The sequence below is a fragment of the Rhizobium sp. BK289 genome (assembly GCF_014193575.1).
Lineage (GTDB): Bacteria > Pseudomonadota > Alphaproteobacteria > Rhizobiales > Rhizobiaceae > Rhizobium > Rhizobium tropici_C.
The window spans coordinates 171,513-515,715 of record NZ_JACHZO010000003.1; the positions used below are offsets into that span (position 1 = coordinate 171,513).

A 344,203-nucleotide genomic window follows, 5' to 3' on the forward strand; every position below is an offset into this window, starting at 1 on the left:
AGGCGCTGCTGCTGACCGCCAAGGCGGCGATGGACGCCGGCGATTTCGCAAAGGCCCGCGCCAAGGCCGAAGCCGCCGCGCGGATCGATGCGCGCGAAGGCGCCTTCTTGCTTCTTGCCGACATCGAAGAGGCCGAAACCGGCGATCAGGGCCGCGTCCGCCACTGGATGGCACAGGCATTGCGCGCGCCGCGCGATCCGGCCTGGGTCGCCGACGGTTTCGTCTCGGACAAGTGGCTGCCGCTGTCTCCGGTCACCGGCCGTCTCGATGCGTTCGAGTGGAAGGCACCCTTCGGCCAGATCGAAGGTCCCGTGGAAGAGGGTTCGGCCGTTTCGGTCGATGCGGCACTGAAGTCGCTGCCGCCGGTGCGCGAGGCCGCCTCCACAACCTCGCCGGCGAGGCCAAGTTCACCGAAAGTTGCATCGCCGGCGCGCGATACTTATGTCATGGAATTGGAGCCCGCCGTGGCGAAGGCCGCGCCGAGCGCACCCGGGGCAGCGCCGAAACCGGCGCAGCAGGACGAGGAACCTCGGCCTTTCTTCGGCGGTGCGCCGGACGATCCGGGTGTCAAGGATCACAAGCCTGAACCGGAACCCAAGACACGGCTCAAGCTGTTTTAAGGCAATTCCGGCAAAACCGCGCAGCGGTTTTGTGTCCGGAATTGCGTAAATGCAAAAAGATGGGGCATGGTGACCCAAGCACCCTGCTCGGCCTGCTTTGAGAATGGAAACGCATGTTCGAACGCTTTCAGGAATTTCTTCATAACCTGACCCAAGACCATCCCAGATCCGGCTTTGCACCCGACGACCCACGTGTCGCGGTGGCGGCGCTCTGTATCCAGGTGATGGAGGCGGACGGCAAGATCGAGAACAGCGAGAAGAAAAGGCTGCGCAAGCTCCTGAAGGAACAATATGGTCTCGATGGCCGCCAGCTTGATGCGCTGATCGCCGCCGGTGAGGAAGCCGAAAGCGAGGCGGTTGATTACTATCGTTTCACCTCGGATCTGAAGCGTCATCTCGATAGCACGCAACGCCTCGAACTGCTCGGCATTCTCTGGGATATCGTCTATGCCGATGGAGAACGCAGCGAGATGGAAGACCATGCGATCTGGCGCATCGCCGACCTCATGGGCATTTCCGACCGCGAGCGCATCATGAAGCGCCAGGAAGCAGCCGCACGCGCACCCGGTTCCAGGGTGGAGACAGGCAATGATGATTGAAGCGCCGAGGAACACCGGCCGCCCGATATTGATCGTCCTGCATCAGGAGCGCTCCAGCCCCGGCCGCGTGGGCCAGATGCTGCTGCAAAAAGGCTTCGATCTCGATATCCGCCGTCCGGCCCTCGGCGATCCGCTGCCTCCGACACTTGAGGCCCATGCCGGCGCCGTGGTCTTCGGCGGCCCGATGAGCGCCAACGACCCGGACGAGTTCATCAGGACCGAGACCGACTGGCTGAAGGTTCCCCTTAAGGAAAACCGGCCCTATCTCGGCATCTGCCTTGGCGCGCAGCTGCTCGCCCGCCATCTCGGCGCCAAGGTCAAGGCCCGCGACGACGGCAAGACCGAGATCGGCTGGTATGCCCTGCAGCCGACGGAAAAGGGCCGGCTGCTGATGCACTGGCCGCAGATGGTCTATCATTTCCACCGCGAAGGCTTCGAGCTGCCGCACGGCGCCGACCTGCTGGCGACGGGCGAGACCTATCCCAACCAGGCCTATCGCTATGGCGCCAATGCCTGGGGCCTGCAATTCCATGCGGAGCTCACCCGCGCCATGATGCAGCGCTGGGTCGTGCACGGCGAACATCGCTTCTGCATGCCGAACGCCCAGCAGGGCCGCGAGCATCTCGAAGGCCGCATGATCTTCGACGCAGCCCTCAAGACCTGGCTGTCGGAATTCCTCGATCTCGTCTTCGAGGGCAAGCAGGCAATGGCCGCCTAAGGGCCTTCGCCTGACGAAAATGCTCGCTCGACATCATCGAAAATTTCGATGAGCCGATTGCAGCAGCTCAAACCGGCTGCGGCTCGCTCTCGCGGTCGGGCGCATTGAGGCTATCGATCCGGCGGAGCTGCGGGAAACCCGTGGCCCAGAGGATGGCGACCGTCAGTGTACCCAGCCCGCCAATCACCACGGCGGGGATCGCGCCGAAATAATGCGCCATGGTGCCGGCGCGGAATTCGCCAAGCTCGTTCGACGCACCCACGAACACCATGTTGACGGCATTGACGCGGCCACGGACATGATCCGGCGTCCAGAGCGTAATCAGCGTTTCGCGCACATAGACGGAGATCAGGTCGGATGCACCCATGATGGCCAGAGCTGTTATCGACAGCCATGGCGTATGCGAGATGCCGAAGATCAGCGTGCCCACGCCGAACATGGCGACGCCGGCAAACATGCAGATACCGGCGCGATTGCGGATCGGATAGGTTGCCAGGAAAAGGCCCATGGCGATCGCGCCGAAGCTTGGCGCCGCGCGCAGCATGCCGAGACCCCACGGCCCGAGCGTCAGGATATCGCGCGCGTAGATGGGCATCAGCGCGACGGCGCCGCCGAGCAGCACGGCGAAAAGATCAAGCGAGATCGCACCGAGCACCACTTTCTCCGACCAGATGAAGCGGAAGCCGGCGAGCATCTCATTCAGGCTGCGCCGCTCATGCGCGGTGCGCTGCTGCGGCTTCGGGATCAGGAAGGTCAGCACCGAACCGGCTGCAAAGAAAAGCACGGCTACGGTATAGGCGACATTGGCCCCGATGCCATAAAGCAGGCCGCCGGCAACAGGACCGAGGATGGCGGCCGCATCCCATGACATCGAGTTCCAGGTGATGGCATTCGTCAGGTCTTCGGGCGGGATCAGATTGGGCGCCAGCGACTGCATGGCCGGCGTCATGAAGGCGCGTTCTATGCCGAAGACCGTGAGGATCAGAAAGACCGGCAGCGGCGCGAAGGTGCCCGATACGGTCAGGAACAGCAGGGCAGCCGCACAGAGGGTGCCGACGAAAATGCAGATCGCGGAAATCCGCCGCCTGTTGTAGCGGTCCGCAGCCGTGCCCGTCACCAGGATCAGCAGCAGCGACGGCAGGAACTGAACGAGGCCGATGAGACCGAGATAGATCGGTTGGCCGGTGTGCTCATACATCTGCCAGCCAACGGAGACACTGACGACCTGCGTGGCGAAGGCCGTCAGAAACCGCGCAAAGAAGAAATAAGTATAGGCAATGTGCCTGAAGGCGGCAAACCGGTCGCCGCTGGCGGCAAATGACATGGGACGAGACTTTCCGACGCGAAGACCAGCGTAAACGCCTTCATCCGCCTTTTAAACATGATTCAACATGCTTCGGAGCATGGGACTTGCCCGTTTAGTCGCCAATGTCTACATGTCTGTCAACCGCGAATTTGGAGACGGACATGCTCGCCTTATTTCAAACCATTGATCTGGCTTTGAATCTTTATACCTGGGTGCTGATCGCCAGCGCTATCTTTTCCTGGCTCTATGCGTTCAACGTCATCAATTCGAGCAACCAGTTCGTCAATTCCGTCGGCAACTTCCTCTATGCAGTCACCGAGCCAGCCCTGCGCCCGATCCGCCGCATCCTGCCGGATCTCGGCGGCATCGACATCTCGCCGGTCATCCTGCTGCTGATCATCTTCTTCATCCGCTCGCTGATGTGGAATTCGATCGTCCCGTTGTTCCTGCGGTGAACAAGCCTTGGCAGGCCTTTCCGGATCATGTCAGGCTTTCCGTGCGGCTCACGCCCAATGGCGGGCGTGATGCGATCGATGGGCTGGAAGCCGGCAGCGACGGCGAATGCTATTTGAAGGCGCGCGTCTCGGCAGCACCTGAAAAGGGCAAGGCCAACAAGGCGCTGATCGTGCTGCTTGCCAAGAGCCTCAGCATTCCCAAATCTTCGCTTAGCCTGGTCAGCGGCGACACGGCGCGCAAAAAAATCCTCCGGATCGAGGGCGAACCGGAGGATTTGATGAAGAAGCTTGGAGCTTTGGTAGAGGCCTGATCAGGCCTTTGCCTTCTTGGCGCGGGCGATGGCTTCGACGATGAGCTCACCGGCTTCCTTGGAGCCGCCCCAGCCAAAAATCTTGACCCACTTGCCGGGCTCGAGATCCTTGTAGTGCTCGAAGAAATGCTCGATCTGCTTCACCGTGATCTCCGGCAGATCGGTATATTCCTTGACCTTCTCGTAACGCAGCGTCAGCTTCGGCGAGGGAACGGCGATGATCTTCTCGTCCTTGCCGGAATTGTCTTCCATCTTCAGCACGCCGATCGGGCGGACATTGATGACGCAGCCAGGAACCAGCGGACGCGTGCTGGCGATCAGCACGTCGATCGGGTCGCCGTCTTCGGAGAGCGTGTGCGGAACGAAGCCGTAATTGCCCGGATAGGTCATCGGCGTGTAGAGGAAACGGTCAACGACCAGCGTGCCGGCCTCCTTGTCCATTTCATACTTGATCGGATGGCCGCCGACCGGCACTTCAACGATGACGTTGACGTCTTCGGGCGGGTTCTTGCCAATGGAAATCGCGTCGATACGCATACTTGTCCCCTAGATAAGGATGGTTGCCGCCAGCCAAATAATAGGATTCATGCCGCAACGCAACAACACATCGGGAAAGAGGCGGATTTACTGCATGATTCCTTAAATCGGAATCGATGCGCTACAGCGCCGCTCAAGGCCAGACGAAACCGATCTTGCGAAGCTGCCTGTGATCGAAGGTTTCGATGCCTTCGCAGAAATCCGCGCCGCCCTGCCCGCGATAGAAGCGGTAGGCATTCTCGTTTTCCTCAAGGCACCAGACGACAAGCCCCTTGCAGCCGAGCGACTTCAACAGCCGGCGCGCTTCGCCGAACAACATGCGCCCGAGGCCAAGTCCCTGATATTGCGGGCGAAGATAGAGTTCGTAAACTTCGCCTTCCTGCGGCAGCGCGCGGGCACGGTTGAGGCCGAGCGTGGCATAGCCCGCGATCTCGCCGGCGACATCCAGAACCAGCAGCGTCGCCGGACCGCTGGTCGCCTTGCGCCACCAGTTTTCGCCGCGACGCTCGATCATTTGCCCGAGGGCGCGATGCGGAATGATGCCGGCATAGGTGTACTGCCACGATTGGCGGTGCACCTCCGAAATGGCTCGGGCATCATGGGGTTCTGCCCGCCGAACATCGATCGACAACGTCTTCATAACGTCTACTCTGGTCTTACCTACGCGAATTAACCATCCTCATTCATAAAGATGGCGAACTTGCCCACAGGCTTTATCCGTGGATCATCGACAAAAATTAACGACTTTTTAACCTTTAGGACAAGGGCTCAAAAACCGAACACGCAAATAAAAACCCCGGCACAATGGCCGGGGTCGAATGGCTCGAAGCGAAACAGCCTATCAGGCGAGGCGTGCCTTCTCGTAACGCTTGCGCTCGTTCGGATCGAGATACATCTTGCGGAGGCGGATCGACTTCGGCGTCACTTCCACCAGCTCGTCGTCCTGGATCCAGGATAGAGCGCGGTCCAGCGTCATGCGGATCGGCGGCGTCAGCTTCACGGCTTCGTCCTTGCCGGCGGCGCGGATGTTGGTGAGCTTCTTGCCCTTCAGCACGTTGACTTCGAGATCGTTGTCGCGCGAGTGGATGCCGATGATCATGCCGGCATAGACCTTCTCGCCGGCGTCGATGATCATCGGGCCGCGGTCTTCCAAATTGAACAGGGCATAGGCCACGGCTTCGCCGGCTTCGTTGGCGAGCAGCACGCCGTTCACACGGCCGCCGATTTCGCCCTTGTACGGCTGGTAGTCATGGAACAGACGGTTCATGACGGCCGTGCCGCGCGTGTCGGTCAGAAGTTCCGACTGATAGCCGATGAGGCCGCGCGTCGGCGCCAAGAACACCAGACGGACGCGATTGCCGCCTGAAGGACGCAGCTCGGACATTTCAGCCTTACGCTCAGACATCTTCTGCACGACGATTCCGGAATGCTCTTCATCGACGTCGATGACGACTTCTTCGATCGGCTCGAGCAGCTGGCCGTTTTCATCCTTGTGCATGACGACGCGCGGACGCGAGACGGCAAGCTCGAAGCCTTCGCGGCGCATGGTTTCGATGAGAACTGCGAGCTGCAATTCGCCACGGCCGGAGACATAGAACGAATCCTTGCCTTCGGCTTCCTCGATCTTCAGCGCGACGTTGCCTTCGGCTTCCTTGAAGAGGCGGTCGCGGATGACGCGCGAGGTGACCTTGTCGCCTTCGGTGCCCGCATAGGGGCTGTCGTTGACGATGAAGGACATGGTGACGGTCGGCGGGTCGATCGGCTGTGCGACCAGCGGCTCACTGACCTGCGGGTCGCAGAAGGTGTCGGCAACCGTGCCCTTGGAAAGGCCGGCAATGGCGACGATGTCGCCTGCCTGCGCTTCTTCGATCGGCTGACGCTCGATGCCGCGGAAGGCGAGGATCTTGGAGATACGGCCGGTTTCGATGAGGTTGCCGTCGGCACCCAGAACCTTGACAGCCTGGTTCGGCTTGATCGAGCCGGAGTGGATGCGGCCGGTGATGATGCGGCCGAGGAAGGGGTTGGCTTCCAGGATCGTGCCGATCATGCGGAACGGGCCTTCGCCGACGGTCGGCTCGGGAACGTGCTTGACAACGAGATCGAGAAGCGGACCGAGGCCCTCTTCCTTCGGGCCGTCAGGCGAATAGTTCATCCAGCCGTTACGGCCGGAACCGTAGAGGATCGGGAAATCGAGCTGTTCGTCGGTCGCGTCGAGATTGGCGAAGAGATCGAAGACTTCGTTGATGACTTCGTCTGCGCGGGCGTCCGGACGGTCGATCTTGTTGATCGCAACGATCGGGCGCAGGCCGACCTTGAGCGCCTTGCCGACGACGAACTTGGTCTGCGGCATCGGGCCTTCGGCGGCGTCGACGAGAACGATCGCGCCGTCCACCATCGAGAGAATGCGCTCGACTTCACCGCCAAAGTCGGCGTGGCCGGGGGTGTCGACGATATTGATGCGGGTGTCCTTCCAGACGACCGAGGTCGCCTTGGCAAGAATGGTGATCCCGCGCTCCTTTTCCAGATCGTTGGAGTCCATGACGCGCTCGGCAACGCGCTGGTTCTCGCGGAACGAGCCGGACTGCTTCAAGAGCTCGTCGACGAGGGTGGTTTTCCCATGGTCAACGTGCGCGATGATCGCGATGTTGCGAAGTGCCATATGTCTTAATCTCTGAGGCTGGGGCGCAGTGTTTCAGTAACACGCCAATTGCATTTGGCGCGCTCATACCCTTTTTTTCGCGAATGCGAAAGGGGGGAGGCAAGAAAGGGGCTGAAAGCTTGCCCTTGCGCCCCCACGAATACATCAATCTCGCGTTGGCCGGCGGCAAAGCCTCTGCTGACCCATGCCGCCAACATAAACGGCATGCGGTGCCTTAGCCGGTATTTTTGTGCCCTCCTCAGGCAGCCAGCTTCAGCAACCACGCGTCATGATTCACCAGGAAAGCCTTGAGGCGCTCGGGGTAGTCCTGCGTCACCGCATCTCGCACGCTTTGCCGCGATGCCAGCTCTGTGCGCCATGTCTTGACACGCGGTAGGCCGTCGAAAACGCCGGTCGATGTGATGGTGTCGAACACATCGAAGTAACGAAAGATCGGCGCAAAAACCGCATCGACCAGGCTGAACGCTTCTCCGGCAAAAAAAGGCCCGTTTCTCAATTCCGCCTCGACACGAGCAAATTTATCGATCAGCGCTCTGCGCTTGGCCTCATAGGTCCCCTCGTCCTTCGCGGTCTCGAACCCCCACAAGTCCGAAAGGATGGAAGAGCCGAATTCCATCCAGCCGCGATGGCGGGCACGCGCGAGCAGATCGGCGGGGTGGAGCCGAGCGCCGGATTGGGTTTCCTCGAGATATTCGCAGATTACCGCGCTTTCGAACAATACCGTTTCTGATCCGTCACCCTGCCGCACGATCAGGAGGGGCACCTTGCCGAGCGGAGAAATGGCAAGAAACCAGTCGGGCTTTGCAGACAGGTCGACATAGCGGATCTCGAATGGCGCGGCCTTTTCAGCGAGCGTGATGGCTGCCCGCTGGACGTAGGGGCAGAGATAGTGGCTGACGAGGATCAGCCTTCCGTCGGACATGATCAAATCTCCCAGAGGCTCCGTTTCAGATAGATGTAATTGCATCTATATTCAGACTTGTCGCAGTCGTCAATATAGATGTAATTGCATCCATGTCCGATGATTCAGATGCCGCCCCTTCAAAACCCTCCGCCGCGGTGACGCGAGCATGGGTGCGCCTCGTGCGCACCCAGCAAATCGTCCTTGCGGCGATCGAACAGGATTTGAAGGCAGCCGGCCTGCCGCCACTCGGTTGGTACGACGTACTATGGGAACTGACGCAGGCCACGGACGGGAAATTGCGGCCCTATGAGATCGAGGAGCGCACGCTGCTCGCCCAGCATAATCTCTCCCGCCTTCTCGACCGGATGGAAAAGGCCGGTCTTGTTCATCGTGAAATATTTTCCGAGGACGGACGAGGCCGCTGGGTGGTTATCACCGAGGCAGGGAGTGCCATGCGCAGCCGCATATGGACCGTCTATGCTGCGGCGCTCCAGCGCTACGTGGGCGATAAGCTCGACGACGCCCAAGCCGATCAGCTCACCGAGTTGTTAGATCTGCTTTCGCGCAAGCCTTGATTGACCGGGAAAGATCAACTCAGTCGCGAAAGTGGACCTTCCGCGACCGATCTTGTGACACACCGAAGGTGGGGAATCAGGCCGCCAGCCCCTTCTTCTTCAGCATCGCATCTGCACTCGGCAGCTTGCCGCGGAAGGCCTTGTAGGCGTCTTCCGGATCGATCGAGCCGCCGACGGAGTAGATGTTGGCCTTCAATTTTCCGGCCATGTCGGAATTGAAGGCATCGCCGGTTTCCTCGAAGGCGGCGAAGGCATCGGCATCGAGCACCTCCGACCACATGTAGGAATAATAGCCGGCCGAATAGCCGTCGCCGGAAAACACATGCTGGAAGTGCGGCGTCGCATGGCGCATGACGATGGATTTCGGCATGCCGATCTCCGCAAGCACCTGTGCTTGTACCGCCATAGGATCCTCGACGGCGCCGCGCGTATGGAAGGCCATGTCGACCAGAGCCGAGGAGGTGAACTCGACCGTGTTGAAACCGGCATTGAAGGTGCGGGCCGCCAGAACCTTGTCGAGCAGCGCCTGCGGGATCGGCGCGCCAGTCTCGTAGTGGACGGCATATTCCTTAAGGATGGCGGGTACCGTCAGCCAATGCTCGTAGAGCTGCGACGGCAGTTCGACGAAATCGCGCGAGACGCCGGTGCCCGATACCGAGGGATAGGTGACGTTGGAAAGCATTCCGTGCAGCGCATGGCCGAATTCGTGAAACAGCGTCCGCGCATCGTCGAGCGACAAGAGCGCCGGCTTCCCTTCCGCCGGCTTGGCGAAGTTGCAGACATTGTAGATGATCGGCAGTTCACCGACCTTACCGTTCTTCAGCGGCAACTTGTGCTGCGACTGGAACGAGCTCATCCAGGCGCCGGAGCGCTTCGAGCTGCGCGCGAAATAGTCGCCGAGGAACAGGGCGACGAGCTTGTCGGAACGGTCACGGATCTCGAAGACGCGGACGTCGGGATGATAGGCGGGAATGCCCTTCTGCTCGACTGCCTTGATGCCGAAGAGGCGGCCGGCAACGTCGAAGCAGGCGGCAATGATCTTTTCGAGCTGCAGATAGGGCTTCAATTCAGTTTCGGAGAAATCGAACTTCCGCGTCCGGATCTTCTCGGCATAGTGCCGCCAGTCCCAGGGCATGACCTCGTGATTGCGGCCTTCCTCGGCAATCAGCGCCGCAATATCCCTTTCCTCTTCCGCTGCACGCGCGGCCGCCTTGGCCCAAACGGTCATCAGAAGATCGTTCACCGCATTCGGCGTCTTCGCCATGGTATTGTCGAGCTTGAGTTCGGCGAAATTGGCATAGCCGAGCAGCTTTGCCTTCTCTGCCCGGAGCGCCAGCGTCTTGCGGACGATCTCGCGGTTGTCGGTCTCGCCGCCATTGGCGCCGCGCGCCACCCAGGCGTTGAAGGCTTGTTCGCGCAGATCGCGGCGCTCGGATGAGGCGAGAAACGGTTCGATGATCGAGCGCGACAGCGTGACGGCGTATTTGCCTTCGTCGCCGCGTTCGCGGGCCGCCGCCGCCATGGCATCGCGCAGATAGTCTGGAAGACCTGCAAGATCGGCCTCCTCAGACAGCAGCAGCGCCCAGTTCTTCTCATCCGCCAGCACGTTTTGGCCGAACTGCGCGCCGAGGCCCGCAAGCGTCTCGTTGATTGCAGAAAGCCGCTCCTGCTCCACCTTCGGCAGCTTTGCGCCCGACTTGACGAAGCCTTTCCAGTGCCGCTCCAGAACGCGGGTCTCTTCGAGCGTCAGCCCGAGCGCTTCGCGGCCCTCCCACAGAGCGTCGAGACGGGCAAAGAGCGCCGCATTCGTGCCGATCTTCGAGTAATGCCGCGCCATCTTCGGCGCGATCTCGCGCTCGAGTGCCTGGATGATCTCGTTCGTGTGCGCACCCGCCTTGTTCCAGAAGAGCGCGGAAATGCGCGAGAGTTCATCGCCGGCGATTTCGAGCGCGATCACGGTATTGGCGAAGGTCGGCGCCTCGCTATTGCCGGCAATCGCATCGATCTCGGCCTCATGCGATGCGAGCGCCGCATCGAAGGCAGCGGCAAAATCCGTATCCTTCACCGCATCGAAACGCGGCAGCCCCTGATGTCCGGTCCATTCGGTGAGCGCAGGATTGACGGCGGCAAGAGAAGACATGCAAGGCATCCTTTCGACAGCATCTGATCGAAGCACGATATAAGGCTGCTCTCGCCGAATTGGTATGGCGGGGGAGCGAACAAATTGAACGAGGATGGTCAGGCCTTGCGCCAGCCAAGCAGGCCGGGCGTGGCGTGCCAGAGCGCCTGCGCCGCAAAGCCCATAAAGAGCACGCCCGAGCAGCGCACGATCAGCCGCTCATGTGCGCGATAGAAACGCCGGACAGCGCTGGCGCCGATGATGCTGATCAGGATAAGATCGGCAGTGATAAAACCCGCAAGGGAAACGGCTAGCAGCAGCGGCAACGCGCTGAAGGTCAATGCGCCGGCGGAACCCGCGACAAGAGCCGTGAAAGTCGCCAGGGCCACGGGATATCCCTTGGGATTGGTGACGCCGAAGATCAGGCCGCGACGGAACGGGCGGTTAACATTGACGAGTGCCTTACCGTCACCCTTCGGCTTGGCGGTCACGGCGCTCCAGCCGATCCAGGCAAGATAGAAGCCGCACAGCAAACCGAGCAGATCGAAGACGAAGGTGCCGATAGTCTTGGCACCGACGATGGCGACCAATGCGAGCGTCGACCAGACGAGATCACCAAGCAGATGGCCGCTGACGAAGAATGCACCCGCCTTGCGGCCCTGGCCGGCGCCAATGCCGAGCAGCGCCAGGAATGCGGGACCGGGAATAAGGACGTAGAAAAGCGCGGCCAGAAAGGCACCGACAACAAGCGATTGCGTCATGATGAGTGTTCCCGCTGTTAATCGCGCGAGAGTAGCAATCTGCTGAACCCGGTCAAGCAGCAGCGCGTTTTCGGACAGAAGTCGTTGTGTTCATAGAACGAAATCAATAAGAACGTTGTGGGGCCTAAAAATTAAAGAGCGTAGGTAGGGAAGCGCTTATGAGCAGCAGGATTAATACGGATTCACTTGCCTTTCTTGTGACCGACTGCGCCCGACTGATCAGGGCGGCCTTCGAGCGACGTATTCTTGTCGCGGGGCTCGGACTGACGGCGGGCGAAGCGCGGACGCTGATGCAGGTGGCCGCCATCAACGGCAGCCGCCAGCTCGACATCGCCTCCCGGATGGGGCTGGAGCCGATGACGGTCAGCGCCTTTCTGGACAAGCTGCAGGCGCGCGGCTTGATCGAACGCCAACCCGACCCGCTCGATCGCCGCGCCAAGCGGATCGTGCTTTCGGAATCCGCCGACGCCAAATTGAAGCAGATCGACAGGGAAATCTGCGAAGTTGAACGCAACGCGACGCAAGGCTTCGACAAAGACCTTCAAGTTCAGCTGCATGACGCACTCTGCGCCTTCCGCAGCAATCTGCAGAAAGCCGAAGCACCTGCCGAAGTCGAACGTGAATTGAGACCGGTCGATTAACTCCGGCCGCCACTTTCCACATAAGAAAGCCCGCCTCCGGCGACCGGAAGCGGGCCCTTCAGCATCTGGAAATGTCGATTATTTCGACATATTGCGCTTGGCGAGCGTGCGCAGGCGCAGCGCGTTCAGCTTGATGAAGCCAGCGGCATCCTTCTGGTCGTAGGCGCCCTGGTCGTCCTCGAAGGTGACCAGCTTGTCGGAATAGAGCGACTTCGGGCTTTCGCGGCCGATGACCATGACATTGCCCTTGTAGAGCTTCAGCGTCACTTCGCCTTCGACGTGCTCCTGGCTCTTGTCGATCAGTGCCTGCAACATTTCGCGCTCCGGCGAAAACCAGAAGCCGTAGTAGATCAGCTCGGCATAGCGCGGCATCAGCTCGTCCTTGAGGTGTGCGGCGCCGCGATCGAGCGTGATGGACTCGATGGCGCGATGGGCTGCAAGCAGGATCGTACCGCCGGGCGTTTCGTAGACGCCGCGCGACTTCATGCCGACGAAGCGGTTCTCGACGAGGTCGAGACGGCCGATGCCGTTGTCGCGGCCATACTCGTTCAACTTCGCAAGCAGCGTTGCCGGGCTCAGACGCTCGCCATTGACCGAAACGGCATCACCCTTTTCGAAGCCGACCTTGATGACCGTGGCCTTATCGGGAGCAGCTTCCGGCGAGATCGTGCGCATATGCACATACTCAGGCGCCTCCTGCGACGGATCTTCCAGAACCTTGCCTTCGGAAGAGGAGTGCAACAGGTTGGCATCGACGGAGAACGGCGCTTCGCCCTTCTTGTCCTTGGCAACCGGAATCTGGTGCTTCTCGGCGAATTCGAGGAGGTCGGTACGGCTCTTGAACGACCAGTCGCGCCAGGGGGCGATGATCTTGATATCCGGGTTCAACGCATAGGCCGAAAGCTCGAAACGAACCTGGTCGTTGCCCTTGCCGGTCGCGCCATGCGCGATGGCGTCGGCACCGGTTTTCCTGGCGATATCGATGAGGTGCTTGGAGATCAGCGGACGGGCGATCGAGGTGCCGAGCAGGTAGACGCCTTCGTAAACGGCATTGGCGCGGAACATCGGGAAGACGAAATCGCGCACGAATTCCTCGCGCACGTCCTCGATATAGATTTCCTTGATGCCGAGCATTTCAGCCTTCTTGCGCGCCGGCTCCAGCTCTTCGCCCTGGCCGAGATCGGCGGTAAAGGTGACGACTTCGGCGCCGAGCTCCGTCTGCAGCCACTTCAGGATAATCGAGGTGTCGAGACCGCCGGAATAGGCGAGAACGACTTTCTTCACGTCTTTATGTGATGCCATGATGAGTTCCGTTTCAAGGCGGACCAGAGAAAAGGCCCGCAAAGCTGTATCGCGGAACTTTTAGCGAGATTATCGTGCGGCGCAAGGGGAAGCGCGGCGGGACCTCTCAGGACGGCATCAGAGATGAGCGCCGATGTTCATCCGCCGATGCAGGATGCGGATGATCGTGACCGTTTGGGCGCTATCCTTATAGCCGGAGGCGAGAGCAAGATAATCTCGTTTGATGCCGCTGACCTTGCGACCACGTGCGGTCCCAGCTGCCAGTTCCGGAAAACAACCAATCAGCTCTTTATAATAAGTATTTGCCTGCTGAAGAGACCAAGCCTCAAATGTATATCGCCAAATAGCTTCCAAATCCTGTCGTGCTTTCGGCAAGAGCTTATAGGATCGGCCTTTAACGGACATGTTTGCGGTGCAGCTCGGTCAGAAACGCTTCACCGTCAAACTCCTCCGGCTCGCTCGAGGCTTCGCCTTCGGCGATCGCCGCCGCAACCGCTTCTATTTCCGCCCGGCTGCGCAGCAATTTCAGCGCAGCATCGATGACCTCGCTTGGCGAATCGTAATTGCCGTGGCTGATCTGCTCGCCGATAAAGGCGTCCATCTGCTCGTCGATCTCTACGGACATATGTTTTGTCACGGGCGCGACCTCCAGCGGTTTGACTTGATTGCCGAAAGTACCATATTCGGCGGCGACCGAACAATGCCTGAGGAGGGCGCCGCTCGTGACCGATATTCAAACCATTTTCAAGAAATCCAATGTTGCCGTCATCACCGGAGGTGCATCCGGCATCGGTTTTGCCGCGGCGAAATATTTCGCCTCGCTGGGCATGAGCGTCGTTATCGCCGACCTCGCGGGCGAACGGCTGGCCGACGCTAGCGCTGAACTCAAGGCAATCACCGGCGAAGAGCATGTCATGGCCATCGAGACCGATGTCGCCAGCAAAGACGCGCTGGAAGCGCTGGAGCGCGCTGTCCTGCAGCGTTTCGGCCGCGTACATGTGTTGATGAACAATGCCGGCATCGGCCCGGACACCTCGATCTTCAGCGGCCAGGCCGGCTGGGACGCCATCCTTGGCGTCAATCTGCTCGGCGTCATCAACGGCACACGCACCTTTGGACCCGGTATGCTGGCGCATGGCGAACCGGGTGTCATCATCAACACCGGCTCGAAACAGGGCATCACCACCCCTCCCGGCAATCCTGCCTACAATGTCTCGAAGGCCGGCGTGAAGGTCTTCACCGAGGCGCTGCAGCACGAACTGCGCAATACGGAAGGCGCCAAGATTTCGGCCCACCTCCTCATCCCCGGCTTCGTCTTCACCGGTCTGACCAAAGGTGATCGAAGGGAAAAGCCTGCCGGAGCCTGGACGCCGGAGCAGACTGTCGAGTTCATGGTGGAAAGCCTGAAGCGCGGCGACTTCTATATTCTCTGCCCCGATAACGACGTGGCCCGGCCGGTCGACGAACGTCGCATGCTCTGGGCCGCCGGCGATATCGTCGAGAACCGGCCGCCGCTATCGCGCTGGCACCCCGACTATGCCGATCAATTCAAGGCCTTCCTCGAAAAGAAGGATTGATTTGCAATCAACCGAAAGCCGGATAACAACGGGCAGACCCTAAAGCACGTCGCGATCTTTCAGATTCGCTTCCTGTGCTTTAGGTCGTTAATTTTGTGCATGTCGTTCTGCAAAACCGCTACACACTTTTGCGCGACATGCTTTAATCCGGCTTGCGGAGCGACTTTCATGGATTTCATACCGAGCCTGCCGACCCTCCTTGCCTTTGCGGCAGCGAGCCTGTTGCTGGCCATGACCCCAGGTCCCGACATGACGCTGTCGATCAGCCGGGCACTGGCACAGGGCAAGAAGCCGGCGCTCTTCGTCGTACTTGGCACCAGCCTCGGCGTCATCGTCCACACCTGCCTGGTGGCCTTCGGCATTTCGGCGCTGATAACAGCCTCCCCGCTTGCCTTCACCATGCTCAAGACCGGTGGCGCTGCCTATCTGCTTTGGCTGGCGATCCAGGCAATCCGCTTCGGCTCAAGCCTGTCGGTCAAAAAGGTCGATGCCATCAGGGGCACGCCGCTTGCCAACATTTCAACCGGCTTCTGGGTCAATCTGCTGAACCCGAAGGTCATCATCTTCTTCATGACCTTCCTGCCGCAGTTCGTCACGGCGGGCGATCCGGCCGTCACGCACAAGCTGCTCTTCCTCGGCTTCTTCTTCATCGTCATCGGCATGCCGGTAAACATGCTCGTCGTCCTTGCCGCCGATGGCCTGTCGTCGTGGCTGCAGAGGAACCGCGGCGTGATGCGCGGCCTCGACTATGCCTTCGCCGGAGTCTTCTCAATCTTCGCGGTGAAGATCTTCTTCACTCAGGCTCGTTGAGTATGGTGCAACGGCCGGCAAACCGGCCGGCAATCCACCAATAGACGGTGGCGCTGGCCATGCCCAGGAATGCGAAGCAGACCGCAATGGTGATCAGATTGAGGGTCTGCGGTCGTTCAATGCCGCCGGAAATCAGGGTGGAAGCCACGGCAGACAGACTGGCCCCGTAGATCGCATAGCCGTACCAGCGACGGACCCGCCGCCATTCGAGGATGGGGATCACGACCAGGGACGGCAGGATGCTGACGATCATGGCGACCTTCGTCAACCCGACGGTCAGAACGAAAAGCTCGGGCGCCGCAGTCTCCGGCACTGTCCATACGGCAGCGCAGGCCAGCACGAAGCCCATCAGAACGCAAGCGGCGAGATAGCCCCATAAGAGCCGTATCGGCTTGCGCAGTCCAAGAAGCATCAATCTCAATCCTCGCCGTGGTTGGCGATCATCATTGCTTCGAAAGCCAACCGCTCCGTCTTGCGCATGCGCTCCGACTCCGATTTCAGCTGACCGCAGGCGGCAAGAATGTCACGCCCGCGCGGCGTGCGGATCGGAGAGGCATAACCGGCCGAATTGATGAAATCGGCAAACTTCTCGATCTGCTCCCAATCGGAACACTGATAGTTCGTGCCTGGCCAGGGATTGAAGGGGATCAGGTTGATCTTGGCCGGAATGCCCTTCAGAAGCTGGATCAGCCCCTTGGCGTCTTCGAGGCTGTCGTTGACGCCCTTCAGCATCACATATTCGAAGGTGATGCGGCGCGCATTCGACAGGCCGGGATAGGCGCGGCAGGCATCCATCAGCTCCTTCAGCGGATACTTCTTGTTGATCGGCACCAGCATGTCGCGCAGATCGTCCCGCACGGCATGCAGCGAGATCGCCAGCATGACGCCGATCTCGTCGCCGGTGCGGTAGATTTCCGGCACGACGCCAGAGGTCGAAAGCGTGATGCGGCGCTTGGAGAGCGACAGGCCGTCGCCGTCGGAGGCGATGAGCAACGCCGTCTTGACGCTGTCGAAATTATAAAGCGGCTCGCCCATGCCCATCATCACGATATTGCTGACCTTACGGCCCTCGGCGGGCATGATCGTGCCCTGCGGCGCTTCGCGGTCCGGGAAATCTCCCAAACGATCGCGCGCCAGAAGCAATTGCGACAGGATCTCTTCCGCCGTCAGATTGCGCACCAGCCGCTGCGTGCCGGTATGACAGAAGGAACAGGTGAGCGAACAGCCGACCTGGCTGGAAATGCAGAGCGTGCCGCGCCCTTCTTCCGGAATATAGACGCTCTCGACCTCGACGGGACGGCCGGCGCCACGCGGCGGGAAGCGGAGCAGCCATTTGCGGGTGCCGTCATTGGAGACCTGTTCCTCGACGATTTCGGGACGCGCGATGGTGAAATGCGTCTTCAGCATTTCGCGCATGTCTTTCGACACATTGGCCATGGCATCGAAATCGGAGACGCCGCGCACATAGATCCAGTTCCAGAGCTGGCTGACGCGCATCTTGATCTGCTTGTCGGCTACGCCTTTTTCCTTGAGGGCGGCGCCCATCTCTTCACGCGTCATGCCGATCAGCGACGGCTTCGGCGAAAGCTCGACCGGCTGCGACACGGGCATCGGCTTGAGCCTGGAGGGGGTTATGACATCGGTGGCGGACATAGGATCGTTCCAACGGTTCACATCGGCGATGCCGCAAAAGCTGACCATAGCTGCGGATGCGGGCAAGGCACGGAAATCTGAAGATTCATGCGGTGGCGGGACAAGCTGTCTGCCGGACACCTATCGTTGGCGCGGCCTTTAGCATTAATTTCCGCTCGCGTCATCCCTTTCCCTGAAAAGCAAAAGGCCGGTCGAATTGACCGGCCTTGTCATTACGGTCGTGGCGTTTGGGCGATCACGTTTCCGTGATGCCTCGGCCTTCGATCTTACTTGCAGTTTTCGATCTGCTTGAGCGCAGCGCTGACGCCCTTCAGCGAATAGGTGTAGGAGGTCGCCGTGCCCTTCTTGGAGGTCGCCGAAACCTTCAGCGAATGGCCGGACTTCAACGCTGCGACCAGAGCAGGTTCTTGCGCTGCGTTTTCGACCCAGGCAGCCTTGTCCTTGGTGAACATCACGAAGGTCTTGTTGTCGATGGCGACGTTGACCTTGGAGTTCTCCTTGAGCGAGTAGCCCATCATCGCCTGCGGCTCATACGAGATGTTCTGGCCCGGACGCTGCGACACGATGAAGAAATTGTCGCCGTGATCAATGCCCGTTGCCGGCGTCTTCGCAGTCGGCACGGAGAGGACGTAGCAGACTTTGCCGCCGGCGGACTGGTAGGAATAGGCACCCCAGGCGTCGAACTGCTGAATGCGCGTCGGAGCCGCCGGCGCTGCTGGCGCCGCTGCCTGCGTCTGCGTCTGCTTCTTGGTCTGCGCGGACGCTATGCCGGTTCCGGCCAGAACGAGCGAGAGGGCGATTGCGAAGCTTTTTACAAACATGGTTTCCTGCCGATTTCTTGCGATCCAGAGCGCATGGCGATTCGATTGACGCACGCCTGTGCTCGTGAGCTGCTTTATTTTGACTTTATTCAGGTTACCAAACCGTCAACGGAGCGCTGCCGCCACCGGCCCCGTGCCATTTCAATCCAGTTATCGCGTAAAGCTTGAAACGCATCAGAAGGAATTGGAAAACCCGGATGATGAAGTACCACCCTGCAGGTTCGATTTAAGACAGAAAGATTCAGGCAAGAATTTGACCTCGCTAAAATCAGGGGCGTCTCATAAATCTCTGGAAACCTGAGAGGATTCAGATCGGCTCTTTAAGACAGGCATCAGGCAGTCTTGACAGACTCCGGCTCGTTCTCCAGCGCGCGGTCGGCGGCGTCGTAATGTTCCTGACGGATATGCCCCCTGATCATGCTGAAAGCGAGCGTCAGCACCGCGACATCGTCGGAAAAGCCGATGACGGCAAAGAAATCGGGGATGATATCGACCGGCATGACGAAATAGCCGAGTGCTGCCAGGAGGATGCCGCGAACACGCGTCGGCGTCTGGGGGTCGAACGCACAATAGAAGGCGGCCACGACGTCGCGGGAAAACGGAATATGGCGAGCTGCCTTCCGCAAGGTCGGCCAGAATTTGCTGCGCACCGATTTCTCCTGCTCCCTTTGGGTCTCTTCATCACCAGGCATCAGGATTTCCCCATACTTGATGTCATCCATTCCATTCACCTCTAGCGAGGCCCGTCGCCCGGGCCGGGTAAACATATGGTGATCGCTTGCCGCGATTCAATCGAGCCGGCGTGCAGCCGCCTTCTCCATCGCCTTTGCCAGCTTGACGTCATGGTCGGTCAGGCCACCGACGTCGTGCGTCGTCAGCTTCACCTCGACCCGGGAATAGACGTTGAACCATTCCGGGTGATGGTTGAATTTTTCCGCGGCAAGGGCGGCTTCCGTCATGAAGCCGAAGGCCTCGACGAAATTTCGGAATTTGAAGGTCTTCGAAATCGAAAGGCCGTCATCCGCAAGCGCCCAGCCGGAGAGCTCCGCAAGATTTTCCTCGATTGCCGCGCGGTCCAGCTTGTCGTACTTCATGGCAAGTCACTCCTCTCTAAAGCAATTCCGGGAAAAGTGCGTAGCGGTTTTCCGTCCGGAATTGCGTATAAACAAAAGGATGGAGGGTTTTCGCATTCGAAGAAAAGCTGAAAAGCTCCAGCGGTTGAACGATAACATGGATCGTCACAGGATTCTTTTCGTCTGCGCCGGCAATATCTGCCGGTCGCCCCTTGCCGAAGGCATATTCAAACATCTGGCAGGCGAGGCGGGCCGCACGGCAGAGTTCGAAGTCGATTCGGCCGGTACCGGCGGCTGGCATCAGGGCGAGCGTCCGGATCGGCGTTCGATTGCCGTTGCGGCCAATCACGGAATCGATATCTCGGATCAGCGCGCCCGGCGTATCGAACCCGCCGATTTCGGCAGATTCGATCTGATCCTGGCAATGGATCAAGACAATTTGAAGAACTTGCGCAAGGCGGCATCCGCCGATGCGCTCGGCAAGCTGCATCTCTTCAATGCCCTGGCGCTCGGCAGCAACCAAGACATTCCCGATCCCTACTACGGCGATCGCGGGGATTTCGAGACCGTTTACACCATGCTCTTGGCGGGCTGCAGCATGCTGTTGCCCAAGGCCGGGAAGGTGCCGCGCGGCTCGTGAAGCGGGAATATCTCTTCGGTGAGATAGGGCCCGCCGCCAACCGATTCGCGCGAGGACAGAAGCACGAAACGCCCGACCGTGAACGGCGCGGTATAGAAGTTGCCGCGACCGGAGAGATAGTGGACGACATCATCGACCCGTGAGGATTTCAGCCTGGCGAGCGTCACGTGCGGCGTGAACTTGCGGGGGTCCGGCTGCAGGCCGATACGCTGGCAGATGCGCTCGATCTCGCCTTGCAGCGCGAACATATCCGGTGTCTGCGAGACCCCGGCCCAAACCGAATGCGGTTTCTTGGAGCCGAAGGAACCGATGCCCTCCAGCCGAAGCTGGAATTCAGGCCGATCTATCCGGTCCAGACGGTCGACGATCTCATCCGCAGTACGGCCATCGACATCGCCGATGAAGCGCAAAGTGATGTGATAATTTTCAACGTCGATCCACCTGGCTCCCGGGAGACCACCGCGCAACAATGACAGGCTCATGGCCGCATTGCGCGGAATTTCGAGGGCGGTAAAAAGTCTCGGCATGACGAGCACTCCCCGAATCTCTTGCAGGTACAACTAGGGAATCACGCATTTGCAGTCGGTGCAAGCACCTATTTCGCACCTGCGTCAATCGTCCCTACAAAACTGATAACAGCCGGCAACATATGCTCGACCATCACATCCACGCCCTTAGAGTTCGGATGCATGCCATCGGCGAGCTGCAGATCCGCATGCGTGGCGACGCCATCGAGGAAGAACGGATAGAGCGCAAGCTTATATTTGTCGGCAAGACGCTTGTAGATCGGGTTGAATTTATCGGCATAATCCGGCCCCATGTTCGGCGGCGCCAGCATGCCGACGAGAAAGATCGGAATTTTTCTGCCCTTCAACCGCTCGATCATCATCTCGAGATTCTTTTCCGTCTGCTCCGGCGGAATGCCGCGCAGCGCGTCGTTGGCGCCGAGCTCGAGAATGACGCCATCGGTCCCATCCGGCACCGACCAGTCGATGCGTGAAAGCCCGCCCGAGGTCGTATCGCCGGAGACGCCGGCGTCGGCGACGGCAAGATCCAGCCCCTTGGCCTTCAGCGCGGCCTCCAGTTTGGCGGGAAAGCCATCGCCTGATGGCAGCTGGTAGCCCGCCATCAGGCTGTCGCCGAAGCCGACCAGCTGGATCGTCCGTGCGTTTGCAGCAGCAGCCGCGCCAAACAAAAGACCGAAAGTGATGACAGCGAAGTGAAGCGCAGCAACTTTAAAACCCATGATCCATTTCCTAAATTCGCTGCTCGGGCCAGTCGCGCCCGCCATTGTCTCTGATGTTCTCTGATATATAGGGCGTTCGCATTGGCAAAAACCATCATCGAGCTGAAGAAGGCGGATTTGACGCTCGGCAATGCCGCCGCCTCGGTCCATGTGCTGAAGAGCATCGATCTCACGGTCATAGAAGGTGAGGCCGTCGGCATCGTCGGCCCCTCCGGCTCCGGCAAGTCGACCCTGCTGATGGTGCTGGCCGGTCTCGAAAAGCTCGACAGTGGCGAACTACTGATCCGCGACACGCCGCTGCACAGCCTCAGCGAAGACCGCATCGCCGATTTCCGCGGCCGCAATATCGGCATCGTTTTCCAGTCCTTCCATCTCATCGCCAATATGACGGCGCTGGAAAACGTCGCCGTGCCGCTGGAGCTTGCCAATATCCGCAATGCCTTCGACATCGCCCGGCGCGAGCTGGAAGCTGTCGGGCTTAGTGAGCGGCTCAATCACTATCCCGGCCAGCTTTCCGGCGGCGAACAGCAGCGCGTGGCGATCGCCCGCGCGCTTGCCCCCTCGCCAGCCGTCCTGATCGCAGACGAACCCACGGGCAATCTCGACACCGACACCGGCCGGCAGATCGCCGATCTGCTCTTCGCCCAGCAGGCCGAGCGCGGCACGACCATGCTGCTCGTCACCCATGATCCCGCACTTGCCGCCCGCTGCTCGCGCCAGATCCGCGTCCGCTCCGGCGAGATAGAGAACGACGGTACGCGCACACGCACCGGCCAGGCGGCGATTGCATGAGCGGGGCGGGATTTCGCCTGAGGCTCGCCTTCCGCCTTGCCCTGCGCGAATTGCGCGGGGGGCTCGCCGGCTTCTACATCTTCCTCGCCTGCATCGCACTCGGCACCGGCGCGATTGCCGCCGTCAATTCCGTATCCCGCTCGATCACCGATGCTATCGCGACGCAGGGGCAATCGCTGCTGTCAGGGGATGCACGGTTCGAGCTGCGCAACCGCGAGGCGACGCCGGAAGAATTCGCCTATCTCCAAAGCTTGGGGAAAGTCTCCCGCTCCACCGGCCTGCGCTCCATGGCACGCCTGCCCGACGGCTCCGATCAGGCGCTGGTCGAGGTCAAGGCGGTTGACGATGCCTATCCGCTCTACGGCACCTTCGAGGCGGAGCCGGACCAGCCGCTCGCAGCGCTGCTCGCCGCCAGGGACGGCACCTACGGCGCCGTCGTCGCTCCCCTGCTGCTCGAACGCCTGAACCTCAAGATCGGCGATACCCTGCTGCTGGGTAACGCCAAGCTTCGCATATCAGGCACGGTTGAGAGAGAACCGGATGCGGTCTCCGAAGGCTTCGGCTTTGCGCCTCGCGTGATGACGAGCCGCGACGCCCTGATTGCCTCCGGCCTGATCACGACAGGCAGCCTCGTCGAACAGGCTTACCGAATCCGCATGGACAACCCCGCAGCCGGCATTCGCAATCTCACCGACCGCGCCAATGCCGCCTTCCCGCAAGCCGGCTGGTCGATCCGCAGCAGCGACCGCGCCGCACCTCAGCTTGCCGACAACGTCACCCGCTTCTCGCAATTCCTCACGCTCGTCGGCCTGGCCGCTCTCATCGTCGGCGGCGTCGGCGTTGCCAACGCCGTGCGGGCCTTCCTCGATTCGAAGCGCACGACCATTGCCACCTTCAAGTGCCTGGGCGCGCCGGCCTTTGTGGTGGTGCTGATCTATCTCATCCAGATTGCCGTCATTGCGCTCGCCGGCATCGTTATCGGCCTCGCCCTCGGCGCTATTGCGCCGATGATCGCTTCGCAATTCATGGCGGAATTCCTGCCGATTTCGACCGCACCGAGGCTTTACCCCGGCGCATTGACGCTGGCGGCCCTTTTCGGCCTGCTGACGACGCTGGCCTTCGCCATTCCGCCGCTCGGCCACGCTCGTGAAGTGCCGGCAACGGCGCTGTTCCGCGAACAGGGTTTCGAAGCGCGCCGCCTGCCCGGCTGGCCTTATCTGCTGGCTGCCGGTGTCCTGATGGCAGCCCTTGCTGCCCTTGCGATCGTTACCGCCTATGACCGCTTCATCGCGATCGTCTTCGTCGTGTCGATCGCCGGCGCTTTCGTGGTGCTGCGCGCCGTTGCCGCCCTGCTCTCCTGGCTTGCCCGCCGCAGCCCGCGCGTGCGCTCCCCCGCTTTGCGCCTGGCGATCGGCAACATCCACCGGCCAGGCGCTCTCACCTCGTCCGTCGTGCTGTCGCTGGGCCTCGGCCTGGCGCTGCTCGTCACCCTGACGCTGATCGACGGCAATATGCGCCGCGAGCTGATGGGCCGCATGAGCGAACAGGCGCCGAACTTCTTCTTCGTCGACATTCAGGGGCCGGAGCTAGAGGGCTTCCGCAAGATCGTGCTCGCCGAGGATCCGAAAGGCAAACTCGTCGAGGCGCCGATGCTGCGCGGCCGCATCGTCGCCTTCAACGGCGAGGATGTCACCAAGATGAAGGTGCCGGCAGCAGGCCAATGGGTGCTGCGCGGCGACCGCGGCATCACCTATGCCGAAACCGTGCCGGAAAACGCCTCGGTTACGGAAGGCAAATGGTGGGACAAGGATTATAGCGGCGAACCGCTGGTCTCCTTTTCCGAAGAGGAAGGCAAGGCGCTCGGCCTGAAGCTCGGCGACAAGGTCACCGTCAATGTCCTCGGCCGCAACGTCACCGCCAAGATCGCCAGCTTCCGCAAGGTTCAATGGCAATCGCTGTCGATCAATTTCGTGATGATCTTCTCGCCCAATACCTTCAGGGGCGCCCCGCATGCGTGGCTGGCAACATTGACCGACGCTTCGGCCACCTCCGCTCAGGAGGCCGCAATCCTGAGGAAAGTCACCAATACCTACCCGACCATCACAAGCGTCCGCGTAAAGGATGCACTCGATGTCGTCAACACGCTCGTGGGACAGCTGGCGACGGCGATCCGTTCCGCCGCCTCCGTCGCGCTCATCGCATCCGTGCTCGTGCTGGCGGGAGCGCTTGCCGCCGGCAACCGCGCCCGCACGCATGATGCGGTCATCCTCAAGACGCTCGGCGCGACGCGCGCGACACTCATTCGCGCCTTCAGCTACGAATATCTGATCCTCGGCGCGGCGACCGCCATCTTCGCGCTGATCGCCGGCTCCGCATCCGCCTGGTATATCGTCAGCCGCATCATGCGCCTGCCGTCGGCTTTCCTGCCCGACGTCGCCTTCTCGACGCTGATCATCGCCCTGGTGCTGACCGTCGGCATCGGCCTGATCGGCACCTGGCGCATCCTGGGCCAGAAGGCGGCGCCTGTTCTGCGCGAGCTCTGATTCGTTGCGGAGATGAACCGGAAGCCGGCAAAACGGCTCGATATTACATCGATTTAACCTGCGCCGGATCGCTTGACCCTTGTGTATGAGGCCCGAAAGCCTCATATTCTCTGCAGGCATGCTGAGCTCCGCAGCGGCGCCTGGGCCTCGAGAGACCCGACACCGTAATCAAATCGGAGCTTGAAAGAGGAAAACATGGCTGACTTCCGCAATTACCAAAACCGGGCGCAGAGCGGTGCGCAATCCGGTGCGATGATAGACGAGGGCCTTCGAGCCTACATGCTCAAGGTCTATAACCTGATGGCGCTGGGTCTGGCGATCACGGGTGTTGCCGCCTATCTATCCTTCTCGCTCGCCTTTGCAAACGGACAGATCACGGCCTTCGGCCAGGCGATCTATCTCAGCCCGCTGAAGTGGGTTGTCATTCTCGCCCCGCTGGCAATGGTCTTCTTCCTGAGCTTCAGGATCAACCGCATGAGCGTGGCCGCCGCGACGACGACCTTCTGGGTCTACGCCGCACTGGTGGGATTGTCGCTGTCGTCGATCTTCATCATCTACACCGGCCAGAGCGTCGTGCAGACCTTCTTCGTGACCGCCGCCTCCTTCGGCGCGCTGTCGCTGTTCGGATACACGACGAAGCGTGATTTGTCCGCGATGGGCTCGTTCCTGATGATGGGTCTCTTCGGCCTGATCATCGCAACGCTCGTCAACATCTTCCTGGCTTCGTCCGCCCTGCAGTTCGCCATCTCCGTGATCGGCGTCCTGATCTTCGCCGGCCTCACCGCCTGGGATACGCAGCGGATCAAGGAAATGTACTACGAAGCCGACGACGTGACCGTGGCTGGCCGCAAGGCGATCATGGGCGCCCTGTCGCTCTACCTCGACTTCATCAACCTATTCATGTTCCTGCTGCAGTTCATGGGCAACCGCCGTTGATCGCAGCATGAAATGAGTAGCGAAAAGGCGGCCTCGGCCGCCTTTTTATTTGCCTGGCCGATAACCCTGCTATTTGATAGCGGCCTTCGCAAACCGCAGATCAGGCAATGAAAACAATGTCCGTCAGCCTTCGCAACGCTACCGCAGACGACCTTCCCCATATCACAGCAATCTATCGCGACTCCGTTCTCAACGGCACCGCGAGCTATGAGATCACGCCGCCGACCCAGGACGAGATGGCAGACCGTTTCCAGGCAATCTGTGAAAAGGGCTATCCCTATCTCGTCGCCGAAGACGAGACCGGCGCGTTCCTGGGCTATGCCTACGCCTCGGCGTTCCGCACGCGGCCGGCCTATCGCTGGATGGTGGAGGATTCGATCTATCTGGCGCCGGAGGCGCGCGGTCGCGGCATCGGCAGGCTGCTGCTCGACGCGCTCGTCGAACGCTGCGAGGCGCTCGGCTTCCGCCAGATGATCGCCGTCATCGGCGGCGTCCATCCCGCCTCCGTCGCCGTGCATCGCGCCGCAGGCTTCACCGAAACCGGCCTTTTGAAAGGCACCGGCTACAAGCATGGCCGATGGTTGGATACGATGCTGATGCAGAAAGCGCTCGGAGACGGCGCGGAAACCGATCCGGATCCGTCGGTTTATCCGGGGACGTTGTTTGGGGAGTAGTGTCGAGCTGCCTTTATGCCGAACCTCTGGCACCCCCTCTGTCACAAAGTGACAGAGGGGGTGCCACACTCGCCACAAGCGCGTAGCCAATGACGAGAAACTACTTCTCCACCAGCTTCAGCTGCTTGTCGAACACCTTCAGAACCTGCTGCACCTCGTGGCCACGCTTCAGGATCATGCCGTTGGTGTTGACGACGGAAAAGGCGCCCTGCTTGGCGGCGAGCTTCGGATTCTTTTCGATGCGGAAGAGCGGCATCTCACCGGAGCGCTTGAAGACGGAGAAAACCGCCTTGTCCTTCAGATGGTCGATGGCGTAGTCGCGCCACTCACCTTCGCCAACCATGCGGCCGTAGATCCACAAAATCGCGTCCAGCTCCCGGCGATGGAAGGTCACCGGTAGCGGATCCTTGCTTTGTTTGTATTCTCTGAGATCGACGACGGTGGAATTAGTATCGGCGGAAGGGCGTTCGCCGCGTCGCAAATCCGGCTGATCAGTCATCAATCCCCCAAGGGTTATCTCATGACAGGAGAATGACAGTTTGCCTCAGCCGCACCAAATTGCAAGACGGCTGACGGCTCACAATTTTTTTCCCGTGCCCGAAAGCATCTCGGCAACGCCGCATTTCAGACAAAACGACGCCCAATTTACAGGAAGTATAGGCAGCCGTTTGGCGCCGCCGCGTCAAACGGCCCGGCCGGGGCGTATCGATTAAACCCCAGCCCCGAATGCGTCCCCGCCGGGCACCTCCCCTTTTTGGTACAGCCAAAATAGGGCCCTTTTTGGCGCCCGCAAAAATAGGGAGCCTTTCGGCACCAGTCAAAATTCAGAAATGCCGCTCAGCCGTCCGAGCCGATGGTCAGAACCGTCGCTCCAAGAATGGCGGCCGGATCGCCCGAAGGCGTCGACGATTGCAGAAGGACGGCAAGGCCCCTTCGGCCGGCCTTTTCAAGCACGGTGGAGGGCAATACCAGGCTCATGGCCTTGCCATCCCACATGCCCACGGTCTCGACGTCCGATACGGCATGCATGTAGGCAATCTGCTGGCCGGTGTTTTCGCCGCCTTTCGGCGCCACCATCTGTTCCTTGTCGAAATAGACGACAACAACATTGGCCTTGCCGGCGCCGGCGCCGATCTTGATCTCGAGTTCGTCGCCCTTGGTGGCGGCATTCACCGGAACCGTCAGTCCTTCGCCGTCACGCTGGAAATCGTCGAGCTTGACATTGATGGCGTCGAGATCGGCGCCGTTCATATGGTCCCTGCCGTTGACGATCGCCTGTGGCGTATAGACCCCGCTGCGTCCCATCGAGCGGGCATAGGCATATTGGCGCGCCGTATTGTCCTTGGACGCCATTGTATCGTTCCAGCCGAGATAGTTCCAATAGTCGACATGATAGGCGAGCGCGACGACATTGCCCTGGCGGATCAGCTTGCGGAACGCCGCGTCGGCGGGAGGACAGGAGGCGCAGCCCTGCGAGGTGAAGAGTTCGACAACGCCCTTGATCTTCGGGGCTTCCTGCGCATGCAGCGAACTTGCGAGCACGATGCCTGCCAGAAGTGGAGCCGAAAATCGAAGGCGCATTTCCCTTTTACCTCTTTCGCAAAATTCCGGCGCCACTCACGAGTGCACACGCCCGGACCAATCACGCTCCTTGGGGCCGCCCAGCCCACATCAAGCCCGAAAAATCTGAAACAAGAGATAATGGTTTAGCGCGATGACGCAAAGTCACGATGGGGTGAGGCAGAGGACCGGCAACGGCTTGCCGTACACATCACCGTGAAAAACAAGACGCCGCCGGGAGACTTTTCCCGGCGGCGTGCAAGAGGAGTTCAGACGCCTATCAGGCGGCGAGATCGCGCAGAACGGTCTGCAGGATGCCGCCATTGTTGACGTAGACGACCTCATCCAGCGTATCGATACGGCAGATGATGGGAACATCCTTCACGGAACCGTCGCCATAGGTGATCTTGGCGATCTTACGCTCGCGTGGCTTGATGTTTTCCAGGCCTTCGATCGTCACGAGTTCGTCGCCTTTCAGGCCGAGGCTTGCCCAGGTAGTGCCTTCCTCGAAGACGAAGGGGATGACGCCCATTCCCACCAGGTTCGAGCGGTGGATGCGCTCGAAGGACTGGGCGATCACGGCGCGCACGCCGAGCAGGTTCGTGCCCTTGGCAGCCCAGTCGCGCGACGAGCCGTTGCCGTATTCGACACCGGCGAAGATGACGAGCGGGACGCCCTCGGCCTTGTACTGCATGGCCGCATCGTAGATCGACGTCTCTTCCTTGGACGGATAATGGATGGTGTAGCCACCTTCCTTGCCGTTCGGGCCAAGCATGTGATTGCGGATGCGGATGTTGGCAAAGGTGCCGCGCATCATGACTTCATGGTTGCCGCGGCGCGTGCCGTACTGGTTGAAGTCGGCAACGCCGACGCCGTGACCGAGGAGATACGAGCCGGCGGGCGAGGCAGCCTTGATCGAACCGGCCGGAGAAATATGGTCGGTGGTGATCTTGTCGCCGAAGAGGCCGAGAACGCGCGCGCCCTTGATGTCGGAAACGCCGGCGCCCTTCTTGCCCATGCCCACGAAGTAAGGTGGGTTCTGCACATAGGTCGAGTTGTCGTCCCACGCATAGGTCTGGCCCGGAGGAACCTGCACGGCCTGCCAGTTGGCGTCGCCCTTGAAGACGTCGGCATACTTGGTTTCATAAAGCTCGCGGGTGACGTACTTCTGGATGAACTCCTGAACCTCGTGCGAGGTCGGCCAGATGTCCTTCAGATAGACCGGCTTGCCGTTCTGGTCTTCGCCGATCGGCTCCTTCGTTAGGTCGAGCTGCACCGAGCCGGCGAGCGCGTAGGCGACGACGAGCGGCGGCGAAGCAAGATAGTTCGCCTGGACGTCTGGCGAGATGCGGCCTTCGAAGTTGCGGTTACCGGAGAGAACGCCGGCAACGATCAGGCCCTTGTCGTTGATCGTCTTGGAGATCGGCGCCGGCAGCGGGCCGGAATTACCGATGCAGGTGGTGCAGCCGAAGCCGACCAGGTTGAAGCCGAGCTTGTCGAGATCGGCCTGCAGGCCGGACTTGGCGAGATATTCGCCGACGACCTGGGATCCCGGTGCGAGCGAGGTCTTGACCCACGGCTTGCTCTTCAGGCCCTTGGCAACGGCGTTGCGGGCGAGAAGGCCGGCTGCGATCAGCACCGACGGGTTGGAGGTGTTGGTGCAGGAGGTGATGGCAGCGATGGCAACGTCGCCATGGCCGATATCGAAATCCGTGCCTTCGACCGCATAGCGGTTGGAGAGCTGGCCGGGCTTCTTGTATTCGGTTTCGAGCGAGGTTGCGAAGCCGGAAGCGATGTTTTCCAGCGCGATGCGGCCTTCCGGACGCTTCGGGCCGGCCATCGACGGCACGACGTCGCCGAGATCGAGTTCCAGCGTGTCTGTGAAGACGAGATCGGAACCATCATTATCGCGCCACATGCCCTGAGCCTTGGAATAGGCTTCGACGAGCGCGATACGGTCCTTGGCACGGCCGGACATGTTGAGGTAGTTCAGCGTTTCCTTGTCGACCGGGAAGAAGCCGCAGGTCGCGCCATATTCCGGACCCATGTTGCCGATGGTGGCGCGGTCGGCGAGCGGCATGTTGTCGAGGCCGGGGCCGAAGAATTCGACGAACTTGGAAACGACGCCCTTCTTGCGCAGCATCTGCACGACGGTCAGAACGAGGTCGGTCGCGGTAACGCCTTCCTTGAGCTTGCCGGTCAGCTTGAAGCCGATGACTTCAGGCAGCAGCATGGAGACCGGCTGGCCGAGCATGGCGGCTTCAGCTTCGATACCGCCGACACCCCAGCCGAGAACGCCGAGGCCGTTGATCATGGTCGTGTGCGAATCGGTGCCGACGCAGGTGTCGGGATAAGCGATCGTTTCGCCATCCTCTTCCTTCGTCCAGACGGTCTGGCCGAGATATTCGAGGTTCACCTGGTGACAGATGCCGGTGCCGGGAGGAACGACGCGGAAGTTCTTGAATGCCTGCTGGCCCCACTTCAGGAAGCGGTAGCGCTCGCCGTTGCGCTGGTATTCCAGCTCGACGTTCTTGGCGAAAGCCTGCGGTGTGCCGAATTCGTCGACGATGACCGAGTGGTCGATGACGAGATCGACGGGAACGAGCGGATTGATCTTTTCCGGATCGCCACCGAGGGAGACCATCGCGTCGCGCATGGCAGCAAGGTCGACGACGGCCGGAACGCCGGTGAAGTCCTGCATCAGCACGCGCGCCGGGCGATAGGCGATTTCGTTCTCGACGGTGCCCTTGTTGGTCAGCCATTCGGCGACGGCAAGGATATGCTCCTTGGTGACCGACTGCCCGTCTTCAAAACGCAGCAGGTTTTCCAGCAGTACCTTCATGGAGTAAGGCAGCTTGGAAACGCCGGGCAGACCATTGGCTTCAGCCTTGGGAAGGCTGAAATACACATAGTCTTTCCCGCCCACGGTCAGCGTGGAACGACAATTGAAACTGTCAAGAGATTTAGACACGAGATACCCCGTTTCTGATAGCCAACACAGTCGTGCGAACGCCTATGCACTTTATGCACATCAGGATGCGGGTGCGGCCATTTCCGCTGTCCGCACGTAAGGCAGAAAACCTTATGTTCGGCGCAAGGATGAAATTCACGCCGACCGCTGGCGTGGTTGCAGGTCTTATAGATAATTTCGTAAAGACTTGCCAGAGTGGCAAAGCGCAAATTTGGACAATTTTTTGCGCGCTGCGGCAACGACAACGGGGAAAGTCTGAGCGAATGCATCTATGCGCTGAAAATCTGGCGGCAAGGCGGGGCGAAGACCTGATTTTCTCGAATGTTTCCTTTGACTTGGAGGGTGGTGACGCCCTCGTTCTGACCGGGCGCAATGGATCGGGAAAGACAACGCTTCTGCGTGTCGTGGCAGGCCTTCTGAAGCCGGAAAAAGGTCGTGTCACCTTCACCGGAAGTGATGGCGAATCGAGCCGGCCACCGGGCGAAACCAGCCACTATCTCGGCCACCGCAACGCGATGAAATCCGAGCTGACCGTCGCGGAAAATCTGACCTTCTGGAAAACCTTCCTCGGCGATGTGCCGGGCGGCTCCGGCCTGGCTGCCGATGAAGCCGCCGACGCCGTCGGCCTTGCCGGTATCACCCATTTGCCTTTCGGCTATCTCTCCGCCGGCCAGCAGCGGCGAATCGCTTTCGCCAAACTTCTGGTCGCCCACCGCCCCATCTGGATTCTCGACGAGCCGACCGCGGCGCTGGACAGCTCGGCAGACCGGCTGTTTGCGGAGCTAATCATCGCGCATCAGAAGAGTGGCGGCATCGTTCTTGCGGCCACGCATCAGCCCCTGGGGTTGGAGAATGTGCAGGAGATGCGAATGACGGGATTTGCCGGGGTGAGTGAGGGGGTGTGGGGATGATGCAGATATTTCCTCTTATGCCGCACCTTCGTCACCCCCCTCTGTCACTTCGTGACATCTCCCCCACGAGGGGGGAGATCGTTGGGAGTTTGCCGCATCCGCCTACAAAGCCGGCGGACTCCGCTTCTGCTTCTACAGATTCGATGTTGGATCAGGCGATGCGCGCGCCACAAGTTACCAATCTCCCCCCTTGTGGGGGAGATGTCGCGACAGCGACAGAGGGGGGTGAGGAGCGGAGCGACGATCATCTGACGTATATACAAAGTGACGGTTCTTTCCTGGGTAAAAGCCCCCTCATCCGACCCGTCGGGCCACCTTCTCCCCGAGGGGAGAGGGAGATTGGTGCCGCCCGATGACCGCCCTCTTCCTCCGTGACCTCAGACTTTCGGTGCGCGCCGGCGGCGGAGCGTTGATCGGCATCCTGTTCTTCCTCACCGTCGTCGCCGTCATTCCCTTCGGCGTCGGCCCCGACCTGAAGCTCCTCTCGCGCATCGGCCCGGCCATCGTCTGGATCGGCGCGCTGCTCGCAAGCCTGCTTGGCCTCGATCGGCTGTTCCAGGCAGAACGCGATGACGGCTCGCTCGATCTGCTTGTCATGCAGGAAACGCCACTGGTATTGACGGTCTTCATTAAATGCGTGGCGCATTGGGTCGCGACAGGCTTGCCCCTCGTCATCGCCTCGCCGCTGCTCGGCCTCTTTATGAATATGAACGAGACGGCGATCGGCGCGACGGCCCTGACCCTGCTCGTCGGCTCGCCGGCGATCACCTTCATCGGCGCGGTTGGTGCTGCCGTTGCCGTGGCGCTGCCGCGCGGCGGGCTGCTTGTCTCCATTCTGGTGCTACCGCTCACGATCCCCGTGCTGATCTTCGGCGTCAGCGCCACCTATGCCACAGTCGAAGGGCCGCAGCCGTTCCTACCGCCCTTCCTGATCCTGATCGCGCTCACCTTGTTCTTCGCCGTCCTCGGCCCGGCCGCTGCTGCTCTTGCCCTACGGAACACGACTGATTGATCGCAATAAGATACTGTTTCGTCCATCCGGGACAATGCGGTCGATTGCCGGAAAAGCCATATCGGGTTAAACAAGCCGCATGAGCGATATCACTGCGATCAGCCGATTTTCCGACCTTGCCAACCCCACGCGGTTCCTGGCTTTCTCGGCGCGTCTCATTCCCTGGCTCGCGGCCATCTCGGCGATGCTCTTCGCGATCGGCCTCTATCTGTCCTTTACGACCGAGGGCGATTACCAGCAGGGCGATACCGTCCGCATCATGTATATTCACGTTCCGGCCGCCTGGCTGTCGATGATGTGCTACACGATCATGAGCATGTCGGCGATCGGCACACTTGTCTGGCGCCACCCGCTCGCCGATGTCGCCGGTAAGACGGCAGCCCCGCTCGGCGCCGCCTTCACGCTGATCGCGCTGGTCACCGGCTCGCTCTGGGGCAAGCCGATGTGGGGCACCTATTGGGTCTGGGATGCGCGGCTGACCTCGGTCTTCATCCTGTTCCTCATGTATCTCGGCCTGATCGCGCTGAACCGCGCCATGGACGACCCATCAAAAGCTGCCCGTGTCGCCTCGATCCTGACGCTGGTCGGCTTCATCAATATCCCGATTATCAAGTTCTCCGTGGACTGGTGGAACACGCTGCATCAGTCGGAAAGCATCATGCGGATGGATGGCCCGGCCATCGACGCGGAGTTCCTCTGGCCGCTCTTCACCATGGCGCTCGCCTTCACGCTGCTGTTCTTCACGCTGCACCTGATGGCGATTCGCAACGAGATTTGGCGCCGCCGCATCGCCGCGCAGCGCCGCATCGCCGCACGCATGGCAAGCCGGGAGGACTAGCATGACGCATCCCTTCTACGTCTACGGCTCCTACGGCTTTGCTGCCGTCATGATCCTCGCCGTCATCGCCTGGACATGGATCGACGGACGCCTTCGACGTCGTGAGCTCGCCGCATTGGAAGCCTCCGGCATCCGCCGCCGCTCACAGCGCGCGCCGGAAAGCGAGACGAAATGACCACGGATGCCGATAACAAGGATCAGCCGAAATCGAGCGGCACCGCACGCTATCTGCTGGCGCTGATCCCGCTGATCGTCTTTGCCTGCATCGCTTTTGCCGTCGGCAAGGTCATGTATGATCAGGAAGTGCACGGCACCGACATATCGGCCATTCCTTCGGCGCTGATCGGTACGAAGGCGCCGAAGCTCGCGCTCCCACCTCTCGAAGGCTCCAACCTGCGGGCGCTGACCGATGACGCCATCAAGGGCAAGCTTACGCTCGTCAATGTCTTTGCCTCCTGGTGCATTCCCTGTCGCGACGAGCATCCAGTGCTGAAGGAGCTTGCCAAGAGCGGTCAGCTCAATATCGTGGCCATCAATTACAAGGACACGAGCGAGAACGCACTTCGCTTCCTCGGCGAACTCGGCAATCCCTACAACGCCATCGGCATCGACCCGAACGGCTCTGCCGCCATCGACTGGGGCGTCTACGGCATTCCGGAATCCTACCTCGTCTCGCCCGACGGCACGATCCTCTACAAGCAGGTCGGCCCGTTCACGCCGACCAGCCTGAAGGAAGGGCTCTATCCGGCCATAGCGAAGGCGCAGGGGAAGCCGGCGTCTTAATTCCCTTTTCTCCTTGGGAAGAAGGTGCCCGAAGGGCGGATGAGGGGGCTGGGGCACGAAGCAAAAAGGTCTTGAGCGACGAGCGAAAGTCAGCACTCTCCCGGTAGCGCCTCCTCACCCGGCGCTATCGTGCCTCCATCTCCCCGCAGGGGCGAGGGTTAAAAGACTAAATCCCGCCCTGCCAAGTCTTGATCGCCTCGACCGGCCAGACCAGCATCAGCACGTTGAGCGTAAGATTGTCGCGGATCAGATAACCGGTAAGCAGCTCGAAGAAGATGGCGATGACAACCGTCACCAGCACCGGCGCGCGCCAGGCAAACAGGAATCCGACCACCATGAACACCGCATCCATCGAGGAATTGAGGATGCTGTCGCCGACATAATCGAGCGAGATCGTCGTGGCGCGGTAGCGGTTGATGATGATAGGGGAATTTTCCAGGATCTCCCAGCCTGATTCGATCAACATGGCAACGAAGAGCCGCATCGACAGCGGCTTGCCGCGCATGATCAGATGCGTGAGACCGAAAAAGAGAAAACCGTGGATGATGTGCGACGGCGTGTACCAGTCGGCGATGTGCTGCGAATTGCCACTGGATTTCACCACCGGCTCGAAGAGCTTCACATAGCCGCAAGTGCAGATCGGCACACGGCCCATCATGTATTCGGTCACGATCTGCACCAGCAGAACGACGGCGCAGGCGATGAACCAGAAGCTCTGTTGCCGATAGCGGCTTTGGGCGTCGATGGCTTGGCTCATTTACCGTTTTCCACCGGCGGCTCGACCGTGTGCTTCATGATCAGCGGCATCTGCGACAGCGTGAAGAGGATGGTGATCGGCATCGTTCCCCAGACCTTGAAGTTCACCCAGAGATTATCCGCGGCCTTGGTGTCCGGAAGATAAAGCCAGTTCGAGCCGCGCCAGACGACTTCGTTGAGCACGGCGAGAACGAAGAAGAAGATACCCCAGCGCAGCGTCAGCTTGCGCCAGCCCTCGGCATCCAGCTGAAAGGCGGCATTGAAGACATAGCCGAGCAGCGACTTGCCGAAAGCAAGGCCGCCGAGCAGCACGATGCCGAACAGCGCATTGACGATGGTCGGCTTCATCTTGATGAAGGTTTCGTTCTGAAGATAGATGCCGAGCGCACCGAAAATCAGCACCACAATGCCGGAGACGAAGGGCATTAGCGGCAAATGGCCGAGCATGACCTTCGAAACGATGAGCGAGATCACCGTTGCCGCCATGAACAGGCCGGTGGCGACGAAGAGCGGGCCGCCGAGCGCTGCCAGTTGCGGAAAATGCTGCGCCAGCCATTCGCCGCGCAAATTGCCGAAGAAGAACACCAGCAAAGGCCCGAGTTCCAGCACCAGCTTCAGCATCGGATGATGCCTGTCGGCGGCACTTGGGGTGAGATCGCTGTCGCTGGTCGTCATTGCGGCACTTTCCCTATCATCAAACTTGTTCTTGTCATTCATTGGCTGTTTACAGCCCCCGTACCGGCGATGGCATGAGCAAAATCCTCGGCTTCGAACGGCTCGAGATCCTCTACACCTTCGCCGACGCCGATGAAATAGACCGGCAGCTTATGCTTGGCCGAGATGGCGACAAGGATGCCGCCGCGCGCCGTGCCGTCGAGCTTGGTCATGATGAGCCCGTTGACGCCGGCAACATTGCGGAAGATTTCCACCTGGTTCAAGGCGTTCTGGCCGGTGGTGGCATCGAGCGTCTGCAGCACGGTATGCGGCGCGTCCGGATCGAGCTTGCCGAGGACGCGCACGATCTTTTCGAGCTCCGCCATCAGCTCCGCCTTGTTCTGCAGACGGCCGGCCGTATCGATGATCAGCACGTCGCTCTTGTTGGCCTTGGCCTGCTGGAAGGCATCGAAGGCAAGACCGGCAGCATCGGCGCCGAGCTTCGTCCCTATGAAGTCCGATTTCGTACGCTCGGCCCAGATCTTCAATTGCTCGATGGCAGCCGCGCGGAACGTATCGCCGGCAGCCAGCGTGACCTTCAGCCCCGCACCGGAGAGTTTTGCGGCCAGCTTGCCGATCGTCGTCGTCTTGCCGGTGCCGTTGACGCCGACGACGAGGATCACATGCGGCTTATGGCTGAGATCGAGCTGCAGCGGCTTTGCCACAGGCTTCAGCACCTTGGCGATTTCCTGCGCCATGATGCGGCCGACATCTTCGCCGGTCACATCCTTGCCATAGCGCTCGGACGCCAGCGTATCGGTGACGCGCATCGCCGTCTCGACGCCGAGATCGGCCTGGATCAGCAGATCCTCCAGATCCTGCAGCGTCTGATCGTCGAGCTTGCGCTTGGTAAAGAGCGCCGCGATCTGACCGGTCAGCTGCGACGAGGTCCGCGCAAGCCCGGCGCGTAGGCGCTGGAACCAGGAGAGTTTCTGCTTGGGGGCCTCGGGAGCCGGTGCGGGAGCAGAGGCGGCGGCCGAAAAGCCCTTGGGAAGGATGGGGGCTTCGACTGGGGGGGCGCTAATTTCGGATGAGGATTCGGCGTCTTCCGACGAAGATTCCGAGCTTGCCGTACCTTCGTCAGCCCCCTCTGTCCTGTCGGACATCTCCCCCACAAGGGGGGAGATCGGTTCGATGGGGTGCTCTTCCGAAACTACGTGGACTTCAGGATCGGCAGGTTGCTCCGATTCGATGGCCTTACGGTCTTCGGGCTGTTCTTGCAGCTCGGATTCGAGAGAATGAGCAGCCTCAACGGCCTCAATCTCTTTCGCGCCGGCCGCATCTGCAGGCTCTTCAGCCTGCGGCTCTTGCTCGGTCGGCGCTCCACTCTCCAACCGATCTCCCCCCTCGTGGGGGAGATGTCCCGAAGGGACAGAGGGGGGCGACGGCGGCTCGACAGACTCGGAAGCCGGCGAAACATCCACAGCAGGCGCCTGCTCCTCAGCCGGCTTTTCGCGGCCGAAGGTGAAGACTTTTTTGATGAAACCGAGCGCCATGAAGTGTCCGTTGAAGCATTAGGCCGCGTCGGCGGCCAGAAGTTGCATGTCGAGGTGCTTGCCATTGTGGCCGGTGATTGCGACCTGCACAAGGTCGCGCGGGCGAAGGCCGGGGGCGGCGACAAGCGTGAAGTTTTCCGTATGCGCCAGTCCGCCATTCTCCACAAGCAGCCATTGCCGCGTGCCGACCATGCTGTCGAGATGGGTCCGGTGCAATCTTTGTCCGGCCTCGCGCAGGCGGGCGGCACGTTCCTTGATCAGCCCGCGATCGAGCTGCGGCATGCGGGCGGCCGGCGTGCCGGGGCGCGGGCTGTAGGGGAAGACGTGCAGATGCGCGATGCCGGCCTCTTGCGCCAAGCCGACAGCATTGGCGAACATCTCTTCCGTCTCAGTCGGGAAGCCGGCGATCATATCGGCGCCGAAGCTCGTCTCCGGGCGCAGGCGGCGCACATCCTCGATGAAACGCACGGCATCGGCGCGCGAGTGCCGCCGCTTCATGCGCTTGAGGATCATGTCGTCACCATGCTGCAACGAGAGATGCAGATGCGGCATGAATCGCGGCTCGTCGGCGATGAGATCCATCAGGTGCCGGTCTGCCTCGATACTGTCGATCGAGGAGAGCCGCAGCCGGCGGATCTCCGGGATCTGCTTCAGCAGCGTCTTGGCAAGCAGGCCGAGCGTCGGCGTACCCGGCAGGTCGGCGCCATAGCTTGTTGCATCGACGCCGGTCAGCACGATTTCGCGATAGCCGCTTTCGACGAGATTGCGCGCCTGATCGACCACAGCACCCATCGGCACCGAACGCGAATTGCCGCGGCCATAGGGAATGATGCAGAAGGTGCAGCGGTGATCGCAGCCGTTCTGCACCTGGATGAAGGCGCGCACGTGACCATCGATATGACGGATCATCTGCGGCGCGGTCGCCCGCACGCTCATGATATCGTTGACGCGCAGCTTTTCTTCGGCCGAAACGCCAAAATCCGGCAGGGAGCGGTAGGAGGCGCTTTTCAGCTTCTCCTCGTTGCCGAGCACGGCATCGACTTCCGCCATCTCGGCAAAGGTCTGCTTCTCGGTCTGCGCGGCGCAGCCTGTGACGATGATACGGGCATGCGGATTGCCACGGCGCGCGCGGCGGATTGCCTGCCGCGCCTGGCGCACGGCCTCGCCCGTCACGGCACAGGTATTGACCAGAATGGCGTTGTTGAGCCCGGCTTTCTCTGCCTCGGCCCTCATCACTTCGGATTCATAGGTGTTGAGACGACAGCCGAAGGTAATGACCTCGACCCCGCTCACCGCGCCTGAGCCTCTTGCTCCGGATCGCGCGAGAAGCTGCCAGTGACAGGATCGACGGTGCCGGACCATTCCCATTCGGCAGGCCCGGTCATGACGACATGGTCGTTGCTCTCGAGCCATTCAATGGTGAGCTTGCCAGGCGCCGGCGCGGAGGCAACTTCGATCATCACCTTGCGGCCGGTGCGGCCGGTGCGCGCGGCGCTGACGGCGGAGGCACAGGCGGCCGAACCGCATGCAAGCGTCAGGCCGGCGCCGCGCTCCCAGGTGCGTGTGCGCAGCGAGGTCGGCGACAGCACCTGCGCCAGCGTGATATTGGCGCGCTCGGGAAACATCGGGTGGTTTTCGAGCAGCGGGCCGAAACGATCGAGATCGAAGGACATCGGATCCCTATCGACCCAGAAGATCGCATGCGGATTACCCATCGACATCACGGAAGGCGAATGCAGTACGGGATTGTCGATCGGCCCGATCTGCAGCTCGATGCGGCTGGTATCAGCAAATTCCTCGGCAAGCGGGATCTGGTCCCAGGCAAAGACGGGCGTGCCCATATCGACCGAGATCGTGCCGTCCTCATGCTCACTGGCATTCAGGATGCCGGCGACCGTCTGGAAGGTGAACACCTTTTTGCCAGTTTCGGCCGCCAGCGCCTGCACGACGCAGCGCGTGCCGTTGCCGCAGGCCTGCGCCTTCGTTCCGTCGCAGTTCAGGATATCGATCCAGGCATCGGTGCCCTGCAGCTTCGGATCGTGGATCGCCATGATCTGATCGAACTGGGTGGCCGGATCGGCATTGAGCGCAATCGCCGCAGCGGGCGTCACCACATCCTTGCGGCCGCGCATGTCGATAACCAGGATCTTGTTGCCAAGCCCGTTCATCCTCGCGAATTCGACCGTATTGCTCATGATGCCAAGTCCGTCCGTGTTTCGAGCTGTATATGGCGGAAATGCGGGGGAATTACCAGTGGGACATGAAGAACGGCATTATTCAGGATTGGGCGAGCTCTCCCGGGCCGCCCCGATCCTTCGAGGCTTCACTCTTCGAGCTCCACACCCCAGGATGAGGCGGAGTTAGCATCGTCGCTGCGGCCATGATTTGTGCTGCAGTGCCTAGATCCCGGAAATGTATGATCGACGCAAAAGATCAGCCCTCACGGTTAGGAGGCCTGCAGGGCCGTCTCGAACCACGAGGGGCGGGCGGCCGTCCTTTGACCACAGCAAAAATCCCACCGAGAAGTCTTGACCCGCATTATTTTGAGAAAAGATCATTCATCGATGTCGGATTACCAAAAGCTGCCACGTCCTAGGCTCGTCCACTCCGTCAAACCATAGGGATTATGACCATGCCGAATACCATACGCCTGCACCGCGTCCTGGCCACCAGCCCGGAAAAGGTCTATCGCGCATTCATCGAAGCGGATGCGCTGGCCAAATGGTTGCCGCCGAACGGTTTTGCCTGCAGCGTGCATCACTTCGAAGGAAAAGTCGGCGGCACGTTCAAGATGTCGTTCCGCAACTTCACGACCAGCGAGAAGCACTCCTTCGGCGGCGATTTTCTCGAGCTTATCCCGGGCGAACTTGTGCGCTACATTGACAGATTCGACGATCCGAACCTGCCCGGCGAAATGGAAGTGACGGTGACCCTGAAGAAGGTTCTCGTCGGAACCGAGGTCAACATCACTCAAGCCGGCATTCCCGATGTCATCCCGCCGGAAGCCTGCTATCTCGGTTGGCAGGAATCGCTGATCAATCTCGCGAAACTGGTTGAGCCCGAGATCAAGCAGTAAGGCTTCCAACGCAGGACGCAACCCTTCTCCCCTCGGGGAGAAGGGATATTTGGCGCCCTCAGACGACAGGCACATCGAAAACTTCCCCCGCCCTGAGCGGACGAAAGCGATCCGCCTCCACACTCTCAGCTTTCAAGGCCGCATCCAGCGCCTGAACGGGCTCATCGATCCCTTCGTCCGTCAGCTGGAAGGTCGCGAAGTGATGCCCGGCGACATAGGCCGCGTTGCAGAGCTTCATGCCCTTCACCGCCTCTTCCGGATTCTGGTGCTGACCCTTCATGAACCAGCGCGGCTCGTAAGCGCCAAAAGGCAGGATCGCGAGGCGGAAACCGCCATGTTTTTGCCGGGCAGCCTCATAATTGATGCCATCGTGAAAGCCGGTGTCGCCGACATGGTAGATCTTGCCCGCTGGTGTGCTCAGCACGAAAGCGGCCCAGAGTGCCATGCGCCGGTCGCCCATGCCGCGCGCCGACCAGTGATGGCAGGGCTCGGCATCGATCGTCACGCCGGCCTTGAGGGCGATGCGATCGCCCCAGTCGACCACCGTGATGTCGGCATCGGGAACGGCACGGCGGATGATCATGTCGTTGCCGAGCGGCGTGACGATCTTTGGCCGATGCGCCTGCTGCAGGCGGGCAAGCGTTGCAACATCGAGGTGGTCATAGTGATTATGCGTGACGAGCACGACGTCGATATGCGGCAGATCCTCGAAGCGGATGCCGGGCGGCACCACACGCTTCGGTCCGAAAGATCGGAAAGGGCTGACCCGCTCCGACCAGACCGGATCCGTCAGAATGTTCAGCCCGGCAATCTGCATCAGCATCGAGGCATGCCCGACCATGGTCACCCGCATCTGCTCGCCGAACACGTGCCGGTCCGGCCTAGCCGGAGGAAAGGCGCTGATGACCGGGTTGGGCCACCGCACCCGGCCACCGCCGAACTGCCAGCGCAAAAGGTCGAATGCACCGCCCGGCGCGACGCCACCGGGATTGAAGAAGCGCACGCCGTCGAAATGATCGGAAACCGGCCCCTGGTAATAGGGATTCTTCTTGGCTGAGTCGGATGAGCTCGTCATGGCTTGTCCACCGCCTGTGCGCTTGTCGCCTTCCCGGCTGGTAAGCCGAACCTGGCGAGCCACTCTTCGACCTCACGCGCCGTCAGCGTCTCCTCCAGCACGACATTCGCCGGCATGACGAAAAGCTGCGGCGTGAAAAAGCTCGTATCCCACAATGCAGCGCCCTTGACCGGCGATGAAAGCAGGATGACCTGCCGGTCATCGATGCGGGCAATCGTCTCGACGGATGCTTCTCCGGAAATCTCGACAAGCCCTTGCTCATCCGGCTGCACCGTCTCGTAGCGCCACCAGGGCTCGTCATTGCCATCTTCCGCCACGGTCACGCAGCGCGCCATGTCGATTATGAACCTGTTGGGCACGCGGCCGCCGGGAAGCGTCTCGCCGAATGCCGCCTGGATCAGCGTGAACAGATGGAAGCAATTGACGATATTCTGATAGCGCAGGCGAAAACCCTGACGGCTCGGCAGATGCAGCACCAGCAGCGCGTCGCTGCGGCTCAGGAGCATCTGGCGGACCCAGGCCGCACCCGGCGTATAATCCTGCAGCTGGGCAAGCTGCGCCATCAGCGCCTTGTCGCCGGCGGCGCGCTCGCGTTCCCGCGGCATGGCAGCAAGATGCGATACCGCCGATTGGCCAAGCAGCTGGAAAGCGTCGAGCAGCTGCCTTTGCCTCGGGCTCAGCTCCTTGCGGCCGGCAAAGCCGCGATGGATTTGCGGCAACCACGCCATGTAGAGCTCCCACACCGCAGCACCGCTGCGCTCCACCGACCCGCCCTTTTCGACGATGGTGCCGAGCATATTCGCAAGGATCGCGGCCCCCGGCGGCGGCAGGCGGCTAAGCTCGCGCGCCGCCCGCGCCATGATCTTCGGCTGGGCAATGGCACTCGCGTAGAAGGCCTGGGCCGCCGCGTTGAATTGTGCGTCGACACGACCGCCGGCGTAAGCGCGGCAGGCGGCGAGAAGATTGGTCAGGGCTGCATCATTCATTCGGAGCTGTCTCGGGGAATCACTTGATGACGGGGATCGATGTAACGATTGGAAGAGGATGGTATGGTCAAATCGAGGTTGAGATAACGCTGTCATCCGCGCATTTCAGGCATTTCGGCCGCATTGGGTTGACTTTGGCGGCCTTTTCCTGTTTATCGCCCGCAATCTGCGACGAGCACAAGCCTCCGAGCCACCGACCGGGACCCATAAAGGTATAAAGAGATCCCGGAGGTCAACACCCGACAGCGCGATGCGCCCTCGGGTGCTTTTTGGCTTTGCGTCTTGTTTTCGTCATGGAAAAGCACGACGTTTTCGGGCGAGGAACGGCGCAAACTTGCGCCAAGTCCAAATCCCAAGCGATCGATAAGGAAGAACCGATGTTTGAAAACCTCCAGGACCGTCTTGGTTCCATTCTGAATGGACTGACAGGCCGCGGCGCGCTTTCGGAAGCCGATGTTTCCGCTGCGCTTCGCGAGGTTCGCCGCGCGCTGCTCGAAGCCGACGTGGCGCTGGATGTCGTGCGCTCCTTTACCGATCGCGTTCGCGAAAAGGCCGTCGGCGCCGAGATCCTAAAGTCGATCAAGCCGGGCCAGATGGTCGTCAAGATCGTCCATGACGAGCTGATCGAGATGCTTGGCGGCGAAGGCGTCGGCATCGACCTCAATGCGCCGGCTCCGGTCGTCGTCATGATGGTGGGTCTGCAGGGCTCCGGTAAGACGACCACCACGGCCAAGATCGCCAGCCGCCTGACGAGCCGCGACCGCAAGAAGGTCCTGATGGCCTCCCTCGACACGCGCCGTCCGGCAGCCCAGGAGCAGCTGCGTCAGCTCGGCGTCCAGACCGGCGTCGACACGCTGCCGATCATATCAGGCCAATCGCCGACCGATATTGCCGCACGCGCAGTCCAGGCCGCCAAGCTCGGCGGCCATGACATCGTCATCCTCGACACCGCCGGCCGTACGCATATCGACGAGCCGCTCATGGTCGAGATGGCGGATATCAAGAAGAAGTCCAATCCGCACGAAATCCTGCTGGTCGCCGATAGCTTGACCGGTCAGGACGCCGTCAACCTCGCCCGCAATTTCGACGAGCGCGTCGGGATCACCGGCCTCGTGCTGACCCGCATGGACGGCGATGGCCGCGGCGGTGCGGCCCTTTCGATGCGCGCAGTCACCGGCAAGCCGATCAAGCTGATCGGCGTCGGCGAAAAGATGGGCGAGCTGGAGGAATTCCATCCCCGCCGTATCGCTGACCGCATCCTCGGCATGGGCGACATCGTCTCGCTCGTCGAGAAGGCTGCCGAGAATATCGACGCCGAGAAGGCGGCCGCCATGGCTGCCAAGATGGCCAAGGGCAAGTTCGACCTCAACGATCTCGCCGACCAGCTCGGCCAGATGCAGAAGATGGGCGGCATGGGCGGCATTATGGGCCTGATGCCCGGCATGTCCGGCATGAAGGACAAAATGGCAGCCGCCGGCCTCGATGACCGCCTGTTCAAACGCCAGCTCGCTATCATCTCCTCGATGACCAAGGCCGAGCGCGCCAATCCGGATCTCCTCAAGCATTCCCGCAAGAAGCGTATCGCCGCAGGCTCCGGCACCGACGCCTCCGACATCAACAAGCTTCTGAAGATGCACCGCCAGATGGCGGATATGATGAAGATGATGGGCGGCAAGGGCAAAGGCGGCATGATGAAGCAGCTGATGGGCGGCCTTGCCGGCAAAATGGGTCTCGGTGGCGGTATGGGTGGGATGCCCGACCTGTCGAACATGGATCCCAAGCAGCTCGAAGCCTTGCAGAAGCAAGCCGAAGCGGCCGGCCTCGGCCGTCCCGGCGGCCTGCCGGGTGGCTTGCCGGGTCTGGGCGGCGGTGGCGGTTTGCCGGGTCTCGGCGGCGCCAAACTGCCGGGCCTTGGCGGTGGTTTCCCGGGCCTCCCCGGTTTGCCGAAGAAGAAGTGAGAAGGATCGTTGACCCCCATGATTGATCCAGACGTAAAGGCCCAACTGGGCAAATACCGCCAGTCGATCGACAATATCGATGCCGCACTGGTGCACATGCTGGCCGAGCGCTTCCGCTGCACGAAGGAAGTGGGCGTGCTGAAGGCCAAGTACGACCTGCCGCCGGCCGACCCGGCGCGCGAAGAATTTCAGATCGAGCGCCTGCGCCGCCTGGCAAAGGACGCCAATCTGGACCCGGATTTCGCCGAGAAGTTCCTGAACTTCGTCATCAAGGAAGTCATCCGGCATCATGAACAGATCGCTGCGGATTTCAAAGGGTAACCCCTGGCCACATGATCCCGAAGGACGCAGGGCGTTTTGAACCGGGATCACGCGGTACGAGAAAAGCAGCGCGACGTAACCATACCGCACAACGAAGCGGTCAAGAAAAGCCTAAGGAGAATTGACATGGCACTGAAAATTCGTCTCGCCCGCGGTGGCTCCAAGAAGCGCCCGTACTACCACGTTGTCGTAGCCGACGCTCGCTCGCCGCGCGACGGCCGTTTCCTGGAGACCCTCGGCTCCTGGAACCCGATGCTTGCCAAGGACGACGCCAAGCGCGTTGAACTGAAGGTCGAACGCATCAAGCATTGGCTCGACCACGGCGCACAGCCGACCGACCGCGTTCTGCGCTTCCTCAACGAAGCCGGCATCGCAAAGCGCGAAGCCAAGAACAACCCGGAAAAGGCAAAGCCGGGCAAGAAGGCTCAGGAGCGCGCTGCCGAAAAGGCACAGAAGGCTGCTGACGCCGCTGCCGCTTCCGAGTAATCGGACCTCGCATTGATTGAAAACGGGTGGCATGGCGACATGCCACCCGTTTTTTGTTTCCCATCGGCAAATGTTCAGCCTATGAGAGAACCAACGACAGCGCCGCGTGTCACATGGGGTGGACAAAGGTCGCTGTAGCATTTTGGATCTGCTGCATAATCCCGGCAATCGACGAAGAGACCATGACGAAACTGCAAAATCCGGTATTGATGGCCACCATCGGCGCTGCACAGGGCTTGCGAGGCGAAGTGCGTGCCCGCGCCTATACATCCGATCCGACCGCACTTGGCGATTACGGCCACCTGCACAGCATGGATGGCCGCAGCTTCGAAGTTCTGGAAATCCGCGAGGCCAAGAATGTCGTCATCGTGCGCTTTCGCGGCATCAACGACCGTAATGCCGCCGAGGCGCTGAACGGGCTGGAACTCTATATCGAGCGCGACAACCTGCCGGATGACGAGCTCGACGACGACGAATTCTTCTACACCGATCTCGAAGGGCTGGAAGCCGTCGATGACCAAGGCGTCGGCTACGGCACCGTCAGCGGCATCTATGATTTCGGCGCCGGCGACCTATTGGAGCTGAAGGGGCCGGGCAAGCGCCCGGTGCTGATCCCCTTTTCCGAAGCCGCCGTGCTCGAAATCGACCTCGAAGCAGGCAAGATCCTGATCGATCCGCTCGCCGCCGGCTTGATCGACAGCCCCGATGACCTCATCGGCAAGCCGGAAAAGCCGCAGGACAAGACGAAGAAGTAACCCTCATTGGGAAGTGCCCTCATTAGGAAGTGATCGCGCCATGAGTTTTCGGGCGACCATACTGACGCTTTATCCCGAGATGTTTCCCGGCCATCTCGGCACGTCGCTTGCCGGCAAGGCGATGGAACGCGGGCAATGGTCGCTGGACACCGTGCAGATCCGTGATTTCGCCACCGACAAGCACCGCACCGTCGACGACACGCCGGCCGGCGGCGGCGCCGGCATGGTGCTGAAACCGGATGTGCTTGCCCGCGCCATCGATCATGCCAGCGAAAACGACAGCCGCCCGCGCCTGCTGATGAGCCCGCGCGGCAAGCCGCTGACGCAGAAGCGCGTGCGCGAGCTTGCAAGCGGCGACGGCGTCATCATCGTCTGCGGCCGCTTCGAAGGCGTCGACCAGCGCGTCATCGACGGCCGTGGCCTCGAGGAAGTCTCGATCGGCGACTATATCCTTTCGGGCGGCGAGCCGGCTGCCCTCATCCTCCTCGACGCTATCGTTCGCATCCTGCCCGGCGTCATGGGCAACGACCTCTCCGGCCTTCATGAAAGCTTCGAAGGCGGCCTGCTGGAACATCCGCATTATACGCGACCGCAGATCTGGGAAGGCCGCGAGATTCCCGCCATCCTCACCTCGGGCAATCACGCGGCGATCGCCAAATGGCAGAGGGAGAAGGCCGAAGAGCTGACGCGAGCGCGCCGGCCGGATTTGCTGGACGAATTGCGGAAGAAGTAGCGGCAACACCGGCTAGATGAGCGACATTGGTTCAAGCGCCGCAAAACTGGCACCAATCGCCACTTAATTCAGCCGCAAGGGGTGACAAAGGCGTGACAATAGGATATGTGCGCGGCCGGCATGGGAAATTTCCCATCAACCAGCAAAGAAGAGCAGACGTATTCGCTCCTGCCTGAACGGGCATACATCCGAGGTGTGATCTCCGGGTCCGACCAAAGATAGAATGATGAGCGCTCTGGCTGTTGAAGCAACAACGAGGTTGATAACATGAACATCATTCAGCAATTGGAAGCCGAACAGGCTGCCAAGATCGAAGCCAAGCGCACCCTTCCCGAATTTTCCGCTGGCGACACCGTTCGCGTCAACGTAAAGGTCACGGAAGGCAACCGTACCCGCGTTCAGGCCTATGAAGGCGTTTGCATCGCTCGCTCCGGCGGCGGCCTGCAGGAAAACTTCACCGTTCGCAAGATCTCCTACGGCGAAGGCGTCGAGCGCGTATTCCCGGTTTACTCGCCGATGATCGAAAGCGTCGAAGTCGTTCGCCGCGGTAAGGTCCGTCGCGCCAAGCTCTACTACCTGCGCGACCTGCGCGGTAAGGCTGCCCGTATCGTCGAAAACACCGGCACCCGCGCCCGCAAGCTCAACGATGCCGAGCGCCAGGCTCTGGCCGACGAGAAGGCACGTATCGAAGCCGAGAAGGTTGCAGCCGCTCAGGCACTCGCAGCTGAAAAGGCAGCAGCAGAAGCTGCAGAAGCAAAGGCAGCAGCAGAAGCTGCTGCAGCCGCAGCAGCCGAGCCGGCAGCGGAATAAGTTTCGATCCCGACGGATTGTGACAATTGAAGGCGGTCTTCGGGCCGCCTTTTTTACTGCCTGTCGCAATGCGACGCGGCAAACGGAAATTTCTTAGGCAGCCGTATGTTTTAGAGCTGCTTTTCCTTTTTTATGATCGCTACGATGGCTATAACCTTGCCATCCGCTTTCCAAATATGACACTTTCCCGCCACGCTAATCGGGGAGATTTCCATGGCATTCCGTCGTTCGTTCCTTCTGGGCCTCAGCGCCCTCGTGCTTGCACCTTTCGCCGCCTTTGCGGCCGACCTTCCGAACCTGAATGGCAAGACGGTCGTCGTCGTCACCGAGAATGCCTATCCGCCGCTGCAGTTTATCGACCCAAAAACGAACAAGGCGATCGGCTGGGAATATGACGCGATGAACGAGATCGCCAAGCGTCTGAACTTCAAGGTCGAGTACCAGAACACCAGCTGGGACGCGATGATCCAGGCCGTTTCCGAAGGCCAGTACAACATCGGCATGACCGGCATCACCATCAAGGAAGACCGCAAGCAGAAGGTCGATTTCTCCGACCCCTATATGCGCTCGCAGCAGTTCATGCTCGTGCGCGGCGACGAGAAACGCTTTGCCGACGCCAAGAGCTTCGCCGCCGTCAAGGAGGCCCTGATCGGCGCGCAGCCGGGCACGACGCCCTTCTACACCGCCGTCTATGAAGTCCTTGACGGCAACGAGCAAAACCCACGCATCAAGACCTTCGAAACCTTCGGCGCCACCGTGCAGGCGCTGAAGACCGGGGACGTCGACATGGTGCTGACCGACGGCACGGCCGGCAAAGGCTACGTCGACGCTTCCAATGGCGGCCTGAAGCTGGTCGGCGGCCCGCTCGGCACAGAGGATTTCGGCTTCATCTTCCAGAAGGGTTCCGATCTTGTCGCCCCGGTCAATGCCGCCATTGCCAGCCTCAAGGCCGACGGCACGCTCGACTCGCTGAACAAGAAGTGGTTCCTCGACTACAAGATGGGCCAATGAACTCTGAAGACCGATATATTGGAAGCCCGCTCTGATGGCACCTTTGGCAGGTCCGGGCGGGCACCGCGGCAAGGAAGACTTTCCCTGGTGGCTGGTCGCCCTCGCTATCCTCGGCATCGCCGCCTCATTCGTAATTGCGGCGAACGGCCTCTATGCCCAGATTTTCTCTCTTCTGCTGAATGGCATCGGCGTCACGGTCTTCGTGACGCTGGTGGCCTTTACGCTAGCCATGCTGCTCGGCCTGGCGCTGGCGCTGCTCGGTCTTTCCGATTTCCTCGTGCTGCGACAGGTGGCGCGCTTTTATATCGAGATCGTGCGCGGCATCCCGATGCTGGTGCTGCTCTCCTATGTCGCCTTCGTCGGCACACCGGCCTTTGTCGCCGTCTATAACTTCATCACGTCTCCATTGGCCTCCGCAGGCTGGGCGACACCCCTCGTCACCCGCGATGTGCCTTTCGTCTGGCGCACGATCATCGCGCTGACGATCGGCTATTCGTCCTTCATCGCCGAAATCTTCCGCGCTGGCATCCAGGCGGTCGACCAGGGCCAGATCGAAGCGGCAAAGGCCTTGGGCCTCAGCCGCTTCCAGCGCTTCCGGCTTGTCGTCTTCCCCCAGGCGATCCGCGTCATCCTGCCGCCGCTGTCGAATGATTTCATCGCCATGGTGAAGGACAGTTCGCTCGTGTCCGTGCTCGGCGTCGCCGATATCAGCCAGCTCGCCAAGCTCTATTACTCGGCCAATTTCCGCTACTTCGAAACGCTGTCGATCCTCGCCTTCATCTACCTGCTGCTGACGATCGGCCTGTCGCTGCTGCTCAGGCAACTCGAAGCCTGGATGCGCCGCCGCTCAGGCAGCGACCGCTCCGCTTTCCCTCGCTTGGCGGCGGGCCAACCGCCAGGCGCACAGGTGTGATTGGTCCGGCCGGATCCCGGCCGTTCCGATACAGCCTGTCGTCGCCATTGCCGAAGGTTTTGAAAATTGATATGAGCATGGCCATGAGTAAGATCATGAGCAAAGACGGACGATACGTCACGGCTTTCGTGCTGCAGGACCATAAGCGCCTGCCGGCACGATTCTTTGCGATGATTTCGGGCGCGCTCAACAGCCGACTTCGCTGATCACACCCGAGGCCGGCGGTCCTGATCCGTCAACCCCCATCTTCGATAATGCCAATATGGATTTGTAGCCATGAGCGCTCCACGCACACTGTACGATAAAATCTGGGACGACCATCTGGTCGACGCCCAAGAAGACGGCACCTGTCTTCTCTATATCGACCGTCATCTCGTTCACGAGGTGACGTCGCCGCAGGCTTTCGAAGGTCTGCGCATGTCCGGCCGCAAGGTTCACGCGCCGCAGAAGACGCTGGCTGTCGTCGACCACAATGTCCCGACCTCGCCGGATCGCCACCTCGGCATCAAGAACGAGGAAAGCCGCATTCAGGTCGAGCAGCTCGCCAAGAATGCCGCCGAATTCGGCGTGGAATACTACTCCGAGAACGACAAGCGTCAGGGCATCGTTCACATCATCGGTCCTGAGCAGGGCTTCACCCTGCCCGGCATGACCATCGTCTGCGGTGACAGCCACACCTCGACCCACGGCGCCTTCGGCTCCCTGGCCCATGGTATCGGCACCTCCGAAGTCGAACATGTGCTTGCCACGCAGACGCTGATCCAGAAAAAGGCCAAGAACATGCTGGTGCAGGTCGACGGCCAGCTTCCGCCGGGCGTCACCGCCAAGGACATTATCCTCGCCATCATAGGCGAAATCGGCACCGCAGGCGGCACCGGCTACGTCATCGAATATGCTGGCGAAGCCATTCGCTCGCTATCGATGGAAGGCCGCATGACCATCTGCAACATGTCGATCGAAGGCGGCGCCCGCGCTGGCCTGATCGCTCCGGATGAGGTCACCTTCGAATATATCAAGGGCAAGCCGCGCGCGCCGAAGGGCGAAGCGCTGGAACAGGCGATCGCCTACTGGAAGACGCTGAAGTCCGACGAAGGCGCGCATTACGACCGCATCGTCAAGCTCGATGCCGCAAGCCTGCCGCCGATCGTCTCCTGGGGTTCCTCGCCGGAAGACGTCATCTCCGTTCAGGGTATCGTTCCGAACCCGGACGAAATCCAGGACGAGACCAAGCGCGCCTCCAAGTGGCGTGCGCTCGACTATATGGGCCTGAAGCCGGGCACCCCGATGACCGAGATCAACATCGATCGCGTCTTCATCGGCTCCTGTACCAATGGCCGCATCGAAGACCTGCGCGCTGTCGCCAAGGTCGTCGAAGGCAAGACGGTTGCTTCCACGGTCAACGCCATGATCGTGCCGGGCTCCGGCCTCGTGAAGGAACAGGCCGAGGCCGAAGGCCTCGACAAGATCTTCAAGGCTGCCGGCTTCGACTGGCGCGAGCCTGGCTGTTCCATGTGCCTCGCCATGAACGACGACCGCCTGAAGCCGGGCGAGCGCTGCGCCTCGACCTCGAACCGCAACTTCGAAGGCCGCCAGGGCTTCAAGGGCCGCACCCATCTGGTCTCGCCGGCCATGGCCGCAGCTGCCGCAATCGCAGGCCACTTCGTCGATATCCGCGAGTGGAAGTGATCGGCCTGAAGGCATGAATGACGAAGGGCGGCTGCAAGGGCCGCCCTTTTCGTTTGCAGGCAGAGCAGCCGCATATGAGGTGAGGTCGGTGCCGCGCACTTCTTCTCCCCTCGGGGAGAAGGTGCCGCCAAGCGGATGAGGGGTGCCCCGCCAAGCGCACTGAAATTCATGAATTCTGCCGGTGAAATCCCCTCATCCGACCTCATGAGTTTATCGAAGGGCGGGCCACCTTCTCCCCGAGGGGGAAGAGGGTTGAGCGGCCGGACCCAGCTGCGCTCGCTGGCTGAGCCAGACGCTGGCGAGCACGGTGACGATGCCAAAGATCTGCATCGGGCTCAGCTGCTGGCCGAGCACGGCCCACCCCAGGATGACCGCCGTCGTCGGGCTGAGGAAGCCGAGCGGCGAGACCATAGAGGGCTCCAGCCGCGACAGACCCTGAAACCAGAGAATATAGGTGAGTGCTGCGCCGATCAGCCCGAGATAGGCGAAGCCGAGAATGTTGGCTCCGGTCAGATGCGGCAGCGGCGGCTCAAGCAGCAGCGCCACTGGCAGCAAAAGCACACCGCCTGCCGTCAATTGCCATGCCGTGAAGGTCAGCGGCGAGACATCAGGCCGCCAGCGGCGGCTGAGGACGGTGCCGGCTGCCATGGAGAAAGCACCGCCGATGCCCGCAACAATGCCGATCGGATCGAGCGTCGCATTCGGCGTCAGGATCAGCAGCCCGACACCGCCGATGCCGGCAATCGCGGCAACAATCGAAAGACTACGGATCGGCGAGCCCAGCAGCAACCGCGCCAGCACGATGACGATCAGCGGCTGGACGGCACCGACCGTCGCGGCCACGCCACCGGGCAGCCGATAAGCCGAAATGAACAGCAGCCACCAGAAGATGGAGAAATTCAGCGCCCCAAGAACCAGCGACTTCAGCCACCAGACCCCATGCGGCAGCCGCCGCACGATCAGGAGCAGCAACAAGCCGGCCGGCAGCGCCCGCAGCATGGCGACAGTCAGTGGATAACCGACCGGCAGAAGCTGCGTCGTTACCAAATAGGTGCTGCCCCAGATCGCCGGCGCGATGGCGGTGAGCAACAGGTCGAAATTGCGATTCATGGCATCAGTCTCGAAATTTATCTTGACCTCAAGATAAATCGAAATGTCTTGACGTCAAGATAAAATCATGGCGAGGTCTTGACATGGATCGCATCGATAAAATTCTCGCGCAGTGGCGCCGCGAACGGCCGGATCTCGACACGACGGCCATGGGCCTGTTCGGGCGCATGCGCAATCTCGCGCTCCATCTCTCCCGCGAGATGGAGAAGACCTTCGGCCGTTTCGGCCTGAACGCGGCGAACTTCGACATGCTGGCGACCCTGCGCCGCTCGGGGGAGCCCTATACTCTCTCCCCTAGTGATCTGATGGATACGATGATGGTGTCGTCGGGCACGATGACCAATCGCATCGATCAGCTGGAGAGGGCCGGCCTCGTCACGCGCAGCCAGAACCCGGATGATGGCCGCAGCTTCCTGATATCCCTGACGCCGAAAGGCTTCGAGCTTATCGATGCGGCGGTGACGGCACATGTCGAAACGCAGGCACGCCTGATCTCCACTCTTTCCGAAGGCGAACGAAAGGCTTTTGACCGCCTGCTACGCAATTATCTAGCCGACTTCGAATCCAGTTGATCGCTCCGAACGCCGCTCGGCGCAGACATCGCGAATGCAGCCCCGCAGCCAGCGATGCGCCGGATCCGCATCCATCCGCGGATGCCAGAGCAGCGAGATCATGACGTCCGATGTCGGCACCGGCAGTGCGAAACTGTACATGTCAACACGCAGATTGCCCGTATAACGCTCCGGCACACTGACGATCAGGTCGGAGGCGCGCACCAAGGCCAGCGCAGCCGAGAAGCTGCCGACAATCGTTGCGATCTGTCGCTTCAGGCCCAGCTTTTCCAGCATCTCGTCGATCTGCCCTTTTTGGAGGCCGCGCCGCGAAACGAGGATATGCTGTCCCGCGGCGTAGCGCTCCGGCGTCACAACACCCTCGCTCAACGGATGTCGGCGCCGGACCACGCCGATGAAGCGATCGCGGAACAGCGCCTGCGTCCTGAGCTCCGGACCTGTATCGCCGCCGACAATACCAGTCTCGAAGTCGATCGTCCCATCGCGCAAAGGTGTGCTGTCCTTGTCCAACTTCTGCGTGAAGTAGAGCCGAACGCCAGGCGCCTGCTCAGCAATGCGCGCAATCAGTTCGGCACCAAAGTTCTCCACGAAGCCTTCGCGGGTGCGCAGCGTGAAGATTCGAGCAAGCTGCTTCAGATCGAGGCTTTGGGCGGGCCGCAAGGCGGCCTCCGCCTCCTGAATGAGATGACCGACGCGCTCGCGTAGCTCCAGCGCCCGCGGCGTCGGCACGAGCCCCCGCCCCGCCCGAACCAGCAGCGGATCCCCCATCGTCTCGCGCAGGCGCGCCAGCTGCCGGCTCATCGCCGATGGGCTCAGCCGCAGCCTCCGGGCAGCACGCGCAACGCTGCCTTCGGCAAGCAGGACATTCAGGGTAACAAGCAGGTTGAGATCGGGCGTGGACATGAGGAGAGCATAGCACGGTTTGTATAAGATATAGCGTCAAACGCACGAATGAAGTGCAAATGCTGCGCATTCCGCCATATCGCGTCGAGAACTACCTTTCTGCCGGGACTTTTTAGACGTCACCAGAAATGGAGCTCATGTTGCAGCCAATCATCGAAAATCCGGGCAAAGCCGGCCACACAAAATCAGCATCCTCGACCCGCTGGGCGCTCGCCAGCCTCTCGCTTTCCATGCTGATGCCGTCGCTCGGCACCAGCATTGCCAATATCGCTCTGCCGACACTTGCACAGGCATTCGGCGCCTCCTTCCAGCAGGCGCAATGGATCGTGCTTGCCTATCTGCTCGCTATCACCACGCTGATCGTCAGCGTCGGGCGCCTGGGCGACATTTTCGGCCGGCGGCGCCTGCTGCTGATCGGAATCAGCCTCTTCACCCTCGCCTCCCTTTTCTGCGGCATCGCTCCGACGCTTTCCCTCCTGCTTGCCGCCAGAGCTTTTCAGGGCCTAGGCGCAGCAATGATGATGGCGCTCACTGTCGCGATGGTCGGCGAAACCGTTCCCAAGGAGAGGACCGGCAGCGCCATGGGCCTGCTCGGCACCATGTCTGCGATCGGCACCACGCTCGGCCCGTCGCTCGGCGGCATCCTGATCGCCGGCTTCGGCTGGAAGACCATCTTCCTGATCAACGTGCCGCTCGGCATTGTAAACGTCCTGCTCGCCGCGCGCTTCCTGTCGGCGGATCGTCCGAACGAAAAAACCACGCAGGGGCGGCCGGATGCGATCGGCACCCTGCTGCTGGCGCTGACGCTTGCCGCCTATGCGCTGGCAATGACCATAGGGCGCGGCAGCTTCGGCGGGGTAAATATCGGCCTCCTGCTGGCCACGGCTTTCGGAACGGCACTGTTCCTGCTTTCGCAAGCCAAGGTGAAATCGCCGCTGCTGCGCCTTTCCATGTTCCGCGATTCGACGCTGACGGCGGGCCTTGCCATGAGCACATTGGTTTCGACCGTGATGATGGCGACGCTGGTGGTCGGCCCCTTCTACCTCTCTTCCGCACTCGGTTTCGACGCGGCTGAAGTCGGCGCCATCATGTCGGCGGGTCCGCTGGTGGCGGCATTGATGGGCGTGCCGGCAGGCCGCATCGTCGACCGTTTCGGCACTCACCGCATGACGATCGCAGGCCTCGCCGGCATGATAGCCGGCCTCTTCCTGCTCTCGGCCATGCAAGGTAGGTTCGGAGCGGCCGGTTACATCGGGCCGATCGCCGTCGTCACGGCAAACTACGCGCTGTTTCAGGCGGCCAATAACACCATGGTCATGACTGATATCCAATCCGAGCAGCGCGGCGTCATATCGGGTATGCTGAACCTGTCGCGAAATCTCGGCCTGATCACCGGCGCATCCGTCATGGGCGCAGTCTTCACGCTGGCCTCGGGAACCACGGACATTACCACCGCAGCGCCGCAGGCGGTGGCAAGCGGAATGCAGATCACCTTTGCGGTGGCCGCTCTGCTAATCGTCGGGGCATCGGCAATCGCACTCACCGGTTTTGCCTGCGCGAAGCGAGCGTCTTTTTCAGAAGAAGCGCTATGATCCGCTTATAGCGAAAAGGCCGGACGCAAATGCTTCCGGCCCTCCAGAGTTCGATTTCTGAAATCAAAAGCTCGCCGTCAGCGGATCCGGACCGATGCGACCGCCAGCCGAATCGAGCTTGGCGATCTCGGCCAGATCGTCGCCATCGAGCTTGAAATCGAAAACCCTGAGGTTTTCCTCGATGCGGCTCGGGGTCACCGACTTCGGGATGACGATCAGGCCGTTGTCGATATGCCAGCGGATGATGACCTGCGCCGGCGTGCGGCCGTGCTTGGCGGCGACCTTGCCGATAACGGCATTGGTGAGAAGCTTGCCCTGGCCGAGCGGGCTCCAGGATTCCGTCTTGATGCCGAGCTTGTCGTGCACCTCGCGAAGCGCCTTCTGCTGGAAGGTCGGGTGCAGCTCGATCTGATTGAGCACAGGTGTCACGCCGGTTTCGCCGATGATGCGGTCAAGATGCTCCTTGGCGAAGTTGGAAACGCCGATCGACCGCGCGCGGCCTTCTTCCTTGAGACGGACGAAAGCCTTCCAGGTATCGAGATAGCGGTTGCGATGCGGTGACGGCCAGTGGATGAGGTATAGATCGACGTAATCAGTGCCGAGGCGCTTCAGGCTTTGGTCGAAGGCCTTCAGCGTGGAATCGAAGCCCTGCTCCTCGTTCCAGAGTTTGGTTGTGAGATAGATGTCCTTGCGGGCGACGCCAGACTGGCGCATGCCTTCGCCGACGCCATCCTCGTTGGCATAAATGGCCGCCGTATCGACATGGCGGTAGCCGGCTTTCAGCGCTGTGCTGACCGCCATCGGCGCGACGTTTTCCGGCGTCTGCCAGACGCCGAGGCCGACCTGCGGAATGGAATTGCCGTCATTGAAAGTGATTGTCGGTTGCGTGGTCACGATAAGTCTCCAAAGGATGAGAGAGGGTGGAGTGAAGGCGTGATTTTAAATTCGAAATGAAAGGACCGGGCCAAGCCCTGCGCGGGCGCGCCGGTAAAAGCCCATATGGTCGAGGATGTTGGAATTCTAACCCCGGGCCGCCGCTCAGACAACCCGGATAGTCGTTCCCTTGCGCAACAGCGGAAGGATGCGCTGCATGTCGCGAAGACTGATCGCAACGCATCCTGCCGTCGGCTCGTAGCCCGGCCTGATCAGATGGAAGAAGATCGCCGAGCCGCAATGACGCCGGCGCGAAGTCACGTTCCAGTCGAGCACGAGACATATGTCATAGAGACCGTCGCTCCGCCGCATTTCCTCGTGGCCCGGCTTGAAGGGAGCCTTCACCAGCCTGTTGTAGTTGGCATTGTCAGGCTGATCGCACCAGAGCATGTCCTTGCGGATACGCCGCATCGGCAGGCTCGTCTTGAGAAAGCGGACGTGATCGCCGCGCGTGAAGCCATAAAGCAGCTTCATGCAGGCGATCGGCGTCGCGCCGTCCCCTTCCCGCTTCAAGATGCTGCGCCCCGATCTGCCGATTGCCGCCGGCATGACAAGTGATCCGATCTGCACCAGCGCTCGGGTCCTCTTGCCCGGCGCGGGGCGCACGACGATGGTGGAAGCGGTCCGCCTGGCCGCCGCCCTTGTCTTTTCCATTTTCCTCACATGTTTTTGCTTTGCGTGTGATTTCATTTGAAATCATAGCAGTTTCAGTCAAACGACCAAGCCTGAGCCGCGTCGCGACTTGCCAAAAATGCAATTTGGCGTAGGACTTAGGTGGGATTAGAACGAGGATCCGAACGGCATGACCGCACGCACCATTCTCCTGGTGGACGATGATAACGACCTTCGCGAGATGCTGGTCGAGCAATTGTCGCTTTACGAGGAATTCAACGTCCTGCAGGAAGCCACCGCCGGAAAGGGCGTGCAGACCGCGCGCACCGTGCCTGTCGATCTCCTCATCATGGATGTCGGGCTGCCTGACATGGACGGCCGCGAAGCGGTGAAACTGCTGCGCAAGAACGGCTTCAAGGCGCCGATCATCATGTTGACGGGCCATGACACTGATTCCGACACCATCCTCGGCCTGGAAGCCGGCGCGAATGATTACGTGACCAAGCCTTTCCGCTTCGCCGTGCTGCTCGCCCGCATCCGCGCGCAATTGCGCCAGCACGAGCAGAGCGAAGATGCGACCTTCACTGTAGGACGCTACCTCTTCAAGCCGAGCCAGAAGCTGCTCACCACGGAAGACGGGCAGAAGATCCGGCTCACGGAAAAGGAAGCCGCCATCATCCGGTATCTCTATCGGGCCGACCAGAAGGTCGTGACCCGCGATATCCTTCTCGAAGAAGTCTGGGGCTATAATTCCGGCGTCACCACCCATACGCTCGAAACCCACGTCTACCGCCTCCGCCAGAAAATCGAGCGCGACCCTTCCAATGCCGAGATCCTGGTGACGGAAAACGGCGGTTACAAGATCATTCCATAGGCGATCGATGGCGCTGAACGACGATATCCGACTGCTGTCGCAACTGCCGCTGTTTCACGGCATGGGCGATGAGCCGCTGCGGCTGATCGCTTTCGGCGCCGACCGCCGCCATGTGAATGAGGGCCAGACGCTGTTCCGGGAAAAATCGCCGGCCGAATGCGCCTATGTCATCACGCGAGGCAGTTTCGAGCTCAGCATCATCGATGCCGACGGCCAGAAACAGGTGGAAGCGATAGTCCAGGCAGGCACCATGCTTTCGGAACTGGCGATGGTGACCTTGGTGGAGCGGAAATACACGGCTGTTGCCGCCGAGGAATCCGACGTGATCCGCATCACGCGTGCCCTCTTCCACCGGCTGATCGAGGAATATCCCGACGCCGGCCTGCTGATCCAGAACCGCATCCGCGAAAACTTCGCAACACTTGCGCGGCAAGCGGCCGCATTGCTCGGCCGCTTTTCTTGAAAAACTCGCCCCACTCAGAGATTGAAATGCGCCGTCACGGGCACATGGTCGGACGGACGATCCCAGCCGCGCGCCGCCTTGAGGATATCGATCCGCTGCAGGAGCGGGCCGAGATCGGAGGATGACCAGATGTGGTCGAGGCGGCGGCCGCGATCGGCAGCCTCCCAATCCTTGGCGCGGTAGCTCCACCACGTATAGAGCTTTTCGTTTTCCGGCACGTGCTGGCGCATGAGATCGAGCCAGGCGCCGCGCTTCATCACCTCGATCAGCCCGTCGGTTTCCACTGGCGTATGGCTGACGATCTTCAGCAGCTGCTTATGCGACCAGACGTCATGCTCCAGCGGCGCGATATTGAGATCGCCGACGAGGATCGCGGAGGTATTCTGTTCGGCATTGGCATGCAGCCGCTTCATTTCCTCGATGAAATCGAGCTTGTGGCCGAACTTCGGATTGATGGTCCGATCCGGCTCGTCGCCACCGGCCGGGACGTAGAAATTATGCAGGCGCACGCGCCGGCCGCCACGCTCGAAGATCGCCGAGATATGCCTGCTGTCACCGACATTGCAATAATCCTGCCGATGATCCTCGCTCAACGGGATGCGCGAGGCGATCGCGACGCCATGATAGCCCTTCTGGCCGTGGACGATGATGTGTTCATAGCCGAGGGCGCGTAAGGGAGCATAGGGGAAAAGCTCGTTCGGAACCTTGGTTTCCTGCAGGCAGAGGATGTCGGGCCGGGCCTGCATGACGAACTGCTCGACGATGGGCATGCGCAGCCGCACCGAGTTGATGTTCCACGTCGCAATCGACAATCCCATGCCCGAACCTTTCCCCAAGAACAATTCCAGGAAAAGTGCGCAGCGGTTTTCCGTCCGGAATTGCGTCAAAACAGACAGCCGGAACAGCCGGGCGATTCGGTGAAACGCTAGGCCCTCCAGTCAGGTCTAAGGCTTTAGACCGGCCGCCACGGAAAGGAAAGCGCCATTCGGCACTTACCCTGCGGCCGAATGTGGAGAGGGCGATCAGCGGGTATAATCGATGCGGAAAACACTGTCGTCGAAGGCGACATTGGTCTTCACATTGTTGATGATGACGTCGGTCGTCTTGCCCTGCGGATCGATCACGGTCCATTGGCGCAGATCGTAGCTCTTCGAATCGAAAATCATCGTGATGGTGGAATCACCGAAGACGGTACGGTTGCCGAGCGTGATCTTGGTGAGATCCGGTTTGGAATCGACATCGCGCACCATATCGGCGGAAAGGTCGATCTTATTGGCCAGCAGCAGGCTCAGCGGCGTCTTCGACAGCTGATACATGTTTCTGGTTTGCGTCTGGTCGTTGATGACCTGCACGTTATTGCCATCGCAGATGACGCGCATGCGGGACGGCGGATCGTAGTTGAAACGCATCTTGCCGGGGCGCTGGATGAAAAAAGAGCCGCTCATCTGATCGCCGCGCGGGCCGATCTGCAGGAAACCGCCCTTCATCGTCTTGATGGACGAGAAGTGATCGGCAATGGCCTGGGCGATACCGGGATTGAGGGCGGCTGTCGCCGGCTGTGCCTGTGTTTGCGCCTGCGCCTGTGCAAAAGCCGAAACCGGCAGCGTGCCCGCCGCGCCGACCGCGACCACGACGCCGAGGAAATGCCGGCGGGTCAGGGAAAGTCGGCTGGACGGCTGCGCATCAAACTTGGTCATCGAATTCTCCTTCATGCTTTGTCCATGGCGCGCAAAATCGGCGTCTTCATGGCGCGGCGGCCCATGTGCGGTTGTTGGGCCACAATCAAATTTTCCTGAGCATAGCCCGGATATGCGACGCGGAAAGGGCCTGCGGCCCTCAGCGATCCAGAATATCGGCTTTAGTGGGAACGAGAATCTCGCGCTTGCCGGCATGATTGGCCGGGCCGATCACGCCCTCCTCCTCCATCCGCTCGATAAGCGAGGCGGCACGGTTGTAGCCGATGCCGAGACGGCGCTGGATGTATGAGGTCGAAGCCTTGCCGTCGTTGAGAACAATCGCGACCGCCTGATCGTAGGGGTCTTCCGAATCGGCAAGATTGGATGTGCCCGCCGGACCATGGCCGTCATCGTCATCCTCGTCGTCATCGGCAGTGATCGCATCGAGATATTGCGGTGCGCCCTGCGTCTTCAGATAGGCGACGATATCTTCCACCTCGCCATCGGAGACGAAGGGGCCGTGGACGCGCTGGATGCGTCCGCCGCCGGCCATGTAGAGCATGTCGCCCATGCCGAGCAGCTGTTCCGCTCCCTGTTCGCCGAGAATGGTGCGGCTGTCGATCTTCGAGGTCACCTGGAAGGAAATGCGGGTCGGGAAGTTCGCCTTGATCGTGCCGGTGATGACGTCGACGGAGGGACGCTGCGTCGCCATGATGACGTGGATGCCGGCGGCACGCGCCATCTGCGCCAAGCGCTGCACCGCGCCTTCGATATCCTTGCCGGCGACCATCATCAGATCGGCCATCTCGTCGATGATGACGACGATATAGGGCATCGGCTTCAGGTCGAATTCTTCCGTCTCATAGATCGCCTCGCCGGTTTGGCGGTCGAAGCCGGTCTGCACCGTGCGGCTGATCGCCTCGCCCTTGGCGACGGCCTGCTCGACGCGGCTGTTGAAGCCGTCGATGTTGCGCACGCCGATCTTCGACATCTTCTTATAGCGCTCTTCCATCTCGCGGACGGTCCATTTGAGCGCGACGACAGCCTTCTTGGGGTCGGTGACGACAGGCGACAGGAGGTGCGGGATACCGTCATAGACGGAGAGTTCGAGCATCTTGGGATCGATCATGATCAGGCGGCATTGCTCGGGCGTCATGCGGTAGAGCAGCGACAGGATCATGGTATTGATGGCAACGGATTTACCCGAGCCGGTGGTGCCGGCAACAAGCAGATGCGGCATCTTGGCGAGATCGGCAATCACGGGCTCGCCGCCGATCGTCTTGCCGAGCGACATGGCAAGCTTGGCCTTGGAGGTCTCGAAATCGCGGCTGGCGATGAGCTCGCGCAGATAGACCGTCTCGCGCGTCGAATTCGGCAGCTCGATGCCGATCGCATTGCGACCGGGAACGACGGCGACGCGGGCGGCGATCGCGCTCATCGAGCGGGCGATATCGTCGGCAAGGCCGATGACGCGAGACGACTTGATGCCGGGCGCCGGCTCCAGCTCGTAAAGTGTTACGACGGGGCCGGGACGGACATGGATAATTTCGCCTTTGACGCCGAAATCCTCCAGCACCCCTTCGAGCATGCGGGCATTCTGCTCCAGCGCATCGGCGGAGAGCGTCGCATCGCGGGCGACCGCCTTCGGCTCGGCGAGCAGATGGACGGCCGGAAGCTGGAAGCCATAGGGGCGGATGAAGGAGGTCTGTGCCTCGCGCTCGGCCCGCGCGCCGGGCTTCGGGCGCGGCGCGGCCGGCGTGACGCGGTGGCCGGCAGCAGCTCCCCTCGGTGAGGCCGGGGTCAACGGCCAGTCCTCGTCATCGTCATCGGGCAGGATGCCGGCCGGACGCGGCGGATCACGATCATAGATCGAATCATCGTCCTCATCCTCATCATCGCCGAGGCTGATCGACGGCGCGGATACGACCCGGCGTGCTGCTGGACCATCCATGGACGGCTCAAGGCGATCGCCGCGGGCAACCGGCGCCTTGGCGCGCACGGGTTCGTTCAGGGTGCCGAATTCGTCGTCGTTGAAATCATAAGGCGCATCGAAGGCGTGGTCGCGACGCTTGCGCGGACCCATGCCGAACAGACGGCGAAGGCGGGCCTGGGCATTGTACCATGCATGCATGACGGCACCGAAGGCGAGGAAATTGCCAAGGAAACCGCCGCGGTCGTCATCCTCGTCTTCATCGCCCACCCGGCGGGCGCGGCTGCGCGTTTCTTCGTAATCCTCGTCGCCCTCCTCATCCTCGACCAGGCTTTCGCCGATCACGCCGGAGGCAAAGAGCATGAGCCAGATGGCCGGAATGGCGAGAAGCGAGCCGATGATGGTGGCGACGACGCCGCTCGGATAGGTGCCGATGAACAAGGCGGGAAAGCGCAGGAGAAGGTCGCCGACCACGCCGCCGATGCCGTTCGGGATCGGCCAGGTCGGCGGCGCCGGAAAGCAGGCGATGGAGCCGGCCGCAACAATGCAGCCGCCGAACCAGGCGCCGAGCCGCGAGGGTACGCGATGAAGCTTGCGATTGGAAATCAAAGCGAAGGCCCAGGCGACGATCGGCAGCAGCGCCAGCACCGAGGCAAGGCCGAGCGACTGCATCATGATGTCGGCAAAGGCAGCACCAGGAAAACCGAGAAGATTGGTCGGCGCATTGGCCGTTGCGTAGGAATAGCTGGGATCCATGACGTTCCACGTCGCCAGCGCTGCCACGGCGAGCGCCAACAGGAACAGCAATGCGAAGCCCGTCAGGCCCTTGACTTGACGCCAAACGACACTCGATAGCGATAAACGGTCTGGCCGACCGCTCAACGCCGCCGAATTGCTTCTGCCCATGATATCCAGCCCCGTTCCTTGTCGATAGCGCAAGCGAATCGGTCTATGCCCACTCGCCGGCAGGTTAGCCCTACCTAATCAGAGGAGGGTTAATGGCATGTTAACCATGCGCCGCAGCCCCACGAATCGCCGATTTTACAGCCCGCTCAGTTGTACAAACAAAAAGGGCCCGAACCGGGGTTCGGGCCAAAAGCGGCCTATTTGCAATGAAACAGGTCGCGACGGGACGTTCAGCGATGCCGGAGGTCTTGCCCCGGCATCGCAAGCTCCAATCAGGAATTGTGGTATGCGGCTTCGCCGTGGGAGGCGAGGTCGAGACCTTCGCGCTCGGCTTCCGGAGCAACCCGCAGGCCGATGATGACGTCGACGACCTTGTAGAGGATGGCGGAGCCGATGCCGCACCACAGGATGGTGGTGACGACGGCGGTCAGCTGCACGACGACCTGGCTGCTCATGGTGACGCCTTCGGCATAGCCGACACCGCCGAGCGAGGCGCTGGCGAAGATGCCGGTTGCAATGGCGCCAAAGATACCGCCGATGCAGTGTACGCCGAAGACGTCGGCCGTATCGTCGTAGCCGAACTTGTTCTTCACGACCGAGACGAAGAAGTAGCACAGCGGCGAAACAATGAGGCCCATGACGATCGCGCCCATCGGGCCGGCGATACCGGCGGCAGGCGTGATGGCGACGAGACCGGCGACCATGCCCGAGGCGCCGCCGAGCATGGAAGCCTTGCCGCGGGTGAAGGTTTCAACCAGCGACCAGGAGATGATGGCGGCTGCCGTTGCGATGAAGGTGTTGACGGTTGCGAGCATTGCGCCGCCGGATGCTTCAAGGTTCGAACCGGCATTAAAGCCGAACCAGCCAACCCAGAGCATGGATGCGCCGACCATGGTCAGCGTCATGGAATGCGGAGCCATCATGTCCTTGCCGAAACCGACGCGCTTGCCGACGAGAATGGCGCCGACGATGCCCGCGACACCGGCATTGATGTGAACGACGGTACCGCCAGCGAAGTCGAGAGCGCCCATCTTGAAGAGCATGCCGTTGGAATCCCAGACCATGTGAGCGATCGGGAAGTAGACGAAGGTCGCCCACAGCGCGCAGAAGAGCACGGCCGCGCCGAACTTGATGCGCTCGGCAAAGGCGCCGATGATCAGGGCCGGCGTGATGGCGGCAAAGGTCATCTGGAACAGCATGAAGATGAATTCAGGGATGACCACGCCCTTGGAGAAGGTTGCAGCCGTCGTCGAGGTCGAAACGCCCGAGAGGAACATCTTGGCCGTGCCGCCCCAATAGGGGCTGGTGCCGCCGCCGAAGGCGAAAGAATAGCCGTAGAGAACCCAGAGGATCATCACGACCGCGCCGATCATCGTGCACTGCATCAGAACCGAGAGCATGTTCTTGGCGCGGACGAGACCGCCGTAGAACAGCGCAAGACCCGGCACGAGCATGAAGAGCACGAGAATGGTGGAGATGAACATGAAGGCGGTATCGCCCTTGTCCGGAACCGGAGCTGCAGCGGTCGCAGCGGCGGCGGCCGGCGCGGCCTCCTGCGCGAGAGCGATCGCCGGCGCAAGCAGCGCCGCAGAAAGCGCGCCCACCCGTGCAAAGGTGGAGGAAAGCTTGGAAAATGACATGCAAATAACTCCCTGATCGGCCGTGTCTTACAGCGCTTCTGAATCGGTTTCGCCAGTACGGATGCGCACGGCATGGTCAATGGAATAGACAAAGATCTTGCCGTCGCCGATCTGGCCGGTCTTGGCGGCAGACGCGATTGCCTCGACGGCCTTGTCGACGATTTCGGATGCGACTGCGACTTCGATCTTCAGCTTCGGCAGGAAGCTGACGGCATATTCGGTGCCGCGATAGATTTCAGTGTGCCCCTTCTGGCGCCCGTAGCCCTTCACTTCGGTCACAGTCAGGCCCTGGATGCCGACAGCCGTGAGGGCCTCACGGACCTCATCGAGCTTGAACGGCTTGATAATGGCCATCACAATTTTCATCTGGTTTCCCATCCTTTGTTTACCCTCGGCACGGAGCCGACTCTCCTTGCCGCCGACGAGTGTTTCTGCAGCGACTGGCCATACACATTCAAAGGACGTGCCAGATTCGTGACACATTTATAACTTATTGAAATTTAAAGGATTTATCGCACAAAGCCAATAAAGCGGCAATTTATGCCGCGCGGGTTGCGCAAATAAAGTGCAAATTTATAAATTTGCACTTTATTTAATCATTTGCCTTTTTACGAATCAGGCCTTCCTGCGCCACGGACGCAATCAGAACACCGGATCGCGTAAACAGACTGCCGCGGGTAAAGCCGCGCGCGCCGGATGCGCTGGGGCTTTCCTGGCTGTAGAGCAGCCAGTCATCGAGCTGGAACGGACGATGGAACCACATGGCGTGGTCGAGGCTCGCCACCTGGACGTTCGGGTCGAGAACCGACGTGCCATGCGCATTCAGGGAGACATCGAGCAGCGTCATGTCGGAGAGATAGGCGAGCACGGCGTTCCGGTAGAGCCGGTCGTCGGGAACAGGCCCGGTCAGACGGATCCAGATATTCTGCCGCTGGCTTGGCTGCGCGCGCGAGAAATAGCTCTCGATCGAGACGGGCCGAATCTCGATCGCCCGCTTGCGCTCCCAGTAGCGGCGCACATTCTCGGGCGCATGCGCGAGATAGCGCTGTTTCACCTGCTCCTCGTCCATCAGCTCCTCCGGCATCGGCACGTCAGGCATGCCGCCCTGATGATCGAAGCCGGGCTCATCGACCTGGAAGGATGCGGTCAGCGCAAAGATCGCCTTACCATGTTGGACGGCTAGCACGCGCCGCGTATTGAAGCTCGAACCATCGCGCAGGCGGTCGACCTGATAGAGGATCGGAACGGAAGGGTCGCCCGGCAGCATGAAATAGGCATGCAGCGAATGCGCGAAGCGATCGCCATCCACGGTCCTCTGCGCCGCCATCAGCGCCTGGCCGATGACCTGCCCGCCGAAAACGCGCTGCCAGCCGACCTGCGGGCTGTTGCCGCGAAACAGGTTCATCTCGATCGTTTCCAGATCGAGCGTCGCAAGCACGGTTTCCATCGGGGTGGGCTTCTCGGTCTCTCGCGACATTTTGCTTGAACTCCAATGGTAGGAACCACGAACGGGATGTTCTATATAGAGCAGGAAGTGACAGTAAGACACGGGGAAGCGTTATGTTGGACATGCTGGTAGTGGGTGGCGGATATGTAGGTCTTGCCGCAGCGGTCGCAGTCAAGCAGGCAGCGCCACACCTCGAGGTCATGATCGTGGAAGCGGCCCCCGAAACCGCCTGGAAGAAGGATATGCGGGCCTCGGCGATCATCGCGGCTGCCTCGAAGATGCTTGAAGTCCTCGGCGTCTGGAACGAGATCGCGCCGGAGGCCGAGCCGATCACCCGCATGATCGTCACCGATTCGCGCACCAGCGACCCGGTCCGCCCGGTCTTCCTCACCTTCGACAGCGAAGTCGCCGAAGGCCAGCCCTTCGCCCATATGGTGCCGAACCTGACCATGGTCGGGGCGCTCCGCGGCGCCTGCGAGCGTCTCGGCATCACGATCAAGCATGGGCTCAGCGCCACCGGCTTCGTCACAGACGATGCCAAGACCACCCTCACCCTCTCGGATGGCAGCACGCTGGAAACGCGGCTCCTGGTCGCCTGTGACGGCGTGCGCTCCAAGCTGCGCGACATGGCTGGCATCAAGACGGTCAATTGGGAGTACGGCCAGTCCGGCATCGTCGTCACCGTTGAGCATGAGCGGCCGCATGGCGGCTGCGCCGAGGAGCATTTCCTTCCCTCCGGCCCCTTCGCCATCCTGCCGCTGAAGAACAACCGCTCCTCGCTCGTCTGGACGGAGCGCACCTCCGACGCCGAGCGGCTGGTCGCCTCCGACGACCTGCTCTTCGAAGAGGAACTGGAGCGCCGCTTCGGCCATAAGCTCGGTGCGCTGCGCGCGGTCGGCGAGCGCCGCGCCTTCCCGCTCGGCCTGACGCTTGCCCGCGCCTTCGTCGCGCCGCGCTTCGCGCTGGCGGGCGACGCCGCCCACGGCATCCATCCGATCTCCGGCCAGGGACTCAATCTTGGTTTCAAGGATGTGGCGGCCCTGGCCGAAACCATCGTCGAGGCCGACCGTCTCGGCCTCGATATCGGCTCGATCAATATCCTCGAGCGCTACCAGACCTGGCGTCGCTTCGACACCTTCCGCATGGGGGTGACAACCGACGTGCTGAACCGGCTGTTCTCCAACGATATCTCGCCGCTTCGCATCGCCCGCGACTTCGGGCTAGGGATCGTCGACCGCCTGCCGAACCTCAAATCCTTCTTCATCGGCCAGGCGGCTGGCACCACGGCAAAGCACAATCCGCGGCTGCTGGCTGGCGAGGCGATTTGAGCGCGGGAAATTGGAAGGGGTGTAATTCGTCGCAGATGTCTGCCAAGGGGCGGGCATCAGACGGCCCCGTTTCAGCGTACATCTGCGATTAGCGGCCGCTCCGCAGTCGACCTACAGTGAACAACGTGTTGGTAGAAGTCGCTGCGGCGTACGGCCAATTATGGCTGCGGTCAGTAAGTTTCTCCATCCCTCCTCCGCAACAGCAATAAAAAAACGCAAATGCCTCAGTTCCACCGGGGTCCTCGCTATACCTTTAGGGCATAGCTCGAACGTACAAGGTATTTGTCCCTGATAAAAGGGAGATTTAGTGTCCAAAATTGGGGTATGATCAAACGCGCCTCACCGGAGGTATTTCCCAAGTAACTGTGTCCAATCGAAGAAGGAGCGACCGATGCCTACAATTACTACCGCGGACGGCGTAAACATCTTCTACAAGGACTGGGGCTCGGGCCAGCCGATCGTTTTCAGCCACGGCTGGCCGCTGTCGGCGGACGACTGGGACGCCCAGATGACCTTCTTCCTTCGCCACGGCTACCGGGTGATCGCCCACGACCGGCGCGGCCATGGCCGGTCCGACCAGCCCGCCACCGGCAACGACATGGACCACTGGGTTGCCGACCTCGCGGCCCTGACCGAGCACCTCAACCTACGCGACGCAATCCACATCGGCCACTCCACAGGTGGCGGTGAGGTAGCTCGCTATGTCGCGCGCCACCCAGAGCGTGTCGCGAAGGCGGTACTGGTCGCTTCCCTGACGCCGAACATGTACCGGAGCGAGGAAAACCCGTCCGGTCAGTCGCCGGAGTGGTTCGAGGTGATCCGCGCGGGCGTGCTGGGCAACCGGTCGGAATTCTACCGTTTCGTCCCTGAGAACCCGTTCTACGGCTACAACCTCGATGGGGCGAACCCTTCGGAGGCGATCATTGCGAACTGGTGGCGCCAAGGCATGGCCGGCGGTGCCCTCGCTCATTACGCAACCGTCGACTCTTGGCTGGAGGATTATACCGAAGACCTCAAGAAAATCACCGTGCCGGTGCTGGTAATGCATGGCGAGGCCGATCAAGTCGTCCCGTTTGCAAGTTCCGTGCCGCGTGCGGTCGACCTGCTCGAGAACGGGTCGCTGAAAACCTATCCGGGCTACCCCCATGGTATGTTGACCACGCATGCGGATGTCCTCAACCCCGACCTGCTCTCGTTCATCAAGTCTTAACCACATCGACCGGACCGCGGGCGTCACCCAGCGTCGGCCGGACGATCTGTCACCCGGCAGTGCCGGGTGACACCTGTTGGTGCTGGTCCGTGGAGCGTTCCCGGAGGGTGCTCCGATAGTGACAATTTGCTTGGTGCGTAGTGAAAGACGCAATTTGTCGCGCTTAAATTTTTCGTTGCGGTGGCCGATTACTCCACCGGCCGAAATGGCTCGGCGTCTCGGCTTCAACATCTAGGAATTAAGAGCGGGGGATGTCCGTCCATTTAATGTCGGAAGTACCACCAGCTTTCGAAGTGCTTATTATAGGTTCGTTTTTCGGCTTCTCGCCTTTAGGTAACTTTAGGCTGGCGTTGCTGTCGTCTTTGAGTTTTATGGTGCTCAGCTCGATGGCAGCTTTTAGGACACTGACCATAGTGTTTGAACGGCCGACATGGTGAAGGCGCAAAGCTGCCATTCCATTGATCCCTGAGAGGAACGGCCGGCCTCTAATCCACAATCCCGAAAGAAATAGACCTCAATCCTCGATTCGTCTTGCTTCCGAGATCAGCATGATCGGAATGCCGTCGCGGATCGGATAGGCGAGGCGTCCCGTTTCCGAGACCAGTTCGTTCTTTTCCCGGTCATAGCTCAACCGCCCCTTGGTGAGCGGGCAGACGAGCAGGTCGAGCAGTTTCGGATCCACCTTGCTGACCGTGACATCCATCGGCAGGCTCCTATTGCATCATGGAATCGGTGTCGCCGGCGCCGGCCAGCACGATCTTGACGATGGCGATGAAGGTTTCGGCGCGGGTCTTCAGATCAGGCGCCTCCAGAAGAGCCTGCTTCTCGGCCGGATCGAAGGGCGCCATGATCGACAGCGAATTGACCAGCATCATGTTGTCGGCACGCTCAACGCTTTCCCAATCCGCTTCGAGCTTGTTGGCCTCTAGATAGGCGCGGAAAGCCGAAAGCAGCGCCGCGCGATCGACCGTGCCTTCCTCATGATGGGACTTGAGGTCGGAGATGAAGGGCGTGATGCGGAATGTGCGATAGGGCTGATGTCCGGTGATTTCATCCATCAGCCGGAAGCGGCATATGCCGGTCAGCGCGGCGATGTAGCGCCCGTCTCCGGTCTCGGCGATGGACGTGATGCGCCCGAGACAACCGACATGCGAGAGATTGGTGGATTCGGCCGGTTCGGAAAGAGCGGGCTGCACGATGCCGATCAGCCTGTTGCCGGCGATGGCGTCATCGAACATGGCAAGATAGCGCGGCTCGAAGACATTGAGGGGAAGCTGCGCACCTGGCAGCAAAAGCGCGCCGGAAAGCGGAAATATAGCCACCGATTCAGGTAGATCGCCCGGCTTCAAATATCTGGCATTACCGACTTGCATCTCTTCCATCCCGCTAGATCACTGCGCTGCCGGCCGCAGTGGGCCGCACAGGAACGACACACTCGCGGTCGCGCCATCCCGCGCCGCGTTATCAGACAATGTGGGCTCATCTGCCGAAAACACAAGGACATTCTAGCCGCCGTGCGACCGGCTGCGTCTCCCGGTCGCCTTCGTCTAACAAACGACCGCGCGAAAGGTTTCGCGCGACCGTCCTCGCGCGACCGTCGCGGCCATCAGGAGAAAAGGATCGAAGACAGCTTACGGCGAGCCGCGATCGTGGCCGCATCCTTCGGCCCCCACACTTCGAAAAACTCCAGGAGCTGGCGGCGTGCGCCATCATCATCGTAGCTGCGGTCCTTACGCATGACGGTCAGAAGGTGATCGGCCGCCTCTTCCCGCTTGCCTTCGACATTGCGGATCTTGGCGAGCTTGATGCGCTGCTCATGATTGTCGGGATTGGCGGCCAGTTCTCGCTCGATCGCAACGGGATCGCCGAGCTTGCGGGCCTCGTCGATCTGGTCGAGCTTCTTGACCACGGCCAGGATGCCGGCATCGTTGGCGAGCGTTTCCGGCAGGTCGGCAAGCGCCTCGCGGGCGCGCTGGCTCTGGCCGGCGGCGATCATGCATTCCGCCATGCCGGCGAGCGCTTTGGCATTTTCGGGGTCGGCCTGCAGCACCGCACCGAAGAGTTCGGCAGCGCCATTGACGTCACCGGCGGCCAGCAGACCACTTGCCTCTTCGAGAACGGCGGCAATTTCAGCCGCCTGATCGTCCGCACCGCCGGCAGGACCGCCGAGACGATCGATGAACTGGCGGACCTGGCTCTCGGGAACCGCACCCATGAAGCCATCGGCCGGGCGGCCATCGACAAAGGCGATGACGGCCGGGATCGACTGGATGCCGAGCTGGCCGGCGATCGACGGATGGTCGTCGATGTTCATTTTGACCAGCTTGACGCGGCCCTGGGCTTCCGTGACCACCTTTTCGAGAACCGGCGTCAGCTGCTTGCACGGGCCGCACCACGGCGCCCAGAAATCGACCAGCACCGGCTGCTTGCGCGACTCTTCGATAACATCCTTGGCGAAGTTGGCAGTCGTCGTATCCTTGATCGGCGAGGCGGTGCCCGCAGCCGGCGCGCCGCCGTAGGATGCCGTGGCCGACATCTGTCCGCCGAAGGAAGCGTTGTAGGGATTGTTCGAACCGCTCATGAGTGTCTCCCGCCTGCCGGCATCCTTGATTTTATGAGGAGCATGATTTCCAAACGAACCTATGAAATTCGTCTGGCAGCACGCCGAATGAAATGTTCAAAGCACGCGGACAGCTCGAAGAGAAACCGCCTGCCATATCTTAGCGCTAAAATCGTACGTTAGCTCGTGACTTTCAAGACTAGCGGCGCATGACCCGTCGCCTCCATGAAGCGCAGGAGGTCGCCGCTGCCGATCGATGTCGTCGCATCGTTCGACAGCGGATGGCAATTGACGATGTCATGCGCCATCAGATCGGCATCGAGGACGAAGGTGACATTCTTGCCCGCGTCGTTGATCGCTCCGAAAGCAGTGACCGAACCGGGAATGACGCCGAGATATTCCATCAGCTTTTCCGGCTTGCCGAAGGAGACCTTGCTCGCTGCACCGATCAGCGTGTGCACGGTCTTCAGATCGACGGTCGCGTTTTCCTCGACGGTCAGCAGGAAGAAATTGTCCTTCTTGTCCTTCACGAACAGGTTCTTCGTATGGCCGCCGGGAATCTCGTCGCGCAGCGACACCGATTCGGCAACGGTGAAGACGGGAGCGTGGTCCTTGGTCGTATGGGCAATGCCGAGCCCATCCAGGAATCGGAAAAGATCGTCGCGGGTTTTCGGTCTGGTCTCGGTCATGACGTCTCGCAATCGAAAATGGTTCGCCCCTGATACGTCGCCCACAATTTCATTGCAATCTTCGAGACGACAAAGCCCGGCGTTTCCGGGGTTTCCGCCAATCGCGGCAAGGGTATTGAAATTTTTCTTCGCGAACTCGTCATTTCCCTGTTGCATTTGAAAAATGGTTAGGCCATATAGCGCCCGTCGCCGCAAGACGACGCCCAGCGGTCCAACACACTACCCCGGATCGCGACGGGAATGAGCGGGTGTAGCTCAGGGGTAGAGCACAACCTTGCCAAGGTTGGGGTCGAGGGTTCGAATCCCTTCGCCCGCTCCAGTTTTCCAAATTTTTCTCCGATGAGATGAAGTCACGGCGTATGCCGAGGCTGGTATTTTGCCGAAAAGGCAAGTTTCCTTATTTCCGTTTCCTTCCCTTGTATCTATGCCTTGCCCACGCGCCCAGGGTCTCAAATCAGTCCCATTTGACGTGCAGGTCTGCGCGTCGGATAGACGGACGGAACGCGGTATTGCTCGCATGAAAACAAAGATTTCCCTGCCGATTGCGATGCTGTCGCTTCTGCCGGTTCCCGCATTGGCCCATCCGCACATCTTCATCGACGCCAAATTCGAGGTCGTCTCGGCGCCCGACGGCTCCATCAGCGAATTGCGCAATGTCTGGAGCTTCGACGAGGTCTTCACCTCCTCCGTGCTCATGGACTACGGCAAGGGAGACAACCAGTCGCTGACGCCGGGCGAGCTGAAGGCCGTGGGCAAGACGGTCCGGGATTCCCTGGCGCAATACGGTTACTACACGAACGTCACCAGCAACGGCAAACCGGTGCCGATGGCCAAGCCGGATACGATAGAGGCGAATTACAAGGACGGCTCCCTGACCCTGACCTTTTCGCTGAAGCCGGAGCAGAAGACCTTCCTCAAGGGAACGACGATCTTCGGGATTTACGACAAGACGCTCTATACAGCGGTCGATTTCGCCACCGATAACGATTTGAGCACATCGGGACCGGCCTTTGGCCGCTGCAAGCGCAAGGTGATCAGGCCTAATCCCAAGGAAGTCATGGCGGAGAATCAGGCCGCTCTGACAAGTATGTTCTTCAGCGATCCGAAGGGCACGGATTATTCGCTGCTCGTGGCGACGCGGCTGGAGGTCGATTGCTGATTCCGTGCTGGGCGCGCCCGAATCGACGCCGTCCTTCACTGTCCTTCACTCTGGCGGCGGAGCGTCGTTTCGCACACCCTCATCGTTTCGCGAGGGCGATATATAGCGCCGGGCGATGATCCAGCAGCCGAGCGCCCAGGTCGCGCCGGCGCACCAGCCACCGAGAACGTCGGTCGGATAATGCACGCCGAGATAGACCCGGCTCGCGCCGATCATCAATGTCAGCAGGATGCCGCCCGCGACGGTGAAGACGCGCGTCGAGCGATAGGTGCGCGTGCTTGAGATCAGCGCGGCGAGGGTGAGATAGGTCACCGCCGAAACCATCGCATGGCCGCTCGGAAAACTCAGATCCTGCACCTCGACCAGATGCGGCACGATATCGGGCCGAGGCCGTGCGACGCCGATCTTCAAGGCCGTGCTCAATGCCCATCCGCCAAGCACCGAAACGAGGATGAAAATGGCGATCGCCCGCTGGCGGTCCAGCAGCAGGTAGATCGTCACCAAAGCGGTCATCAGCGCGAGCACGGTTGTGCCGCCGAGGCTCGTGATGTCTCTGACGGCATGGGTCAGCCATCCCGGCCCGAGCGGCACGGAGAGGCTCGCAGGCTGGCGAAGCGCCAGCAATATCGCCTCGTCGAACCCCCTCGTGCTTCCTTCGAGAACCTCGCCCGTCAGATAGATGAACAGGAGAATTCCGCCCGAAAGGGCAGCGAACATAAACAGCAGGAAAGGCTCGTAGCGGTTCAACCATCCAGGGATACCCGACGTGTCAATCGGCCGATTCTTCATGCGCTGAAACCTGCCTGTCGTGCGTTCACATCGCCTCTTTCACTGATCGAAGCGGAAAATGAGATAAAGCCTATCTAGGGATAAATTCGCCGCTTCCAACCGTGGTGAGAGCGACCGTCGTGCGTTTGGCGCGCCAAGCGCTTCAGGTTCATGACATGTTTTTCATCTATTCCAGAGCGTATTTCTCGCTCACGCAGCAGCGGGTCGAAGGCGCACTGCACCACGCTTGCACAAGCGGTGCAAGAGCCCTCGGGCCGTAAGCTGAGCGCAATAATTACTCGTTAATTTTCTGCTGTTTTCGGAAGCTTGAGCTATGCTAGTAATACGGCAAAGGCGATCAGAGATCGGGTGTTATCAGAGTGTTAAGTGTTGGGACATCTTTCTCCGCCCGCTTATCGATGCTGGCTGGAATCGGGCTTCTGGCCGCCTTCGCAGCCGGCGCTTTTCCCACATCGTCCAGGGCGGAAGACGCCGCGAAATCCTCATCCGATACATGGGTCGTCACCCTTGGGGCAACGGTGGAATACGGCCCCAGCTATGAGGGATCGAAGCGCTATTCCTTCAGCGCCCTGCCTTCCTTCGATATTCATCGCCTCGGAGAAGCCCAGGAATACAGCGCTCCGGATGATAATTTCGATTATCAGCTGCTCGATCTCGGTGGCCTCGAACTCGGTCCCGTGGTGGGCCTGCGCGATGACCGTTTCGATATCAACGACCTGCACCTGCAGAGCCAGCGCAAAGTGCGCTGGAATTTCGATGCGGGCGGCTTTGCCCAATATTGGCTGGCGGAAAACAAGCTGCGGTTTCGCACCGAGCTGCGCCAGTCGCTTTGGGGCGGAGACGGCCTGGTCGGTGATTTCGCGCTCGACTGGTTTCAGCCTGTCGGCGACAAATGGCTCTTGTCGGCCGGACCGCGCCTGTCGATGGCAAACGACATCTATATGCGCACCAATTTCGGCATCTCGGAGAGCGAGGCCGCAAGACATGGCCATATCGGTGCCTTCGATGCCGGCGCCGGTGTGAAGTCGCTCGGCTTCACGGTGGCCGCGACCTACACCATCTCGCCTGAATGGAACGTGCAGGTCTATGAGAAATACAATCGCCTGGTCGGCGATGCCGCTGATAGCCCGATCACCTCGCGCTTCGGCTCACCCAATCAGAACATCATCGGCTTCACGCTGAACCGAAGCTTCAACGTCAATTTCTAAGGCGCTGCGCGCTTCGCTTTCGGCAATGTAGTTGCGCGTCAGCGGAATGATGTCGTTTCGCTTGGTCATCTGGATCTGGAAGACGACGAGATCCTCATAGCGGAAGGCAGCCTCCGCCGTCGAAAGATAATATTCCCACATCCGGCAAAAGCGTTCGTCGTAAAGCCTGACGGCATCGTCCCAGCGCGCCATGAAGCGGGCCCGCCAGTGCTCCAGCGTCATCGCGTAATGCAGCCTGAGCACCTCGACATCGGTGATGGCGAGCCCCGCCGCTTCGATCTCCGGCACGATTTCGGACAGTGCCGGAATATAGCCGCCGGGAAAGATATATTTGTCGAGCCACGGCGTCGTGAAGCCGGGCGTCGCCGAACAGCCGATCGTATGCAGCACCATGATGCCGTCATCCTCGAGCAATTCAGCGCATTTGCGGAAGAAGGTGCGATAGGACGCCAGCCCGACATGCTCGAACATGCCGACGGAAACAATCCTGTCGAAGCGACCGGTGAGGCTGCGATAATCCCTTAGCGCGAACTGAACCTCCGCCGGCGTTCCCCCGGCCTTGTCGGCAACCCGCTTCGAGGCATAGTCGTGCTGTTCCTCGGAAAGGGTGACGCCAAGCACATAGCCGCCCGGCGCCTGCTCGGCCATATGCAGCGCCAGTCCGCCCCAGCCGCAGCCGATGTCGAGGATGCTGTTGTTCGGCTTAATCTGGAGCTTAGCGGCGAGATGCCGCTTCTTGGCAACCTGCGCATCATCGAGCGATTGGCCGGCATGCTCGAAATAGGCGCAGGAATATTGCCGGTCCGGATCGAGAAATAGCTCATAGAGCCGGCCATCGAGATCATAGTGATGGGCGACATTGGCCTTGGAACGTCCCGGCAGATTGCGGTGGCGAAAAATCCGCAGCTTCGTTCGGGCATGATCGATGATGCGGGCGATCAGCGGGTGAGTGCTGTTCTGCGCCTCGCGCAGCATCATCGCCACAAAATCGTAGAGCGTGCCCCGCTCGACGATGAAGCGCTCGTCCATATAGAGCTCACCGAGCCGCATATCGGCATCGATGAGGAATGCCCATTGCGCGCGGTCGTCGGCAAAGCGGACTCGAACAGGCTCGCCGGTGCCGTCACCGAATGCCAGCACCCGGCCGCTCGCCGTCATCACGGTCAGATTGCCCCGCGTGACGATCGACGACAGCGCGCGCTTTACGCACCAGTCCGCCAGGCCGGAGAAAACAGCATTACCCCTGGGGCGTTTTTCAGCGTGAGAACCGGGCATCATCCATCCTTGCCGACGCTACTGCGCAGACCATCGCGCTTGACGTGCCAGTCATCCTGCTCTCCCGGCGCCACATTGGCACCCGCAATCAGCCAGACCCCCAGCAGGATCAAGCCGCTGCCGATCACCTGCAGGGCGACGATCCGCTCGCCAAAGACGAACCATCCCGTCGCGATGATCAGCACATAGCTGACGCCGGAAAGTGGAAAGGCACGGCTGAGGTCGAGCTCCGCAAGCACGTTCATCCAGATGAAAAAGCAGGCGATCTCGACGGCGATAGCCGCCAGAATCCAATAGGACGAGAGCGCCTGCCAGAGCCAGCCCTCGATGCTGCCGTCGCTAAGTTGCTCCGCCCCATGCTTGATGAAGAATTGAAACAGGGTGTTGAGCACCGGCACAGCAAGCCAGGAAAAGCGCATCGGCATCACGCATCCGCCTCGTCTGTCGAGAACATCGGTGACACCAGCCGCAGCAATCCCTGGAGGAAGGGATTGCGATGGCGGAAATACATCGCATTGGCGGTCAGCTTGCTGCCGAGACGCACCTTGTTCTCATAATAGGCCTGGCCGCTCTGGTAGCGGCTGAGGCCGTTGTCCAGGCAATATCGCAGATTGGTGAACCAACTCAGGAAATAGAGATTGTAAGGCCGGCCTTTTTCTCCATCCATGCAGAAGAACTTGTCGATTGCCACCTGCTCATCATGCACGATCAGATTGGCGGCCAGCAGTCTGTCTTCGACGAAGTAAAAGGCGCAGAAGGAACGACCGCTCATGCCGCGGAGAATGCCCTGGAAATAGTCCTGCGTCAGCTCTTCGAACTGCCATTCGCTGCGATTGCGGGTGTCGTGATAAAGCGCCATAACCTCAGGCAGGAACTCGCCGAAATCCGTGCGGATCTCCACCCGCACCTGCTCGAAGGATTTCATCTTGCGGCGCATATCCTTGCGGGTGCCGGAGGAGAGCCTGGCGAGGTATTCGTCGATCGTCTTGAAATCGATATCGAGCCAGGCCGTCGGAAGGCTGCCGATCGAGGCATAGCCGCGGGCGGCGAACAGCGCGTCGAATTCGGCAGAGGTCGGTTCGGGAATATCCTTGAGGCCGATCAGCCCGCAATGCTCCGTCGCGGCGACCTGCTCGAAAAAGGACAGCAACTCCGCCAGCAAGGCGCTGCGGCGCTCGCCTTCGACATCGGGATGAAAGCCGATCGAGCCGGTTTCGGTGCACGGCGACCCGAGGCAGGCAAGGCGCAGCTTCAGGAACTTCGGAAAATAGCGCTGGACCTTGCGCACGGATCTGCGCAGAAGTCCCTCCTCCAGCGTCGTATCGAGCGCATAGAGGCAGAGAAAGGCCGGCATAGCGGCACTGACCCGTCCGTCTTCGGCGATGGTGATATAGCGCCATTCGAAGCCTTCGAGGCCAGCCTCTTCGATGGCGAGCAGGCAATCATAATCCTCGACCTGGCCTTGGAAGCAGGCATTCCATGCATCCCGGCCGATGGCGCGGATGCTGAAATGAACCTCGGCCACCGGCTTGCCGGCCGGCTGCGGCATCACTTTAAGCAGCGGCTGCGACATGGCGCGCCTCGAAGAAATCTGCGGTGTAATCGGCCACCTGGCGATGCTGCCGGTCGACATGGATCATGTGATAGCTGTCCGTGATCCACTTCAACTCGTGCGGAGCGCCGATATGCTCCGAAATGTAACGGGCATGTTTCGGACTGGCGAGATCGTCCTCCTCGGCATGCAGGATCAGCGTCGGCGTCTGCATCTTCGGCAGCATGCCGCGAAGGGTCTGACCCAGCCGATGCATCTCGACCAGGCCCTTGCCGGGGAATTTTTCCAACACGCCTTCGCTCGCCATGCCTTCGATCAGCCGGCGCATGCGCTCGTCCTTGATCCCGAGCGAGGTCGTTTCGCTGAAGCTCAGTCGGTCGAGGAAGGGAATGCGCGACAGCCAGCCGATCTGGGAGGCCAGCAGCGGATAGTAGAAGGGAACATCCCACCCGTCATAACTGAAGCAGGGAGAGTAGATCGCTACGGCACTGATCGCCTGCTTCCGTTCGGCAGCGAGCATCGCCAGCTTGCCGCCGACGCAGATACCGGCGGCAAAGACCTCCTGCGTTCTCGCCCCGAGAAACTCCGATGCGCTGACGACGGAGTCCAGCCAGTCTTCCCAGCGTGTCCCGCGCAGCGTTTTCGCATCCGCGCCATGGCCGGCGAGCAACGGCGCATAGATGCTGTAGCCCCTGCGGTTGAGGTGACGGGCAACCAGCTTCATCTCGGCCGGCGCGCCCGTCAGGCCGTGAATCAGAAGAACGCCTTTACCGTTTGAGCCCTCCATGAAGAAGCTCAATTCGTCATGTTTCATGAGTGAGCTCCGACGGCCGGTTTTCCTTGGCCATGAAGCCAAGCGCATGGCAGGTGCTGATCACATGCGTGCCGTTCTTCTCCTGCTCGTCCTTGATCTGTTCGTGCAGCGCCTGCAGCTTTGTCCAATGCGTACGCGGGCGATAATGGTGCTCCGCATGATAGCCGTTGCCGAACCAAAGCCAGTTGTAGAAGGATTTATGGCTCGAAACGCCCCAGGCGATCGGCTCGTCGGGATCGCCGTTCAGATGCTCGTAATAGCCGTTCAGCGACGACAGGCAGTTGCCGATATAGTAGAACGGCACGAAGAACAGCACCGCCTTCCAGTCGTAAAGCAGCGCAAGCGCCGCAAGCCCCAGGAAGAAATAGAGCTCGAATCGGCCCCAGGCCGCATCGAACGGACGGTTGCGGGCAATGGCCTTGTGAATGTCGCCGAGGCTATCGCGGAAGAAGCTGAGGAACGTGTAGGACCAGACGTTTTCCGGTTCGCCGTCACGCCCATAGCGATAGATCGACAGGAGATCGACGGTCTCGCCCTTTTCGTTGGGACGGTCGCTGTTGCCGGAGTGATGGCGCATATGCACCCAATGATAATAGGTCTGCGAAAAGCCGATCGCGACCGACTCCAGCAGGCTGAAACCGTAGTTCATCCAGCGCGGTTTGAAATAGGGCGTATGGATGAAATTGTGCGATATGCTGTTGATGTTCCAGGAGATCGAAACGGCATAAAGGCAGCCGAGAACGGCCGAGAGCCAAAGCGGCCGGCTTTCGAAGCCGATGATCAGATAGACATCGAAGGCGAGATGAGCGACGGCCGCCAGAACCGGCGCGAGATCCCATCGGGTGTGCGCAAAGATTTTCATAGTCCGGTAACTCCCACACAAGCCACGCCGGCGGTCACGAGAAACACGCCGGTCGCATGGCGCAGGTTGATGTTTTCCTTGAAGATGACAGCGCCGGCGAGCACGATGACGACATAGCTCAGCGCCATCAACGGGAAGGCGATGGTCAAGGGGACGCGCTCCAGAACGGCCGTCCAGGCGAAAAGCTCCACGGCCCAGAACAGAATGCCGAGCCAGGCGATCGGCTTGGCCAGCGCCGAAAGCAGAGCGCTCTCGCTGGCCGATTGCTTGAAGCAGACCTCACGGGCGGTCTCCGCGAGCACGCAAAACAGGATGAGCCCAAGCATGGGAAACGTCAGGCTGCCGGTCATTGCATATACTCCGCCAGCACTTCCAGCAGCGCATGGTTGGCGGCGCTGTTGATGTTCCTCGTCGTTTCCGCGCCCTGACGCATGCGCGGCTGATCGATCAAGATCTCGGCGCGCTTCATGAACTGGGTCCGCAGGCTGCCAGCATAGCTCGGGGTCGAATAATCCCCGATGACATCGGCGCCGATGATGCGGTGACGGCTGCCGATTTCGCTGATCAGGGAGAGGAGATAGGGTAACCGCATGCGGCCCTGATCCCAATTGGTCACGGCGTCGTCGGCCGCCAGCACATCCTTGTCGATGGTGACGTAGACGGCCTCGGTGCGAATGCGGCTGAGCATGCGGTCGATGAAGTTCTCCTCGCCGATCTCGGCGATCGATTTCCAATGCAGCGCGCCCTTTTCCTGCTGGTAGCTGGCGCCGTTGCCGTAATCGGCCAGCACACGGCTCGGTGGATGTTCGTAAGGGTAGAGTTCCAGCTTGCCTTCACCGAGCCAGTGCAGGTTCGCTCCCTTGCGCTCCGGGCTGCGAAGATCGCTGCTGCAGACGCCGATCGTGATGACCTTCTGGATATTGCGATTGGCAAGCGCCCTGTTGACCCAGGAGCCGCAATGCATGCCGCCATCGAATTTCACCCAATCCGGATGGTTGTCGAAATGGATCAGCGTCGCCGGGCCGGGGTGACGCTCCAGCGCACCTTCGAGCAGCAGTGCCGTGATGTGATGGAAATCACCGGACCCCATGAAGCATAGCTGCGGATCCTTGCTCATCGCCGGCCCGTTCCTGACGATCTCTCGGCTGAGGTCGTCAAGGGCGCCCTGCTTGCCCCACAGCCGAACGAGCTGCCCCGCATCCTTGCCGAAATACTGGTGCGCGCCCGCGAATTTGCAGGCACGCACGAAGTCTGGCTGCAACTCCAATGCATCGTCGAGATGGAGAAGCAGGAGCTGCACCGTCTTATCTCCGGGCAGCGCGCGTCAGGAGCTGGTCGAGAAGCGCAAGCGCCAGATCGATCTCCTCGCGGGTGATGAGCAGGTTGGGCGCGAAGGTGATGACGTTCTTGTGATAGCCGCCGACGTCGAGTACGAGGCCGTAGCTCTTGGAGCCGACCTGCATATCGCCCTTCATGCCTTCGTCGCACATCCAGTCCATCGTCGCCTTGTCGGGCGTATAGCTGTCGTCCTTGCAGATTTCCATGCGCAGCGCCAGGCCGAGACCATCGACTTCGCCGACAATGGCATGGCGCTTCTGCAGCTGCTTCAGCCCGTCGAGGAAATGCGCGCCCTTTTCCATGATCGCAGCGCCAAAATCCTGCTCTTCCAGCATCTTCATCGTTTCGAGCGCAACGGCGGTTCCCATCGGGTTGCTGGCGAAGGTCGAATGCGTGGAGCCGGGCGGGAAGATCTCCGGATTGATCATCTCTTCGCGGGCCCAGACGCCGGAAAGCGGATTGAGGCCATTGGTGATCGCCTTGCCGAAGATCAGCGCATCCGGCGAAACGCCGAAATGCTCGATCGACCAGAGCTTGCCGGTGCGGTAGACGCCCATCTGGATTTCATCGACGATGAGAAGGATACCGTGATCGTCTAGCACCTTCTTCAGTTCGACAAAGAAGTTCATCGGCGGAATGACGTAGCCACCGGTGCCCTGGATCGGCTCGATATAGAAAGCGGCATATTCGGACTTGCCGGCCTTCGGATCCCAGACGCCGTTGTATTCGCTTTCGAACAGGCGGGCGAACTTCTGGACGCAATAGTGCCCGTATTCTTCCTTCGACATCCCCTTCGGGCCGCGGAAATAGTAGGGAAATTCGACGAACTGAGCGCGGTCGCCGAAATGGCCATAGCGGCGGCGGTAGCGATAGCTCGATGTGATCGCCGAGGCGCCGAGCGTGCGGCCGTGATAGCCGCCCTCGAAGGCGAACATCAGGCTCTTGCCACCTGTGTAATTGCGCACGAGCTTCAGGGAATCCTCGACAGCCTGAGAACCGCCGACGTTGAAGTGAACGCGGCCCTTGCGGCCGAACTTGCGCTCGGCGTCCTGGGCGATCATCGCGGCAAGCTCCACCTTTTCACGGTGTAGATACTGCGAGGCGACCTGCGGGAGACGGTCGAGCTGGCGATGAGCCGCCTCGTTCAGGCGCTCGTTGCGATAGCCGAAATTGACAGCGGAGTACCACATCTGCAGATCGAGGAACGGCGTGCCGGTCCGGTCGTAGACGAAGGAGCCTTCGCATTCCTCGAAGAATTTGGGCTTGTCCGTATAGTGAACCGTATCGCCATGGGAGCAATAGAGCTCTTCGAGGGCGCGCAGTTCCTCTTCCGAGCGGACGGACTCGGTCTCGCCGTTGAAGGCTTCGGCTAGATTCGTTTTCATTCAATGCCTCTTGGTCTGGTTCACGCCGTCTTGACTTGCGGCAGTGTACGGGAGCGTCGCTCGACGCTCGGGAGAACGGCTTCCATCTTTGGAAGCAGGTCGAAAAAATCGTTGAAACCGACATAGGGGATGCCGTTTTCCTCGCAGTAATCGACAAGCTTGGCCTTGGCGAAAACGAGGTCGACCTTGTCGGAAACACAGAAGTCGCTGCGCCCGTCGCCGATGTAGACCTGCAGGCCGTGGCTATCGACGACGCGGCATTTGCAGACACCGGCACCCGATACGCAGCCGATTGCCGTAAATGGTGGAAACAGCGAATAGGATTCGCGGCCCTGGGAGACGCTGCAGGTGAGCACATTGGCGATGATCGGCAGGCCGTCCATGCCGTGGCGTGCCAGAATGCGGCGGATGAAATAGTCGACACCATCGCTGACGATGGTGACGGGCAGATCGCCACGGCGGCAGAAGGACAGGAAGGCTTCGAAGCCCGGATCGATCGCCAGTGTATCGAGAAACCGGTCAAGCTCGCCCCGGCTTGCCTGGATGAGAGCGATCTGCCGGCGCATGCATTCGCCGGAGCCGATCAGCCCCTGCTTCCATAGCCGCTCGATATCTTCCCACTCGGGGCCGGCGAAACGGGACAGCACCATATCCGTCGCGTCTTCGATGGATATGGTTCCATCAAAATCGCAAAACACCCGCATGAAATACCCTTTCGCCTTATCGTGAGTTGCGTCTAACAACCTCAGATGAGCCGTGCATGAGGGGAAAATGATGCGAAAATGAAAACCGGGGTTGTGTTGGCTTTTAGCTCAAGGGCAATCTTAGATCGACCTGAAGGCCATTTCCCCAACGCGGCGTGGAAAGCTCCACGGCGGCCGCAAGGCGGTCGGCGGTATCCGCGACAATCGCAAGGCCGAGTCCTGCCCCTTCCGTATGAAGCGTGTTGAGGCGATAGAAGCGCTGGAACACCGCCTCCCTCTCATGGGGTGGAATGCCAGGTCCGCTGTCGCTGATCGAGATGCGGCCGAAGCTTTCCTCCGACGAAATCGAAACTCTGATCTCACCGCCGACCGGCGTATACTTGATGGCATTATCAAGCAGATTCGTCACCATCATGCGCATCAGCGATTCATCTGTCCTGATCTGGATCTTTTCGTCGCCTTCCAACACCACGTCGAGGTCGCGATCGGTGATGATATTGCCGAATTCGGCGATCAGCGACGCGACCCAATGATAAAGCGTCACGGAGGTCAGATTAAGGGGATGATGGCTGACCCTGGCAAGCCGCAGCAACTGCTCGATCAGGTGGATGGTGCGGTTGTTGCTGGCGACGAGATCCGAAATGATCGCCTGCCGTTCATGGTCGCTATCGCTGTTTTCGAGCATGCGCAGCAGAAGCTTCACGCTTGCCTGCGGGGTGCGCAGCTGATGTGCGGCAAGATCGGAAAAACGGCGCTCCAGTGTCAGCGACTGGCCGAGTTTTTCCAATAGCTGGTTGATCGAGCGGCCGAGCGGCAGCAGATCGCGCGGCAGGCCTTCCACGGGAATGGCCGAGAGATCGTCCGGCGACCGCGTGCGGATCTGCCGCACCAGGCCGTGAATCGTGCGCAGGCCGCTATTGATGCCGAGCCAGATGAGAAAGCCGATGACAGGCACCAGCATCAGCAGCGGAAAGAAGAGATTTAGCAGGATGTTGGAGACGAGCGTTTCGCGAAGCGCGATCTTCTCGCCAAGCTCGATAACGATGGTGGTGTTCGGGATCGGCAGCGAATAGACGCGCCATTCGTCGCCGCCATAGGTCAGGGTCGTAAATCCCACCTTCTGCTGCGGAACATCGGACAGGAAGGCCGTGCTGCTGTAGAAGCGGATCTTGCCGTCGACCCAGGCGCGGAACATATGTGCATCGGCATAATCGTCGGCGTCTTCGTTGAAAGCCAGCTGATTGTCCATGTTGAAGTCGATATCGTCGATCTGCTTGGCACTATGGTCCGGATTCTTCTCCAGCGGCCGGCGCAGCAGGCTCCAGATCACATTGGCATCATCGATCAGCTGGGCATCGTAGATATTGTTGATTTCCCGCGTCGCGCTGTTGAAGGCGAAGGCGGCGATCACGACGATCGTCACCACGACGACAGGCGCGATGCGCAGGAACAGTTTGCGGGTCAGCGTGGAATTGTTCATCGCTCGATCATGTAGCCGACGCCGCGGATCGACTTGATGAAATCGGTGCCGAGTTTCTTACGCAGATTGTAGATTGTCACTTCGATTGTGTTGCTCTCGACAGTATTTTCGGCATCGTAAAGCGCATATTCGATGTCATTCTTCGTCACGTAGCGGCCGCTGCGCTCCATCAGCAGCTTCAGCAGATGGAATTCCTTCGCCGTGGTATGCACCTGAACACTGCCCTTGCGGGCGACCATGGCGGACGGATCGACCTCGACCTCGCCGCAGCGAATGACGCTCTCGGTGCGTCCGTCCCGCCGACGGATGAGCGCGCGCAGCCGCGCCAGCAGCTCATCGAGATCGAAGGGCTTCACCAGATAATCATCGGCGCCTTCATCGAGACCTTCGACCTTCTGGCGTACGGAATCCATCGCCGTCAGCAAAAGCACGGGCACGGAATTTCCCCGCTGCCGGATGCGCCGCAAAACTTCCATGCCGCTCAGTTGCGGCAGATTGATATCGAGGACGATCGCCGCGAAATGCGAATTCTCCGCCGCCTCCAGACCGGATTCGCCGTCGCGCATCCAGTCGACGCCGTAGGCATGCTTTTCCAAGGCCTTCTTGAGCGATGATCCGAGGATATTGTCGTCTTCAACAAGCAGAACCCGCACGACCAACCTCACTTAGCCGAATTTATAGCCGATGTGAGCCGCAATGAAGCGGCCATGTGGCAAAGCTATGACGGATCATTTCCACCTGGCAAGAGCTGTGAGAAAAGCCCACCGGCCCGTCGGTCAACGCGCCGGCAAGCCGGAGGGACGAGACCAACCGGCCGGCAGCGTCAAAGCCGTGCATCGATCAGGCATTCGGCAAGGTGCTTTTTGGCAGGATTTCGATCGGGCGACTGCAATATCCCGATCTCGCGATAGAAGGTTTCCTCGGCGAGCGACACCATACGCACCGGCGCAGCGGTAGGCGGGCTGCCATCGACGATCGGCAGCAGCGCCACGCCCAACCCGCATGCGACGAGGGCCGACATCCCCGCTACGTCGTCGATCTCGATTGCCTCGTTGGGCTCGATCGAATGTGCCCGCAGAAACCGATCGACCTGCCGTCCTCCGAAGGAGCCACGGTCATAACGGATGAACGGCTGTTCGCGCAGCAATATCCGCCAATCGTCGCCCTCCAGCCATTCGGGAACGGCCAGCGCATAAGGCTCACGCAGCAGCGGCTGCCATACGAGGTTCTTCGGCAGGCCGAAAGGAGGCTCGATGAGTACCGCGAGATCGAGCTCGCCTGCATCGATCAAATCGAGCAGATGAAGAGAGACGCCGGGAACGATACGAACGCGGGTGTTCCCAAACCGCTGCCGAAACGGCGCGAGCGCACGCGCCAGTATCGCCGACTGAACCGAGGCGATGGCGCCGATGCGGAGCTGGCCGCCCGATGCGTCATCGGCGGGATCGGCGATATGGTCGAACATCGCGATGATGGTCTTGGCGCGCTCGAGCGTTCTCAAGCCGGCGGCGTTCAACACTGCGGAACGGCCCGTCCGCTCGAACAGCGCTGTCCCGAGCCTTTCCTCCAGCCGTTTCATCTGGCCGCTGACCGCAGCCTGGGTAAGCCCGATCCGCTCTCCCGCGGCGGCAAATGTCCCAAAGCGGGCGACTGCGACCAAGGTTTTAAGTTCAGGAATCATGATTCATAATTTTTCCTATGTCTCAGCATCATGATATACAGTTTTTCATAGAAAAAAATGTACCTTATCCATGACTGCATCGAGTTCGCACGTCAGGAGACGATCATGAGCGCAGCACCCCTCCATCCGTTTCATCTCGCATTCCCCGTCAACGATCTTGCCGCGGCGCGTACTTTCTATGGCGGCCTTCTCGGCTGCCCCGAGGGTCGAAGCTCACCCGACTGGATCGATTTCAATTTCTACGGCCATCAGATCGTCGCCCATCTGGCGCCGGACGAAACCGGGGAAGTGGCCGCCAATGCCGTCGATGGCCACGGCGTCCCCGTCCGCCATTTCGGCGTGGTTCTGTCGATGGAGGAATGGGAGGCAGCGGCCGAGAAGCTGACGAAGGCCAACATCGATTTCGTCATCAAGCCATATATCCGCTTCCGCGGCGAGCCAGGGGAACAGGCGACCATGTTCTTCAAGGACCCCAGCGGCAACGCCATCGAGATGAAGGCCTTTGCCGACATCAACAACTTGTTTGCCAAATAGACGCACAGCGCTCGCGATATGAGCATCCGCGGCCTTGGCATAGTGCGATGCTCATATCCTTCGCCAGTCGCCTAGACTGCGGTCGAACCAATGGCATCGACCGCCCGATCACGCATCCCCAGCTTGCCCATGGCCGCCTCCAGCACAGCGAAGATCCGTGCATCGGTCGCCTGCGCCACATTGAAGCGCATGAAACGGCCTGCTGTGTCGGAAACGCTGAAGGCATTGCCAGGCGCTAGAATAATGCCCTCGGCAAGGCAGGCGCGGGCGACATCGGCCGCATCCAGCCCTTCGGGCAGCCGGCACCAGAGAAACATGCCTGCCTGCGGCTTGAGCCAGGGCACGATGCCGATAGCCTCGAGACGTGCCGCCACCTCGGCCATGGTCTTTGCAAGCCGCACGCGCAGCGCTTCGACATGCTTGCGATAGCCGCCGTCCTTCAATGCCACATAAACGAGCTCCGCCGACAATTGCCCGCAGCTGAAACTGCTTGCGACCTTGAGATCGACGAGACCGTCGATCCAGTCGGGCTTGGTGGCAATGAAGCCGCAGCGCACGGAGGCCGAGAGCGTCTTCGAAAAACTGCCGATATGAATCACCCGGTCGAGCCCGTCATAGGCGGCGAGACGCGGGGCTGGAACAGTCTCGAAATCGGCGAAGATATCGTCCTCGATGATGATCAGCCCGAAAGCATCCGCAAGCTTCAGCAGCCGATGCGCCGTCACGGGCGAAATCGCGGCGCCGGTCGGGTTATGAATGGCCGAATTGGTGATGTAGAGCCGCGGCTTATGCCGTTCGAGGGCCTGACCGAACAGCTCGATATCCGGCCCCGTGGGCGTGAATGACACCGAGACGACATTGGCGCGGTGCGCCCGCAGCAGCGCATGGAAATTGAAATAGCAGGGATCGTCCACCAGTACGGTATCGCCGGGCTCGAGCAGAAAGCGGCAAAGGAGGTCAATCGCCTGCGTGCCGGACTCCGTCAACATAATCTGGTCCGGAGGCGCATTGATGCCATGTTCGCTAAGACGCCTGGCAAGCAGCTGCCGCAGAGGCGGCAGGCCGAGCGGCGTCCCATAATTGGCGAGCGTCCCGATATCGCCGCGCGCCAATGTCCGCATCGCGCGGCGCAAGGCCGTCTGCGGCAGCCAGGACGGGGGGAGCCAGCCGCAGCCGGGCTTCAAGACATCGTCGCTGACCTCTAGGGATTGCCGCGAGATCCACAGCGGATCGACATTGCGGTCCGATCTCGCTCCAGTCTCGGTGAGCGACAACGGCGGCAATGATCCGCAGACGTAAAAACCCGAGCCGGGGCGCGAACGGATCATACCCTCGGCAGCGAGCCGCTCATAGGCCTCGACCACGGTGGAAACCGAAACCTGCATCGTCTTGGCAAAACCGCGCACGGAGGGGAGCCGCGCACCCGGCACCAGGCTGCGGCTGGCGATCCGATCGGAAATCGCCGCCATCACCCCTTCGATCCGCGTATTTCCGCCAATGCCGGCTGTCGAGATATTATCCATCCGTACTGCACCTTCAACCATAACAGTTCGCATAAATTGTACTGTACCGTCTCTGGCTTGAGCAGGCAAATGCGCCGATACCCGCGGATATCAAGAAGGAGCATGTGCAATGGACAAGACGACGACAGGATGGATCTGCGGTTTGACGGGAGTGGTCATCTTTAGCGGCTCGCTACCGGCGACGCGGGTGGCCGTGATGGATTTCGATCCGCTGTTCCTGACCGTTGCCCGAGCCGTAATTGCCGGCCTGCTGGGTCTTGGCCTATTGCTCGCCTTTCGCGAAAAGCGCCCTAGCCGCGGCGATATCACCGCGCTTGCCATCGTTGCTCTCGGCTGCGTGGTCGGATTTCCGCTCTTGACGGCGCTGGCGCTGAAGCACGTCACCTCGGCGCATTCGATCGTCTTCATCGGCCTGCTGCCGCTGGCAACGGCAATCTTCGGCGTGCTGCGCGGCGGCGAGCGGCCACGCCCGGCCTTCTGGATCTTCTCCGCTGTCGGCAGCGCACTGGTCAGCGGCTATGCCCTGGCACAGGGCGTATCGGCCTCGCCGGTCGGAGATCTCCTGATGCTTGCAGCCGTTCTCGTCTGCGGACTTGGCTATGCCGAGGGTGCGGTGCTCTCGCGCCGGCTCGGCGGCTGGCAGGTCATCTGCTGGGCTCTCGTCCTGTCGCTGCCCGTCACCATTGCGCTCTGCCTCATGACCATGCCGCACAGCATCGACGGCATTGGCCGCCCGGCCTGGCTCGGCCTTACCTATGTCTCGCTCTTCAGCATGCTGATCGGCTTCATCTTCTGGTATCGGGGGCTCGCGCAGGGCGGCATCGCAGCCGTCGGCCAGCTGCAATTCCTCCAGCCCTTCTTCGGCTTCGCGCTTGCAGCGGCGCTGCTCAAGGAAAGCGTCAGCTGGTCGATGCTCGTTGTGACGATCGCCGTTGTCGGCTGTGTCGCCGGTGCCCGAAAATTCGCGCGCTGAACCATCGAGCCGAGCAAAGTCTTGCCGCTTGATCCTCTAAACCAAATAGTCTACTAAAAACATATCGGTTTAGAAGGAGCCAATCATGTCAACCCCACTGGTCCCGCCTTTCACCCGCGAAACCGCCATCGCTAAGGTCCGCATGGCCGAAGACGGCTGGAACAGCCGTGATCCGGAGCGCGTCTCCAAAGTCTATACGGAAGACAGCCAATGGCGGAACCGCGCCGAATTTCCGCGCGGCCGCAAGGAGATCGTCGAGTTCCTGACGCGCAAATGGGCAAAAGAACTCGACTATCGGTTGATCAAGGAACTCTGGGCCTTCGAGGGTAATCACATCGCCGTGCGCTTTGCCTATGAATGGCATGACGACAGCGGCCACTGGTTCCGCTCCTACGGTAACGAGAATTGGGAATTCGATGCCGACGGCTTGATGCAGCGCCGTTTTGCTTCCATCAACGACATGCCGATCAGGCAAGAAGACCGGAAGTTCCACTGGCCACTCGGTCGGCGGCCGGACGATCATCCGGGTCTTTCCGACCTCGGCCTTTGAGATGGTGCGTATTGTCTTCGAAAAACCCGACGCCATCGCCCTCGTCGCCGAAGTCTTTCGCGAACTCGGCTACGAAGGGGCGTCGATGAGTGAGATCACCGCCCGCACGAAACTGTCGAAAGGCAGCCTCTATCACTTCTTCCCCGGCGGCAAGGAGCAGATGGCGGCCGAGATCATGGCCCATATCGACGCCTGGTTCGTCAAGGAAATGTTCGAACCGCTCGAAGGGGGTGAGCCGCGCGCTGCCATTGGCCGCATGTGGGAGACGACGGACAGCTATTTCCGTTCCGGCCGCCGCGTCTGCCTGATCGGCGCTTTTGCATTGGATGAAACACGCAACCGTTTTTCCACCACCATCCGAGGTTATTTCCAGCGCTGGATCGAAGCGCTCGCCGGCGCTCTGCGCAAGGCGGGGCTGCCGGGCGCAGAGGCAAAAGCGCTTGCAGAAGAAGCCGTCGTCGGCATTCAGGGCGCATTGACACTTGCTAGGGCACTTGGCGATGAGACGATTTTCGGCAGGTCCCTTGCGCGGCTGAAGCAAAGACTGGAAACTGCAACCGATTAGCCCGTTCGGCCGATGCGAATCGCCGGCGGCCGCCCCGGCGGCACCAACGGGGTGATTCGTTTGCCTCGACGACGGAAAGTCGCCGAAACCGAACTTCGGAATCGCGGGAGTGTGGACAACCGGCATCATAAGGCCCTGATCTTAAACAATCCTCCATAAATGCATGGCAATATTAACCATGTTTGATTTGCAACTATCCAGGCTCCTGTGCTCAGCAGGGAACGGGAGCGCCGAGGAGACGGATAGAAGATGCTGCAACAGGTACACGACATCGACGATGCGCTGATCGATCAACTGCAACGTTCGGCGTTCGACTATTTCATGCTCTACACCAATCCGGAAAACGGACTGGTGGCGGATACCTCCATCAAGACGAGCCATTGCAGCATCGCCGCGGTCGGCTTTGCGCTATCGAGCTATCCGGTCGCTGTCGAGCGCGGCTGGATCAGCCGCGCCGATGCGGCCAAACGGGTGCTGGCCGCTCTGGATTTCTTCGCCAATAGCGATCAGGGCACCGAGCGTGGCGCGACCGGCCATCGCGGCTTCTACTATCACTTCCTCTATATGGAGACCGGCAACCGCGCCTGGAACAGCGAGCTTTCGACCATCGATACCGGTCTGTTGCTACTCGGCGTCCTGACGGCTGCCGCCTATTTCAATGGTGCCAGCCAGGCCGAACGCGATATCCGCAAGCAGGCGAAATTCCTTTACGAACGGTGCGACTGGCACTGGGCGCTGAACAAGGGCCAGACCATCAGCATGGGCTGGAAGCCCGCAAGCGGCTTCCTGCGCTGGCGCTACCAGGGCTATGACGAGGCGATTTTCCTCTATGTGCTGGCGCTCGCCTCGCCCACGCATGCGATCCCGCCCTCGAGCTATGATGCCTTCGCCTCGACCTATACCTGGATGATGTTCAAGGACACGCCCTTCCTCTATGCGGGGCCGCTCTTCATCCACCTCTTCTCGCATGCCTGGATCGATTTCCGCGGCATCCGCGACAAGCATGTGGCCGACAAGGACACTGATTACTTCCGCAACACGCAGACGGCGATATCAGTGCAGCGCGATTACACGGAACGTAATCCCGGCCATTTTACCGGCTATACGAAGGATGTCTGGGGTCTTTCGGCCTGCGATGGTCCGAACCCCACCGGCACCAAACATAGCCTCCGCTATGCTCCAAAGGTCTTCGGCTATGCTGCGCGCGGCGCTCCGCTCGGCCCAGATGACGGCACCATCGCCCCTTGGGGACCCTTGTCCTGCCTGGCATTCGATCGTCAGGCCGCTCTCGACGGCACAAGGGCGCTGCTGTCATCCTACCCAAACCTTCTGCTCGACGGCCGTTTTCCCGGCGGCTTCAATCCGAGCGTCATGGGATCCGGCCCGGAAGGCTGGGTGGACGACCGTTCGGTCGCCATCGACCAGGGCCTGCTGGTCATGATGATCGAAAACGCCCGCACGGGCATGATCTGGGACCTGATGCGAAAATCGCCGATTCTCCGCCGCGGCCTGGAACGCGCCGGCTTCACCGGCGGATGGCTTGATGAAAAGCCGGCCGTCGCGTGATCTGTAAATCGTGAGCGGCCGTGTTTGAAAGCGCGGCAAATACACACTCATCTGACCTGCGCCTTTGACACCTCAAAGCCTCTCGATCGCCGCAATCACTTCATCCTCGACGATAATCCCCTCCGTCAGCGCGAGGCGCCGTGACGTCTGTCCGCGCCGGCCCGGCAGGCGGACATTGGGATCCCGCGTGATCTCGCTTGCCAGCAGTGCCAAGCGCCGCGCCGTATCGGCGGCACTCATCGCTGCCGGGTTGATCGCAATGATTGTGTGGCCAAGTGCCGGCGGCGCGCCCTTGTCGTCGAAGAGCGAGGAAGACTCGAAGGCATAATTGGCGCCAGTCAGGCCCGCGGCCAGGATTTCGACCATGAGAGCCAGCGCCGCACCCTTTGAATCGCCGGCGGGAACCATCGTGCCGGCCAGAGCCTCCTCGGCGTTTGTCGTCGGCCTTCCCTCGCGGTCGAAAGCCCAGTCGGCGGGGATCGAAGCGCCTTGCTGCCGCGCCGCCATCACCTTGCCGCGTGCCACTTTCGAAAGAGCCAGATCGATCACCATCGGCTCCTCATCGGGAAGCGGCGCAGCGAAAGCGATGGGGTTGGTGCCGAAAACAGGCGTCTTTCCGCCCCAAGGCGCCATGGAAGCCGGCGCATTGGCCACCATCAGCGCCACCAGCCCCTGATCGGCAAAACGCTCCACCGTCAGACCCATGACGCCGGCATGATGGGAACGGCTGATGGCGGCAAGCGCGATACCCTGCTCGCGGGCGACAGCCGAAAGCTCGGCAACTGCAAGGTCGAGCGCCGGATAGGCATAGCCGTTGCCGGCATCGATGCGCAGCACGGCAGGAAAGGGCCGGCTCAGCTGCGGCGAGGCAAAACCATCGACCTTGCCGACCTTGGCCTGTCCGGCATAGGCGGGCACGCGGCGCAAGCCGTGACCACCCTGCCCTGCCGCTTCCGCCTCGACGAGTGCGACCGCCACCGAGCGGGCATTCGCATCACTCACCTTGCTTCGCTGCAGCGCCTCCACGACCAGCGTTTCGGCTTCGGCGAGCGACAGGTGCATGAGACAAGATCCTGAACAACATGAGGCAGATAAAGACCTTCTACGCCCTCATCTGCCCTATCGCAATGCAGCAAGGCTCTCGCACTACGCCACGTCGAACTTGACGCCCTGGGCAAGCGGCAGGGTACGGCCGTAATTGATCGTGTTGGTCGCCCGGCGCATATAGGCTTTCCAGGCATCCGAACCGGATTCGCGGCCGCCCCCGGTTTCCTTCTCGCCGCCGAATGCGCCACCGATCTCGGCGCCGGAGGGACCGAGATTGACGTTGGCGATGCCGCAATCCGAACCGCGCGCGGACACGAAGGTCTCAGCTTCGCGCATGTCATTGGTGAAGATCGACGACGACAGGCCTTGCGGCACGGCATTATGCAGCGCCAGCGCCTTATCGAAATCACTGTACCTCATCACATAGAGGATCGGCGCGAAGGTTTCCTGCTCGACTGGGCCGGTCTGCTCCGGCATTTCGACGAGAGCAGGACGGACATAGAAGGCGTCAGCCGAGCCATTTTCGACGCGCTCGCCGCCCGTCACCGTGCCGCCGGCCGCCTTCGCAGCCGCAAGCGCTGCCTGCATGCGGTCGAAGGCCTGTTTGTCGATCAGCGGGCCAACCAGAGTACCGGCTTCGAGCGGATTGCCGATCGTCACCGAACCATAGGCCTTCTGCAGGCGCGGAATGAGCTGGTCATAGACGCTGTCATGAACGAAAAGCCGACGTAGCGTCGTGCAGCGCTGGCCGGCCGTGCCCATGGCGGAAAAGGCAACGCCACGCAGGGTGAGATCTAGATCGGCCGTCGGGCAGACGATGGCGGCATTGTTGCCGCCGAGCTCGAGGATGGCGCGGGCGAAGCGGCCGGCAAGACGCGGGCCGACCGCTCGGCCCATGGCCGTCGATCCGGTTGCCGAAACCAGCGGCACTTGGCGATCATCGACCAGCAACTCGCCAAGATCGCGGCCGCCGATCAGCAGCGTCGAAAGATTGGCCGGCGCTTGGCCGCCTTCGGCAACGTAGCGCTTCAAGGCCTTTTCGAACAGCGCCTGCACGGCAAGCGCCGTCAGCGGCGTCTTCTCCGACGGTTTCCAGATGGTGGAATTGCCGCAGACGATGGCAAGTGCTGCATTCCACGACCAGACGGCAACGGGGAAGTTGAAGGCCGAGATGATGCCGATCGCCCCCAGCGGATGCCAGCTTTCCATCATCCGGTGCTCGGAGCGCTCCGTGGCGATGGTGAGGCCATAAAGCTGGCGCGAGAGTCCCACAGCGAAATCGCAGATATCGATCATCTCCTGCCCTTCGCCGAGGCCCTCGGAGGTGATCTTGCCCACTTCAATGGAAACGAGACGGCCAAGGGCCATCTTGCCGGCGCGCAGCTCCTCACCAAGCAGGCGGATCAGCTCGCCGCGCTTCGGCGCCGGCACGTTGCGCCAGGACAGAAACGCCTCGTGCGCCAACGCGATCGCAGCCTTCGCCTCATCCGTCGAATGCTCCTTCAGCCGGCCGATTTCGGCGCCGGTCACAGGAGACGTGACGGCAAGCGTTCCGCCGGTATAGCGATCGGCCGACACACCGATTTCAGTCAGAATGGCCTTGGTTTCGGCAGCAAGATCCGATGTCGCGCTCATCTTGTTTCCTCTTCCCGTAATCCTCGTTCCCGGAATTGCCCTAGAGCCGGATGATTTCAGGTCGAGTCGACCTAAAATCTGAATCCGCTCTAGAATCACAGTGTGATGTCGTCCGAAAACCGCCTACACTTTTCGGCATCACGCTCTAGACTCTGGCCCCGACGAAATGCGCGGCCTGAGCACCGGCCTCGTACCACATTTCCTTTGCCGCCCTGAAGCTCGGCTCGACGATATCTGTCGCCGGCAGCGGCAGATCGGCCTCGGAAATCTGCCCAAGAATATGGCCGGCAAGCACCTTGCCGAACACGGTGCCGGGCGCGATGCCGCGGCCATTGTAGCCGGAGAAGCCGACAACGTTCTGATCCAGCTTATGGAAACGCGGCAGCGCATTGTCGGTCATGCCGATCTTGCCATACCATTCGCATTCGAAGGGAATATCGCCCAACTGCGGAAAGAGCTTTCTGATTGAGCGCCGAGCCCAGTTCTTGTGAATGGCGAGACCGGTGTTGCGCAGCGCCCCGACGCTGCCGAAGACGAGCCGGCCGGCCTGATCCATGCGGAAGGACGAGAGCACTTCCTTCGTATCCCAGGCCCCCTCGCGCCCCGGCAGCACGGACTTGCGCAAGTTGTCGCCAAGCGGCACGGTGGCGAAATTGAAATAGGGCAGGTGCACCTGCTCGTTCCGAACCTTTTCCCAGGGGCCAGTGCTATAGGCGTCCGTCGCCACCACGATCCAGTCGGCGCTCACCTTGCCGCGCTCGGTCGAAACCACCCATTTCGCACCGCTTCTTTCCGTCGATGTCACGCGGCTGCCGGTGTGGATTGTAACGCCCGCTTTCACTACGACATGGGCAAGGCCGCGCGCATAGGCAAGCGGCTGCAGCGTACCGGCGCGCATGTCGAGCAGCGCTCCGGCATAGGCCGAGCTGCCGACCCGACGCTCCGTCTCGCGCGCATCGAGCACCGTGACCGGCGCACCGCGCTTTTCCCATTGCCGGGCGCGCTCCTCGATTTCCTTCAACCCTTCGGGACCGACGGCGCAATGCAGCGTACCGTTGCGCTCGAGTTCGCAGGCGATGCCATGCTTGTCGATCAGCTCCATGACCAGTTTTGGGCCATTGCCGAGCAGATCGAGAAGCCGTTCGCCATGGACGGCACCGAGTTCACCCGGCAGATCATCCGGCATCACCCACATGCCGGCATTAATGAGGCCAACATTGCGGCCGGCGCCGCCGAAGCCGATTTCATTGGCTTCCAGCAGCACGACATTCGTGCCGGCCTCGGCCAGATGCAGCGCCGTCGAAAGACCGGTATAGCCACCGCCAACCACCACGACATCGGCGGACACTTCACCCGAAAGCGGCTTTGTTGCCGGCGGTGGCGGGGCGGTCTTTTCCCAAAGACCATGGGAGCGTGGATCATTCAGCATGAAATCGGTCCAATCGAGAGAGCTAATGGCGCCAATCTAGCGCCATGCTCGAAATTGCGGAAGCGGCAAGAGCGACATCCGATGGACATGGCATGATGCCAAAAAATCATCGGCTCTGGAGAAAAACTTGCATGGCGGCGGCGCTTTCGACCATGATAGAGAAAAGCCGGCCGCTATGGCGGCGGCAGACAGAAGCAGGACATTCTCATGAAGCCCATTTTCGTTCAGCTCCAATGCGCCCCTGGCAAGACCTATGAGGTCGCCGATGCGATCTACCAGACGGAGCTGGTTTCGGAACTGTATTCCACTAGCGGCGACTACGATCTGCTGATGAAGGTCTACATTGCCGAAGAGCAGGATATCGGCAAGTTCATCAACGACCACATCGCCAATATCCCCGGCATCGTCCGCTCGCTGACGACGCTGACCTTCCGAGCGTTCTGAGAGATCTGGATTTCGGGTCGGTACTTATTGTGATTCGGGCTGTTTTCAAAAAACGCCCCTCACCCCCCTGCCAGACGCCTCACCATTAACCCTCTTGCCCGAAACATGACGCACGCCAACCGGCGATTAAGCCTTTTTTAACCGACCCGATGATCTGTTTTGCCGACTGATCAACGGGCGGCGTGCTGCAGCGCCGGATTGCCGGTGCATAGCGCGGCATAGGGGTCGAGGGTGGATCGATGACATCGGCTGTTGCGGATATTCAGGCAAACAAGCAGGCCGGGCCGCTGATCGTGCATGTCGTGCGCCAGTTCCTGCCGAACAAGGGCGGCCTGGAAGATGTCGTTGCCAATCTCTGCCGCCAGCTGGTTTCCCGCGGCTATCGCGTGCGCGTCGTTACCTGCAACAGCCTGTTTTCCGATCCCGGCCGGGAACTTGCCGAAAGCGAAACCATCGATGGCATCGAGATCGTGCGCATCCCCTGGTCCGGCTCCAGCCGCTATCCGCTCGCGCCAAAGGTCTTCCGCCATCTGGCCGATGCCGACCTCGTTCATGTTCACGCCGTCGATTTCTTCTTCGATGCACTCGCCTGGGGCAAACTGATGCATGGGCGTCCCATGGTCGCCACCACGCATGGCGGTTTCTTCCACACGCAGAAATATGCCGCGATCAAGAAGGTCTGGTTCAATACGGCAACACGGCTTTCGGCTCTCGGCTACAACTATCTGATCTGTTGCAGCCAGTCCGACGCGCGGCTCTTTTCACAGATCGCCGACAGCCGCGTGCGCCTGATCGAAAACGGCGCCGATGTCAGCAAGTTCTCCAACTGCGCTGCCCTGGAGGCCCGCCGCCGCATCGTCACCATCGGCCGCTTCTCGGTCAACAAGCGGCTCGACCACCTGCTCGATGTCATGACGGTGCTGGCCGCCCGCGACGCAGAGTGGCATCTCGATATCATCGGCGCCGAATCGGATCTCGATCGCGCGACGCTGGAAAAGGAAATCGCCGCCCGCGACCTCGAACGCAATGTCGCGCTGCATGTCTCGATCGACGACGGCTCTATCCGCAATATTATCGCACGCGCCTCGCTCTTTACCTCGGCCTCTGAATATGAAGGCTTCGGCCTGGTGGCGATCGAGGCCATGAGCGCTGGCCTGCTGCCGGTGCTGAACGCCAACGAGGCCTACAAGGCGATGGCGGAGACGCATCCTGCCCTGATGCTGTCGGATTTCTCCGATCCGGAAGTGGCCGCCGATACCCTGACCGCAGCGTTCGAGCGCCTGGAGGCTGACGACCTGACCTTGCGGCAGGAGCTGCTGCGCGATGCCCGCGCTTACGCGTGGGACGAAGTGGCCCAGCGCTACATGGATGTCTATGCCGAAACCCTAACCCCGAAGGGCAAGTCGCCTCAGTTCCTGCGCCACCGTGGCCAGGTGGCATAACCTTCCAGAATGCCCATCAGCCAGGCCCGCTTGTAGCGGGCGGCATCGCGGTTGAAGCGCACCAGTGCCGCCAGCCAGCCGGCAACCGGCCGCAGCAGACGATAACAGACATAGGGGAGGGGAAAGGCCTGCTTGCGCATCAGCGCGCCGAAGCCGCGCCCATATTTGCGTGCCCGCTCCACCTGCCGCGGGCCATATTCGCTGGTGACCTGATCGTGATGGACGATGAGGTCGGGAAAGAACATCGCTCGTCTGCCGGCAGCAAGGGCGCGCAGCAGAAAATCCGCCTCTTCGCCGCTCTGGAACGGTGATTCCGAACCGACGCCGAGATCCTCGTCGAAGCCACCGATATCGGTTAATGCGGCGCGGCACACGAAGATGCCGTTGGAATTGCCGCATTTCAGATAATTCCAGCGCGTCAGCGCCAACCGCCTCTCGCCCGTCGGGCTGACCGAGGCGAGACCTTCGGCATCAAGCGTGCGTCCCGTGACGATCGCGAGGTCCGGATGGGCTGAAAACAGCGCCGCAGCCGTCGAAAGCGTATCAGACTCGTACCAGCAATCGTCGTCGGGAAAGCAGACGTAATCGCCCTCCGCGACCGCCATGCCGTTGTTGCGTGCCCGCGAAAGTCCCTTCGGCGAACGGACGTGCCGAATGAGGAAAGAGGAGGAAAAGCGGTGGATGAGCTCGTGCAGCCGGTCGTCGAGGTTCTGATCGACGACGACGACCTCGAAATCGCGGTGACGCTGTTCGACAAGCGAGCGGAACAGCCGCTCCAGCTGATCGAACCGATCGATCGTGCAGACGATGAGGCTGAACAATGAAACCCTCCGGACAAGCCCCAGGCGGCCAACATCAGAAGGAATGAATATTAGCCGAAGTAAAAAATGAACTTAGCGCAGCATTAAACCCTAAATATTAAGGCATATGAAATAGAGCTGACGGTATCCCCACGAAGAGCCGGATATATGCGGTTAGTTCCGGCAATTTGAGGAACGGTCTATCTTCATGACCAAGGGCATAATGGCAAATTCGGTGTTGAACGCGGCGGCGGGATTGACCCTGCTCGCGACCGGTTTTGCCTGTTCGATCATCGCGGCCCGCCTGCTCGGCCCGGAAGCCAACGGTGTGATCGCCTTTTCCCTGTGGCTGACGACAACCGGCGCGCTGATCGCCGAGCTTGGCGCCGGCGTCACGCTGCTGCGCATCCTGCCGCAGTTGAAGGGGAACGGCTATTCGGCTGAAGAACGGCGTGGCTTTGCCGCCTATCTCCTGCAGCCGACGATCCTCGCAACCGTGATCCTGCTTGCCGGCTATGCCGCCTATTACTGGGATGCGGAGCGGCTGCATTGGGCGGGCGATGCATCTGAAGTCATTGCCATAACAGGCGTGTTCTTCGTACTTCAGTCTCTCGGCGCCTACAGCAAGAACTATCTGATCGGCGAGCAGCAGGTCGGCGCCTTCCTGCGCATCACCGTGGCAAGTTCGGTGCTGCAGCTTGCGACCGTCCTCGTGGGCGCCATTGTCTTCGGCGTCAGCGGCGCGCTTGCCGGCTATGCGATCGGCCAGCTGCCTATGTTTATCGCGACACTCCGGATCGCGATTGCCCGCAAGAACAGCTGCGGCGTCGGCCTTTCCGCGCTCATCAGCTCATCGCTCATTCTTTCGATCGAACTCATCAACAGCTCGATCTTCCTCAACCGCATCGAGCTTTTGTTCCTGCAGCGCTACTGGGGCATCGAAGCGGTAGGCTTTTATGCCGTCGGCCTGTCGCTCGCCAATCTGGCGCTGCAGCTGCCCGTGCAACTGAGCGGCAGCCTGCTGCCCTATTACTCCGAACAGATGCATGCGCGCGCATCGGACAAGCTGCCCGTCGAGGTCTTCGCCGGCGTGGCGCGCAGCATCGCCTATATCACGCTGCCGATGAGCTTCGGCCTCGCGGCGATCGCGCCCGAGCTTGTCGTGACGATCTTTGGCCAGCCCTTCGCTCCGAGCGGCGGCATGGTTGCGTTGCTGTCGCTGACGGCGGCACCATACGTCTTTATGCAGATCTGCACGCAATATCTCTATTCGCTCGATCGCGTGCGCGAGCGCACTGTCATCGGAGTCATTGCCAGCTTTGTCATGGTCATCGGCTGCCTGGCCGCAGTGCCCTTTTACGGCGGTGAAGGGGCAGCGCTGGTGCGCTTCCTGGCCTTTACGGCCATGTGCCTTCTGATGGTGCGCCGGATGGAATTCGAAGGCTCGACGCGCGGTATGCTCATCAACCTTGCAAAAGTCACGGTTGCTGCCATTCTCTGCGCGATTGCAGCCTATGGTTTCGTTCAGGCGTTGACCGGCGTTGCGGGCCTCGCAAGCGCCATCATTGCCGGCGCCCTGGCCTACGGTGTCGCGCTCAGACTGCTGAAAGCCGTTCCAGCCGAGGATATCGAGGTCATGCAGAAGATCGCGGCGCGGCTGCCTGCCCGTGTCAATCCGATTGCCACGCAGGCTCTGGCTCTATTGGCGCCACGCCGAATGTGAGGAGACTATCATGGCTGGTTGGGGAGCCGCCGAAAAACAGGACAAGGAAGGGCAGACAAGATCAGCAGCCATCCCGGTAACCTTCGCCGGCACGGTCGGCCTGTTTACTCCGGCCGTTGCATCTTCGCGCGACACCGCCGTGCTGTTTCTCAGCCCCTGGGGTTTCGAGGAAATGTGCGTCCGCAAGTTCTGGCGCATTCTGGCGGAAGATCTCGCCGATATCGGGATATCAAGTCTTCGTTTCGACTATGCCGGCACGGGCGACGCGCTTGACATCGCCGACAAAGGCAATGGCCTGACACCGTGGCAGGAAACCGCGCTTGCCGCTGCCGCCAAACTGAGAGCGCTTTCCGGCTGCGAGCGCCTGATCCTCGTCAGCCAAGGGCTTGGCGGCACCATTGCCGCCACGCTCGCCGAACACCTGTCCAACATCGACGGCATCGCCTTCCTTGCGCCCGTCATCTCCGGCCGGGCCTATCTGCGCGAACTGACCGTCTGGTCCAAGATGATCGATGAAAGCATGGGGCTCGCCGAAGCGCAGCGCCAGACCGAAGGCGTCACGGTCGCCAGCCTGCGCATGCCCGATAGCGCCGCCGACGCAGTCAGGAAACTGAACCTGATGACGCTCGACCGGATCGCCGCGCCGAACTGCCTTGTGCTGGCGCGACCCGGCCGCCCGGGAGATGCAGACTTCGCGCGTCATCTCGAAACGCTCGGTCCTCATGTCGAACAGTCCGCCTATGAGGGCTATGACGATCTCGTATCGAACCCCACCATCGCCATCATGCCGACCGCGGCCGGCCGAAAAATCATCGCCTGGGTGCAATCGATCGCCGCCCGGCCTGGCACGGCTGCATCGGCGGGGCTCGTCTCCCCCGTTGCGGAACCCCTCGCCGGCGACGGTTTTCAGGAAACGCCGCTGCGTTTCGGCACGGGAAACCGTTTGTTCGGCATTCTCTGCGAACCCGAAGGTGCCCGCACCGGCGCAACCGCGCTGCTGCTGACGACCGCTTATGACAGACACGCCGGCTGGGGCCGGATGTCTGTCATCATGGCGCGGGCGCTCGCTCGCGATGGCATCGCGTCACTGCGCTTCGATACGGCCAATGTCGGCGACAGCCCGCCGCTTTCCGGCGCTCCCGAGCAGGTGCTCTATTCCCGCGAACAGCATCGGGATGTCGAAGAGGCATTGACCCTTCTGGAGCAGCGGAATCTGCTGCCGGCCTATATCGTGGGACGTTGCAGCGGCGGCTATCTTGCCTTCCAGGCGGCACTGCGCGATGCGCGCTGCAGCGGCCTCATCACGGTCAATCCCTACAGCTTTCATTGGGATGAGAGCCGATCGGTCGATGAGGCGCTACGCTTTGCTCCCCGTTCGCTGGAAACCTATGGGCGCAAACTCCTGCAGATGGAGACGCTGAAGCGGCTCTTCAGCGGCCAGATCGATGCGAAGAGCGCCATCCTCAACATGGCGACGGGCATCGGCCGGCGCGCAGCGCGAGCGGGCCGCCGGCTGCTTGGTGCGTTCCCCATCTTCGCTGCGGCTCAGGGACCCGTGTTGGGTGGCTTCCGCACACTCGCCAAGCGCGGTGTCGATATGTCGCTGATCTACAGCGCCCACGATATCGGCCTGGATCATCTGCATGACCAGTTCGGGGAGAACGGCGCCGGCTTGAAGCACTTCCCGGACATACGCCTGACCATCATTCCGGAAGCGGACCATAACCTGACCCCGCCCTATGCGCGCAAGGTGTATCTCCGAGAGGTCAGGGAGATGGGTCTGAGGCTCGCCAACCGATGACGCACTGGCCGGAAAGCCGCCGGAAATGTTCGCCCCATCCGATACTTGCTGTATAGTTGCTTCATGAGGCTCCTGATCGTCGAAGACAATCGCGAACTGGCGTCCTGGCTCGGCAAGGCGCTGCGTCAGGCGCAATATGCCGTCGACATCGCCTATGATGGCGAGGATGCCGAGCATATGCTGAAGGTTGCCGGCTATGCCGTCGTCATTCTGGATCTGTCGCTGCCGAAGATGGATGGTTTGACGCTGCTGAAACGCCTGCGCCAGAGCGGCAATAAGGTGCCGGTCATCATTTTGACGGCCAATGCCAGCCTCGACGGGCGGGTCGCCGGGCTCGACAGCGGCGCTGACGATTATCTCGCCAAGCCTTTCGAGATCGCCGAACTCGAGGCGCGCATTCGGGCCGCCGTCCGCCGCGGCCATGACCGTGCCGCTCCCGAAATCGCCGTTGGCGATCTGCTGTTCGATGGCGGAACGCGGCAGTTCTATCTGGCCGGCGAATCCCTGGCGCTGACACCGCGCGAACATGCCGTGCTCGAACATCTCATCATGAAGGCCGGCACGACCGTCACCAAGACGACGCTGTCGGAGAGCGTCTTCGGTTTCGACGATCTCGCCGATACCAGCGCCATCGAAATCTATGTGCATCGCGTGCGCAAGAAGCTCGAAGGCAGCACGGTACAGATCGCGACACTGCGCGGCCTAGGTTATCTCCTTCGCCATGCGCAGTGAAGCCTCCCCACCGACAGGGCTCCCGGGCCGCCTCGTCGGCGCGCTGACAACAAGCCTCCGGGCGCAATTGTTCGCCTGGGTGGTGCTGACGCTGATCGGCGCGATCTGCATCAACCTTTATCTCAGTTTCCGCTCAGCGGATGCGACGGCCGATCTCGTCACCGATCGCACGCTGCTTGCCTCGGCCCGTGTGATCGCCGAGGCCGTGCATGTCGATGCCAGCGGCACGGTGCAGATCGACATTCCGCCCGCTGCCTTGGAAATGTTCGACACGGGCTATGGCGACCGCGTCTTCTATCAGGTCGTGACCGCATGGGGAAATCTCGTCGCCGGTTTCCCGGACCTGCCGCGGCCGAAGCGGGATCTGATCGGCGAAGACAGGACGTTTCGCTCCGACGGCGTCCGCGTGCTCATGTTGAGCCATCCCGTCGTCGGCCTCGATCAGGACAGCACGATCTCCGTGGCGGTCGCCGTCACGCACAACAGCCAATACGCCATGCGTCGCAGGCTGTGGCTCTCGGATTTCACCAAACAGCTCGCCCTCGTCCTTCTTGCCGGCGTCGTGACCATTATCGGCCTGCAGCGGGGCCTGGCGCCCGTACTCCGGCTGCGTGACGCGGTGCGCGCACGCGGCCGTCAGCGCCTGGATCCACTGGATCCCCATATGGTGCAGAACGAGCTTCGCCCGCTCGTCCATGCGCTGAACGATCACATGGAGCGGGTGCAGAACCAGATGGCGGCGCAACGCCGCTTCGTCTCGAACGCCGCCCATCAGCTGCGCACGCCGCTGGCGCTGATTTCGACGCAGGCGAGCGTGGCCGCGCGTGAAGCCGATACCGCCAGGCGCGACGAGGCGCTGACGGCATTGCGTTCCAGCACGCGGCAGGTGACGCGCCTTGCAAGCCAGCTTCTGACGCTTTCGCGCGCCGAGCCCGGCAGCCGCCGGCCGCGCAACGACACCATCGATCTCGCGGAAACCGCCCGGCGCGTGCTGGAAACGCTCGCCGAAGAAGCCTTGCGTCGCGACATCGATCTCGGTCTGGAAGCGGACGAAAAGCCGGTACATATCGAAGGCGACGGCACCATGCTGCGCGAGATGCTGGTTAATCTCGTCGACAATGCGCTGCGCTACACGCAGGCGGGCGGCCGCGTGACGGTCGGCGTCGGCCGCGAAGGCGATACGGCCCTGCTATGGGTCGAGGACAACGGCCCGGGCATCCCGGAGGCCGAACGCTCGCAAGTCTTCGAACGCTTCTATCGCATCATGGGCACGGAGCCGGAGGGCAGCGGCCTCGGCCTCGCCATCGTCCGCGAAGTGGTCGATGGCGCCGGCGGCTCGGTCACGCTTGGCGAAGCGACGGGCGGCGGCCTGCTGGTCCGCGTGCGGCTGCCGGCCGTTTGAGAGTGCGGACGGCGCTGATGGAGGGATAGTCCCCTCTCCCGCCCGCGGAGTAGGACAATCGCATATGGGGTGGATCAGCACGGGAAATTCCTTCGCCCCAGCGGGGAGAAGGTGGCCCGAAGGGTCGGATGAGGGGGCTGGCTGATTTGAATTCATGGATTTTCGTAGTCGTGGTGGAGGCCCCTCATCCGCCTGACGGCACCTTTCCCCGAGGGGAGAAGGAGGGCGGCGGCGACTTCAGTTCATATGCGATACCCCTGACCTGCGGTGAAAAAGCCTTCGACACGAAAAAGGCCGGGCGAAACGCCCGGCCCCTGGCCTTGGGAGGTGCCAGTAATTGGCTGCTTAATGCGTGTCGAGGCTCTGCTGCGGACGCCAGCGGGTGATGCGGTTCTCGATGAGCGTCATCACATATTCGGCGCCGAGCGTGACAATCATCACCAGGATGATCGCGGCATAGAGGCCGGCGGCATCATAGGTGCCCTTGGCGATCGAGATCAGGTAGCCGATACCGGCCAGCGACCCGACGAACTCGCCGACGATCGCGCCGATGATGGCGAAGGAGAAGGAAATGTGCAGGCTTGCAAATATCCAGCTCATCGCCGAGGGCAGGATGACGTTGCGAGTGACCCGCCAGTTCGAAGCGCCAAGAATGCGGGCATTGGCAATCATGTTACGGTCGGCTTCGCGAACGCCCTGGAAGGCATTGGCGAACACGACGAAGAATACCATGATGAAGGCGAGCGCCACCTTCGACGCCAGGCCGAGACCCATGATCATGACGAAGATCGGCGCGAGAACGACGCGCGGGATCGAATTGATGGCTTTGATGTAGATCGAGAGGATGTCGGAAGCGAGCCTGTTGCGGCCAAGGGCGACGCCGACAAGGACGCCGGTCACCGAGCCGATGATAAAGCCGATCAGCGCTTCTTCCATGGTGACGCCCAGATGGTACCAGAGCGAGCCGCTCTCGGTGCCGTCGACGATCCACTCCCAGAGGCGTAGTGCGATGCCGTAAGGGCTCGAATAGAAGAACGGATCGATCCAGTGCAGGTCGGAGGCGAGCTGCCAGAGGCCGAGGATGGCAAGCAGAATGCCGACCTGCCATGCCTTGACGACATACTTGCGACGAGCGAGCGCCTTCAGCGCTGCGGCTTCGATTTCCGCGTCCGAGGTGCCGGTGCGGAAGATCGGGGCATTGCCTGCTTCGAGAGCTGTGTTTGCCATGATCAATCCTCCCTTATGCCGCTTCCGCGGCACGGCGATAGCTGGTTTCGACCTCTTCGCGCAGGTCGTCCCAGATCGTCTTGCAATAATCGATGAAGTTCTGCTCGTAACGGATTTCCGAGACGACGCGCGGGCGCGGCAGGTCGATCGTATAGACCGATTTGACCGTCGCGGGGCCGGCCGTCAGGACATAGACCTTGTCGGCCAGCGCGACGGCTTCCTCGAGATCGTGCGTGACGAAGACGACAGACGCCTGCCGCTCGGCCCAGAGTTTCAGCAGTTCTTCGTGCATCACCGTGCGGGTCTGCACGTCGAGCGCCGAGAAAGGCTCGTCCATCAGCAGGATTTCCGGCTCGTTGATAAAGGTCTGCGCCAGCGAGACGCGCTTGCGCATGCCGCCCGACAGCTGATGCGGATAGTGATGCAGGAACTTCGAAAGGCCGACGCGGGCAAGCCAGTCCTTGGCCATCTTCTCAGCCTCGGCCTTCGACTTGCCGCGAAACAGCGGGCCGGCCATGACGTTTTCAATGACATTCTGCCAGGGGAATAGCGCATCCGTCTGGAAGGCGAAGCCGACGCGCCGGTCGATGCCGTCGACCGGGCCGCCCATCAGGCGGACCTCGCCGGCGCTCGGCTTGGCAAGGCCGGTGACGAGATTGAGCGTCGTCGACTTGCCGCAGCCCGTCGGCCCGACAACGGCGACGAATTCGCCGCGCTCGACGGTCATGTTGAAATCGCGCAGTGCGGTCAGCGACTTTCCGGTCGGCGATACGAAACGGCGGCTGACATTGATGAGTTCGATCGCCGGGGTACGGCGTTCATCCTGTTGCATGGTGCTGATCCTGACGCGTGCCTTCAGGGCGTGCACGCAAAGCCCAGTGAACTGCAAAGTCTCTTGAACCGCCGCTTCCGGAACCTGTCGGAAAACTGGCCGGAAGCGGCGTCATGACTGCTTACTTGACGTTCTTCACGAATTCCGTCGTGTAGGTCTTCGACAGGTCGATCGTCTTGCCCTTCACATTCTTGGAGAACTGCGAGAGCACGGCGAGAACCGTCTTCGGACCATCTTCCGGCATCACGCCATCGGCCGTGAACATTTCCTTGCCGGCGTCGAGAGCCTTGATGTAGCCCTCCTTGTCGCCGACGTAGAAGTCCTTCGGCATCTTGTCGGCGATCTCGGCGCCGGAGTGGGTATTGATGAAGCGCAGCGTCTTGACGAAGGCGTTCGCAAGCTTCTGCACTTCTTCCTTATGGGCGTCGACCCATGCGGCATCCATATAGAGAGAAGCGGCCGGATAGGTACCGCCGAGCGCTTCCTCGGTGCCCTTCAGCGTGCGCAGATCGACGAGAATCTTGGCTTCGCCGGTCTTTAGCAGGCGCGAGATCGTCGGCTCGGTGGTCATGCCCACCTGGATGGCATCCTGCTGCATGGCGGCGATGAAGGTCTGGCCGGCGCCGACCGGAACCGGCGTGATGTCGGCCGGGGAGAGGCCCGCCTTCGACGCCATGTAGAGCGTCAGGAAGTTCGTCGACGAGCCGAGGCCGGTGACGCCGGCGCGCTTGCCCTTCAGGTCGGCGAAGGACTTGATATCCGGATATTTGGCCGAAACGAGCTCGACTTCGCCCGGTGCCTGGCTGAACTGCACGACGGACTTGATGAACTTGCCCTTGGCCTGCAGGTCGACGCAGTGGTCGTAGAAGCCGACGACACCCTGAACGGCGCCGGCCAGCAGCTGGTTTTCGGCGTCGACGCCGGCGGATTCGTTGAGAAGCTCGACCTCGAGGCCTTCATCCTTGAAGTAGCCGAGGGATTCGGCGAGCTTGGCCGGCAGGTAGATCTGCTTTTCGTAGCCGCCCACCATGATGGAAATCTTGTCGGCAGCATTGGCGGCCGTGGCTGCAAGCGAAGCAGCTGTCATGACGAGGGAAAGGGCTACGGTATGAAAAAAGGTGCGCGATGGACGCATCAATGTCTCCTCCTGTTTTATTCTTGCGCCATACGACGCGCGGGAAAGGCGCTTCCTCCACGAAGCTCAGCAAACCTAGCCTGGGCAACCTTTCAGTCAGCTTTCAGTCCGGAATCTTCCAATACAAGGCTCGACTTTTGTTTCAGCGCCGCCGGCAAGGCAAATCGGGTGGGCGTTGCCCGCTTACGCAACCAGGATGGATGTGAAGGGAAAACAGGCCTTCCTGGAATGTCGCCGGCAACTGGCGTACCTTTCAGAAAGGCACCGTTTTCAGCCTGCATCCGTCGAAAGCACTCGCGTGACCTTGGCGATTCCCTTCAGGCAACTACTTATGATTGATCGTCGCAAGGAGGTGCGATCCATGAAAGCAGCAGCCGCAGTCCTGATTCTGACAACGATAGCGCCAGCCGAGCCGGCAACGGCCATCTCGCGCTACGAGTCGTCGAGCAAAACGTGCGCGTCCGTGCAGCAACTGATCGCCAGCGAGCGCGCCGCAATATTTCGCTATCCTTCCCGAGGCGGCCGTATCGTGCTGTATGACCGGTACGTTGCCGATGACGGCCAATGTGGTTCGGGAGACTATGCCGCTCGCGCCTACGTCCCGACGAAAGACAATCCGCTCTGCCCGGTGCATAACTGCAAATCGTCTTCCATTTTCAATCCGCATTAGCGCGCTGATACGCATTGATGCTTCGGATTTTCTGTGGGTATGTGACGATGGGATTACAAAATATTACAGAAAATGACTCTCGGTTGAATTCTACCCATATTTAACGCACATTTTGCGGGCAGATAGAGCACCCGAATCCTACTTCCGGGTCTCGCGAAGTAAGGTGATATCCGCTAGGTCCCCTGTTTGATAAGGAGATTGCGCAGTGAGTGCAAAAGTACCAAACCCGATCGATGCCTATGTTGGCTCTCGCGTGCGCACGCGTCGACTTATGCTCGGCATGAGTCAGGAGCGGCTCGCTGAGCAAATTGGCGTTACCTTTCAGCAGGTCCAGAAATACGAAAAGGGCACCAATCGCATCGGTGCCAGCCGGCTGCAGGCGATAGCTGGCGTGCTGGCCGTGCCGGTTGCCTTCTTCTTCCAGCAGGACAATACGCAGCCGCTGAACACGGACGGCCTCGGCGCGATCAACGGCCTTGAGGATCTGTCGGAGTTCCTGACCTCGAAAGAGGGCCTGAATCTCAACAAGGCATTCATGAAGATCAACGATCCCAGCGTCCGCCAGTCGGTGCTGACATTGATCAAGTCGCTGGCGAATGCGTCCGATTCCCTGACGGACCATGTGCCTCGGACGGCGAACATGTCGGCAAGCCTTCGCAACTGACCTCCGGCCTCCCGGCAAACGGGCCGCGGGCATGTGCCTGCGCCAGCCTGAAACATGCTGTGAGACCTCGCATCCAGGCCCGCTGCCGAACCGTCCCGCGGACGGCGGCGGCGGCCGAGGTCATGCCGCATTAGGCTTCCGGCACCAGGATATTGCTTGCCGTGCTTTTCGCCGGTCCGCGCTTCAAACCGTTTCACTCCCTGAAATTGCAAAGTCAAGATTTTGCCACAATCAGGCCTCGTGTCACGCTGCGTGTCACGCGCCAAGCTGCAAAACATCCGTTACGCTTTGCTCATGTTCCCGGACCAGACACGATTCATCTGCCGGGAACGGCGGCAATAGAGGGCATGAAATGACAGCATTACTTCCGATCGGAGCAGCGCAGCAGGATCCAGACTCGCTCAAGGAACTGGCATCAATCGCTCGGCTCATCACCTATGCAAGGCAGAGCGCCAAGAACCTGAATGCGGAATTCCCGGTCTGGTGCCTGGATTTGGCACTGGGGGCCGTGTTGCAGGAAATGTATGCAAATGGCTTGCCGAATCCTTTGTTCGACGAGGGTACGGAGACAGCAAACGTGGTGGCACACTGAGCTGATCGATTCCGGCTTCCACCGGGATCTCGAACAATGCCGATATGGTTTCAACCAGCCATATCGGCATTGTTGCTCTGAGCAGGAAGGCTGCCGGGCGGACGGGATAAAACAACACCAGAAAAATGCGCAGCGGCTTTCCGTCCGGAATTGCGATAAATTGATGAGATGGAACGGCTCGGAAATTCCGTGAAAAACTGAACCGCTCTAACGAGCATCCTTGCGCGGCTGCACGCCCGCTACGAAAATCGAAATGCATTGGCGCAAATGGCGCAGCCGCGTTTCACGGTCCGGCCAGTCGCTCGGATGGCCAGGTTTGGAAATCATGGCACCGAAGATCATGTTCATCAGCATGCGCGCGCCGCTGGCCACATCGGCAATCTCGATCAGGCCGCGTCTTTGCTGCTGACTGAGCCAGTCGGCAAGCATCTGCTGCGATTGCTTGGCGCCATACGTGTGCAACAGCGTCGCAATCTCCGGGAATTGCTGCGCTTCGCTGATGGAAAGATGGATGAAAGCCTCGCGTTCGCGCTCCTGGGCTTCATCCATATCGATCATGAAGATCTGCTCGAGCGCCTCGACGAGGGGTAGATTCTCGTCGGGATCGCGCGGAAGGGCCAGCATGGATGCCCGGTGTTGAGCAATGATCGCCTTGAACAAGTCAGCCTTGCTCGGAAACAACTTGTAGAGGGTCTGTTTTGAAATCCTGCATCTGGCGGCAACGAGATCCATCGTCGTACTGCCGTAACCAAGTTCATAGAAGGTGGCACGCGCCACCCCGACGATCTCCGCGCGGCGCGCGTCGTCATTTGCGGTTTTCGGGCGGCCGCGCGGTCGTCGCCTGGCGGCCTGATCTGCCTTGCCTGCTCGTTCTTTTGTCAGCACTTCCGTCTTGGCCCCAACAGCCGAATGCGATTGACATTTGAAGCAGTATAAATATTTTCGGTACGACTTGGTACTGTAAATAAGGCAACAGGAAATAGCAACGTGCGAAAGCCCGCCAATCCCACTTCTGCGCCCGCATATGCGATGGTATCCAACCGCTTTTCAGCCGGCCGCGCCTCGATGACCGTCGCGGGGATTGCCCTCGCGATGTTGCTGGCCGGCTGCAACCAGCAGAATACGGCCCAAAACAATGCACCGGCCGTCAAGACGGAAGTCAGCGCGATGTCGCTGCATCCGCAATCCGTCGCAATCACCGCCGAGCTGCCCGGCCGCACCAGCGCCTATCTCGTTGCCGAAGTGCGGCCGCAGGTCGGCGGCATCATTCGCAGCCGCAATTTCAAGGAAGGCAGCGAGGTCAAGGCGGGTGATGTGCTCTATGAAATCGATCCCGCCTCGTATCAGGCATCCTATGACAGCGCCACCGCCGCCTTGCAGAAAGCGGAAGGGGCCGTGCCGAGCGCGCAGTCGAAAGTGGATCGTTATAAGAGCCTCACCGCACAGGACGCCGTCAGCAAACAAAATCTGGACGATGCACTTTCCGCTTTGGCTCAGGCGAACGCCGACGTGGCATCGGCGAAAGCGGCCCTCGAAACGGCACGCATCAATCTAGACTACACCAAGATGCGCGCGCCGATCGGCGGCCGCGTCGATGCGTCCGCGGTAACGGTCGGCGCTCTCGTCACAGCCGAGCAAACGACTGCGCTGACCACCATTCGCCAGCTCGATCCCATCAATGTCGACGTTACCCAGTCGAGCACGAACCTGCTCGAATTCCGGCGTGCCGTCGCCGAGGGCCGATTGAAGACCAGCGGCGACAACGTTTCCGTGCATCTCACGCTCGAAGATGGCAGCCAGTATAAGGAAACCGGCAAGCTGGAATTCGCCGAATCCTCCGTCGCGGAAACCGTCGGCACAATTACGGTGCGCGCCGTCTTCCCCAATCCGGATCGCGTGCTGCTGCCCGGCATGTATGTTCGCGCGACCATTCAGGAAGGCATCGCCGAAAACAGCTTCCTGGTGCCGCAACGCGCTGTGACGCGCAACACCAAGGGCGAACCGATTGCCATGTTCGTAGCCGCCGACGGCAAGGTGCACCAGCGGGTTCTGAAGGTGCAGCGCAGCATCGGCAACAGCTGGCTGGTGAACGAAGGTTTGGCCGACGGCGATCGCGTGATCGTGGAAGGCACGCAACGCGTCCGTGACGGCCAGGAGGTCAATGTCTCGCCAGTGACCATCGACGATGCGACCGGTGAAGTGAAGCAGGCCGCCGCCGACAGCAAGCCTGCCGAACAGGCCGCATTGGAAAAGACCGACACCAAGAACGCCTCCGGCGCTCAGAAGTGAGGTAGATGATGTCTCGTTTTTTCATCGACAGGCCGATCTTTGCCTGGGTCATCGCCATCGTCATCATGCTCGCCGGCGCGCTTTCGATCCTCACCTTGTCGATCTCGCAATATCCGCAGATCGCGCCGACCACGGTCAGCATTTCCGCCACCTATTCCGGTGCCGATGCCGCAACCGTCGAAAACTCGGTGACCAAGGTCATCGAACAGGGCATGACCGGTATCGACAATCTCGACTATATGACATCGACATCGACATCGACCGGCCAGGCGTCGATCTCGCTGACCTTCACCAACAAGGCCGATCCCGACGTCGCGCAGATGCAGGTGCAGAACAAGCTGCAGCTCGTCACCGCCCAGCTGCCGACGACCGTGCAGTCGACCGGGATCATCGTTTCCAAGTCGACATCGAACTTCCTGATGGTTGTCGGTTTCGTGTCGACCGACGGCAAGCTCAACTCCAATGACCTCGCCGACTATGTTTCCAGCACGCTCAACGATACGCTGAAGCGCATCGAAGGCGTCGGCAACACACAGATTTTCGGCTCCGGCTATGCGATGCGCATCTGGGTGGATCCGGACAAGCTTGCCAAATATCAGCTGATGGTGAGCGACGTCACCAGCGCGATCCAGTCGCAGAATTCGCAGGTTTCGGCCGGTCAGATCGGTGCCCTGCCGCAGCGCAAGGGTCAGCAGCTCAACGCGACCGTTACGGCCAAGAGCCGCCTGCAGACGCCGGAGCAGTTCGAAAACATCATCCTCAAGAGCCAGCCCAATGGCTCGCTGGTCCGTCTCAACGATGTCGCCACCGTCGAGCTCGGAGCTGAAAGCTATACGACCTCGAGCACCTATAACGGCCATCCCTCGGCCGGTCTTGCCGTCATGCTCGCGTCCGGCGCCAATGCCATCAATACGGCGGAAGCCGTGCGGACGACCATCGACAATCTGAAGCAGACGCTGCCGCCGAATGTCGAGGTGGTCTATCCCTACGACACGACGCCCTTCGTGAAGCTGTCGATCGAGGACGTGGTCAAGACGCTGTTCGAGGCCATCGTGCTCGTCTTCATCGTTATGTTCGTCTTCCTGCAGAACATCCGCGCCACGCTGATCCCGACACTCGCTGTTCCGGTCGTCCTGCTCGGTACTTTCGGCGTGCTCTCGCTCTTCGGCTATTCCATCAACACATTGACCATGTTCGGCATGGTGCTCGCCATCGGCCTTCTGGTCGACGACGCCATCGTCGTCGTCGAAAACGTCGAGCGCGTGATGGAGGAAGAAGGATTGTCGCCGCGCGAGGCGACGATCAAATCGATGCAGGAGATCACCGGTGCCTTGATCGGCATCGCCACGGTATTGTCGGCCGTGTTCATCCCGATGGCCTTCTTCTCCGGTTCGGTCGGCGTCATCTACCGCCAGTTCTCGGTGACGATCGTCTCGGCGATGATTCTCTCGGTCATTGTCGCCCTGATCCTGACGCCGGCCCTTTGCGCCACCATCCTGAAAGAACCCAAACACGGGGCGAAGGAAAAGGGCGTCTTCGGCTGGTTCAACCGCAATTTCGAGCGAGCGACGCATCGCTACCAGCGCAGCGTCCACGGCATGATCCGCCTCACCATCGTCTTCCTGCTGGTGTTCGTCGCAATTGGCGGTGCGGTGGCTTACCTGTTTAACCGGCTGCCGAGCTCCTTCCTTCCGGACGAGGATCAAGGCATCCTGCTGACAGCCATCCAGCTCCCCCCAGGCGCTACGAATTCGCGCACATGGACCGTGCTCGATCGGGTGAAGGACTACTATCTCAACAACGAGAAAGACTATGTCGAAGGTGCATTCGCGGTCGCCGGTTTCGGCTTCAGCGGCCAGGGCCAGAATGTCGGTATCGTCTTCGTCCGGCTGAAGGACTTCGACCAGCGCAAGACGCCCCAGTCGAAGGCGCAGGCAATTGCCGGCCGCGCCATGGGTGCCTTCTCGAAGATCAAGGACGGCAACGTCTTCGCGCTGGCGCCTCCGGCGATCCCCGGTTTCGGCAGTTCGAGCGGCTTCGACTTCTTCATCAAGGATATCAACGGTGCCGGCCATGCCGCATTGATCCAGGCCCGCAACCAGTTGCTCGGCGCCGCGGCAAAGAACCCAAAGCTGTTCGGCACCCGTCCGAACGGCCAGGAAGATACGCCGCAATATTCCTTGAACATCGATCAGGAAAAGGCGAGTGCGCTGAATATCGCCCTTTCCGACATCGACACGACCTTGTCGACGGCTTGGGGCGGCACCTATGTCAACGACTTCATCGACCGCGGTCGCGTGAAGAAGGTTTACGTACAGGCCGACAAGAATTTCCGCATGCAGCCGGAGGATTTCGGCCGCTGGTACGTGCGCAACTCCGGTGGCGACATGGTACCCTTCTCGGCTTTCTCGAACGGCCAATGGAACTATGGTTCGCCGCGCCTCGAGCGCTATAACGGCTCGTCCGCCGTCGAAATCCAGGGGTCAGCAGCGCCGGGCGTTTCCTCGGGCGATGCCATGAACGAGATCGACAAGATCATGGCCAGCCTGCCGCCGGGCTTCAGCCACGAATGGACCAGCCTCTCCGCCCAGGAAAAGCTCTCCGGCAACCAGGCAAGCCAGCTTTATGCCATCTCCATCCTGGTCGTCTTCCTGGCGCTCGCCGCCCTTTATGAGAGCTGGTCGATCCCGCTTGCCGTCATGCTGTCGGTGCCGATCGGCATCTTCGGCGCCTTGTTGGCTGCAACCCTGTTCGGTCAGTCGAATGACGTCTACTTCAAGGTCGGCCTGCTGACGACCATCGGCCTGGCGGCCAAGAACGCCATCCTGATCGTCGAATTCGCCATCGAGCAGCAGAACCAGGGCAAGAACCTGATCGATGCGACGCTGGTGGCAGCCCGCCAGCGCCTGCGGCCGATCCTGATGACCTCGCTTGCCTTCATCCTCGGCGTCATGCCGCTGGCGATCGCCAACGGTGCCGGCTCAGGCAGCCAGAACTCGATCGGCATCGGCGTCATGGGCGGCATGATCTCGGCGACCGTGCTCGGCATCTTCTTCATCCCGCTGCTCTTCGTCTCGGTGCGCCGCATCTTCAAGGGCAAAGTCGTGGCGACGGCAGCGGACACTCCCGCGACCGATACCGGGAGCACACACTAACGAAACATAGCTCGCCCTCGGTATCGAGAAGCGGCTTGAACCAAAAAGGGCTCCCGTCGGTAATGCGGGAGCCCTTTTTGTTTTGATATCATGTACTCCGAAAGAGTTTCCTGCTGTGCGTGAGGAGCGTTGGCACCATAGATCCTTCTCCCTCGGAGAGAATGGGTAAGAACTATAAGTGTGACCTCAGAGCCCTACACGGGTATTCCTCTATCTCCACCAATGATCAGTGAAACACAGCGCTCGTCAGTTCGACGGAGCCGGAACCGCCGCCGCAGTCTGCGGCTTCGGAGACCATCTCGCATGCAGCTTGGCAAGCATCAGGTAGATGATCGGCGTTGTATAGAGCGTCAGTACCTGCGACACGACAAGACCGCCGACGATGGTGATGCCGAGCGGCCGGCGCAGCTCCGAGCCTGGGCCGGTAGCGATGATCAGCGGGATCGCGCCCATCAGCGCCGCCAGCGTCGTCATCAGGATCGGCCGGAAACGCTTGAGGCACGCCTGATAGATGGCCTCCTCCGAAGACAGGCCGAGCGTTCGCTCGCCCTGCAGGGCGAAATCCACCATCATGATGCCGTTCTTCTTGACGATGCCGATCAGGAGGATGATGCCGATGAAGGCGATCAGCGTCAGCTCCGTACCGCTGATGGCGAGCGCCAGCAGCGCACCGAGACCGGCCGACGGCAACGTCGAGATGATCGTCAGCGGATGCGCCAGGCTCTCATAGAGGATACCGAGGACGATATAGACCGTCAGCAAAGCTGCCAGCAGCAAGAGCGGCTGGCTGCCGGACGATTGTGTGAGGCTCGCGGCATCGCCGGCAAAATCCGCATGCAGCGTATCGGGCAGATGCATGTCGAGCACGGCTTTCTGTATGGCATCGTTCGCCACCTGCAGCGGGATATTGAGCGCCAGATTGTAGGAGATCGTCACGGCAGGATACTGCCCCTGGTGGTTGACCACCAGCGGCGCGAGCGTTCGATCGATCGATGCGACGGCGCTCAGCGGTACTTGCGTGCCGCCGGAGGCCGGCACATAGAGCTTAGAAATATCATGTGGGTCGAGCGCATAATTCGGATCCGCTTCCAGCACGACGCGATACTGGTTGCGCTGCGTGTAGATTGTCGAGATCTGCCGCTGCGCGAAAGCGTTGTTCAGCGCGGCATCGATGGACTGGATGTTGACGCCGAGCTGCGAGGCCATGCTGCGGTCGATATTGACGGTCGCCTGCAAGCCGTTGGGCTGCCTGTCGGTCGCGACATCGGTCAGTTCGTGAAGGGCCTGGAGGCGCTGCAACACCTTGGGTGCCCATTCGACCAGCTCGTCATAATTCGCGCCCCAGACGGTGAATTGATACTGCGATTGCGACTGGCGCGCCCCGGCGCGGATATCGCCGGGCGAAAACAGGAAGGTGCTGAGGCCCGGAACGGCCATCAACTGCTTACGGAGCCGGTCTATGACGTCGGCCGTTGGCGCACGCTCCGATTCCGGCTTCAGCGAGATAAAGAGCTGCCCGCGATTGATGGAGCTGGAGAAGCCTCCACCACCCACGGAGGAGCCAATACCGGAAACGGCGGGGTCCTTCGAGGCGATATCGGCGGCCTGCTGCTGCAGCTTCACCATGGCCGGATAGGAAATATCGGTCGCCGCCTGCGTTCCGCCCTGGATGAAACCGGTATCGTCCTGCGGAATGAAGCCCTTGGGAACCTTGACGTAGAGATAGCCCGACATGACGACGCAGGCGATGATGACAAGTACGGAAAGAACCCGATGGTGCAGCACGGCCTTCAGCGTGCGGCCGTAAAATCCGATAATCGCAGCCAACGTGCCCTCGACGAGGCGGCCGAACGGACCGGGCCGTGCATCGATATCATGCGGACGCAGGCGATGGCCGCAGATCATCGGCGTCAGCGTCAGCGACACCAACGTCGAAACGGCGATCGTAAAGCCGAGCGTCAGCGAAAAGGTCTGAAAGAAGCGGCCGACGATGCCGCCCATGAAGAACAGCGGTATGAAGGCAGCAAGCAGCGATAGGCTGATCGAGATGACAGTGAAGCCGATTTGCTTGGCGCCTTCGAGCGCCGCCCGCATTGGCTTCATGCCGGTTTCCAGATTGGCATAGATGTTCTCGATCATGACGATGGCGTCGTCGACGACGAAGCCGACGGAGACGGCGAGCGCCATGAGGGAGAGATTGTCGATCGACAGCCCGAAGAGCCACATCGCGGCAAAGGTCCCGGCAAGCGACAGCGGCACGGTGACGCCGGCGGCAAAGGTCGGCGTGGCGCGCCGCAGGAAGATAAAGACCACGGCCATGACAAGGCAGATCGTGGCAAGCAGCGTCCATTGCATGTCGTTGACGCTGGCATGGATCGTCGTGGTGCGGTCGGAAAGAATGGAGACGTTCACCCCGGCGGGGATGAGCCGCTGCAGCTCGGGGATCAGTTGTTTGACGCCATCGACAGTGGCAATGACATTCGCATCCGCCTGCTTGGTGATGTTGAGCAGCACGGCCGGCTTGCCATCATACCAGGCATCGGAGCGACTGTTGCGCACGCCCGGCTCGACTGTGGCGATATCGGAGAGACGAACGGCTGTGCCGTCGCCGCTCTGCACGATGATCCTTCCATAGGCTTCCGGCGTGCGCAGCTGGCTGTTCATGGCAACGGAAAACGCGCCGCCTGCTCCATCGATGGAGCCGAAGGGACCGAGCACATTGGCGTTGACGATTGCCGTGCGCACGGCATCGAGCGATAGGCCCATGGCCGCGAGCCTGTCGGGATCCAGGCGAACACGTATCGCCGGCTGATCGGCACCGCTCACCGTTACACCGCCGACGCCATCCACCTGCGAGATGCGCTGCACCACCACGGTATCCGCCGCATCATAGATGGCGCTCGGAGAGACGTTGTCTGAAGTCAGCGCCAGAATAAGAACGGGGGCCGCAGCCGGATTGATCTTGCGGAAGGACGGCAAGGTCGGCAGATCGCCCGGCAGGTCGGTCGCCGCCGCGTTCAGCGCCGCCTGCACGTCTTGGGCGGCGCCATCAACGCTGCGCGAGAGGTCGAATTGGGCAATGATGGTGCTCGATCCGAGCGAGCTCACCGATGTCAGCTGCGTCACGCCGGCGATCGTGCCGAGATGGCGCTCAAGCGGGGCTGCAACGCTCGCCGCCATGCTGGCGGGATCGGCGCCGGGACGGCTGGCGGAGACGACGATGGTGGGAAGGTCGACGGTCGGCAGGCTTGCGACGGGCAGAAAGCGATAGGCAACGATGCCGAGGATCACCAACCCGATCGCCAGAAGCGTCGTCCCGACCGGGCGTTTGACGAACGGCTCGGAGATATTCATGTCTCGTCACTCGCCAATTCGTTCATTTCGGTGCTTGGCATGCCGCTGGTGCGGCCGAGGATCCGGGCGCGCAGGCGTTCGAAAGCCAGATAGATCACCGGCGTCGTATAAAGCGTCAAGAGCTGCGAAAGCACGAGCCCGCCGATGATGGTGATCCCGAGCGGAATGCGCAGCTCGGCACCCGTGCCCTGCGCCAGCGCCAGCGGCAGGGCGCCGAAGAGCGCTGCCAGCGTCGTCATCATGATCGGCCGGAAACGCAGGATCGAGGCCTTGAGGATGGCCTCGCGCGGCTCGAGACCTTCCTTGCGCTCCGCCTCCAGCGCAAAGTCGATCATCATGATCGCGTTCTTCTTGACGATGCCCATCAGGAGCACGATGCCGATCAGCGCGATGATCGACAGATCCTGCCCGAACAGCATCAGCGCCAGTAGGGCGCCGACACCGGCCGAAGGCAGCGTCGAAAGGATCGTAACGGGATGAACGGCACTCTCATAGAGCAGGCCGAGCACGATGTAGATCGTCACGACCGCCGCCAGGATCAGCCAGGGCTCGCCGGCGAGTGACGAGGCGAACTCCTCGGCATCGCCGGAATATTTGCGCTGAATATTGTCGGGCATGCCGATATTCAGCTCCGCCGCCTTGATCTCGGCGACGGCATCGCTGAGCGACGCACCCTTGGCGAGATCGAAGCTGAGCGTCACGGCCGGAAACTGCTCATCATGGCTGATGACCAGCGGCGCGGTCGTGAAGCTCGCCGTCGTGAAGGCGTTGAGCGGCACCTGCGTGTCGCTGGCGCCGGCGACATATAGCTTGTCGAGCGATTTCGGATCCGACTGGTATTCTGGTGCAGCCTCCAGAATGACGCGATACTGATTGGCCTGGCCGTAGATCGTCGCGATCTGACGCTGACCGAAGGCATCATTCAAAGTATCGCCGACGGCCTGCATCGAAACGCCGAGCCGCGAGGCGGTCTCACGGTCGACATCGACGAAGATGCGGCCGCCGCCCATTTCGACTTCGGAGGCGACATCGATGAGCTTCGGGCTTTGCTGCAGACGCTGCGCCAGCTTTGCGGCCCAATCGACCACAGTCGCCGTATCCGTTGCCGTCAACGTGTACTGATAGGGCGCGCGGCTCGCCCGGGTGCTGATCGAGATGTCACGCACGCTCTGGAAGGTGACATGGATGCCCGGCATGCCGGCGACCTCTTCGCGCATGCGGTCGATAATCTGATCGGCGGAAGCGTCACGCTGGTTCCTCGGCTTCAGCACAAGGCTGAGATTGCCCGTGTTCAGTGTCAGATTGCTGGCGCTGGTGCCGATGACGGAGACGACGCCACTGACATCGGGATCCTTGCGCAGCCGGCCGGCGACATCGGCCTGTATCTGCTTCATCGTTTCGAAAGACGTGGTTGGCTCGGCCTCGATGACGGCGGTGATCAACCCCGTATCCTGAGCCGGCAGAAAACCCTTGGGGATGACGACATAGAGCGCGATCGTCGCGGCCAGCGTCACGACCGTGATCATGAGCATCAGGGCGCTGCGATCCACCGTCCAGACGAGGCTGCGGCGATAGCCTTCGATCAGCCACTCCGTAAAGCGATCGGCGCCGGCCAGGAAACCGCCCTGCCGCTCCTTGGGTTTGCGCAGGATGCGCGCGCACATCATCGGGGTCAGCGTCAGCGAAACGACGGCCGACACGACGACGGCAATGGTCAGAGTCAGCGCGAATTCGCGGAACATGCGACCGACGATCCCGGTCATGAACAGCAGCGGGATAAAAACAGCAACCAGCGAGACGGTCAGCGAAATGATGGTGAAACCGATCTCGCCGGCGCCCTTCAGCGCCGCCTGCATCGGGTTTTCACCTTCTTCGATGTGGCGAGCGATGTTCTCGATCATCACGATGGCGTCGTCGACGACGAAGCCGGTGCCGATCGTCAGCGCCATCAGCGAGAGATTGTCGAGGCTGAAGCCGGCAAACCACATGACGCCGAAAGTGGCAATCAGCGACAGCGGCAGCGCGACGCCTGCAATGAAGGTCGCCGTCATCGTTCGTAAGAACAGCAGAACCACCAAGATGACGAGGCCGATACTGATGACCAGCGTCCATTGTACGTCATGGATCGAAGCCCGGATGGTCTCGGTGCGGTCATTGACGATATCGAGCGAAATGCCGGCCGGCATCGCCTGCTTCAGCTTCGGAAGCTGCTTCAGCACGTTCTCGACCGTCTGGATGACATTGGCGCCCGGCTGGCGCATGATGTCGAGAATGACCGCGGGCTGTCCCTGATACCAGGCACCGACGCGGTTGTTTTCCAGTCCTTCGACGACGGTTGCCACGTCCTTCAACTGCACGGGCGCGCTGTTGCGATAGGCGACGATGACCGATTTGTAGACGTTCGGATCGACGATCTGGTCGTTGGCGGCAAGCGTGAAACTCTGCTGCGTGCCGTCGAGCGCACCCTTGGCGCCGGCGACGCTGGCATTGGTGATGGCGGTACGGATATCTTCAAGGGCCAGGCCATAGGAAGCGAGACGCGGCAGGTCCACCTGGATGCGGATGGCAGGCTTGACGCCGCCCTGGATGTTGACGTCGCCGACGCCTGAGACTTCGCTCAGGCGCTGCGCCATCATCGTATCGGCGAAATCGCTGAGCTCACGGATCGAATAGCTGTTGGAGCGTAGCGCCAGCGTCACGATCGGCGTATCCGCCGGGTTCACTTTCGAATAGGTCGGCGGATAGGGAAGCGTGCGCGGCAAGGTCGAGCCGGCGGCATTGATCGCCGCCTGCACATCCTGCGCGGCGCCATCGATATCCCGGCCGAGATCGAATTGCAGCGTGATCTGGCTGATGCCGAAGGCGCTCGACGAAGTCATGGAGGCGAGCGACGGGATCTGGCCGAGCGGCCGCTCCAGGGGCGCGGTCACCAGCGCCGCCATCGTATCGGGATCGGCGCCTGGAAGCTGCGTCGTCACCTGGATCGTCGGAAAATCGACTTGCGGCAGCGGCGCGACCGGCAGGAAGAGAAAGCCGAGAATGCCACCCAGCAGCACGGCTACCCCGAGGAGCGAGGTGGCAATGGGCCTGGAGATGAAGAGCGACGAAACGTTCATTGTTGCTGCGTCGGCGCGGCGGATGAATTGTTGGATACGGAGTTGCCACCCGTATCCGCGCCCTGCCCCTCACTCGCGGCAGGCTGACCGTCCTGACCGCGATGGCCACCTTGGCCGTTGTGCCGACGGTGCGGCCGCTCGCCGCCATTGCCGTTGTCCTGGCTCGTCTGCGGATCGTTCTCCGCAACGGGCTGTCCCTGATCCTTCGATGCAGGGGCATTTGGCGCCACTTCATCCGGATTGGCCGAAATCTGAACTTTCGACCCGTCCTGCAGCCGCGCGAAACCCGTGGTCACCACCTTGTCGCCGGGGGATACGCCCTCGGCGATGACGGCCTGCGTGTCGTCCTGCTGGCGTACCTTCACCGGCTTCATGGCAACGGTCTGGTCCTGGCTGACGATATAGACGAAGGTGCCGTTCGGCCCGCGCTGCACGGCGCCGCTTGGAATGACAGTGACGCCCTTCAGCGTCTCCACTAGCAGGCGGGCATTGACGAAAGCGCCCGGCCACAGCGCCAGCTTCTCGTTGGGGAAATTCGCCTTCAGCTTGACCGTGCCCGTGGTCGGGTCGACCTGGTTGTCGACCACCGCCAGCGTGCCATTGTCGACCACCGTCTGGCCATCGCTTCCCATAGCCTGCACAGCAAGCGTTCCGGCCGCGCTTGCCGCATTGACGCGGGCTAGCTGCTGCTGCGGAATGGAAAACAGTACGGAGATCGGCCGGATCTGCGACAGCGTCACGATGCCGGTCGCATCCGACGAGCTGACGAGGTTGCCGACATCGACGTTGCGGATGCCTGTGCGCCCGTCGATGGGCGCCTTGATCGTCGTATAGTCCAGCGTTGCCTGCGCGCTTTCGATGGCTGCCACATCGACCTGGACCTGTGCCGTATACTGCGCCACCAGCGAGGTCTGGGTGTCGACCTGCTGCTGCGTGCCAGACGCGCTCTTCACCATCAGCTGAAAGCGGGCGAGATCGCGTTGAGCGCCGGCAAGCAGCGCTTCGTCCTGTGCCTTCTTGGCAACCGCCTGATCACGCTGGGCCTTGTAGACTCCATCGTCGATGCGGGCGATGACATCGCCCTTCTTGATATCCTGGCCTTCCACGAAATCAATTTCGACGATCTTGCCGCTGACCTGCGCCCGCACGGTGACGGTGTTCAACGCCTTTACCGAACCCACGCCATCGATATAGACGGGCACATCGGCGGTCTTAGCGTCGGCGGCCAGCACCGGAACAGGGCCGCTGAACTGTGAAAGGCTACGCCGCCCTCCGCCACCGCCTTGACTTCGTCCGCCGCCCCGGCGTTCGCCTTGCGCCTGCTCGGCTGGCGCTGCGGCATTCTGATAGCCGAGCAGCTTCTCCGCCGGGCCAAGCCAGCGATCGCGGGTCGCATAGGCGCCGTATCCAACCGCGCCGATGATCGCCAACCATACCGCGACCCGAAATGTCCGAGCCATCAACACACCTTCCTTCAAAACCTTCGGCGATCTGCGATCGCCGATAAGATGGCGCGACTCTAGCTTGCATCGAGCCGCTTAGGAATTTGGTATGGCCATTAAATTTTGTCCATTTTAGCGCGACTTAGCGTAACAAACTGTTACATTAGACAAAAACCAGGGTTGTAGTTGCAAGGACGAGATATGCCCACGTGTTGGCCGGTTGAACCGGTCAAAGCACGCCCCAGCCGCGATAACGCCCGCGACCTGTCATCTCGCGCAAGCCGAGTTCGGCCACCAGATTGAGCGCGCCTCTCGAGGTAACACCGACATGCCGTGCGATCATCTTCGCCGAAACAATCGGTCGCGACAGCACGATATCGATGACCTCCGGCAGGCTGCTGTTCGAGCGCCGGTCCTTGAGCCTCAATTCCATCTGCAGCTTGGCGAGCGACAGACGGTCGAGCTCCTTCAGGCCCGATTCGGCCGAAAGCGCCATGGCCTCCAGAAAGGCCGTCAGGCGCGTGATGCGGTCCGACGCGCGCCGCCGATCGTGCCGGACCGCTTTCAGGCCGACATTCAGGCAGAAGAGATGTGAGGTGATCTTGCCGCGGCTGCGCAGATAGGCACTCGCCAGCAAGCCGCCAAGCCAGTGCTGCCGGCGCAGCGGTTCGATCCGCTCCCAGGCGTCGAAAAGCACGGCAGCACCAAGAACCGGCGGCAGCCGATCCGCATCGCGAAGGGTGGCGCGCCAGTGCTCCAGTCGCTCGTCTTCATCCCAATCCTCGTCGCGAACGAGCGCAAGCGGATCATGGACATCGACCGTCGCCGGCCGGGCTTCCGGGACACCGCCATTTAGGACCTTGTCAGATCGGGCGAGAATGGCGTCGATCTCGGCAAAATCGACGCCGAAATCGTCATCCTCATCCTCCGACACCTCGGGCTCCGATGCTTCGGCAAGTGTCGGACGCACCACGATCGCCTCGTCGGCCTCCCCCGCGTCACCACGCAGGACCGCAAGGCCGGTCGCCTCAAGTCCCCAGGAAGGATCGGCGGTCCAAAGACGGCGCCTCGTCCGCAGCACGGCGTGAGCGATGGTCAATTCATGGGTCGGCGTGCGTGTATCCATGCGCGCATCGTGCAGGACCAGATCCTCCACATGCACCAGCTCACCGCTAACCCAGAGGGCACCCGCGGCATCGAAAAAATGCCCGCGCTCGCGAAAACCGTCCGCCACGGCATGCCGCAGAACGCGCTCGTCCAGACGCGCCAGCATGTCTTCCGCCTTGATGATGGCGGGCAGAAGTGTCGGAATCGGGAGCGTGGTCAAATCATATCGCATTGGAATCGCTTTATTGAATCGGCCTTACGGAACTTATCACCGCCCCGTGTGATGCGATAGGAAAGGAGTTCTGTGAACTGTGGACGACAATCACTATTTTTCATCTTGACCTTCCAGTAACAGGAAGGTTCATAAACCTATCCAACGCCCGATTCCGGGCAATGGAGTTTGATATGACATTGCATGACGAACATGATCACAGCCATCACGGCCATGGTCATCACCATCATCACGATCACCCGCAAGAGGCGGTGACACGCGATCCCGTCTGCGGCATGACGGTCGATCCGAACGCTGGCAAACCATCGCTGGACTATCAAGGCCGCACCTTCCATTTCTGCTGCAATGGCTGCCGCGCGAAGTTCGAGGCTGCGCCGGAAAGCTATCTCACCGCCAACGATCCCGTCTGCGGCATGACGGTCGACCGCGCCACGGCGCCCCATTTCCTGAAGCACGAGGGCGAGAAATTCTATTTCTGCTCGGCCGGCTGCAGGACAAAGTTCGAGGCGGATCCATCGGCCTACCTCAACGGCAACAAGCCTGCACCGAAGCCGGTACCGAAGGGCACGCTCTATACCTGCCCGATGCACCCCGAAGTCGTCAGCGACCATCCCGGCGATTGCCCGAAATGCGGCATGGCCCTGGAGCCCATGGGCGTGCCCTCGGCCGATGAAGGCCCGAACCCGGAATTGATCGATTTCACGCGCCGTCTCTGGATCAGTGCCGCGCTGTCGCTGCCGCTGCTCATCATCAGCATGGGTCCGATGATCGGCCTACCCATCCGTGATTGGATCGGAGAACCGATCGCCACATGGTTCGAACTCGTGCTTGCGACGCCGGTCGTGCTGTGGGCGGCCCTGCCCTTCTTCCGCCGTGCCTGGAACTCGCTCGTCAACAGAAGCCCGAATATGTGGACGCTAATCGGCCTCGGCGTCGGCACCGCCTATGTTTATAGCGTCATCGCCACGCTTGCCCCCGGCCTGTTTCCGATGAGCTTCCGCGGGCATAGCGAGAGCGTGCCCGTCTATTTCGAGGCAGCTTCCGTCATCGTTGCGCTGGTCTTCGTCGGTCAGGTGCTGGAACTAAAGGCCCGCGAACGCACCGGCTCGGCCATCCGCGCGCTTCTCGACCTCGCGCCGAAAACGGCGAGGCGCATCGGCGCCGACGGCAGCGAAACCGATGTGCCCGTCGACGAAATCCAGGCCGGCGACCGGCTGCGTGTGCGCCCCGGCGAGCGCATCCCCGTGGACGGCTCCGTCATCGAGGGCCAATCCACCGTCGATGAATCGATGATCACAGGCGAGCCCCTGCCGGTCGAAAAGGCTAAGGGTGATGCTTTGACCGGCGGGACGATCAACAGGAACGGTACGCTCATCATCCAGGCCGAGAAGGTCGGCGCCGAGACGACGCTGTCACGCATCGTCGAGCTCGTTGCCAAGGCGCAGCGCTCGCGCGCACCGATCCAGACGATGGTCGACCGCGTCTCCGCCGTCTTCGTGCCAGCCGTCGTCGCAGCCGCCATCATCGCCTTTGCCGTATGGGCCTTTATCGGGCCGGAGCCGCGACTGGCGCATGCGCTGCTTGCCGCCGTCGCCGTGCTCATCATCGCCTGCCCGTGTGCGCTGGGGTTGGCAACCCCCATGTCGATCATGATCGCCACCGGCCGCGGTGCCCACGTGGGCGTGCTGGTGCGCGATGCCGAGGCGCTGGAACGCTTTGCGAAAGTGGACACATTGATCGTCGACAAGACCGGCACGCTGACCGAGGGCAAGCCGAACCTGACCGACATCGTCACCGCGCCAGGTACCGATGAAGCCAGCCTCCTCTCGCTCGCCGCCAGCCTAGAGCGCGGCTCCGAGCACCCGCTGGCGGAAGCGATCGTTGCCGGCGCCGAGGCGCGGGGAGCGCATTTCGTCGACATTTCCGGCTTCTCGGCAGTGACCGGCAAGGGCGTCGAGGGCCGCACCGGCGAAACCGCGATCGCGCTCGGTAATGCCGCGATGATGACCGATCTTGGCGTTTCCGCTAACTCCCTGAAGGCCGAAACCGAACGCCTGCGCGGCGAAGGCAAGACCGTCATGTTCGTTGCCATCGACAGGAAGCTGGCCGGCCTTGTCGCTGTCGCCGATCGGATCAAGCCGACCACGGCCGCCGCGATCAAGGCGCTGCATGAGAGTGGCTTGAAGATCGTCATGGCGACGGGCGATAACGGCAAGACCGCCGCCGCCGTCGCCAAGCAACTCGGCATCGACGAGGTGCGCGCCGACATGCTGCCGGAAGGCAAGAAGGCGCTGATCGACCAACTGCGGGCCAAGGGCAGCATTGTCGCTATGGCCGGCGACGGCGTCAATGATGCTCCGGCACTTGCATCAGCCGATGTCGGCATCGCCATGGGCACCGGCGCCGACGTCGCCATGGAAAGCGCCGGCATTACGCTGGTGAAGGGCGATCTCAACGGCATCGTGCGGGCGCGCCATCTGTCGGAGGCGACCATCCGTAACATCAAGCAGAACCTTGCCTTCGCCTTCGGTTACAACGCGCTCGGCGTGCCGCTGGCAGCCGGCGTGCTCTACCCGGTCTTCGGCCTGCTTCTGTCGCCGATGATCGCGGCAGCCGCCATGAGCCTGTCCTCGGTCTCGGTCATCGGCAATGCGCTGAGGCTGCGGCTGGCGAAATAGGAGAACAAAAATGAATATCGGCGAAGCATCGGGCCGCTCCGGCCTGCCGGCCAAGACCATCCGCTACTACGAGGATATCGGCCTTATCCGCCCCGACCGCGGCGACAATGGCTACCGCGATTATGGCGCCGATGACGTGCACAAGCTGCGCTTCCTGCACCGCTCACGCAGCCTCGGCTTCTCGGTGGAGGAGTGCCGGCAGCTGCTGGCGCTCTACGAGGACAAGAGCCGCGCCAGCGCCGACGTCAAGGACATCGCCGCCGCAAAACTCATCGAGATCGACCGCAAGATCCGGGAACTGACGGAGCTACGCCGCACGCTGGAACATCTCGTCCACGCCTGCCACGGCAATGAGCGGCCGGACTGCCCGATTTTGGAGGAGTTGTCGGAGGAGTGAGGATGCCGCCTCGGCAGGTCAATCGAATGCCTTGATGTCGGAATGATGTGCCTGGCCCCTCACCCAAGCCCTCTCCCCGCAAGCGGGGAGGGAACTCTTAAAGGACCCTGCGCGGCTCGACTCAAATGAGGGGGCCATGCCCACGGCGGCGGCATCAATAGGCACGGCTGACCAGTCTCTATATCGCTCCAGTCAGCCAACGCGCTCTACCGCAATCGCCGTCGCCTCGCCGCCGCCGATGCAAAGTGCCGCGATGCCTTTTCTCACACCCTGACGCTCCAGCGCATGCAGCAGCGTCACGATCAACCGTGCCCCGGTGGCACCGATCGGATGGCCGAGGGCGCAGGCGCCACCATTGATATTAAGCCGATCGCGCGCAATACCGAGCTCTTTCGCGGCCGCCATGGCGACGACGGCGAAGGCCTCGTTGATCTCAAAGAGATCGACATCGCCGATCTTCCACCCGGTCTTGTCGAGCACCTTGCGGATCGCCGGGATCGGCGCGGTGGTATACCAGGCCGGCTCCTGGGAGTGCGTGGCATGCGCCTTGATTTCGGCGAGGATGGGCAATCCCTCACGCTCGGCGAGCGAGCGGCGCGTCAGGATCAGGGCGGCAGCGCCATCGGCGTTGGCCGAGGCACTGGCAGCGGTAATCGTGCCATCCTTGCGGAAGGCGGGCTTGAGCGTCGGGATCTTTTCAGGTGAAACCTTCTGCGGATGCTCATCCTTGGCGACTGTTACCGGACCGCCTTTCGCCATCACTGACACCGGGGTGATTTCGGCTTCGAAAGCGCCGGTTTCGAGCGCCTTGCGAGCGCGAGACAGGGTCTCCACTGCATAGGTATCCTGATCGTCGCGGCTGAACTGATAGGCCTCGACCGCCATCTCGCCGAAATCGCCCATCGAGCGGCCTTTCTCATAGGCGTCCTCGAGCCCGTCGAGCATCATATGGTCGAAGATGCGGTCATGGCCCATGCGATAGCCGCCACGGGCCTTGGCGAGGAGATAGGGCGCATTCGACATGGATTCCATGCCGCCGGCAACCGCGATGGAGGCCGAACCGGCGAGAAGCAGGTCGTGCGCCAGCATGGTCGCCTTCATGCCAGAGCCGCAGACCTTGTTGACGGTGGTGGCACCGACGGCATCCGGCAAGCCAGCCCCGCGAGCAGCCTGGCGAGCGGGTGCCTGTCCCTGCCCCGCAGGCAGCACGCAGCCGAAGAGAACCTCATCCACCCTCTCTGCCGAAAGACCGGCACGCTCCAAAGCCGCGCGAATGACATGCGCGCCGAGTTCCGGCGCCTGCAATGACGAGAGTTCGCCCTGGAAACGGCCAAGCGGCGTGCGCGTAGCGGAAACGATAACGACGGGATCGATAGCGGGCATGACATCTCCTCGCGGTCAGCAAACGGTATCTTCAGTTGTCATTGCTATCACGTTAGATGATGTCCGTCATCTAAATATCGCAAAGGAAGAGCGCAAAGTGATCCGCAAGACGCGATTGCCCTGGAGACAGATACATCCTAAGGATATCCAGGAAATTGAAAAGGATATTCCATGCCGCTTTACATCAAGGACGATGCCATCGATAGGCTGGCACGGCGCTACCAGGCGCTGACCAAGGCTTCCACCAAGACCGAGGCAGTGCGGCTCGCGCTGCAGAAGGCGCTGGATGAGGAGCTGACCAAGCCAGCCTTAGCCGATGTCGCCGTCGCCTTCTGCCGCAATCTCAAGCAGAAAGCCACTGGCAAAGGTGCAAGTGCCGGCACCGCGGGAGAGGCCTGATGTTTATCGACGCGACGGTACTGTCGGCGATGATGACCGACGAAGAGGAGGCGCGTGCCTTTGCCATCCGCATGCAGCCGGCAACGGCGCGAATGACCTCGCCGCTTTCCGCAGCGAATGCCGCTATCCTGGTCTCAGATATTTTGGGATTGTCGCCGACCGAGGCCGGCGAAGCTGTCCGCACATTTTTGCAGCTCATGAACATTCAGCTGCTTGCGGTGCCGCCCCGCGCCGCCACCTTGGCGACGGAAGCTTATCAGCGTTATGGCCAAGGCGACCATCGGGCGCGCCTCAGCCTTGACGATTGCATGACCTATGCCTGCGCCCGCTATTATCGCCAGCCGCTATTGTCGAAAAGCGACCGATTCAGCCAAACGGATATCGAGCTGGCCTAAGGCCAGCGCCACACCATTACGGGCAAAGAGAAGCGGAGCCTGCACTATAGGTGCTCGAACGAGCGCCGACGGAGTTCGGGGCAGCGGCGCATTGCAGTCGGGAAATGGAGTCGCCGGCGCGGATCGGGCCAGTCACGGACGGGTCGGTGTTGATGGTGCCATCCGGGAGAATTGCGTCCTTAGAATGGTCGACATTGCCGACATCCGCCTGGAACGCCTCGACATTGACGCGCTTGGGATGATGCTTATGAGCTTGTTCCGCCATGGCGGCGCTGGACATGCCGAGGACGAGAGCGGAGATGGCGAGGGTTCTGAGCAGCATAAGACTGCCTCCTATGGGAGTTGAAGCAACATTCATATGGGAACGGACGAGCCATTTTTACAGCGGCTTGCGTCTCAATATCGTTAAGAATTCTAAGGTTTTGATCAGGTCTTCACTTTATGGCGGGACACCTCTGCGCCGGCATCGTGCGGCAGGCTGATAAAGCGCAATGCGGAGATGGCACCGATAAGCCCAACGACAAGGAAAGCCCAGCGAAAATCGACAAGCGAGAGCGTTTCCCCACCATGAATCATGCGCGAGAGATTAAGAACGGCGGCAGCGACGGCAACGCCGAGCAGCAGCGAAACCTGCTGCAGCATGCTCGACAATGTCGAGGCCGAACTGCGCTGCGCTGCATGGATATCGGCAAAGCCAAGCGTATTCAGCGCCGTGAAGTTCATAGACCGCGAAAGGCCGGCGATGAATAGCAGGCAATATATCAGTGGGTCCGGCGTCGCCGGCGACAGGAACGCACAGCCGCCGATGCTAGCCGACGAGATCACGCCATTGACGACGAGCACACTGCGGAAGCCAAAGATTCTCAACGTCTGCGTGGTGATCGCCTTCATGCCGAGATTGCCGGCAAAGTAGAATAGCAGATAGGTGCCGGCATCGATCGCCGTGCGCCCGAACCCGACCTGGAAAAGCAAGGGAATTAGAAAGGGCGTGGCGTTGATCGCGACCCGGCTCGCCGTACCGGCAGAAAGCGTCGACATCGCGAAGGTCTGCACCTTGAAGGCGGAGAGATCGAGCAGGGGCGCATCGACCGTCATAAAATGCCGGGTGGCGATGACGGAGAAAACCACACCAGCAGCAATGAGTGCAATGCTGGGTGCCAATCCCGTGGTACCTTGGACCACGAATTCCAGACCGGCGAGCAGGAAGGTCAACCCCGCCGCCGATTGCAGGAAACCGATGAAATCGAGCCGCGCAGCCTTTTCCTCCCGTTGATCCGGCACAAAGCGCAGGACGAGACCGAGCCCGATGATGCCGATCGGGATATTGATCAGGAAGTTCCAGTGCCAGCTGAGATAGGTGGTGATGAAGCTGCCGAGCACCGGGCCGATGACCGGAGCCGTCAGCGCCGGCCAGGTGATCATCGAGATGGCATGCACCAGATCGGACTTGCGCGCGTTTTTCAGAACGATGATGCGTCCCACGGGCGTCATCAGCGCGCTGCCGACGCCCTGTATGGCGCGGGCAGTGATGAACTCGGTCAGACTGCCCGAAAGACCGCAGAACAGTGATGCCACGGTGAAGATGATGATCGATGCCAGGAATACACGCCGCGCGCCATAGCGATCGCCGGCCCAGCCGGCCAGCGGGACGAAGGCCGCCATGGTGAGCAGATAGACCGTGATGCCGATGCTCATCGACACCGGCTCGACGCCGAAGGTCATCGCCATCTGCGGCAGCGACGTGGTGACGATGGTGCCATCCAGGATTTGCATGAAGAAGGACACGGCGACCACCAGGGCGATGATGCGGGACTGCCGGCCGAAGCTTGCTTCGGAAGGTTCTTCTGTGGTCCGGGCAACGGTCATGGGATGAAATTTCGGAGATTGGCGTTCAAGGAGGCCGTGCATTACCGGCAGCAATCATATGATCATTGAATACGCCCATCATGGTGGCTTGCAAAGTCACAAATCCAAGCTGTTGCCATTAAAAATTGACAGGGTGACATAGAACCGCGGTTCGAGAGAGCCAATCCAAAGACATCCCACCCGCAAGATTCATCAATCGTCCGAATAGCGCTGCTCGCGCCAGGGATCGCCATACATGTGATAGCCGTTCTTCTCCCAGAAACCGGCCCTGTCCGCACCGATGAACTCAATACGGTTCAGCCACTTGGCGCTCTTCCAGAAGTAAAGATGCGGCACGACGAGGCGCATTGGGCCGCCATGCTCGCCGGTCAACGGCTGGCCCTCCCAAGCGGTGGCCAGAATCGCATCTTCGGCAGCGAAATCCGCAAGCGGCAAGTTTGTGGTGTAGCCGTCATAGCTCGTCAGCAGCACATGCTGCGTCTCCGCTGTCGGCATGGCAAGATCGAGGAGATCGCGCGTCGAAACCCCTTCCCAGCGATTGTCATAGCGCGACCAGGTCGTCACGCAGTGAATATCGCTGACGCGGGTGCTTTGCTCGATCGCCCGGAAAGCGGCCCAATCGAGGCTGAGTCGATTTTCCACGAAGCCGATCACATCGAGCCGCCAACTCGGCAAAGAAATCTGCGGCTGCACGCCGAGATCGAGCACCGGCCAGTTCTTGACAAGATGCTGCCCCGGCGGCAGCCGCTCTGTTTCGGGCCGGCTGACGCGCCCCGTCAGAAACTTGCCTTCCGCCGCCCAGCGGCGCTTGGAAGTCGTAAGCTTGCTATCGGCGGGGATCTGGTCGTCGCTCATGCCGGTATCCTCTTTCTAGTAGATAGAAATAGGATGACCGAGCTGGGCAGGTGTCAAGTCAAGGAACAGCAGATAGCTGGCTATATTGCCGCGATGGCGATATGGAATAGCTGCGCCTTGCCCGAGATCGAGTGCCGCCCGGCGCTGTCGTCGGAAATCAAAAGGCAATCGCCCGCATCAAGCGCCATGCCATCGATTTCGGCATTGCCGCGATGGCAAAGAACAAGAATGGTCCCGTCCCCGAAAGCGACTTCGCTAGGTCCATCGACCAAAACGCGCCGCACGGAATGCGTAAAACGGCCCCGCCGCGTCATGACATTGAGATCGGTAATCGTCCCGTCGATCAATGTCGCCGAAGTCGGCGCGTCGGCAGCGAAGGCCAGCGGCTCGCTTGCCTGTGTGAGGCGTTCGGGTGAGCGCCCCTCGATGAAAAGGGTCATGCCCTCACCATTGAGAATGGATAGCGTACGATCGATGCCGGGAAAGACCGAGAACGGGCCGTCCGTGGCAACGGTCGCCATGCTGACGCGCCAGTCGAAGTCGGCAAGCCCGGCGCCCTCAGGCGAAACGGCGATCTCCACCGTTTCCCCGCCGCCGTTTTTCCAAGGCATGCGCTTATGGTCACTGGCGCGCAGCAGCTTCATCTCAGTTCCCCAGGATGGCCGGCAGGCGCAGGCCCTGCTTCTTGGCCCAGTCGAGGGCGATGTCGTAGCCGGCATCGGCATGGCGCATGACGCCAGTCGCCGGGTCGTTCCAGAGAACGCGCTCCAGGCGCTTGGCGGCATCATCCGTGCCGTCGGCGCAGATGACCATGCCGGAGTGCTGGGAAAAGCCCATGCCGACGCCGCCGCCGTGATGCAGCGATACCCAGGTGGCGCCCGATGCTGTGTTGAGCAGGGCATTCAAGAGCGGCCAGTCGGACACGGCATCCGAGCCGTCCTTCATGGCTTCCGTTTCGCGGTTCGGCGAAGCGACCGAGCCAGAGTCGAGATGGTCGCGGCCGATGACGACGGGCGCTTTCAGCTCGCCGTTCCTGACCATTTCGTTGAAGGCAAGTCCGAGGCGGTGGCGATCGCCGAGACCGACCCAGCAAATGCGCGCCGGCAGGCCCTGGAAGGCGATGCGCTCGCGTGCCATGTCGAGCCAGTTGTGCAGGTGCTTGTTGTCGGGCAGCAGCTCCTTCACCTTGGCGTCGGTCTTGTAGATATCTTCCGGATCGCCCGAGAGGGCAGCCCAGCGGAACGGACCGATACCGCGGCAGAAGAGCGGGCGGATATAGGCCGGCACGAAGCCCGGGAAAGCGAAGGCGTTTTCGAAACCCTCTTCCTTGGCAACCTGGCGGATATTGTTGCCATAGTCGAGCGTCGGCACGCCGGCATCCCAGAAGGCGACCATGGCTTCGACATGCACCTTCATGGAGGTACGGGCGGCGGCTTCGACGGCCTTCGGATCGCTCTCGCGCTTGGCCCGGTGTTCGGCCACCGTCCAGCCGATCGGCAGATAGCCGTTCAGCGGGTCGTGGGCGGAGGTCTGGTCGGTGACGATATCCGGACGCGGTCCGCCGGCCTTCATGCGCTTTACGAGTTCCGGGAAGATTTCTGCAGCGTTGCCGAGCAGGCCGACGGACTTGGCTTCGCCAGCCTTCGTCCACTTGTCGATCAAAGCAAGCGCTTCATCGAGCGTCTTTGCTTTCTCGTCGACATAACGGGTGCGCAGGCGGAAATCGATGCGGGTTTCGTCGCTTTCGACGGCGAGGCAGCAGGCGCCGGCCATGACAGCCGCCAGCGGCTGTGCGCCGCCCATGCCGCCGAGACCGCCGGTCAGGATCCACTTGCCCTTGAGGTTGCCGTTGTAGTGCTGGCGACCGGCTTCGACGAAGGTCTCGTAGGTGCCCTGCACGATACCCTGCGTGCCGATGTAGATCCACGAGCCGGCCGTCATCTGGCCGTACATGGCAAGACCCTTCTTATCCAGCTCATTGAAGTGATCCCAGGTTGCCCAATGCGGCACGAGGTTGGAGTTGGCGATCAGCACGCGCGGCGCATCCTTGTGGGTGCGGAACACGGCGACCGGCTTGCCGGACTGCACAAGCAGCGTCTCGTCTTCGTTGAGCGTCTTCAGCGTCGCGGCGATACGGTCGAAATCATCCCAGGTGCGGGCGGCGCGACCAATGCCGCCATAAACGACCAGCTCGTTCGGGTTCTCGGCAACGTCCGGGTCGAGGTTGTTCATCAGCATGCGCAGCGGCGCTTCAGTCAGCCAGCTCTTGGCATTGAGCTCCGGACCACGAGGCGCGCGGATCTCGCGGATATTATGGCGTGGGTTGGTCATGTCACATCTCCAAGGAGGGCAGGATGTTGGTTGAAATCGAGGCATTGAGCGCGCCGGAGCCGATAAGCTCGCTGGCGGCTTTCAGGTCGTTCGCCATGTAGCGGTCCTCTTCCAGCGACGGCACGGCGGCGCGGATCGAAGCAATGGCAAGGGTCAGTTCCGGGCTGGTCGTCAGCGGCGCGCGCAGCTCGACGCCCTGGGCAGCCGTCAGCGCCTCAATGCCGATGATACCGAAGAGGTTTTCGGTCATTTGCAGCAGGCGGCGGGCGCCATGGCAGGCCATAGAAACATGGTCTTCCTGGTTGGCCGAGGTCGGCGTCGAATCGACAGAGGCCGGGTGCGACATCTGCTTGTTTTCCGACATCAGCGCAGCCGAGGTCACTTCGGCAATCATTAGGCCGGAGTTCAGGCCGGGCTTCTTGGCGAGGAAGGCCGGCAGGCCGTAGCTGAGCGCAGGATCGACGAGCAGCGCGATGCGGCGCTGGGCGATTGCGCCGATTTCGCAGACAGCGATGGCAATCTGGTCGGCGGCGAAAGCGACAGGCTCGGCATGGAAATTGCCGCCGGAAACGACGGAATTATCCGAAAGTACCAGCGGATTGTCGGTGACGGCATTGGCCTCGATTTCAAGGGTACGGCCGACGGAGCGCAGAAGGTCGAGGCAGGCGCCATCCACCTGCGGCTGGCAACGAATGCAATAAGGGTCCTGCACGCGCTCGTCGCCTTCGATATGGCTTTCGCGGATCACGGAACCGGCCAATAGGCCGCGAAGGGCTGCGGCGGTATCGATCTGACCCTTATGGCCGCGCAGAGTATGAATATCGGGATGGAACGGGGCGGAGGAACCCATCGCCGCATCCGTCGACATCGCGCCGGTAATGAGCGCGGCCTGGGCGGCACGATGAGCACGGAAGAGGCCCGCAAGCGCAAGACCGGTCGAGACCTGCGTGCCGTTGATCAGCGCCAGCCCTTCCTTTGCAGCGAGCACGACCGGCTTCAAACCAGCCTTTTCGAGCGCTGCCGCGCCGGAAAGCCGCTCGCCGGCATAGAAGGCCTCGCCGTGCCCCATCATGACCGCAGTCATATGCGCCAGCGGCGCAAGATCGCCCGAAGCGCCGACCGAACCCTTTTCGGGAATGACGGGCACGACGCCCCCTTCGAGCATGCCTTCGATCAGCCGCACCAGCTCCAGCCGCACGCCGGACGCGCCGCGTCCGAGCGAAACCAGCTTCAGCGACATGATGAGGCGAACGACATTCTCAGGCAGCGGCTGGCCCACGCCGCAGCAATGCGAGAGAATGAGATTGCGCTGCAGCGTTGCGACATCCGCACTGTCGATCTTGATCGATGCGAGTTTGCCGAAGCCGGTGTTGATGCCGTAAACCGGCGCATTGCCGGCGGCTATTTCGGCGATGCGGGCGGCTGCCTTGGCGATGCCGGCATCGAAAGACGCATCGAGCTTAGCCGGCTCACCGCTCCAATAGATCGTCGCCAGCTGCTGCAGCGAGACGGAACCCGGATGGAGAACAACAGTCATCGGTTGAACCTCTTTCCCTTGAAAACATGTGCATGGAGGGGATTGAAGCCGATGCGGTAGACAAGCTCCGCCAGGCTTTCGACATCCCAAATGGCAAAATCGGCCGACTTGCCGGCCTCGAGCGTCCCCGTCTCGGAGAGCAGACCAAGGGCACGCGCACCCTCACGGGTGGCGCCGGCAATGCACTCCTCGACCGTCAGGCGGAAAAGGGTGGCCGCCATGTTCATGGTCAGCAGCAGCGAGGTCAGCGGTGAGGTACCGGGATTGGAGTCCGTGGCAATGGCGATCGAGACGCCTGCATCACGCAGGGCCTGAACCGGCGGCTTCTGCTTCTCGTTGATGGCATAGAAGGCGCCTGGCAGCAGCACGGCAACCGTGCCAGCCGCAGCCATCGCCTTGACGCCGTCCTCATCGAGATATTCGACGTGATCGGCTGATAAAGCACCATAGGAAGCGGCAAGCTTGGCACCGCCGAGATTGGAAAGTTGTTCGGCATGCAGCTTCACCGGAATACCGAGCGACTTGGCAAGATCGAAGACGCGGGCGATTTCGGCCGTCGAAAAGGCAATGCCCTCGCAGAAGCCGTCGACGGCATCGACAAGGCCTTCGGCCTGGGCTTGCTTCAAACCGGGCAGCACGACATCATCGATATAATCGCCGTTACGCCCCTTGTATTCAGCCGGGGTCGCGTGCGCACCGAGATAAGAAGTCACGACGCGAACCGGGCGGACTGTCTCCAGTTTGCGCGCGGCCTGCAGCATCTTCAATTCGGATTCAATGTTGAGGCCGTAGCCCGACTTCACCTCGATTGTCGTTACGCCTTCGGACAGCAGAGTGTCGAGACGCGGCAAGGCGACGGCGACAAGCTCATCCACCGACAGTGCCCGCGTTGCGTTGACGGAGGAAACGATGCCGCCGCCGGCACGCGCGATCTCTTCGTAGCTCGCGCCTTCCAGCCGCATCTCGAATTCGCGGGCGCGGTTGCCGCCATAGACGATATGTGTGTGGCAATCGACGAGGCCAGGGGTCACCCAGCGCCCTTCGAGATCGACGATTTCTGCACCTGACGTATCGGGCAGATCGGCTTCGCTGCCGGCAAAGACGATGCGGCCGCCCTTGGTCAGGATTGCGCCCTTCTCGATCGTGCCGAGCCGGGCCTTACCCTCTTTCAAGGTTGCAAGGCGAGCATTCCGCCAGACGCGGCTTGCCCCGCAGTTTTCCTTGCCATCGTTGGGGCCGTCTTCGGAAAAATTGTTCCCACCCATCAGCTTTACGCCTTTCCTCGTTGGCTCATAATGTATATACATAATCGAAAGGCTGACAAGAGGGATTTTGGACTCCATGTCCGAAAGGAAAGGGTGAGACCATGACGAGACTTCATGCACGCGTCGCAATGCTTGGCGACGGATGGCACGAGAATGTGCGACTGACCCTCGAAGGCGGCCGCATCGCCGAGATCGTCACCGATGTCGCTCCCGAAGCCGGCGACGACAGGCAGGATGTTCTGGTGCCTGCCATGCCGAACCTGCACAGCCATGCCTTCCAGCGCGCTATGGCCGGCCTTGCCGAAGTCCGCGGCCCGGCCAACGACAGCTTCTGGAGTTGGCGCACCGTCATGTACAAATTCGCTTTGTCGATGACCCCTGACCATGTCGAGGCCGTTGCCGCGCAGCTCTATATGGAAATGCTGGAAGCAGGATTCTCCCGGGTCGGCGAATTCCACTATCTGCATCATGACAAGGACGGCAGCCAATATGCCAACATCGCCGAACTGGCCGAGCGCATCGGCGCCGCCAGCACTGAGACCGGCATTGCGCTGACGCTGCTGCCCGTCTTCTACGCCCATTCCGGCTTCGGCGGCGCCGCTCCCATCGACGGCCAGCGCCGCTTCATCAATTCGATCGAGAGCTTCGAAGCCCTTATGGCCGGCTGCCGCACGGTGACGAGCCGCCTGCCCGGCGCCGAACTCGGCATCGCGCCGCATAGCCTGCGGGCCGTGACGCCCGAGGAACTGGCCAAGCTTGTGCCGATTGCCGGCGAGGGGCCGATCCACATCCATGTCGCCGAGCAGGTGAAAGAAGTGGAGGATTGCATCGCCTGGTCGGGTGCCCGGCCAGTGCAGTGGCTGCTCGACAATGCGCCCGTCAATGAGCGCTGGTGCCTGATCCATGCCACACACATGACCGAGGATGAGACGCGGCGCATGGCTAGGAGCGGCGCGATCGCCGGCCTTTGCCCGATCACAGAAGCCAATCTTGGCGATGGCGTGTTCCCGGCACCGCTATTCTTGGAAGCAGGTGGCCACTACGGCGTCGGTTCCGATTCCAATATTCTCATCTCCGTGCCGGAGGAGTTGCGGCAGCTCGAATATTCGCAGCGCCTGGCGCTGCGCGCCCGCAACGTCATCGCAACATCAGGCGGTTCGACCGCCCGCATGCTGTTCGACGGCGCGCTGGCGGGCGGCGGCGCGGCTCTCAAGGCAGCGGCAGGCCTTGCCGTCGGCAACCATGCCGACATCGTTTCGCTCGATGTGAGTGCGGCACCCTATCTCTCCGGCGACCGCATTCTCGATCACTGGACGTTTGCTGGCGGCGTCAAGGTCGATGGCGTCTGGGCGCTGGGCCGCAAGCAGGTCGAAGGCGGCCATCATATCAAGCGGGAGGCAATCTCGGCGCGATTCCGCAAGGCGATGGCTGAACTCATTGCTTAAATACCGCTTTTCCTCCCATTGATTGACCCCTAAATAACTTGCGGGAAATTCCATGTCTTTCACGGAACAGATGGGCGGTATGACCACGAGCAAAGATGCGACCCTGCATCAGCGTATCCTCACCGATATCGAAGGCCGGATCGTCTCCGGCGCCTGGCCGCCGGGCCACCGCATTCCATTCGAGATGGAATTGGCGGATCAATATGATTGCTCGCGCATGACGGTGAACAAGGCGCTGACCCAGCTTGCGCGCGCCGGTCTGATCGAACGGCGAAAACGCTCGGGCAGTTTCGTCACGCATCCGCAGGCGCAATCCGCCGTGCTCGAGATCCACGACATCAAGTCGGAGGTCCAGTCGCTCAATCTGCCTTATTCACACAGGCTGATAAGACTCGCGGAACGGCGCGGACGACCTGAGGACGCGCACCGGCTGCAGTTCGTCGGTTCGGTCTCGGTGGTGGAGATCACCTGCATCCATTACGCCGGCCCGCGCCCCTTCTGCCTGGAAGATCGTGTCATCAATCTCGATGCCGTGCCGGAGGCGGCCACGGCCGATTTCGAGACCTTGCCGCCCGGCCCCTGGCTGCTCAACCAAGTGCCGTGGAGCACCGCCGAACACCAGATCCGCGCCATATCCGTCGAGGGTGACGCTGCCGCCAACCTCGATGTTCAGAAAGGCACGGCCTGCCTGGTAGTCGAACGGCGCACCTGGAGCGCGGCCGGCCCGATCACGCATGTCCGCCTGACCTATCCTGGGGATCGCCATAGCCTCGTGGCGCGATTTACACCGGCAAGCTGACCATTTTCCCGCATCACTTTAAGGGCGCTGCGGGGACTCTGTCGGCGGCGGAATAAGGCTTTCGGATTGACGGACTGGCTGGGCGGGATCGACCAGCAGAATACTGAGCGCAATCAGAACCAATGCCAGAATCAGGAGGATTCCGATCAGAAGCGGACGAATCGCGGTCATTTCGTTCTCCAATCTCCCCAGCCCAGCGCAAAGCGCGATAGGGAATTCGAGATAACCGGCGCAGTCTAGCGGTAAATGTTAAGCAATGCTTGATGTTCCGGGAAATATCCGGCCTTTTCCAGGAATTTCTCACCGCGTCGGGCGAGACGCCCGTCTCACGCTTGTTTGAGTGGCGAGTGATGAAAGCGGCGCCTAGGATCAGGATGCAGATGGCGCAAACCCGTTGCGCGGCCTGCTGCCGATCAATTTAGCCCTCCATATCCTCCAGATCAAAGATGACCGACAGATCGCTCGGCCTGTATATCAAGGGAGTTAATGCCCATGCATCGCAAACGTCTGATCACGGCTGCGCTGACGCTTTCCGTCGCCATGCTTGCCGCGCTGCAAAGCGCTGATGCCGCCGAGCTCGTCAAAGTGCGCGGCACCGTGGAAAGCCTCAATGGCGATACGCTCAAGGTCAAGTCCCGAGATGGCAGCGACGTGACTGTCGCGCTGAAATCCGGCGGCAACGTCGGCGGCGTCGTCCAGGCTGCCGTCGGCGACATCAAGCCGGGCGATTTTGTCGGCATCGCCTCGCAGCCGACCAACAGCGGCATCAACGGCGCTCTAGAAGTGGTCATCTTTCCGGCCTCGATGAAGGGAACCGGCGAAGGCGATCGCCCCTGGGATTCGGCGCCGAACAGCTCGATGACCAACGCCACGGTCGCCAACGCCGTGACCTCCGTCGACGGTCCGACATTGACGCTTACCTACAAGGGCGGCGAACGCAAGATCAGCATCCCCAAGGGCACTCCCGTCGTTACGCTGACATCGGCGACGAAAACCGACCTGAAACCGGGCGCCGGCGTCTTTATCACAGGCGAACGCAACGCCGATTCCACAGTCTCTGCCAACCGCGTCGCCGTCGGCCTCAACGGCACCGTGCCACCGATGTGATTGCTGCGAAAACCGCACGCAGCCGGACAATCTTGAATTCGATCGCCAAAAGTAATACCTCTTTTCAAGAAAGTATTACCGAGGAAGAGATGAGCACGACCGTAACAGCGAAAGGACAGGTGACGATTCCCAAGGCCGTCCGCGACATGCTTGGGATCGGACCCGGAAGCCAGGTCGATTTTCGCCGCATGTCCGATGGCAACGTCGTTCTTGTCCCGGTGGATACACAGGAGCAGGCTAGCCGATTCGGCAAGTTCCGTGGTCATGCCGGCAAAGGTATGAGCACGGACGAAATCATGGCTTTGACGCGCGGCGAAGATTGAGGTGATTTTCGTCGATTCCAACGTGCTGCTCGATATCATCACGAACGATCCCGTGTGGTATGGCTGGTCGCTCGCGCAACTCGATGCTGCAAGCCTTCTCGGCCCTTTGTGCATCAACGATGTCGTATATGCCGAAATATCCGTGCGTTACGATAGGATCGAAGATCTCAACGAAATGCTTGCTGAGACTGGGCTTCGTATCGAGCCGATCCCGCGGGAGGCGCTCTTCCTCGCTGCCAAGGTTTTCGCTCAATATAGAAAATCGGGCGGAACGCGCGGCGGCGTCCTGCCAGATTTCTTCATCGGTGCTCATGCAGCCATCGGCGGCCTGTCTCTTCTGACACGCGATACGAAGCGCTTCCAGACCTATTTCAGATCGGTCAAGCTCATTAGCCCGCAGGAAACATAAGGCGGGATGGAACAGGAAAACCTGTTCCGTCGCCTGCTGTATGACCTTGGTCGCATCGCCTTTCATCGGCTCGATGCGATACGAAACGGCCGAAAGTTATTCGCCGACATGCCGCATGGCCTCGGCCAGCGAAATGTCCGACTTGATTTCCCGCGTCGACATCGATGTCACCGTGTGCCTGACGCCCGGCAGCCGGTTCAGCTCCTGCCGCAACAAGCGGTCGAGGGCGGCCATGTCGGTCGCCAGGATATGGAGGAGATAGTCCGCCTCCCCCGTCGTCGCATGGCAGCGCCAGATCAGCGGATGCCGGCGTACGGCCGCTTCGAAGGCGTCGAAGCGCTCGACATCGATGGAGACTTGCACGAAAGCTTCCAGGCCGAAGCCGAGGCGGGCGGGATCGAGAAGCGTCCTGTATCCGCGGATCACGCCAGCCTCCTCCAGCGCCTTCACCCGCTTCCAGCATGGCGTCTTGCTGAGGCCGGCGAGTTCGGCAAGTGCGGCAAACGAGATGCGGGCATCGGCCTCGAGGGCTGCGACGATCTTGTGATCCAAAGCGTCTAATTCCATCGTTCTCTCCGCGGTGTCAATATTCATCGATCGTACTCTATTTATCCGATTCTGGATGACAAATAGGAACAATGTTCAAGCCGAGATTTCGTATTCTGCAGGAAGAGCAAACATGCTTGGCGGCCGAGGGCCGGAACAAAGGGAACGAGGATGCAGAAGAAAGACTACTACGCGCGCATCGAAGCGCCCGAAATGCGCGACTACGGCGTTTACCTGCAATGCGACAAGCTGCTCGCCTGTCAGAAGCCACTTGACGGCATGGTCAATGGCGACGAATTGCAGTTCCAGATCGTGCATCAGGTGGAAGAGCTCTGGATGAAGCTCATGGCCTACACGCTGGTCGACGTCATCGCTTTCATGGAGGAGCGCAACACGCATCGCGTCGTCACGCTGATGGGCCGCGTGCACCGGATCATGCGTATGATGACGGCGCAGCTCGACCTCCTGGAAACCATGTCGCCGAAGGAATATCAACAGATCCGCCTGCAGCTCGGCAATGGCAGCGGCCAGGAATCGCCCGGCTTCAAATTCCTGCTGCGCATGCCGCCGGACATCTGGCATGCCTTCAAGGCCAACTATCTCGATGCCGCCGGGCTGACTGTCGAGGATATTTATGACGGCAAATATGATCACGGCGACAGCTACGTGGTCGCCGAGGCGCTGGTGGAATATGACGAGCTGTTCCAGAAGTTCCGGGCCAATCACATCTACCTGATCCAGCGCTCCATCGGGCTCGGCTCGAAATCCCTGAAAGGCCGCCCGGTCGAACTGCTGCAGGCCGGCACCCGCCATCGCTTCTTTCCCGACCTCTGGGACATCCGTGCCGAAATGACCGATCGCTGGGGCAGCGAATATGGCGTCGTCCGCGATTCCATCTCCAGCCACGACGCCGCTGAATAGGCGCTGACCGAAACGGCCTTCCGCTGCCACTGATTTCAGCGGAGGCCTTTCTGGGCGAGACCTGGCCTCTGGATAGGCTCCACCCGCTCGGCAAACGCCGCAAGGGCGTCACGACCGCAGTCTTTTCCAGGCATTCAGTCCGCAATCGGCGGACGCACAGGCCGACAGGGACATCTTCTGCCTGATCGCAGCGGTCAAATCGCCACGCTCCTTCCCCATCGAGCAAACTACCCGATTGCCGCCTTGCGGGAAACTGATGGCGCCTTCCCCCAAGGCGGTACGCAGCCTGATTTCAGCCCACGAAATGCAAAAACCATGAAATATAGCCTATTGCATAAATTTGTTCCCTAGCATATTTAATTAGTAACTTCAAAATCCGATCCTCCCCGGAGCCCCGCATGACGCAATTTCAGGAAGCCGCCGCGCAAGAACGTGCATGGAAGTTCGCGAGCCGCGACGAGGACGACCGCCCCAGCCTTCCGGAAGTCAATTCGACTGTTAAGGTTCCCCATGCCGGCAGCTGGATCCGGCGCCTAATCGCCTTCCTCGGCCCAGGCTATATGATCTCAGTCGGATACATGGATCCCGGCAACTGGGCGACGGATATCGCCGGTGGAGCGCAGTTCGGCTATACGCTGCTTGCCGTCATCATGCTGTCAAACCTGATGGCGATCCTGCTGCAGGCGCTGTCGGCAAGGCTCGGCATCGCGACCGGCCGCGACCTCGCCCAGGCCTGTCGCGATACCTATCCCCGACCCGTCAATCTGGCGCTCTGGTTCGCCTGCGAGCTCGCGATCATCGCCTGCGACCTTGCCGAAGTCATCGGCACCGCAATCGCGCTGCAACTGCTTTTCGGAATTCCGCTGATCGGCGGCGCGCTGATTACCGCGCTTGACGCTTTCCTGCTGCTGCTTCTGATGAGCAAGGGTTTCCGCTACCTCGAAGCCTTCGTCATCGCGCTGCTCATCGTCATCGCCACTTGTTTCGCCGTCCAGATCGCCGCCGCCGCCCCGCCGGTCGCAGCGATCCTCGGCGGCTTCATCCCATCGCCCCAAATCGTCACCAATCACGAAATGCTCTATATTGCCATGGGCATCATCGGCGCGACGGTCATGCCGCATAATCTCTACTTGCACTCCTCGATCGTCCAGACACGGGCCTACAAGCGCACGGAAGAAGGACGCCGCGACGCCATCAAATGGGCAACCATCGACAGCACTGTCGCACTGATGCTGGCGCTGTTCGTCAACGCCGCGATCCTTATCGTCGCAGCCGCCGCCTTCCACACCAGCGGCCACTCCGATGTCGCCGAAATCGGCCAGGCCTACGAGCTGCTGTCGCCGTTGCTCGGCCTCGGTATCGCCTCGACGCTGTTTGCAGTGGCGCTGCTCGCCTCCGGCCTCAATTCGACGGTTACGGCGACGCTTGCCGGCCAGATCGTGATGGAAGGCTTTCTCCGGCTCAGGATTCCGCACTGGGCAAGGCGACTTTTGACCCGCGGCCTCGCAATTATCCCGGTTGTGTTCGTAACTGCCATCTATGGTGAAAAAGGCACGGCGGATCTGCTGGTGCTGAGCCAGGTCATCCTGTCCATGCAGCTGCCTTTCGCGGTTATCCCGCTGGTCCAGTTCGTGACGAATCGCGAGAAAATGGGCAACTTCACCGTCTCCAGAAACATTGCTGTTCTTTCCTGGGTGATTGCGGCAATCATTCTGTTGCTGAACTTTAAACTCCTCTACGACACCATCTTCGGTTGACGAATCATCTTGAACGCGCGAATCTCGTCCTGTGGATGATCACGGCAGTTAACCGAATCGTAATATTTGCCTATATTTCGCCATGATTTGCCCTAGTTTGGGCCCACCGCAATCTGCAGGGTTCCTCACTTCATGGCCGAAAGTCCATTGCGCGTTCAATTTCCTGCAGAGGCTGCCATCCAGGCACGGACGCATCATGATTTTCACATTCCGTTTCTGCCGCGCTCAGCGCATCTGCGTCATCTGATCGCCATCGGCCTGGCGGGCACTGCATCCTTCGGCCTTCTGGCAACTGTGCTCTATCCGCTGCTGGCGCACCATACGATCGAACAAGCCGTGCCTGTGCGCACGGCCGAGCTGGCGCGACCGCAGCCTGCAATGCACAAGAGCAACCGGCTGGCGGCAAAGCAGCGTTTCGACGGCGCTCGCTTCGCTCAGGTCGCGGAAAAGCTCTCCAGCGGGGAAACCCGCGTCTTCACCTATCACCGCACGACACTGGTCTTCAAATCCGACCAGTCCGGAACTGCGCGCACCAATGCCGAAGCCATCAATGTCGCCTATGGCGACGAGCGCGCCGACAACATGCTGTTCTCGCCACCGTCGCTTTCGGATATCCGCAACGGCATCTATCCGCAAACCGCACATTATGATGCCGTCAGACGTTCCCGCTTCCCCACTCGCGGCGTACCGCTGAACGTCAGCGTGTCGAGGGCAACGACCGGCGAGCAAGGCCGGGAATTCCACCGGCTGGTCTCCATGCCGAAGGACAAGCAGGAACTGCAGGATATCCTGGCGTCCGCGGGCCTCGGCAGCGACGCCGGCGACGAGCTGCAGCGCGCCCTGGAGACCGATACGGTTTCGCCCGGCGACAGCTTGGAACTGCTGCTCGAGAAGACGGGTCCGAACGCCCGCCCGAAACTGATCATGGCTCGCCTCAGTGGCGACAAGACGCCGGAGCGGGTCGTTGCCCGCGACGATGCCAACGGCTTCGTGCCGATGGCCAACGACAGACTATTTTCGACGCTCTATAGCGAAAGCCAGGCGGACGCACCGTCCTCTTCGGAAGTCGCCGCGGTCGATCTCAGGAACGTCGACGGCAATGACGAGGCTGCGGTCAGCGCCAAGCTGGAGAAATCCGGCCTGAGCAAGGAATATGCCCTGCAGCTCATCAAGCTCGCCAAGGCCAAAGGCGTGTCGCTGACCAGCCTCGAGGATGCTCCCGACAGCGTCGACCTTCTCTTCCGAAAGTCCGATGACGGCCGCAACGAGCTGATGTTCATCGAATTCCATGCCGATGGCGACACGCATCGCTTCTATCTGCATAAGGACGGCAGCGACGGTTCCTCGGAATTCTATGATGAAAGCGGCCATTCGATCGCCAAGTCGCTGGTACATCGTCCCGTGCCGAACGGCACGCTCGGTGACGGTTTTGCCTGGCGCGTCCATCCCATTCTCGGCGTGAAGAAATTCCACAACGGCGTCGATTTCCGCGCACCGATGGGTAGCCCTATCCAGGCGGCCGGCGACGGCGTCGTCGAAAAGATTTCCTGGGAAACCGGCTACGGCAAATATGTCCGCATTCGTCATGACGGCGGTTACGAGACCACCTATGCCCATATCTCCGCAACGCCGCAGTCCCTGCGCGTCGGCCAGCGTGTCACGCAGGGGCAGGTCATCGCCTATGTCGGATCGACCGGCTATTCCACCGGCCCGCATCTCTATTATGAACTGCGCGTAAACGGCCGCTATGAAAACCCATTGACTGCGCAATTGCCGGCTGGCACGAATCTGACCGGCAAGTCGCTCGACAGCCTGCGCTCGCAGGTCAGCCACGTCGAGAACATCATGAGCTATCTCGACGTTCCGCCAGCCCGCGGCAATCAGCCCGGGCCTTTCGCCAGCTTCAATCAGGGACCGAATTCGATCCCGAGCCTCGGACCAAGCTTCGGGCCGAACCATTTCGGCGCGCCGTCGCCGTAAACCGGTCAAAAGCCGGTACCTGCGCGGTCATTTTGCAATCCGCCCGGGCTGCTGGTCATGGCGCCTCCGTGCCGAATGCGATAACAATCCCCCGATACATCGCCAATGGAGACGATATCGCCGCGCTATGTGAATAGGCGCGCCGAAATCGTCCCACGGCAATCCGCGAGGAGCAGACATTGGCGCGCAAGCCGTTGCCGGGACCGAAGGACACGCTGCCAAGCGAAAGCAGGCGCCTGCGCGCCGATGCGCAGCGCAACCGCGACACGCTGATCGAAGTCGCGGCGCAGGCCTTCGCCAGCCACGGCACCGCCGCCTCGCTCGAGGATATAGCGCGGCGGGCGAATGTCGGGATCGGAACGCTCTATCGCCATTTTCCCAGCCGGGAGCATCTCGTGGAAGTGGTTTATCGTCATGAAGTCGAGGCACTATGTGCTGCGGCCGAGACACTCTCCGGCGAACTCGCCCCCGATCAGGCCTTGGAGGAATGGATGCACCGCTTTGTCGGATATCTCGCCACCAAGCGTGGCATGGCCGACAGCCTGCGCATTCTCGTCAACAGCAACTCCAAGCTCTTCGCCGACAGCTACGGCAAGGTGCCCGTCGCGCTTGCCGGCCTGATCGAAAGAGCGGTCGCGGCCGGCTCGATCCGCGCCGATGTCGATAGCACGGACGTGCTGCATGCCCTGTCGGGCGCCTATTCCATGCCCAATTCGCCGGAATGGCACGATCGTGCCCGGCGTCTCGTGCGCCTGCTGATGGATGGGTTGCGCTGGGGTGCCCGGAAAACACCGGGGCCGCAAGGGACCTGATAATCGGCAGGATACTTCCTATATCCCTTTGAACTGAAATCGTCAGGCGAGTTTGGTTCTGCTGACATTCACCAGAGCTGAGGAGAGCAAGAATGTCCGAAAGAGCAGTCAAGATCCCCGGTCCCGATCATCCGATCACGATCGAGGAAAAGCAGGCCCATGTCACCGTCTCCGTCGCCGGCAAGGTAATTGCCGACACGCGTGAGGCGTTATCGCTCAAGGAAGCATCCTATCCGGCCGTGCTCTACATCCCCCGTAAGGATGTCGACATGTCTTTGCTGCAAAAGACCAATCACGAGACCTACTGCCCCTACAAGGGAGAATGCTCCTACTACAGCATCCCGGCGGGTGGCGAGCGTTCGGTGAACGCAATCTGGACTTACGAAAATCCCTATGCGTCCGTCAGCCGGATCAAAGATTACATGGCCTTCTATCCCGATCGCGTCGATTCGATCGACGTGAAGGCTTAAAGAGCAAGGCCGCTCGACGCGTCGAAGACGTAAACCTGCTCCGGGCTCACCGAGACATTCAGCGGCTGCCCATAGCGCACCGGCGCCTCGCCATCGACAACGGCCGTCACCTGCTCGCCTGCCAGGTCGAAGAGCACATGCGTCTGCGCGCCTGTCGGCTCCACAAGCAGCGTCTGGCCAGTCAGTGGCGAACCGCCGCTGACAAGGCTGAGATGCTCAGGTCTCAAACCAACCTTAACGCTCTGGCCCACCTTCACCTTACGCTCCGCGGCGATGCGGATCGGCGTGCTGTCCTTTAGCCGCACGGCAGGGACGCCCTCAATACCTTCGATCACGCCGTCAAGGAAATTCATGGCCGGCGAGCCGATGAAGCCGGCGACGAAGAGATTGGCCGGCTTGCGGTAGAGTTCGATCGGCGTTCCCTGCTGCTCGATCCTACCCTGGTTCAGCACCACGATTCGGTCGGCCAGCGTCATTGCTTCGATCTGATCGTGGGTGACATAGATCGAGGTTGTCTGCACCTTCTGATGCAGCGCCTTGATTTCCGAACGCATCTGCACGCGCAGCTTCGCATCGAGGTTGGAAAGCGGCTCGTCGAACAGGAAGACGGCCGGATTGCGCACGATGGCGCGGCCCATGGCGACGCGCTGGCGCTGGCCGCCGGAAAGCTGCGCCGGCTTGCGGTCGAGCAGCTTGGAGAGATCGAGCATGCGCGCGGCCTCGTTGACCCGCTGCTCGATCACCTGCTTGGTCTCGCCCGAGAGCTTCAGGTTGAAGCCCATATTCTCGGCGACCGTCATATGCGGATAGAGCGCGTAGGACTGGAAAACCATAGCAATGTTGCGCTCGCGCGGCGTCATGGCGTTGACCACCTGGCCACCGATCGAAACGTCGCCATCGGTGATTTCCTCAAGGCCGGCGATCATCCGCAGCAGCGTGGACTTGCCGCAGCCCGAGGGGCCGACGAGCGCGATGAACTCGCCGTCCTCGATCGACAGCGAGATGTCGTGGATGACGGTCAGCGCGCCATAGGCCTTGTGGATGTTGTGCAGTTCGACGGATGCCATGCTTTTTACTCCAGTAAGGCTCAGGATTTCACGGCGCCGGCGGTGAGGCCGGCAATGATGTGCTTCTGCGCCAGGAAGAAGACGATGACGGTGGGCAGGATAGTGAGTGTGATGAAAGCGAGTACCAGCTCCCACTCCGTGCCGAATTCGCCGCTATAAACCATCATGCCGAGCGGCCAGGGATAGATCGAATCCGAGTTCAGCATGATCAGCGGCAGGATGTAACTGTTCCAGCTGCCGACGAAAGAGATGATGCTGACGGTCGCGATGATCGGCCGCGAGAGCGGCAATGAGATGTGCCAGAAGAAGCGGATATAGCCGCAACCGTCGACAAAGGCCGCCTGGAACAATTCTTCCGGAAGGTTTCGAAAATAATTTCGGAAGAGCAAAATGCTCATGCCCAAGCCGAACGCCACCTGCGGCAGCACCACGCCCCAGTAGGTGTTGAGCAGACCGAGATCGCGGATGCGGATGAAGAGCGGCAGGATGGCGGTGGCGGCTGGGAACATCAGGCCGATCAGGAAATAGTTCAGCAGGAAGTTCGAGCCGAAGAATTTCACATGCGCGAAGGCGAAGGCAGCCATGGCCGAGACCGACAGCGTCAGGAACACGGTCAGCACTGCGATGATCAGGGAATTCATCATCTGCCGCCAGTAGCGGTCGCCGAACAGGATGCCGGTATAATTCTCGAAATGCCATTCCGCCGGCAGGCCGAAGGGATTGGTGCGGAGATCGCCGAGCGTCTTGAAGCCGCCAAGCGCGGTCGTCAGCAGCGGGATCAGCACGATCGCGGCAATAATGGTCAGCGACACGTAGAGATAGATCTTCGTGCCGGTGGTCAGTCGAACGGATGAGGCGAGGTCAGTCATTGCGCATAAATATCCGTTTGTAGCCGAAGGCGAGGGTGACGCAGATCACGAACAGCACGACGCCGACGGCGCTGCCGAGGCCGACCTGCATGCGGGTGACACCGAAATTGTAGAGGAAGGTCACCATCGTCTGGGTCGAATTGAACGGGCCGCCTCCGGTGAGCGGCATGATCATGTCGAAAAGCTGCAGCGATCCGACCACGGCGAAGAAGACCGAGAGACGCAGCGTCGAGCCGAGCAGCGGCAGCGTCACATAGCGGAATTTCTGCCAGCCGGTGGCGCCGTCGATTTCGGCCGCCTCAAGCACGCTCTTGTCCAGCGACTGCATGCCGGCGATGAACAGCATCATGTGAAAGCCGAAATATTTCCAGACGATCACGCCGAGCACGGCGTACATCGCGAGATCCTTATCGGCGAGCACATAGGGCGTCGGCGTGCCGAGGAAATGCGCGATTGCTGCAAACAGGCCGTAGTCGCCGTCATAGACGAAGCGCCAGATCAGGCCGGCGGCCACTTCGGCCAGCACATAGGGCAAAAAGAAGATCAGCCGGAAAAGCACGACGCCGCGAATGCGGTGCGCCAGCATCGTCGCGAGCCAAATGGCAAGCGGCACTTGGACCGCGATCGACACCAGGATGATCAGCGCATTGTTCTTCAGCGACGTCAGGAAGGCGCCGTTCTTGAAGAGAACCTGGAAATTGCGCAGCCCCACGAACTCCGTCGGCGGGCCGTAGCCGTTCCAACGATAAAGGCTGTACCAGGCAGCTTCCCCCATCGGCAGGATGACGAAGATGGTGAAAAGCAGCAGCGCCGGCGGCAGGAACAGCAGAATAACGGGGAGGCGGCCACGGGCAGCCGGCGATTTTCGCTTCGTTGCGGGTCTCGCTCTTGCGACGGAAGGTATGACGGTCGTGGCGCTGACATCGGTCATGGGCAGTCTCGACAATTGCAATTCAAAGAAAAGCCGGCGCCGGCACAAGGGAGAGGCCGGCGCCGGAGGGCGCTAGAACTGGTCCTGTTCGAAGGCGTCCTGGACCTGCTGTGCGCCATCCTTCGGCGAAATCTGGCCGGACACGATGCCGACAGCCACATCGTTGACGACGCGGCCGACCGAGGGTCCAAGATCCTGGTCGAAGAAATTCTGGTGCCAGGTCGAATGCGCCAGCTGGTCGGCGGCTTCGTGCATCAGCGGACCTTTGACGCCGTCTTCGGCGCCGACGGCGACCGGGATGATCATGCCGGCCTGCGCCATGGCGCGCTCGTTTTCGGCATTGGTGAGATAGGCGAGGAAATCGAGCGCCTCGGGTGGGGCCTTCTTGGTGACGGCCCAGCCGTTCAGTCCGCCGAGCGTATCTGTGGGAAGGCCGGCACCGCCGGTCACGGCCGGGAAGGCGAAGCGGCCGATATTGTCATCCGCCAGGCCCTTGCCGTTCCCGGAATTGGTACGCTGGTTGGCAACGGTATTTTCGAAGCCGAGGATCATCGCAGCCTTGCCATCGCCGAAGACGCCGAGCGCCTGCGGCCATGTGGTGCCGAGATAACCGGGCTGGAAGGGTTCGAGCTTGCCGAGCTCGGCAAGCTGTTCGCCGGCCTTGATGATCGCCGGATCGTTGAAGCCGTTGCCCTTGCCGTTCTTGGCGTCGTTGAAGACCTGCTGACCGCCGTCGCGCATCACCAGATAGCTCCAGTAGAAATGGATCGGCCATTTCTCCCCGCCGCCACCGGCGATCGGCGCAATACCGGCAGCCTTGATCTTCTTGACCGCGGCCAGATAATCGTCCCATGTCTTGATGGCACTGGCATCGACGCCGGCCTTGGCGAACAAGGCCTTGTTGTAGAAGAAGGAAACCGTGCCGAGCTTATAAGGTACGGCGCTGATTTTGCCGTCGAAGGTCAAGCCCTTGACGGCTGCCTGATTGTAGCTCTTAAGCCAGGCGCCGTCCTTGGCGTTCATCGCCGCAGTCAGGTCCATCAGCGTGCCCGTCGCCTGCTGCTGCTTGAGCACCCCACCGCCCCAGCTGAAGAAGAAATCGGGAGCGTCCTTCGATTGCAGCAGCGTCGGCAGCTTTGCCTTGAAGGCTTCATTGGCCAGGAACTGCATCTCGATCTTCGTGCCGGGATGCTTGGCCTCGTACTGATCCGCGATCTTGCGCCAGACGGCGACATAGTTCGGATCGGTTTCCAGATGCAGCCATTTGACGACGGTGTCGGCGGCAGCCCCCGTCGCACCGGCGAGAATGGCCAGTCCGGTCGTGGCGGCGACAGCTGCGATGCGAAGGGCTTTAGCCCCACGTAAATGGATCATGATTTTCTCCTCCCAAGGGAACAAAGAGCCTCAATATTTTTTCCCTTATGCGGAATAATTCAACGGAGCTTTGCTGAAATGTCAACCGCCGTCGCTAAATTTTCGGCAGATTGCCCGTAAAATGGCTTGACATTGGGCAAAGGCCATAGGTTATTTAATTCGCACCCCGTTAAAAATACCAGGCCGCAGCCGAGCGGGTTCGTCATTCGGCGCCAATTTCATGAAAACAGCAGATCCCGAGCTTATGCGGGCGATAAACCGCTTCAATGTGCTGGATACGATCCGGCGGGCGGGCTCCATCGCACGCATCGAAATCAGTGACCGCACCCAGCTTTCGACGACCACAGTTTCGGCGATCACCGCGTCGCTGCTGGATGACGGGCTGATCCTGGCCCGCACCGAAGGCGACCTGCGTGAGGCTGCAGCCCGCGGCCGGCCCCGCGTCATGCTGGAGCTCAATCCGGATGCCGCGCGCGTCGTCGGTGCGAAAATCGCCGCCAACCGCATGGTCTTCGTCGTGACGGACTTTCGCGGCGAGGTTCTGTCGACGCTGACGCTGGCGCTACGCGTCGACCGACAGCCGATCGGCGTCATTGCAGATTTGATTGAGGATGGCGTGCGTCGCTGCGTCGTCGATGCCAACCTAGCCCTCGATGAGATCGATTCCGTCTGCCTCGGCCTGCCCGGCGTCATCGAGCACCGCACCGGCCATGTCCGCACCAGCCCGATCTTCCGCGAGACGGGCGTCGATTTCGCCAAGGAGATGTCGGAGCGCCTGGGCGTGACCACCATCGTCGAAAGCGATGCGCATGCCATCACGCTGGCGCATCACTGGTTCGGCAAGGCCAGGGATCTGGACGATATGGTACTGGTGTCGCTGGAACAGACGCTGGGGCTTGGCGTGCTGCATGGCGGCCAACTCTTTCGCGGCGCCGGCGGCCTCAGCCATAATCTCGGCGATCTCGTTCTCGGCATGGGACCGCAGGGCATCATTCGTCTGGCAAGCCTTGCCGGCGAAAGCGCCATTCTCGGCGATCAGCCGAGCGGCCGTTTTGCCGAAGCCATCCGCCTCGGACGCGGAATGGCACATGCCAAGACGCTGATAGACGCCGAGGATAACACGTTGATCAGCGCGGCCATCCGCGCTGGCGAGGCCTGCGGCATGGCACTCGCCAATATCGTCACGCTGTTTGCCCCGCCACGCGTCATTCTTGTGGGTTCGAGCCTGGCGCTCGGCCAGCCCTTCCTCGACAGCCTGCGGGGGGCCTATTCGCTGGCCATCCCGCCATCGATCAGGGGCGTGACCGAACTCGTTTTCGACCAGTCCACCGATGAGACCTGGGCGCAGGGCGCCGCCGTCGTGGCACTGCGCGAACTCTACGAATCGCCCTGGGGAACGACGGGGCCGGCACCGGCCCTGTGATTTTGCAGGACAGCAAAGATAATTCATCTGGAGGAATCTATGAACAAGGTCGGCATCGGCATCATCGGCTGCGGAAATATTTCCGGCGCCTATCTCACCGCCATGAAATCCTTTCCCATCCTCGACATCAAAGGTGTCGCCGACCTCAATCGCGAGCTCGCCGAGGCGAAAGCCGCCGAATTCGGCCTGAAGGCGGTCGACATCGCCGCCTTGCTGGCGGACCCGTCGATCGAGATCATCGTCAACCTGACCATTCCGAAGGCGCATGTCGCCGTCGGTCTGCAGGCGCTCGATGCCGGCAAGCACACCTATTCGGAAAAGCCGCTCGGCATCAATTTCGCCGAGGGCAAGACGCTTGCGGATGCTGCTGCCGCCAAGGGGCTGCGGATCGGCGCTGCGCCCGACACCTTCCTCGGCGGCGGCCACCAGACGGCGCGTGCCATCATCGACGAGGGCGCGATCGGCATCCCGGTCGGCGGCACCGCCACCTTCATGTGCCCGGGGCACGAACGCTGGCATCCGAATCCAGCTTTCTATTATGAGGTCGGCGGCGGCCCGATGCTCGATATGGGTCCCTATTACATCACCGATCTCGTTAATCTGCTCGGCCCGGTCTCGCAGGTCGCCGGCTTTGCGGTGACGCCGCGTAAGGAGCGCATCATCACCAGCGAACCCCGTAATGGCGAGCGCATCCCTGTGCATGTACCGACGCATGTTGCCGGTGTCATGGCCTTTGCCAATGGCGCGGTCGTCCAGATCGGCATGAGCTTCGATGTCGCCGGCCACAAGCATGTACCGCTCGAAGTTTACGGCACCGAAGGCACGCTGATCGTGCCTGATCCGAACCGGTTCGGCGGCCCGGTGGAATTCTTGAAGAAGGGCGGCGAATTTGCCGAGCGCGAGATCACCGCGCCCTATGCCGATGGCAATTACCGCTCGCTCGGCGTCGCCGACATGGCGCATGCCATTCGCTCGAACCGTCCGCACCGGGCCAATGGCAGCCTGGCGCTGCACGTGCTCGAGGTTATGGAAGCCTTCCAGACGGCTTCCGATACGGGTCGTACGGTCACCATCACGACGCAAACGGAGCGTCCCGCTCCTCTGTCCGAATCCCTGGTGGATGGACAGATCGGCCGCTAACAGCACAATTTCAGGAGGAATACCATGCGTGAAGCACTTATCGTCTGGGGCGGCTGGAGCGGCCACGAACCGCAGGAATGCGCCCATATCATCCGCGACATGCTGCAGGAGGACGGCTTCAAGGTCTATCTCGAAAACAGCACCGAGGCCTTCGCCGACCCCTCGATCCACGATCTCAGCCTGATCGTACCGATCGTCACCATGTCGAAGATCGAGAAGGAAGAGGTCAAGAACCTCGCCGATGCGATCGAAAGCGGTGTCGGCATAGCCGGCTATCATGGCGGCGCTGGCGATAGTTTCCGCGAAAGCGTCGAATATCAGTTCATCATCGGCGGCCAGTGGGTCGCCCATCCCGGCAACATCATCGACTATACGGTCAATATCACGCGGCCGGACGATCCGATCATGGAGGGGATCACCGATTTCCCCTACACGTCGGAGCAATATTACATGCATGTCGACCCGTCGAACGAGGTGCTGGCGACCACGACCTTCACCGGTGACCATGCCTACTGGATCGACGGCGTCGTCATGCCCGTCGCCTGGAAGCGCAAATACGGCAAGGGCCGCGTCTTTTATTCCTCGCTCGGCCACCAGGCCAAGGAATTCGATGTGCCGCAGATGAAAACCATCTTCCGCCGCGGCGCCAATTGGGCGGCACGCTGAGCCCTGCCTCTTTCGAAAAAACCGCTCCTCATATTCATTTGAGGGGCGGCCTTTCGCAATCATCCTTATGAGGCTCGGCCGGCTACAGCCTCATTGCTTCGAGCAAATCGCAGTCGGAGCAGACCGGACAAGCGCCGCGATAATCGTCCGCGAAAAATACCGTGCGGCATTTCTTCTTAAGGGCCTGCTTTCCAGCCCATTCCCAGACATTCCAATTTGTCAGTCTCGCATCCAGCGGCTAACTCGGAGCCAGATCGTACGCGCCGCTGACGCCGAGGAGCAGTCATGCGCCTCGACTGGCGCGAACGGCAGGGCCGCGACGAAAGGCTTGCCGGGCTTCATTTCCAATGCCGATCAATCGGTTAACGGTTCTGTTATCTATCCCTAAAATAGACCTCCAACGAGATTCATGATCCGAAACTGAAACGCGACCAGTTTTCGTTTGACATTCCTTTATCTTCATTTATCGTCATTCTTGTTTCGGTTTTCGCGTGAGGGATGCAAATCGAAACAAAGGGAGGAATAATTGTCCGAAAATCAGATCAAAACGGAAAACGGCATGGTTTGCGGCGTCGGCCGCACTGCCACTGACATCGTGCGGTGCAATTCTCGCCGGCGCGATATTTCCGCAGACAGCTCGGCACAATCCACCTCCCGACAACCATAATCTCAGCAACAGACACCGCCCGGCGATGGCATTTCCGGACGGATCAGTCTCTTCGCGATCCTCGCGGCAGCATCGATATGCGACGCATGGAAGGAATTTATCGTGCTTGAACTCAGAGGCGTATCGAAGTCGGTCGGCGGCGAGACGCATATCGCAGAAACGAACCTGACGCTGCAACGCGGCACGCTGAATGTGCTGCTGGGACCGACTCTGTCGGGCAAGACGTCGCTAATGCGGCTAATGGCCGGGCTCGACAGGCCGACCACAGGAACGATCCATGTCGACGGCGCCGACGTCACCGGCCAACCGGTGCAGCGCCGCAACGTCGCGATGGTCTACCAGCAATTCATCAACTATCCCGCCATGACCGTCTACGACAATATCGCCTCACCGATGCGGCTGAGCGGCAAAAGTGCTGCGAGTATCGACAAGGAAGTGAAGAAGGCAGCCGATCTTCTGCGTCTCGGCCCCTTTCTCGACCGCCTCCCCTTGAGCCTCTCCGGCGGCCAGCAGCAGCGCACCGCGCTCGCCCGCGCCATCGTCAAGAATGCAGGGCTGGTGCTGCTCGACGAGCCGCTCGCCAATCTCGACTACAAGCTGCGCGAGGAACTGCGCGCCGAACTGCCGAAGATCTTTGCCGAATCCGGCGCGATTTTCGTTTATGCCACCACGGAGCCATCCGAAGCCCTGCTTCTCGGCGGCAATACCGCAACCCTGGCGGAGGGCCGCATCACGCAATTCGGGCCGACGATCGATGTCTTCCGTAATCCTCGCGACCTGATTACCGCCACGACCTTTGCCGATCCGCCGCTGAACACGATCGCGCTCGATAAGCACGGCAGGGAATTCGTGCTCGACAGCAATATTCGCCTGCCCGTACCGAGGGGCTTAGAGGATCGGCCGGATGGCCGCTACACGATCGCCTTCCAGCCGCATCATCTCGCGCTCGCGCCGCAGACGTCGGAGGCGGTCGCCGCCCCGGCACGGGTCATGGTGACCGAGATCACCGGCTCGGAGAGTTTTATCCATATCGATTTTGCCGGTCAGCGCTGGGTAATGCTGACCCAGGGCGTGCAGGATATCGATGTCGACGATGCGATCGATGTCTACATCGATCCGCGCCACATCATGGTCTTCGACATCGAAGGCGCCGCCGTCACTCCCGCCCTGCAACAAGCCGCCTGAGGAGAGACAATGGCCCGCATCGACCTTGACCACATCAGGCACGCTTACAACGACCATCCCAAATCCGACGCCGATTACGCGTTGAAGGAGGTCAATCACAGCTGGGAAGATGGCAGCGCCTATGCACTGCTCGGTCCTTCCGGCTGCGGCAAGACCACGCTTCTCAACATCGTTTCCGGTCTGGTGCAGGCCTCCGAGGGTCGCATCCTCTTCGACGGCAAGGACGTGACCCGGCTGTCGACCCAGGAGCGCAACATCGCCCAGGTCTTCCAGTTCCCGGTCGTCTACGACACGATGACGGTCTACGACAATCTCGCCTTCCCGCTGCGCAACCGACACGTTCCGGAAGCGGAGGTTAAGCGTAAGGTCGACGAAATCATCGAGATGATCGGCCTGTCCGACAGTGCCCATCGCAAGGCCCGCGGCTTGACGGCCGATGCCAAGCAGAAGATTTCGCTCGGCCGCGGTCTCGTGCGCTCGGACGTCAATGCCATCCTGTTCGATGAGCCTCTGACCGTCATCGACCCGCATATGAAGTGGGTACTGCGCTCGCAGCTGAAGCAACTCCACCGCCGCTTCGGCTTCACCATGGTCTATGTGACCCACGACCAGACGGAGGCGCTGACCTTCGCCGACAAGGTGGTTGTCATGTACAATGGCGAAGTGGTGCAGATCGGCACGCCGAATGACCTTTTCGAGCGCCCGCGCCACACTTTCGTCGGTTATTTCATCGGTTCGCCCGGCATGAACGTCATGCCTGTCGAAATCGAAGGCAGCAGCGCGCGCATCGGCAACCGCACGATCGCGCTGCCCGGCGCGCCTAGGGAAAAGCGGACCGGCCGTTCCGAACTCGGCATCCGCCCCGAATTCGTCCGCATCGGCCGCGAGGGCATGCCCGCCACCGTCACCAAGGTCGAGGATCTCGGCCGCCGCAAGGTGGTCCGCGCCAAGCTCGACGGCCAGGAGATCGTCGCCGTCATCGGCGAAGACCAGGTGGTGCCGGCCGAGCCGCACATCGCCTTCGATCCGGCCGGCATCAATATCTACGCCGACTCCTGGCGCATCGAGATGGGAGCCTGACGATGGACAAGACCTGGAACAACAAAGCCTGGTTCATGCTCATTCCGGTTCTGCTGCTCGTCGGCTTTTCCGCCGTCATTCCGCTGATGACCGTCGTGAACTATTCGGTACAGGACACGTTCGGCAACAACGTCTTCTTCTGGGCGGGCACGCAGTGGTTCGAAGAGATCCTCCATTCCGGTCGTTTCTGGGATTCGATGATCCGCAACCTGATCTTCTCCTTCGTCATCCTGGCGATCGAAGTGCCGCTCGGCATCTTCATCGCCCTCAACATGCCAAAGAAGGGCATCGGCGTTCCCGTCTGCCTCGTGCTGATGGCCTTGCCGCTGCTCATCCCGTGGAACGTTGTCGGCACGATCTGGCAGGTCTTCGGCCGCAGCGACATTGGCTTGATGGGTTATGTGCTGGTCAATCTCGGCATCGACTACAATTATGTCTCCGATCCGGCCGATGCCTGGGCGACGATCATCGTCATGGACGTCTGGCACTGGACGAGCCTCGTCGTGCTGCTCTGCTATGCCGGCCTCGCTTCCATTCCGGATGCCTTCTACCAGGCCGCCAAGATCGACGGCGCCTCGCGCTGGTCCGTCTTCCGCTACATTCAGTTACCGAAGATGAACCGCGTGCTGCTGATCGCCGTGCTGTTGCGTTTCATGGACAGTTTCATGATCTACACCGAACCTTTCGTCGTCACAGGCGGCGGCCCAGGCAATTCCACGACCTTCCTGTCGATCGACCTTGTGAAGATGGCGCTCGGCCAGTTCGACCTCGGCCCTGCCGCAGCCATGTCGCTGATCTACTTCCTGATCGTGCTGCTGCTCTCCTGGGTCTTCTACACCGTCATGACCAATTACGATGCGGGAGCGAGCCGATGAGCGGCAAACCTCTATCCACCACGGCCGATGCCGCCGCGATGCACAAGATGGCCGCCTCCGATGCCGCCACAAATGCCGTTACGGTGACGGGTGCGCGGGTCAGCCGCCGCCAAGTCGAGAAAGGGCGCTGGTCCTGGCTGGTGCCGACGCTCTATATCGTCTTCCTGCTGCTGCCGATCTACTGGCTCGTCAATATGAGCTTCAAGACCAATGAGGAAATCGTCAGCGGCCTGACGCTCTATCCGCATCAGCCGACGCTGCGCAACTACGCGATCATTTTCACCGATCCGTCCTGGTACAAGGGCTACATCAACTCGATCACCTACGTCGTCATGAACATGGTGATCTCGGTTGCCTGTGCGCTTCCCGCCGCCTACGCCTTCTCTCGCTACCGCTTCCTCGGAGACAAGCATGTCTTCTTCTGGCTGCTGACCAACCGCATGGCCCCGCCGGCGGTCTTCGCGCTCCCCTTCTTCCAGCTCTATTCGGCCTTCGGCCTGATCGACACCCATATCGCCGTGGCGCTGGCGCACTGCCTGTTCAACGTGCCGCTGGCGGTCTGGATTCTCGAAGGCTTCATGTCCGGCGTGCCGAAGGAGATCGATGAGACGGCTTATATCGATGGCTATTCATTCCCGCGCTTCTTCATCAAGATCTTCATTCCGCTGATCGCAAGCGGCATCGGCGTCGCCGCCTTCTTCTGCTTCATGTTCTCCTGGGTGGAACTGCTGATCGCCCGCACCTTGACGACGACCGACGCCAAGCCGATCGCCGCTATCATGACACGCACGGTCTCCGCCGCCGGCATGGACTGGGGCCTGCTTGCCGCCGCCGGCGTGCTGACCTTGGTTCCCGGTGCGCTCGTCATCTATTTCGTCCGCAACTACATCGCCAAGGGCTTCGCGCTCGGCCGCGTCTGAAGGAAAACCGCCATGAATACAGATTTTTCCTGGATGGCCTGGACGCTGCCGACGGTGCTGTTCTTTGCGACGATCCTGCTCTTGCTGATCGGCATGGCGGTCTGGGAATATTTTTCGCCGGGCGGCAATCCGCGCCTCGGCATCCTGCGCTTCGAAACGACACGCGGCGATCGGCTGTTCATCTCGCTGCTCGGCGCCGCCTTCATCCATCTCGCTTGGCTGGGCCTGGGAGGCCCCAGCCTCTGGTGGGCTCTTGCTCTTTCCGTGGTCTACGCCGTCGGCGTCTTCCGTCTGGTCTGAAGCAAACCGATAAGGCGGCCGGCGGTCCGGCCGTCCCGAAATGCACTCGCAACCTGTAGGGAGGAATATATGCGAAGACATCTCTTGACGACGACGGCTGTCGCCCTGCTGGCCCTGGCCGGCACGGCCAACGCCGGCATGAACGAAGCCAAAGCGTTCCTGGACAAGGAGATCGGCGATCTTTCGACACTCTCGCGCGCCGACCAGGAAAAGGAAATGCAATGGTTCGTCGATGCAGCCAAGCCTTTCCAGGGCATGGAAATCAAGGTCGTTTCGGAAACGCTGACGACCCACCAGTATGAATCGCAGGTTCTGGCACCCGCCTTTACCGCCATCACTGGCATCAAGGTCACCCACGACGTCATCCAGGAAGGCGACGTTGTCGAAAAGATCCAGACACAGATGCAGACCGGCCAGAACCTCTATGACGGCTGGGTCAACGATTCCGACCTGATCGGCACTCATTGGCGCTACAAGCAGGTGCGCAATCTGACAGATTGGATGGCGGACGAGGGCAAGGACGTCACCAATCCCAATCTCGATGTCGCCGATTTCATCGGCACCAGCTTCACCACCGCTCCGGACAAGAAGCTTTATCAGCTTCCCGACCAGCAGTTCGCCAACCTCTACTGGTTCCGCTACGACTGGTTCAACGACCCGAAGAACAAGGCCGACTTCAAGGCCAAATACGGTTACGAGCTCGGCGTACCGGTCAACTGGTCGGCCTATGAGGATATCGCCCAGTTCTTCACCGGCCGCGATGTCGATGGCAAGAAGGTCTTCGGCCATATGGACTACGGCAAGAAGGACCCGTCACTCGGCTGGCGCTTCACCGACGCCTGGCTTTCCATGGCCGGCAACGGCGACAAGGGCCTGCCGAACGGTCTGCCGGTTGACGAATGGGGCATCAAGGTCGATGCCAATTCGCGTCCTGTCGGCTCCTGCGTCGCGCGTGGCGGCGACACCAACGGACCGGCCGCCGTCTATTCGATCCAGAAATATCTCGATTGGCTGAAGGCCTATGCTCCGGCGGAAGCGCAGGGCATGACCTTCTCGGAATCCGGTCCGGTTCCGTCACAGGGCAATATCGCCCAGCAGATCTTCTGGTACACGGCCTTCACCGCCGATATGGTCAAGCCTGGCCTGCCGGTCATGAATTCGGATGGCACGCCGAAGTGGCGCATGGCGCCGTCTCCGCACGGCGTCTACTGGAAGGACGGCATGAAGCTCGGCTATCAGGACGTCGGTTCCTGGACGCTGATGAAGTCGACCCCGGTCGACCGCGCCAAGGCCGCATGGCTCTATGCGCAGTTCGTAACCTCGAAGACGGTGGATGTGAAGAAAAGCCATGTCGGCCTCACCTTCATCCGCGAATCCACCATCCGCGACAAGAGCTTCACCAAGCGTGCGCCGGAACTCGGCGGCCTGATCGAGTTCTATCGCTCGCCAGCCCGCGTGCAATGGTCGCCGACCGGCACGAACGTTCCTGACTATCCGAAGCTCGCGCAGCTCTGGTGGCAGGCGATCGGCGATGCCGCATCGGGTGCCAAGGATGCGCAAGGAGCCATGGATGCGCTCTGCGCCGATCAGGAAAAGGTGATGCAGCGCATCGAACGCGCGGGCGTTCAGGGCGATATCGGTCCGAAACTCGCTGAAGAGCACGATCTTGCCTACTGGAACGCCGATGCCGTGAAGAACGGTCATCTCGCTCCGCAGCTGAAGGTCGCCAACGAGAAGGAAAAGCCGATCACCGTCAACTACGACGAGCTGGTCAAGAGCTGGGCCGACGCGAAGAAATAAATCGGGTTCATGATGCTATAGTGGATGCCGGGGCTCGAAAGAGCTCCGGCATTTTTCGTTTGGTCTTGCAAAAATAACGCTGCGATGACTGTCACAGGCTTGACACATTTCCCGCGAGCACGAACTATCCCTATCCGGATCATGATGTCGACATACATCAGAACCCATTGATATATTTCATGGATTTCTGCACAAGGAGAACAGCGTGAGAAACGGATATTTTGGGCGCAGGACGCTCATCACCGCCATTGGCCTTGCGTCCGCCTTGCCGGCTTTGGCCGCCGATCTGCCGGCGCCATCGCCCGACGACAATCTCAATGCCGTTCTTTGGGACCAGACCTCGGTGGAGGCGCAGGCCAACGCGCTGGGTGCCTATGCGCTCGGCCGTATCAGGCTCGATGAAGCGCTGGCCGACAAGAACTGGACCGCAGCTCCGGTCGAGCAAACAGGTAATTTCCAGGACTTTCCGCCGGCCATCATCCTCGATGTCGACGACACCGTGCTCAATACATCGCCCTACCAGGCGCGTAACGTCACGGCGGGTACGAGCTTCAAGCCAGAAACCTGGACGCAATATGTGAATGCCCAGCAGGACAAGCCGATTCCCGGCGCGGTGGAATTCACCCAATATGCCGCTTCAAAAGGCGTGAAGGTCTTCTACGTCACCAACCGCACTGCCGATGAGGAAGGCCCGACCGTCGAGGAAATGAAGCGCTTCGGTTTTCCGATGGGTGACAATGTCGACACTTTCCTGAGCGCCAAGGAACAGCCGGACTGGGGTTCTGCCAAGGGCACGCGCCGCGCCTTCATCGCCAAGAACTACCGCATTCTCCTGATGTTCGGCGATAATTTCGGCGACTTCACCGACGACTACAAGGGTACGGTCGAAGAGCGTCAGAAAGCCTTCGAGGCCAACAAGGCGCATTTCGGCCACGACTGGATCGCCATCGCAAACCCGACCTATGGCTCGTTCGAAAGCGCACCCTACAAGGGTGACTACAAGCTCGCGCCGGAAGAACAGCGCCGGATGAAGCAGGATGCACTGAAGCCCTGGGATGGGAAGTAACGGCAGACTTTGAGGAGAGTGCGACACCCCCTCTGTCACTTCGTGACATCTCCCCCATAAGGGGGAGATTATTAGGAGTTTGCCGCTTGTCACTCGTAAAACAATAAACAGCAATTTGAGCGAATTCGATGTTTCCTTGAGGTACGGCATGCCCGCGAGTTACCGATCTCCCCCTTGTGGGGAGATGTCACGAAGTGACAGAGGGGGGTGACGGCGGCGCGGCATATAACAAAGCCCGGATAAACTCCGCTCAACCCTTCCGCTTCAGCTTCGTCGCACCTTCCTCCACCAGCCGCTTCGCTGCCTCGGCAACCGTGATCTTTCCGAAGGCGAGCTGGTCAGCGACGGGGCGGGCGACGTTTACGTCGAATTCCTGCGAACCGAGCGGTGCCGGCACGGGATAGGTGCCGACCTGATCTTTCAACAGCTCGATATAGTGCACCGTCTGCTGCTCCACCGGATTGAGCGTCGGCAGGATGGCGGCGCGTACGGTGGGCGACATCGGCACGCCGCGTTCGACGCCGAGGATCTTGCCGGCCTCTACATCGTTAACGAAGAAATTGATGAATTTCGCCGCCGCTTCGCCGTTCTTGCTGGTGGCGCCGACGCTCCAGATCAGCGCCGGGCGATAGTAGTGGCCAGATGGACCATCCTTCTTCTCGCGCGGCAGCATGGTGACGGCAAGCTTACTTTTGACGACAAGCTGGTAGCCAACGAGCTGGTTGGAATAGGCCATGCCGATGGCCGATTTGCCGAGCGCCAGGCAGTTGCTCTCGATGACGTTCTGGTCGAGCGTCTGGACATCGGCAGAGACCGTGCCGCCGCGTTTGCGCAGGTCTTCCCAGTAGCTGTACCATTCCTTGGCATCATCGACGCCGAAGCCGAGCCCGCCCTCCTCCGTAAAGAGGCTTTTGCCGCGCTGGCGCAGCCAGACATCGAGCACGTAATTGTAACGTGCGCCATAAGGGCCGCCCCAATAGCCGCGCTTACCGGCAGCCTTGGTCATTTCCACCGCGAGATCGGCATATTCGGCCCATGTGGTTGTCGGACCCGGCGGCGTCAGGCCGGTCTTCTTGAACATCTCCTCGTCATAGAACATTGCGAAGGAATTCAGCCCGAGACCGACGCCGTAAAGCTTGTCGTCGATCGTGGTCAGCTTCAGCACGTCCTTGCCGAAACTGTCGACATTCAGCGTCGAAGGTACGAAGTGGTCGAGCGGCATGCAGGCGCCGCGCTTGGAATAGTCGGAGATCGTGCTTGGCTCGAGCTGGAAGACATCGGCGATGTTCTGGCTGGCCATGCCAGTGGCAAGCTTCGCCCAATAGCCGTCGCCGCTGATGCTCTCGCCGATGACGGACAGATCGGGGTTCTTGCTATGGAACAGCTCGGCAACGGCGACCGTGCGCTTGCCGCGATCGGGCGAACCCCACCACATGGCTCGGAGCTGCGTCGTATCGGCAAAGGCGGGTATTGCGCTTCCCCCGACGGCAAGGCCAGCTGCGGTTCCGGCAGCTCCGATCATGAAAGAACGACGATTCATGCGCATGAGATTCCTCCTTCTCTTGCGTATCATCCGCAGCGATCTCCCCGACGCCTCAGCGGACAAGTCGGTGCGACGATATGCAACTTCATTGCACTGTGCAATAAAAAATCTTTCTGTTGCAAATTTGCATAATTTTGCATAGCGTTTGTGGCATGAACGATATACGCTCCAAACGCATCAGGCAGGCCGACATCGCCACTGCCGCCGGCGTCTCCGTCTCGACGGTGTCGCGGGTCCTCACCAATGAACCCGGCATCAGCGAGATGATCCGTCAGCACATCTTCAAGGTGGCGAGCGATCTCGGCTATCCGCTGAAGACAGCAGCCGAGACGGCGGCCGGCGGTCTGGCATTGATCGCCAGCGACAGCGTCACCGGCGGCCTGAGCGTCTTCTATGAAGGCATACTGGAGGGCCTTCGCGCAGGCGCTGCCGAGCGCGGCATGCGCTTCGACATCCGCCTCATCCGCGAGGCAAGGACGGAACCGGAACTGGTGAGGGAATATCTGCAGGCCGCCGGCGCCGAAGGCCTCTTCCTCGTCGGCATCGACCCCTCGGAAGAGCTCTGCCGGTGGCTCGACGCCAGCGGCACCCCGACTGTGCTTGTCAACGGCACAGACCCGAAGCTGCGCTTCGACGGTGTTTCACCCTCGAATTTCTTTGGCGCCTATAACGCAACCCGACGCCTGCTCGATGCCGGTCACCGTCGCATCCTGCATTTGACCGGCTCACATCGCCAGACGATCCGCGAGCGCATCCGCGGCTTTGAGGCGGCGATCGCTTCGGTGGAAGGCGCTGAAGGCCGCATCGTGCCGATGAATTTTCGCGGTAGCTCCAGCCAGGAAGCTCATGACAAAACCGCCGAGATCCTTGCAGCAGGCGAAGGCTATACCGCCGCCTTCTGCATGAACGATTTCATCGCCGTCGGCGTGCTCGACGCCGTCGTTGAAGCCGGCCTTCGGGTGCCGGAGGATTTTGCCATCGTCGGCTTCGATGATCTTCCCTGTGCCCTGATGACCAATCCCCGGCTGGCAACCATGCGCGTCGACCGCGCAGCCCTTGGCCGGGAAGCCATCGGCCTGATGATCGCACGCTTCCGCGACCGCGATGCGCCGGCCCGCCACATCTGCCACGGCGTTCCGCCGATCGCCGGCGGCACGCTGCCACCCGAAACCTGAAGCTCAATCCCGCCGCGGAAACGATCGAGAAGGCCGAACCGATGATCTATGACCCCGTCAGCGCCAATCCGCTTGCCGGCAATCCGCTGAAGACCCTTACGGACATGCGCCGCGCGCTGACTGACCTGTTCGATCCGCTGCTGCCCTATTTTTCCGAAGGCAATGCACGCGTTCGCATCGATGGTGCAGGCGCCCATTTCGACCGCGCAGCCGCCGATCTCGAAGGTTTCGCCCGCCCCCTCTGGGGCTTGGCTCCGCTCGGCGCCGGCGGTGGCGACTTCAGTCACTGGGATCGCTACGCAGAGGGCCTCGCCAATGGCGTCGACCCGAAGCATCCGGAATATTGGGGCACGGTCAACGGCCGCGATCAGCGCATGGTCGAGCTGGCCGCCCTCAGCTTTGCGCTGGCGCTCGTGCCCGAAAAGATCTGGGAGCCGCTCGATCGGCGCGCCCGCGACAATCTGATTGCCTACCTCAAGCACGCCCGCACCTTCGACTACGCCGACAACAATTGGAAATTCTTCCGCATCTTCGTGGATGTGGCACTCGACCGGCTCGGCGCCACCTTCGACCGCAGCCTGACGGAAACCTATCTGAACGAGCTGGACGGCTTCTACATCGGCGATGGTTGGTATCGCGACGGCAATGTCCGCCGCATCGATCACTATATTCCCTTCGCTATGCACTTTTACGGGCTGATCTATTCCAAGCTCGTCAATGACGACCGCGCCAAGCACTATCGTGAGCGTGCCGTCCTCTTCGCCAAGGATTTCCGTCACTGGTTCGCGCCCGATGGCGCCACGATCCCTTTCGGCCGCAGCCTCACCTATCGCTTCGCCTGCGCCGGCTTCTGGTCGGCATTGGCCTTTGCCGATGTAGAAGCGCTGCCTTGGGGCGAGATCAAGGGCCTGTGCCTCCGACACCTGCGCTGGTGGGCCGACAAGCCGATTGCCCACCGCGACGGCACTCTGCCGATCGGCTTTGCCTATCCCAACCTGCTGATGTCGGAGAACTATAATTCTGCCGGCTCACCCTATTGGGCCTTCAAGGCCTTCCTGCCGCTGGCGCTGCCCGAAACACATCCATTCTGGACTGCAGAAGAAAAGCCACCGGAGAGTGAGCCGGCTATCATCCCGCAAAAACATCCCGGCATGGTCCTGATGCGCAGCAAGGATGATGTTGTTGCACTCTCCTCGGGCCAGGAAAACCAGCAGATGCGCTTCGGCGCGGAGAAATACTCGAAATTCGCCTATTCTGCCCGCTACGGCTTCAGCGTCGAGAGCGACGAGCGTATCTTTGCCGGCGGCGCCTTCGACAGCATGCTCGCCTTCAGTGACGACGGCCTGCACTATCGCGTACGCGAGACCAATGAAGAAGCGAAGCTCGCCGGGTATACGCTTTACGCCAAATGGTCCCCTTATCTGGACGTGACGGTAGAGACATGGTTGGTGCCGGCCTCGCCCTGGCACATCCGCCTGCACAGGATCACCACGCCGCGGCCGCTGCAGACGGCCGAAGGCGGCTTTGCCATTGCACGGCGCGACTTCGAGGCCGACACGCTCTTCTCCGCGACCGGCTCCGCCTATGCGATCGGCGAAGAGGATTTCAGCGGCATTGTCGACCTCGGCTCTACGATCGCACGCGAAGGCGTCGCGCATAAGGCGCCGCCGAATACCAATCTTATCGTTTCCAAAACGCTGGTGCCGCAATTGCGGGGCACGATTCCGGCTGGAGAGACCATTCTCGTTTCCGCCGTGCTTGCGGCGAAAGACCCATCCGCCGTCCAGCATGCCTGGAGCAACCCGCCGGCCAAACCCGATATCGATACGCTGCGCACACTCGTCGAGGACAAGGGCATTATGGTCAGCGCCATCGAGGCGCCGGGTCGCCTGCCATGACGCCATCCCCCTCCAGCCGCCCCGCCATCGCCCTCGCCATGCAGCCATCGCGCACGCAGCATGTGCTGCCGGACGCACTCATCCGGCGCCTCGATGCCGTCGGCCGCGTGCTCGATGCCACACCGATGCAGCGCTTCGACGATGAACGTGCGGCCAAGCTGCTCTCGGAAACCGAAATCCTAATCACCGGCTGGGGAGCGCCGACAATTGATGTTGCTGCGCTCGCACAGGCGCCGCATCTGAAGCTGGTGGTCCACGCCGCCGGTACGGTGAAGGGCCTGCTGGGGGACAGCCTCTTCGACCGCGGCGTCCTGGTGAGCCATGCCGCCCAAGCCAATGCGCTGCCGGTCGCCGAATTCACGCTGGCCGCCATCATCTTCGCCGGCAAGAAGGTCTTTCAGTTTCGTGATCTCTACGTTGCCGATCGCAACCGCAATCGGACGATACCGATGCACGCCGAGGCCATCGGCAACTACGGCCGCACCATCGGCATCATCGGCGCTTCTCGCATAGGAAGGCGCGTGATCGAGCTGCTTTCGCCCTTCGACTACCGAATCCTGCTCCACGACCCCATGATCGGTGACGCCGAGGCGGCCACACTGGGCGTGGAGAAAACCGAGCTGGACGCACTCATGGCATCAGCCGATATCGTCTCGCTGCATGCGCCTTCGCTGCCGGCGACGCGGCACATGATCGATGCTCGCCGACTCTCGCTAATGAAGAACGGGGCGACGTTCATCAATACGGCACGCGGCGCACTGGTCGATGAAGCGGCCCTGCTCGCCGTGCTGAAAACCGGCCATATCGACGCGATCATCGACGTCACCGACCCGGAAATTCCGGAGGCCACCTCGGCGTTTTACGAGCTGCCGAACGTCTTCCTGACACCGCATATTGCCGGTGCCGTCGGGCTGGAGCGAACCCGCCTCGGTGAGATGGCGATCGATGAAGCCATCCGCTTCATCGAAGGCAAGCCGCTGCTCTACGAAATCCGCCGCGAGGATATGGCACTGATGGCATGATGCGGCGCAGCAAATCCATGAAAACACCCTGAAATCGCCCCATTTCGGCACAGGCAAACAACCCGTTTTTAATCATTCCGCGCTAGCAATCTCATAAGCGTAGGTCCGCCAAAGGCTCGGTCTCGAATTTTCGGAAAGGATCATACGCCGGCAGGTTGTTGCTGCGTATCTCGTGCCTTTGAAAGACGCACGGCGCAGCAATGAAGAGGTTCTAGTAATGCGTACCCGCGTCCTTTCCATTCTGGCCGTAATGCTGCTCGGCGTGCTAGCGGGCTGCGCCACCGCACCCCGACATACCCGCAACATCTGCGCGATCTTCGACCAGCGCGATGGCTGGTTCAACAATTGGCAGCGCGCAGCCGAACGCACGGAACGCAAATACGGCGTGCCGGTGCCGATCCTGATGGCGACGATCTATACCGAATCCGGCTTCCGGCCGCGCGCCCGCCCGCCGCGGCGCTATTTGCTCGGCTTCATTCCCTGGAAGCGTCCGACGACGGCTTACGGCTATTCGCAGGCACTCGACGGCACCTGGGACAAGTACAAGCGCGAAACCGGCAACTGGACGGCAAGCCGTACCAACTTCGCCGACGCCATCGACTTTGTCGGATGGTATCACTACCAGACGCATTTGCAGACGGGCGTTGCGCTGAATAACTCCTACGATCTCTATCTCGCTTATTACTCAGGCCCGAAGGGCTACTTACAGGGATCGTGGCGCGGCAATTCGACCGCACTTGCCGGGGCCAGACGCTTCAACGGCATGACGCGAATTTACGCGCAGCAGCTGCCGAGCTGCAGCTGATTTCGAAACGCGAAAGCTCAATACCGCGGCCCTAAGGCCGCGGCTCCAGCAGATTGAGACCGCCATCTTCGCCCCAGATATCGGCGACCGACACCTGCTGGCCGGTGCGGCTGCTCTGCAGCGCGGCAATGCCACAAAGAACCGACATCGCCCCTGCCCGCGAACCTGCTCGCTGCTTGAGTTCGTCATTCGGGCCGGAGCGAAGCAGCATGTTGCGCAGTCGATCGTCGCCGCCATAGTGCCCGCCGGACGAATGCGGCACCCATATGCGCTCGACATCGCCGGAATTCTTCATGACGACGATCTCGTCGGCCGGCGGTGTCGTCCAGTTCTGCTTCTCATATTGCCGGAGCTCGATGCGCCCCTTGTGTCCGTTGAAGGCGATGTGATGACCTTCGATCGGCATATAGGTATTCAGGGAATAGGAGACGTTGATGCCGTTGCGATAGCGGATGGATGCCACCATCGTATCGGGGATATCGATATCCTCGCGGAAGACGCAGGCATCGCGCACATAGCCGTCGACGGTCGATGGATCCTCATAGAGACTTTCGAGCAGTGGCGTCGCGCTGATGTCGAGATAATAGTCGCATTCGCCCTTGTAACGACAGGTGCGACAGCGCTCGCCGCGGAACGGGCCTTTGCGGCCATAATGCTTGAGATCGGCAAAAGCGGCGACCGTTTCCGGATCGGAATCCAGATACCAGTTCAGAAGGTCGAAATGATGCGTCGCCTTATGAACGAAGAGACTGCCGGAATTTTCGACATAAGCATGCCAGCGGCGGAAGTAATCGGCGCCATGGCTTGTATCGAGATACCAATGGAAGTCGACCGAGGTGACATTGCCGACGACGTCGGAATTGATCAGCTCCTTGATCTTCGCAGCGGTCGGCGCGAAGCGGTAGTTGAAGGAGATATCCAACCGTTTGCCGGTGCGCGCCTCGGCATTGAGAATGCGTTTGATCTTCTCGACCGTCGTCGTCATCGGCTTCTCGCTGATGACATCGGCGCCCGCCTCCATCGCCTTGACGATCAGGTCGTCATGGGTGGAATCGCGGGTGCAGACGATGACGAGATCCGGCTTTTCCGTCCGCAGCAGCTCGTCGAAGTCGGTATAGATGGGCACCGATGCGCCGATATACTGCAGCGCCCGCTTCGCGCGCATGGCATTGAGATCGCACACCGCCACGAGTTCGACCTCGTTGCTCCAGCGCTCGACCAGATCCTTGCCCCACATGGTCGTGCCACGATGGCCAGTGCCGACGAGGGCGTAACGTTTTTTCGATGGCTGCATCTGCTCCTCCACAATCTGCGAACAGCGATAATGAGGCCTGGGCGGCCTGAACTTACCTCAGCGAAGTGCCCCTCACCCGACCCTCTCCCTGCTTGCGGGGAGAGAGGGCTTTCCCACCAAATCAGCACCCAACCCGCGTCCTGAACTTGAATGTCTTACCCTAGCCCTCTCCCCGGGCGCGGGAAGAGGGCTAGGGTAAGGGGCCAGGCACGGGGGCAGGACGCCAACGCAGACCCTCATTACTCTGACTAACGTCCTATGCCGGCGACCTCTCCATCGCCGTCCAATCCGGCTCCACCGATGAACCAAGTCCGATAGCACCGATAACGGAGCTGATCGCGAGTTGCCCCGCCTCGATCCGCAGCCGCGTGCGGTCATTGCTGACGCGGTAGAGATCGGAATGCGCCTCGGCGAAAGCTGCCTGCTCCGCCTCGGGCGCACCAGCCATGCCGTCGACATAGTGATGACCGTTGCGTTCGATATGTGTCATGCCGATGAGGGAAGCGAGCGCCAGATCCTGCTGCACGGCAAGGCCGCCCTGCGTGGTCAGATCCTCGGCCGACATGAAATAGGGAATGCCGTCCTCAGCGCTCCATTTGGCGACACGCGCCCGGTTCAATAGCGAGCGATAGAAGCCCTTGCAGGATTTGGAGGATATGCCGGTATAGCCCAGTCGCCTCGCCGTGACGAACGCACCGATACCGGCATCGGATTCATCGATCTCCACCGGCCTGAAGGCGGCTAGCGCGTTGACCGGCTTCTCGAAGGCGTGCGCGCGGGCGATCGGCTGCTCGACGAACAGGATCGAAGAGGCGAAACGCGCAAGCCTCGGCTCCTCCTTCACACGGGAAAGCAGATCGGCAACGGCTTCGGCGGAGGAAAATTGTTCGTTGCCGTCGAGCGTCACCGAATAGTTCGGCACCTTGGCGTCGATGACGGCAGCGACGCGGCAAAGGCGGTCGATATCCGCATCGGGAACGCCCGACACCTTCACTTTGAAGAACGTCAGCCCATAGGCGTCGATCGCCTCTTCGAAACTTTCCGGCAGGCCGTCGTTCAGCCGCTCGCTTGCCGGAATATCATCGGGCACGATGGCATCGACTAGGCCGACAGTGTGGCGGGCGGCAAGGCCTACGGATGGCTGCAAAGTCGCAAGGAAACCTGAGAGATCGAAACCCGAGAGATCGTGCGCGGTGGAAGCATCGATGGCGGGACGGTTCGCCTTGATCGCTTGCGCGACGGTCAGCCCTTCCAGCCGGCAGAGTGCATCGAGAATAGCCCGGTTGGCTAGTGCCAGGCCGAAGGATGCGACAAGCCCGTTCAGCTTCTCGGCTGCCGCTTGCGCATGATGCGAGGCCTCGACGGCGGCATGCAGGCCAAAAGCCGTTCCCACACCCGCACCTCTCAGCGAATCGAGCGCCAGAGCCAGCGAACGCCGCAGCTGGTTTTCATTGTCGGCATTGGAAAGCTCGGGCGATTTGTCGAACCATTTCGGCACCATCAACTCGGCGGCCATCCCCTCGGCCGAGCGCCCTTGCGCATTCTCGATGCGTACGCGCAGAAAAATCTGCCGCGCCTCGCGCAAGGTTGCTGCACCGAAACGGAAGGGCAGCCGCAGCTTGACCGGACGCTCAAATGTCTCGGCCTCGACAAGCCTGATGGTCAATGGTTCGATCATGATGCTGGTCGGCTCCTGTGATTGTCAGGCAAGTCTATTCGTGTACGCATTGCGTTGCATTGCCCCTCACCCCAGCCCTCTCCCCGCCCCTTCGACAAGCTCAGGGCGGGGAGAGGGAATCTTCCAGCCGATATCCCGCTCGAAATAGGGATAGCTAGTCGGCTTGCTCTGTCGCCCCTCTCCCCGTTTCAGCGGGGAGAGGGCTGGGGTGCGGGGCTATTCAGTTCATTGCAGAAACAGTTGTACCGTCAGCCGGTCGCATCATCTTGTGGCAGGCGATGGATCATGTCGATACGACAGGCTTCATGATTATCCTCCATGCCTGGTTCCCTCCAGAACCAAGAAAAGCAAATGCTTGGTCACCCAAGCAATGTAACCATATAGTTACAAGATCGCGCGTTGCCGTCAACCTTGTCAATCGCCTTTTGAAAATTTCTCCAAACCATCACGGTAGGATCACCTACGCCCGGATTGAAGCGAGCGTGACGGCAACGATATGCTCACCCCAGTCATTCAGCGCATCCGGCGACGTTAGCTTCCGCGCGAAAATTGTCGACAGCGTATGGCGGTTCGACAGATAGAAAAAGCCGAGTGCCGCGATCGTGAGATAGACGGATATGGGATCGACCGCCGGCCGGAAAATACCAAGTACCTCCCCACGGCGCAGCACGTCCGCGAGTTCGTCGATCAGATGCGAATGCATGGCCGACACTTTGTCGGAGCGCTGCAGATAATGCGCATGATGTAGGTTCTCGGTGGCAAGCAGGCTCAGAAACTCAGGATGCGCGAGAAAATGCCGCCATGTGAACAAGGCGAGTTCGCGCATTCCCTCCTCCGGATGGCGACGGGCGAGATCGAGCTGCTTTTCTGCATTACGGATCGTCGCATAGCTCGCCTCCAGCACGGCGAGATAGAGCCCCTCCTTGTCGCCGAAATAATGATAGAGCATCCGCTTGTTGGTCTGCGCCCGTGCGGCGATCGCATCCATGCGAGCGCCGCCGAAACCATGGGCGGCAAATTCTTCCGTCGCCGCGTCCAGGATTGTGGCATGGGTGCGTTGCGGATTGCGTGAGACCTTCGTCGTTTGCGTCTTTACAGTCTTGCCGGCGTCGGCTTCTGCTTTATTTTCAGTCTGTTGCCGCGCCTTGGCCGCCATGGACGATCTCCTTCCCGATCGGGGCTGCAGCAATGGACGCCCACCGCCGCGCATAGGCCCGTTTTGATTGTGACGCGATTGGCGCTTGACAGCGGTCGCGTTTCTATCCAACTTGTAACCAAATAGTTATATCATGCAAAGCAGTTCGTAAATCATCGGTTCACTGGGGAGGAGACCAGGATGACGTTGACGATCGACCGCCGGCAGTTGCTAGCCGGCATGGCAGCCACGCTTGCCTTCAGCTGTATGGGACTTTCGAGCGCCAATGCGGCAACCGCGATGCGCCTTCTTTGGTGGGGGTCGAAGGAGCGCAGCGACCGGACATTTGCAGCCGTAAAGGCCTATCAGGCCAAGAATCCGGATATCACCATCGCCGGCGAATCCTTCGGCTGGGACAGCTATTGGACGCGCTTGGCCACCCAGACCGGCGGCGGCAATGCCCCCGACCTCATCCAGATGGATTACCGTTACATCTTCGAATATGCCCGTCGCGGCGCGTTGCTCGACATGACGCCTTATCTCGGCAAGAGCCTGGCAATCGAGGATTTCGGCACGGCCAACATCGATTCCGGCAAAGTCGACAACAAGATTTACGGTGTCAGCCTCGGCGTGAATTCCTCAATGGTCGTCGTCAATACTGCCGCCTGGAATGAAGCCGGCGTCGAGCCGCCGCATGACGGCATGACATGGGAGCAGCTCGGCGAGGCCTGTGCCAAGGTGACGGCTGCCAAGAAACGCCGTGGCTTCTATGGCACGGCAGATGCCGGCGGCAGCGAGCCGGCTTTGGAATGCTGGCTGCGCCAGCGCGGCAAGGCTCTCTATACGGCTGACGGCAAGCTGGCTTTCGAAGCCAGGGACGCCACCGAATGGTTCGACTTCTGGGGCCATATGCGAGAGATCGGCGCGTGCACGCCAGCCGACGTCCAGGCGCTGGACCAGCAGACCCTCGAAACCGACATGCTCGTGACCAAGAAGGCAGCGGTCAGCTACGCCCATTCCAACCAGTTCGTCGCCATTCAGGGCCTTGTCAAGGAGAAGCTCGATATCGTCTCCTATCCGGCCAATGCCGACAGCAAGCCCGGCCAGTATCTGAAACCGTCGATGCTGATGTCGGTTTCGGCCACGTCCGCGAACAAGGATGCCGCCGTCGCCTTCGTCAACTACCTGGTCGAAGACCCGGAAGGCACCAAGGCGCTCGGAGTCGAGCGCGGCGTTCCGCCTTCGAAAAAAATCCGCGATCTCCTGACCCCGGGTCTGGATCCCGTCAGCAAACAGGTGGTCGACTATATCGGCCGGTTGACGCCGCGTGTCGGAGCGCTACCGCCGTCTCCACCGAACGGCGCCGGCGAGAACGCTTTCCTGCTGAAGAAGATCGCCGAGGAGGTGGCCTTCGGCAAAACCAGTGCACAGGACGCTGGCACGAAGTTCACCGAACAGGCAGCAGCAAACATTACGCGAGGCTGACACCGTGGGTACAAACAGCAAGAGCGTTGCCGGCGGCTTGGCCGTCGGCGCGCGCGCGCCGTTGCGCGTTGAAACTGCCTATAAAGCGCCGAGCGCATTCGCGCGCAACGCACCCGGCTATCTCTTCCTTCTGCCGTGGTTCATCGGCTTCTTCGGACTGACCCTCGGGCCGGCGATCGCCTCACTCTATCTCTCCTTCACCGATTACAATCTGCTGCAGGCGCCGAACCTCGTCGGTATGGAGAACTACGTGCGGATCGCGACGGCCGATGACAAATTCCTGTCGTCGATGAAGGTGACGCTGTTCTACGTCGTCTGTTCGGTGCCGCTGAAGCTCGCCTTCGCGCTGCTGGTGGCGCTGCTGCTCAACCGCGGTATCAAGGGCCTACCGGTTTACCGTGCCATCTTCTACCTGCCCTCGCTTCTCGGCTCCAGCGTCGCGATCGCGGTGCTGTGGCGGCAGATCTTCGATGCCGACGGCATCGTCAATACCCTCCTCTGGTACGCCTTCGGCATCAACGGGCCGAGCTGGATCTCCAATCCGGACTATTCGCTCTACACACTCATCATCCTGGCCATCTGGCAGTTCGGTTCGCCAATGATCATCTTCCTCGCCGGCCTGCGCCAGATCCCGACCGATCTCTACGAGGCCGCCAGCCTCGACGGAGCTTCCAAGGCGCGGATCTTCTTCAAGATCACCCTGCCGCTTCTGACGCCGGTTATTTTCTTCAATGCCGTGGTCCAGACGATCGACGCCTTCAAGGCCTTTACGCCGGCCTATGTGATTTCATCCGGCACCGGCGGCCCGATCGATTCGACGCTGTTCTACACGCTCTATCTCTACCAGGAAGCCTTCGGCTATTTCCGCATGGGTTATGCCTCGGCGCTGGCCTGGATCCTGGTGATCATCATCGCGATCTTCACCGCCTTTTCCTTCCTCTCCGCTCGTTATTGGGTCCACTACGATGACTGACGCGAAGCTCACTCATTTTGCCGACGACATGAAGCCGCCGCGCGAGCGCCCGTGGTTCCTCTCCGTCCTCATCCACGTCGCTCTCGTCGCCGCGTCGATCGTGATGCTCTATCCGCTGCTGTGGATGCTCTCGGGCTCGATCAAGGACCAGAACGAGATCTTCGGCACGGCATCGCTGATCCCTTCGCAATTCGATTTCAGCGCCTATGCCCGCGGCTGGTTCGGCGGACAGGTCACCTTCGGCAAGTTCGTCTGGAATTCAGCCGTCATCGCCGTGCTTTCGGTCATCGGCAACGTCATCTCTTGCTCGCTGGCGGCTTACGCCTTCGCCCGACTAAATTTCTGGGGCAAGAATTTCTGGTTCGCCCTGATGCTGGGCACGCTGATGCTGCCCTATCACGTGACGCTGATCCCGCAATATATCCTCTTCCTGAAGCTCGGCTGGGTGAAGACCATGCTGCCGCTCGTCGTGCCGAAATTCCTCGCGGTCGATGCCTTCTTTATCTTCCTGATGGTGCAGTTCTTCCGCGGCATTCCCCGTGAACTGGACGAGGCCGCCATGATGGATGGCTGCAGCCCATGGCGCATCTACTGGCGCATCATGCTGCCTCTGTCGCTTCCCGTTCTGGCGACGGCCGCCATCTTCTCCTTCATTTGGACCTGGGACGATTTCTTTGGACCGCTGATCTACCTCTCGGACATCAACACCTACACGGTACAGCTCGGCCTGCGCTCCTTCGTGGACTCCACGGGAAGTTCCGATTGGAGCAGCCTGTTTGCCATGTCGAGCCTGTCGCTGATCCCGGTCTTCCTGATCTTCCTCTTCTTCCAGAGGCTGCTGATCGACGGCATCGCAACCGCCGGCCTCAAACGCTGATTACGAACCTCGCAGCCCCGAATACCCAAGATTTGGGGCTGCGAACCAACAAACCCACGAAAGGAAATGTCGCATGAGCGCGCTGCGCTTCGCCGCCATCGGCCTCAATCACGATCATATCTACGGCCAGGTCAACGTCATGCTGCGGGCCGGCGCCGAACTCGTCGCCTTCCATGCGGTGGAGGACGATCTCGCCGCCACCTTCGCCGAACGCTTCCCGCAGGCGAAACGCGTTGCCGATAAAAGGGAAATCCTCGAAGACAGCTCCATCGCGCTGATCGTCAGCGCCGCGATTTCCAGCGAGCGCGCCGACCTTGCTATCGAGACCATGCGCCACGGCAAGGACGTGATGCTCGACAAGCCCGGCATGGTGACGCTGGATCAGCTCGCTGAAGTGCGAAAAGTGCAGGCCGAGACCAAGCGCATCGTCTCCATCCTCTATTCCGAGCATTTCGAGACGGCATCGACGGTCAAGGCCGGTGAACTGGTGAAGGCTGGCGCTATCGGCAAGGTCATCCACACGACCGGCCTCGGTCCGCACCGTCTGCGCAAACCGACCCGGCCCGACTGGTTCTTCGACCGCAAGCGCTATGGCGGCATCATCGCCGACATCGCCTCGCATCAGTGCGAGCAGTTCCTGTTCTTTGCAGACTCCCTTGAAGCCGAGGTGCTGTCGGCAACGGTGTCCAACCGCGCCAATCCGGAAACGCCGGGCCTGCAGGACTATGGCGATTTTCATGTAAGGACGCCCGACGTCACGGGCTATGTCCGCGTCGACTGGTTCACGCCGGACGGGCTTTCCACCTGGGGCGACGGCCGCCTCTTCATCGTTGGCACCGAAGGCACGATCGAGCTGCGCAAATATATCGATGTCGCCGGTCGGCCCGGCACCGACCATCTCTTCCTCACCGACCGCAAGGGCATGCAGCATATCGACTGCAGCGGTGTGGAACTGCCCTATGGCCGCCAGCTTGTTGACGACGTCAGAGATCGCACCGAAACCGCGATGGGCCAGGAACATTGCTTCAAAGCCATGGAGCTGGCGCTGAAGGCGCAGGCGCTTGCCGAGGCAACATCGCTCAACAGCATTCAAAGGTAATTGCGTCATGTCCGACATCAAGAAAGTCGCGATCATCGGCCTTGGCATCGGCCGCTCTCATATCGTCGAAGGCTATCTGCCGCATCCGGATCGCTTCGAAGTCGCCGTCCTTTGCGATCTCAACGAGGAACGCCTGAACGCCGTCGGCGACGAGTTCGGCATCGGCAGACGCCTCAAGGATTTCTCCGAAGTCCTCAACATGCCCGATATCGACATCATCGACATCTGCACGCCGCCCGGCTCGCACTTCCAACTGATCATGCAGGCGCTTGCCGCCGGCAAACACGTGGTCTGCGAAAAGCCGCTCGTGGGATCGCTCGCCGATGTCGATGCGGTCATCGAGGCCGAAAAGACCGCCAAGGGCCGGCTGATGCCGATCTTCCAATATCGCTATGGCGACGGCATCCAGAAAGCCAAGCGTATCATCGCTTCAGGCATTGCCGGCAAACCCTATGTCGCAACGTCGGAGACGCATTGGGTACGCGGCGCCGACTATTATGCGGTCCCCTGGCGCGGCAAGTGGGACACCGAACTCGGCGGCGTGCTGATGACGCACTCTATCCATCTGCACGACATGCTGACCTATCTGATGGGGCCGATCGCGGGCCTCTTCGGCCGTGTTGCCACCCGCGTCAACGATATCGAGGTGGAAGATTGCGCCAGCGCCAGCCTGCTGATGGAAAACGGCGCGCTCGCCACCATCAGCGCGACGCTCGGCTCGCAGGAGCAGATCAGCCGCCTGCGCCTCGCCTTCGAAAACGTCCTGATCGAGAGCAACCACGAGCCCTACAGCCCCGGCCAGGACCCCTGGAAGATCATCCCCGCCAATGAGGAGATCGGCGCGAAGATCGACGCGCTGCTCACCGATTGGTCGCCGATCCCCAACCGTTTCAACACGCAGATGAGGCTGTTCCACGACGCGCTGGTGTCGGGCGGACCGCTGCCGGTGACCACAGTCGATGCCCGCCAGGCGCTGGAGTTGGTCACCGCATTCTATGAATCGTCGGAAACCCGCACTGAAGTCCGCTTCCCCGTCGGGCCGGAAGCCAAGAAATACAAGAGCTGGAGGCCGTCATGAACGTTGCTCCGCGAGCCATCAGGACCAACAAGGAGGAAGCGCCCATGGCGACAAGCGTATCGCTGCAGAAGGTTATCAAGCGCTATGGCGAGCTCCAGGTGGTTCACGGGATTGACCTCGAAATCGAGCCGGGGGAATTCACCGTCTTCGTCGGTCCCTCCGGCTGCGGCAAGTCCACGCTCCTGCGCATGATCGCTGGCCTCGAGCCGATTTCCGGCGGCGGGCTTTATCTTGACGGCAGCCGCATGAACGATGTCCCCGCCTCCAAACGCGGCATCGCCATGGTCTTCCAGTCCTATGCGCTCTACCCCCATATGACCGTCTACAAAAACCTTGCCTTCGGCCTGGAAACGGCCGGCATGAAGAAGCAGGACATTCATCCGCGCGTCGAAAAGGCGGCCGAGATCCTGCAGATCAAGCAGCTGCTGCAGCGCAAGCCAAAGCAGCTCTCCGGCGGTCAGCGCCAGCGCGTCGCCATCGGCCGCGCCATCGTGCGCGAACCGAACATCTTCCTCTTCGACGAGCCGCTCTCGAACCTCGATGCCGAACTGCGCGTGCAGATGCGCGTCGAGATCGCCCGCCTGCACCAGCGGCTCGGCAATACCATGATCTACGTCACCCACGACCAGACCGAGGCCATGACGATGGCCGATAAGATCGTGGTGCTGAACGGCGGCAAGATCGAGCAGGTCGGCGCGCCGCTCGACCTCTACAACAAGCCGAAGAACAAGTTCGTCGCCGGCTTCATCGGCTCGCCGAAGATGAACTTCCTCGACGCGAAGATCGTCGCCTCCGACGACGGCTCCGCCGTCATCGATCTTGCCGGCCAGACGGTGCGCCTGCCGCGCCGGCTGGGCAGCCTTCAGCCTGGACAGCCGGTGACCCTCGGCGCCCGCCCGGAGCACCTGAACGTCGGCGATCGCGGCCTGGCGCTCGGCAATGCCCGCGTCGATCTCGTCGAACATCTCGGCGGCCAGACGATCCTCTACGTCACGCTGCATGGCGGTCAGGCGCTGACGGTTGCGCTAGAAGATCAGCAGGCCATCCGCGCCGGCGAGACGGTTAGCATTCACATCGATCCCGAGCGCTGCCATCTGTTCGGGCCGGATGGGGTGACGCTGTAGGAGAGCTGGCGCAGGACCGATCTCGCCCCTAGCGGGCGAGATAACTCCTCGTGCCCGCCATCACCTACACCTCGACGATCCGCCGGCTGCCGACGGAGCGGATTTGCCCGGATGGAATGACCTCGGCCGGAACGCCTTCCCGCCGGTACAGCAGAATCCGCCGGCTGCCTGGCGCAAGATGGAACCAGTCATCCTCGGCCCGATAGGTTTCCAGATCGATCTGCACCGATTGCGCCAGTTGATTAGTGCTGAGATCGAGGAACCAGTCCTCGCCCTCCTGCACTGCCGATGCCGTGATTTCGGCATCGTGGAATGCCTTGGTGCGGCCAAGCGGGAAGTAAAAGGCCTCGGCAATCACCGCGCCGGTTACCGAATTCGTCAGCCGCGCGACAGTGACATCGTGCGACGGTGGTCCGAAACGGAAAGCGTAGGTCGTGTCGAAGAAGGCGCCGAAAAGATCAGTGCAGGCTATCTTTTGCTTGCCGCGTGCTTCGAGCACCAGATCGCGGCCGCCACCGACGACGACCTGACGGCCATCGCGCAGGCAGGAGACTTCGACGGTCAGATCGAGCGCCGCATCGCTCTCGTTGATGACATGTACGTCGAGACCGTTCGTGCCCTCGTCTATCAATAATACCTGCATCGGCCGGAAAGCGCGGCGCAGCCCATACCAGACCGGCTTCGGCTCCCCGATCGAATCGATCACACCCCAGCCGGCGCCGGGAAGCAGATCCTGCAGCGTCCAGACGAGCGCGCCGTTGCAGCCGGAGCCGTGACGGCGCCACTCGGCATAGGTCTCCTCAGCCACCTCGCCCGTCACCGCACGGGAGAGGTTGAGATAGAGATCCGGGTCTTCCCGCCGCAGTTTGTTCGGCTCGAAACCGTAAAGCTCCTGAAGATAATGATCGCGCACATCCTCGAAATCCCAGGATGCGCCGCGATCGCGCGGCACGCGCTCCTTCCATAGTGGGCTATGGACTGCCGGAACCGGCAGATGCTGGCTCAACGTACGGGCTTGCGGCACATGCGCGAAAGCCAGGCTCTCGGCGGCAAAACGAACATCGGCGCGGCGCGCATCGGCAAGCGGCCGCATATAGGCGCCGACGCCGTAATAATGCGTGACCCCGGCATTCGGCGAAAACGGCATCGGCCCGCCCGTTGGCGAGTTGACTACATAGGGCACATCCGGCCGCAGCGATTGCACCAGCGGCGGGATGATCTCCTCCACAACAGGGCTTTTCCAGAACTGTTCCGGCAGACCCATCATGGCCGCCTGCTGGTGGATCTCGCTGCCGCCGCAAAGGATAGCCAGCGAGGGCGAGAGGCGTGTGCGGCTCAGAAACTGTGAAACCTCCGCCTCGACATGGACGTTGAACGCCTTATCGGTCTTAGGATAGTCGAAATTGGCGAACATGAAATCCTGCCAGACCAGCAGGCCGAGTTCGTCACAGAGACGAAAGAATTCCGACGTCTCGTAAGCCATGGTGCCGCCGATGCGGATCATGTTCATGCCGGCCTCAGCCGCCAGCCGCAGCCAGGGTTCATAATCGTCGCGGCCGCCAGGCAGGCGTGCGATATCGGCCGTGGTCCAGACCGCGCCGCGGCAGAAAATCCGCTCGCCATTCACGACAAGAGCGAAATCCTGGCGATCGGCACCACGATCGATCGACAGCCGGCGAAACCCGGTCTGCCCAAGTGCGTGCTCGACTCCATTGACGACGAGGGCGACATCATGGAGTTGCGGCACGCCGTGCGTATGCGGCCGCCAGGGCACCACATCGGGAATTTTCAGAATTGCGGTATAGCGGCCGGCGCTATCCTTTTCGAACGCCTGTTCCGTCTCTCCGCAGCGCAAAAGCAGCTCTTCAACATCGCTCTCGATCGAGAGCGAAGCGTAGAGCCTGCCCTCGCCATTCTCGAGCAGGTCCGGCCGCAAGGAGAGATCGCGAATAACGGGAGCGCCCGGCCGCAGCAGCGTAATCGGCCGCCATGGACCAACGGCCTGAACCTCCGGGCACCAGCCGGGCATATGGCCAAGCAACGTCGTGCGCACCATCCGCAGACCCTGCGGCGTGATCATCTGCGGCCGCCAGCGGGCGCGCGGACCCGGTTCGGAAAGCTTCGGCTCCAGCGCACGGAAGCAGAGCGCCAGCTCGTCACCGCCAAGCAGGATAACGTCGATGTCATGTGCCTCGAACATGCTTTCGGAAACAAGGATTTGCTGGCCGTTGAGGAAGACTTCGCAAAGCGTCGCCAGCCCCTCCAGCCGCAGCACCGCCTCGCCGGCCTCTGCATCCACCAGACGGCAGATGTACCAGGCATCGCGATCATGAAGAGGCTGTGGCTTTGTCCTATCGAAACGCCCCGCTTTTTCCAGTGCTTGCGCTGCCGTGCCCGGCACGGGCGCGGGGATGAAGCCAGACGTCAGCGGCACATCGGAGGGCGAGAGGCATGTGCCCGCCTCCGTCAGTACCAGATTCCAACCCTCGCTCAGCCTCATTCCGCCGCCGAGATCCGCCAAGCGCCCGCCCATGACATCTTCCGGGGGATTACCCCGCCCCAATATGTTCAGAAATGACCCAGCCGTATCGCGGTCAAACGGAAGCTTGTCAAAGCTTCCGTTCGAGCTCGCTCATCATGGAATCCCACGCATCGGCGGCCGGATCAAGCGCCGTGCGCAATGGCTCGAATTTCTTGCGCGTAATGGCGCGGGCAAGCTGGAACTGCACCGATTTTGCCGTCTCGGAAATTTTCCGCGCTTCGCCGGCCGCATTGCCCAGATCGGCCGCAAGCCAATCGAAATGGCTGCCGGCGAGCTCGAAATTGGCACCGAGCTGACGCAGCGTGTTGAAGGCATATTTATGAAAGAAGCCGAAAGGCCGTTCGGCGACCGCCTCCACCTGCGTCGGGAAGACCTCCGCGAAGGCGCGGATCGGATTGGCCTTGGGACGACGGCGGAAATGGAAAGACAGAAGCTGCCGCGCCGTCTGACGGATCGCGGCGTCGCTAGGTGCCTTCTCCGGAAATTTCGCAAATTCCGTATAGGGCAGGAATGGCAGATCTTCATCCGTCAGATGCAGCTGGAAGAGCCCGTCGAAATCTTCGCCCGACAATTGGAAGAACCCGCCATTGTGGAAATAGTCGACCGTGCGGCCTTCCATGTCGAGCCTGTTGATCGCCACCGTCGTCTTGCCGTGTTCGCGGCGATAGCCGACGCCCTGCGTATCCGGCATGAAGAAGGAATCCATCTCCACCAGGCAGAGCCGGCCACGGCCGATCTGCTCGGCGACATGGTTCTGCACCTTGTCGTAGATCGCAAGCTCGGTGCAGCGCACGCCGTAGAGCGCTTCCAGATCCTCGAGCGGCACCTTGAAGAAGGTGAACTGGTCGCCCTCGAAATCCTGTGTCAGCGTGAAGCCGAGCATGGCTTCCGGCGGCAGCTCCAGGCGCGAAAGCACTTCGATCCAGAGATCGATATAGCAGTTGGTCTCGGGCCACATGCGCTCGCTGTCGTGCAGCGCATGTGGCTTGTAGGCGGCGGGATCCAGTCCCTGAAACACGGCTGCCATGGAAGCGATCAGCCCCACAGCGCCTTACGCACGCTCTCGGGCCATTCCTTGACGTCGAGACCGTGGGTGTGGAACAGCGCCAGCGCGATGCGCTCCAGGCCGAAACCGACGCAGGCCGTATGCACGACGCTGCCATCGGTGAAGTTCAAGCCCCACTTCGTGCCGAAGGCATCCTGGTGGTAGTTGAAGCTCATGCAGGCGGTCGGCTTGGCGGTCGAGGTGATCGGGATCAGCAGCTCGAACTTCAGGTTCTGGTCGCGCTGGTTGTTGGCGAGCATCTTGCCGGCCCGGCCGAAGAACGGATCGTTGGCGACATCTATGGTCACGTCGAGGCCGACGGCCTTCATCATCTCGACACCACGATCCATCCAGCTCTGGCGGAAATCCGTCACATGCTTTTCGCTGCCCATGCAGACATATTCGCGCATGCGGAAGAGCTGCTGGCGGGCCGGGTCCTTGGAGGGCTCGTGGCGGAAGCAATAGGACTGCAGGTCATAGAGCGCGCCGTCTTCCGGAATGGCGCCGCGCTTGGCAACGGTCGGATAGAGCGGATAGCAGGCGGCCGGCGTCAGCACGATATCGGTCGCCTGCTGGTCTTTCGTCCAGTCGTCGCCGACTTCCATGCACTTCAGCAGGCTCATGTGATCGAGTTCGTTGCCGCAGAAGCTGTGCACCGTGCCGGCGAGCTGCGGGAAGCTCTTCATGTAGCCGCTCTTTTCGAAGAAGGCGCGGTTCATGCCGGGCGGAAAACGGATGGCCTCGGCGCCATCGGCGCCGCCGAATTTGTCGATCAGCCGCTCAAAGGCGGAAATGACATCTTCGAACTGGCCGCTGCGGCCGTAGAGTCCATCAACGCCGGTGTCGATCAGGAGACCGGAATCGAAAAGGCGGTCGAGAAACGATGTTTGCATATCCATGACGGTTACCCCAACAGGCTGGTATCTTGTTTGTGGACGAGCAGCATGGTCGACGTATTGCCGAGAATGCGGTCATTCGAGATCATTAATTGCGCCGAGTGCGCGTCGCGCAGGTGGCGGCCGAGGCTGTAGGGCGTACCGTTCTTGTAGCCCATGATGCCGCAGATCAGCATCGCATGATTGATGATCGGCAGGATCATCTCCGACGATGCGATCTTGACGTTGTTCATCGCCACGGCGAAGGCCATCGACGACAGGCGGTCCGCGTCGAGTTTCGCCTCTTCATAGGCCTTCAGCCCGGCAACCACATTGGATTTCACCATCTGCAGCATGCTGGAGGCTTCGGCGAGACGCAGTGCGCCGGGCGGCGGTGCGCCGGGAGACTTGCGGGCAGCGGCACGAACAAAAGCCTGTGCACGGGAAACCGCATCAGCGGCGATGCCATACCACACACCGCTCCAGAGCAGGTGCGAACTGGCTAGCATCGATTGCGCGGCGATCTCGGCAAACGGCTTTGGCAGGATCTGCTTGGCCGGCGCCACGCCCTTGAATAGGAAACCGTCGGAGCAGGTACCGCGCATGCCGAGCGTGTTCCACTCGACCGTGCGCTTGATCTCGTATTGATCTCTAAGGAAACAGGTCAGCACCTGATCGGAAGACGCCGCCTCGGCATGGCTGCGCGAGGTAATCAGAATGGCGTCGGCATGGGCGCCGTATGAAATGACGGTCGCATCCTTTTCGAGGGTGCAGGTATCGCCTTCGACCTTGATGGCGCAGATGCTGTTGCGCAGATTGCCGCCGATCCCGCCCTCGGTCGTCGCCGAGGCAAGCAACAGCTGTTCCCTGGCGATGCGGCGCATGAAATCGCGGTGCCAGTCGCTATCGACGCCGTGCTCGACCAGGCTCGACAGCTTGATCTGATGCATGGCGAAGACCATGGCGCTGGCGGCGCAGGCCTGACCGAGGATCGAGCAGAGCTCGGCGATTTCGGTCATCGATGCGCCTTCACCGCCGAGATCGGCGGGGATCTGAATGGAGAGCAGCTTTTCAGCGCGCATCGCGTCGACAGCTTCACGTGGGAACCGGCCTTCGGCATCGACGGCATCGGCGTGTTGGCTGGCGATCGCTGCGACTCGGGCGGCACGTACCGCCGCTCCCTCGCCCGTCCCAACCTCAAGTAGAGCGACCGCCGCAGTCATCAGGCGACCTTTCTGCTGTCCAAGATCATGCCCACGGTTCTTTCGATCGCGGCGATGCTGGCGAAGGACTTGCGATTCAGCAGGTTGTCGGGAAATTCGATGTCGAAGGCTTCCTCGATGCCGAGCATCAACTGTACGGAAGCGAAAGAAGACAGGCCGGTCGCGTAAAGATCAGCATCATCTTCGATCTGATCGATAGTAACAGGAAGCGCACCGAACTTGGCCAGCAAATCGCGAATCGTCTTGTTCATAATCTAGTCCCTTCTGGCAATTGCAAGCATAACCGAAGTCATGCCGTCTTATCGTTCGCCAAGAAGTAACAGGTAAAATAGAACATTCCGCTAAGCGACGTGGTAAATACAAACGACTTATACTTCGTAGAAAATTGCTATATTCAACAATTTTCTGATTAAAATTTACCTTCCGTAAGCCATATAAATGATGACTTCCACGCAAATATTAAATTTACCTAATATTATGCCATGTCGATTTTTGGAAGAGCGAGGTCCCGAAGAGGGTTAACGCACCAAAATTCGCCACTACGTTTTATTCGAAAATCATCATCACAATCAGAGCGTCAGTCCAATATAAGATCGTAAGTATGCACTTTAGCTTTGCGGCGGATAGATATGCTCGCCGCCGCGATAGTCTGAAATCGAGTAGCAACCTTCACCCGTTTCACGGACGGAACGCTGGCCGATATCGGCTTTGCCGTAGCCACCGGGGATATCGAGAATGTAAGTGGGCTGGCAAAGGCCGGAAATACGGCCGCGCAGTGCCGCGACGATCGCTTGCCCCTCGGCAATCGTCAGGCGGAAATGGCTGGTTCCGGGCGCAAGGTCCGGATGATGCAGATAATAAGGCTTCACCCGCGTCTCCACGAAAGCCTTCATCAGCGCCGCGAGCACCTCCGGATCGTCGTTGACCCCCTTGAGAAGAACCGACTGGCTGATAAGCACGATGCCCGCATCGACCAGCCGGGCACAGGCGGCGCGCGCCTCCTCCGTCAGTTCTCGCGGATGATTGGCATGCAGCGCCACATAGATGGTCTTGCCGCTCGCCTTCAGCGCCGTAATCAGCGCCGCATCGACCTTCAGGGGATCGACGACCGGAATACGGGTGTGAAAGCGGACGATCTTCACGTGATCGATCTCGGCAAGCTGCCCGAGAATCTCTTCCAGCCGGCGCGGCGAAAGCACCAGCGGATCGCCGCCGGTCAGGATGACCTCCCAGATCTCCTGATGGTCGCGGATATAGGCAAAGGCGCCGTCCAGCGCCTCGCCATCCAGCGTGCCGAGCCCTTGGGGGCCGACCATCTCGCGGCGGAAACAGAAGCGGCAATAGACCGGGCAGACATGTACGGCCTTCAGCAGCACGCGATCCGGATAGCGATGCACAATGCCCTCGACCGGGCTATGCGCGTGATCGCCGATCGGATCAGCCCGCTCCTCCGGCATGACGCGCAATTCGGCAGCATCGGGCACGAACTGCCGAGCAATGGGATCGGCGGAGTTTGCGGGATCGATCAGCCGCGTCACGGTCGGCGTCAGGGCAACGGCATAGCGTTCCGCCACCGCTTCGAGCGCGACCGCCTGATCGGCATCGATCAGCCCGGCGCGCTCAAGCTCTCCGATGGTCCGGATCGGGCGCACCACATTCATGCGTCATACTCCGCCACCGGTGCCCACAGCACCTGCTCGATCCGTGAGGCGCCGGTTGCCAGCATCACGAGCCGGTCGAAACCCAACGCAATGCCGCTTGCGTCAGGCATGACGGCAAGCGCCTCCAGAAACTCCTCATCCAGCGGATAGGTCTCGCCATAGACGCGCTGCTTCTCCGCCATTTCGATCTCGAAGCGGCGGCGCTGCTCTTCGGCATTGGTCAGTTCGCCGAAGGCATTGGCAAGCTCGACGCCGCAGGCATAGAGCTCAAAACGCTCGGCGACACGATGATCCCTGGCCGATGGCCGCGCAAGCGCCGCTTCGGAAACGGGATATTCGTCAAGGATCGTGGCACGGCCGAAGCCCAGATTCGGCTCGATCTTCTCGACCAGCACACGGCTGAAGAGATCCTGCCACAGGTCGTCGTCGGCAACGCGGATGCCCGCCTGGCGCATATCCGCCGCCAGACGCTCGCGATCGGTCGATCCGTCAAGGCCGATGGAGGCAAAGAGATCGATGTCGGCATAGCGCTCGAAAGCAGCGGCCACGCTGATGCGCTCGGGCGGCAGGAACGGATCGGTTTCTGCGCCGCGATAGCTGAATTTCTTCGCCCCGACGGTCTCGGCCGCAAGCCCCAGGATTGCGGCGCAATCGGCCATCAGGACCTCATAGCTTTCGCCGGCCCGATACCATTCGAGCATGGTGAATTCCGGATGGTGCAGCGGCCCTCGCTCGCGATTGCGGTAGACATGGGCGAAGCAGGCAATGCGCTCCTCGCCCGCCGCAAGCAGTTTCTTGCAGGCGAATTCCGGCGAGGTGTGCAGATAAAGCGGCAGCGCCTTTCCGTCTGTCGTCAGCGCCTCCGTCTCGAAGGCGTGCAGATGCGCCTCGTTACCCGGCGATACCTGCAGTGTCGCCGTATCCACCTCGATGAAGTCGTTGCGGGCAAAGAAAATGCGCAATGCAGCCTGGATGGCATTGCGGCCAATGAGGAACGGCCGCCGGTCCGCATGGACATTGCGGGTCCACCAGGGGGACGCTTTGCTCGTCTTCGGCTTCATTCCTAGCTTTCTTCGTGGCACGAGCCACGCAAGGGGGTGGCAATTTCCATTGATTTAGGGTAGTTGCGCCCCCAAGCAAACAATTGCTGCGTCTCGGAGAGCATTTCGACAGTCCCTCTACGACGCAAAACGCAGCGTTACAAGGAAGTCTTATGGTCAAGGTCATCGCCTCTTCGGTCCGCAAGGGCAACGTTCTCGACGTCGACGGCAAGCTCTACGTCGTTCTCACCGCACAGAACTTTCATCCAGGCAAGGGCACTCCGGTCACCCAGGTCGACATGCGCCGCATCGTCGACGGCGTGAAGGTGTCCGAGCGCTGGCGCACCACCGAACAGGTCGAGCGCGCCTTCGTTGAAGACGTGAACTTCCAGTACCTCTATGAAGACGGCGAAGGCTTCCACTTCATGAACCCGGCCACCTACGACCAGGTCGTCGTCGATGCCGAAACCATGGGCGACCAGAAGGCCTATCTCCAGGAAGGCATGACCTGCATCCTGTCGATCCACGAAGGCGTTCCGCTGGCGCTCGAACTGCCGCGTCACGTCACGCTCGAGATCACCGAGACGGAACCGGTCGTCAAGGGCCAGACGGCATCGTCTTCCTACAAGCCGGCTATGCTGTCCAACGGCGTGCGCACCATGGTGCCGCCGCACATCAACGCCGGCACCCGCGTTGTCATCGCGACGGAAGACAATTCCTATGTCGAGCGCGCCAAGGACTGACCTCGGCCGCCCACATGCATGGAAAACGCCTCGTCCTGGTGACGGGGCGTTTTGCATTTCGGGTATATGGAGATCAAATCGAACTCGTAAAGGCGCGCGGCATCACGAATTCGCGTTATGGGGCACTGGCCTTTTTCTGATTCTTCTGCGCCGCGCTGACGGTTTCCGGCTGCGTATCGATCTCGATGCTATGCTCATGCGGCGCCAAGGTCTGCAAATGCAGGAGGCGCGGCGACATGGCCTGCATGAAGGCCTCGGAGCGGCCGATATAGATCAAGGTCGCATCCGGTAGTTCGGCCAGCAGGGCACAGGCCTTGGCCTGAACTTCAGCCTCCAGTCCTTCCAGGGCATCATCCAGGATGACCCATTTCGGCTTTGCCAGCAGCAGATGCGCAAAACCGATGGCCTTCTGTTCTTCCGTATCCAGCAATCGATCCCAGCGGGCCTGCGTGTCGAGGCGGCTCTTGAGGCGACCAAGACCCACCGTGTCCATGATGGCATTGACGGCGGCATCGTCATAAGCGTCGCGATCCTCGGGAAAGCAGATCGCTTCTCTCAACGTGCCGCTGGGAACGTAGGGCGTATGTGGCATGAACAGCATATCGTCCATCGGCGGCAAGCTCACAGTGCCGGAACCGCTGTACCACTGATGCGCCAGCACCTCGAACAGCAGCCTGCGGTTCACGCCGTGATCGCCGTTGATCATGACATGCTCGCCGGCATGGATGGTGACGGTGCCTTCGGCAATCGAGAAACCGTTTTCCGTGGCCTCGTCATTGGTTTTCGTGGAAACTTCCAGATCGGTCCATACCATCGTTCCAGGCGGCGCCTTATCGAAGACGAGCGTATGCGGCATCGGCGTCTTGTCGTCCATTTCCGTCAGCGCCTTGCGGAAATCGGTGACGCGCATCAGCGTCGCACGCCATTCGGCGATCGGGCCGAAATTGGCAACATACCAGCGCAATGCCGAATTGACCTGATTGAAGGCGCCAACGGCCACCATCAGCTGACCGAAGGTCAGACCGCCGGAGAAATAGGCGGGGGCGGCAACGAGGATCGGAATAATCAGCACCAGCCAGCCATAGCCTGCGGAGACCCAGGTCAGATTGGTATTGGCGATGGCAAGCTGGCGGATGACGCCAAGAACGGCTGATATATCGAGGTTGATCCGCCGCCGCTCGTTCTCCTCGCCACCGGCAATGGTGATCGCCGCCATGTGCTCGTTGGCATGCATGAGCGCAAAGCGCAGCTCGGCTTCCTTCGAATAGCGGTCCGCATTCAATCGCACCAGCCGGCGGCCGACGAACTGGCTGAGGAACGATGCCGATCCGGCATAGAGGATCGCGGCCCAGACCATGTAGCCGGGGATGGCAAAATTCATGCCGTTGACCTTGAACACCATGCCGCTGGACAGCTCCCAAAGCACGCCGATGAAGCTGAAGAGCAGGATCGTCGCCTGCACCAGACCGATGGCAAGCCCCGTCGTGCTTTCGGCGAGATTGCGGGCATCTTCATGCAGGCGCTGATCGGGATTGACGCCGATCAGCCCTGAGGAGGCGAGACGAAGCGCGCGCTTGGCCTGAAGCCACTGATTGACCAGATCGCGTGCCAGGCCTTCGCGCATATAGAGCGCGGTCATCTGGTTAAGCCAGGCCTGGACGACGTTGAGAACCAGAAGCGAGCCGGCGATGATGCCGAAGACGCCGAGCTGGTGGAAGAAGGCGGCGATATCGCGCCTTGCCAGCGAGTCGTAAAAGGGAGCGTTCCAGCTGTTGAGCAGCACCTGGACATAGGCCGTGACCACGATGATTGCGAAAAGCGCGACGACAAGAATAATGAGCTTGATGCGAACCGGCGAATTCCAGAACGCGGAAAACATCATCCTCAACCGAAAGAAGAGGCTCAAATCGTATCCGACCTGCTCGTTCCCCTGCACATTCGGCTTGGCTTGCGTTTCAACTGCCATCAGCACTCCCTGCGACCACATCCCGTCAGTTAACCATGACCCGCCCCCATGTCCATCCTTGCAATAGATCAGTGCGATCACGTTCCTATATACACGGTTTCGCGCCTTGAACCGAATTAGGTCAGCAATTAGCTTGCCGTTGAAAGATTGAGAAAGCCTTCCGATGCAATTTCAGGGAACGGCGGACTATATCGCCGACAAGGATCTGATGGTCGCCGTCAACGCCGCCATAAGGCTGGAGCGTCCGCTTCTGGTCAAGGGCGAACCCGGGACGGGCAAGACCGAACTCGCCCGTCAGGTGGCCGCAGCCCTTGGGCTCGATCTCATAGAGTGGAATGTCAAATCGACGACGAAGGCCCAGCAGGGCCTCTATGAATATGATGCGGTTTCGCGCCTGCGCGACAGCCAGTTGGGCGACATCAGAGTTCACGATGTCAGCAATTATATCCGCCGGGGCAAACTTTGGCAGGCCTTCACCTCGCCGATGAAGTGCGTGCTGCTGATCGACGAGATCGACAAGGCCGATATCGAATTCCCCAACGACCTGCTGCAGGAACTCGACCGCATGGAGTTCCACGTCTATGAGACCGGCGAGACCATCCAGGCCGCCGTCCGCCCGATCGTCATCATCACCTCGAACAACGAGAAGGAACTTCCGGACGCCTTTCTGCGCCGCTGCTTCTTCCATTATATCCGCTTTCCCGACATGGAGACGCTGACGCGCATCGTCGAGGTTCACTATCCCGGTATCAAGCAGACGCTCGTCCGCGCGGCGCTGACGCAGTTCTTCGAAATCCGCGACGTACCGGGGCTGAAGAAGAAGCCGTCCACCTCCGAAGCGCTCGATTGGATCCGCCTGCTGGTTGCCGACGATATCGATCCGGAAACATTGCGTGCCGATGCGAAGAACGCGCTACCGAAACTGCATGGCGCGCTTCTGAAGAACGAACAGGATGTGCATCTGTTCGAACGACTGGCCTTCATGGCGCGGGGGCAAGGGAAATGATTCAGCCGGATGCTGCGCTTTCTGCCCACAAAACTGCAGAAGCCTTCTCCGACAGACAACGGGGTTATCACCCGCCCTCGCCCTTCGAGGCTCCGGCTTTCAGCCTGCGCACCTCAGGTGAGGTCTGATCTCCTGTGTCTTGGCGCGGACCCCTCTCTGCCTCACCCTGAGGTGCCCTGGTCTTGAGCGTCAGCGTAAAGGCCAGAGCCTCGAAGGGAGAGGCGGCCCCTACACTTGGAGTTAGCCCATTGACCCGCGGAAATGTCAGGTCTATTGAATTTCCCTCGTGGTGATTTGGCCGGCCGGCTTGCAGCCACGTTAAATAAGTCGCTAAAGGGCCGCGTGCGGACCGGTAGCGATTCTTATCGCGGCCGGTTTTTTTGTATTTGGCGAGTGAAACAATGCCCATCAAGATTCCCGATACGCTGCCCGCGTTTGAGACCCTCCAGAGCGAGGGTGTGCGGGTGATGACCGAAACGGTGGCGTTCCGTCAGGATATCCGCCCCCTTCAGATCGGGCTGCTCAACCTCATGCCGAACAAGATCAAGACCGAGGTCCAGATGGCGCGCCTGGTCGGCGCATCGCCGCTGCAGGTAGAGTTTTCGCTGGTGCGCGTTGGCGGCCACAAGGCCAAGAACACCTCGCAGGAGCATCTGCTTGCTTTCTACGAGACGTGGGAAGAGGTGAAGCACCGCAAGTTCGACGGCTTCATCATAACCGGGGCGCCGATCGAGCTGCTGGAATATGAGGACGTCACCTACTGGAACGAGATGCAGGAGATCTTGGATTGGACGACCACCAATGTCCATTCGACGATGAACGTCTGCTGGGGCGCAATGGCGGCGATCTACCATTTCCACCAGGTGCCGAAATACACGCTGAAGGAAAAGGCGTTCGGCGTCTATCGCCACCAGAACCTGAAGCCCTCCTCGGTCTATCTTAACGGCTTCTCCGACGATTTCGCCATTCCGGTGTCCCGCTGGACGGAAGTGCGCCGCACAGACATCGAAAAAGTGCCTGGCCTGGAAATCCTGATGGACTCGAGCGAGATGGGCGTCTGTCTCGTGCACGAACAGGCTTGCAACCGGCTCTACATGTTCAATCACGTGGAGTATGATTCCACATCGCTGGCGGACGAGTATTTCCGGGATGTGAATGCGGGCGTGCCGATCAAGATGCCGCATAACTACTTCCCGCATAACGATCCCGAAATTCCCCCGCAAAACCGGTGGCGCAGCCACGCGCACCTGTTCTTCGGTAACTGGATCAACGAGATCTACCAGACCACGCCGTATGATCTGGAGGAGATCGGCCAGGAAAGGACTTGAGGCTTGTTCATTCCCTTCTTCCTGAAGCTGAAGGAAGCGAAGGTTCCGGTGACGCTCCGGGAGTTCCTGTCGCTGCTTGAAGGAATGGAAGAAGGGATTGCCGATTATGACGTCGAGGCCTTCTACTATCTGGCCCGCGCAACACTCATCAAGGACGAGCGCTTCATCGATCGCTTCGACCAGGTCTTCGCCGATTACTTTCGCGGCGTCGAGGTGATCGGCGGCAATGCCGATGGAGAAGCGGTGGAGCCGACCGCCCTTCCCGAGGAATGGTTGCGCAAACTTGCCGAGCGGCACCTGACCGAAGAGGAAAGACGGCAGATCGAGGCACTCGGCGGCTTCGACAAGCTGATGGAGACGCTGCGCGAGCGGCTGGCAGAACAGAAGGGCCGGCATCAGGGCGGCTCGAAATGGATCGGCACGGCGGGTACCTCGCCCTTCGGCGCCTACGGCTACAATCCGGAAGGCGTGCGCATCGGCCAGGAAACATCGCGCCATCGCCGCGCGGTAAAAGTCTGGGATCGGCGCGACTTCAGGAATCTCGACGACGGCGTCGAGCTTGGCACCCGCAACATCAAGGTAGCGCTAAAGCGCCTGCGCCGGTGGGTACGCGAGGGGGCGGCCGAGGAACTGGACCTCTCCGGCACCATCCGCTCTACCGCCGAGCATGGCTATCTCGACGTTCAGACACGGCCCGAACGCCGCAATGCCGTGAAGCTGCTGATGTTCTTCGATGTCGGCGGCTCGATGGACGACCATATCCGTGTCGTGGAGGAGCTCTTCTCCGCCGCCCGTGCGGAGTTCCGCCACATGGAGTATTTCTACTTCCACAACTGCCTCTACGAAGGCGTGTGGAAGGACAATCGCCGACGGCGCGTCGACATCACGGCGACGGCCGACTTGATCCGCACCTTCGGTCCCGATTACCGCGTCGTTTTCGTCGGCGACGCCTCTATGAGCCCCTACGAAATCACTCAACCAGGCGGCTCGGTTGAGCATTGGAACAAGGAGGCTGGCGAGACCTGGCTCGCCCGAATGACGGGCCATTTCCGCAAATGCATCTGGATCAACCCCGTGCCGGAAAGCTATTGGGGCCATACGACCTCGATCTCGATGATCCGCCGGCTGATGACCGATCGCATGTATCCCCTGACGCTCGGCGGATTGGAAAAGGCGACGCGGGAACTGTCGCGCTGACCGATTAGCCTGGGCTTACAATAGTCAAGCGCGCACTGTTCTGCTGCACTCTCGTGCCTGGCCCCTCACCCCAGCCCTCTGCTTACGGGGAGAGGGTTAGGATGAGGGCCGTTACAGAAACCGGCGCTCTGTCATAGGCATTGCATACTTCCGGTGCAGCGTAGCGTCTCGAAAGCCGGACGGAACCTTGATCCCCTTTAGCCTGCCCCTAAATTTCGCCCCTGACCGGTTGCGGATCGCGGCGAATGGGGGCAGGGTCTGGCCTCGCATTTCGATAGGGAGCGGATGAGCAGATATGACGGAAAGCACTTTGCAGCGGGAACATTTTGGGACGACGGCCGATGGAGAGACCGTCTATCGCGTCAAGATCGTGGGCGGCGGCCTGACGGCGCATATCATGTCCTGGGGCGCGGTCATCCAGGATCTGCGTCTTGATGGCCACGGGCCCTCGCTGCTGCTCGGCTTCGACGATTTTGCCGATTATCCCGCCCACTCCTCCTATTTCGGCGCCACGCCGGGACGCTGCGCCAATCGCATCGGCGCCGGTCGCTTCACGCTTGATGGTAAGCAGTACCAGCTGGAGCTCAACGAGAAGGGCGTCACCCATCTGCACGGCGGCAAGAACAATATCGCCAAGCGCAACTGGACCATCGTCGAGCACGACACAGACCGCGTTGTCCTGAAGATCGTCGATCCCGATGGCCGCGCCGGTTATCCCGGCAACTGCACGATCCAGGCGACCTACCGGGTCCATGGCAACGGCGAACTGTCGGTCACCTACGAATCGACCACCGACCAGCCGACGCTCGCCAATGTCTGCCAGCATGCCTATTTCAACCTTGACGGCCGCGAAGATGCCCTCGGCCACGACATCATGATCGCCGCCGATCACTACACGCCGACGGACGACAAGCAGGTGCCGACTGGCGAGATCCGCTCCGTGGAAGGCACGGTCTTCGATTTCCGCGAGATGGCGCCAATGAAGCGCTTCGAAGGAAGCGAGCAGGCGCTCTACGATCACAATTTCTGCCTCTCGCCCGAGCGCACCGCCAAGCGCTCCGTCGTGCTTGCCCGCAGCGTCAATTCCGGCGTCTCGCTTGAAGTTCGCACCACCGAGCCCGGCGTGCAGTTCTATACCGGCTTCAAGCTCAACGTGCCGGTTCCCGGCCATGACGGCCGCAAAATCGGCCCGTTTGCCGGTTTCTGCCTGGAAACGCAGGTCTGGCCCGACGCCATCAACCACGAAGGCTTTCCCAACGCCGTGCTCCGCCCGGGCGAGGTATTGCGGCAGGAAACGGATTACATCTTCACCAAGAACTAAGCTGGGAATGCCGGCTTTCCCAAATTTCGGCCGGGCGTCCAAAGCGCCCGGCCGATTCTTTTTTGCCTGCAGCCAGATTCATCTTGTGAATTGGTTCTAAATAGGTTCTATATGGCAGCCATGGATAGAACCAGTTTGATCACCGAACTGAACAATCGCGGCTTGAGCGACGAGACCGCGAGCGGACCGCTTTACAAGCGCTTGGCACAGGCACTGACCGGCCTTATCCAGGAAGGCCTGCTGAAACCGGGCACGGCACTGCCGGGCGAGCGCGATCTCGCCGGCGCCCTGCAGATCGGCCGCGTCACTGTGCGGACAGCCTATCGCGACCTGCTCACCTCAGGCGTCATCGAATCCCGTCACGGCAGCGGTACCTTCGTCTCGCAGCATGTGGAGCGCATCGAACAGCCGCTCTGGCGTCTCTCCTCCTTTTCCGCAGACATGCGCTCGCGCGGCCGCGAACCGGCAGCGCGCATCCTGTCCCGGACTGTCAGCGCGCCGGCGCCGGAAGAATCCTTCCTGCTCGGCCTCGGCCTAGACGAGCCCGTGCTGCGGCTCGACCGACTGCGCCTGGCGGATGGCCAGCCGCTTGCCATCGAGCGCGCCGTCGTTCCCGTCAAATTCCTTGGCGAAGACGCCATATCCGAAGGATCGCTCTATGATGCGCTGGCCGCCAAAGGTTTCAAGCCGGTGCGTGCCCAGCAGAGGCTGACGGCCGTGACGCTCGACCCGACATCCGCATCGATCCTGACCGTCAAGGCCGGGGCGCCGGCGCTGCTGATCGAACGCGTCTCCCGGCTCGCGGACCAGCGCGTCGTTGAATACACACGCTCGCACTATCGCGGCGATGCCTATGATTTTGTTGCTGAATTGAGAATTGGAGATGACCAATGAGCGAGACCCAATCCCTGATGCTGACGGAAGCCGGACAATCGCCGGAGGTGATCGCAACCCTGCTTGAAAAGGAAAAGCCCGCTTTTGCCGAGATCGCGAAGCTTTTCGCCTCAGGCCGTCCCTCGCTGATCACGACGGCGGCGCGCGGCTCTTCCGACCATGCCGCCACCTTCTTCAAGTATCTCTTCGAAATTTCCTGCGGCATCCCGGTCGCCTCCGTCGGCCCATCGATCGCCTCGGTCTATGGCGCACCTCTTCACCTGAAGGGCGGCATCCACTTCACAGTCTCACAATCCGGCGGCAGCCCGGATATCATCGCGCTGCAGGCGGCCGCCAAAAAGGGCGGTGCGACGACGATCGCCGTCGTCAACGTCACGGATAGCCCGCTTGCCAAGGAAGCCGATATCGTGCTCGGGCTCAATGCCGGCCCGGAAAAGAGCGTTGCGGCCACGAAATCCTTCATTGCCTCCGTCGCCGCGCTCGCTGGCGTCACCGCAGCGATTTCGCAGGATAAGACGCTATCTGCCGGCCTCGCAAAGCTGCCGGAAGCGCTTGCCGCAACCTCGGGTATCGACAGCAAGGCCGCGGAGGACGTGCTTTTCAACGCCTCCTCGCTCTATACCGGTGGCCGCGGCCCGGCCTTTGCCATCGCGCTCGAAGCGGCGTTGAAGGCCAAGGAAACCGCCGGCCTGCATGCGGAAGCCTTTTCGCTCGCCGAACTCATGCATGGCCCGATGCGCCTCGTGCAGCCGGGCTTCCCGATCGTGGCCTTCTCGCCCGACGATGCCGCCTTCGCCAACAATGCCCAGGCGCTCGAACGTCTGCAGAAGCTCGGCGCAACCGCCGTCTCCTTCTCGACCGCACCGCTTGCCGGCATCAACCTGCGCATGCCGACGACCGGCAACGGCCTGCTCGATCCGCTCGTCTCGCTGCTATGCTATTATCGCCTCGTCGAGTCCGTAACGCGGCGCAAGGGCTTTGACCCGGATAAGCCGGCTAACCTTCTCAAGGTAACGGAGACCATGTGATGGACTACAAGGTCTTTACCGGCGCCCGCATCTTCGATGGCGACCGTTTTCATGAAGACAGTGCGCTCGTCATCGGCAATGCCCGCATCCATGCCATCACCGGCATCAACGATGTGCCTGAGAACGCCGAAACGATCCAGCTGAAGGGTGGCGTGCTCTCTCCGGGCTTCATCGATGCACAGGTGAATGGCGGCGGCGGCCGTATGCTGAACGACGAGCCCTCGCCCGAATCCATGTTCATGATCGCCGCAGGACATCGCCCCTACGGTACGACATCGCTGCTGCCGACCCTCATTACCGATGTCGCAGCCGCGACCACGGCGGCGATCGAAGCGGCCGTCGAGGCCGTGAAGGCCAATCGCGGCGTTGCCGGCCTGCATCTCGAAGGTCCGCATCTGGCGCCTGCCCGCAAAGGCGCGCATCTCGCGGAGCTGATGCGTCCGGTCGAAGACAGCGACGTCCGGACCTTCATCCGCGCCCGTGAGGCGATCGGCACGCTGCTTGTCACGATCGCGGCCGAACAGGTGACGGAGCGGCAGGTGCAGGCACTCAGCGAAGGCGGCGTCATCGTCAGCATCGGCCACAGCGATTGCACGGCGGAAGCCGCCAATGCGCGGTTCGATGCCGGTGCGCGCGGAGTCACTCATCTTTTCAATGCCATGAGCCAGATGGGCCATCGTGCCCCCGGTCTCGTTGGGGCGGCGATCGATCATCCCGCCCCCTGGTGCGGCATCATCGCCGACGGTCATCACGTCGAGCCGATTGCACTCAGGGTCGCGCTGCGCGCCAAGCGCGGTGAGGGCCGCCTGTTTTTCGTCACCGACGCCATGTCGCTCGTCGGAACCGACCTTCCGAGCTTCACCCTGAACGGCCGCACGGTCTATCGCACCAAGGGCGGTTATTGCTCCAAGCTGACGCTCGACGACGGCACGCTGGCGGGCTCCGATGTCGATATGGCCTCCACCGTCCGCTATGGCGTCAATATTCTCGAGCTGCCGCTGGCTGAGGCCCTGCGCATGGCGACCTCCTATCCCGCCCGTTTCCTGCGGCTTGCTGATCGCGGCCATCTGGCGCCGGGAATGCGCGCCGACCTCGTTCACATCAACGACGGCATCGAAGTCACCGAAACCTGGATCTCCGGCGAGCCTTCGCGGTAGATCATTTCCAGGAAAGATGCGCAGCGAAATCTCGCCCCGAATGCGCAAAACAAAGAGTAGCACTCGAAAGGGAGGCTCGACATGAGCGCAGTCACGGACAGCTATTTCTCCGCCCTCGTCGGCCGGCTGGAAACCCTGCGTGAAACGCTGGCCGAGCCCATGTCCCAGGCTTCGGCCGCCATTTGCACGGCTGCACGCGCCGATCGCCGCGTCTATGTCTTCGGCACCGGCCATTCGCACATGCTGGCGGAAGAAGTGCATTATCGCGCCGGCGGTCTCGCCTTCACCATCCCCGTGCTTGTGGGATCTGCCATGCTGCATGAAGGCGCCGTCATCAGCTCGGTCTATGAGCGCACCGAAGGTCTCATCCGCCCGATTTTCGAGCGTTACGGCATGCAGCCGGGCGATGTGCTGATCATCGCCTCCAACTCCGGCGTCAACGCGGCGCCGCTCGAGGCCGCCGATTATGGCCGCGAGATCGGCGCGACAGTCATCGCCATCACATCGCTCGCCTATTCGGCCGCAATCGCCAATGGTCGCAGGAAGCTCGCCGATATCGCCGATATCGTGCTGGATAACGGTCTGCCGCCGGGCGACGCTATGGTCGAGCTGCCAGGTACCGCTCTGAAGGTCGGCCCGGCGTCGACGGCGGTCGGCGCCACCGTGCTGAACGCCATCTTCGCCGATGTCGCCGCCGAACTTTGCAAGGACGGCGATCCGCCGGTCTACCTCAGCGCCAACATGCCGGGCGCCAAAGAGACCAATCAGCGGCTCGTTAAGAAATACCGGCCGCGCAATCCGCATCTCTAAAGTAGTCAGCGGCTTTTCGCATTTAGAGCGTGATGCCGAAAAGCGTAGGCGGTTTCGGACGACATCACGCTCTACGTCTTTCATTCTAGCGCGGATTCAGGTTTTAGGTCGACTCGACCTATCATCCGGCTCTAGCTTCATAAAAGCGGAAATATGGAGCGGCCGAGCGTTTCCCGTGAAACGCTCGGCCGCTCCATTTGACATCACTGTGCCGCTGCATCTGTGACCGAGGATTCCTGTGCTGCAGCTTCTGCCTGTCGGCGCCGCCGGCGCAGGACGACATAGAAGACCGGCGTCAGGAACAGGCCGAACAGCGTCACGCCGAGCATGCCGGAAAAGACTGCCGTGCCGAGCGACTGGCGCATTTCCGCGCCTGGGCCGGTAGCGATCATCAGCGGCACCACGCCGAAGATGAAGGCGAAGGCGGTCATCAGGATCGGACGCAGACGCAGATGGCTGGCCTCGATCGCGGCTTCGACAGCGCTTTTTCCCTCAAGCTGCGCCTGCCGGGCGAACTCGACGATCAGGATCGCGTTCTTGGCCGCAAGACCGATCAGCACGATCAGCCCGATCTGCGTGAGGATATTGTTGTCCATCCCTCGCAGATACACGCCGATCAGCGCCGCCAGAACCGCCAACGGCACGATGAGAATGATCGCAAGCGGCAGGATCCAGCTTTCATACTGCGCCGACAGCGCCAGGAAGACGAAGATGACCGACAGGGCGAAGATATAGATCGCCGTGTTGCCGGTGTGCTTCTCCTGATAGGCGAGCTCCGTCCATTCGAAGGTCGTGCCCGATGGCAAGAGGTTCTTTGCCAGCCCCTCCATAGTGTCGAGTGCCGTACCCGTAGAAACCCCCGGCCCTGGATTACCCTGGAGAGGGACCGAGACATACATGTTATAGCGCTGCACGAGCGTCGGCCCGGTCGTATCCCGGATATCGACCAGCGTGCCAAGCGGCACCAGCGCCCCGGTCGCCGAACGCACCTTCAGCGCCAGAATGTCCTCGCGATCCATGCGATATTGCTGATCGGCCTGCGCCCGCACCTGATAGACGCGGCCGAAGGCATTGAAGTCGTTAACATAGGAGGTGCCGAGATTGATCGACAGCGTCTCGAAGATATTCGGGATCGGCACGTTGAGCGCCCGCGCCTTGTCGCGGTCGATCGCCAGGAAATATTGCGGGCTGTTGGCGGAGAAGGTGGTGAAGACGCCGCTGACGCCTTTGTTTTGCGCCGCGACGCCCATCATCTGGTAGGCAAGCGGCAGTATGCGTCGCATGTCCGGGTTTTCCCGGTCCATGATCTGCATCTTGAAGCCGCCGGAATTGCCGATGCCTCGAATCGAGGGCGGCGGAATGGCGATGATGAAGGCCTCCTGCAGGCCCTGCAGACTGCCGAAGAGCTGGCCGATGATCTTCGTCGCCGACTCCCCGCTCTTCAGCCGTTCCTCGAATGGCTTGAACGGCGTGAAAATCACGCCCGAGTTCGAGGCATTGGTGAAGGTCGCGCCGTTGAAGCCGGCGAAGGCGACGGCATTGGCGATGCCGGGCGTCTTGTTGATGATACCGGTCGCCTTCTGGATGACGGCGTTGGTGCGCGCAAGCGAGGCCCCATCGGGCAATTGGACGACGACGATGGCATAGCCCTGGTCCATTGTGGGAACGAAGCCCTGCGGCACGATCCGGCCCATGTACCATGTGCCGGCGAGCAGCCCGGCAAAAACGAGAAGCGCGCAGGCGAGCGCCGCCCAGGTCGTCACCAGATGGCGGACGATCCAGGAATAGCCGCGGCTCATCCGCTCGAAACCCCGGTTGAACCCGTCACCCAGAGCACGGCCGAAGCGCGCGAAGATATTGTTGGATTTCTCGTGGCTATGCGGGCGCAGCACGATCGCGGCGATCGCCGGTGAGAGCGTCAGCGAGTTCAGGCAGGAGATCGCCGTCGCGACCGAAATCGTCACTGCGAACTGCCGGTAGAACTGTCCGGAGATGCCCGGAATGAAAGCGGTCGGCACGAAGACGGCGATGAGCACCAGCGAAATTGCCAGAACGGCAGTGCCAACCTCGTTCATCGTCACATGCGACGCCTCCTTCGGCGTCATGCCGAGCGAGAGGTTGCGCTCGACATTTTCGACCACCACGATCGCATCGTCGACGACAATGCCGATCGCCAGCACGAGGCCGAACAGAGTCAGCATGTTCAGCGAGAAACCGAAGGCAAGCAGGAAGGCGAAGGTGCCGATTAGCGAGACTGGGATGGCGACGATCGGGATGATCGCCGTCCGCCACGATTGCAGGAAGACCAATACCACGATCGCGACGAGAATCGCCGCCTCGAAAATGGTCTTGTAGACCTCATGGATCGATTCGGCGATGAACTCGGTCGGGTTATAGATGATGCGATATTCAAGCCCCTGCGGGAAATCCTGCGCCAGGGTCTCCATCGTCTTCTGGATATCGGCAGCGGCGGCAAGCGCGTTGGTGCCGGGCCGGGCGAACACGCCCAGCGCCACCGCCGGGCTGCCGTTCAGATAGCTGTTGGTGACGTAATCCTGAGCTCCGAGCTCGATGCGGGCGACATCCTGCAGCTGCACGAGGCGGCCATTACCTGTTGCCTTGACGATGACATAGCGGAATTGCCGCGCATCGGAAAAGCGCCCTTGTGTCGTCACCGTATATTGGAAAGCATTGGTGCCCGAAACCGGCGGCCCGCCGATCGCACCGCCGGACACCTGAACGTTCTGATCCCGAAGCGCCTGCACGATGTCGCCTGCAGTCATGCCGTAGGCGGCGAGCTTTTCCGGATCGAGCCAGATGCGCAGCGAATATTGCCGCTCGCCGAAGAGCTGCACATCGCCGACGCCATCCAGACGAACGAGAAGGTCGCGGATGCGCGTACGCGCATAGTTGGAAATATAGAGCTGATCGTAGCGGTTGTTCGGCGAGAGAAGATGCACGACCATCATCAGGTCGGGCGAGCTCTTGACGGTCGTAATGCCGATGCGGCGAACGTCGTCAGGCAGGCGCGGCTCGGCAATGGCGACGCGGTTCTGTACCAGCACCTGCGCCTTGTCGAGATCGGTGCCGAGCTTGAACGTGATCGTCAGGGACATGGAGCCGTCGGCACTGGAATAGGAGGACATGTAAAGCATGTCCTCGACGCCGTTGACCTCCTGCTCGATCGGCGTCGCCACGGTATCGGCAATGGTCTGCGCGTCGGCGCCCGGATAGGAAGTGCGCACGACGATCGTCGGAGGCGCGACCTCCGGATATTGAGCTACCGGAAGCTGGAAATAGGCGATGCCGCCGACGATCAGCAGTACGATGGATAGGACCGATGCAAAGATCGGCCGATCGACGAAGAAGTGGGAAAACCTCATTGGTTCGTCCCCTGTACGTCGGCCTGGGCCGGCGGCTCCTCATTCGTCGCCTGCTGCGGCAGTTCGATCAGCTGCGGCGTCACCTTGGCGCCGGGCCGAATGCGCATCAGCCCGTTGACGACGATCGTTTCGTCGCCGGTCATGCCGTCACGGATGACGCGATAGCCATAGAGCTTCGGCCCGAGGCGCACCGGCTTCGGCGTGATATTACCGGCGGTATCGGCGACATAGACGACGCGCTGGTTCTGGTCCGAGCCGATAGCTTCATCTGGGACCAGGATCGCCTTGTAGCTGTTCGAGCCTTGCACCTGAACGCGTCCGAACAGGCCAGGCTGCAGGATGAGATCAGGGTTCGGGAAGCGGGCGCGGACGCGGATCGTGCCCGTCTCGTTGTCGACGCGGTTTTCAGCGAAATCGAGCTTGCCCTTGAACGGCTTCTGCCGTTGATCGGCAATCGTGACGGTCACGTCAAGCCCGCCGCCGCCCTGCTGCAGGGCGCTGCCGTTCTTGCGGGCCTCGTCGGCATAGGAGAGCAGACGGCGTTCGTCGACGTCGAAATAGAAATCGATGGGATCGAGCGACACGATGGTGGTCAGCACGGTCTGATCGGCCTGCACGAGATTGCCGACCGAAATCAGCCGTCGGTCGATGCGGCCGCTGAGCGGCGCGGTGATCCGGGTGAAATCCATATCCAGATTGGCGCGATCGACAGCGGCCTGCGCGCCACGCACATTCGCCTCAGCGGAAACGAGATCGCGACGGCGGTCGTCGAGGGTCGAAGCCGACTGGCTGCCCGTCGTCGACAGCGATTGGGCGCGCTTGAACTGCGCATCGGCAAGCGTCAGCGACGATTTCGCCACTTCCAGCGAGGCCGTCGATTCGTTCAGCGCGGTCACGAATGGCCGTTGGTCGATGACGAAAAGCAGGTCGCCCTGTTTGACGATAGCACCATCCTGGAAATGCACTTCCTGAAGATAGCCGCCCACCCGCGAGCGCACAGAAACCTCATCGACCGCCTGGAAGCGCCCGATGAACTCGTCACTGTCGACGACATCGCGAACGATCGGCTTGGCGACCGTCACAGGCGGGGCCGGCGGCGCACCCTGCGCCAGCGCCTGAGCGCCCGAGAAAACGGCAAAAACACAGCTGAACAAAACGGCACGCGGCAGCATCGGCATGAAGCCCCCTTCGAAAAACCGCATACGGCAAGAGGCGCCGTTATCACGGTAAGCACTCACAAAATTTGCCTGCAACTTTCCGCAAAAGACCCGTCGCCATCAGGCGCCATACAACCGGGTCTCTTCGGACTTCCCCAACATGCGCCCGGGCCGCGCGGGCCCGGGTATCATCCAGCCCTCGGGGGGCCAGCATCACGCGTTTAATGTATAAACGGTTTATCGAATTGGACAACAGGCAATGAAGCCGGCGCAATCAAAACGCAACCAATTGTTTTCATTATACGGAAAGACGCCCATAAGATGAGCTGGCCGAGCGATCAGCCCTCCAGCTCCTCGCGCAGCATTTCGAGCTCGAGCCATTCCTCTTCCATGCTGACAAGGCTTTCTCGCAGCTTTTCCATCTCCGCCGCCAGGCGATTGAAGGTTGCGGGATCCTTGGAAAAGAGGTTCGGATCGGCCATCTTCTTTTCGCGAGCTGCAATCTCGGCTTCCGCCTTGGCCATGTCCTTCGGCAGGTTTTCGAGCGCGAATTTCTGCTTGTAGGAGAGCTTGCCCTTGCCTTTCGAGCCTTCGGCGACCGGTGTTGCGGCTTCGGCTGATTTCGGCTTTTCGGCCGCCTTTTCCGCCCGCTTGCGCTCCTCGATCGCGCCCTTGCGCTGGGCCAGCATGTCGGAATAACCGCCGGCATATTCGATCCAGCGACCATCGGGCTCTTCCGGATTGGCGGGAGCGATCGTCGAGGTCACGGTGCGATCGAGGAAATCGCGGTCGTGGCTGACGAGGATGACCGTGCCGGCAAAGCCGGACACGATTTCCTGCAGCAGATCGAGCGTCTCGATGTCGAGATCGTTCGTCGGTTCGTCGAGGATCAGGAGATTGGTCGGCCGCGACAGGATGCGGGCCAGCATCAGCCGCGCGCGTTCGCCGCCGGAAAGATTCTTGATCGGCGTGCGCGCTTGTTCGGGCTGGAAGAGGAATTCCTTCATATAGCCGGTCACATGCCGCTGCTCGCCGTTGACGAGGAGGTTCTCGCCGCGGCCGTCGGTCAGATAATTGGCGAGCGTGTCCTCCGGGTTCAGCTCCTCGCGCTTCTGGTCGAGTGTCGCGATCTCCAGATTGGTGCCGAGCTTCACCATGCCGCTGTCCGGCTCCAGCTGGCCCGTCAGCATTTTCAGCAGCGTTGTCTTACCGGCACCATTCGGGCCGACGAGACCGATGCAATCGCCGCGATGCACGCGAATCGAAAAGGGCGCGACGATGACCCGCTCATCATAGGCTTTGGTGATCTTGTCAGCCTCGATCACCAGCTTGCCGCTTTCCTGCGCATCGGAAGCAGTCGCCTGCACCGTGCCCAGAGCGCCCTTGTGGCCACGATAGCGCGAACGCATATCCTGCAGCTCGCCGAGGCGGCGCATATTCCGCTTGCGCCGCGCCGTCACGCCGTAGCGCAGCCAATGCTCCTCGCGCTCGATCTGTTTGCCAAGCTTGTGCTGTTCCAGTTCCTCGGCCTCCAGCACTTGATCGCGCCAAGCCTCGAAATGGGCGAATCCCTTGTCCAGCCGGCGCGAGGTGCCACGATCGAGCCAGACGGTTGCGGTCGAAACCTTTTCCAGAAAGCGACGGTCGTGCGAGATCAGCACGAGTGCGCTACGGCTCTTCTGCAGCTCGCCTTCCAGCCATTCGATGGTCGGCAGATCCAGATGGTTCGTCGGCTCGTCGAGCAGCAGGATGTCCGGCTCGGGCGCCAGAACGCGTGCGAGGGCCGCACGGCGGGCTTCGCCGCCGGAGAGGTTCTTCGGATCCTCTTCACCGGTCAGGCCGAGATGTGAGAGCAGATAGGTGACACGATAGGGATCGTCGCCAGGCCCGAGACCTGCTTCAGCATAAGCCGCGACCGTCTTGTAACCAGCAAAATCCGGCGCCTGCTCGAGATAACGTACGGTCGAAGACGGATGGCGGAACACTTCGCCCGACTGCGCCTCGACGAGACCCGCGGCGATCTTCAGGAGCGTCGATTTGCCCGAACCGTTGCGGCCAACAAGGCAGATCTTGTCGCCCGGCTCCACCTGCAGGCCGGCACCGGCGAGCAAGGGCGCACCGCCAAAGCTCAGGAAGATGTCGTCGAGTTTCAGAATGGGAGGGGCCAAGATCAGACTCCGCTGAGATCATAGGGGCGGGCAAGGATGATCGCCCTGCCGCTGCCGAGCGAAAAGCGCACGTCGCCTTCCGCCACATTGGAAATGGTGCGCGACGCGCCAAAGGGCAAATGGAAATCGCGCAAAGGGTAACGGGCATTGTCGATGAAAAGGCCCGACAGATCGCTAAAACCGAGGACGGAAAACAGCGAACCGGCCGGCAGCGCCAGCGTGAGATCGCCCGGCCGAAGCGGCACCGCTTCCTCGTCACCGGATGTCAGCAGGACATCGAAGCCCTTCTCGGCCAAGCAGATCCCATAAAGCAGATGCTGGATGGCATGATCGGAGCGTTCGCCGCCCATGGCGCCGGCGAGAATCAGTCTTGTGGCGCCGCGATCGACCGCTTCCGAGACGGCAATTTCACCATCGGTCGCAGCCTTCGCCGCCGGATAGGGCTGCTTGGGCACATCGGGAAAGGCAGCTTGCAAATCCGCGGGTGTGGAATCGAAATCGCCGACCCACAGCTCAGGCTCCACTCCGAGCGCGACCGCGTGGCGCATGCCGCCATCGGCTGCGATGAAACGGCTGCCGGAAATGGCGGCGCGCAACCGCTTTGTCAAGCGAAGCTCGCCTCCGAGCAGGATGGTGAAGGTGGTGGACTGGCTCATGAGGCATGCCCATAGCGCAAAGTCATGTCCCTAGGGAAGAGCAGCATAGGCAAGAACGGCCGCGAGGGCGGCTCAGTCGTCCGTTTCCTTGAGGCGCGCCTGGAAAACCCGCTCATAGCCGCTGACATAACGATCAAACAGCAGCGAGAAGCTCTCGATCTCCTCCTGCGTCCAGTCGGCGAAGATGCTGCCGATGACGGAATATTTCTGTGCCTGGATCTCCGACAACAATCTCTGCCCGAGCGCGGTCAACACCACCACGATGCGCCGCGCATCCGCCTGCGACGCCTTGCGCCGCAACACGCCACGCGTCACCATGTCTGCAACGATGCGGCTCGCCCGCGACGGATCGATGCGCAGCATCTCGGCAATCGTGCCGACGGTGACTTCGCCCGTCTCCTCCGCTCGCCGCACGACATCGAGCACGTCGAGATGGGACAGCTCGAGTCCCGGCGCGACGCTCTGGATGGCAAGCCTGCCGATCATGCGGCGACCTGTCAGCAGGCGCATGCGCGTCATCGCATGGCCGATACGCAGGAGATTCTCGTCGTCGGTCAGGGCCTGGGCTTCAATTTCACGTGTATTCGTCGCAGATGTCATCTTTCCACCATACCAGAGGCGGTAAAGAAATAAAACATGCAAACAGCATTCACCTGTCATTGACATTTATGTGCTAACGGCACATATATATCGACTATGAAAACCGGGCGTCCCGCGCATTCGATCGACCGCGCAGCGTTTCGGCCAAGTTCGGATTTTTGCCCCATGGACATGCAGACAACGTTCGCGCCGCTCGTAGCGGATCATAAACGGCGGCTTATACTCTTTCTGTTTCTGATGACTGCCATGTTCATGGCAACGCTCGACAACCAGATCGTCTCGACGGCGCTTCCGACGATCGTTGGCGAATTCGGGCATCTGGAGCGTTTCGGCTGGATCGGGTCAGCCTATCTTCTCTCGCTCTCCGCCGTCATGCCTGTCTACGGCAAGCTCGGCGATCTCTTCGGCCGCAAATATGTGATGATGACGGCGATCGCGATCTTCACGATCGGCTCCGCCGTCTGCGGCCTGGCCGTCTCGATGGACACGCTGATTGCCGCCCGCGTCCTTCAGGGCCTTGGGGGCGGCGGCATCCTGGTGTCGATCTTCGCCGTCAATGCCGATCTCTTCGAGCCGCGGGAACGCGCCCGCTACCAGAGCTATTCCAGCCTCGTGCTGATGGCGTCAGGCGCCATCGGCCCGGTTCTCGGCGGCACGATGAGCGATCTCTTCGGCTGGCGCTCGATCTTTCTCGTCAATGTGCCGATCGGCTTTGTCGTGCTGGCCGGTCTCGCCTTCATGCTGCCCTATCGCAAGCCGGCCCGCCGGCCGAAGATCGACTATGCCGGCGCGACCGTTCTTGCACTGACGACGACGAGCATCGTGCTTGCCGCCGACGGCACCGAACTCTTCGGATCGCTGCTGTCGCCGCAGTGCCTCGGCATCATCGCCTTCGGCGCGATTTGCGCCATCGCCTGGGTCTTCATCGAACGCCGCGCGCCCGAGCCGATCGTGCCGATGACGCTGTTCCGCAATCCAACATTCGGCCTCCTGCTGATCATCTCGATCACCAGCGGCGCCGTGGCCATCGGCATGGTGAATTATTTCGCGCTCTTCCTGCAGACGACGACTGGCCTTTCGCCCTCGATGGCCGGCCTGCTGTTCATTCTCCTGACCGGCGGCATCGTCTGCGGCTCGCTCTCGGCCGGCCGGCTGATTGCGGCCAAAGGGCGTTACAAACCCTTTGCCATCGCGAGCGCTGCCTGCAGCGCCATCGCATTTGGCTTGCTCGCCGTCCTGCCTGCCGGCACGCCCGTCGTCTTCATCGGTGGCCTGATGCTGCTGCACGGCATCGGTATCGGCCTCGCGCAGCAGGTTCCCGTCATCGGCGTGCAGAATGCGGCCGGTGCCCGGGACGTCGGCGCGGCGACCGGTGCGGTCACGCTCTCGCGCATGGGCGGCGCCTCGATCGCCATCTCCGTCTACGGCGCCATCATCGCCGCCAAGCTCGGCAATGTCGGCGTCTCCATATCGGGCGTATCCGATATCGAACAGTTGACGCCGAAGATGATGGCCGCATTGCCCGAGGCGACCCGCGAGGCCGTCGCTAACGCCTATGCGAGCGCTTTCAGCCCGCTGTTCATGACGGCTGCCGGCATCTGCCTCATCGGACTGCTGACCGCGCTGACGCTGAAGAACGTGCAGCTGCCCGGTGCAACGAAGAAATTCGAAAGCCCAACGGCCGCCGCTCACGCCGCCGAGTAAGATCACCCACCTGCAATCGACAGGGGAATCATTTCCCTTGTCATCCCTTCGTCACAAGGCTAAATCTGCCGACGCTCTAACGGGGTGCCTCATATCCTCTAGGATATCTGGCTGAGAGGCTTTCACTGGCCAACCCGCGGAACCTGATCCGGCTAACACCGGCGGAGGGATTAGACGCGTGACGAAATCATAGCGCCCTTTTCCCCTTCAAGACGAAACCAAAGTGGAGGCGCTGTCGTGCAAAACCGATCCCTATTGTCATTCTTCGCCGGCCTGGCCCTTTCCGCCGGCGCTACGTTTTTTGCTGCCCAGACGGCCGAGGCAGCCGACAAGACCTTGACCATCTACACCTATGAGAGCTTCACCGCCGATTGGGGTCCGGGCGCCAAGGTCAAGGCCGCCTTCGAGAAGACCTGCGGCTGCACGGTCAACTACGTCGCCGTCACCGATGGCGTGGCACTTCTCTCCCGCCTGAAGCTGGAAGGTACGGGCACCAAGGCCGATGTCGTTCTCGGCCTGGACACCAATCTCATAGATGAAGCGAAGGATACCGGCCTCTTCGATGCAAGCGGTGTCGACACCTCGGCCCTCAAGGTTCCGGGGGGTTTCAAGGACGACGTCTTTGTGCCCTATGACTACGGCCATTTCGCCGTGATCTACGACAGCCAGACGGTCAAGAACCCGCCGAAGAGCATGAAGGATCTTGTCGAGGGCGACCCCTCGCAAAAGATCGTCATCGAAGACCCGCGCACCTCGACGCCGGGTCTTGGCCTGCTGCTCTGGGTCAAGTCGATCTACGGCGACAAGGCAGCCGATGCCTGGACGAAGCTCAAGGGACGCATCCTGACCGTCACCCCCGGCTGGTCGGAAGCCTACGACCTATTCACCAAGGGCGAAGCGCCGATGGTGCTCTCCTACACGACGTCGCCGGCCTACCACATGATCGAAGACAAGACCGACCGCTATCAGGCGGCCGCCTTCTCGGAAGGACACTATATCCAGATCGAGGTCGCCGGCCTCATCAAGTCCTCGCCGAACAAGGAGCTTGCCCGCGATTTCCTGAAGTTCATGATCTCCGCCGGTTTCCAGGACATCATCCCGACAAGCAATTGGATGATGCCGGCCTCCGCCACTTCGGAGCCGCTGCCGGATGCCTTCAGCAAGCTCGTCGTGCCGTCGAAGACCTTCCTGATGAGCCCCGAGGTCGTCGACAAGAACCGCAAGGCCTGGATCGACGAATGGCTGGCCGCCACCAGCGGCAACTGATGCCTTGACGATACTTACGGCACCAGAGCGAAGACGCGCCATTTCCAGCGGGGCATTCGGCCTCGCCGGCGTCGTGCTCTTCGTCGGGATCGCTGTCTTCGTCCTCTTAGCCGCCGGTATCGAATCCGGCGACACCAATCCCCTGACAGATCCCTACTTGCTGCGTGTCCTGCGCTTCACGCTGCTGCAGGCGGTGCTCTCGACCCTGTTATCGGTCGTGCTCGCCATACCCGTCGCGCGCGCACTGGCGCGTCAGCCCCGCTTTCCGGGTCGGCTATGGCTGATCCGGATGATGGCCGTGCCGATGGGCCTGCCGGTGCTGATAGGCGCGCTCGGCCTGCTCGGCATCTGGGGCCGGCAGGGGCTTATCAATCAGACGCTTACGGCGCTTGGCCTGTCGCAGCCCGTCAGCATCTATGGCCTGGCCGGCATCCTGCTGGCGCATGTCTTCTTCAATATGCCCCTCGCCTGCCGGCTGATGCTGGCCGGGCTGGAGCGGGTGCCGGCGGAATACTGGCTTGTGGCAGGCGGGCTCGGCATGCGGCCCGCCTCGGTCTTTCGCTTCATCGAATGGCCCATCCTGCTCGGTCTCATACCCGGCATCGCCGGCCTGATCTTCATGCTCTGCGCCACCAGCTTCACGCTGGTCCTGATCCTTGGCGGCGGCCCGGCCGCAACGACGCTGGAAGTGGCGATCTATCAGGCGCTCCGCTTCGATTTCGATCCCGGCCGCGCCGTGATGCTGTCGTTGCTGCAGATCGCCGTCACACTCCTCGTTCTCGGCGCCATGACGCTGTTTCGCGCGCCCGACGATCATGGGCTGACCAGCGGTCGCGCGCTTCATCGTATCGATGGCCAAAAGACGGCTGCACGATGGATTGACGCTTTCCTGCTGTCGGCCGCTACTCTCTTTCTCGGCCTGCCGCTCGCTTCGGTTGTGGTAACTGGCCTGAAGGCAAACCTTCCGAAGCTCGCCGTCCAGCCGATCTTTCTGCAAGCAGCCGTCACCAGCGTGGCGATTGCGCTCGCCGCCGGCCTTCTGGCGGTCTTGATATCCTTTGCAATCATCCGCGCCCGATCGGTGATCTCGGCGGATCGCCGCAAGACCGCCAGCCTGCGCAGCCTGGCGGTCGCCTTGAGCGCGAGCTCATCCCTTATCCTACTCGTCCCGCCGATCGTGCTGGCAACTGGCTGGTTCCTGGCGCTGAGACCATTGGGTGATCCCAGCCGCGTTGCCGCCATCCTCATCATTGTCATCAATGCGCTGATGGCGCTGCCCTTCGTCATCCGCGTCATCGAACCGGCCTATGCGGTCCATGTCAGCCGCACCGAACGGCTGGCGGCGAGCCTCGGCCTTCACGGCATTGCCCGCCTCCGCCTCATCGATTGGCCGGGCCTGCGCAAGCCGTTCTTCACCGCCCTCTCGTTCGCCATGGCGCTGTCGCTCGGCGATCTCGGCGCGGTGGCGCTCTTCGGCTCGGATAGCCTGATGACCCTGCCCTGGCTGGTCTATAGCAAGCTCGGCAGCTATCGCACGAACGATGCCGATGGATATGCCTTGATCCTCGGCCTGGTCTGCCTTCTTTTGACCATCGCCGGCACGGCCGGCCAGAGCATGAGCGATCACGAAAGCAACAGAAATGACTGACGGCCACGACATGAAGAAACAAGGCATTGCCATGGCCGGCGTCGAGCTGCGCCTCGGCACGCATGATTTCCGCTTCGATTGCACGTTGCCGCAGGGCAAGATCATCGCCATCGCCGGGCCGTCGGGATCCGGCAAATCCACCTTTCTCAATCTATTGGCCGGCTTCGAGCAGCCCGATCGCGGCCGCATCCTGCTTGCCGGGCAGGACGTGACCGGCCTGCATCCCGCCGACCGGCCGGTGTCGCTGGTCTTTCAGGACAACAACCTCTTTGCCCATCTCGATCTCTTCACCAATGTCGGCCTTGGCATCAGCCCTTCATTGAAGCTTTCGGTACAGGATCGGCAAAGGGTCTCGGAGGCGCTGGCGCGCGTTGGGCTTCCTGGCTTCGAGAAGCGCAAGCCGGGGACACTTTCCGGCGGCGAACGACAGCGTGCCGCCTTCGCAAGGGCGCTGGTGCGTGACAAGCCGATCCTACTGCTGGACGAACCCTTCGCCGCCCTTGATCCAGGCCTACGCTCCGGCATGGTCGAACTTTTGAAAACCCTGCATCGCGAGAGCGGCAATACGGTGCTGATCGTTTCGCATGATCCGGCCGAGGTGCGGCGTCTTGCCGACCATGCCGTCTTCATCGAGGGCGGCGCGATCAGGCTTGCCGCCTCCGTCGAGACCTTCCTGACGGCGGGCGACATTCCGGCATTGACCACATTTCTGCAGCATTGATTGCGCTGCAGCATCTTGCTGTCGGCTTTGCCTTAATTTCGTCGTGCCAAACGGCTGAAAGTCCTCGGAAATGCTTGCTAAAATACAACGCCGCCACATTTAAACGGAGTCTCGCTATGCAACCGGTGCCAAAATCGGCTAGAGCAAGGGTTGGAGACCGTCCGGGCAGATGCGGATCGATGAGGATGCAGGCAACCTCTATCGGTGCGCGACGATGATCAACCCGGTAACGATCAACCGGATTTGGTGCCGAGCCGGCATGGCAGCGAAATGAGTGGGATACTGGTACTGAAGCAGAGCGAACGAGCAGAACGAAGGATCAGCGTGACCGTCGCACCCCGTTTGCGCCGCTTTGCCCCGCTCCTTGTCGCTGCCATGGTGTTGGACAGCTGCCAGACGGTGATGGATCAGTCCTATCAGCCGAGCGTGTCGCCGTCCGCCAATCCGCAGATCGTCTCCGAGGTGCAGAAGAACGATCCGCGCGCGCAGATGGGTGCGCGCGAGCATCCGCGTATCCTTGCAAGCTATGGCGGCGAGTACAAGGACGCCAAGACCGAGCGGCTCGTCGCTCGCATCGCTGGGGCCTTGACCAGCGTGTCGGAAAATCCGCAGCAGTCCTATCGCATCACCATTCTCAATTCGCCGTCGATCAACGCCTTTGCGCTTCCGGGCGGCTATCTCTACGTGACCCGCGGCCTTCTGGCGCTTGCCAATGATGCTTCCGAAGTCGCTGCCGTGCTGTCGCACGAGATGGCGCACGTGACAGCCAATCACGGCATCGAGCGGCAAAAACGCGAGGAAGCCGAAGTCATCGCCAGCCGCGTCGTTTCGGAAGTCCTGTCGAGCGATCTGGCCGGCAAGCAGGCGCTCGCACGCGGCAAGCTGCGTCTTGCCGCCTTCTCGCGCCAGCAGGAACTCCAGGCCGACGAGATCGGCATCCGCACGCTCGGCCAGGCCGGCTACGATCCGTATGCCGCTGCCCGCTTCCTGAACGCCATGGAAGACTACAGCCGCTTCATGTCGGCCAATTCCGATGCCGACCAGAGCCTAGACTTCCTTTCGAGCCACCCGAGCACGCCACAGCGCATCGATCTTGCCAAGGCGCATGCCCGCGAATTCGGTGAGGAAGGCAAGGTCGGCGACATCGGCCGCGATTATTATCTGAACGGTATCGATGGTCTGCTCTATGGTGACAGCCCCGAGGAAGGCTATGTCCGTGGCCAGACCTTCCTGCACGGTGGCCTCGGCATCCGCTTCGACGTGCCGCCGGATTTCCGCATCGACAACAAGGTCGAGGCCGTCATGGCGACCGGCCCCGGCGATATCGCCATCCGCTTCGACGGTGTTGCCGACAGCCAGAACCAGAACCTGACGAATTATATTTCCAGCGGCTGGGTGACGGGCCTCGATCCCTCTTCGATCCAGTCGATCACCGTCAACGGCATGCCGGCTGCAACCGCGCGCGCTTCGGCCGATCGCTGGGATTTCGATGTCACGGTCATCCGCGACCGCACGCAGATCTTCCGTTTCCTGACAGCTGTGCCGAAGGGGAACATCGCCCAGCTCAACCAGACGGCGGACGTACTGCGCTCGAGTTTCCGGCACATGACGCCGGATGAGGCAGCCTCGCTGAAGCCGCTCAGGGTCCGCGTCGTCACCGTCAAGCCGGGCGACACGATCACGACGCTCGCCGCCCGCATGATGGGGACCGACCGCAAGCTCGACCTGTTCAAACTGATCAACGCCCTACCGACCGGGGCAACGATTGCGCCGGGCGACAAGGTCAAGATTATTTCGGAATAGCGATCGGCCTATCTATCTTCTCCCTGGCCGGGAGAAGAGCAGTCTCACGCGTAGCTCGCCATACGAGGATCCGCATCGACAAGCGCGTTGCGGAGCTTGTCCATTGCGCGGCTTTCGATCTGACGCACACGTTCCTTGGAAATTCCAAGATCGGCGCCGAGTTCTTCGAGCGTCGCTCCGTCTTCCACGAGGCGTCGTGCCTGGATGATCTTCATCTCGCGTTCGTTGAGATGCTTCAGCGCCGAAGCGAGCCATATGCGCCGGCGTTCGCCGTCGATCATGTCGGAAACCTGCTCGTCCGGAAGCGGTTCGTCGCTGATGAGAAAATCGATACGTTCCGCGCTTTCGGAATCGCTTGATATCGACGGCGCCTGCAGGGACGTATCGCTGCTGGAAAGGCGCGCATCCATGGTCTGCACGTCGGCAAGACTGACCCCGAGCGCAACTGCGATTTCCTCATGGATGGACTGGACGGTAACGCTCGAATTGCTGCGGGCGAGCTTGGCGCGCAGGCGTCGAAGATTGAAGAACAAGGCCTTCTGCGCCGAACTCGTGCCACCACGCACGATCGACCAATTGCGCAGAATATAGTCCTGGATGGAAGCGCGGATCCACCAGCTTGCATAGGTCGAGAAGCGAACTTCCCGTTCCGGTTCGAAACGGGCGGCTGCCTCGAGGAGGCCGACATAGCCCTCCTGGACGAGATCGCTCATGGGCAGTCCGAAATTGCGGAATTTGCCCGCCATGGAAATGACGAGGCGCATATGGGCAGTTGCTATCTGGTTGCGGGCGCCACGATCATCATGATCCTTCCAGCGTATAGCAAGATCATGTTCTTCGTCGCGATCGAGATAGGGAGCAGCCATCGCGACTTTGATCATACGTCGATCTGCAGACATGTTCGTCATACGCATCTCCTAGGTTCAGCCTCAAGTCGTCTTCAGTGCCGCGGTCGACGAAAAGGGCAACAAGTATCGTTTCCGAACATCGCTGCTCGGATGGAAATCAATGAATGAAATTCAAATTGGAGACCGATATCCGGTTCGCCGGATAATCGATGACTAGTCTTGTTCGATCTCAGCGAATGGGTCTGACGATTGAAGCATGTTCAGATCGCCGGGGGGCTTCGGATGAAAACGCATAGGCCGGTCCTCGTGAATGTCGATAATACGGCCAGTCCGGAGCCTCTCCCCACAGGAGTGCACTCACACCGACCGTTAACACGAGGCTTAAACGCGGCAGAAGCAAAAAGGTTCCAAAGAAAAAACCCGGCACGAAGGCCGGGTTTTTTGAAGCTGGATTGGCGCGCTCGCCTTAGGCTGCTTCGTCCTGGGAATCGTCTTCCTCGACGACCTTGCCGCGCTTGGGACCCTTGTTGAGATTGGTCTCGACAAGGCGAACGGCTTCGGTTTCCGACATCTTGTTGACGGCTGCAATTTCGCGCGCCATGCGATCGAGCGCAGCTTCGTAAAGCTGACGTTCGGAATAGGACTGCTCGGGCTGGTTCTCGGCGCGATAGAGATCGCGAACCACCTCGGCGATGGAGAGCAGATCACCGGAATTGATTTTGGCATCATATTCCTGCGCGCGACGCGACCACATGGTGCGCTTCACGCGGGCTTTGCCCTGCACGACCTTCAGCGCCCGCTCGACGAAATCCGTCTCGGAAAGCTTGCGCATGCCGATGCTCATGGCCTTGGCCACCGGCACCTTCAGGCGCATCTTGTCTTTCTCGAAGTCGATTACGAACAGCTCGAGCTTCATGCCTGCGACTTCTTGCTCTTCGATGGCAGTGATCGTGCCGACGCCGTGGGCGGGATAAACGATCGCTTCACCAGTTTTGAAGCCATGGCGTGCTGCTGAAGGTTTTTTCTGCTGGGTCGTCATTCTTTTCAAAAACTCCCTGTTACGCGCCCGGTTGGGCCGGGTGCCGGGTCAGTCAGGCCCGGATGAGACGGACGTACCGTCGGGGTCACTTCATCCTGGTCCAGCCAGACTTATGCAAACAGAAACCCACCCATCGCGATCTAAGACCCGACAACACAAACGGTTGATATGTCAAGGAAACCGCGTACGGATTGGTGATTTGCTTTCGTGATGGTTTTGGGCATGCGAAATGCCGCAGTGGATCAGTGTGCGGAACCTATCACAAAAATCTGAGGAAATCAATAATTTGCTGTACGCGCGCCAAAAGGGCCACGTTGACCGCTATGCGGCCTGACGGCAATGATTCGCTTTCTGCGATATCGACTACACCTTTATCGACCGCCTGTCACGGCCCTCGGTCAGTCGCCGGTTCCTGGGTTCGCTGAGAAATACTTCTCGAACTTTCCTTCTTCGCCATCCATCTCCTTGGCTTCCGGCAACGGGTCGCGCTTGACCGTGATGTTGGGCCAGATGGCGGCATACTCCATATTGATCTTCAGCCACTTGTCGAGGCCCGGCTCCGTATCGGGCTTAATCGCCTCGGCGGGACATTCCGGTTCGCAGACACCGCAATCGATGCATTCGTCGGGATGGATGACGAGAAAGTTCTCGCCTTCGTAGAAGCAGTCAACAGGGCAGACTTCCACGCAATCGGTATATTTGCAGCGGACGCAATTATCGGTCACGACATATGTCACGAAGCACTCCAGGAATGTCTTTAGCTTCCGCGGATGCGCAACCTGGAACGTCGCGCGCTCCCGCGGAGCCGAACGGGGATCAAGCGCAAACGCGCCGCCCGGCTGGTTACCGGCAGGTTGATGGTGAGGTATCGACTTTGTCATCCAATTTCAAGGACAAACAATCTGGAAAGCGGCCTGAGACGGGCAGAGTTTTCTAATCGTCGTCCGAGATCAGGCGATCGATTGCACGGCGATCGCGCTTCGTGGGCCTTCCACTCCCCGGCGCCCGTAATGCCTGCTCGAACGGGGTGAGGCGTTTTGTCTCATCCGGCGGCGGCGTTAGGTCCTCATAGAGCAGCTTGGCTTCCTCGAAAGGGCCTCGGCGCTCGCCGGCGGCACGCACGATGAGGACGACATCTCGGCGCTCCAGCGAGAGCTCGATACGGTCGCCCGCCTTGACGCCGAAACTCGGCTGCACAATCCGCTCGCCATTGACCCGTACGCTGCCGTTCTGAACGTAGAGCTGCGCCAGCGAGCGGGATTTCACCATGCGGGCAAAGAACAGCCATTTGTCGATGCGCTGGCGCGAACCGGAAAATGGCTGTCTCTCGTCCGTCATGGGTTATTTCTTCATCTGCTCCTTGAGGGCAGCGAGCTTGGCGAAAGGAGAATCCGGATCGATCGGCTTTTCTTTGCGCGGCGGCTTGGCCTCGAAGCGCAATGGCTGCGATGCACCGCGATTGTTGCGATCGTTCCGGTCATTGCGTTCGCCACGCTCCTGACGGTCACCCCGGTTGCCCTGATGCTGCGGACGGCCGCCCTCGCGGTTGGCGCGCGGCCCCTTGTCACCGCCGCGGTTGTCACGGCCATCGCGACGGTCACGTCCCTCGCGATTGCCCTCGCCACCGCTCGCCTGCTGCTCGCCACCGCCACGGCGATTGCCGTGCTGACCGCGGCCCTCGCCCTGCTGACCGCGACGGTCACCATGACCGCGGCCGCCTTGGCGCTGCTGATTATCGTTGCGGCCACCCAGGCGCCAGAGCAGAACTGGCTTCGGCTCGGCAGGTTCCGCGGCAGCGGCTTCAGTGTCGGCAGCCTCGGCAACGTCAGCTGCCGCTGCCACCGGTTCGACGGCGGGAGCTGCTTCCTGCGCGACGGCTTCCGGTTCCTTAGCCGGCTCGTCGCCCGCAGCGTCGGCGTCGTCATGATCGGTCTTTTCGGCAGCGGCTTCCGCAGCCGACGATGCCGGTGTCGCCGCGGCATCCTGCTGGGCAAGGAAGGCCGTGGCCTCCTCGGCCTTCACCGAATCGGCGCGGTAGCCGAGACCCTTGAGAATTTCCTCCATGTCCTCGAGCGTCGCACCGAGGATGGAGAGCATGGCGGTCGTCGTGGTGAAGCGGCGACCGTCATAAGCGCCTTCGGGGCGCGAAGCCTGGCCGGGCTTCCACTGCAGGAGCGGACGGATGAGATCCGCCAGGCGCTCGAGAATATCGATGCGGACCGCGCGCTTTCCAAGAAAGCGGAAGCCGGCAAGCTTGTAGAACATGCGCTCATAGCCCGGATCGGTGACGACCGAGGTACGGCCGGCGGCGAGAACGGGGATCAGATCGCCATAGCCCGGCTTGTCCAGGCCATCGTTCTTCAGAGCCCAGAGCAGCGTGATGAGTTCGGCGGGGGCCGGCTTCAGCAATGCGGGCACGAAAATATGATAGGCGCCGAAGCGGACGCCGTAGCGGCGCATGGAGGCGCGCGCATCCTGATCCAGCGACTTCACCTCTTCGGTCACGTCGCGGCGGAACAGAACGCCGAGATTTTCCACCAGCTGGAAAGCGAGCCCCTTGGCGAGGCCCTGCAGATCCTCGGCACGCTGAAGATCGTCGAGCGGCTTCAGGATCGTGCTGATATGATGGTTCACGAAACGCTCGATGCGCGAGGCGACATGATCGCGCGCATTGCCCGTCAGCTGCTCGTCGGCAAGCAGGATCACACGCGGACGCATGATATGATCGCTTCCCGACAGACGCGCCACGGGATCGCCGAGCCAGCGCACGAGGCCATCGGCGCTGATCGCAAGATCGCTGTTGCCAGCCGCATGCAGACGCGCGGCGCGCGCCTCGAATTCCAGCGACAGCGCCTTCTGGGAGGCTGTCTGGACGGCCTTCGCATCCGGCCCCTCGGTGCCGGCAACCGGCGTGAACCGGAAACCGGTCAACTGTCCCACATGATGCCCTTCGACGAAGACATCCCCATTCACACTGATTTCAGCTTCCAGCATCGCATTCTCTCTCAGGCGCTTCATGAGCACAGATGTCCTGCGATCAACAAAGCGTTTCGTCAACCTCTCATGTAACGCGTCGGACAATCGATCTTCGATTTCCCGCGTCTTTTCTTGCCAGTGTGTCGGATCGGCAAGCCAGCCGGGCCGGTTCGACACATAGGTCCAAGTCCTTATCTGCGCGATTCGCGCCGAAAGCGTGTCGATCTCGCCATCCGTCCGATCGGCACGATGCACCTGTTCGGCCAGGAAGTCCTCTTTCACCGTGCCATAGCGCACCAGGTCGGAAAAGAGGGCGGCAATAAGATCGGCGTGCTGGGCAGGCGTAATGCGCCGATAGTCGGGAAGCGCGCAGGCCTCCCACAATTTCTCAACCCGAGCCGGGTTGCTGGCAAGATCGACTATCTCCAGATCGCGTGACAAATATTCCAACGCCTGCTGGTCTACCGCAGGCAGCGCCCGCGTCAACCCCTGCACGCGCGGCGCGTCTTCCAAACTGGCGCGCAGAGCTGCGATCGAAGCGAAATCCAGATCCTTGCTGCGCCATTGCAGCACCTTGACCATGTCGAATTCGTGTCCCTCGATCCGGCGGACCAGCTCGTCGTCGAACGGGTCCACCTGCCCCGTTACGCCGAAGGTGCCGTCCTTGAGATGACGGCCGGCGCGGCCGGCGATCTGGCCGAGCTCGGCCGGATTGAGGTTACGGAACTGATAGCCGTCGAACTTGCGGTCCTGGGCAAAGGCGACATGGTCGACATCGAGATTGAGGCCCATGCCGATCGCATCGGTCGCGACCAGATATTCGACATCGCCGGCCTGGTACAGGGCTACTTGCGCATTGCGGGTACGCGGGCTGAGCGCCCCAAGCACGACGGCGGCGCCGCCACGCTGGCGGCGGATGAGCTCCGCGATCGCATAGACCTCATCGGCGGAAAAAGCCACGATCGCGGTGCGCTGCGGCAAGCGCGTGATCTTCTTCTGCCCGGCATAGAAAAGATGCGACAGCCGCGGCCGCTCAAGGACGGTGATCCCAGGCAGAAGCTGTTCGAGGATGGGCCGCATCGTGCCGGCACCCAATAGCAGCGTCTCGTCGCGGCCACGCAGGTGCAGGATGCGGTCCGTGAAGATATGGCCGCGCTCTAGATCGCCAGCAAGCTGGACCTCGTCGATGGCGACGAAGGAGGCACGCGTCTCGCGCGGCATGGCTTCGACGGTGCAGACGGAAAAGCGGGCATTGGGCGGAGATATTTTTTCCTCGCCCGTGACAAGCGCGACATGCTGAGCCCCGACCTTTTCGACGACGCGGGTATAGACCTCGCGCGCCAGCAGCCGCAGCGGCAGGCCGATCACGCCGCTGCCGTGCGCCACCATGCGTTCGATGGCATAATGGGTCTTGCCGGTATTGGTCGGTCCGAGCACCGCGGTCACGCCGCGTCCGCTCAGGATCATGGGCTGCGAAGTCTGTGTCATTGGTCCGTGCATGGGCGAGAAACCACCGTCTTTCGATCAGCAAGTTCCCCAAGGAGGAAACGAAGAGATGACGACCATATGCGACAAAGGCAAGACCTGAATAAAAAAACAGCCACCGCAACAACCGATTTCATTATTGACGGTCTCAACCGTAAGCCACATTAACCCTGCATCTCATGCGAGTCCCGACGATCGCGGAACACCTTGAGAACGAATCGGAGACGAATCGCTGACTCACTAGCGTTCTTTTTTTGTTCACTACAATATATGGATTTCGATGAAAAGAGTCACACCAAATGCTGAATCTCATTTCAGTGCCTTTTCCACGAGAAAAGGAGTCAAGCCGAGAATCCGAAGCCGGCGAAGATCGCTATATTTTATGGTTAATTATCTGTAAATCATCGGATTTTCGGAACAGCGCCCTTCTCTTCGAGATCTGAGGTCAAAGCCAGAACGAATCGGAGACGAATCGCTGATTCCGCACGATTCTACTTTTGTTCCGTACTATATCTAGCGCCTCGACAGCCGATGCATACAGGACTCTGAATGGTTGAACCCACAATTCCGGCCGAATCAGGAATTGCGATCAACCTTTTAACGAGTGCAAATATAACGATTTCGCAAATACACGTATAAGATGCGGTTATCGGCAAAACGCCGTGACTGCAGCGTCCAGATTTCATGGCTACATATTTCTACTTCGCCAGAACAGCATCGAAATTCGGGAGGCGGTAAGGCCACAAAACCTCTTCGCAAGGCCAACCCAAACCGAACGAGGCAGGAAGGCGCCTACCTCCGCATACCCGATTTCGCTCCTTCTGTATGTCGGCAACCTGTAAGAAGGCATCCGGACATTAACCAAAGTCCAAAGGCAGAACGAATCACCGACGAATCGCGGACATGCTCCTTTTCTCTTTTTGTTCACCGCAACATATTGTATTTTAATGATATTTTAACCATACGAGCTAATCGCGGACACTCTCTTCCACACCTGCGTCGCGCCATCGCGTGAATATCTGGCTGAATACGCTCTCGCCGCCATTCCCGCCTTTTTATTTCTTAGCCGGAACAATTTTCTGCGACGCAAGTTTCTATCTGCAGAATTGAGGAACTCCGCCCATTCACTAGGAAACCGATTCGAGCTGGAAGCGCTGGAGCATAGTGCCGGAATGAACGAAATTACCGGCGCCATTCAAGCGATGGACATGGAGGAGACATATCATGCTTGGTACGGTATTGCTTATTATACTGATTCTGCTGCTGATCGGCGCACTGCCCAACTGGGGTTACAGCCGGGGATGGGGGTACGGTCCATCGGGCGGTCTCGGACTTGTTCTTGTCATTGTCCTCATTTTGTTATTGATGGGGCGGATTTGATCCGCGGGTCAATGTTCAAACTTCACAACACCAGGGAGCTAACACCATGAAGAAGATCATCGTCGCGATCGCCCTTGTCGGCGCTTTAGCGTCGTGCACGGCAACGGAAAAAGGGACTGCCATCGGTGCCGGCACCGGCGCCCTGATCGGCGGCGTGGCCACCCATAGCTGGGGTGGCGCGGCAGTCGGCGCTGTTGCCGGCGGCGTCGTCGGCAATCTCATCGGACGCTCCCATGAGCGCCGTGGCTATTGCATCTATCGCGACCGATACGGCCATCGCTACGAAGCTCGTTGCCGCTAAGACCTGAGGCCGCGACCAGCCGCTTCTGCGGCTCGGTCGCGGACATCCGACCCTCAGGGCAGGCCCTGGAAGCCTCAGTTTCTGAGAGAATCCTCTTCCCGCGCGATCGGTCCAGGGAAAGGAGCAGTGTTTTGAGGAAGGAACGGCACCATGGCCGCAATCATCGCAAGCATTGCAGCATTCGCGCTCATCGGCACCACTTTTTACGCGCTTGGAAGCGCGGCGCGGATGCGGGACAAAGAGAAGAAGCAGCGGGTGGCGCTAGAAGCCGTGATCCTAGAATTCAAGCCACGACAGCGGCAGCAGGCAAATTCAGGCCGGGGATGATTGCCGGATCGGTTGTGACTTCTATCCGGCAATCCTCTCCCTGATGCAGGCGGGCAAGAGCGGATCAGCTCTTCACGGAAATCCCGAGCCCACTGCGTCCTTTTCCCGGAATTGCTCTAAACGAAGAACTGGCCGCCATTGGCCGTTATCGTCGATCCCGTAATGAAACCGGCATCATCGCTGGCAAGGAAAACCGCGATGCGGGCGATCTCCTCGGGCTCGCCCAGGCGCCCCACCGGAATCTGCGGAATGATGCGCTCGTTCAATACCTTTTCCGGCACCGCCAGCACCATTTCCGTGCCGATATAGCCGGGGCAAATGGCATTGACGGTGATGTTCTTGGCAGCACCTTCCTGGGCGAGCGCCTTGGTGAAGCCGAGATCGCCGGCCTTGGCGGCAGAGTAATTCGCCTGCCCCATCTGCCCCTTCTGACCATTGATCGAAGAGATATTGATCACACGGCCGAAGCTGCGGTCGCGCATGCCCTGCCAGACATGATGCGTCATGTTGAACAGGCCGGTGAGGTTCGTATTGATGACTTCGTGCCACTGCTGCGGCGTCATCTTGTGGAACATGGCGTCGCGGGTAATGCCGGCATTGTTGACCAGCACATCGACATGCCCGAGATCGTGCTCGACCTTGGCTATGCCCTTGCCGCAGGCTTCGTAATCGGTGACATCCCATTTATAGACGGCGATGCCGGTCACATCGTGGAAAGCCCTGGCTTTCTCATCGTTGCCGGCATAGGTCGCCGCCACCTTGTAACCCGCATTGTGCAGCGCCATCGAAATGGCCGCGCCGATGCCGCGCGTACCCCCGGTTACCAATGCCACTCTGCTCATGTGCCACTCCCCTTTTTTGCTGCGGAGGCGGGACGCCCGAAGGTCGGGTCGCCCGCTCGCTTTCACCACTTCTTCTGGAAAATTCCTTTCAAAACGCCCCCGAGCATGATGCCGAAAAGTATGAGCGGTTTTCGGACAACATCATGCTCTATTTCTTTGCTTCTAGAGCGCCTCGAAGCACATGGCGACACCCATGCCGCCACCGATGCACAGCGTGGCAAGCCCCTTGCGGGCGCCGCGGCGCTTCATTTCGAACAGCAGCGTATTGAGGACGCGGGCGCCCGAAGCGCCGATCGGGTGCCCGATGGCGATCGCGCCGCCGTTGACGTTGACGATCGACGTATCCCAGCCGAGATCCTTGTTCACGGCGCAAGCCTGGGCGGCAAAAGCTTCGTTGGCTTCGACGAGATCGAGATCGGCAACGGACCATCCGGCCTTTTCCAATGCCCTGCGCGAGGCCGGGATCGGCCCGGTGCCCATGATCTGCGGATCGACGCCGGCTGTTGCCCAGGAAACGATGCGGGCAAGCGGCTGAATGCCGCGGCGCGAGGCTTCCGCCTCCGTCATCAGCACGGCGGCAGCCGCACCGTCATTGAGGCCAGAAGCGTTGCCAGCCGTGACCGTTCCTTCCTTGTCGAAGGCCGGGCGCAACTTCACCATGCCGTCGAGCGTCACGCCGTGGCGGATATATTCGTCGGCATCGACGGTTACATCGCCTTTGCGCGTCTGGATGGTGAAGGGAACGATCTCGTCCTTGAACCGGCCGGCCTTCTGCGCGGCTTCGGCCTTGTTCTGGGAGGAAACGGCGAACTGATCCTGTTCCTCGCGGGAAAGCTGCCACTGCCGCGCGATATTTTCGGCCGTGATGCCCATGTGATAGCCGTAGAAGGCATCCGTCAGGCCATCCTTGATCATGGTGTCGATCATCTTCATGTCGCCCATCTTGGTGCCGGCACGAAGGTTTGCCGCATGCGGCGCCATCGACATAGATTCCTGGCCGCCGGCGACGATGATCTTCGCATCGCCGGTCGCGATCTGCTGCATGCCGAGAGCCACGGCGCGCAGGCCGGAGCCGCAAAGCTGGTTGACGCCCCAGGCGGTCGCTTCCTGCGGAATGCCGGCCTTCATCGCGGCCTGACGGGCCGGGTTCTGCCCTTCGCCGGCCTGAAGCACCTGGCCGAGGATCACTTCATCGACTTCCTTGGCATCGACGCCGGCACGCTCCAGCGCGCCTTTGATGGCGGTGGCGCCAAGCTCATGAGCCGGAACGCTCGCAAAAGCACCGTTGAATGAGCCGACGGCAGTGCGGGCCGCGCTGGCGACGACGATGGATGAACTGCTCATGGAAGCCTCCTCGGAAAATGAACGCGTATATGAGGCGAAACTGTCAAAGCTTTGCGCCGGAGTCAAATTGCAAGAATTTCCCGCGTGCAGATTTCATGAAGCCGTCATTGCCCGCGAGAAATCCAATCAAAGGATTGGGCTTGCCGCATCGCACAAAGCGATTGTCACCAAGCTTCTTTTGCGTCTACACTCAGGGGTGGAGGAGTATTCCATACAATCAGACGGGGCCAGGAGAACTGATAATGGCAAAGAATGAGGGCCAGATCGTAATCAAGAAATATGCGAATCGCCGCCTATACAATACCGGCACCAGCACCTACGTGACGCTGGACGACCTGGCGGAGATGGTGAAGAAAGGCGAGGAATTCACTGTCCAGGATGCCAAGAGCGGCGAAGACATTACGCATTCGGTCCTGACGCAGATCATTTTCGAGCAGGAATCAAAGACCGGCAACACGCTGCTGCCGATTTCCTTCCTCCGGCAGCTTATCGGCTATTACGGCGACCAGATGCAGATGGTCGTCCCGAGCTTCCTCGAGCATTCCATGCGCGCCTTCACGGAGCAGCAGACCCAGATGCGCGAACAGATCAATCGCGCCTTCGGCGAAACGCCGCTCGGCAAGAATCTTCAGCTGCCCATGCAGATGGTCGAGGAGCAGGTCCGCCGCAACACTGAAATGTTCCAGCAGGCCATGCAGATGTTCTCCCCCTTCATGAAGCCGCCGGCCAAGGAAAGCCGCAAGGCCGAAGCCAAGGATATCGACGAGCTGAAGGAGCAGCTTCGCGCCATGCAGAGCAAGCTGGATAGCCTTTGATACCAGGCAATGCACTGATGAATCCGACGAGGGTTTTCACTCCCCTCTGTCACTGACGTGACATCTCCCCCACAAGGGGGAGATCGGTAAGTTGCGGCACTTTCTCGCCTCAAGCTACAATGGCATCTGCAGAAACTAAATCAGTTTGCTTGCCAGAGCGGAGCGACATACTCCCAACAATCTCCCCCTTGTGGGGGAGATGTCACGAAGTGACAGAGGGGGTGTCAGAGCTTCGGCATAAGAGCAGCCGCTTCGTCCGATCAGCACGCCCAATCACAGACAGAAAAAGGCCGGCGAAACGCCAGCCTTTAATTCATGCCACCAAGGCAGCGCTTGAATTATGCGCTTTCCTTCGGCGTCAGAACCTGGCGACCGCGATACATGCCGGTCTTCAGGTCGATGTGATGCGGGCGACGCAGTTCGCCGGAGTTCTTGTCTTCGACATAGGTCGGAGCCTTCAGGGCGTCAGCCGAGCGGCGCATACCGCGCTTGGACGGGCTCGTTTTTCTCTTCGGTACAGCCATTCTCGTTACTCCATGTACGGACGAAACATATCCACGGCCAGCAAGGCGGCCGAAACAGACATGCATCAATTTCGGAATTTGGGCGGGCTTATACATGGCTTGTCGGGCTTTGACCAGTCCCTTCGAGCATTTTTTGCCCGCAGCGCTTGATTCGGAGATATCGCTGCCAAATCAGGCGGTCAAGCCTCGTCCTCCGGCACGATCCACGTTTCCTTCAGCGCCGCTTCCTCCCATTTCTTCCAGGCAGGCAGGGCTTTCATGACGGCCATATAGTTCCTCGTATCGGCGGAGACGGCAATGTCGTACCGTTCCAGGCGGCTGACGACCGGAGCGAACATGGCATCGGCTCCGGAGAATGTCCCGAACAGGAAGGGACCGCCGGAGCGGGAACGCGCCTCGCGCCAGATGGTTTCGATGCGCGCCACGTCTTCCGTCACCCCTTCCGGCAGGTCGAGGCGGCTCACCGGGCGACGCATGTCCATCGGGCAGGCATTGCGCAAGGCGCCGAAGCCCGAAAGCATCTCCATGCTATAGGATCGCGCCAGCGCGCGGGCCTGCCGGTCCTTAGGAAGAAGACCGGCATCGGGGAAAAGCTCGGCCACGTATTCGATGATGGCAAGCGACTCCCACACCTTGAAGCCGTCATGCACCAGCATCGGCACCTTGCCCGTCGGCGAGACCTCGCGAATGTTCGGATTGCCCGCCGGAAAATCGAACGGGATCAGCACCTCCTCGAAAGCGATGCCGCAGCCTTCGAGCGCGATCCACGGCCGGAACGACCAGGAGGAATAATTCTTGTTGCCGATGTAGAGGGTCAGCTTGCTCACGATCTTATTCCCTTTTTAGCGTCGGAACTCGAAGGGGAAGAGTTCCTCGAATGGTTCGTGTCCTCGAACGCGCCAGAGGGCGGCGGTCCGATCGTCATTGGCAGGTCATCCGCCCGTAGGTCACAGCGAAGGATGCCAGATGAAGACAAGCCGATCGAACGACAAGTTCTGATATCAGTCATAAAGGCATTTGATATATGCGTCGGCATTGCGCGCGCGGCGCTGGATCAGCGAGGCAAGCTGGCCAAGCCCCCGCCCCGGCTTGCTCGCCACCCGATCGATCGGATTGGGAAGCGAGACGGCGAGAAGGGCCGCCTGACGCGCCGTGAGCTTGGAGGCCGGGACTTTGAAATGGTAGCGCGCCGCAGCTTCGATGCCGTAAATGCCCGGCCCCCATTCCGCAACATTCAGATAGATTTCCATCATCCGGCGTTTCGACCACACAGTCGAGGCGGAGACCGCCAAAGGCAATTCCAGCGTCTTGCGGACGAAGGAGCGGCTGTTCCATAAAAACAGGTTCTTCACCGTCTGCATCGGGATCGTGCTGCCGCCGCGCGTGGACTTGCCGCGCAGCGTTTCCTGGACGAGCACCCGCATCTCGCCCCAATCGACACCGCCATGATAACAGAATTGTCCGTCCTCGGAGACCATGACGGATTTCACCAGCACCGGCGCGATTTTATCCAGCGGCACCCAGCGGCGGTCGTAGCCCTGAAGGGTAACGGCATCGCCGATCATCAGGGTAGAAACAGGGTGGATGAACGGCAGCACATAGACGACGATGAAGAAATAGGGCAGCAGCAAGAGGACGATCAGGACGAGGACGATGCGCTGCCATAATGGACGGTCTCTGAAGCGTGCCAACAGGGAGGAGCGTCGCGGCACCTCGGCTTCCTCCCCCTCATTGTCCGTCGATATGTCCAAATGTCTGACGTCCACGGCCGCTCCATCCCGGTACATCCCTTAATGTATCCGGGAAACGCTCTGATGCTGCACTCGTCATACCGTCTACGCAAAGCGATGACCAGAGTGTGACGCAATTCCCCATCCGGCTGTTGACAATTCTCGTTGCCAGCAACCGCCTCTCATGCCAAACAGCGGCCATGGACAGCACCCATTCCTCATTCGAGCACCGTCTCAAGGACAATGCCGGCAAGATCGAAGCCATGTTAAACGGGCTTCTGGCCGACGCCAGCCTCAGTGACGAGATCGTCCGCCCTGCCCGGCTCCTAAGCGCGATGCGTCACGGCGTGCTGAACGGCGGCAAGCGGCTACGGCCCTTTCTCGTCATGGAATCCGCGGCCCTTCTCGGCGGCGATGCCAAGGCGGCACTCAGGATCGGCGCGGCACTCGAATGCGTGCACTGCTATTCCCTTGTCCATGACGATCTTCCCGCCATGGACGATGACGACCTGCGCCGCGGCCAGCCGACGGTGCATATCGCCTTCGACTACGCGACGGCGATCCTGGCGGGCGACAGCCTGCTGACCTATGCCTTCGATATCATCGCGGCACCCGAAACGGAGCTACCGGCGGACCGGAAAGTAGCGCTTGTGCTGGCACTGTCGCGCGCAGCCGGCATCGGCGGCATGGCCGGTGGCCAGGCGCTCGATCTCGCCGCGGAGAAGGAGGCGCCGGACGAAGGCGGCATCACCACGCTGCAGGCGATGAAGACGGGCGCGCTGATCCGCTTTGCCTGCGAGGCCGGCGCCATCATTTCAGGCGCCCCCGTCGGAGACCGCAAACGACTCCGGACCTTCGGTGAAAAGATCGGCCTTGCCTTCCAGCTCGCCGACGATCTGCTCGACCTGACAGCGGACACCGCCACCATGGGCAAGGCAACCGGCAAGGATGCCGCCCGTGGCAAAGGCACGCTGGTGGCTCTCCACGGCCAGGAATGGGCGGAAGTGACGCTCGCAAGGCTGGTGAAGGAAGCGGCCGACCTGCTGTCCGGCTATGGCGACAAGGCGGATGTCCTGATGGAAACCGCCCGCTTCATCGCGAACCGCAAGAGCTGATCCCGAAGACTTCCACACGGCGTTGCCTGATGGCAGAACCACTGACCTTCCGGCCGGATGGGCAGCTACCATCCATCCATACCGGTACGGCTACCCATTCAGCTCGGGAATGTCACCATCACAAGAATCCATGGCGTCGCCGGGTGATTTCCGCCGCATTCTGTGCCACATTTCCATGCCGTATTGGCCTGTAGACGCGGAAATCTTCGCGGCCGCGCCAATCCCTTCGGGAATGATCTCCATGCACGAAACGCTTTCCTATCTGCCGCATATCCTGCCGGCCTATATCGCTTACATCGTTGCGGTTATCAGCCCCGGCCCCGCCATCATGGCCATCATCGGCACCTCGATGACCCATGGCCGCAAGGCCGGCATGACCCTGGCGCTCGGTATCTTCGGCGGGTCGCTGACTTGGGCAACGGCTGCGGCCGCGGGTCTTGCCACGCTGCTGCAGACCTATGCGATGACGCTGGAGATCCTGAAGATCTTCGGCGGCCTCTATCTGCTCTACCTCGCCTATAAGGCATTCCGCGCCGTCCGTAGCAGCGGCGAGCTGCCGACCGCCGCTGAGGGGCCGAAAACGCCAGGCTTCAAGTCGCTGATCCTGCGCGGCTACGGCATTCACGTCACCAACCCGAAGGCCATCTTCGCCTGGCTTGCCATCATCGCGCTCGGCATGCCGCAGGGTGCGCCGGGCTCGGTCGCGATGCTGATCATCGCCGTCTGCGGCGTGACCGGTTTCGTGGTGTTCATGGGCTACGCGATCCTGTTTTCGACGCCGCATGCGCTGAAAATCTATCGCAATGCGCGCCGCTGGATCGAGGGCGCCATGGCTGGCTTCTATTGCTTCGCCGGCATCAAGCTGCTGACGAGCAATATCTGATCCAGCCTCGGCTTTAAGCGGCGGATTACTCTGCCGCGACGTTTTTCTGGCCGAATCGCTTTTCGATATAATCGGTCACCAGCGCCTCGAAATCGGAAGCGATGTTCGGGCCGCGCAGCGTCATGGCCTTTTGGCCGTCGATGAAAACGGGGGCGGCCGGCGTCTCGCCGGTACCGGGCAGCGAAATGCCGATATCGGCGTGCTTGCTTTCGCCCGGACCATTGACGATGCAGCCCATGACGGCGACGTTCAGCGCCTCGACGCCCGGATATTTCTCGCGCCAGACCGGCATGTTCTTGCGGATGTCGTTCTGGATGTTCTGCGCCAGTTCCTGGAAGACCGTCGAGGTCGTGCGGCCGCAGCCGGGGCATGCCGCGACAACCGGGATGAACTGGCGGAAGCCCATGACCTGCAGCAGTTCCTGCGCCACCTGCACCTCGCGGCTGCGGTCGCCATTCGGCTCCGGCGTCAGCGAAACGCGGATCGTATCGCCGATGCCGTGCTGCAGCACATAGCCCATGGCGGCGGACGAAGCGACGATGCCCTTTGAGCCCATGCCGGCTTCGGTGAGACCCAAATGCAGGGCATGGTCGGAACGCTCCGACAGCATGGAGTAGACGGCAATCAGATCCTGCACCTGGCTGACCTTGGCCGACAGGATGATGCGATTGCGCGGTAGGCCAATGTCTTCCGCGAGGCTGGCCGAGATCAGCGCAGATTGCACGATCGTCTCGCGCGTCACCTGCCGGGCCGATAGCGGCGAGCCTTCGGCGGCATTCTTATCCATCAGCGCGGTCAGCAGATCCTGATCGAGCGAGCCCCAATTGACGCCGATGCGCACCGGCTTGTCGTAGCGGATCGCCATCTCGATGATTTCGGCGAACTGCTTGTCCTTCTTGTCCTTGAAGCCGACATTGCCGGGATTGATGCGGTATTTCGCCAGCGCCTCAGCGCAAGCCGGATGATCGGCGAGCAGCTTATGGCCGATATAATGGAAATCGCCGATCAGCGGCACGTCCATGCCGAGGCGCAGCAGCCGCTCGCGGATCTTCGGCACGGCGGCGGCACTTTCATCGCGATCGACGGTGATGCGCACGAGCTCCGAGCCGGCTTTGTAGAGGGCGGCGACCTGGGCGACGGTCGAGTCGATATCGGCCGTATCGGTATTGGTCATGGACTGTACGACGACGGGGGCACCGCCGCCGACGATCACGCCGCCGACATCGACGGCAACGGAGGAACGGCGCGGTTTCGGATCGAAATCGGTGGCGGACGACATGGAAAGCTCTCGCAGGCCTCGAAATTGGGTGTCTTTCACGTGGATCACGGAGCGGTCGTTGTCAACCGCTACGACAATCTCTTTTGACCGAATGGAGCCCACCCGCTACCGGACAAAAGCGACAAAATTAATGCTTGCTCTCGCCGATGCCATCGGCGTAGCGCGCGAGCGATGACAAGGCCAATACGACGAGCAGCAGCACCGGCAGCGCCATCAGCACCGGCGAGAAGCCGACATGTTCGGCGGCAAAGCCGATGGCCGACGGCGCGACCAGCATGCCGGAGTAGCCGAGCGTGGTCACGACCGAGATGCCGATGCCGGGCTGCAGCCCCGGAATATTGCCGGCGGCGGAAAAGGCGATCGGCACCATGTTGGAAATGCCGATGCCGCAGAGCGCAAAGCCGAGGATCGCGATCTCCGCGTTTGGCGCCAGTGCTGCCATCAGCATGCCGACGATGGCAAAGACCGTGCAGACGCGCAACGTGCGCACCGACCCCAGCCAGTCACGGACGAAATCGCCGGCAAAGCGCATGGTCGCCATGGTGGCCGAGAAAGCGGCGAAGCCGAAACCGGTGAGCGCCACCGACGCCCCCTTTTCCTGGCTGAGATAGAGCGCGCTCCAATCGAGCACGGCGCCTTCCGGCACCATGCAGAACAGCGCGACGACGCCGAGCAGCCAGGGCAGCGGAATCATCGGCAGCTTTGCCTTTGGCTTGGCCTCGTCGGGATGCGGCTGGTCACTGAGGACCATCGGCCAGGCCACGACGAGGAAAAGAACGGCGATAGCGGTCGAGGCCTCGGCATGGCCGAGAACGCCCAGGCGCGAGATCAGCAGGCCGCCGATGGCTGAGCCGATCAAGCCGCCCAGACTCCAGAAAGCATGGCACGAGGACATGATCGCCCGGCGCATAGACTTTTCGACCGAGACGGCATTGGCGTTCATCGCCACGTCCATGGCGCCAATGAAGCCGCCGAAGAGGAAGAGAGCAATCGCCGCGGTCCAGACATTCGGCGCTAGCGTCAGCGCCAGGATCATCGGCAGCAGCAACACCGCGACGGCACGCACGACGATGCGCGAGCCGCGCACGGCGATCTGCGCGCCGGCAAGCGGCATCATGACGAGCGAGCCGACACCGAAGACGAGGATCATCAGACCGAGCTCGAATTTCGTCAGTTGCAGCCGCTCGGCAAATTCGGGAATTTTCGGCGCCCAGCAGCCAACCATGAAGCCGTTCAGCAGGAACATCAACGAGACGGCTGCGCGCGGCTTTGTGAAGAATCCGCTCCTTTTTGCCTCAAAACCCTCCCTCCTGGTCATGTCGTCCATGAAAATTCCTCCAAATCGGTGGCCGCAGTCTATTTAAATCGATTGAAATCGCAACGATCGAAAACAGCCTAAACAGTCACATTTCGTCTCCGTCTGTTAAAGCGGAGGCAAAGACATCACAACTCCGAATAAATAATTCGTGACCCTATGTCCCTGGCGAAAAGCCCTATTGACGCCGAAAAAGTAGGCTCCTATCGGTTGAGGCCTGAAGATTCTTCGATCGGCCCCAACTCGGGTCATCCTCTGGTGCATCCCCGTGAAAAATTCCATCAGCTATGGCATCCTGCTTACGGTGTTTGCCTACATGCTGTTCACCGCCCACGATTCGGCGGTGAAGCTGCTCGTCGCCTCCATTCCCGTCTGGCAGGTCCTGTTCATCCGAAGCTGCACCATCCTTGCCGGCTGCTTCGTCTTCGAAGGTCCGTCGCTTGTCCATAAAGTGGCGCGCTCGCCGATCATCAAACCGATGATCGTGCGCAGCATCATCATCCTGATCGCCTGGATTTCCTATTATTCGGCGGCATCCTATCTGCAGCTCGCCGAAGTGACGACGCTCTATTACGCCGCCCCGATCGTCGGCACGATTCTCGCGACCATCGTGCTGCGCGAAAAGGTCACCGTCGCCCGCTGGATGGCGGTCGGCGTCGGTTTCTGCGGCGTGGTGATCGCCTCCAATCCCGTGGGGCTTTCGATTTCCTGGCCGGTCTATCTGGCACTGCAGGCCGCCGTCCTTTGGGCGAGCGGCATGGTGTTGCTGCGGAAAACAGCGCTGCACGAGAAGAGCCATATCCAGATGGCCGTCTCCAATATCCTGTTCATCATCCTGACCGCCGGCATGGCGATCGTCCACTGGCACACGCCAACGCCGTTCCAGATCGTCCTGCTCGCGCTCACCGGCATCATCGCCGGCGCCGGCCAGCTCGCCCTCTTCGAAGGCATGCGCCAGGCCCCCGTCTCAGTGCTGGCGCCGTTCGAATATACCTCGCTCGTCTGGGCCTTCCTGCTCGGCTACCTGATCTGGGGCGATATCCCCGGCCCCAACACCTTCATCGGCGCCATCCTGATCCTGAGCGCGGGGTTCATCATCATTATCAGCGAACGGATGAAGAAGCGCACGGCTGCGGCTTGAGCCGGACCAACGCGTTTTCTACAAATGCAAGCGCAAACTGCCCGGCGGGCGCAGCTTCCAACCCGCGGCAGGACGTTGGATTTCACCCCGCCGGAGCGACGGTCTGTTCGATGGGTTTAGGCTGCCGCATCAGAAGAGCCTGCATCGGCCGCTCGAAGAATTTGAGAAGCACCACCGAGATCCCAATCGTGCAAAGCGTGACCACCGCCAATATGCCCGTCACGAAGGGTAGGGAGAGGTGCTTGCCCAGCAGCTTGAGCGGAAGCTGCAGCGTGTAGGGGTGGATGAGGTAAAGCGAGTAGGACGCATCTCCCAGTAGAACCAGAATGGCCCATATTTTCCCGGATGGCATCCGCATGAGCAGGAAGCCCGAGACGAGCAGGACGGCGAACAGGCTTGAGGCGAAAAGACTGGGGCCGGCGAATGTCACGATGAAGAAATGAGCCCCGCAGGCCAGAAGAACGAGCAGGACGGCGGCGACATTCGATCCGTTCCTGAAGGCACTGTATGCCGAATATGCCTTATGAAGCATCATGCCGAGAACGAATTCGATCAAGATCGGATTTGTATAGAAACGCCATTCGACGGATCCCTCCGGCCAAATCTCATGCAGCGTGATCAGGAAGAGAACGGCCGCGGAGGCGAACCAGGTTGCCCTGGCGCCAAAGATCAGGCAGGCGCCGTAAATTATGTAGAAGAACACCTCGTAACAAAGCGTCCAGCCCAGGAAAAGGATCGGCTGCACGGCACCGCCGGTTTTCTGATAGGGAACGAAAAGAAGAGATTTGACGATCGTTTCCACGGTCACGATCGTCGAATTGAGCAGGCTGGGTTTCACAAGCGCAATCAGGACGACCACGAATGTCAGCAGCCAGTAGAGCGGAACGATCCTGGAAATCCGCTTGCGAGCGAAATAGACGAGTCCGCGCGCCGGGTCGGACGAGTAGCTGATGATGAAGCCGCTAAGAACGAAGAAAACGTCGACGCCGGTTGCGCCCATGAAGAAATAATTGCGATCGAGATGGTATTCGATCGCAAGGCCGCTTCCGAAATGGAAGAGAACGACGGAAAAGGCGGCCACGAACCGGAGAAACTGGAGGGAATCCAATTGTCTCGAGTTCGACCGCTGAATGGAAAGCGTCTGTTCGTTAATCATGGGGGCCCCAATCCGCTCTGATAGCTTGTTCCAACAAGGTTGCCATTGCCGCATTGGTGCTGCGGCTTGGATGCCAATCGCATCCGAAGTCCTTCGGTTTGACGCGTAAATTCAGATATCGCAGGCGGGTCTCGCCTTTCGCGGCGCTCGCCTGGACGGCGGCCTGGATTGCTTTCTCGGCCACATCGAAGTCCTTCTGGGACATCATCGGACCGAGCGCGGCGTAGAGATACGCCTTTGGATACTGAGATCTGAGCTTGAAGACGAGCTTGACGTATTCCTCGATGAAATCGCCGGGATTCCTGTTGTCCGAAAAATCGTTCGTCCCCAGATTGACGACCACTGCGGAAACGCGCTCGTCAGGAAGAGCGGGTGCGCCCTTTCTCAAGGGCGTCACGCTATCGATGACATCAAGCATGGTTTTCGCGTTCTTGCCGGCACGCGAAAGGCCGATTCCCGAAACGGCGAGGGTCGTAAGGTCCATCCCGAGGCTGCGTGCCGCGACCGCGGCATATGTCAGGTATTGATTTTCCGTCCCGGGGCTGAATTTACAGCCGGGACCGACACCCTCGAGGCCATAGCCTGCAGTAATGGAATCTCCGATTGCCACCAGCTTTGTGGCCGGTGCTTCCGCGGGAAGGAACGACCCATCGGTTTCGGCGGAAACGAATATGGTATCGCCGATCCACCCCTCGGTGCGGCGCGTCACGCGAACCTCATGGGCGCCTTGCGGCAAGGCATCGGCAAGCTGGTATCGGTGCTGCCCCGCTTGCAGATCGAGGCGCTGGGGAACGCCGTCGAGTTCGACCTCAAGGCTATTTTTCCCGGTATCGACGAGGGTGGCCGAGAGCGACGTACCTTCGAAACGCAGCGCGAAACCGCTGCCGGGCCAGCCGAAAGCCGCATCGCTGGCGGCAACGCGGCCGATCCACTTCGATGGCCGCTCGATCGTTTCGGCCGCAAAGCTCGGCATGAATGTACATAAACCCAGAAAGAGAGACGCGATCGCGACATGAGACCTCATGACCGGCCAAAACCGGCGGCGCGCAATGATGGGCAATTCATCACCTCTTCGGGCTGCGTCAGATCAATTTTGCACTTTAAATTTTCGAGTAGAATCGCAGTTTGATTGCCGCCCGTGTCTCCCGGCAAAACCGCCAGGACACATAATGGTGCGCACGCCCTGCGTGAACGCTGCCGCACCAACTAACAATCACATGCTGCACTTGGGCAACATTGAGAGAAATGGAGCAACATTGGGACAAATAGGGCGGCATTGTGAATTGTCACTATGCCGCACTGCACCATCGATCAGTAATTATGGGCGGCAATTGAAAACGGCAGCTCTCTTGCCCGCCTGATCGCGATTTCTTGAGAAAAATATTCGCAATTGCCCGTTTCTTTTGCAGTTTTCTACGCTTCCGCGCTGCAATTTTTCTGCGATGTATGCAACATTGAATGAACGCTCCAGAAACGGAAGAAAACGATGAACTGGTTGAAGACTGTTGCCGCCGCCGCGCTCGTGCAGGCGGCATTCCTGCTCCCCGCCCATGCCGGCGAAAACCTCAAGGCGATCCAGTCGGCCGGTGTCTTCAAGGTCGGCACGGAAGGGACCTATGCGCCCTTCACCTTTCATGATGAAAGCGGCAAGCTGACCGGTTTCGACGTGGAGATCGCTGAAGCGATCGCCGGAAAGCTCGGCGTCAAGGCGCAGTTCCTGGAAGGCAAGTGGGACGGCCTGATCGCCGGCCTCGACGCCAACCGCTACGATGCCGTCATCAACGAAGTCGGCGTTACCGAGGCCCGCAAGAAGAAGTATGACTTCTCCGAGCCCTATATCGCTTCCAAGGCGGTACTGATCGTCAAGGAGAGCAACAGCGGCATCAAGGATTTTGCCGATCTCAAGGGCAAGAAGGCGGCGCAGTCGCTGACCAGCAACTTCGGCAAGCTCGCAACCGAATCCGGCGCCGAACTCGTCGGCACCGACGGCTTCGACCAGTCGATCCAGCTCGTGCTGACCGGCCGCGCCGACGCCACCATCAATGACAGCCTCTCCTTCCTCGATTTCAAGAAGCACAAGCCCGATGCGCCGGTGAAGATTGTCGCGCAGCAGTCCAACGCCGATTTCTCTGCCGTCATCATCCGCAAGGGCGAGCCGGAACTGCTAGCTGCGATCAACAAGGCGCTGGCCGACATCAAGGCCGACGGCACCTATGACAAGATCTCCAAGAAATACTTCGGCCAGGACGTTTCGAAGTAAGAAGGCATAGGCAGAGACACCAAACTGTGAAAAAGATGCGTCCGGAGTCACCTCCGGACGCATTCTCTTATCGAAAGGCTTCTCCTTGGAGCATTGGCTGCAACTGATGTGGGAGTCACTGGGCACGCTGCTTTGGGCAGGGCTCGTCTTCACCATCCCGCTCACCTTGATCACCTTCGTTCTCGGCCTTCTGCTCGGTCTGCTCACCGCGGTCGTCAGGTTGTTTGCCCCGGCGCCGTTCGTGGCCATCGCCCGCTTCTATGTCTGGGTGATCCGCGGCACGCCGCTTCTGGTGCAGCTCTTCGTCATCTTCTACGGCCTGCCGAGCCTCGGCATCCTGCTCGACGCTTTTCCCGCCGCCATCATCGGCTTCACGCTAAGTGTTGGCGCTTATACATCCGAAATCATCCGTGCCGTCATTTCCTCCGTGCCGAAGGGCCAGTGGGAAGCCGCCTATTCGATCGGCATGAACTGGCGCCAGGCCATGAGCCGTACCATCCTGCCGCAGGCAGCGCGCGTCGCCGTACCGCCGCTATCAAACACCTTCATTTCGCTGGTCAAGGATACGTCGCTCGCCGCAGCCATCACCGTGCCCGAGCTGTTTCAGGCCGCGCAGCGCATCGTGGCGACGACCTATGAGCCGCTGATCCTCTATATCGAGGCCGCCATCATCTATCTCGTGCTCAGCACCTTTCTTTCGACGCTACAGGGCTACCTCGAACGCCGCTTCGCCCGCTCGGGCGGCACGCTGGAGGCACAAGCATGATCGAGCTTTCGCATATCGAAAAGCGCTTCGGCGACAATGTCATCCTCAAGGATATCAGCCTGACGATCCCCGAGGGAACGGTGACGGCGCTTGTTGGACCTTCGGGTGGCGGCAAGAGCACGCTGCTTCGCTGCATCAACCTTTTGGAAATCCCAACCGCCGGAACGATCCGCATCGGCGAGGAAACGGCTACCTTCCAGCCAGGCAAGAAGCCGTCCTGGCAGGATATCCAGAAGATCCGCCGCCAGACGGGCATGGTCTTCCAGAACTTCCAGCTCTTTCCGCATCAGACCGCAATCCAGAACGTCATGGAGGGCCTGACGACCGTGCTGCGCTGGCCTCAGGACAAGGCCCGCGCCCGCGCCGTCGAGCTTCTGACCAAGGTCGGCATGGCGCACAAGATCGACGCATGGCCCTCGACGCTCTCGGGCGGCCAGCAACAGCGCGTCGCCATCGCTCGGGCGCTTGCCCCCTCACCGCGCGTGCTGCTTTGCGACGAACCCACTTCGGCACTGGATCCTGAACTGGCGGCCGAAGTCGTCGACGTGCTGGGCAAGCTCGCCAATGAGGGCACGACCATGGTCATGGCAACGCACGACCTGCGCTTGGCCTCGAAGATCGCCAACAATGTGGTCTTCCTGGAAGCGGGCAACATTGTCGAGACCGGCTCCTCACGCAATATCTTCTCCAACCCTGCACAGGAGCGGACGAAGCAATTCATCTCGACACTGAATTCCGGGCTCAGCTACGACATCTGAGCCAGAGCGCAGCGAGCAACCATACACGGTAATCAGACTCCTGACGGGGCGTTCCCAGCTTTGTTGCGATTTTGCAAAAAGTGACGGAAGCGATAGTCGCCAGACCAGTTGCGCGGCGAGTGCGGCGGATATCTGAAACGCCGATCGGCCTTCGGTTGGAAAATTGAAAACCCGTGAAACACCATATTCACTACCTTGGCGGGCCATTCGGCGGTCGGTAGGATTCTAATTCTGTTATTACGTCAGGGGCCGATTCGTTGCAGGAACTTCGCCGAACTCCACGCAAGACCAAAAATATGCTGGTCAGTCTCTTCATCATGGTTGCTGGTGCCATATGGAATATCCGGGACGGACTTTACGGCTCCTCAACCGCACTAATCACTGGCTGTGTCTTCGCCTTGTGGGCCGTATTTATCGCGTTCAGTTTGATACGCCGTCGGGTTCATGTGATCGTGGGGGAAGCAGGCTTGGTTGTAAATCGGATGGTAGGCTCACCGGTAGAAATCCGATGGACGCAGATAGAAATGGCGAAGCTTCCTGAAGGTGCCAGCCCTGCTATCATCGCGTGGCGAGAATCGGCGGAAACGAAGCTTAAATATACTGGCGTGTCGCAGCGCATGCTTGGTGAAGAAGGCGCCGAGATGCTTCGCAGCGCGATATACGCTGCTCGCCCCGACCTCAATACGCGGCCTTAGTCGTTGGTCGATATATCCTCCTGTAAGGCCTTATCGATGCAAGGCTTGAGTTGACGCTGCGCAACTTTACGGTTAGCTCTAATGCCATGAACACGGCACTCGTTCTCGTAGTGGTAGGAAGGCGCATGGGCAGGATGGTGTAACCATCCGGCGAAAGCACCCATGCGCGGTAAGCAGGCTCCTGACGGGGCCTTTTTTATTGCCCTGAAAAGAGGGCGCGCCTCGTCAGATCCCCTCGACTTCCCATCAACACGACGGACAAGGCCATGACGCGCACCGAAAGCCGCATCGACCATTCATCCAAGCAGCCAACCGACGACACGGCGACCGAAAGAGCCGCCGCACCACCGCGGCTGATAACCCTCATCCTGCTCTCGGCGCTTGCCGTGCTGCCGGTTAACATGATCCTGCCATCCCTGCCGAAGATAGCGGCGGCATTCCACGCCGATTTCGCTCTCGTAAACCTCTCGGTCGCCGGCTTTTCCATTGTCACCGCGTTCCTTGAGGCGATCGGCGGCGCGATATCGGATCGGTTCGGACGCCGGCCGGTCGTCCTGATGGCGCTTACGATCTTCATCGTCGCTTCGATCGGCTGCGTTCTCGCTCCGAACATCGGCATCTTCCTCCTGTGCCGCATGATGCAGGCGTGCATCGGACCGTGCTATTCCGTCGCACTCGTCATCATCAAGGAAACATCGGACGAGCGCCAGGCTGCCAGCAAGTTCGGCTACCTCGCCATGGGATGGGCATTGGCGCCGATGGTCGGCCCGCTGTTCGGCGGTTCGCTGGACGAGTTTTTCGGCTGGCAGGCAAGCTTCGTCGTCCTTGCCATCTTCGGCATCGCCGCCTTCCTTCTGTCCTTGCGCGAACTGAAAGGATCGAAAGCACCTTCGACGGGTACGCAGAGAAATTATATCGCCTCCTATGGACTTCTTCTACGTTCTGCTCGGTTCTGGGCCTATACACTCTGCATGGCCTGCTCGATGGGCGTGCTCTACATTTTTCTCGGCGGAGCGCCGCTCACGATAGGCGATGCGCTCGGCGGCTCGAGCGCCCAGCTCGGCTTCTACATGGGCCTCGTTCCCGCCGGCTTCATTCTGGGCAGCTATCTCGCCGGCCGCTACGGGGCAAGAATTCCGCTCGGTACTATCCTCGTCATCGCGCGGCTCCTCACTTGTATCGGCCTGTCGGTTGGTCTCAGCTTGTCACTGTCGGGCATGGTTGAGGTTCTGACGCTCTTCGGCCCCTGCATTTTCATCGGCATCGGCAACGGGCTGACCATGCCGGCCGCCAATAGCGGCGCCATGTCGGTCAGATCGGATATTGTGGGAACGGCAGCAGGCCTCGCCGCCGCCATGCGGATTGCTGGCGGCGCGCTCATCGGATCGATCGCTGGGATATTTCTCGCCCAATCTGCAACGATCCATACGCTTTTCACCCTGATGCTGATCTCCGCAGTACTTGCGCTCCTGGCGGCAATCTGGGCAGCCGGGATCGGGAAGCCGAGATAGTGGCCTGCCTAGCCGATGCGCTTGCTCATATGGACAAGAAAGCCGTCTTTCAGTGGCTCCTCGCGGTCGATCGCATAACCATGTCTGAGATAGAGCTGCACATTCTCGGTAAAGCGCTTGTTGGTGTAGAGCCGAATGTCGTCGACGCCGAGCGTGGCCGCAACCTGCTCGGCATGAACTAGCAGTCTCCCGCCGATACCCTTTCCCTGATGGCGCGGCGATACGGCGACGTTCTCGATCAACAGGTGATCCGAGGCCGGCACCATCTCGATCAACGCCACAAGCTCGCCACCGGCGTCCACGAGATCGATGCGATGTTTGCGCACAGCCTCGGCATAATCTGCCATCATAGGCAACGGTTCGCGGCCGATAAGAGGCACCCACTTGCCATAGGCCTCGCGCGTTAGCGCCCGGATTTTATCAACATCGGCATCGGTCGCCGCCCGTAAGGAAATCGCTTCCGTCATGTCTCCGCCTTCACGAACCTGGCTACAATGATCCGACATGAGAACTATGAGATGCCTTCGTCGCGATCGCATACGGAGAGCCGACCTCCGATGCGCGCGACGAAAGTCACCGCTTCGCGATCGACGGCCCGACCCGGCCGCCTATCGTATCTTAACGAAGCTTGGATTTATGCGCCATAGACGACGAGCAGATCCTTGGCGTCGATTTGGTCGCCGGCGCGCACCAGCACCTCGGAAACCGTGCCGTCCTTTTCGGCGTGCAGCGCCGTCTCCATCTTCATGGCCTCGATGGACAGCAGCACATCTCCGGCCTTGATCGCCTGGCCGGGCGAAACGAAGACGGTGGAGATGACGCCCGGCATCGGCGCGCCGACATGGGCGGCGTTGCCGGTCTCGACCTTGCGGCGGACAGCGCTGCCGGAAGCGCCATGGGCACGATCCGGCACCTTGATGCGGCGCGGCTGGCCATTGAGCTCGAAGAACACGGTCACCATGCCCTTCTCGTCGGTCGCCGTCATCGCCTGGTTGACGATAACGAGCGTCTTGCCCTTCTCGATTTCGGCAAAGAGCTCGTCGCCTTCCTTCAGGCCGTAGAAATAGGCCGGCGTCGGCAATACCGAGACAGGTCCGTAGGTATCGGCCGCCAGCGCGTAATCGGTGAAGACCTTCGGATACATCAAATAGGAGGCGAATTCGAAATCGTCGACCTTCCGCTCCAGCTTGGTCTCGATCGTCTTGCGTTCGGCATCGAGATCGGCTTCGGCAAGCAGCGAGCCGGGACGGACCGTATAGGGCTTGTCGCCCTTCAGCGCCTTCTTCTGCAGGGCTTCCGGCCATCCGGACGGCGGCTGGCCGAGATCGCCCTTCAGCATGGAAACGACCGAATCCGGGAAGGCGATATCCTTGGCCGGATTCTCGACATCGGCAACCGTCAGGTCCTGGGACACCATCATCAGCGCCATGTCGCCGACGACCTTGGAAGACGGCGTCACCTTGACGATATCGCCGAACATCTGGTTGGCGTCGGCATAAGCCTGCGCCACCTGGTGCCAGCGGGTCTCAAGCCCAAGCGAACGCGCCTGCTCCTTGAGATTGGTGAACTGTCCACCCGGCATTTCGTGCAGATAGACTTCCGAAGCCGGTCCCTTGAGATCGCTCTCGAAGGCGGCATACTGATGGCGCACCGCCTCCCAGTAGAAGGAGATGCGGCGGATCCATTCGGGATCGAGGCCCGGATCGCGCTCGGATCCTTTAAGGGCTTCGACGATCGAGCCGAGGCAGGGCTGCGAGGTATTGCCCGACAGCGCATCCATCGCCGCATCCACGGCATCGACGCCGGCGTCGACGGCGGCGAGCACCGTCGCGGCGGCAATGCCCGAGGTATCATGCGTGTGGAAGTGGATGGGCAGACCGGTCGCCTCGCGCAGCGCCTTAAACAGCACCTTGGCCGCAGCCGGCTTCAACAGGCCCGCCATGTCCTTCAGCGCGATGATATGGGCACCGGCCTTTTCCAGCTCCATGGCGAGATCGGTGTAATATTTCAGGTCGTATTTCGGGCGGGCGGAATTGAGGATATCCCCCGTATAGCAGATCGCCGCCTCGCAGAGCTTGTTCTCCTCGGCAACGGCATCCATCGACACGCGCATGTTCTCGACCCAGTTCAGGCAGTCGAAGACGCGGAAGAGATCGATGCCGCCCTTGGCAGCCTGGCGGACGAAATACTTCACGACATTGTCGGGATAGTTTGTATAGCCTACGCCGTTGGCGCCGCGCAAAAGCATCTGCAGCAACAGGTTCGGCGCACTCTCGCGGATCAGCGACAGGCGTTCCCACGGATCTTCCGTCAGGAAGCGCATGGAAACATCGAAGGTGGCGCCGCCCCAGCACTCCAGCGACAGAAGCTGCGGCAGGGCGCGCGCATAGGTGCCGGCGACGCTGGCGATATCATAGGTGCGCATGCGGGTGGCAAGCAGCGATTGATGGCCGTCACGCATCGTCGTGTCGGTCATCAGCACGCGCTTCTCGCCGCGCATCCATTCAGCGAACTTCTGTGGGCCGAGCTTGTCCAGCAACTGCTTGGTGCCGTCGGGCACTTTGCCGTCGATATAGGGCAATACCGGTTCGGCGACCTTCGGCGAAGGTGCCGGGCGGCCGCGCGTTTCCGGATGGCCATTGACGGTGACATCGGCGAGATAGGTCAGAAGCTTGGTGGCGCGATCCTGGCGCTTGACCTGCTGGAACAGCTCCGGCGTCGTGTCGATGAAGCGCGTCGTATAGCTATTGTCGCGGAATTTCGGATGCGTGATGATTGCTTCAAGGAAGGTGAGGTTCGTCGCCACGCCGCGGATACGGAATTCGCGCAGCGCGCGGTCCATGCGGGCGATCGCCTCCTGCGGGTTCGGCGCCCAGGCGGTCACCTTCACCAGCAGCGGATCGTAGTAACGGGTGATGATCGCGCCGGTATAGGAGGTGCCGCCGTCGAGACGGATACCGAAGCCGGAAGCCGAGCGATAGGCGGTGATGCGGCCGTAGTCCGGGATGAAATTATGCTCCGGATCTTCCGTCGTCACGCGGCACTGCAGCGCATGGCCGTTGAGGCGAATGTCTTCCTGCTTCGGAACGCCCGATTCCGGCGTGCCGATGGCAAAGCCATCGAGAATGTGGATCTGCGCCTTGACGATATCGATGCCAGTGACGACTTCGGTCACCGTGTGCTCGACCTGGATGCGAGGATTGACTTCGATGAAGTAGAATTTGCCGGTATCGGCATCCATCAGATATTCGACGGTGCCGGCGCCGATATAATGTGTCGCTTCGGCGATCTTCAGCGAATAGGCAGCCAGCTCCTGGCGCTGCGCGTCCGTCAGATAAGGCGCCGGCGCGCGCTCCACGACTTTTTGGTTACGGCGCTGCACCGAACAGTCGCGCTCGAACAGATGCACGACATTGCCGTGCGTGTCGCCGAGGATCTGGCTTTCGACGTGGCGGGCGCGCTCGACGAGCTTTTCGAGGTAGACCTCGTCCTTCCCGAAGGCAGCCTTCGCCTCGCGCTTGGCTTCCGTCACTTCCTTGGCGAGATCGGCCTTGGAGCGAATGACACGCATGCCGCGACCGCCGCCGCCCCATGAAGCCTTGAGCATGACCGGATAGCCGATCTCTTCAGCCATTTTGGCGACTTCGGCCATATCATCCGGCAGCGGCTCGGTTGCCGGCACGACGGGCACACCGACCGAAATCGCCAGGTTGCGCGCCGCCACCTTGTTGCCGAGCTGTCGCATCGTGTCGGCCCTCGGACCGATGAAGATGATGCCGGCGGCATCGCAGGCATCGACGAATTCGGGACTCTCCGACAACAGGCCGTAGCCTGGATGAATGGCATCGGCGCCGGACAGCTTGGCCACGCGGATGATCTCGTCGATCGACAGATAGCTCTCGATCGGCCCGAGATCGCGGGCAAGATGCGGACCTCGGCCGACCTGATAACTCTCGTCAGCCTTGAAGCGATGCAGCGCGAGTTTGTCTTCCTCGGCCCAGATGGCCACCGTTTTTATGCCAAGCTCGTTGGCGGCGCGGAATACGCGGATGGCGATTTCGGAACGGTTGGCAACCAGGATCTTGGAAATGGGCAATGCTGTCTCCTCACGGCATCGAAACGGGCAATGCTGCACCCGCGAAGAGAATTCTTAACTTCTTGTTACAGGAAGTTCAATTTCTCCTGCGACATCCGACAGCAAAATAGTTGCCATTACGGAATAAGTCCGTTTCTGAAAGCAATAGCCACGATATGCTGCCTGTTCTTGGCATCGAGTTTATCCTGGATACTGTTCATGTACCAATCGACGGTATGGTTTGAGATCGTCAGCAGCCGGCTGATCTCGATCGACGTCATGCCGTCGGCCAGGTGGTTCAGCACCTCCATCTCGCGCTTGGTCAGCTTCAGCTCGGTCCTTCCCGGATCTTCCAGCGATTGCGCTTCGCCGTTCAGCTCCAGAAGTCGCCAGAAGGCCTTTTTGGCGACCGCATCGAAAAGGGAAAGCTCAGTCGGAGAAAGATCGACAGCCTCGCCACCGATCGTCATGCACCCAAGCAAGCCACTCCGCCCATGGATCGGGAAGACATAGCCGTCCACAAGCCCGTTGGCACGGGCGTCCGCCATCATCTGGTCCATCCGCCGCCGCAGCGGATCCGCCTTCAGGGCAATGACGGCATCGCGCCAGCGGAAAGGACGCTGCGCCCGGCCGAGATAGCGCGCGACCGGATCGACGAGCATGTACCGCTTGCGAACATAGATCAGCGGCCAGCGATCGGGCCAGCGCCCCGCGAGCATGAAGTTCGCGACATCGACATTCGGCCGCGTCTGCTTCAGCAAGCCGTAGAATTCGAATTTGTAGGAGCGGAGCACCCGCTCGAGTTCGGTTGCGACCTCGTTGGCGAGCTTGCACTCTTCGAGGACTACAAGCAATTGTAACAGCGAATGGATATTCACATCTACCCCTCGGCTTTGCAGCCTGAATTATCGACGGACGGACATTGCCACCATGCCCGTCTGGCCCCACGGCGCGCTCAATCGCCGGCAACATACTCATGCCGGCGCAAAATTGAACGCCCTTAGCGATTTTTTTACCGTTCAACCGTGAATGGCGATCTCTGCGGTGCTTGGAGATGCGCGATACTGTCGCGTCCAAGTCTCCTCAAATTGTCATATTTTTGCGGCGACCGATAGCGCCGTCATCGCGCCATCGCGCGCATTGCGCGAAAAATTCCCTGAAAAAACAGCTGCAAATTCCGTTAATCGCCGGTTCAGGTACCGATCTGTAGTGTCTCAGCATTCCGAGTTTTGCTGATGCACAGAGGGTGCCAGACCGTGTCACTGTTCAAAGTCTATGCAAGAGCCCTGAAGTATCTTGGCGCGTATCGATACCGCGTATGGATGGTCGTGATCGCAAACATCGCACTTGCGATGACCACCATCTACGAACCGGTATTGTTCGGCCGCATCTTCGACGCCATTGCCAAGAAAGACGCAGTCGCTCCGACCATGATGCTGTGGGCCGGCTTTGCCGTCTTCAGCGCGGTCGCCTTTATCGTGGTGTCCCGCGAGGCAGATCGTCTCGCGCATGGCCGCCGCGCATCCCTGTTGACCGAAGCGTTCGGCCGCATCATCTCGATGCCGCTCTCCTGGCATAGCCAGCGCGGCACGGCGAGTGCGCTGAACACGCTGCTGCGCGCCTGCGAGGCGCTGTTCGGCCTGTGGCTCGAATTCATGCGCAACCACCTGACGACCGCCGTCGCGCTCATCGTCATGATCCCGACCGCCATAGCCATGGACCTGCGCCTTTCGGCTGTGCTGATCCTGCTCGGCGTCTTCTACTGGATCATCGGCCGCCTGGTGATGAACCGCACGAAAGATGGCCAGAGCTCGGTCGAAAGTCACTACAATACCGTCTTTTCGCATGTCAGCGACTCGATCAGCAACGTTTCGGTGCTGCATAGCTACAATCGCATCGAGGCGGAAACCAAGGCGCTGAAGTCGTTCACCGAGCGGCTGCTGGCTGCGCAGTATCCCGTCCTCGACTGGTGGGCCCTTGCCGGTGCCCTGAACCGCACGGCGTCGACCGTCGCGATGATGGCGATCTTGATGATCGGCACCGTCCTCGTCCAGGGTGGCAGCCTGAGCCTCGGTGCCCTGATCACCTTCATCGCCTTTGCGAACGTGCTGATCGGCCGCCTCGAGCAGCTGCGTAACTTCGCCAACCAGATTTTCGAAGCCCGCGCCAAGCTCGAAGACTTCTACACGCTGGAAGATTCGGTCCGCGACCGCGAAGAGCCGGCCGGCCTTGCCGAGATCAAGGACGTCAAGGGCGAAGTCGAATTCCGCGACGTCTCCTTCGGCTTCGCCAACTCGTCGCAGGGCCTGCACGACATCTCCTTCAAGGTGAAGGCTGGCCAGACCGTCGCCATCGTCGGCCCGACCGGCGCCGGCAAGACGACGCTCGTCAACCTGCTGCAGCGTGTATTCGATCCGCAGAAGGGCCAGATCCTTGTCGACGGTCACGACATCACCAAGGTGACGCGCAGGTCGCTGCGCCGCTTCATCGCCACCGTCTTCCAGGATGCCGGCCTGCTGAACCGCTCGATCAGCGACAACATCCGCCTCGGCCGCGAAGGTGCGACGGAGGAGGAAATGGTCCGCGCAGCACAGGCCGCCGCCGCCAACGACTTCATCGAAAACCGGGAAAGCGGTTACGAGACCCGCGTCGGCGAACGTGGCAACAAGCTTTCCGGTGGCGAACGCCAGCGTATCGCGATTGCCCGCGCCATCCTGAAGGACGCTCCGATCCTCGTGCTCGACGAAGCCACAAGCGCGCTCGACGTCGAAACCGAAAACCGGGTCAAGACGGCGATCGACAATCTGCGCCAGAACCGCACGACCTTTATCATCGCGCACCGCCTGTCAACGGTCCGCGAGGCCGACATGGTCCTCTTCCTGGACAACGGCCGCATCATCGAGAACGGCAGCTTCAACGAGCTTAGCCAGAGCAACGGCCGGTTCGCCGCCCTACTGCGCGCCAGCGGCATCCTGACGGACGAGGAAGTCCGCAAGGCACATACAACGGAAACCGAAGCCGCCTGATCTTCGCAAGGGGCCCAAGATCGAAGCCGGGAGAGCACCGCTCTTCCGGCTTTTTTATTGCCGACGATTTGCGCCGGACGGCTTTTGTCAGGCCGGGCAACGCCCGGGTTCGATGTACGGCTCCTCACCCCAAGCACACGTGCCCTTCGCCCCAGGCCTCTCCCCGTTGAATGGGCAGAGGCCTGGGGCGAAGGGCTTTATCTGCAAGAAACCTGCACTCAGAATAAACAAGCTGAACCACAATTAAGAAAGGCCCGGCGGGAAAACCGGGCCTTTCCGTTTTCTGATCGGAGGTCAATTGGCTGGGCGCACCAGGAGTTAATATCGGCGCCCGGCCGGTATCAGATCAGAACTTGCGCTCGAAGCGGAGCACGCCGGCCCATTGATCGGCGTCGGCGGCATCCCAGTTCGTGTAGGAAACTTCCGGCTCAACGAGCAGATCCTTGACCGGACGCCAGGCAACGTTGGCGGTGGCGGCGAAGATCTGCGAGTCGGTGTAGGCAACCTGGGCGTTGGCCTGCAGCTTCGGGTTCAGCCGATAGCTGGCGCCTGTCCAGAATGCCCAGTCGCCCCAGCCGCAATCCGCGCCGTTGGTCGGGCAGGCGGACCGGTTACTGTTCAGGTAGGAACCGGCATACTTGTTGAGCTTGTCGCCATCGGTGTTCCAGCCGCCCATCAAGAAGGCCGAGAATGCGCCGAAGTCGGCATCGACACGAGCCTTGATAGCGCCTTCTTCGACGATCGAGTCATAGCCGCCGATAACACGAAGGGTCCATGGGCCCGTCTTGTAGCCGGCCCCGGCAACGACGTCAGGAGCATAATGGTTGCCCGTGCCGGTTTGCCAAGCGCCGCCGTAGGACGAGGTATCGCTGGAAGAATTGGAATCCTCAAGCGAGATGACCGCCGTGAAGCCGTTGCCAGCATCATACTTATAGGTGAGCTGGTTGAGTTCCTTCGGGCCGTCATAGATCACGTCGTCGTTGATGACGTTGCCGGCATAACCCATGTAGTTGTTGTACTGCGAATCGGCCTTACCGACGAGGAAGCCGCCGAGGCTGATGTTGGCGAACAGCAGCTTGGTGGAGGTGGAGTTGCCGTCGTTCCAGTCCCAACGGACGACCGTGTTGGTCTTCAGCGGGCCGTATTCGGTGTCAGTCGCGGTGTCGACGCTCAGCTCTGCACGGGTGTGCCAGAGTGTACCGTTCTTGCTGTTCGGGTTGTAGGCATCGTACCACTCGCCTTCGGTACGGACACGGCCGCCGATCTTGAGGCAGGTTTCAGTGCCCGGGATGAAGAAGTAACCAGGGCCGTAAGCATCACAAATACGAACGTACTGAAGCGGTTCCGGCTCGGCAGCCACGATGGCGTCAGCCGCCTGCGCTCCCGATGCGGCTGCCAGGGCGGCGGCCGAGCCGAGAAGAAGACTTCTGATATTTATTAGATTACTCCAATTCAGTATCGATTGGACATGAGCTGCCGCGCCGAGAATTCGACGTCCCTACTCATTCCCGATTTTGACAATCCCCACGAAAGCGCGGCCATCCCCTTGAACGACACCGGCGACGCGATGACGGCGCTTCCCGAGCCCGCCACATCGACCATATAACAATTAAATTTTGCACAATAAGATTTTGGACACTCGAATTTTTGCTGCGATGCAGTGCAATCATGCCGCGTTGCAGAAAAATCACGTCACACTTCCTTCGCGAAAGTGTCACAATCAAAAATATTGAAGAAAAACATGGGATTGAGCTGCGCACCAGTGCGCAGCTCTAGGAGATCAGCGGCGCTTCGCGAGATGTGCGGGCATAGTGATCGCCCTTGCAGGCACCTTCGCCGCATGCGGATTGGCGAGTTGCAGCCGCTTGTGCTCCAGATGATAGGCATAGAAGAATTGTGCGGCGATGCCGATGACGACATAGATCGCGCCGACAGTCGGGCTCTTGTTGGTCACATAGAGGATCACCTGACCGGCCATGGCCAGGATCGTGCCCGCCACGAAGATGCTGAGGGAATGCCGACCGAGGATCGTCAGCGGATGGCTAGCGGAACGGCGCAGCAACTGCGAAATGGAGGGTATGCTGACGATCAGATAGGCGAGCGCCAGCACGTGCAGCAGGCGCGGCAGCGACAGGAACGTCTTGTCGAAGCCGGTAACGACGGTGGGCAGGCCGAACGTGGCGAGATAATCGCCGAGGATCCAGAGCTTGTCGGTCACCCAAATGAAGGACAGGAGTACATAGGCGGACGCAAGCGCGATCAACACCGGATGCACGGGGATGCGCCCGCCGCGTTTGACATGCATGGTAGCCATAAAGCCGATGACGAAGAGCAGCTGCCACGACAGTGGATTGAGGAACCAGAATCCATCGAGCAGCGTCGTGTGCGGCGCGATATAGTAGATGCCCGACACCAGCCATACGCAGACGGAAATCAGCAGCAGGAGCAGCGGGTTTTTCGCCTCTAGCAGCATGATCAGCGGCAGCATCAGGAACAGCGCGCCATACATCGGCAGGATATTGTTGTAGCCGATCTGGTGCCCGAGCGTCAGCAGCGCCGGTATGCCGCGTGCCGGGTCCATCAGCAGGGCGAGGATGTTCACTTCGCACAGCAGGCCCTTCTGGTGAAAAATCCATGCCCCCGAGATGAACAGCACCAGCGTCACGAAGGTCGTGATCATATGGGCGGTATAGAGCGTGAATGCCCGCTTGATCGCCTTCCATGCCATTTTCAGCCGATTGCCGGATGAGAACTTCGTTCCATAGGCAAGGCCGACCGAGATGCCGGAGATCAGTACGAAGGCTTCCGCCCCGTCTGAAAAGCCGAAATTCTTGGAGGTCAAATCCTCGAAGATCTGCCCTGGCACATGGTTGATGAAGATCATGATCAGAGCCAGGGCTCTGAGAACATCCAGTCGGGTATCCCTCTGGGAGACCGGCTTCGGCGAACTCAACCGTTGTGCCGGCACCGAGCTCATATCCGCCCTCGAATTCATAAAACTCTCCTGTTCCGACACTCAAATGCAATCGGGGCCAAAGAGTTCCCCCTTTGGCCCCGATCGTCGAAGCGAAACAGTGCAGAAACGCTACTGTCCGATCGGATAGCCCTCTTCGGGATGGGCGATCGCCCTGTCATTGATGGTGACCGAGTATCCCGCCGCATCGGGCGCTTTTGAGACGGAAATGCGGTAATTTCCGCCCGGTAACTCGAGATCCGCCGCAAAGCCGTCCCAGTTCGAAGGCAGGGCCGGCTTGACGAAAAGTCGGCCGTTTTTCACGCGGATGCCGAGAATGCCTTCGACAGCGACACGATACAGCCAGCCAGCAGAGCCCGTGTACCAGGTCCAGCCGCCACGGCCCGTCAATTGTCCTTCGCCGTAAATATCAGCAGCAACCACATAGGGCTCTACACGATAGGTATCGGCCTCATCACGATCGCGTGCATGGTTGATCGGGTTCAGCATGTCGAAGCAATGCCAGGCATCGTCGCCGCGATTCATCTCCGCCAGCGCCATGACGACCCAGGTCGCCGCATGGGTATACTGGCCGCCATTCTCGCGCACACCAGGCGGGTAGGACTTGATGTAGCCCGGATCGCGCGCCGATTTGGCGAAGGGCGGCGTGAACAGCCGGATGATACGGTTTTCATCGTCCACCAGCTTGTCGAGAACGGCATTCATCGCCTTCTCGCCGCGCGCCTTGTCGCCTTCGCCGGAGAGAATGTTCCACGACTGCGCGATCGAATCGATCTGGCATTCGAAATTCTCGCTGGAGCCGAGCGGGCTGCCATCGTCGAAATAGCCGCGGCGATAATGACCGCCGTCCCAGCCGGCCGATTCGAGCGCCTTACGCAGTTCCGGCAGATGATCGGACCAGCGCTTGACGCGCTCGTTGTCGCCGCGTGCTTCGGCATAGGGCAGGAAGGCGGTGAGCATGCCGGCCAGGAACCAGCCGAGCCACACGCTTTCGCCGCGGCCCTGGATGCCGACGCGGTTCATGCCGTCGTTCCAGTCACCGCCGAGGATCAGCGGCAACCCGCTGCCTCCCTTGCGCTTGATCGCGAGATCGAGGGCGAGCGCCGCATGTTCGTAGACGCTAACTTTGTCCTGCGACACGGTCGGCTGATAGAAGACGTCATGCGTTCCGGGCATCAGCGCCGCACCTTCGACGAAGGCAAGCTCCTCGTCGAGGATCGATTTGTCGCCCGTCACGGTGCAGTACTGGTCGATGGCATAGGCGAGCCACACGACATCGTCCGAAATATGCGTGCGCACGCCGGCACCGCTGCCCGGCAGCCACCAATGCTGCACGTCGCCCTCGCGGAACTGACGCTGGGCAGCATTGAGGATCTGGTTGCGGGCAAGCTCCGGCTTGTGCACCAGGAACGCCAGCGTATCCTGCAGCTGGTCGCGGAAGCCGAAGGCACCCGACGACTGGTAGAAGGCGGTACGCGACATGATGCGGCAGCCGAGGCTCTGATAAGGCAGCCAAGCGTTGATCATGTTGTTCATCGCCTTGTCCGGCGTCGAGATCTTCACATGGCCGGTGAAGCCATCCCAGAACTCCCGGCCCGCCGCAAGCACGGCCTCGAAATCGGCCTTGCGAATTTCCGAAACCAGCGCGCGGGCCTCTTCGACGGTCGCCGTATCGCCCATATAGAAGCAGATTTCCTTCTGCTCGCCGGCCGCGACGGTCACATCGAAGGCCAGAGCGCCGCAGGGATCGCCATCGAGATCGGTCGAGTTCGAGAGCGCGGCAGCCGTAACGACGGCTTCCGGCATCTGGATGGTGCCGTGACGGCCGATGAACTCACGGCGGCTTGCCGAGAAGCTCGAATGCGTCTCGCTCGCCGCCATGAAGGCAGTCCGCTTGAAGTAATCGATGCTGTAGGGGTTGTTGGCAAACAGCGCACCCGTCTCCTCATCCAGCGTCGACAGGATGAAGGGCCTGGTCTTGTTCTGGTTGGTGCCAAGTACCCATTCCGCATAATTGTAGATCCGCAGCCGCCGGCTGCCGGCGCCATTGTTGCTGAGTCGCAGGCGGAAGAGCTTGACCGGGCGCTCGCGATCGACCGTCTGCGTCAGCTCCAGCGCCACGCCATCCTCTTCGCTCGAGAAGACGGAATAGCCGAGACCGTGACGCGCCTCAAAACGGACCTTCGCATTGCGCGACAGGCCGGCATAGGGTGTCATGACCTTGTTGCTGTCGAGATCGGCGACGTAGAGCGCCTCGCCCGGACGGTTGATGACCATGTCGTTTGTCCAGGGCGTCAGCTGATAGTCGCGCGAATTGTGGCTCCAGGTGAAGCCGCCGCCTTCGGCGGGCACATGGAAGCCGAAGCGCTCGTTCGAGATGACATTGATCCATGGATGCGGCGTCGACTGCCCACCGGGCAGACGAACCACATATTCGCGGCCATCCTTGGAGAAACCGCCATAACCGTTCCAGAAATCGAGATCGTCCTGCGCCTCCAGAGCGTCGGCCGCAAAAACCGACTCCTGCAGCGCTGCCGGCACGGTAAGCCGATTGACCGGCGCCGGCCCATCGGACTGTGCGGAGGCAAACAGCGTCGCCGCACGGGCGATCTGATCGACGAGCTTGCCGTTGCGGGCATGGAAGATCACCCTCGATGCGGCAAGGATCTCCTGGTAGGTCTCGTTTTCGATCTGGTCCTTGCGGACCGAGAAGATGTTCTGCCGGAGACCGTCACCCTGGTTGTGGCGTACGTGCTCGACGAGCTTATCCAGCTCGCGCTGCATGTCCTGGGCCTGCTCGACAGCGCGTTCGTTGACGATTACCAGATCGGCAGTGATGCCGCGTGAACGCAGATATTCCGCCGCCATCAGCGCTTCCCGGGCGATTTCGAGATCGATATCGTCGTTGATGCGCAGGGTGAAGATCGGGAAATCACCCGAGATCGTCACCGGCCAGAGTGCGGACTGCGAATGCAGGCCGGCCTGCACGGTGGCGCCATCGGCACGCAGGTGCATATCCGGATAGACGAGATAGCGGGCGAGCTTCTGGAAGGCGGCCGCCTGCTGCGAGGTGACACCGACATGGCGCATCTGCATCTGTGTGCGCGTCCACGCCTGCGTCAGCTCGATGCCGAAGGTGTCGGGATTGCGGTAACGCTCGACGGCCTTGTCGACCTCCTCGCGGTTCGGGGCGGCAATCGTCCAGAAGATGATGCTGACCTTCTTGCCCGCGGGCACGCGCACGACGCGACGCAGCGACAGGCAGGCGTCCATGGTGAAGCCGTCCGTGCCGGAGAGCGACGCACCCGGATCGAAAGCTGCAGCTTCCGCAAGCGTGCGGCCGCGGCCGAGGAATTTGCGGCGATCGGTTTCGAATTCGGTCGGGCGTTCGGATCCGGCATTGTCGACGACCAGATGGGCGACCGACATGTCAGGCTCGTTATAGTCGCGCTTGTTGCGCTCGGCGCGGAGCACATCGCCGCCATTGCCGATCTCGGTGCGCACGAACATGCGCGTGAAGACCGGGTGACCGGAATCGACGTCATCGCTCGCAAGCGCCGGCTCGAGATAGGAGGTCACTTCGATGAAGCGGTCCTCCGTGCCCATGTTGAGCAGCGTCACGCGCCGGCCTTCGGCATCGTGCTCGGTCGCGACGATGCATTCGACGTCGCTGGTGAGATCGCCGACCGTCTTGCTGTATTCAGCCTTTTCGTCGCTGAACGAGACTTTGGTCTTCTCGCCCTCGATGCTGCGCGGCTCCGCGGTCGCCGACCACCACTGGCCGGAGGCGGTATCGCGCAGGAAGATGAACGTGCCCCAGCGGTCTTCCGTGGGATCGGCGCGCCAGCGCGAGACCGTCAGGCCGTTCCAGCGCGAATAACCGGCGCCGGTCGCCGTCAGCATGACCGAATAATGGCCGTTGGAGAGGAAGGCGAGTTCGCGATCCTGCGTGGCCGGATCGGCGATCTTGCGGATTTCCGGACGCAGCATGTCTTCCTGGATATTGGCCGGCTGGTCGCTCTCGTGCTTGGCGGCCATGACCGGAATATCGCGTGGCGCCTTTTCCTGCAGCAGCAGTTCGGCAGCTTCGATCACCGGATCGGCATGGAAGAGCTCGCGCAGGCGGCCGTTGAAGGCGACGTTGGCGATCGCGGCAATCGACATGCCGTGATGGTGTGCATAGTAGTTGTAGACCACCGCGCACTTCTTGCCTTCCGGAACGCGGGTCGGCGTAAAATCGACGGCATCGTGGAAGCCGTAGATGCCGAGCGCGCCCACTTTGCGCAGTTTCTGCAGGTTTTCGAGCGCCGCAGCCGGACGATACTGGCTGGCGAGGATCGAGGCGTAAGGTGCGATGACGGCATTCTGGCCGAGACCGCGCTTGAGGCCGAGCGAAGGCACGCCGAAATTGGTGTACTGGTAGTGCATGTAGTGGTCGCGAGCATTGAAGGCCGCTTCCGAAATGCCCCAGGGAATATCTGAGCCAAGGCGCTTGGCGTAGTTCATCTGCTCCTGCACGACCAGATTGTTCGTCTGGTTAAGGATACCGCCCTGACGCTCCTGCATGACGAGCGGCGGCATCAGATATTCGAACATCGAGCCCGACCACGAAACCAGCGCGCCGCGCGAGCCGACGGGAACGACCTGGCGGCCGAGACGATACCAGTGCTCGGTCGGCAGATCGCCCTTGGCGATGGCGAAAAGGCTGGTCAGGCGGGCTTCGGAGGCCAGAAGGTCGTAGCAGGCCGCATCGAGCTCGTTGGTTTCGACGCGGAAACCGATGGAAAGCAGGCGCCGCTCCGGACGATAGAGGAAGCCGTATTCCATGCCGAAGGCGAGATCGCGCATCTGGTCGCGCAACTTCGCCAGACGCTGGCGCAGCGAATCCACATTGGCGAGATCGAAGATGCTGTCGGCGATATGGCCTTCACAGACCCTCACCAGCGACTGCGACCAAGTAAGCACCTCGCCGCTCTGCGTCGACTTCACCTCATGGTCGAGGTTTGCCGCAAGTTTCTGGATATCCTGCGCCAGAACCGAAAGGTTGATGACGCGGATGGAAGCGAACTCATGTTCGCGCTTGACGGCGGCGAGCGCGTTCTGGAAGCCGACGATGCGCTCTTCCAGGCGGCGGCGCAGCGGGCGAACCGTCTTGCGGTCGTCTGGGAGCTCGGCAAGGGTTTCGGCAAGAATGCCGGCGACATCGCCGATACCGTCCAGATTGCCCTGCATATGCGCCGATGGTGCTTCCGCCCAGATGCGGCAGGCAGAGGAAACCGCAATCAGGTGGCCGGCAAAATTGCCGCTATCGACGGCCGAGATGTAGCGAGCGCCCATCGGCTTCAGCGTATCGGTGTGATACCAGTTGCACAGGTGCCCGCGGAACTTTTCGAGCTTCGCCACGGTCGCCATGGTCTTTTCCATGCGATCGATGGTTTCCTCGAAGGAGGTCCAGCCGAAGTGACGCGCGGAAATGACCGACAGCAGGTAGACGCCGATATTGGTCGGCGACGTGCGCGAGGCCACGACCGCATTCGGGGTCTGCTGCACGTTATCCGGCGGCAGATGGTTCTGCTGTTCGACGACGAAGGTTTCGAAATAGCGCCAGGTGCGCCGCGCGATCTTGCGCAGTTCGAAGGAGACGCTTTCCGGCACTTCGAGCCTGTCTTCGGTCTCGGCCGACTGACTGACATACCAGGCGATCGCCGGCGACAGGACCCAAAGCAGCGCAAAGGGAATACCGACGAAGAAGGCGTTGTCGCCGGAGAGCGAAGCAAAAGCCAAGGCCAGCAGCGCCAGCACTGGCGCATGCCACATGACGCGGTAGTGGCCAAGGATAGTCGTTTGCGCGGCAGCCTGGGCGCTTGCGGCGGTTCGCCATTGCAGCATCAGCTTGCGGCTGACGAAGGCACGGTAGAGCGAACGGCCGATGGCATCAGCCATGACGCAGGCGGTGTCGGCGATAAAGACGATGCGCAGCGCGACTTGCGCGTTGGCGGCACGGATATCCGACCAGACCGTGTAGAGATGGGCCCGGGCTACGATATCGCTTGTGCGCGGAATGATGCCGTTGATGAGCGACAGCGTCGGCGCGACGAACAGGCAGAAGATCAACAGGATCTGCCAGATGAGCGCCGCCAACGGCTCCATGAAGTACCATCCGAGGACGGAAGCGAAGAACCAGGCGATCGGCGTCAGCGAGCGACGCAGATTGTCCATCATCTTCCAGCGGCCGAGGCCGGTGACGCCACGCTTCGGATTGAAGAGATAAGGAAGCAGCTGCCAGTCGCCGCGCGCCCAGCGATGCTGGCGCGAGACCTCAACTTCGTAGCGGATCGGGAAATCCTCGACGAGTTCGCAGTCGGTGACCAGAGCGCAGCGCGCCATCGAGCCTTCGAGCAGGTCATGGCTGAGAACCGCGTTCTCTTCGATCTTGCCCTTTAGCGACGCTTCGAAGGCATCGACGTGATAGAGGCCCTTGCCGGTGAACGTGCCTTCCTCGACCAGATCCTGATAGACGTCGGAGACGGCGAAGACGTAAGGGTCGAGACCGCGGTTGACCGAGAAGACGCGCTGGAACACCGACGCGTCCTTGCCCGTCGTCAGCGACGGGGTGACACGCGGCTGCAGCACGCCGTAGCCGCGCACGACGCGCTTGCTCTCGGGATCGAAGACCGGGCGGTTGATCGGGTGATGCAGCTTGCCGACAAGCTTCGTAACCGTATCGCGCACCAGACGCGTGTCGGAATCGAGCGTCATCACATACTGGACGTCCTTCGGCACGATATTGGCGCCGGGCAGGAAAGTGGTATCGCGGTCGCCGCGCAGCAGCATGTTCAGCTCGTGCAGCTTGCCGCGCTTGCGCTCCCAGCCCATCCACGCGCCTTCGGACGGATTATAGAGGCGGCGGCGATGCAACAGATAGAAGCGCTGGACGCCATCTTCGTCATAGCGTGCAGCCAAATTGGCGACTTCGCGGCGGGCGTAATCCAAGATTTCCAGATCGCGCTCGCTCTCTTCCTCTTGGCTGTCGGGCCAGTCGCTGAGCAGCGCGTAATAGACTTCGCCGCGTGGATTGGCGAGATAATGGACCTCGAGATTGCGCACGAGTTCGTCGACGCTGTCGCGATTGCCGATCAGTGTCGGTACGACGACCAGCGTGCGGGCTTCTTCGGGAATGCCTTCCTTGAATTCGTAGCCGACGAGGCGCGCCGGCGTCAGATACATGGTGACGAAGAAGTTGAAGAGGCCGGTGGCGCCTTCCGATGCCGGCAGCGAGAACATCAGGAGCAGCAGGATGGTCTCGGCCCAGCCCATGCCGGCATGCAGCATGAAATAGCCGACGATGGCGAGCGCCGCGACACTCAGGAACAGTACTGGCGCCGCGATCGACAGCCAGTTGAGCTTGCGCCACTGGCGCACGAAGCTTACCGAAATCGGCACACGGTAGCCGATCGCCTTCTCCAGCTTCTGCGTCTGCTGGCCCATGATGAAATCGCCGATATTCGGCTCATGCGGCTGGACTTCGCCCGATACCTTGGCCGCCTCGGTCATCGCCATGGCGACCTGGGCGATCTCCATTTCGGTCTTGTCGGAGCGGCGGGCGAGTTTTTCGATACGGCGGCGATAGCTGTTGCGCGAGCCCGGATCGAGCTTGGCATAATCGGTCTCGTCCCAGAGCAGCTTGTCGACGGCACTGACCTCTTCGACCCAGACGGACCAGTCGGTATCGTCGATCAGGCGCAGGCTCTTGATGATGTTGCCCATCGTCACATTACCCGACGACAGCCGATTGTGCTCGGCCATCATGACGCTTTCGGCGTCGGTGCCGGCGTCAGTCAGCCGCTTCTCAAGCCAGGTGACGGCGAGGCCCGACGTATGCGAGCCGTCGCGCAGGCGGTAGAGGAACTGCGTGGCGAAGGTATTGTCCGAGGTATAGGGCTCGAGCGTCTTCAGGAATTCGGCGACCTTGGCGTCGTCATTGAGGCGGATCAGCTCATCGACGGCGGCATTCGCCTTCTTGCGCGTCATGCGGCTCTGCTCGACGCGGCTCGAAATGCGGCGCAGGTTTTCGACAAGGATGTAACGCACCAGCGAGGGAACAGCCCAGAGCTCGCCGATCTTCAGCATCTCCACCGACTGGAAGCCTTCCACCAATGCCAGCAGGCCCTGATTGGAAACCGTGCTGTGGGTGTGAGCGACATAGAGCCAGGCAAGCGCCATGGTGCGCGGCATCACCATGCCGTCGATGGTGATCGTCTGCAGTTGATCGTAGAATTTCTTCGGAAAATCGCGGCGGACTTCCTGAATGGCCTCTTCGATGATGTAGTGGTTGTCGAGCAGCCATTCGGCGGCCGGCGTGATCGATTCACCGGCATCGACATCGGCATTGGCCGAGCGATAGACGCGCAGGATCTCTTTCTCGTTTTCCTTGTGCCGCGCGAAGAAATCGAAGGGCGCAAAGCCTGGCAGCTTGGTTTTCGCGCCGTTGCGGGCAAAGGCCGCGCCGCATTCCTTTATTTGCTCGTTGGAGAAATAGGTGGCGCGGATCGCATCGTTGTGATCGATCTGCTTGGCTTCAGAATCACGTGGCGTAACGGTGGAGAGATTTTGAGATGTCATGGATTCGGGTTCTGGGTCCAAACAGAGTGAGTGGCATTGTCGCCTTTATCGTTTTTGCCCTGCCCGACGCAAGAATTCACGCATTTGGACCCTTTTGCTTCGCTTCCCGGCGGGCGAAGGGGGTGAATTCGAAGTGACGGCTTAGAACAAACATATAAAGGCGAAGATTTTCACGGAGCGTTCTTAAAGATTGCGGCGACTATTCGTCATCATCCAAGAGGTGCCCGTGAAATTGGATACGCGGCCAAATGGTTCCGGCAGCGATCCGCACAGGTCAACGACAATCTATCAAGGTCATGAGGCATTCTCCCTGGGCTGATTCATCCCGTTTCGGAAATTCAGCATGGTTCGGAATATTGAACCCTCAATATCCCGCAGAAGATGAACTTAAACTGAACCCCATAAAAAGATTCGCAAATTCCTGTCGGGACGCATCGCTTTCGAAACGGTTCACAGGCTGATCGATTGGCCGCCGCCCGCCGACGCGCAGAACTCCGGCCCCTTCGGTCCCAACTGCCATACGAAAACGGTGCTGCTCACGATCAGGGAAAATGCGCAATGCGCAAGAGCCTTTTGATCCCCTCCGTGCCGCCGGGCCATGATCGCGCCGACCGCTCTCTCGAATGCTCTTTATTTTCGGGAAGTTTACCGTTTCTGTGCGGCATATTCTATCGGCCAGGCAAATTTTCTTTGCCCGGCGAAGTTCTGCCAGCGGGAGAAAGGGAGAGTTGCTGTGAAATGAAACAGAATATCCGCCAGGTCGGCCCGTATCCGGCGCCCGGCAATCCCAGCTCTGCCTGGCCCTTAACGCCGCGAAAGGCGCGGCAAACAGGACCATGCTGCGCGGGCGGCATGGGCTACCGCCCCGAAAAGCATCGCGTTTAGACGACGATGCCGCAAACGATGGCCGCAACGAATAGGAATGCGGCGGAGAAGAGGGCGACATGGATCGCCGTCTGTATCTTGTGCCGCGTCTGTGCGGCGCGCTTGGAACCATCGAACTGATTCACATGCGTATTCGAAATACCCAAATTCGCCATGTGTTGCCTCCGTTCGTTTCTTATATGTCTCTCAGGTCAAACCCTGGGACGATTATTCATATATTTTCTATCAACTAGGTAGAGATGAATTTCCGTCCAGAGCGCCAGCTGAGAAAAATTAAACCACTGGATTTCGAGGACCCGAAAGATCGGCAATGCCAATTCAGCAAAGAATGCGGCGGGCCCAAATCAAGCTGCGCTCGATAGCGCTGGTATCGGCCGCCTGCTCTTCGGCAGATCCGGCCTGGCGGCGGATGTTTTCGTCGGAAAGAGAGGCAGACCGTGCACCTTCCTGCTTCGCCGGAACCGGCGGATGAAGATAGCCCATGGTCATGCCACCCATGAAAAACATGCCTGCCTCCACTTAACGTCTGACCCCTTATCGGGATCACGAAAGTTAACTGCCATTAACGAGATCATGACAGAATTGCGGCGGGTGTCAATAGTCTATACGATTGGTCGTGTTTACCCGTCCCATTCGTTAACGCGGCAAGGCTCAAGGTGTCGCCCACTCAGGCGCGGACGAACCCCTTGCTGGCGATCATCAGATTGCGGGTGTAATCTTCTTTCACGTCGCCGGCTGCCAGCTCCTTTGCGGTCAGCCTCTCGACGACCGCGCCGTTGCGCATGACGGCCAAGCGCTCGCACATATGGGTGACGACGCCGAGATCGTGGCTCACCATCACGAAGGTCAGATGGCGGTCCCTGCGCACCTGTTCGAGCAGATTGAGCACCTCGGCCTGCACCGATGCATCGAGCGCCGAAGTCGGCTCGTCGAGCAGCAGGATCGACGGCTCGACGATCAGCGCGCGCGCAATCGCAACGCGCTGGCGCTGGCCACCGGAGAGCTGGTGCGGATAGCGAAAGCGGAAGCCTTTTCCGAGGCCGACTTCATCCAGCGCCCTGGCGATCCGGGTCTCCGTGTCGCCGATCCCATGAATCGACAAAGGCTCCAGCAGCAGTCGGTCGATCGTCTGGCGCGGATGCAGGGAACCGTAGGGGTCCTGAAACACCATCTGCACCTGACGATAGAAGGCCTTGCTGCGCCTGGCGCCCTTCAGCTGCTCGCCGCCGACACGGATCGTGCCGTCGGTAACGGGCGCGAGGCCCGCAACGGCGCGCAGCAGCGTCGACTTGCCGGAGCCGGACTCGCCGACCAGGCCGAAGGATTCGCCCTTGTTCACGTCGATGCCGACGGCATCGAGCGCATAATAGCCATCATAGACGACGCTGAGGCCATCAACTGCGAGTGCTGTCGTCATGCCGCCCACTCCGGCTTGCGGTCGAGCACCGGCAGCGGATGCCGGTTTTCGCCGATAACAGGCATGCAGTTCAGCAGACCGCGCGTATAGGGATGCTGGGCATTGTTCAATTCGGAAGCCTTGAGCTCTTCCACCACCTTACCTGCATACATGACGATCACGCGGTCGCAGAAGGACGACACCAGCCGCAGGTCGTGCGAGACGAAAATCAGCCCCATGCCGCGCTCGGAGACAAGCTTGTCCATGATCTTGAGCACGTCGAGCTGCACCGTGACATCGAGCGCGGAAGTCGGCTCGTCGGCAATCAGCAGCTCCGGCCCGGCGATGAGCATCATGGCGATCATGACGCGCTGGCCCATGCCGCCCGAGACCTCGTGCGGATGCAGGTCGTAGACGCGGCCGGGATCGCGGATCTGCACCGCTTCCAGCATGGCCATGGCACGGTCGCGGGCCTCGGCCTTGCTCACCTTTTCATGGGTGCGTAGCGTCTCGGTGATCTGCCGGCCGATGGTCATGACGGGATCGAGCGAATATTTCGGGTCCTGCAGCACCATGGCAATGCGCTTGCCGCGCAGTGACCGGCGCTCCTTGGCCGAGATCGACAGCAAGTCGATGCCGCTGAAATTCAATCTGTCGGCGGTGACGATGCCATGCGGCGGCGTCAGCCCCATGATGGCGCGGCCGGTCTGCGATTTGCCGGATCCGCTCTCGCCGACGATGCCGAGCCGCTCACGACCGAGCGTGAAGGACACACCGCGTACGGCGTCGATGACGCCGGTGCGGGTCGGATAACGAACCCTCAAGTTCTCGACGGTCAAAAGTGTCGTCATTGCCCGCTCTCCTTCGGATCGAGCGCGTCGCGCAGGCCGTCGCCGAGCAGGTTGAAGCCGAGGCTGACGATAAGGATCGCAATGCCGGGCATGGCCGCCACCCACCATTGATCGAGATAGTATTTGAAGCCGCTTGCGATCATCACGCCCCACTCCGGCAGCGGCGGCTGCGCACCAAGACCAAGGAAGCCGAGGCCGGCGGCCGTCAGGATGACGCCGGCCATGTCGAGCGTGACGCGGACGATGACCGAGGAGATGCAGAGCGGCATGACATGGCGGAAGATGATGCGCAGCGGCGAAGCGCCCATGAGCTGCACGGCGGCGATATAGTCCGAACGCCGCACCGTCATCGTTTCGGCCCGCGCCAGGCGCGCATAGGGCGGCCAGGAGGTGATGGCGATAGCGATCACGGCGTTCTCGATGCCGGCGCCGAGCGCACCGGCAAAGGCAAGCGCCAGCACCAGCTTCGGAAAGGCAAGGAAGATATCGGTGATGCGCATCAGGATCACATCGACCCAGCCGCCCAGATAGCCCGACACCATGCCGATGATCAGCCCGATCGGCGCCGAGATGATCGCGACCAGGACGACGATATAGAGCGTCCAGCGCGACCCGTAGATGAGGCGCGAAAGGATATCGCGGCCGAGATCGTCGGTACCGAGAAGATAACCCGGCGTGCCGGGCGGTTTCAGATAGGCATTCGTGAGATCGCCAATGACGGGCGAATGCGGCGCGATCACATCGGCGAGCGCCGCCACAAGCACGAGCGCAACGATGATCAGCAGTCCGATGACGGCCAGGCGATTAGCGGAGAACTGCCGCCAGGTGACATAGGCGCGCCCTAGCCTCGCCTGCCGGCGCGACTGTGGCCGATCGGAGAGCAGCCAGTCCCTCAAGCTGGGTTGGGTGGTCTCGACAGTCATTTACGTCGGGTCCTTGGGTCGAGTGTCCGATACAGAAGATCGGAAATCAGATTGATGCCGATGAACACCGTGCCGACGACGATCGTGCCGCCGAGAACGGCATTCATGTCGGCATTGCGCAGCGAACTGGTGATATAGAAACCGATGCCTGGCCAGGAGAAGACGATCTCCGTCAGCACGGAGCCTTCGAGCAGCCCGGCGTAGGAGAGCGCAATCACCGTGATCAGCGGCACGGCGGCGCTGCGCAATGCATGGCCCCAGATCACCCGCGTCTCGGAAAGACCCTTGGCGCGAGCGGCCACGATATATTCCTGCCCCAGTTCGTTCAGCATGAAGCTGCGGGTCATACGGCTGATATAGGCGAGCGAAAAATAACCGAGCAGCGATGCCGGCAGGATGATGTGGCGGAACACGTCCCAGAAGACGTCCCATTGGCCCTGCATGGCGCTATCGAGCAGGAAGAAGCCCGTGACCGGCGTGAAACTATATTCATAGGCGATGTCGATGCGGCCGGGATAGGCGACCCAGTTCAGCTTCGCATAGAAGATGACGAGCGAGACCATGGCCAGCCAGAAGACCGGCACCGAATAGCCGACGAGGCCGATCACGCGGACGATCTGGTCGATCATGCTGTTGCGACGCACCGCGGCGAGCACACCGAAGGGAACCCCGAACAAGGCGCCGATGATCGTGCCAACGGTGGCGAGCTCCATCGTCGCGGGGAAGACGCGCCTGATGTCATCCATGACCGGATTGGTCGTCAGCACAGACGTCCCGAAATCGCCGCTGAGTGCGCTCAGCAGATAGTAATAGAACTGCAGATAAAGCGGTTCGTCGAGATGCATCTCGCGCCGCAGACGCTCCAGCACCTGCTGCGGCGCGTGATCGCCGGCGATCGCAAGCGCCGGATCGATCGGTATGACGCGCCCGATGAAAAAGGTGACGGCCAGAAGGCCGAGATAGGTGGTGACGGCCACGACAAGGAATCGCAGCAGACCCATGAAAAAGGGAGCGGCACGGCCCTTTTTGGGCCGCACCTGCATTTTCCGTTCGACAGTGCTCAAAGACCTAGTCCTGCCGGATCATCACTTGGAGATCGGCCAGACGAAGTTGTTGTCGAAGCTCGGACCGAGCTTGAAGTCCTTCACGTCCTTGCGATAGCCGGCGACTTCCGTCTGCTGATAGAGGATGATGAAGGGGCTTGCTTCCAGGAATTTCTTCTGGATGTCCTCATACATGGCGCCGCGCTTGGCCGCATCGCCTTCAAAGAGCGCCGCCTTGGCCTGCTTCTCCAGTTCGGGAGAGGTCCAGGTGTTGCGCCACACGAGCGTCTTGTTGCTGCTGGTATCGGAATTGTCGTCGTTGGTGGTGAAGGTATCGGCGTTGGAATGGGGATCCCAATAGTCCGGGCCCCAGTTGCCGAAGTAGATATCGTGGTTGCGGGCACGATATTTGGTCAGCTTCTGCTTACCGTCGCCGGGGATGATCTCCACCTTGATGCCTGCTTGGCCGAGCGTCTGTTGGATCGCGGTCGCGATGCCCGTATCCGGCTCGATGCTGCGCACGTCCATGGTGATCGAGAAGCCATTGGGCAGGCCTGCCTTGGCCAGCAATTCCTTGGCCTTGGCGACGTCAAGCTTGAACGGATTCTCATCCAGCGAGCCGAGCATGCCCTTCGGTTCGAAGGTCTGATGGATCTCGCCGATGCCCTTGATCAGCGTCTTGCCGATGGCATCATAATCGACCAGATATTTGAACGCCTGCTGCACTTCCGGCTTGGCCAGATTGGCGTTCTTCTGGTTGAGGCTCATATAGTAGATGGTGCCCTTCGGCGCGCTGGTCGAAGCAAGCTTCGGGTTCTTCTCGACAGCCTCGAGATCGGTCGGCGACAGGTTGCGGGCGATATCGATATCGCCGTTCTCCAGCGCAAGGCGCTGTGCGGAGCTTTCCTTCATGAAGCGATAGATGACGCGGTTCAGCTTGGTCTTTTCGCCGTAATAGTTGTCGTTGCGCTCCAGCACGACGGCCTCGTTGGCGCGCCATTCACGCAGCTTGAACGGACCGGAACCGGCAAATCCGGTCTTCAGCCAGCTGTTGCCGAAGTCGTTGTCGTATTTGTAATCGGCGGTCGGCGTTGCCGGCTTCACATGTTGCAGGACCAGCTTCTTGTCGACCACTTCGGCAACAGTTGCCGTCAGGCAGTTCAGCACGAAGCTCGGCGCATAGGGCTTGTCGACAGTGAAGGTGAAGGTGTTCGCGTCGGTTGCCTTGGCCTTTTCCGTCACGTTATCGCCGGTGATGCCGAACTGCGTGAGAATGAAGGCCGGGCTCTTGTTTAGCTTGACGACACGCTCGAAGGACCATGCAACGTCTTCAGCCGTGATCGGGTTACCGGACGCGAACTTCAGGCCGGGCTTCAGCTTGAACGTATAGGTCAGGTGATCGTCGGAAACCGTCCAGCTCTCGGCAAGGTCACCCTTGATCTTCGACGTATCGTTGATGTCGAGACGGACGAGCAGGCTATAGGTATTGCCGGTGATTTCGGCAGCCGACAGCTCATAGGCTTCGGCCGGATCCATGCTTAGAATATCGTCGAAGGCAAAGCCCTCGACCAGCGTGTCCTTGGGCGTCGCAGCATATGCGTTCGGCGTCGCCATCAACAGAAGCGAGAGAGCCACACCGGCAGACAGTGCGCGCAAACCGCGGTTCATCTTGGTCATCATCATTATTCTCATTCCCCTCTTAACAAACTTTACGCAATATCGGCACGCACTTTATCGGCTGCCTTCCTTCCAGGCGGACGCCAGGACGCGAAGCCAGTTCTCCCTGCACAGCTTTGCAAGATCGGCCTCACCATAACCAGCACTGCGAAGGGCTTCAATCAGCTTCTGGTTGCCCGCGGCATCGCCGATTTCAGCCGGAATCGTGGCGCCGTCGAAATCCGATCCGAGACCGACGCAGTCGATGCCGACGCGGCCGACCAGATGATCGACATGCCGCACCATCACCTCGAGCGGCGTATCGGCATCCGAGCGCGCATCGTCGCGCAGCATGGCCGTCGCATAATTGAGGCCGACGATGCCGCGGCTTTCCTTGATGGCGTCGAGCTGCTTGTCGGTGAGGTTGCGTGCGACGGGCGTCAGCGCATGCGCGTTGGAATGGCTCGCGACCAACGGCAGATCCGAGGTCTTTGCCACATCCCAGAAGCCTTTTTCGGTGATATGGGCGAGATCGACGAGGATGCCAAGCTGATTGCACGCGCGAACCAGCGCGAAGCCGGCCTCGGTCAGGCCGGGTCCGGTGTCGGGAGAGCTCGGATAAGCAAAGGGCACGCCATGAGCAAAGACGTTGTTGCGGCTCCAGACCGGGCCGAGTGAGCGCAGGCCGGCTGCATAGAAGGTTTCGAGCGCGACGAGATCGGCGTCGATCGCTTCGCAGCCTTCCATATGCATGACCGCAGCGAAAATGTTTTTCTCCATGCAATCACGGATATCTGCGGTGGAACGGCAGAGCTTCCAGGCGCCGGCACGGTCGAGCCGCAGCGCGATCGCCGCCATTTCGAGAGCAATATCGAGGGAAGGCGCACGCTCCAGCGGAACCGCCAAAGGCGTAGCATAATGGCCCTTGCTATCCGGATCGGCAAAGACGAGATCGCCCGACGGAATGTAAATGGCGCAAAGACCGCCGGCCAGGGCGCCGGCACGCGCACGCGGCGCATCGATATGGCCGCTAGACGTCCCGTCCTTGAATTCGGCGACCGGGTCGGCGCCATCGCGCGCGTGATGCCAGAGCCTCAAGAGAACGTCGTTATGACCATCGAATACGGCTTGCATTGTCTATCCCGGATGAAGCGCTCGAGTGAGCGAATGGAAAGCGGGCAGAATAGAAAAGCTGACAGGATTCGCCATACCCAAATGAAAAAAATTTGCATTTGCATGGAACCGTATATTCAAATGGAAAAAGGCGGGGCAAAAACCCCGCCTTGAGAGCATGATAGAACGCTGACGATGTTCGGGCGTTTCAGCGCTTGGCCCGCTTCTTCTGGCGGTAGACGTCGATGGCAACGGCCGCGACGATGATGAAGCCCTTGGCGATTTCCTGGTAATAGGCATCGACGTTGAGGAAGGTGAAGCCGGAGATCATCACGCCGAGAATGACGGTGCCGATCACCGTGCCGGCAATACGCCCGACGCCGCCCGTCAGCGACGTCCCGCCGATGACGGCAGCCGCGATCGCATCCAGCTCGTAGTTGACGCCCATGCCGGCCTGCGCCGTCTGCACCCGGGCGGCAGTAATGATGCCGGCGAGACCGGCGAGAAGCCCGGCAATCGCATAGACCTTGACCAGATGCGCCTCGACATTGATGCCCGATACGCGCGCCGCCTGCAGATTGGCGCCGATCGCATAGGTGAACTTGCCGTAGCGCGTGTAGCGCAGCACGATATGAAAGAGGACCGCGATGATGAGGAAGACGACGACGGGCCAGATGCCGGAGCCGATGAAATTGAACTGGTCGGTGAGGCCCGAGATCGGCTGGCCCTTGGTATAGAGCTTCGACAGGCCGCGGGCCGAAACCATCATGCCGAGGGTGGCGATGAAGGGCGGGATCTTGGTTTTCGTGATCAGCTGGCCGTTGATGTAGCCGGCGAGAAGCCCGATCAGCAGGCCGATGCCGATCGGCACGAAGAAGGGCATGTCGGTCAATGCCGGGTAGACGGCCCTTGCCCATGTCGACGACTGGGCAAAGCTAGCAGCGACCATCGCGGTGAGACCGACGACCGAGCCGGAGGAGAGATCGATACCACCTGTTATGATGACCTGCGTCACGCCGACCGAGATGATGCCGATGACCGAGACCTGCAGGATCATGATCTTCAGGCGCTGCAGGTTCATCAGGAAGCTCTGGCCGACGAAGATCCAGCCGAGAATCTCGCAGAGAAGCGCAATGCCGATCAGCACCAGGAAGATGCCGAGTTCGGGCGGCACACGGCGACGTCTTGGCCGGGTGACTGCCGGGGCGGCCGCCTCTGCAACTTTGCTAACCATGGTTCAATCCTCCCTTGCGATGATTGGCAGCGTCACTGCGCGGCCAGCTCCATCACCTTCACTTGAGTTGCTTCTGCGCGATCCAGGAATCCGGTGACCCGTCCTTCATGCATGACCATGATGCGGTCGCTCATGCCGAGCACCTCGGGCATTTCCGAGGAGATCATGATGACGGCGACGCCGTTGCGTGCCATTTCGGTAACGAGACGATGGATCTCGGCCTTGGCACCGACGTCGATGCCACGCGTCGGCTCGTCCAGGATCAGAATGCGGGGATTGGTGAGCATCCACCGGCCGATCAGTGCCTTCTGCTGATTGCCGCCGGACAGATTTTCGATGCGTTCGTCAAGGTTTGGCGTCTTGACGCGCAACTTCCTAGCCATCTCCTCGCAGGCCTCTTCGATCGCGCCTTCCTGCACGAAGCCGCCGCGCACGAACTTGTCGTGCAGCACGGCCACCTGCATGTTCTCGAGCACGCTGAGGATGAGAAGACAGCCCGTATCCTTGCGGTCCTCGGTCAGGAAGGCCATGCCATGACGAATAGCAGCGGCTGGAGAGGTGATTTCGGTCTTCTTGCCGAACAGCTCGATCGTGCCGGACGAGGCCGGCGTCACGCCGAAGATGGTCTCGGCGACATTGGACCGGCCCGATCCGACAAGCCCGGCCACGCCGAGGATCTCGCCGGCCCTAACGTCGAAGGACACATTGGAGAAGACGCCCTCGAGGCTCAGATCCTTGACCGACAGCACGGTCTCGCCGATCGGCACCTCCTCCTTCGGGAACATCTGCGTGATCTCGCGGCCGACCATCATGCGGATGATATCGTCGCGGGTCACGTCGGTGGAGGCGTGCGTGCCGATATATTTGCCGTCGCGGAAGACCGAAAACTCGTCGGCGATCTCGAACAGCTCGTTCATCTTGTGGGTGATGTAGACGATGCCGATGCCCTGGGCGCGCAAGTCGCGAATGATCTGGAAGAGGTGCGCAACCTCGCGCTCGGTCAGCGCCGAAGTCGGCTCATCCATGATCAGCACGTCGGAATTATAGGAAACCGCCTTGGCGATCTCGACCATTTGCCGGCTCGCGACGGAAAGCTCGCGCACCTGGATTTCCGGATCGATGGAAATGTTGAGGCGCTGGAAAAGCTCCTCGGTCTTGCGGCTCATCTCCGCATGGTCGACGAGGCCGAAGCGGTTTTTCGGCTCACGCCGGATCCAGATATTTTCCGCAACCGTCATGAAAGGCATCAGGTTCAGTTCCTGATGGATCATGGCAATGCCGTTTTCCAGCGCGTCGAGCGGTGACTTCAGCCGGATCTCGACACCCTTCAGCAGCACTTCGCCCTGGTCGGGGATATAAATGCCGGCAAGGATCTTCATCAACGTCGACTTGCCCGCACCGTTTTCGCCCATCAGCGCGTGCACCGTCCCGCGCTTCAGGCGGAAGGAAACGTCATCGAGGGCGAGCACGCCGGGAAACTCCTTGCGAATGCCTTCCGCGCTCAACAGGTAGGTGGCGTTGGGAACAACGCCGCTGGCGCGCACCGCCGCCATGGTGGATGGGCTCACAACCATTTTTCCCTCCCGGGCAGATCGGATTTCAAAGGATGCGGGCCTTTAAGCCCGCATCCGTCGATCATTTTCGTTCTCAGTTCTTCTTGACGAAGTCCTTGACGTTGGCCGGCGTGACGAGCTGGAAGGGAATGTAGACCTTCTTCTCGATCTTCTCGCCCTTGGCGAGCTTGAGCGCGGCATCGACTGCGCCCTTGCCCTGGCCGGCGGCATCCTGGAACACGGTGACCTTCAGGTCGCCGGCCTGCATGGCGGCAAGCGCGTCCTGCGTGGCATCGACGCCGGCAACCACGATCTTGTCCAGCGACTTGCCGGAAGCCTTCAGTGCCTGGATGGCGCCGATCGCCATTTCGTCGTTGTTGGAGATGACGGCATCGAATTCGAGGCCGCTGGAAAGCCAGTTGGTCATCAGATCGGCACCCTGGGTGCGCTGCCAGTTGGCGGTCTGCTCCTGAACGATCTGAATGCCCTTGCACTCGTCGGTCGCCACCACATCATGGACGTCCTTGGTGCGCATGCGGGCAGCCTGGTTGGAAAGCTCGCCCATCATGATGACGGCCTTGCCCTTGCCACCCAGCAACCGGCAGACTTCCTTGGCTTCCAGCGTGCCGGATTCCTGCTCGTTGGAGGCGACGAAGGCCTGTTTGTCCGGGAGGCTGTCGACGTTGGCCGGTTCGCGGTTGACGTAGACGAGCGGGATCTTGGCGTCGGCGGCGAGCTTGGAAATGGCAGCCGTCGCATCGGTGTCGACCGGATTTACGATGATGGCATCGACCTTACTGGCGATGAAATTCTGGATCTGGCTCTGCTGCTTGGCGATGTCGTTCTGAGCATCTTCCACCTGCAGCGTCACGCCGCTCATGCCCTTTGCATAGTCCTGCATGCCGTTGCGCAAGACGGTCAGAAAGTTGTCGTCGAAGAGCGCCATGGAAACGCCGATGGTTTCGGCATGGGCTGCGGTCGACAGCATAAGCGCCATCGCGGAGCCAAGGATAAATTTCTTCATGTTTTCCTCCCAGATACGGTGCCCGGCCACACCCTCCTGAATGCCGGGGCCCTCAGTCTCGACCGCAGGGCCTGTCGTCAATTCGGTCGTCACTCCCATGACGGCCACGTTGAAAAAAAACGGAACAAACAAACCGTAAAATTCTTTATGCGGAATATTCATTCCATTTTTCATCGCAAAGGTCAACACCAAATTCCGGCCGCGTTACGGGAACCCGCGAAGACGGATTTTATCGCCGGCACTGCTGCAAGACGCGAAGGCCGAACCTACATACGGACGCCCTGCGTGATGGAACGGTTATTCCATCAACGCCGGAACGGAATAGAATGTCGATAACCAACCTGCCCCAGCGCGGCAAGCAAGGGAGAACACGCATGCCTTCGATGTACAATTTCTCGGTTCCCATCTTTCAACGCGGCCTGCAAAACCTCTCCGCCTATCTCGACAAGATCGAAGCCCATGCCGCGGAGAAAGGCATTGCGGCGGAGGAACTCGTTTCCGCTCGCCTCATCGACGACATGCTGCCGCTCTCCGGCCAATATCAGCGCGCCTCCGATACGGCGAAGCTCACCATTGCGCGACTTACCGGCATCGATGCACCGCGTTTCGAAGACAACGAGACGACCGTCGCAGACCTGCGGGAACGCCTGAAGAAGACGCAGGATTTTCTGGCGACGATCACGCCGGCCACGATGGAAGGCAGCGACATGCGGGAGGTGACGATCACACCCGGAGGCAACAAGACCGTCTTCAAGGGTGAGGATTACCTGGCGAAATTCGCGTTGCCGAACTTCTTCTTCCACGTGACGACGGCGCACGACATCCTGCGCAGCCGTGGGCTGCCCGTCGGCAAGATGAACTATCTCGGCTCGTTCGCCTAACGAGCAATACCAGGAAAACTGCGCAGCGGTTTTTGTCCGGAATTGCGTAAAAGCAAATGACAGAAGCTGGTCAGGGCCGGAGCGATACCGGCCCTTTTTCCGTCAGCTCCGTATAGGCAAGCGTCTGGTCCAGATGCCGGGCGCGAAGGGAGAGAAGCTTTTCGGCATAGGCGAGCCTGATTGCCAGATAGGCGCCATCTTCAGCGACATTGGACAGCTCCGCCGGATCCTTCGCAAGATCGAAGAGCAGCGGCGGCAGCCCGGCGCAATGGACATATTTGAAGCGCTCGTCGCGCATAACAGCCAGATTGCAGGCATTGGACCGCAAGCCGAAATGCCGCTCGGGAATGCCCTCGGCAATATCGCGGAAATCGAACTCCCAGAAAGCCGTATCGCGCCAGTTTTCCGGTTTGGAACCGGAGAGGAACGGCAGCAGGCTTTCGCCGTCGACATGGTTTACCGGCGCGATCCCGAGCCGGTCGCACAGGCTTGGGAAAATATCCGCGGCACTGGTGAAATGCTCTACCTGCCGGCCATGCGTTGCGGGCTGGGAGGGATCGCGAATGACGAGCGGAACATGATAGCTGCCATCGAAGAAACCGCCCTTACCGAGCATCCAGTGGTCGCCCATCATCTCCGCATGGTCCGAGGTGAAAACGATGACGGTATCGTCCCAGTCGCCGGCATCCTTCAATGCCTGCCAGATCCGGCCAAGCTGCGCGTCGACTTCGGCGATCATGCCGTAATAGATGGCGCGGATCGCCGCAAAATCCTCAGGCGTCCACTCATCGATGGAGCCTTTGCCGCCATGTATGAAGCTGCCCTTGCCGATCAGCGGCAGGCCGAAGGCAAGCAGCGGATGCGCTGCCATCTCCGTCTCGCGATCGGCGGCGCGCGCGAAAGCCGGGCCGTCAGCCGTCGAGAACATGCGGTTATAGGGCTCTGGTACCGAGAAGGGCGGGTGCGGCCGGAGGAAAGAAACATGCGCGAACCAGGGCTGATCCTGCTCTCCAAGCCAGCGGATGAACTCGCCCGCCAGAAAGGCCGTCTGCGTCTCCTCCTTGGAATAGGCAGGCGCGTTGCTGGAAATCTCGCCGGGCTGGGCACCGACCGGAACATGGATATCGCGACTGACGGCATCGGCATGGCCGCGCGAGCGCAGCCAGGAGAGCCATTGCTTTTCGTGTTCGGGCAGAAGCTGCCGCGCCGTGAAGCCGGGCAGCACGCCCTCATAGGTCGTCAGATGCGGATCACGGGGATCGCGGCCACGTGGATCGGGCGCCGTGTCCGTATAGCCGAACAGCGTCGGGTCATAGCCTGCCCGGCGTGCGGCAAGCGCGATATTATCGAAACGAGCATCCAGCGGCGAACCATTGCGGCAAACGCGATGGTTCATCTGGTAAAGGCCAGTATAAAGCGTCGCCCGTGCTGGGGAACAGGGGGCCGTTCCGGCATAATGCTGCCGGAAGAGCACGCCTTCTCGCGCGAGCGCATCGACATTCGGCGTCCTGACGCATTCATGACCGACGGCGGAGAGACAATCTCCCCGCCATTGATCCGCCGAGATCAGCAGAACGTTCGGGCGTTTGCCCCCAACACCGGCGAAAGAACGCTGCTCAGTGCTGGTTGGACTTGGCATGCCAGTTCCAGGCGGATTGGATGATCTCGGTCAGATCATATTGCGGCGACCATCCGAGAATATCGCGAGCCTTGTCGTTGTTGGCGACCAGCGTCGTCGAATCGCCCTCGCGGCGGCCGACATATTCGACCGGGAACGGTCGGTTGGACACGGTCTCGATCGTTCCGAGCAATTCCTTCACCGTCGTGCCGGTGCCCGTGCCGAGATTGAGCGCGACGGAATCGCCGCCATCAAGCAGATATTCCACGGCGCGGACATGGGCGTCGGCAAGATCGAGGACATGGATATAATCGCGCACGCAGGTGCCGTCGCGCGTATCATAATCGCTGCCGAAGACCTTGAAGCCCTGGCGCCTTCCGAGCGCCGCATCGATGGCGAGCGGGATCGCATGGGTTTCCGGCGTATGCCACTCGCCGATGCGCCCCTCGAAATCGGCGCCGGCCGCATTGAAATAGCGCAGAATGACGGAGCGCAGCCCCTTGTATTGGTCATAATCCGCCAGCGCCTGCTCGACGATATATTTCGTGCGGCCGTAAGGGTTGATCGGAACCTGCCGGTGGCTCTCATCGAGCGGCACGCTCTGCGGCAGACCGTAGGTCGCGCAGGTGGAGGAAAAGACGAAGGCTTTCACACCGGCCGCCTGGGCAGCCGAGAGCAAGGTCAGCGTGCCGACAACATTGTTTTCGTAGAAGGCGACGGGATCCTTGACCGACTCGCCGACCTCGATCAGCGCGGCAAAATGCAGGATCGCGGCAGGCTTGTGCTTGGCCAGCACCTCGTCGAGACGGGCGCGATCACGAATATCGCCTTCCTCGGCCGGACCCCATTTGACGAATTCGCGATGCCCATTGGAGAAATTGTCGTAGACGACGGGTTTGAACCCCTTGTTCGCCAGATCCAGACAAGTGTGCGAACCGATATATCCGGCTCCGCCGACCACAAGCACCGTTTCTCCTGCCATGACCATCCCTTCTTAACTCACAAGGATTTGCCGCCCCAAGCGCGGCGGACCAGCTCGATCCGACGCGTACACTTAGAGAGCTGTAGCCGACTTGCAAGACGGGAGGAAGGTGCAAGATCAGCAAGATCAGGAATGGGCGGAGGCGAAAAGCTAAGCCGGCTTCGTGTCGGCTCTGCCGGTATGCATGAGAATTCCGGCCAGTGCCAGCACCGGCGGCAGCAGGAAACAAGCCATGCCGACGAACAGGAAAAGCGCCGCCGCCATCGCACAGCCCAGCGCAAAGCCGCCGACGGCGGCACCCATGCGGGCAAGCCGTGCCGTCGTCGCCGCTTTCTCCTCGGGCGTGGCACCGCGCAGGAGATCGGCGATATCGATCATGATCTGAGTTGTCGTACCCGTCATCATCGTCGTAGGCGGTGTCGAGCCGAGGTGAATACGATGCGCCGTCGTCTGGATCGCCATCGCCGCAATGAGCACCATGCCTGTGACGGTCGGCTGCCAATCATCACCATCGGCAAAGGGTCCGAAGCGAATGGCGAAGATCGCTGCCAGTATCAACAGCAGGAGTTTCAGCGACAGCATGATCCGCAGCGTCGGCAAATTGCGCCGCGTCAGATCGCTCCCAACTAGGCGGGCAAGAACGACGACGACGCAGAAAACCGGCAAAGCCAGGAGCTTTGCCACCGCACCCGAGGCTCCAACCGCCAAGGTGGCGCCAAGGGTCACGAAATTGCCCGTGACATGGGCGGTGAACAACCCATGAAGCGCCAGAAACCCGGCGGTGTCGACATAACCGCCATTGATGCTCAAAAGGGTGGACAGGCTTGGCTTCATCGCTTTCTCGCTCGCTTTTATCGTGTCGGACCTTATCGCGTTGAATAACCTTCGATGTCGAGATATTTGCGCGCTCACAGAGCGAAACATCGCCATGCAACGCCGATCAGACCGCGCAGGCATGCCGGCGGACCCCGATATGAGCCTGTCGTTCTCCCTTTAAAATCTCTGGACCGTCTCAGCGATCAACACCACGGGCACGGTTAATCGTTCGACGTTGGCGCTCAGCGATAATCTCTTCTGCCCTATCTATAGCGACGGCACGCTGGATCGTGCGCAATTGCCCAAGGATGGCTTTGAAGACCGTTTGCTGAGACTTCGAGACCATGTTGGCAACATCGGTCTCGTTGCGCAAAATTGCACCCGGCCCGAAGCGAGCATCAAGTGCCTTGCTGACAAGAGAAAATTCGTGTCGCACATCTGGTGACAACGACCGGACCAATCGTGCCAGCTCGCGCGGGTTCTTCTCCGTCGCGGACGTGATGTGCCGCAACTCTGTCTGGGCAGTTCTCGTCAACGCTGGAATAGGTATGGCCATCTGTCCGCGCTCTATCATGACCGCCGATTTTTCGTTTTCAAAAGCGCTCAAGTAATATCGACCAAGAGAGCGTATATTAGCACCAACTGCCTCAATCGCCTGCAGAGCTTCCCTGCGCTCGCGACCACCGGCGAGCAGCCTATCCATCGCCCTGCCGCTACCGCGCATAGGGCCATAGGCCGTTGGTTCTGTGGCAACAGCACGTGCAATGCGCTCAGGGTCTATCTGCTTGCGCACCAGATCTTCGATCATCGTCACGGCAGCCGCGGGGTCGCGCCAGATCACGGACCCAGTCACAGCGAGTGCAGCTCTCAACTGTTTGTAATGCTCAGTCTCGGTCACGCGCATCCGCGCCTCCTCATCGAGGCTTGCCTTAAATTTCGTAACCGACGGCAACATCGCAGGTATGGTGTTGAGGTCGTCGGGGTTGGCCGGGGCAACGGTCCTGAGCCTATCCGGTTGCTCGGCGAGCTGCTGCTCGGCGGCAAAGCGTTTGACAGCAGTAAATATTGCGATCAACTCGCTCCGCTTCTCCTTGTCAATCGTTTCCGGTATGCCCATCGCGGTATCGCGATCTGCGAATTGATCAGTCTTTTCCGTGAAGGCATCCCGTCCGAATCGGCGGTTCAAGGCTTCACTCACCGCCTTGATTTCCTGAACAACGGAACGATCCTCCGCGGTAATACGAAATGCTGTGTGGTATGCCTCCTGCCCACCCTGCTGTCGGATTGCTTCCAACTCAGCGAGTCGCCCTCTTGCTCTGTCGGAAAGGCCTGGCACCGTGACCTCCATGAACAACCGACGCCTTCGTTCGCGATCGTCGAACCGATCCGCCTGCTTGCGAAACTCAGTTGCGTGCGCCCGTGCAAGAACCACCAGTTCGGATACCGCAGCCAAGGCGTCAGCCCTCGTAGCTCGATCATCCCGGCCAGCGATCAGCGTGTTGCTGCCCCGCAACGCACCTAGGCTTTGCGGAGAGCGTGACAGCCGGTTCGCCATGATGCCTGGATCCAGCGCGAGGTTCGATGACTGTTCGTTCAGACGGGAAAGCGCTTTATCTGGCTCACGATAGATTCGCTCAAGCACCGGACGCAGGAGCGCTTCTCGTTCCTTCCATTGAGGAGATGCGAGTTGGGCGAGGCGCGCATCTTCGGCGATCGATCGGGTAAGAGATTTCACAGCGGGCAATAGACTGGAAGTATCTGCGACCGAAGCGGGCAACGCGTCTTTGTCGTCTGTCGCGTGAATAGCAGTATTTCGCCCCGGAGTTTCGATTGTGGCCCCGAAGGGCACGTTCGACCGTTGCCAGAGCTGCGCTACATAATCACGTTGTATCGCAAGCCAATTGGATAGACGCTCGACCTGTGCCTCGACGGCGTGACCATAATCCGCGATCGTGTCGATGCCGCGCCGCCTTGCGAAATCGAAAGCCACGGATCGATAAGACGCCTCATTCTCGAAATCGAGCGTTGTCGTCTTTTCGCCGGGGCGTGACAGCCGTTCGACTAGTTGCGCAAAGAGCGTCGGTCGGTGATTGTCTGCGGCAAGTTGCTCCATCCGAGCCTCGGCCTTATCAACTGGATAGGTCGTCCAAATATTGCGTTCGACAACGCGATCCTCGAAGTGCCTCGCGCCCGTTTTCTCATCAATGACAGGCACTTTAACGGTAACTTTTTCAGTTCCATCCTTACGCACGGTCACTGTATCGCCGACCCTCACGCCGGCCTCCTCAAGCGCCTTAGGCAGACTGACGCCCCAAAGGCGATGCGTGGTTCCATCGTTCGTTCTGACGTCAACATAAGGGGAAGGACCAGCGTCGTCCCGCTCGCGAAACTTCGCAAGCCCAATTTCAACAAGCTCGCCTGTGATGCCAGCGGCATGTTCGACGCGCGCCGGCTTGCCCCATTCGAACTTTGGCTGAAAATCTCCCCTTGCCGCATAAAGATCGGCACGCTCGCGATGACGCGTCATAGCAACATATGTCAGGTGTCGGTCCATCATGCTTGTTGCCAGCACGAAAGCGCGGTCGAAGGTCGATCCTTGGCTCTTGTGAATCGTTGCGGCGTAGCCATGGTCGACATTGCGATAAGTGTCTTCGGAGAACATGACATCCCGACCACTGTCCAACCGAACGAAAAGGAATGGTACCCCGCCTCGACCCGCTGTCGATATGACCGTTCCAAACATGCCGTTCTTGACGTGCTGAACAGTTAAGTGAGGAGCTTTGGGTTCGACGAACCGCGCATTTTCCAGGAAGATGATCCGGTCTCCCTCGCTAAACTCACGTATGCCGCGCTCTGTACGAAACGACCTACTCTCCCCAAGCGCATCCTGTTGCAACATGACCGCACGGATCGCGTCGTTGAGGCGTCTCACATCGCTGTTGGTGTGGGCGAGAACCATCAACTCGTCGCCACGCAACTTACGACCTTCGACCTCCGCCTTGGCAATGGCATCAAGGCGAGCGCTGGCCCAGTCGGAGACGATGCGTTGAACCGCATCATTGCGCGTGTCACTTTCGAGGAGATGGCCATGGGCGCTATAGGCACTCAAAGCTTCCTCAACATTTCCACGGGCCAACAGACGGGACGCCTCTCGCGCCCATTCGTGCCTCTGGCGGCGAACGCCGACCAATTCGGTGAAGCCAATGCGCTCGACGATGGCGCGGAAGGAAGCTCCCGCCTGGATCGGCTGAAGTTGCATCGCGTCGCCGACAAGAACTGCTTTCGCGCCGGCGTCCTCGACGCGTTTGAGAAGACGCGCCATCTGTTCCGACGATACCATGCCAGCTTCGTCTAGAACCAGCACGTCGCCCTTCCGCAGTAGGTCATAGTCGTTTTTCCAGGCAAGCTCCCACGCAGCAATCGTACGCGAACGGATCCCGGAACTGCCATTCAATGCCTCCACCGCCTTGCCGGCGAGCGCTGCTCCGAGGACGCGCCTGCCGTCTCGCTCCCAGGCGATACGTGCCACACTCAGCAGTGTCGATTTGCCAGCGCCGGCAATGCCGACGACTGCGGCAATGCCACTATCGGCTGTGATATGCCGAACCGCATCGACCTGCTCAGCGTCGAGGCGAATGGCCTTGTTTGGCGCTGCCTCAATCTCAACTATCGCAGCATCAACTTGGGATGACGATACCGCGAAGCCACTGATGTTCGAGAGATTGAATGCCGACCGCGCCATGTGGAATTCGGTTCTGATGGTCGCGCGCGTCGTGAAGACTGCCGGCAGCTCGACCCCACCAGTTTCCGCACTCACCTGCTGCGGCCGCAGCATTACCAAATCGTCCGACGCCATCAGTTTCGCGCGGATATTGGCAAAGACGATTGGATCATCAACGTGGCGGTGCAGGGCACGGGCAATCTCGGCTTCATCGAAAGTCGAGCGCTCGTTGCTGAGTTGCCTAAGCAGTAGGCCGGGGTTGGCAGCGAGGCGATCGGCCGTCTCGTAACGCTGCGCCAATGCTGCAGGGGAGAAATAGACATCGGCACCTTTGCGTAGACGCGCCACGCGGGCGGGAGTGAGGTGGCGCTGCGCCATTCCCCGCAACCCCTGCTCCTCATAGGAGCGGCCGTCTATGCGGATATCGTGACCGGCAAGTGCCAGATGGTGCGTTACCGTTTGAGCCCATGCAAGCTTCCATTCCTCCAGCGTTGCCTTGTTGCCTGCCCACGGACGGTAAATGATTGCTCCTTTCGGCCTATCGGGGGTTTTGAGGCGCAGCGGCTCGCCCATATCGTCGACGATAGCGACGTACTTCGGCCCAAACCCTTCCGCGGTCAGTGGACGCAACGTGGTCATAACGTGGACGTGCGGATTTCCCTTCTTGTCGTGATAGACCCAGTCTGCGACCATTCCGCGCGACACGAAGTTTTCGCGAACGAAGTCGCGCACCAGCACGATATTCTCCCTCCTGCTGAGCTCGTTTGGAAGCGCAAGGATAATCTCGCGGGCAAAGCGTGCATCGCGGCGGGTCTCGAAACGATCGACAGCATTCCAGAGCCCTTCACTGGCGCCGGCAACTGATCGGCCGTCGATTAAAATTCGCAACCATGCCGGCGTATCCTCGGGCAGAGCGAGTTCCTCATGGATGAGTTCCTCTGCACTTGCGGAGTAGCGGAACTTAGTCCCCACCTGCTCATCCGTCATCTTGGTACGATGCCGATAGGCGGCAGCCGAGACAACGTTCTGTCCCGCTCCGCGGCTGATCATTTTCGCTCTCAAAAACATGATAGCCATATTTGACTCTATCTTTTCCGGCACATCAGCACCGCGCAGATATTGAGATTCTTGGCGAAAATGCCTCGAAAGAGACCAATTTTCCAAGACGAATTCCGCTTTCCTATATCATTTCAGCTGATTTGACTACTGCATTTAATGCAGTATAAAAGATGCCATCAGACTCGCCCCTGATGAAAGAAAGGACAGATATGCGTGCAAGAACCACGGTCTCCGAGATCGACACACAGATCGAGCTGCTCAGGGAGAAACGCAAGAACATGGTCGCCAAGGCCAATGAACGTTTCGCTAGCGCGGCACGAAGGGCCGGTCTCGCCGAATTGGATATTTCCGACGCCGAGCTCAATGACGCTCTCGCCGAGATCGCAGCGCGATTTCGCGACGGCGAACAAAGGACGACAGGCGAATCCGCTTAAGAGGTTAGATCAGCGGATTATGCTTCTCGAACGAAGGCGGCAACGCGACATGACAAAAGATCGTAAGCGCGAAACGCGCGAAAGGATGATCTTCGGTGGATTGATCATCAAGGCTGGCTTGAGAAAAGCCGATCGCGCATTCCTGCTCGGCGCCCTGATCGAGGCAAGCCGGATTCCGTCAGATACCGCACAATACCGCGAGCTTCGCAAGATTGGTATGGAGGCGTTCCGAGCCGATGCACGCATGACCAATTCGAAAAGCGAGGACCTAGCATGACGATAGAGTGACCACGAGCCTAATGTTTCCAGGGATCCTAATGTTTCCAGGGATATTGTCAGCGGTCGTGACAGGTGAAGACGAAACTGGCAAGAATCGCCCCACGACTTTGCTATTTTGTAAGCGTCAGAATCGATCCGGACAGCTGGAAACCTGCCTCATGCAATCTTACTCGCCGCGCTCGGCCTCGAGAGTGGCAATCTCGTCGGAAATTTCCTCAATGCGTTGCCGGAGCTCCGCCTCGGTACCGTCGTCCACCTCGCCTTCGCCAAAACAATAGCGGGCTATGTGCAGCTCAAGCTTGGCTTCAAGCTGTTCGCGCTGTGTGCGGAGATGTTTGAGATAGCTATTTCGCATTGCGAATACGCTTTCAAAGAAATGAAGTCTCACTCCCAATAAATAGGTTCGAAATCAGAAAGTTTCGATAGACGTCCCATCATCCCACCTGAAACTCTCGTCACGAGATGCCGCAATGCCGCCGATTTGCGCTTGTTGTAAAGCGACCGACCGATCATCACATTCATGCGACTGCGGCTGAAATGTTCCCGAGGGCAAATATTAGGCGCTGACATCAGCTTCAAATTTGGGCTAATTCAGGCGGAGTGTTCGAGGTATATTGTGTTGAACGAAAAAATTGCCGTCATTGGCCTCGGTTATGTTGGCCTGCCTGTCGCGATTGCGCTTGCCGAAAAATTCCATGATGTGGTCGGCTTCGACATCAAGGCCTCCCGCGTCGCTGCGCTGCAGGCCGGCGAGGACGATACCCGGGAGGTTTCTGCCGAGCGGCTCCGGTCGAGCGGACTGCGCGTCAGCAGCGAGATCGAGGATCTTCGCGATCGCGATATCTTCATCGTCGCTGTGCCGACGCCGATCGACCGGAACCGCCAGCCGGATCTGAGGCCGATGATTTCCGCCTCGCGTACGGTCGGCAAGGTTTTGCGCAAAGGTTCGATCGTCGTCTATGAATCGACCGTCTATCCCGGTGTTACCGAAGAGGTCTGCGGCCCGGTGCTGGCGGAAGTTTCCGGGCTGCGCCAGGGCGAGGATTTCCATGTCGGCTATTCGCCGGAACGCATCAATCCCGGTGACAAGGAACACACCTTCGAGCGTATCGTGAAGGTCGTCGCCGGCGATGATGCGCAGACGCTGGAAAGGATCGCCGCAATCTACGGCGCCGTGGTCGAGGCTGGCATTCACCGCGCCCCCAGCATCAAGGTGGCCGAAGCCGCCAAGGTGATCGAGAATACGCAGCGCGACGTCAACATCGCACTGATGAACGAGCTTTCGATCATTTTCGAGAAAATGGATATTCGCACGGCCGACGTGCTGAAGGCGGCGCGGACGAAATGGAATTTCCTACCCTTCACCCCCGGTCTCGTCGGCGGCCACTGCATCGGCGTCGATCCCTATTATCTAACGGCCAAGGCGGAAGAGCTCGGCTATCACCCTGAAGTCATCCTCTCCGGCCGACGCATCAATGACGGCATGGGCGCCTTCATTGCCCAGAAACTCATCAAGATGCTGGTCGCGGCGAAAAAGCCGATCAACGGCGCGCGGATCGGTATATTCGGTCTCACCTTCAAGGAAAACGTGCCCGACCTGCGCAACAGCCGGGTTCCCGACATTATAAGCGAACTGCATCAGTTCGGCCTGGAGCCGCTGGTGCACGATCCGATGGCGAGCGCTTCGGAGGCTGAGGAAGAATACGGCATAAAGCTTAGGGAGTTGCGGGACTTCAGCAAGCTTGATGCCGTCGTGCTTGCCGTTCCCCACAAGTCCTACCTGATAGAAGGGGCAGCCACTATCCTCGATCTCCTGAGCGAAAACGGTGTCGTCGTCGACGTGAAGGCGGCACTCGATCGAGCCAATCCTCTGTTGGAGGGTCATGCGGTCTGGAGCCTGTAAGCCTGAAAGGCCAGCTCAGCGCGCCTTCGTCCTCGCATCGGCGACCGTTGCCGCCAACCCTTCCTCGACCGAGTAAGGCGGCGACCAGCCGGTGACCGACCGCGTCTCGCCGATATCGACCTGAAGCGAACCAAGCAACCGCTGCGCGGCGGCTCGGCGCCCCAGCAACGAGGCAAGTCCCTCGATCAACGAAGGCGGCACCGGCAGCATCCAAGCCTTACGCCCCGCGGCCAGAGATAGTTTGGAGATCAGTTGGCCGATCGAAAGATCGTCGCCATCACTGATCAGGAAGACGCGGTTAGCGACGGACGAATGCGTCGCGCAGAGCAGCATGAAATCGACGAGATTGCCGACATAGACAAGCGACCTGCGGTTTCGAACCGCCCCGAACGGCCAGGGAAACGGCCGCGCAGCCCATTTCATCAAGCTTGCGAAATTCGCCTTGACGCCAGGACCATAGACGAGCGGCGGCCGAATGATGACGACTTCCATGCCCGTTTCCGCTGATATCGCCAGCAAGGCCGCCTCCGCCTCTAGTTTCGAGCGGCCATAGGCATCTTCTGGATGCGGCACGTCCGAGGCCTTGAAGGGCTTACCCACCGACGTCCCTTCGCCGTTGACCTTGATCGAACTCAGGAAAATAAAGCGTTTCACGCCCGCGCCCGCAGCCTGTCGCGCCAGGTTGACCGTTGCATCGACGTTGACGGCACGGAACGCGGCCAGCGGATCGGAAGCGCTCTCGTTCATAACATGGACGCGGGCGGCCAGATGCATCACGGTGTCGATGCCGGCAAGCGCCTCGGACCAGTCTGTCTGGCCATCGATCGACCCCATGGCGGCGAAGCCTGGCCGGGAGTTGCGACTGACCGGCCGATAGTCCATCCGCCGGCGGGAAAGCTCCGCGCACAGAGCCTGTCCGACAAAACCCGTCGCACCCGTCACCAGGATCATCCGCGCACTGCCTCCGCTTTTCGCACCATGATTTGCTGAGACATGCTTTGCACGGGATATCCGCTCGGAACAAGGGAGGGGAATCTTGCCGGGGATGGTTGTGCTTGAAATCGCGATATGAGATGCACGGAGCAACGACGACCTTCATCACCCTTAGAACAAAGGGCGATGCAACGACAAGAGACGATGCTTTATACAATCGCCAAGCGCCTTTTCGATTTTCTCGCCGCTCTAGCCGCGACCATCGTTTTTTTCATTCCGATCCTGATCATCGCACTCGCGGTACGGCTGACCTCGCCCGGTCCGATCCTCTATTGGTCGGATCGGGTGGGCCGGCGAAACCGGATCTTCCGCATGCCGAAATTCCGCAGCATGCGCACCGATACGCCCGCCGTGGCGACTCATCTACTGAAGGACCCGACCATTTATCTGACGCCCATCGGTTCCTTTCTGCGCAAATCGAGCCTCGACGAGCTGCCGCAGCTCTGGTGCATCCTGAGAGGCGAGATGAGCATCGTCGGCCCGCGCCCGGCGCTGTTCAACCAGCACGATCTCGTCGCCCTGCGCACGGAACGCGGTGTCGACGCGCTGCTGCCGGGCTTGACCGGTTGGGCACAGGTCAACGGCCGCGACGAACTGCCGATCCCCGAGAAGGTTGCCTTGGACGAAGACTATCTGCACCGACGCTCCTTTCTTTTCGATCTGAAGATCATTTTCCTGACGGTATTGAAAGTGGTCCGGCGCGACGGAGTTGCTCATTGACAAACAATCGGCGAAATCGGCATCAGTGACATAACGGCGTGGGAAAATTGCCGTATTCCTGCCCCTTTGCGACCATACGGCCCGTCACGGGGCGAGGAATGCCGGATGATGAACCGATTCTGGACGAAGGCGGATGACGACATTGGACGACTCGCGCATCAACAAACCGCTTGCTGACCTTGCAGCCGAACCGATCGGCGTCACGAAGGCAGGAAGCAACATGACGAAACCGCTCGCCATCATCGGCGGCATTCTCTGGCTGCTTGTCACTTCGCCGACCGTCGTCGAGAGCGACGCCTATCGCTATGCCACCGCGCTCCTCTCTCTGATCGCCCTCTACTACTATATGAAGGCGCCCATACGGCCGCGCACCGACTGGATCGGCTGGCTCTGCATGGGCTGGGCCTTCTATGTCATGGCGCGTTTCTTCATCACCTTCTGGCTGACACCGCAGCACGATATCGGCGCCTCGGATTGGCTCTATGCCTTCCCCTTCTTCTTCCCCATTATGGGCGTCGCCTTCCTGCTCTACGAAGAGCTGATGGAAAAGATCATAGCTGCCTATTTCGCCATGGTTCTCATCATGCTTGTGGCAACACAGCACCTGCGCGAAGTCTTCGCCGGCGAAACCATCCGGCCGCTGATCATGAACAACCAGATCCACGGCGCCGTCGCCTGCGGCATGATCGTGATCTTCACCCTCTTCTGGCTGCTGCACTACCTGACGGACAAATCGAGCGACCGCCGGATCGCCCGCTTCGCCTATGTCGTTTCGCCCTTCATCTTCGCGCTCTGTTTCATCGCCATTTACGGCGCCAAATCGAAAGGCGTCTGGCTTGCACTCGGCATCACCCTGCCGCTACTGGCGCTCATTACGCTGACCTACCTACGCCTAAAAAGCGGCGTCATCATCATCATCGCCGTCGCGGCCCTGTTGATCGCCGGGATCTATGGCGTCAGGCACAATCTAGACAAGACGGCTGGCCCGACTGTGTCGGCAGCCCTTTCTATGGTCGAAAATGTGGCCAACGGCCATGAAATGGGGGGCGTGGTCTCGAACGCCATCAGCTCCAGCAATACGCCGGTGTCGATGGATGAACGCCTGCAGCTCTGGTCGAACAGCTGGGAGGTATTTTCCTCCGCACCAATCTTCGGCTGGGGTAACCGGTGGCTCGAACGCTGGGCCGAGACGCGCTACTCGCATGTCCAGTACACGCTGCTGCACAACGGCTATCTGGAAATCCTAGTGCGCTACGGCCTGTTCGGTGCGGCAATCATGGGCTTCATGCTCGCCATCTTCATCCGCGCCGTCTGGCGCGCCCGCAAGGCCGGCATTATTCCGCGCGCCGCATGGCACGCCTACATCGCCTGCCTTTTCTTTTTCTCATTGACGCTCCTCAGCAACTCCAATAACCGCCTGGCGATCGGCGAAAGCCTGGCCTTCGCAAGCTCCGCCTTTGCCTGCTGGTGCCATATGCGGCTGAAGGGGGAATATTTGACGATGGCGAAGGTGGAAAGGAAAGAAGCGGCCGTGAGAGCCTGATCATGATAGTTGCACGACAGCCTCGACAGCAACACAAGGAACCCCATGAGCGAATCTAGGATGGTTTGTCCTTCCGGAGCACTGATTGTGATGTTCGCTGTTTCGAAAGGTGAGTGCGACCGTTAAGTTTCATGTCCTTTTCACCTATTTGCCGATTCCAAAGGTCACAGGTTCGAATCTTGTCGGGTGCGCCATTTACAAACTGGGCACTCCTGCCGGAGTAGCCCCTCCGCCCATCACCAGCCGCTCCAGAACGTCACGCCGTCCGTGGATGCGGATTTCAGCATCGTCGACTTCGACCTGATCGATAACCGAGCGCAGGTATACGCCAAGGAGACGAACAGGGAGGGCGGCAAGCCCTTTCTGTATTCTCATTTCGACTGGCCATTCGAGGTCGTGGAGTAGACCAGCGGCAGCTCGTCCGTCGGCACCGACAGCGTATCTTCGGTGCTCCTCCAGTTGCCGTTTGCTCAATCCATGACGCCATTCCGGCCGGGCGCGCCGCCCGGTCAACGGCCTGCCCGCGCCACCCCGGCATTGCCGGGCCGTGTTGGCCGTATCTGCTTTCAGCAGTGACCGGGCGACTTGTTCGCCCGTCCTTTCTCCTTGGCGTCTTGAGCCAACCGACAACAAAGGAGAAAGTCATGACCGAGACGCTATCTATCCCCCTTAACAAACTCGGCCATTGGGACGGCAATGTCCGCAAGACCGGTTTGTCTGAAGGAATCGAAGAGCTTTGTGCTCTGCGAGGCGAAAGGCACACCCGCCGCACCGGCATGGAGCCGGATGAAGAAAGCCGAGCTGGCGGCACTTGCTGCCCGCGAGGTGGCCGGGACGGGCTGGTTGCCCGAAGTTCTGCGTCCGCTGACTACGATTGAAGGAACGCCCTGATGGGCCGTCTACTGGCTGCGCCGAAAGGCGCAGCCAGTTCATGATCCGTGGCACAGTGGGGGGCGGGCTGAGCTTAGGATGCCCTAATCGAGCGTCAAATTCGTTTGCGAAAGGTATCGAAAAATGATACTTTATGCGGATGAAATCGGAATCACGGATTCATGCCCGGGACTACATAGCGCGCTTGGCAAGCAGCGGGCGCTATCACTTTAGCTCGCGCGATGCTCAGGAGGCCCTGAACGTGTCCGCTGATGCGGCCAAGCTGGCCTTGAACCGTCTAGCCAAGCAGGGGCTCGTGGCATCCCCTGCGCGGGGCTTCTATGTGATCGTCCCCCCAGAATACCAATCACTGGGTTGCCTCCCGGCTGACCAATTCATCCCTGCTCTGATGAAGAAGCTGGGGCAATCCTACTACATGGGGCTTCTCTCTGCCGCCCAATATCACGGAGCGGCTCACCATCGCCCGCAGGAAGCGCAGGTGATGCTGGCCAAGAGTCGCAGGCCGATTGTGGCAGGTGCCGTGCGCGTCGCGTTCATCGTACGAAAACAGATCGCAGAAGTATCGGTCCAGCCATTCAATACGCCGCGCGGGACGGTGCTAGTATCCACGCCGGAAGCCACAGCCGTCGATCTTGTCGGCTATAGCCATCATGTCGGCGGTCTGGACCAAGTGGCGACGGTCCTTGGTGACCTCGCCGAGATGCTCAATCCGGAAAAGCTCGTCCTGGCGGCACAGACAGTACCGACGCCATGGGCGCAGCGGCTGGGCTATCTCCTCGAAAAAGTCAATGCCGTTGAGGAGGCGGCGCCACTGAAATCCTACGTCCATGCGCGCGCACGGCAGACCGTGGCGCTCGCTCCGACGACTTCCCATGAGGGCGCATACCGCGACGACGGTTGGAAGCTGATCGTCAATACCGAAGTGGAGGCCGAGTTTTGATCCCGCGCGACTATATTACTGAATGGCGGTCGAATGCGCCCTGGGTACAGGACATTCAGGTTGAGCAGGATCTCGTTATCAGTCGCGCGCTCGTTGAAATATTTTCGCATCCTGTGCTGACTGAGGCCTTGGCCTTCCGTGGCGGAACGGCCCTATACAAGCTCTATCTCAAACCGGCGGCGAGGTACTCGGAGGATATAGACCTTGTGCAAATGCGCGCAGAGCCAGCCGGACCGGTGATGGACGCTCTGCGCTCGGTGCTTGACCCGTGGCTTGGCGCGCCGCGCTGGAAACAGACGGAGGGGCGTGTGACGTTCGTCTACCGCTTCGCGTCGGAAGACGCACCGCCCATCCCCATGAGGCTCAAGGTCGAGATCAATTCCCGAGAGCATTTTGCGGTCCACGGGTTCAAGCGCGTACCGTTTAGCGTGTCATCGCGCTGGTACGAGGGCAGTTGCGATATCCCAACCTATGACCTTGACGAACTGCTGGGCACGAAGCTGCGCGCCCTATATCAGCGCAAAAAGGGGCGTGACTTGTTCGACCTGGCGGTTGCGCTCGCCCAAGATGGCGTTGATCCAAGCCGCATCCTACAGACCTTCAGCGCCTACATGGAGCACGGCGGCCACAACATCACCCGCGCCCTGTTCGAGCAGAATATGCACGATAAGCGTAACGACCCGCAATTTACAGCGGACATAGGCCCCTTGTTGGCCACCGTCTATTCTTGGGAATTCGATACGGCCACCTCGGCCGTGCAAGATGCTCTGATTCAGCGTCTTCCCGGCGAACCATGGCGCGGTTAGTCCTTCCACTGACAAGCCATCATGCATGCCTTAGTGCGTAACGATCTGATTCATTGGATGATGCCCCTGCCACATAGATGACGGAGTCAATGAAGTAATTCATGTTATCAATTGGCGAGCCTTCGAGATTCGGACGTCTGCTGACGCCATCGAAAAAAGCCATCGGCCTTCAAAGCGCGAGCCTTTACTTGTTCGCCATTTTGGATGTCCAAAAGAAAAGGGTCGCCGAAGTGACCCCTAAAAATTCAGCGTCGAGCTAGTAAGCTGGCGTCAGATGGGCTTGATTGTCGGTAGGACGGCTCACAAATCTGGTTTTCAAAGATTTTCAAAGGCAATGTTCGCCATTTAGGCGAAATCTCACCATCGACATTCGCGCCGAATCCTCCGCTCGATCACGGCTCAAAATAAATCTCGCTTACCCGAAACCGCCCGTCGATCCGCTTGCATTGGACAATGATATCGATCGCGACCTTGAGCAAGCTACGAACATCGCTGCGCTCAAGGTCACGACCTCCCTCCGACTCTTTCACGAGCAACGTCAGTTGCTCAAATGCCAGCGCCGCAGAATCGGCATGCACCGTTGTGATCGATCCAGGGTGTCCTGAATTGACATTGCGGATGTAGTAGAAGGCCGAGCCGTCGCGCAACTCGTGTAGAAGAATGCGATCGGGTCGCATCCTGAGGCACGATTCGAGCAGATCTTTCGCGCTGATTTTCGCTGGTCCCTGTCCTCCTTTCGAGTAGAAAAGCCTGACATGATTGGGCTGCGAGATGACCAGCTCCGGCGTATCTTCGATTGAGATTATCCGCTCATGCTCCGGGATATGCCGGATCAATGCCTTCGACAGGGTGGTCTTGCCCGATCCGGTTGCGCCCGAGATGATAATGTTCTTGCGCGCAAGAACCGCCGCACGCAGAAATGTCGCGTAATTGCCTGCCTTGAGGATCTTATCCAATCTCGCATCGGAGGATTCGCTATGACGGTTCGGCGAGGAGACATTGGAAAATAATTCACCCCTTTCGAGATCATCCAACGTCAGCGTCACCGACGACGGCTTTCTGATCGTGACGCTGACCGTGCCCTTGCTCGTTGCGGGCGGAACAACGATTTGAATCCGCTCTTCATCTGGCAAGGTGGCCGACAGGATTGGCCGGGCCTCGTCAATTGCCTGGTTCGAATAGCTTGCAATGGCCCGAGCCAGGCGCATGAGCTTCTCGAAACTAACGTCCGGCAGCGCATGATGTCGCCATCCCTCCGCTCCCTCGGTCAGGACTTCACCTGGACGGTTAACGACGATCTCATACAGCGACGTGTCCTTCAGGAAGCGAGACAGTGGCAAAAGCAGTTCACGCACCACACGAGCATCTGAAGCTTCCGCCATCTTCCGCCCTACTTCGTCACGAGCGTTGATCGAGGCCCGAAATCCCCCAATACCGCCCGATCGAGGATCCTGTTGCGAGGTTCGGTGACACGCAGGCTATAGACATCGGAAAAATCGAGATCTCGGGCCACAAAAATCGAGACGAGCTCGCCCTGATGCTTCGTCAATGTCGGCACAATATTGATGGATTGCTCGACGGCGATCGCTGCTGCCTGTTGGCCAGTGGTTGTCGTATTCTGCGCTTGAACGTCACTATCCTGCAGTCGGCTGCCGGCATAGGTCGTCGCGTCGCCAACGATGGAGAGCAGGATGGCGCTGCCGAAGCGCTCCCACCAATGCGTGTCAACATAGCCATCCATGCCCGCCCGCCCGAGTGCGTCGGTTGCGGGTGAGGCGAGTGTAATAATTACACCTTTTGGCGTCTTTGCCCGGTTCCAAAGCACGAATAGACGCTTCTGGCCCCGGTTCAAGCCACCTCGATATTCTCCGACGATCTGGGTTCCTTTCTCCATCAGAACTACGCGGCCGTTGTCGGAAAGCACATCGCGGTTGATGATGCAGCTAGCGAAGCCTGGCTGGTCGGAGGCAAGCGCCGTCTCCAGCACGCACGGAATGGAAGTTCCCATCGCCACAATGAAGTCGCGATTGCCGAGCGTGCCGGCGCGCGATCCTTCCAGCTGAGTCGGCGTCAACATCCTGTTGAAGCGCTGGTCCTCGGTTTCAGGTTGGGCGCCCCCAAGGCTGCCAGGAACGGGCAGGTAATTGGAACCGGTGTCTTGCGACATGGCGGCTGCTGTGTCGCGGCGTTGCGATGAGGACTGCTGTCCATTATAGGCCATCACCGGCGCACGGCGGGCGGAGTCCAACAACGGGTCCTCAGTAGGTGTGATCTGCTCCTTTGACGCAGGCGTCGGTAGCAACACCTCAGGAAGGGGTGCCGCCGGCTTTACCTCTTCCTTCGCCGGCTCGAAGTCAGCCGTCTGGCGAATAACGACATGGTCGGGCTCTTTCGTCTCAGCCTTTTGCCGGTCACGCATCGACCACAACGAAAATCCAACAAAAGCGACCATCGCTAAAACCACGCCACCGCGCTTCAGGAATGGACGGCCCTCAGCTCGCGCATTGACGTCCGTCTCGGCGCGCTCACCTGGGATACGGTCTTCTGCCTCATCCGCCATGGGCTCCTCCTGTTGCAGCGCTTGCCGCCTGCGCTTTCATGACGCGCTCTACGGAAGGCGATGTTGTACTGGTGTTGGGATCGATGCCCACCGGATCGTAGGCTTCGTTGAAGATGCAGAGCACGTCTCCTCCCCGCCGCAGAATAAATTTGCGACTGATCGCATGGACGAGCACGAGGTCACCGGAAACCGACTTAGGTACCAGGCTCTCGGTGCCGTCGGAGTTTTCCATATAGATTGCCGGCATTTCCTGATTGCCGGTGAAGGCGATCGTCGTGATCTTGCCGTTGTCATAAACAGCGTTCGGTTCCAACGCTCCTGAGCCCTGTGCCGAATAATGCCAGTTGCGCGGTCCATATTGCTCATGCAAAGCCAGCACTGTGTCGGCTTGTCCAGCTTGGGCTGCCTGGGTTCGCGCGAGCGCCTCCTGACGACGGCGTTCCGCATCATCGGTCGGATAGCGATATTTGACATAGAAGTAAGTGTCCTGGCCGGCGGCAACCGGACCGTCTCGGACCGTCAACTCCATCTGGTAACTGCGCGTCGAACCATCACGACGTGTCGTGACCACGGAGATGTTCGTAACAGGCTGGTTCTCTCGCGCCTTCAGGAAGAGGATATTGCCGGCCGGCGCCACTTCCCAGGCGACCGTGTTGCCAAGCGCCACATGGGCGATTTCCTCGTCGGCGGCAAACTCCACCTGGACGGAGGAACGCAACGAGCCAACGATCCTGGTGATATTGTAAGGCTGATAGTCGACGAAGCGGACCCGACTGTCCTGGGATGCGCCGCGCGGCGTTTCCAACGCAAGGGTTGCCGATGGCCAGCTAGCGGTCAGGAGCAGTGCAATCAAACAATGATGTTTCAGATGTCTCAATTGATGGCCTCCGGATCGGAGCGATAGTCGCTGACGGCGAAGCCGAGCGGATTTATCAGCCGATCGGTCGAGGACATTGGAGCATTCACATAGGAGAAGGTAAGCGTTGCCACCCAATGGGTCGTATGCGTCTCATCACCGCGCGTGATGGTACGCATATAGCGAACAGACAGTACATTGGCGTTGATCAGCGAGATGGAAACGATGTTGATCCGCGATGTGGCGCCGCGACCGTAGATATTTTGCGGGGAATCCGGATTGCCGCCGCGATAAATCGCGGCAAAGCGGGTCTGTTCCGGCGCCGTCGAGAGCAGGGAAACCGTGCGAAAATTCTCCTCTGCCTCGCTCCAGACATAACCCTCGCGGGCACGAACATAGCGGGCGGCGAAATATTTGGTCACTTCTTCGTCGTAGGTGCCGGCGGTCGACGTGAGTGCCGAAACGACATCGACAATACCGGTGGAATTGTCGACTCTCACGACAAAAGGCTCGACCGTCTTTAGCGGTGTCAGGCCTGCGATGGCGACAGTCGAAATCGTCGCGAGAATACCGGCCCCAATGGCTACGAACCAGGCAATTCGAGCCGAACGTTCCATCTGGATCATGCGGTCCTGGTCGAAGCGCCGGGCCTTATCGAAATAATCCTTGAGACTGTCCGTCGTCACCATCACCGCTGCCCTCCGCATGGGCGATAGGAGTGGCCGGCATCAAAATGCGCGAAGGCGGTGGGAAGGATGTCCGGCTTTTCCTCAACATAGGCAGGTGGCTTGCCGCCGGACTGCGCCGGTGAAGCGTGAGGGGGTTGCGGCGTGGACCGACTATCGCCATCCCATTGCCACATGGCGCGATTGAGCGGCCGGCGCGAATAGCCGTCGCATTTGGGCAGGGGATAGGAATGTAACGCGCAGCCGCCGAGCGTTGATGCCACACAAAAAAGCACGAATATTCGGATCATCGTGAACCATCTTGTTGCTTGCTTGAAGTTCCACATCAGCCGGTTCTTTCGAAACGAAAGCTGCGCCCAACGGCACGTGCACCCCGACCAGTCGCTCGCGCCATGTAGGTAGCACCTCGGGCAAGCGTGCCTTCATGGGCGTCGCGTGCCGCGCCATAGCCGTAGGTGAGCGACGCCCCGCCCGAGGCAAGTGCCGAGGCGATGCCTGGAAGCTGGTAAAAGACGTAGAGGGACGCAAGGCAAATGGCGCCGAGCGCAACGGGTCGCATGAGTACGTCGCTGTAGCTCTCGATCATTGTGAAGGTGGAATCGATGCAAGTAATGAGTAGCGAGCCAACCGCCACGACCAGTACCTGCAGGATCACGAAGTTGGCGAGTTGTCCGATCCAGGCTTCGGTAAAGCGGCGCGTCGAGCGGAACATGGCGAGCGCCACGAAAATCGGGCCGATAGCGAGCACGATCGCCAGTGCGAGACGGGCATAGAGCGAGACGATATAACCGATCGCGGCAACCACGAAACTTGCCAAGATGACAAGCATGCCACCGAAGCCGGTAACGATGTCGACTCCCCATGAGGCGCGCGACCAGATCTCATGCGCGCATTTTTGACCTTTATCCAACAGGCTGTCGAAGGTCGAGGCGCTTGGTATCGTGCCGGAGTTCAACGCCTGCGAAATTTCCTTGGGCAATGTGTCGAAAAAGATACCGCCGACATAAGTCTGGTACTCGCCAGCATTCGTGACCAGCATCAGGATGATGGCAAGCTTCATTGCCCGAAAGGCGAAATCCATGATCGGTTCATGGACCGATCCACGCAGGATCAGAAAGCCATAGAGGATGACGTAAAGTGTCAAGGCCGCCGTCAATGGCCCTGTGACCCAGCTGGCGATATTCGAAGTACCTGATGATATGAAGTTCTCCAGCGGCGCCTTGAACTGCCCATCGACAAAGGCAAAGATCTGGTACATGCCTCAGCCTCCGAGTGCTTTGCCCATGCGTTCCAGGCGGGATTTCCAATCTGCCGCCTCGGCATTTACGCAGTTCGGCGTGGCTCGCAACTCACCGGGATTGCTTTTGCATTTGGCAATGAGATCTGACAGCAGCGTCTGGTTGGCCATCAGCTCGTCGACCGAATAGGTACGTTCGGGCTTCGAGCAGCCGACCAAGGAGATACCGAGTGTAAAGAGAACAAGAAACTTCATTGAAGGGCCGCTCCCATCGTATCCATGCGCTTGCGCCAATCCTCGGCCTTGCGCTGTTCATCGACTTGAACCTCGGCCTGCTGCACCATCTGCAACCCTTGCATCCTGAGCATATCGGTCTGGAGAAAGGCCGTTTCGGCCTGCAGCCGCGCCTGCAGATCGGCGATGTCCTTGGCGTCGCTCGCCGAAGAGATTTGCCGGCGTAACTGATCAATCCCGTCGATCCGCTTGGTCGCGGTATCGTAGATTTGCTGGGCTAGGCTCATCTGCCCCGCATTCTTGTTCTGAAGACGCGACAGTTCCTGAGCATAAAAGTCGTTAGCGCTCGTTTTGTAGGTCGAATTGTCGGTCAAGAACTTCGAGGCGGCATCGCCAAGCGTGCCTGAACCTGAGCCCTTGAGCAGGCTTTGGACCGCAGAAAAGTCTCCTGGCAAAGCCTTGCGGACCGCCGGATCGTTCAACAGGCTGGCAACGTCGGCCATATTGGTCAGCTTGTTTAGCGAACCGTAGAGCTGCTGGGCCTGCTGGAGCTGCTGGTTTAGCGCATCGAGCTGCGATTTCAGTTGGGTTATGCTTTCGATCTGCTTGGCAATCGCCGTCTGGTCGATCACCGGGATACCCTGCGCGTCGGCGGCGTACGAAGAAAGGAACAGCACTATCGCTGTCATGGGAATCACCCTGCTCTGCGCCATCAGCTTGCACTCCTTGTCTGTTGGAATATCCGCAACCATTCGTCCCGGTCATCGCCAAGCTCCGCTCGGATGGCCTCGGCAAGTTCCACGTTTGCCGTTCGCCCGGAGAGGATTGCGAGCTCATCGCCGAAACCGTTGAGATTGAGCTCGGCGACAACGCTGTTGTGACCCTGTTTAACGATAAAGCGCCGGCTTTCGGCGGAGAGCTCGCGGGCAACCAACTCGAATTCGCGTTCAGTGAGCTTGAAGCCACCGACATAGTCGTCTCGATCACCGCGGGAATTCGGCAGGAAAACCTGTGTTGGGCACTGCTCGATGATTGTATGCGCGATCGGTGAGTTGATGGCGTCTCGCGGGCTTTGCGTGGCAAACAGCATCAAGCCGTTCTGCTTGCGAATGGTCTTGAGCTTATTCTGGGCGAGATCAAGAAAGCTCTCGTCTTGCAATGCCTTCCAGAACTCGTCGATAACGATGATGATCCGTCGACCATCGATCAACTGTTCGACACGATAGAAAAGATAAGCCATCAAGGGATTACGGATTTCCTCGTTGTCGAGAAAATCGGTCATGTCGTAGCCGAGAAATTTGGCGCCGATACCGATCTCATCGGCCTCGTTGTCGAAGACCCAACCAAGCGGCCCGCCCCTTTCCCACCGACGCAGGCGCGCGGCAATCCCTTCCGGATCGGTATTGTTGAGAAAGGTGCGCAAAGCGCCGATCGTGCGCTGCTCTTTCGGCAGATCGGCAAGACCATCGATCGCCAGCGCGATATCGCTAACATCGCTGACCGAAAAATCGCGCACCGCCTTGCCGGCTAGCTTGGCGATAAATCGTGCCAGGAAAATCTTATTTTCCGGTGTCAACTCTAAGGCTTTCAACGGTGCACATCCCGTCGGCAGCCCGTTCTTCAGCGGCAAATAGGTGCCACCGGCAGCCCGAACGAAGAGGTCGGCGCCACGATCCTTGTCGAAGAAGACCATGTGCGGGTCATGCTTTTCGAGTTGCGATAGCATGAAATTGAGAAGTACGGTCTTGCCAGCACCCGACGGACCGCAGACGAAGGTGTTACCGAGATCGCCATAGTGGAAATTGAAATAGAACGGCGAGCCCGACGCCGTCTTTAGCATGGCGACGGCCGGCCCCCATTCGTTGCCGTCCTTCTTACCCATAGGAAAGGAATGAAACGGAGAAAGTGCTGCAAAATTCAGCGAGGTGATCGCACCGGAACGAGCCCGATACCGAAAATTACCGGGCAATTGTGCCCACCATGCAGCTTCGAGCCCCAGATCCTCGCGCGCTACGACAGCGCCACCATTGGTCAGATGCGCGCGCGCCTTCGCGAGATTGTCACCGAGGTCTTTGACAGATGAAGCGAAGATCCCGAGAGTCAGATGGTGTTCACCAAGCACGAAACGGTTCGATTCCAGCTCGTCCATTGCCGCATCAAGCTCTTCAATCTGGGAGGCTGCCTTGTCGACCGCACTCACCATTTGATTCTGCTTGCGGCCCATGATGGTGCGGGCATCGGTCTTGGACCTGAATGCGAAGGACTGAGTGAGGATCAGTTCGAAAGGTGCCGTCAGAATGCCGTCCAGCATACCGACACGGGTTCTCGCCGGATATTCCTTGAACCCGAACATGCCGGCATAACGGCTTGTCCCTTCATCGCGGATCTCGACCGTCTCGCGCCCGAAGATCACACGATCGGAATAGATCGCCGAGGAGATCCTGCCTTCCGTCAATGGTATGGGCTCTCGCCGGCCGCCGATCAACTGATGCAGCACCTCGCTCGGTTCGGAAAACAGGATGCCGTTTTGATCGTAGAGAGACAGCACGCGCGGGGCGAAGCGTCTCAGTCCCGCAGTGACATCGGTCACCTTGTCCCGCAGATGTTTCAGGCTGTCCTCATCGAGCTCGGCTGCTGCTCGTTGGGCCTTACGAAGCCGTGACAGCAAATTTGCAAGCCGTTCGGCCGGATCGTGTCCCGGATGCCAAAGCAGGGTGAGATAGAGATCGTTGCGAAACAGATCTTCGCTCACCATCCGCTCCCGATACTTGCCATTCAACGTTGCCGAGAAGGAATTGGTGAACTCGCCGTCGGGATAAGTGTTATCGCGCCGACGGATGAGGTGGGTCCAGATTGCCAGACGCTCGTCGGCAATGTTGCGGTAGAGCGTGTTGAGATCGCGCTGCAGGCTGTTCAAATCGATAGCGTCGATTGTCTCGAACGATACGCCCTCCAAAGCGATCATCGCTACCAATGCTCTGGAATCGAGTGCGATCACGGTCTCATCCACGTGCCGGACATAGGGGATGTACGTTTCTGGCTCGAGTTCACGGAATTTGAGACGGGACACATTAGGCATGGCCAAGGTCCCTTTCGTCATAGTGTCGCACTAGCCTCAACGGCGTCAGCGAAGCACCCCTCCAATAGGCGCCGTTACGCGAACGACCACGGGTTTCGATCCAGGCCAGCATAATACGGAACATGTTGTGGTCATGCTTGACGAGCGAGCGAAAAATGAAATGAAAGACCACACCGACAAGCCCATAGGCAATCGAGCCGGCAACAATGTAGAGGATCGTCGTCAGTATAATATTGACGCCCATGGCCTCCATTGTCACCCCGGCGATCATCGCTGGCCGGGTGCAAGCCAAGAACAGGGTATCTTCCTCAAGCGAAACCTTCTTCACCATGATTTCAGCCCCCGGAAATCGTGCTGACGATCTGAGAGGCGCCAAAGAGAATACCGATGCCGAGCACGACATAGGCTGCCTTGCGAAGGTCGAGGTAACCAAACATCCAGGCGATGCCGACGATGATGACGGCGATCGTTGCCAGGAGTTTGGCAACGTTGCCCGTGAGCAAGGTGACGATATTCTGCAGAACCGTCTCGATCCCGCCGGCGCTCTGCGCGAAGGCTGGCTCGATCATGGCGATCGAAAGGACCGTTGCCACCGCAACGGTGACGCCAAATGCACGAATATTGATCCTCGACATCATTCAGACTGCTCCGGTTGATCATTTTGGAAGACCAGCGCAGATGATTGCCGCGCTGCGTGGAAGACATCCCAAGACGGTGGTTTCGCCGACCGTTCGGGCAAAGGCCCTTCCTCACCGTTCAAGGACGGATCACTGGTCTGGTATTCGGGAACTGTCGGCCGCCCCACACTCTGCCCTATCGCTATGGCGAACAGCGTCTTCGAAAGCCGTTTGGCCTCGCTTTGGACCTGATCGTCATACTGGGCCATCTTTCCGACCGAAGGATCGGAGCGCCCGTAGTAGGATTGCAGCATCACGCGCTCAGCCTGCTGCGGTGCGGCGCCGGCGCGCACTGCCAGACGATAATAACCATCGAGCAATGTGGCCGTTGCCTTGAGGTTGAGGCATGGGTCGAAAGCATCCGCGATGCCGAGATCAAATTTGCGCAATTCGGCGATGCCAATGCCGCCAAGTCCTAGCTGGACATCCTTATGCTCCGCCATCAGCGCCGTTGCGGTTTCGATCGCCTCGGCCTTGCTCTTCGGCTGTTCATGAAGAGATGAACTCCCGCCTACACGAATATCAAAAGGCTGGAACTGGCTTTCGAGACTGACAACCGCCGCAAGCGTTTCGATCGCAATCGCCGGCGCACAGGTCTTGGCAAGATCGGTAAAGGAGACGGCCATGGTCAGTACCAAACCCGTTGGCTTCCAACACCATCGATGGTTACATCGACATAATGGGGCTCGGATCGCACATTCGGCCTTGCCGTCGGATAGCCCATACACTGTACGTGCCGGCCATCCCGCTGCCAGCGCGCCGATATCACCAACCCATCGTCTCTAGCGCCGCCATCGCGACCGGAGGCGCAATAGCCGCCATCAACCTCGGAAAGGGTTCGCGAAACGCAGGTCTCTTGTTGGCCGCGCTCGCCATAACGTGTCGTCAGGCGATAGCCGTCACTGCAGAAATAGGGCTCGTAACCAGGACGCGATGCCCGGAAGCCGACACCGCTGCAAGTGGGAAAGGAATGCCCCTTGGCAAGCTTCTGCCAGAGCTTGTTGATTGGGGGACGGCAGGCGGCATATTGTGTGGGCCCACCCGGATTGGAAAGGCACAGGATAACCTGGCATCCCCAATCATCGGCGCGCGCATGCCGCTCGGAAATGAGATATAAAGGCATGCAGCCGGCAATGGCGAAGATTGTTCCAACCAGAAGGCGTTTCATCAGCATGATCCTTCGATGTGGCGATATCTGACGATCGGTCCGGCGACGAATCGGGCGTCTTTCGTAATTTATAGTGACTTATATAATGCAGTTAAAAAGATGACAAGTACCCTAACCACGCAGTGGCACAGTCTTTCGTTTGCCGCCTTCATCCTGCATGAGATCATGGATAATCCGCAGGAGGACGAGACACCGCAATCCCGGCTGAAACAGGTCGGCATGATGAGTGTTCTTTACATCATGAACCAAGCTCACCAAGCACTAACTATCTCAAATATAGTCGAAATTACGAAGCTTACACGCATGGGCGTGACGGAGACGATCGAGCCGCTGGTGAAGCGTGGCATCCTGACCGAGACGTTCGTGAAGAATTCCATGGGGCGCGGTAAGGCCCGTCAGTTTGAGATCGCGCCGGAGATTTTCGAGAAGCTACGGAGCTTTCAAGCGCGGTAATTGAGCATCTCAGTGGCCGAATCAAACTGAATTAAAAGAATCAATAAAAATCCAGATCCGTCCAAGCAAAGCGACTACGCTGATGTGCTTGAGCCAGTCTTTCGCAAGCCCCGGGGTTTGAACACATAGCCAGCTGCATGGACGGTGCGAATGGCAGCACTACATCCGGGCAACACTCCCAGCGCCTTGCGCAAGCGGCCAATGTGAACGTCTACGGTTCGCGGCGTGACTTCGGCGGAAGCCGGCCAAGCCGAAGCAATCAGTTCGGAACGGCTGCAGAGCTGTCCCTCCCTCTTCATCAGATGACGTAGAATATTGAACTCGATGGGTGGCAGCGCAAAGTCCCAACCGTTGCAAAGTATTCGGCGACTGTCGACGTCGACTTCCAAGTCGGCAAAAGCCAGCGACGCAACCCTTTTTGAGTTGGCCGTTTCCATGGCCTGTCCCGCCGCCTGCCTGAGAGATGTCAGCAACTTCTCCGGTGAAAGCGGCCTGAACAGGCAGTCATCAACACCGGCTTGCAGCAAGGCAAGATGAAGCGGCTGCGCTTCGCTTCGCAAGAGCGCAATCAGGCGGACCTCCTTGTCATGTGTGGTGGATCGCCTGATTTCGCCACATATGGAAACGGCATCTTGGGTTTCACGGGTGCAATCGAAAAGGACCGCGCACGGCAAGCGCTTCGTGCAGGAAGCCAAAACATCGTTGGCGCTGCAAGCCAAAGAGGGCATAAAGCCCTCCGTCTTCAGAATATAGCTAAACGGCAAGAACAGCTCTGCATCGGAGGTCCAGATAATGACTTCGTTGTGGGCCGCCACGTCGAGCTTCACAGTCGCATCGGAGCGCTTGAAGTTGAACGCCCCGGGCCGCGTGACGGCTCTAGGCTGGCGCATATTCGCCCCCGTTGATATCGAGGATAGCACCATTAACGAAGCCCGCTTCTTCCGACGCCAGAAAGGCAACGGCGGCGGCAATGTCCTCCGGAATTCCCAATCTGGCAGAAGGAATGCGTGCAACCGCGTCCTGATTGGCCGGCGTATTGGGATCGCCAGTCAAGGGTGTCAAGATCCTGCCCGGCGCCACGAGATTAACGGTTATGCCGAAAGGACCGCACGATCCGACAAGCGCGCGCATAAGGCCGGCCAGCGCTGCTTTGCTGGCGGCGTAAGCGCCACCGGCAATGCGAGGACGTGTGCGCCCAGCGAGCGATCCAATCAAAATGATGCGTCCGAATCCCGCCTGTCGCATTCCCCTGACGACCGCCTGACAACATAACATGGTGCCGGTCAGATTCACGGCCAGCACTTCGTTCCATTCCTCCAGCCCGATTTCCTCGAACCGCCGAGGACCAGCTAAGCCTTTGGGCGATATGCCGGCGTTGCAGACGAGAATTTCGGCATCTCCCCAGGTGCATGAAAGCTCTTCGAAGAAATTGGTAACAGCCACAGGATCCGACAGATCGACAACTCGGCCCAAGACGCGTCCAGATCCGAATTCCGCGGACAGCACGGCAGTTGCATCAGTGACAGTTTTAGCGCTGTGACTGAAGACGGCGACGCAATGCCCCGCCGCCAGTAGTTTTCGCGCCGTCGCCAATCCGATACCGCTCGTCCCTCCTGTCACGACGGCGATGCGAGACGGCTCTGGCATCATGCCGCCTCATCCAAGCCGGCAAATAAGGACAAAGCCGGATGAGCCTCTGGATCTGTCATGACCTCAATAAACAGCGGCCCCTTGCCTGTCAGTCCACCCTGTAGATGAGCCGTGAGCTCGGCTGGATCCTCAACGCGCACTGCCGGGCATCCGCAGGCTTGAGCGATCTGCATATGATCGACAGGTGCGAAATGGCACGCCGATGTGAAGCGCCCGAACTTTACTGTCTCGGCATCCCGCTGGAAACCGAGGATACCGTTGTTGAGAAGGATGATGGTTATGGGAAGATCGGAGCGAACCATGGTTTCCATCTCCGCCCAGCTATGGGCGAACCCGCCGTCGCCAACGATGGCGACCACCGGATGCTCGGGTCTAGCTGCCTTTGCACCAAGAGCCAGAGGCAGGCCCCACCCCAGTCCCGCAAGACCGCGCGGCGTCAGGAACCGCATTCCTGAAGCAAGCGATCGCAATTGGCCGACGACCCACATCGATGAATAGCTTGCATCCGCAACGACAGTCGTCTGCGGTGTCAATGACGCCTGCAGTTCTGCCATGATACGTTCCGGGCGAATCGGCGACGCAGTAGCATGCACGAGGTGATGCCGATCCTCATCGAACTGCCGCCAGCACTCGGCTACGCGGCTGGTAACAGCGGCCCGTTGGTCCCGACGTTGGGATAGATCTTGCGCGTTGAGGGCATGAACAAGTTCTCTGAGTGTCTCACGCGCATCCCCGACCAGGCGTAGCGCTTGATAATTGCGGCCGATTTCCTGAGGGTCGACATCGATGTGGATCACCTGAGCGCCAGCAGGAATTTGCCGCCAACTATCCGTGCCATTCTGATTGGTTCGCGTTCCAACCAGAATGACAAGGTCTGCGTCACCGACCAGAGCTGCCGTATGGCGCCCGAGTGACCGCGGACCCACGAGTGATCCTAAGACGCCGGCCGAAAGCGAGTGATATTCATTAACTGCACCCTTGCCCATGTTGGTGGTCAAAATTGGGAGTACAGCCAGATCCTGCAACATGGCCAGTTCATGGCAGGCATCGCTGCCGAGGACGCCGCCACCCGCGACTACTACGGGATTGTGGGCATTCGCGATCAACTCCGCTGCCCTTTGCAAAGTCGCGCGATCAGGGGATGACCGGTCAAGCGGCCAATGGCCAAGATTCAGAGATCGCGATGGCGTTTTGACACCAAGCTCCGAACGCAGCAGATCGGCAGGCAACAGCAACGCAACCGGCCCGGGTCGACCGGAGGCAGCAGCAGTGAAGGCGGCATCAACATAGTCCTCTATTCGCTCCGGGACCATGACCCTGCGCACCCATTTCGTGCAGGATTGGAAGAGCGCGATATGGTCAAGCTCCTGGAACGCGTTCCGATCCATCTGATCGCGCTCGACTTCCTGCACAAGTGCTACGATCGGAACGCTCGCTTTCAGCGCTTCGGCCATGGGCGGCACCAGCAGCGTGGCAGCCGGACCATTCTGGGCGGCCACCACGCCGATCTTTCCGGATCGTCGCGCATAGCCATCGGCCATGGCGCCGCCCATATTCTCCTGTCGGTAAGCGACCTGGCGAATGCCTGCCGCTTCGGCAGCCAGGATGAGCGCTGATGGTAGGCTCTGGGCAAATATATGAGTGACGTCATGGCGCACCAGCGAACGAGCCAGGCATTCAGCGACAGTTTCCAAGGACTTCGTGGTCATGCGTTTGCTCCAGCAAAATCGGCTTCGTAGGTTTCGAGGAAATCGCCGAAGACATCGACGATCAAATCAAGATCGTTGTTCGTCATTGCCGTGGACAGGCAGGCGGCGGCCCCAAAGGGCAGGAGGATATCGAGCTGACGGAAATGGCTTGTCAGATTGGTCATCCAACTGTTCTGTTCCGGTGTCGGGAAGGCCTGCCGATAGTCACGGGGCACCTGCCGCTTGGGGTGAATACGAAAAAGCGAAGCCGAACCGGTGACGATAAATGGCGCGTCATGACGCGCGATCGCGGCAGAAAGGCCGTCGCGCACACGCGTACCCATTTCATCAAGACGCTCGAAGCTTGCCGAAGTCAGTGCCTCCATGGCCACCCTTCCTGCGACCATTGAAACCGGATTGGCCGAAAAGGTGCCGCCCTGTGGCACCGCTGGCCTTGCGCCCGAGCTTGCGAACACCGCCATCACCTCCTTGCGACCACCAACTGCGCCGACTGGAAAGCCCCCGCCGATAATCTTCCCGGCAGCAATAAGATCCGGCACGAGCCCGAAACGCGCCGATGCACCACGATATCCCTGACGCAGATTCAGCACTTCGTCGGCTATGACGAGAACGCCATATTGCCGGGCAAGATTGGAGATGGCTTCGATGAAGGCTGGCTCAGGGGCGAGCAAACCCGCCCTGCTCGGCATGGGATCCATCAGGATGCAGGCAAGGTCGCCACCAGACACGGCCAGCCTCCGTTCCAGGCCTTCGACATCATTGAAGCGGATCACATCGACCTCTTCGGCAATACTTTCCGGCGCGCCGGCATAAGAGGTCGTGGATGTGGGGGCGTCCGCGGGTCCCCAGGATGCAGGCGACGCGCCTTGGCTTACCTCGGCCCAATCATAGGCACCGTGATAGGCTCCTTCGACGCGGGCAATGCGCGACCGCCCGGTAAAGGCGCGAGCTGCCTTGATAGCGAACATGACAGCCTCGGTGCCGCTGTTGACGAAGCGAATCTGCTCGATCGCGGGAATGCGCTGTACGAGCAATTCCGCCAATCCCAACTCGTGCTCCGTTGGATTGGAAAAGCAGGTTCCTTTCTGCAGGAGATCTGCGATTGCGTCGGCAACGGGTAGGTAACCGTGACCATGGATCAGCGTTGTGAAATTGTTATTGAGGTCGAGGAGCCGATTGCCGTCGACATCGACCAGATAAGCACCCTCACCGCGGGAAATATACGTCGGCAGAGGATCACGTTCGACGGTGACGCGCGTGGTTCCATCGGGAAATACGATCTGCCCTCGCTCGAAGAAATATTGCGATCGCGATCTGAGTGCTGCCCGTCGAAATGATGGAAAATCCTGATGAAGCATGCCTTGCCCTCTCCATGCAGAGATGCGCGTTCGCATCCCGTTCACATTTTTGTTGCAACAAAAAAACACGGAGAGAAGGAAAGTGCAACATAATTATTCAGCGGCGAGAGAGATTCCTTTGATCGCGGTCTGCGCTCATTTTTTTCATCTGACGAAATCCATCACGAATGTCGCTCTCGATGGCTGCGCGCGCAGCATCGGCATCCTTTTCAACAAGCGCCTCTATCGCGTTACGGTGATTGCGAGCACCGTAGCGCGTCTCGGAAAATTCCGGGTAGAGGCCATTAAATGACGCACCAACCCGCAGCCACAGAGTCTCGATCACCTGTAAAAGATAGGGCATTCCGCTGAGACGATAGATCGCGAAATGGAACTCCTTATTATGCCAAAGGGTGTCAAAATAACGCTTTTCATCCAATGCGGCGTCAATTTTCGCCTGAAGTTGCTCAAGTTCATCGATCGTTGCCTCGCTTGCGGCCTTGACGGACAGCGCCGCCGCAAGCCCCTCCAGGGCCAGACGCATCTGCGTAATCTCCTGGAGATCCGACAATCTTAAGTGGGGAACGATAACGGTTTTCGGCCCAGAATAAATGAGCGCACCATCGATCACGAGGCGGTTGATGGCGTCACGAGCGGGCGTCGTGCTGACATCCAGCATTTCCGAAACCGCACGAATTGTGAGCTTATCTCCGGGGGAAAAAGCGCCTCGGATCAGTCGCTCCTTCATGTTGTGATATGCCATTTCGCCCAATCGATTGGGCTGATGCTGATGGTATCCTTCGTCTTCCGATACGTTTTCCATTGAAAATTCCTCCAATTTCCTTTGACAAGCATTTATTTTGTTGCAACAAAAATGAAAAGCGACATACTTGCAAACATTATGTGACATTAAAGTCATAGCACTTTCGCAGATTTCCGTCTTCCCAAAGTTCAACTCGGGAACCGGACCAGAAGCCAAGCGATCGGTGAACAACTCGCGACGCCGTCGCAAACGAACACGTTTCACAACGACAACAATAAGGAGAGGAACTTTGATTGGTGAAGCACTTACGCTGCAAGGGATTGAAAAACGATATGACACATCGCTTGCTGTGGATGGCATTTCACTGGCCATTCGGGCAGGTGAGTTCCTGTCGATCCTTGGTCCTTCGGGCTCCGGCAAGACGACGCTACTCACGATGATCGCCGGCTTTGAGAGCCCGAGCAACGGTCAGATAATGATCGGCCGTCGTGACGTTACCTATATGGCGCCAAATAGGCGCAACATCGGTATGGTGTTCCAGCGCTATGCCCTTTTTCCGCATCTGACGGTGGCAGCCAACATCGCTTTTCCGTTGCGCATGCGCCGAATGGACAAAGATCTCATCAGCCGCAAGGTGGAGGCGGTACTGGCGCAGGTACATCTCGACGGCTACGGCGATCGATATCCCCATCAACTCTCTGGAGGTCAGCAGCAACGCGTCGCCGTCGCTCGGGCGATCGTCTTCGAGCCGCCTGTTCTCCTTATGGACGAACCACTTGGGGCCCTCGACAAGAAACTGCGCGAGGCGCTGCAATTGGAAATCAAGAGCTTGCAGCAACGGCTTGGGGCGACCGTCGTCTATGTGACGCATGACCAGGAGGAAGCACTCACCATGTCTGATCGCGTTGCAGTGGTGGCAGAAGGCCGGTTAGCCCAAGTGGGATCACCGCTCGATCTTTACCATTCGCCTGTCTCAGCCTTCGTCGGAGACTTCATTGGTCGCATGAACTTTCTCGACGGCGAATATCTCGGTCGAGATAACGGGAATTACATGGTACGGCCTAAGGGCGGCAACGTCGTTGCTACCGCGGCTGACGAAGGCGGGGCAAGCCCCTTTGCCTCTCGCCAAGCTGTCACTATCGCGGTTCGCCCCGAACGGTTGTCGTTAGCGCCTCATGGTCGCGACCGTGGTGCCATTCTGACGGGCACCATAGACGCAACCGTTTTCGCCGGTTCGTTTTTCCTGTTCTTCGTGCGAACGCAGAACGGTGACGGCCGCCTCCTGCAGATCCAGATGCCCGTTGGGCATGTAGCGGCAGGTCTTCGTCAAGGAGACCTGGTTGACGTCATCCCAGAAGCGAACGCCTTGCGGCTCTTTGCAAAAGTTGGGGTTTAATCATGGCGTCATCCTTCGCGAGACAATCGGTCGGCACTTTCCGCCGCTGGATCCTTACAGGGTCGAGCCAACATTATTCGCCGTTATTGGCCATCTTGCTGATCCTGCCGCTGCTCCTCCTCTTAGCGGGAGGCTTCGTCTATCCGGTGGTCAGACTTATCGGCATCAGCCTTTCCGGGGAAGCTCCGCTTGCCCCCTACCAGCGTGTCTTCGACAGTCCACTTTATATTCAGGTCCTGCTCAGAACCTTCCGCATCGCGGCGATCGTGACCGTTGCCTGTTTTGCAATCGGATATCCGACCGCCTATGCAATCGCGCACATGCGCGGCAAGTTGGTAAAGCTCGGAACGGCATGCTTATTCATTCCGCTATGGACCTCGGTACTTGTCCGCTCCTATGCCTGGATCGTGCTGCTAGGGCGCAACGGCATCATCAACGACGGACTGATCCAGCTCGGCGTTATCTCGACACCGCTGAAAATGCTCTATACGGAGGGCGCTGTCATTCTCGCGATGACGCATGTGCTGATGCCCTTCATGATCCTGCCGATCCATTCTGCCTTGCGTTCTGTGCCGAGCGCATATGAGCAGGCGGCACGAAATCTCGGTGCCAGCCGGATCGTCGCCTTTTGGCGCGTGACCTTTCCACTTAGCCTATCCGGCGTCTTCGCCGGCTGCGTGATCTGCTTCATTCTCGCCATCGGCTTCTACATCACCCCCGCCCTAGTCGGTGGACCCGGCGCGCTGATGATGGCGACCCTCATCGGCCAGCAGACAATCGTCCTTCTGGATTGGCCGTTTGCGGCCGCCCTGTCAGTCATCCTGCTCAGCACGACATTGCTGCTGGTGCTGCTCTTTCGCCGCGCGCTCTCTTTCAGCAAAGGTTTGAACAGTGTCCATTGAATCTCAACCCTTGACGCAGCGATTGACAACATCGTCATCCGACGCCCGGCGATTTCGCCCGATCTGGTCACGAGTGGCACGACACGTATGCAATCTAATGATTGCGGCGGTGCTGTTCTTTCTCGTCCTTCCGACGCTGCTGGTGATACCACTGGCACTCAGCGACGCCTCCTACATCACGTTCCCGCCACAGGGGCTGACCCTGCGCTGGTTCGAGGCGTATTTGTCCGATCCCGACTGGCTGCGCTCGACCATTTTCAGCCTACAGATCGCCGCAGTAACCACGGTGGTAGCGACGACCATCGGGACGATGGCGGCGGTTGCTTTCGTACGTGGCAAACTACCGGGCAAGACACTGCTGCAGGCCCTCTGCCTCGGACCGATGATCGTGCCGGCAATCGTCTTCGGCGTGGCGCTCTATCTGGTCTTCTCACCTTTACAACTGACAGGAAATCTGACCGGATTCGTCCTTGCCCATTCGGTGCTGGCGGTACCTTTTGTCGTCATCATCGTTTCTGCAGCGTTGGAGAGAATGGACCCGTTGCTGGAATTGGCGGCGTTGAGCTGCGGAGCAGGGCGGCTCAAAGCCTTCTTTGCCGTGACACTTCCCAATCTTGCGCCGGCCGTGGCGACGGCCGCGGTCTTTGCTTTCCTGACCTCCTTTGACGAGGCGACCGTGGCATTCTTCATCTCGGATACCGGCGGGAAGACGATCAGCCGGAAAATGTTCGAGGACATCGATTTCAACCTGACGCCTGTCATTGCCGCCGTCTCGGTCATCATTGTTGCCGTTTCGCTGCTTTTGATGGGCTCCATACATCTCCTGAACAGCCGCCGGGAGCAGCAATAGCGGCAAAAACACCCGCTGTAGGCGGGACAATAAGAGGGAAAAATTGATGACAATAAGAGCAGCCATCCGGCTGAGCGGCGTTGCTATGTTTTGCGCAGCCATTCTTCTGGGAGAGACACCCGTTCCGGCACTTGCCAGTGAGCAGGTCGTAATCGCCACGACTGGCGGCGCCTATGATGCGGTGCTACGCAAATGGTGGTTCGAGCCGTTCACCGCTAAGACTGGCATACAGGTCGTTTCCGTAGCGGCGACCAACGCGGAGATGCGCGCTAAGGCGACGGCGATGGTGAAAACCGGCAATGTCAGCTGGGATCTCTATCCGGATGGAGAAATCCAGGTAAGCTCAAAGGATCATCTCGCGATTTCCGAACCGCTTGACAGTTTTTGCACCCAGTTTAGGGACCGTCAGGATCTCGTTCCCGATGCCTGCATCCCGGCCGGCGTGCGGCTGTTTTCAACAGCCACATTGATGGCCTACGATCCGCAAGCCTTCAAAGGCAACCAACCCGTGACCTGGGCGGATATGTGGGATACTTCAAAGTTCCCGGGCGGACGCTCGTTTCCGAATTTCGACGATCCGTGGCGTGTCATGGCGGCTGCCCTTTTGGCAGAAGGGGTCAAACGCGAGAACCTATTTCCGCTCGACGTCGATCGCGCTCTTAAGAAGCTTGACGCATTGCGACCGTCCATCTCGCTCTGGTGGAAAACCGGAGATCAGAGCGTCCAAGGGTTCCGTGAGAACGATTACAGCATCGGACAGATCTGGCTAACGAGGGCAAGCGCGCTCAAGGCAGAAGGACGTTCAATCGCCTGGTCGAACAAGGCGGCATTTCTGGTGGGCGATCGCCTCACGGTTATCAGGGGAGCGCCCAATCGCGACAATGCTCTGAAACTCATCGCCTTCTGGTTGGATTCCCCGGATATCCAGGCCAAGGTGTGCGAGGCATTATTGTGCACGCCACCTAGCAGCGCGGCGATTATGATGATGCCGCAAGCAGTTCGCGACCAGATGCCGAGCGCCGAAGACGTGCGCGACAGTATCGTCATTCCAGATGCCAAATGGATCAACGATCATGCCGCGGAGTTACTGGAGCGATGGAACAACTGGGTTCGCTAAAGCAGGATGACGACGTGAAAACATCGTGCATGATTATACGGTACCACGACCTTTAGAAGATGAGTGTTTAGCGATCGTTCATTGAATGAACGCTCGACGCCGGCGCACCCCAATACACCTCTGCAAGAGGTCCGCCTGCGAGCAGAAAGGCTCGAAGCCGGGCGGGCCTCTCTTGCCTAATGAGGTGGAAGATTGGAATTTCGCTGATGATAGCCTCGACCGCAGTGACCGCGCCTGCGGTCCTGGTGTTGAATCCCACGCCAAATGTCTCGGCCTGCAAAGCGTCGAGACAATTCACGGCTGGATGCCCAAAAGACTCCGGCGAACGGACATTTCGCAAACACATAAGCACCTGCAGTCTCTGAGGAAACAATGTCCGCAAGCTATTTGGTCTTTAGGTGCGGCATTTGAAGAGATGAACCACCACCTTCATGCTCAGAAGTCAAACTTGACTTCTCATCTGCCATATAAGAACATACAGAGAACATTCGAAGCGTACCTGACCTACACAGAGCAAGCTATTGAACAGAGACCCTCGAAACGAGAATTCGATCGAAGGTTGAAAGATCTCTTCCGCTACGTTATCCGGCTGGCGTAGAATCAATATCGGACTGGCATTGTAAACGGATCGTACCTAGAACTGGAATCATCAGAAAGGGTTCTGCTCTCCATGAAGTTCAGCCTCGATCATCTGCCGGAACGCAAACGACTGGAATTGTCGCGAATTGTCGAGATCGTGCATGAGGAATTCGAGGATGCGCTGAAGGAAGGCACGGCCGATTTCAAGAAGAGGGGGCGTATCCTCAAGATCATTCTTTTCGGCTCCTATGCTCGTGGCGATTGGGTCGATGAAGAGAACACCGGCAAAGGCTATAAGTCCGACTATGATCTGCTGGTAATCGTCAACAATCGCAAACTTACAGACTTCGGTTCATACTGGCGCAAGGCGGCCGACCGTTTTCCCCGTATCGTTAAGCCGCCAGTCAGCCTCAACGTGCATTCGCTACGCGAGGTCAACACAGCGCTGAAACTCGGCAATTACTTTTTCAGCGAAATCCGCCGCGACGGCATCGTTCTTTACGAACTCGACGATGAGGAACTTGCCGAGCCGAAGCCGCTCACACCCGCCGATGCTCTCCGTACCGCTCGACGACATTTTGATGAACGATATTCTTTTGCAACGGCATTAATGGATGGCATCCATCTTTTTGTGGAGAAAGGGCGCTTTAAACACGCTGCTTTTCTTCTTCATCAAGCGATTGAACATAGCTACTCAGCTATGCTGTTGACATTGACGAACCACAGCCCGGCCTCGCACAACCTCAACCACCTGAAGACGCTTGCCGAAGGTCGCGACCAGCGGCTTGCAGAGATCTGGCCACGAGATCGGCACCGCTATACTACCTGGTTCAACATCATCAACCAAGCCTACGTGAAATCCCGTTATTCCGAGCATTTCAAGATCACCGAAGAAGCGCTGGTCTGGCTTGGTGAACGCACGGACGCGCTGCAGCAATTGGTAAAAGCGATTTGTGAGGAGCATATCGAAAAGCTGCGGCAAAAGCTCTGAGTCCTGCAGGCAATCGCTTACCGGCGTTCTTTGCTCCGACCGCCACGTCGCGGTCTATCTCCAGACAGTTGGCACTTATGGGATCACCATCCCCGTCGCTCCACCACCTCGGAAACTTCCCTCTATGCGCACTCTCATCGCTTAGCGTCGGCCGATACCAGAGCGGTGGGGCGTTACCGAGAAGTACAAAGATTATCGGTCCCGCCCGGCCATTTTGGCTACAGGAAACTTAATTCAGTTTGTCGTCCGCGTCACCGAATCCGCGCCGCGCCGGTCGAGGAGCCCACGTTTGCGTTGCGCTAGCGCTCAGCAGGCAAAAAACTTCGAACCAGAAATGGCTGTCGGCGGCACGTCCATCCACCTTCGCGCCTAAAGCGCACCAAGCCACAGCAAGCGTGGCATCAGGACCATAGGCCGCATTTGCGGCCAAAGCCGCGAAGGCAGGGTCCTTACCACACCAGATAGAGATGTCATCTGCCGAGGACGGTGGCTGGCGAGATTTTGATGTATCCGCAAAAGTCATAGGAAGCTCTCCCGTGAACGTCCGGCACGGGACGAAGTTTGGCCGGACTTTGTTCCCACAAGTGAGTCACGACCGCGGATGCCGCATGTGTCGTGTGATCCCTGGCCACTTCCTATTTTATCTCAACATACACCAACCTTGAATCTTGGGCGAGCCGAACGAACTCGCTTGCGAAGCGTCTCCTTTATGATGCAACAAAATTGTGATTGAATAAATACCATTTTCTCTCTTTACGTGCAATACGAATTTATGACAGGTAAAATACAGCGATTTTCGGCGAAAGCAGGCATGATCGCAATTAAAGGGTGAATTTTTGTTGCGTCAAAATACCCAAAGGTTATGCGGAATCTTTGACTCATCGTCCGCGTGCTGCGGCCCACTGATCGAAAGGTTATCATCAATGAAGCCACTCATCCTCATTTGTTCCAAGGATTACGAATTCTACCTTCTGCTCGCCCAGATCCTCAACATGACAGGTTTTGAACCTTCACTGGTGGAGGAAGCGGAGGAAGCTCTCGCTAGTGTGAAATCCGATGATTTGGTGGCCGTGATAATAGACTATCATAACGATGCCTTCCGCATCAGCGATCTTGTCAGCCAGATCAGGGAGGCATTGGCCGACAAGACTCCACCGATCGCGGTTTTCGTGGGAGCAGGAAATCAGCAACTTTATCTGGAAGTGCTCAAAACCGGCGTATCCGAGATTTTCATGCGCCCCTTCAACCCAGAGCGTTTTCTATCTTATCTGTCAGACTTATCGCCAGACGCGAGTGGGAGATCTTGCATGACAAGCTCCCCCGGCAACACGCTTATTTATGCGGAAATCACGATGCACCTCGACAGCATGCGCGTCGATTGCGATGGCATGGACGTCCAACTCAGTCCGATCGAATTTCGCCTTCTTCAGCATTTTCTACAAAAACCAGGCTACGTCTTCAGCCGAGACGCTCTCATCGAGGCTGCATGGCCGCAAGGTACCTTTGTGGAGCCCCGCACCGTCGACGTTCATGTTGGGCGCCTTCGGCGGGGCATGAGACGGGTGTTAGGTCGCGATATTATCCGCACGGTGCGGGCCACCGGTTATGCGCTTGATGAGCGTCAGAATGCAGAGCGGGCTTCGTAAACACTGAGATCACGGAGAAACTCCGTTGAGCATCAATGTGACATTCCGCCTGCTGTGTTTATCAAGCCTTTCACTTTCGAAATATTGGCGTCACAGAACCTTCAGACAATATTACCGAAACGATCGTTGTTCGCAGTCCCATTCCACGGCAATAAAATAGCATCGCGTCGCCAATGAGATGCGATGTGCTGCAGCAGATGTCTATTTTCTGTTGTGTCGCTGCTCCGCTACGAACAATTTGGATATTCCCATGAGCGATGATCATCATTCGCCCACCGCTACGGCTGTGTCGCGATCCTACCGCAATACCCTCAGCGTGATCGTTTCCGCCGATCAAAACCTTGCTGCGGCCGAGCAGGAGGGAGTCATGGCGCTTTACGCGGACCCGGACAAGGATCGCTCCGTCCTGTTGTCCACGGCGCGTCAGAAGAGACAAGTGACTGACTTCGTTCGCTGCTCTTATCTCGGCCTCGACAATCATCCGCTCATCCTCGAAGGCGCAATAGAGGCGGTGCAGCGATGCAAGGCGCTCCATTGGTCCTGCGCAAGAACGAGGCTTAACTTCAGCCTATTAGGCGAACTGGAAGAAGCGCTCTCCGACTTGTTTGCAGCACGGGTTATAACCTACACGACCGTCCTCGCGGTCAATATGGGAGCCCTACCACTCCTCGCCTCCGGATGCCTCACTGAGAACAAAAGACCTGCGATAGTTTTCGACCGGTTGGCGCATGCGACACTTGCGTTTCACAAGCCGGTCGTCGCCAATGAAACACCGATTGAAACGATTGCTCACAACGATCTGAACGCACTCGAAGATATTTGCCGGCGCAACGATCGCGTAGCTTATGTTTGCGATGGAGTCTATTCTATGGGCGGGAGCGCACCAATCGCGGACCTCCTCGCACTCCAAGATCGGTACGGTCTGTTTCTCTATATCGACGATGCCCATGGCATTTCCTTGTTCGGGAAGTCTGGGGAGGGCTTTGTACGATCCCAGGTCGGCGAAGCCCTTGGCGAGCGTACAATCATTGCCGCATCGCTCGGCAAAGGCTTTGGAGCATCGGGCGGCTTGTTGATGCTCGGCACTCCTCGGCAGGAAGAATTGTTCCGGCGCTTCTCGATCGCCTACGCCTTTTCCGCGTCGCTTAATCTGGCGGCAATCGGCGCTGCCATGGCGTCTCAGGCGCTGCACCGCACCAATGAACTCAAGTTGCGCCAGGATGCGCTTGCGGATCGGTTAGCTATTTTCGACAGGATGGTTGCCAGCGAGCAAGCCGGCTCAAAGCTACCAATCCGCACCATAGAGTTCGGCGACGAAAGACAATCCATTCGTGCCGCGGCCCATATTCTAAACAAAGGTTACTACACCTCGGCGATCTTCTTTCCCACGGTCGCAAAGGGCAAGGCCGGCTTGCGGGTCTGCCCTACCGCCAGCCACCGCATTCGGGAAATTGAAGAGTTGGGACATGCGATCAACGAGGCGCTCGCCGGACGAGGAACAAATCCATGATCGACCCAATCGGCGTCATTCTGACCGACACCGGAAATTAGCCGCAACGCCAGCTTAGAGGCCGACGAGATCGATATGCTGAAATATTTTGCCGAAACCTACGTCACCTTACCCAATTCCGATATATGGCTCGAGCAGATTTGCCATCACGCTGCCGAGCTATGCCCTTCAATAATCTCCAAAGGGCGGGAAAAAAGACTCGAATGCGAAGAAGGACACATTGTCAGCACTAAGGATATTTTTGCTGGGAGGGTGTACTCGCAAATTCGCTGTGGTGGTCGATCTGCGGCCACCGAAAGAGCCGACAGATTTCTGAACTTTGGCGACGGCTGCGCCATCATACGGCCAACCAACGATGGTTTATTTGTTCGCATTTCCGCCCGCGACCTCGTCATTTTCTACGGAATTCGAACGCTTCTAGAGGGTAGCCTCTTGAAACTCGCGGCCATCTCCAATGACGCAATCGAGTGGCTCCCTGCCGAACGTGAACCGCCTCGCTTGCCTTCACATAGAAGGGAGCATTAGGGCCTGAGATATCGGTTAGAGGTTGGTAATTGGATTAGTACCATAGGGGCCCCGTTGATGCCGCCGGCGACCTCCCCGCTCTCGGTCGCATCCGCGCGTACCAGCGGCATCAATTCCGGCAACATCGCCGTCGCAATGCTGAACGCGTCGCGCTGACACCAACCAGAAGATCGGAACCACGTAGATGGCCGAGCCAGCAGATCGTCGGTAAGCTTGCGGGGCGCGATGGTGATAGGCTGCAACTGAGACAATGGTACGCCTCGCTTCCTGTTCATCACCTTTGCTCCGACGAACATGATCGCCACTGCCGTCTCCAAGCCTCCCGATCACGTCGCGCGAGCGACATATACTACACTCTCAAGACCATTGATGAGGAGGCGATCGGATCTTCGAAGAAATTGTCACGCGATTTCGAAAAGAGATGAAACGGCATGCCAACCGTAGCCACTGAAATGATTCGATCAGCAGCTGATGGAACCGGGGCTTCGTCGCAGGTTTCTGATGTCCGGCGAGCGTAAGCATGGCGCCCGTCAGAAGCTTCTCCTTGGTGAACTGTTCGTTCGGGGCCGCCTTGCGGAAGCGAACCCCGCCTTTCTGCTTGGCGCCTTACTGAAGTTGGTAAAGGCATCCCTGAGCTGGGACGAACACTGCCGACCGAGAGAGATTAGAAGGACAGCGTTTAAAGTGCCTTATCACGAACCGAAATCACTACCGCCCGAGAAGGTTTCTTAATGGCGCTGAAGTGCAGAATACATCCAAGTTTGCTTTTCATGCTGGTGCCGATCGTAGTGACAACCCTGACACTCTATATCACTGGATGGCAGTGGCAGGATTTAGCGATCGGCATGCCAGCGCGAATCGCCTATTGGTTCTTGCGAGCGGGTCCTCTTCCCAATCTCCTTCTCGGACCCATCGCGTCACTTCTGACGGTTTGGGCATTGCCGCTGCACCGCCGTCCGCCGATCGCTTTTGCGAGCCTTCTTTGCTTTTTATGCGTGGCAGGCTTTTACACTCTGCGGGAATATGCCCGTCTAGTTCCATGGGTGGAGAATGGCGTCGTCATATGGAGCGAGGCGCTCACTTATCTCGACGCCTTCGCGGTTGCCGGGACCATTCTTGGATTTGGTATTGTCGCACTCTCCACGCGCCTCTCGATCATAGTTTCCGATCCGATCAAGCGCGCCAAGCGCGGCATTTTCGGCGATGCCGATTGGCTGCCCATGCCGGAAGTGGCTAAGCTCTTCCCCTCGGACGGAGAGATCGTAATCGGCGAGCGCTACCGCGTCGACCGTGATCGCGTGCATAAGTTGCCTTTTGATCCAAACGATCACGAAACTTGGGGGCAAGGTGGCAAGGCGCCACTCATGACCTTCAATCAAAATTTCGATTCCACCCATATGTTATTCTTCGCGGGCTCCGGCGGCTTCAAGACGACCAGCAATGTCATCCCGACGGCGCTACGCTACAGGGGGCCGCTGATCTGTCTCGATCCATCGACGGAGGTCGCGCCGATGGTTCTCGAGCATCGCTCCCATGCGCTCGGCCGCGAAGTTATGGTGCTCGATCCCACGAATCCAGTTACGGGCTTCAACGTTCTTGATGGGATCGAGGGATCGACACGTAAGGAAGAGGACATCGTTGGTATCGCCCATATGCTTTTGTCGGAAAGCCTACGCTTCGACACCTCGACAGGCTCCTACTTCCAGAACCAGGCGCACAATCTGCTAACTGGGCTTCTAGCTCACGTGATGCTATCGCCCGCTTACGCCGGCCGCCGCAACCTGCGTAGCCTGCGCCTGATCGTTTCCGAACCAGAACCGTCGGTGCTTGCCATGCTGCGCGACATCCAGGAAAATTCCGAGTCCGCCTTTATCCGCGAAACGCTCGGTGTCTTCACCAATATGACGGAACAGACCTTCTCCGGGGTATATTCGACCGCATCCAAGGATACGCAGTGGCTGTCACTCGACAATTACGCTGCGCTCGTCTGCGGTAACGCGTTCAAAGCGAGCGACATCGCTTCGGGACGGAAGGACGTCTTCCTCAATATTCCTGCATCGATCCTGCGCTCCTATCCCGGCATTGGCCGAGTGATCAGCGGCTCGCTGATCAATGCTATGATCCGGGCCGACGGCGACTTCCGCCGCCGCGCGCTCTTCATGCTCGACGAAGTCGATCTGCTGGGTTACATGCGTATTCTTGAAGAAGCGCGCGACCGTGGGCGTAAGTATGGCATCACACTGATGTTGATGTACCAATCCGTCGGCCAGCTTGAGCGTCATTTCGGAAAAGATGGTGCGACCTCCTGGATCGAAGGCTGCGCGTTCACATCCTACGCCGCAATCAAGGCGCTCGATACAGCACGCAATGTCTCGGCCCAATGCGGAGACATGACCGTTGAAGTCCAAGGACGTTCGCGCAACGTTGGCTGGGGCAACTCCAATAGCAGCGCCCGCAAGTCCGAAAGCATCAGTTTCCAGCGTCGACCGCTGATCATGCCACACGAAATCACGCAGTCGATGCGCAAGGACGAGCAGATCATCATTGTCCAGGGCCACAGTCCCGTTCGCTGCGGACGAGCGATTTATTTCCGTCGTAAGGAGATGCATAAGGCGGCAAAGGTCAATCGTTTTGCGGGATTCTAGGCTTTGGCGACAAAGCTGAAGCCTATGACGAGTTCTGGCAAACAGGGAAAATTCGGCAGCCGGTATTTGAGATACCCAGGACGAACGACCGTTCGGAGGGCTCTCAACGCTAGCCGCCCTTTACTTTGCCTCGCGAGAGCATGCGAAAGCAAAAGAACGCACCCCTCTTGACGGCTGCCGAAAACGGCGAAATCAATCAACCCTGATAGAAACCAGGCTGCCGAGGGCCAACCTCGTCAAACTGTCCGGACTTTAGTGAAACTGTTGTCCGGGAATTGGCGGAATAACTGTCCAGCTTTAGCGAAGCGCGCAATCGCCATCAGCACGACACTTGCGACTGTTGACCTGTCTCTCTCGAATGCTCGCGGTCGTAGATCAACCCTGCCTACACCACTGGTGCTATCGCCGTCCTTGCTGCGCTCAAAACCGTGGCCAACATCTGGCGTGACGGTTCCGGTGGTCTGCTCAAACCGCAGCCACCTGTGGACAAAGCCAGTGATCTCACCTCGCGTCTCTTTGGCCCTCAACGAGAGCGGAATATTTTTCTCGCTTTCCGCGACTTATTGAGCTACCCGCATATCCGGTAGAAAACCTAGGCAAAACTATGCGCAGTGCTGATAGCCGATTCGTGTTCTTCGATGGCCTTCGAGGCTTGGCTGCCTTAAACGTGGCCTTGTCTCATTTCCTCGTTGCATTCGACTTCGCGATTTATACCGGGAGAGCTGAGAATTCTCACGGGAGCTGGGATGTCGCGCTTTCCGCTTATCCGTTTCTTTTTGTGGGAGCGGGGGCAAACTTCTCAGTCTGCATTTTTCTCGCCCTATCTGGCTTTGTGCTGGCGAATTCGTTTCACAACAGCCGTTTGACGCTGCCTGGATTGGTGATGAGACGCACTATCCGGCTCGGGATTCCAGTACTTGCAGCGAGCCTTCTTGGATGGGCGCTGCTAAAAAATGGGCTTATTTTCAATCAAAGTATTGCCGCGCTCACCAAGTCGGATTGGCTGGCAACCCAGTTCACCCAATCCGACCCAGGCTTTGCAGATGGGCTGTATCAGGCTTGGAATAGTTTGCTTGGCAACGCGACATTGGCTAACTCCTACGACTCTGTGCTTTGGACAATGCCGATTGAGTTTGTGGGGTCCATGGTGTTGATCCTTGTGTTCTGTACTGGCATATCACGCATAAGTAAGACCGGAGCAGGCGTTCTGCTTTTGCTGCTTGGCGTCGTTGTTGGTCGGACGTACGTCTCCATCATGCTGTTTGGCGGCAGTACTTATCTCCTGGAAGCCCACCGATTTGCATCTCGCCTAAAATGGCGATTTCCGATCCTGCTGCTGATTTGCTTTTTGGGCACGGTGCCATTTTCTGTTTCCCGCGGTCCTTACTGGGATGCGATCGTGTCGGTGATGGGGTTTGTGCCGTCAATCAATTGGTCCGTGCCAGGGTTTATAAATCAGGGGAACGTGTCCCTCTGGCATGAAATATCCGCTGTGGCGTTAGTTGTATTGCTGTCGGGGTGGAAGGCGGCGCAAAAGGCGCTGTCCGGTCGCGTCTTTGAGTATCTAGGCAAGATATCCTTCCCGCTCTATCTGACGCATATCCCTGCATTGTTCTCGGCAGGTTGTTTTGGTTTTATGGTCGCAAATGCTGCTGGTGCGACTTACCCCGTCGCGGTAGCTGTTGCGTTTTTTTCCTACGTTCCCGCCGCATTCATTTTTGCGCTAGCGATGCAATGGTTGGTGGATACAAGGGCTATCGCGCTTGCTGGGGCAGTTTCTGACAAGATGGCAACCCGCGCGGCAGTGCCGCTGACGCCATAGTTGCACCGAACCCATTTTTATGGGCTATCGATGCTTCAACCACCTGCTCGTCGAACGGATCTTACGCGGGAATGATCCTATAGAGCTCTTCGACATAGCCCGGTCGCATCCAGTCACGATGGCGGCTCATCAACTCATAGCCCCCAGCCTTTTCCGCGATATTCCGTACCTTCCCCTGCCGCCAGCCATCGACCATATTGCCGGATTCCTGATTGACGCTGAGGAAATAGCGAAAGCCTAGTTCGCGTGCACTGCGCAGATAGCCAGCGGCGGTCTCAGGCTCAATTTCGGGCAGCGAATCCATATTGAAGAGCAACTCGAAGCGGCCCTTCGGTGCGCGCGCGAATTCGGCCGGGGGCATGATCTCAATGCGGGCCTCGTCGGTGGGTTCCCCATAGAGCGCGAGCCCTGGATGATTGCGCAGTGTGTAGGCCTGCGTGATGCCAACGGTTGGAAGATCCGTGATCTTGTAACGGTCGCACCCCATAAGCATGCTGTAATGAGCAACGAGGCCCGCTCCGCCGCCGATTTCGACTACCCCATGCAGACCGAACAAACCGCATAGTGCCTTGATCCTCGCAGCAGCATAAATCGCGGTCACGGAACGCGTATTGACGATACCATGGCTCGTTTGGAGACCCCAAATGCCACCGACGGATGCTTCAAAGTTCTGAATGCCGTAGGCTGCAGCGATGGCGTCTAAAACGAAATCGGGTGAAAGACCGACAATTTCACCCCACGGACCCTGTTCTGGGTTTTCGACATGGATGACGCCGATCGCCTCTGCCAAAGACACGATCCGATCGAAGATCGTCCGAGCCTGGTCGCGCCTGTATTGAATTCTCGTGAGGTTCGCTGCATGGGCTTCGGGGCCGCCGAGGAACCCAACCGCCAGAGGTTGCTTACCCAATTCGGCGAGATAAGATCCGAGCGCCGGAAGATCTCTTTCCTTGACGAATTTCTCAACGTCGCCGTGACGGGACGATTTCAACGCACCCCAGATCGGGCCGAGATCGAAAGAAGCACTGCCCTCGTTGCGGCTGGCCATTTGGCAGATGCGGTCAAGGATCGATTGATCCTCAGCGAGCGACGGACCCCGCAGCACAAGTTCAAGACCGGCGGCCACATCATCAACTAAGCTCTGATGATGAAGGTACTTTGATAAAGGCTTTTCGCGGGACCGCGGCGTCTGGATGATGAAGCTGTCACCACTCTTCCCAAAGACAACTGCATCCGATTTTAGGCCCCTTGGCGCTTTGATCGAAAAGCCGTAATTGGTATTTCCAATGTTCAAGGAGGCAAGGTCGGGTCGCGGTTGATCGGCGGTTACATTCCCATAATGCGCGCCGTTGATGTAGATTTCTATGCGTACCGGGCTGTGTGGTGCACTATGATCATAAGCCCACCCAGAAATATTGCCATCGATACCATCGATCCAACCATGCAGCATCAGACTTCCTCATTTGAACTGCGTTGCGAGCGGTACTGGATTGTTCCCGGGCGCGATACGGGTGGCTGTTTCCTGACGATGAAAATGCACAACTAGTGATCGTAAGTCAAACGTAAGCGGTTAGCCGACAGCGTCAGGTTTGAAGTTCCATGGCGTGAGCAGCTCAATATCCGTGGCTGGCCAGCGACTCGCGATGCGGCTGAGCGTTTGAGATAACCAGGCAAGCGGATCGACGTTGTTCATTTTTGCCGTCTGCAGAAGTCCGGCGATTGTGGCCCATGTCTCTCCGGCGCCCTGAACACCGGCAAAGAGACCTTAAACCCACGTTATCACGCTCGGCGCCCAAAATCCTACGGCACTGCTGCGACAACTACCCTCGAACTCACCAGCTTAGAACCGCACAATCGGTTCGATCTTTTGGTAGTCGGGGGTTGTAATATGGGTCTGCGTTAACAGACGTTTGCCAATGCGACAAAAAGTGACTCCTGTCGGCCTCATCGACAGCCCTCCTCGCCAAAGAGGATCCTTCAAAATGATAAAGAGAGGCATATGGAGTATAGACTATACGATAGCCTGCCGCGCCAAGTCGCAAACAGAAATCGATATCGTTGTAGTCTACCCTCAATTCTCTCTTGAACATTTCGACCTCGCGAACAAGGCTCATACGCGTTGCTAATACCGCACCAGTAACGGCCGAATAATTGCGGACAAGATGTGTATAGCCGCAATAGCCGATCTCAGACGCTGGCTGATTGTGAAATAAATGTGTGGTCAGACCATTCACACCCATAACAACTCCCGCGTGCTGCAACCGGTTATTAGGATAGAGAAGTTGCGCTCCGACCGCGCCGACGTCTTGCCGACGGGAAAATGAAAGCAGCGCTTCAATCCAGTCGGGAGAAATTACCTCTATATCGTCATTGAGTATGATAACGTCTTCTGTGGTCACGAGATTGAAGGCATGGTTCATTTTGTCAGGAAAATTGAATTCACCTTGAAAATGGTATTGAGCGACAGTCACTCCCGCTTCGGTAAAGCGCTCATGAACATCCGCTGGGAGCCGGCCGTTGTCTAAAACAATTATTTTGAAATTCCTGAATGTCGAACGGCTGAGGATACTCATAACCGAGTGCTCGACAAGTAAGATGTTGCCACGCCCCTCAACGTCCCGCATTCGACTGTCGGTAAGCATCAGAAGTGTGACGGGTCGTGACGCGTCGACGGGCCACTTTACGCGATAACTTCCGGGAAACAGACCATCTACAACCTGGGCACCGGGTTCCTGGTTCTGCACAAAATCTGCAACAGCGCGCTTTGCATTGATTAACGCAACGGGCTTTGCATCGACCACGGCGGCAGCCGACCCTGGGATCTTCCGCCAATGATAAAGCACCTGCGGAATATGCACGACGCGTCTCGCCCGCGCAGTGGCGCGCAAAGCCAGGTCATAGTCCTGGGCGCCAGTGTATGCGTCTCGCAGACCGCCTAGCTCCAGGAAGAGAGACTTTCGGATCACTGTGAAGTGCAGAATATACATAACTGAAAGCAGATGCTCTGGGGACCAATCTGGCTTCAGATACGGCTCGCTATAGCGACCATCAGGCTCTATCTTATCTTCATCAGTATACAAGACATCGACGCCCTCGTTCGCCTCAATCGCCTGCACGACGAATCGAAGCGCATTGCAATCCAGCGTGTCGTCGTGATCAAGGAAGGCCACAAAATGGCCTGTGGCAAATTCCGCCGCAAGGTTGGTAGCGCCGGCAATGTGCAGGTTCTTCGGCGACCTAACTATTTTGATGCGCGGATCTATGCCGCGATATTTTTCCAGAACCCTCACGGTCTCGAGCGAGTCTGAACAATCATCGCATATGCACAATTCCCAATTGGGATATGTTTGATCAATGACAGAACTGATAGCCTCTTCCAATATCCCCGAAGGAGTGTTGTACACGGGCACCAAAATGCTGATGCGAATGTCGCCTGATCTCAAAGTGGGCGGATCTTCTGATGGGTGCCTATGGGAGCTTTCGCGCCGCCAAGATACACGTTGGGAAATAAAATCTTTCGCTTGATGAATTGCGGTTCGAAGACCCGTTGTGCGGGCAACCACGAAAAATCTGCGTACAAGATAACGAAGCCGTCTCATGATTATCTTTCAAATTTTAATGATAGCGCAGCCAAGGAACGGGCCTAGACGATTTTGTGCGCTCTGAACGCAGCTTCGTCGTCGCCTGAGCTGCCGGCCTGCAATATGCGAGCAACCTCCCGGCGCATTGCTTCTGTGGTTGTTTCAACCGAAAAGAGGTCATGCGCATATGTCCGCCCCTTGCGCCCCAACTCCTCTGCCAGTTTTCGGTCAGCAAAAAGAGCGCGCATCGCCTGACGAAGTGACGCTATCGATGGATCTGCCCACAAGTATTGAGCCGGATATGGCAAGTTTCCGTTCCCGACTTCTGTAAGCTTATAATCTAGTGGCCACGCCGATTCTGATGTGACGAAATCTGCAGCCCCTCCGTAAGGTGTCGCGATTACGGGCTTTCCGGCGTCCATCGCCTCCAATATTGTGAGCCCGAGGCCTTCGGAGCGATGCGGAGAGACATAGCAATCGATCAGTTGGAAGAGATCATGCATCTCATCGTCTTCCAGCAGGCGATCCATGAATATGACATCCGGCCGCTGCTCGGCGATGGAAAGGATCTCGCGAATCTCCGGGCTTTCAACATTCGAATAGTGAATCTTCACAAGGCAGCAAGCACCATCGTCCGGCCCGAATTCTTCGATGTATGCGTCAATTAGTGCTTTGGGATTCTTTCGCCCCAAAATGCTTCCAGCATCCGCCGCGTAAAAGAACACATATCGATCTTCCGCGAGCCCAAAATCCTGCCGTGTTCTCGTTAGAGCGACCTTCTTTCTGTCGAGCATCGGACGAACCACTCGAACGGGCCTCTTCGTCACCGCTGAAACAGATTTGGCCATAAATGTGCTTGCGCACCAGATTTCGTCAAAGCGATGGAGAACAGCATGCCACTCGGGTAAAAGCGCTGACAACTCCCAGTATATGATCGCAATATTATACCGACTCGGCACTACAATTTCATCAAGTGGGCTTCTGTCGAGAAAACCACCAACCGTAAGCAGATCAAGATTAAGGTGCACTAGATTGATTATTTGCTTATCAATTGAGGGATATTGAACAGGCGTTGACCGAAGTCGCTCGAACCCTTGACTCCAAGGAATAACGTTCAAGGGGATCCCAGCTTTCATTATACAAGAAGCATAGCCTCGAGCGCTGATACTTACCCCATTGATAAAGCCAACCGGACCAACCAGATTTATACCTTTGCTGTGTTCCGCCGGCTTGACCCACCGTCGAAGCGGTGGGGGCGGAACAATAGGTACCGCCTTATGTTGTTCCCCTTCTCGCACGCGTTGTTCTGCTGCTCGCATCCGCAATAAAGCTGTCAAGCTCTCCCGAGCCGGCTTGCCAGGAGCGACGTCGATTTTAACTTTAGTACCCCACGGTCCCGGACCACGGAGTTCAGTCATACCGACATGTCCGTTCTCCATTGTTGCGATGAGTCCGAAAAGGCGTTCAATAGCATGCGCAATCTGACCGTCGTTCGTCCCATCCTCCGCTTCGAAAGCTAAACCACCGGAAAAGATTTGCGAAAGCTTTTCCAATGCGCGCGGACTTATCCAAAACATCGTTCCCGCAAAGAAGCCCCATTCGCGCGGAAGCGTTCGCCCGGGGTATAGTTGCTGAAGCAGGTCTTCGAGCTTTATCTGATTATCCATCATGTGTGTGGGCCCAGAGACGTACAGCTCTTGGGTTCCCACCAGAAGCAAATCGGGATCTGCCTGAAAGCTACGGAGGACTCGAGTCACCAGGAACTCGCTTCCTAACAAGCCCTCGAGCATCAATCTCCGCCACGTTGTGGGTTCCGTCTGCCCTTTTTTTGTATGGATCTTACAGATCGCTGTATAGTTTTTGGTGAGCAGCGACGGAAGAAGCGAAAGAAATGGGCCGATGTCGCGGCCGACATTGGCCACTTCCAAAATTGTTGCATTAGGGAATTTGCTAAGAATCGGCTTCCGCCAGTCAGTGTCAGATCGCTCGGGTATTGTTACGTACAAGTCAAACGTCGTCGGTATATTGCCCAAATAGGATGCGATCTCATCCCACAGATCTTCATAAAAGAGATGAGCGACCACGGCCACCTGCATTCCCGACATGATCCTATCAATATCATAGGTTGCGGGCCTTACCGATTCTTCAAATTGAAGATAGTGGGATAAAGAATTCGTAGCAGCCAATTCCGGAAATTGGCTATGATACCAGCCGGCATCAAACAACAGGTTTGGATTCAGTTTCTTATCACCGCCATGGATTTTGTAATGTAAAAGCGGGTTAATGCCGTTCGAAACCTCTGGATTTGTCATAGTATACCATGCGGTGTCGAACACGGGATTAGGATCCCTGCCCTCTTCGGCACCGCATGCTATATAGTGAACCAGAGGGTTCACTCCACAGATTCGAACATCTGGATAGTTTGTCAGATACCATCTGGTATTGAATAAAGGGCTGGGATTACGCCCCTCATTTGCTCCATACTCGAGATAGTGAAGTGCTGGGTTTACTTCAGATGCACCCACATCTGGATATTGCTTTAAATACCACGCGTCATCGAAGAGATCGCTGGCAACCAAGATCTTGTAGTCGCGTCGGTTCTTCCACTTCTTCAGTAGAAAACGCGCCGTCTTGCGGCCAATTTTGGATGGTTGAGACAACATCTATAGTAAAACCCCTAGAGCCCACATATTCGGAGCAGAATTCTGATTGCCGATCACCAGACCATGTCTCTTATTGTTGCCGCCACCAGCTAATCGCATCCTGCAATCCTTGGTCCAGCGAAATGCGCGGCACAAAACCTACCTCTTGATGTAACCTAGTTACATCAGCAACCAGACGCTGAGGCTCGTTGGGGCGCGTACTAAGAGCCCCCAGCTCCAGCAGATCCGGACGTCCCGTCAGCGTTCCAAGACGTTCGATCACATCGCGCAGCGCTCGCGCTTCACCGGAGGCGATATTAACGCTACCATTGACCGAGCAGTCGACAAGCGCGGAAAATGCCGCGGCCACGTCGCGACTGTCGAGGAAATCCCGTATCTGCATTCCAGCGGTTGTCTCCGCTACACGCCCGACAAGCAAATTTCTAATAATTGATGGGACCAACCTTTCAGCTCTTTCATGCGATCCGAAAGACAAAAACAGGACCCCCCAAGCGAAAGAAAAGCCGGTTTCGCGGGAGTAGCCCTCGATAAGGCGCCGGGTATTTTCCTTGGCCACCCCATACAATGTTGCCGGCTCGCGTCGGGCGTCCTCGTCCACATAATCAGGCAAAGTCGTCCAATCATATTCAGCGCATGTTCCGGCAGCAACGAAACGCTCCCCACCCGAGAGATGGAACGCCCGCATCAATGCGAGCGTGGCTGCCACCCACGAGATATTCTCGGGCGCAGACCAGAATCCAGAGCTAACGTCCCATGCGAGGTGTAGTAAGTGCGTCGGCCGAATCCTTCGCACTAATTCGGGCCCCGCTCCGGGTTGAATGAGATCAACGACGTGCCAATTTGTACCCGGTTGATCTAAAACATTGCGAGCGCAAGCATGAACTTCATATCCTCGATGGAGCAGTTCGCGCAGGCAATGCCGCCCAAAAAAACCCGAAGCGCCTGTGACAAGAACCCGCTTCACCGCTGAAAATCCGGATAATTGGCATCCCGGTCGGATAGTCGCTCAGGCGCCAAAGGCCAATCGATCGCAAATGCCGGATCGTCCCACCGAACGCCTTGCGCGAACTCCGGCCTGTAAGTTTCCCCCATATGATAGAACACTTCGCAATCTCCAACGAGGGTTTGGAAGCCATGGGCGCAGCCTGCAGGAATGTAGAGAGCATTGCGCAGATCAGCATCCAGTTCGACGCTGGTCCATTTCATGTAAGTTGGCGAACCTGCGCGAATATCCACAGCTACGTCCAGTATACGACCTCTTGTACAGCGCACGAGTTTGACCTCCGGGTACGGCTCAGCTTGATAATGCATTCCCCGCAATGTGCCTCGATAAGGGTTCCAAGAAATATTGCACTGAGGAAAATGCCCAAGCAAACCATTTCTAGTAAAGGTGTCGGCGCAGAATGTCCTGGCGAACAGGCCTCTCTCGTCAGCGATTGCGTCGACTTCAACGATCATAACGCCGGGGAGATTTGTTGGAGTGATTTTCAATCTCAACGACCTTCCAAATTGAGTCTCGTGGAACTGTGCGATATCTCTAACGTATGACCAAGAAAGTCAAAAGTCTGATCTTTCTTATCGCCAAGGATCGAAATACGCGCTCATCACAGCCGTCCACAGTGCCATCCATACGCACTTGCCATGCTCCAGCCAAGCTATCCGGGCATTTTTTCAGGGGTAAGTCTTTTCGAATGGACTTAGTTTCATTGCGATTTGGGAACATCGAGAGGCATTGTGAATGCCGATCGATCTGAGGGTTATGGAACACCTGGCAGGGGTAAATCGTCGGTCGCTCTGGTTCGGTTGGCTGTGCCGCAAAGCAAGGTCGGCTGCTTCGCTGCTATTCTATTAATCCGATAGCCATTGCCACCGCGTCCGAGATCGATTGCCCCTCACCACCAACTACTAAATCCGGACTAGTCGGCTCTTCATACGGGCTGTTTATACCCGTCATATTCGGCAACAAGCCAGTGCGAGCCTTCCTGTAAAGGCCTTTCGGGTCGCGTCGTTCGCAAACATCGAGAGGGGTGTTCACATAAATTTCCAAGAAATTTTCAAGGCCAATCAATTCTCGCGCCATTTCCCTTTCGCGCCGAAAAGGAGAAATGAACGCCGTCAATACAACCAGACCAGCATCCATCATTAATTTCGCAACCTCGGCAATGCGTCTAATGTTTTCCACACGATCGGCGTCAGTGAATCCCAGATCCTTATTCAGTCCCTGCCGAATGTTGTCTCCATCCAGGATGTAAGTGCGTTTGCCCCGCGCGTGTAACTCGATTTCCAGTGCATTTGCAATGGTCGACTTCCCGGAACCTGACAGGCCGGTGAACCACACTACTTTCCCGCCATGGCCATTAAGGCGTTCGCGTGAAGCGCGGGTAACTGACAGCGCCTGGCGGTGTACATTCTGGCCGCGCCGCAGGTTATGTCGGATCATTCCGGCGGCAACGGTCGCATTGCTCAAGCGGTCAACAAGGATAAATCCTCCAAGAAGCTTCGAGTTCTCGTATAAATCGAATGCTAGCGGCCGACTAAGCGAGATGTTGCATACCGCAATGTCGTTCAAGCGAAGAGCGCGTTCCGCCTCGTGCGCTAACGTATTGACATTAACGCGATATTTTATTGTTGTAATCGACGCGCTCGCCCATTGTGTCGCCAGCTTGATGTCATAGCTTCTTCCGGCAAGTCCAAGATCTTCATGCATCCAAACAATCGTTGCTTCGAAATGTTCGGCCAGCTCGATCGGATGCTGTGCGAGCGAGATAACGTCGCCTCGCGAAACATCGATCTCGCGATTCAATTTCAGAGTGACTGCGGAATCTTCTTCCGCAATGGAGAGCGAGCCGTCCATTGTCACAATTTCAGCCACCTTGGCCGTTTGCCCCGACGACGTCACACGGATCTCATCATTGACTGACAAAGAACCGCCAGAGACAGTGCCCGAAATTCCTCTGAAGTTTGAATTCGGTCTGTTTATCCACTGGACCGGCATCGTCACTCGTTTTATCGACCGCTGTGACGGTATTACGGTTTCAAGATATCCAAGGAGTGTTTCCCCTCCATACCAGCTCATATGTGACGATCTCGCGGTCACATTGTCCCCCTTCAGCGCGCTGAGCGGGATCGCAGAAACTGTGTGGAAGTCCAGCTTTTTTGCAAAACTGTTCATCTCTTCACTGAGGCTCGCATAAATGTCTTTATTGAATTCCACCGTGTCCATTTTGTTGATAGCCAATACAACATGGCGCACTCCAACCAGCGCGGCGAGATAGGCATGACGCCGCGTTTGGGTCTGCAAACCTTTTCGCGCGTCAACGAGCAAAATGGCGGCGTCGGCGGAAGATGCCGCGGTAACCATGTTACGCGTATACTGTTCATGTCCAGGTGTATCGGCGACTATGAACTTCCTTTTTGGCGTAGCAAAATAGCGATACGCGACATCAATGGTGATACCTTGTTCGCGCTCCGCAGACAGGCCGTCAACAAGAAGCGCAAAGTCCATGTCTCCGCCTTGGCTCCCATGACGTCTTGAGTCGCTTTTAAGTGCCTCGATCTGATCTTCAAAAACTTGCTGCGTTTCCCAGAGCAGGCGGCCGATCAGGGTGCTCTTGCCGTCATCTACGCTGCCGCATGTAATAAATCGCAAGAGGCTCTTATTCTTTTGCTGAAGTTGGAACTGCTCGAACAATTCCTCGGTCCGTTCCATGCTTTGCAAGGCTTTGGACAGCTTGCGTTGCATCAGAAATAGCCCTCCATCTTCTTTTTCTCCATACTCGAAGATAAACCGGCATCGATTAAGCGACCTTGCCTTTCAGAATAGCGTGACCGCAGCAACTCGATAATAATGTCCTTGACGTCGGTCGCATTGGAATCAATGGCGCCAGTCAAGGGGTAGCAGCCCAGAGTCCTGAAGCGAACCTTACGCACAGTGATGACATCATCCGATGCCAGTCGCATACGATCATCGTCAACTACGAGCATCATATCGCCACGACGCACGACAGGACGCTCCTTGGCGAAGTAAAGAGGTACTAACGGAATACTTTCCTGATAAATATATTGCCAGACATCCAGTTCCGTCCAATTTGACAACGGGAAGACCCGCATGGTTTCTCCAGCGGCTTTTCGCGCATTATAGAGATTCCATAGTTCCGGTCTCTGGTTCTTTGGGTCCCAGAGGTGATTGCGGCTTCGGAACGAAAAGATGCGTTCCTTTGCCCGAGACTTTTCTTCGTCCCGCCGCGCACCGCCAAAGACCATATCGAATTTGAATTTGTCCAATGCCTGCTTCAGGCCATCGGTCTTTGTAATGCTCGTATGAAGTGTGGCTCCATGATCGAACGGATTGATGTCTCCTAAGATCGCTTCTGGGTTGATATGAACAAGCATCTCCATGCCACTTTCTTGCTGTATCAAGTCGCGAAAGCGGTACATTTCCTGGAATTTCCAGCGAGTATCAACGTGCAACAACGGCATCGGTGGTTTGGTAGGAAAGAAGGCTTTTCGGACCAGATGGAGAAGAACTGAGCTATCCTTGCCAAGAGAATAGAGTATTGCCGGGTTTTCAGCTTCCGCAACTGCTTCACGAATAATGAAAATGCTCTCGGCTTCAAGACGGTCAAGAAACTTACTCCTCACCTTCTTCTCGCAAGTTACGCTTTCACTTGCGATTTCGATTTTCGAAGGATAGCTTAGGAGACTTACGGTCAGATCGTCGGTTGATGGGAAATTGCGAAGGAAGCCGACAAGATCACCGTGGGGAAAAAACACTACATGTTTTACGATATGCTTTTGGATTTCCTTCAAAGCCCTCTGCATGTCGACAGCAGTAGGTGCGAGGCCCAAAGGAAACCAGAAACGCGCGCTGCGCGTATCATTCGCGTGCATCACAACACACCCATTCGACATCGTTCTCAATTGCGCAAACAATATATGCTTTCGCTTACCGCGATGGCGTTCAATATCGTAGCGCAGCACGACCTGAATGGGGGCGCGGCCCGTTTCATCAAGAAGATGTTCTGGATCGAGAAGCGGTGGCAAAATTCCAAGTTGGTGCAGGCGCCGTTCTGCGGTTCTTTTGGTATTGGCCTGACCTGCGTGATGTAACTGGGCGAAGGCCAGTTCGGTGTCCCAAATGCGAGGTGCGTCTAGTCCAAACAGATTAGTAGAGCCCATTCCCATGTCGCAATCCGGAAATTTATAACCATCATCTTGTCATATAGTCTATCTCGCCCCGAAAATGATGTCAAATTGAGTGCCTTGAGCAGATCGCGACATTAACACTTATGCTAAGTTGTACGCCTTCGGCGCCGACCGCCTCGCGACCTGTCTGGTTTGCCATGAGTTTACGCTCATACCAGTAGAGTTAACGGCCTGAGCAGTCATGATATGGGCGTTTTGCTCACAGGGCCACATCGGCGGTACTTTCCATTTGAACCGAAATGAACGCCGGTGGCGAGGACGTCGGGAGGTGGAGTGCTCCCCGTTTCACCGGACATGTCGGCTAGTTTGATTTAGCCCTGATGAACTGCCGTGGGGAAGCCATCTTGAGCGCAGACCGCGGGAGCGAAACGCTAGGCTCGAGGCAGCCTGTGAAATGCCGCTCGTCGATGCGGAGTCGTATCGGCGTCGCCTCCTCCGACCGATAACTCTCACTTGCAGCTTCTTCTTCCATCAGACGATGTCCACCTATTCTAGCGGACACCGCATGCTACAACTCGGCAAATTAAAAAAAATCCGCAATCGAGCTTGAGCATCCTACTTACGCAAGCACACCGTCATGAACGTAGGTCCGGCCCTCAAACACGCCGTACTCCAAGTAATGTACAAGAGGATTCATCCCAGAGGCGGCGACATCAGGATAAAGCTTCAGATACCCTGCTGTGTCAAAATTGATGGAAGGATCTCGCCCCTCATGCCAGCCATATTCCAAATAGTGGGTGAATGGGTTAATGCCGGCTGCGGCCACATCCTTATACTTGGCCAAATATCCCGACGTATCAAAAAAAGCGTCCGGATCGCGCCCTTCCTTCCACCCGAACTGATTGTAGTGCTGCTCCGGGTCAACGTGGGCAGCTGCAACGTCCGGATTGGTCTGGTAATAGAATGCGCCGTTGATCAGCAAATCCTTCGCCGCAACAGGGCGGCCTTCATAGATACCGTATTTGAGATAATGCTCAAGTGGATTAGTCTTAGCCGCGGCAATGTCCGGATTGATCCGCAAATATTCCGACGTATGAAAAATGTCAGAGGGGTCACGCCCTTCCTTCCACCCGTATTGCTCGTAATGCTGCAGTGGGTCGATTCCGGCAGCTGCTACGTCATGATATCTCGCCAAATATGCGGACGTGTCAAAGAATGCATTGGGGTCGCGCCCTTCTTTCCACCCATGCTGGTCATAGTGCTGACCCGCGTCGACGCCTGCGTTAAGAACATCACGATTATGGGTGTAGTAAAATACATCGTCGACCAGGCCGTCCCCGCCCTGAACGACCGTTCTGTCGGAAAACTGCAGCTTCTCAATTGAAGTCAAGCTTTCCGTGGCTCCGACGCCCTTAACTACCAAAGCGCGATAACCGTAGTCGACCGTTGCCTGCGCAAGGCTGAAGTTGAACGCTGCCGTATCAATGCCTGCACCGCCATCGAGCCAATCGTTGCCGGTGCCGCCATTCAGCCAATCGTTACCGGCGCCACCCTTTAGCGTATTGTTTGCGGCATTGCCAATAATCGTATCGTTGCCGGAGCCGCCAATTGCGTTTTCGATCAACGAGCGGCTATCGCCATTGTACTGGAGGGCATTGTAGACATTGCCGTGTGCAAAGTTGCCATCCCCGAGGTAGGCGCTTTGTGCAGCGGACATCAATGACCAGCTGCCCGGTTGCAGATTTATAGACTGATTTGTGGTGTAGTTTGAGAAATCATAGGTATCATTGCCGCCACCATCCCAAACGGTGAGAAAAATGCGATTATCGCCAGGCTTTCCCTGCCCTACGCCGTCAATGAACATTTCACCGGTCGTGGGTGAAAAGGTATAAGTCGTATCTCCTGAGTGCGTCGTGAAATTCGCCCCGTACAACTTCTGGATGGCTGCGATATCATACATCATTAGCGACTGAGCAAAGCCGAAATCTTCGTTTGAATAACCAGAGCTCGTCGATGCCGCAAAATACGAGCGGTAGCTCATGACAGTGAATTCCATGCTGTCATACCAAATACTCATCTTCGAGGAATTATAAAATGAGGACTCAAAAGAATGCTTCAGGCCAAGTGCATGTCCGATTTCGTGCAGAGTAGAGATCCAGGCATAATTGCCTTTGATCGGATCGGTCATTGCACTTGTGCCGGTCTGCGTACCAAACCAGACGTCGCCACCAAGATCAGAACTCGATGGAGCATATGTATAGGCAGTATCTTGCGCCTCATCAGACATGCCAAACCGAATGGTGGCACTTCCCGCATCGGCTTTTTCGTTGAAGGAAAGATTCGAGACGGAGGCATATTGCGCCAACGCGGAATTCACCGCAGTCTGCATGGTCACATTGAGTGGTTGAAACGTTAGCTGTTCCCCGGTGCTATAGCTGCCATACTGCGCACCACTCGTCGTGAATGAAAAATCGAGCGAGGTCTGCGCCCAATACTGCCCGTAGATCAAGTCATCGGCATCGTCTCCAAAAACCGAAACCGGATAGGTGATTGTTAGCATTCAATAGATCTCCGAGAGCATGGCGACTTTAACGGCCCATTTTCACTGACCTGAATAAACAAGGCGGGCAAAATTTGCAAGTAAGGGTGGCATCAACCTTAGCGCGACCACCGATTTCCCAGCGTCATTCATTTCACATCGTTACTGTTCTTTAAACGCGCGAACCACCTGATCGGACAGCGGTTTTGCCAAATAGGCTAACATCGTTCGCTGATTCGTCTGAATGAATGCCTCCACCGGCATGCCTGCTATTGGTACCATATTACCCAATCGCGCCCATTCGACCGGAGGTATAGCAACTCTGATATCATAATAGCTTTGCCCAGTGCGCTGATCGGAGGTCAGGTCGGCCCCGATGCTCGTTATGCGGCCTGCTAATCCCGGCGTGGTGCGTTGATTGAAAGCCGAAAACCGAACCATCACCTCCTGCCCGACAGCCACTTGATCGATATCCCGTGGGGATAGCTTAAGTTCCGGTGTCAATGCATCCTTGTCGGGCACGATCTGCATGATCGCCTCACTAGGCGTGATGACCGTTCCTGCAGCATGAACAACAAGCTGATGAACGATCCCTTCCTGAGGTGCGCGAATATCAACATGCTTCAGCTCATCTTCGGCAGCAACAAGCCGCTCAGAATATTCGCTGATATCACTTTCGGCCTGGCGCAATTGGTCTGATATCTCGGTTCTTTGATCGTCATCGACTTGAATAATCTGCAACTGGGTTTCGGCAATTTTTCCATTGGTTTGAGCGGCGGAGGCGACCAGGCTGCCAAGCTGGCCGGTGAGATCAGCAGCATCACGCCGTAAGCTATAGACCCGCGTCGCGGGAATGATACCCTGCTCAAGCAGTGGCTGAAGGCTGGCGAGTTCGGTATTTATGATATCGATCGCTTGGCGCTTACCTTCCTGCTGAGCGCCCAGCCCATCCGCCTCCTTCGAAAGCTGACGGACCCGTTCGGCCAATTGCGCCTTGCGGCCTATTCTAGATGAGCGCCGATCTTCAAACAGCCGCCGTTCTCCATCAAGTATCGCCGCTACCTCTTGTTCGTTTAGAAGGTCCTCTGGAAAAGTGATTGCCTCTTTCGCATCTCGTTCTGCGGAGAGCCGAGCTACGCGCGCCGAAAGCTCCTTCAGGCGCTTCGAAATGATTGCACGATTGGCTCGGGCCTGCGTATCGTCGAGATGAACGAGTATTTGCCCAGCTGCAACGAGATCGCCATTTTTGACGAACACCTGGCCAACGGTACCGCCCTTTTGGTGCTGGACGGGCTTGACATAGCTGTCAACAACCAACGTGCCGGTGGCGATAACGGCACCCTGAAGACGAATGGTGGCAGCCAACCCTCCCAGGACGCCGACGAGAAGGATAACGGCGGCGAGCGCAACCAGCGTTAGGCGGCGCACGGCACGTTCAGCAAGCGGCGTAAGAGCGCCGTTCATTGTGCCATCTCCTCACCGCCGATAATCAGCCGGACGGGGTGATGCCCCGGGGGTCCGGGTTGCGTTGTCCTTCTGAGAACCTCATCTTTCGGCCCGAAAGCCTGCATTTGGCCATTCGCCAACACGAGAACTTTGTCGACGGCAGCGAGCGCGCTGGGACGATGCGCAATGACGACGACAATGCCTCCACGGGCCTTCACGCTCTGTATCGCTCGCGACAGCGCCAGCTCTCCATTAGCGTCGAGATTCGAATTCGGCTCGTCGAGAATGATCAGGAACGGTTCGCCATAGAGCGCGCGGGCCAGCGCAATGCGCTGCCGTTGGCCGCCTGACAGCGCGGACCCTTGTTCGCCAATCTTCGTTTCAAAGCCTTTGGGAAATTGCAGGATCATGTCGTACACTCCCGCCGTCTTCGCAGCAGCAATGATTTTGTCCGAGGTCGCATCCGGATCAAACCGGGCAATGTTTTCGGCGATGGATCCGCCAAACAGTGCGACATCCTGCGGCAGATACCCGATATGTTTGCCAAGTGCATGCGCGTCCCATTGCGACAGTGCTGCTCCGTCCAAGCGAACCGCTCCTGCAACCGGTGGCCAAAGGCCGACAAGCCCCCGCGCGAGTGTGGATTTGCCGGAAGCGCTGGGGCCGATCACACCAACAGAATCCCCCGCCTGGAGCTCTATGGATATATTTCGTACGATCGAGTTCCCGGACCCCGGCGCCGCAAGATGCAGATTTTCCACTTTCAACGCTTTCTCCGGCTTGGGCAAAGCGACCTCTCGCCCATCGACGGACATCAAGTCGGCAAGCCTAATCAGACGCGACCAACTATCTCTGGCGGCGACAAACCCCTTCCACTGGCTGATCGCCAATTCAACCGGAGCTAGTGCTCGGCTGAGGAGAATGGAACTTGCAATCATGATGCCGCCCGAAGCTTCCTGACGAATGACGAGGATCGCGCCAACGGCAAGCACGGCTGATTGCAGCATCGTCCGCAACATCTTCGAAATTGTCCCGAGGGTAACGGTTACGTTCGACAAGCATAAATGATTGCCCAAATAGCGGTTATTGATCTCATTCCACTTCGTGCCAAGCATATGGCCGAAGCCCATTGCAAGCACGGCTTCGGAGTTTCTACGTGTTGCTTCCGCCAACGCCATACGCTCCGAAATGATCTTGGCTGCCTCCTTTGCGGGTTCGCGAGACATCCGTTCAGTCAGGATTGTAAGTCCGACGAGTATCAACGCACCGGCAAGTGCCGTGACCCCGATCCAGATATGAAAAAGGAAACACAGACCAAGATAAAAAGGCATCCATGGAATATCAAATAGAGCAGTTGGCCCCGGCCCGGAAAGAAAAGAGCGTACGACGTCAAGATCCCGTACAGGCTGAAGACCATCTCCGTGCATCTGCATGCGCGCGGGAAACAGGACAAGAGAATCGTAGACTGTTGTTCCAAATCGCTCATCGACTGAGAGTCCTAGACGCACCAAGAGCATTGAGCGGATCACCTCTAGAAATCCTTGGAAGGCATAGAGCGTCGCCGCAATGATACCAAGGCCGACGAGAGTCGGCAGACTACGCGCCGGGATCACCCGGTCGTAGACCTGCAGCATGAAAAACGAGCCGGTTAATGCAAGAATGTTGACCAGAGCGCTGGTCGTCCCGATACCCAGGAAAGCCATTTTCAGCGGCGATAGCACCGCCAACAGAAATGATCGCGGTGGCTTCATTGTATCAGACACTCTAAACTCCACGCGCGTCGTTGCGAGGAAAACCGAGCCGCCCGGCTAGAAACATGCCGAAATTACACCCTCTGCGAGAAATGAGCTGTTCGCATCCTTGGATATCGCGGATACTTATTTCGCATTCGTCAGTCATATTATATTCCAGCCTTGCCCCAAATGCCGGCAATAATTGACCTGTCAATTGCCAGCCGTAGTCACTCTACAATTCCGATCTTAACCATTTTGGTAGGAGAGTTCGGATATTACGCTATCGCTGCAATATTTTCACAGCCTTATGGTAGGTACTTATATTTTTCGGCACGATTTGAAATGGCTTATAGAAACTTCCAATAAGTGTCTCATAGCTGAATCCTATGCAATATGCGGTTCACTCGTTAAACATCATCCATAGTAAAGTATCTGGACGCAATAATATGGCGGTGGGTCAGTCGGTGTCGGTGATCGCCAGCCGACTGGCATAGATCGCGAAACCGAATGCTATCATATGGCGTGAACTGAAAGATCCCACCCATGGTTCCAGAAGACTAAAAGCGACGGCCGACCGAGCGGCAGAGCTCGTGACCGCCGGTCGACTTGATCAAGCAACCTGCAGCCGACACACGCAGTCAGAATTAGAGGAAACCACTCCCCGCTTTCCATCGCTGAGGCGGCTGGGCGAACAGTCGAAGAGATGCGTCATCCGCCAGATCGTCGATCGAAACTTCCGGGTTGTGGATCCAGAACCTCCACTTTCAGTTGTCCACTACACTCGATTGTCGGACCAAGCAATGCTTCAGAGTCCCAGCTGGTTGGGAGAAGAGGATCGATAATCAGGCTATGCTCGGCAAACGGGAAATTGCTCGCAATGCAGATCCGTCGACCTTTATTTTCCTGTGGGCACGCCGAACGAACCAACCGTTAGGTTGGCCAAATGGAGATTGGGATCGCTATGAACACAAACGTGACCTTGCGCCCTCAGGCCAAGAACACCCCAACCTCGGTCCTAGCTCCAATCATGCCACCTCCATCCCCTGGGGCAAACCGCGGCATGGTTGCGAGTTAACTCTTCAAACCACTCGTCGTTTTGGTTGTATGGACGTGCAAAAACTGGCTTTCAATAATCCATTGGACCCTAAATTAAGGTGATACGGTTTTGATCAGTTGATTCCATCGTCCGACCGGCTTTGGCCACTGTGCGAGCGACAACTGCTCTTGGATTTATTCGCGCGAAGGGGCTGTTCTCCGTTTCCGCGCTTTGCTACAGGTTCGCCTTAAAAATGACGGTATGTGCCTATTGCTGAGGCAAAACGAACCCTTATTAATGGATTGCTGGTGACGAGTCTGACAGCTACGAACTCAAAAGCGCATTCTAATCCGGCTATACCGGACATAATCGACGCTTTGTCAAATTTCCGTTTGGCGGCTTTACTTGGGTGGCAGGACGTTGCCCAGCGCTACAGAAGATCACGTATTGGGGCATTCTGGCTCACCATTAACATGGGTGTGCTAATAGGGGCGCTCGGCTTGGTTTTTGGTACAATATTCAATTCACCAATGCGAGAATTTCTTCCATTTATATGTATTGGATTAATATTCTGGGGATATTATACGCAAATTGTAAGCGAAGGATGCTCTGGCTTTATAACTAATGGCGACATAATACTTCAGCTAAACATCCCATTTTTCACTTATATATTGAGAGTCTGGTATAGAAATACGGTCATTTTAGCGCACAACCTAGTGATATTTCCGATTGTTCTTCTTATCTTTTGGAAGCCAATTGGATTTTCAGCGTTCATTGCAGTTCCAGGCTTTATCTTTGTAACGTTGAACATGACTTGGATTGCGTTGGTGCTCGCGATCCTATGCACACGTTACCGAGATTTGATTCAAATCGTTCAAAATATTATGCAGGTTATGCTCTATGTCACTCCCATTATGTGGATGCCGGATCACTTGCCGCCAAGCGCTTCACATGCAATGCTCACATATAATCCCTTTTTCCATCTAGTCTCCGTCGTCAGGAATCCGCTTCTTGACCAGAGCGTCACGCTTCTGAATTGGGCTGTGGTGGTCGGTTTAGCTATCGCCGGGTGGACTTTTGCGCTCGTGTTGTTGCACAAATACAAGGCCCGAATAGCATACTGGCTTTGAGCGAAGGCAATGGAAGATTTCGGAGAGTTTAAGCAAGCATGACATCGATTTCCTTGGAAAAGGTCACCGTCGATTTCCCTATTTTCAACGCACGTGGCAGGTCGCTCAAAAATCGCGTCTTGAATATGGCTACTGGTGGTTCGATTAATTCAGAGGGCAATGGGGTGGTGGTTGTGCGTGGTCTCGATGCCATTAGCCTCGAGTTGAGACGGCACGACAGAGTTGGCCTGGTAGGTCATAACGGTTCTGGCAAGACGACCCTTCTGCGCGTGCTAACCGGGGTCTATGTGCCGACATCAGGTAAGATTGACATCCAGGGAAAATGTACGTCGCTTATCAATATTTCGCTTGGAATCGATCCCGAGGCGACTGGTCGTCAGAATATTTTTCTTCGTGGCGCTTTGCTGGGCTTCCGAAAGGAAGAAATGAAGACGAAACTCAGGGAAATTGAGGAATTCAGCGAATTAGGAGGGTTCCTGGAAATGCCGGTTCGGACCTATTCGACGGGCATGCACTTACGCTTGGCGTTTTCAATTTCGACGATTCTACAGCCTGAAATCCTGATCATGGATGAATGGCTGGCAACTGGGGATGAGGGCTTCAAGGCTAAGGCAAATCAGCGCCTGAATGAGCTCGTGGAGAAGACCCAGATTTTGGTCATCGCAAGCCATGCTAAAGAACTCCTTGCAAAGAATTGCAATCGCGTGATATGGCTCGAGCACGGCAGGATACGCATGGACGGCGGACCGACTGAGGTGCTTGGCGCTTATTTTGGGGCTTGAATTGCGAATGTTCGAGCGATTTCATAACTCCGATTGGTGTCAATCTCGAGGTGGTGTTTTAAGCACAAAGAGGGAATATCGATTGATGTGACGCTAATGCGACCAGCGCATTAGCTCGTCGCTCTGGCTCTTAGTATGATCGTTGACGATCTTGGCGAGCGCTCGGTCAGATAGGCAGTGGCTCAGTGTCATCGAGCTTTGCGGTCTCAATAGGTGAGGCAAAGCCGAGGTACCGCAATCCATTGGGCCGTCAACGAGCAGCTGAGAGCCACACAATGCGCACGTATATTGTCTCCTGACGGCAAAGCGGAAGGCCGTCGGCTTATTTTGACGCGGTGCTACAGGCCAGCAGCTGTTCGTTCAGCAGACTATTGATTGCGCTCATTCTTGATCTTAAGAAATTACGATCTATACGTGTTATCTTTGACAACCGATGCGATTGCCGCTGTCACTGCTTCGTTAGCGTCGACGTCCACTGCGCCTGGCGATTGCTTTTGCAAAAACGTACTCCAGCTGGCGCGCACTCTCCATCCAATCGAAGCGTCTGGCATTGTCTTTCGCCTTTTCGGCAAGACGTTCATAAAGTGCCATGTTTGTCGCGAGCTCCTCCAGGCCGCCACAAATCGAACGTACATCATCTGGATCAACGAGAATGCCCGCCTCGCCGGCGACCTCCGGCATGGAAGAACTATTTGATGTCAACACGGGTACGCCCATCGCGTTGGCCTCGATAATTGGAAATCCGAAACCTTCATAGAGCGACGGCATCGCCAGGAACCTGGCTTTGCTGTAAAGTTGGGCTAAATCGGCATCCGACACATAACCGGTCAGCCGAACGGATGTCTCAAGATGAAGGTTTGCGATGTGCTCCTTGAGATCGCCGAGCCTCCAGCCTTGGCCACCCGCAAGTACGAGCAGTAATTCCTGTCGTAGCGCCTCGGGCACGGAAGCATAGGCCTGCAGCAGCCGCAACAGATTTTTGCGCGGCTCTAGCGTTCCGACGAACAGGATATAGGAGCGATCAATCCCAAATGACGCCAGAGGCTTAGGTATTGCCGCTCCTCGGATAGACGTCATGCCGGGGTAAATGACGTCCAGCTTCTCCGAGCACTCGGGGAACTGCGCCGTCAGCACACTAGCTGTCGCCTTGGAAACAGCGACAACTGCATCCGCAACGGCGATTCCCGGCTTCATCAACCAGCGATCTCCCATTCGCGTCTGCCACCGCATCGTTGCCCCCATATCTTTCCAGACGAGGTCGTGAATCGTGACGATGCGCGCAATTCGGCGATCAAGAAAGCGTGGCAGGCGATGAGCCGGCCCCCAAAAAACATCGAGGTCATCCTGCGCAGCGCGGTGCGGAAGCTCGGTTTGGGCCCAGATCATGCGCTTTACCCCGCCCAGGGACCGGGCAACGCGCAGCTGTGCCGGAGGCAGATCCCTTACATCCCCGTGAGGAGGCTGCGGAAAGTAAAGATAAAGTTGGTGACCGCGAAGCGCGAGATGCCGGCTCATTTCCAGCACGTAGCGACCAATGCCGGTCATACTCGTTGTCAAATTGCGCGCATCGATACCAATCTTCATTCAGAGGCTGCCCCGTCGTCGGAAAATGTCTTAGTTATCGTCATCGGAGCGGACCCCGCATCGGATTGCTCCCTCAGCCAACCGATTCCTGAACCAGGCCTTGCTAGGCCAAGGTGGCACCTTTTCGCTTAACCTCCGATGGAATCTCGATCGCAAGATAAACGTCGCCCCCAGGCGAGAGCACGAACGTAATGCGGGCGCGGCAATTATGAGGGGCAATCGGGAGCCGCTTGTGAAAAACTGACAATTCTGGTCGCTCATGCTCATTCCGCGCAAAAGGGAAATATCGCTTGCGATTTCAGCCCACTCTGATTGCGGCTCCTGTACTGAAGGGTTCGGTCTTCCCATCGTTGAAGCGGCGTGCTTCGAAAGGGGAGACGAATAAGATCCTGCCCCGCCGGCTTATGTTCGATCGAATTCTTATAGCTGTTCATGAATATGAACCTTTTTCGACTGGCAGCGCAGCATCATGATTCCGAATGGATCCGCTCGGCCTCGCGCATCCCTCGACACTATCAACACGCGATCCGAATTTTCCAATCCTGGAGCACATCGTTAAGCGTTTGGCGTAGATCTATTTCCGGCCTCCAGCCGAAGGCATCGAAAGCAGCCTTGTTGTCGCCGGCGGCGATGGCGATTTCCGGCCCACGCAGCCGCTTCGGATCGACCTCGATTTCGACGTCCGTCCCCGACAATTCGATCATCATGTCCAGTATCGACTGGATCTGCACGGACCGGCCGGAGGCCAGATTGAAGACTCTTCCGAATGCATCGCAAGCGTCATCCCCGATAGCAGCCTCTGCATAAGCGCGCACCACATCACGAACGTCAAGAAAGTCTCGGAAAGCCGAGAGATTTCCAACTCTGATGCGAGGCGGGGTCTTATCCGCGGCAATCTCGGCAAGTTGCTTCGCAAAAGCAGGCACAACGTAATCCGTCGTCTGGCCCGGCCCCGAATGATTGAACGGACGAAACCGGATCGCCTTCAATCCCTCGTAGGCAAGCTGGCCGACAAGAACATCGGCCGCAGCCTTCGTCGCGCCGTAGACGCTCATCGGCTTCAGAGCAACGTCTTCCTTTATCGGCTCTCCTGCCGCATCCAGAAATGACGCACCATATGCTTCGGCACTGCCGACGAAGATGAATCGGGCCTCCGGCGCAAATTCGATTGCTGCGTAGGCAAGATTCAACGTGCCTTGAAAGTTCACGTCCCACGCTCGCTGCGGCAGCTTGCGCGCATCCCCAGGTGCCGCAATCGCGGCCAGATGGACGATAGCCGTCGGTCGGGCCTCGCGTATCAGGCTCGCGACCTGTTCCCGATCGGTGATTTCAGTCTTCCAGCCGTATGCATCACTTTGACCCGCCGTTAAGACGCTCAGTTGCAGATCATGCTTCAACAGCCGACTCTCAAACTCACGCAACAACCATGAGCCGACAAAGCCGCTGGCGCCTGTAACAAGAATACGATGTTCTTTCGGCATGGGGCGCCTCACCACTTACTCGGGCCCTATTTGCTCAACCGCTTCAGATCGGCGTCGACCATCTCGACAATCATCTCCTCCAGGCTGATTTTTGGCTCCCAGCTAAGCGTCTTGCGAGCCTTTTCAGGATTGCCGAGCAGCACGTCCACTTCCGCCGGGCGGAAGAGCGCGGGATCTATGATCAGATGGTCCTCCATCTTTAAGCCTGCATGTAGGAAGGCGATGGCACACATGTCGCGAACAGTCGTCGTGCGGCCGGTCGCAATCACATAATCATCCGCAACGTCCTGCTGCAGCATCAGCCACATGGCTCGAACGTAATCCTTCGAATGCCCCCAGTCACGTTTAGCATCGATATTGCCGAGCCGAAGCTCCTTTGCCAAACCAAGCTTGATGCGGGCAACGGCATCTGTGACCTTGCGTGTGACGAACTCGATTCCGCGCAGCGGCGATTCATGATTGAAGAGAATGCCGCTTGAGGCATGAAGACCGAAACTCTCGCGATAATTGACCGTGATCCAATGGCCGTAAAGCTTGGCGACCGCATAAGGCGAGCGCGGATAGAACGGCGTTTGCTCGGATTGCATCGGCTCCTGGATGAGACCGTACATTTCCGAGGAGGAAGCCTGGTAGAAGCGAGCTTCCGGCCGCTCGAGGCGAAGGGCCTCCAGAATATTCGTCACACCGAGAGCCGTAACCTGTCCGGTCAGATAGGGCTGCTGCCACGAAGACTTGACGAAGGACTGCGCCCCGAGATTGTAGACTTCCTGTGGTCTTACCTCCTTGAGCGTGCGCATTAGCCCCGAAAGATCCATCAGGTCGCCATCAACGATCCGAACCTGGCCTTCAATGCCGAGCCATTGCAACCGGCTGAGATTGACGTCCGACGTGCTCGAGCGGCGAGCAAGGCCATAAACCTCGTAGCCATTGTTCAGCAGCAACTCCGCCAGATAGGCGCCATCCTGACCGGTGATCCCCGTTATCAGTGCTTTCTTCGCCACATCAATCTCCATTCATACCGCATCCAAAACAAACCCAATCAAGCACTCTGCCCCGCTCACATTTGGGCGGCCACTTTCTCGCCATTTAGCCCTTATGCGCGGCAATGACAACGACCAGCAGCATTTCTCGCACGTATTAACGCAGACACCGAGCTGCCTTTCAGGCCGCAAACCACGTGCAATAGAGCGTTTCCCTGACTGACTGAATCGAGTTGCTTTTCAAATCGCTCACATTCTGATTCAAACTATCTGCCGATGGAGGTCGGCAGATATGTCG

The 344,203-nt window shown here is 59.8% G+C and carries 304 protein-coding genes, 1 tRNA gene, 3 pseudogenes and 2 riboswitches (1 of these 310 running past the window's edge); of the genes and pseudogenes, 140 read left to right on the plus strand and 168 right to left on the minus strand.

Annotation, left to right across the window (positions count from 1 at the left end; genetic code table 11):
• The 3 genes from FHT84_RS07015 to FHT84_RS07025 form a co-directional block, all read left to right on the plus strand.
• Positions 1-620, plus strand: the 3' end of a protein-coding gene (locus tag FHT84_RS07015) for a heme biosynthesis protein HemY (RefSeq protein ID WP_113249154.1). 988 nt of this gene lie to the left of the window's left edge; only the last 620 of its 1,608 coding nucleotides appear in the window; its start codon lies off the left edge, out of view; the stop codon is at positions 618-620.
• 113 nt (positions 621-733) lie between these two features.
• The gene (locus tag FHT84_RS07020; protein WP_113249156.1) at positions 734-1,219 is read left to right on the plus strand and encodes a TerB family tellurite resistance protein; all 486 of its coding nucleotides are present in this window, start codon (positions 734-736) and stop codon (positions 1,217-1,219) included.
• Positions 1,212-1,937 carry a glutamine amidotransferase gene (locus tag FHT84_RS07025; protein WP_113249181.1) on the plus strand — a complete coding sequence of 242 codons (726 nt, stop codon included), beginning with the start codon at positions 1,212-1,214 and terminating at the stop codon, positions 1,935-1,937. The genes FHT84_RS07020 and FHT84_RS07025 overlap by 8 nt, the downstream gene beginning before the upstream one ends.
• A 67-nt stretch (positions 1,938-2,004) precedes the next feature.
• Here the strand turns inward: FHT84_RS07025 and FHT84_RS07030 are convergent, their stop codons facing one another.
• Positions 2,005-3,261, minus strand: a complete 1,257-nt coding sequence (locus tag FHT84_RS07030; RefSeq protein ID WP_113249157.1) for an MFS transporter — start codon at positions 3,259-3,261, stop codon at positions 2,005-2,007.
• A gap of 143 nt (positions 3,262-3,404) precedes the next feature.
• On the opposite strand from FHT84_RS07030, the gene FHT84_RS07035 reads away from it, so the two are divergent.
• Positions 3,405-3,698 (plus strand): YggT family protein, encoded by a 294-nt coding sequence (locus FHT84_RS07035; protein ID WP_112341383.1) that lies wholly within the window; start codon positions 3,405-3,407, stop codon positions 3,696-3,698.
• Complete coding sequence (locus tag FHT84_RS07040; protein ID WP_112341384.1) at positions 3,695-4,009, plus strand: DUF167 domain-containing protein; 315 nt, start codon at positions 3,695-3,697, stop codon at positions 4,007-4,009. The genes FHT84_RS07035 and FHT84_RS07040 overlap by 4 nt, the downstream gene beginning before the upstream one ends.
• On the opposite strand, the gene ppa is transcribed toward FHT84_RS07040, so the two are convergent.
• The 4 genes from ppa to FHT84_RS07060 form a co-directional block, all read right to left on the minus strand.
• The gene (gene ppa / locus FHT84_RS07045; RefSeq protein WP_112341385.1) at positions 4,010-4,546 is read right to left on the minus strand and encodes an inorganic diphosphatase; all 537 of its coding nucleotides are present in this window, start codon (positions 4,544-4,546) and stop codon (positions 4,010-4,012) included.
• Between the two features lie 133 nt (positions 4,547-4,679).
• Positions 4,680-5,186 carry an N-acetyltransferase gene (locus tag FHT84_RS07050; protein WP_113249159.1) on the minus strand — a complete coding sequence of 169 codons (507 nt, stop codon included), beginning with the start codon at positions 5,184-5,186 and terminating at the stop codon, positions 4,680-4,682.
• Between the two features lie 201 nt (positions 5,187-5,387).
• Positions 5,388-7,205, minus strand: coding sequence for a translational GTPase TypA (typA, locus tag FHT84_RS07055; protein WP_069613361.1), 1,818 nt, complete (start codon positions 7,203-7,205; stop codon positions 5,388-5,390).
• 238 nt (positions 7,206-7,443) lie between these two features.
• Positions 7,444-8,127 carry a glutathione S-transferase family protein gene (locus tag FHT84_RS07060; RefSeq protein ID WP_113249160.1) on the minus strand — a complete coding sequence of 228 codons (684 nt, stop codon included), beginning with the start codon at positions 8,125-8,127 and terminating at the stop codon, positions 7,444-7,446.
• A 92-nt stretch (positions 8,128-8,219) separates the two neighbouring features.
• Between FHT84_RS07060 and FHT84_RS07065 the strand changes: the two genes are divergently transcribed.
• Positions 8,220-8,684 carry a MarR family winged helix-turn-helix transcriptional regulator gene (locus FHT84_RS07065; RefSeq protein WP_113249162.1) on the plus strand — a complete coding sequence of 155 codons (465 nt, stop codon included), beginning with the start codon at positions 8,220-8,222 and terminating at the stop codon, positions 8,682-8,684.
• Between the two features lie 76 nt (positions 8,685-8,760).
• On the opposite strand, the gene FHT84_RS07070 is transcribed toward FHT84_RS07065, so the two are convergent.
• Together FHT84_RS07070 and FHT84_RS07075 are read right to left on the minus strand one after the other, a co-directional pair.
• Positions 8,761-10,824: a M3 family metallopeptidase gene (locus FHT84_RS07070; protein ID WP_113249163.1), complete on the minus strand. Its 2,064-nt coding sequence runs from the start codon at positions 10,822-10,824 to the stop codon at positions 8,761-8,763.
• A gap of 98 nt (positions 10,825-10,922) precedes the next feature.
• The gene (locus tag FHT84_RS07075) at positions 10,923-11,564 is read right to left on the minus strand and encodes a LysE family translocator (protein ID WP_112341391.1); all 642 of its coding nucleotides are present in this window, start codon (positions 11,562-11,564) and stop codon (positions 10,923-10,925) included.
• Between the two features lie 158 nt (positions 11,565-11,722).
• Between FHT84_RS07075 and FHT84_RS07080 the strand changes: the two genes are divergently transcribed.
• The gene (locus FHT84_RS07080) at positions 11,723-12,205 is read left to right on the plus strand and encodes a MarR family transcriptional regulator (protein ID WP_112341392.1); all 483 of its coding nucleotides are present in this window, start codon (positions 11,723-11,725) and stop codon (positions 12,203-12,205) included.
• Positions 12,206-12,283: 78 nt separating this feature from the next.
• Here the strand turns inward: FHT84_RS07080 and FHT84_RS07085 are convergent, their stop codons facing one another.
• The 3 genes from FHT84_RS07085 to FHT84_RS07095 form a co-directional block, all read right to left on the minus strand.
• On the minus strand, positions 12,284-13,507 hold the full coding sequence (locus tag FHT84_RS07085; protein ID WP_113249183.1) for an argininosuccinate synthase: 1,224 nt from the start codon (positions 13,505-13,507) through the stop codon (positions 12,284-12,286).
• Between the two features lie 117 nt (positions 13,508-13,624).
• Complete coding sequence (locus tag FHT84_RS07090) at positions 13,625-13,912, minus strand: type II toxin-antitoxin system RelE/ParE family toxin (protein WP_112341393.1); 288 nt, start codon at positions 13,910-13,912, stop codon at positions 13,625-13,627.
• Entirely contained in the window at positions 13,902-14,144 is a 243-nt protein-coding gene (locus tag FHT84_RS07095) for a type II toxin-antitoxin system ParD family antitoxin (protein WP_183761520.1), read from the minus strand. Before FHT84_RS07095 ends, FHT84_RS07090 begins: the two co-directional genes overlap by 11 nt.
• An 85-nt stretch (positions 14,145-14,229) precedes the next feature.
• On the opposite strand from FHT84_RS07095, the gene FHT84_RS07100 reads away from it, so the two are divergent.
• Positions 14,230-15,084, plus strand: coding sequence for an SDR family NAD(P)-dependent oxidoreductase (locus tag FHT84_RS07100; RefSeq protein WP_113249164.1), 855 nt, complete (start codon positions 14,230-14,232; stop codon positions 15,082-15,084).
• Between the two features lie 168 nt (positions 15,085-15,252).
• Positions 15,253-15,894, plus strand: coding sequence for a LysE family translocator (locus FHT84_RS07105; protein ID WP_112341396.1), 642 nt, complete (start codon positions 15,253-15,255; stop codon positions 15,892-15,894).
• On the opposite strand, the gene FHT84_RS07110 is transcribed toward FHT84_RS07105, so the two are convergent.
• From FHT84_RS07110 to FHT84_RS07130, 5 genes are all read right to left on the minus strand, one after another.
• The gene (locus tag FHT84_RS07110) at positions 15,878-16,306 is read right to left on the minus strand and encodes a hypothetical protein (protein ID WP_112341397.1); all 429 of its coding nucleotides are present in this window, start codon (positions 16,304-16,306) and stop codon (positions 15,878-15,880) included. The two genes, FHT84_RS07105 and FHT84_RS07110, sit on opposite strands and share 17 nt — an antisense overlap.
• Positions 16,307-16,311: 5 nt before the next feature.
• Complete coding sequence (rlmN, locus tag FHT84_RS07115; RefSeq protein ID WP_112341398.1) at positions 16,312-17,547, minus strand: 23S rRNA (adenine(2503)-C(2))-methyltransferase RlmN; 1,236 nt, start codon at positions 17,545-17,547, stop codon at positions 16,312-16,314.
• Positions 17,548-17,813: 266 nt separating this feature from the next.
• Complete coding sequence (locus tag FHT84_RS07120; protein ID WP_112341399.1) at positions 17,814-18,368, minus strand: invasion associated locus B family protein; 555 nt, start codon at positions 18,366-18,368, stop codon at positions 17,814-17,816.
• A gap of 332 nt (positions 18,369-18,700) precedes the next feature.
• Entirely contained in the window at positions 18,701-19,090 is a 390-nt protein-coding gene (locus FHT84_RS07125) for a YkvA family protein (protein ID WP_112341400.1), read from the minus strand.
• 66 nt (positions 19,091-19,156) lie between these two features.
• Positions 19,157-19,462, minus strand: coding sequence for a 4a-hydroxytetrahydrobiopterin dehydratase (locus FHT84_RS07130; RefSeq protein WP_112341401.1), 306 nt, complete (start codon positions 19,460-19,462; stop codon positions 19,157-19,159).
• Between the two features lie 136 nt (positions 19,463-19,598).
• Between FHT84_RS07130 and FHT84_RS07135 the strand changes: the two genes are divergently transcribed.
• Positions 19,599-20,081, plus strand: coding sequence for a low molecular weight protein-tyrosine-phosphatase (locus tag FHT84_RS07135; protein ID WP_112341402.1), 483 nt, complete (start codon positions 19,599-19,601; stop codon positions 20,079-20,081).
• Here the strand turns inward: FHT84_RS07135 and thpR are convergent.
• Both thpR and FHT84_RS07145 read right to left on the minus strand, forming a co-directional pair.
• A complete protein-coding gene (gene thpR / locus FHT84_RS07140) occupies positions 20,012-20,608 on the minus strand; it encodes an RNA 2',3'-cyclic phosphodiesterase (RefSeq protein WP_112341403.1) in 597 nt (198 codons plus the stop codon). The genes FHT84_RS07135 and thpR overlap by 70 nt on opposite strands.
• A 68-nt stretch (positions 20,609-20,676) precedes the next feature.
• On the minus strand, positions 20,677-21,327 hold the full coding sequence (locus FHT84_RS07145; protein ID WP_112341404.1) for an arylesterase: 651 nt from the start codon (positions 21,325-21,327) through the stop codon (positions 20,677-20,679).
• A gap of 81 nt (positions 21,328-21,408) precedes the next feature.
• On the opposite strand from FHT84_RS07145, the gene FHT84_RS07150 reads away from it, so the two are divergent.
• The 4 genes from FHT84_RS07150 (at position 21,409) to FHT84_RS07165 (ending at position 26,272) form a co-directional block, all read left to right on the plus strand.
• Positions 21,409-22,119 (plus strand): ABC transporter ATP-binding protein, encoded by a 711-nt coding sequence (locus FHT84_RS07150; RefSeq protein ID WP_112341405.1) that lies wholly within the window; start codon positions 21,409-21,411, stop codon positions 22,117-22,119.
• Positions 22,116-24,662, plus strand: coding sequence for an ABC transporter permease (locus FHT84_RS07155; RefSeq protein ID WP_112341406.1), 2,547 nt, complete (start codon positions 22,116-22,118; stop codon positions 24,660-24,662). Before FHT84_RS07150 ends, FHT84_RS07155 begins: the two co-directional genes overlap by 4 nt.
• Before the next feature lie 195 nt (positions 24,663-24,857).
• A complete protein-coding gene (locus FHT84_RS07160; protein WP_095433002.1) occupies positions 24,858-25,598 on the plus strand; it encodes a Bax inhibitor-1/YccA family protein in 741 nt (246 codons plus the stop codon).
• 116 nt (positions 25,599-25,714) lie between these two features.
• Positions 25,715-26,272: a GNAT family N-acetyltransferase gene (locus tag FHT84_RS07165; protein WP_112341407.1), complete on the plus strand. Its 558-nt coding sequence runs from the start codon at positions 25,715-25,717 to the stop codon at positions 26,270-26,272.
• Between the two features lie 100 nt (positions 26,273-26,372).
• Here FHT84_RS07165 and FHT84_RS07170 read toward each other — a convergent pair whose 3' ends face one another.
• The 3 genes from FHT84_RS07170 to acnA all read right to left on the minus strand — a co-directional run bounded on the left by FHT84_RS07170 (position 26,373) and on the right by acnA (position 30,803).
• Positions 26,373-26,771, minus strand: a complete 399-nt coding sequence (locus tag FHT84_RS07170; protein WP_112341408.1) for a DUF2794 domain-containing protein — start codon at positions 26,769-26,771, stop codon at positions 26,373-26,375.
• 338 nt (positions 26,772-27,109) lie between these two features.
• On the minus strand, positions 27,110-27,853 hold the full coding sequence (locus FHT84_RS07175; RefSeq protein WP_112341409.1) for a thioredoxin family protein: 744 nt from the start codon (positions 27,851-27,853) through the stop codon (positions 27,110-27,112).
• Between the two features lie 259 nt (positions 27,854-28,112).
• A complete protein-coding gene (acnA, locus tag FHT84_RS07180; RefSeq protein WP_112341410.1) occupies positions 28,113-30,803 on the minus strand; it encodes an aconitate hydratase AcnA in 2,691 nt (896 codons plus the stop codon).
• Positions 30,804-31,066: 263 nt separating this feature from the next.
• Between acnA and ccmA the strand changes: the two genes are divergently transcribed.
• The 5 genes from ccmA to FHT84_RS07205 all read left to right on the plus strand — a co-directional run bounded on the left by ccmA (position 31,067) and on the right by FHT84_RS07205 (position 34,347).
• Entirely contained in the window at positions 31,067-31,714 is a 648-nt protein-coding gene (gene ccmA / locus FHT84_RS07185; RefSeq protein ID WP_112341411.1) for a heme ABC exporter ATP-binding protein CcmA, read from the plus strand.
• Positions 31,715-32,066: 352 nt separating this feature from the next.
• The gene (gene ccmB / locus FHT84_RS07190) at positions 32,067-32,726 is read left to right on the plus strand and encodes a heme exporter protein CcmB (protein WP_113249165.1); all 660 of its coding nucleotides are present in this window, start codon (positions 32,067-32,069) and stop codon (positions 32,724-32,726) included.
• A 79-nt stretch (positions 32,727-32,805) separates the two neighbouring features.
• Complete coding sequence (locus tag FHT84_RS07195; RefSeq protein WP_112341413.1) at positions 32,806-33,564, plus strand: heme ABC transporter permease; 759 nt, start codon at positions 32,806-32,808, stop codon at positions 33,562-33,564.
• Between the two features lies 1 nt (position 33,565).
• On the plus strand, positions 33,566-33,739 hold the full coding sequence (gene ccmD, locus FHT84_RS07200) for a heme exporter protein CcmD (RefSeq protein ID WP_112341414.1): 174 nt from the start codon (positions 33,566-33,568) through the stop codon (positions 33,737-33,739).
• On the plus strand, positions 33,736-34,347 hold the full coding sequence (locus tag FHT84_RS07205; protein WP_112341415.1) for a DsbE family thiol:disulfide interchange protein: 612 nt from the start codon (positions 33,736-33,738) through the stop codon (positions 34,345-34,347). The genes ccmD and FHT84_RS07205 overlap by 4 nt, the downstream gene beginning before the upstream one ends.
• 166 nt (positions 34,348-34,513) lie before the next feature.
• On the opposite strand, the gene FHT84_RS07210 is transcribed toward FHT84_RS07205, so the two are convergent.
• The 5 genes from FHT84_RS07210 to dapF are packed head-to-tail and all read right to left on the minus strand — an operon-like array spanning position 34,514 to position 39,508.
• Entirely contained in the window at positions 34,514-35,104 is a 591-nt protein-coding gene (locus FHT84_RS07210; protein ID WP_112341416.1) for a DUF2585 domain-containing protein, read from the minus strand.
• Positions 35,101-35,820 (minus strand): septation protein A, encoded by a 720-nt coding sequence (locus tag FHT84_RS07215; protein ID WP_112341417.1) that lies wholly within the window; start codon positions 35,818-35,820, stop codon positions 35,101-35,103. The genes FHT84_RS07210 and FHT84_RS07215 overlap by 4 nt, the downstream gene beginning before the upstream one ends.
• Positions 35,817-37,313, minus strand: a complete 1,497-nt coding sequence (gene ftsY / locus FHT84_RS07220; protein WP_112341418.1) for a signal recognition particle-docking protein FtsY — start codon at positions 37,311-37,313, stop codon at positions 35,817-35,819. Before ftsY ends, FHT84_RS07215 begins: the two co-directional genes overlap by 4 nt.
• Before the next feature lie 18 nt (positions 37,314-37,331).
• Positions 37,332-38,606, minus strand: coding sequence for a tRNA (N(6)-L-threonylcarbamoyladenosine(37)-C(2))-methylthiotransferase MtaB (gene mtaB, locus FHT84_RS07225; protein ID WP_112341419.1), 1,275 nt, complete (start codon positions 38,604-38,606; stop codon positions 37,332-37,334).
• Positions 38,603-39,508, minus strand: coding sequence for a diaminopimelate epimerase (dapF, locus tag FHT84_RS07230; RefSeq protein WP_113249167.1), 906 nt, complete (start codon positions 39,506-39,508; stop codon positions 38,603-38,605). Before dapF ends, mtaB begins: the two co-directional genes overlap by 4 nt.
• Before the next feature lie 437 nt (positions 39,509-39,945).
• Between dapF and FHT84_RS07235 the strand changes: the two genes are divergently transcribed.
• Complete coding sequence (locus FHT84_RS07235; RefSeq protein ID WP_162736934.1) at positions 39,946-40,389, plus strand: SRPBCC family protein; 444 nt, start codon at positions 39,946-39,948, stop codon at positions 40,387-40,389.
• A gap of 58 nt (positions 40,390-40,447) precedes the next feature.
• Here the strand turns inward: FHT84_RS07235 and FHT84_RS07240 are convergent, their stop codons facing one another.
• Both FHT84_RS07240 and FHT84_RS07245 read right to left on the minus strand, forming a co-directional pair.
• A complete protein-coding gene (locus tag FHT84_RS07240) occupies positions 40,448-41,464 on the minus strand; it encodes an MBL fold metallo-hydrolase (RefSeq protein ID WP_112341422.1) in 1,017 nt (338 codons plus the stop codon).
• Complete coding sequence (locus FHT84_RS07245) at positions 41,461-42,450, minus strand: hypothetical protein (protein ID WP_112341423.1); 990 nt, start codon at positions 42,448-42,450, stop codon at positions 41,461-41,463. The genes FHT84_RS07240 and FHT84_RS07245 overlap by 4 nt, the downstream gene beginning before the upstream one ends.
• Before the next feature lie 377 nt (positions 42,451-42,827).
• Between FHT84_RS07245 and ffh the strand changes: the two genes are divergently transcribed.
• From ffh to leuC, 10 genes are all read left to right on the plus strand, one after another.
• The gene (gene ffh, locus FHT84_RS07250; RefSeq protein ID WP_112341424.1) at positions 42,828-44,408 is read left to right on the plus strand and encodes a signal recognition particle protein; all 1,581 of its coding nucleotides are present in this window, start codon (positions 42,828-42,830) and stop codon (positions 44,406-44,408) included.
• 18 nt (positions 44,409-44,426) lie between these two features.
• Complete coding sequence (locus FHT84_RS07255) at positions 44,427-44,729, plus strand: chorismate mutase (RefSeq protein ID WP_069614775.1); 303 nt, start codon at positions 44,427-44,429, stop codon at positions 44,727-44,729.
• A gap of 126 nt (positions 44,730-44,855) precedes the next feature.
• The gene (gene rpsP, locus FHT84_RS07260) at positions 44,856-45,215 is read left to right on the plus strand and encodes a 30S ribosomal protein S16 (RefSeq protein ID WP_069614776.1); all 360 of its coding nucleotides are present in this window, start codon (positions 44,856-44,858) and stop codon (positions 45,213-45,215) included.
• Positions 45,216-45,397: 182 nt separating this feature from the next.
• On the plus strand, positions 45,398-45,970 hold the full coding sequence (rimM, locus tag FHT84_RS07265) for a ribosome maturation factor RimM (RefSeq protein ID WP_112341721.1): 573 nt from the start codon (positions 45,398-45,400) through the stop codon (positions 45,968-45,970).
• Between the two features lie 40 nt (positions 45,971-46,010).
• A complete protein-coding gene (gene trmD, locus FHT84_RS07270) occupies positions 46,011-46,703 on the plus strand; it encodes a tRNA (guanosine(37)-N1)-methyltransferase TrmD (protein ID WP_112341425.1) in 693 nt (230 codons plus the stop codon).
• 267 nt (positions 46,704-46,970) lie between these two features.
• Positions 46,971-47,513, plus strand: a complete 543-nt coding sequence (gene rplS, locus FHT84_RS07275) for a 50S ribosomal protein L19 (RefSeq protein WP_075853612.1) — start codon at positions 46,971-46,973, stop codon at positions 47,511-47,513.
• A gap of 213 nt (positions 47,514-47,726) precedes the next feature.
• The gene (locus FHT84_RS07280) at positions 47,727-48,524 is read left to right on the plus strand and encodes a transporter substrate-binding domain-containing protein (protein WP_112341426.1); all 798 of its coding nucleotides are present in this window, start codon (positions 47,727-47,729) and stop codon (positions 48,522-48,524) included.
• Positions 48,525-48,558: 34 nt separating this feature from the next.
• The gene (locus FHT84_RS07285) at positions 48,559-49,437 is read left to right on the plus strand and encodes an amino acid ABC transporter permease (protein WP_112341427.1); all 879 of its coding nucleotides are present in this window, start codon (positions 48,559-48,561) and stop codon (positions 49,435-49,437) included.
• An 83-nt stretch (positions 49,438-49,520) separates the two neighbouring features.
• Positions 49,521-49,643 (plus strand): hypothetical protein, encoded by a 123-nt coding sequence (locus FHT84_RS31670; protein WP_280117190.1) that lies wholly within the window; start codon positions 49,521-49,523, stop codon positions 49,641-49,643.
• A 70-nt stretch (positions 49,644-49,713) separates the two neighbouring features.
• Positions 49,714-51,123 carry a 3-isopropylmalate dehydratase large subunit gene (leuC, locus tag FHT84_RS07290; protein ID WP_112341428.1) on the plus strand — a complete coding sequence of 470 codons (1,410 nt, stop codon included), beginning with the start codon at positions 49,714-49,716 and terminating at the stop codon, positions 51,121-51,123.
• Between the two features lie 210 nt (positions 51,124-51,333).
• On the opposite strand, the gene FHT84_RS07295 is transcribed toward leuC, so the two are convergent.
• Entirely contained in the window at positions 51,334-52,233 is a 900-nt protein-coding gene (locus tag FHT84_RS07295; protein ID WP_112341429.1) for an EamA family transporter, read from the minus strand.
• 83 nt (positions 52,234-52,316) lie between these two features.
• Here FHT84_RS07295 and FHT84_RS07300 point away from each other — a divergent pair, with 83 nt between their 5' ends.
• A complete protein-coding gene (locus FHT84_RS07300) occupies positions 52,317-52,805 on the plus strand; it encodes a MarR family transcriptional regulator (protein ID WP_112341430.1) in 489 nt (162 codons plus the stop codon).
• Here FHT84_RS07300 and FHT84_RS07305 read toward each other — a convergent pair.
• Positions 52,782-53,708: a LysR family transcriptional regulator gene (locus tag FHT84_RS07305; protein ID WP_112341431.1), complete on the minus strand. Its 927-nt coding sequence runs from the start codon at positions 53,706-53,708 to the stop codon at positions 52,782-52,784. The genes FHT84_RS07300 and FHT84_RS07305 overlap by 24 nt on opposite strands.
• Positions 53,709-53,845: 137 nt before the next feature.
• On the opposite strand from FHT84_RS07305, the gene FHT84_RS07310 reads away from it, so the two are divergent.
• Positions 53,846-55,300 carry an MFS transporter gene (locus tag FHT84_RS07310; protein WP_112341432.1) on the plus strand — a complete coding sequence of 485 codons (1,455 nt, stop codon included), beginning with the start codon at positions 53,846-53,848 and terminating at the stop codon, positions 55,298-55,300.
• Positions 55,301-55,363: 63 nt separating this feature from the next.
• Here FHT84_RS07310 and FHT84_RS07315 read toward each other — a convergent pair whose 3' ends face one another.
• Positions 55,364-56,194, minus strand: coding sequence for an aldo/keto reductase (locus FHT84_RS07315; protein WP_112341433.1), 831 nt, complete (start codon positions 56,192-56,194; stop codon positions 55,364-55,366).
• A gap of 144 nt (positions 56,195-56,338) precedes the next feature.
• Positions 56,339-56,887, minus strand: coding sequence for a L,D-transpeptidase (locus FHT84_RS07320; protein WP_145645003.1), 549 nt, complete (start codon positions 56,885-56,887; stop codon positions 56,339-56,341).
• A gap of 148 nt (positions 56,888-57,035) precedes the next feature.
• Between FHT84_RS07320 and FHT84_RS07325 the strand changes: the two genes are divergently transcribed.
• Together FHT84_RS07325 and FHT84_RS07330 are read left to right on the plus strand one after the other, a co-directional pair.
• Positions 57,036-57,719 carry a response regulator transcription factor gene (locus FHT84_RS07325; protein WP_092717256.1) on the plus strand — a complete coding sequence of 228 codons (684 nt, stop codon included), beginning with the start codon at positions 57,036-57,038 and terminating at the stop codon, positions 57,717-57,719.
• Positions 57,720-57,726: 7 nt separating this feature from the next.
• Positions 57,727-58,182: a cyclic nucleotide-binding domain-containing protein gene (locus FHT84_RS07330; protein WP_112341435.1), complete on the plus strand. Its 456-nt coding sequence runs from the start codon at positions 57,727-57,729 to the stop codon at positions 58,180-58,182.
• A 14-nt stretch (positions 58,183-58,196) separates the two neighbouring features.
• Here FHT84_RS07330 and FHT84_RS07335 read toward each other — a convergent pair whose 3' ends face one another.
• From FHT84_RS07335 to tesB, 6 genes are all read right to left on the minus strand, one after another.
• The gene (locus tag FHT84_RS07335) at positions 58,197-59,000 is read right to left on the minus strand and encodes an exodeoxyribonuclease III (protein WP_112341436.1); all 804 of its coding nucleotides are present in this window, start codon (positions 58,998-59,000) and stop codon (positions 58,197-58,199) included.
• 204 nt (positions 59,001-59,204) lie between these two features.
• Positions 59,205-59,879, minus strand: coding sequence for an outer membrane lipoprotein carrier protein LolA (locus tag FHT84_RS07340; RefSeq protein WP_112341722.1), 675 nt, complete (start codon positions 59,877-59,879; stop codon positions 59,205-59,207).
• 139 nt (positions 59,880-60,018) lie between these two features.
• Positions 60,019-62,694 (minus strand): DNA translocase FtsK, encoded by a 2,676-nt coding sequence (locus FHT84_RS07345; protein WP_112341437.1) that lies wholly within the window; start codon positions 62,692-62,694, stop codon positions 60,019-60,021.
• A 272-nt stretch (positions 62,695-62,966) separates the two neighbouring features.
• Positions 62,967-64,334, minus strand: a complete 1,368-nt coding sequence (locus tag FHT84_RS07350; RefSeq protein ID WP_112341438.1) for an ammonium transporter — start codon at positions 64,332-64,334, stop codon at positions 62,967-62,969.
• Positions 64,335-64,361: 27 nt separating this feature from the next.
• Complete coding sequence (locus FHT84_RS07355) at positions 64,362-64,712, minus strand: P-II family nitrogen regulator (RefSeq protein ID WP_034509110.1); 351 nt, start codon at positions 64,710-64,712, stop codon at positions 64,362-64,364.
• A gap of 214 nt (positions 64,713-64,926) precedes the next feature.
• Positions 64,927-65,811, minus strand: a complete 885-nt coding sequence (tesB, locus tag FHT84_RS07360) for an acyl-CoA thioesterase II (RefSeq protein ID WP_162736950.1) — start codon at positions 65,809-65,811, stop codon at positions 64,927-64,929.
• 83 nt (positions 65,812-65,894) lie between these two features.
• On the opposite strand from tesB, the gene FHT84_RS07365 reads away from it, so the two are divergent.
• Positions 65,895-67,109, plus strand: coding sequence for a ubiquinone biosynthesis hydroxylase (locus FHT84_RS07365; RefSeq protein ID WP_112341439.1), 1,215 nt, complete (start codon positions 65,895-65,897; stop codon positions 67,107-67,109).
• A 391-nt stretch (positions 67,110-67,500) separates the two neighbouring features.
• Positions 67,501-68,319, plus strand: a complete 819-nt coding sequence (locus FHT84_RS07370; protein WP_112341440.1) for an alpha/beta hydrolase — start codon at positions 67,501-67,503, stop codon at positions 68,317-68,319.
• 514 nt (positions 68,320-68,833) lie between these two features.
• Here the strand turns inward: FHT84_RS07370 and FHT84_RS07375 are convergent.
• The 4 genes from FHT84_RS07375 to FHT84_RS07390 all read right to left on the minus strand — a co-directional run bounded on the left by FHT84_RS07375 (position 68,834) and on the right by FHT84_RS07390 (position 71,568).
• Positions 68,834-69,022 carry a Trm112 family protein gene (locus tag FHT84_RS07375; protein WP_112341442.1) on the minus strand — a complete coding sequence of 63 codons (189 nt, stop codon included), beginning with the start codon at positions 69,020-69,022 and terminating at the stop codon, positions 68,834-68,836.
• Between the two features lie 10 nt (positions 69,023-69,032).
• Complete coding sequence (locus FHT84_RS07380) at positions 69,033-69,692, minus strand: LON peptidase substrate-binding domain-containing protein (RefSeq protein WP_112341443.1); 660 nt, start codon at positions 69,690-69,692, stop codon at positions 69,033-69,035.
• Between the two features lie 233 nt (positions 69,693-69,925).
• Positions 69,926-70,900 (minus strand): thioredoxin, encoded by a 975-nt coding sequence (gene trxA / locus FHT84_RS07385; protein ID WP_112341444.1) that lies wholly within the window; start codon positions 70,898-70,900, stop codon positions 69,926-69,928.
• Positions 70,901-71,058: 158 nt separating this feature from the next.
• Positions 71,059-71,568, minus strand: coding sequence for a prolyl-tRNA synthetase associated domain-containing protein (locus FHT84_RS07390; protein ID WP_112341724.1), 510 nt, complete (start codon positions 71,566-71,568; stop codon positions 71,059-71,061).
• A gap of 244 nt (positions 71,569-71,812) precedes the next feature.
• On the opposite strand from FHT84_RS07390, the gene FHT84_RS07395 reads away from it, so the two are divergent.
• Together FHT84_RS07395 and FHT84_RS07400 are read left to right on the plus strand one after the other, a co-directional pair.
• Positions 71,813-71,887, plus strand: a tRNA-Gly gene (locus FHT84_RS07395).
• Positions 71,888-72,085: 198 nt separating this feature from the next.
• Positions 72,086-72,727, plus strand: a complete 642-nt coding sequence (locus FHT84_RS07400; RefSeq protein WP_112341445.1) for a DUF1007 family protein — start codon at positions 72,086-72,088, stop codon at positions 72,725-72,727.
• 45 nt (positions 72,728-72,772) lie between these two features.
• Here the strand turns inward: FHT84_RS07400 and FHT84_RS07405 are convergent, their stop codons facing one another.
• On the minus strand, positions 72,773-73,516 hold the full coding sequence (locus FHT84_RS07405; RefSeq protein WP_112341446.1) for a phosphatase PAP2 family protein: 744 nt from the start codon (positions 73,514-73,516) through the stop codon (positions 72,773-72,775).
• Positions 73,517-73,914: 398 nt separating this feature from the next.
• Here FHT84_RS07405 and FHT84_RS07410 point away from each other — a divergent pair, with 398 nt between their 5' ends.
• A complete protein-coding gene (locus tag FHT84_RS07410) occupies positions 73,915-74,724 on the plus strand; it encodes a MipA/OmpV family protein (protein WP_169645183.1) in 810 nt (269 codons plus the stop codon).
• On the opposite strand, the gene FHT84_RS07415 is transcribed toward FHT84_RS07410, so the two are convergent.
• The 12 genes from FHT84_RS07415 to FHT84_RS07470 all read right to left on the minus strand — a co-directional run bounded on the left by FHT84_RS07415 (position 74,665) and on the right by FHT84_RS07470 (position 85,815).
• Positions 74,665-75,999 carry a cyclopropane-fatty-acyl-phospholipid synthase family protein gene (locus FHT84_RS07415; RefSeq protein WP_112341448.1) on the minus strand — a complete coding sequence of 445 codons (1,335 nt, stop codon included), beginning with the start codon at positions 75,997-75,999 and terminating at the stop codon, positions 74,665-74,667. The two genes, FHT84_RS07410 and FHT84_RS07415, sit on opposite strands and share 60 nt — an antisense overlap.
• Positions 75,999-76,424 (minus strand): EamA family transporter, encoded by a 426-nt coding sequence (locus FHT84_RS07420; RefSeq protein ID WP_181592304.1) that lies wholly within the window; start codon positions 76,422-76,424, stop codon positions 75,999-76,001. The genes FHT84_RS07415 and FHT84_RS07420 overlap by 1 nt, the downstream gene beginning before the upstream one ends.
• Complete coding sequence (locus FHT84_RS07425) at positions 76,424-77,572, minus strand: GNAT family N-acetyltransferase (RefSeq protein WP_112341450.1); 1,149 nt, start codon at positions 77,570-77,572, stop codon at positions 76,424-76,426. Before FHT84_RS07425 ends, FHT84_RS07420 begins: the two co-directional genes overlap by 1 nt.
• Entirely contained in the window at positions 77,553-78,365 is an 813-nt protein-coding gene (locus FHT84_RS07430; RefSeq protein ID WP_112341451.1) for an alpha/beta fold hydrolase, read from the minus strand. Before FHT84_RS07430 ends, FHT84_RS07425 begins: the two co-directional genes overlap by 20 nt.
• Positions 78,355-79,227, minus strand: a complete 873-nt coding sequence (locus FHT84_RS07435) for a fatty acid desaturase (protein WP_183761523.1) — start codon at positions 79,225-79,227, stop codon at positions 78,355-78,357. The genes FHT84_RS07430 and FHT84_RS07435 overlap by 11 nt, the downstream gene beginning before the upstream one ends.
• Positions 79,224-79,577, minus strand: a complete 354-nt coding sequence (locus FHT84_RS07440; protein WP_112341453.1) for an EamA family transporter — start codon at positions 79,575-79,577, stop codon at positions 79,224-79,226. The genes FHT84_RS07435 and FHT84_RS07440 overlap by 4 nt, the downstream gene beginning before the upstream one ends.
• Positions 79,574-80,527 carry an arginase family protein gene (locus FHT84_RS07445; protein WP_112341454.1) on the minus strand — a complete coding sequence of 318 codons (954 nt, stop codon included), beginning with the start codon at positions 80,525-80,527 and terminating at the stop codon, positions 79,574-79,576. The genes FHT84_RS07440 and FHT84_RS07445 overlap by 4 nt, the downstream gene beginning before the upstream one ends.
• Before the next feature lie 4 nt (positions 80,528-80,531).
• Positions 80,532-81,950 (minus strand): aminotransferase class III-fold pyridoxal phosphate-dependent enzyme, encoded by a 1,419-nt coding sequence (locus FHT84_RS07450; RefSeq protein ID WP_183761526.1) that lies wholly within the window; start codon positions 81,948-81,950, stop codon positions 80,532-80,534.
• Positions 81,951-81,970: 20 nt separating this feature from the next.
• Positions 81,971-82,654 carry an MtnX-like HAD-IB family phosphatase gene (locus tag FHT84_RS07455; protein WP_183761529.1) on the minus strand — a complete coding sequence of 228 codons (684 nt, stop codon included), beginning with the start codon at positions 82,652-82,654 and terminating at the stop codon, positions 81,971-81,973.
• A 103-nt stretch (positions 82,655-82,757) separates the two neighbouring features.
• Positions 82,758-84,134: a HAMP domain-containing sensor histidine kinase gene (locus tag FHT84_RS07460; RefSeq protein WP_112341457.1), complete on the minus strand. Its 1,377-nt coding sequence runs from the start codon at positions 84,132-84,134 to the stop codon at positions 82,758-82,760.
• Positions 84,131-84,787 (minus strand): response regulator transcription factor, encoded by a 657-nt coding sequence (locus FHT84_RS07465; RefSeq protein ID WP_112341725.1) that lies wholly within the window; start codon positions 84,785-84,787, stop codon positions 84,131-84,133. Before FHT84_RS07465 ends, FHT84_RS07460 begins: the two co-directional genes overlap by 4 nt.
• A gap of 170 nt (positions 84,788-84,957) precedes the next feature.
• A complete protein-coding gene (locus FHT84_RS07470; RefSeq protein WP_112341458.1) occupies positions 84,958-85,815 on the minus strand; it encodes a LysR family transcriptional regulator in 858 nt (285 codons plus the stop codon).
• 105 nt (positions 85,816-85,920) lie between these two features.
• On the opposite strand from FHT84_RS07470, the gene FHT84_RS07475 reads away from it, so the two are divergent.
• Positions 85,921-86,349 (plus strand): VOC family protein, encoded by a 429-nt coding sequence (locus FHT84_RS07475; RefSeq protein ID WP_112341726.1) that lies wholly within the window; start codon positions 85,921-85,923, stop codon positions 86,347-86,349.
• Positions 86,350-86,420: 71 nt separating this feature from the next.
• Here FHT84_RS07475 and FHT84_RS07480 read toward each other — a convergent pair whose 3' ends face one another.
• Positions 86,421-87,872 carry a PLP-dependent aminotransferase family protein gene (locus tag FHT84_RS07480; protein ID WP_246698482.1) on the minus strand — a complete coding sequence of 484 codons (1,452 nt, stop codon included), beginning with the start codon at positions 87,870-87,872 and terminating at the stop codon, positions 86,421-86,423.
• Between the two features lie 109 nt (positions 87,873-87,981).
• On the opposite strand from FHT84_RS07480, the gene FHT84_RS07485 reads away from it, so the two are divergent.
• From FHT84_RS07485 to FHT84_RS07500, 4 genes are all read left to right on the plus strand, one after another.
• Complete coding sequence (locus FHT84_RS07485; protein WP_112341460.1) at positions 87,982-88,845, plus strand: DMT family transporter; 864 nt, start codon at positions 87,982-87,984, stop codon at positions 88,843-88,845.
• An 85-nt stretch (positions 88,846-88,930) separates the two neighbouring features.
• A complete protein-coding gene (locus FHT84_RS07490) occupies positions 88,931-89,395 on the plus strand; it encodes a nuclear transport factor 2 family protein (RefSeq protein WP_113249652.1) in 465 nt (154 codons plus the stop codon).
• Between the two features lies 1 nt (position 89,396).
• The gene (locus tag FHT84_RS07495) at positions 89,397-89,960 is read left to right on the plus strand and encodes a TetR/AcrR family transcriptional regulator (RefSeq protein WP_145645012.1); all 564 of its coding nucleotides are present in this window, start codon (positions 89,397-89,399) and stop codon (positions 89,958-89,960) included.
• A 249-nt stretch (positions 89,961-90,209) separates the two neighbouring features.
• Positions 90,210-91,526 (plus strand): glucoamylase family protein, encoded by a 1,317-nt coding sequence (locus tag FHT84_RS07500; RefSeq protein ID WP_145645013.1) that lies wholly within the window; start codon positions 90,210-90,212, stop codon positions 91,524-91,526.
• Between the two features lie 72 nt (positions 91,527-91,598).
• Here the strand turns inward: FHT84_RS07500 and FHT84_RS07505 are convergent, their stop codons facing one another.
• The 3 genes from FHT84_RS07505 to FHT84_RS07515 all read right to left on the minus strand — a co-directional run bounded on the left by FHT84_RS07505 (position 91,599) and on the right by FHT84_RS07515 (position 95,637).
• Complete coding sequence (locus FHT84_RS07505) at positions 91,599-92,588, minus strand: Ldh family oxidoreductase (RefSeq protein ID WP_112341464.1); 990 nt, start codon at positions 92,586-92,588, stop codon at positions 91,599-91,601.
• A gap of 84 nt (positions 92,589-92,672) precedes the next feature.
• Positions 92,673-94,208, minus strand: coding sequence for an aldehyde dehydrogenase family protein (locus FHT84_RS07510; RefSeq protein WP_183761535.1), 1,536 nt, complete (start codon positions 94,206-94,208; stop codon positions 92,673-92,675).
• A gap of 145 nt (positions 94,209-94,353) precedes the next feature.
• The gene (locus tag FHT84_RS07515; RefSeq protein ID WP_169645186.1) at positions 94,354-95,637 is read right to left on the minus strand and encodes an FAD-binding oxidoreductase; all 1,284 of its coding nucleotides are present in this window, start codon (positions 95,635-95,637) and stop codon (positions 94,354-94,356) included.
• 207 nt (positions 95,638-95,844) lie between these two features.
• Here FHT84_RS07515 and FHT84_RS07520 point away from each other — a divergent pair, with 207 nt between their 5' ends.
• Together FHT84_RS07520 and FHT84_RS07525 are read left to right on the plus strand one after the other, a co-directional pair.
• Positions 95,845-96,081: an Lrp/AsnC ligand binding domain-containing protein gene (locus FHT84_RS07520; protein ID WP_015341532.1), complete on the plus strand. Its 237-nt coding sequence runs from the start codon at positions 95,845-95,847 to the stop codon at positions 96,079-96,081.
• A 239-nt stretch (positions 96,082-96,320) separates the two neighbouring features.
• Positions 96,321-97,523: a glycosyltransferase family 4 protein gene (locus FHT84_RS07525; RefSeq protein WP_112341467.1), complete on the plus strand. Its 1,203-nt coding sequence runs from the start codon at positions 96,321-96,323 to the stop codon at positions 97,521-97,523.
• Here FHT84_RS07525 and FHT84_RS07530 read toward each other — a convergent pair.
• Positions 97,490-98,344, minus strand: a complete 855-nt coding sequence (locus FHT84_RS07530; RefSeq protein ID WP_112341468.1) for a glycosyltransferase family A protein — start codon at positions 98,342-98,344, stop codon at positions 97,490-97,492. The genes FHT84_RS07525 and FHT84_RS07530 overlap by 34 nt on opposite strands.
• A gap of 187 nt (positions 98,345-98,531) precedes the next feature.
• Here FHT84_RS07530 and FHT84_RS07535 point away from each other — a divergent pair, with 187 nt between their 5' ends.
• From FHT84_RS07535 to FHT84_RS07550, 4 genes are all read left to right on the plus strand, one after another.
• Positions 98,532-100,046: a polysaccharide biosynthesis C-terminal domain-containing protein gene (locus FHT84_RS07535; protein ID WP_169645187.1), complete on the plus strand. Its 1,515-nt coding sequence runs from the start codon at positions 98,532-98,534 to the stop codon at positions 100,044-100,046.
• Between the two features lie 10 nt (positions 100,047-100,056).
• On the plus strand, positions 100,057-101,847 hold the full coding sequence (locus tag FHT84_RS07540; protein WP_113249658.1) for an alpha/beta fold hydrolase: 1,791 nt from the start codon (positions 100,057-100,059) through the stop codon (positions 101,845-101,847).
• Between the two features lie 63 nt (positions 101,848-101,910).
• A complete protein-coding gene (locus FHT84_RS07545; protein ID WP_112341471.1) occupies positions 101,911-102,579 on the plus strand; it encodes a response regulator in 669 nt (222 codons plus the stop codon).
• Positions 102,569-103,981 carry a sensor histidine kinase gene (locus FHT84_RS07550; RefSeq protein ID WP_112341472.1) on the plus strand — a complete coding sequence of 471 codons (1,413 nt, stop codon included), beginning with the start codon at positions 102,569-102,571 and terminating at the stop codon, positions 103,979-103,981. The genes FHT84_RS07545 and FHT84_RS07550 overlap by 11 nt, the downstream gene beginning before the upstream one ends.
• Before the next feature lie 345 nt (positions 103,982-104,326).
• Here FHT84_RS07550 and FHT84_RS07555 read toward each other — a convergent pair whose 3' ends face one another.
• The 3 genes from FHT84_RS07555 to FHT84_RS07565 form a co-directional block, all read right to left on the minus strand.
• Positions 104,327-105,208 carry an ABC transporter permease gene (locus tag FHT84_RS07555; RefSeq protein WP_113249659.1) on the minus strand — a complete coding sequence of 294 codons (882 nt, stop codon included), beginning with the start codon at positions 105,206-105,208 and terminating at the stop codon, positions 104,327-104,329.
• A 13-nt stretch (positions 105,209-105,221) separates the two neighbouring features.
• On the minus strand, positions 105,222-106,040 hold the full coding sequence (locus tag FHT84_RS07560) for an ABC transporter ATP-binding protein (RefSeq protein ID WP_113249660.1): 819 nt from the start codon (positions 106,038-106,040) through the stop codon (positions 105,222-105,224).
• A gap of 121 nt (positions 106,041-106,161) precedes the next feature.
• Positions 106,162-107,175, minus strand: coding sequence for an ABC transporter substrate-binding protein (locus tag FHT84_RS07565; RefSeq protein ID WP_112341475.1), 1,014 nt, complete (start codon positions 107,173-107,175; stop codon positions 106,162-106,164).
• A gap of 196 nt (positions 107,176-107,371) precedes the next feature.
• On the opposite strand from FHT84_RS07565, the gene FHT84_RS07570 reads away from it, so the two are divergent.
• The 3 genes from FHT84_RS07570 (at position 107,372) to FHT84_RS07585 (ending at position 109,101) form a co-directional block, all read left to right on the plus strand.
• On the plus strand, positions 107,372-107,845 hold the full coding sequence (locus FHT84_RS07570) for a hypothetical protein (RefSeq protein ID WP_348647335.1): 474 nt from the start codon (positions 107,372-107,374) through the stop codon (positions 107,843-107,845).
• Between the two features lie 205 nt (positions 107,846-108,050).
• Positions 108,051-108,509, plus strand: a complete 459-nt coding sequence (locus FHT84_RS07575; RefSeq protein ID WP_112341476.1) for a helix-turn-helix transcriptional regulator — start codon at positions 108,051-108,053, stop codon at positions 108,507-108,509.
• A 352-nt stretch (positions 108,510-108,861) separates the two neighbouring features.
• Positions 108,862-109,101 carry a hypothetical protein gene (locus FHT84_RS07585; RefSeq protein ID WP_112341477.1) on the plus strand — a complete coding sequence of 80 codons (240 nt, stop codon included), beginning with the start codon at positions 108,862-108,864 and terminating at the stop codon, positions 109,099-109,101.
• A gap of 207 nt (positions 109,102-109,308) precedes the next feature.
• On the opposite strand, the gene FHT84_RS07590 is transcribed toward FHT84_RS07585, so the two are convergent.
• Positions 109,309-109,986 carry a TetR/AcrR family transcriptional regulator gene (locus FHT84_RS07590; RefSeq protein WP_113249661.1) on the minus strand — a complete coding sequence of 226 codons (678 nt, stop codon included), beginning with the start codon at positions 109,984-109,986 and terminating at the stop codon, positions 109,309-109,311.
• Between the two features lie 144 nt (positions 109,987-110,130).
• Between FHT84_RS07590 and FHT84_RS07595 the strand changes: the two genes are divergently transcribed.
• Both FHT84_RS07595 and FHT84_RS07600 read left to right on the plus strand, forming a co-directional pair.
• On the plus strand, positions 110,131-111,390 hold the full coding sequence (locus FHT84_RS07595; RefSeq protein WP_113249698.1) for an efflux RND transporter periplasmic adaptor subunit: 1,260 nt from the start codon (positions 110,131-110,133) through the stop codon (positions 111,388-111,390).
• Positions 111,391-111,398: 8 nt separating this feature from the next.
• Positions 111,399-114,545 (plus strand): efflux RND transporter permease subunit, encoded by a 3,147-nt coding sequence (locus FHT84_RS07600; RefSeq protein WP_113249662.1) that lies wholly within the window; start codon positions 111,399-111,401, stop codon positions 114,543-114,545.
• Between the two features lie 246 nt (positions 114,546-114,791).
• Here FHT84_RS07600 and FHT84_RS07605 read toward each other — a convergent pair whose 3' ends face one another.
• The 4 genes from FHT84_RS07605 to FHT84_RS07620 all read right to left on the minus strand — a co-directional run bounded on the left by FHT84_RS07605 (position 114,792) and on the right by FHT84_RS07620 (position 123,796).
• Entirely contained in the window at positions 114,792-117,899 is a 3,108-nt protein-coding gene (locus tag FHT84_RS07605) for an efflux RND transporter permease subunit (protein WP_113249663.1), read from the minus strand.
• Entirely contained in the window at positions 117,896-121,015 is a 3,120-nt protein-coding gene (locus FHT84_RS07610; RefSeq protein WP_113249664.1) for a multidrug efflux RND transporter permease subunit, read from the minus strand. Before FHT84_RS07610 ends, FHT84_RS07605 begins: the two co-directional genes overlap by 4 nt.
• Positions 121,012-122,475: an efflux RND transporter periplasmic adaptor subunit gene (locus FHT84_RS07615; RefSeq protein ID WP_113249665.1), complete on the minus strand. Its 1,464-nt coding sequence runs from the start codon at positions 122,473-122,475 to the stop codon at positions 121,012-121,014. Before FHT84_RS07615 ends, FHT84_RS07610 begins: the two co-directional genes overlap by 4 nt.
• A 211-nt stretch (positions 122,476-122,686) precedes the next feature.
• Complete coding sequence (locus FHT84_RS07620; RefSeq protein WP_112341484.1) at positions 122,687-123,796, minus strand: RHE_PE00001 family protein; 1,110 nt, start codon at positions 123,794-123,796, stop codon at positions 122,687-122,689.
• Positions 123,797-123,969: 173 nt separating this feature from the next.
• On the opposite strand from FHT84_RS07620, the gene FHT84_RS07625 reads away from it, so the two are divergent.
• Both FHT84_RS07625 and cueR read left to right on the plus strand, forming a co-directional pair.
• Positions 123,970-126,474, plus strand: a complete 2,505-nt coding sequence (locus FHT84_RS07625) for a heavy metal translocating P-type ATPase (RefSeq protein ID WP_183761538.1) — start codon at positions 123,970-123,972, stop codon at positions 126,472-126,474.
• Positions 126,475-126,484: 10 nt separating this feature from the next.
• The gene (cueR, locus tag FHT84_RS07630) at positions 126,485-126,871 is read left to right on the plus strand and encodes a Cu(I)-responsive transcriptional regulator (protein WP_113249666.1); all 387 of its coding nucleotides are present in this window, start codon (positions 126,485-126,487) and stop codon (positions 126,869-126,871) included.
• 192 nt (positions 126,872-127,063) lie between these two features.
• Here cueR and FHT84_RS07635 read toward each other — a convergent pair whose 3' ends face one another.
• A complete protein-coding gene (locus FHT84_RS07635; RefSeq protein ID WP_113249667.1) occupies positions 127,064-128,254 on the minus strand; it encodes an acetyl-CoA C-acyltransferase in 1,191 nt (396 codons plus the stop codon).
• Between the two features lie 171 nt (positions 128,255-128,425).
• Here FHT84_RS07635 and FHT84_RS07640 point away from each other — a divergent pair, with 171 nt between their 5' ends.
• Together FHT84_RS07640 and FHT84_RS07645 are read left to right on the plus strand one after the other, a co-directional pair.
• Complete coding sequence (locus tag FHT84_RS07640) at positions 128,426-128,653, plus strand: type II toxin-antitoxin system VapB family antitoxin (protein ID WP_112341487.1); 228 nt, start codon at positions 128,426-128,428, stop codon at positions 128,651-128,653.
• On the plus strand, positions 128,653-129,048 hold the full coding sequence (locus FHT84_RS07645; protein ID WP_113249668.1) for a type II toxin-antitoxin system VapC family toxin: 396 nt from the start codon (positions 128,653-128,655) through the stop codon (positions 129,046-129,048). The genes FHT84_RS07640 and FHT84_RS07645 overlap by 1 nt, the downstream gene beginning before the upstream one ends.
• 16 nt (positions 129,049-129,064) lie before the next feature.
• Here FHT84_RS07645 and FHT84_RS07650 read toward each other — a convergent pair whose 3' ends face one another.
• The 7 genes from FHT84_RS07650 to hutI all read right to left on the minus strand — a co-directional run bounded on the left by FHT84_RS07650 (position 129,065) and on the right by hutI (position 136,902).
• Complete coding sequence (locus FHT84_RS07650; protein ID WP_112341489.1) at positions 129,065-129,370, minus strand: hypothetical protein; 306 nt, start codon at positions 129,368-129,370, stop codon at positions 129,065-129,067.
• A 104-nt stretch (positions 129,371-129,474) separates the two neighbouring features.
• The gene (locus FHT84_RS07655) at positions 129,475-130,914 is read right to left on the minus strand and encodes an MFS transporter (protein WP_183761541.1); all 1,440 of its coding nucleotides are present in this window, start codon (positions 130,912-130,914) and stop codon (positions 129,475-129,477) included.
• Between the two features lie 192 nt (positions 130,915-131,106).
• On the minus strand, positions 131,107-131,769 hold the full coding sequence (locus FHT84_RS07660; RefSeq protein ID WP_112341491.1) for a sulfite oxidase-like oxidoreductase: 663 nt from the start codon (positions 131,767-131,769) through the stop codon (positions 131,107-131,109).
• Positions 131,770-131,849: 80 nt separating this feature from the next.
• On the minus strand, positions 131,850-132,413 hold the full coding sequence (locus FHT84_RS07665) for a HutD family protein (RefSeq protein WP_113249670.1): 564 nt from the start codon (positions 132,411-132,413) through the stop codon (positions 131,850-131,852).
• Between the two features lies 1 nt (position 132,414).
• Entirely contained in the window at positions 132,415-134,100 is a 1,686-nt protein-coding gene (gene hutU / locus FHT84_RS07670) for a urocanate hydratase (RefSeq protein WP_113249671.1), read from the minus strand.
• 1 nt (position 134,101) lies between these two features.
• On the minus strand, positions 134,102-135,637 hold the full coding sequence (gene hutH, locus FHT84_RS07675; protein ID WP_112341494.1) for a histidine ammonia-lyase: 1,536 nt from the start codon (positions 135,635-135,637) through the stop codon (positions 134,102-134,104).
• On the minus strand, positions 135,634-136,902 hold the full coding sequence (hutI, locus tag FHT84_RS07680; RefSeq protein ID WP_113249673.1) for an imidazolonepropionase: 1,269 nt from the start codon (positions 136,900-136,902) through the stop codon (positions 135,634-135,636). Before hutI ends, hutH begins: the two co-directional genes overlap by 4 nt.
• A gap of 101 nt (positions 136,903-137,003) precedes the next feature.
• Here hutI and FHT84_RS07685 point away from each other — a divergent pair, with 101 nt between their 5' ends.
• A complete protein-coding gene (locus FHT84_RS07685) occupies positions 137,004-138,347 on the plus strand; it encodes a formimidoylglutamate deiminase (RefSeq protein ID WP_113249674.1) in 1,344 nt (447 codons plus the stop codon).
• A 79-nt stretch (positions 138,348-138,426) separates the two neighbouring features.
• A complete protein-coding gene (hutC, locus tag FHT84_RS07690; protein WP_113249700.1) occupies positions 138,427-139,146 on the plus strand; it encodes a histidine utilization repressor in 720 nt (239 codons plus the stop codon).
• Positions 139,147-139,164: 18 nt separating this feature from the next.
• Here hutC and FHT84_RS07695 read toward each other — a convergent pair whose 3' ends face one another.
• Positions 139,165-139,317, minus strand: coding sequence for a hypothetical protein (locus tag FHT84_RS07695; protein ID WP_167376678.1), 153 nt, complete (start codon positions 139,315-139,317; stop codon positions 139,165-139,167).
• A gap of 321 nt (positions 139,318-139,638) precedes the next feature.
• On the opposite strand from FHT84_RS07695, the gene FHT84_RS07700 reads away from it, so the two are divergent.
• The 3 genes from FHT84_RS07700 (at position 139,639) to FHT84_RS07710 (ending at position 140,985) form a co-directional block, all read left to right on the plus strand.
• Positions 139,639-140,253, plus strand: a complete 615-nt coding sequence (locus FHT84_RS07700) for a hypothetical protein (RefSeq protein ID WP_112341497.1) — start codon at positions 139,639-139,641, stop codon at positions 140,251-140,253.
• 89 nt (positions 140,254-140,342) lie between these two features.
• Entirely contained in the window at positions 140,343-140,576 is a 234-nt protein-coding gene (locus FHT84_RS07705; RefSeq protein WP_113249675.1) for an AbrB/MazE/SpoVT family DNA-binding domain-containing protein, read from the plus strand.
• Between the two features lies 1 nt (position 140,577).
• Complete coding sequence (locus FHT84_RS07710) at positions 140,578-140,985, plus strand: type II toxin-antitoxin system VapC family toxin (protein ID WP_183761543.1); 408 nt, start codon at positions 140,578-140,580, stop codon at positions 140,983-140,985.
• Between the two features lie 96 nt (positions 140,986-141,081).
• Here FHT84_RS07710 and FHT84_RS07715 read toward each other — a convergent pair whose 3' ends face one another.
• Positions 141,082-141,552: an Lrp/AsnC family transcriptional regulator gene (locus FHT84_RS07715; RefSeq protein WP_112341502.1), complete on the minus strand. Its 471-nt coding sequence runs from the start codon at positions 141,550-141,552 to the stop codon at positions 141,082-141,084.
• Between the two features lie 150 nt (positions 141,553-141,702).
• On the opposite strand from FHT84_RS07715, the gene FHT84_RS07720 reads away from it, so the two are divergent.
• The 5 genes from FHT84_RS07720 (at position 141,703) to FHT84_RS07740 (ending at position 147,471) form a co-directional block, all read left to right on the plus strand.
• On the plus strand, positions 141,703-142,452 hold the full coding sequence (locus FHT84_RS07720; RefSeq protein ID WP_112341504.1) for a tryptophan 2,3-dioxygenase family protein: 750 nt from the start codon (positions 141,703-141,705) through the stop codon (positions 142,450-142,452).
• A 398-nt stretch (positions 142,453-142,850) separates the two neighbouring features.
• Positions 142,851-144,209 (plus strand): Nramp family divalent metal transporter, encoded by a 1,359-nt coding sequence (locus tag FHT84_RS07725; RefSeq protein WP_113249678.1) that lies wholly within the window; start codon positions 142,851-142,853, stop codon positions 144,207-144,209.
• Positions 144,210-144,341: 132 nt separating this feature from the next.
• Positions 144,342-146,189 carry a M23 family metallopeptidase gene (locus FHT84_RS07730; protein WP_183761546.1) on the plus strand — a complete coding sequence of 616 codons (1,848 nt, stop codon included), beginning with the start codon at positions 144,342-144,344 and terminating at the stop codon, positions 146,187-146,189.
• Between the two features lie 179 nt (positions 146,190-146,368).
• Positions 146,369-147,001, plus strand: coding sequence for a TetR family transcriptional regulator (locus tag FHT84_RS07735; RefSeq protein WP_112341511.1), 633 nt, complete (start codon positions 146,369-146,371; stop codon positions 146,999-147,001).
• Positions 147,002-147,093: 92 nt separating this feature from the next.
• The gene (locus FHT84_RS07740) at positions 147,094-147,471 is read left to right on the plus strand and encodes a DUF427 domain-containing protein (RefSeq protein ID WP_145645110.1); all 378 of its coding nucleotides are present in this window, start codon (positions 147,094-147,096) and stop codon (positions 147,469-147,471) included.
• On the opposite strand, the gene ugpC (FHT84_RS07745) is transcribed toward FHT84_RS07740, so the two are convergent.
• The 4 genes from ugpC (FHT84_RS07745) to FHT84_RS07760 all read right to left on the minus strand — a co-directional run bounded on the left by ugpC (FHT84_RS07745) (position 147,468) and on the right by FHT84_RS07760 (position 151,712).
• Positions 147,468-148,538 (minus strand): sn-glycerol-3-phosphate ABC transporter ATP-binding protein UgpC, encoded by a 1,071-nt coding sequence (gene ugpC, locus FHT84_RS07745; protein ID WP_113249681.1) that lies wholly within the window; start codon positions 148,536-148,538, stop codon positions 147,468-147,470. The two genes, FHT84_RS07740 and ugpC (FHT84_RS07745), sit on opposite strands and share 4 nt — an antisense overlap.
• 20 nt (positions 148,539-148,558) lie before the next feature.
• Positions 148,559-149,407 carry a carbohydrate ABC transporter permease gene (locus FHT84_RS07750; RefSeq protein ID WP_015341575.1) on the minus strand — a complete coding sequence of 283 codons (849 nt, stop codon included), beginning with the start codon at positions 149,405-149,407 and terminating at the stop codon, positions 148,559-148,561.
• Complete coding sequence (locus FHT84_RS07755) at positions 149,400-150,338, minus strand: sugar ABC transporter permease (RefSeq protein ID WP_112341516.1); 939 nt, start codon at positions 150,336-150,338, stop codon at positions 149,400-149,402. Before FHT84_RS07755 ends, FHT84_RS07750 begins: the two co-directional genes overlap by 8 nt.
• 72 nt (positions 150,339-150,410) lie before the next feature.
• Positions 150,411-151,712 carry an extracellular solute-binding protein gene (locus FHT84_RS07760; RefSeq protein WP_113249684.1) on the minus strand — a complete coding sequence of 434 codons (1,302 nt, stop codon included), beginning with the start codon at positions 151,710-151,712 and terminating at the stop codon, positions 150,411-150,413.
• A gap of 220 nt (positions 151,713-151,932) precedes the next feature.
• On the opposite strand from FHT84_RS07760, the gene FHT84_RS07765 reads away from it, so the two are divergent.
• The 10 genes from FHT84_RS07765 to FHT84_RS07810 all read left to right on the plus strand — a co-directional run bounded on the left by FHT84_RS07765 (position 151,933) and on the right by FHT84_RS07810 (position 162,834).
• Positions 151,933-153,135: an ROK family transcriptional regulator gene (locus FHT84_RS07765; protein WP_113249685.1), complete on the plus strand. Its 1,203-nt coding sequence runs from the start codon at positions 151,933-151,935 to the stop codon at positions 153,133-153,135.
• A gap of 39 nt (positions 153,136-153,174) precedes the next feature.
• Positions 153,175-154,275, plus strand: coding sequence for a Gfo/Idh/MocA family oxidoreductase (locus FHT84_RS07770; protein ID WP_112341520.1), 1,101 nt, complete (start codon positions 153,175-153,177; stop codon positions 154,273-154,275).
• Positions 154,276-154,299: 24 nt separating this feature from the next.
• Complete coding sequence (locus FHT84_RS07775) at positions 154,300-154,941, plus strand: ThuA domain-containing protein (RefSeq protein ID WP_112341522.1); 642 nt, start codon at positions 154,300-154,302, stop codon at positions 154,939-154,941.
• A 769-nt stretch (positions 154,942-155,710) separates the two neighbouring features.
• Positions 155,711-156,793: an ABC transporter ATP-binding protein gene (locus tag FHT84_RS07780; protein ID WP_183761551.1), complete on the plus strand. Its 1,083-nt coding sequence runs from the start codon at positions 155,711-155,713 to the stop codon at positions 156,791-156,793.
• Between the two features lie 9 nt (positions 156,794-156,802).
• Positions 156,803-157,873 carry an ABC transporter ATP-binding protein gene (locus tag FHT84_RS07785; protein WP_183761555.1) on the plus strand — a complete coding sequence of 357 codons (1,071 nt, stop codon included), beginning with the start codon at positions 156,803-156,805 and terminating at the stop codon, positions 157,871-157,873.
• Positions 157,874-157,875: 2 nt separating this feature from the next.
• Positions 157,876-158,748: a sugar ABC transporter permease gene (locus FHT84_RS07790; RefSeq protein ID WP_145645114.1), complete on the plus strand. Its 873-nt coding sequence runs from the start codon at positions 157,876-157,878 to the stop codon at positions 158,746-158,748.
• Between the two features lie 47 nt (positions 158,749-158,795).
• Positions 158,796-159,668, plus strand: coding sequence for a carbohydrate ABC transporter permease (locus FHT84_RS07795; RefSeq protein WP_246698489.1), 873 nt, complete (start codon positions 158,796-158,798; stop codon positions 159,666-159,668).
• 12 nt (positions 159,669-159,680) lie between these two features.
• Complete coding sequence (locus tag FHT84_RS07800) at positions 159,681-159,968, plus strand: DUF2160 domain-containing protein (protein ID WP_112341527.1); 288 nt, start codon at positions 159,681-159,683, stop codon at positions 159,966-159,968.
• Between the two features lie 69 nt (positions 159,969-160,037).
• A complete protein-coding gene (locus FHT84_RS07805) occupies positions 160,038-161,768 on the plus strand; it encodes an ABC transporter substrate-binding protein (protein WP_113249689.1) in 1,731 nt (576 codons plus the stop codon).
• A gap of 205 nt (positions 161,769-161,973) precedes the next feature.
• A complete protein-coding gene (locus tag FHT84_RS07810; RefSeq protein ID WP_112341530.1) occupies positions 161,974-162,834 on the plus strand; it encodes a 5'-nucleotidase, lipoprotein e(P4) family in 861 nt (286 codons plus the stop codon).
• A 250-nt stretch (positions 162,835-163,084) separates the two neighbouring features.
• Here the strand turns inward: FHT84_RS07810 and FHT84_RS07815 are convergent, their stop codons facing one another.
• The gene (locus tag FHT84_RS07815; protein WP_183761558.1) at positions 163,085-164,380 is read right to left on the minus strand and encodes an ABC transporter substrate-binding protein; all 1,296 of its coding nucleotides are present in this window, start codon (positions 164,378-164,380) and stop codon (positions 163,085-163,087) included.
• Between the two features lie 149 nt (positions 164,381-164,529).
• Between FHT84_RS07815 and FHT84_RS07820 the strand changes: the two genes are divergently transcribed.
• From FHT84_RS07820 to FHT84_RS07835, 4 genes are all read left to right on the plus strand, one after another.
• Positions 164,530-165,552 carry a LacI family DNA-binding transcriptional regulator gene (locus FHT84_RS07820; protein ID WP_113249691.1) on the plus strand — a complete coding sequence of 341 codons (1,023 nt, stop codon included), beginning with the start codon at positions 164,530-164,532 and terminating at the stop codon, positions 165,550-165,552.
• A 41-nt stretch (positions 165,553-165,593) separates the two neighbouring features.
• Complete coding sequence (locus FHT84_RS07825) at positions 165,594-167,450, plus strand: DUF2264 domain-containing protein (RefSeq protein WP_183761561.1); 1,857 nt, start codon at positions 165,594-165,596, stop codon at positions 167,448-167,450.
• A complete protein-coding gene (locus FHT84_RS07830; RefSeq protein ID WP_183761564.1) occupies positions 167,447-168,472 on the plus strand; it encodes a hydroxyacid dehydrogenase in 1,026 nt (341 codons plus the stop codon). The genes FHT84_RS07825 and FHT84_RS07830 overlap by 4 nt, the downstream gene beginning before the upstream one ends.
• Before the next feature lie 217 nt (positions 168,473-168,689).
• On the plus strand, positions 168,690-169,277 hold the full coding sequence (locus tag FHT84_RS07835; RefSeq protein WP_112341537.1) for a transglycosylase SLT domain-containing protein: 588 nt from the start codon (positions 168,690-168,692) through the stop codon (positions 169,275-169,277).
• A 31-nt stretch (positions 169,278-169,308) separates the two neighbouring features.
• On the opposite strand, the gene FHT84_RS07840 is transcribed toward FHT84_RS07835, so the two are convergent.
• The 3 genes from FHT84_RS07840 to FHT84_RS07850 all read right to left on the minus strand — a co-directional run bounded on the left by FHT84_RS07840 (position 169,309) and on the right by FHT84_RS07850 (position 173,405).
• Positions 169,309-170,571 carry a Gfo/Idh/MocA family oxidoreductase gene (locus FHT84_RS07840; protein ID WP_113249694.1) on the minus strand — a complete coding sequence of 421 codons (1,263 nt, stop codon included), beginning with the start codon at positions 170,569-170,571 and terminating at the stop codon, positions 169,309-169,311.
• A 256-nt stretch (positions 170,572-170,827) separates the two neighbouring features.
• Positions 170,828-172,249, minus strand: coding sequence for a mandelate racemase (locus FHT84_RS07845; RefSeq protein WP_183761567.1), 1,422 nt, complete (start codon positions 172,247-172,249; stop codon positions 170,828-170,830).
• A 460-nt stretch (positions 172,250-172,709) separates the two neighbouring features.
• Entirely contained in the window at positions 172,710-173,405 is a 696-nt protein-coding gene (locus FHT84_RS07850; RefSeq protein WP_112341541.1) for a TetR/AcrR family transcriptional regulator, read from the minus strand.
• Positions 173,406-173,585: 180 nt separating this feature from the next.
• Here FHT84_RS07850 and FHT84_RS07855 point away from each other — a divergent pair, with 180 nt between their 5' ends.
• The 6 genes and pseudogenes from FHT84_RS07855 to ugpC (FHT84_RS07880) all read left to right on the plus strand — a co-directional run bounded on the left by FHT84_RS07855 (position 173,586) and on the right by ugpC (FHT84_RS07880) (position 180,020).
• Positions 173,586-174,869 (plus strand): ABC transporter substrate-binding protein, encoded by a 1,284-nt coding sequence (locus FHT84_RS07855; protein WP_113249630.1) that lies wholly within the window; start codon positions 173,586-173,588, stop codon positions 174,867-174,869.
• A gap of 106 nt (positions 174,870-174,975) precedes the next feature.
• A pseudogene (locus FHT84_RS07860) lies at positions 174,976-175,842 on the plus strand (sugar ABC transporter permease); the annotation flags it as partial.
• A 28-nt stretch (positions 175,843-175,870) separates the two neighbouring features.
• Positions 175,871-176,719, plus strand: coding sequence for a carbohydrate ABC transporter permease (locus FHT84_RS07865; protein ID WP_181592315.1), 849 nt, complete (start codon positions 175,871-175,873; stop codon positions 176,717-176,719).
• A 73-nt stretch (positions 176,720-176,792) separates the two neighbouring features.
• On the plus strand, positions 176,793-177,818 hold the full coding sequence (locus FHT84_RS07870; protein ID WP_183761570.1) for a Gfo/Idh/MocA family oxidoreductase: 1,026 nt from the start codon (positions 176,793-176,795) through the stop codon (positions 177,816-177,818).
• A gap of 7 nt (positions 177,819-177,825) precedes the next feature.
• Positions 177,826-178,896 carry a Gfo/Idh/MocA family oxidoreductase gene (locus FHT84_RS07875; protein ID WP_112341550.1) on the plus strand — a complete coding sequence of 357 codons (1,071 nt, stop codon included), beginning with the start codon at positions 177,826-177,828 and terminating at the stop codon, positions 178,894-178,896.
• Positions 178,897-178,940: 44 nt separating this feature from the next.
• Entirely contained in the window at positions 178,941-180,020 is a 1,080-nt protein-coding gene (gene ugpC, locus FHT84_RS07880) for a sn-glycerol-3-phosphate ABC transporter ATP-binding protein UgpC (protein ID WP_113249641.1), read from the plus strand.
• Positions 180,021-180,084: 64 nt separating this feature from the next.
• On the opposite strand, the gene FHT84_RS07885 is transcribed toward ugpC (FHT84_RS07880), so the two are convergent.
• The 7 genes from FHT84_RS07885 to epmA all read right to left on the minus strand — a co-directional run bounded on the left by FHT84_RS07885 (position 180,085) and on the right by epmA (position 188,427).
• The gene (locus FHT84_RS07885; RefSeq protein WP_183761573.1) at positions 180,085-182,553 is read right to left on the minus strand and encodes a glycoside hydrolase family 2 protein; all 2,469 of its coding nucleotides are present in this window, start codon (positions 182,551-182,553) and stop codon (positions 180,085-180,087) included.
• Positions 182,554-182,629: 76 nt separating this feature from the next.
• Positions 182,630-183,589: a DUF1839 family protein gene (locus tag FHT84_RS07890; RefSeq protein WP_112341732.1), complete on the minus strand. Its 960-nt coding sequence runs from the start codon at positions 183,587-183,589 to the stop codon at positions 182,630-182,632.
• An 8-nt stretch (positions 183,590-183,597) separates the two neighbouring features.
• Positions 183,598-184,506: an amino acid--[acyl-carrier-protein] ligase gene (locus tag FHT84_RS07895; RefSeq protein ID WP_113249626.1), complete on the minus strand. Its 909-nt coding sequence runs from the start codon at positions 184,504-184,506 to the stop codon at positions 183,598-183,600.
• A gap of 5 nt (positions 184,507-184,511) precedes the next feature.
• Entirely contained in the window at positions 184,512-185,705 is a 1,194-nt protein-coding gene (locus FHT84_RS07900) for an acyl-CoA dehydrogenase family protein (RefSeq protein WP_112341553.1), read from the minus strand.
• Positions 185,705-185,956 (minus strand): acyl carrier protein, encoded by a 252-nt coding sequence (locus FHT84_RS07905; protein ID WP_112341555.1) that lies wholly within the window; start codon positions 185,954-185,956, stop codon positions 185,705-185,707. Before FHT84_RS07905 ends, FHT84_RS07900 begins: the two co-directional genes overlap by 1 nt.
• A gap of 357 nt (positions 185,957-186,313) precedes the next feature.
• Positions 186,314-187,366, minus strand: a complete 1,053-nt coding sequence (locus FHT84_RS07910) for a lysine-2,3-aminomutase-like protein (protein WP_183761576.1) — start codon at positions 187,364-187,366, stop codon at positions 186,314-186,316.
• Entirely contained in the window at positions 187,363-188,427 is a 1,065-nt protein-coding gene (epmA, locus tag FHT84_RS07915) for an EF-P lysine aminoacylase EpmA (protein ID WP_113249624.1), read from the minus strand. Before epmA ends, FHT84_RS07910 begins: the two co-directional genes overlap by 4 nt.
• 152 nt (positions 188,428-188,579) lie before the next feature.
• Here epmA and efp point away from each other — a divergent pair, with 152 nt between their 5' ends.
• On the plus strand, positions 188,580-189,149 hold the full coding sequence (gene efp, locus FHT84_RS07920; protein WP_069611558.1) for an elongation factor P: 570 nt from the start codon (positions 188,580-188,582) through the stop codon (positions 189,147-189,149).
• A 115-nt stretch (positions 189,150-189,264) separates the two neighbouring features.
• Here the strand turns inward: efp and FHT84_RS07925 are convergent, their stop codons facing one another.
• Complete coding sequence (locus FHT84_RS07925; protein ID WP_112341560.1) at positions 189,265-191,115, minus strand: ABC transporter ATP-binding protein/permease; 1,851 nt, start codon at positions 191,113-191,115, stop codon at positions 189,265-189,267.
• A 163-nt stretch (positions 191,116-191,278) separates the two neighbouring features.
• Between FHT84_RS07925 and FHT84_RS07930 the strand changes: the two genes are divergently transcribed.
• The 8 genes from FHT84_RS07930 (at position 191,279) to FHT84_RS07965 (ending at position 199,856) form a co-directional block, all read left to right on the plus strand.
• Positions 191,279-192,121 carry a MoxR family ATPase gene (locus tag FHT84_RS07930; protein WP_113249623.1) on the plus strand — a complete coding sequence of 281 codons (843 nt, stop codon included), beginning with the start codon at positions 191,279-191,281 and terminating at the stop codon, positions 192,119-192,121.
• Positions 192,122-192,397: 276 nt separating this feature from the next.
• Positions 192,398-192,475: riboswitch (SAM riboswitch) on the plus strand.
• A gap of 47 nt (positions 192,476-192,522) precedes the next feature.
• Entirely contained in the window at positions 192,523-193,449 is a 927-nt protein-coding gene (metA, locus tag FHT84_RS07935) for a homoserine O-succinyltransferase (RefSeq protein ID WP_113249622.1), read from the plus strand.
• A 3-nt stretch (positions 193,450-193,452) separates the two neighbouring features.
• Positions 193,453-194,646, plus strand: coding sequence for a VWA domain-containing protein (locus FHT84_RS07940; RefSeq protein WP_183761578.1), 1,194 nt, complete (start codon positions 193,453-193,455; stop codon positions 194,644-194,646).
• A 295-nt stretch (positions 194,647-194,941) separates the two neighbouring features.
• Positions 194,942-195,967, plus strand: coding sequence for an aldose epimerase family protein (locus FHT84_RS07945; protein WP_113249620.1), 1,026 nt, complete (start codon positions 194,942-194,944; stop codon positions 195,965-195,967).
• Between the two features lie 120 nt (positions 195,968-196,087).
• Entirely contained in the window at positions 196,088-196,861 is a 774-nt protein-coding gene (locus FHT84_RS07950; RefSeq protein ID WP_112341733.1) for a GntR family transcriptional regulator, read from the plus strand.
• A complete protein-coding gene (locus tag FHT84_RS07955; protein WP_112341568.1) occupies positions 196,858-197,889 on the plus strand; it encodes an SIS domain-containing protein in 1,032 nt (343 codons plus the stop codon). Before FHT84_RS07950 ends, FHT84_RS07955 begins: the two co-directional genes overlap by 4 nt.
• Positions 197,889-199,046, plus strand: a complete 1,158-nt coding sequence (gene nagA / locus FHT84_RS07960; protein ID WP_113249619.1) for an N-acetylglucosamine-6-phosphate deacetylase — start codon at positions 197,889-197,891, stop codon at positions 199,044-199,046. Before FHT84_RS07955 ends, nagA begins: the two co-directional genes overlap by 1 nt.
• An 81-nt stretch (positions 199,047-199,127) precedes the next feature.
• Entirely contained in the window at positions 199,128-199,856 is a 729-nt protein-coding gene (locus FHT84_RS07965) for an SIS domain-containing protein (RefSeq protein WP_113249618.1), read from the plus strand.
• 203 nt (positions 199,857-200,059) lie between these two features.
• Here FHT84_RS07965 and FHT84_RS07970 read toward each other — a convergent pair whose 3' ends face one another.
• The 5 genes from FHT84_RS07970 to FHT84_RS07990 all read right to left on the minus strand — a co-directional run bounded on the left by FHT84_RS07970 (position 200,060) and on the right by FHT84_RS07990 (position 207,820).
• Positions 200,060-203,239: a multidrug efflux RND transporter permease subunit gene (locus FHT84_RS07970; RefSeq protein WP_112341573.1), complete on the minus strand. Its 3,180-nt coding sequence runs from the start codon at positions 203,237-203,239 to the stop codon at positions 200,060-200,062.
• Complete coding sequence (locus FHT84_RS07975) at positions 203,236-204,411, minus strand: efflux RND transporter periplasmic adaptor subunit (RefSeq protein ID WP_181592316.1); 1,176 nt, start codon at positions 204,409-204,411, stop codon at positions 203,236-203,238. The genes FHT84_RS07970 and FHT84_RS07975 overlap by 4 nt, the downstream gene beginning before the upstream one ends.
• Positions 204,412-204,734: 323 nt before the next feature.
• Positions 204,735-206,564, minus strand: a complete 1,830-nt coding sequence (locus tag FHT84_RS07980) for an ABC-F family ATP-binding cassette domain-containing protein (protein ID WP_183761581.1) — start codon at positions 206,562-206,564, stop codon at positions 204,735-204,737.
• 2 nt (positions 206,565-206,566) lie between these two features.
• Positions 206,567-207,220, minus strand: coding sequence for a thiamine diphosphokinase (locus FHT84_RS07985; RefSeq protein ID WP_113249616.1), 654 nt, complete (start codon positions 207,218-207,220; stop codon positions 206,567-206,569).
• 72 nt (positions 207,221-207,292) lie between these two features.
• The gene (locus tag FHT84_RS07990; RefSeq protein ID WP_112341576.1) at positions 207,293-207,820 is read right to left on the minus strand and encodes a MarR family winged helix-turn-helix transcriptional regulator; all 528 of its coding nucleotides are present in this window, start codon (positions 207,818-207,820) and stop codon (positions 207,293-207,295) included.
• Positions 207,821-207,985: 165 nt separating this feature from the next.
• On the opposite strand from FHT84_RS07990, the gene FHT84_RS07995 reads away from it, so the two are divergent.
• From FHT84_RS07995 to FHT84_RS08015, 5 genes are all read left to right on the plus strand, one after another.
• Positions 207,986-209,524, plus strand: a complete 1,539-nt coding sequence (locus FHT84_RS07995) for an MDR family MFS transporter (RefSeq protein WP_112341578.1) — start codon at positions 207,986-207,988, stop codon at positions 209,522-209,524.
• A 70-nt stretch (positions 209,525-209,594) separates the two neighbouring features.
• Positions 209,595-209,711, plus strand: a riboswitch (TPP riboswitch).
• 86 nt (positions 209,712-209,797) lie between these two features.
• Positions 209,798-210,790 (plus strand): thiamine ABC transporter substrate binding subunit, encoded by a 993-nt coding sequence (gene thiB / locus FHT84_RS08000; RefSeq protein ID WP_246698491.1) that lies wholly within the window; start codon positions 209,798-209,800, stop codon positions 210,788-210,790.
• A gap of 10 nt (positions 210,791-210,800) precedes the next feature.
• Positions 210,801-212,438 carry a thiamine/thiamine pyrophosphate ABC transporter permease ThiP gene (gene thiP / locus FHT84_RS08005; RefSeq protein ID WP_183761742.1) on the plus strand — a complete coding sequence of 546 codons (1,638 nt, stop codon included), beginning with the start codon at positions 210,801-210,803 and terminating at the stop codon, positions 212,436-212,438.
• Positions 212,431-213,159, plus strand: coding sequence for an ATP-binding cassette domain-containing protein (locus FHT84_RS08010; protein ID WP_113249614.1), 729 nt, complete (start codon positions 212,431-212,433; stop codon positions 213,157-213,159). Before thiP ends, FHT84_RS08010 begins: the two co-directional genes overlap by 8 nt.
• Before the next feature lie 375 nt (positions 213,160-213,534).
• The gene (locus FHT84_RS08015; protein ID WP_112341736.1) at positions 213,535-214,962 is read left to right on the plus strand and encodes a M48 family metalloprotease; all 1,428 of its coding nucleotides are present in this window, start codon (positions 213,535-213,537) and stop codon (positions 214,960-214,962) included.
• 44 nt (positions 214,963-215,006) lie between these two features.
• Here the strand turns inward: FHT84_RS08015 and FHT84_RS08020 are convergent, their stop codons facing one another.
• The 5 genes from FHT84_RS08020 to FHT84_RS08040 form a co-directional block, all read right to left on the minus strand.
• Complete coding sequence (locus FHT84_RS08020; RefSeq protein ID WP_112341582.1) at positions 215,007-215,870, minus strand: RNA polymerase factor sigma-32; 864 nt, start codon at positions 215,868-215,870, stop codon at positions 215,007-215,009.
• A 406-nt stretch (positions 215,871-216,276) separates the two neighbouring features.
• Positions 216,277-216,849 carry a CarD family transcriptional regulator gene (locus FHT84_RS08025; RefSeq protein ID WP_112341583.1) on the minus strand — a complete coding sequence of 191 codons (573 nt, stop codon included), beginning with the start codon at positions 216,847-216,849 and terminating at the stop codon, positions 216,277-216,279.
• Positions 216,850-217,247: 398 nt separating this feature from the next.
• Positions 217,248-217,586, minus strand: coding sequence for a ferredoxin FdxA (gene fdxA / locus FHT84_RS08030; protein ID WP_112341737.1), 339 nt, complete (start codon positions 217,584-217,586; stop codon positions 217,248-217,250).
• A gap of 196 nt (positions 217,587-217,782) precedes the next feature.
• Positions 217,783-218,187 carry an RNA-binding S4 domain-containing protein gene (locus FHT84_RS08035; RefSeq protein ID WP_112341585.1) on the minus strand — a complete coding sequence of 135 codons (405 nt, stop codon included), beginning with the start codon at positions 218,185-218,187 and terminating at the stop codon, positions 217,783-217,785.
• 3 nt (positions 218,188-218,190) lie between these two features.
• Positions 218,191-221,313 carry a helicase-related protein gene (locus FHT84_RS08040; protein ID WP_113249613.1) on the minus strand — a complete coding sequence of 1,041 codons (3,123 nt, stop codon included), beginning with the start codon at positions 221,311-221,313 and terminating at the stop codon, positions 218,191-218,193.
• Positions 221,314-222,534: 1,221 nt separating this feature from the next.
• Here FHT84_RS08040 and FHT84_RS08045 point away from each other — a divergent pair.
• From FHT84_RS08045 to FHT84_RS08055, 3 genes are all read left to right on the plus strand, one after another.
• A complete protein-coding gene (locus FHT84_RS08045; RefSeq protein WP_113249612.1) occupies positions 222,535-222,690 on the plus strand; it encodes a DUF3309 family protein in 156 nt (51 codons plus the stop codon).
• Positions 222,691-222,736: 46 nt separating this feature from the next.
• The gene (locus FHT84_RS08050; RefSeq protein ID WP_112341591.1) at positions 222,737-222,991 is read left to right on the plus strand and encodes a YMGG-like glycine zipper-containing protein; all 255 of its coding nucleotides are present in this window, start codon (positions 222,737-222,739) and stop codon (positions 222,989-222,991) included.
• A 150-nt stretch (positions 222,992-223,141) separates the two neighbouring features.
• Entirely contained in the window at positions 223,142-223,318 is a 177-nt protein-coding gene (locus FHT84_RS08055; protein WP_169645216.1) for a hypothetical protein, read from the plus strand.
• Between the two features lie 116 nt (positions 223,319-223,434).
• Here the strand turns inward: FHT84_RS08055 and FHT84_RS08060 are convergent, their stop codons facing one another.
• Both FHT84_RS08060 and FHT84_RS08065 read right to left on the minus strand, forming a co-directional pair.
• Complete coding sequence (locus FHT84_RS08060) at positions 223,435-224,160, minus strand: beta-ketoacyl-ACP reductase (RefSeq protein WP_112341592.1); 726 nt, start codon at positions 224,158-224,160, stop codon at positions 223,435-223,437.
• Positions 224,161-224,322: 162 nt separating this feature from the next.
• On the minus strand, positions 224,323-225,504 hold the full coding sequence (locus tag FHT84_RS08065) for an acetyl-CoA C-acetyltransferase (RefSeq protein WP_113249611.1): 1,182 nt from the start codon (positions 225,502-225,504) through the stop codon (positions 224,323-224,325).
• Here FHT84_RS08065 and FHT84_RS08070 point away from each other — a divergent pair.
• Complete coding sequence (locus FHT84_RS08070; protein WP_162736948.1) at positions 225,488-225,760, plus strand: hypothetical protein; 273 nt, start codon at positions 225,488-225,490, stop codon at positions 225,758-225,760. The genes FHT84_RS08065 and FHT84_RS08070 overlap by 17 nt on opposite strands.
• A complete protein-coding gene (gene phaR, locus FHT84_RS08075; RefSeq protein WP_112341594.1) occupies positions 225,747-226,319 on the plus strand; it encodes a polyhydroxyalkanoate synthesis repressor PhaR in 573 nt (190 codons plus the stop codon). The genes FHT84_RS08070 and phaR overlap by 14 nt, the downstream gene beginning before the upstream one ends.
• Positions 226,320-226,657: 338 nt before the next feature.
• Here phaR and rpmF read toward each other — a convergent pair whose 3' ends face one another.
• The 3 genes from rpmF to mtgA form a co-directional block, all read right to left on the minus strand.
• Complete coding sequence (gene rpmF, locus FHT84_RS08080; RefSeq protein WP_003543812.1) at positions 226,658-226,843, minus strand: 50S ribosomal protein L32; 186 nt, start codon at positions 226,841-226,843, stop codon at positions 226,658-226,660.
• A 179-nt stretch (positions 226,844-227,022) separates the two neighbouring features.
• Positions 227,023-227,670, minus strand: coding sequence for a glutathione S-transferase family protein (locus FHT84_RS08085; protein WP_113249609.1), 648 nt, complete (start codon positions 227,668-227,670; stop codon positions 227,023-227,025).
• Positions 227,671-227,844: 174 nt separating this feature from the next.
• A complete protein-coding gene (gene mtgA, locus FHT84_RS08090; RefSeq protein ID WP_246698483.1) occupies positions 227,845-228,630 on the minus strand; it encodes a monofunctional biosynthetic peptidoglycan transglycosylase in 786 nt (261 codons plus the stop codon).
• Between the two features lie 143 nt (positions 228,631-228,773).
• Here mtgA and FHT84_RS08095 point away from each other — a divergent pair, with 143 nt between their 5' ends.
• Positions 228,774-229,688 carry a polyprenyl synthetase family protein gene (locus FHT84_RS08095; protein WP_113249608.1) on the plus strand — a complete coding sequence of 305 codons (915 nt, stop codon included), beginning with the start codon at positions 228,774-228,776 and terminating at the stop codon, positions 229,686-229,688.
• 241 nt (positions 229,689-229,929) lie between these two features.
• On the plus strand, positions 229,930-230,571 hold the full coding sequence (locus FHT84_RS08100; RefSeq protein ID WP_113249607.1) for a LysE family translocator: 642 nt from the start codon (positions 229,930-229,932) through the stop codon (positions 230,569-230,571).
• Between the two features lie 25 nt (positions 230,572-230,596).
• Here FHT84_RS08100 and ispG read toward each other — a convergent pair whose 3' ends face one another.
• Both ispG and FHT84_RS08110 read right to left on the minus strand, forming a co-directional pair.
• A complete protein-coding gene (gene ispG, locus FHT84_RS08105; RefSeq protein WP_183761584.1) occupies positions 230,597-231,850 on the minus strand; it encodes a flavodoxin-dependent (E)-4-hydroxy-3-methylbut-2-enyl-diphosphate synthase in 1,254 nt (417 codons plus the stop codon).
• Between the two features lie 127 nt (positions 231,851-231,977).
• Positions 231,978-233,177, minus strand: a complete 1,200-nt coding sequence (locus tag FHT84_RS08110) for an MFS transporter (protein ID WP_183761587.1) — start codon at positions 233,175-233,177, stop codon at positions 231,978-231,980.
• Positions 233,178-233,433: 256 nt separating this feature from the next.
• Here FHT84_RS08110 and FHT84_RS08115 point away from each other — a divergent pair, with 256 nt between their 5' ends.
• Positions 233,434-234,306 (plus strand): DMT family transporter, encoded by an 873-nt coding sequence (locus FHT84_RS08115; RefSeq protein WP_113249603.1) that lies wholly within the window; start codon positions 233,434-233,436, stop codon positions 234,304-234,306.
• 82 nt (positions 234,307-234,388) lie between these two features.
• Here FHT84_RS08115 and FHT84_RS08120 read toward each other — a convergent pair whose 3' ends face one another.
• Together FHT84_RS08120 and FHT84_RS08125 are read right to left on the minus strand one after the other, a co-directional pair.
• Positions 234,389-235,462 carry an acyltransferase gene (locus tag FHT84_RS08120; RefSeq protein ID WP_162736946.1) on the minus strand — a complete coding sequence of 358 codons (1,074 nt, stop codon included), beginning with the start codon at positions 235,460-235,462 and terminating at the stop codon, positions 234,389-234,391.
• On the minus strand, positions 235,455-236,435 hold the full coding sequence (locus tag FHT84_RS08125) for an SGNH/GDSL hydrolase family protein (RefSeq protein ID WP_183761590.1): 981 nt from the start codon (positions 236,433-236,435) through the stop codon (positions 235,455-235,457). The genes FHT84_RS08120 and FHT84_RS08125 overlap by 8 nt, the downstream gene beginning before the upstream one ends.
• Positions 236,436-236,948: 513 nt before the next feature.
• Between FHT84_RS08125 and FHT84_RS08130 the strand changes: the two genes are divergently transcribed.
• From FHT84_RS08130 to FHT84_RS08150, 5 genes are all read left to right on the plus strand, one after another.
• The gene (locus FHT84_RS08130) at positions 236,949-237,722 is read left to right on the plus strand and encodes an amino acid ABC transporter substrate-binding protein (protein WP_112341603.1); all 774 of its coding nucleotides are present in this window, start codon (positions 236,949-236,951) and stop codon (positions 237,720-237,722) included.
• Between the two features lie 85 nt (positions 237,723-237,807).
• Positions 237,808-238,488, plus strand: a complete 681-nt coding sequence (locus tag FHT84_RS08135; RefSeq protein WP_015341657.1) for an amino acid ABC transporter permease — start codon at positions 237,808-237,810, stop codon at positions 238,486-238,488.
• The gene (locus FHT84_RS08140) at positions 238,485-239,246 is read left to right on the plus strand and encodes an amino acid ABC transporter ATP-binding protein (protein ID WP_112341605.1); all 762 of its coding nucleotides are present in this window, start codon (positions 238,485-238,487) and stop codon (positions 239,244-239,246) included. The genes FHT84_RS08135 and FHT84_RS08140 overlap by 4 nt, the downstream gene beginning before the upstream one ends.
• 257 nt (positions 239,247-239,503) lie before the next feature.
• Positions 239,504-239,941, plus strand: a complete 438-nt coding sequence (locus tag FHT84_RS08145) for a hypothetical protein (protein WP_145645145.1) — start codon at positions 239,504-239,506, stop codon at positions 239,939-239,941.
• Positions 239,942-240,207: 266 nt separating this feature from the next.
• Positions 240,208-241,452, plus strand: a complete 1,245-nt coding sequence (locus tag FHT84_RS08150; protein ID WP_183761592.1) for a multidrug effflux MFS transporter — start codon at positions 240,208-240,210, stop codon at positions 241,450-241,452.
• An 8-nt stretch (positions 241,453-241,460) separates the two neighbouring features.
• On the opposite strand, the gene FHT84_RS08155 is transcribed toward FHT84_RS08150, so the two are convergent.
• The 3 genes from FHT84_RS08155 to FHT84_RS08165 form a co-directional block, all read right to left on the minus strand.
• Entirely contained in the window at positions 241,461-241,919 is a 459-nt protein-coding gene (locus FHT84_RS08155) for a GNAT family N-acetyltransferase (protein WP_113249599.1), read from the minus strand.
• 167 nt (positions 241,920-242,086) lie between these two features.
• A complete protein-coding gene (pyc, locus tag FHT84_RS08160) occupies positions 242,087-245,548 on the minus strand; it encodes a pyruvate carboxylase (RefSeq protein ID WP_145645147.1) in 3,462 nt (1,153 codons plus the stop codon).
• Between the two features lie 116 nt (positions 245,549-245,664).
• Positions 245,665-246,405: a LuxR family transcriptional regulator gene (locus FHT84_RS08165; protein WP_113249597.1), complete on the minus strand. Its 741-nt coding sequence runs from the start codon at positions 246,403-246,405 to the stop codon at positions 245,665-245,667.
• 378 nt (positions 246,406-246,783) lie between these two features.
• Here FHT84_RS08165 and FHT84_RS08170 point away from each other — a divergent pair, with 378 nt between their 5' ends.
• Complete coding sequence (locus FHT84_RS08170; RefSeq protein ID WP_112341612.1) at positions 246,784-248,553, plus strand: glucan ABC transporter ATP-binding protein/ permease; 1,770 nt, start codon at positions 246,784-246,786, stop codon at positions 248,551-248,553.
• A gap of 346 nt (positions 248,554-248,899) precedes the next feature.
• Here the strand turns inward: FHT84_RS08170 and FHT84_RS08175 are convergent, their stop codons facing one another.
• From FHT84_RS08175 to FHT84_RS08240, 14 genes are all read right to left on the minus strand, one after another.
• Entirely contained in the window at positions 248,900-249,991 is a 1,092-nt protein-coding gene (locus FHT84_RS08175) for a porin (RefSeq protein WP_183761745.1), read from the minus strand.
• Positions 249,992-250,333: 342 nt separating this feature from the next.
• Positions 250,334-251,530 carry an OpgC domain-containing protein gene (opgC, locus tag FHT84_RS08180; protein ID WP_113249637.1) on the minus strand — a complete coding sequence of 399 codons (1,197 nt, stop codon included), beginning with the start codon at positions 251,528-251,530 and terminating at the stop codon, positions 250,334-250,336.
• A 108-nt stretch (positions 251,531-251,638) separates the two neighbouring features.
• The gene (locus tag FHT84_RS08185) at positions 251,639-260,149 is read right to left on the minus strand and encodes a glucoamylase family protein (RefSeq protein ID WP_183761594.1); all 8,511 of its coding nucleotides are present in this window, start codon (positions 260,147-260,149) and stop codon (positions 251,639-251,641) included.
• 881 nt (positions 260,150-261,030) lie between these two features.
• Positions 261,031-261,189: a hypothetical protein gene (locus tag FHT84_RS08190; RefSeq protein ID WP_181592308.1), complete on the minus strand. Its 159-nt coding sequence runs from the start codon at positions 261,187-261,189 to the stop codon at positions 261,031-261,033.
• Positions 261,190-261,352: 163 nt separating this feature from the next.
• A complete protein-coding gene (locus tag FHT84_RS08195; protein ID WP_112341615.1) occupies positions 261,353-261,541 on the minus strand; it encodes a hypothetical protein in 189 nt (62 codons plus the stop codon).
• Positions 261,542-261,701: 160 nt separating this feature from the next.
• On the minus strand, positions 261,702-262,451 hold the full coding sequence (locus tag FHT84_RS08200; RefSeq protein WP_112341616.1) for an ABC transporter ATP-binding protein: 750 nt from the start codon (positions 262,449-262,451) through the stop codon (positions 261,702-261,704).
• A complete protein-coding gene (locus FHT84_RS08205) occupies positions 262,448-263,281 on the minus strand; it encodes an ABC transporter ATP-binding protein (protein ID WP_112341617.1) in 834 nt (277 codons plus the stop codon). Before FHT84_RS08205 ends, FHT84_RS08200 begins: the two co-directional genes overlap by 4 nt.
• Positions 263,278-264,204, minus strand: a complete 927-nt coding sequence (locus tag FHT84_RS08210; protein ID WP_113249595.1) for an ABC transporter permease — start codon at positions 264,202-264,204, stop codon at positions 263,278-263,280. Before FHT84_RS08210 ends, FHT84_RS08205 begins: the two co-directional genes overlap by 4 nt.
• Positions 264,201-265,268 carry an ABC transporter permease gene (locus tag FHT84_RS08215; RefSeq protein WP_112341619.1) on the minus strand — a complete coding sequence of 356 codons (1,068 nt, stop codon included), beginning with the start codon at positions 265,266-265,268 and terminating at the stop codon, positions 264,201-264,203. Before FHT84_RS08215 ends, FHT84_RS08210 begins: the two co-directional genes overlap by 4 nt.
• Before the next feature lie 21 nt (positions 265,269-265,289).
• Entirely contained in the window at positions 265,290-266,930 is a 1,641-nt protein-coding gene (locus FHT84_RS08220; protein ID WP_183761596.1) for an ABC transporter substrate-binding protein, read from the minus strand.
• A gap of 48 nt (positions 266,931-266,978) precedes the next feature.
• Positions 266,979-268,037 (minus strand): dipeptidase, encoded by a 1,059-nt coding sequence (locus tag FHT84_RS08225; protein WP_183761599.1) that lies wholly within the window; start codon positions 268,035-268,037, stop codon positions 266,979-266,981.
• A gap of 187 nt (positions 268,038-268,224) precedes the next feature.
• Positions 268,225-269,250, minus strand: coding sequence for an ABC transporter permease (locus tag FHT84_RS08230; RefSeq protein WP_113249592.1), 1,026 nt, complete (start codon positions 269,248-269,250; stop codon positions 268,225-268,227).
• Between the two features lie 32 nt (positions 269,251-269,282).
• A complete protein-coding gene (locus tag FHT84_RS08235; RefSeq protein WP_113249591.1) occupies positions 269,283-270,824 on the minus strand; it encodes a sugar ABC transporter ATP-binding protein in 1,542 nt (513 codons plus the stop codon).
• Positions 270,825-270,897: 73 nt separating this feature from the next.
• The gene (locus FHT84_RS08240; RefSeq protein ID WP_113249636.1) at positions 270,898-271,827 is read right to left on the minus strand and encodes a sugar ABC transporter substrate-binding protein; all 930 of its coding nucleotides are present in this window, start codon (positions 271,825-271,827) and stop codon (positions 270,898-270,900) included.
• A 374-nt stretch (positions 271,828-272,201) separates the two neighbouring features.
• Between FHT84_RS08240 and FHT84_RS08245 the strand changes: the two genes are divergently transcribed.
• Positions 272,202-272,708, plus strand: coding sequence for a DUF1993 domain-containing protein (locus FHT84_RS08245; RefSeq protein ID WP_112341625.1), 507 nt, complete (start codon positions 272,202-272,204; stop codon positions 272,706-272,708).
• Positions 272,709-272,778: 70 nt separating this feature from the next.
• On the opposite strand, the gene FHT84_RS08250 is transcribed toward FHT84_RS08245, so the two are convergent.
• The 4 genes from FHT84_RS08250 to traA form a co-directional block, all read right to left on the minus strand.
• Positions 272,779-274,347: an alkaline phosphatase family protein gene (locus FHT84_RS08250; RefSeq protein ID WP_183761601.1), complete on the minus strand. Its 1,569-nt coding sequence runs from the start codon at positions 274,345-274,347 to the stop codon at positions 272,779-272,781.
• Positions 274,325-275,308: a UDP-glucose 4-epimerase GalE gene (galE, locus tag FHT84_RS08255; protein ID WP_183761603.1), complete on the minus strand. Its 984-nt coding sequence runs from the start codon at positions 275,306-275,308 to the stop codon at positions 274,325-274,327. Before galE ends, FHT84_RS08250 begins: the two co-directional genes overlap by 23 nt.
• 150 nt (positions 275,309-275,458) lie before the next feature.
• Positions 275,459-276,142: a DUF1275 family protein gene (locus FHT84_RS08260; RefSeq protein WP_183761606.1), complete on the minus strand. Its 684-nt coding sequence runs from the start codon at positions 276,140-276,142 to the stop codon at positions 275,459-275,461.
• 178 nt (positions 276,143-276,320) lie between these two features.
• Entirely contained in the window at positions 276,321-280,922 is a 4,602-nt protein-coding gene (gene traA, locus FHT84_RS08265) for a Ti-type conjugative transfer relaxase TraA (RefSeq protein WP_183761748.1), read from the minus strand.
• Between the two features lie 191 nt (positions 280,923-281,113).
• Here traA and FHT84_RS08270 point away from each other — a divergent pair, with 191 nt between their 5' ends.
• Both FHT84_RS08270 and FHT84_RS08275 read left to right on the plus strand, forming a co-directional pair.
• A complete protein-coding gene (locus FHT84_RS08270) occupies positions 281,114-281,338 on the plus strand; it encodes a TraC family protein (RefSeq protein ID WP_183761609.1) in 225 nt (74 codons plus the stop codon).
• Positions 281,339-281,387: 49 nt separating this feature from the next.
• A complete protein-coding gene (locus FHT84_RS08275) occupies positions 281,388-281,615 on the plus strand; it encodes a conjugal transfer protein TraD (RefSeq protein ID WP_183761752.1) in 228 nt (75 codons plus the stop codon).
• A gap of 168 nt (positions 281,616-281,783) precedes the next feature.
• Here the strand turns inward: FHT84_RS08275 and FHT84_RS08280 are convergent, their stop codons facing one another.
• Complete coding sequence (locus FHT84_RS08280) at positions 281,784-281,972, minus strand: hypothetical protein (protein ID WP_112341640.1); 189 nt, start codon at positions 281,970-281,972, stop codon at positions 281,784-281,786.
• A gap of 261 nt (positions 281,973-282,233) precedes the next feature.
• On the opposite strand from FHT84_RS08280, the gene FHT84_RS08285 reads away from it, so the two are divergent.
• Entirely contained in the window at positions 282,234-283,520 is a 1,287-nt protein-coding gene (locus tag FHT84_RS08285; RefSeq protein WP_183761626.1) for a nucleotide sugar dehydrogenase, read from the plus strand.
• 15 nt (positions 283,521-283,535) lie between these two features.
• Here the strand turns inward: FHT84_RS08285 and FHT84_RS08290 are convergent, their stop codons facing one another.
• The gene (locus tag FHT84_RS08290) at positions 283,536-284,471 is read right to left on the minus strand and encodes an SDR family oxidoreductase (protein ID WP_183761629.1); all 936 of its coding nucleotides are present in this window, start codon (positions 284,469-284,471) and stop codon (positions 283,536-283,538) included.
• A 186-nt stretch (positions 284,472-284,657) separates the two neighbouring features.
• Here FHT84_RS08290 and FHT84_RS08295 point away from each other — a divergent pair, with 186 nt between their 5' ends.
• Together FHT84_RS08295 and FHT84_RS08300 are read left to right on the plus strand one after the other, a co-directional pair.
• On the plus strand, positions 284,658-285,233 hold the full coding sequence (locus FHT84_RS08295) for a sugar transferase (RefSeq protein WP_183761632.1): 576 nt from the start codon (positions 284,658-284,660) through the stop codon (positions 285,231-285,233).
• Positions 285,234-285,366: 133 nt separating this feature from the next.
• Entirely contained in the window at positions 285,367-286,776 is a 1,410-nt protein-coding gene (locus tag FHT84_RS08300; RefSeq protein ID WP_183761635.1) for an O-antigen ligase family protein, read from the plus strand.
• 195 nt (positions 286,777-286,971) lie between these two features.
• Here the strand turns inward: FHT84_RS08300 and FHT84_RS08305 are convergent, their stop codons facing one another.
• The gene (locus tag FHT84_RS08305; RefSeq protein ID WP_183761785.1) at positions 286,972-287,151 is read right to left on the minus strand and encodes a hypothetical protein; all 180 of its coding nucleotides are present in this window, start codon (positions 287,149-287,151) and stop codon (positions 286,972-286,974) included.
• A 321-nt stretch (positions 287,152-287,472) separates the two neighbouring features.
• Here FHT84_RS08305 and FHT84_RS08310 point away from each other — a divergent pair, with 321 nt between their 5' ends.
• The 3 genes from FHT84_RS08310 (at position 287,473) to FHT84_RS08320 (ending at position 289,413) form a co-directional block, all read left to right on the plus strand.
• Positions 287,473-287,667, plus strand: coding sequence for a hypothetical protein (locus FHT84_RS08310; protein WP_183761638.1), 195 nt, complete (start codon positions 287,473-287,475; stop codon positions 287,665-287,667).
• A 139-nt stretch (positions 287,668-287,806) separates the two neighbouring features.
• On the plus strand, positions 287,807-288,607 hold the full coding sequence (locus FHT84_RS08315; protein WP_183761641.1) for a type IV toxin-antitoxin system AbiEi family antitoxin: 801 nt from the start codon (positions 287,807-287,809) through the stop codon (positions 288,605-288,607).
• Positions 288,604-289,413: a nucleotidyl transferase AbiEii/AbiGii toxin family protein gene (locus tag FHT84_RS08320; protein WP_183761645.1), complete on the plus strand. Its 810-nt coding sequence runs from the start codon at positions 288,604-288,606 to the stop codon at positions 289,411-289,413. Before FHT84_RS08315 ends, FHT84_RS08320 begins: the two co-directional genes overlap by 4 nt.
• A 392-nt stretch (positions 289,414-289,805) precedes the next feature.
• On the opposite strand, the gene virB11 is transcribed toward FHT84_RS08320, so the two are convergent.
• Genes virB11 through FHT84_RS08385 form a run of 13 tightly spaced genes read right to left on the minus strand, consistent with a single transcriptional unit; the run spans position 289,806 to position 299,910 of the window.
• Positions 289,806-290,795: a P-type DNA transfer ATPase VirB11 gene (gene virB11 / locus FHT84_RS08325; protein ID WP_183761647.1), complete on the minus strand. Its 990-nt coding sequence runs from the start codon at positions 290,793-290,795 to the stop codon at positions 289,806-289,808.
• An 8-nt stretch (positions 290,796-290,803) separates the two neighbouring features.
• Complete coding sequence (gene virB10, locus FHT84_RS08330; RefSeq protein ID WP_112341648.1) at positions 290,804-291,973, minus strand: type IV secretion system protein VirB10; 1,170 nt, start codon at positions 291,971-291,973, stop codon at positions 290,804-290,806.
• The gene (gene virB9, locus FHT84_RS08335) at positions 291,963-292,841 is read right to left on the minus strand and encodes a P-type conjugative transfer protein VirB9 (protein ID WP_183761755.1); all 879 of its coding nucleotides are present in this window, start codon (positions 292,839-292,841) and stop codon (positions 291,963-291,965) included. Before virB9 ends, virB10 begins: the two co-directional genes overlap by 11 nt.
• Before the next feature lie 5 nt (positions 292,842-292,846).
• Entirely contained in the window at positions 292,847-293,518 is a 672-nt protein-coding gene (locus FHT84_RS08340) for a virB8 family protein (RefSeq protein WP_183761758.1), read from the minus strand.
• The gene (locus tag FHT84_RS08345; RefSeq protein WP_183761761.1) at positions 293,518-293,805 is read right to left on the minus strand and encodes a hypothetical protein; all 288 of its coding nucleotides are present in this window, start codon (positions 293,803-293,805) and stop codon (positions 293,518-293,520) included. The genes FHT84_RS08340 and FHT84_RS08345 overlap by 1 nt, the downstream gene beginning before the upstream one ends.
• 35 nt (positions 293,806-293,840) lie before the next feature.
• A complete protein-coding gene (locus tag FHT84_RS08350; RefSeq protein WP_112341651.1) occupies positions 293,841-294,773 on the minus strand; it encodes a type IV secretion system protein in 933 nt (310 codons plus the stop codon).
• 3 nt (positions 294,774-294,776) lie between these two features.
• Positions 294,777-295,007, minus strand: a complete 231-nt coding sequence (locus FHT84_RS08355) for an EexN family lipoprotein (RefSeq protein ID WP_113251523.1) — start codon at positions 295,005-295,007, stop codon at positions 294,777-294,779.
• Positions 295,004-295,675 (minus strand): P-type DNA transfer protein VirB5, encoded by a 672-nt coding sequence (virB5, locus tag FHT84_RS08360; protein ID WP_246698493.1) that lies wholly within the window; start codon positions 295,673-295,675, stop codon positions 295,004-295,006. Before virB5 ends, FHT84_RS08355 begins: the two co-directional genes overlap by 4 nt.
• A 23-nt stretch (positions 295,676-295,698) precedes the next feature.
• The gene (locus tag FHT84_RS08365; protein WP_183761651.1) at positions 295,699-298,065 is read right to left on the minus strand and encodes a VirB4 family type IV secretion system protein; all 2,367 of its coding nucleotides are present in this window, start codon (positions 298,063-298,065) and stop codon (positions 295,699-295,701) included.
• Positions 298,058-298,396, minus strand: coding sequence for a type IV secretion system protein VirB3 (locus tag FHT84_RS08370; RefSeq protein ID WP_183761655.1), 339 nt, complete (start codon positions 298,394-298,396; stop codon positions 298,058-298,060). The genes FHT84_RS08365 and FHT84_RS08370 overlap by 8 nt, the downstream gene beginning before the upstream one ends.
• Before the next feature lie 4 nt (positions 298,397-298,400).
• Positions 298,401-298,703, minus strand: coding sequence for a TrbC/VirB2 family protein (locus FHT84_RS08375; protein ID WP_113251520.1), 303 nt, complete (start codon positions 298,701-298,703; stop codon positions 298,401-298,403).
• A complete protein-coding gene (locus FHT84_RS08380; RefSeq protein ID WP_183761764.1) occupies positions 298,700-299,368 on the minus strand; it encodes a lytic transglycosylase domain-containing protein in 669 nt (222 codons plus the stop codon). The genes FHT84_RS08375 and FHT84_RS08380 overlap by 4 nt, the downstream gene beginning before the upstream one ends.
• Positions 299,369-299,370: 2 nt before the next feature.
• Positions 299,371-299,910 carry a hypothetical protein gene (locus FHT84_RS08385; protein ID WP_183761658.1) on the minus strand — a complete coding sequence of 180 codons (540 nt, stop codon included), beginning with the start codon at positions 299,908-299,910 and terminating at the stop codon, positions 299,371-299,373.
• Between the two features lie 99 nt (positions 299,911-300,009).
• On the opposite strand from FHT84_RS08385, the gene FHT84_RS08390 reads away from it, so the two are divergent.
• Positions 300,010-300,363, plus strand: a complete 354-nt coding sequence (locus tag FHT84_RS08390) for a MarR family transcriptional regulator (RefSeq protein ID WP_095436095.1) — start codon at positions 300,010-300,012, stop codon at positions 300,361-300,363.
• A 74-nt stretch (positions 300,364-300,437) separates the two neighbouring features.
• On the opposite strand, the gene FHT84_RS08395 is transcribed toward FHT84_RS08390, so the two are convergent.
• The 5 genes from FHT84_RS08395 to FHT84_RS08415 form a co-directional block, all read right to left on the minus strand.
• A complete protein-coding gene (locus FHT84_RS08395; RefSeq protein ID WP_183761661.1) occupies positions 300,438-301,253 on the minus strand; it encodes a response regulator transcription factor in 816 nt (271 codons plus the stop codon).
• The gene (gene fabG, locus FHT84_RS08400) at positions 301,240-302,013 is read right to left on the minus strand and encodes a 3-oxoacyl-ACP reductase FabG (RefSeq protein ID WP_183761663.1); all 774 of its coding nucleotides are present in this window, start codon (positions 302,011-302,013) and stop codon (positions 301,240-301,242) included. The genes FHT84_RS08395 and fabG overlap by 14 nt, the downstream gene beginning before the upstream one ends.
• Positions 302,010-303,722: an acetolactate synthase catalytic subunit gene (locus tag FHT84_RS08405; RefSeq protein ID WP_183761666.1), complete on the minus strand. Its 1,713-nt coding sequence runs from the start codon at positions 303,720-303,722 to the stop codon at positions 302,010-302,012. Before FHT84_RS08405 ends, fabG begins: the two co-directional genes overlap by 4 nt.
• Positions 303,719-305,080, minus strand: a complete 1,362-nt coding sequence (locus FHT84_RS08410) for an aspartate aminotransferase family protein (RefSeq protein ID WP_183761669.1) — start codon at positions 305,078-305,080, stop codon at positions 303,719-303,721. Before FHT84_RS08410 ends, FHT84_RS08405 begins: the two co-directional genes overlap by 4 nt.
• Before the next feature lie 97 nt (positions 305,081-305,177).
• The gene (locus FHT84_RS08415; RefSeq protein WP_112341660.1) at positions 305,178-305,882 is read right to left on the minus strand and encodes a GntR family transcriptional regulator; all 705 of its coding nucleotides are present in this window, start codon (positions 305,880-305,882) and stop codon (positions 305,178-305,180) included.
• Between the two features lie 229 nt (positions 305,883-306,111).
• On the opposite strand from FHT84_RS08415, the gene FHT84_RS08420 reads away from it, so the two are divergent.
• The 11 genes and pseudogenes from FHT84_RS08420 to FHT84_RS08470 all read left to right on the plus strand — a co-directional run bounded on the left by FHT84_RS08420 (position 306,112) and on the right by FHT84_RS08470 (position 319,805).
• Positions 306,112-307,218 carry an ABC transporter ATP-binding protein gene (locus tag FHT84_RS08420; RefSeq protein WP_183761672.1) on the plus strand — a complete coding sequence of 369 codons (1,107 nt, stop codon included), beginning with the start codon at positions 306,112-306,114 and terminating at the stop codon, positions 307,216-307,218.
• 2 nt (positions 307,219-307,220) lie between these two features.
• Positions 307,221-308,120, plus strand: a complete 900-nt coding sequence (locus FHT84_RS08425) for an ABC transporter permease (RefSeq protein ID WP_183761675.1) — start codon at positions 307,221-307,223, stop codon at positions 308,118-308,120.
• A gap of 97 nt (positions 308,121-308,217) precedes the next feature.
• The gene (locus FHT84_RS08430; RefSeq protein ID WP_183761678.1) at positions 308,218-308,970 is read left to right on the plus strand and encodes an ABC transporter permease; all 753 of its coding nucleotides are present in this window, start codon (positions 308,218-308,220) and stop codon (positions 308,968-308,970) included.
• Between the two features lie 85 nt (positions 308,971-309,055).
• Positions 309,056-310,087 carry an extracellular solute-binding protein gene (locus tag FHT84_RS08435; protein ID WP_246698494.1) on the plus strand — a complete coding sequence of 344 codons (1,032 nt, stop codon included), beginning with the start codon at positions 309,056-309,058 and terminating at the stop codon, positions 310,085-310,087.
• A gap of 670 nt (positions 310,088-310,757) precedes the next feature.
• On the plus strand, positions 310,758-311,657 hold the full coding sequence (locus tag FHT84_RS08440) for a nucleotidyltransferase and HEPN domain-containing protein (protein ID WP_183761685.1): 900 nt from the start codon (positions 310,758-310,760) through the stop codon (positions 311,655-311,657).
• 923 nt (positions 311,658-312,580) lie between these two features.
• On the plus strand, positions 312,581-313,303 hold the full coding sequence (locus FHT84_RS08445) for a response regulator transcription factor (protein WP_183761688.1): 723 nt from the start codon (positions 312,581-312,583) through the stop codon (positions 313,301-313,303).
• Positions 313,304-313,553: 250 nt separating this feature from the next.
• The gene (locus FHT84_RS08450; RefSeq protein WP_183761691.1) at positions 313,554-314,813 is read left to right on the plus strand and encodes an aminotransferase class I/II-fold pyridoxal phosphate-dependent enzyme; all 1,260 of its coding nucleotides are present in this window, start codon (positions 313,554-313,556) and stop codon (positions 314,811-314,813) included.
• 75 nt (positions 314,814-314,888) lie between these two features.
• On the plus strand, positions 314,889-315,338 hold the full coding sequence (locus tag FHT84_RS08455; protein ID WP_210278806.1) for a hypothetical protein: 450 nt from the start codon (positions 314,889-314,891) through the stop codon (positions 315,336-315,338).
• 731 nt (positions 315,339-316,069) lie between these two features.
• The gene (gene traG / locus FHT84_RS08465) at positions 316,070-317,983 is read left to right on the plus strand and encodes a Ti-type conjugative transfer system protein TraG (RefSeq protein ID WP_183761697.1); all 1,914 of its coding nucleotides are present in this window, start codon (positions 316,070-316,072) and stop codon (positions 317,981-317,983) included.
• A gap of 122 nt (positions 317,984-318,105) precedes the next feature.
• Positions 318,106-318,189 (plus strand): annotated as a pseudogene (locus tag FHT84_RS31275) (AAA family ATPase); the annotation flags it as partial.
• Between the two features lie 398 nt (positions 318,190-318,587).
• A complete protein-coding gene (locus FHT84_RS08470; protein WP_183761700.1) occupies positions 318,588-319,805 on the plus strand; it encodes an acyltransferase family protein in 1,218 nt (405 codons plus the stop codon).
• A gap of 61 nt (positions 319,806-319,866) precedes the next feature.
• Here FHT84_RS08470 and FHT84_RS08475 read toward each other — a convergent pair whose 3' ends face one another.
• The 11 genes and pseudogenes from FHT84_RS08475 to FHT84_RS08525 form a co-directional block, all read right to left on the minus strand.
• On the minus strand, positions 319,867-321,255 hold the full coding sequence (locus tag FHT84_RS08475) for a hypothetical protein (protein ID WP_183761703.1): 1,389 nt from the start codon (positions 321,253-321,255) through the stop codon (positions 319,867-319,869).
• A gap of 120 nt (positions 321,256-321,375) precedes the next feature.
• A pseudogene (locus FHT84_RS08480) lies at positions 321,376-321,567 on the minus strand (transposase domain-containing protein); the annotation flags it as partial.
• Between the two features lie 70 nt (positions 321,568-321,637).
• Positions 321,638-323,404 carry a glycosyltransferase gene (locus tag FHT84_RS08485; RefSeq protein WP_183761706.1) on the minus strand — a complete coding sequence of 589 codons (1,767 nt, stop codon included), beginning with the start codon at positions 323,402-323,404 and terminating at the stop codon, positions 321,638-321,640.
• A 44-nt stretch (positions 323,405-323,448) separates the two neighbouring features.
• Positions 323,449-326,049 carry a rhamnan synthesis F family protein gene (locus FHT84_RS08490; RefSeq protein WP_183761709.1) on the minus strand — a complete coding sequence of 867 codons (2,601 nt, stop codon included), beginning with the start codon at positions 326,047-326,049 and terminating at the stop codon, positions 323,449-323,451.
• A 70-nt stretch (positions 326,050-326,119) separates the two neighbouring features.
• Positions 326,120-327,013 (minus strand): NAD(P)-dependent oxidoreductase, encoded by an 894-nt coding sequence (locus FHT84_RS08495; protein ID WP_183761712.1) that lies wholly within the window; start codon positions 327,011-327,013, stop codon positions 326,120-326,122.
• Complete coding sequence (rfbC, locus tag FHT84_RS08500) at positions 327,010-327,540, minus strand: dTDP-4-dehydrorhamnose 3,5-epimerase (protein ID WP_183761770.1); 531 nt, start codon at positions 327,538-327,540, stop codon at positions 327,010-327,012. The genes FHT84_RS08495 and rfbC overlap by 4 nt, the downstream gene beginning before the upstream one ends.
• A gap of 349 nt (positions 327,541-327,889) precedes the next feature.
• Positions 327,890-329,791 carry a sulfate adenylyltransferase subunit CysN gene (cysN, locus tag FHT84_RS08505; RefSeq protein WP_246698484.1) on the minus strand — a complete coding sequence of 634 codons (1,902 nt, stop codon included), beginning with the start codon at positions 329,789-329,791 and terminating at the stop codon, positions 327,890-327,892.
• Positions 329,791-331,233 carry a sulfate adenylyltransferase subunit CysD gene (gene cysD, locus FHT84_RS31350; protein ID WP_348647336.1) on the minus strand — a complete coding sequence of 481 codons (1,443 nt, stop codon included), beginning with the start codon at positions 331,231-331,233 and terminating at the stop codon, positions 329,791-329,793. The genes cysN and cysD overlap by 1 nt, the downstream gene beginning before the upstream one ends.
• 580 nt (positions 331,234-331,813) lie before the next feature.
• Positions 331,814-333,754, minus strand: a complete 1,941-nt coding sequence (locus FHT84_RS31675) for a M10 family metallopeptidase (protein WP_183761715.1) — start codon at positions 333,752-333,754, stop codon at positions 331,814-331,816.
• A gap of 141 nt (positions 333,755-333,895) precedes the next feature.
• On the minus strand, positions 333,896-335,197 hold the full coding sequence (locus tag FHT84_RS08520; RefSeq protein WP_183761719.1) for an HlyD family type I secretion periplasmic adaptor subunit: 1,302 nt from the start codon (positions 335,195-335,197) through the stop codon (positions 333,896-333,898).
• Complete coding sequence (locus FHT84_RS08525; RefSeq protein WP_183761780.1) at positions 335,194-336,930, minus strand: type I secretion system permease/ATPase; 1,737 nt, start codon at positions 336,928-336,930, stop codon at positions 335,194-335,196. Before FHT84_RS08525 ends, FHT84_RS08520 begins: the two co-directional genes overlap by 4 nt.
• Before the next feature lie 1,326 nt (positions 336,931-338,256).
• Between FHT84_RS08525 and FHT84_RS08530 the strand changes: the two genes are divergently transcribed.
• Together FHT84_RS08530 and FHT84_RS08535 are read left to right on the plus strand one after the other, a co-directional pair.
• Positions 338,257-339,078: an ABC transporter permease gene (locus tag FHT84_RS08530; RefSeq protein ID WP_348647337.1), complete on the plus strand. Its 822-nt coding sequence runs from the start codon at positions 338,257-338,259 to the stop codon at positions 339,076-339,078.
• Positions 339,079-339,116: 38 nt separating this feature from the next.
• Complete coding sequence (locus FHT84_RS08535) at positions 339,117-339,860, plus strand: ABC transporter ATP-binding protein (protein ID WP_183761722.1); 744 nt, start codon at positions 339,117-339,119, stop codon at positions 339,858-339,860.
• Between the two features lie 459 nt (positions 339,861-340,319).
• Here the strand turns inward: FHT84_RS08535 and FHT84_RS08540 are convergent, their stop codons facing one another.
• The 3 genes from FHT84_RS08540 to gmd form a co-directional block, all read right to left on the minus strand.
• Positions 340,320-341,444 (minus strand): glycosyltransferase family 1 protein, encoded by a 1,125-nt coding sequence (locus tag FHT84_RS08540; RefSeq protein WP_183761725.1) that lies wholly within the window; start codon positions 341,442-341,444, stop codon positions 340,320-340,322.
• A 515-nt stretch (positions 341,445-341,959) separates the two neighbouring features.
• Positions 341,960-342,925 carry a GDP-mannose 4,6-dehydratase gene (locus FHT84_RS08545; RefSeq protein ID WP_183761728.1) on the minus strand — a complete coding sequence of 322 codons (966 nt, stop codon included), beginning with the start codon at positions 342,923-342,925 and terminating at the stop codon, positions 341,960-341,962.
• Between the two features lie 26 nt (positions 342,926-342,951).
• Positions 342,952-343,926 (minus strand): GDP-mannose 4,6-dehydratase, encoded by a 975-nt coding sequence (gene gmd / locus FHT84_RS08550; protein ID WP_348647338.1) that lies wholly within the window; start codon positions 343,924-343,926, stop codon positions 342,952-342,954.
• Positions 343,927-344,203 lie beyond the last annotated feature (277 nt).

Coding starts and splice junctions, on each gene's coding strand:
- FHT84_RS07020 (WP_113249156.1), top strand. CDS start 734: ATGTTCGAACGCTTTCAGGAATTTCTTCATAACCTGACCCAAGACCAT.
- FHT84_RS07025 (WP_113249181.1), top strand. CDS start 1,212: ATGATTGAAGCGCCGAGGAACACCGGCCGCCCGATATTGATCGTCCTG.
- FHT84_RS07030 (WP_113249157.1), bottom strand. CDS start 3,261: ATGTCATTTGCCGCCAGCGGCGACCGGTTTGCCGCCTTCAGGCACATT.
- FHT84_RS07035 (WP_112341383.1), top strand. CDS start 3,405: ATGCTCGCCTTATTTCAAACCATTGATCTGGCTTTGAATCTTTATACC.
- ppa (WP_112341385.1), bottom strand. CDS start 4,546: ATGCGTATCGACGCGATTTCCATTGGCAAGAACCCGCCCGAAGACGTC.
- FHT84_RS07050 (WP_113249159.1), bottom strand. CDS start 5,186: ATGAAGACGTTGTCGATCGATGTTCGGCGGGCAGAACCCCATGATGCC.
- typA (WP_069613361.1), bottom strand. CDS start 7,205: ATGGCACTTCGCAACATCGCGATCATCGCGCACGTTGACCATGGGAAA.
- FHT84_RS07060 (WP_113249160.1), bottom strand. CDS start 8,127: ATGTCCGACGGAAGGCTGATCCTCGTCAGCCACTATCTCTGCCCCTAC.
- FHT84_RS07065 (WP_113249162.1), top strand. CDS start 8,220: ATGTCCGATGATTCAGATGCCGCCCCTTCAAAACCCTCCGCCGCGGTG.
- FHT84_RS07070 (WP_113249163.1), bottom strand. CDS start 10,824: ATGTCTTCTCTTGCCGCCGTCAATCCTGCGCTCACCGAATGGACCGGA.
- FHT84_RS07075 (WP_112341391.1), bottom strand. CDS start 11,564: ATGACGCAATCGCTTGTTGTCGGTGCCTTTCTGGCCGCGCTTTTCTAC.
- FHT84_RS07080 (WP_112341392.1), top strand. CDS start 11,723: ATGAGCAGCAGGATTAATACGGATTCACTTGCCTTTCTTGTGACCGAC.
- FHT84_RS07085 (WP_113249183.1), bottom strand. CDS start 13,507: ATGGCATCACATAAAGACGTGAAGAAAGTCGTTCTCGCCTATTCCGGC.
- FHT84_RS07090 (WP_112341393.1), bottom strand. CDS start 13,912: ATGTCCGTTAAAGGCCGATCCTATAAGCTCTTGCCGAAAGCACGACAG.
- FHT84_RS07105 (WP_112341396.1), top strand. CDS start 15,253: ATGGATTTCATACCGAGCCTGCCGACCCTCCTTGCCTTTGCGGCAGCG.
- FHT84_RS07110 (WP_112341397.1), bottom strand. CDS start 16,306: ATGCTTCTTGGACTGCGCAAGCCGATACGGCTCTTATGGGGCTATCTC.
- rlmN (WP_112341398.1), bottom strand. CDS start 17,547: ATGTCCGCCACCGATGTCATAACCCCCTCCAGGCTCAAGCCGATGCCC.
- FHT84_RS07120 (WP_112341399.1), bottom strand. CDS start 18,368: ATGTTTGTAAAAAGCTTCGCAATCGCCCTCTCGCTCGTTCTGGCCGGA.
- FHT84_RS07125 (WP_112341400.1), bottom strand. CDS start 19,090: ATGGATGACATCAAGTATGGGGAAATCCTGATGCCTGGTGATGAAGAG.
- FHT84_RS07130 (WP_112341401.1), bottom strand. CDS start 19,462: ATGAAGTACGACAAGCTGGACCGCGCGGCAATCGAGGAAAATCTTGCG.
- FHT84_RS07135 (WP_112341402.1), top strand. CDS start 19,599: ATGGATCGTCACAGGATTCTTTTCGTCTGCGCCGGCAATATCTGCCGG.
- thpR (WP_112341403.1), bottom strand. CDS start 20,608: ATGCCGAGACTTTTTACCGCCCTCGAAATTCCGCGCAATGCGGCCATG.
- FHT84_RS07145 (WP_112341404.1), bottom strand. CDS start 21,327: ATGGGTTTTAAAGTTGCTGCGCTTCACTTCGCTGTCATCACTTTCGGT.
- FHT84_RS07155 (WP_112341406.1), top strand. CDS start 22,116: ATGAGCGGGGCGGGATTTCGCCTGAGGCTCGCCTTCCGCCTTGCCCTG.
- FHT84_RS07160 (WP_095433002.1), top strand. CDS start 24,858: ATGGCTGACTTCCGCAATTACCAAAACCGGGCGCAGAGCGGTGCGCAA.
- FHT84_RS07165 (WP_112341407.1), top strand. CDS start 25,715: ATGTCCGTCAGCCTTCGCAACGCTACCGCAGACGACCTTCCCCATATC.
- FHT84_RS07170 (WP_112341408.1), bottom strand. CDS start 26,771: ATGACTGATCAGCCGGATTTGCGACGCGGCGAACGCCCTTCCGCCGAT.
- FHT84_RS07175 (WP_112341409.1), bottom strand. CDS start 27,853: ATGCGCCTTCGATTTTCGGCTCCACTTCTGGCAGGCATCGTGCTCGCA.
- ccmA (WP_112341411.1), top strand. CDS start 31,067: ATGCATCTATGCGCTGAAAATCTGGCGGCAAGGCGGGGCGAAGACCTG.
- ccmB (WP_113249165.1), top strand. CDS start 32,067: ATGACCGCCCTCTTCCTCCGTGACCTCAGACTTTCGGTGCGCGCCGGC.
- FHT84_RS07195 (WP_112341413.1), top strand. CDS start 32,806: ATGAGCGATATCACTGCGATCAGCCGATTTTCCGACCTTGCCAACCCC.
- ccmD (WP_112341414.1), top strand. CDS start 33,566: ATGACGCATCCCTTCTACGTCTACGGCTCCTACGGCTTTGCTGCCGTC.
- FHT84_RS07205 (WP_112341415.1), top strand. CDS start 33,736: ATGACCACGGATGCCGATAACAAGGATCAGCCGAAATCGAGCGGCACC.
- FHT84_RS07210 (WP_112341416.1), bottom strand. CDS start 35,104: ATGAGCCAAGCCATCGACGCCCAAAGCCGCTATCGGCAACAGAGCTTC.
- FHT84_RS07215 (WP_112341417.1), bottom strand. CDS start 35,820: ATGAATGACAAGAACAAGTTTGATGATAGGGAAAGTGCCGCAATGACG.
- ftsY (WP_112341418.1), bottom strand. CDS start 37,313: ATGGCGCTCGGTTTCATCAAAAAAGTCTTCACCTTCGGCCGCGAAAAG.
- dapF (WP_113249167.1), bottom strand. CDS start 39,508: ATGAGCAATACGGTCGAATTCGCGAGGATGAACGGGCTTGGCAACAAG.
- FHT84_RS07235 (WP_162736934.1), top strand. CDS start 39,946: ATGCCGAATACCATACGCCTGCACCGCGTCCTGGCCACCAGCCCGGAA.
- FHT84_RS07240 (WP_112341422.1), bottom strand. CDS start 41,464: ATGACGAGCTCATCCGACTCAGCCAAGAAGAATCCCTATTACCAGGGG.
- FHT84_RS07245 (WP_112341423.1), bottom strand. CDS start 42,450: ATGAATGATGCAGCCCTGACCAATCTTCTCGCCGCCTGCCGCGCTTAC.
- ffh (WP_112341424.1), top strand. CDS start 42,828: ATGTTTGAAAACCTCCAGGACCGTCTTGGTTCCATTCTGAATGGACTG.
- FHT84_RS07255 (WP_069614775.1), top strand. CDS start 44,427: ATGATTGATCCAGACGTAAAGGCCCAACTGGGCAAATACCGCCAGTCG.
- rpsP (WP_069614776.1), top strand. CDS start 44,856: ATGGCACTGAAAATTCGTCTCGCCCGCGGTGGCTCCAAGAAGCGCCCG.
- rimM (WP_112341721.1), top strand. CDS start 45,398: ATGACGAAACTGCAAAATCCGGTATTGATGGCCACCATCGGCGCTGCA.
- trmD (WP_112341425.1), top strand. CDS start 46,011: ATGAGTTTTCGGGCGACCATACTGACGCTTTATCCCGAGATGTTTCCC.
- rplS (WP_075853612.1), top strand. CDS start 46,971: ATGAACATCATTCAGCAATTGGAAGCCGAACAGGCTGCCAAGATCGAA.
- FHT84_RS07280 (WP_112341426.1), top strand. CDS start 47,727: ATGGCATTCCGTCGTTCGTTCCTTCTGGGCCTCAGCGCCCTCGTGCTT.
- FHT84_RS07285 (WP_112341427.1), top strand. CDS start 48,559: ATGGCACCTTTGGCAGGTCCGGGCGGGCACCGCGGCAAGGAAGACTTT.
- FHT84_RS31670 (WP_280117190.1), top strand. CDS start 49,521: ATGAGTAAGATCATGAGCAAAGACGGACGATACGTCACGGCTTTCGTG.
- leuC (WP_112341428.1), top strand. CDS start 49,714: ATGAGCGCTCCACGCACACTGTACGATAAAATCTGGGACGACCATCTG.
- FHT84_RS07295 (WP_112341429.1), bottom strand. CDS start 52,233: ATGAATCGCAATTTCGACCTGTTGCTCACCGCCATCGCGCCGGCGATC.
- FHT84_RS07300 (WP_112341430.1), top strand. CDS start 52,317: ATGGATCGCATCGATAAAATTCTCGCGCAGTGGCGCCGCGAACGGCCG.
- FHT84_RS07305 (WP_112341431.1), bottom strand. CDS start 53,708: ATGTCCACGCCCGATCTCAACCTGCTTGTTACCCTGAATGTCCTGCTT.
- FHT84_RS07310 (WP_112341432.1), top strand. CDS start 53,846: ATGTTGCAGCCAATCATCGAAAATCCGGGCAAAGCCGGCCACACAAAA.
- FHT84_RS07320 (WP_145645003.1), bottom strand. CDS start 56,887: ATGGAAAAGACAAGGGCGGCGGCCAGGCGGACCGCTTCCACCATCGTC.
- FHT84_RS07325 (WP_092717256.1), top strand. CDS start 57,036: ATGACCGCACGCACCATTCTCCTGGTGGACGATGATAACGACCTTCGC.
- FHT84_RS07330 (WP_112341435.1), top strand. CDS start 57,727: ATGGCGCTGAACGACGATATCCGACTGCTGTCGCAACTGCCGCTGTTT.
- FHT84_RS07335 (WP_112341436.1), bottom strand. CDS start 59,000: ATGGGATTGTCGATTGCGACGTGGAACATCAACTCGGTGCGGCTGCGC.
- FHT84_RS07340 (WP_112341722.1), bottom strand. CDS start 59,879: ATGACCAAGTTTGATGCGCAGCCGTCCAGCCGACTTTCCCTGACCCGC.
- FHT84_RS07345 (WP_112341437.1), bottom strand. CDS start 62,694: ATGGGCAGAAGCAATTCGGCGGCGTTGAGCGGTCGGCCAGACCGTTTA.
- FHT84_RS07350 (WP_112341438.1), bottom strand. CDS start 64,334: ATGTCATTTTCCAAGCTTTCCTCCACCTTTGCACGGGTGGGCGCGCTT.
- FHT84_RS07355 (WP_034509110.1), bottom strand. CDS start 64,712: ATGGGAAACCAGATGAAAATTGTGATGGCCATTATCAAGCCGTTCAAG.
- tesB (WP_162736950.1), bottom strand. CDS start 65,811: ATGTCGCGAGAGACCGAGAAGCCCACCCCGATGGAAACCGTGCTTGCG.
- FHT84_RS07365 (WP_112341439.1), top strand. CDS start 65,895: ATGTTGGACATGCTGGTAGTGGGTGGCGGATATGTAGGTCTTGCCGCA.
- FHT84_RS07370 (WP_112341440.1), top strand. CDS start 67,501: ATGCCTACAATTACTACCGCGGACGGCGTAAACATCTTCTACAAGGAC.
- FHT84_RS07375 (WP_112341442.1), bottom strand. CDS start 69,022: ATGGATGTCACGGTCAGCAAGGTGGATCCGAAACTGCTCGACCTGCTC.
- FHT84_RS07380 (WP_112341443.1), bottom strand. CDS start 69,692: ATGCAAGTCGGTAATGCCAGATATTTGAAGCCGGGCGATCTACCTGAA.
- trxA (WP_112341444.1), bottom strand. CDS start 70,900: ATGAGCGGTTCGAACAATCCCTACAACGCTTCCTTCGGCGGACAGATG.
- FHT84_RS07390 (WP_112341724.1), bottom strand. CDS start 71,568: ATGACCGAGACCAGACCGAAAACCCGCGACGATCTTTTCCGATTCCTG.
- FHT84_RS07400 (WP_112341445.1), top strand. CDS start 72,086: ATGAAAACAAAGATTTCCCTGCCGATTGCGATGCTGTCGCTTCTGCCG.
- FHT84_RS07405 (WP_112341446.1), bottom strand. CDS start 73,516: ATGAAGAATCGGCCGATTGACACGTCGGGTATCCCTGGATGGTTGAAC.
- FHT84_RS07410 (WP_169645183.1), top strand. CDS start 73,915: ATGCTGGCTGGAATCGGGCTTCTGGCCGCCTTCGCAGCCGGCGCTTTT.
- FHT84_RS07415 (WP_112341448.1), bottom strand. CDS start 75,999: ATGCCCGGTTCTCACGCTGAAAAACGCCCCAGGGGTAATGCTGTTTTC.
- FHT84_RS07420 (WP_181592304.1), bottom strand. CDS start 76,424: ATGCCGATGCGCTTTTCCTGGCTTGCTGTGCCGGTGCTCAACACCCTG.
- FHT84_RS07425 (WP_112341450.1), bottom strand. CDS start 77,572: ATGTCGCAGCCGCTGCTTAAAGTGATGCCGCAGCCGGCCGGCAAGCCG.
- FHT84_RS07430 (WP_112341451.1), bottom strand. CDS start 78,365: ATGAAACATGACGAATTGAGCTTCTTCATGGAGGGCTCAAACGGTAAA.
- FHT84_RS07435 (WP_183761523.1), bottom strand. CDS start 79,227: ATGAAAATCTTTGCGCACACCCGATGGGATCTCGCGCCGGTTCTGGCG.
- FHT84_RS07440 (WP_112341453.1), bottom strand. CDS start 79,577: ATGACCGGCAGCCTGACGTTTCCCATGCTTGGGCTCATCCTGTTTTGC.
- FHT84_RS07450 (WP_183761526.1), bottom strand. CDS start 81,950: ATGAAAACGAATCTAGCCGAAGCCTTCAACGGCGAGACCGAGTCCGTC.
- FHT84_RS07455 (WP_183761529.1), bottom strand. CDS start 82,654: ATGCGGGTGTTTTGCGATTTTGATGGAACCATATCCATCGAAGACGCG.
- FHT84_RS07460 (WP_112341457.1), bottom strand. CDS start 84,134: ATGAACAATTCCACGCTGACCCGCAAACTGTTCCTGCGCATCGCGCCT.
- FHT84_RS07470 (WP_112341458.1), bottom strand. CDS start 85,815: ATGATTCCTGAACTTAAAACCTTGGTCGCAGTCGCCCGCTTTGGGACA.
- FHT84_RS07475 (WP_112341726.1), top strand. CDS start 85,921: ATGAGCGCAGCACCCCTCCATCCGTTTCATCTCGCATTCCCCGTCAAC.
- FHT84_RS07480 (WP_246698482.1), bottom strand. CDS start 87,872: ATGGATAATATCTCGACAGCCGGCATTGGCGGAAATACGCGGATCGAA.
- FHT84_RS07485 (WP_112341460.1), top strand. CDS start 87,982: ATGGACAAGACGACGACAGGATGGATCTGCGGTTTGACGGGAGTGGTC.
- FHT84_RS07490 (WP_113249652.1), top strand. CDS start 88,931: ATGTCAACCCCACTGGTCCCGCCTTTCACCCGCGAAACCGCCATCGCT.
- FHT84_RS07495 (WP_145645012.1), top strand. CDS start 89,397: ATGGTGCGTATTGTCTTCGAAAAACCCGACGCCATCGCCCTCGTCGCC.
- FHT84_RS07500 (WP_145645013.1), top strand. CDS start 90,210: ATGCTGCAACAGGTACACGACATCGACGATGCGCTGATCGATCAACTG.
- FHT84_RS07505 (WP_112341464.1), bottom strand. CDS start 92,588: ATGCACCTGTCGCTCGCCGAAGCCGAAACGCTGGTCGTGGAGGCGCTG.
- FHT84_RS07510 (WP_183761535.1), bottom strand. CDS start 94,208: ATGAGCGCGACATCGGATCTTGCTGCCGAAACCAAGGCCATTCTGACT.
- FHT84_RS07515 (WP_169645186.1), bottom strand. CDS start 95,637: ATGCTGAATGATCCACGCTCCCATGGTCTTTGGGAAAAGACCGCCCCG.
- FHT84_RS07520 (WP_015341532.1), top strand. CDS start 95,845: ATGAAGCCCATTTTCGTTCAGCTCCAATGCGCCCCTGGCAAGACCTAT.
- FHT84_RS07525 (WP_112341467.1), top strand. CDS start 96,321: ATGACATCGGCTGTTGCGGATATTCAGGCAAACAAGCAGGCCGGGCCG.
- FHT84_RS07535 (WP_169645187.1), top strand. CDS start 98,532: ATGACCAAGGGCATAATGGCAAATTCGGTGTTGAACGCGGCGGCGGGA.
- FHT84_RS07540 (WP_113249658.1), top strand. CDS start 100,057: ATGGCTGGTTGGGGAGCCGCCGAAAAACAGGACAAGGAAGGGCAGACA.
- FHT84_RS07545 (WP_112341471.1), top strand. CDS start 101,911: ATGAGGCTCCTGATCGTCGAAGACAATCGCGAACTGGCGTCCTGGCTC.
- FHT84_RS07550 (WP_112341472.1), top strand. CDS start 102,569: ATGCGCAGTGAAGCCTCCCCACCGACAGGGCTCCCGGGCCGCCTCGTC.
- FHT84_RS07555 (WP_113249659.1), bottom strand. CDS start 105,208: ATGGCAAACACAGCTCTCGAAGCAGGCAATGCCCCGATCTTCCGCACC.
- FHT84_RS07560 (WP_113249660.1), bottom strand. CDS start 106,040: ATGCAACAGGATGAACGCCGTACCCCGGCGATCGAACTCATCAATGTC.
- FHT84_RS07565 (WP_112341475.1), bottom strand. CDS start 107,175: ATGCGTCCATCGCGCACCTTTTTTCATACCGTAGCCCTTTCCCTCGTC.
- FHT84_RS07570 (WP_348647335.1), top strand. CDS start 107,372: ATGGATGTGAAGGGAAAACAGGCCTTCCTGGAATGTCGCCGGCAACTG.
- FHT84_RS07585 (WP_112341477.1), top strand. CDS start 108,862: ATGACAGCATTACTTCCGATCGGAGCAGCGCAGCAGGATCCAGACTCG.
- FHT84_RS07595 (WP_113249698.1), top strand. CDS start 110,131: ATGGTATCCAACCGCTTTTCAGCCGGCCGCGCCTCGATGACCGTCGCG.
- FHT84_RS07600 (WP_113249662.1), top strand. CDS start 111,399: ATGTCTCGTTTTTTCATCGACAGGCCGATCTTTGCCTGGGTCATCGCC.
- FHT84_RS07605 (WP_113249663.1), bottom strand. CDS start 117,899: ATGAATATCTCCGAGCCGTTCGTCAAACGCCCGGTCGGGACGACGCTT.
- FHT84_RS07610 (WP_113249664.1), bottom strand. CDS start 121,015: ATGAACGTTTCGTCGCTCTTCATCTCCAGGCCCATTGCCACCTCGCTC.
- FHT84_RS07615 (WP_113249665.1), bottom strand. CDS start 122,475: ATGGCTCGGACATTTCGGGTCGCGGTATGGTTGGCGATCATCGGCGCG.
- FHT84_RS07620 (WP_112341484.1), bottom strand. CDS start 123,796: ATGCGATATGATTTGACCACGCTCCCGATTCCGACACTTCTGCCCGCC.
- FHT84_RS07625 (WP_183761538.1), top strand. CDS start 123,970: ATGACATTGCATGACGAACATGATCACAGCCATCACGGCCATGGTCAT.
- cueR (WP_113249666.1), top strand. CDS start 126,485: ATGAATATCGGCGAAGCATCGGGCCGCTCCGGCCTGCCGGCCAAGACC.
- FHT84_RS07635 (WP_113249667.1), bottom strand. CDS start 128,254: ATGCCCGCTATCGATCCCGTCGTTATCGTTTCCGCTACGCGCACGCCG.
- FHT84_RS07640 (WP_112341487.1), top strand. CDS start 128,426: ATGCCGCTTTACATCAAGGACGATGCCATCGATAGGCTGGCACGGCGC.
- FHT84_RS07645 (WP_113249668.1), top strand. CDS start 128,653: ATGTTTATCGACGCGACGGTACTGTCGGCGATGATGACCGACGAAGAG.
- FHT84_RS07650 (WP_112341489.1), bottom strand. CDS start 129,370: ATGCTGCTCAGAACCCTCGCCATCTCCGCTCTCGTCCTCGGCATGTCC.
- FHT84_RS07655 (WP_183761541.1), bottom strand. CDS start 130,914: ATGACCGTTGCCCGGACCACAGAAGAACCTTCCGAAGCAAGCTTCGGC.
- FHT84_RS07660 (WP_112341491.1), bottom strand. CDS start 131,769: ATGAGCGACGACCAGATCCCCGCCGATAGCAAGCTTACGACTTCCAAG.
- FHT84_RS07665 (WP_113249670.1), bottom strand. CDS start 132,413: ATGAAGCTGCTGCGCGCCAGTGACCATAAGCGCATGCCTTGGAAAAAC.
- hutU (WP_113249671.1), bottom strand. CDS start 134,100: ATGACCAACCCACGCCATAATATCCGCGAGATCCGCGCGCCTCGTGGT.
- hutH (WP_112341494.1), bottom strand. CDS start 135,637: ATGACTGTTGTTCTCCATCCGGGTTCCGTCTCGCTGCAGCAGCTGGCG.
- hutI (WP_113249673.1), bottom strand. CDS start 136,902: ATGGGTGGGAACAATTTTTCCGAAGACGGCCCCAACGATGGCAAGGAA.
- FHT84_RS07685 (WP_113249674.1), top strand. CDS start 137,004: ATGACGAGACTTCATGCACGCGTCGCAATGCTTGGCGACGGATGGCAC.
- hutC (WP_113249700.1), top strand. CDS start 138,427: ATGACCACGAGCAAAGATGCGACCCTGCATCAGCGTATCCTCACCGAT.
- FHT84_RS07695 (WP_167376678.1), bottom strand. CDS start 139,317: ATGACCGCGATTCGTCCGCTTCTGATCGGAATCCTCCTGATTCTGGCA.
- FHT84_RS07700 (WP_112341497.1), top strand. CDS start 139,639: ATGCATCGCAAACGTCTGATCACGGCTGCGCTGACGCTTTCCGTCGCC.
- FHT84_RS07705 (WP_113249675.1), top strand. CDS start 140,343: ATGAGCACGACCGTAACAGCGAAAGGACAGGTGACGATTCCCAAGGCC.
- FHT84_RS07715 (WP_112341502.1), bottom strand. CDS start 141,552: ATGGAATTAGACGCTTTGGATCACAAGATCGTCGCAGCCCTCGAGGCC.
- FHT84_RS07720 (WP_112341504.1), top strand. CDS start 141,703: ATGCAGAAGAAAGACTACTACGCGCGCATCGAAGCGCCCGAAATGCGC.
- FHT84_RS07725 (WP_113249678.1), top strand. CDS start 142,851: ATGACGCAATTTCAGGAAGCCGCCGCGCAAGAACGTGCATGGAAGTTC.
- FHT84_RS07730 (WP_183761546.1), top strand. CDS start 144,342: ATGGCCGAAAGTCCATTGCGCGTTCAATTTCCTGCAGAGGCTGCCATC.
- FHT84_RS07740 (WP_145645110.1), top strand. CDS start 147,094: ATGTCCGAAAGAGCAGTCAAGATCCCCGGTCCCGATCATCCGATCACG.
- ugpC (WP_113249681.1), bottom strand. CDS start 148,538: ATGGCATCCGTCGAACTGCACAACATCCACAAGGCCTATGGCGCGCTG.
- FHT84_RS07750 (WP_015341575.1), bottom strand. CDS start 149,407: ATGACTGACCTCGCCTCATCCGTTCGACTGACCACCGGCACGAAGATC.
- FHT84_RS07755 (WP_112341516.1), bottom strand. CDS start 150,338: ATGACCGATGTCAGCGCCACGACCGTCATACCTTCCGTCGCAAGAGCG.
- FHT84_RS07760 (WP_113249684.1), bottom strand. CDS start 151,712: ATGATCCATTTACGTGGGGCTAAAGCCCTTCGCATCGCAGCTGTCGCC.
- FHT84_RS07765 (WP_113249685.1), top strand. CDS start 151,933: ATGAAAACAGCAGATCCCGAGCTTATGCGGGCGATAAACCGCTTCAAT.
- FHT84_RS07770 (WP_112341520.1), top strand. CDS start 153,175: ATGAACAAGGTCGGCATCGGCATCATCGGCTGCGGAAATATTTCCGGC.
- FHT84_RS07775 (WP_112341522.1), top strand. CDS start 154,300: ATGCGTGAAGCACTTATCGTCTGGGGCGGCTGGAGCGGCCACGAACCG.
- FHT84_RS07785 (WP_183761555.1), top strand. CDS start 156,803: ATGGCCCGCATCGACCTTGACCACATCAGGCACGCTTACAACGACCAT.
- FHT84_RS07790 (WP_145645114.1), top strand. CDS start 157,876: ATGGACAAGACCTGGAACAACAAAGCCTGGTTCATGCTCATTCCGGTT.
- FHT84_RS07795 (WP_246698489.1), top strand. CDS start 158,796: ATGGCCGCCTCCGATGCCGCCACAAATGCCGTTACGGTGACGGGTGCG.
- FHT84_RS07800 (WP_112341527.1), top strand. CDS start 159,681: ATGAATACAGATTTTTCCTGGATGGCCTGGACGCTGCCGACGGTGCTG.
- FHT84_RS07805 (WP_113249689.1), top strand. CDS start 160,038: ATGCGAAGACATCTCTTGACGACGACGGCTGTCGCCCTGCTGGCCCTG.
- FHT84_RS07815 (WP_183761558.1), bottom strand. CDS start 164,380: ATGCGCATGAATCGTCGTTCTTTCATGATCGGAGCTGCCGGAACCGCA.
- FHT84_RS07820 (WP_113249691.1), top strand. CDS start 164,530: ATGAACGATATACGCTCCAAACGCATCAGGCAGGCCGACATCGCCACT.
- FHT84_RS07825 (WP_183761561.1), top strand. CDS start 165,594: ATGATCTATGACCCCGTCAGCGCCAATCCGCTTGCCGGCAATCCGCTG.
- FHT84_RS07830 (WP_183761564.1), top strand. CDS start 167,447: ATGACGCCATCCCCCTCCAGCCGCCCCGCCATCGCCCTCGCCATGCAG.
- FHT84_RS07835 (WP_112341537.1), top strand. CDS start 168,690: ATGCGTACCCGCGTCCTTTCCATTCTGGCCGTAATGCTGCTCGGCGTG.
- FHT84_RS07840 (WP_113249694.1), bottom strand. CDS start 170,571: ATGCAGCCATCGAAAAAACGTTACGCCCTCGTCGGCACTGGCCATCGT.
- FHT84_RS07845 (WP_183761567.1), bottom strand. CDS start 172,249: ATGATCGAACCATTGACCATCAGGCTTGTCGAGGCCGAGACATTTGAG.
- FHT84_RS07850 (WP_112341541.1), bottom strand. CDS start 173,405: ATGGCGGCCAAGGCGCGGCAACAGACTGAAAATAAAGCAGAAGCCGAC.
- FHT84_RS07855 (WP_113249630.1), top strand. CDS start 173,586: ATGACGTTGACGATCGACCGCCGGCAGTTGCTAGCCGGCATGGCAGCC.
- FHT84_RS07865 (WP_181592315.1), top strand. CDS start 175,871: ATGAAGCCGCCGCGCGAGCGCCCGTGGTTCCTCTCCGTCCTCATCCAC.
- FHT84_RS07870 (WP_183761570.1), top strand. CDS start 176,793: ATGAGCGCGCTGCGCTTCGCCGCCATCGGCCTCAATCACGATCATATC.
- FHT84_RS07875 (WP_112341550.1), top strand. CDS start 177,826: ATGTCCGACATCAAGAAAGTCGCGATCATCGGCCTTGGCATCGGCCGC.
- ugpC (WP_113249641.1), top strand. CDS start 178,941: ATGGCGACAAGCGTATCGCTGCAGAAGGTTATCAAGCGCTATGGCGAG.
- FHT84_RS07885 (WP_183761573.1), bottom strand. CDS start 182,553: ATGGGCGGGCGCTTGGCGGATCTCGGCGGCGGAATGAGGCTGAGCGAG.
- FHT84_RS07890 (WP_112341732.1), bottom strand. CDS start 183,589: ATGGCAGCCGTGTTTCAGGGACTGGATCCCGCCGCCTACAAGCCACAT.
- FHT84_RS07895 (WP_113249626.1), bottom strand. CDS start 184,506: ATGGATATGCAAACATCGTTTCTCGACCGCCTTTTCGATTCCGGTCTC.
- FHT84_RS07900 (WP_112341553.1), bottom strand. CDS start 185,705: ATGACTGCGGCGGTCGCTCTACTTGAGGTTGGGACGGGCGAGGGAGCG.
- FHT84_RS07905 (WP_112341555.1), bottom strand. CDS start 185,956: ATGAACAAGACGATTCGCGATTTGCTGGCCAAGTTCGGTGCGCTTCCT.
- FHT84_RS07910 (WP_183761576.1), bottom strand. CDS start 187,366: ATGAATGTGGTGCGCCCGATCCGGACCATCGGAGAGCTTGAGCGCGCC.
- epmA (WP_113249624.1), bottom strand. CDS start 188,427: ATGAAGCCGAAGACGAGCAAAGCGTCCCCCTGGTGGACCCGCAATGTC.
- efp (WP_069611558.1), top strand. CDS start 188,580: ATGGTCAAGGTCATCGCCTCTTCGGTCCGCAAGGGCAACGTTCTCGAC.
- FHT84_RS07925 (WP_112341560.1), bottom strand. CDS start 191,115: ATGGCAGTTGAAACGCAAGCCAAGCCGAATGTGCAGGGGAACGAGCAG.
- FHT84_RS07930 (WP_113249623.1), top strand. CDS start 191,279: ATGCAATTTCAGGGAACGGCGGACTATATCGCCGACAAGGATCTGATG.
- metA (WP_113249622.1), top strand. CDS start 192,523: ATGCCCATCAAGATTCCCGATACGCTGCCCGCGTTTGAGACCCTCCAG.
- FHT84_RS07945 (WP_113249620.1), top strand. CDS start 194,942: ATGACGGAAAGCACTTTGCAGCGGGAACATTTTGGGACGACGGCCGAT.
- FHT84_RS07950 (WP_112341733.1), top strand. CDS start 196,088: ATGGATAGAACCAGTTTGATCACCGAACTGAACAATCGCGGCTTGAGC.
- FHT84_RS07955 (WP_112341568.1), top strand. CDS start 196,858: ATGAGCGAGACCCAATCCCTGATGCTGACGGAAGCCGGACAATCGCCG.
- nagA (WP_113249619.1), top strand. CDS start 197,889: ATGGACTACAAGGTCTTTACCGGCGCCCGCATCTTCGATGGCGACCGT.
- FHT84_RS07965 (WP_113249618.1), top strand. CDS start 199,128: ATGAGCGCAGTCACGGACAGCTATTTCTCCGCCCTCGTCGGCCGGCTG.
- FHT84_RS07970 (WP_112341573.1), bottom strand. CDS start 203,239: ATGAGGTTTTCCCACTTCTTCGTCGATCGGCCGATCTTTGCATCGGTC.
- FHT84_RS07975 (WP_181592316.1), bottom strand. CDS start 204,411: ATGCTGCCGCGTGCCGTTTTGTTCAGCTGTGTTTTTGCCGTTTTCTCG.
- FHT84_RS07985 (WP_113249616.1), bottom strand. CDS start 207,220: ATGAGCCAGTCCACCACCTTCACCATCCTGCTCGGAGGCGAGCTTCGC.
- FHT84_RS07990 (WP_112341576.1), bottom strand. CDS start 207,820: ATGACATCTGCGACGAATACACGTGAAATTGAAGCCCAGGCCCTGACC.
- FHT84_RS07995 (WP_112341578.1), top strand. CDS start 207,986: ATGGACATGCAGACAACGTTCGCGCCGCTCGTAGCGGATCATAAACGG.
- FHT84_RS08010 (WP_113249614.1), top strand. CDS start 212,431: ATGACTGACGGCCACGACATGAAGAAACAAGGCATTGCCATGGCCGGC.
- FHT84_RS08015 (WP_112341736.1), top strand. CDS start 213,535: ATGGTGTTGGACAGCTGCCAGACGGTGATGGATCAGTCCTATCAGCCG.
- FHT84_RS08020 (WP_112341582.1), bottom strand. CDS start 215,870: ATGACGAACATGTCTGCAGATCGACGTATGATCAAAGTCGCGATGGCT.
- FHT84_RS08025 (WP_112341583.1), bottom strand. CDS start 216,849: ATGACGACCCAGCAGAAAAAACCTTCAGCAGCACGCCATGGCTTCAAA.
- FHT84_RS08035 (WP_112341585.1), bottom strand. CDS start 218,187: ATGACGGACGAGAGACAGCCATTTTCCGGTTCGCGCCAGCGCATCGAC.
- FHT84_RS08040 (WP_113249613.1), bottom strand. CDS start 221,313: ATGACACAGACTTCGCAGCCCATGATCCTGAGCGGACGCGGCGTGACC.
- FHT84_RS08045 (WP_113249612.1), top strand. CDS start 222,535: ATGCTTGGTACGGTATTGCTTATTATACTGATTCTGCTGCTGATCGGC.
- FHT84_RS08050 (WP_112341591.1), top strand. CDS start 222,737: ATGAAGAAGATCATCGTCGCGATCGCCCTTGTCGGCGCTTTAGCGTCG.
- FHT84_RS08055 (WP_169645216.1), top strand. CDS start 223,142: ATGGCCGCAATCATCGCAAGCATTGCAGCATTCGCGCTCATCGGCACC.
- FHT84_RS08060 (WP_112341592.1), bottom strand. CDS start 224,160: ATGAGCAGAGTGGCATTGGTAACCGGGGGTACGCGCGGCATCGGCGCG.
- FHT84_RS08070 (WP_162736948.1), top strand. CDS start 225,488: ATGGATGAACTGCTCATGGAAGCCTCCTCGGAAAATGAACGCGTATAT.
- FHT84_RS08065 (WP_113249611.1), bottom strand. CDS start 225,504: ATGAGCAGTTCATCCATCGTCGTCGCCAGCGCGGCCCGCACTGCCGTC.
- phaR (WP_112341594.1), top strand. CDS start 225,747: ATGGCAAAGAATGAGGGCCAGATCGTAATCAAGAAATATGCGAATCGC.
- rpmF (WP_003543812.1), bottom strand. CDS start 226,843: ATGGCTGTACCGAAGAGAAAAACGAGCCCGTCCAAGCGCGGTATGCGC.
- mtgA (WP_246698483.1), bottom strand. CDS start 228,630: ATGTACCGGGATGGAGCGGCCGTGGACGTCAGACATTTGGACATATCG.
- FHT84_RS08095 (WP_113249608.1), top strand. CDS start 228,774: ATGGACAGCACCCATTCCTCATTCGAGCACCGTCTCAAGGACAATGCC.
- FHT84_RS08100 (WP_113249607.1), top strand. CDS start 229,930: ATGCACGAAACGCTTTCCTATCTGCCGCATATCCTGCCGGCCTATATC.
- ispG (WP_183761584.1), bottom strand. CDS start 231,850: ATGTCGTCCGCCACCGATTTCGATCCGAAACCGCGCCGTTCCTCCGTT.
- FHT84_RS08110 (WP_183761587.1), bottom strand. CDS start 233,177: ATGGACGACATGACCAGGAGGGAGGGTTTTGAGGCAAAAAGGAGCGGA.
- FHT84_RS08120 (WP_162736946.1), bottom strand. CDS start 235,462: ATGATTAACGAACAGACGCTTTCCATTCAGCGGTCGAACTCGAGACAA.
- FHT84_RS08125 (WP_183761590.1), bottom strand. CDS start 236,435: ATGCCGAGCTTTGCGGCCGAAACGATCGAGCGGCCATCGAAGTGGATC.
- FHT84_RS08130 (WP_112341603.1), top strand. CDS start 236,949: ATGAACTGGTTGAAGACTGTTGCCGCCGCCGCGCTCGTGCAGGCGGCA.
- FHT84_RS08140 (WP_112341605.1), top strand. CDS start 238,485: ATGATCGAGCTTTCGCATATCGAAAAGCGCTTCGGCGACAATGTCATC.
- FHT84_RS08150 (WP_183761592.1), top strand. CDS start 240,208: ATGACGCGCACCGAAAGCCGCATCGACCATTCATCCAAGCAGCCAACC.
- FHT84_RS08155 (WP_113249599.1), bottom strand. CDS start 241,919: ATGACGGAAGCGATTTCCTTACGGGCGGCGACCGATGCCGATGTTGAT.
- opgC (WP_113249637.1), bottom strand. CDS start 251,530: ATGAGCTCGGTGCCGGCACAACGGTTGAGTTCGCCGAAGCCGGTCTCC.
- FHT84_RS08185 (WP_183761594.1), bottom strand. CDS start 260,149: ATGACATCTCAAAATCTCTCCACCGTTACGCCACGTGATTCTGAAGCC.
- FHT84_RS08190 (WP_181592308.1), bottom strand. CDS start 261,189: ATGGCGAATTTGGGTATTTCGAATACGCATGTGAATCAGTTCGATGGT.
- FHT84_RS08195 (WP_112341615.1), bottom strand. CDS start 261,541: ATGTTTTTCATGGGTGGCATGACCATGGGCTATCTTCATCCGCCGGTT.
- FHT84_RS08200 (WP_112341616.1), bottom strand. CDS start 262,451: ATGACGACAGCACTCGCAGTTGATGGCCTCAGCGTCGTCTATGATGGC.
- FHT84_RS08205 (WP_112341617.1), bottom strand. CDS start 263,281: ATGACGACACTTTTGACCGTCGAGAACTTGAGGGTTCGTTATCCGACC.
- FHT84_RS08210 (WP_113249595.1), bottom strand. CDS start 264,204: ATGACTGTCGAGACCACCCAACCCAGCTTGAGGGACTGGCTGCTCTCC.
- FHT84_RS08220 (WP_183761596.1), bottom strand. CDS start 266,930: ATGATGATGACCAAGATGAACCGCGGTTTGCGCGCACTGTCTGCCGGT.
- FHT84_RS08225 (WP_183761599.1), bottom strand. CDS start 268,037: ATGCAAGCCGTATTCGATGGTCATAACGACGTTCTCTTGAGGCTCTGG.
- FHT84_RS08230 (WP_113249592.1), bottom strand. CDS start 269,250: ATGGTTAGCAAAGTTGCAGAGGCGGCCGCCCCGGCAGTCACCCGGCCA.
- FHT84_RS08235 (WP_113249591.1), bottom strand. CDS start 270,824: ATGGTTGTGAGCCCATCCACCATGGCGGCGGTGCGCGCCAGCGGCGTT.
- FHT84_RS08240 (WP_113249636.1), bottom strand. CDS start 271,827: ATGAAGAAATTTATCCTTGGCTCCGCGATGGCGCTTATGCTGTCGACC.
- FHT84_RS08245 (WP_112341625.1), top strand. CDS start 272,202: ATGCCTTCGATGTACAATTTCTCGGTTCCCATCTTTCAACGCGGCCTG.
- FHT84_RS08250 (WP_183761601.1), bottom strand. CDS start 274,347: ATGCCAAGTCCAACCAGCACTGAGCAGCGTTCTTTCGCCGGTGTTGGG.
- galE (WP_183761603.1), bottom strand. CDS start 275,308: ATGGCAGGAGAAACGGTGCTTGTGGTCGGCGGAGCCGGATATATCGGT.
- FHT84_RS08260 (WP_183761606.1), bottom strand. CDS start 276,142: ATGAAGCCAAGCCTGTCCACCCTTTTGAGCATCAATGGCGGTTATGTC.
- traA (WP_183761748.1), bottom strand. CDS start 280,922: ATGGCTATCATGTTTTTGAGAGCGAAAATGATCAGCCGCGGAGCGGGA.
- FHT84_RS08270 (WP_183761609.1), top strand. CDS start 281,114: ATGCGTGCAAGAACCACGGTCTCCGAGATCGACACACAGATCGAGCTG.
- FHT84_RS08275 (WP_183761752.1), top strand. CDS start 281,388: ATGACAAAAGATCGTAAGCGCGAAACGCGCGAAAGGATGATCTTCGGT.
- FHT84_RS08280 (WP_112341640.1), bottom strand. CDS start 281,972: ATGCGAAATAGCTATCTCAAACATCTCCGCACACAGCGCGAACAGCTT.
- FHT84_RS08290 (WP_183761629.1), bottom strand. CDS start 284,471: ATGATCCTGGTGACGGGTGCGACGGGTTTTGTCGGACAGGCTCTGTGC.
- FHT84_RS08295 (WP_183761632.1), top strand. CDS start 284,658: ATGCTTTATACAATCGCCAAGCGCCTTTTCGATTTTCTCGCCGCTCTA.
- FHT84_RS08300 (WP_183761635.1), top strand. CDS start 285,367: ATGACGACATTGGACGACTCGCGCATCAACAAACCGCTTGCTGACCTT.
- FHT84_RS08305 (WP_183761785.1), bottom strand. CDS start 287,151: ATGAGAATACAGAAAGGGCTTGCCGCCCTCCCTGTTCGTCTCCTTGGC.
- FHT84_RS08310 (WP_183761638.1), top strand. CDS start 287,473: ATGTCCGCAAGACCGGTTTGTCTGAAGGAATCGAAGAGCTTTGTGCTC.
- FHT84_RS08315 (WP_183761641.1), top strand. CDS start 287,807: ATGAAATCGGAATCACGGATTCATGCCCGGGACTACATAGCGCGCTTG.
- virB11 (WP_183761647.1), bottom strand. CDS start 290,795: ATGGCGGAAGCTTCAGATGCTCGTGTGGTGCGTGAACTGCTTTTGCCA.
- virB10 (WP_112341648.1), bottom strand. CDS start 291,973: ATGGCGGATGAGGCAGAAGACCGTATCCCAGGTGAGCGCGCCGAGACG.
- FHT84_RS08340 (WP_183761758.1), bottom strand. CDS start 293,518: ATGGTGACGACGGACAGTCTCAAGGATTATTTCGATAAGGCCCGGCGC.
- FHT84_RS08345 (WP_183761761.1), bottom strand. CDS start 293,805: ATGATCCGAATATTCGTGCTTTTTTGTGTGGCATCAACGCTCGGCGGC.
- FHT84_RS08350 (WP_112341651.1), bottom strand. CDS start 294,773: ATGTACCAGATCTTTGCCTTTGTCGATGGGCAGTTCAAGGCGCCGCTG.
- FHT84_RS08355 (WP_113251523.1), bottom strand. CDS start 295,007: ATGAAGTTTCTTGTTCTCTTTACACTCGGTATCTCCTTGGTCGGCTGC.
- virB5 (WP_246698493.1), bottom strand. CDS start 295,675: ATGACAGCGATAGTGCTGTTCCTTTCTTCGTACGCCGCCGACGCGCAG.
- FHT84_RS08365 (WP_183761651.1), bottom strand. CDS start 298,065: ATGCCTAATGTGTCCCGTCTCAAATTCCGTGAACTCGAGCCAGAAACG.
- FHT84_RS08370 (WP_183761655.1), bottom strand. CDS start 298,396: ATGGTGAAGAAGGTTTCGCTTGAGGAAGATACCCTGTTCTTGGCTTGC.
- FHT84_RS08375 (WP_113251520.1), bottom strand. CDS start 298,703: ATGATGTCGAGGATCAATATTCGTGCATTTGGCGTCACCGTTGCGGTG.
- FHT84_RS08380 (WP_183761764.1), bottom strand. CDS start 299,368: ATGGCCGTCTCCTTTACCGATCTTGCCAAGACCTGTGCGCCGGCGATT.
- FHT84_RS08385 (WP_183761658.1), bottom strand. CDS start 299,910: ATGAAACGCCTTCTGGTTGGAACAATCTTCGCCATTGCCGGCTGCATG.
- FHT84_RS08390 (WP_095436095.1), top strand. CDS start 300,010: ATGACAAGTACCCTAACCACGCAGTGGCACAGTCTTTCGTTTGCCGCC.
- FHT84_RS08395 (WP_183761661.1), bottom strand. CDS start 301,253: ATGCGCCAGCCTAGAGCCGTCACGCGGCCCGGGGCGTTCAACTTCAAG.
- fabG (WP_183761663.1), bottom strand. CDS start 302,013: ATGATGCCAGAGCCGTCTCGCATCGCCGTCGTGACAGGAGGGACGAGC.
- FHT84_RS08405 (WP_183761666.1), bottom strand. CDS start 303,722: ATGACCACGAAGTCCTTGGAAACTGTCGCTGAATGCCTGGCTCGTTCG.
- FHT84_RS08410 (WP_183761669.1), bottom strand. CDS start 305,080: ATGCTTCATCAGGATTTTCCATCATTTCGACGGGCAGCACTCAGATCG.
- FHT84_RS08415 (WP_112341660.1), bottom strand. CDS start 305,882: ATGGAAAACGTATCGGAAGACGAAGGATACCATCAGCATCAGCCCAAT.
- FHT84_RS08425 (WP_183761675.1), top strand. CDS start 307,221: ATGGCGTCATCCTTCGCGAGACAATCGGTCGGCACTTTCCGCCGCTGG.
- FHT84_RS08430 (WP_183761678.1), top strand. CDS start 308,218: ATGATTGCGGCGGTGCTGTTCTTTCTCGTCCTTCCGACGCTGCTGGTG.
- FHT84_RS08435 (WP_246698494.1), top strand. CDS start 309,056: ATGTTTTGCGCAGCCATTCTTCTGGGAGAGACACCCGTTCCGGCACTT.
- FHT84_RS08440 (WP_183761685.1), top strand. CDS start 310,758: ATGAAGTTCAGCCTCGATCATCTGCCGGAACGCAAACGACTGGAATTG.
- FHT84_RS08445 (WP_183761688.1), top strand. CDS start 312,581: ATGAAGCCACTCATCCTCATTTGTTCCAAGGATTACGAATTCTACCTT.
- FHT84_RS08450 (WP_183761691.1), top strand. CDS start 313,554: ATGAGCGATGATCATCATTCGCCCACCGCTACGGCTGTGTCGCGATCC.
- FHT84_RS08455 (WP_210278806.1), top strand. CDS start 314,889: ATGCTGAAATATTTTGCCGAAACCTACGTCACCTTACCCAATTCCGAT.
- traG (WP_183761697.1), top strand. CDS start 316,070: ATGGCGCTGAAGTGCAGAATACATCCAAGTTTGCTTTTCATGCTGGTG.
- FHT84_RS08470 (WP_183761700.1), top strand. CDS start 318,588: ATGCGCAGTGCTGATAGCCGATTCGTGTTCTTCGATGGCCTTCGAGGC.
- FHT84_RS08475 (WP_183761703.1), bottom strand. CDS start 321,255: ATGCTGCATGGTTGGATCGATGGTATCGATGGCAATATTTCTGGGTGG.
- FHT84_RS08485 (WP_183761706.1), bottom strand. CDS start 323,404: ATGAGACGGCTTCGTTATCTTGTACGCAGATTTTTCGTGGTTGCCCGC.
- FHT84_RS08490 (WP_183761709.1), bottom strand. CDS start 326,049: ATGTTGTCTCAACCATCCAAAATTGGCCGCAAGACGGCGCGTTTTCTA.
- cysN (WP_246698484.1), bottom strand. CDS start 329,791: ATGCAACGCAAGCTGTCCAAAGCCTTGCAAAGCATGGAACGGACCGAG.
- cysD (WP_348647336.1), bottom strand. CDS start 331,233: ATGGGAATGGGCTCTACTAATCTGTTTGGACTAGACGCACCTCGCATT.
- FHT84_RS31675 (WP_183761715.1), bottom strand. CDS start 333,754: ATGCTAACAATCACCTATCCGGTTTCGGTTTTTGGAGACGATGCCGAT.
- FHT84_RS08520 (WP_183761719.1), bottom strand. CDS start 335,197: ATGAACGGCGCTCTTACGCCGCTTGCTGAACGTGCCGTGCGCCGCCTA.
- FHT84_RS08525 (WP_183761780.1), bottom strand. CDS start 336,930: ATGAAGCCACCGCGATCATTTCTGTTGGCGGTGCTATCGCCGCTGAAA.
- FHT84_RS08535 (WP_183761722.1), top strand. CDS start 339,117: ATGACATCGATTTCCTTGGAAAAGGTCACCGTCGATTTCCCTATTTTC.
- FHT84_RS08540 (WP_183761725.1), bottom strand. CDS start 341,444: ATGAAGATTGGTATCGATGCGCGCAATTTGACAACGAGTATGACCGGC.
- FHT84_RS08545 (WP_183761728.1), bottom strand. CDS start 342,925: ATGCCGAAAGAACATCGTATTCTTGTTACAGGCGCCAGCGGCTTTGTC.